Source organism: Pseudomonas sp. R2-37-08W, from assembly GCF_003851705.1.
In the GTDB taxonomy this organism is placed as follows: domain Bacteria; phylum Pseudomonadota; class Gammaproteobacteria; order Pseudomonadales; family Pseudomonadaceae; genus Aquipseudomonas.
On sequence record NZ_CP027728.1, the window covers coordinates 5,053,536 to 5,514,908 of the forward strand.

At 60.0% G+C, this 461,373-nt stretch carries 421 protein-coding genes, 7 tRNA genes, 3 rRNA genes, 10 pseudogenes and 1 riboswitch (2 of these 442 running past the window's edge); of the genes and pseudogenes, 195 read left to right on the plus strand and 246 right to left on the minus strand.

Annotation, left to right across the window (positions count from 1 at the left end; genetic code table 11):
* On the plus strand, positions 1–551 hold the 3' portion of the coding sequence (gene lnt / locus C4J93_RS23305; RefSeq protein ID WP_124371964.1) for an apolipoprotein N-acyltransferase. Its footprint begins 973 nt before the window's first position; 551 of the gene's 1,524 nt are visible here — the last part of the coding sequence; its start codon lies beyond the left edge, outside the window; it ends in the stop codon at positions 549–551.
* Between the two features lie 123 nt (positions 552–674).
* Here lnt and C4J93_RS23310 read toward each other — a convergent pair whose 3' ends face one another.
* Together C4J93_RS23310 and C4J93_RS23315 are read right to left on the minus strand one after the other, a co-directional pair.
* On the minus strand, positions 675–1,436 hold the full coding sequence (locus C4J93_RS23310; protein ID WP_124371965.1) for a YdcF family protein: 762 nt from the start codon (positions 1,434–1,436) through the stop codon (positions 675–677).
* Positions 1,437–1,528: 92 nt separating this feature from the next.
* Entirely contained in the window at positions 1,529–1,846 is a 318-nt protein-coding gene (locus C4J93_RS23315) for a hypothetical protein (RefSeq protein ID WP_124371966.1), read from the minus strand.
* A gap of 261 nt (positions 1,847–2,107) precedes the next feature.
* Here C4J93_RS23315 and leuS point away from each other — a divergent pair, with 261 nt between their 5' ends.
* The 5 genes from leuS to C4J93_RS23340 all read left to right on the plus strand — a co-directional run bounded on the left by leuS (position 2,108) and on the right by C4J93_RS23340 (position 8,248).
* Entirely contained in the window at positions 2,108–4,714 is a 2,607-nt protein-coding gene (gene leuS / locus C4J93_RS23320) for a leucine--tRNA ligase (RefSeq protein ID WP_124371967.1), read from the plus strand.
* 90 nt (positions 4,715–4,804) lie between these two features.
* Entirely contained in the window at positions 4,805–5,410 is a 606-nt protein-coding gene (gene lptE / locus C4J93_RS23325; protein ID WP_124371968.1) for an LPS assembly lipoprotein LptE, read from the plus strand.
* 39 nt (positions 5,411–5,449) lie between these two features.
* Positions 5,450–6,487, plus strand: coding sequence for a DNA polymerase III subunit delta (holA, locus tag C4J93_RS23330; protein WP_124371969.1), 1,038 nt, complete (start codon positions 5,450–5,452; stop codon positions 6,485–6,487).
* 208 nt (positions 6,488–6,695) lie between these two features.
* Positions 6,696–6,860: an alternative ribosome rescue factor ArfA gene (arfA, locus tag C4J93_RS23335; protein WP_003176285.1), complete on the plus strand. Its 165-nt coding sequence runs from the start codon at positions 6,696–6,698 to the stop codon at positions 6,858–6,860.
* A 62-nt stretch (positions 6,861–6,922) separates the two neighbouring features.
* On the plus strand, positions 6,923–8,248 hold the full coding sequence (locus tag C4J93_RS23340; protein ID WP_124371970.1) for a lytic murein transglycosylase: 1,326 nt from the start codon (positions 6,923–6,925) through the stop codon (positions 8,246–8,248).
* Positions 8,249–8,358: 110 nt separating this feature from the next.
* On the opposite strand, the gene C4J93_RS23345 is transcribed toward C4J93_RS23340, so the two are convergent.
* The 13 genes from C4J93_RS23345 to C4J93_RS23405 all read right to left on the minus strand — a co-directional run bounded on the left by C4J93_RS23345 (position 8,359) and on the right by C4J93_RS23405 (position 20,844).
* Positions 8,359–9,276, minus strand: coding sequence for an LD-carboxypeptidase (locus C4J93_RS23345; protein ID WP_124371971.1), 918 nt, complete (start codon positions 9,274–9,276; stop codon positions 8,359–8,361).
* Positions 9,277–9,442: 166 nt separating this feature from the next.
* Positions 9,443–10,444, minus strand: coding sequence for a lipoyl synthase (gene lipA / locus C4J93_RS23350; protein ID WP_164485302.1), 1,002 nt, complete (start codon positions 10,442–10,444; stop codon positions 9,443–9,445).
* A 25-nt stretch (positions 10,445–10,469) separates the two neighbouring features.
* Entirely contained in the window at positions 10,470–11,117 is a 648-nt protein-coding gene (gene lipB / locus C4J93_RS23355) for a lipoyl(octanoyl) transferase LipB (RefSeq protein WP_124368475.1), read from the minus strand.
* On the minus strand, positions 11,117–11,392 hold the full coding sequence (locus tag C4J93_RS23360) for a DUF493 domain-containing protein (protein ID WP_048724650.1): 276 nt from the start codon (positions 11,390–11,392) through the stop codon (positions 11,117–11,119). Before C4J93_RS23360 ends, lipB begins: the two co-directional genes overlap by 1 nt.
* Before the next feature lie 84 nt (positions 11,393–11,476).
* Positions 11,477–12,634, minus strand: a complete 1,158-nt coding sequence (locus tag C4J93_RS23365; RefSeq protein ID WP_124371973.1) for a D-alanyl-D-alanine carboxypeptidase family protein — start codon at positions 12,632–12,634, stop codon at positions 11,477–11,479.
* A 178-nt stretch (positions 12,635–12,812) separates the two neighbouring features.
* Positions 12,813–13,817, minus strand: coding sequence for a septal ring lytic transglycosylase RlpA family protein (locus C4J93_RS23370; protein ID WP_124371974.1), 1,005 nt, complete (start codon positions 13,815–13,817; stop codon positions 12,813–12,815).
* The gene (mltB, locus tag C4J93_RS23375) at positions 13,817–14,827 is read right to left on the minus strand and encodes a lytic murein transglycosylase B (RefSeq protein WP_124371975.1); all 1,011 of its coding nucleotides are present in this window, start codon (positions 14,825–14,827) and stop codon (positions 13,817–13,819) included. Before mltB ends, C4J93_RS23370 begins: the two co-directional genes overlap by 1 nt.
* A 17-nt stretch (positions 14,828–14,844) precedes the next feature.
* Complete coding sequence (rodA, locus tag C4J93_RS23380; protein ID WP_065952056.1) at positions 14,845–15,948, minus strand: rod shape-determining protein RodA; 1,104 nt, start codon at positions 15,946–15,948, stop codon at positions 14,845–14,847.
* Positions 15,949–15,979: 31 nt separating this feature from the next.
* Positions 15,980–17,878, minus strand: coding sequence for a penicillin-binding protein 2 (gene mrdA / locus C4J93_RS23385; RefSeq protein ID WP_124371976.1), 1,899 nt, complete (start codon positions 17,876–17,878; stop codon positions 15,980–15,982).
* Positions 17,879–17,893: 15 nt separating this feature from the next.
* Positions 17,894–18,361 (minus strand): 23S rRNA (pseudouridine(1915)-N(3))-methyltransferase RlmH, encoded by a 468-nt coding sequence (gene rlmH / locus C4J93_RS23390; protein WP_003176297.1) that lies wholly within the window; start codon positions 18,359–18,361, stop codon positions 17,894–17,896.
* Between the two features lie 9 nt (positions 18,362–18,370).
* Entirely contained in the window at positions 18,371–18,865 is a 495-nt protein-coding gene (gene rsfS, locus C4J93_RS23395) for a ribosome silencing factor (RefSeq protein ID WP_003176298.1), read from the minus strand.
* Between the two features lie 69 nt (positions 18,866–18,934).
* Entirely contained in the window at positions 18,935–19,579 is a 645-nt protein-coding gene (gene nadD, locus C4J93_RS23400; protein WP_124368480.1) for a nicotinate-nucleotide adenylyltransferase, read from the minus strand.
* Complete coding sequence (locus C4J93_RS23405) at positions 19,579–20,844, minus strand: glutamate-5-semialdehyde dehydrogenase (RefSeq protein ID WP_124371977.1); 1,266 nt, start codon at positions 20,842–20,844, stop codon at positions 19,579–19,581. Before C4J93_RS23405 ends, nadD begins: the two co-directional genes overlap by 1 nt.
* Positions 20,845–21,019: 175 nt before the next feature.
* On the opposite strand from C4J93_RS23405, the gene C4J93_RS23410 reads away from it, so the two are divergent.
* Together C4J93_RS23410 and C4J93_RS23415 are read left to right on the plus strand one after the other, a co-directional pair.
* A complete protein-coding gene (locus tag C4J93_RS23410) occupies positions 21,020–21,703 on the plus strand; it encodes a DNA-3-methyladenine glycosylase (protein WP_124371978.1) in 684 nt (227 codons plus the stop codon).
* Between the two features lie 137 nt (positions 21,704–21,840).
* Positions 21,841–23,157 (plus strand): bifunctional DedA family/phosphatase PAP2 family protein, encoded by a 1,317-nt coding sequence (locus C4J93_RS23415; protein WP_124371979.1) that lies wholly within the window; start codon positions 21,841–21,843, stop codon positions 23,155–23,157.
* Here the strand turns inward: C4J93_RS23415 and C4J93_RS23420 are convergent.
* The 4 genes from C4J93_RS23420 to C4J93_RS23435 form a co-directional block, all read right to left on the minus strand.
* Complete coding sequence (locus tag C4J93_RS23420) at positions 23,151–23,366, minus strand: hypothetical protein (protein WP_124371980.1); 216 nt, start codon at positions 23,364–23,366, stop codon at positions 23,151–23,153. The two genes, C4J93_RS23415 and C4J93_RS23420, sit on opposite strands and share 7 nt — an antisense overlap.
* Positions 23,367–23,467: 101 nt before the next feature.
* On the minus strand, positions 23,468–24,058 hold the full coding sequence (locus tag C4J93_RS23425) for an LON peptidase substrate-binding domain-containing protein (RefSeq protein WP_124371981.1): 591 nt from the start codon (positions 24,056–24,058) through the stop codon (positions 23,468–23,470).
* Positions 24,059–24,079: 21 nt separating this feature from the next.
* Complete coding sequence (locus C4J93_RS23430; RefSeq protein ID WP_124368486.1) at positions 24,080–24,796, minus strand: LrgB family protein; 717 nt, start codon at positions 24,794–24,796, stop codon at positions 24,080–24,082.
* The gene (locus C4J93_RS23435) at positions 24,793–25,146 is read right to left on the minus strand and encodes a CidA/LrgA family protein (protein WP_124368487.1); all 354 of its coding nucleotides are present in this window, start codon (positions 25,144–25,146) and stop codon (positions 24,793–24,795) included. Before C4J93_RS23435 ends, C4J93_RS23430 begins: the two co-directional genes overlap by 4 nt.
* A gap of 181 nt (positions 25,147–25,327) precedes the next feature.
* Between C4J93_RS23435 and C4J93_RS23440 the strand changes: the two genes are divergently transcribed.
* The 3 genes from C4J93_RS23440 (at position 25,328) to C4J93_RS23450 (ending at position 28,278) form a co-directional block, all read left to right on the plus strand.
* On the plus strand, positions 25,328–25,783 hold the full coding sequence (locus C4J93_RS23440) for a MaoC family dehydratase (protein ID WP_124371982.1): 456 nt from the start codon (positions 25,328–25,330) through the stop codon (positions 25,781–25,783).
* Between the two features lie 105 nt (positions 25,784–25,888).
* Positions 25,889–27,607: a C13 family peptidase gene (locus C4J93_RS23445; protein WP_124410867.1), complete on the plus strand. Its 1,719-nt coding sequence runs from the start codon at positions 25,889–25,891 to the stop codon at positions 27,605–27,607.
* Positions 27,608–27,636: 29 nt separating this feature from the next.
* Positions 27,637–28,278 carry an oxidoreductase gene (locus tag C4J93_RS23450; protein WP_124371984.1) on the plus strand — a complete coding sequence of 214 codons (642 nt, stop codon included), beginning with the start codon at positions 27,637–27,639 and terminating at the stop codon, positions 28,276–28,278.
* A gap of 649 nt (positions 28,279–28,927) precedes the next feature.
* On the opposite strand, the gene C4J93_RS23460 is transcribed toward C4J93_RS23450, so the two are convergent.
* The 4 genes from C4J93_RS23460 to C4J93_RS23475 form a co-directional block, all read right to left on the minus strand.
* A complete protein-coding gene (locus C4J93_RS23460; protein WP_124368490.1) occupies positions 28,928–29,212 on the minus strand; it encodes a YceK/YidQ family lipoprotein in 285 nt (94 codons plus the stop codon).
* Positions 29,205–29,834 (minus strand): flavin prenyltransferase UbiX, encoded by a 630-nt coding sequence (gene ubiX / locus C4J93_RS23465; RefSeq protein ID WP_124368491.1) that lies wholly within the window; start codon positions 29,832–29,834, stop codon positions 29,205–29,207. Before ubiX ends, C4J93_RS23460 begins: the two co-directional genes overlap by 8 nt.
* A complete protein-coding gene (gene mpl / locus C4J93_RS23470; RefSeq protein WP_124371986.1) occupies positions 29,831–31,180 on the minus strand; it encodes a UDP-N-acetylmuramate:L-alanyl-gamma-D-glutamyl-meso-diaminopimelate ligase in 1,350 nt (449 codons plus the stop codon). The genes ubiX and mpl overlap by 4 nt, the downstream gene beginning before the upstream one ends.
* A 139-nt stretch (positions 31,181–31,319) precedes the next feature.
* Positions 31,320–33,227, minus strand: coding sequence for a sigma-54-dependent Fis family transcriptional regulator (locus C4J93_RS23475; RefSeq protein WP_124371987.1), 1,908 nt, complete (start codon positions 33,225–33,227; stop codon positions 31,320–31,322).
* A 271-nt stretch (positions 33,228–33,498) separates the two neighbouring features.
* On the opposite strand from C4J93_RS23475, the gene C4J93_RS23480 reads away from it, so the two are divergent.
* The 9 genes and pseudogenes from C4J93_RS23480 (at position 33,499) to C4J93_RS23520 (ending at position 42,882) form a co-directional block, all read left to right on the plus strand.
* A complete protein-coding gene (locus C4J93_RS23480; protein WP_124371988.1) occupies positions 33,499–35,019 on the plus strand; it encodes an aldehyde dehydrogenase family protein in 1,521 nt (506 codons plus the stop codon).
* A 206-nt stretch (positions 35,020–35,225) separates the two neighbouring features.
* Positions 35,226–36,658, plus strand: a pseudogene (gene eat / locus C4J93_RS23485) (ethanolamine permease).
* A gap of 53 nt (positions 36,659–36,711) precedes the next feature.
* Entirely contained in the window at positions 36,712–38,106 is a 1,395-nt protein-coding gene (locus C4J93_RS23490; protein ID WP_124405392.1) for an ethanolamine ammonia-lyase subunit EutB, read from the plus strand.
* The gene (eutC, locus tag C4J93_RS23495) at positions 38,103–38,936 is read left to right on the plus strand and encodes an ethanolamine ammonia-lyase subunit EutC (RefSeq protein ID WP_124430575.1); all 834 of its coding nucleotides are present in this window, start codon (positions 38,103–38,105) and stop codon (positions 38,934–38,936) included. The genes C4J93_RS23490 and eutC overlap by 4 nt, the downstream gene beginning before the upstream one ends.
* Before the next feature lie 91 nt (positions 38,937–39,027).
* Positions 39,028–39,486 carry an N-acetyltransferase gene (locus C4J93_RS23500; protein ID WP_124430576.1) on the plus strand — a complete coding sequence of 153 codons (459 nt, stop codon included), beginning with the start codon at positions 39,028–39,030 and terminating at the stop codon, positions 39,484–39,486.
* A gap of 301 nt (positions 39,487–39,787) precedes the next feature.
* Positions 39,788–40,444 (plus strand): DedA family protein, encoded by a 657-nt coding sequence (locus C4J93_RS23505; protein WP_046069710.1) that lies wholly within the window; start codon positions 39,788–39,790, stop codon positions 40,442–40,444.
* 6 nt (positions 40,445–40,450) lie between these two features.
* Entirely contained in the window at positions 40,451–41,266 is an 816-nt protein-coding gene (locus C4J93_RS23510) for a zinc-dependent peptidase (RefSeq protein WP_124371992.1), read from the plus strand.
* Between the two features lie 108 nt (positions 41,267–41,374).
* A complete protein-coding gene (gene ppa / locus C4J93_RS23515) occupies positions 41,375–41,902 on the plus strand; it encodes an inorganic diphosphatase (protein ID WP_003176323.1) in 528 nt (175 codons plus the stop codon).
* 209 nt (positions 41,903–42,111) lie between these two features.
* Positions 42,112–42,882, plus strand: a complete 771-nt coding sequence (locus C4J93_RS23520; protein WP_124430577.1) for a S24 family peptidase — start codon at positions 42,112–42,114, stop codon at positions 42,880–42,882.
* A 293-nt stretch (positions 42,883–43,175) separates the two neighbouring features.
* On the opposite strand, the gene C4J93_RS23530 is transcribed toward C4J93_RS23520, so the two are convergent.
* Complete coding sequence (locus C4J93_RS23530; protein WP_124430578.1) at positions 43,176–43,412, minus strand: hypothetical protein; 237 nt, start codon at positions 43,410–43,412, stop codon at positions 43,176–43,178.
* 513 nt (positions 43,413–43,925) lie between these two features.
* On the opposite strand from C4J93_RS23530, the gene ycaC reads away from it, so the two are divergent.
* Positions 43,926–44,558 (plus strand): isochorismate family cysteine hydrolase YcaC, encoded by a 633-nt coding sequence (ycaC, locus tag C4J93_RS23535; RefSeq protein ID WP_003239464.1) that lies wholly within the window; start codon positions 43,926–43,928, stop codon positions 44,556–44,558.
* Between the two features lie 61 nt (positions 44,559–44,619).
* Here ycaC and C4J93_RS23540 read toward each other — a convergent pair.
* Positions 44,620–45,650 (minus strand): annotated as a pseudogene (locus C4J93_RS23540) (YhcG family protein).
* Between the two features lie 193 nt (positions 45,651–45,843).
* On the opposite strand from C4J93_RS23540, the pseudogene C4J93_RS23550 reads away from it, so the two are divergent.
* The 9 genes and pseudogenes from C4J93_RS23550 to C4J93_RS23590 form a co-directional block, all read left to right on the plus strand.
* Positions 45,844–45,975, plus strand: a pseudogene (locus C4J93_RS23550) (MerR family DNA-binding transcriptional regulator); the annotation flags it as partial.
* Between the two features lie 228 nt (positions 45,976–46,203).
* On the plus strand, positions 46,204–50,799 hold the full coding sequence (locus tag C4J93_RS23555; protein ID WP_124430579.1) for an RHS repeat-associated core domain-containing protein: 4,596 nt from the start codon (positions 46,204–46,206) through the stop codon (positions 50,797–50,799).
* 2 nt (positions 50,800–50,801) lie between these two features.
* Positions 50,802–51,458, plus strand: a complete 657-nt coding sequence (locus C4J93_RS23560) for a hypothetical protein (RefSeq protein ID WP_124430580.1) — start codon at positions 50,802–50,804, stop codon at positions 51,456–51,458.
* Between the two features lie 86 nt (positions 51,459–51,544).
* A complete protein-coding gene (locus C4J93_RS23565; RefSeq protein WP_124430581.1) occupies positions 51,545–51,883 on the plus strand; it encodes a hypothetical protein in 339 nt (112 codons plus the stop codon).
* Positions 51,884–52,399: 516 nt separating this feature from the next.
* The gene (locus C4J93_RS23570) at positions 52,400–53,539 is read left to right on the plus strand and encodes a Fic family protein (RefSeq protein ID WP_124430582.1); all 1,140 of its coding nucleotides are present in this window, start codon (positions 52,400–52,402) and stop codon (positions 53,537–53,539) included.
* 76 nt (positions 53,540–53,615) lie between these two features.
* Positions 53,616–53,858 carry an exodeoxyribonuclease VII small subunit gene (locus C4J93_RS23575; protein ID WP_003176346.1) on the plus strand — a complete coding sequence of 81 codons (243 nt, stop codon included), beginning with the start codon at positions 53,616–53,618 and terminating at the stop codon, positions 53,856–53,858.
* Positions 53,855–54,742: a polyprenyl synthetase family protein gene (locus tag C4J93_RS23580; protein ID WP_124420925.1), complete on the plus strand. Its 888-nt coding sequence runs from the start codon at positions 53,855–53,857 to the stop codon at positions 54,740–54,742. The genes C4J93_RS23575 and C4J93_RS23580 overlap by 4 nt, the downstream gene beginning before the upstream one ends.
* 110 nt (positions 54,743–54,852) lie before the next feature.
* The gene (gene dxs, locus C4J93_RS23585; protein ID WP_124364581.1) at positions 54,853–56,751 is read left to right on the plus strand and encodes a 1-deoxy-D-xylulose-5-phosphate synthase; all 1,899 of its coding nucleotides are present in this window, start codon (positions 54,853–54,855) and stop codon (positions 56,749–56,751) included.
* 140 nt (positions 56,752–56,891) lie between these two features.
* Positions 56,892–58,778 carry a TonB-dependent receptor domain-containing protein gene (locus tag C4J93_RS23590; RefSeq protein ID WP_124430583.1) on the plus strand — a complete coding sequence of 629 codons (1,887 nt, stop codon included), beginning with the start codon at positions 56,892–56,894 and terminating at the stop codon, positions 58,776–58,778.
* Between the two features lie 73 nt (positions 58,779–58,851).
* On the opposite strand, the gene C4J93_RS23595 is transcribed toward C4J93_RS23590, so the two are convergent.
* From C4J93_RS23595 to nrdR, 11 genes are all read right to left on the minus strand, one after another.
* A complete protein-coding gene (locus C4J93_RS23595) occupies positions 58,852–59,637 on the minus strand; it encodes a cobalamin-binding protein (protein WP_124430584.1) in 786 nt (261 codons plus the stop codon).
* Positions 59,634–60,053, minus strand: a complete 420-nt coding sequence (locus C4J93_RS23600) for a nuclear FMR1 interacting 1 family protein (protein WP_124364584.1) — start codon at positions 60,051–60,053, stop codon at positions 59,634–59,636. The genes C4J93_RS23595 and C4J93_RS23600 overlap by 4 nt, the downstream gene beginning before the upstream one ends.
* The gene (ribA, locus tag C4J93_RS23605; RefSeq protein ID WP_057724861.1) at positions 60,050–60,667 is read right to left on the minus strand and encodes a GTP cyclohydrolase II; all 618 of its coding nucleotides are present in this window, start codon (positions 60,665–60,667) and stop codon (positions 60,050–60,052) included. Before ribA ends, C4J93_RS23600 begins: the two co-directional genes overlap by 4 nt.
* 129 nt (positions 60,668–60,796) lie before the next feature.
* On the minus strand, positions 60,797–61,522 hold the full coding sequence (locus C4J93_RS23610) for an ABC transporter substrate-binding protein (protein WP_124430585.1): 726 nt from the start codon (positions 61,520–61,522) through the stop codon (positions 60,797–60,799).
* Between the two features lie 54 nt (positions 61,523–61,576).
* Positions 61,577–62,542 carry a thiamine-phosphate kinase gene (thiL, locus tag C4J93_RS23615; RefSeq protein ID WP_124405851.1) on the minus strand — a complete coding sequence of 322 codons (966 nt, stop codon included), beginning with the start codon at positions 62,540–62,542 and terminating at the stop codon, positions 61,577–61,579.
* A gap of 16 nt (positions 62,543–62,558) precedes the next feature.
* Positions 62,559–63,059, minus strand: coding sequence for a transcription antitermination factor NusB (gene nusB, locus C4J93_RS23620; protein WP_101273191.1), 501 nt, complete (start codon positions 63,057–63,059; stop codon positions 62,559–62,561).
* On the minus strand, positions 63,056–63,532 hold the full coding sequence (gene ribE / locus C4J93_RS23625) for a 6,7-dimethyl-8-ribityllumazine synthase (protein WP_122539990.1): 477 nt from the start codon (positions 63,530–63,532) through the stop codon (positions 63,056–63,058). The genes nusB and ribE overlap by 4 nt, the downstream gene beginning before the upstream one ends.
* An 89-nt stretch (positions 63,533–63,621) precedes the next feature.
* Entirely contained in the window at positions 63,622–64,713 is a 1,092-nt protein-coding gene (gene ribBA, locus C4J93_RS23630; RefSeq protein ID WP_124430586.1) for a bifunctional 3,4-dihydroxy-2-butanone-4-phosphate synthase/GTP cyclohydrolase II, read from the minus strand.
* A 15-nt stretch (positions 64,714–64,728) separates the two neighbouring features.
* On the minus strand, positions 64,729–65,391 hold the full coding sequence (locus C4J93_RS23635) for a riboflavin synthase (protein WP_124364588.1): 663 nt from the start codon (positions 65,389–65,391) through the stop codon (positions 64,729–64,731).
* 48 nt (positions 65,392–65,439) lie between these two features.
* Positions 65,440–66,567 carry a bifunctional diaminohydroxyphosphoribosylaminopyrimidine deaminase/5-amino-6-(5-phosphoribosylamino)uracil reductase RibD gene (ribD, locus tag C4J93_RS23640; RefSeq protein ID WP_124405409.1) on the minus strand — a complete coding sequence of 376 codons (1,128 nt, stop codon included), beginning with the start codon at positions 66,565–66,567 and terminating at the stop codon, positions 65,440–65,442.
* Entirely contained in the window at positions 66,564–67,028 is a 465-nt protein-coding gene (nrdR, locus tag C4J93_RS23645; RefSeq protein WP_124364590.1) for a transcriptional regulator NrdR, read from the minus strand. The genes ribD and nrdR overlap by 4 nt, the downstream gene beginning before the upstream one ends.
* Before the next feature lie 139 nt (positions 67,029–67,167).
* Between nrdR and C4J93_RS23650 the strand changes: the two genes are divergently transcribed.
* From C4J93_RS23650 to trxA, 3 genes are all read left to right on the plus strand, one after another.
* Positions 67,168–67,623: a YbaY family lipoprotein gene (locus C4J93_RS23650; RefSeq protein ID WP_124430587.1), complete on the plus strand. Its 456-nt coding sequence runs from the start codon at positions 67,168–67,170 to the stop codon at positions 67,621–67,623.
* Positions 67,620–68,273, plus strand: coding sequence for a methyltransferase (locus C4J93_RS23655; RefSeq protein ID WP_124430588.1), 654 nt, complete (start codon positions 67,620–67,622; stop codon positions 68,271–68,273). Before C4J93_RS23650 ends, C4J93_RS23655 begins: the two co-directional genes overlap by 4 nt.
* Positions 68,274–69,355: 1,082 nt before the next feature.
* On the plus strand, positions 69,356–70,228 hold the full coding sequence (trxA, locus tag C4J93_RS23665) for a thioredoxin (RefSeq protein ID WP_124364593.1): 873 nt from the start codon (positions 69,356–69,358) through the stop codon (positions 70,226–70,228).
* Here the strand turns inward: trxA and C4J93_RS23670 are convergent.
* Complete coding sequence (locus C4J93_RS23670) at positions 70,225–70,566, minus strand: hypothetical protein (RefSeq protein ID WP_124372012.1); 342 nt, start codon at positions 70,564–70,566, stop codon at positions 70,225–70,227. The two genes, trxA and C4J93_RS23670, sit on opposite strands and share 4 nt — an antisense overlap.
* A gap of 131 nt (positions 70,567–70,697) precedes the next feature.
* Between C4J93_RS23670 and C4J93_RS23675 the strand changes: the two genes are divergently transcribed.
* From C4J93_RS23675 to C4J93_RS23695, 5 genes are all read left to right on the plus strand, one after another.
* On the plus strand, positions 70,698–71,312 hold the full coding sequence (locus C4J93_RS23675; protein WP_124372013.1) for a DUF2796 domain-containing protein: 615 nt from the start codon (positions 70,698–70,700) through the stop codon (positions 71,310–71,312).
* Positions 71,313–71,318: 6 nt separating this feature from the next.
* Complete coding sequence (locus tag C4J93_RS23680) at positions 71,319–72,029, plus strand: ABC transporter ATP-binding protein (RefSeq protein WP_124364596.1); 711 nt, start codon at positions 71,319–71,321, stop codon at positions 72,027–72,029.
* A gap of 1 nt (position 72,030) precedes the next feature.
* On the plus strand, positions 72,031–73,296 hold the full coding sequence (locus C4J93_RS23685; protein WP_124372014.1) for an ABC transporter permease: 1,266 nt from the start codon (positions 72,031–72,033) through the stop codon (positions 73,294–73,296).
* An 11-nt stretch (positions 73,297–73,307) separates the two neighbouring features.
* Positions 73,308–73,829, plus strand: a complete 522-nt coding sequence (locus tag C4J93_RS23690; RefSeq protein ID WP_124364598.1) for a DUF3299 domain-containing protein — start codon at positions 73,308–73,310, stop codon at positions 73,827–73,829.
* A 223-nt stretch (positions 73,830–74,052) separates the two neighbouring features.
* Positions 74,053–74,751 (plus strand): OmpW family protein, encoded by a 699-nt coding sequence (locus tag C4J93_RS23695; RefSeq protein ID WP_124368519.1) that lies wholly within the window; start codon positions 74,053–74,055, stop codon positions 74,749–74,751.
* Positions 74,752–74,875: 124 nt separating this feature from the next.
* On the opposite strand, the gene C4J93_RS23700 is transcribed toward C4J93_RS23695, so the two are convergent.
* Entirely contained in the window at positions 74,876–75,760 is an 885-nt protein-coding gene (locus C4J93_RS23700) for a sugar nucleotide-binding protein (RefSeq protein WP_124364600.1), read from the minus strand.
* A 166-nt stretch (positions 75,761–75,926) separates the two neighbouring features.
* On the opposite strand from C4J93_RS23700, the gene C4J93_RS23705 reads away from it, so the two are divergent.
* Positions 75,927–80,174, plus strand: coding sequence for a DEAD/DEAH box helicase (locus C4J93_RS23705; protein ID WP_124372015.1), 4,248 nt, complete (start codon positions 75,927–75,929; stop codon positions 80,172–80,174).
* A 64-nt stretch (positions 80,175–80,238) separates the two neighbouring features.
* On the opposite strand, the gene C4J93_RS23710 is transcribed toward C4J93_RS23705, so the two are convergent.
* The 3 genes from C4J93_RS23710 to C4J93_RS23715 all read right to left on the minus strand — a co-directional run bounded on the left by C4J93_RS23710 (position 80,239) and on the right by C4J93_RS23715 (position 83,626).
* The gene (locus C4J93_RS23710; RefSeq protein ID WP_305955628.1) at positions 80,239–81,081 is read right to left on the minus strand and encodes an IS3 family transposase; all 843 of its coding nucleotides are present in this window, start codon (positions 81,079–81,081) and stop codon (positions 80,239–80,241) included.
* On the minus strand, positions 81,078–81,386 hold the full coding sequence (locus C4J93_RS27525) for a transposase (RefSeq protein ID WP_256660109.1): 309 nt from the start codon (positions 81,384–81,386) through the stop codon (positions 81,078–81,080). The genes C4J93_RS23710 and C4J93_RS27525 overlap by 4 nt, the downstream gene beginning before the upstream one ends.
* 149 nt (positions 81,387–81,535) lie before the next feature.
* A complete protein-coding gene (locus C4J93_RS23715; protein ID WP_124372016.1) occupies positions 81,536–83,626 on the minus strand; it encodes a mechanosensitive ion channel family protein in 2,091 nt (696 codons plus the stop codon).
* A gap of 187 nt (positions 83,627–83,813) precedes the next feature.
* Here C4J93_RS23715 and C4J93_RS23720 point away from each other — a divergent pair, with 187 nt between their 5' ends.
* From C4J93_RS23720 to C4J93_RS23735, 4 genes are read left to right on the plus strand one after another with little or no spacing between them, the layout of a single operon-like run.
* Entirely contained in the window at positions 83,814–84,740 is a 927-nt protein-coding gene (locus tag C4J93_RS23720; RefSeq protein WP_124372017.1) for a DUF72 domain-containing protein, read from the plus strand.
* A complete protein-coding gene (locus C4J93_RS23725; protein ID WP_124372018.1) occupies positions 84,737–85,513 on the plus strand; it encodes an endonuclease/exonuclease/phosphatase family protein in 777 nt (258 codons plus the stop codon). The genes C4J93_RS23720 and C4J93_RS23725 overlap by 4 nt, the downstream gene beginning before the upstream one ends.
* Positions 85,510–86,772, plus strand: coding sequence for a cardiolipin synthase ClsB (gene clsB / locus C4J93_RS23730; RefSeq protein ID WP_124430589.1), 1,263 nt, complete (start codon positions 85,510–85,512; stop codon positions 86,770–86,772). The genes C4J93_RS23725 and clsB overlap by 4 nt, the downstream gene beginning before the upstream one ends.
* On the plus strand, positions 86,762–87,715 hold the full coding sequence (locus tag C4J93_RS23735; protein ID WP_124372020.1) for a lysylphosphatidylglycerol synthase domain-containing protein: 954 nt from the start codon (positions 86,762–86,764) through the stop codon (positions 87,713–87,715). The genes clsB and C4J93_RS23735 overlap by 11 nt, the downstream gene beginning before the upstream one ends.
* 127 nt (positions 87,716–87,842) lie before the next feature.
* Here the strand turns inward: C4J93_RS23735 and C4J93_RS23740 are convergent, their stop codons facing one another.
* Both C4J93_RS23740 and C4J93_RS23745 read right to left on the minus strand, forming a co-directional pair.
* The gene (locus C4J93_RS23740) at positions 87,843–88,598 is read right to left on the minus strand and encodes a S9 family peptidase (protein ID WP_124364607.1); all 756 of its coding nucleotides are present in this window, start codon (positions 88,596–88,598) and stop codon (positions 87,843–87,845) included.
* Complete coding sequence (locus tag C4J93_RS23745) at positions 88,588–89,697, minus strand: DUF3182 family protein (protein WP_124430590.1); 1,110 nt, start codon at positions 89,695–89,697, stop codon at positions 88,588–88,590. Before C4J93_RS23745 ends, C4J93_RS23740 begins: the two co-directional genes overlap by 11 nt.
* A gap of 249 nt (positions 89,698–89,946) precedes the next feature.
* Between C4J93_RS23745 and C4J93_RS23750 the strand changes: the two genes are divergently transcribed.
* Positions 89,947–90,510, plus strand: a complete 564-nt coding sequence (locus C4J93_RS23750) for a cysteine hydrolase family protein (protein WP_124430591.1) — start codon at positions 89,947–89,949, stop codon at positions 90,508–90,510.
* A gap of 16 nt (positions 90,511–90,526) precedes the next feature.
* On the opposite strand, the gene tam is transcribed toward C4J93_RS23750, so the two are convergent.
* Positions 90,527–91,288, minus strand: coding sequence for a trans-aconitate 2-methyltransferase (gene tam / locus C4J93_RS23755; RefSeq protein ID WP_124430592.1), 762 nt, complete (start codon positions 91,286–91,288; stop codon positions 90,527–90,529).
* A gap of 641 nt (positions 91,289–91,929) precedes the next feature.
* On the opposite strand from tam, the gene C4J93_RS23760 reads away from it, so the two are divergent.
* The 10 genes from C4J93_RS23760 to C4J93_RS23810 all read left to right on the plus strand — a co-directional run bounded on the left by C4J93_RS23760 (position 91,930) and on the right by C4J93_RS23810 (position 106,927).
* Entirely contained in the window at positions 91,930–92,730 is an 801-nt protein-coding gene (locus tag C4J93_RS23760; RefSeq protein WP_124420942.1) for a hypothetical protein, read from the plus strand.
* A 408-nt stretch (positions 92,731–93,138) separates the two neighbouring features.
* The gene (locus tag C4J93_RS23765; protein WP_124420943.1) at positions 93,139–94,236 is read left to right on the plus strand and encodes an ABC-three component system protein; all 1,098 of its coding nucleotides are present in this window, start codon (positions 93,139–93,141) and stop codon (positions 94,234–94,236) included.
* Positions 94,229–94,714 (plus strand): ABC-three component system middle component 2, encoded by a 486-nt coding sequence (locus C4J93_RS27830; protein WP_124420944.1) that lies wholly within the window; start codon positions 94,229–94,231, stop codon positions 94,712–94,714. Before C4J93_RS23765 ends, C4J93_RS27830 begins: the two co-directional genes overlap by 8 nt.
* Positions 94,714–96,528, plus strand: a complete 1,815-nt coding sequence (locus tag C4J93_RS23775; RefSeq protein ID WP_124430593.1) for a hypothetical protein — start codon at positions 94,714–94,716, stop codon at positions 96,526–96,528. Before C4J93_RS27830 ends, C4J93_RS23775 begins: the two co-directional genes overlap by 1 nt.
* Before the next feature lie 138 nt (positions 96,529–96,666).
* The gene (locus tag C4J93_RS23780) at positions 96,667–97,503 is read left to right on the plus strand and encodes a hypothetical protein (protein ID WP_124420946.1); all 837 of its coding nucleotides are present in this window, start codon (positions 96,667–96,669) and stop codon (positions 97,501–97,503) included.
* Between the two features lie 426 nt (positions 97,504–97,929).
* Positions 97,930–99,597: a hypothetical protein gene (locus C4J93_RS23785; RefSeq protein ID WP_124420947.1), complete on the plus strand. Its 1,668-nt coding sequence runs from the start codon at positions 97,930–97,932 to the stop codon at positions 99,595–99,597.
* Between the two features lie 187 nt (positions 99,598–99,784).
* Complete coding sequence (locus C4J93_RS23795; RefSeq protein WP_256660110.1) at positions 99,785–101,842, plus strand: CHAT domain-containing protein; 2,058 nt, start codon at positions 99,785–99,787, stop codon at positions 101,840–101,842.
* A 630-nt stretch (positions 101,843–102,472) separates the two neighbouring features.
* Positions 102,473–104,176 carry an ATP-dependent endonuclease gene (locus C4J93_RS23800; protein WP_124420948.1) on the plus strand — a complete coding sequence of 568 codons (1,704 nt, stop codon included), beginning with the start codon at positions 102,473–102,475 and terminating at the stop codon, positions 104,174–104,176.
* Positions 104,169–105,599: a UvrD-helicase domain-containing protein gene (locus C4J93_RS23805; RefSeq protein ID WP_124430594.1), complete on the plus strand. Its 1,431-nt coding sequence runs from the start codon at positions 104,169–104,171 to the stop codon at positions 105,597–105,599. Before C4J93_RS23800 ends, C4J93_RS23805 begins: the two co-directional genes overlap by 8 nt.
* Positions 105,600–106,123: 524 nt before the next feature.
* The gene (locus tag C4J93_RS23810) at positions 106,124–106,927 is read left to right on the plus strand and encodes a hypothetical protein (RefSeq protein WP_124420950.1); all 804 of its coding nucleotides are present in this window, start codon (positions 106,124–106,126) and stop codon (positions 106,925–106,927) included.
* Positions 106,928–107,216: 289 nt separating this feature from the next.
* On the opposite strand, the gene C4J93_RS23815 is transcribed toward C4J93_RS23810, so the two are convergent.
* Positions 107,217–107,522 (minus strand): PadR family transcriptional regulator, encoded by a 306-nt coding sequence (locus C4J93_RS23815; RefSeq protein WP_124430595.1) that lies wholly within the window; start codon positions 107,520–107,522, stop codon positions 107,217–107,219.
* Between the two features lie 10 nt (positions 107,523–107,532).
* Complete coding sequence (gene chrA, locus C4J93_RS23820; RefSeq protein ID WP_177413541.1) at positions 107,533–108,738, minus strand: chromate efflux transporter; 1,206 nt, start codon at positions 108,736–108,738, stop codon at positions 107,533–107,535.
* Between the two features lie 80 nt (positions 108,739–108,818).
* Between chrA and C4J93_RS23825 the strand changes: the two genes are divergently transcribed.
* The 3 genes from C4J93_RS23825 to C4J93_RS23835 all read left to right on the plus strand — a co-directional run bounded on the left by C4J93_RS23825 (position 108,819) and on the right by C4J93_RS23835 (position 110,521).
* Complete coding sequence (locus C4J93_RS23825) at positions 108,819–109,601, plus strand: TSUP family transporter (protein WP_124430597.1); 783 nt, start codon at positions 108,819–108,821, stop codon at positions 109,599–109,601.
* Positions 109,602–109,691: 90 nt separating this feature from the next.
* Positions 109,692–110,048 carry a rhodanese-like domain-containing protein gene (locus tag C4J93_RS23830; RefSeq protein WP_124430598.1) on the plus strand — a complete coding sequence of 119 codons (357 nt, stop codon included), beginning with the start codon at positions 109,692–109,694 and terminating at the stop codon, positions 110,046–110,048.
* Positions 110,048–110,521, plus strand: coding sequence for a phosphatidylglycerophosphatase A (locus tag C4J93_RS23835; RefSeq protein WP_124430599.1), 474 nt, complete (start codon positions 110,048–110,050; stop codon positions 110,519–110,521). The genes C4J93_RS23830 and C4J93_RS23835 overlap by 1 nt, the downstream gene beginning before the upstream one ends.
* A 682-nt stretch (positions 110,522–111,203) precedes the next feature.
* Here C4J93_RS23835 and C4J93_RS23845 read toward each other — a convergent pair.
* A complete protein-coding gene (locus tag C4J93_RS23845) occupies positions 111,204–111,491 on the minus strand; it encodes a helix-turn-helix domain-containing protein (protein ID WP_124420951.1) in 288 nt (95 codons plus the stop codon).
* A gap of 86 nt (positions 111,492–111,577) precedes the next feature.
* Here C4J93_RS23845 and C4J93_RS23850 point away from each other — a divergent pair, with 86 nt between their 5' ends.
* Positions 111,578–112,021 (plus strand): hypothetical protein, encoded by a 444-nt coding sequence (locus C4J93_RS23850; RefSeq protein WP_124430600.1) that lies wholly within the window; start codon positions 111,578–111,580, stop codon positions 112,019–112,021.
* Between the two features lie 475 nt (positions 112,022–112,496).
* Here the strand turns inward: C4J93_RS23850 and C4J93_RS23855 are convergent, their stop codons facing one another.
* From C4J93_RS23855 to C4J93_RS23880, 6 genes are all read right to left on the minus strand, one after another.
* On the minus strand, positions 112,497–112,991 hold the full coding sequence (locus C4J93_RS23855; RefSeq protein ID WP_124430601.1) for a protein kinase: 495 nt from the start codon (positions 112,989–112,991) through the stop codon (positions 112,497–112,499).
* The gene (locus C4J93_RS23860) at positions 112,988–114,976 is read right to left on the minus strand and encodes an integrase (protein WP_124420953.1); all 1,989 of its coding nucleotides are present in this window, start codon (positions 114,974–114,976) and stop codon (positions 112,988–112,990) included. The genes C4J93_RS23855 and C4J93_RS23860 overlap by 4 nt, the downstream gene beginning before the upstream one ends.
* On the minus strand, positions 114,976–116,376 hold the full coding sequence (locus tag C4J93_RS23865) for a tyrosine-type recombinase/integrase (protein ID WP_164485274.1): 1,401 nt from the start codon (positions 116,374–116,376) through the stop codon (positions 114,976–114,978). The genes C4J93_RS23860 and C4J93_RS23865 overlap by 1 nt, the downstream gene beginning before the upstream one ends.
* 172 nt (positions 116,377–116,548) lie before the next feature.
* Positions 116,549–117,787, minus strand: a complete 1,239-nt coding sequence (locus C4J93_RS23870; protein ID WP_124420955.1) for a site-specific integrase — start codon at positions 117,785–117,787, stop codon at positions 116,549–116,551.
* Between the two features lie 212 nt (positions 117,788–117,999).
* Positions 118,000–118,515: a single-stranded DNA-binding protein gene (locus C4J93_RS23875; protein WP_003232445.1), complete on the minus strand. Its 516-nt coding sequence runs from the start codon at positions 118,513–118,515 to the stop codon at positions 118,000–118,002.
* A gap of 9 nt (positions 118,516–118,524) precedes the next feature.
* Positions 118,525–119,919, minus strand: coding sequence for an MFS transporter (locus C4J93_RS23880; protein ID WP_124364611.1), 1,395 nt, complete (start codon positions 119,917–119,919; stop codon positions 118,525–118,527).
* A gap of 178 nt (positions 119,920–120,097) precedes the next feature.
* Between C4J93_RS23880 and uvrA the strand changes: the two genes are divergently transcribed.
* Entirely contained in the window at positions 120,098–122,932 is a 2,835-nt protein-coding gene (uvrA, locus tag C4J93_RS23885; protein ID WP_124430602.1) for an excinuclease ABC subunit UvrA, read from the plus strand.
* A gap of 65 nt (positions 122,933–122,997) precedes the next feature.
* On the opposite strand, the gene bfr is transcribed toward uvrA, so the two are convergent.
* The 55 genes from bfr to tyrS form a co-directional block, all read right to left on the minus strand.
* Positions 122,998–123,462: a bacterioferritin gene (bfr, locus tag C4J93_RS23890; RefSeq protein WP_003176400.1), complete on the minus strand. Its 465-nt coding sequence runs from the start codon at positions 123,460–123,462 to the stop codon at positions 122,998–123,000.
* A 155-nt stretch (positions 123,463–123,617) separates the two neighbouring features.
* The gene (locus tag C4J93_RS23895) at positions 123,618–125,066 is read right to left on the minus strand and encodes a catalase (protein ID WP_124372025.1); all 1,449 of its coding nucleotides are present in this window, start codon (positions 125,064–125,066) and stop codon (positions 123,618–123,620) included.
* Between the two features lie 237 nt (positions 125,067–125,303).
* The gene (rplQ, locus tag C4J93_RS23900) at positions 125,304–125,690 is read right to left on the minus strand and encodes a 50S ribosomal protein L17 (RefSeq protein ID WP_007918448.1); all 387 of its coding nucleotides are present in this window, start codon (positions 125,688–125,690) and stop codon (positions 125,304–125,306) included.
* A 41-nt stretch (positions 125,691–125,731) separates the two neighbouring features.
* Positions 125,732–126,733, minus strand: coding sequence for a DNA-directed RNA polymerase subunit alpha (rpoA, locus tag C4J93_RS23905; RefSeq protein ID WP_003176403.1), 1,002 nt, complete (start codon positions 126,731–126,733; stop codon positions 125,732–125,734).
* Positions 126,734–126,755: 22 nt separating this feature from the next.
* Entirely contained in the window at positions 126,756–127,376 is a 621-nt protein-coding gene (rpsD, locus tag C4J93_RS23910) for a 30S ribosomal protein S4 (protein WP_003176404.1), read from the minus strand.
* Between the two features lie 18 nt (positions 127,377–127,394).
* Positions 127,395–127,784 (minus strand): 30S ribosomal protein S11, encoded by a 390-nt coding sequence (rpsK, locus tag C4J93_RS23915; protein ID WP_002555466.1) that lies wholly within the window; start codon positions 127,782–127,784, stop codon positions 127,395–127,397.
* A 30-nt stretch (positions 127,785–127,814) separates the two neighbouring features.
* Positions 127,815–128,171, minus strand: coding sequence for a 30S ribosomal protein S13 (gene rpsM / locus C4J93_RS23920; protein ID WP_003210063.1), 357 nt, complete (start codon positions 128,169–128,171; stop codon positions 127,815–127,817).
* 129 nt (positions 128,172–128,300) lie between these two features.
* The gene (rpmJ, locus tag C4J93_RS23925) at positions 128,301–128,417 is read right to left on the minus strand and encodes a 50S ribosomal protein L36 (protein WP_002555468.1); all 117 of its coding nucleotides are present in this window, start codon (positions 128,415–128,417) and stop codon (positions 128,301–128,303) included.
* Between the two features lie 28 nt (positions 128,418–128,445).
* Entirely contained in the window at positions 128,446–129,774 is a 1,329-nt protein-coding gene (secY, locus tag C4J93_RS23930) for a preprotein translocase subunit SecY (RefSeq protein ID WP_003194637.1), read from the minus strand.
* Positions 129,775–130,212, minus strand: a complete 438-nt coding sequence (gene rplO / locus C4J93_RS23935) for a 50S ribosomal protein L15 (protein WP_003176407.1) — start codon at positions 130,210–130,212, stop codon at positions 129,775–129,777. It abuts the gene before it with no gap.
* Positions 130,213–130,215: 3 nt separating this feature from the next.
* A complete protein-coding gene (gene rpmD, locus C4J93_RS23940) occupies positions 130,216–130,392 on the minus strand; it encodes a 50S ribosomal protein L30 (protein WP_003176408.1) in 177 nt (58 codons plus the stop codon).
* Positions 130,393–130,394: 2 nt separating this feature from the next.
* On the minus strand, positions 130,395–130,895 hold the full coding sequence (gene rpsE / locus C4J93_RS23945; protein WP_003176409.1) for a 30S ribosomal protein S5: 501 nt from the start codon (positions 130,893–130,895) through the stop codon (positions 130,395–130,397).
* 3 nt (positions 130,896–130,898) lie between these two features.
* Complete coding sequence (gene rplR / locus C4J93_RS23950) at positions 130,899–131,249, minus strand: 50S ribosomal protein L18 (RefSeq protein ID WP_017135964.1); 351 nt, start codon at positions 131,247–131,249, stop codon at positions 130,899–130,901.
* Between the two features lie 10 nt (positions 131,250–131,259).
* Positions 131,260–131,793 carry a 50S ribosomal protein L6 gene (gene rplF, locus C4J93_RS23955; RefSeq protein WP_003176412.1) on the minus strand — a complete coding sequence of 178 codons (534 nt, stop codon included), beginning with the start codon at positions 131,791–131,793 and terminating at the stop codon, positions 131,260–131,262.
* An 11-nt stretch (positions 131,794–131,804) separates the two neighbouring features.
* Entirely contained in the window at positions 131,805–132,197 is a 393-nt protein-coding gene (rpsH, locus tag C4J93_RS23960; RefSeq protein WP_003176413.1) for a 30S ribosomal protein S8, read from the minus strand.
* Between the two features lie 209 nt (positions 132,198–132,406).
* Positions 132,407–132,712 (minus strand): 30S ribosomal protein S14, encoded by a 306-nt coding sequence (gene rpsN / locus C4J93_RS23965; RefSeq protein ID WP_003176414.1) that lies wholly within the window; start codon positions 132,710–132,712, stop codon positions 132,407–132,409.
* Positions 132,713–132,725: 13 nt separating this feature from the next.
* Complete coding sequence (rplE, locus tag C4J93_RS23970) at positions 132,726–133,265, minus strand: 50S ribosomal protein L5 (protein ID WP_003176415.1); 540 nt, start codon at positions 133,263–133,265, stop codon at positions 132,726–132,728.
* 20 nt (positions 133,266–133,285) lie between these two features.
* Positions 133,286–133,600 carry a 50S ribosomal protein L24 gene (gene rplX / locus C4J93_RS23975; protein ID WP_003176416.1) on the minus strand — a complete coding sequence of 105 codons (315 nt, stop codon included), beginning with the start codon at positions 133,598–133,600 and terminating at the stop codon, positions 133,286–133,288.
* A gap of 11 nt (positions 133,601–133,611) precedes the next feature.
* Positions 133,612–133,980, minus strand: a complete 369-nt coding sequence (rplN, locus tag C4J93_RS23980; protein WP_002555479.1) for a 50S ribosomal protein L14 — start codon at positions 133,978–133,980, stop codon at positions 133,612–133,614.
* A gap of 23 nt (positions 133,981–134,003) precedes the next feature.
* Positions 134,004–134,270 carry a 30S ribosomal protein S17 gene (rpsQ, locus tag C4J93_RS23985; RefSeq protein ID WP_003176419.1) on the minus strand — a complete coding sequence of 89 codons (267 nt, stop codon included), beginning with the start codon at positions 134,268–134,270 and terminating at the stop codon, positions 134,004–134,006.
* 2 nt (positions 134,271–134,272) lie between these two features.
* Positions 134,273–134,464 carry a 50S ribosomal protein L29 gene (gene rpmC / locus C4J93_RS23990; protein ID WP_002555481.1) on the minus strand — a complete coding sequence of 64 codons (192 nt, stop codon included), beginning with the start codon at positions 134,462–134,464 and terminating at the stop codon, positions 134,273–134,275.
* Positions 134,464–134,877 carry a 50S ribosomal protein L16 gene (gene rplP / locus C4J93_RS23995; RefSeq protein WP_003232424.1) on the minus strand — a complete coding sequence of 138 codons (414 nt, stop codon included), beginning with the start codon at positions 134,875–134,877 and terminating at the stop codon, positions 134,464–134,466. The genes rpmC and rplP overlap by 1 nt, the downstream gene beginning before the upstream one ends.
* 12 nt (positions 134,878–134,889) lie before the next feature.
* Entirely contained in the window at positions 134,890–135,576 is a 687-nt protein-coding gene (gene rpsC, locus C4J93_RS24000) for a 30S ribosomal protein S3 (protein ID WP_003176422.1), read from the minus strand.
* A gap of 13 nt (positions 135,577–135,589) precedes the next feature.
* Positions 135,590–135,922 carry a 50S ribosomal protein L22 gene (gene rplV / locus C4J93_RS24005; protein WP_003103908.1) on the minus strand — a complete coding sequence of 111 codons (333 nt, stop codon included), beginning with the start codon at positions 135,920–135,922 and terminating at the stop codon, positions 135,590–135,592.
* An 11-nt stretch (positions 135,923–135,933) separates the two neighbouring features.
* Entirely contained in the window at positions 135,934–136,209 is a 276-nt protein-coding gene (gene rpsS / locus C4J93_RS24010; RefSeq protein WP_002555486.1) for a 30S ribosomal protein S19, read from the minus strand.
* A 16-nt stretch (positions 136,210–136,225) separates the two neighbouring features.
* Positions 136,226–137,050: a 50S ribosomal protein L2 gene (gene rplB, locus C4J93_RS24015; RefSeq protein WP_124430603.1), complete on the minus strand. Its 825-nt coding sequence runs from the start codon at positions 137,048–137,050 to the stop codon at positions 136,226–136,228.
* Positions 137,051–137,064: 14 nt separating this feature from the next.
* The gene (gene rplW, locus C4J93_RS24020) at positions 137,065–137,364 is read right to left on the minus strand and encodes a 50S ribosomal protein L23 (protein WP_002555488.1); all 300 of its coding nucleotides are present in this window, start codon (positions 137,362–137,364) and stop codon (positions 137,065–137,067) included.
* Positions 137,361–137,963, minus strand: coding sequence for a 50S ribosomal protein L4 (gene rplD / locus C4J93_RS24025; RefSeq protein WP_057014518.1), 603 nt, complete (start codon positions 137,961–137,963; stop codon positions 137,361–137,363). The genes rplW and rplD overlap by 4 nt, the downstream gene beginning before the upstream one ends.
* A 12-nt stretch (positions 137,964–137,975) precedes the next feature.
* Positions 137,976–138,611, minus strand: a complete 636-nt coding sequence (rplC, locus tag C4J93_RS24030; RefSeq protein WP_003176425.1) for a 50S ribosomal protein L3 — start codon at positions 138,609–138,611, stop codon at positions 137,976–137,978.
* A gap of 81 nt (positions 138,612–138,692) precedes the next feature.
* Complete coding sequence (rpsJ, locus tag C4J93_RS24035) at positions 138,693–139,004, minus strand: 30S ribosomal protein S10 (RefSeq protein WP_003186070.1); 312 nt, start codon at positions 139,002–139,004, stop codon at positions 138,693–138,695.
* Positions 139,005–139,163: 159 nt separating this feature from the next.
* Positions 139,164–140,357 carry an elongation factor Tu gene (gene tuf / locus C4J93_RS24040; protein WP_003176426.1) on the minus strand — a complete coding sequence of 398 codons (1,194 nt, stop codon included), beginning with the start codon at positions 140,355–140,357 and terminating at the stop codon, positions 139,164–139,166.
* Positions 140,358–140,387: 30 nt separating this feature from the next.
* Positions 140,388–142,493, minus strand: coding sequence for an elongation factor G (gene fusA / locus C4J93_RS24045; RefSeq protein WP_124364614.1), 2,106 nt, complete (start codon positions 142,491–142,493; stop codon positions 140,388–140,390).
* A gap of 30 nt (positions 142,494–142,523) precedes the next feature.
* Positions 142,524–142,994, minus strand: coding sequence for a 30S ribosomal protein S7 (rpsG, locus tag C4J93_RS24050; RefSeq protein WP_002555493.1), 471 nt, complete (start codon positions 142,992–142,994; stop codon positions 142,524–142,526).
* A 118-nt stretch (positions 142,995–143,112) separates the two neighbouring features.
* Complete coding sequence (gene rpsL / locus C4J93_RS24055; RefSeq protein ID WP_002555494.1) at positions 143,113–143,484, minus strand: 30S ribosomal protein S12; 372 nt, start codon at positions 143,482–143,484, stop codon at positions 143,113–143,115.
* A 216-nt stretch (positions 143,485–143,700) separates the two neighbouring features.
* Complete coding sequence (gene rpoC, locus C4J93_RS24060) at positions 143,701–147,900, minus strand: DNA-directed RNA polymerase subunit beta' (protein ID WP_124364615.1); 4,200 nt, start codon at positions 147,898–147,900, stop codon at positions 143,701–143,703.
* Between the two features lie 64 nt (positions 147,901–147,964).
* The gene (gene rpoB, locus C4J93_RS24065) at positions 147,965–152,038 is read right to left on the minus strand and encodes a DNA-directed RNA polymerase subunit beta (RefSeq protein WP_057724824.1); all 4,074 of its coding nucleotides are present in this window, start codon (positions 152,036–152,038) and stop codon (positions 147,965–147,967) included.
* Between the two features lie 219 nt (positions 152,039–152,257).
* The gene (gene rplL, locus C4J93_RS24070; protein WP_003176432.1) at positions 152,258–152,623 is read right to left on the minus strand and encodes a 50S ribosomal protein L7/L12; all 366 of its coding nucleotides are present in this window, start codon (positions 152,621–152,623) and stop codon (positions 152,258–152,260) included.
* Between the two features lie 78 nt (positions 152,624–152,701).
* Positions 152,702–153,202: a 50S ribosomal protein L10 gene (rplJ, locus tag C4J93_RS24075; RefSeq protein ID WP_003232405.1), complete on the minus strand. Its 501-nt coding sequence runs from the start codon at positions 153,200–153,202 to the stop codon at positions 152,702–152,704.
* Between the two features lie 199 nt (positions 153,203–153,401).
* The gene (gene rplA, locus C4J93_RS24080) at positions 153,402–154,097 is read right to left on the minus strand and encodes a 50S ribosomal protein L1 (protein WP_003232403.1); all 696 of its coding nucleotides are present in this window, start codon (positions 154,095–154,097) and stop codon (positions 153,402–153,404) included.
* Positions 154,097–154,528, minus strand: coding sequence for a 50S ribosomal protein L11 (rplK, locus tag C4J93_RS24085; protein WP_003176435.1), 432 nt, complete (start codon positions 154,526–154,528; stop codon positions 154,097–154,099). The genes rplA and rplK overlap by 1 nt, the downstream gene beginning before the upstream one ends.
* Positions 154,529–154,644: 116 nt before the next feature.
* Complete coding sequence (nusG, locus tag C4J93_RS24090) at positions 154,645–155,178, minus strand: transcription termination/antitermination protein NusG (RefSeq protein ID WP_003176436.1); 534 nt, start codon at positions 155,176–155,178, stop codon at positions 154,645–154,647.
* A 9-nt stretch (positions 155,179–155,187) separates the two neighbouring features.
* The gene (gene secE, locus C4J93_RS24095; protein ID WP_124430604.1) at positions 155,188–155,556 is read right to left on the minus strand and encodes a preprotein translocase subunit SecE; all 369 of its coding nucleotides are present in this window, start codon (positions 155,554–155,556) and stop codon (positions 155,188–155,190) included.
* Between the two features lie 45 nt (positions 155,557–155,601).
* Positions 155,602–155,677 (minus strand) — tRNA-Trp (locus C4J93_RS24100).
* 163 nt (positions 155,678–155,840) lie between these two features.
* Positions 155,841–155,916, minus strand: a tRNA-Thr gene (locus tag C4J93_RS24105).
* Positions 155,917–155,942: 26 nt separating this feature from the next.
* Positions 155,943–156,016: transfer RNA gene (locus tag C4J93_RS24110), tRNA-Gly, on the minus strand.
* A gap of 23 nt (positions 156,017–156,039) precedes the next feature.
* Positions 156,040–156,124 (minus strand) — tRNA-Tyr (locus tag C4J93_RS24115).
* A gap of 141 nt (positions 156,125–156,265) precedes the next feature.
* Positions 156,266–156,712 (minus strand): hypothetical protein, encoded by a 447-nt coding sequence (locus C4J93_RS24120; RefSeq protein WP_124430605.1) that lies wholly within the window; start codon positions 156,710–156,712, stop codon positions 156,266–156,268.
* A gap of 7 nt (positions 156,713–156,719) precedes the next feature.
* On the minus strand, positions 156,720–157,469 hold the full coding sequence (locus C4J93_RS24125) for a pantothenate kinase (RefSeq protein ID WP_124430606.1): 750 nt from the start codon (positions 157,467–157,469) through the stop codon (positions 156,720–156,722).
* Positions 157,459–158,415, minus strand: a complete 957-nt coding sequence (gene birA, locus C4J93_RS24130; protein ID WP_124430607.1) for a bifunctional biotin--[acetyl-CoA-carboxylase] ligase/biotin operon repressor BirA — start codon at positions 158,413–158,415, stop codon at positions 157,459–157,461. Before birA ends, C4J93_RS24125 begins: the two co-directional genes overlap by 11 nt.
* 159 nt (positions 158,416–158,574) lie before the next feature.
* Positions 158,575–158,690 (minus strand): 5S ribosomal RNA (rrf, locus tag C4J93_RS24135).
* Positions 158,691–158,855: 165 nt separating this feature from the next.
* Positions 158,856–161,747 (minus strand): 23S ribosomal RNA (locus tag C4J93_RS24140).
* A 249-nt stretch (positions 161,748–161,996) separates the two neighbouring features.
* Positions 161,997–162,072, minus strand: a tRNA-Ala gene (locus C4J93_RS24145).
* 30 nt (positions 162,073–162,102) lie between these two features.
* Positions 162,103–162,179: transfer RNA gene (locus C4J93_RS24150), tRNA-Ile, on the minus strand.
* A gap of 82 nt (positions 162,180–162,261) precedes the next feature.
* Positions 162,262–163,798 (minus strand): 16S ribosomal RNA (locus C4J93_RS24155).
* The 16S, 23S and 5S rRNA genes sit together here with 2 tRNA genes alongside, the layout of an rRNA operon.
* 497 nt (positions 163,799–164,295) lie before the next feature.
* Positions 164,296–165,495 carry a tyrosine--tRNA ligase gene (gene tyrS / locus C4J93_RS24165; RefSeq protein ID WP_124430608.1) on the minus strand — a complete coding sequence of 400 codons (1,200 nt, stop codon included), beginning with the start codon at positions 165,493–165,495 and terminating at the stop codon, positions 164,296–164,298.
* Between the two features lie 208 nt (positions 165,496–165,703).
* Here tyrS and C4J93_RS24175 point away from each other — a divergent pair, with 208 nt between their 5' ends.
* Together C4J93_RS24175 and C4J93_RS24180 are read left to right on the plus strand one after the other, a co-directional pair.
* Complete coding sequence (locus C4J93_RS24175) at positions 165,704–167,116, plus strand: peptidoglycan DD-metalloendopeptidase family protein (protein ID WP_124365211.1); 1,413 nt, start codon at positions 165,704–165,706, stop codon at positions 167,114–167,116.
* Positions 167,117–167,119: 3 nt separating this feature from the next.
* Entirely contained in the window at positions 167,120–168,211 is a 1,092-nt protein-coding gene (locus C4J93_RS24180; protein WP_124372028.1) for an anhydro-N-acetylmuramic acid kinase, read from the plus strand.
* A 75-nt stretch (positions 168,212–168,286) separates the two neighbouring features.
* Here the strand turns inward: C4J93_RS24180 and erpA are convergent, their stop codons facing one another.
* Together erpA and argC are read right to left on the minus strand one after the other, a co-directional pair.
* Positions 168,287–168,637: an iron-sulfur cluster insertion protein ErpA gene (erpA, locus tag C4J93_RS24185; protein WP_003176443.1), complete on the minus strand. Its 351-nt coding sequence runs from the start codon at positions 168,635–168,637 to the stop codon at positions 168,287–168,289.
* Between the two features lie 164 nt (positions 168,638–168,801).
* Positions 168,802–169,836, minus strand: a complete 1,035-nt coding sequence (gene argC / locus C4J93_RS24190) for an N-acetyl-gamma-glutamyl-phosphate reductase (RefSeq protein ID WP_010206935.1) — start codon at positions 169,834–169,836, stop codon at positions 168,802–168,804.
* Positions 169,837–169,971: 135 nt separating this feature from the next.
* Between argC and hemJ the strand changes: the two genes are divergently transcribed.
* The 6 genes from hemJ (at position 169,972) to coq7 (ending at position 174,387) form a co-directional block, all read left to right on the plus strand.
* Positions 169,972–170,400, plus strand: a complete 429-nt coding sequence (hemJ, locus tag C4J93_RS24195; protein WP_124430609.1) for a protoporphyrinogen oxidase HemJ — start codon at positions 169,972–169,974, stop codon at positions 170,398–170,400.
* Between the two features lie 23 nt (positions 170,401–170,423).
* A complete protein-coding gene (locus C4J93_RS24200; RefSeq protein WP_124430610.1) occupies positions 170,424–171,386 on the plus strand; it encodes a nitronate monooxygenase family protein in 963 nt (320 codons plus the stop codon).
* Positions 171,387–171,456: 70 nt separating this feature from the next.
* On the plus strand, positions 171,457–172,419 hold the full coding sequence (locus C4J93_RS24205) for a DUF805 domain-containing protein (protein WP_124430611.1): 963 nt from the start codon (positions 171,457–171,459) through the stop codon (positions 172,417–172,419).
* 62 nt (positions 172,420–172,481) lie between these two features.
* Positions 172,482–173,270, plus strand: a complete 789-nt coding sequence (locus C4J93_RS24210) for an SDR family oxidoreductase (RefSeq protein ID WP_124430612.1) — start codon at positions 172,482–172,484, stop codon at positions 173,268–173,270.
* Between the two features lie 45 nt (positions 173,271–173,315).
* Positions 173,316–173,654: a histidine triad nucleotide-binding protein gene (locus C4J93_RS24215; RefSeq protein ID WP_124364626.1), complete on the plus strand. Its 339-nt coding sequence runs from the start codon at positions 173,316–173,318 to the stop codon at positions 173,652–173,654.
* 85 nt (positions 173,655–173,739) lie between these two features.
* Positions 173,740–174,387 (plus strand): 2-polyprenyl-3-methyl-6-methoxy-1,4-benzoquinone monooxygenase, encoded by a 648-nt coding sequence (gene coq7, locus C4J93_RS24220; RefSeq protein ID WP_124430613.1) that lies wholly within the window; start codon positions 173,740–173,742, stop codon positions 174,385–174,387.
* A gap of 140 nt (positions 174,388–174,527) precedes the next feature.
* On the opposite strand, the gene C4J93_RS24225 is transcribed toward coq7, so the two are convergent.
* Positions 174,528–174,950, minus strand: coding sequence for an OsmC family protein (locus tag C4J93_RS24225; protein ID WP_124364628.1), 423 nt, complete (start codon positions 174,948–174,950; stop codon positions 174,528–174,530).
* Between the two features lie 245 nt (positions 174,951–175,195).
* Here C4J93_RS24225 and crp point away from each other — a divergent pair, with 245 nt between their 5' ends.
* Positions 175,196–175,840 carry a cAMP-activated global transcriptional regulator CRP gene (gene crp, locus C4J93_RS24230; protein ID WP_124364629.1) on the plus strand — a complete coding sequence of 215 codons (645 nt, stop codon included), beginning with the start codon at positions 175,196–175,198 and terminating at the stop codon, positions 175,838–175,840.
* Here the strand turns inward: crp and C4J93_RS24235 are convergent.
* The 4 genes from C4J93_RS24235 to C4J93_RS24250 form a co-directional block, all read right to left on the minus strand.
* A complete protein-coding gene (locus C4J93_RS24235) occupies positions 175,837–176,532 on the minus strand; it encodes a lipoate--protein ligase family protein (RefSeq protein ID WP_124430614.1) in 696 nt (231 codons plus the stop codon). The two genes, crp and C4J93_RS24235, sit on opposite strands and share 4 nt — an antisense overlap.
* A gap of 146 nt (positions 176,533–176,678) precedes the next feature.
* On the minus strand, positions 176,679–177,515 hold the full coding sequence (trpC, locus tag C4J93_RS24240; RefSeq protein ID WP_124430615.1) for an indole-3-glycerol phosphate synthase TrpC: 837 nt from the start codon (positions 177,513–177,515) through the stop codon (positions 176,679–176,681).
* Complete coding sequence (gene trpD, locus C4J93_RS24245) at positions 177,512–178,561, minus strand: anthranilate phosphoribosyltransferase (protein ID WP_057723690.1); 1,050 nt, start codon at positions 178,559–178,561, stop codon at positions 177,512–177,514. The genes trpC and trpD overlap by 4 nt, the downstream gene beginning before the upstream one ends.
* Before the next feature lie 9 nt (positions 178,562–178,570).
* Positions 178,571–179,164 (minus strand): aminodeoxychorismate/anthranilate synthase component II, encoded by a 594-nt coding sequence (locus C4J93_RS24250; protein ID WP_124364632.1) that lies wholly within the window; start codon positions 179,162–179,164, stop codon positions 178,571–178,573.
* 425 nt (positions 179,165–179,589) lie between these two features.
* Here C4J93_RS24250 and estP point away from each other — a divergent pair, with 425 nt between their 5' ends.
* Complete coding sequence (estP, locus tag C4J93_RS24255) at positions 179,590–181,512, plus strand: esterase EstP (RefSeq protein ID WP_124430616.1); 1,923 nt, start codon at positions 179,590–179,592, stop codon at positions 181,510–181,512.
* Between the two features lie 130 nt (positions 181,513–181,642).
* On the opposite strand, the gene trpE is transcribed toward estP, so the two are convergent.
* From trpE to C4J93_RS24305, 10 genes are all read right to left on the minus strand, one after another.
* Positions 181,643–183,124, minus strand: a complete 1,482-nt coding sequence (gene trpE, locus C4J93_RS24260; RefSeq protein ID WP_124430617.1) for an anthranilate synthase component I — start codon at positions 183,122–183,124, stop codon at positions 181,643–181,645.
* Between the two features lie 68 nt (positions 183,125–183,192).
* Positions 183,193–184,011, minus strand: coding sequence for a phosphoglycolate phosphatase (locus C4J93_RS24265; RefSeq protein ID WP_124430618.1), 819 nt, complete (start codon positions 184,009–184,011; stop codon positions 183,193–183,195).
* Positions 184,008–184,682, minus strand: coding sequence for a ribulose-phosphate 3-epimerase (gene rpe / locus C4J93_RS24270; RefSeq protein ID WP_124430619.1), 675 nt, complete (start codon positions 184,680–184,682; stop codon positions 184,008–184,010). Before rpe ends, C4J93_RS24265 begins: the two co-directional genes overlap by 4 nt.
* Before the next feature lie 83 nt (positions 184,683–184,765).
* Positions 184,766–185,914 (minus strand): iron-containing alcohol dehydrogenase, encoded by a 1,149-nt coding sequence (locus C4J93_RS24275; RefSeq protein ID WP_124368546.1) that lies wholly within the window; start codon positions 185,912–185,914, stop codon positions 184,766–184,768.
* Between the two features lie 215 nt (positions 185,915–186,129).
* Entirely contained in the window at positions 186,130–186,954 is an 825-nt protein-coding gene (locus C4J93_RS24280) for an ABC transporter permease (RefSeq protein ID WP_124430620.1), read from the minus strand.
* Positions 186,955–186,966: 12 nt separating this feature from the next.
* Positions 186,967–188,193 (minus strand): ABC transporter permease, encoded by a 1,227-nt coding sequence (locus C4J93_RS24285; protein WP_124368547.1) that lies wholly within the window; start codon positions 188,191–188,193, stop codon positions 186,967–186,969.
* Positions 188,194–188,334: 141 nt separating this feature from the next.
* Positions 188,335–189,375, minus strand: a complete 1,041-nt coding sequence (locus C4J93_RS24290) for an ABC transporter substrate-binding protein (RefSeq protein ID WP_124368548.1) — start codon at positions 189,373–189,375, stop codon at positions 188,335–188,337.
* Between the two features lie 43 nt (positions 189,376–189,418).
* Positions 189,419–190,531: an ABC transporter ATP-binding protein gene (locus C4J93_RS24295; protein ID WP_124408326.1), complete on the minus strand. Its 1,113-nt coding sequence runs from the start codon at positions 190,529–190,531 to the stop codon at positions 189,419–189,421.
* Between the two features lie 204 nt (positions 190,532–190,735).
* Positions 190,736–191,365, minus strand: a complete 630-nt coding sequence (locus C4J93_RS24300; RefSeq protein WP_124430621.1) for a response regulator transcription factor — start codon at positions 191,363–191,365, stop codon at positions 190,736–190,738.
* A gap of 18 nt (positions 191,366–191,383) precedes the next feature.
* A complete protein-coding gene (locus C4J93_RS24305; RefSeq protein ID WP_124430622.1) occupies positions 191,384–193,378 on the minus strand; it encodes a histidine kinase in 1,995 nt (664 codons plus the stop codon).
* A gap of 77 nt (positions 193,379–193,455) precedes the next feature.
* Between C4J93_RS24305 and C4J93_RS24310 the strand changes: the two genes are divergently transcribed.
* Positions 193,456–194,430, plus strand: coding sequence for an alpha/beta hydrolase family protein (locus tag C4J93_RS24310; RefSeq protein ID WP_124430623.1), 975 nt, complete (start codon positions 193,456–193,458; stop codon positions 194,428–194,430).
* Positions 194,431–194,574: 144 nt separating this feature from the next.
* Here C4J93_RS24310 and C4J93_RS24315 read toward each other — a convergent pair whose 3' ends face one another.
* Genes C4J93_RS24315 through C4J93_RS24325 form a run of 3 tightly spaced genes read right to left on the minus strand, consistent with a single transcriptional unit; the run spans position 194,575 to position 197,040 of the window.
* Entirely contained in the window at positions 194,575–195,342 is a 768-nt protein-coding gene (locus C4J93_RS24315; protein ID WP_124430624.1) for a TerB family tellurite resistance protein, read from the minus strand.
* A 1-nt stretch (position 195,343) separates the two neighbouring features.
* Entirely contained in the window at positions 195,344–196,018 is a 675-nt protein-coding gene (gene murU, locus C4J93_RS24320) for an N-acetylmuramate alpha-1-phosphate uridylyltransferase MurU (RefSeq protein ID WP_124364645.1), read from the minus strand.
* Positions 196,015–197,040 carry an aminoglycoside phosphotransferase family protein gene (locus C4J93_RS24325; RefSeq protein ID WP_124430625.1) on the minus strand — a complete coding sequence of 342 codons (1,026 nt, stop codon included), beginning with the start codon at positions 197,038–197,040 and terminating at the stop codon, positions 196,015–196,017. The genes murU and C4J93_RS24325 overlap by 4 nt, the downstream gene beginning before the upstream one ends.
* 130 nt (positions 197,041–197,170) lie before the next feature.
* Between C4J93_RS24325 and C4J93_RS24330 the strand changes: the two genes are divergently transcribed.
* The 11 genes from C4J93_RS24330 to C4J93_RS24380 all read left to right on the plus strand — a co-directional run bounded on the left by C4J93_RS24330 (position 197,171) and on the right by C4J93_RS24380 (position 211,300).
* Positions 197,171–199,972 (plus strand): LPS-assembly protein LptD, encoded by a 2,802-nt coding sequence (locus C4J93_RS24330; protein WP_124430626.1) that lies wholly within the window; start codon positions 197,171–197,173, stop codon positions 199,970–199,972.
* Complete coding sequence (locus tag C4J93_RS24335) at positions 199,953–201,287, plus strand: peptidylprolyl isomerase (protein ID WP_124430925.1); 1,335 nt, start codon at positions 199,953–199,955, stop codon at positions 201,285–201,287. Before C4J93_RS24330 ends, C4J93_RS24335 begins: the two co-directional genes overlap by 20 nt.
* Complete coding sequence (gene pdxA, locus C4J93_RS24340; protein WP_124430627.1) at positions 201,284–202,273, plus strand: 4-hydroxythreonine-4-phosphate dehydrogenase PdxA; 990 nt, start codon at positions 201,284–201,286, stop codon at positions 202,271–202,273. Before C4J93_RS24335 ends, pdxA begins: the two co-directional genes overlap by 4 nt.
* Positions 202,270–203,082 carry a 16S rRNA (adenine(1518)-N(6)/adenine(1519)-N(6))-dimethyltransferase RsmA gene (rsmA, locus tag C4J93_RS24345; RefSeq protein WP_124430628.1) on the plus strand — a complete coding sequence of 271 codons (813 nt, stop codon included), beginning with the start codon at positions 202,270–202,272 and terminating at the stop codon, positions 203,080–203,082. Before pdxA ends, rsmA begins: the two co-directional genes overlap by 4 nt.
* Positions 203,083–203,278: 196 nt before the next feature.
* A complete protein-coding gene (apaG, locus tag C4J93_RS24350) occupies positions 203,279–203,659 on the plus strand; it encodes a Co2+/Mg2+ efflux protein ApaG (RefSeq protein ID WP_124430629.1) in 381 nt (126 codons plus the stop codon).
* Positions 203,659–204,510, plus strand: a complete 852-nt coding sequence (locus C4J93_RS24355; protein ID WP_124405441.1) for a symmetrical bis(5'-nucleosyl)-tetraphosphatase — start codon at positions 203,659–203,661, stop codon at positions 204,508–204,510. The genes apaG and C4J93_RS24355 overlap by 1 nt, the downstream gene beginning before the upstream one ends.
* Positions 204,511–204,519: 9 nt before the next feature.
* Positions 204,520–204,849 (plus strand): thiosulfate sulfurtransferase GlpE, encoded by a 330-nt coding sequence (gene glpE / locus C4J93_RS24360; protein WP_124372048.1) that lies wholly within the window; start codon positions 204,520–204,522, stop codon positions 204,847–204,849.
* A gap of 285 nt (positions 204,850–205,134) precedes the next feature.
* Positions 205,135–207,057, plus strand: a complete 1,923-nt coding sequence (locus C4J93_RS24365; protein WP_124368560.1) for a PrkA family serine protein kinase — start codon at positions 205,135–205,137, stop codon at positions 207,055–207,057.
* 113 nt (positions 207,058–207,170) lie between these two features.
* Entirely contained in the window at positions 207,171–208,442 is a 1,272-nt protein-coding gene (locus tag C4J93_RS24370; protein WP_124405442.1) for a YeaH/YhbH family protein, read from the plus strand.
* Positions 208,439–210,004, plus strand: a complete 1,566-nt coding sequence (locus tag C4J93_RS24375) for a SpoVR family protein (RefSeq protein WP_124364655.1) — start codon at positions 208,439–208,441, stop codon at positions 210,002–210,004. Before C4J93_RS24370 ends, C4J93_RS24375 begins: the two co-directional genes overlap by 4 nt.
* A 63-nt stretch (positions 210,005–210,067) precedes the next feature.
* A complete protein-coding gene (locus C4J93_RS24380; RefSeq protein WP_124430630.1) occupies positions 210,068–211,300 on the plus strand; it encodes a multifunctional CCA addition/repair protein in 1,233 nt (410 codons plus the stop codon).
* 72 nt (positions 211,301–211,372) lie between these two features.
* On the opposite strand, the gene folK is transcribed toward C4J93_RS24380, so the two are convergent.
* Positions 211,373–211,891, minus strand: coding sequence for a 2-amino-4-hydroxy-6-hydroxymethyldihydropteridine diphosphokinase (folK, locus tag C4J93_RS24385; protein WP_124364657.1), 519 nt, complete (start codon positions 211,889–211,891; stop codon positions 211,373–211,375).
* Positions 211,882–212,235, minus strand: coding sequence for a dihydroneopterin aldolase (gene folB, locus C4J93_RS24390; protein ID WP_015886183.1), 354 nt, complete (start codon positions 212,233–212,235; stop codon positions 211,882–211,884). Before folB ends, folK begins: the two co-directional genes overlap by 10 nt.
* A 74-nt stretch (positions 212,236–212,309) precedes the next feature.
* On the opposite strand from folB, the gene plsY reads away from it, so the two are divergent.
* Entirely contained in the window at positions 212,310–212,879 is a 570-nt protein-coding gene (plsY, locus tag C4J93_RS24395) for a glycerol-3-phosphate 1-O-acyltransferase PlsY (protein ID WP_124372051.1), read from the plus strand.
* Between the two features lie 19 nt (positions 212,880–212,898).
* Here the strand turns inward: plsY and tsaD are convergent, their stop codons facing one another.
* Positions 212,899–213,924, minus strand: coding sequence for a tRNA (adenosine(37)-N6)-threonylcarbamoyltransferase complex transferase subunit TsaD (gene tsaD, locus C4J93_RS24400; protein ID WP_124364659.1), 1,026 nt, complete (start codon positions 213,922–213,924; stop codon positions 212,899–212,901).
* Positions 213,925–214,126: 202 nt separating this feature from the next.
* Here tsaD and rpsU point away from each other — a divergent pair, with 202 nt between their 5' ends.
* The 5 genes and pseudogenes from rpsU to C4J93_RS24425 all read left to right on the plus strand — a co-directional run bounded on the left by rpsU (position 214,127) and on the right by C4J93_RS24425 (position 222,639).
* Positions 214,127–214,342 (plus strand): 30S ribosomal protein S21, encoded by a 216-nt coding sequence (rpsU, locus tag C4J93_RS24405; RefSeq protein ID WP_002551877.1) that lies wholly within the window; start codon positions 214,127–214,129, stop codon positions 214,340–214,342.
* 440 nt (positions 214,343–214,782) lie between these two features.
* A pseudogene (gene dnaG, locus C4J93_RS24410) lies at positions 214,783–216,752 on the plus strand (DNA primase).
* A gap of 67 nt (positions 216,753–216,819) precedes the next feature.
* Positions 216,820–218,670: an RNA polymerase sigma factor RpoD gene (rpoD, locus tag C4J93_RS24415; RefSeq protein WP_124364661.1), complete on the plus strand. Its 1,851-nt coding sequence runs from the start codon at positions 216,820–216,822 to the stop codon at positions 218,668–218,670.
* A 133-nt stretch (positions 218,671–218,803) separates the two neighbouring features.
* Positions 218,804–222,547, plus strand: coding sequence for a bifunctional diguanylate cyclase/phosphodiesterase (locus C4J93_RS24420; protein WP_124430631.1), 3,744 nt, complete (start codon positions 218,804–218,806; stop codon positions 222,545–222,547).
* Positions 222,548–222,562: 15 nt separating this feature from the next.
* A tRNA-Ile gene (locus C4J93_RS24425) sits at positions 222,563–222,639 on the plus strand.
* Positions 222,640–223,050: 411 nt separating this feature from the next.
* Here the strand turns inward: C4J93_RS24425 and C4J93_RS24430 are convergent.
* A complete protein-coding gene (locus C4J93_RS24430) occupies positions 223,051–223,815 on the minus strand; it encodes a helix-turn-helix domain-containing protein (RefSeq protein WP_124430632.1) in 765 nt (254 codons plus the stop codon).
* A gap of 307 nt (positions 223,816–224,122) precedes the next feature.
* Between C4J93_RS24430 and C4J93_RS24435 the strand changes: the two genes are divergently transcribed.
* From C4J93_RS24435 to pqqE, 9 genes are all read left to right on the plus strand, one after another.
* Complete coding sequence (locus C4J93_RS24435; protein ID WP_124364663.1) at positions 224,123–224,569, plus strand: Lrp/AsnC family transcriptional regulator; 447 nt, start codon at positions 224,123–224,125, stop codon at positions 224,567–224,569.
* 167 nt (positions 224,570–224,736) lie between these two features.
* Positions 224,737–226,419, plus strand: a complete 1,683-nt coding sequence (locus C4J93_RS24440) for an NAD(P)/FAD-dependent oxidoreductase (protein WP_124372479.1) — start codon at positions 224,737–224,739, stop codon at positions 226,417–226,419.
* 10 nt (positions 226,420–226,429) lie between these two features.
* Positions 226,430–227,224: a carbon-nitrogen hydrolase family protein gene (locus C4J93_RS24445; protein WP_124372055.1), complete on the plus strand. Its 795-nt coding sequence runs from the start codon at positions 226,430–226,432 to the stop codon at positions 227,222–227,224.
* 48 nt (positions 227,225–227,272) lie between these two features.
* Positions 227,273–229,636 (plus strand): pyrroloquinoline quinone biosynthesis protein PqqF, encoded by a 2,364-nt coding sequence (gene pqqF / locus C4J93_RS24450; RefSeq protein ID WP_124372056.1) that lies wholly within the window; start codon positions 227,273–227,275, stop codon positions 229,634–229,636.
* Positions 229,637–229,794: 158 nt separating this feature from the next.
* A complete protein-coding gene (pqqA, locus tag C4J93_RS24455; RefSeq protein ID WP_003194766.1) occupies positions 229,795–229,869 on the plus strand; it encodes a pyrroloquinoline quinone precursor peptide PqqA in 75 nt (24 codons plus the stop codon).
* A 71-nt stretch (positions 229,870–229,940) separates the two neighbouring features.
* Positions 229,941–230,852 carry a pyrroloquinoline quinone biosynthesis protein PqqB gene (gene pqqB / locus C4J93_RS24460; protein ID WP_124372057.1) on the plus strand — a complete coding sequence of 304 codons (912 nt, stop codon included), beginning with the start codon at positions 229,941–229,943 and terminating at the stop codon, positions 230,850–230,852.
* 9 nt (positions 230,853–230,861) lie between these two features.
* Positions 230,862–231,614 (plus strand): pyrroloquinoline-quinone synthase PqqC, encoded by a 753-nt coding sequence (gene pqqC, locus C4J93_RS24465; RefSeq protein WP_124372058.1) that lies wholly within the window; start codon positions 230,862–230,864, stop codon positions 231,612–231,614.
* The gene (gene pqqD, locus C4J93_RS24470; RefSeq protein ID WP_124372059.1) at positions 231,611–231,886 is read left to right on the plus strand and encodes a pyrroloquinoline quinone biosynthesis peptide chaperone PqqD; all 276 of its coding nucleotides are present in this window, start codon (positions 231,611–231,613) and stop codon (positions 231,884–231,886) included. Before pqqC ends, pqqD begins: the two co-directional genes overlap by 4 nt.
* On the plus strand, positions 231,828–233,009 hold the full coding sequence (gene pqqE, locus C4J93_RS24475; RefSeq protein ID WP_124364668.1) for a pyrroloquinoline quinone biosynthesis protein PqqE: 1,182 nt from the start codon (positions 231,828–231,830) through the stop codon (positions 233,007–233,009). The genes pqqD and pqqE overlap by 59 nt, the downstream gene beginning before the upstream one ends.
* A 5-nt stretch (positions 233,010–233,014) precedes the next feature.
* On the opposite strand, the gene C4J93_RS24480 is transcribed toward pqqE, so the two are convergent.
* Positions 233,015–233,173 (minus strand): YqaE/Pmp3 family membrane protein, encoded by a 159-nt coding sequence (locus tag C4J93_RS24480; protein ID WP_003194776.1) that lies wholly within the window; start codon positions 233,171–233,173, stop codon positions 233,015–233,017.
* 182 nt (positions 233,174–233,355) lie between these two features.
* The gene (locus C4J93_RS24485) at positions 233,356–234,618 is read right to left on the minus strand and encodes an aspartate aminotransferase family protein (RefSeq protein WP_124430633.1); all 1,263 of its coding nucleotides are present in this window, start codon (positions 234,616–234,618) and stop codon (positions 233,356–233,358) included.
* Positions 234,619–234,827: 209 nt separating this feature from the next.
* On the opposite strand from C4J93_RS24485, the gene C4J93_RS24490 reads away from it, so the two are divergent.
* Positions 234,828–235,727, plus strand: a complete 900-nt coding sequence (locus tag C4J93_RS24490) for a LysR family transcriptional regulator (protein ID WP_124372062.1) — start codon at positions 234,828–234,830, stop codon at positions 235,725–235,727.
* A gap of 227 nt (positions 235,728–235,954) precedes the next feature.
* Here the strand turns inward: C4J93_RS24490 and C4J93_RS24495 are convergent, their stop codons facing one another.
* The 10 genes from C4J93_RS24495 to bioB form a co-directional block, all read right to left on the minus strand.
* Positions 235,955–237,733 carry an acyl-CoA dehydrogenase C-terminal domain-containing protein gene (locus C4J93_RS24495; protein ID WP_124430634.1) on the minus strand — a complete coding sequence of 593 codons (1,779 nt, stop codon included), beginning with the start codon at positions 237,731–237,733 and terminating at the stop codon, positions 235,955–235,957.
* Between the two features lie 139 nt (positions 237,734–237,872).
* A complete protein-coding gene (locus C4J93_RS24500) occupies positions 237,873–239,642 on the minus strand; it encodes an acyl-CoA dehydrogenase C-terminal domain-containing protein (protein WP_124430635.1) in 1,770 nt (589 codons plus the stop codon).
* An 89-nt stretch (positions 239,643–239,731) separates the two neighbouring features.
* The gene (locus C4J93_RS24505) at positions 239,732–241,021 is read right to left on the minus strand and encodes a diguanylate cyclase (RefSeq protein WP_124430636.1); all 1,290 of its coding nucleotides are present in this window, start codon (positions 241,019–241,021) and stop codon (positions 239,732–239,734) included.
* Positions 241,022–241,324: 303 nt separating this feature from the next.
* The gene (locus C4J93_RS24510; RefSeq protein ID WP_124430637.1) at positions 241,325–243,130 is read right to left on the minus strand and encodes a phenylacyl-CoA dehydrogenase; all 1,806 of its coding nucleotides are present in this window, start codon (positions 243,128–243,130) and stop codon (positions 241,325–241,327) included.
* 330 nt (positions 243,131–243,460) lie between these two features.
* Entirely contained in the window at positions 243,461–243,742 is a 282-nt protein-coding gene (locus C4J93_RS24515; protein ID WP_124364675.1) for a pyrroloquinoline quinone biosynthesis protein PqqE, read from the minus strand.
* Between the two features lie 106 nt (positions 243,743–243,848).
* Positions 243,849–244,529, minus strand: coding sequence for a dethiobiotin synthase (gene bioD, locus C4J93_RS24520; protein WP_124368583.1), 681 nt, complete (start codon positions 244,527–244,529; stop codon positions 243,849–243,851).
* Positions 244,526–245,338 (minus strand): malonyl-ACP O-methyltransferase BioC, encoded by an 813-nt coding sequence (gene bioC / locus C4J93_RS24525; protein WP_124430638.1) that lies wholly within the window; start codon positions 245,336–245,338, stop codon positions 244,526–244,528. The genes bioD and bioC overlap by 4 nt, the downstream gene beginning before the upstream one ends.
* Positions 245,331–246,062: an alpha/beta fold hydrolase gene (locus tag C4J93_RS24530; protein WP_124372069.1), complete on the minus strand. Its 732-nt coding sequence runs from the start codon at positions 246,060–246,062 to the stop codon at positions 245,331–245,333. Before C4J93_RS24530 ends, bioC begins: the two co-directional genes overlap by 8 nt.
* Entirely contained in the window at positions 246,055–247,236 is a 1,182-nt protein-coding gene (gene bioF / locus C4J93_RS24535) for an 8-amino-7-oxononanoate synthase (protein WP_124430639.1), read from the minus strand. The genes C4J93_RS24530 and bioF overlap by 8 nt, the downstream gene beginning before the upstream one ends.
* Before the next feature lie 129 nt (positions 247,237–247,365).
* Positions 247,366–248,421 (minus strand): biotin synthase BioB, encoded by a 1,056-nt coding sequence (bioB, locus tag C4J93_RS24540; protein ID WP_124364680.1) that lies wholly within the window; start codon positions 248,419–248,421, stop codon positions 247,366–247,368.
* 92 nt (positions 248,422–248,513) lie between these two features.
* Here bioB and C4J93_RS24545 point away from each other — a divergent pair, with 92 nt between their 5' ends.
* The 5 genes from C4J93_RS24545 (at position 248,514) to rarD (ending at position 254,324) form a co-directional block, all read left to right on the plus strand.
* Complete coding sequence (locus C4J93_RS24545; RefSeq protein WP_124430640.1) at positions 248,514–249,251, plus strand: ComF family protein; 738 nt, start codon at positions 248,514–248,516, stop codon at positions 249,249–249,251.
* 57 nt (positions 249,252–249,308) lie between these two features.
* Positions 249,309–250,073: a TOBE domain-containing protein gene (locus C4J93_RS24550; RefSeq protein ID WP_124430641.1), complete on the plus strand. Its 765-nt coding sequence runs from the start codon at positions 249,309–249,311 to the stop codon at positions 250,071–250,073.
* Positions 250,074–250,152: 79 nt separating this feature from the next.
* Positions 250,153–252,051: a PhoX family phosphatase gene (locus C4J93_RS24555; RefSeq protein WP_124430642.1), complete on the plus strand. Its 1,899-nt coding sequence runs from the start codon at positions 250,153–250,155 to the stop codon at positions 252,049–252,051.
* Positions 252,052–252,296: 245 nt separating this feature from the next.
* Complete coding sequence (locus C4J93_RS24560) at positions 252,297–253,271, plus strand: serine/threonine protein kinase (RefSeq protein ID WP_124405471.1); 975 nt, start codon at positions 252,297–252,299, stop codon at positions 253,269–253,271.
* 168 nt (positions 253,272–253,439) lie between these two features.
* The gene (gene rarD, locus C4J93_RS24565) at positions 253,440–254,324 is read left to right on the plus strand and encodes an EamA family transporter RarD (protein WP_124430643.1); all 885 of its coding nucleotides are present in this window, start codon (positions 253,440–253,442) and stop codon (positions 254,322–254,324) included.
* 222 nt (positions 254,325–254,546) lie between these two features.
* On the opposite strand, the gene C4J93_RS24570 is transcribed toward rarD, so the two are convergent.
* Positions 254,547–255,059 (minus strand): glycine cleavage system protein R, encoded by a 513-nt coding sequence (locus C4J93_RS24570; protein WP_124430644.1) that lies wholly within the window; start codon positions 255,057–255,059, stop codon positions 254,547–254,549.
* Between the two features lie 267 nt (positions 255,060–255,326).
* Between C4J93_RS24570 and C4J93_RS24575 the strand changes: the two genes are divergently transcribed.
* Positions 255,327–257,504 carry a malate synthase G gene (locus C4J93_RS24575; protein ID WP_124430645.1) on the plus strand — a complete coding sequence of 726 codons (2,178 nt, stop codon included), beginning with the start codon at positions 255,327–255,329 and terminating at the stop codon, positions 257,502–257,504.
* Between the two features lie 71 nt (positions 257,505–257,575).
* On the opposite strand, the gene C4J93_RS24580 is transcribed toward C4J93_RS24575, so the two are convergent.
* Both C4J93_RS24580 and C4J93_RS24585 read right to left on the minus strand, forming a co-directional pair.
* Positions 257,576–257,962, minus strand: coding sequence for a hypothetical protein (locus tag C4J93_RS24580; protein ID WP_124430646.1), 387 nt, complete (start codon positions 257,960–257,962; stop codon positions 257,576–257,578).
* Between the two features lie 129 nt (positions 257,963–258,091).
* Positions 258,092–258,538 (minus strand): response regulator, encoded by a 447-nt coding sequence (locus C4J93_RS24585; protein WP_124430647.1) that lies wholly within the window; start codon positions 258,536–258,538, stop codon positions 258,092–258,094.
* A gap of 246 nt (positions 258,539–258,784) precedes the next feature.
* Between C4J93_RS24585 and C4J93_RS24590 the strand changes: the two genes are divergently transcribed.
* From C4J93_RS24590 to C4J93_RS24635, 8 genes and pseudogenes are all read left to right on the plus strand, one after another.
* On the plus strand, positions 258,785–260,707 hold the full coding sequence (locus C4J93_RS24590; protein WP_124368596.1) for a putative nucleotidyltransferase substrate binding domain-containing protein: 1,923 nt from the start codon (positions 258,785–258,787) through the stop codon (positions 260,705–260,707).
* Complete coding sequence (locus C4J93_RS24595) at positions 260,704–261,411, plus strand: PolC-type DNA polymerase III (RefSeq protein WP_124430648.1); 708 nt, start codon at positions 260,704–260,706, stop codon at positions 261,409–261,411. Before C4J93_RS24590 ends, C4J93_RS24595 begins: the two co-directional genes overlap by 4 nt.
* A gap of 138 nt (positions 261,412–261,549) precedes the next feature.
* Positions 261,550–262,068, plus strand: a complete 519-nt coding sequence (locus tag C4J93_RS24605; protein WP_124364692.1) for an RNA polymerase sigma factor — start codon at positions 261,550–261,552, stop codon at positions 262,066–262,068.
* On the plus strand, positions 262,065–263,033 hold the full coding sequence (locus C4J93_RS24610; protein ID WP_124430650.1) for a FecR domain-containing protein: 969 nt from the start codon (positions 262,065–262,067) through the stop codon (positions 263,031–263,033). The genes C4J93_RS24605 and C4J93_RS24610 overlap by 4 nt, the downstream gene beginning before the upstream one ends.
* Positions 263,034–263,240: 207 nt before the next feature.
* Positions 263,241–265,670 carry a TonB-dependent siderophore receptor gene (locus C4J93_RS24615; protein WP_124430651.1) on the plus strand — a complete coding sequence of 810 codons (2,430 nt, stop codon included), beginning with the start codon at positions 263,241–263,243 and terminating at the stop codon, positions 265,668–265,670.
* A gap of 63 nt (positions 265,671–265,733) precedes the next feature.
* A complete protein-coding gene (locus C4J93_RS24620; protein ID WP_124430652.1) occupies positions 265,734–266,837 on the plus strand; it encodes a PepSY domain-containing protein in 1,104 nt (367 codons plus the stop codon).
* Positions 266,834–267,015 (plus strand): annotated as a pseudogene (locus tag C4J93_RS24625) (hypothetical protein). The gene C4J93_RS24620 and the pseudogene C4J93_RS24625 overlap by 4 nt, the downstream one beginning before the upstream one ends.
* Positions 267,016–267,716: 701 nt before the next feature.
* Positions 267,717–268,346: a glutathione S-transferase N-terminal domain-containing protein gene (locus tag C4J93_RS24635; RefSeq protein ID WP_124430654.1), complete on the plus strand. Its 630-nt coding sequence runs from the start codon at positions 267,717–267,719 to the stop codon at positions 268,344–268,346.
* A gap of 174 nt (positions 268,347–268,520) precedes the next feature.
* On the opposite strand, the gene creD is transcribed toward C4J93_RS24635, so the two are convergent.
* The 4 genes from creD to C4J93_RS24655 are packed head-to-tail and all read right to left on the minus strand — an operon-like array spanning position 268,521 to position 272,578.
* Complete coding sequence (gene creD / locus C4J93_RS24640) at positions 268,521–269,894, minus strand: cell envelope integrity protein CreD (protein WP_124430655.1); 1,374 nt, start codon at positions 269,892–269,894, stop codon at positions 268,521–268,523.
* A 51-nt stretch (positions 269,895–269,945) separates the two neighbouring features.
* Positions 269,946–271,385 (minus strand): two-component system sensor histidine kinase CreC, encoded by a 1,440-nt coding sequence (gene creC, locus C4J93_RS24645; RefSeq protein WP_124430656.1) that lies wholly within the window; start codon positions 271,383–271,385, stop codon positions 269,946–269,948.
* Complete coding sequence (gene creB, locus C4J93_RS24650) at positions 271,385–272,053, minus strand: two-component system response regulator CreB (protein ID WP_124430657.1); 669 nt, start codon at positions 272,051–272,053, stop codon at positions 271,385–271,387. Before creB ends, creC begins: the two co-directional genes overlap by 1 nt.
* A 9-nt stretch (positions 272,054–272,062) precedes the next feature.
* Positions 272,063–272,578, minus strand: a complete 516-nt coding sequence (locus tag C4J93_RS24655; RefSeq protein ID WP_372238155.1) for an ATP-dependent zinc protease — start codon at positions 272,576–272,578, stop codon at positions 272,063–272,065.
* Positions 272,579–272,749: 171 nt separating this feature from the next.
* Here C4J93_RS24655 and C4J93_RS24660 point away from each other — a divergent pair, with 171 nt between their 5' ends.
* Positions 272,750–273,637 carry an acyltransferase gene (locus C4J93_RS24660; RefSeq protein WP_124430658.1) on the plus strand — a complete coding sequence of 296 codons (888 nt, stop codon included), beginning with the start codon at positions 272,750–272,752 and terminating at the stop codon, positions 273,635–273,637.
* On the opposite strand, the gene C4J93_RS24665 is transcribed toward C4J93_RS24660, so the two are convergent.
* The gene (locus C4J93_RS24665; RefSeq protein WP_124364702.1) at positions 273,634–274,206 is read right to left on the minus strand and encodes a DUF2780 domain-containing protein; all 573 of its coding nucleotides are present in this window, start codon (positions 274,204–274,206) and stop codon (positions 273,634–273,636) included. The two genes, C4J93_RS24660 and C4J93_RS24665, sit on opposite strands and share 4 nt — an antisense overlap.
* A gap of 125 nt (positions 274,207–274,331) precedes the next feature.
* On the opposite strand from C4J93_RS24665, the gene C4J93_RS24670 reads away from it, so the two are divergent.
* Positions 274,332–274,790 carry an anti-sigma factor domain-containing protein gene (locus C4J93_RS24670; protein WP_124368607.1) on the plus strand — a complete coding sequence of 153 codons (459 nt, stop codon included), beginning with the start codon at positions 274,332–274,334 and terminating at the stop codon, positions 274,788–274,790.
* Positions 274,791–274,929: 139 nt separating this feature from the next.
* Here the strand turns inward: C4J93_RS24670 and fdhA are convergent, their stop codons facing one another.
* From fdhA to C4J93_RS24710, 8 genes are all read right to left on the minus strand, one after another.
* On the minus strand, positions 274,930–276,129 hold the full coding sequence (gene fdhA, locus C4J93_RS24675) for a formaldehyde dehydrogenase, glutathione-independent (RefSeq protein WP_057723611.1): 1,200 nt from the start codon (positions 276,127–276,129) through the stop codon (positions 274,930–274,932).
* Positions 276,130–276,319: 190 nt separating this feature from the next.
* The gene (gene purU / locus C4J93_RS24680) at positions 276,320–277,177 is read right to left on the minus strand and encodes a formyltetrahydrofolate deformylase (protein ID WP_124430659.1); all 858 of its coding nucleotides are present in this window, start codon (positions 277,175–277,177) and stop codon (positions 276,320–276,322) included.
* Between the two features lie 10 nt (positions 277,178–277,187).
* A complete protein-coding gene (locus tag C4J93_RS24685) occupies positions 277,188–277,820 on the minus strand; it encodes a sarcosine oxidase subunit gamma (RefSeq protein ID WP_124364705.1) in 633 nt (210 codons plus the stop codon).
* A 123-nt stretch (positions 277,821–277,943) separates the two neighbouring features.
* Entirely contained in the window at positions 277,944–280,961 is a 3,018-nt protein-coding gene (locus tag C4J93_RS24690; protein WP_124368609.1) for a sarcosine oxidase subunit alpha, read from the minus strand.
* On the minus strand, positions 280,958–281,260 hold the full coding sequence (locus tag C4J93_RS24695) for a sarcosine oxidase subunit delta (protein WP_124372093.1): 303 nt from the start codon (positions 281,258–281,260) through the stop codon (positions 280,958–280,960). Before C4J93_RS24695 ends, C4J93_RS24690 begins: the two co-directional genes overlap by 4 nt.
* 15 nt (positions 281,261–281,275) lie before the next feature.
* Positions 281,276–282,526 (minus strand): sarcosine oxidase subunit beta, encoded by a 1,251-nt coding sequence (locus C4J93_RS24700; RefSeq protein WP_124430660.1) that lies wholly within the window; start codon positions 282,524–282,526, stop codon positions 281,276–281,278.
* Between the two features lie 22 nt (positions 282,527–282,548).
* The gene (gene glyA / locus C4J93_RS24705; RefSeq protein ID WP_124372094.1) at positions 282,549–283,802 is read right to left on the minus strand and encodes a serine hydroxymethyltransferase; all 1,254 of its coding nucleotides are present in this window, start codon (positions 283,800–283,802) and stop codon (positions 282,549–282,551) included.
* 236 nt (positions 283,803–284,038) lie between these two features.
* Positions 284,039–284,767 carry a TraX family protein gene (locus tag C4J93_RS24710; RefSeq protein WP_124430661.1) on the minus strand — a complete coding sequence of 243 codons (729 nt, stop codon included), beginning with the start codon at positions 284,765–284,767 and terminating at the stop codon, positions 284,039–284,041.
* Positions 284,768–284,857: 90 nt separating this feature from the next.
* Here C4J93_RS24710 and C4J93_RS24715 point away from each other — a divergent pair, with 90 nt between their 5' ends.
* Positions 284,858–285,898: a low specificity L-threonine aldolase gene (locus C4J93_RS24715; RefSeq protein WP_057723604.1), complete on the plus strand. Its 1,041-nt coding sequence runs from the start codon at positions 284,858–284,860 to the stop codon at positions 285,896–285,898.
* Between the two features lie 192 nt (positions 285,899–286,090).
* Positions 286,091–286,291, plus strand: a complete 201-nt coding sequence (locus tag C4J93_RS24720; protein WP_124368612.1) for a hypothetical protein — start codon at positions 286,091–286,093, stop codon at positions 286,289–286,291.
* A gap of 69 nt (positions 286,292–286,360) precedes the next feature.
* Here the strand turns inward: C4J93_RS24720 and gbcB are convergent, their stop codons facing one another.
* Positions 286,361–287,461: a glycine-betaine demethylase subunit GbcB gene (gbcB, locus tag C4J93_RS24725; RefSeq protein WP_124364713.1), complete on the minus strand. Its 1,101-nt coding sequence runs from the start codon at positions 287,459–287,461 to the stop codon at positions 286,361–286,363.
* A 284-nt stretch (positions 287,462–287,745) separates the two neighbouring features.
* On the opposite strand from gbcB, the gene gbcA reads away from it, so the two are divergent.
* Positions 287,746–289,041 carry a glycine-betaine demethylase subunit GbcA gene (gene gbcA / locus C4J93_RS24730; protein ID WP_124368614.1) on the plus strand — a complete coding sequence of 432 codons (1,296 nt, stop codon included), beginning with the start codon at positions 287,746–287,748 and terminating at the stop codon, positions 289,039–289,041.
* 687 nt (positions 289,042–289,728) lie between these two features.
* Here the strand turns inward: gbcA and C4J93_RS24735 are convergent.
* The 6 genes from C4J93_RS24735 to C4J93_RS24760 all read right to left on the minus strand — a co-directional run bounded on the left by C4J93_RS24735 (position 289,729) and on the right by C4J93_RS24760 (position 297,482).
* The gene (locus C4J93_RS24735) at positions 289,729–290,499 is read right to left on the minus strand and encodes an electron transfer flavoprotein subunit beta (RefSeq protein ID WP_124430662.1); all 771 of its coding nucleotides are present in this window, start codon (positions 290,497–290,499) and stop codon (positions 289,729–289,731) included.
* Between the two features lie 10 nt (positions 290,500–290,509).
* The gene (locus C4J93_RS24740; protein ID WP_124430663.1) at positions 290,510–291,730 is read right to left on the minus strand and encodes an electron transfer flavoprotein subunit alpha/FixB family protein; all 1,221 of its coding nucleotides are present in this window, start codon (positions 291,728–291,730) and stop codon (positions 290,510–290,512) included.
* The gene (dgcB, locus tag C4J93_RS24745) at positions 291,730–293,673 is read right to left on the minus strand and encodes a dimethylglycine demethylation protein DgcB (protein WP_124430664.1); all 1,944 of its coding nucleotides are present in this window, start codon (positions 293,671–293,673) and stop codon (positions 291,730–291,732) included. The genes C4J93_RS24740 and dgcB overlap by 1 nt, the downstream gene beginning before the upstream one ends.
* A 172-nt stretch (positions 293,674–293,845) precedes the next feature.
* Positions 293,846–295,906, minus strand: a complete 2,061-nt coding sequence (gene dgcA, locus C4J93_RS24750) for a dimethylglycine demethylation protein DgcA (protein ID WP_124364718.1) — start codon at positions 295,904–295,906, stop codon at positions 293,846–293,848.
* 15 nt (positions 295,907–295,921) lie between these two features.
* Positions 295,922–296,452, minus strand: coding sequence for a DUF5943 domain-containing protein (locus tag C4J93_RS24755; RefSeq protein WP_005792152.1), 531 nt, complete (start codon positions 296,450–296,452; stop codon positions 295,922–295,924).
* A 52-nt stretch (positions 296,453–296,504) separates the two neighbouring features.
* Positions 296,505–297,482, minus strand: coding sequence for a dipeptidase (locus C4J93_RS24760; RefSeq protein WP_017531059.1), 978 nt, complete (start codon positions 297,480–297,482; stop codon positions 296,505–296,507).
* Positions 297,483–297,700: 218 nt separating this feature from the next.
* Here C4J93_RS24760 and C4J93_RS24765 point away from each other — a divergent pair, with 218 nt between their 5' ends.
* A complete protein-coding gene (locus C4J93_RS24765; RefSeq protein WP_124364720.1) occupies positions 297,701–298,102 on the plus strand; it encodes a lysozyme inhibitor LprI family protein in 402 nt (133 codons plus the stop codon).
* A 40-nt stretch (positions 298,103–298,142) separates the two neighbouring features.
* Positions 298,143–298,559 (plus strand): DUF3010 family protein, encoded by a 417-nt coding sequence (locus C4J93_RS24770; RefSeq protein ID WP_124430665.1) that lies wholly within the window; start codon positions 298,143–298,145, stop codon positions 298,557–298,559.
* A gap of 119 nt (positions 298,560–298,678) precedes the next feature.
* Here C4J93_RS24770 and C4J93_RS24775 read toward each other — a convergent pair whose 3' ends face one another.
* Complete coding sequence (locus C4J93_RS24775; RefSeq protein WP_164485303.1) at positions 298,679–299,623, minus strand: GlxA family transcriptional regulator; 945 nt, start codon at positions 299,621–299,623, stop codon at positions 298,679–298,681.
* A 193-nt stretch (positions 299,624–299,816) separates the two neighbouring features.
* On the opposite strand from C4J93_RS24775, the gene C4J93_RS24780 reads away from it, so the two are divergent.
* The 5 genes from C4J93_RS24780 to C4J93_RS24800 all read left to right on the plus strand — a co-directional run bounded on the left by C4J93_RS24780 (position 299,817) and on the right by C4J93_RS24800 (position 303,837).
* A complete protein-coding gene (locus tag C4J93_RS24780) occupies positions 299,817–300,761 on the plus strand; it encodes a choline ABC transporter substrate-binding protein (RefSeq protein WP_124405496.1) in 945 nt (314 codons plus the stop codon).
* Between the two features lie 72 nt (positions 300,762–300,833).
* Positions 300,834–301,721: a 3-keto-5-aminohexanoate cleavage protein gene (locus C4J93_RS24785; RefSeq protein ID WP_124430667.1), complete on the plus strand. Its 888-nt coding sequence runs from the start codon at positions 300,834–300,836 to the stop codon at positions 301,719–301,721.
* Between the two features lie 143 nt (positions 301,722–301,864).
* Positions 301,865–302,830: an L-carnitine dehydrogenase gene (locus tag C4J93_RS24790; protein ID WP_124430668.1), complete on the plus strand. Its 966-nt coding sequence runs from the start codon at positions 301,865–301,867 to the stop codon at positions 302,828–302,830.
* Between the two features lie 27 nt (positions 302,831–302,857).
* Entirely contained in the window at positions 302,858–303,349 is a 492-nt protein-coding gene (locus tag C4J93_RS24795; protein WP_124430669.1) for a thioesterase family protein, read from the plus strand.
* 224 nt (positions 303,350–303,573) lie between these two features.
* Positions 303,574–303,837 carry a hypothetical protein gene (locus C4J93_RS24800; protein ID WP_124430670.1) on the plus strand — a complete coding sequence of 88 codons (264 nt, stop codon included), beginning with the start codon at positions 303,574–303,576 and terminating at the stop codon, positions 303,835–303,837.
* 88 nt (positions 303,838–303,925) lie between these two features.
* On the opposite strand, the gene C4J93_RS24805 is transcribed toward C4J93_RS24800, so the two are convergent.
* The 11 genes and pseudogenes from C4J93_RS24805 to pilM all read right to left on the minus strand — a co-directional run bounded on the left by C4J93_RS24805 (position 303,926) and on the right by pilM (position 319,984).
* Positions 303,926–305,029, minus strand: coding sequence for a GlxA family transcriptional regulator (locus tag C4J93_RS24805; protein ID WP_124364728.1), 1,104 nt, complete (start codon positions 305,027–305,029; stop codon positions 303,926–303,928).
* 500 nt (positions 305,030–305,529) lie between these two features.
* Positions 305,530–306,597: a uroporphyrinogen decarboxylase gene (hemE, locus tag C4J93_RS24810; RefSeq protein ID WP_124368627.1), complete on the minus strand. Its 1,068-nt coding sequence runs from the start codon at positions 306,595–306,597 to the stop codon at positions 305,530–305,532.
* 242 nt (positions 306,598–306,839) lie between these two features.
* The gene (locus C4J93_RS24815) at positions 306,840–308,258 is read right to left on the minus strand and encodes an FAD-dependent oxidoreductase (RefSeq protein WP_003171228.1); all 1,419 of its coding nucleotides are present in this window, start codon (positions 308,256–308,258) and stop codon (positions 306,840–306,842) included.
* A gap of 32 nt (positions 308,259–308,290) precedes the next feature.
* Entirely contained in the window at positions 308,291–312,736 is a 4,446-nt protein-coding gene (gene gltB / locus C4J93_RS24820; RefSeq protein ID WP_124405500.1) for a glutamate synthase large subunit, read from the minus strand.
* 349 nt (positions 312,737–313,085) lie between these two features.
* Complete coding sequence (locus C4J93_RS24830) at positions 313,086–314,657, minus strand: SPOR domain-containing protein (protein ID WP_124364733.1); 1,572 nt, start codon at positions 314,655–314,657, stop codon at positions 313,086–313,088.
* Between the two features lie 10 nt (positions 314,658–314,667).
* Positions 314,668–315,768, minus strand: a complete 1,101-nt coding sequence (gene aroB / locus C4J93_RS24835) for a 3-dehydroquinate synthase (RefSeq protein WP_124368632.1) — start codon at positions 315,766–315,768, stop codon at positions 314,668–314,670.
* A 125-nt stretch (positions 315,769–315,893) separates the two neighbouring features.
* Entirely contained in the window at positions 315,894–316,412 is a 519-nt protein-coding gene (gene aroK, locus C4J93_RS24840; protein WP_124372112.1) for a shikimate kinase AroK, read from the minus strand.
* A gap of 4 nt (positions 316,413–316,416) precedes the next feature.
* A pseudogene (locus tag C4J93_RS24845) lies at positions 316,417–317,670 on the minus strand (type IV pilus secretin PilQ); the annotation flags it as partial.
* A gap of 141 nt (positions 317,671–317,811) precedes the next feature.
* Positions 317,812–318,783, minus strand: coding sequence for a pilus assembly protein PilP (locus C4J93_RS24850; protein ID WP_124430671.1), 972 nt, complete (start codon positions 318,781–318,783; stop codon positions 317,812–317,814).
* Entirely contained in the window at positions 318,780–319,331 is a 552-nt protein-coding gene (locus tag C4J93_RS24855) for a PilN domain-containing protein (protein WP_124364737.1), read from the minus strand. Before C4J93_RS24855 ends, C4J93_RS24850 begins: the two co-directional genes overlap by 4 nt.
* Positions 319,328–319,984, minus strand: coding sequence for a type IV pilus assembly protein PilM (gene pilM / locus C4J93_RS24860; RefSeq protein WP_256660112.1), 657 nt, complete (start codon positions 319,982–319,984; stop codon positions 319,328–319,330). The genes C4J93_RS24855 and pilM overlap by 4 nt, the downstream gene beginning before the upstream one ends.
* A gap of 220 nt (positions 319,985–320,204) precedes the next feature.
* Between pilM and C4J93_RS24865 the strand changes: the two genes are divergently transcribed.
* On the plus strand, positions 320,205–322,667 hold the full coding sequence (locus tag C4J93_RS24865; protein WP_372237511.1) for a penicillin-binding protein 1A: 2,463 nt from the start codon (positions 320,205–320,207) through the stop codon (positions 322,665–322,667).
* 201 nt (positions 322,668–322,868) lie between these two features.
* Here the strand turns inward: C4J93_RS24865 and C4J93_RS24870 are convergent, their stop codons facing one another.
* The 3 genes from C4J93_RS24870 to rpmE form a co-directional block, all read right to left on the minus strand.
* Positions 322,869–324,137, minus strand: a complete 1,269-nt coding sequence (locus C4J93_RS24870; RefSeq protein ID WP_124364741.1) for a malic enzyme-like NAD(P)-binding protein — start codon at positions 324,135–324,137, stop codon at positions 322,869–322,871.
* Between the two features lie 181 nt (positions 324,138–324,318).
* Positions 324,319–325,125: a thermonuclease family protein gene (locus tag C4J93_RS24875; RefSeq protein ID WP_124430673.1), complete on the minus strand. Its 807-nt coding sequence runs from the start codon at positions 325,123–325,125 to the stop codon at positions 324,319–324,321.
* 14 nt (positions 325,126–325,139) lie between these two features.
* A complete protein-coding gene (gene rpmE / locus C4J93_RS24880) occupies positions 325,140–325,376 on the minus strand; it encodes a 50S ribosomal protein L31 (protein ID WP_003237330.1) in 237 nt (78 codons plus the stop codon).
* 251 nt (positions 325,377–325,627) lie between these two features.
* On the opposite strand from rpmE, the gene C4J93_RS24885 reads away from it, so the two are divergent.
* The 10 genes and pseudogenes from C4J93_RS24885 to C4J93_RS24930 all read left to right on the plus strand — a co-directional run bounded on the left by C4J93_RS24885 (position 325,628) and on the right by C4J93_RS24930 (position 338,553).
* On the plus strand, positions 325,628–327,847 hold the full coding sequence (locus C4J93_RS24885; protein WP_124430674.1) for a primosomal protein N': 2,220 nt from the start codon (positions 325,628–325,630) through the stop codon (positions 327,845–327,847).
* A 235-nt stretch (positions 327,848–328,082) separates the two neighbouring features.
* A complete protein-coding gene (gene argS, locus C4J93_RS24890; RefSeq protein ID WP_124430675.1) occupies positions 328,083–329,819 on the plus strand; it encodes an arginine--tRNA ligase in 1,737 nt (578 codons plus the stop codon).
* A gap of 1 nt (position 329,820) precedes the next feature.
* Positions 329,821–330,522 (plus strand): SPOR domain-containing protein, encoded by a 702-nt coding sequence (locus C4J93_RS24895; RefSeq protein ID WP_124368642.1) that lies wholly within the window; start codon positions 329,821–329,823, stop codon positions 330,520–330,522.
* 255 nt (positions 330,523–330,777) lie between these two features.
* Entirely contained in the window at positions 330,778–331,308 is a 531-nt protein-coding gene (gene hslV, locus C4J93_RS24900; RefSeq protein WP_003171209.1) for an ATP-dependent protease subunit HslV, read from the plus strand.
* Positions 331,309–331,345: 37 nt separating this feature from the next.
* Positions 331,346–332,683 (plus strand): ATP-dependent protease ATPase subunit HslU, encoded by a 1,338-nt coding sequence (hslU, locus tag C4J93_RS24905; protein WP_124364746.1) that lies wholly within the window; start codon positions 331,346–331,348, stop codon positions 332,681–332,683.
* Positions 332,684–332,832: 149 nt separating this feature from the next.
* Entirely contained in the window at positions 332,833–333,210 is a 378-nt protein-coding gene (locus C4J93_RS24910; RefSeq protein ID WP_124364747.1) for a gamma-butyrobetaine hydroxylase-like domain-containing protein, read from the plus strand.
* A 248-nt stretch (positions 333,211–333,458) separates the two neighbouring features.
* On the plus strand, positions 333,459–335,138 hold the full coding sequence (phaC, locus tag C4J93_RS24915; protein ID WP_124430676.1) for a class II poly(R)-hydroxyalkanoic acid synthase: 1,680 nt from the start codon (positions 333,459–333,461) through the stop codon (positions 335,136–335,138).
* A 149-nt stretch (positions 335,139–335,287) separates the two neighbouring features.
* Positions 335,288–336,133, plus strand: a complete 846-nt coding sequence (phaZ, locus tag C4J93_RS24920) for a poly(3-hydroxyalkanoate) depolymerase (RefSeq protein ID WP_124368646.1) — start codon at positions 335,288–335,290, stop codon at positions 336,131–336,133.
* An 89-nt stretch (positions 336,134–336,222) separates the two neighbouring features.
* Positions 336,223–337,904, plus strand: a pseudogene (gene phaC, locus C4J93_RS24925) (class II poly(R)-hydroxyalkanoic acid synthase).
* A 28-nt stretch (positions 337,905–337,932) separates the two neighbouring features.
* Complete coding sequence (locus C4J93_RS24930; protein ID WP_124430677.1) at positions 337,933–338,553, plus strand: TetR/AcrR family transcriptional regulator; 621 nt, start codon at positions 337,933–337,935, stop codon at positions 338,551–338,553.
* Between the two features lie 65 nt (positions 338,554–338,618).
* Here C4J93_RS24930 and C4J93_RS24935 read toward each other — a convergent pair whose 3' ends face one another.
* The 3 genes from C4J93_RS24935 to C4J93_RS24945 all read right to left on the minus strand — a co-directional run bounded on the left by C4J93_RS24935 (position 338,619) and on the right by C4J93_RS24945 (position 340,313).
* Positions 338,619–339,497, minus strand: coding sequence for a phasin family protein (locus tag C4J93_RS24935; RefSeq protein WP_124430678.1), 879 nt, complete (start codon positions 339,495–339,497; stop codon positions 338,619–338,621).
* A gap of 12 nt (positions 339,498–339,509) precedes the next feature.
* The gene (locus C4J93_RS24940) at positions 339,510–339,932 is read right to left on the minus strand and encodes a phasin family protein (RefSeq protein ID WP_124430679.1); all 423 of its coding nucleotides are present in this window, start codon (positions 339,930–339,932) and stop codon (positions 339,510–339,512) included.
* Positions 339,933–340,037: 105 nt separating this feature from the next.
* Positions 340,038–340,313, minus strand: coding sequence for a polyhydroxyalkanoic acid system family protein (locus tag C4J93_RS24945; protein WP_124372127.1), 276 nt, complete (start codon positions 340,311–340,313; stop codon positions 340,038–340,040).
* A gap of 144 nt (positions 340,314–340,457) precedes the next feature.
* Here C4J93_RS24945 and ubiE point away from each other — a divergent pair, with 144 nt between their 5' ends.
* The 9 genes and pseudogenes from ubiE (at position 340,458) to C4J93_RS24990 (ending at position 346,413) form a co-directional block, all read left to right on the plus strand.
* Complete coding sequence (gene ubiE, locus C4J93_RS24950) at positions 340,458–341,228, plus strand: bifunctional demethylmenaquinone methyltransferase/2-methoxy-6-polyprenyl-1,4-benzoquinol methylase UbiE (RefSeq protein WP_003171186.1); 771 nt, start codon at positions 340,458–340,460, stop codon at positions 341,226–341,228.
* Positions 341,228–341,851, plus strand: coding sequence for an SCP2 domain-containing protein (locus tag C4J93_RS24955; RefSeq protein WP_124430680.1), 624 nt, complete (start codon positions 341,228–341,230; stop codon positions 341,849–341,851). Before ubiE ends, C4J93_RS24955 begins: the two co-directional genes overlap by 1 nt.
* Positions 341,848–343,452 carry a ubiquinone biosynthesis regulatory protein kinase UbiB gene (gene ubiB / locus C4J93_RS24960; RefSeq protein WP_124430681.1) on the plus strand — a complete coding sequence of 535 codons (1,605 nt, stop codon included), beginning with the start codon at positions 341,848–341,850 and terminating at the stop codon, positions 343,450–343,452. Before C4J93_RS24955 ends, ubiB begins: the two co-directional genes overlap by 4 nt.
* Before the next feature lie 41 nt (positions 343,453–343,493).
* Entirely contained in the window at positions 343,494–343,886 is a 393-nt protein-coding gene (gene hisI / locus C4J93_RS24965) for a phosphoribosyl-AMP cyclohydrolase (protein ID WP_065893709.1), read from the plus strand.
* Positions 343,887–343,888: 2 nt separating this feature from the next.
* Positions 343,889–344,221, plus strand: a complete 333-nt coding sequence (locus tag C4J93_RS24970; protein WP_124364757.1) for a phosphoribosyl-ATP diphosphatase — start codon at positions 343,889–343,891, stop codon at positions 344,219–344,221.
* A 25-nt stretch (positions 344,222–344,246) separates the two neighbouring features.
* On the plus strand, positions 344,247–344,525 hold the full coding sequence (locus C4J93_RS24975; RefSeq protein ID WP_124430682.1) for a twin-arginine translocase TatA/TatE family subunit: 279 nt from the start codon (positions 344,247–344,249) through the stop codon (positions 344,523–344,525).
* Positions 344,526–344,535: 10 nt separating this feature from the next.
* Entirely contained in the window at positions 344,536–344,922 is a 387-nt protein-coding gene (tatB, locus tag C4J93_RS24980; protein ID WP_124408390.1) for a Sec-independent protein translocase protein TatB, read from the plus strand.
* Entirely contained in the window at positions 344,919–345,710 is a 792-nt protein-coding gene (gene tatC, locus C4J93_RS24985; protein ID WP_124364760.1) for a twin-arginine translocase subunit TatC, read from the plus strand. The genes tatB and tatC overlap by 4 nt, the downstream gene beginning before the upstream one ends.
* A pseudogene (locus C4J93_RS24990) lies at positions 345,707–346,413 on the plus strand (16S rRNA (uracil(1498)-N(3))-methyltransferase). The gene tatC and the pseudogene C4J93_RS24990 overlap by 4 nt, the downstream one beginning before the upstream one ends.
* A 59-nt stretch (positions 346,414–346,472) precedes the next feature.
* Here the strand turns inward: C4J93_RS24990 and C4J93_RS24995 are convergent.
* Positions 346,473–346,859 carry an MAPEG family protein gene (locus tag C4J93_RS24995; RefSeq protein WP_124364762.1) on the minus strand — a complete coding sequence of 129 codons (387 nt, stop codon included), beginning with the start codon at positions 346,857–346,859 and terminating at the stop codon, positions 346,473–346,475.
* A gap of 187 nt (positions 346,860–347,046) precedes the next feature.
* On the opposite strand from C4J93_RS24995, the gene C4J93_RS25000 reads away from it, so the two are divergent.
* Positions 347,047–348,282 carry a sodium:proton antiporter gene (locus C4J93_RS25000; protein ID WP_124430683.1) on the plus strand — a complete coding sequence of 412 codons (1,236 nt, stop codon included), beginning with the start codon at positions 347,047–347,049 and terminating at the stop codon, positions 348,280–348,282.
* A gap of 20 nt (positions 348,283–348,302) precedes the next feature.
* Here C4J93_RS25000 and C4J93_RS25005 read toward each other — a convergent pair whose 3' ends face one another.
* On the minus strand, positions 348,303–349,184 hold the full coding sequence (locus C4J93_RS25005; protein WP_124430684.1) for a LysR family transcriptional regulator: 882 nt from the start codon (positions 349,182–349,184) through the stop codon (positions 348,303–348,305).
* Positions 349,185–349,275: 91 nt separating this feature from the next.
* Between C4J93_RS25005 and C4J93_RS25010 the strand changes: the two genes are divergently transcribed.
* Positions 349,276–349,689, plus strand: a complete 414-nt coding sequence (locus tag C4J93_RS25010; protein ID WP_124408392.1) for a VOC family protein — start codon at positions 349,276–349,278, stop codon at positions 349,687–349,689.
* Between the two features lie 34 nt (positions 349,690–349,723).
* Positions 349,724–351,049 (plus strand): cation:dicarboxylate symporter family transporter, encoded by a 1,326-nt coding sequence (locus tag C4J93_RS25015; protein WP_256660113.1) that lies wholly within the window; start codon positions 349,724–349,726, stop codon positions 351,047–351,049.
* 18 nt (positions 351,050–351,067) lie between these two features.
* On the opposite strand, the gene C4J93_RS25020 is transcribed toward C4J93_RS25015, so the two are convergent.
* Together C4J93_RS25020 and C4J93_RS25025 are read right to left on the minus strand one after the other, a co-directional pair.
* Complete coding sequence (locus C4J93_RS25020; RefSeq protein WP_124430685.1) at positions 351,068–351,958, minus strand: formate/nitrite transporter family protein; 891 nt, start codon at positions 351,956–351,958, stop codon at positions 351,068–351,070.
* Positions 351,959–352,102: 144 nt separating this feature from the next.
* A complete protein-coding gene (locus tag C4J93_RS25025) occupies positions 352,103–352,507 on the minus strand; it encodes an acyl-CoA thioesterase (RefSeq protein ID WP_124364767.1) in 405 nt (134 codons plus the stop codon).
* A 198-nt stretch (positions 352,508–352,705) separates the two neighbouring features.
* Positions 352,706–352,812, plus strand: a riboswitch (S-adenosyl-L-homocysteine riboswitch).
* A 21-nt stretch (positions 352,813–352,833) separates the two neighbouring features.
* Between C4J93_RS25025 and ahcY the strand changes: the two genes are divergently transcribed.
* From ahcY to C4J93_RS25050, 5 genes are all read left to right on the plus strand, one after another.
* The gene (gene ahcY, locus C4J93_RS25030) at positions 352,834–354,243 is read left to right on the plus strand and encodes an adenosylhomocysteinase (RefSeq protein WP_124430686.1); all 1,410 of its coding nucleotides are present in this window, start codon (positions 352,834–352,836) and stop codon (positions 354,241–354,243) included.
* A gap of 283 nt (positions 354,244–354,526) precedes the next feature.
* Positions 354,527–355,372, plus strand: coding sequence for a methylenetetrahydrofolate reductase [NAD(P)H] (gene metF / locus C4J93_RS25035; protein WP_124368658.1), 846 nt, complete (start codon positions 354,527–354,529; stop codon positions 355,370–355,372).
* Positions 355,373–355,461: 89 nt separating this feature from the next.
* Complete coding sequence (locus tag C4J93_RS25040) at positions 355,462–356,544, plus strand: hypothetical protein (RefSeq protein ID WP_124430687.1); 1,083 nt, start codon at positions 355,462–355,464, stop codon at positions 356,542–356,544.
* 63 nt (positions 356,545–356,607) lie between these two features.
* Complete coding sequence (locus tag C4J93_RS25045) at positions 356,608–357,411, plus strand: ABC transporter substrate-binding protein (protein WP_124430688.1); 804 nt, start codon at positions 356,608–356,610, stop codon at positions 357,409–357,411.
* Positions 357,412–357,633: 222 nt separating this feature from the next.
* The gene (locus C4J93_RS25050; RefSeq protein ID WP_124372137.1) at positions 357,634–359,514 is read left to right on the plus strand and encodes a DEAD/DEAH box helicase; all 1,881 of its coding nucleotides are present in this window, start codon (positions 357,634–357,636) and stop codon (positions 359,512–359,514) included.
* Positions 359,515–359,812: 298 nt separating this feature from the next.
* Here C4J93_RS25050 and C4J93_RS25055 read toward each other — a convergent pair whose 3' ends face one another.
* Both C4J93_RS25055 and C4J93_RS25060 read right to left on the minus strand, forming a co-directional pair.
* Complete coding sequence (locus C4J93_RS25055) at positions 359,813–360,391, minus strand: YceI family protein (RefSeq protein WP_124405521.1); 579 nt, start codon at positions 360,389–360,391, stop codon at positions 359,813–359,815.
* Positions 360,392–360,423: 32 nt separating this feature from the next.
* Entirely contained in the window at positions 360,424–360,975 is a 552-nt protein-coding gene (locus tag C4J93_RS25060) for a cytochrome b (RefSeq protein WP_124368663.1), read from the minus strand.
* A 272-nt stretch (positions 360,976–361,247) separates the two neighbouring features.
* Between C4J93_RS25060 and C4J93_RS25065 the strand changes: the two genes are divergently transcribed.
* On the plus strand, positions 361,248–362,654 hold the full coding sequence (locus C4J93_RS25065; protein WP_124364775.1) for an adenosylmethionine--8-amino-7-oxononanoate transaminase: 1,407 nt from the start codon (positions 361,248–361,250) through the stop codon (positions 362,652–362,654).
* 84 nt (positions 362,655–362,738) lie between these two features.
* A complete protein-coding gene (locus tag C4J93_RS25070; RefSeq protein WP_124430689.1) occupies positions 362,739–363,458 on the plus strand; it encodes a 16S rRNA (uracil(1498)-N(3))-methyltransferase in 720 nt (239 codons plus the stop codon).
* A 74-nt stretch (positions 363,459–363,532) separates the two neighbouring features.
* Here C4J93_RS25070 and C4J93_RS25075 read toward each other — a convergent pair whose 3' ends face one another.
* Genes C4J93_RS25075 through C4J93_RS25085 form a run of 3 tightly spaced genes read right to left on the minus strand, consistent with a single transcriptional unit; the run spans position 363,533 to position 366,061 of the window.
* Positions 363,533–364,435: a transporter substrate-binding domain-containing protein gene (locus C4J93_RS25075; protein WP_124372141.1), complete on the minus strand. Its 903-nt coding sequence runs from the start codon at positions 364,433–364,435 to the stop codon at positions 363,533–363,535.
* A gap of 24 nt (positions 364,436–364,459) precedes the next feature.
* Positions 364,460–364,810 (minus strand): RidA family protein, encoded by a 351-nt coding sequence (locus C4J93_RS25080; protein WP_124430690.1) that lies wholly within the window; start codon positions 364,808–364,810, stop codon positions 364,460–364,462.
* 9 nt (positions 364,811–364,819) lie between these two features.
* Entirely contained in the window at positions 364,820–366,061 is a 1,242-nt protein-coding gene (locus C4J93_RS25085) for a D-amino acid dehydrogenase (RefSeq protein ID WP_124408399.1), read from the minus strand.
* A gap of 107 nt (positions 366,062–366,168) precedes the next feature.
* Here C4J93_RS25085 and C4J93_RS25090 point away from each other — a divergent pair, with 107 nt between their 5' ends.
* Positions 366,169–367,071: a LysR family transcriptional regulator gene (locus C4J93_RS25090; RefSeq protein WP_124368667.1), complete on the plus strand. Its 903-nt coding sequence runs from the start codon at positions 366,169–366,171 to the stop codon at positions 367,069–367,071.
* A 108-nt stretch (positions 367,072–367,179) separates the two neighbouring features.
* On the opposite strand, the gene C4J93_RS25095 is transcribed toward C4J93_RS25090, so the two are convergent.
* Positions 367,180–367,797 carry a hemolysin III family protein gene (locus C4J93_RS25095; RefSeq protein WP_124430691.1) on the minus strand — a complete coding sequence of 206 codons (618 nt, stop codon included), beginning with the start codon at positions 367,795–367,797 and terminating at the stop codon, positions 367,180–367,182.
* A gap of 143 nt (positions 367,798–367,940) precedes the next feature.
* Here C4J93_RS25095 and C4J93_RS25100 point away from each other — a divergent pair, with 143 nt between their 5' ends.
* On the plus strand, positions 367,941–368,861 hold the full coding sequence (locus tag C4J93_RS25100) for a LysR substrate-binding domain-containing protein (RefSeq protein ID WP_124372146.1): 921 nt from the start codon (positions 367,941–367,943) through the stop codon (positions 368,859–368,861).
* A 130-nt stretch (positions 368,862–368,991) separates the two neighbouring features.
* Here C4J93_RS25100 and madM read toward each other — a convergent pair whose 3' ends face one another.
* From madM to C4J93_RS25160, 12 genes and pseudogenes are all read right to left on the minus strand, one after another.
* A complete protein-coding gene (gene madM, locus C4J93_RS25105; RefSeq protein WP_124430692.1) occupies positions 368,992–369,756 on the minus strand; it encodes a malonate transporter subunit MadM in 765 nt (254 codons plus the stop codon).
* Positions 369,757–369,761: 5 nt separating this feature from the next.
* Positions 369,762–370,154, minus strand: a complete 393-nt coding sequence (gene madL / locus C4J93_RS25110) for a malonate transporter subunit MadL (RefSeq protein WP_124430693.1) — start codon at positions 370,152–370,154, stop codon at positions 369,762–369,764.
* A gap of 67 nt (positions 370,155–370,221) precedes the next feature.
* Positions 370,222–371,121 (minus strand): malonate decarboxylase subunit epsilon, encoded by a 900-nt coding sequence (gene mdcH, locus C4J93_RS25115; protein WP_124430694.1) that lies wholly within the window; start codon positions 371,119–371,121, stop codon positions 370,222–370,224.
* Entirely contained in the window at positions 371,118–371,714 is a 597-nt protein-coding gene (locus C4J93_RS25120; protein WP_124430695.1) for a malonate decarboxylase holo-ACP synthase, read from the minus strand. The genes mdcH and C4J93_RS25120 overlap by 4 nt, the downstream gene beginning before the upstream one ends.
* The gene (gene mdcE / locus C4J93_RS25125; protein ID WP_124430696.1) at positions 371,708–372,478 is read right to left on the minus strand and encodes a biotin-independent malonate decarboxylase subunit gamma; all 771 of its coding nucleotides are present in this window, start codon (positions 372,476–372,478) and stop codon (positions 371,708–371,710) included. The genes C4J93_RS25120 and mdcE overlap by 7 nt, the downstream gene beginning before the upstream one ends.
* Positions 372,475–373,317, minus strand: coding sequence for a biotin-independent malonate decarboxylase subunit beta (locus C4J93_RS25130; protein ID WP_124430697.1), 843 nt, complete (start codon positions 373,315–373,317; stop codon positions 372,475–372,477). The genes mdcE and C4J93_RS25130 overlap by 4 nt, the downstream gene beginning before the upstream one ends.
* On the minus strand, positions 373,310–373,609 hold the full coding sequence (locus C4J93_RS25135) for a malonate decarboxylase subunit delta (RefSeq protein ID WP_034116218.1): 300 nt from the start codon (positions 373,607–373,609) through the stop codon (positions 373,310–373,312). Before C4J93_RS25135 ends, C4J93_RS25130 begins: the two co-directional genes overlap by 8 nt.
* Positions 373,609–374,442: a triphosphoribosyl-dephospho-CoA synthase gene (locus C4J93_RS25140; RefSeq protein ID WP_124430698.1), complete on the minus strand. Its 834-nt coding sequence runs from the start codon at positions 374,440–374,442 to the stop codon at positions 373,609–373,611. The genes C4J93_RS25135 and C4J93_RS25140 overlap by 1 nt, the downstream gene beginning before the upstream one ends.
* On the minus strand, positions 374,443–376,113 hold the full coding sequence (gene mdcA, locus C4J93_RS25145; protein WP_124430699.1) for a malonate decarboxylase subunit alpha: 1,671 nt from the start codon (positions 376,111–376,113) through the stop codon (positions 374,443–374,445).
* Between the two features lie 166 nt (positions 376,114–376,279).
* Complete coding sequence (locus C4J93_RS25150) at positions 376,280–376,714, minus strand: hypothetical protein (RefSeq protein ID WP_124430700.1); 435 nt, start codon at positions 376,712–376,714, stop codon at positions 376,280–376,282.
* A complete protein-coding gene (locus C4J93_RS25155) occupies positions 376,677–377,306 on the minus strand; it encodes a nucleotidyltransferase domain-containing protein (protein WP_124430701.1) in 630 nt (209 codons plus the stop codon). Before C4J93_RS25155 ends, C4J93_RS25150 begins: the two co-directional genes overlap by 38 nt.
* A gap of 61 nt (positions 377,307–377,367) precedes the next feature.
* Positions 377,368–377,603: pseudogene (locus C4J93_RS25160) on the minus strand (DUF6124 family protein).
* A 735-nt stretch (positions 377,604–378,338) separates the two neighbouring features.
* Here C4J93_RS25160 and C4J93_RS25170 point away from each other — a divergent pair.
* Positions 378,339–378,626 carry a HigA family addiction module antitoxin gene (locus C4J93_RS25170; protein ID WP_124368680.1) on the plus strand — a complete coding sequence of 96 codons (288 nt, stop codon included), beginning with the start codon at positions 378,339–378,341 and terminating at the stop codon, positions 378,624–378,626.
* Between the two features lie 129 nt (positions 378,627–378,755).
* Here C4J93_RS25170 and C4J93_RS25175 read toward each other — a convergent pair whose 3' ends face one another.
* The 6 genes from C4J93_RS25175 to pilG form a co-directional block, all read right to left on the minus strand.
* The gene (locus tag C4J93_RS25175) at positions 378,756–379,211 is read right to left on the minus strand and encodes a chemotaxis protein CheW (RefSeq protein ID WP_124364792.1); all 456 of its coding nucleotides are present in this window, start codon (positions 379,209–379,211) and stop codon (positions 378,756–378,758) included.
* Complete coding sequence (locus tag C4J93_RS25180) at positions 379,204–385,017, minus strand: Hpt domain-containing protein (RefSeq protein WP_124430702.1); 5,814 nt, start codon at positions 385,015–385,017, stop codon at positions 379,204–379,206. Before C4J93_RS25180 ends, C4J93_RS25175 begins: the two co-directional genes overlap by 8 nt.
* A gap of 161 nt (positions 385,018–385,178) precedes the next feature.
* A complete protein-coding gene (locus tag C4J93_RS25185; RefSeq protein WP_124372160.1) occupies positions 385,179–387,230 on the minus strand; it encodes a methyl-accepting chemotaxis protein in 2,052 nt (683 codons plus the stop codon).
* Positions 387,227–387,751: a chemotaxis protein CheW gene (locus C4J93_RS25190; protein WP_124364795.1), complete on the minus strand. Its 525-nt coding sequence runs from the start codon at positions 387,749–387,751 to the stop codon at positions 387,227–387,229. Before C4J93_RS25190 ends, C4J93_RS25185 begins: the two co-directional genes overlap by 4 nt.
* Positions 387,752–387,763: 12 nt before the next feature.
* Entirely contained in the window at positions 387,764–388,129 is a 366-nt protein-coding gene (gene pilH / locus C4J93_RS25195) for a twitching motility response regulator PilH (RefSeq protein ID WP_034116227.1), read from the minus strand.
* 45 nt (positions 388,130–388,174) lie between these two features.
* Positions 388,175–388,582 carry a twitching motility response regulator PilG gene (gene pilG, locus C4J93_RS25200; protein WP_124364796.1) on the minus strand — a complete coding sequence of 136 codons (408 nt, stop codon included), beginning with the start codon at positions 388,580–388,582 and terminating at the stop codon, positions 388,175–388,177.
* 239 nt (positions 388,583–388,821) lie between these two features.
* Between pilG and gshB the strand changes: the two genes are divergently transcribed.
* From gshB to C4J93_RS25235, 7 genes are all read left to right on the plus strand, one after another.
* A complete protein-coding gene (gene gshB / locus C4J93_RS25205) occupies positions 388,822–389,775 on the plus strand; it encodes a glutathione synthase (protein ID WP_124368684.1) in 954 nt (317 codons plus the stop codon).
* A gap of 77 nt (positions 389,776–389,852) precedes the next feature.
* Positions 389,853–390,758: an energy transducer TonB gene (locus C4J93_RS25210; protein WP_124368685.1), complete on the plus strand. Its 906-nt coding sequence runs from the start codon at positions 389,853–389,855 to the stop codon at positions 390,756–390,758.
* Between the two features lie 61 nt (positions 390,759–390,819).
* Positions 390,820–391,389 carry a YqgE/AlgH family protein gene (locus C4J93_RS25215; protein ID WP_124430703.1) on the plus strand — a complete coding sequence of 190 codons (570 nt, stop codon included), beginning with the start codon at positions 390,820–390,822 and terminating at the stop codon, positions 391,387–391,389.
* A complete protein-coding gene (ruvX, locus tag C4J93_RS25220; protein ID WP_003213744.1) occupies positions 391,389–391,826 on the plus strand; it encodes a Holliday junction resolvase RuvX in 438 nt (145 codons plus the stop codon). Before C4J93_RS25215 ends, ruvX begins: the two co-directional genes overlap by 1 nt.
* 161 nt (positions 391,827–391,987) lie before the next feature.
* Positions 391,988–392,494 (plus strand): bifunctional pyr operon transcriptional regulator/uracil phosphoribosyltransferase PyrR, encoded by a 507-nt coding sequence (pyrR, locus tag C4J93_RS25225; protein WP_124405545.1) that lies wholly within the window; start codon positions 391,988–391,990, stop codon positions 392,492–392,494.
* A 25-nt stretch (positions 392,495–392,519) separates the two neighbouring features.
* Positions 392,520–393,524: an aspartate carbamoyltransferase catalytic subunit gene (locus tag C4J93_RS25230; RefSeq protein WP_124364800.1), complete on the plus strand. Its 1,005-nt coding sequence runs from the start codon at positions 392,520–392,522 to the stop codon at positions 393,522–393,524.
* Entirely contained in the window at positions 393,521–394,792 is a 1,272-nt protein-coding gene (locus C4J93_RS25235; RefSeq protein WP_124430704.1) for a dihydroorotase, read from the plus strand. The genes C4J93_RS25230 and C4J93_RS25235 overlap by 4 nt, the downstream gene beginning before the upstream one ends.
* 132 nt (positions 394,793–394,924) lie before the next feature.
* Here the strand turns inward: C4J93_RS25235 and C4J93_RS25240 are convergent, their stop codons facing one another.
* A complete protein-coding gene (locus tag C4J93_RS25240) occupies positions 394,925–395,353 on the minus strand; it encodes an NINE protein (protein WP_124368690.1) in 429 nt (142 codons plus the stop codon).
* Positions 395,354–395,602: 249 nt separating this feature from the next.
* Here C4J93_RS25240 and C4J93_RS25245 point away from each other — a divergent pair, with 249 nt between their 5' ends.
* Positions 395,603–396,241, plus strand: a complete 639-nt coding sequence (locus C4J93_RS25245) for a C40 family peptidase (RefSeq protein WP_124368691.1) — start codon at positions 395,603–395,605, stop codon at positions 396,239–396,241.
* A 139-nt stretch (positions 396,242–396,380) separates the two neighbouring features.
* Here C4J93_RS25245 and C4J93_RS25250 read toward each other — a convergent pair whose 3' ends face one another.
* Positions 396,381–397,415, minus strand: coding sequence for a type IV pilus twitching motility protein PilT (locus tag C4J93_RS25250; protein ID WP_124430705.1), 1,035 nt, complete (start codon positions 397,413–397,415; stop codon positions 396,381–396,383).
* Positions 397,416–397,472: 57 nt separating this feature from the next.
* On the opposite strand from C4J93_RS25250, the gene C4J93_RS25255 reads away from it, so the two are divergent.
* The 9 genes from C4J93_RS25255 to C4J93_RS25295 all read left to right on the plus strand — a co-directional run bounded on the left by C4J93_RS25255 (position 397,473) and on the right by C4J93_RS25295 (position 404,137).
* Positions 397,473–398,159 (plus strand): YggS family pyridoxal phosphate-dependent enzyme, encoded by a 687-nt coding sequence (locus C4J93_RS25255; protein WP_124410994.1) that lies wholly within the window; start codon positions 397,473–397,475, stop codon positions 398,157–398,159.
* A 33-nt stretch (positions 398,160–398,192) separates the two neighbouring features.
* Positions 398,193–399,011: a pyrroline-5-carboxylate reductase gene (proC, locus tag C4J93_RS25260; protein WP_124372168.1), complete on the plus strand. Its 819-nt coding sequence runs from the start codon at positions 398,193–398,195 to the stop codon at positions 399,009–399,011.
* A 25-nt stretch (positions 399,012–399,036) separates the two neighbouring features.
* On the plus strand, positions 399,037–399,624 hold the full coding sequence (locus C4J93_RS25265) for a YggT family protein (RefSeq protein ID WP_124364807.1): 588 nt from the start codon (positions 399,037–399,039) through the stop codon (positions 399,622–399,624).
* A 133-nt stretch (positions 399,625–399,757) separates the two neighbouring features.
* Positions 399,758–400,900, plus strand: coding sequence for a homoserine O-acetyltransferase (locus tag C4J93_RS25270; RefSeq protein WP_124430706.1), 1,143 nt, complete (start codon positions 399,758–399,760; stop codon positions 400,898–400,900).
* Between the two features lie 25 nt (positions 400,901–400,925).
* Complete coding sequence (gene metW / locus C4J93_RS25275) at positions 400,926–401,546, plus strand: methionine biosynthesis protein MetW (RefSeq protein WP_124364809.1); 621 nt, start codon at positions 400,926–400,928, stop codon at positions 401,544–401,546.
* 21 nt (positions 401,547–401,567) lie between these two features.
* Positions 401,568–402,002, plus strand: a complete 435-nt coding sequence (locus tag C4J93_RS25280; RefSeq protein ID WP_124372171.1) for a DUF4426 domain-containing protein — start codon at positions 401,568–401,570, stop codon at positions 402,000–402,002.
* Positions 401,999–402,595 (plus strand): RdgB/HAM1 family non-canonical purine NTP pyrophosphatase, encoded by a 597-nt coding sequence (gene rdgB, locus C4J93_RS25285; RefSeq protein WP_164485304.1) that lies wholly within the window; start codon positions 401,999–402,001, stop codon positions 402,593–402,595. The genes C4J93_RS25280 and rdgB overlap by 4 nt, the downstream gene beginning before the upstream one ends.
* On the plus strand, positions 402,592–403,794 hold the full coding sequence (hemW, locus tag C4J93_RS25290) for a radical SAM family heme chaperone HemW (RefSeq protein ID WP_124430708.1): 1,203 nt from the start codon (positions 402,592–402,594) through the stop codon (positions 403,792–403,794). Before rdgB ends, hemW begins: the two co-directional genes overlap by 4 nt.
* A gap of 19 nt (positions 403,795–403,813) precedes the next feature.
* Entirely contained in the window at positions 403,814–404,137 is a 324-nt protein-coding gene (locus tag C4J93_RS25295; RefSeq protein ID WP_016972961.1) for a DUF3392 domain-containing protein, read from the plus strand.
* A gap of 143 nt (positions 404,138–404,280) precedes the next feature.
* Here C4J93_RS25295 and trmB read toward each other — a convergent pair whose 3' ends face one another.
* The 4 genes from trmB to C4J93_RS25315 form a co-directional block, all read right to left on the minus strand.
* A complete protein-coding gene (gene trmB / locus C4J93_RS25300) occupies positions 404,281–405,006 on the minus strand; it encodes a tRNA (guanosine(46)-N7)-methyltransferase TrmB (protein WP_124430709.1) in 726 nt (241 codons plus the stop codon).
* A 9-nt stretch (positions 405,007–405,015) separates the two neighbouring features.
* Entirely contained in the window at positions 405,016–405,810 is a 795-nt protein-coding gene (locus tag C4J93_RS25305; protein ID WP_124364814.1) for a thiazole synthase, read from the minus strand.
* A gap of 54 nt (positions 405,811–405,864) precedes the next feature.
* Positions 405,865–406,065 carry a sulfur carrier protein ThiS gene (thiS, locus tag C4J93_RS25310; protein ID WP_124430710.1) on the minus strand — a complete coding sequence of 67 codons (201 nt, stop codon included), beginning with the start codon at positions 406,063–406,065 and terminating at the stop codon, positions 405,865–405,867.
* A gap of 71 nt (positions 406,066–406,136) precedes the next feature.
* Positions 406,137–406,517: a DUF423 domain-containing protein gene (locus C4J93_RS25315; RefSeq protein WP_124372177.1), complete on the minus strand. Its 381-nt coding sequence runs from the start codon at positions 406,515–406,517 to the stop codon at positions 406,137–406,139.
* Between the two features lie 74 nt (positions 406,518–406,591).
* Here C4J93_RS25315 and mtgA point away from each other — a divergent pair, with 74 nt between their 5' ends.
* Entirely contained in the window at positions 406,592–407,314 is a 723-nt protein-coding gene (gene mtgA / locus C4J93_RS25320) for a monofunctional biosynthetic peptidoglycan transglycosylase (RefSeq protein ID WP_124430711.1), read from the plus strand.
* Positions 407,315–407,443: 129 nt separating this feature from the next.
* Here mtgA and rpoH read toward each other — a convergent pair whose 3' ends face one another.
* The 4 genes from rpoH to ftsY all read right to left on the minus strand — a co-directional run bounded on the left by rpoH (position 407,444) and on the right by ftsY (position 411,489).
* Positions 407,444–408,298 (minus strand): RNA polymerase sigma factor RpoH, encoded by an 855-nt coding sequence (rpoH, locus tag C4J93_RS25325; RefSeq protein ID WP_003176698.1) that lies wholly within the window; start codon positions 408,296–408,298, stop codon positions 407,444–407,446.
* 130 nt (positions 408,299–408,428) lie between these two features.
* Positions 408,429–409,451: a permease-like cell division protein FtsX gene (ftsX, locus tag C4J93_RS25330; RefSeq protein WP_124430712.1), complete on the minus strand. Its 1,023-nt coding sequence runs from the start codon at positions 409,449–409,451 to the stop codon at positions 408,429–408,431.
* On the minus strand, positions 409,448–410,119 hold the full coding sequence (gene ftsE / locus C4J93_RS25335) for a cell division ATP-binding protein FtsE (RefSeq protein WP_003213784.1): 672 nt from the start codon (positions 410,117–410,119) through the stop codon (positions 409,448–409,450). The genes ftsX and ftsE overlap by 4 nt, the downstream gene beginning before the upstream one ends.
* On the minus strand, positions 410,116–411,489 hold the full coding sequence (gene ftsY, locus C4J93_RS25340; RefSeq protein ID WP_124430713.1) for a signal recognition particle-docking protein FtsY: 1,374 nt from the start codon (positions 411,487–411,489) through the stop codon (positions 410,116–410,118). The genes ftsE and ftsY overlap by 4 nt, the downstream gene beginning before the upstream one ends.
* 231 nt (positions 411,490–411,720) lie before the next feature.
* Here ftsY and C4J93_RS25345 point away from each other — a divergent pair, with 231 nt between their 5' ends.
* The 5 genes from C4J93_RS25345 (at position 411,721) to C4J93_RS25365 (ending at position 417,777) form a co-directional block, all read left to right on the plus strand.
* Entirely contained in the window at positions 411,721–413,076 is a 1,356-nt protein-coding gene (locus C4J93_RS25345) for a pitrilysin family protein (RefSeq protein WP_124430714.1), read from the plus strand.
* A complete protein-coding gene (locus tag C4J93_RS25350) occupies positions 413,069–414,559 on the plus strand; it encodes a pitrilysin family protein (protein ID WP_124430715.1) in 1,491 nt (496 codons plus the stop codon). Before C4J93_RS25345 ends, C4J93_RS25350 begins: the two co-directional genes overlap by 8 nt.
* Complete coding sequence (gene rsmD / locus C4J93_RS25355) at positions 414,559–415,164, plus strand: 16S rRNA (guanine(966)-N(2))-methyltransferase RsmD (protein ID WP_124364821.1); 606 nt, start codon at positions 414,559–414,561, stop codon at positions 415,162–415,164. The genes C4J93_RS25350 and rsmD overlap by 1 nt, the downstream gene beginning before the upstream one ends.
* 29 nt (positions 415,165–415,193) lie before the next feature.
* Positions 415,194–416,189 (plus strand): hydrolase, encoded by a 996-nt coding sequence (locus tag C4J93_RS25360; RefSeq protein ID WP_124430716.1) that lies wholly within the window; start codon positions 415,194–415,196, stop codon positions 416,187–416,189.
* A 256-nt stretch (positions 416,190–416,445) separates the two neighbouring features.
* Positions 416,446–417,777 carry an IS110 family transposase gene (locus tag C4J93_RS25365; RefSeq protein ID WP_124430251.1) on the plus strand — a complete coding sequence of 444 codons (1,332 nt, stop codon included), beginning with the start codon at positions 416,446–416,448 and terminating at the stop codon, positions 417,775–417,777.
* A gap of 329 nt (positions 417,778–418,106) precedes the next feature.
* On the opposite strand, the gene C4J93_RS25375 is transcribed toward C4J93_RS25365, so the two are convergent.
* Both C4J93_RS25375 and C4J93_RS25380 read right to left on the minus strand, forming a co-directional pair.
* On the minus strand, positions 418,107–418,961 hold the full coding sequence (locus C4J93_RS25375; protein WP_124430718.1) for a sulfurtransferase: 855 nt from the start codon (positions 418,959–418,961) through the stop codon (positions 418,107–418,109).
* A gap of 33 nt (positions 418,962–418,994) precedes the next feature.
* Positions 418,995–419,666, minus strand: coding sequence for a TetR/AcrR family transcriptional regulator (locus C4J93_RS25380; protein WP_124368709.1), 672 nt, complete (start codon positions 419,664–419,666; stop codon positions 418,995–418,997).
* Positions 419,667–419,810: 144 nt separating this feature from the next.
* On the opposite strand from C4J93_RS25380, the gene C4J93_RS25385 reads away from it, so the two are divergent.
* The 5 genes from C4J93_RS25385 to C4J93_RS25405 all read left to right on the plus strand — a co-directional run bounded on the left by C4J93_RS25385 (position 419,811) and on the right by C4J93_RS25405 (position 424,381).
* Positions 419,811–421,238: a coniferyl aldehyde dehydrogenase gene (locus C4J93_RS25385; RefSeq protein WP_124430719.1), complete on the plus strand. Its 1,428-nt coding sequence runs from the start codon at positions 419,811–419,813 to the stop codon at positions 421,236–421,238.
* 27 nt (positions 421,239–421,265) lie between these two features.
* Positions 421,266–421,811, plus strand: a complete 546-nt coding sequence (locus C4J93_RS25390; RefSeq protein ID WP_124430720.1) for a twin-arginine translocation pathway signal protein — start codon at positions 421,266–421,268, stop codon at positions 421,809–421,811.
* Between the two features lie 37 nt (positions 421,812–421,848).
* Positions 421,849–423,444 (plus strand): GMC family oxidoreductase, encoded by a 1,596-nt coding sequence (locus tag C4J93_RS25395; RefSeq protein WP_124430721.1) that lies wholly within the window; start codon positions 421,849–421,851, stop codon positions 423,442–423,444.
* 103 nt (positions 423,445–423,547) lie between these two features.
* A complete protein-coding gene (gene coaD / locus C4J93_RS25400) occupies positions 423,548–424,027 on the plus strand; it encodes a pantetheine-phosphate adenylyltransferase (RefSeq protein WP_049711086.1) in 480 nt (159 codons plus the stop codon).
* 102 nt (positions 424,028–424,129) lie between these two features.
* Complete coding sequence (locus C4J93_RS25405) at positions 424,130–424,381, plus strand: YfhL family 4Fe-4S dicluster ferredoxin (RefSeq protein ID WP_003195146.1); 252 nt, start codon at positions 424,130–424,132, stop codon at positions 424,379–424,381.
* Between the two features lie 130 nt (positions 424,382–424,511).
* Here C4J93_RS25405 and mutM read toward each other — a convergent pair whose 3' ends face one another.
* Positions 424,512–425,324 (minus strand): bifunctional DNA-formamidopyrimidine glycosylase/DNA-(apurinic or apyrimidinic site) lyase, encoded by an 813-nt coding sequence (mutM, locus tag C4J93_RS25410; protein WP_124430722.1) that lies wholly within the window; start codon positions 425,322–425,324, stop codon positions 424,512–424,514.
* A gap of 21 nt (positions 425,325–425,345) precedes the next feature.
* The gene (locus C4J93_RS25415; RefSeq protein WP_177413555.1) at positions 425,346–426,158 is read right to left on the minus strand and encodes an HDOD domain-containing protein; all 813 of its coding nucleotides are present in this window, start codon (positions 426,156–426,158) and stop codon (positions 425,346–425,348) included.
* A gap of 295 nt (positions 426,159–426,453) precedes the next feature.
* Here C4J93_RS25415 and C4J93_RS25420 point away from each other — a divergent pair, with 295 nt between their 5' ends.
* Positions 426,454–427,650, plus strand: a complete 1,197-nt coding sequence (locus tag C4J93_RS25420) for a class I SAM-dependent rRNA methyltransferase (protein WP_053127951.1) — start codon at positions 426,454–426,456, stop codon at positions 427,648–427,650.
* A gap of 309 nt (positions 427,651–427,959) precedes the next feature.
* A complete protein-coding gene (gene ilvD / locus C4J93_RS25425; RefSeq protein WP_057723488.1) occupies positions 427,960–429,801 on the plus strand; it encodes a dihydroxy-acid dehydratase in 1,842 nt (613 codons plus the stop codon).
* A gap of 190 nt (positions 429,802–429,991) precedes the next feature.
* On the opposite strand, the gene C4J93_RS25430 is transcribed toward ilvD, so the two are convergent.
* Positions 429,992–431,050, minus strand: coding sequence for a haloacid dehalogenase-like hydrolase (locus C4J93_RS25430; protein WP_124430724.1), 1,059 nt, complete (start codon positions 431,048–431,050; stop codon positions 429,992–429,994).
* A gap of 241 nt (positions 431,051–431,291) precedes the next feature.
* Between C4J93_RS25430 and C4J93_RS25435 the strand changes: the two genes are divergently transcribed.
* Positions 431,292–432,683: an L-cystine transporter gene (locus tag C4J93_RS25435; protein ID WP_124408440.1), complete on the plus strand. Its 1,392-nt coding sequence runs from the start codon at positions 431,292–431,294 to the stop codon at positions 432,681–432,683.
* Between the two features lie 85 nt (positions 432,684–432,768).
* Here the strand turns inward: C4J93_RS25435 and C4J93_RS25440 are convergent, their stop codons facing one another.
* Positions 432,769–433,281: a dihydrofolate reductase gene (locus C4J93_RS25440; protein ID WP_124430725.1), complete on the minus strand. Its 513-nt coding sequence runs from the start codon at positions 433,279–433,281 to the stop codon at positions 432,769–432,771.
* 69 nt (positions 433,282–433,350) lie between these two features.
* Between C4J93_RS25440 and C4J93_RS25445 the strand changes: the two genes are divergently transcribed.
* A complete protein-coding gene (locus C4J93_RS25445) occupies positions 433,351–434,730 on the plus strand; it encodes a DUF2868 domain-containing protein (RefSeq protein ID WP_124430726.1) in 1,380 nt (459 codons plus the stop codon).
* Positions 434,723–436,090, plus strand: a complete 1,368-nt coding sequence (locus C4J93_RS25450; RefSeq protein ID WP_124430727.1) for a DUF3482 domain-containing protein — start codon at positions 434,723–434,725, stop codon at positions 436,088–436,090. The genes C4J93_RS25445 and C4J93_RS25450 overlap by 8 nt, the downstream gene beginning before the upstream one ends.
* Before the next feature lie 7 nt (positions 436,091–436,097).
* On the opposite strand, the gene C4J93_RS25455 is transcribed toward C4J93_RS25450, so the two are convergent.
* The 6 genes from C4J93_RS25455 to C4J93_RS25480 form a co-directional block, all read right to left on the minus strand.
* Complete coding sequence (locus C4J93_RS25455) at positions 436,098–437,234, minus strand: TIGR03364 family FAD-dependent oxidoreductase (protein ID WP_124430728.1); 1,137 nt, start codon at positions 437,232–437,234, stop codon at positions 436,098–436,100.
* Between the two features lie 125 nt (positions 437,235–437,359).
* Positions 437,360–438,382: a putative 2-aminoethylphosphonate ABC transporter substrate-binding protein gene (locus tag C4J93_RS25460; protein ID WP_124364839.1), complete on the minus strand. Its 1,023-nt coding sequence runs from the start codon at positions 438,380–438,382 to the stop codon at positions 437,360–437,362.
* Between the two features lie 20 nt (positions 438,383–438,402).
* The gene (locus C4J93_RS25465; RefSeq protein WP_177413557.1) at positions 438,403–440,109 is read right to left on the minus strand and encodes a putative 2-aminoethylphosphonate ABC transporter permease subunit; all 1,707 of its coding nucleotides are present in this window, start codon (positions 440,107–440,109) and stop codon (positions 438,403–438,405) included.
* A 7-nt stretch (positions 440,110–440,116) separates the two neighbouring features.
* On the minus strand, positions 440,117–441,181 hold the full coding sequence (locus C4J93_RS25470) for a putative 2-aminoethylphosphonate ABC transporter ATP-binding protein (RefSeq protein WP_124364841.1): 1,065 nt from the start codon (positions 441,179–441,181) through the stop codon (positions 440,117–440,119).
* Between the two features lie 236 nt (positions 441,182–441,417).
* Positions 441,418–442,281, minus strand: a complete 864-nt coding sequence (locus C4J93_RS25475) for a LysR family transcriptional regulator (protein ID WP_124430730.1) — start codon at positions 442,279–442,281, stop codon at positions 441,418–441,420.
* Between the two features lie 16 nt (positions 442,282–442,297).
* On the minus strand, positions 442,298–444,556 hold the full coding sequence (locus C4J93_RS25480; RefSeq protein WP_124430731.1) for a heavy metal translocating P-type ATPase: 2,259 nt from the start codon (positions 444,554–444,556) through the stop codon (positions 442,298–442,300).
* A gap of 85 nt (positions 444,557–444,641) precedes the next feature.
* Here C4J93_RS25480 and cadR point away from each other — a divergent pair, with 85 nt between their 5' ends.
* Positions 444,642–445,082, plus strand: coding sequence for a Cd(II)/Pb(II)-responsive transcriptional regulator (gene cadR, locus C4J93_RS25485; RefSeq protein WP_124430732.1), 441 nt, complete (start codon positions 444,642–444,644; stop codon positions 445,080–445,082).
* A 129-nt stretch (positions 445,083–445,211) separates the two neighbouring features.
* Here the strand turns inward: cadR and C4J93_RS25490 are convergent, their stop codons facing one another.
* Together C4J93_RS25490 and lgt are read right to left on the minus strand one after the other, a co-directional pair.
* Entirely contained in the window at positions 445,212–446,045 is an 834-nt protein-coding gene (locus C4J93_RS25490) for a thymidylate synthase (protein ID WP_124364845.1), read from the minus strand.
* A 51-nt stretch (positions 446,046–446,096) separates the two neighbouring features.
* Entirely contained in the window at positions 446,097–446,909 is an 813-nt protein-coding gene (gene lgt, locus C4J93_RS25495; RefSeq protein ID WP_122542012.1) for a prolipoprotein diacylglyceryl transferase, read from the minus strand.
* A gap of 218 nt (positions 446,910–447,127) precedes the next feature.
* Between lgt and C4J93_RS25500 the strand changes: the two genes are divergently transcribed.
* Positions 447,128–447,874, plus strand: coding sequence for an NRDE family protein (locus C4J93_RS25500; protein ID WP_124430733.1), 747 nt, complete (start codon positions 447,128–447,130; stop codon positions 447,872–447,874).
* 126 nt (positions 447,875–448,000) lie between these two features.
* Here the strand turns inward: C4J93_RS25500 and ptsP are convergent, their stop codons facing one another.
* Together ptsP and C4J93_RS25510 are read right to left on the minus strand one after the other, a co-directional pair.
* Positions 448,001–450,280, minus strand: coding sequence for a phosphoenolpyruvate--protein phosphotransferase (gene ptsP / locus C4J93_RS25505; protein ID WP_124364847.1), 2,280 nt, complete (start codon positions 450,278–450,280; stop codon positions 448,001–448,003).
* 22 nt (positions 450,281–450,302) lie between these two features.
* Positions 450,303–450,782, minus strand: coding sequence for an RNA pyrophosphohydrolase (locus C4J93_RS25510; protein WP_003176750.1), 480 nt, complete (start codon positions 450,780–450,782; stop codon positions 450,303–450,305).
* A 143-nt stretch (positions 450,783–450,925) separates the two neighbouring features.
* On the opposite strand from C4J93_RS25510, the gene C4J93_RS25515 reads away from it, so the two are divergent.
* Positions 450,926–451,582 (plus strand): HAD family phosphatase, encoded by a 657-nt coding sequence (locus tag C4J93_RS25515; protein ID WP_124430734.1) that lies wholly within the window; start codon positions 450,926–450,928, stop codon positions 451,580–451,582.
* Between the two features lie 11 nt (positions 451,583–451,593).
* Here C4J93_RS25515 and C4J93_RS27530 read toward each other — a convergent pair.
* From C4J93_RS27530 to ilvA, 3 genes and pseudogenes are all read right to left on the minus strand, one after another.
* A pseudogene (locus tag C4J93_RS27530) lies at positions 451,594–451,680 on the minus strand (outer membrane lipoprotein carrier protein LolA); the annotation flags it as partial.
* Between the two features lie 8 nt (positions 451,681–451,688).
* Positions 451,689–452,102, minus strand: a complete 414-nt coding sequence (locus tag C4J93_RS25525; protein WP_124368732.1) for a DUF2269 family protein — start codon at positions 452,100–452,102, stop codon at positions 451,689–451,691.
* Between the two features lie 40 nt (positions 452,103–452,142).
* Entirely contained in the window at positions 452,143–453,657 is a 1,515-nt protein-coding gene (gene ilvA / locus C4J93_RS25530) for a threonine ammonia-lyase, biosynthetic (protein WP_124364852.1), read from the minus strand.
* 138 nt (positions 453,658–453,795) lie between these two features.
* Here ilvA and rpiA point away from each other — a divergent pair, with 138 nt between their 5' ends.
* Together rpiA and C4J93_RS25540 are read left to right on the plus strand one after the other, a co-directional pair.
* Positions 453,796–454,470: a ribose-5-phosphate isomerase RpiA gene (rpiA, locus tag C4J93_RS25535; RefSeq protein ID WP_124430735.1), complete on the plus strand. Its 675-nt coding sequence runs from the start codon at positions 453,796–453,798 to the stop codon at positions 454,468–454,470.
* A gap of 333 nt (positions 454,471–454,803) precedes the next feature.
* A complete protein-coding gene (locus C4J93_RS25540) occupies positions 454,804–456,750 on the plus strand; it encodes an autotransporter domain-containing protein (RefSeq protein WP_124430736.1) in 1,947 nt (648 codons plus the stop codon).
* Here C4J93_RS25540 and C4J93_RS25545 read toward each other — a convergent pair whose 3' ends face one another.
* The 4 genes from C4J93_RS25545 to C4J93_RS25560 all read right to left on the minus strand — a co-directional run bounded on the left by C4J93_RS25545 (position 456,751) and on the right by C4J93_RS25560 (position 460,911).
* A complete protein-coding gene (locus C4J93_RS25545) occupies positions 456,751–457,659 on the minus strand; it encodes an SdiA-regulated domain-containing protein (RefSeq protein ID WP_124364855.1) in 909 nt (302 codons plus the stop codon).
* Between the two features lie 120 nt (positions 457,660–457,779).
* Positions 457,780–458,706 carry an SdiA-regulated domain-containing protein gene (locus C4J93_RS25550; protein WP_124430737.1) on the minus strand — a complete coding sequence of 309 codons (927 nt, stop codon included), beginning with the start codon at positions 458,704–458,706 and terminating at the stop codon, positions 457,780–457,782.
* A gap of 120 nt (positions 458,707–458,826) precedes the next feature.
* Complete coding sequence (locus tag C4J93_RS25555) at positions 458,827–459,492, minus strand: fumarylacetoacetate hydrolase family protein (RefSeq protein WP_124368736.1); 666 nt, start codon at positions 459,490–459,492, stop codon at positions 458,827–458,829.
* A gap of 24 nt (positions 459,493–459,516) precedes the next feature.
* The gene (locus C4J93_RS25560) at positions 459,517–460,911 is read right to left on the minus strand and encodes an FAD-binding oxidoreductase (RefSeq protein WP_124430738.1); all 1,395 of its coding nucleotides are present in this window, start codon (positions 460,909–460,911) and stop codon (positions 459,517–459,519) included.
* A 205-nt stretch (positions 460,912–461,116) separates the two neighbouring features.
* On the opposite strand from C4J93_RS25560, the gene serA reads away from it, so the two are divergent.
* On the plus strand, positions 461,117–461,373 hold the beginning of the coding sequence (gene serA / locus C4J93_RS25570) for a phosphoglycerate dehydrogenase (protein WP_034116292.1). It continues 973 nt past the right edge of the window; the window shows 257 of its 1,230 coding nt (coding positions 1–257); it begins with the start codon at positions 461,117–461,119; its stop codon lies beyond the right edge, outside the window.

Here is a 461,373-nt window from a genome sequence, read left to right on the forward strand (position 1 = left end):
GTGATGGCACCTACCTCAAGCAAAAGCTGGTGCCCTTTGGTGAGTACGTGCCGTTGCAGGATATGTTGCGCGGGTTGATCGCCTTCTTCGACCTGCCCATGTCGGACTTCGCCCGCGGCCCCGCCGACCAGGCGATGCTCCAGGCCAAGGGTTATCAGATCGCACCGTTCATTTGCTATGAAGTGGTGTACCCGGAGTTCGCCGCTGGCCTGTCGGCCCAGAGCGACCTGCTGCTGACCATCAGCAATGACACCTGGTTCGGCCGCTCCATCGGCCCGCTGCAGCACCTGCAGATGGCGCAGATGCGCGCGCTGGAAGCCGGCCGCTGGATGATCCGCGCCACCAACAACGGCGTGACCGGCCTGATCAACCCGTTTGGGCAGATCACCGCACAGATCCCGCAATTCGAGCGCGGCATTCTCTATGGCGACGTGGTGCCGATGCACAACCTCACGCCTTACCTGCAATGGCGGTCGTGGCCGCTGATCATTGTGTGCGTGCTGTTGTTCGGTTGGGCGCTGCTGGCGGGTCGAATGGCCAAGACGGTCTAACAGATCAAACACAAAACCAATGTGGGAGGGGGCTTGCCCCCGATGGCGGTGTATCAGTGCCAGATGTACTGACTGACACACCGCAATCGGGAGCAAGCCCCCTCCCACACTTGGCCTGCGGTGCTACTTGTAGAACAACCGGTACCCCACCTGCCCCACCGCCTCATTGATCAACTGCCCGCTCTGCCATACCGCCTTGACCTCCGGCATCCAGCCGCCCAGTGGACGCGCGTTATCCACGCCCAGGAACCCCACCGGCGCCGGCACCACGGTAAAGCCGGCCTTTTCAAAACTCCACACCGAACGCGGCATGTGCCAGGCTTGAGTCACCACCACCACGCGCTTGATGCCTTGAGGCAAGAGAATCTCGGCGCTCATCAGGGCGTTTTCCCAGGTGGTGCGGCTACGCTCTTCTTTCCAACGCACCGTCACGCCGAAGTCATCCTCCATCGACACCGCCATCAACTGCGCCTCGCTGGGCGGCGTGCCGTAATGCAGGCCACCGGTGGTCAGCACCGGCAACCCGGACGCCTTGGCCAGCCGCGCCGCATAACGCTCACGCTCCAGGCCGATGCCGGTGGGTTGGTCGGTGCCCCAGGCAATGTCGCCGCGCTCGCGCCCGGAACCCAGCACCACAATCGCATCGGCGCGCTGGGCCAGGCTTGCCCAGTCTTCGCGGGCCAAAGGCGGCGCTGTCTCCAAGGCGTGCGCGCCCCACTGCACCATTACCGGCAGGCTGATCAGCCACATCCCGCCCAATCCCAAGGCAAAGCAACACCCCGCCAGGCGCGGTCGACTGCGGCGAAACCACCAGGCAAGCGCCAGCAACAGCAAGAAAATACCGGGCGGCAGTAACAATTGTTTGATGAAATAACGAAAAGGCATCGGGCATCTCCAAAGATGCCCGAAGCCTAGATGCAACGGGGTTCGGCAACAATCCTTACCAGCACATTTTGCAAAGTGGCGGATAACGCGGGTTACTTACACCGTACGGATCGGAAACGTTCCGGGCCGCGGCCGGCCGGCAGGTCCTTCAGCCAAATCACCTTGGCCGAACGGGAAGGCGCCTGGACTGGCGGGGAGGCCTGCCCATCAGAGGCGCGTTGGTGGTGCAACGCCAGATAGTTCTTGATCAAGTCAAGCTCTGCCTGGCTCAAGCCTTGCAACTCCAGCTCCAGAGGCCGTTCACCACGCAATCGGCCTGCGGTTCTTGCGGCATCCAATGCCCGACCCAAACGGTCGATCAATCCTTCATATAATTGCGGTTTCGTTAAAGTTCGCTGCGATTCAGCCATCCCCTCACCTCATTGAAGAAATACATGCTCCCCAATAAACAGCGTAGCCCCCGTGGCTGCGCCTGCCCGATGCCGCGACAGACGGCCCTGCCTGCGCAATCAGGGTTTCCCTCGATAGAGTGGGGTCATGTATGCTACGGCGCTTCCTGTAACTCCACTTCCCGCAGGGTTTGGGCACGGACGCGCCGCTTTCTGGTGTCGAACAACCCGGACACTGCACCGAAGAGGAATAGGCCACCCTTATTCAGTTCAAAAGTAGCCATGCACGAACAATATCAGCCCCGTGAAATAGAAAATGCCGCACAAACCTTCTGGGACGAGCAAAAGTCCTTTGAAGTCAGCGAACAGCCAGGCAAGGAGACTTTCTATTGCCTATCGATGTTCCCTTACCCCAGCGGCAAGCTACACATGGGGCACGTGCGTAACTACACCATCGGCGACGTGATTTCGCGCTACCAGCGCATGCTCGGCAAGAACGTCCTGCAACCCATGGGTTGGGATGCTTTCGGCATGCCGGCGGAAAACGCCGCGATGAAAAACAACGTAGCCCCCGCCAAGTGGACCTACGAAAACATCGCCTACATGAAGACCCAGCTGCGCAGCCTGGGCCTGGCGGTGGACTGGTCCCGCGAAGTGACCACCTGCAAGCCGGATTACTATCGCTGGGAACAATGGCTGTTCACGCGCCTGTTCGAAAAAGGCGTGATCTACAAAAAGAGCGGCACCGTGAACTGGGACCCGGTCGACCAGACCGTGCTGGCTAACGAACAGGTGATCGACGGCCGCGGCTGGCGTTCCGGCGCGCTGATCGAAAAGCGCGAAATCCCGATGTACTACTTCAAGATCACCGCCTACGCGGATGAACTCCTGTCGAGCCTCGACGACTTGCCGGGCTGGCCCGAACAGGTCAAGACCATGCAGCGCAACTGGATCGGCAAATCCAAGGGCATGGAAGTGCAGTTCCCGTACAACGTCGACTCGATCGGCGAAGCCGGCGCACTCAAGGTATTCACCACCCGCCCCGACACCCTGATGGGCGCAACTTACGTCGCCGTGGCCGCTGAACACCCGCTGGCCACCCAGGCCGCACAGAACAACCCTGAGCTGCAGGCGTTCATCGCCGAATGCAAAGGTGGCAGCGTGGCTGAAGCCGATGTCGCGACCCAGGAGAAAAAAGGCCTGCCGACCGGGCTGTTCGTCGAGCACCCGCTGACTGGCGAGAAGCTGCCGGTCTGGGTAGCCAACTATGTGCTGATGCACTACGGCGACGGCGCGGTCATGGCGGTGCCGGCTCACGACGAGCGCGATTTCGAATTCGCCACCAAATACAACCTGCCGATCAAGTCCGTGGTGCGCACCAGCGCGGGCGAGACCAACCCGGCCCCGTGGCAAGACGCCTACGGCGAGCACGGTACCCTGATCAATTCCGGCGAATTTGACGGCCTGGACTTCCAGGGCGCATTCGACGCGATCGAAGTCGCGCTGATCAAGAAAAACCTCGGCGCCTCGCGCACCCAGTTCCGCCTGCGCGACTGGGGCATCAGCCGCCAGCGCTACTGGGGCTGCCCGATCCCGATCATCCACTGCGAAAGCTGCGGTGACGTGCCGGTCCCGGAAGACCAGTTGCCGGTGGTCCTGCCCGAAGACGTGGTGCCGGACGGCGCCGGCTCGCCTCTGGCGCGCATGCCCGAGTTCTACGAATGCAGCTGCCCTAAATGCGGCGCGCCGGCCAAGCGTGAAACCGACACTATGGACACCTTCGTCGAGTCCTCGTGGTATTACGCCCGGTACGCCTCGCCGCACTATGAAGGTGGCCTGGTCGAGAAATCCGCAGCCGATCATTGGCTGCCGGTGGACCAGTACATCGGTGGCATCGAACACGCCATCCTGCACCTGCTGTACGCGCGCTTCTTCCACAAGCTGATGCGTGACGAAGGCCTGGTCAGCTCCGACGAGCCGTTCAAGAACCTGCTGACCCAGGGCATGGTAATCGCCGAGACCTACTATCGCCGCGAAGCCAATGGCGCCTACACCTGGTTCAACCCGGCGGACGTCGAACTCGAGCGTGACAGCAAAGCCAAGGTCATCAGCGCCAAGCTCAAATCCGACGGCCTGCCGGTGGAAATCGGCGGCACCGAGAAGATGGCCAAGTCGAAGAACAACGGCGTCGACCCACAATCGATGATCGATCAGTTCGGCGCCGACACCTGCCGCCTGTTCATGATGTTCGCCTCGCCGCCCGACATGAGCGCCGAATGGTCCGACTCCGGCGTAGAAGGCTCGCACCGCTTCCTCAAGCGCGTCTGGCGCCTGGCCCATGCCCACGTCAGCCAGGGCTTGCCGGGCAAGCTGGACGTCGCCGCCCTGAACGATGAGCAGAAGGCCATTCGCCGCAGCACCCACCTGGCTATCCGCCAGGCCAGCCAGGACGTAGGGCAGAACCACAAGTTCAACACCGCCATCGCCCAGGTGATGACGCTGATGAACGTGCTGGAAAAAGCCCCGCAGGCCACGGAACAGGATCGCGCATTGATCCACGAGGGCCTGGAAACGGTTACCCTGCTGCTCGCGCCGATCACGCCGCACATCAGCCACGAATTGTGGAACCGCCTGGGCCACAGCGGTGCCGTCATCGACGCCCGCTGGCCGGTGCAGGATGACAGCGCGCTGGTACAGGACACGCTGCAACTGGTGATTCAGGTCAACGGCAAACTGCGCGGCCAGATCGACATGCCGGCCAGCGCCAGTCGTGAAGAAGTCGAAGCGGCTGCACGCTGCAACGAGAACGTGCTGCGCTTTACCGAAGGCCTGACGATCCGCAAAGTGATCGTAGTGCCCGGAAAACTGGTCAATATCGTCGCCAGCTAAATCGGATCGGGCGCAGGGCTTGAGCCCTGCGCCGAACTAAACCTTCAGGGCCTCGATACGGCCCGCCTGGTTTCAAGGGGAGCAACAAACATGATCAAACGCAATCTGCTGGTAATGGGCCTGGCCGTTCTGTTGAGCGCGTGCGGCTTCCAGCTGCGCGGCACCGGCACCAACGAATTGTCGCTCAAGGAACTCGACGTCAGCGCACGCAATGCCTACGGCGAGACCGTGATTCAGCTGCGCCAGGCCCTGGAAAACAGCGGTGTGCGCGTCTATACCGGGGCCACCTACAAACTGGACCTGGTTGATGAGCGCGAAACCCAGCGCAACATCAGCTACGCCAGTGCGGGCCGCGCGTCGGATGTCGAGTTGACCACCACCGTCAACTTCGAAGTACAAGGCCGCGATCACTTGCCACTGATGGGTGACAAGATCCAGGTGCAGAAAGTCGTGAGCCACGACGGCAACAACCTGGTGGGTTCGGACTCCGAGACCCTTCAGGTGCGCAAGGAAATGCGTCGTGAGCTGGTCCAGCGCATGATGACTCGCCTGCAACTGCTGACCCCGGAAAAACTCGCGGAGCTGCAGCAAATCGCCGACAACAAGGCCAAGGCTGACGCCGATGCGCTGAAAGCCGCGCAAGAGTATGAAGACAACACGCCGAAACAGTCGCCTGTTGAAGTCCCTGTCGAGTAAGCCAAACGGGGCGCTCCTGGCGCCCCGTTCGCCCTGCCTATGAAACTCGCCCCCGCCCAACTCGCCAAACACCTGCAAGGTGGCCTCGCGCCTGTCTATATTGTCAGCGGCGATGACCCGTTGCTGTGCCAGGAAGCGGCCGACGCCATTCGCACGGCGGCGCGCCAGCAAGGTTTCGATGAACGCCAGGTGTTCAGTGCCGATGCCAGTTTCGACTGGGGCACGCTGCTGCAGGCAGGCGCGAGCATGTCGCTGTTTGCTGAAAAACGCCTGCTTGAGCTGCGCCTGCCCTCGGGCAAGCCGGGCGATAAGGGCGCGGCGGCGTTGATGGAATATTGCGCGCGCCCTGCTGAAGACACGGTGCTGCTGGTCAGCCTGCCCAAGCTCGACGGCAGTGCGCAGAAAACCAAATGGGGCAAGGCGCTGGTGGAAGGCCCACAGACCCAGTTCATCCAGATCTGGCCGGTGGACAGCAGCCAGCTGCCGCAATGGATTCGCCAGCGCCTGTCACAGTCCGGGCTGTCGGCCACGCAAGACGCCGTCGAGCTGATCGCCGCCAGGGTCGAGGGCAACCTGCTGGCCGCCGCCCAAGAGATCGAAAAGCTCAAGCTGATGGCGGAAGATGGGCAGATTACCGTCGAAACCGTGCAGGGCGCGGTGGCTGACAGTGCGCGGTTCGATGTCTTCGGGCTGGTGGACGCGATCCTCAACGGTGAACCGGCCCACGCCCTGCGCATGCTAGAAGGGCTGCGCGGCGAAGGTGTGGAACCGCCGGTGATTCTCTGGGCCCTGGCCCGGGAACTGCGGGTGCTGGCTAACATCGCTTTGCAATACAGCCAGGGCACCCCCCTGGACAAATGCTTCAGCCAAGCCCGACCGTCGGTGTGGGACAAGCGCAAACCCCTGATGAGCAAGGCCCTGCAACGGCACTCGGCGCAACGCTGGGCGCAACTGTTGCTGGAAGCGCAGCGCATTGATGCACAGATCAAAGGCCAGGCGGCCGGTTCGCCGTGGATGAGCCTGAGCCGTTTGTCACTGCTGATGGCCGGCCAGCGCCTGGCATTGCCTGCCGAATAACCCCCGCAAGAACACCAAAAACCCAATGTGGGAGGGGGCTTGCTCCCGATAGCGGTGTAACAGTCAAAAAATCCAGTGACTGACACTCCGTCATCGGGAGCAAGCCCCCTCCCACATTTTGTTTGTGTTTACAATTTTCAGGCTTTACAGCGCCGCAATATAGGCAGATTATTTTCGCCGCTCCACCCACCCGAACGAGAGAAAGATCATGAGCAAAAAGCCATCCAAGCATGGCCCGAACAAGGCCAAATCCATCATCGCCCAGCCCCTGTTCCGCAGCCGTCAAGAACGCGCCGGCAAGGGCAAAGGCAGCTACCGCCGCGAAGCCTTCCAGTCTAATAGCTGGGAGGCTTCTTACTTTCTGGCTGCCTGAAGGCAAGCGCCCCTCTGGCATGATAAGGTCTGCACTGGATTTGTAACCCCCTGGACCTGTGCATGCCCTCTAGTCTTTCCCGTCGTTGGCACCTTCGCCAATTGATCGCTGCCTCCAGCCTCATTCTGCTTGTCGCCTGCGCGGAAAAACCCACCGCCGCGGACGCTCAACCCCTGCCCACGCTCAAGACCGTACCGGCCGTGGCGCCTGCCGTCGTTGCGCCGCTGGCGGTAGACAACCTGAACATCCAACCGACCCAGACCTTCGCCGAATGGCAGGCCGGTTTCCGTGCGCAGGCCCTGCAAGCCGGAATCACCGCCGACGTCTTCGATAATGCCTTCGCCGGCGTCAGCCCGGACATGGCGGTGATTCGCGCCGACCGCAGCCAGCCGGAGTTTTCCCGGCCGGTGTGGGAATACCTCGACGGCGCGCTGTCGCCGCTGCGCGTGCGTAATGGCCAGGCGTTACTGGTCAAGTACGCCGATATCCTACAGCGCATCGAAGAGCGGTATGGCGTCGATCGCCAGGCACTGGTCTCGGTGTGGGGCATGGAAAGCAACTTCGGCCAGTTCCAGGGCAATAACTCGGTGATTCGCTCCCTCGCGACCCTGGCTTATGAGGGCCGTCGCCCGGCGTTCGCACAGGCGCAACTGCTGGCGGCGCTGCAGATCATCCAGCACGGCGATATTGCGGCCGACCAGATGAAAGGTTCCTGGGCCGGCGCAATGGGCCAGACCCAATTCATCCCCACCACCTACAACACCCATGCCGTGGATTTCGACGGCGACGGCCGCCGCGATATCTGGAACAGCCCCGGTGACGCCCTCGCGTCCACTGCCCATTACCTGCAAAGCTCCGGCTGGCAGAAAGGCCAGCCGTGGGGCGTTGAGGTGCAGCCACTGCCAACGGGCTTCGACTACTCCCTGGCCGATGGTGGCATCCGCAAGACCGTCGCCGAATGGCTGCAACTGGGCATCCAGCTGCCGCTTGGCGCAAGCCTGCCAGCCAATGTCGACCAACTGTCCGCCGCCCTGCTGTTGCCGGCCGGCTACCGTGGCCCGGCGTTTCTGGTTCTGGATAACTTCCGTGCGATCCTGAAGTACAACAACTCGTCGTCCTATGCACTGGCCGTTGGCCTGCTGTCGGAGCGATTTGGTGGCGGTGGTGTGATTCGCGGGAGCTGGCCGAAGGATGAGCTACCGCTGAGCCGCTCGCAACGCATCGACCTGCAGACGGCGCTCAGCGCCAAGGGCTACGACGCAGGCAATGCCGACGGGATCATCGGCGCCAACACACGCAAGGCGATTCGAACGGCGCAGCAAGCGCTGGGCTGGCCGGCGGATGGGTATCCGACGGTGAAGCTGCTGGAGTCACTGCAGGGCCGATAGATGTGCTCAAGGCAACTACCGCCATCGGGGGCAAGCCCCCTCCCACACTTGGAATGCATTTCAAAATGTGGGAGGGGGCTTGCCCCCGATTGCGGTTTAGGAACCGACGATCATTTACAGACTACATCCTGCTCCAACACCACCCGCTGCTCCCCCGCATCCAAACGCACCAAAGCCCCCATCGGTAACGTCAGATTCGGATCACAATGCCCGCTGCGCCAGCCGGACAGCACCGGAATGCACAGCGGTTCGAAGGTCTGTTTCAACAGTCTTTCCAGCCCCACCTGATCCACACCGGCCACATCCCCCACCAATACCCCCGCCACCTGGTCGAGTTTGCCCGCCAGGCGCAGGTGCGTCAGCAGACGGTCGATGCGATAGAGCGGCTCGTTGATGTCCTCGATAAACAGAATGATGCCTTCAGCGTCAATGTCGTAGGCGGTACCCATCACCGCCGCGATCATCGAGAGGTTGCCGCCCAACAAACGCCCGCAGGCGATGCCAGGCTCAATGGTGGTCAAGGGGTAGGCCACCGGGTGCGTCAGCAGGCTGCCGGCGCCAAGCTGGCCACGCAGCAGGCTGAACAGCGATGACTCGGTGGGGGGTTGCTTGCCACCGAGCAAGTCGGCATTGAGCATTGGCCCGTGGAAGGTGACGAAGCCCGCGTAGCGGTTGATCGCCAGGTGCAAGGCGGTGATGTCGCTGTAGCCGACGAAAGGCTTCGGGTGCGCGCGCAACAGGTCGAAGTCCAGCGCATCGAGCAAGCGTGGCGTGCCGTAGCCGCCGCGTAGGCAGAAAATGGCGTCGATTTCGGGGTCGGCGAAGGCAGCATGCAGGTCGTTGAGACGCACTTGATCACTGCCGGCCAGGTAGCCGTCGCGCTCATACACACCCGGGAAAATGCGCAGTTCGTAGCCACGGGCGCGCATCCATTGCCCAGCTTTTTCAACGTCCAGCGCGGCAGGGCCGGCGGGAGCGATCAGGCCGATGGTGCCTTCGAGGCGCAATGCAGGTACGGCGCTAGTCATGCACAATTCTCCTTAATATGACGCATAACGAAATGTGGGAGGGGGCTTGCTCCCGATGGCGATGTATCAGTCACTCGTGTATTGACTGTCACACCGCAATCGGGGGCAAGCCCCCTCCCACATTGGATCTGCGGTGGCGGGCAGATCTCCATTACCAAACTCTTTGTTAGGAAACCAGGCTCGCCTTGACCAGCTTGGCCTGCTCGTCAGCATGGTACGAAGAGCGCACCAACGGGCCGGAGGCTACGTTCTTGAAGCCCATCTTGTACCCTTCCTCGGCGAACCAGGCGAAGGTATCCGGGTGCACGAAACGCTGCACCGGCAGGTGGCTACGGGACGGTTGCAGGTACTGGCCCAGGGTCAGCATATCGATGTCGTGCTCGCGCATGCGCTTCATGACTTCGATGACTTCTTCGTCGGTTTCGCCCAGGCCCAGCATCAAGCCGGATTTGGTCGGAATGTGCGGCATCATCTGCTTGAACTTCTGCAGCAGGGTGAGCGACCACTGGTAATCCGAACCCGGACGCGCGGCCTTGTACAGGCGCGGAACGGTTTCCAGGTTGTGGTTGAACACATCCGGTGGCTCAGCGGCGGTGATCTGCAGCGCTACATCCATGCGGCCACGGTAGTCGGGCACCAGGGTTTCAAGCATGACGTTCGGCGACAGTTTGCGGATTTCGCGGATGCAATCGGCAAAGTGCTGAGCACCGCCGTCTCGCAAGTCGTCACGGTCGACCGAGGTGATCACCACATATTTGAGTTTCAGGTCGGCGATGGCGATAGCCAGGCTTTCCGGCTCGTTGACGTCCAGGGGCTTCGGACGGCCGTGGCCCACGTCGCAGAACGGGCAACGACGGGTGCAGATGTCACCCATGATCATGAAGGTGGCGGTGCCGCCGGAGAAGCATTCGCCCAGGTTTGGGCAAGAGGCCTCTTCGCACACGCTGTGCAACTTGTGTTTGCGCAGCAGGGCCTTGATACGGTCGACTTCCGGCGAGACCGGGATGCGCACGCGAATCCAGTCAGGCTTTTTCGGCAGTTCGGTGGTCGGGATGATCTTGACCGGGATGCGTGCAACCTTCTCGGCGCCGCGCAGCTTGACGCCGGCTTCCACCTTGGCACGCGGGGCCGGGACTGGACGCTCGGTAACGTCCAGCGTCGGGATCATGGTTTGCACAACATCAGTAGTCATATCAATCGATTCCGCCCGTCAGGGTCGTCTGCTCAGCATAGTCGAGGTGTTTGACGAGCTGCGCGCGCAGCCGGGCACTTACCTCGGCAAATTCTATGGGTGTTGCATGGTCGCTCAACTGGGTCATCGCAAGCCCAGCGTAGCCGCACGGGTTGATGCGCCGGAACGGGGCCAGGTCCATGTCCACATTCAGGGCCAGGCCATGAAAGGAACACCCGTGACGAATGCGCAAACCCAGGGAAGCGATTTTCGCGCCATCCACATACACACCCGGTGCATCAGGCTTGGCCGCAGCGGTCACGCCGTAACTGGCCAACAGCTCGATCAGGCAAGCTTCCATGCGGCTTACCAGGTCACGCACGCCAAACCCCAGCTTGCGCACATCCAGCAACAGATAAGCGACCAGTTGGCCAGGCCCATGGTAAGTCACTTGACCCCCTCGGTCGACCTGCACCACCGGAATATCCCCCGGAAGCAGCAGGTGCTCAGCCTTGCCGGCCTGGCCCTGGGTGAACACCGGTGGGTGTTCGACCAGCCAGATTTCATCCGCTGCCGAGCTGCCGCGCTCATTGGTGAAGCGTTGCATGGCGTGCCAGACCGGCTCGTAGGCCATCCGGCCGAGCTCGCGAAAGCCCAGGACCTGTGGCATCACAACACCATGTGCACGAAGCCGGTGGCCCGCAGTTCGCTGTTGATGTCGTAGAGCTGGTCTTGACCGATTGCAACGATGTGCAATTGGATCGTGGTGTATTTGCCTGTGGAGCTGGATCGCTCGTCCACACGCTGATCATTGATCGTCGCGTGCTTGCGCACAATCTCGAGGATCAAGTCTTTGCGGCCTACGCCGGTATCGCTGATTATCTTGATGGGGTAGTCCACCACCGGAAATTCGATCTTTGGCGCCTTTACTTCGGTATCGGTCATGGCGTAACGGCCTCGTAAGCGGTAAGCCGTGGCGACGGCAAAGCCCCGCGTCGGATCAACGCGGGGCTTTGCAGGTGCACACAATCAGTTGAACAAGCCGTAGAAGAATAGACGGATGCTATCCCACACGCGGCGGAAGATACCACCTTCGTCGACGGCATCCAGTGCGATCAGGTCGGCGCTGTGCACCACCTTGTCGTCCAGTTTGACTTCGACTTTACCGATCACGTCGCCCTTGGCGATTGGGGCAACCAATTGCGGGTTCATGGTCATGCTGGCAGCGAGCTTTTTCAGCTGGCCTTTAGGCATGGTCAGGGTCAGGTCATCAGCCAGGCCGGCCTTGACCTGGGAGGTTGCGCCCTTCCATACCGGCGCGGTCGCCAGCTCCGTACCCTTCTGGTAGAAGGTCTGGGTTTCGAAGAAGCGGAAGCCGTAAGTCAGCAGCTTTTGCGTCTCGGCCGCACGGGCCTGCTCGCTGTTGGTGCCGAATACCACGGCGATCAGGCGCTGGCCATCACGTACGGCGGACGACACCATGCAGTAGCCGGCTTCGTCGGTGTGGCCGGTTTTCAGGCCATCGACGGTCTTGTCGCGCCACAGCAACAGGTTGCGGTTAGGCTGCTTGATGTTGTTCCAGAAGAACTCTTTCTGGGAGTAGATGGCGTAGTGCACCGGGTCAACACGGATGATCGCACGGGCCAGGATCGCCATGTCGTGAGCCGACGAATAATGCTCTGGATTCGGCAGGCCGGTCGGGTTCATGAAGTGGCTGTTGGTCATGCCCAGGTCGCCGGCCGTCTTGTTCATCATATCGGCGAACGCGTCTTCGCTGCCGGCGATGTGCTCGGCCAAGGCGACGCTGGCGTCGTTACCGGACTGGATGATGATGCCGTGCAGCAGGTCGCTGACGGTGACTTGCGAGCCGACCTTGATGAACATCCGCGAACCACCGGTACGCCAGGCGTTTTCGCTGACGGTCACCGGGTCGTTTTCGCCGATCTGGCCGCGACGGATTTCCAGGGTCGCGATGTAGGCGGTCATCAGCTTGGTCAGGCTGGCTGGAGGCAGGCGCACGTCACCGCCGTTTTCGACCAGCACGTTGCCACTGGCGGCATCCATGAGGACCCAGGACTTTGCGGCCAGTTGCGGGGAAGCCGGCACCATCTCAACCGCCCAGGCGGCCGGGGTAATGATCAGCGAGATAAGCAGGCACGTACGTTTGGCTAAGGTGGTGATGTTCATCCGTCTCTCGAAATTGCTTATGGAAACTTGCCCTCGCGGGCAAAACTATTCAGACAGCCCGCTTCCAGACTGTCACGTGTTCGGTTGCCCGCTCACCCCTTGCCCCTGGGTTTTTATTGTTCAACGAGCCAACAACCAGGGCCCAGGCACCCGCCTGAACCTGCAGTCCTTTATTGCCTTATTCTGCGGTCACTACGCTGGGTTGCCCCAGGTTCGCCAGGCGTACGCTGTTCTGCACTTGCGCCACCTCGCTCGGCGAGCCGATCGGCCCCATGCGCACACGGTGCAGGGTTTGCTGGTTACGCACGATGGAGCTGATGAACACTGGCGCGCTGACCATGCCGCTGAGCTTGGACCTTAACAGTTCTGCCGCATCCGGGTTGGCGAAAGCGCCCACTTGCAGGTACTGCCCACCCACGGTGGAGGCACCGGGCGCGGCACGGGGTACGACGACCGTATCCGGAGCATGCTGCGCGGGCGGCGGCGTCCATTGTTCGATCTTGCCGGTCGACGCCGTTACTTGCGGTTGTGGGGTTTGCGGTTCGTTGAGCATCAACGGCGCCGGCTTGCCACGCTGGGCCCAGTACTGCGCCGGGTCGATGCCTTCGACCTTGACCCGTGCGGTACCGATTTCGGCGTAACCGAGTTTCTTTGCGGCGGCGTAGGACAAGTCGATGATCCGGTCCGAATAGAACGGCCCACGGTCATTGACCCGCAGGATCACCGTGCGGTTGTTGTCCAGGTTGGTCACGCGCACGTAGCTGGGCAGCGGCAGGGTCTTGTGGGCCGCGCTCATGCCGTACAGGTCATACACTTCGCCGTTGGCGGTGTTCTGGCCATGGAACTTGGTGCCGTACCAGGACGCCGTGCCGGACTGCACGTAGGTCTTGGAGTCCTGCAGCGGGAAGTAATTCTTGCCCAGCACGGTATAGGGGTTGGCCTTGTAAGGGCCGGAGTGCAAGGTGGGCGTGGCATCGGGGATCTTCGACACATCCACATCCCACCACGGCGCGCCATCTTTGTGCGCACGGTTGATATCCAGGCCCGGCTGGGCGCGAACCACCGCGCCGCCGGCCTTCTTGGCCGGCGCTCGGCTCGGCGTCGTGGAGCAACTGGCGATCAGCAGGGACAACGCGGCGAACGCCACCAGCTTGAGCGGTTTTTTGAACGGCGATACCCGCATTACTTGTTGCCCCGTGCTTGAACCAGCTCGTCTGACAGCTGATGCACGGCCATGGCGTACATCACACTGCGGTTATAACGCGTGATTGCGTAGAAATTCTTCAGGCCCATCCAGTATTCCGGGCCATTTTCACCTTCAAGGCGGAACGCCGTCACCGGCATGTCATCGCGTGGCGCATTCTGACTCGACCAGCCCAGCGCTCGCAACTCCCCGACGGTCTTCACCGGGTCGATACCCTGGGTCAGGCCTTCGTCGGCGCGTTCACCCGTCACATCGGCGCGGACGACCACCGGTTCACCGCCGACCCAGCCGTGACGCTTGAAATAGCTGGCCACGCTACCGATGGCATCGTCGGGGTTGCTCCAGATATTGATATGCCCGTCGCCGTCAAAGTCCACCGCGTAGGCGCGAAAGCTGCTCGGCATGAACTGCGGCAAGCCCATCGCCCCGGCGTACGAGCCCTTGAGAGTCATTGGGTCGACCTGTTCTTCGCGGGCCAGCAGCAGGAATTCGCGCAGCTCCTTGCGGAAGAACTCGGCGCGGGGCGGGTAATCGAAGCCCAGGGTCGACAACGCGTCGATCACCCGGTAACTGCCGGTATTGCGCCCGTAGAAGGTTTCAATGCCGATGATCGCGACGATGACCTGGGCCGGCACACCGTATTCCTGCTCGGCGCGGGCCAATATCGCCTCATGCTGGCGCCAGAAGTCCACGCCCCGCGCCACACGGGCGTCGGTGAGGAACATCGGGCGATATTCCTTCCACTGCTTCACGCGTTCGGCGGGGCGCGAGATGGCGTCGAGGATCGCCTGCTTTTTCTGGGCCTCGCGAAACACGCCCATCAGTTGTTCACCGGCGAAACCGTAGTCGCGGGTCATCTCACCGACAAATTCGGCGACCTGAGGTGAGCCATCGTAGTCACCGGCCTGCACCTCTTGCGTTGCGCCCAGCAGCCCAATCAGGCCCATCCAGGACGCATGCCGAGTTGCCCAGCCGCGCATTACTTGCATTGACATCTTCACCTTATTCAAACCTGTGCGATCCATTTGCGATGCGTATGAATCGACATCAAAACCCCAAACGCTGACAGCAATGTCACCAGCGAAGTTCCGCCGTAGCTAATGAATGGCAACGGCACACCTACCACCGGCAGCAGGCCACTGACCATACCGATGTTGACGAAAACATAAACAAAAAAAGTCATGGTCAGGCTGCCGGCCAGCAACTTGCCGAACAGCGTCTGCGCCTGCGCGGTAATCACCAGCCCGCGACCGATCAACAGCAAATAGATCAGCAGCAGCGCGCAAATGCCGACCAGGCCGAACTCTTCGCCCATCACCGCAATAATGAAGTCGGTGTGGCTTTCAGGCAAAAAGTCCAGGTGCGACTGGGTACCCAGCAACCAACCCTTGCCGAACACGCCGCCGGAACCGATCGCTGCCTTGGACTGGATGATGTTCCAGCCGGTACCCAGCGGGTCGCTCTCCGGGTCGAGGAACGTCAGGATCCGTTGCTTCTGGTAGTCGTGCATAAAGAAGAACCACATGGCCACGGCCACGGGCACGGCGGCGGCCAGCACGCTGAGAATCCAGCGCCAGCGCAAGCCACCCATGAACAGCACGAACGCGCCGCCCGCCAGGATCAGCAACGAGGTGCCGAGGTCCGGCTGGCGCACGATAAGAATGAACGGCACGCCGATCAGCACCAGGCTGATCCCCACATGTTTGAGCTGTGGCGGCAACGTGCGCTTGGACAGGTACCAGGCAATGGTGGCCGGCATGAGGATCTTCATGAATTCCGACGGCTGGAAGCGAATCACCCCTGGGATGTTGATCCAGCGGGTCGCACCCATGGCGTTGTGGCCCATCACGTCCACCACCACCAGCAGCAAAACCCCGGCGACATAACCGAGCGGCACCCAGCGCGCCATGAAGCGCGGCTCGAGCTGGGCGATCACCACCATCGACAACAGGCCCAGGCCGAACGAAGACGCTTGCTTGATCAGCAGGTCCCAGTTCTTGCCGCTGGCCGAATACAGCACGAACAGGCTGCCCGCCGCCAAGATCAGCAGCAGCACCAGCAGCGGGCCATCGATGTGCATGCGTTGCAGCAACGTCGCACGGCGACGCATCACATCCTCACTGGAGAGGATGCGGTCAAAATTACTCTTCACGGGCCGTAACCTCGGGGCTTGAAGGGGGGCCGCCATATTCGGGCTTGAGCTTGCCGTCGGCGGTCAGCAGCCAGGCGTCCATCACTTGACGCACCACCGGGGCCGCGACGCCGGAGCCGGACTCGCCATTCTCCACCATCACCGCCACCACGATTTTCGGGTCATCTGCCGGGGCGAAACCGACAAACAAGGCGTGGTCGCGGTGGCGTTCCTGAACCTTGGAGCGGTCGTACTTTTCACCCTGCTTGATCGCGACCACCTGGGCGGTACCACTCTTGCCGGCGATGCGGTACTGCGCACCGATCGCCGCCTTGCGTGCGGTGCCACGGGCGCCGTGCATGACCTGCTGCATACCGTGATTGACCTTGTTCCAGTCGGAAGGGTCGCGCAGCACGATGTCGGGGATCGGATTCTCATCCAGCGGTTTCTCGCCCTCAATGGTCCTAGCCAGGTGCGGACGATTCCAGATGCCCTTGTTCGCCACCAGCGCCGTCGCCTGGGCCAGTTGCAGCGGGGTGGCCTGCATATAACCCTGGCCAATGCCGAGGATCAGGGTTTCGCCGGGGAACCACGCCTGGCGGCGCGTCGCCCGCTTCCACTCCCGCGACGGCATCAGGCCTGGCGACTCTTCGAACATGTCCAGGGAGACTTTCTGACCGAGGCCGAACTTGCCCATGTAGGCCGACAGGCGATCAATACCCAGCTTGTGGGCCAGGTCATAAAAATAGGTGTCGTTGGAGCGCATGATCGCGGTATCCAGGTCGACATAACCGTCACCGGTGCGGTTCCAGTTACGGTATTTGTGATCGTAGTTGGGCAGCATGTAGTAGCCGGGGTCATAGACCCGACTCGACGCCGTGACCACACCCGAATCCAGGCCGGCAATCGCCACCGCCGGCTTGATGGTCGAACCCGGCGGGTACAGGCCGCGCAACACGCGGTTGAACAGCGGCCGGTCGATGGAATCGCGCAGCTCGGCATAGGCCCTGAAGCTGATGCCGGTCACGAACAGGTTGGGGTCGAAACTCGGCTGGCTGACCATGGCCAGCACTTCGCCGGTCTTCGGGTCCAGCGCCACCACCGCACCGCGACGGCCACCCAGCGCCATTTCGGCGGCTTCCTGCAACTTGATGTCCAGGCTCAGCACGATGTCTTTGCCCGGCAACGGATCAGTGCGCTTGAGCACGCGCAACACGCGGCCGCGGGCGTTGGTCTCGACCTCTTCGTAACCCACCTGGCCGTGCAGTTCGGGCTCGTAGAAACGCTCGATGCCGGTTTTGCCAATGTGATGGGTGCCGCTGTAATTGACCGGGTCGAGGGTTTTCAGCTCTTTCTCGTTGATGCGCCCCATATAACCGACCGAGTGCGCAAAGTGCGGCCCCTGAGGGTAATGCCGCACCAACTGCGCCACCACCTCCACGCCCGGCAAGCGGAACTGGTTCACCGCGATCCGTGCGATCTGCTCTTCGTTCAGCTCGAACAGAATCGGCACCGGCTCGAAAGGCCGGCGCCCCTGCTTCATGCGCTTCTCGAAGATGACTCGGTCTTCCGGCGTCAGCTGCAGCACCTCGACGATCACATCGAGCACCTGTTGCCAGTCGCCGGAACGCTCGCGGGTCATGCTCAGGCTGAAGCTGGGCCGGTTATCCGCGACCACCACGCCATTGCGGTCGAAAATCAGCCCACGGGTCGGCGGGATCGGCTGCACATGCACCCGATTGTTTTCCGACAAGGTGGAGTGATATTCGTACTGGATGACCTGCAGGTAATACAGGCGCGCGATCAGCACCCCGATCAGCGCCACCACCATGATCGCGCCAAATACCACGCGCGCACGTACCAGACGTGCGTCTTTCTCGTGGTCCTTGATGCGGATCGGCTGGGTCATCGGGAATGGCGCAGATTATTTGTGATAAGGATGCCCGGACAGAACTGTCCAGGCGCGATACAGCTGTTCACCGATCAGAATCCTTACCAACGGGTGCGGCAGCGTGAGCGCCGACAGCGACCAGCGCTGATCGGCCCGCGCACAGACTTCCGGCGCCAGCCCTTCGGGGCCGCCGACCATGAAGTTGACGGTACGCGAATCCAGGCGCCAGCGATCCAGCTCCACCGCCAACTGCTCGGTGCTCCAGGGCTTGCCGTGCACTTCGAGCGTAACGATGCGCTCGTTGGGCCCGACCTTGGCCAACATGGCTTCGCCTTCCTGACGGATAAAGCGCGCCACGTCGGCATTCTTGCCCCGGGTATTGAGCGGTATTTCCACCAGCTCCAGCGACAGCTCGGCAGGCAGACGCTTGGCGTACTCGTGCCAGCCCTCTTCCACCCACTTGGGCATGCGTGAACCGACAGCGATCAGACGCAGGCGCACAGCCGTTCCTTATTCCTGGTCTTTGTTGAGCTTGTCGAAGTGCGCGTGGCCCACTTCCGGGCTGTGGTGCTTGCCATCGGCGGCACGGCTCTGCTCGGCGCCTTTCCACAGACGCTCCAGATCATAGAACTGGCGGGCGTTGGAGGTCATCATGTGAACGATCACGTCGTCCATGTCCAGCAGCACCCAGTCGCTGTCGCCCTTGCCTTCTTCACCCAGCGGCTTCACGCCCTGGGCTTTGACCGCTTCGCGAACCTTGTCCAGCATCGCGCCGATCTGGCGGTTGGAGGTACCGGTGGCGATGATCATGAAGTCGGTGATGCTCTGCTTGTCGCGCACGTCGAGCACCTGGATGTCCTGGGCTTTCACGTCTTCCAGGGCAGCCACGGCAACTTTTACCAGCTCTTCGCCAGCCAGTTCCGGGCCAACGTGGGCTTCTACCGGCAGCGGCGCGCTCTTGAAGGTGCCTTTGCGCTTAACTTTGCTTACGTCTTTGTTCGTCATATAAAACTCGTTTTGCTCGTATGTTCGGGCGCTCGCTGCACGACGGTGCGTAGCGACAAGCGCGCCTTTTCAGTTCGACGCACGGTAAAGTCCGTGCGCATCGATGTAGGCCAGGACCGCGTCAGGCACCAGGAAACGTACCGACTTACCGCTGGCCAGCAGTTGACGGATCTGGGTGGCGGACACCGCAAGCGGGGTCTGCCAGACGAATGCAATATTCCCGTTCGGCCCGGTCAGGGCCAAGGGGTCACTTACCGACCGCGCAGCCAGCAGGTTGCGCAAGGCATCCGGCGGTTCGCTGTCGGCATCCGGGCGTTGCAGAACCAGGATGTGGCAATGCTGGAGGAGTTCCTCCCAGCGGTGCCAAGAGGGCAGGCCGCAAAATGCGTCCCAGCCCAAAAGCAGAAACAACTGGTCATCGGCGGCCAACTCGGCGCGCATCAGTTCCAGGGTGTCGACAGTGTAGGACGGTTTATCGCGCTTGAGCTCGCGATCGTCCACCACCAGCGGCGATATACCCTCCACGGCAACGCGCACCATTTCCAGGCGCTGCTGCGCTGACACCTGCGGCGTATCGCGATGGGGCGGCCGGAAATTAGGCATCAGGCGCAATTCATCCAGGGCCAGGGCATCCGCGACTTCCAGGGCACTGCGTAAATGGCCGATGTGCACGGGGTCGAAAGTACCGCCGAGCAGCCCGATGCGTTTAGCCATCAAGTGCGCACGTGACCGTCGCCGAATACCACGTACTTCTCGCTGGTCAGGCCTTCCAGGCCAACCGGGCCACGGGCATGGAGCTTATCGGTGGAGATGCCGATTTCCGCCCCCAGACCGTACTCGAAGCCATCGGCAAAGCGCGTCGAGGCGTTGACCATCACCGAAGCGGAGTCCACTTCATTGAGGAAACGCCGGGCATCGCTGAAATGCTCGGAGACAATGGCGTCGGTGTGCTTGGAACCGTATTTATTGATGTGCTCGATGGCCTGGTCCAGGTCGTCGACAATGCGGATCGACAGGATCGGCGCCGTGTACTCGGTGTACCAGTCCTGCTCGGTCGCCTCGATCACGTCCGCGCCCAGCAACGCACGGGTACGCTCGCAACCACGCAGCTCCACGCCCTTGTCGCGATAAATGGCAGCCAGCGGCGGCAGCACGCGCTCGGCGATGCCGGCGTGCACCAACAGGGTTTCCATGGTATTGCACGGCGCGTAGCGGTGGGTCTTGGCGTTGTCGGCGATGCGGATGGCCTTGTCGAGGTCGGCGGCGATGTCGATGTAGACGTGGCACACGCCGTCCAGGTGCTTGATTACCGGCACCTTGGCGTCGCGGCTGACGCGCTCGATCAGGCTCTTGCCACCGCGCGGCACGATCACGTCGACGAATTCCGGCATGGTGATCAATGCGCCAACCGCCGCGCGGTCGGTGGTTTCCACCACTTGCACCACCTCGGCGGGCAACTCGGCCACGGTCAGGCCCTGCTGAATGCAGGCAGCGATGGCACGGTTGGAGTTGATGGCCTCGGAACCGCCGCGCAGGATGGTGGCATTGCCCGACTTGAGGCACAGGCTCGCGGCGTCGATGGTCACGTTCGGGCGCGACTCATAGATGATGCCGATCACGCCCAGGGGCACGCGCATCTTGCCGACCTGGATGCCGGACGGCAGGTAACGCATATCGCGGATCTCACCGATGGGGTCAGGCAGCTTGGCTACCTGACGCAGACCTTCGATCATGTCGTCGATACGCGCCGGGGTCAGCGCCAGGCGATCCAGCAGGGCCGGTTCCAGGCCATTGGCGCGGCCGTTGGCCAGGTCCTGTTCGTTGGCGGCGGTAAGCGCTGGGCGCGAAGCATCCAGAGCGTCGGCGGCGGCCAACAACGCGCGATTCTTCTGCGCAGTGCTCGCACGGGCGATCAACCGCGAGGCCTGACGGGCAGCGCGACCCAGGCGGGTCATGTAGTCAAGAACGGACTCAGTCATGGGTCAGGTAGTCTTGGCAAAGAGGAAAGCGGCAGATTATAGCTGTGACGCCGCCCGACTGACAGCGGTGAGGGGCGGATGGTCGAAATGAACTGTAAAAACCTGGGGTTCAGCGGTAATTAAGGTGGGAGTTGTTATGATTCCGTCACATTTAGCCGTAATCACCTTGAACGTTATGTCCAGAATGACGCCCGAACTCCCTGCCAGCGCCCTCCCCGACAGCTTCTTCGACCGCGATGCACAGTTGCTCGCGCAAGAACTGCTCGGAAAAGTCATCCGTCATCGTGTCGGCGGAATTTGGCTTTCAGCCCGAATTATTGAAACCGAAGCCTATTACGTGGCCGAAAAAGGCAGCCACTCCTCACTCGGCTACACAGAAAAGCGTAAGGCTTTGTTTCTGGATGGCGGGCATATCTACATGTATTACGCCCGTGGCGGTGATTCGCTGAATTTCAGCGCCCATGGCCCGGGCAATGCCGTGCTGATCAAATCGGCGTATCCCTGGGTCGATGAAATTTCCGGCCCGGCGAGCCTGGCGCAAATGCTGTTGAACAACCCGAACCCCGATGGCAGCCCGCGCGCCGCGCAGAAACTCTGTGCGGGCCAGACGCTGCTGTGCAAGGCGCTGGGCCTGAAGGTGCCGATGTGGGATGCCAAGCGCTTCGATCAGGAACTGTTGTATGTGGAAGACGTAGGCCAGGTGCCCACGCAGATCATCCAGACCACACGACTGGGCATCCCCAGTGGGCGCGATGAGCATTTGATGTACCGTTTCGTCGATGCTGGCTATGCGCCTTATTGCACACGGAACCCGCTGCGGCGGGGACAGGTCGAAGGCCGCGATTATTTTTTGATTTGATGCTCCATGTGGGAGGGGGCTTGCTCCCGATAACGGTGTGTCAGTCAGACCATCTGACACTGACCCACCGCCATCGGGAGCAAGCCCCTCCCACAGTTTGATCATCAGCGTTTCAGATTACGTATGGAGTGGAGTGTATGGGCCATTGGCTCGATAGCATTACCGGCTGGCTGACCCTGAACCCACAATGGCTGGCGGCGGCGGTGTTTATCGTTGCGTGCGTGGAATGCCTGGCCATCGCCGGACTGATCGTGCCAGGTACGGTGCTGCTGTTCGCGATTGCCGCACTGGCCGGCAGCGGCGCGCTGTCGTTGAGCGAAACCCTGCTGCTGGGATTCCTCGGCGGCTTATTGGGCGATGGGGTTTCCTACTACCTGGGCCGGCATTTCCACCAGAACATCCGACGCCTGCCCGGCCTTCGTCAGCACCCCGAATGGATGAATGGCGCTGAAACCTACTTCCATAAGTACGGCATCGCCAGCCTGTTGGTCGGGCGCTTCATCGGCCCGCTGCGCCCCATGCTGCCGATGGTGGCCGGCATGTGCGACATGCCGTTTCCGCGCTTCGCGGCCGTGAGCGTTATCGCGGCAGCGGGGTGGTCGGTGGCTTATCTGCTGCCGGGATGGGCCGCCGGCGCTGCGTTCCGCCTGCCATTGCCCGAAGGTTTCTGGCCGGAAGCGGCCATTGTCGCGGCCTGCCTGGCGGTGCTGCTGGGGCTGAGCTTGAACAGCAGCCTGCGCGGTCATCGCCGCGCTACCCTGTGGATTGGTTGTGCCAGCCTGATCTTGCTGGTCGCGCTGTTCATCGGCTACCCGCACCTCAACCATTTCGACCAGGGCCTGAGCGCCCTTGTGCAGGAACATCGCAGCCCGTGGCTTGACGAAGTGATGGTGCGCATTACCCAGTTGGGCGAATTCAAGAAAATGTTCGTGGCCAGCGCGGTCTTCACCGGCCTGCTGCTACTGGCGCGACAGTGGCGTCATGCCCTATTCGTTGGCGTCACACTGGCGGGAGCCGCCGTGATCAACACCGGCACCAAGCTCTTCTTCGCCCGTGGCCGCCCGGAAATCCTTACCGACCCGCTCACCAGCTTCAGCATGCCCAGCGGCCATGCCTCCGGCGCGTTTGCGTTCTTCCTGGCCCTGGCGGTACTGGCAGGCCGGGGCCAACCCACGCGGTTACGCCTGACCTGGCTGCTACTGGGCTGCATACCCGCCGCGTTCATTGCATTGTCGCGGGTGTACCTGGGTGCTCACTGGCCCACGGACATCCTGGCCGGCACGCTGCTGGCGATGACCGTCTGCGCGTTCAGCCTCAGCTTCAGTCAGTACCGCAGCCCCTTGCCCGCGATGACGCAAAAAGCCTGGTGGCTGGTGTTGCCCGCCGTGGTGGCCGTGCTCGGGTTTATTGCTTTTACCGGCACGTCCCATGCTTTGCTCAGGTACGCTTACTGATCCTTGGCCGGGCCGATCCACTCTACCGATGCCGAGCGGCGCTCAACGTAACGCTCGCGTCGTTCCAGCAGCATTTCATCAGCGATTTCAGCGGCGCGTTCGGCGATGTATTCCGGGCCCCGCGTGGCATCCTGCTGGAGTAATTGCGTGGTCACGCTGACAAGGTACGCGTCCCAGGCTTCTTGTTCCGAGGGTGTCAGCCGAATCATGGTCATCTCCGATCATTAGGGTGTGATCGGAAAATAGTGCAAGCCGCGCTGCTGGAAGCAACCAAACAAAGTCTGAAAACCACGTCAGGGAAATCCGAATCTTAGGTGAATAATTCACCTTGCAACTCATCCAGCAGCATCTGGATCGCATCCAGCCGCTGCTGCGGATCGTCGAGTTGCAGCAGGTCGAGCTTGTCGGCCTCGGTGAACGGCAGCAGATACGCCAGCTGATTAGCCAGGGCCTGCTGGCCCTCGGCACGGGCGTCCATATCCAGCGAAGCGACCATCGGGTGCTCCGCCAATGCCTGCAGCAGCGCCAGCAGGTCGGCATCCTCGTCTTCCAGCGGCTGCTCCGGCAGCTCTTCGAGCCACTGCACCTCGGCCACCAGCAACTGGTCCTTGTGCACATGGGCGTCACGTACGCGGAAACGCCGCCCGCCTTCGACACGAATGCCCAGCAGGCCGTTGTCCTGTTGCTTGAAGTCGCGAATCAGCGCCTCACAGCCAATCAGCGCATAGCCGTCCGGGGCCAGGCCGACTTCCTTGCCGTCAAGGATGCACACCACGCCGAAGCTTTCGCCCTTTTTCATGCAGCGGCTGATCATGTCCAGGTAGCGCGCCTCGAACAGTTGCAAATCGAGGGTGCAGCCAGGGAACAGCACAGTGTTGAGCGGAAACAGCGCCAGACTCATAAAGGTTTCCTTAAACCCGGTTCAAACGATCACCGACACGGCCAGCGGCAGGAACACCGCCGTGGCCACGCCCATCAGACTCATCGCCAGCGCCGCGAAGGCGCCGCATTCTTCACTTTCCTGCAGGGCCACCGAGGTGCCGACGGCATGGGCCGTCATACCCAGGGCCATGCCGCGTGCTTCGGGGCTGTGTACGCCCAGGCGCGACAGGAGCGCCGGGCCGATCATCGCGCCGACCACTCCGGTGATCAACACGAACACAGCAGCCAATGCCGCCACGCCACCGATCTGCTCGGCCACCAGCATGGCAATCGGCGACGTCACCGACTTGGGCGCCATGGTCATCAGCACCCTGTGTTCAGCGCCGAACCACCAGCCCAACACCACGCACAGGCCGGTGGCCAACACCCCACCTATCACCAGCGTAGTAAAAATCGGCCAGAACAATTGGCGAATCCGGCGCAGGTTCAGATACAGCGGCACCGCCAGGGCTACCGTCGCCGGCCCCAGCAGAATGCCCATGATCTCGGTGCTTTCGCGGTATTCGACGTAGCTCAGGCCGCAAGTGAGCAACACACCAATCACCAGCAACATGGAGACCAGCACCGGCTGCAGGAAGATCCAGCGGGTTTTCTCGAAAGCCGCCAGTACCAGTTGATAAGCGCCCAGGGTGATGCCGATCCCGAACAGCGGGTGATGAATGACGGCCGTCCAGGCGCCCTGCCAATCGAACATCATTGGCCCTTCTCCTTGCGCTTGACCATCTGTTGCATCAGCACGCCGACGACGCCCATGGCGATGACCAGCGACAGCACCAGCGCGCCGACAATGGCCCAGAAGTCTGCAACGATGTCCTTGGCATACACCATCACGCCCACGGCCGGCGGCACCAGCAGCAACGGCAGATACCGCAGCAGGCTGCCGGCCGCCAGGCTCAGCGGCTCGCTGACTTCGCCGCGCCAGATCAGAAAGCCAAGCATCAGCAGCAGGCCGATGATCGGTCCCGGCAATACCGGCAACAGCAGATGATTGATCGCTGTGCCGATCAGTTGAAACAACACCAGCCAGGTCAGGCCACGTAACAGCATCCGCTTTCTCCCCCTTAAAGCCCGCGCGCATTATAAGCACGCCCGCCCTATGCTCCGGCATTCGCCAAAAGCATGTCGTTGACCGGGCCGATTGCCCATGATGATCTACATTGGTTCTCTGTATCCCATAAAAAAACCCTCATCAGCGGGGGATAAAAACGATGAAACCAGGAGAGATGCAATGCCCCAGGTACCCGTAGCGCAGCTCAAAGAGTATGTCGGCAAGGAACTCGGACGTTCCGAGTGGCTCACCATCGACCAGGCGCGCATCAACCTGTTCGCGGAGGCCACCGGCGATCATCAATTCATCCACGTCGACCCGGTCAAGGCGGCGCACACCCCGTTCGGCAGCACCATCGCCCATGGGTTCCTGTCGCTGTCGCTGATGCCCAAGCTGATGGAAGACATCCTGATCATGCCCGAAGGCCTGAAGATGGCGGTCAATTACGGCCTCGACAGCGTGCGCTTTATCCAGCCGGTAAAGGTCGACTCCAAGGTGCGCCTGAACGTCACGCTCACCGATGTCCACGAGAAAAAACCCGGCCAATGGCTGTTCAAGGCCACCGCCACCCTGGAAATCGAAGGCCAGGAGAAACCTGCCTACATCGCCGAGTCGCTGTCACTCTGCTTCGTGTAGGACGCTGCCTGTGGTGAGGCAACAAACCTTGCCACAGTGTATGTAAATTTATGTATGAACCTCTCGGCTGCGGCATACTCGGCGCTCAATTATCCGGATCCCGCTATGCGCCCACTCGCTCCCCTTGCCCTTGCCCTGTTGCTCACCGCGTGCGGAGACGGCGAATCGCTGTTGCCGCCCGACGCGCGCCTGCCCGATGGCGGCCGCTACCGTGGTGATGTGGTCAACGGCTTGCTGCAAGGCCAGGGCCGTGTCGACTACCCCAACGGCAGTTGGTACGCCGGCGAGTTCGATAAGGGCCAGTGGCATGGCCAGGGCGAATGGCATGGCAGTAACGGCGAAGTCTATCAGGGCCAATTCAAGCAGGGCCTGTTTGACGGCCAGGGCCGCCTGACCACGGCGGGCAGCAGCTACGTCGGTGGCTTCAAGAACGGTCGACGCAACGGCGAAGGCACCCTCAAAGAGGGGCAGATGACCTATCGCGGCGAATTCAAGGACGACCAGTACTCCGGCCTCGGACGCCTGGAGCTGGCCGACGGCAGCCAATACCAGGGCCAATTCGCTCACGGCAAGCCCAATGGCGAAGGCCAGCGCAACGACGACAGCGGCAATCAGTTCAGCGGCCACTTCGTCGATGGTCAGCTGGAAGGCAACGGCACGTTCAACAGCGCGGATGGCGATATCTACGTCGGCCAGTTCAAACAGAACCAGCTCAACGGCAAGGGTCGCTATGAAAATGCCGACGGCGACGTGTGGATCGGCCAGTTCAAGGAAGGCGCGCTCAGCGGCAAGGGCGAACTGATCGGCGTCGATGGCAGCCACTACGTCGGCCAGTTCATCGATTGGCGCTTCAGCGGCGAAGGTCGCCTGAACCTTACCGATGGCAGCTTCTATATCGGCGGCTTCGACAGCGACAGCTACCAGGGCCGCGGCACGCTGGTGCTCACCGATGGCACGGTTCAGGCCGGCACCTGGGTCAACGGCATGCGCGTGCGCGATGCCGAGGGCAAGCTGCTGCCCGACCCACTGGAAATCGGCGTACTGGCCCAGGGCCGCTTACTGGCTGACGCCCTCGCCGCCGTGCCTGCGTCTACGCCTGCCATCGAGCTGTATACCCTGGCACTGGCCGGTGACGGCAAGCAAAGCGTATTCCTGCGCGAAGCCGATTACGTCAGCAATATGCTCGCCACCCGCTTCGGTGCACATGGGCAGATTCGCCTGGTCAACCACCGCGACCATATCGCCGACCGCCCCATGGCCACCCGCGAAAATCTGCGCCGTGCCGTGCAAACCCTGGCCGAACGCAGCGGGCCGGAAGACCTGGTGTTCATCTATATGACCAGCCACGGCACTCATGAACACGAACTGGTGCTGGACCAGCCGCGCATGGAGCTGGCCGACCTGCCGGCCGACGAGCTGGCCGCCGTGCTCGCGCCGCTGAAAAACCGTGACAAGATCATCGTGATTTCCGCCTGTTACTCCGGCGGATTCATCCCGGCATTGAAGGATGAACGCACGCTGATCATGACCGCCTCGCGCGCGGATCGCGTGTCGTTCGGTTGTTCAGAAGAAGCAGACTTCACCTACTTTGGTGATGCCCTTTTCGCACAAGCTTTCAGCCAAACGGACGATTTGCAACAGGCGTTCAAACTGGCACAACTGCACGTGGCCGAACGCGAACAGGCGGACAATTTCGAAGCCTCCGAACCGCAGATCTGGGCCCCCAAGGGCGTGATCGCCCATTGGCAATTATTACGCAAACAGCAGGCACGAAAGGCGCTCGAAAGCGTCTCAATGAATAGCAAGGAAGCCAAAGGCAACTAAGCTGTAACGTGTAACAAGGGGGAAACACCATGTACCTGACACCGCAGCATATCCTGCTGGCCGGCGCCTCTGGCCTTACCGGCGAACACTTGCTGGACCGCCTGCTCAACGAACCCACCGTGACCCGCGTACTGGCACCCAGCCGCAAACCATTGGCTGAACACCCGCGCCTGGAAAACCCGGTGGGCGACCCGGCAGTGGTCCTGCCACACCTGAGCGGCCAAGTGGATATCGCTTTCTGCTGCCTGGGCACTACGATCAAGAAAGCAGGTTCGGAAGCGGCGTTCCGTGCGGTCGACCTGGATCTGGTGGTGACCTTCGCCAAGCGCGCACGGGAAATGGGCGCGCGGCACCTGATCGTGATCAGTGCGATTGGCGCCGACCCGAAATCCTCGGTGTTCTACAACCGGGTCAAAGGGGACATGGAGCAGGCGTTGAGAGCACAGGATTGGCCGCAACTAACGATCGTGCGGCCATCGTTGCTGTTGGGCGAAAGACTCGAGCCGCGTCTGGCCGAACAACTGGCCGGGCCGCTGTCACGCCTGATTCCGGGCAAGTACCACGGCATTGAAGTCTGCGAACTGGCCCGCGCCATGTGGCGCCTGGCGCTGGAAGAACAGGACGGGGTGCGTGTGGTGGAGTCGGATGAGCTGCGCAAGCTCGGTAAATAACTAAAGGCAAACACTGAACCCAATGTGGGAGGGGGCTTGCCCCCGATTACGGTATATCAGTCACTGATGAGTTGACTGGGCTACCGCAATCGGGGCATAGGTATCTACACAACTTTGGCACGGCCCTGAACCTGTGACGGCTCAGCAGCCGAAGCCTCTCTAACTGATACCCCGCGACCTAAATGTGGGAGGGGGCTTGCTCCCGATGGCGGCCTGACAGCCGACCAGGATGTTGGATCAGAGCGAGTACATATCCGTTGCTGCGGTAACGGCGGCTTAGGGTTCCGCCCTGACGGCGGCTCACTTTTGAAAAGCGCAAAAGTAAGCAAAACGCTCTTGCCCCACCACTCGGCACCTCGCCTAGGCTCGGTGTGCCCGTAATCCGACAGTAATTTGGGGGGCCGCCGCCACGCGCCATCCATGGCGCGGGGCGGCTAAACCGGCATCCCTGCCGGTTTACCCCCCAAATCACTATCGAATTCCGGCCAGCGTGGTTTAACGGGGCGCTTAAGATCAAAAGCAAGATCAAGAGCGGCTCGCTTCGCATCGTGGTTAGGGTAGGCTGCTGCTACACAGTTGTGTAGATACCTATGGCAATCGGGGGCAAGCCCCCTCCCACATGGGTTTTTTGGTGTTGTTGAGGTTTGCGTTATAGGCCGCCCGTGGCGTTGAAGCCCACACCCAGCACCGTCAACGCCGACAGTGGCAACAGCAGGGTGTCGAGCAGCGCACTGGCCGGCAGGTCGATATGCGGATAACTCGGCGCCTCAGCGCCGAATCTGTCCTTGGCACAACAGCCTCCATTGATCGCATACAGGTCCAACCGCGTGCCGGCATACACCACCGGCGCGCCAGGTTGGGCGGCATCCAGCGTGCGAGCGGTGGCGCAGCCCGCCAATAGCAGCGCCAGCACGACCAGCAGCGCCTTATTCATCGCCGCTCAAGTGATGCTCGCCCCAGCGTGGCAGCATGTCCTGGGGAATATTCAGCAGGTTGAGAATGCGCGCCACCACAAAATCCACCAGGTCGTCGATGGTCTGCGGCTGGTGATAGAAGCCGGGCGATGCGGGCAATATGGTCACGCCCATGTTCGACAACTTGAGCATGTGCTCCAGATGGATGCTCGAATAGGGCGCTTCACGCGGCACCAGGATCAACTGACGACGTTCCTTCAAGGTCACGTCCGCCGCGCGCTCGATCAAATTATTACAGGCGCCCGTGGCAATCGCCGACAGCGTGCCGGTGGAACAGGGCACCACCACCATCGCCGCCGGCGCCCCGGAGCCGGAAGCGACCGGCGACATCCAGTCCTCTTTGCCATAGACCTTGATCTGCCCCGCCGCCGCGCCGGTGTATTCGGTGAGGAACGCCTGCATCATCTGCACCTTGGCCGGTAATGCGACATCGGTTTCAGTCGCCATCACCAACTGCGCCGCCTTGGAGACCAGAAAATGCACCTCACGGTCTTCACGCACCAGGCAATCAAGCAAACGCAGGCCATAAGGCGCACCGGAGGCGCCGGTCATCGCCAGGGTGACGCGTTCCGGGCCGCTCACTTGAGCGCCTCGGCCAGCTTGCCGTGCAACCCGCCGAAGCCGCCGTTGCTCATGATCACCACATGGGTGCCTGGCTTGGCCAGGTGCTTGACGTGCTCGATGATACCCTCCAACGAATCACAGACGGTCGAAGGCACACTGCACCGCGCGGCGATCGCCGGCAGGTCCCAGCCCAGGTTGGCCGGTGCATACCAGACCGCCTGGTCGGCGTCATTGACGCTTTCCGGCAGGCCATCACGGTGCGCCCCCAGCTTCATGGAGTTGGAGCGCGGCTCGACGACAGCAATGATCTGCGCATCACAGACGCGTTTGCGCAGGCCGTCCAACGTCGTAGCAATCGCCGTGGGGTGGTGGGCAAAGTCATCGTAGATGGTAATCCCATTCACATCGGCGACCTTTTCCATGCGCCGCTTCACGCTCTTGAATGCGCTCAATGCCGCGATACCCATGGAAGGCACCACCCCCACATGCCGCGCAGCCGCCAGGGTGACCAAGGCGTTGGCGACGTTATGCTGGCCGGTCATGTCCCACTCGACCGTGCCTTGGGGTTGGCCTTCGAACAGCACTTCAAACCTGGAACCGTCGTCACTGAGCAATTTGACCTGCCACTGCCCGCCCGCGCCGGTGGTTTGCACCGGAGTCCAGCAGCCCATCTCGATCACGCGCTGCAACGCCGGTTCGGTGGTCGGGTGAATCACCAGCCCTTCACTTGGAATGGTACGCACCAGGTGGTGGAACTGCCGCTCGATGGCCGGCAGATCCGGGAAGATGTCGGCATGATCGAATTCAAGGTTGTTCAGGATCGCCGTGCGCGGACGGTAGTGGACGAACTTGGAGCGCTTGTCGAAGAACGCACTGTCGTACTCGTCGGCCTCGATCACGAAGAACGGCGTCTCCCCCAGGCGCGCCGACACCGAGAAGTTCTGTGGCACACCGCCGATCAGAAAACCCGGGCTCATGCCCGCATGCTCCAGCACCCAGGCCAACATACTGCTGGTGGTGGTTTTGCCGTGGGTACCGGCAACCGCGAGCACCCAGCGCCCTTGCAGCACATGGTCGGCCAGCCACTGGGGGCCGGAGACATACGGCAAGCCTTTATTAAGGACATACTCGACCGCAGGGTTACCCCGGGACATGGCGTTGCCGATCACCACCAGATCGGGGACCGGGTCGAACTGCGCCGGGTCGTAGCCTTGAGTCAGCTCAATGCCCTGAGCTTGTAGCTGAGTGCTCATGGGCGGATAAACATTGGCATCGGAGCCGGTAACGTGATGGCCCAGCTCTTTGGCAAGTACCGCCATCGAGCCCATGAACGTGCCGCAGATACCCAGAATATGAATGTGCATAGTTGACCTCGTAAATCATCGAGGCAGGTTAGCGCAGGGAGTAGGAAATGGCACTCTTTAGGTCACTCTGCCAAGTGCGCCGGCAGTAGGCAGGCCAGTGGAGCCACCCATGGCTTGAGGTGAACTGCATTTTTCACGACTAAACGACCAAACTGCGTGAAATTTCATACTTTCGCAACTTTCGGTAAAGCGTATTACGGCTCACCCCTAACTGCTGCGCCGTATGGCTCATGTGCCAGCGTTGCTGCTCCAGCGTTGCCAGCAAAGCCGACCGCTCGGCATCGTCCAGGGGCGAACGTGCAGGGCTCTGTTCACTCGATTGCGCGCGAGCCTGACGGATGTTTGCAGGTAAATCCTCAAGCCCGATCAGGCTTGTGTCGCACAGCGCGACCAGCGTGCGCAACACCGTACGCAGCTGTCGGATATTGCCCGGCCACGCGTACGCCAACAGAGCTTCACGCGCTGCAGGCGCCAGGCCAACAGCCTGCTTACCCGCCTCCTGCGCCAGCAGGAAGTCCAGCAGTTGCGACTTGTCACTGCGCTCACGCAACGCCGGAAGGGCGACTTCCAGGCCGTTCAAGCGGTAATACAAATCTTCGCGAAAGCTGCCGTCCTGCACACGTTCAAGCAGATTTCGGTGGGTGGCGCTGATAATTCGCACGTTCACCGCCTGGGGCTCACCGCCGATAGGTACCACCAGGCGGTCCTCCAGCACTCTTAACAAACGGGTTTGCAGCGCCACAGGCATATCGCCGATTTCATCCAGAAACAGCGTACCGCCATCGGCTTGTTGCAGCTTGCCGCGCATGCCTTCCTTCAGCGCTCCGGTGAAACTGCCACCGCGATAGCCAAACAGCTCGCTTTCGATCAGGTTTTCCGGGATGGCCGCACAGTTGAGCGCGACGAAGGCCTTATCGGAACGCTGGCTGGCCTGGTGCACGGCCTTGGCGAACGCTTCTTTCCCGCACCCGGTTTCACCGTTGATCAGCAGTGGCACATCGCGCTCGAACACCCGCAGCGCCTTGCGCATTTCGTCTTGCAGCGCCGGGTCGCCCAGGCAAATTCCTGATAGCCGTGGCGATGCTGGTCGGGTAACCGGCGTGGGCACACGGCGCGGCTGGCCTCTCAATGCCGCAAACAGGCTGCGCCCCTCACGGGTACGCAATGGCCAACTGGCGGTCGCACTGGCGCTGGCGCGGCTCAGCAGTTGATCCAGCGAACAATCGAAAAATGCCTCCACCGGCTGCCCCAGCAAACCGCTACGCGTGCATGCGAGCAGGTTCAGCGCGCTCTGGTTGGCCGCGCAAATGCGCCCCTCCCCGTCGAACGCCAGCAGGCCCTCGCTGAACAGGCCCACCGACTCGGCCTGCAGGTGAAAGCGCAGCAGCCAGTGGTGTTCAAAGTGGCGCAGGAAATAGCAGCTTTCAATCATCTTGGCCGACAAATTGACCAGCGCCATGGTGTGGAATTGGCTCTGGCGCGACACCGCTTCCCGAGCCGACGACACGTCCAGCACCGCCAGCAGTTCGCCATGAGGATCGAACACCGGGCTCGCCGAACAGGTCAACCCCGTGTGCCGGCCGCGAAAGTGTTCGTCGCGATGAATCGTTACGGACTGGCGCTCAACCAGGCACGTCCCGATGCCATTGGTGCCCTCGCGGGCCTCACTCCAATCGGCGCCCAGCCATAACCCGGCGCGCTCGAAAATCTTGCGCTCGGACGGCGCGGTGACGCAGTTGAGGATCACGCCGCGCGCGTCAGTGAGCAGCACCGCGTGGCCAACGCCGGAGAGCTGTTGATGCAGGCTGTTCATCTCGTTGCCGGCGATGTGCAGCACCTGCTGCAGGCGTTCGCGACTTTCCAGCAGGCGCCCCTGTTCGAGCACGGTAGGGGCGATAGTTTGCGCGGGATCGAGGTGGTAGTCCTCCAGGCAGCGCAGCCAGGAGCGGGCAATCGATGGATCGCTGCCGGGGCCTTGGGAGCATTCATGCCCGCGTGTGACGGTCAAGACTTGCCGGGCGTGGCGACTGAACTGATCGTTGTGCATGTTCTTATTATTCTCCCTGCGTGAGAACGCCCAGCATCCTCCAGGCACCCAGCCATTGCAATCCCGACCCGACCCGCCGGTCACGGGCTGTATCGTTTATGGCACACACTGTCACCGCGCCTGTATCGAATGGGTGACAGCAACGCCCGGTAAAATTATTAACCCCTTGATTTACCTGGCCTGCAACGCAGTGGCCCAACCTTTGCTCTACGCTTTATCACGCGCTTGCCGCGCTGTACTCCAATAAACATAAAAGCAGGAGATGCCCACCATGCGTTATGCACACCCCGGTACTGAAGGCGCTATCGTTTCGTTCAAGGCCAAGTACGGCAACTACATCGGTGGAGAATTCGTTGCTCCGGTCGATGGCAATTACTTCACCAATACCTCGCCGGTCAACGGCAAGCCCATCGCCGAATTCCCCCGCTCTACTGCCAAAGACATCGACAAAGCCCTGGACGCCGCCCACGCCGCCGCTGACGCCTGGGGCAAGACTTCGGCCCAGGACCGCTCGCTGGTCTTGCTGAAAATCGCCGACCGTATCGAACAGAACCTCGAACTGCTGGCCGTCACCGAAACCTGGGACAACGGCAAGGCCGTGCGCGAAACCCTCAACGCCGACATCCCGCTGGCCGCCGACCACTTCCGCTACTTCGCCGGCTGCATCCGCGCTCAGGAAGGCAGCAGCGCCGAAATCAACGAACTCACCGCCGCCTATCATTTCCATGAGCCGCTGGGCGTGGTCGGCCAGATCATCCCGTGGAACTTCCCCCTGCTGATGGCCGCCTGGAAGCTCGCCCCGGCCCTGGCCGCCGGTAACTGCGTGGTACTCAAGCCCGCCGAGCAAACGCCGCTGGGCATCAACGTGCTGATGGAGCTGATCGGCGACCTGCTGCCGCCCGGCGTACTCAACGTGGTGCACGGTTTCGGTAAAGAAGCCGGCGAAGCCCTGGCCACCAGCAAGCGCATCGCCAAGATCGCCTTCACCGGCTCCACTCCGGTGGGCTCGCACATCATGCATGCGGCGGCCGAGAACATCATTCCGTCCACCGTCGAACTGGGTGGCAAGTCGCCGAACATCTTCTTCGCCGACATCATGAAAGCCGAACCGCAATTCATCGAAAAGGCCGCCGAAGGCCTGGTGCTGGCGTTCTTCAACCAGGGCGAAGTGTGCACCTGCCCATCGCGCGCGCTGGTGGAAGAGTCGATCTATGAAGACTTCATGAAAGTGGTGATGAAAAAGGTCGAGTCGATCAAGCGCGGCGATCCGCTGGACACCGACACTATGGTCGGCGCCCAAGCGTCGGAGCAGCAGTTCGACAAGATCCTGTCCTACCTGGAAATCGCCAAGGGCGAAGGGGCGCAGCTGCTCATCGGCGGCAAGGTCGAGAAGCTCAGCGGCGACCTGGCCACCGGCTATTACATCCAGCCGACCCTGCTCAAGGGCACCAACGAAATGCGCGTGTTCCAGGAAGAAATCTTCGGCCCAGTGGTAAGCATCACCACCTTCAAGGACGAAGCCGAAGCCCTGGCCATTGCCAACGACACCGAGTTCGGCCTGGGCGCCGGCCTGTGGACCCGCGACATCAACCGCGCCTACCGCATGGGCCGGGCGATCAAGGCCGGCCGCGTGTGGACCAACTGCTACCACCTGTACCCGGCACATGCCGCGTTCGGCGGTTACAAGAAGTCCGGTGTGGGCCGCGAGACGCACAAGATGATGCTGGACCATTACCAGCAGACCAAGAACTTGCTGGTGAGCTACGACATTAATCCATTGGGCTTCTTCTAACCCACAACACCCTCCCACCCTTGCAATGCAATCAAAGGTGGGAGGGGGCTTGCTCCCGATAGCGGTGGATCAGCCAACAACTCAGTAGCTGACACACCGCCATCGGGGGCAAGCCCCTTCCCACACTTAAAACTTCACAAGTACTTGCGAACTGCATTCGGCACACAGAGGCCGAGTTAAAACAATAAGAATGGAAGGTACTTCCCATGCCCAGCGAACCCACAAGTTCTTCCGTCGACTTCGAAAAAGTCGGCACCGATTACTTCCAACAACGCGAACTCAAAAAAGGCGCCGCCGGCTGGGTGTTATTAGTTGGCCTCGGTGTCGCCTACGTCATCTCCGGCGATTACGCCGGCTGGAACTTCGGCCTGGCCCAAGGCGGTTGGGGCGGCATGTTTCTCGCCACACTGCTGATGGCCACCATGTACCTGTGCATGTGTTTTCACTGGCCGAACTGTCTTCCATGATTCCCACCGCAGGCGGCGGCTACGGCTTTGCCCGCAGCGCGTTTGGCCCTTGGGGCGGGTTTCTCACGGGCACGGCGATCCTGATCGAATACGCCATCGCGCCCGCCGCCATCGCGGTGTTTATCGGCGCATATTGCGAGTCGCTGTTCGGCATTGGCGGCTGGATGATCTATTTAGCGTTCTACATCATCTTTATCGGCATCCACATTTTTGGGGTGGGTGAAGCGCTGAAGTTGATGTTCGTGATTACCGCCATCGCAGCCATCGCCCTGGGCGTGTTTCTGGTAGCGATGGTGCCGCACTTCAATGTCGCCAACCTGCTGGATATCCCGGTGACCGAAGCCAAGGGTGCCAGCCCTTTCCTGCCGTTCGGCTACGTCGGCGTGTGGGCGGCGATCCCCTATGCGATCTGGTTTTTCCTCGCGGTAGAAGGCGTGCCCCTGGCCGCTGAAGAAACCAAGAACCCCAAACGCGACCTGCCACGCGGGCTGATCGGCGCGATTGTGGTGCTGACCAGCTTTGCCCTGTTGATCCTGGTGATCGCACCGGGCGGCGCGGGCACTTACGCCTTGATCAAATCCGGCAACCCACTGGTGGAAGCGTTGGCATTGTCCTACGGCGGCTCGACCTGGATGGGCAGCTTCGTCAACCTGGTGGGCCTGGCCGGCTTGATCGCCAGTTTTTTCTCGATCATCTACGCCTATTCGCGACAGATCTTTGCCTTGTCCCGCGCCGGCTACCTGCCGCGCAAACTGTCCGAGACTAACAAGAGCAAGGCACCGGTATTGGCGCTGGTGATCCCCGGCATTATCGGTTTCGGCCTGTCGTTGACCGGCCAGGGTGATTTGCTGATTCTGGTGGCCGTGTTCGGCGCCACCATCTCCTATGTGCTGATGATGGCCGCCCACATCACCCTGCGCATCCGTCGCCCCAAAATGGAGCGCCCCTACCGCACGCCGGGCGGCATCTTCACCTCGGGCGTGGCGCTGGTACTGGCCTGCGTGGCCGTGGTGGCGGGCTTTCTGGTGGATCCGCGCGTGGTCATTGGCGCCGCGATCATCTATGGAGTATTAATTGCTTACTTTGCTTTCTACAGCCGGCATCACTTGGTAGCGGGCACGCCGGAAGAAGAATTCGCGGCGATCCAGGCCGCAGAGGCCGCCTTGCACTAACTGCCGTAAACCTCGACGCGGGCGCCTTGCCCGCGTCGTCAAGGAGACACTGTATGGCAAGCTTTTCCCACGCGGTAGGTGCACAGACCTACCGCTTCGACAGCCTCAAGGACCTGATGGCCAAGGCCAGCCCGGCGCGTTCCGGCGACTTCCTGGCGGGCGTGGCGGCGCACAATGATGGCGAACGGGTCGCGGCCCAAATGGCGCTGGCGAACACCCCGCTCAAGCACTTCCTGGAAGAAGTGTTGATTCCCTATGAAACCGACGAAGTCACCCGGCTGATCGTCGACACCCACGACAAACTGGCCTTCGCCACGGTCAGCCACCTGACCGTCGGCGGCCTGCGCGACTGGCTGCTCAGCGACGCCGCCGATGAACAATCCCTACGCGCACTGGCGCCGGGGCTGACACCGGAAATGGCTGCCGCCGTGTCCAAGATCATGCGCGTGCAGGACCTGGTACTGGTGGCACAGAAGATCCGCGTGGTCACCCAATTTCGCGGCACCATGGGCCTGCGCGGGCGCCTGTCCACACGCCTGCAACCCAACCATCCCACCGACGAACCGGCCGGCATCGCCGCCAGCATTCTCGACGGCCTGCTCTACGGCAACGGCGACGCGATGATCGGCATCAACCCGGCCACCGACAGCATCGCCTCGATCTGCGCCATGCTGGAGATGCTCGACGCAATCATCCAGCGCTACGACATCCCCACCCAGGCATGCGTGCTGACCCACGTCACCACCTCCATCGAAGCGATCAACCGTGGCGTGCCCCTGGACCTGGTGTTCCAGTCGATCGCCGGCACCGAAGCAGCCAACGCCAGCTTCGGCATCAGCCTGAGCCTGCTGCAGGAAGGCTATGACGCGGGCTTGAGCCTCAACCGCGGCACCCTGGGGCAGAACCTGATGTATTTCGAAACCGGCCAGGGCAGCGCCTTGTCGGCCAACGCGCACTTCGGCGTCGACCAGCAAACCTGTGAAACCCGCGCCTATGCGGTGGCTCGGCACTTCAAACCGTTTCTGGTGAACACCGTGGTCGGCTTTATCGGCCCCGAATACCTGTACAACGGCAAGCAGATCATCCGCGCCGGGCTCGAAGACCACTTCTGCGGCAAGCTGCTCGGCGTGCCGATGGGTTGCGACATCTGCTACACCAACCACGCCGAAGCCGACCAGGACGACATGGACACCCTGCTGACCCTGCTTGGCGTGGCCGGGATCAATTTCATCATGGGCATCCCCGGCTCCGACGACATCATGCTCAATTACCAGACCACCTCGTTCCACGACGCGCTGTACGCGCGCCAGACACTGGGGTTGAAACCGGCGCCGGAGTTCGAGCAATGGCTGGCGAAAATGGGCATCTTTACGCAAGCCGACGGCAAGGTACGCTTCGGCAACAGCCTGCCACCGGCGTTCCGCCACGCGTTGGCGCAACTGGGATGAAGGAGCCGCCTGTGCAACTCGACCTGCCTGACAACCCATGGCTGCAACTGCGCCGCCTGACCCCGGCGCGCATTGCCCTGGGCCGCACGGGCACCAGCATTCCCACCAATGCGCAGCTGGATTTCCAGTTGGCCCACGCCCAGGCGCGGGATGCGGTGCACCTGCCCTTCGACCATCAAGCGCTGAGCCGCCAATTCGCCGAACGCGGCCGCGACAGCCTGTTGCTGCACAGCGCCGCCACCGACCGGCATATGTACCTGCAAAGACCGGATCTGGGACGCCGCCTCAGCGATGAATCGGCACAGACCTTGCGCGATTACGCGTCGGCGCATCCCGATGGCGTGGACCTGGCGATCGTGGTCGCCGACGGCCTGTCGGCGCTGGCCGTGCATAAACACACCGCGCCTTTTCTTACACGCCTGGAAGAACAGACCCACGCCGAAGGTTGGTCTCTGTCACCGGTGATCCTGGTGGAACAGGGCCGCGTCGCCGTGGCCGATGAGATCGGGCAGCTACTCGGCGCCAAAATGGCGGTGATCCTGATCGGCGAACGGCCGGGGCTGAGTTCGCCGGACAGCCTGGGCCTGTATTTCACCTACAACCCCAAGGTTGGCCTCACCGACGCCTATCGCAACTGCATCTCCAATGTGCGCCTGGAAGGCCTGAGCTACGGCATGGCGGCCCATCGCCTGCTGTACCTGATGCGCGAGGCCTGTCGCCGGCAACTGTCCGGGGTCCATCTCAAGGATGAGGCGCAACTGCAGACGATCGAATCAGATGACCCGGACCTGATGAAAGGCAACTTCCTGCTTAGCCCACCTGCGGATTGATCGCGGCACGATTGCGCTTTTTCGCGGCATTAGGCAGCATCGAGCCACCACCGCGCGCGTGGTCATACCCATTTGGATGTTGAGGCCTGGCATGCGGATTACTCAAGCGACCCTGGAACACCTGGACCTGCTGACCCCGTTGTTCGTCAAATACCGCGAGTTCTATGGTGCCCTGCCGTTCCCGGACTCGTCGCGGGCCTTTCTGGAAAAGCGCCTGCGGCGCAAGGAATCGGTGATCTACCTGGCGCTGGCCGATGATGATGACAAGCGACTGCTGGGGTTCTGCCAGCTGTATCCGAGCTTTTCCTCGCTGTCGCTCAAACGCGTGTGGATCCTCAATGACATCTACGTGGCCGAGGACGCACGTCGACAATTGGTCGCCGACAATCTGATGCGCACGGCGAAGAAGATGGCCAAGGAAACCCACGCGGTGCGGTTGCGGGTGTCTACCAGCAGCGACAATGACGTGGCGCAGAAGACTTATGAGTCGATAGGGTTTCGCGAAGACACCGAATTCAAAAACTACGTGCTGTCGATCAACGAAGACTGACCCTCAAACACCGCCGATCCCCTGTGGGAGGGGGCTTGCTCCCGATAGCGGTATGTCAGCCAATACTCATGTCCCTGACCCACCGCAATCGGGAGCAAGCCCCCTCCCACATTAAACCGGCACCCAACCGCTTCACACTTTCACGACACTCCCCGCTACAAAAGCCACACGCTTTTCACCATTCAATCCGTATAATGCCGACCTTTCAGGGTTGTAAGAATCTCGACATACACGTGTAGCCTTATTCCCCGTCGTCCCCGCACTGGCCTGCTGAGCCGGGCCATTCACACAGGTGCCATCCATGGATTTCAACCCGCTTGACCTTATCCTGCATCTCGACGTTTACCTCGACATGCTGGTAACCAACTATGGTCCGTGGATCTACGCCATTCTGTTCCTGGTGATTTTTTGCGAGACCGGCCTGGTGGTCATGCCGTTCCTGCCGGGTGATTCGTTGCTGTTCATCGCCGGCGCTGTCGCCGCAGGTGGCGGCATGGACCCGGTGTTGCTGGCCGGCCTGCTGATGCTGGCAGCCATCCTCGGCGACAGCACCAACTATGTAATAGGACGAACCGTGGGCGAGCGCTTGTTCAGCAACCCGAACTCGAAAATTTTCCGCCGCGACTACCTGCAAAAAACCCACGACTTCTACGACAAGCACGGCGGCAAGACTGTAACCCTGGCGCGCTTCCTGCCGATCCTGCGCACCTTCGCGCCGTTCGTCGCCGGCATTGCCAAGATGCCCTACCCGCGTTTCTTCGGTTTCAGCGTGCTGGGCACCATCCTTTGGGTCGGCGGCCTGGTGACGTTGGGTTACTTCTTCGGCAATGTGCCATTTATCAAGAAGAACCTGTCGTTGCTGGTGGTGTTCATCATCTTGCTATCCCTTGTACCGATGATCATCGGCGTGGTGCGCAGCCGCTTTGGCCGCACCTCCTCCGAAGCCAATCCGCACTAATCGCCCATGTGGTCCCTCAGCGCCTGGCGTCGCCGGCGCCTGCTGGCCAAGCACCCGATTGCCGATGACACCTGGCAACGGGTGCGTCACCACCTGACCTTCCTCGACGGCATCACCGCCGAGCAAGACCAGTGGCTGCGCGAAGCCTGTGTGCTGTTCCTCGCCGAAAAACACCTCACCGCCCTGCCCGGCGTCGAACTGCATCAGGAACAACGCCTGCTGCTCGCCGCCCAGGCGCAACTGCCGCTGATGAACCTGGGTGACCTCGACTGGTATCAGGGCTTCCATGAAATCGTGCTGTACCCTGACGACTTTCTCAGCCCGCAACGTCATCGCGATGCCAGCGGCGTGGAACATGAGTGGGACGGCGAGCACAGCGGCGAAGCCTGGCAACAAGGCCCGGTGATCCTCGCCTGGCCCGGCGTACTGGCCAGCGGCCAATGGGAAGGCTACAACCTGGTCATCCATGAGCTGGCGCACAAACTGGACATGCTCAACGGCGACGCCAACGGCCTGCCCCCGCTGCATAACGACATGCGCGTGCAGGAATGGGCCAGCGTGATGCAAAGCGCCTTCGACGACCTCAATCGCCAACTCGATGCCAACCCGGACGCCGACACCGAGATCGATCCGTACGCGGCGGAAAACCCGGCGGAATTCTTTGCCGTCACCAGCGAGTATTTTTTCAGCGCCCCGGATTTACTGGTCAGCCATTACCCACAGGTGTACGCCCAACTCAGCCGCTTTTACCGCCAGGACCCACTGGCCCGCCTGACCCAACTGCAAGCCCACGACCCGCGCTACCAGCCGCAGGTCGAATGACCGTACGACGCTTGGCGCATGGCATCGGCGTCAGAATATGCCTATAATCGCCGCCACTTTTAGGCCAATCCGGCCATGTCATATGGCCAACTACGGGGGCAACGCCCAATGAGCTACAGCAAGATTCCGGCTGGCAAAGACCTGCCGAACGACATCTACGTCGCCATCGAAATTCCGGCCAACCACGCGCCGATCAAATACGAAATCGACAAAGACAGCGACTGCCTGTTCGTTGACCGTTTCATGGCCACCCCGATGTTCTACCCGGCCAACTACGGTTTCATTCCCAACACCCTGGCTGACGACGGTGACCCCCTTGACGTGCTGGTCGTGACCCCTTACCCGGTCACCCCAGGCTCGGTCATCCGCGCACGCCCGGTCGGCATCCTGAACATGACCGACGACGGCGGCGGCGATGCCAAAGTTATCGCCGTGCCACACGACAAGCTGTCCCAGCTGTACGTCGACGTGAAGGAATACACCGACCTGCCGCCACTGCTGCTGGAACAGATCAAGCACTTCTTCGAGAACTACAAAGACCTCGAAAAAGGCAAATGGGTGAAGATCGACGGTTGGGGCAACGCAGACGCTGCCCGCGCCGAGATCATGAAGTCGGTAGCCGCCTACAAAGGCTGATACTTGCGCCTCATTGCCACGGCAATTAAAAAGCCCCGATTATTCGGGGCTTTTTTATGAACATTAAACGCCGAGTTCAACTCTTAACTTTCGGTGTTTAACTAACACTAATAAATGAAGAATCAAGCTACAACTAAGGAAAAACCTACACACGCAACTCAACGCATAGTTTATTTGAATAGTTTTCCTGGCCGGTAAACTCTGCGTTTATGAATACATCAGGTGATCGTTTAAAAGCGCTATTACGGGAAGTTCATCTTTCCGCCTCCGACTTCGCCAAGAATCGCGGCGTCACGCCTCAGCACGTGAACAACTGGTTCAAACGCGGCGTCCCCATGGGCCGACTCAACGAGTTCGCAGAACTGCTGTGCGTCTCCAGTCGCTGGTTAAGCGACGGTCGCGGCCCCAAACACCCACCGGTCAACTACCTGTTGGACGGCCCCACCGCAAGGATTGCACCGACCCGCGAAGACATCGGCAAATACCTCACAGGCCCTGCCTGCCGCCCGGATAATACCGACGTGGAGATCCCCCTCCACCCCACATTCACTTCAACCGAACGCATCCGCGTCACCCAGCACACCCTCGAAACCCTCAACGTAAACCCCGACCGCGCCGTCGGCGCCTACATGGTCGACAACAGCATGATCGACATCATCCAACAAGGCGCCACCCTCGCCATCGATAAAGGCCGCACCCAAATCATCGACGGCGAAATCTACGCCGTCGAACACGACGGCATGCTGCGCATCAAATACCTCTACAACCGACCTGGCGGTGGCCTGCGCATGCGCAGCCACAACGCCAGCGAACACCCGGACGAATACCTCACCTACGACGAACGCTTTGAGCAGAACTTCCAGATAGTCGGCTGGGTATTCTGGTGGTCCACCCTCAACAACCGCCGCCCACCGGTACCGCTGGACGAACACCTGCTGGGCTGGGAAAGCTCTGAATCGGAACCGGAGGTGGGCAACTGAGGTGAATGTGGGTATCATGCGCCGCACATTTGGCAGGGGGTGGTTTCAGGCTGTTGCCCTGCCAGGCGATGCGGAGGAGTTCCCGCGGATGCCCCTACTATTCAGCCCGACGCAATGTGGGCTGAGCGATTTGAAGGCTGATGAGGTTTGTCAAAAACAAGCTGAGACAGTCCCCGAGAAGCCGGCCACAAGCCGGCTTTTTAATGCCCGTCTATCTCAGATCAATTGTCCAACAGCTGCTGGACAATTGAATGGTCAAAAGAGGCCGCTTAGCGACTTGCCGGCCTTGCACGTCATGAGGCCTGCAAACATTCCACAGCCCGATCGGCCACCATATTGGCCATCTCCACCAAATGCATCACCGCCCTCTGCGGCGCAGCCACTGGTTCGCCGAGCACATGCGACGTAGCCACCGCACAATGCAACAGCTCAGCCACCTGAACCCAGGCGTCCTCGAAACTCAGTTCTTCGCTGACCGTAAACGGATTGGTCACAGCTGATGACGGCGAATCCGAACAAACATTATCCATAGCAAAACTCCAATCGATAATTTGGAGCTGCCACTTCCTGCGACTAAACAAAAGGCGGCAGCTGTACGCAGGTTAGTCGACCGGTCGATTGGGAACCCGGCGCACCCGAAGGTGCCCTGCGCACAGCTACCATAAGATGCAGGCGGAGAAATGCCTGACTCATGAATTACTTATGCGCCAATCGATTCCGGGCGACTAAACCCGATCACTGAATGTGCAGTGACAATCCGCAGCCTAGTCACCCATTTCCGCTGGCGCAATGCGGTTGGGATTCTCTCGGAAACGTCCTGCGAATGAAAGGGATAGGACCTGCTGGCCCTTCAAAGTCAAATCCCCCATCGCTCTTCGCATTGATTTATGCAACAGGTGCTGCACAAGCCAGAAAAAACCATCGTCCTTTTTAAGTTGACAGTAAGACTCCTCCCACCCGATTTATCCGGCACGAGCCACCCATTAATCTGTGCCCATGTTGAACACAACACCCAACCAACCTAAACAAAAAAGGATTCAACCATGAGCACTCCAACCTACAGCCGCTTGAACAAAGACGACGCCATTGTCCTGCTGGTCGACCACCAGACCGGCCTGATCTCCCTGGTGCAGGACTTCTCCCCCAACGAGTTCAAGAACAACGTGCTGGCCCTGGCCGACCTGGCCAAGTTCTTCAACCTGCCGACCATTCTCACCACCAGTTTCGAGCAAGGCCCCAACGGCCCGCTGGTGCCGGAGTTGAAGGAAATGTTCCCGGACGCGCCGTATATCGCTCGCCCTGGTCAGATCAATGCGTGGGACAACGAAGACTTCGTCAAGGCGATCAAGGCCACCGGGCGTAAGCAGATCATCATCGCCGGTGTCGTGACGGATGTGTGCGTGGCGTTCCCGACCTTGTCGGCGCTGGCGGAAGGGTTTGAGGTGTTCGTGGTAACGGATGCGTCGGGCACGTTCAATACCACGGTGCAGCAGGCGGCATGGAGCCGGATGACCCAGGCGGGTGCGCAATTGATGAACTGGTTTTCGGTGGCGTGTGAGTTGCACCGTGACTGGCGCAACGATATCGAAGGGCTGGGGAATCTGTTGTCCCAGCGGATTCCCAACTATCGCAATTTGATGAATGGGTATGCGGCGCTGACAGCTCAGCAGAAATAAGTCAGCCCAGTGTGACGATAAGCCTGCCCTGAAAAGGCAGGCTTTCGGTGTTTGAACCGGCTTACCCCGCCAGCTCTCTCTCTATCTGCTCAATGCTGGGCAAACTGGTCTGCAGTTCTGCCGACAAAGACTCTACCCACTGATATTCCGCCACACCGATAGGCCGGTTGTTATCGCGCAGAGCATATTCAGCCACCACCTCATTTTTACCCTTGCACAGCAACAGGCCAATGGTCGGGCCATCCTGTGGGCGCTTCAGTTCGGCATCTACAGTCGCGAGATAGAAGCTCAACTTGCCCAGATGCTCGGGCTTGAATTTACCCGCCTTGAGTTCGATCACTACGTAGCAGCGCAGTTTCAAGTGGTAAAACAACAGGTCAACGAAGAACTCATCACCGCCAACATTCAGCAGTACTTGCCGGCCAACGTAGGCAAAGCCCGCGCCCAACTCTAATAAGAACTCAGTGACATGTTTGATCAAGGCATTTTCGATATCACGCTCTTTCGCATCCAGGCCCAGGCTTAGGAAGTCAAAGCGATAAGGGTCCTTGAGAGATTCTCGTGCCAGATCGGATTGTGCCTTGGGCAAATGGCTTTCGAAGTTGCTGACTGCCTTGCCACTGCGCTCCAGCAAGCAATTTCGATGTGCAGTAACAGCGTGTTCCGCGACCAGCTGTGTTTAACTGCCTGGGTGATGTACCAGCGACGTGTTTCCGGGCCGGGAAGCTTTTCGAGCAACACCACGTTGTGACCCCAGGGCAATTGTGCAGCAGCCTGTTGCACAAATTCCGAATCCGGCCACGCCTCGGCAAAAGCACGCATGTACTTGAGGTTGCGCGGCGAAAAACCCTTAATGTCGGGAAACGCTGCACGCAGATCCTGCGCAAGGCGGTCGATCACTTTGCTCCCCCAGCCTTGATCGCTCTGACGGGCCAAAATTTCGCGTCCAATCTGCCAGTAGAGCATCACCAATTCACGATTGACCGCGATTGACGCGCGCTGCTGTGCGTTATGGATACGGCTCTTGAGGCCTGTCAGCCAATCGGTGTAGCCATCAGGCGGCGCGTTTAAACCGATAGAGGCCTCGTTCATACTTTTTCACTCTTGTGTTTTCGGCAGGCTAGTCAAGCCGCCGGACCGTCACAAGAGCTCTTAAATAGTCTAGGAAGGGTCCTGCTTACCTTACGGAACGGTCCTGCTGTTCGGGCCCGCGCGGGGCTCTTCGCTGACGCAGAGGGCCAACCGGCTGAAATAGGCCGGCGCACTATCTGAAAAAGAACTTTTCATGCATATCGGCAAAGCCGCGCAGGTGTCCGGCACGACCATCAAGGCGTTTCGTCATTATGAGGTCATCAGGTTGATGCCCGAGCCCCAGCGCCAGGGCGGTCATCGCGTCTATACGGCGCAAAGTTTCGAATCGCAACGGATGGGGGTCTGGTTGAATGCATTTGAGTCCTGCTGAAAGGCGCTCATTGGGCACTATTCGTCAATCAGCAGCATCGCAATCTGAAGTGCTCCGTGGGCATCAGTCGCCATCGACTATTGCCCGCCCTTTGTAAGCGCAATCTGATTTTTCAAACCACTCATCCAGCTGCCTTTCGCTGGGGCAGACTCCGACGCCTTGCCTTCTGCCGAGACGTCATGGATGACCCACGCTGCCCACATCACCTCGATCGAATATGAGCTGGATACTTTCCATCAGAGCCTGATGATTTATCGCCAGCAAATGGGTGCCTGGTATTCCCGGGCACTGGATTCGGTGAGCCATGCCACGGATATGCCGTCGTTGCTGGGAATGGATCGGGTGTTACGGGTTGGGGATTCGCAGCAGTCGGTGAGCCTTACCGACGCGGATTTCTCTACCGTGGCTTTTTGCCCTGCGGGTGGCGTGCTTAAGATCCAGAGCAGGTTCGAGTCGCTGTATGACGTGCCGATTGGCGACATCCCCGTTGAGGTGACCCGCCTGGATGACGGTAGCTCAGCAGTGATCATGCTTGATGAACACGGCGAGGGTTCGCACTACTGCGCCGCTGGCGGGCGCTATCAAGTTCGGGTTCAAGGCGATGTTTCAGCGCAGCAAGTGGATGCCTTGTTTGACTCTTATGCCGGGCTGACAGCAGACCTGGAGCAATGGCTGCGCGATCAGTGGAAGGACTTCAAGCCGCATTGGCAGCAATCCACGGCCAGTGCAATTGGCAGCGGCGTACTGGCGGGCAGTTGGGCGGCGATCCGTGATGTGTGGGACAGCATAAAGCTGGTGCAGTCGATCCTTGAAGATCCGTTGCAATATGTAGAACAACTGGGAGCCCAGGCAGCCAAGTTGGCGCAAATCGCCACCGATGCCCCCAAGATCATGGAACAGGCGATGTTGCTCGCCAGCGATGAGGCTGCACTGTACCTGCTGATACGTACGGCGATGATATGGCTGGACGCATTGCCGCCGAGCCAGGTCGCGGAAGTGGTTGCAGGGTTAATAGTATCGCTGCTGATTGATCTGGTGATTGGCGCGGTGCTGACCATCGCCTTACCGGCGGCGGGTGTGGCGTATTTAAGCTTGCGGCTGGTCAAGTATGGCGCTCGGATTGTTGAGGCCGCGGTTGGCTTCGTACAGAGTATGTTGGCGATTCTGACCAAGTTTATGCAGGCGGTGGATCGCTATAAAGCGGTGGCGGTTCGAGGGGTGGTCGGTGGGCTGAAGCAGGGCACCCTGCAGATGCGCTGGAAGGCTCGGCAGAACGCGGTGCTGCTGCACAAAGAGCATGTGGATGATGTGCCTGCCCCGTCTAAAAATCCGGCTGGGGAGGCTGCTGACTCTGCGGATAACACCGTCACCCACGGCTGCCCGGTGTCGATGGTCACTGGCGAGGAACTGCTGACCCTTACCGATGGCGCGCTGGATGGGGTCTTGCCATTCGAGTGGACGCGCTTGTATCGCAGCAGTGCGGTGGAAGTGGATTGTGGCTTGGGGTTTGGCTGGAGCCATGTGCTGGCGCAGCGGCTTGTGGTGTCAGGCGATTCGGTAGTGTGGACCGACCATGAGAATCGCTCGACCACCCTGCCCTTGCCGACGGTGGCTCGACCGGCGATTACCAACAGCTTGGCGGAAGCGGCGATTTATTTAGGCTCGGTTCCAGACGAGCTGGTGCTGGCCCAGTCCTCTCGGTTTTATCACTTTCGCGACGGTGTGCTGACGGCGATCAGCGATGCGTATGACAACCGGTTGTTGGTTGTCCGGGATCGATTGGGGCGGATTGAGCGGCTGGATAACGGCGTGGGCCGCTCTTTGCTCTTGCGCTATGAGCTGGGTCGCATTGTCGCGGTGGACTACCAGGTTCATCGCGCCACGGGGAATGAACCCTTCGTCTGGGTGACCGAGCAGAACGTCGTTGCCTACGCTTATGACGGCGCTGGACGACTGGTTTCAGCGACCAATGCTGTCGGTGAGTGTGAGCGTTATCGGTACGACGAGCAGCACGTCATTCTTGAGCGCCAGCTGGCCGGTGGGGCGAGTTTCTTTTGGGAATGGGAACGCGCTGGCAAGGCAGCGCGCTGTGTCCGGCATTGGGCCAGTTTTTCGCAGATGGACACGCGCTATGCCTGGGGCGATGACGGTCGCGTCACCGTGCACAACGCCGACGGCAGCCAGGAAGTTTACGTACATGACCAGCGGGCGCTGCTGATACAGCGCATCGATCCCGACGGCGCCCAGCACTTCAAATCCTACGATGACAAGGGCCGTCTGACCGTCGAGCAGGACCCGCTGGGCGCGGTGACGGCCTACCAATACGACGACGCCGGACGCTTGGTGGCGCTGTTTCCGGGGGATGATGAGCCGACATCCTACGAGCATGACAACGGTTTCGTACGGGTTATGCGCCGTGGTGAGGCGGCCTGGAAATACGAGCGTAATGACCAAGGCGATGTCATTCGCCAGATCGATCCGGATGGCAATGCGACCGACTACAGCTACGACCAGCAGGGACAACTGACCGGGGTTTGGTATCCGGATCACAGTTGTCATCGGTTGGTGTGGAACGAACGCGGACAGCTTGTTGAAGAACAGCTACCGAATGGTGGGATCAAGCGCTACCGCTATGACGACCTGGGCCGGCAGGTTGCGCGTGAGGATGAACAGGGCGCGCTGACCCAGTATCAATGGGACGCCGTAGGCCGCCTGCTGAAACTGACCCAACCCGACGGTACTTACCGGGAATTCAGCTACAACCCCTACGGAAAAATCATCGCCGAGCGCGATGAATTGGGCCACGTCACCCACTACGAATACGCCGATGGCCTGCACCTGATCAGCCGCCGCATCAATGCCGACGGCACCCAGGTCAACTACCGCTACGACAACGCCCGCTTACTGCTCACCGCCATCGAAAACGAAGTCGGCGAAACCTACCAGCTCGACTACCACCCCAACGGCCTGATCCAACAGGAAACCGGCTTCGACGGCCAACGCACCGCCTACGCCTACGACCTCAACGGCAACCTGCTGGAAAAAACCGAATACGGCGACGATGGCAGTCAGCTCGTCACTCAATACCATCGCGACCATGCCGGTCGCCTCGTAAGAAAAACCCTGCCCGACGGCAGCGCTGTCGATTATGCCTACGACCGCCAAGGCAACCTCCTCAGCGTCGACGACGGCCACTGGTTCCTTGCCTACGAGTACGACCGCCAAAACCGCCTCACCGCCGAACACCAGGGCTGGGGCACCCTGCGCTACGGCTACGACGCCTGCGGCCAACTTCAGCATTTACGACTACCGGACAACAACCGCCTCACCTTCAACCACGACAAAGGCGGTCATCTCGCCACCGTCGAACTGAACGGTGCGTTGCTGACTTCCCACCTGTTCAAAGCCGGCCGCGAACACCAACGCCAACAAGGCCAACTCCTCAGCCACTACCACTACGACGACCAAAACCGCCTGCACGCCCACGCCGTCACCCAGCAGGAAAACCACCTTTACCAACGCCACTACGACTACGACAAAACCGGCAACCTCACCCGCCTGCACGACACCCGCAAAGGCGAACACCTTTACCGCTACGACCCGCTCCACCGCCTGACCCGCGCCGATCATTCGCAAGACATACAAGAACGTTTCGGCCACAACCCTGCCGGCAACCTGCTCATGCAAGACAGGCCGGGCCCGGACATCGTTGCGGGTAATCGGCTGGTGATCCAAGGCGATCACCATTACGACTATGACGCCTTCGGCAACCTGATCCGCGAACGACGCGGCAAGGGTCATTCACTCGTTGCCGAATACCGCTACGACTGTCAGCACCGGCTGATCGGCATCACAAAGCCCAATGGCCAAACCGCCAGTTATCGCTACGATCCGTTTGGGCGGCGCATCAGCAAAACCGTGGATGGCATCACCAAAGAATTTTTCTGGCAAGGCGACAAAGTAGTCGCTGAGCATCACGCGGATCGTCATCGCAGCTACCTCTACGAACCCGACAGCTTCCGCCCATTGGCATTGCTGGAAGGCTTCGGCCCACAAGAAACCAAGCCCTATCACTACCAACTCGACCACCTCGGCACGCCGCAAGAACTCACCACGCCCGACGGCGAAATCGTCTGGTCCGCCCACTACCGCGCCTACGGCGAAATCAGCCGCCTCGACGTAGGCAAAGTCGACAACCCGCTACGTTTCCAAGGCCAATACTTCGACCAGGAAAGCGGCCTGCACTACAACCGCCATCGCTACTACAATCCGGATATTGGTCGTTACTTGACGCCCGACCCGGTGAAGCTGGCGGGTGGGATCAATGCATACCGATATGCGCCCAACCCAACGGGGTGGGTGGATCCGCTGGGGCTGAGTAGATGTCCAGGCATTGATGGATATAAGCCGGCACATCGCTCTGAAGATCCTGCGGAAAACGTCAAGGCCAATGAAGGGGATGTAGAGCTTCCGAAAGGTTTCGATAGCAAACTGTCAAGAAACGGCGCATTTAGAAGAGCCAAAGAGATTGGAGGCATACCAAGAAATACTCAACCGATAGGCATCTACCGAGAAACCATTCGCGATCAGGATTGCCATACTGTAGGACGAGTGTACGTTTTCAGCTTAGCAAAGAACCATCTAACTAAAATATATGAGCATTCGCTAGGTCACAAAAAAGGCAATCATGGACCTCACTTCAACACCAAAACTACGGTAAATGAAATCAAAGCCCCATTAAAAACCGGTGACAATTCACACACCTACTTCAAGAGATAAAAATGAAAACCGCATACATAAGCGAATTCGGCATAAGACCATGGGAAAGCGCACGCCCTACAAATGATGTGAAATTCTTTACTACGACATTAATAAACCACAGCTTTAGCAACCTATGGCGATCATGGTGCGAGATTATGGAGCCATTAGTAGAGTGGCGTATAAAAAGAGAATGGCGCGCCGCCACTGGCGCCACATTCAACTCACGAACTGAAGAATATTTATACAAAAAAAACAAAATCAGCACATTGAACTCTGGCGACCTGTTCAAAAAAAATGAAATAAGTAATATTTATAGCACCATTAGAAACCTTCCGAGCAGCCCAAAAAATATAGACAATCTAGCTCTGGAGGGCTCTCACGGCACACTAATTATTATGGAAAAAAACGGAACTGATATAGAACAACTCTGGGACAAAATGAAAATTTTTGAAGATCGCATCACGCCAGAGAAAATAAGTATTTTTTTGGAATCACAACTTGACACCATGCTATGCAGATTTTATGACTCAGAAACCCATGCAGCAGCTCAATTTTTTTACGCAACTAACGGCGAAAGCCGCACACTCTTAAATCTTATTGAGCACAATTTCAACCAATTACGAGAAAGCGAAATTTGCAACTATATAAACAACACCCATACAAATCGCTCAGACTAATCAGAAACCTTGTCGAAAATAATACCCAACCAACAAGACTCAGATTAATAAGAGCGGGGCAAAAAAGTAGCACATAGGGATAAGCAATGAAAATAATGTGCACGCCGCTGACTGACAAGGCCATGTCTTTGCTAGATATCAATGCTTGCCCAGACGACCAAATGGCAAGACTCATCCTCACAAACGCAGAACACCTACAGCTTCAAAACTCAGGAATATTCGAAGAAATCAACAATTCCTTGAGAAAACTTATCGATGACTACGAGGATGAACATATTAAAAATCACGAAGATCTTTCCGAAATGCTGAGAATACTGGAAAAAAAATCATTACCTGAAAACCCCGAATTACTAAAAAAATTAATCCATCTAAATAAATTAGCTATCGATAAAAAACTGGCATCTTTTTCTATTTTTAAACAATGAATATAAATTTAAAAAAAGCAGAAGTTATAGCGTTCAACAAACATGTTGAAGAAGACGTTACACTGCTCATTGAGGGTACGTTCATAAACTGCTTTATCAGCTACTGCCCCTACGAGCTAGAAGTAGGAAAAACGTATGCCGTGGAGCTGACATTAAACCTTTCCGACGATTACGAAATTGAGCGCACAGTGGTCAGCCGACCTTTGGTAAAACGGATAGATCGAGGTTACGCCTATGTTCTCTACGGATATTTGAGTAATAACATGTTCGTCACTTTCACATCACTTCATGATGAGGACATACATTACGTTCATCCCGAATGCAATGAGCACTTTATCAAACTAAAGATTGAAAGAATCGACGCCAGTTTCCACTGAGGTGTTAATAACCGTCCCTCATCACCATCACGACGCCACTCACAGATCAAGTCTAGACGATGAGCCGAATAACCAGCACAATCGGCTCACAATATGAGCCGAATAACCTCTCCATTCGACTCACTCCCAGGCCCCGCCCATGGATTATTCACACTGGATCTGGCAACACATCGACTGGCCCCATTTCCACTGGCAGCCCGGACGCTTGGCTGCTTTGCTGCGCGACTGCGGTCACTCCCAAGGCAAACTCCTAGGCATGCTCGGCTCCGCTGGTCAGGCAGCCAGCGCGCAGAACGAACTGGACGCGCTGCTGCAAAACATCCTGACCTCCTCCGCTATTGAAGGTGAGCAACTGAATGTCGGCTCGGTGCGGTCCTCCCTGGCGCGACGGTTAGGCTTGGAAACGACGAAAGACGGTCAGGTCAGCCGCCGTAGCGAAGGCCTCGCTGACCTGATGATAGATGCCACTGAGCAATTTGCCGAGCCGTTCACGTACTCGCGTCTCATGCACTGGCATCATCTGCTGTTTCCGATTCCAGAAGCGGGCCTTGCCGCGCGAAGCATGAAGGTCGGGGGGTTGCGAGGGGATGAGCCTATGCAGGTGGTATCGGGGCGTCTTGACCGGCCGACCGTGCACTTTGAGGCGCCGCCACGCCAGGGGCTGGAGCAGGCGCTGGATGACTTCCTTGAATGGTTCGAACTGAGCCGCCATCAACCAGAACTGGACCCGTTCATACGCGCTGGCATTGCGCATTTCTGGTTTGTCACACTTCACCCGTTCGATGACGGTAATGGTCGCCTGACACGCGCCATCACTGACTTGGCCTTGGCCCAGGGCGACCATCACGCGATACGCTTTTATGCGATGTCAGCCAGTATCCTTGACGACCGCTCGGGTTACTACAAAGCGCTGGAGTCCAGCCAAAAGGCCACACTTGATATTACAGATTGGCTGGAGTGGTTCCTGAGAACATTGTTACGCAGCCTGCAGCAGGCGATGGCGCGGATAGACCGTGTGTTGAGCAAGACCCGGTTCTGGGACCAACACCGCGGCGCTGCGTTATCTGCCGAGCAGGTCAAAGTACTCAATCGTCTGCTCGACGGTGGTGATAAAGGCTTTGAGCATGGGATCAGCGCCGCGCAGTACCAGGCAGTCGCCAAAGTGTCCAAGGCGACAGCCACCCGCCATCTGTCTGATTTGCTGGAAAAAAAGTGCCTGATCCGTCTCCCCGGAAGCGGTCGCAGCACGCGTTACCAGGTCAATACCCAAGGCGAATGACACCCCCCACTCATTTGCCCCAATCCCCCATGTCTGCTAGTGTCGCGCCGGTTTACCGTCTACCGGAATTGCCGCCATGGCCCGCAAAAAAGTTGCACTCGATTTCGAACAATCCCTCGCCGACCTGCAAACCCTGGTCGAGCGTCTGGAGAACGGCGAGTTGTCGCTGGAAGACTCGCTGACGGCGTTTGAGCAAGGCATCGGCCTGACCCGTGACTGCCAGAGCGCGCTGGCGCAGGCTGAGCAGAAAGTGCAGGTATTGCTTGAGCGTGATGGGGAGTTGGCCGAAGAACCTTTCGATGCGGAACAACCCGAATGATCGATGCGTATCAGGCCAGTAGCCAAGCCCGGGTGAATGCGGCGCTGGAGCCCTTGTTTGTTGCGCCAAGCCCGGAAATGAAGCGTCTTTACGACGCCATGCGCTATAGCGTGATGAATGGCGGCAAGCGCGTGCGCCCGTTGCTGGCGTATGCGGCGTGTGAAGCGCTGGGTGCGCCAGCCGAGGACGCGAATGGCGCGGCCTGTGCGGTAGAACTGATTCACGCCTATTCCCTGGTACACGACGATCTGCCGGCGATGGACGACGACGATCTGCGTCGCGGCCAGCCGACCACCCATAAAGCCTTCGATGAAGCCTATGCGATCCTGGCCGGTGATGGCCTGCAGAGCCTGGCGTTCAGCGCGTTGCTCGACCCGCGTTTGAGCCGCGTGAATGCCGAGATCCGCCTGCGCATGGTCACCGCCCTGGCCCTGGCGGCGGGCCCGGCCGGTATGGTCGGCGGGCAAGCGATCGACATGGGTTCGGTCAGCCTCAAGCTGGATCAAACAGCCCTGGAACACATGCATCGCCACAAGACTGGCGCGTTGATCGAGGCTGCGGTGCAGCTCGGTGCCCTGGCCAGTGGCCGGGCCGAAGCCGCGCAATTAGCGGCGCTGCACACCTATTCACGGGCTGTTGGCCTGGCGTTCCAGGTGCAGGACGACATTCTCGACGTGGAAAGTGACACCGCGACCCTCGGCAAACGCCAGGGCGCCGATATCGCTCGGGACAAACCGACCTATCCTGCGCTACTCGGGCTTGCGGCCGCCAAGGCGTATGCCCTGGAACTGCGCGACCAGGCCCTGGACGCCCTGCGACCTTTCGACGCGGCGGCTGAGCCGTTGCGTGACCTGGCGCGGTATATCGTCGAACGTCGCCACTGATAACCGTGGCGATCAGCGCCGCATATCGGCCAAGTTGGCGCCCCTGCGTGGGCAGTTTGCAACGCTTGAGGTAAACTGCCGCCTCTTCTATACCTATAACGATTCGCCTGATGCCCACGACGTTCCAAGAGATTCCCCGCAAGCGCCCGTCCACGCCCCTGCTCGACCGCGCTGCCACGCCGGACGGCCTGCGTCGACTGGGTGAAGCCGAGCTGGAAACCCTGGCCGATGAACTGCGCCTGGAATTGCTCTACACGGTCGGCCAGACCGGTGGGCATTTCGGTGCCGGGCTGGGCGTGATCGAGCTGACCATCGCCTTGCACTACGTATTCGACACCCCGGACGACCGGCTGGTGTGGGACGTGGGCCATCAGGCGTATCCGCATAAAATCCTCACCGGCCGGCGCGAGCGTATGGCCAGCCTGCGCCAGAAGGACGGTATCGCCGCCTTCCCGCGTCGCTCCGAGAGCGAGTACGACACCTTTGGCGTCGGCCACTCCAGCACCTCGATCAGCGCAGCGCTGGGCATGGCGATTGCCGCTCGCCTGCAAAACAGCGATCGCAAGGCGATTGCGGTGATCGGTGATGGCGCGCTGACTGCGGGCATGGCCTTCGAAGCGCTGAACCATGCGCCGGAAGTGGACGCCAACATGCTGGTGATCCTCAACGACAACGACATGTCGATTTCGCGAAACGTCGGCGGCCTGTCCAATTACCTGGCTAAAATCCTCTCCAGCCGCACTTACGCCAGCATGCGTGAAGGCAGCAAGAAAGTGCTGTCGCGTCTGCCCGGCGCGTGGGAAATTGCCCGTCGTACTGAAGAATATGCCAAGGGCATGCTGGTGCCCGGCACGCTGTTCGAAGAATTGGGCTGGAACTACATCGGCCCTATCGACGGCCATGACCTGCCGACCCTGATCGCCACGCTGCGCAATATGCGTGACCTCAAGGGCCCGCAGTTCCTGCATATCGTCACCAAAAAAGGCAAAGGCTTCGCGCCGGCGGAAGTCGACCCGATCGGTTACCACGCGATTACCAAGCTGGAACCGCTGGACGCTCCCGCCGCTGCGCCGAAAAAGGCCAGCGGGCCGAAGTATTCCGGTGTGTTTGGCGAATGGCTGTGCGACATGGCCGCCGCAGACCCGCGCCTGGTGGGGATTACCCCGGCGATGAAGGAAGGCTCCGACCTGGTGGCCTTCAGCGAGCGTTTCCCGTTGCGTTACTTCGATGTGGCGATTGCCGAGCAGCACGCAGTGACTTTCGCCGCCGGCATGGCCTGCGAAGGCGCCAAGCCGGTGGTAGCGATTTACTCCACCTTTCTGCAACGCGGTTATGACCAGCTGGTGCATGACGTGGCGGTGCAGAACCTCGACGTCTTGTTCGCCATCGACCGCGCCGGCCTGGTGGGCGAAGACGGACCGACCCACGCCGGCAGTTTCGACCTGTCCTACCTGCGCTGCATCCCCGGCATGCTGGTGATGACGCCGAGCGACGAGAACGAACTGCGCAAGATGCTCAGCACCGGCCACCTGTACAACGGCCCGGCGGCCGTGCGCTATCCGCGCGGGAATGGCCCGAATGCACTCATCGAGAAAGACCTGGAACCTATCGAGATCGGCAAGGGCATCGTGCGCCGCCAGGGCAGCAAGACGGCCTTCCTGGTGTTCGGTGTGCAACTGGCCGAAGCCTTGAAAGTCGCCGAGAAGATCGACGCCACCGTGGTCGACATGCGGTTCGTCAAACCGCTGGATGAAGCGTTGGTGCGCGAGATTGCCGGTAGCCATGAGTTGCTGGTGACGGTCGAAGAAAACGCCATCATGGGCGGTGCCGGCGCGGCGGTCAGCGAGTTCCTGGCGCGGGCGAATATCCTCAAATCAGTGCTGCACCTGGGCCTGCCGGATATGTACGTCGAACACGCCAAACCGGCGCAGATGCTGGCTGAATGCGGGTTGGATGAAGCCGGTATCGAAGCCTCGGTGCGCGAGCGCTTGGCGCTCCTGAATCCGTAACCGGATCCAAATGTGGGAGGGGGCTTGCTCCCGATAGCGGTGTATCAGTTGTAGCTATTTTGACTGAAGCACTGCAATCGGGGGCAGGCCTCCTCCCACATTTTTTGATGTGTGCAACCTTCAAACGCTATGGACGGCCCATGAAACGCCTGTACCTCGCATTGCTGCTTCTGCCAGCCTCGCACCTGCTCGCCGACACCCGCGACCAGGCCCTGAAGCTCTCCGACGTGGTCATCAGCGCCAACCGCCAGGTGCAGGCGCGCAATGACAGCAGCGCCGCCAACACCGTGTTCACTCGCGCCGATATCGACCGCCTGCAACCTTCCAGCCTGACCGATCTGCTCAGCCGTGTGCCCGGCGTGCAAGTCGCGCCCACCGGCGGCCGTGGCAGCTTGCCGGGCATTTACATTCGCGGCACCAAGTCTGCGCAAAGCCTGGTGCTGGTGGATGGCCAGCGCATTGCCAACACCACGTCCGGTGACAGCGGCCTGCAATACCTGAACGTCGACCAGATCGAGCGCGTGGAAGTGCTGCGCGGTTCACGTTCGGTGATCTACGGCAGCGATGCGATTGGCGGGGTGATCCAGGTGTTTACCCGGCGCAACGCCGCGCAAGGCCTGCAACCGCGCCTGAAGCTGGGCGTTGGCAGCAACCAGACGTGGCAGCGCAGCCTTGGCCTGTCGGGTGGCGATGAGCAGACGCGCTTCAACCTGGGCGCAAGCCTGGATGAAACCGCCGGCATCAATTCAACCCATCAGTCGTTTCCCAGCGATGGCGACCATGATGCCTACCGCAACCAGTCCCTGAGCCTGAACCTCAGCCATTCGTTCAGCGACGAGCTGGAGGTGGGTTTCAACCTATTGGATAACCGCGGCAAGTCGGAGTACGACAACAGCTTCGGGCGCTATGACTTCGCCACCGGGCAAAGCCTCGGTCAGAAACCCTACACCGACTACACCGTCAGCAGTGCCAGCGGCTATGTCGACGCCACCCTCAGCGAAGGCTGGCAGTCGCGCCTGGAACTGGGCCACAGCGAAAACCGCGACACCAAGCGCGATACCCTCAGCGACGATTTCAGCGTGTTCAATACCTACCGCGACTCGGTCAACTGGCAGAACGACCTGACGCTGAACGACCGCAACAGCTTGATCGTCGGTGGCGACTGGTACGAAGACCGCTTCCACGGCTCCACCACCTTTACCGAAGACAGCCGCTGGAACCGCGCCGCCTTTGTGCAGCACCGTTTCCAGGGTGAGTGGTTTTCCACCGAACTGGGCCTGCGCCGCGACCAGAACCAGCAGTTCGGCGGCCAGAACAGCTGGAGTGGCACGCTGACGGTGCCGATCAACCCGGACAACGATGTGTTGCTCAGCTACAGCGAAGGCTTCCGTGCGCCCACCTTCAACGACCTGTATTACCCCGACACCCAATACAGCAACCCCAACCTGCAACCTGAGCGCTCAAAGAGTTACGAGCTGCAATGGCGCAGTCAGTTAACCGACAGCACCCGCCTCGAGGCCTCGCTGTACCGCACCGACCTGAGCGATGCGATCATCCTCGACGGTAGCAAGCCGCAAAACGTGGCGTCGGCGCGAATCAATGGTTTTGAAGCGGCGCTCAAACAGGACCTGTTTGGCTGGCAGGGCAACCTGGGCGTGTCGCTGATCGACCCGCGCGACCGCGACAGCGGCCACACCTTGGCGCGCCGTGCACGGCGCACGGTGAACCTGGACCTGGACCGGCAGTTCGATCAGTTCGGTGTAGGCGCAAGCTGGCAGGCGATCGGCAGCAGCTACGATGACGAAGCCAACCGTAATCGCCTGGGCGGTTACGCCTTGCTGGGCCTGCGCAGCAGTTGGGCACTGAGCCACGCGGTGTCGCTGTCGTTGAAGGTCGATAACCTGTTGGACAAGGCCTATTCCCGCGCGCGCTACAGCTATAACGATCCGGCGTTCCTGAACAATCAGGACTACCGGGAAGAAGGCCGGGTCTGGATGTTCGGCGTAACGTGGACGCCGCAGATGTGAGGCGGCACTACCCTCATCTATTGATATGTGAATACATTCAAATGTGGGAGGGGGCTTGCCCCCGATAGCGGCCTCACACGTTCGGCGCAATCACCTGACACAACCGCGCCAGCGCTTCCAGCATCTGCGCGCTGGGCCGTTCCAGGCCCTTGTCCGGCACCAAGCGCACGCGCGCCATCATCGTTGGCCACACCTTCCAAGCCTCCAGTTGCGCCTGATCACCCACCAGAATCAGCTCGGGATCACGCTGCAACACTGATTCGACACTGACCTGCGGCGCCGGCAGCGTGAGATCGTCGAATACATTACGCGCCCCGCACACCGTCAACGCATCACTGATGATCTGCCCACCGCCCACGGTGTACAGCGGTTGGTTCCATACCTGGTAAAACACCCGCACCGGCTCGGCGCGCTGATAGCGCTGGCGCAGGTCGGCGAGGCGTTGGCGCAGTTCGGTGGCCAGCGCTCGGCCGGCCTCCCCGCGCCCCAATTGCTCGGCAATGGCTTGGACCTGAGCGGTCAGTTGTTCAAGGCTAAGGGGTTCGGCGATGTACACCGGCAGGTTCAAGCGCTGCAACTGCTCGCGCTGGGCCGCGCCGATGCTGCCGGGCCAGAGCAGGATCAGATCGGGCTTGAGGCTGAGCAGGCGTTCCATGTCCAACTGGCCGTAGCGGCCGACCGATGGCACGTTTGCCAATTCCGTCGGACGATCGCCGCCATCGAGCACGCCGACCAATAAATCAGCGGCACCCAACTCGACCACGATTTCGGAAAGCGACGGCGCCAGGCTCACCACCCGCTCGACCGCCACCACCTGGGCGCTGAATACCAGCAGCAACGCCAGCCCGTAGCGCTTCATCCCAACTGACGCGGTATGCGATAGAGGTAAAACAGCACCATCGTCGATAGCGCCAGCAAGAACAGCGGCACCGCTTCCAGGCCGACGAACACCGCCAGCGCACCGATCCAGGCTGGCAATGCCGCCACCAGCAAGGCCGTGCGTCGACGCGCCGCGAGGGCGATCCAGGCGGCGGGCTCTTCAGGGGTATCGAGGGCTTTGGAGGTGGCGATCAGCGCGTGTTTATAGGCGTGAAAATAACGCAGGCTGAGAAACATCGAGGCCACGCCGGCGATAAACAACGGCATGGCCAGTACGGGAAGCAGGGACTCGGCACGGCCGAACACCAGGTTGATCACAAACAATGGCAGCAATGCCAGGGCCAGGTACTGCCACCAGTTGAAGGACAGTCGCCGTTTTACCTGGCCGCGGGTCACGCGCGGTCGACCTCGCCTTGATGCTCATTGCCCATCATGTGGTCGAGCTTGCTGGCTTTGGTGGCCAAGTAGAGTTTGTTGTGCGGGTTGTGCCCGGTGTGCAGCGGGACGCGCTCGGCCACGGTGATGCCCATTTCGGTCAAGGCTTTGACCTTGCGCGGGTTGTTGGTCATCAGGCGCAGGGATTTCACGCCCAGGTGCTCAAGCATTGGCAGGCAGATGGCGTAGTCACGCTGGTCGGCAGCAAAGCCCAGGCGCTCGTTGGCTTCCACGGTGTCGGCGCCGCCATCTTGCAATTCATAGGCTCGGATCTTGTTCAGCAGGCCGATGCCACGGCCCTCCTGTCGCAAGTACAGCAGAACGCCACGGCCTTCACGGGCGATGGCCTGCAACGCGGCTTCCAATTGCGAACCGCAGTCACAGCGCTGGCTGAACAGCGCGTCGCCGGTCAGGCATTCGGAATGCACGCGGCCCAGCACCGGCGCACCATCAGCGATATCGCCCAGGCTGAGCACAACGTGCTCGCGCCCGGTGGCTTCTTCGAGAAAGCCATGCATGGTGAACGTGGCAAAGGGGGTAGGCAGCTTGGAAGCGGCGACGAAAACGACGGGCACCGTGTGCTCCTGATTTCAGATTTCACAGAGGCGGGCATTGTAACAGCCTGTTCCTACAGACGCTTAAGCTGAATGATCGCTGATAAAGATCAATAGGTTCGATTGGCCTTCGGCTTGGTTCTATGCAGGTCAGAACGGATACGGCTGTTTCCAGCGTTCGAAAACCGGCTTCAACTCGCCGTTTTTCACCAGGGCGGTCATGCGCCGGTCGTAGACTTTCATCAATGCCCGCCCGCGTTCGTTATCGGCAAAGGCTATATAGAGCGGCAGTTCCATGATGTGGGTGAGGGTGAACCGGGACGGGTCGTCGGCCTGACTGAGCACGTACTTGGCTTCGGTGAGGGCCTCAATGTAGAAGTCTGCATGGCCGTATTGCAGCATCGCTAAAATGCCGCTGCGGCGCTGGACCTGGTTGAAGCGGCGCACATTCGGCAAATATTTCTCGTATTTATAGCCACGCACCCAGGCCAGGCGGTAATCACCGAGCGTCGCCAGGTTGGGCGTGGGCAACGTGGCCAGCCCGAGGGCATAGATAGGGTCGGAGTCAAAAGGCCAGTGCGGGTACAGCACCTGGTCAGCTTCGTCGCGATAGACACCGACGCAGCCATCCACCTCGCCACGCTGGGCCAGGCCAATCGAGCGGGTATAGGGCGCGCTGTGGATTTGCAGGGTGACGCCTGCCGGTTCAAACACCCGGCGCAACACGTCCCAGGCCAGGCCGCTGCCATCTTTGCCGGTATAGTCGTTCCACTCCTCGCTGGCCAGCATGATCTTGCCAGGCACCGGGGCTTCATCCGCCTGGAGCACAGCGGTAAAGGCGCACAGCATGATCAGCAACCAGCGGCGCACACTCATAGTGACGGCTTCCTACGTGGAGATATTCATATGAAGGGTAGCCCAGGGCGCCGGCTACGGCAGCTCGCGGAAATGCTGATAGCCGTGCACTGCCGGGGTAATGTCCTGGCCGTGGCTGTCGAGCAGCGTCACGCCCTGCCCCGCTTCGGCCCGTCCGATCACATGGATCGGCCAGCCATTGGCCCGTAACGGTGCCAGTTCGGCCTGGGGTAGCGTGAACACCAGCACATAGTCGTCGCCCCCACTCAACGCGGCCACACGGGCCTCGTCGTTGCCGACAAACGCCAGCAATGCCGCCGACAACGGCACCGCATCGCGCTCGATCAACAGGCCGACAGCCGATGCCCTGGCGATATGCCCGCAATCGGCCAATAACCCGTCGGAGATATCCATGGCCGAGGTTGCTTTACCGCGCAGGGCCAGGCCCAACGCCAGTTGCGGTTGCGGCGACCAATAGTGGGCGAGCAGCGGTTCGGCGATGGCGGCTGCCGCACTGCGCTGACCCAATACAAGCGGCAAGGCCCCGGCCGCATTGCCCAACTCCCCACCGACGCACAGCAGGTCCCCCGGCCGCGCACCGCTGCGCGTCAAGGCAAGCCCGGCCGGCACGCGGCCAAACACGGTCAAGGTCAGGCTCAGCGGCCCCCGCGTGGTATCGCCGCCCACCAGGCCCACGTCGCAGCGTTGCGCCATGGCGTTCAAACCTTGGGCATAGCGTTGCAACCAGTCGGCATCGACGGTCGGCGTGGTCAGGGCAAGGGTAAACGCGAGGGGGTGGGCGCCCATGGCGGCCAAATCGCTCACCGCCACGGCCAGCGAGCGCTGGCCGAGCAGGAACGGGTCACACGGGTCGGCAAAGTGCACGCCGGCCACTAAGGTGTCTGTGGAAACTGCCAGCTGCTCCCCGGCAGGGAGCGCGAGCAAGGCGCAGTCGTCGCCGATCCCCAGGGCAATACCTTCGCCGCCTTGCGCACAGGGCGCGGCGGCGAAGTAGTTGCGGATCAGCTCGAACTCGCCCACGGGACTCAAGCGCAAATCAGCGCTTGTGTTCCTTCACTTCGGCTTCACGCAGGCGCGGAGCCAGCTTGTCGAGCACGCCGTTGACGAACTTGTGGCCGTCGGTCGAACCGTAGACTTTCGCCAGTTCGATGCCTTCGTTGATCACCACGCGGTACGGTACGTCGACGCGCTTGAGCAGTTCCCAGGTGGACAGGCGCAATACGGCCAGTTCAACCGGGTCCAACTCTTCGAGGGTCAGGTCCAGGCATGGCGACAGCGCGGCGTCGATCTCGGTCAGGTTGGCCGGAACACCGTGCAGGATGTCGTGGAAGTAGCTCTGGTCGGCGAAGGTGAAATCGTTGTCGACGCGAAATTGCGCTTCGATTTCGTTCAGCGAGGTACCGGCCATGTGGCGCTGGTACAGGGCCTGGGTCGCGAGCTGACGGGCCGCGCGACGCTTTTCGCTTTTCGACGGTTTGCCGGCGTCGGCTGGACGCTCGTCGCGAGGGTTGAAACGATCGCTCTCGTCGGAAATCACTTGGCCTCCAACTGCGACAGCAGGCTGACCATTTCCAGGGCGGACAGGGCAGCTTCAGCGCCTTTGTTACCGGCCTTGGTGCCGGAACGCTCGATGGCTTGCTCGATGGAATCCACGGTCAGCACGCCGAATGCGACCGGCACGCCGAACTCCATGGACACCTGGGCCAGGCCCTTGGTGCATTCGCCCGCCACGTATTCGAAGTGCGGGGTACCGCCACGAATGACCGCGCCCAGGGCGATGATCGCCGCGTATTCACCCTGCTGGGCAACCTTTTGCGCAACCAGTGGAATTTCGAAGGCGCCAGGGGCACGGATAATGGTGATGTCGCTCTCGCTCACACCGTGGCGAACCAGGGCGTCAACGGCACCGCTTACCAGGCTTTCAACCACGAAGCTGTTGAAGCGGCCAACCACCAGGGCATAGCGGCCTTGGGGGGCGATGAAGGTACCTTCGATGGTCTTCAGGGTCATTCGACAAATCTCTTAAAGAGCCGGGACGCGAAAAGTGCGTCCCTCAGTGATGATTTAACCGCGAACAAGGGGCAAAAAATCGCCAGCCTTTATTCGGAGGGCACGTATTCTACAACTTCCAGATCGAAACCGGATATCGCATTAAATTTCATCGGTGCGCTCATCAGGCGCATTTTGCGCACACCGAGGTCGCGCAGGATCTGCGAACCGGCACCGACGATGCTGTAGGTGGTCGGTTTTTTCACCGGCGCGTGCTCCGCCGTTTCGCGGATATGTGCCAGCAACACGTCGCCATCCAGCGGGTGACCAAGCAACAGCACCACGCCACTGCCCGCCTGGGAAACCGCGGCCATGGCGGCGCGCAGGCTCCAGCGGCCAGGCTGCTTGACCATCAGCAAGTCGCGCAGCGGGTCCATGTTGTGCACGCGCACCAGGGTTGGCTCGTCGGCGCAGATACTGCCCAGGGTCAGGGCCATGTGCACGTCGCCTTCCACTGAATCACGGTAGGTCACCAAATTGAATTGGCCCAGTTCGCTGTCCAGCGGCTGCTCGGCAATCCGCTGAACGGTACGTTCGTGGATCATGCGGTAGTGGATCAGGTCGGCAATGGTGCCGATCTTGAGGTTGTGTTCGGCGGCAAACGCTTCGAGTTCGCTGCGACGGGCCATGGTGCCGTCGTCGTTCATCACTTCACAGATGACCCCGCTCGGCTCGAACCCGGCCATGCGCGCCAGGTCGCAGGCCGCTTCGGTATGGCCGGCGCGGGCCAGGGTACCGCCGGGTTGGGCCATCAGCGGGAAGATGTGGCCCGGGCTGACGATGTCTTCGGCCTTGGCATCCTTGGCGGCGGCAGCCTGCACGGTGCGGGCGCGGTCGGCGGCGGAGATGCCGGTGGTGACGCCGGTCGTGGCTTCAATCGATACGGTGAACTTGGTGCCGAAACCCGAGCCATTGCGCGGCGCCATCAATGGCAGCTTGAGCAATTCACAGCGTTCGCGGCTCATGGGCATGCAGATCAACCCACGGGCGTGCTTGGCCATGAAGTTGATGTGCTCAGGCAGGCAGGCCTCGGCGGCCATGATGATGTCGCCTTCATTCTCGCGATCTTCGTCATCCATCAGGATGACCATCTTGCCTTGGCGGATGTCTTCAACCAGTTCTTCGATGCTATTGAGCGCCACGCGGCACCCCCTTGGTCAGGATTTCAGGTAGCCGTTAGCGGCCAGAAAACTTTCGGTGATGTTACCCGATGCAGGCTCTGCGGCCTTTTCGCCGAGCAACAGGCGCTCCAGGTAACGGGCAAGCAAGTCCACTTCCAAATTCACCCGGCGACCTGGCTGGTAGGCCGCCATGATGGTTTCACTGAGGGTGTGGGGAATGATGGTCAGTTCGAATTCGGCGCCATTGACAGCGTTCACGGTCAGGCTGGTGCCGTCGACGGTGATCGAGCCTTTGTGGGCGATGTACTTGGCCAGCTCTTTCGGCGCGCGGATACGAAATTCCACGGCGCGCGCGTTTTCGCTGCGCGCCACGACTTCGCCGACGCCATCGACATGGCCGCTGACCAGGTGGCCGCCCAGGCGTGTGGTCGGCGTCAGGGCTTTTTCCAGGTTGACCGGGCTGCCGGCCGCAAGATCGCTCATCGCGGTGCAGTCCAGGGTCTCGCGGCTGACATCGGCGGCAAAGCCATTGCCCGGCAGATCGACGACGGTCAGGCACACACCGCTGACGGCGATGCTGTCGCCCAGCTTGACGTCGCCCAGATCGAGCTTGCCGGTTTCAACCAGCAGGCGGATGTCGCCGCCCTTGGGGGTCATGGCGCGGATGCTGCCGATGGCTTCGATAATGCCGGTGAACATGTCGTGCTCCTGAAAACGGGGGGCTGACGCTTGCGCGCAGGCCGGGAATTATACGCTCGCGGCCGGCAGCGGGACGGCGGTGATTCGCCAGTCGTCGCCAACCGCGCGCATGTCAGTGATCTTGAGGTGGGGGGCGTCGACGAGTTTCTCAAGCGGCCAGTCCAGCAAGGGCCGGGCTGCGGAGCCAAGGAACTTGCCGGCGACGAAAATCACGTATTCGTCGACCAGGCCCTGCTGGGCAAACGCGCCCGCCAGGCTTGGGCCCGCTTCCACCAGCACGTCGTTGACGCCACGGGCGGCCAGTGCCACCAACGCTGAACGCAAGTCGACCTGGCCCTCGACACCCGGCACCACCAAGCACTCGGGGCCACGGGGGAACTGGTTTTCCGCGGTCACGCACGTGATCACCAACGCCGGGCCCGCCTTGAAGAAAGGTGCATTGAGCGGCACGCGCAGGCGACCGTCGATCAATACGCGCAGCGGCGGGCGCGACATGGCCAGGGCGGTGGTGTGTGCATCCAGGCCCAGCTCGGCGGCGCGCACGGTCAGGCGCGCGCCATCGGCCAGCACCGTATCGGCGCCGGTCAGCACCACACTCGCTTCGGCGCGCAGGCGCTGGACGGCGGCGCGGGCGGCAGGGCCGGTGATCCATTGGCTTTCGCCGCTGGCCATCGCGGTGCGCCCGTCCAGGCTCATCGCCAGTTTGACCCGCACAAACGGCAGGCCCTGTTCCATGCGCTTGAGAAAGCCAGGGTTCAGCGCGCGCGCTTCAGATTCCAGCACGCCGCTACGAATCTCGATCCCGGCCTGGGCCAAGCGCTGCATGCCGCGCCCCGCCACTTCCGGGTTGGGGTCCTGCATGCCGGCCACTACCCGTGCCACACCGGCGCTCACCAGCGCATCGGCGCAAGGCGGCGTGCGGCCGTGGTGGCTGCACGGCTCGAGGGTCACGTACACCGTAGCGCCACGCGCCTTGTCACCGGCGGCGCGCAAGGCATTAGGTTCGGCGTGGGGCTCGCCGGTGCGCTCATGCCAGCCTTCGCCGACAATCTGCCCATCGCGCACGATCACGCAGCCCACCCGTGGGTTGGGATGGGTGGTGTACAGGCCCTTGCGCGCCAATTCGAGGGCGCGGGCCATGTAATGGGCGTCGAGCACAGCCTGTTCAGCGGTCATTGTTTGGAAGGCTCACGGGCCAGGCGGTCGATTTCTTCGCGGAACTCATTGAGGTCCTGGAAGCGTCGGTACACCGAGGCGAAACGGATATAGGCGACTTCATCGAGCTTTTGCAGCTCGCCCATCACCAGCTCGCCCACCACCAGGCTCTTGACCTCGCGCTCGCCGGTCGCGCGCAACTTGTGCTTGATATGCGCCAGCGCCGCTTCCAGCCGCTCGACACTCACCGGGCGTTTTTCCAGGGCGCGCTGCATACCGGCGCGCAGTTTTTCTTCGTCGAAAGGCTGGCGGCTGCCGTCGGACTTGATCAGACGTGGCAATACCAGTTCGGCGGTTTCGAAGGTGGTGAAACGCTCACCGCAGGCCAGGCATTCGCGCCGGCGACGCACTTGGTCGCCCTCGGCGACCAGACGCGAGTCGATGACCTTGGTGTCGTTGGCACCGCAGAAGGGACAGTGCATGGTTGGCAGGCAACAAAAAATGGGAGGGCCATGGTAGCGCATCCCCGTAGCAAGACAAGCCATAGCCTTTACGGTATATAGGCAGGCTTATATGTTTCATATTTTTAAGCCACGGATTTTGTCCTTTCTGGAGCCGTACATGCAGTTACGACCACTTGTTTTAGTCACCCTGTTCAGTTTTCTGGTCGCCTGCAGCAGCGAAGCCCCCAAGCCTGCCGCGCCGCAGCCAACCCCTGCACAAGAGAAAAAAGTCCCCGGCATTGAAGACCTCGGTCCCCTGCCCGCCTACCAGCGTGAAATCAGCGGCAACCTGACCAACGTGCCGGCCGGCGCCGAAGTCGAAATGGCGCTGCTGGTGATCGACGACCGCTCGCGTCCGCAACAACTGCTTGCCAGCAGCGTGTTGACCGGCAACGGCAAGCCCCTGGCCTTTCGCCTGCGCTTCAACCCCGAAGCGTTCCCGGCCGGTGCGCGGGTGGAATTGCGCGCTCGCGCCAGCCAGTCCGGCCAGTTAATCCTGCACCTGCCCGCCGTGCGCATCACCCAGGCGATTACCCAGACCACCGGCCCCCTGCAGCTCGTCAAGGCACCATGACGCCACCGCTGCGCCTGCAACGCGCCCTGAGCGAGTTGATCGGCGACGCACAGCTGGTGCCCTGCACGCTGCCGGGCACCGAACTGTCGTTGTGGCTGCTCGACGCCGGCAACATGGACCGCGCCTTCAGCCAGGAAGAAACCCGGCGCATCCTGCATGAGCCGCCCTACTGGAGCTTCTGCTGGGCCAGCGGGCTGGCGCTGGCGCGCTATCTGGCGGCGCATCCCGAGTGGGTAGCGGACAAGCGCGTGCTGGATTTCGGCGCCGGTTCCGGCGTGGCCGCGATTGCAGCGGTCAAAGCCGGGGCACTGGAAGTGGTGGCCTGTGACCTGGACCCGCTGGCGCTGGCCGCTTGCCGGGCGAATGCCGAACTCAACGGGGTGAAACTGAGTTATTCGGCGGACTTCTTCACCGAAGCCGATCGCTTCGACCTGATCCTGGTGGCCGACGTGCTTTACGACCGCGCCAACCTGCCGCTGCTGGACCAGTTCCTGACCCGTGGCCGCGAAGCCTTGGTGGCCGATTCGCGGGTGCGCGACTTCCAGCATGCGGGCTATCAGCGCCTGGAAGTGCTGGACGCATTGACCTTGCCCGACCTGGCCGAGCCTTGGGAGTTTCGCAAGGTGAGCTTGTACCATTCGCGGCGATGATCGCCAGCGTTACAAATTTCCAGCAATAAATTGGTTGAGACAAGAAAAAGCACGGCGTGGAAAATGCCATTCCTCGCTCGCAGCTCTGACAGTCGACTGCAATGTCTTCGCACACAAATTCTCTGATAACCAAAGAAGCAAAGGACTTGTCAAATGCAGGGCATCTGCCTAACCTTTGCGCTAATACACCCGCCATGCCTCTGGTTGCTTCGGTAACCAAGCACAAATTGTGCGGGTTTTTTATGCCCGGTATTTTCGGAGCATGAGGTCATTCAGCAAACCTGCCATCGATGTTCCAGCTCAACTGGAACTGCTCAAGCTGCGCGGACTGATAATTTGCGCCAAGTTAGTCCACGCATTCGCTGGCGCCGCAGCCTGCATTTGCTTATCAGCGAGTTTGCCGAGGTCAGTATCAAAACAATGGGTTTCCCTCATAGGTATCTACACAACTTTGGCGTAGCCCTGAACCTGTGGCGAGGGAGCTTGCGCCCGTGGCGACCTGGCGGCCTATAGCTATCTGACTGATGCCGCGCGATCCAAATGTGGGAGGGGCGGTGCGACGATTCGACTTGCCCCCGATGGCGGCCTGACAGCCGACCAGGATGTTGGATCAAGGCGAGTACATATCCGTTGCTGCGGTAACGACGGCTTAGGGTTCCGCCCTTACGGCGTCTCACTTTTGAAAAGCGCAAAAGTAAGCAAAACGCTCATGCCCCACCACTCGGCACCTCGCTTAGGCTCGGTGTGCCCGTAATCCGACAGTGATTTGGGGGGCCGCCGCCACGCGCCATCCATGGCGCGGGGCGGCTAAACCGGCATCCCTGCCGGTTTACCCCCCAAATCAATATCGAATTCCGGCCAGCGTGGTTTAACGGGGCGCCTAGATCAAGAGCAAGATCAAGAGCGGCTCGCTTCGCATCGTGGTTAGCGTAGGCTGCTACAAAGTTGTGTAGATACCTATGCTCAAGACTGGTACCTCGACCCGTTTTGGCACGCGTCCGAGCGCTGACTCCCATACGACTTCCGATAGCCCACGCCAGCCCTTATAGTTGCCCCCATTCCCGCTTTATTCGAGACGCCTCATGAGTGAGCCCACGCCGTACATCTTCGACGTCACCACCGCCAACTTCGACCAGGCGGTGATTCAGAACTCTTTTGAAAAACCTGTGTTGGTGGATTTCTGGGCCGAGTGGTGCGCGCCGTGCAAGGCGCTGATGCCGATGCTGGCGCAGATTGCCGAGAGTTATCGCGGCGAATTGCTGTTGGCCAAGGTCGATTGCGAGGCCGAGCAGGACATCGTTGCGCGTTTCGGTATTCAGAGCCTGCCGACCGTGGTGCTGTTCAAGGACGGTCAACCGGTGGATGGGTTTGCCGGGGCGCAGCCGGAGTCGGCGGTGCGGGCGATGCTCGAGCCCCATGTGCAGATGCCACCACCGGCTGCGGCCGATCCGTTGGAGCAGGCACAAGCGTTGTTCGCCGAAGGCCGCATCAGCGATGCCGAAGCCGTGCTGGTGGCGCTGCTGGGCGAAGACAATACCAACGCCGCCGCGCTGATCCTGTACGCGCGTTGCCTGGCCGAGCGCGGCGAACTGGATGAAGCACAAACCGTGCTGGACGCCGTAAAAGGCGATGACCACAAAGCTGCCCTCGCCGGGGCCAAGGCGCAAATCACCTTCCTGCGCCAGGCGGCCGACCTGCCGGACGCCGCCGACCTGAAAAGCCGCCTGGCGCAGAACCCGCAGGATGACGAAGCGGCCTATCAGTTGAGCATTCACCAACTGGCGCGCCAGCAATACGACGCCGCGCTGGAAGGCCTGCTCAAACTGTTTATCCGCAATCGCAGCTACAGCGAAGGCCTGCCGCACAAGACCTTGCTGCAGGTGTTCGAGCTGCTGGGCAACGATCACCCGCTGGTCACGGCGTACCGCCGCAAATTGTTTGCCGCGTTGTATTAATCGCCCATCCAGCTGTACAGCGGCGTATCCCCGCCGCTGGTCACCTTCACCTTGGCGCTGTGGCGCAGGCGCACCAACAGGCGCTTGCCTGCCGCCGCATCGCCGGCCAGGCCTTCCAGTTGATCCAGTAACTCCAAGCCGCTGAGCTGCCCGGCGTTGCGCAACAGATCCTGGGCGTTCTGCCATAGATCCTCACTTTGCCTGAGCGGTACCGCAGTCGACTCGGTAGGCACCGGGGCGGCCTGCAGTTGTGCGCCCAACCGCGCCCAATCGCCGTCGTCCAACTCCAGGGTCAAGTCCACCGGCAGGTCGCCGACGGTTCCACGAATTCGCAACATCGTCCTTACTCCTGCATTTTTTCTGACGGGCATGCTCCCATGCAGCTTGCGCAACGCCAAGCGGCCGGTCAAACTCTCGGCACCAGTGTTATAAGATCACATAACAAAACCTTCATCTTTGGAGTCCTGTCATGCGCCGTCTGCTGCTCGCTTTGCCGTTTGCCCTGCTGCCACTGGCGGTCGCTCATGCTCATGAAGATCACGACCATGAGCACGCCAGCCTCGGTGCCCATGAACATGGCGTGGGCCGTCTCAATGCGGTGCTCGACGGCCAGTCCCTGGAGCTTGAACTGGACAGCCCGGCCATGAACCTGGTGGGTTTCGAACACGTCGCGACCAGTGCCGCCGACAAGGCCAAAGTCGCCGCTGCGCGCAAACAGCTGGAAAGCCCGCTGGTGTTGTTCAACCTGCCCAAGGCCGCCGGTTGCGTCGTCAGCTCCCAGGAACTCAACAGCCCGCTGTTCGGCGATAAACCGGAAGCCGATCACGATGACGACGATGGCGATGACAATGACCACGCCACCGACGGCAAAGGCGTCGCCGCCCACGAACACCATCACGACCACAGCGAAATCCACGCCCATTACCAGTTCACCTGCGCCACGCCGACGGCGCTGAGCAACCTGGACCTGAGCCAAGTGTTCAAGACCTTTCCCGCCACCCAGAAGATTCAGGTACAACTGATCGGCCCGAGCGGCCAGCAAGGCGTTGACGCGACAGCCACTGCAGCCACCCTGAAGTTCTGAGTTCACATGACCCATGCATTGATCCAACTGTCCGACCTGGGCTTCAACTGGCCCGGCCACCCGCAGTTGCTGGACATCCCCGCGTTCCGCCTGGAGCCGGGGGAAACCCTGTTCCTCAAGGGCCCCAGCGGCAGTGGCAAAACCACCTTGCTCGGACTGCTCGGCGGTGTGCAGACGCCCAGCCGGGGCAGTATCCGCCTGCTTGGCCAGGAGCTGACCGAACTCTCGGCCGGCGCCCGTGACCGGTTCCGGGTGGACCACACCGGCTACATCTTCCAGCAGTTCAACCTGCTGCCGTTTTTGTCGGTGCGCGAAAATGTCGAGTTGCCGTGCCACTTCTCCAAACTGCGTGCGCAGCGAGCGATCCAGCGCCACGGCAGTGTCGACCAGGCCGCGGCGACCTTGCTGGCACACCTGGGCTTGAAGGACCCGGACCTGCTCGAGCGCCGCGCCGACTCGCTGTCCATCGGCCAGCAACAACGGGTGGCCGCCGCCCGTGCGCTGATCGGCCAACCGGAACTGGTGATCGCCGACGAACCCACCTCGGCCCTTGACTACGACGCGCGCGAGGCATTCATTCAGTTGCTGTTCGCCGAATGCCGCGACGCCGGGGCCAGCCTGTTGTTTGTCAGCCACGACCAAAGCCTGGCGCCGCTGTTCGACCGCAACCTGTCGCTGGCCGAACTCAATCGCGCCGCCGCGCCCGCAGAGGTTTGAGATGTATCTGTTTCGTCTAGCCATGGCCAGCCTGGCTAACCGCCGCTTTACCGCGATCCTCACCGCCTTCGCCATCGCGCTTTCCGTTTGCTTGTTGCTCGCGGTGGAACGCGTGCGCGTGGAAGCGCGCAACAGCTTCGCCAGCACCATCAGCGGCACCGACCTGATCGTCGGTGCCCGCTCGGGCTCGGTGAACCTGCTGCTGTACTCGGTGTTCCGCATCGGCAACGCCACCAATAACATCCGCTGGGACAGCTATGAGCACTTCGCCGCCAACCCTCAGGTGAAATGGGCGATCCCGATTTCCCTCGGCGACTCTCATCGCGGTTACCGGGTGATGGGCACCAACGAATCGTACTTTGAGCATTACCAGTACGGGCGCAAACAAAACCTTGAGCTGGCCAGCGGCCGCGCCTTTGCCACCGACCCGTTCGAGGTGGTGCTCGGTGCCGAAGTGGCCGATGCACTGCACTACAAACTTGGCGACAAGCTGGTGCTGGCCCATGGCGTGGCGGTGGTCAGCCTGGTCAAGCACGATGACAAGCCGTTCACCGTGGTCGGCATCCTCAAGCGCACCGGCACGCCGGTGGACCGCACGCTGCATATCAGCCTCGGCGGCATGGAGGCGATCCACATCGACTGGCACAACGGCGTGCCGGCCCAGGGCAAAGGCCGTATCAGCGCCGATCAGGCGCGCAATATGGACCTCACGCCGCAAGCCATCACCGCCTTCATGCTCGGCTTGAACAACAAGATTTCCACCTTCGCTCTGCAACGGGAAATCAATGAATTCCGTGGCGAGCCGATGCTGGCGATTCTGCCGGGCGTGGCGCTGCAAGAGCTGTGGAGCATGATGGGCACGGCCGAAAAAGCCTTGTTCGTGATTTCGCTGTTCGTGGTGCTGACCGGCTTGATCGGCATGCTCACGGCGATCCTCACCAGCCTCAACGAACGCCGCCGCGAAATGGCGATCCTGCGCTCGGTGGGCGCACGGCCGTGGCATATCGCAACGCTGCTGATCTTCGAGGCCTTCGCCCTGGCCCTGGCCGGCGTGGTGGCAGGTCTGGGTTTGTTGTACCTGTGCATTGCCGCATCGCGCGGTTATTTGCAGGCCAATTACGGCCTGGACCTGCCGATGGCGTGGCCGAGCGAATATGAATGGACGTTGCTCGCCGGTATCCTGGCGGCGGCGTTATTGATGGGCAGCGTGCCCGCATGGCGTGCCTATCGCCAGTCGTTGGCCGATGGCCTGTCCATCCGTTTATGAGGAAGCTGTCGATGCGTCGTGCCCTGTTTGCCCTGCTATTGCTGGTGGCCGTGCCTGCCTGGGCCGAGGAGCAGCCCAGGGATCTGTCGTGGCAGGAAATGATCCCGCCGGATGCGCCACCGGAAGTGCCCAATATGAAACCGCTGCATGACCTCTCGAACATGGCCGATGCCTTGTCCGTCGAAGCCGCGCCGGCTGCGAGGCAGGACCTGCCCAACGCGCCGGTGGTACAGAGCCTGGACGGCCAGCACATTCGCCTGCCGGGGTACATCGTGCCGCTCGAGGTGAGCGAAGAAGGCCGCACCACCGAGTTCCTGCTGGTGCCGTATTTCGGCGCGTGCATCCACGTTCCGCCGCCGCCGTCGAACCAGATCGTGCATGTGAAAAGCGAAGTCGGCGTGAAACTCGATGAGCTGTACCAGCCGTACTGGATCGAAGGTGCGATGCAGGTCAAGCCGTCGTCCAGTGAGTTGGCTGACGCCGGTTACCAGATGGATGCCGAGAAGATTTATATGTACGAGCTGGAGGAATAACCCTTAACTGCAAACACACCGCAGATCAAAATGTGGGAGGGGGCTTGCTCCCGATAGCAGAGTGCCAGTCAACAGAGTTATTGGCTGACCCACCGCATCGGGAGCAAGCCCCCTCCCACAGTTTTTACCGCGTGGTTGCCCTTTCATTGAGCTGAGTCAACAGATCGAGCGGAACGATCTTTACCATTGGACGTACAACTTTTAACGTCCTTTTGGAGCTCCCATGAACAAGTCCCTGCTCGGCGCGTCCCTGTTCGCGCTCGCCCTCGTCGCCCCTGTCGCTCACGCTCACCAGGCGGGCGACATCCTGATTCGCGCCGGTGCAATCACGGTGAATCCGAAGGCCGACAGCAGCAGCGTCAAGGTTGACCAGGGCCCATTGGCGGGCACCAACCTGGGCGGCAAGGCGACCATGAGCAGCGACACCCAACTGGGCTTGAACTTCGCCTACATGCTCACCGATCACGTCGGTATCGAACTGCTGGCCGCCACGCCATTCGAGCATGACGTAAAAATCAAGAACACCGCCCTCGGCGCCGCCAACGGCAAGCTCGGCACGCTGAAACATCTGCCGCCGACCTTGAGCGTTGTGTACTATCCGCTGGATCACCAGTCGGCGTTTCAACCGTATGTGGGCGCCGGTATCAATTACACCTGGATCTACGACGAGCACGTCGGCAGCCGTGCCGAGCAGGCCGGCTTCAGCAACTTCAAGGCCGAGAATTCCTGGGGCTGGGCCGCGCAGATCGGCGCCGATTACATGATCAACGACAAATGGATGATCAACGCCCAGGCGCGCTATATCGATATCAGCACCAAGGCGACGGTGGATAACAATGCGTTGGGCCAGGGCACTCGGGCCAAGGTCAACGTGGATGTCGACCCGATGGTTTACATGGTGGGTATCGGCTACAAATTCTAAACAACACTGCATAACAATGTGGGAGGGGGCTTGCTCCCGATAGCGGTGGACCAGTCAATAAATCTTTGACTGACACTCTGCTATCGGGGGCAAGCCCCCTCCCACATTGGGTTCTGTGTTGTTTTCAGGTGTGGCGGTAGAAGCGGTCGAGCAGCGCCGGCAAGCCCGCTCGCCACGCCCGGGGCTTGATGCCAAAGGTGTGCAGGATTTTCTTGCAGGCCAGCACCGCGTGTTGCGGTTCTTCTGCCGCATCCGGCCGCGCCGCGTGGGCCTGGGCGGTCGGTGACTCGATGGCCAGCGGGTGGAAGTTGCGCGCTTCGGTGAGGATCGCCTGGCCCAGCGCCAGCGGTGTGGTCGCCTCGTGGCCGGCATAATGGTAGGTGCCCCATAGCGGCGCCGCGCAATCGAGTTGCTTGAGCACGGAAATGATCACCCGCGCCGCATCGTCAACCGGCGTCGGGTTGCCGCGACGGTCGTCCGCCATCAGCAATTCATCCGGCTGTTCGGCCCGGGCAAGGAAGCGTCCGAGGGTGCCGTCGACGCTGTCATCGAGCAGCCAGCCAAAGCGCAACAGCACATGTTGCGGGCAGGTGGCGCGTACGCTCTGCTCGATACGCCACAACGCCTGGCCACGCAGGCCCAGGGGCACCGGCTCGTCTTTTTCGCTGTAAGCGGTGGCGCGGGAACCGTCGAACACGCGGTAGCTGGACGGTTGCAGCAGGGTAATGCTGTGGTGCTGGCACAACTCGGCGAGGCGTTCGATGGCGAATTCCTGGGACGCCAGGCGGGTTTCGCTGACCGCTTCGGCCTGGAACCAGTCGAAATAGTAGGCGAGGTTGATCAACGCATCGGGACGGGTGTCGTCGAGCAACTGGGTGAGGCTTGCGGCATCCCAGCCGTCTTGGGGCGGTTTGGGGGCGAGGAAACCGATGTCTTCCTCTGCACCGAGGCGAATCAGCGCCTGCCCGAGGGCATTCCCGCCGCCCAGTAACATAAGGCGCATTCGCATAGATTGAGCAGGCCCGGTCTGTTTGGAACGATGGTTGTGTCGGCAGGCGCGTGAGCCTTGCCGTAGGTTTATTCCAGAATCGTTGCATTTTGCGGGTTTGTAGCGCAACCGTCACGGACAAAGTAGGTGTTTGCAACTTGTTGGAGCAGGTGGCATCAATCACTACATGAACTTTCCCGAATCAACGGACAGTGCTTTGGACGGCTTCCACCCCGCCGTCAGTACCTGGTTCCGCAGTACCTTCCCCTCGGTGACCGGCGCGCAGGCCCAGGCGTGGCCGCTGATCCGGCAGCGCCGCTCGACGCTGATCGCCGCGCCGACCGGTTCGGGCAAGACCCTGACCGCCTTTCTCGCGGTGCTGGACGACCTGGTCCACCAGGGTCTGGCCAACGGCGGCCAATTGCCCGATGAAACCCTGGTGGTCTACGTTTCGCCGCTCAAGGCACTCTCCAACGATATTCAGATCAATCTGCAAAACCCACTGGCAGGCATCACCGAGCACCTCGAGAAACAAGGCCTGCCGCCGTTGGTGATCCGCACCGCAGTGCGCACCGGCGACACCCCGCAAAAAGATCGCGCCCAGATGCGCAAGCGCGCGCCGCATATCCTGGTCACCACCCCGGAATCGCTGTATGTGCTGCTCGGTTCGGACTCGGGCAGGCAGATGCTCGCCAGCACGCGCACGGTGATCGTCGATGAAATCCATGCGATTGCCGCCGGCAAGCGTGGCAGTCACCTGGCGCTGAGCCTGGAGCGCCTGCAAGCGCTGTGCGCCGAGCCGCTGACGCGCATCGGCCTGTCGGCCACGCAAAAGCCCATCGAAGCGGTCTCGCGGTTTCTGGTCGGCACCGGGCGCGAATGCACCATCGTCGACATCGGCCACGCCCGCCCGCGCGACCTGGATATAGAAGTGCCACCGGTGCCGCTCTCGGCAGTGATGGCCAATGATGTGTGGGAACTGGTCTATAACCGCCTCGCCGAACTGGCCCGTGAACACCGCACCACCCTGATATTCGTCAACACGCGACGCCTGGCCGAACGCCTGGCGCGGCACCTGAGCGAGCGCCTGGGCAAAACGGCGGTGGCCGCCCACCATGGCAGCCTGGCCAAGGAAATGCGCCTGGACGCCGAGCAACGCCTCAAGGCCGGTGAGCTGCAAGTGCTGATCGCTACCGCGTCCCTGGAGCTGGGGATTGATATCGGCGATGTGGACCTGGTCTGCCAGATCGGCTCGCCCGGCTCGATCAACGGCTTTCTGCAACGGGTCGGCCGCTCCGGGCATCAGGTCGGCGGCACGCCCAAGGGCCGCCTGTTTGCCACTACCCGCGACGACCTGATCGAATGCGCCGCCCTCCTCGATTGCGTACGCCGTGGCGAACTCGACACCTTGCACATCCCCGTGGCGCCGCTGGACGTGCTGGCCCAGCAGATCATCGCCGAGGTCAGCGCCCGCGAATGGTCGGAAGCGCTCCTGCTGACGCTGATCCGCCGCGCCGCGCCGTATGCCGAGCTGGATCAGCGCCACTACCAGGCGCTGCTGCACATGCTTGCCGAGGGCTACAACGGGCGCCAGGGTATCCGCAGCGCTTATCTGCACCGTGACGCCGTGACCCATACCCTGCGCGGCCGCCGTGGCGCCCGGCTCACGGCGGTGACCAGCGGCGGCACCATCCCCGACAACGCCGACTACAGCGTGCTGCTGGAGCCCCAGAGCCTGAACATCGGCAGCGTCAACGAAGACTTCGCGGTGGAAAGCATCGCGGGCGATATTTTCCAGTTGGGCAATACGTCGTACCGCATCCTGCGGGTAGAAGCCGGCAAGGTGCGGGTCGAGGACGCCCACGGCCAGCCGCCGACCATTCCGTTCTGGCTGGGTGAAGCGCCGGGGCGCAGCAATGAGTTGTCGGCGGCGGTGGCCCGTTTGCAGGGGCAGCTGGATCAGCTGCTCAGCGCCAGCCCCGGCGACCTGCTCCCGGCGCAGGGCTGGCTCACTGATACGCTGGGTTTGAACCGCGCCAGCGCCGAACAAATACTGGATTACCTGGCCCGCGCACGCCTGGCCCTCAGCGCGTTGCCGTCCCAGGACACGTTGATCATGGAGCGGTTTTTCGACGAGTCCGGCGGCACCCAGTTGATCATCCACACGCCCTTTGGCAGCCGCATCAACCGCGCCTGGGGCCTGGCCCTGCGCAAGCGATTTTGCCGCACTTTCAACTTCGAGCTGCAAGCGGCGGCCAGCGAAAATGCGATCGTGCTGTCGCTGTCCACCAGTCACAGCTTCGCCCTCGATAAAGTGTGGCGTTACCTCAACAGCAATAGCGCTGAGCACCTGCTGATCCAGGCGGTGCTGGATGCACCGCTGTTCGGTGTGCGCTGGCGCTGGAACGCCGGCGTGGCGCTGGCGTTGCCGCGCTATACCGGCGGGCGCAAGGTGGCGCCGCAGATCCAGCGCATGAAAAGCGAAGACCTGATCGCCAGTGTGTTTCCCGACCAGATTGCCTGCCTGGAAAACCTCGCCGGCGAACGCGAAGTGCCCGACCATCCGCTGGTGGAACAAACCCTCGACGACTGCCTGCACGAAGCCATGGACAGCGATGGCTGGCTGGCCCTGCTGCGGCGCATGGAAGCGGGCGACATTCGCATGGTCAGCCGCGACCTGCCCGCGCCTTCGCCGATGGCCGCCGAGATTCTCAGCGCGCGCCCCTACACCTTCCTCGATGACGCGCCGCTGGAAGAACGCCGCACCCAGGCCGTGCTCAACCGCCGCTGGAGCGACCCGCAAAGTACCGACGACCTCGGCGCACTGGATGCCGAGGCCATCGCCGGCGTACGCGAAGAGGCCTGGCCGGCGCCCCAGGGGCCGGATGAAATGCACGAAGCGCTGATGAGCCTTGCCTGCATTGCAGGCCAGGAAGTCACGCCGCAATGGGCCGAGTGGCTGCAAGCATTGACCGAGGCCGGACGCGCTTACCCGCTGCCCAACGGCCTATGGGTGGCCGTGGAACGCTTGAGCTGTTTGCAGGCGATTTACCCGCACACTCTGCCGCTGCTGCCCGGTTTCGATGAGCCGTGGACATTCGATGAGGCGTTGGTAGAAGTGCTGCGCGCACGCCTGGGCGGTTTCGGCCCGTTGACGCTGCCCGAGATTGCCGCGCCGCTGGCGTTGCCCGCCGCCACCGTGGCCCAGGCTCTGGCGCGGCTGGAGCAGGAAGGCTATGTGCTGCGCGGGCACTTCAGCCCCGGCGCCGTTGAGGAGCAATGGTGCGAACGGCACCTGCTGGCGCGTATTCATCGCTACACGGTCAAGCGCCTGCGCCGGGAAATCGAACCGGTGGCGCTGCAGGACTTCATGCGTTTTCTGTTCGACTGGCAGCACCTGTCCGACCACACGCGCGGCCAAGGCAGCGCGGTGTTGCCGCAAATCGTCGGTCAGTTCGAAGGCTATGCCGCTGCTACTTCGGCCTGGGACAGTGACCTGCTCAGCGCGCGGATCAAGGACTACTCGTCGACCTGGCTCGACGACTTGTGCCGCAGCGGCAAGCTGGTGTGGACACGCCTGAGCCACAAGGCCAGCGCCATGGCCTTGCGCAGCACGCCGATCGTACTGTTGCCGCGCAGCCAGGTGCCGCTGTGGAGCGGGCTGACCGAACAGACGGACAGCACAACGCTGTCGCCCAAGGCGCAAAAGGTCCATTTAGCCCTGCGCGAACAGGGCGCGTTGTTTTTCGATGAGCTGGTGCATGAAGCCCATCTGCTGCGCAGCGAGCTGGAAACCGCGTTGCAGGAGTTGGTCGGCGCGGGCTTGGTCAATGCCGACAGCTTCGCCGGGCTGCGCGCCCTGACCACACCCGCCAGCAAACGCCAGGCGCGCAGCAGCCGGCGTGGGCGCGGCGCGTTTATCGGCGGCATGGACGACGCCGGGCGCTGGGCCTTGATCCGCCGCGCGCCGAGCGACGCCGGTGCGCATTCGGCCGAGACGCTGGAACATGTGGCGATGACCCTGCTGCGCCGCTATGGCGTGGTGTTCTGGCGCTTGCTGGAGCGCGAGGCGGACTGGCTGCCGAGCTGGCGCGAATTGCTGCGCACTTTCCATCGGCTGGAGGCCCGGGGCGAAATTCGCGGCGGACGGTTTGTCAGCGGGTTGGCGGGTGAGCAGTTTGCATTGCCGGAGGCTATCCCGTTGCTGCGCGAAGTAAGGCGGCGCCCTCACGACGGCAGCTTGATTGCCGTGTGCGGGGCGGATCCGTTGAATCTGGTAGGTACGCTGTTACCAGGCAACAAGGTGCCGGCGGTGAGTGGCAATCGGATTGTGTATCGGGATGGGGTGCCGGCGGCGGTGATGGTGGGCGGTAAGCAGCAGATTTTGTCGGAGGTGGATCGGCAGGCGGTGCAGGAGAAGTTGATCCGGCATTGAGTTTGAGGGCCTCATCGGGAGCAAGCTGTTCTGGTCAAGTTTTTCCGGACACCGATTACGGTGATCAAGCCGCCTCCTGCTCCATGGCTATTGGCGACAGGTAGTTGTTGTAGCTGTGGAGCCTGATTCGGTTGTATCGCATGAAGAAGCTGGTCATATCCTGCTTGGCTTCTTCAACTGTCATATAGCCCTTGGTGGGCACCCACTCTGATTTGAGCGTCCCAAAGAAACGCTCTGTTGGTGCATTGTCCCAGCACTGCCCTCTGCGGCTCATGCTTTGGGTTATCCCATACTCCAGCAACGCGGACTGAAAGAGCTGGCTGGTGTATTGGCAGCCTTGATCCGAATGAAACATCAAGCCTGCATGTTTGCCTCGAACCTCCACCGCCATTCTCAGCGCCTTGCTAACCAGGTTGGCGTCATTGATCAGAGAAAACGCCCAGCCAACGATTCGGCGGGCGAACAGATCAATGACCACTGCCAAGTGATACCAGCGTTTCCCAACCATTAGGCTGGTAACGTCGCCGCACCAGACTTGATTAATTGCGGTTGGCTCGAAGTTACGCTCAAGCAGGTTCTTGGCCACAAATGCTTCAACGCCTCTAGAGCGATATTGATGGCGGCGGCGCTGTCTGCTGGCCAGATTTGCCTCCGCCATAAGTTTTCCGGCCAGATGCCGACCTACCTTGATCTGCTGGGCCTTCAAGTGCTGAGAGATCATCCGTGCACCTGCACTTCCCCGGCTTTCGTCATGCAGTTGCACGACTTTTGCTCTAAGCGCGTCACGCTTGGTATTCGGCTCTGAGCGACGCTTAAGCCAGTCATAAAACGCGCTGCGGGAAACGTTCAGCGCACTACAAAGAAGGCGGGTCGGATATGAGCTCGACTCTCTCAGCTCCTCGATCAGGAAAAACGATCGGGATCCGACATCAAGAGAGCCGTAGCTTTTTTTAAGATTTCAGCCTCGGTCTCCAGGCGCTTGACCTTGGCTCGCAGCTGTTGAAGCTCTCGCTGTTCGTCGCTGATTGCCTTGGTACCTGCCACTGGCTGCCCTTTCTGACGCTCTTTGCGAACCTGATCAATCCAGCGGCGCAGAGCCGTAGGCCCAACGCTCATCGACGCGCAGACGTCAGGAACTGAGCAGTTATCATCAAGAACCATACTTGCAGCACGTTGCTTGAACTCGCGGGTGTAGGTCTTTCGTTCTTGCATGGAACCTCCTGATTGGGCGAATCATATCGCCCTTAAGAGGTGTCCGGGATCATTAGGCCAGTTCAAGCCCCCTCCCACAGTTGATTGCGTTCACAGATCAAAATGTGGGAGGGGGCTTGCCCCCGATGGCTTCAGCTAAAGCAACACAATTATTGCGAGCGAGGCTGCTCGGTCAGCATCACCGCCTCCGGCTCATCCACTTGGGCAGTGCGCTTGGGCAACAACACCTGCTGTGGATAAGTCTGCGCGAAATGCACCTCATCGCAGTTATCCACAAGCTTTTTCAGACGCTGGTTAAACGCACGGCTCACCGCATATTGCCCACCCGACACGGTACGGAACTGCGCCGTCAGCACCACGCCGTTGAGGTCCATCTTGTCGACCCCAAACACCTCCAGCGGCCCTTGCAGGTTGTACTTGAGGAACACATCGTCGCGGATCGACTGCCCGGCCTCGCGGATCAGCTCCACGGCTTTGTCCACATCGGTGTCGTAGGTGAACTGCACCGAGAAGAACGCATAAGCGAACTGCCGCGACTGGTTGGTGACGGCTTTGATCTGCCCGAACGGCACCGAATGCACGAAGCCCTTGCCGTCGCGCAGGCGCAGGGTGCGGATGGTCAGGCCCTCGACGGTGCCGGCATGGCCGGAGTCGAGCACCACCCAGTCGCCGATCGACAAGGTGTCTTCGATGATGATGAACAGGCCGGTGATCACGTCCTGCACCAACTGCTGCGAACCGAAACCGATGGCCAGGCCGACCACACCGGCACCCGCCAGCAGCGGCGCGACGTTGATGCCCAGGTTGGCCATGGTGGTGATCGCACAAATCACCACGAGGATAATCTTCACCGCGTTACGCAGCAGCGGCAGGATGGTTTTCACGCGGGTGCTGGGCTGGCGGCTGGAGCGCTTGTTCACCGGGGGTTTGAGCGCTTCCTGAATCGCCGTATCAAGCACCACCCAGAACAGCCAGGTCATCAGCAGGATCAGGCCGATGCTGCTGAGGGAATCGCTGATCGCCCGGCCCACCGAGTTGCGCTGGGCAAACTCGAACAACGACACGCCCCAGATCCGCCCGAGGATTTCAATAAAGGCGATGGCCATGACGATGCGCAATATCGCGTGCAACAGGCTGAGGAAGCGCTCCTTGTACGCGCTGCTGCGCTGGATCGCCACTTGGCTGCGCGACTTGAACAGGTGTTGCAGCACGGTACTGAGGAACACGGTGCCGATCAGCAGGATCGTGGTGAACAAGGCACAGCGTAGGGCCTTTTGGTTGTCGTCGCCGGCACCGATCAGGTTGATCGCCGAGACCAGCACCATCAGCAGAATCGGCCAATACCAGAGCCCGGAAAATACTCGCAATGACTGTTGCAACGCCGGGTGTTTGAGGCGCTGGGCCAGCGGCCGATTACGAATCAAATGTGCCACCGGACGCCGCAGGCGCACCACCAGCACGCCGAAGATCAGCGTGGCGAACAGGCCGGTAAACACGGCGATGCTGCTGGTGATATTGCCGCCGAACTGGCGGGCGATCTGCGGGCTGGTCAGTGCATCGCTGAGGGCCGCGAGGAAGCCGATCAGAAACAGCGGTTTGGGGCAGTAGTCGCGAATGATCTGCACCGCCGGGCGCTTGTGGCCGAGGTTGAACATGACAATGACGCACAGCAGCATTGAGGTGGAAAAGATGCCGCTACTGGTGGCGTAGGCAAAACACAGCGCCAGCGCCCGGCCCACGGAGTTGACTAGAAAGTGGCTGACAGACAGCGTCAACGGCAGGCAGATAACCGCCGGGATGGTGTAAGGCACCACGTACCCCAGCACCGCCAGCAGGCGCGCCCGGCGCTGGAAAAACACCCGCTGGCTCAAGCGCCGGACGATCAGGCGCCCTAGCAGGGTCAACAGCGCAAAGGCGCCGATCCACACCGCCGAGAGCAACAGAAAATCCCCGACCACGCTCCACGGCGAGCGCGCGGCCGTCTGGTTGACCAGCCGCCCTACTTCGTTGGCGGCGCGGTCGGCGCGCAGGCGCCATTCGTCGATGAAATTCTGGTTGAGGTCCAGCTTCTGCTGCACATCGTCGATGCTGGAGCTGATGGCCCCCAGCAGGCCGCCCTCCACCAGCAATTCCGGCTTGGCCGGGGCTTCGGGCTCAGGCGCGGTGGCTGCGGCATACAGTGCGCCATTGCCGCAGAACAGCAGCGCGCCGAGCAGTAATGCAGTCTTGAAATTCAGCAAAACACCGGGCTCCTTCAGAGGGTCTGTTAGGAACTGACGGGTTTGAGCCGTGATCGTTCCCCTGATTCAACCACCTGCTTCCTACCTTCGGACGCTCGACCGTTTGTAGGAATGTGGAAACTTTCGGTCAAAATTCACAGTCATCCCAAAACGCAGGGCAATCGACCCTACATCAATGGGAGTAAGCATGGCGGCGATTCATATCGGCATTTCCGGCTGGCGCTACACGCCCTGGCGGGGCGATTTCTACCCCGAAGGCTTGACCCAGAAACGCGAGTTGCAGTTTGCGTCACGCGCCGTCAACGGCATTGAAATCAACGGTTCGTTCTATGCGCTGCAAACGCCCAAGCGCTACGCCGAGTGGTATGCCGACACGCCTGAAGGCTTCCTGTTCAGCGTCAAGGCCCCACGCTATATCACGCACATCCTGCGCCTGCGGGAGGTGCACAAGCCCATGGCGAATTTCTTCGCCTCCGGGGTACTGGAGTTGAAAGAAAAGCTTGGGCCGATCCTTTGGCAGTTCCCGCCCAGCTTCAAGTTCGACCCGCCCCTGTTCGAAGCCTTCCTCGCCGAACTGCCCACCGACACCCAGCAGGCGGCCGCCCTCGCCCATCAGCATGAGCCGCGCCTGAATGGCAAGGCGAGCATGAAGGCCTACGGCAAGCGACCCATGCGCCATGCCGTGGAAATTCGTCACGCAAGTTTTGCGGTGCCTGAGTTCGTGCAGCTGTTGGATAAGTACGGCGTGGCCCTGGTGGTGGCGGACACCGCTGGCAAGTGGCCGTATGCCGAAGACGTTACCGCCAACTTCATGTACCTGCGTTTGCATGGCGACAAACAGTTGTACGCCAGCGGCTATACCGACGAAGCCCTCAAGCGCTGGGGCGACCGCATCGAGCGTTGGCGTCACGGCAAACAGCCCACGGATGCGCACCTGATTGATCCGAAACACAAGCCACGCGCCCGCAAACAGCGCGACGTATTCTGCTTTTTCGACAACGACATCAAGGTGCGCGCACCTTACGATGCCCGCCAATTGCTGCAGCGCTTCGGGCTGGATACCAACCTGCTGACGGAGCCCGGACGACTGCCCGAGCCGGGGGTGCTGGCATGACCCAGCCGGAGTTGATCCCGCCCACGCCCACCACCGCCATCACGCGCTTTACCGTGCTGACGGTCAATATCCACAAGGGCTTCACCGCCTTGAATCGACGCTTCATCCTGCCCGAACTGCGCGAAGCGGTGCGCAGCGTCGGCGCCGACATGGTGTTCCTCCAGGAAATCCACGGCACCCACGAGCGCCATCCCCAGCGCTACAGCGACTGGCCGAAGATGCCGCAGTACGAGTTCCTCGCCGACAGCATCTGGCCGCAGTTCGCCTACGGGCGCAACGCGGTCTACCCCCACGGCGACCACGGCAACGCGTTGCTGTCGAAATTCCAGATCATCCGTCACGACAACCTCGACATCTCCCAAAGCGGCCATGAAAACCGTGGCCTGCTGCATTGCGTCCTGCGCCTGCCGGGCAGCGGGCAGCAGGTGCATGCGATCTGCATCCACCTGGGCTTGCGTGAGGTGCATCGCCAGCAGCAATTGCGCTTGCTGGAGCAGCGCATCAGCGAGATTCCGGCTGACGCGCCGCTGGTGGTCGCCGGCGATTTCAACGACTGGCGCCAGCGCGCCGACCTCAGCCAAAGCGGCCTCAAGGAGGTCTTCGCCGACACCCTGGGCAAACCTGCGCGCACGTTTCCGGCGCGCCTGCCGCTGTTGCCGCTGGACCGCATTTACGTGCGCAATTTGAAGGTGCATAACCCCCGCGTGCTGACCACGCGGCCCTGGTCGCACCTCTCGGACCATGTGCCGCTGTCGGTGGAGATTGAGCTATGAACGTTGCTGTAGAACATATCGCCACCGATCAACCGCCGGATGACGCCAAGGCGCGTGACCTCGATTACGGCTGGCAGAGTGGCAATCAAATCGAACTGCTGGAGAATGGCGAGGCCTACTTCCCCAAGGTGTTCGAGGCCATGCGCGCGGCACAGCGTGAGATTCTGCTGGAGACGTTTATCCTCTTCGAAGACAAGGTCGGCTTTGAGCTCAAAGACATCTTGATCGAGGCGGCGCAGCGCGGGGTAAAGGTGGTTGCCAGCCTTGATGGCTTTGGTTGCGGCGAATTGAGTGTTTCGTTTTTGCGCGAGCTGGCCGAGGCCGGGGTGGCGGTGCAGATGTTCGATCCGGCCTCGAAAACGCTGGGCATTCGCACCAACTGGTTTCGTCGCCTGCACCGCAAAATAGTGGTGGTGGATGCCGCTGTCGCCTTCATCGGCGGCATCAACTTTTCCGCCGACCACCTGGGCGACTTCGGCCCTGAAGCCAAGCAGGATTATGCGGTGCAAATCGTCGGCCCGGCGGTAGCCGACCTGCACCACTTCGCCCTGGCGCAAAGTGGTCGTCAGGTGCGCACCCGGCGTGGCTGGCGGCGGCGCCAGCAACGTCCTGCGCCGTGGGCAACGTCTGAGGAAGACGGCCTGGTGCGCCTGATTTATCGCGACAACGTGCAGCATCGCGATGACATCGAAGAAGCCTATATCCATGCCCTGAGCAAAGCCCGTACACGCGCCGTGATCGCCAACGCGTATTTCTTCCCCGGCTACCGCCTGCTGCGCGAAATCCGCAACGCCGCGCGCCGTGGCGTACACGTCCAACTGATCATGCAGGGCCAGCCGGATGTGCTGCTCGCCAAGCTGGCGGCGCGCATGCTCTATGACTATCTGCTCAAGGATGGCGTGGTGATTCATGAATACTGCCAGCGCCCGCTGCACGGCAAGGTCGCCTTGGTGGACGATGACTGGAGCACCGTGGGCTCAAGCAACCTGGACCCGTTGAGCCTGGCACTGAACCTGGAAGCCAATGTGCTGATTCGGGATCGGGCGTTCAATCAGCAGTTGTACGAGAGCCTGGAAGCACTCGCCAGAAACCACTGCCAGACCATGCCGGAGAAGCGCAAACCTCGCCTGTGGTTGTGGCGCCTGACTGTGGGTTTCCTGGTGTTTCATGTAATGCGCCACTTCCCGGTCCTGACCGGCTGGCTGCCGGCGCACAAGCCGCGTTTAAAACCCATCGAGAGTCCGGCCCATGACGTCTGAAAAACACGGCTCACGGTTCCAGCGCTGGAAGAAACCCCTGACCATTGCATTCTTCCTGCTGCTGATCGTGCTGTTCACCCTGCTTGCCCGGCGTATCGACTGGAGCGAAGTGCTGCAGACCCTGAGCGAATTCAAAGTGCGCACCTTGCTGATCGCCAGCGCGCTGACAGTGTGCAGCTTTATCGTCTACGCCTGCTTCGACCTGATCGGCCGCACCTACATTCGCCAGCCGTTGCGCTGGAAGCAGATCCTGCCGGTGGGGATCATCAGCTACGCGTTCAACCTCAACCTGAGTGCATGGGTGGGCGGCATCGCGATGCGTTATCGCCTGTACTCGCGGCTGGGGGTGAGCACCAGCAATATCGCCAAGATCCTGGGGCTGAGCCTGGCGACCAACTGGTTCGGCTATATGGCGATCTCGGGGGTGATTTTCAGCAGCGGCCTGGTCACCATGCCGCCGGGCTGGAAGGTCAGCACCACGGCACTGCAAGGCATCGGCGCACTGCTGGTACTGGCCAGCCTGGGCTACCTGGCCGCCTGCCGGTTTTCGAAAAAACGCGCGTGGACGATTCGCGGCATGGAAATCAACCTGCCGTCGCTGCGCATGGCGTGTTTGCAATTGATGCTGGGCGCGTTGAACTGGGCGCTGATGGCGGCGGTGATTTTCACACTGTTGCCGTCGAAACTGGATTATCCGCTGGTGCTGGGGGTGCTGCTGATCAGTGCGATTGCCGGGGTGCTCACGCATATTCCGGCGGGGCTTGGCGTGCTCGAAGCGGTATTCATTGGGCTGTTGCAGCATGAAGCGTCACGCGGGAGTTTGCTGGCCGGGTTGATTGCTTATCGGGCGATCTATTTTATCTGCCCGCTGCTGATCGCATTGGTGATGTATTTGGGTGTGGAAGCGAAGGCCAAGGCGTTGCGGGTCAAGAAGACAGCTTGATACCTGTGATGATCGTCCCCACGCTCCGCGTGGGCACGCAGCCCGTGACGCTCTGCGTCATCTGCGGGACGCGGAGCGTCCCAGGAGGCATTCCCACGCGGAGCGTGGGAGCGATCATCGAGCATCGCTATTGCGACTGAATGATGCTCAACCGTTCACCCACTACCATCTCGGTGATCCAGTCCACCAGGATCGAGGTATAGGCCTGTTGTGACACTGGATCGCTCAATGAATGGTCGGCGCCGTCGATGATGCGGTGGGTCAGGGAATGGGTTTGCTGGCACGCCGCGCGGTAACTCATGATGGTGGCGTGGGGCACGTGGTCGTCGGTTTCCGATTCGACGATCAGCACATCGCCGGTAAATTGTGCGCAGGCGTGCAAGGCGCGGTTGGTTTCGGCACGCACCAGGGTGCTGCGGTAGTCCATCAGGTCAGCTTTATCCAGGTCACGCTTGGGCTTGAGCCATTCCTGGTCGCGGTACAGCGCTGGCACACGCAACGCCAGCCAGCGCACCGGGCGCAATGAGGTGAGGATGGCGGCCAGGTAGCCACCGTAGCTGGTGCCCACCACCGCCACCGCCGAAGTGTCGATCGCCGGGTGGGACAGCAGGCGGTCATAGGCGGCCAGCAGGTCGCGCAGGTTATCTTCACGGGTCACGCGGGACAGCGGGATCCCGGTGCCGGCGTGGCCGCGCAGGTCGAAGGTCAGACACACGCAACCAAGCCCCGCGATGCCTTTGGCCCGTTCCAGGTCGCGTTCCTGGCTCCCGCCCCAGCCATGCACGAACAGCACGCCCGGCACTTTGGATTTGGGGCTCAGGAAGGTCCCGCTCATCTGTTCGTCGTCTATATCGATCGCAATGCTCTCGCTTCTAGCCGTCATAAGCCTCAACCGTTACGTATTTGAGTAGAAAGTCGCTGTTTTCAGCCGGGCCCCGGTACACCTCGATGGCATCCGCCGGCAGCGCCTGGTCCACGTAGGTTTCCACCGAGGCCACACGGATGGCCGTAAGGCTCGGGTTGTTGATAAAGCTCTGCAGCGCCGCGACTTCCGCGCTGCTGGCCCCGCCCATGCGCCAGGATTGCTCGAGCACGCCACTGCGGCGCTGGCCGTCGCTGTCCAGGCCCTGGGCGATGTCGTAGTTGCGCCGCGAGGCGTAGAAGCCCGGGTAGGCTTCGTCGGCAGCTCTGTCGAAGACCTGCGCTTGCCTCACAGCTTCACGTACATCGTCGGGCAGGTCCAGCGTGAGCAAAACGTCATAGCCACCGGGCACCACCAGCAGTTGGGAGCCGCCGTAGACGTCTTCCCCCTGCCCGTCCCGGGTCAGGTATTGCTCGCCGCAGTAGCTCAGCACCTGATCGCCAATAAAGCTCTGGCCTACACTGTGAGTGACCACGTCGTGCAGGTCTTGTTCCAGCACCACGCCATCGTCGAACATCCACTCCGCTTCGGGACGCGCTAATAGGGCGTCGAATTCGTCGAGGCTGCGAATGACTTGCTGGCCGCGCCCAGCGCAGGCGTTCACGGGTTTCAAGCGAATCGGCCCGCTGTAGAGCAAGCGCGTGGCGGCCGGCCGTGCATCCTCCACAGCGAAGACACTCAAGCCATCGAGTACCACATCGCGCACCCGCTCACTGAACAACGGCGACCAGCCTTCCGGCGCCTTGGCTTCAGGGCCCAGCAGGCCATGACTGATGGCTTTGGTGCAGATGAACCCGTGATCGACATAACCGCCCCACAGGTCTTGCGGGCCTTGGATATTGAGCGCGCGGGCTTGGGCCGCCCCCACCAGAGTTTGTGTGGGAAGCAGATACAGGTCGCGGCCAGCGTGTTGCTGTGGATCGTAGCTGCCGCCGAACTTGAGCCCCAGTATCTGCGCCAGCCAGCGCGCCAGGGCGCGATTGGTATCGACTTCATGCTGGGGTGCGCCAGCGCGTGTCGAGTGAGCGACTACCCATTTTTTCGGTGAAATTGGGGTCATGCGTCCCCCTTGGCATTCGGCCATGTGTGTAGGGGAAGCGTAGCAGGGATCAGGCCAAGATCTGGCTGAGGAGGATCGTTTGAAAATCAATCAGTTGGGGCAAACGCAATAGCAGTTAGCCTGCGCCATTCTGCACGACGCGGCTGCGGGTACGCGGCGTTCTGCACGATTCACATAAATCGCACCCGATATCCGGCGACGGCGCCAGCTAACATACTGGGCCTATCAACCCATCACGAGGCAATCCACATGGCCAAGCAAGCACTCATCCTGATCGATATCCAGAACGACTACTTCCCACAGGGCAAGTGGCCGCTTGATGGTGTGGAGGCCGCCGCGGACAACGCTGCGCGAGTGCTGCAGGCCTTTCGTCAGGCCGGGGATGCCGTGATTCACGTTCGTCACGAGTTCGAAGGCGATGACGCGCCGTTCTTCACGCCGGGCTCAGAAGGTGCTCATCTGCATGCCAAAGTGCTGAACCAGGGCAATGAGCCGGTGGTGCTCAAGCATTTTGTGAATGCTTTTCGCCAGACCAACCTGCGTGAGTTGCTGGAACAGCGCAGCATCACCGACGTGGTTGTGGTCGGCAGCATGAGCCATATGTGCATCGATGCGGTGGTGCGGGCAGCAGCGGACTTGGGCTACAAGGTCACGGTGATCCACGATGCGTGCGCGACCCGCGATCAGGAATTCAATGGGCAGGTGATTCCCGCCGCGCAGGTGCATGGCGCATACATGGCGTCGCTGGCCTTCGGGTATGCGGGCGTGGTGTCGACAAATGACTATCTGAAGGCACAAGCGGCGGTGGCTTGACCGCCGCTGAGTAACCTCAGCGCGTGGCGATGATGAACAGGCGCGGGAATGGCAGCAACACGGTGCCGTCGCTCAGGGCTGAGTAAGCCTGGCTAATCCGCGCCTGGTACTCCTGCAGGAACGCAGCTTGTTCGCCATCGTTCAGGGGGGCCAGGAAAGGTCGCAGCGCTGAAGCCTTGAACCACTCCACCACGGCCGCGTGGTCTGCCAGCGGGTGTTGGTAGGTGGTGCGCCATACATCGACGGTAGTGCAGTACCGACTCAGCAGCTCGTAGTAATAGCTCGCCGAATGCCGCTCGTTATGCTTGACCGCGCCGATCTTTGCAGCCCATGGTCCCTGCGCCGCGACTTCGCGGGCGAGCCGGTGGGCAGGCTCGTCGAGGTTGTCCGGCGTCTGTATCGCCAGCGTGCCGCCGGGGGTCAGTTGGTGGACCAGATGCGGATAGAGCGTGGCGTGGTCAGGCAGCCACTGCAGGGAAGCATTGGCGAGAATCACGTCGAACTGCTGCGCCGGGGTCCAGGCGCCGATATCGGCCAATTCGAAGCTGAGTGCCGGCAAGCGTTTGCGCGCGTCGATCAACATGTCGTCGGAGCTGTCCATGCCGGTGATGTGCGCATGGGGAAAGCGCTCGGCCAGCACCTGGGTGGAATTGCCGGGGCCACAGCCCAAATCGACGGCTGTGCCCACGTCGGTATTGGGAATCGCCGCCACCAGGTCGCGGACGGGGCGCGTGCGTTGCTGCTCGAACATCGTGTACTGCTTGGCGGACCAGGTCATCACAGTTCTCCTTCGTTGGCGGTTAAGCATGCCCCATAAAAAACCCCCGAAGCCAGGGGCTATCGGGGGTTTTGGGGGTTCTGGGTCTCAGACCTCAAAAGGGTAGTTCACATAAGAACCGCTTAACAAAAATAAGATTTCTCTATAGCCCTTACACCACGAGGGGCACAGCGAAATTGGTAAGCGCAGAATTCTGCAAAACGTAAAGAACGACACGACATCCTCGGTCGAACGGTGCCACTTACGCTTATCTGACAAATCGCTGTAAAGATCACGCTTTACGTTTTTTCCCGCAGATGGCTGGTCAATTCAGAAATCAACCATGATTTCGACTTTGTGTAATGGTGAGTTTTCGCGTAACGGACGGTACGTCACGCAAAAAAATCAGTGTTATCTCAGCAGTGTTCATCACCCTTTCCGCCGCTACCAAAGTCGACCTAACATAACTGTCCGCTAGGAGTCAGAAACGGCCCCGCTCGCAAATTAGCCAGCTTCCTGATCCTTTTCGATAGGCAAATCTCTCCGTCCTACTGCGGTAGATCGGGTATTGCACATCTATGCCATGGTGACTTTTAATTGGGACTCAGAGGCGTAATGCCTGATAAGAGCTAGCCTGTGTATCACGATCTCGGAGTTAGTATATGTCTAGCACGCAGGAAGACCTGGAATATAACGAGCAAACACGCCCAATCACCTTTTTTGAAATCTGGGGCCCCTGGCGAGAGTCAGTTATCGAACAACATCGTTTTTATGTCGACCAAGGCAAAAATAAGTTGCTTGCTCAATTCAATAACATGGAGCAGGAGGCGGAAGAGGCAGCAGAGCACTGGATGGAGAAACAATCTCAGCATTTTGATCCCGACCGAGACGATCCCGGAAGCGTCGCAGAAGATGCATACCATGAAGGGGTCGAGTATTACCGGTTGCTGAGTGAACTGAGAGACCAAACCAGACTAAGCATTGTCGCTGGAATGTATCACGCCTGGGATAAAGAATTGCGTCGGTGGCTTTTGAAGGAAATTGAGCACTGGCATAGAGGTCCTAACGTCACAGATATGTTGTGGAAGGCTACATTCGAGGAAATTGTCGAGCTATTAGACATCTCGAAACTTGCCAAGCGTAGCGCAGGCTACCTTCAAAAGCTAAGCGCGTGTCGATACGTAGTGAATGTGTATAAACATGGTGAAGGCCTTTCATTGAAAAAACTAAAAGCCAGCCACCCAGAATATTTGCGAATACAGTCTACATTTGGAAACACTCCCGATATGAGGTGGATAGACCACACCCACCTATTGGTTACTGATAAGCAGCTTGAAGAATTCTCCTGCGCTATTGTGGAGTTTTGGCGAATGATCCCAGCGAGGGTTCGCAGCGAAACTCTTAACGTGCCAGCATGGTTTGAAAAAGCTATGGAAAAAGACCGAAAAATGAGTTCGCCCTAAATTCGTGGGTAGATTCAAGCCGCAGCGTCTGACTGAAAGTGCCGGTCGTGGATAGCGACAATCAGCAAAACACGGCCCTCCGACAGTCGTCATATCAATCCGACAACAATCAAAGGAAGACTCTGATAATGGGAGCCTGGCTTAGGGTTTAGATTGGGTCCCACGTGAACGATCATGGCTTGCTGTGAATCCCTAAACACTCAGTGAAATTCGTCGTAAATATGGCATATCGAGTTCTCGGGCTTGCTCTACTAGGGTGCCTAAGCTGCGTGTAGTCGTGGACGGAACAGTGGCATTCTGCTAGCGTCGGACAACCCCGCACGGACGATTGTTAAACCGGGGGAGTAAAAAGACAATCGGCACCTTGGATACCTAGGTGCCACTGCTCCAACATGGCAGGCGAGCATAGTGATCTCTGACATCGATCTACAAGAAATTGCCCCGAGGGGACGCACGTCGTCTGCATCCGCGACGCATGTTGTAAGTGGTATCCCACTACCTAAGCCCCTTCGAGTTAGAAGCTTCAGCCCAGATGAATGGGAGGAGTTCGTAGAGGAGTGGGCGAGTAGCCTGGAAAGTGAATACGCGAAAGTCCGCCGTTTTGGTGGCTCGGGAGACTTGGGCGTGGACATCGCAGGGATCTGCTCTCAGGATGGGTTCAAAGGGCCTTGGGATAACTACCAATGCAAACGCTACGATCACCCACTTCGGCCTAGCGATATCTGGGTAGAGATTGGCAAAATCATCTATTACTCGTTTAAAGGGAAATATATCCCGCCTCGCAAACACTATTTTGTGGGATCTCAAGATATTGGCACTACCCTTGAGCAACTCTTGAACGACCCTGCTGAACTGCAATTCAAGACGGAAGACAACTGGGAAAAATATTGTAAGACAGGGATAACATCCACGATGGAAACTCGTCTATCGGGAGAACTGTTTGATTACTTCCATAAATTCGATTTCACCATATTTTCGTCAAAATCCATTGTAGAGCTTATCAACGATCATAGTTATACCCATTACCATGCCGTAAGATTTGGCGGAGGGCTACCTTTTAGGCCCGACTCGCTGAAACCACCAGCAATACCCTCTGGCACTGAGAGCCGTTACATCAGGCAAATACTAGACGCATATGCACATCATCTAAGCACCAAAATATGTAACGAGGCCGACCTTGAGCCCTTTAGTGCGTTGAAAAGAGATTATCTTCGGCAAAGAGAACGATTTTATCACGCGGAGTCTCTGAGAAATTTCTCAAGAGACACAGTTCCCGAAGGTACATTTTCGGCATTGCAAGATGAGATATTCTATGGGGTTGTTGATGTCTGTGAGGATAATCATGCGGATGGCTTTGCACGAATGAAGGCAACTATCACTCACTCATCAAGTATTGCTGCTTCAGCAAATCCCTTAGCATCAGCATTCAAAACCCAAGATCGTCAGGGGATTTGTCACCAACTGGCAAATGATGATCGACTTACGTGGGTGCCCGAAAATGAGTGAAGTAAAGGTGAGAAGCCCCTTCAATGGTCCTCTGGAGACCGGCGTAAGATCTCTTGCGATTTTAACCACAGCCTTTCCAATGGCGATGGACTTACAGCGCCTAGTAGAAATGGACTACTTAGTAGTGCATTCCGAAGATGCTAGCGGCCCCAGTAGCCTTCATACACCGCTGCCTTTAAGAGGGGGGGAACTCCTCGTCCGGAGAGGTTTGATAGAGTCAGGGCTGAAGCTTATGGTCAGGCGTGGTTTATTAAGCCGGATAGCGTCATATGACGGCTTTAGTTACATAGCAACGGACGCCGCAGGACCATTCATATCGTCTCTGATAACAAGCTACTCAATTAAGCTAATTGATAGAGCTAAATGGGCATATGAGGTATATGGAAATACTCCTACAGATGAAGTCCGATTGGTAACTCACCGTATCTTTAAATGGACCAGTGAGTTCCAGACTTTTGATCAGAGGGGCTCTGAGTGATGAGTGAGTTCACCTTTCAATTAAGATGTGTCCAGTTTTCCGGACCTAATGCCCAAAGCCAAGTGGATTTTTTCGAAGGCGTTAACGTCGTCTGCGGCTCGTCAGATACTGGAAAATCCTATTTGGCCGAAGCGATTGATTACATGCTGGGAGGGGCCGAACTTAGAACCTTTGATGAGGTGAAAGAATATGATCGGATCAGCCTATCTATAGAATCGGGGTCTGGCGACCGATGGAGTCTGCAACGGGCGCTAAGTGGAGGAGGTTTCAAACTTGTCGAGAATGATCAAGACCAATCGATTGTATTAAAATCTAATCATTCTCATGGAACCACAGACAACCTCTCTGGATTTCTGCTAGAAAAGCTTGGGCTACTCAATAAAAAAATCTTGAAAAGTGGTGCAAAATCGACACTGCAAAGTTTGAGCTTTCGAAACATTGCTCGACTAGTAATAGTTCAGGAAGAGGAAATTGTCTCCAAGGGCTCCCCATTCTGGGGCGGCCAATTCACCACGAAAACATCAGAATTAGCGACGGTCAAACTACTTTTAACTGGAGTAGATGACTCAGCTATCAATACTCCAACAGTAAAATCAATCGACAACTCAGGTAAAATCGCCTTACTAAATGATTTGATAGTCGAAATTACTGCGGATCTCGGCACTGTTGACCGTTTAGACCTTGTGAGTCAAATGGAGAAAATAGGTGCCTCCATAGAAGTGCAGAGGCAATCCATTGTTCTTAATGAAAAGCTTCTCGCTGAGCTTCTGAAAAACCGCCAACACAACATACTCCAGCGACGGGAAAGATCTGAGCGAACAGACGAAATTGTTGATCTTCTTACAAGATTTGACCTTCTACGCGACCATTACGATGTGGACCTTGAACGACTGGAAGCTATAGTAGAAAGCGGATCACTGCTGGTTTACGTAGATAAGATTGATTGCCCCATGTGCGGTGCCGCACCATGTAATCAACACTTCGAGGATGAAGAAGACTCTGACGTAGCTTCGGTTGTACAAGCAGCCTCCGCCGAAATGATTAAAATTGGAAAGCTAAAATCAGATCTCGTTCGAACTATTGAAGAACTTCAGTTAGAGCATGAGAAACTTATAAGAAATCAACTGAATAGCCAGAAAGAATATGAAGAGATTGAAAGATCATTGAGGGATGCGCTTTCGCCAGCAACAGGCGAAACAAAGGCTAGCTTTGAAAGCTTGGTCGAACTTCGTCAAGATGTATCAAAAAAAATTAGCAGCTTTGAGCGGATCGATCAGCTTAGCCAGCGAAAATCATTACTTGAAAAAGAAGGAACCTCAACTAGTGGCAACACAGCTTCAATAGTCCGTATTCCAGAGATCATCGGTAACTCTTTATCGATGAAAATCTCATCAATTCTCACTGAGTGGAATTTCCCAGGAGAATGTATAGTCAGCTTTGATAAAGGCTCAAGCGACTTCATCATCGACGGGAAACCTCGGGGTAGCCGCGGTAAGGGCTTACGGTCCATTACCCATGCCGCGGTCAGTCTTGGGCTACTGGAATATGCGCAGGAAAACTCTTTGCCCCACCCTGGTTTTCTAGTGCTTGACTCTCCACTTTTAGCATACTTCAAGCCAGAAGGTGATGATGACTTGCTTCTAAAGGGAAGTGATCTTAAAGAAAAATTCTACGAATATCTGATTACACACCATAGCCGCGACAGCCAAATCATAATTATTGAGAACCAGCACCCCCCTATGGATGCTCTCCAAGGAGTGCACCTAACTGTGTTTACTAATAATCCAAGCGAGGGACGAGCGGGATTGCTTTGATATTTTTACGAATTACGCGAGAATCATTCAAGGCATGTTAGTTACTACGATTTTGCGATATTAGGATCACTAGCAAAATTAATCGTATCGCTCTGAAATGTGATAAACATGATAAATAATATTAGAAGGGCTTAAACCATGCCATGGAAGCTATCCAACAATACTCTTGAGCAGCAGCTAGAGAAGCTTTTTCATAAAGATGAAATAGATTTCGGGAAGCCTGGATTTTACGACGAGCCCAACTTTTTAAAAAATGAGGAACAAGATCCAAGATACTTGGAAAACTATGCACGTTATGTCGAAGCTCGCGCCTACGATACAAATTATTTGGCAGAAGCGAAGCGAAAAATTGAAATTGCCGTCCAAGTACTATTTGCAGCGGTAAAAAAAGATGGGCGTCTAGGCGCATGTGTTGATGTTTCTGGAATGCTCGGACGGATGCTTGATCGCCTCGGTATCTGGAACTATGTTGCGACGACAACGTTGACCATTGACTTCCCGGCCAGCGCTGAACGCTCCACTCAACATTTCTGGACCTTTGATGTAGGTTCTTTCACTGCGGCTCATGCGATCGTTGTGGCTCCACCGTTCTACGTGGTAGATGTTACCGCTGCGCTCCAGGCGTATGAGCGACCAGTCCTCAATTTTCTTCCGAATTTCATTGTTTCCGAAACTTTCACTTCGACTAGTTGGAAACCTGAAGACCTTATGAATCATCAAATGTTGCGTTCTATACCAACACAGTTTGGGAACTTTAATAACTTTCTCAAACGGACCAACCCTCAGATGTTGTCGGTAATGAATGCACTACCGGCTAGGCAGGTTTCACACGGCGAGACAACCCTCAGGTACGTCATTGTCGCCGTAGGCGGAACCATCGAACCTCTAGAAGGAGTCGTGGGCTACAAACCCTGCGGACGTACAGCCCTCACTATTTTCGACCACGATATATTGCCGCTGGTTGAATGCTCCTAATTTAACAAATAGTGATTTCTCGACAATTAACCAGAGAGCCCATAACTCTGCTTGAAGCAAAAGCCGTCACTGCTTTTGTGAGCATGAATTTATACCTATTCCACGCGTTCCTGGCCGCCTTCATCCTCCAATATCGGGCCTTCATCAAGGTCTGTTTCGGCTGGATAGCGGTCTGCGGCTCACTTCAGCTTAGGCCCTTTTCCTGAAATGCAAAGGTGAGCACCTGATGAGCCAGCCTGCGAGAAGCAAATATTCAGCTACTGAAACCTCACGGTAAACGCCTATTGTGACATTTTGACGGAAAATTCATTATGGCCGCCCTGGGCGCCTTATTTTACGGGGCCTGCGTACGGAATCGGGAAAACTCGACCTACACTTGTTTACAAGTAGTATAAATAGCGCTGTGTGACATTTAAGGTGCCCATCATGACCGACAGCCATATCGCGGATCTCCTCAAACACGAAGGACCGATGCTGAGCAGTGACCTATCGAAACTGCTAGAGCAGCGGTATGGCTTGAATCCGACGGCAGCCAGAAAACGCGTTGAACGCGGCGGTGATGGGATTAACAAACTGAGTCAAATCGTTTTTCCTCACCGGGCTCGCTTTGTGTATCTAGAACAAAGTTATGGCTCCCCGTACTTTTTCCACAACCTGATGGAAGCTCTGAAGAAAACGCGGAGCGCGTATTACTTGGCTTTGAGGGCGCTAGAACTGCGCGACAACGTGATGCCTCGGGCGCATTTCCTCATTGCGTGCGGCGCTCCCATCGCGCAGAAAAGACACATCTCTGCCGAAAGCCTGCTGGAACGATTGATTAAAGCTGGGCTGGTGAAGGAAGTTGATCTTCCAGTTGGACAGATTTCCATTATGCGATGCGATAGGGAGCAGCTGTCGGACATTCCATCCATGTGGGGGAAAATGAAAGGCCGCCTAATCGCAGAGAAGGTCACGCTCCTGGCTGTCAAGGACTGGGCGAGAAACCTTGGGATGGTGAGCTATGATTCTGTCGAGACTAGGGAGGATGAGGATCGCGAATCGTTACCTAAGGTCGGCACTTTCAATTGGGACCTGGCAGGTCCCTCCTACCTACATCCAATGCGGACTTACACCAGCACAGCCTTGAAACCTGGCTTTTTCGTTTGCGATATAGCGCTAAACGGATGGATCTCACCTGACGATATCGGCGCGTTCCTGCACAAATGCGTCACCCTCCGCAGCTTACCGAAAGTCGGCAGATGCCTTCAGGTGTTCGTGGCTGAGGCCTATCAAACCGAGGCATTTGCGCAGCTAAAAAGTGAAGGCGTAATCCCGGCGACCACTGAAAGCCTATTTGGCCACGACGTAGCTCTTGCGTTGAAAAACTTATGCAATGTGCTGAACGACACAGCCAAGCTCATAGAAAGCCCAGCTGCACTAGATAAAGTCTTCAACGACCTATCCCGCATAGAGGGGGCGTCCTACTCCTTACGTGGGAGCCTTTTCGAATTTGCAGTGGCACAGATCGCTAGGTCTACGTTCGCCGGCTACGATCAAGAGATGAATCGCATCGTGAAGGACGTTATGGGGAAACAGGCCGAAATCGACGTTCTTGCGGTACGCAAAAATCATGAGGTCATCTTCATTGAGTGCAAGGGTATCCATCCGGCGAGCACCCTTGACGACAGAGAGGTGATCAAATGGCTGGATAAGCGAATCCCTGTCCTAAGGGGAGCTGCGAAAATTCATTCGGACTGGGCAACTCTGACCCAGCGCTATGAGCTGTGGACTAGTGGCAGGTTTTCAGAGGAAGCAGTAGCCCTCGTGAGCGCTAGACAGGAAGAGAGCAGCAAGCTGGTGATTCAGATCCGCGACGCTGAATACGTTCTCGCCGAAGCAAAGGCTAGTAAGGAGGCCGGTCTGCTGAAGACATATGAACAACATTTCGTTAGACATCCTATGCAGGAATTCGAGGCCGAGAAGAGACGACAACAGCGCAGGGAGGATCGAGCAGCTAAGCACCGCTTGGCAACCCCTGCCACTCCGCCGCCACTTCCTGCATTGCCTACATCGGCCGAGGCCGCAATGTGCGTTTCTGTGAATCCCGAACGCTAAGGAAGACTCAGCACTTTGCCGTCCGACTTCCGGCCGATATGAAATAGCAAATGTTAGCTTCCGAAGGAGGCTTGGCACCAAATGGCCTTTCAGTAACACGGGTACTCATGGGGTATGCGCTCTAAAAGCAGGTGTTCATAACCGCAGGCCCAGATCTTTATTACCAGTTTTAAAGGAAGGTGACATTATGGAAGTTGAACAAGCCTTAAAAAACTCGCATCAGTTTCTGGACAGCGCTTTTCGTGATGCGCGTCTGGCCGTGTCGATCTCCCATAACGAGGCCCAGCGAATTATTTTTCTTTTGATAGAACGTCAACAGAACATGCCAGCTGATCTCCGCTTAATGCCATGCTTTGCCCAATTCATTTTCGCAACCGAGGCGCTTTACAACGCTTACGAAAGTTATGAATTGACTGAAATGGGAGACTGGATTGGTTGGGCATTTTCTGAAGACTTGGTGGAAAGTCATACCAAGGAACTACACATTGGCAGAATAGTCGATTTTTATTCATCCCCAACACTCATAAGCTGGCCTGGATTCATGCCCACAATGGTAAAATTTTTTGGGGCATTTTACTTTTACGCCCGAGAGCGGACAGCGATGAATGATATTGCGCGAGATCTTTGGATCAGCGCAACTTTAAGCTTTAAGAAAACAATGAATACGCCCGCTCAGCATATTCATCTTTCTGAGGTTTTTCTTGGATTAAATCTAGCGTGTTGGGCCGCAAAAGAGGCCCCCGAATTGGCTAAGGTATTCGTACCTCAACTTGAGTCTATCTCTGAAAATGAATCACTTCCTAACCAATTTCGCGCTCTGCTTTACTCTGGTTTGTCTACATCAGCTGGCTTTTATTCAAGCAAAGCTTCATCTGAATGGGCGCAAAAAGCGCTTGCTGAATGTGCCGACTCCCTAGCTGACGCACATAAGGTACAACTGCTATCGACAGTCTACGCAGGCACTGAAGATGGAGATCCTACCACGCTGCTCAGTCAGATAGACTTGGTACAACGGCACTTGAAATCGCAGCTGGAAGAGATCGCATTTTTCCGAGATGCTGCCATACGAAGCGGTGCAATACAGCCTTTTATCGTCAAAACTATTGACGCCCCCGATACTGAACTAACACTTCAGGGCCTACGGCTCTGGTATCAATTACCGTCAGATGAATTCAGTCTCAATGCAAAACACCTGTATATTTCCATACCATTTGGAGAGCACGGCTACTCGTCAGTGGTGGGTTCTGAAAAAACATTCATATATCGGGATTCTCAGGCGCTTCTCGAAGGTCTAGTACATGCGAGCAACAAATTTCTTGGTGTGGCAAAGTCAATCGCTTACGCTGATAATTCAGGATTAAGAATTCCGGAGCGTATTGGGATACCCATGTATGGCGACTCCACAGATTACGAATCCGCAATGAAAAAAGGTTATTGCCCAAGTCGTTACTTGTTCAATTCGGAGCCGTTGTATCAGTTAATTTTAGACAATGAGTGCAATCCGGTGCAGGCGATCCAGCTTAAAGAATGGGGGAAAACATGGCCGATTGCCTCATCCTTTTCTATCCCAAAACCCGATAGAAAACCGAAGAACGTATTGATATGGTGCGGTGGCGGAAGCCTTACAGAAGAACTTGAAGCTGAGGCGATCAAAAAAATCTTTGAAAGAGCTGAAGCCATAGTTGAAGTAGTTTGCTTTGAAGAGTCAGCGCAACGAGATTTTACCACTGTCTATGGAGACGATCTTTATGACGTGATATGGGTCGCATCCCACGGTACCTACGATCACTGGTCTCCTAAAAAGGTAACTATGCACGTTGCAGAAGGCAGGTCCGTTTCTTTGGCGGATCTTTGGAATAAGGCACCCATTGGGGAAGAGCGCCGCCTGCTGTTTTTAAACATTTGCGACGGAGCGCGTTTTGAAGAAAGAGGATACCTCCCTAAAATCGGACTGGCACCAGGTTTAGCCTGCGCCGATCAAGCGACAATCTCTCATCTATGGCCTGTACAAGGTTACCCAGCTGCCGCATTCGGAGCATACCTCGCATACCACATAGCAGAGGGCACGTCATTTTTTGAGGCGTATAAGCTTGCAGTGCTCTCAGTCCGAAAAACAACATGCGCGATAGCTGAGGACTTAACATCCAAGATAGGTGACGGATTCGAACTCATCCAACAGCTTAGTCGTAAAGAGGACGATTACTCATCGATTGAGTTCTACGGATCGGCGGCCTTTTATCAATAAGTTCCAGAGGCTCATCTCTGGCATCTGCTAACAAACTGGGTGAGTAAAAGAATGTCATCAACTCCTTGTCTCAGGATGGCTTTCTCGAAACATTAGAATTTCATCGATGACAGACACAAACTGTACGTTAGTGCATGACGGTCCTGAGGTTCAGGGTAATTGCGCTCGCTTAAAATACGCGGACACAATCGTCCTTATGGGCCGGCTCGAAAAGAGTGTTCACCGGCCCTTACCCTCCTCATGGCCTAGAGGCCGCTTATTTAGCTTCATAGCCATCCAGGCAGCCTCCGCATCTGTCTTAACGTAATGCCCTTCGACGTCACTCCCCGTAACGGAACATCGTATGGATACGTTGTTCGCGGTGCCCAAGAGGGATCGCTTCGTCGCGAACCTTTGCTACGGTGACCATATCTGCTCTTAGGAAGGCTCCAGGCAACCGCCATCCAGCTTGGATCTCACTCTCACGCTGCATGACTCGATATCACAAGTCACGACGCGCAGTGTGAACGCAGGGGCCAGTGACCACGTCACCGTACAGCCGTTAGGGGCACCCGGCATCACTTTGATATTACGACGGCTCGTACCTCAGCTAAGCTGCTTTAAACAGAAATTAAAGCTAGCGGAGGCGAAGTGAAGATTAGGAAAATTGTCATTCGAAATTTTCGAGGCATCAAGCTCCTCGATTGGAATGTACCTGATGAACGAATAGTTTGTTTGATCGGGAAAGGAGACTCTGCAAAGACAACAATACTTGAAGGCATACGTTGCATTTTTCATCCTCAATGGAACCTATCCTTTAACGACTCAGACTTTCACCTGTGCAACGTTAACGATCCAATAGACATCACCGTGGTTTTCGGAGAGATACCGAATGAGTTTTTGTCCATACAAAAATATGGAGGACTTTTGCAAGGCTGGGACGCAGCGAAATCCAAGCTGAATGATGAGCCTGAAGACAACGACGAGATTGTACTGAGCGCTAATCTAACCGTAGGGCGGGATTTGGAGCCAAAGTGGAAAATAAAAGCTGACCGTAACATTGACGGAGTCGATTTCCGGGCGACAGACCGGGCGAAGCTCAACGTAGGGATCATAGGCTCATATAGCGAGAAACACCTCACCTGGGGGGCAGGTAGCGCTCTGGCCAGAATTACTGAGTCAGACAACCTTGCGGAATCCCTAGTCGACGCCAGCCGTGCTGCACGCGGATCATTAGATGGTGAACGAGCAAACGCCTTGGTCAAGTTTGACGCCGCCGCCACCAAATCTGAAGCCGTGGCTAGAGGGCTGGGCGTACCTATCCATCAAAACTATCAAGCGCATCTGGATACGGCTTCTATCAACATCCGAGTAGGTGGCCTAAGCCTACATGACGGTGAGATGCCATTGAGGCAACTAGGGTTAGGCTCTAGACGAATGCTAATGTGCGGCATTCAGAAAGAAAACCTTCAGAAGAATCACGTTACCCTTTTTGACGAGCTTGAAATAGGTCTTGAGCCACACCGGATCGCTCGGTTAGTTAAATACATCAAAGATGACAAGACCGGACAGTACTTTATAACCACGCACTCACCATCAGTATTAAGAGAACTTAGCACTTCAGATCTCCACATCGTTCATCGTCTGGTAGATATGGTGACAGTCGTGAACACAAACTCCCTAGAACTATCCGAGCTAAATGTCCAGGGACATATCAGATCGAGTGCTGAAGCATTTCTGTCTAAGAAGATTGTAGTTTGCGAGGGGGCCACTGAGGTCGGGTTCCTACGAGGGCTGGACGACTATTGGCTCGGCCAAGACTTGGACGCTTTCTCATACTTGGGCACGGCGGTTCTTGACGCCAAGGGAGCTAGCAAGGTCAAAGGCCTAGCAATGGCGTTTAAAAAATTGGGATATCAGGTCTGCGTTATCGCTGATGGAGATGCGCCAAAGGACTTTTCGGACAAAGACAGCCATGACTTAGAAGTAAATGGCGTATCAGTAATGGTGTGGTCAGAGCAGCTAGCCTTGGAGCAAAGAGCAATGTTCGACTTGCCATGGAAATACGTTAAGGCAAGCTTAAAACTTGCCGAAGAATCAGGCAATCCTGTTCGTGATAACGTGCGATCTAAACTTGCTATTGCCCAGCCCCAGGATCTGATGGAATGGCAAGACTCACCGGAGTTGCGTCAAGCTATAGGTGACGCGGCCAAAAGCTCCGCATGGTTCAAGTCCATCACTGGTGGCGAGGCCTGGGTAGAAGTGATTGCTGACGCTTTTTCCGATGCTAAATTCGTGCTAAGCGATCTTGGCAAAAAACTGTTACAGGTTCGCGCGTGGGCTGATCATGACTGAAAATCTGCACACGATACTGGCCGAGACTCAAAAGAAAGGGTATGTCATAGCACCTGCGGGTTATGGTAAGACCCACCTAATAGCCATGGCAGTGGGTGCCGCTACCCATCGGCAGTTGGTCCTAACACATACCTATGCTGGAGTAAGCTCCCTCAAAAAGAAGATGCAGCAGTTGGCGGTTCCGTCATCGCTCTACCAAGTAGATACCATCGCAAGCTGGGCTCTGCGCATGTGCCTTAGTTTCCCCGCTACGTCCAAGTGGTCCGTTGAGTACCCCGACGACGAAGATTGGGACAAACTTTACTTAGCATGTGCATCTTTATTGGACAGGCCGTTCATTAAAAAATTATTGGGAAGCTCTTACTCAGGCTTATATGTCGATGAGTACCAAGACTGTTCGGTACAGCAGCATATGCTCGTCGAAGGGATCGCTAGAGTTTTACCTTGCAGGATATTGGGCGACCCACTACAAGCGATTTTTGATTTTGCCAATCAGCCTGTTGAATGGGAAAAACATATATATCCCCAATATCAAAAGCTGGGGGAGCTGAGTATACCTTGGCGCTGGCAACTGGCGAAAGCACCGGAACTAGGTCAATGGCTAGACAACATCGGGACTAGGCTTCGCACGAACGAACAGTTTTCAATTCAGGCGCCGTTACCAAGGGGTATCACCCGCATTTCAGTGGACCTAAATGACTTCGCAGATCGTAAGAGGCTTAATTTCCTGTATAAGTTTTTGAACGATGAAGACTCTGTGATTGCAATATACTCCGGAGATCAAAAGTCCAAGAATAAAGCACACAAGCTTGCGCAGGCTTTAGCCGGAAAATTCTCTAGCATCGAGGAGGTGGAAGGAAAAGACTTATTTAGATTCATCAAAAAGATCGAAGCGGCAAAAACACTAAGCAAAAAAATGATCCTGGCAATTGAATTCACTAAAAAGTGTATGACAGGGGTAGAAGGAGTATTGACTACTGGGACTAAACGAGGTGAAGTTGCAAAGGCTACTCAAGCCACCAAGCACCCCCAAATTCTCAGAGTTGCGAATAAATTTCTCTCCTCAGCGACAAGTGCTCATCTTCTAGCCTTCCTGCAAGCTATCCAAAAAGTAAAAGAAACGTCGACGTACCGCCGAGACCTTCTTAACAGATTGATTAAAGTCCTACAGAGCAACGTCGACAATCCAGAAAAAACACTTATGGAAAGTGCCAATAATTTCCAGCGTGATTTTCGCCATACTGGCAGACCTGTCCGATATAAGAAGCTCATAGGCACAACTCTACTTGTGAAAGGCTTGGAGTACCAACATGCAATCATTTTAGAGGCGGACACCATGACCCCAAAAGATCTTTATGTTGCACTCACACGCGGGGCAAAGACGCTCACAATCGTCAGTTTGAGAACAGTGCTCCCGAGCTGAATTTGCTCAGGCTAAATGGCGAACGCCTTAAGACTTGTTTGATACCGTCCAGATAGAGTGAATCGCCCCGAATCCCGGTATCACCTGGCCAGATCACTCCGTTGTTAAAGATGGTCGTGTTTTCCGCAAACACGAGTCCTATGCTACGCAGTGCGCGAACCCGTAGTACACGCTATGGGAATCAGTGACGCAGCTCGCTAACACACCATTCGCGTCGATGGTCGACGGAGTCCAAGGAAACTATGATAACGGCTTCGCCGAAACTATCCACGAGGAGCGGTCCTAGCGCTTTGTCGGATGGAGGCTCGGGCGCGTCTGGAGGCAGACTTCGCCAGTGCGGGAATTCGACGACTATGGATCTATACGCCTCGAAGCGCTCCACGCTCGCACCTGCAACACGCCCCCCTCTCGTTGAACGGCCACTGCCCTTCACTGTATATTAATACAGCTAATTATCCTCACCCTGCCCTGAAGCGACGATGAGCAAGCCAGCAAGCTGAATCTGCCTTTCAAAATGGAAAATCATGTCGATTTATTTGCCTTTCACAGAAAATAATTTCTTGGAACACGTCGATAACGTGATCAAAAAGTGGGGACGGTGCACGGCGCCGCTGTTCATCGAACAGGTCAGCAAAAGCGGCAAAATCACTGGAGCTGCTGATCTGATCGGATCCAGTTTTTTCGCAGTCCGAAGAGGCCATTATTTTCTAGTGTCCGCAGCCCATGTCTTCGAGGGGCAAGATCCTAAACGTCAGTTTGGCCTTAATATTAATGGCCAGGGAGCATTGCTAAACGGCATGCCAATCGTCAGGTGCATTGTAGATGACATCGCTGTAGCCCTTCTGCCTGAGACTTGGTTTATGAAGGCCAAGATCGAACGAATGAAATTCGTACCTCTTGACGATCTTGTAACCCACTACGTTCCAATCGGGCTTTGGGTTGCCGTAGGGTATCCAGCCTCAAAAAATGGGCTTAACCCGCGTCTTAACCAGACCCAAATCGTTACCCATGGAACGAGCTTCACTGAACGAATTGAGTCTCCTGCTGCAAAGTCGCACATCTCCAATGCTGTTGGCTTCCGCTTCGATAAGAAGCGCGCAATTGATACCAATAAGAAGCGCGCGAACCCTCCATGCTTCAGTGGGACAAGCGGAGGACCAATATTTGAAGTGCTAGCGGACGTGGAGTCTGACGGGGCATTCAGGTGGAAATGCCGCCTGGAAGGTATTTTTCTAGGCTGGCATAACCGAGAGAAAGAAGCACACGCGGCTCGTGTGCAGCCGGTAAAGGATCTGATGGACGCTATTATTGACCACATGAGTACGTAGGAGCAGTTCGATGCATAGTCTGCCAACGAACAGTTCAATACTCATGCCCAAAATGGAAAAGCATAAATGACTGGTTCAGATGGGAAATTGCACATCACTTGACCACCTGTTTGCATTCGACTTGACCAGCCGTTTGCACCGGAGTTGACCAGGCATTTGCATTCGACTTGACCACTCGCCTATCCGATCATGTGAGGGCGACAGCAGCGCTACGGGTGGCAACATGTGGCGTGCCATCAATGATGCACATCCATCCCCAAGCTGGCCCAAGGCACTCAGGATCAGACCATCAGCGTCCTTCGATTAACTCCCCGAACAACTCCCTGACCTTGACCTTGGCATCTGCCAGCGCGGCTCGGCCTTCATTGGTAATCTCGTACATGCGTCGCTCGCGGCGCCCGGTGCGCTCATGGTGCGAGCGCAGGTAACCCTTCTTTTCCAAGCCGTGCAGCATCGGATACAGCGTGCCCGCGCTAAGCTCGTAGCCGTGGTGTCGCAACTCCTCAATGATGGCCAGCCCGAAGATGGGGGCCTCAGCGGCGTGGTGCAGGATATGCAGGCGGATCAGCCCGCCGTAGAGGTCTTTGTCGGTCATTCGCAGCCTCTCACAGGGCAATGCTCAACAGCCCGCCCAGGACACCGCTGCCCAGCACGACCAGCCACGGCGGCAGCTTCCAGAACATCAACGCCACCAGTGCCACGAGGGCTAGGCCAAAGTCTTGCGGGCCATGAATCGCACTCGTCCACACCGGCTGGTAGAGAGCAGCCAGCAGCAGGCCGACCACGGCCGCATTGATGCCCAGCAGTGCTGCCTGCGTGCGCAGGTTACGGCGCAGGTGCTCCCAGAACGGCAAGGCCCCCACCACCAGCAGGAAAGACGGCGCAAAGATTGCCAGCAGGCAGATCAGGCCGCCAAGCCAGCCAGTCGGTGCTTGGTTCATCGAGGCGCCGAGAAAGGCTGCGAAGGTGAACAGCGGCCCCGGCACCGCCTGCGCCGCGCCATAGCCCGCGAGGAATGCGTCGTTGTCGACCCAGCCTGATGGTACGACCTCAGCCTGCAACAGCGGCAGCACCACATGCCCGCCACCGAAGACCAGCGAGCCGGCGCGGTAGAAGGCATCCACCATCGCCAATGTCTGGTTCGGGAACGCAGCTGTGAGCAACGGCTGCCCAAGCAGCAGGGCAAAGAACAGGGCCAGCCAGAACAAGCCAACGCGACGCCGCACTCTGATCGGTAGTGGATCATGGGCCTCGCCCTGCTGTGGTTTGAACAGCAGTAGGCCGACGATGGCTGCAAGGATGATGACACTCACTTGCCCCCAGGCAGAGGGTACGAGCAGCACGAAGCAGGTCGCCGCTGCCATGATGGAAATACGCGGCGCATCGGGACACAGATTGCGCGCCATGCCCCAGACAGCCTGGGCGACCACCGCCACGGCCACCACCTTCAAACCGTGCAGCACGCCAGCAGGGATGGCATCACCATAACTGGCGATGCCGAGTGCGAAGAGGATCAGGGCAATTGCGGAGGGCAAGGTGAAGCCCATCCACGCGGCTAGTGCCCCGGCGTAGCCGGATCGAGACAACCCGAGCGCAATCCCGACCTGGCTACTGGCTGGCCCCGGTAAGAACTGGCAAAGGGCGACAAGATCCGCATAGCTGCGCTCGCTCAACCATTGTCGACGCACCACGAACTCATCGCGGAAATAGCCCAGGTGTGCGATTGGACCGCCGAAGGAGGTGAGCCCCAAGCGGAGGAAGATCAAAAAAACAGCCCAAGGGCTACGGTCAATCTTGGTGGTTTCAGTCATGGTAATTACTTGATCTGTGACAGGGCTGGATGGAATCCTCGATCTACGATAGCGTAAATCGATAATTGAGATCGATCCTCATGGAACTCGTTCTGATCGGCGTTGCGGCACTGCTGGCTTCCGGACTGACGTTGCTCTCTGGCTTCGGCCTAGGGACGGCACTGATGCCAGTGTTTGCCCTTTTCTTCCCCTTGCCGCTCGCTATTGCGGCCACCGCCGTGGTGCACTTCGCCAACAATCTTTTTAAGCTCGGGTTGATGGCCCAGCAGGCTGCTTGGTCGGTTGTGGTGAAGTTCAGCGTGCCGGCTGCCTTCACGGCAATCCTGGGTGCAGGCTCCCTGACGTTCTTCGACCAACTGCCGCCCCTCTGGCACTACAGCATCGCAGGCTCAAGTTTCGAAATAACTACAGTGAAAGCTGTCATCGGCAGCCTAATCATGCTGTTCGCATTGCTTGAAATGTCCACGCGGTTTCAAACGCTGGCCTTTCCTACGCGCTGGCTTCCTATAGGTGGGGCGCTTTCGGGTTTCTTTGGCGGCCTATCGGGAAACCAAGGGGCATTGCGTTCGGCGTTTCTGCTAAAAGCGGACCTGTCTAAAGAATCGTTCGTGGCAACAGGAGTGGTTTCGGCAGTAATCGTTGATGCCGTGCGTCTCGCGGTATATGGCAGCGTCATCTTTGTGGGGCAACTCTCGCAAGCTCAGACTCTTGCACTTCCCGTTGCAGTTGGGACGATCTGTGCATTCATTGGTGCTTTCTTGGGCAAGCGTATGTTGCAAAAAGTCACGTTTCGCACGGTGCAGCTTATCGTCGCCGGAGCTATGTTGGGCATCGGTGCCGGGTTGACTATAGGTCTGCTATAGGCAATTGAACGCTCAAAGGGATGCCTGTTCATCTGCCGATACCCTGTTGAAAAAATAGCCTTCTTCCACCACTCGTAAGGAGTATTCGCAATGACTAAGCATTCTGACGACTTTATAAAACTGGCCAACGAGGCCAGACAGCGCATCACTGAAGTGCCCCCTGTAGAAGCCCGAAAGAAAGTCGCCGAAGGGGCTTTGTTGCTAGATGTCCGTGACAAGGAAGAGTTCGAAAAGAGCCACATTGAGGGCGCCGTCAACATCAGTCGCGGTACCCTTGAGATGCTAATTGGCGAAATAGCGCCTGATAAACGGGCACCCATTGTCTGCCACTGCGGGGGCGGTAACCGGGGTGCGCTGGCAGCCGATACCTTACAGAAGATGGGTTATACCCAAGTGGTCAGTATTGAGGGTGGCCTCAATGCATACAAGGCTACGTACGAAGACTGATGCTTGAAAATTCGATTTTGATGGTTGCAACCGGCTTCGGTCTGGGTTGGTTGCCATGGGCACCCGGAACCTTCGGCTCGATACTCGGCTTGCCACTGGCCTGGTGGTTGATGCGTTTTTCGCCAGGCCGGCAGATTGCTGCGATTGCCATCCTTTTGTTGGTGGCAATGCCAATCTGTCACTTTGCCTCATTGTGGCTGGGTGGTGGGGATATCCCCGGCATCGTTGCAGATGAGTACTTAGCGTTTCCTATCACAGTGATCGGGCTCGCAGTGAAACCGCGTCTATGGATGTTAGGAGCTGCCTTCTTATTATTCCGGCTATTCGATGCGACGAAGCTACCCCCCATCACTTACATCGAGGATATCGGCGGAGGGTTAGGCATTGTGTTAGACGATGTTATGGCAGCCATCTATGCCTGGATTGTGCTTGCCGTGGGTATCGCCTGGGGTCGGCGCTACCATCGCCGATGATGAACAAAGAAAGCCGTCCGAAGGCGGCTTTTCCTGGCGCGATTTCTTCTCTCTCGATTACTTCTTAACCGCCTGCAAGTAATCCTTGTCCGCCTTGCCAATGGCTGCTACTGGCCGACTCTTTTGAAAAAGTCGGCTCTTCCAGACCGCCTGCATACTGACCGTTGAAAATGCCTTTTTTGCGCGCTGCTACGCGAAATCTGAGCCTGGAATCCTCTGCTCAAATACAAAGATTTTAATCTCAAGCGCGTACTTTCTACCGTGGAATGAATGGCCGACTGTTTTCAACAGAGTCGGCCGATTTTTGCCTGTCGCCACCGTTTGCTTTGGGTCGAGCTCAGCCAGTCATGGAGATCATGTGCACTGGTCAAGTCGGATGTAAACGGTTGGTCAAGTCGAACGAAAACAGGTGGTCAAGTCCACGCAATTACTCATCAGACACCGAATTGGGGTGGGGTAAAGCTTACACGGAAGAAATCACTCGAATTTGAGTCAGGGGTAGCTCACGGGTGAACGCTATCGCTCAAATTTGAGCTAGGGATGGCTCAACCGTGAACGTTATTGCTCAAATGTGAGCTATGGGTGGCTCACCCTCCCAAATTTGAGCAAGGAGGGCTCAATTTCAGTCATCATCGTTTATGAAGCTTGCGCAGGCTCAACAAAGCGTGGACTCGCCCAAATTTTAGCCAGTTTCCGAAAGAATCCATTCACACTCACCTTTCACCTGATCCATAAGGGTTTCCAAAGCTGCAGAGTCTTTGATTGTGTATGCAATCGCCAAAACGGTCAGAGGGTGAACATTCAAAAATGCAGCAAGATCTTCGACTTTCTCAATGGTCGGACACTTCAGCCCCCTTTCGAGGGAGCTGAGATAGGTCCTGCTGCTGATTACACTAAAGTCTTCCTGGCTCATCCCCCTTCTATTGCGTATGAGTTTGAGAGCCGTTCCGAACGCAGGCTTCAGTTCCATGATCCATCCTAAAATGAAACATGAAGCCTCCGAGAACCCTATAGGGCTACAATCTATAGGACTCATTTTGCCAAGGAGCGTTTCTCATGTTCATCACCCCACGGTGGGCGCTTCTTAGCGAGCACGGTTCAGAAAGCGACGCGCTCCATTGGACTGCAGTCGAGCACACTCTCAATCTCCCATGGTTTTACCTAAGCCTGCTACGCGTCATACCGACCGGTACTAGAAAATCGATGATCCAGATAATGGATCCGACCCTCCTATGCAGACTAATACAGACAAGACCACCACACACAGTGATTGAAACAATAAAACTTGTTAGCCCAGATTATTTAAATGGGTCAGGAGACTGGAAGATGGAAACATTAGTAGAGCTAACTATTTATCACAGCAGCGCCTACGGCACCATTGAGGCATACTCAGTTGAAGGTGATAAAACTTACTATCTACCAGACAACCATATATCGGCTACAGACTTAATATCCAAGGCGACAGAAAAGCAGATCATATACAAAAAAAACACTATTTGAATCACATTTAGATGCGCAATGGTGCCATATCTATTATTTATATTTGGACCGACTTCCAAGTCTCAATACTGACTGCATCCAGGCGCCTGCCAACCGCATTTCCTTACGCAATGATTCCAACTCAACGGGGGTGAGTGTCTGTGATTGCTGTGAAATACAAATAGCTTCAACCTTTTCACTAGAAGAGCATAGACGTCTAACTGTTTCCGTTGTGCAAAAAACGTTTCCTTCGCGCCAACTGGAAATATATTTAAAAAACATCATATTTCATCCCTACCCAATGCATGCTTGCCAAGCTTACACCCTCCGTCTACCACTGCAAATTCAACCGAGAGATTTCAGCCTCGTAGAATCCCCATTGAAATCTGATCTTGATCAATCCATGGCAGCGCAAATAGACCTTAATTGGACTACCCATCCACACTAAGTCGCTCCATATAATTTAGAGAAAAGTCATTTTCACGCGGCTAAAACACTAATCGGTATTAGCATCCGAGCTCCCCACTGGAGGAATGGGGCTATCAAGGTGCTTAAGGATGCTCTCCGTGGTACGCAGGTTTGGAAGCCCCTCTCGCGAACCGCCAGACATATCAATGCCGCTCATCTGAGCGCCAAACCTTACCCTGATGTTGTAGGCTATTTGCTGCCATCTCAGCAGCCATTTGGCTTCACGATCCTTGTAGGTCTGTAGCTCCCTCTCAAGCTGCGCAACCCGAAGCACCAGCTCGTCAGCGCTCCGCGCCGCATTTTTCTGTTTAGCAGCCAGGCCACCTGCAAGAGACGCCTTGGCAGCGTCGAACGCAACCTTGATTTCAAGACGAGCATTCAAAGCCTGGCGCGTGAACCCAAACTGGTCTTCAAGCGTCTTCCACCGCAGGCCCGAACCCAGCTCACCTAAACCCCAGCGATCCAATTCCCTTACGATAGCTTTGACATCCCCCGAGTCCATCCTCTTACCAAATTTGCTCATGGCTGTGCTCCAAGTGCTTTCGCTTTGATGGCTTCAGCGTCCATCTGCAAATCAACCAGCATGGCGGTGAGGGTTTCGATTTTCTTCTGTGAATGGGCCATCCATTGGTGGCTCTCGCCCTGCCTATTCGATTGAGACTTGGTTATCGCATTCTCGTATTGAACGACCTCGATCTCGAAAGCGCGCACTACGCCTGCTTTCTTACCGTCGTTATCCTTCTCCCAGGAAAAATCCGAACATTTGGCATGGCATTCGAGATGATTCGGGCAAGGCGATTGCGACAGGTTACGCGTACACATACCGGTCCCAAGCTCATGGACTCCGGTAATCTTAGCCTTGAGATAAGCATCTTTGTACTCAACAGGAAGTTGGATGTAGTTGTCGGCCACCACTCCGCCAATCTTGCCTTCTCGAATTTTTTCTTGATAAATTAATGCTCTCTTTTCACGGGATGTGTGCTGATAAGCCTTTGTGTCATTTGCATACTTCCGCCCAAACCACTTAGTTTGTACGTAATCGCTCATTCCACCGTCATTCAAGAGAGTATTAATGGTGTGTCTAAAATCGTGGCTTGAGAAGTCGGGTTTGACGTTGCTTCCACCGTACTCGGACGCAAGCGGCTCAAGATGATCTCGTATAAATGTCGTGAACATTGAGTGGGTGACTGGTGCGACCACACACACAGAGACGCCCCCGGAAGACATACCCGCGTATCGCACGAAGAAAAGATCTTCTTGGTAATACACCTTACCGCTGGTAGCGATCCGGACAGGATCATTCAATCGTGGGTCAAACATGCTCTTGCAATAGGAAACTAAGGCCTGCTTCGTGGTGAAGCGAGATGGCTTAGCTGGACGAATGCCCTGAACTGTCAGCTTATCCGGATCTGGAAACGTGAGGCCATTTTTCGTAAGCCAACCCGCTGGGCGCAAGACATTGAAGCTAAAACCCAAGGCTTCAAGGTCGGCAATGTAGAATCGATGATCTTCAGCAAAAGGTACGATCCAACGTAGATCAGGGCCACCAGTGATCCGCATCTCCTGCGCTGTCGACCTGGCAGCTCCGGTAATATCTGTTAGCTCAGCGATTACGTCCTCAACAATCGAAACGGCATCAGTAGGAAGCCATGTTCTGTCAATGGGATGAGAGTTATCTCCTTTGCTTGTTTTCATCAAAAAAAAGCGTAAGTATTTTCTTCCTTCCGAGTCAAAGCCGACCCCCTGCAACGGCAGTGTAGCGATTTCGCTAAAACGCCTTCCAATGCACGCCAACAAAACGAGCATCAGGATGTACATCCGGTACTTATGGTTGCTCGGTACATGTTGGTACAGCAAACCAATAAGCTCAAACACCTCCAGGTTGATGAGTCGGTCCCCGGAGGTCTGTTCCAGGTTTTCAGGTGCGTCCAATCGTTTTTGAGCTGCACTACCGGCGTTTGCAGGGCGCTTCAGCCCAGAGTACTTATATTCAAACCTAACATTACAAAGCTGATTAGCGTCGCAATGCGCTGCGAATTCGTTTATAGCCTTATGTAGGTTATAAGCGGTTGACTCTTGGTAATCACTCGAAATGATCCTACATGCAGAATCTAAGTCTTCGGGCATCAGCTTTGATAACGGACGACTCGCTCCGCCTACGCAGTGACTTATATAACTTATGGCAGTTACAAATGTTTGCTGGTTGCTAATTTTTTGATTTGACCGGTGCGCCCGCAAACAAAAAAGAGATTTCGCCACAGCAGCCCAATCGCCTTCCATGGGCTGTTCGCCGATGTTAGGCGCGTGCCGAAAGTAGATGCTAGGAGAGCCAGAACGTTTAGCCGACAGTATTGTCATGGGGCCGGCTGTAAACTTCCACTTCGGCTCATCCCAGACAATACTTTCAAAACCGAGCATGCCGAGCATCTTCGCCTTTTCCACCAAAAGCGATAAGTTAGCGACACGATCTAGCTCAAGCTTGCTTAAGAACGCTGCTACCTTTGCCATTATGTTGCTCCCGCTTTAACTTCTTTGCATTTCTCAACAACTTGAGCTACAGCGAAGATGATTTCGTCGAGCTGGCTGGCTATTCGCTTGTCAGCGGACTGAAATTTCTCTTCGCGCTCACTTATCAAATGTTCCAACACGGCTTGATGATCAGCTTCAAGGTAAGCCTGAAACTTTGGACATTTGTAACAGGAATACGGAGGGTGCAAGGAGCAAAGTGAGTGTTTCCCACACACGCCCAAATCGATGTTCGGAGCAGTCTCAATATAAACAAACGGAATATGCTTACCTATGTCTCCTTCATTTACGGCTTTCTGCCCGGGCGCGATGAAATCACCCTTGAAGAAACGGAGAATCTGCGCGTAAGGACCAATTAGCGCCTTGTCTAATAACTCTACGATATTGCCAGCCAGGTCAAAATAAACCTGTACGTGCTGAAGATCAGTATGGTCAAGAATCTGGGCCAGCTGCCGCTGCGTTGCCCCATCTTTAACTAAGTTTGTTGCCAACGTGTAACGAAGACGCCTAGGACTAAGATGTATCAACATCTTGGTCAAAGGCGATACTATACGATGCCTTAGTACGAAATTTTGAAGCAGCGTTGCAAAGTAACCAGACTCGTAATTGAAATATGCATCGCGCTGGCCTGACGCGGCAGCTGCCGTATTGATGTTGTGATTGAAAAATAACGGCCTGTCAAAACCTACAGGATCAACTCCCATCCAATCGAACGGTTCAATATCACGATTGACGGCGATTAGGTCTTGAATATAAGGCGCAAATTCCGTAGGGAGTTGCACCTCAACGAAGTCATCCCGAGGGCTCAACAGTCGTTTTTTGATTCTTGGGTATCTTATTACCCAGCACGGCTCATCTAGTCCTGGAGCTACGTTGATCAGATCGCTTTCTCGCAGCCACGACAGGTTCGCCGGGTTTCTACCGTGAGCAATGAACAATGCCAGTGCAGCTCGCTGCTCGCACTCTGCGACATCGGCACAAGTCGTAGTTTGAAGAGCGTTGTAGAGTGGCTGCAATTCATAGATACGATGAAGTGGACCGGCATCTACGTCTTCGTTTTTAACCGCCTCCCCCTTGGGACCTCCGGGTATTTTGAGAGCTTCCAACACGCTGCCATATTCGGCATTGAAGCCTATTTCACTTAGGTACTGGCATCCCCAGAGATACCACGACTTAGCACGCGAGACTTGATATAGCTTATGGTCTCGTCTCGTAGTTGCTATCATTCGCTCGTAATAACTAACCAGCTCAACCTCAAAATCGGCAATTTCTTCCCGATTAAACTCAGGATAAGGCAAAAGAAGAAACCTATGACAATCTACCCAAGTGGTGTAAGCATAGCCCGCCGACGAGGTTCTCATCACATACACACAGTAACGCATCAGTGCATACCGAAACCTCAAATTACGTATACGTTGAAACTTAAGTGTAGCGTATCTGCCACTGGTCGTTGGCATGTGCCATTGTAAACCACTCGTGTCAACTACATGTCCTTCTCTGCTTATAACAGATTTAGGAATGGACTCCCACAGCTCAGCTTCATCAGGCTGAGGTCTAAACGCTTGACTCATCACTGGAGTACTCCAAGAAAGTTTCCATTAATGTATCATGATATTTAGATTGAACAGCGGTGGCCTGGCGAATGATCTCACCAATGATATACACCTCTTGAGAACGCACGCTACTATCACCCCTTAAGTACGCCAAAACCTGTTTACGCTCATCTTCAGGAACGCCACGCTCAGCCATTTCACGTTCAGTTCTACTAGAGTATGTATGCCGTAGGGCCTTAGGAGTTAGATTTGGAGGTAACGCTTGCTTGAACTTCTCGCGGATAATCTGAAAATAATTAGACACGCTATTTCCATGCAACGGGTCACCCTCATCTGAAACAATCAAATAGTTGTGATCTTTTCCAAAGCGCTCCATAACGCTTTCGCGATGAACTTCAATGTACTCTTCAATCAGGCGTATGAGCGTAGGCGTTTGCATTATCATGTCTCGACCATTCCGCTTGACTCTAGGCCGGGGGCTCCTTACATCATTCGGATCCGAGACACGCCTTAAGACACGCAGAGCAGTGACGCCACCAAACTCGACATCTCCTACTCTAAGAGTCAAAAGCTCTGCTGGTCTTAAACCAAAGGTCAGCATAATCATCACAATGATGAAGTTCCTAAATCTTACATGTTCGTTTAAGCCATACGCTTCTGGATTTCTAAAATCTACACACCAAATGAGAGCTGTTACTTGATGATCCCGCAGGCCTTTAGTAATAGATTTATTCTGAGGAGGATTATTGATTTCTTGATCGCTGAGAACTTTATCGACATGCTCTTTGTGTGCTTGAATTCTGAGAAGCGCGGGATCTCCAGACTCCATCGCCCCCATCTTGAATCGAAAACACCACCCCATGAATTGCCGCACAGTGATCAGGCGCAATTTATATGTCAGAGGTGACACGGCTACCTTCTTGCCCTGATTTATAGAAATCCCCCCCGCTTGCAAGGCGGGGACCTTCACCGCTATGCGTAGGTGCTCACAGAGACTTCCCGCTAACTCAGCCTCGGTAAACATGCGGTCACCAGCCATGCATGCACCAAGATCAATGCGAAGAGAATCAAGCCAAGCAAATAGAATCGCCAACTCCCTGAGGTTTCTCGTGAGAGTGTTAGGGCTTAGGCCTCGCCTTTGCAAGATCCACTCATTTGCAAGCGGAACCGGCAGGCCATCATCGTCAAGGAGGATTGGCAGGTTCAACCCAGAAGGATGTCGTACCATTTTCACATCCACAGCACACTCCTCCTTTACGTTTAGTAATGTAGACTTTTATCTCTACACTCCTCTCTTGTGTAGTTAAATTATTTGTAGCTTTACACCGGGCAAAAAAAAGCCCTCTTAGCTTTACAGCAAAGAAGGCTTTGGCTTACTCACGTAAGGTAATGATTTAGGTACTTAAACCCGCCGAGCCAATCAATCACCTTTACGCTTTGCTTTTATGTAGGTTAGAACGGGATATCGTCATCAAAGCTGTCGAAATCCGGAGCCGGCTGCGGCGCGGCCTGTTGTGGCGCTGGGCGCGACTCACGCTGAGGCTGCTGGCTTGGCTGCGGACGCGATTGCTGTGGACGCGGTGCCGAGTTGGACATGCCGCCCTGGCCCTGTTGGTCGCCCTGTGGACGGCCGCCCAGCAGTTGCATGGTGCCTTGCATATCGACCACGATTTCGGTGGTGTAACGCTTGATGCCGTCTTTTTCCCACTCGCGGGTCTGCAATTTGCCTTCGATGTACACCTGCGAACCTTTGCGCAGATACTCACCGGCGATCTCGGCAACCTTGCCGAACATCGACACACGGTGCCATTCGGTTTTCTCGACCTTCTGGCCAGTCTGCTTGTCGGTCCACTGTTCGCTGGTCGCCAGACTCAGGTTGGTCACGGCGTTACCGTTCGGCAGGTAGCGAACTTCGGGATCCTGGCCGCATGTACCGACCAATATGACTTTGTTAACCCCACGGGCCATAACGTTCTCCTAGGCTGGGCGCGCTGTCGGCACTGGGTTGACCAGTTGCTCGAGCGTCGCGCGATCCAATAATTCGGTGTCCAATTTGATGTAAATCGCAGCTTCTTCCGCGATCACTACTGCATCCGTTACTCCAACGACGGCCTTGAGGCGCTCGGCCAGGCCAGCTTCGCGCATCGCTTCAGGCGATAACGGCAGGCGCAGGCTCGTCACATACGGAGGTTCGCGCATGGTAACAGCAAAGGCCAGCCAAAGTGCAGCCAGCCCGGCGCATCCGAGGAACACAACCGACAAACCGCCATGCTGGAACATCCAGCCGCCCATGATCCCACCCAGCGCCGAACCGAGGAACTGGCTGGTGGAATACACGCCCATCGCCGTGCCCTTGCCACCGGCCGGTGAAACCTTGCTGATCAGCGAAGGCAATGACGCCTCCAGCAGGTTGAACGCGGTGAAGAACACCACCGTACCGATCACCAGCGCCCGCAGGCTGTCGCCGAACTGCCAGAAGAATAGTTCAGTGAGCATCAATGTCGCGACGGCGCCGAGTAAAACTCGTTTCATTTTGCGTTTCTTCTCGCCGTAGATGATGAACGGGATCATGGCGAAGAACGAAACCAACAGCGCGGTCAGGTAGACCCACCAGTGCTGCTCCTTGGGCAACCCGGCTTTTTGCACCAGGGCCAGGGGCAAGGCGACGAAGCTGCACATCAGCATTGCGTGCAACACGAAGATACCTAAATCCAGGCGCAACAGGTCCGGATGCTTGAGGGTCGGCAACAGCGCCTGGCGCGCGACGCCGGATTCACGGTGCTGCAGCGTGCCGGTAGAGCGCGGCACCATAAAGGCCACGATCACGATACCGAACAACGCCATGCCGCCGGTGGCAAGAAACAACCCATGCAGGCCGAACGCGCGCGTCAGCAGCGGGCCGACCACCATTGCCACGGCAAACGACAAACCGATGGTCATGCCGATCATGGCCATGGCCTTGGTGCGATGCTGTTCGCGGGTCAGGTCCGACAGCAGCGCCATTACCGCGGCCGAAATCGCCCCGGCGCCCTGCAGGATACGTCCGGCGATCACGCCCCAGATCGAATCAGACTGCGCCGCGAGCACACTGCCGAGGGCGAACACGATCAGCCCCAGGTAAATCACCGGGCGCCGGCCGATACGGTCGGAAATGATGCCGAACGGAATCTGGAAGATCGCCTGGGTCAGGCCATAGGCGCCAATCGCCAGGCCGATCAATGCGGGGGTCGCGCCGGCGAGATCCATCCCATAGGTCGCCAGCACCGGCAACACCATGAACATGCCCAGCATACGGAAGGCGAACACCAGGGCCAGACCGCTTGCCGCTCGGGTCTCGCCGCTACTCATGCGTTCGCTATGGGGATCGTGCATGGAAAAACCTCGTGTGAACCGGCGGCGATTCTACCAGTCCCATCGATTGAGGGGGTATATGCGGCGCTTTGCCGCGCAGCTTTCATGTAAGGCTGCAAGCGGCCTTTTGACAGTGTATATTCATCCAGTCTTTAGCCGTATACTCCGGCATTATTTACGCCCGCCGTGCGAGGCCATCTTGGACAAGATCCTGATTCGTGGGGCTAGAACCCACAACCTGAAGAACATCGACCTGACCCTGCCCCGGGACAAATTGATCGTTATCACCGGCCTGTCCGGCTCGGGCAAATCGTCCCTGGCGTTCGACACGCTGTACGCCGAAGGCCAGCGGCGCTATGTGGAATCGCTGTCGGCCTATGCCCGGCAGTTCCTGTCAATGATGGAAAAGCCCGACGTCGACACCATCGAAGGTTTGTCGCCGGCCATTTCCATAGAGCAGAAGTCGACGTCCCATAACCCGCGCTCCACCGTGGGCACCATTACCGAAATTTACGATTACCTGCGTCTGCTGTATGCACGGGTGGGTATTCCCCGCTGCCCGGACCACGATATTCCGCTGGAAGCCCAGACCGTCAGCCAGATGGTCGACCTGGTCCTGACCCAGCCGGAAGGTGCCAAGCTGATGCTGCTGGCGCCCGTCATCCGCGAGCGCAAGGGTGAGCACCTGTCGGTCTTTGAAGAGCTGCGGGCGCAAGGTTTCGTGCGCGCCCGCATCAACGGCAAGCTCTATGAGCTGGATGAAGCGCCGAAGCTCGACAAGCAGAAGAAGCACTCCATCGATGTAGTAGTCGACCGCTTCAAGGTGCGTGCCGATCTGCAGCAGCGCCTGGCGGAGTCGTTCGAGACCGCGCTGAAGCTGGCAGACGGTATTGCCCTGGTGGCGCCGATGGACGATGAGCCGGGCGAAGAGGTCATTTTCTCTGCGCGCTTTGCCTGCCCGATCTGCGGCCACGCTATCAGCGAACTGGAACCCAAGCTGTTTTCCTTCAACAACCCGGCCGGCGCCTGCCCGACCTGCGATGGTCTGGGCGTTAAGCAGTTCTTCGACATCAAGCGCCTGGTCAATGGCGAACTGACCTTGGCCGAGGGGGCGATACGCGGCTGGGACAGGCGCAACGTCTATTACTTCCAGATGCTGGGGTCGTTGGCGTCCCACTATAAGTTCAGCCTGGAGGTGCCGTTCAACCAATTGCCGGCTGACCAGCAGAAGGTCATCCTCAATGGCAGTGGTTCGCAGAATGTCGACTTCAAATACCTGAACGACCGGGGCGATATCGTCAAACGTTCGCACCCGTTCGAAGGCATCGTGCCAAACCTGGAACGTCGCTATCGCGAGACCGAGTCGGCGAGCGTACGTGAAGAACTGGCGAAATTCCTCAGCACCCAACCTTGCCCTGATTGTCGCGGCACTCGCCTGCGCCGTGAAGCGCGGCATGTGTGGGTTGGCGAGAAGACGTTGCCGGCGGTGACCAACCTGCCAATCGGCGATGCCTGTGAATACTTTGGCGTGCTCAAGCTGACCGGCCGCCGCGGGGAGATTGCCGACAAGATCCTCAAGGAAATTCGCGAACGTCTGCAGTTCCTGGTCAACGTCGGCCTGGACTATCTATCGCTGGATCGCAGTGCTGATACCTTGTCGGGTGGCGAGGCCCAGCGGATTCGCCTGGCCAGCCAGATCGGCGCAGGGCTGGTGGGCGTGTTGTACATCCTCGACGAGCCGTCGATTGGCCTGCACCAACGTGACAATGATCGCCTGCTGGGTACGCTGAAACACCTGCGGGATATCGGCAACACGGTAATTGTGGTCGAGCACGATGAAGACGCTATTCGCCTGGCGGATTACGTCGTTGATATCGGCCCGGGGGCTGGCATACATGGCGGGCATATTGTCGCCGAAGGCACACCTGCCGAAGTAATGGCTCATCCGGACTCCCTGACCGGTAAATACCTGTCTGGCCGGGTCAAAATTCAAGTGCCGGCCAAACGTACTCCGCGCAACAAGAAGATGGCCTTGCACCTCAAGGGTGCCCGTGGCAACAACTTGCGCAATGTGGACCTGGAAATTCCCCTGGGCCTGCTGACCTGTGTGACCGGTGTTTCCGGTTCGGGCAAGTCGACGCTGATCAACAACACGCTGTTCCCATTGAGTGCCACCGCCCTGAACGGTGCCACTACCCAGGAAGCGGCGGCCCACGACAGCATCAAGGGCCTGGAACACCTAGACAAGGTGGTCGATATCGACCAGAGCCCGATTGGCCGTACGCCGCGTTCCAACCCAGCGACGTATACCGGGCTGTTCACGCCGATTCGCGAGCTGTTTGCCGGCGTTCCGGAATCCCGCTCGCGGGGTTATGGGCCGGGCCGCTTCTCGTTCAACGTCAAGGGCGGTCGCTGTGAAGCCTGCCAAGGCGACGGCTTGATCAAGGTAGAGATGCACTTCCTGCCGGATATCTACGTGCCGTGCGACGTGTGCAAGAGCAAACGCTATAACCGCGAAACCCTGGAAATCAAATACAAGGGCAAGAACATCCACGAAACCCTGGAGATGACCATCGAGGAAGCCCGGGTGTTCTTCGATGCGGTTCCGGCGCTGGCGCGCAAGCTGCAGACGTTGATGGATGTTGGCCTGTCTTATATCAAGCTGGGGCAGTCGGCGACCACGCTATCGGGTGGTGAAGCGCAGCGGGTGAAGTTGTCCCGTGAGTTGTCCAAACGAGATACGGGCAAAACCCTGTACATCCTTGATGAACCCACCACGGGCCTGCACTTTGCCGATATCCAGCAACTGCTGGACGTGCTGCACCGCTTGCGAGATCACGGCAACACAGTGGTAGTTATCGAGCACAACCTGGACGTGATCAAGACGGCCGACTGGCTGGTAGACCTCGGACCGGAGGGCGGTTCCAAGGGCGGCCAGATCATTGCGGTCGGTACACCGGAGCAAGTCGCCGAAATGTCACAGTCCCATACTGGCTACTACCTGAAGCCGCTGCTGGAGCGTGACCGGGCCTGATTTATCGGGCCCAATAAAAAGCCCCTGTCACCTCATCGGTGGCAGGGGCTTTTTTGCAGCCGGAATCAGAACTGCGATTGCAGGTAATTTTCCAGGCCGATCAGCTTGATCAGACCCAACTGCTTTTCCAGCCAGTAGGTGTGATCTTCTTCGGTGTCATTCAACTGCACTCGCAGGATTTCACGAGTGACATAGTCGTTGTGCTGCTCGCACAGCTCAATGCCCTTGCAGAGCGCGGCCCTGACCTTGTATTCCAGGCGAAGGTCAGCAGCGAGCATATCCGGCACCGTGGTGCCCACATCCAAGTCGTCGGGGCGCATACGTGGCGTACCTTCGAGCATGAGGATACGGCGCATCAGTGCGTCAGCGTGCTGCGCCTCTTCTTCCATCTCATGATTGATACGTTCGTAGAGCTCGGTAAAGCCCCAGTCTTCGTACATGCGCGAATGGATGAAATATTGGTCACGAGCTGCCAGTTCGCCCGTCAGCAACGTGTTGAGGTAATCGATTACGTCGGGGTGACCTTGCATCGCCCTACATCTCCCTGCTTGAAAGTCTGTAGTTTGAACCATGATGACTTGAAGGTCACGGGATCAACGGCAGAAAAGCGAAGATTTCCGGAGAAAAGTAGCTGAAATAACGCAAAAACCGCCCAAATGAGGGCGGTTCTGCTTATCGTTTAGAGTCAGTTAAGCGATACACCCAGTGCCTTTGCGATTGCTTCTCCATAAGCGGGGTCCGCCTTATAGAAATGCTGCAGTTGGCGCTGGACCACATCATTGGAAACGCCGCTCATCGCACCGGCGATGTTGCTGGTAAGCAGCGCTTTCTGCTCGTCGCTCATCAAGCGGAACAGCGCGCCGGCGTGGCTGTAGTAATCGGTATCTTCGCGATGATCGTAACGATCTGCAGCGCCGCTCAAGGCCAATGCGGGCTCCGCGTAGTGTGGCGCCTGCTTAGGCGCATCGGCGTAGCTGTTTGGCTCGTAGTTGGGCGCTGCGCCACCGTTGCTGCCAAAGGCCATCGAACCGTCACGCTGATAGCTATTGACGGGGTTACGTGGGGCGTTCACCGGCAGCTGCTGGTGATTGGTGCCAACGCGGTACCGATGAGCATCTGCGTAGGCAAAGACGCGTCCTTGCAGCATACGGTCTGGCGACAGGCCAACGCCCGGAACCATATTGCTTGGGCCGAACGCGGCTTGTTCCACTTCAGCGAAATAGTTCTGCGGGTTGCGGTTGAGTTCCAGCTCACCCACCTCGATCAGGGGGAACTCCTTCTGCGACCAGGTCTTGGTTACATCGAAAGGGTTTTCGTAATGAGCATTGGCCTGGGCCTCGGTCATGACCTGGATGCAGACGCGCCATTTCGGGAAGTCACCGCGCTCGATTGCGCCGAACAGATCGCGCTGGGCGTAGTCTGGGTCGGTACCCGCCAGGCGCGCAGCTTCAGCCGGTGCCAGGTTCTTGATGCCTTGCTTGGTCTTGTAGTGCCATTTCACCCAGTGGCGCTCGCCCTTGGCGTTAATCAGGCTGTAGGTGTGACTGCCGAAGCCGTGCATGTGGCGGTAGCCGTCCGGGATGCCACGGTCCGAAAACAAGATGGTGACCTGGTGCAGCGCCTCTGGGGAGTGCGACCAGAAATCCCACATCATCTGCGCGCTTTTCAGGTTGCTTTGCGGCAAGCGCTTTTGGGTATGGATGAAATCGGGGAATTTCAGCGGGTCGCGGATGAAGAACACAGGCGTGTTGTTGCCAACAATGTCCCAGTTGCCTTCCTCGGTGTAAAACTTCAAGGCGAAACCGCGTGGGTCGCGTTCAGTGTCAGCCGAACCGCGCTCGCCACCCACAGTGGAGAACCGCAGGAAGGTCGGCGTTTGCTTACCTACTGACTCGAACAGCTTGGCGCTGGTGTATTGAGTGATGTCCTGAGTAACGGTGAACGTACCGTAGGCGCCCGAACCTTTGGCATGTACACGGCGCTCCGGAATATTTTCACGGTTGAAGTGAGCGAGCTTCTCGATCAGGTGAAAGTCGTCGAGCAGCAGTGGGCCACGGGGGCCGGCGGAACGGGAATTCTGATTATCCGCAACGGGAGCGCCGCTGGCGGTGGTAAGGATTTTATTCTGGCTCATGCGCAATCTTCCTCAGGTCGGAATTGAAACTGCCGGCTAATCGGCTTGGAGGGAGTATTGATCAACGGCATGACACCCACAAATTTATTAAATTGCGGACTTCAATAGAAAATTACTACCAACCAAGGCAGCACACATAGTGCCCGCTGCTCCACTGAGAAACTTGTACCTAGCGCGCTTTTTGTTACGCGCACAAAAAACCGGGCGCTAGGCCCGGTTCTTCGTTACAGACTCGTCTTACTCGGCGCTTACAGCTTCGCCGGCAGTAGCACGATCAACCAACTCGACGTACGCCATAGGCGCGTTGTCGCCAGTGCGGAAACCGCACTTGAGGATGCGCAGGTAGCCACCCTCACGGGTAGCGTAACGCTTGCCCAGGTCGTTGAAGAGCTTACCAACGATAGCTTTCGAACGAGTACGGTCGAAAGCCAGACGGCGGTTAGCCAGGCTGTCTGTCTTGGCCAAAGTGATCAGCGGCTCAGCAACGCGACGCAGTTCTTTAGCTTTCGGCAGTGTAGTTTTGATCAGCTCGTGCTCGAACAGCGACACCGCCATGTTTTGGAACATGGCCTTGCGGTGCGAGCTGGTACGGCTCAGGTGACGACCACTTTTACGATGACGCATGGTTCATTCCTTACCAAACTCACGTTCGGTGATTACGACGATCAGGCAGTCGCCTTGTCGTCCTTCTTAAGACTTGCAGGCGGCCAGTTGTCGAGGCGCATGCCGAGGGACAGACCGCGGGAGGCCAGAACGTCCTTGATTTCAGTCAAGGATTTCTTGCCCAGGTTCGGAGTCTTCAACAGTTCTACTTCGGTACGCTGAATCAGATCACCGATGTAGTAAATGTTTTCCGCCTTAAGGCAGTTAGCCGAACGTACAGTCAGTTCCAGATCGTCAACCGGGCGAAGCAGGATCGGATCGATCTCGTCTTCCTGCTCGATTACCACTGGTTCGCTGTCACCTTTGAGGTCGACGAACGCAGCCAACTGCTGTTGCAGAATGGTTGCAGCGCGGCGGATAGCCTCTTCAGGATCCAGGGTACCGTTGGTTTCCAGATCAATAACCAGCTTGTCCAGGTTAGTACGCTGCTCGACACGGGCGTTTTCCACCACGTATGCGATACGGCGAACCGGGCTGAACGAAGAGTCAAGCTGCAAGCGACCAATGCTGCGGCTTTCGTCTTCATCGCTCTGACGCGAGTCGGCCGGTTCATAACCACGACCACGAGCTACGGTGAGCTTCATGTTCAGGGCGCCGTTAGACGCCAGGTTAGCGATTACGTGATCGGGGTTAACGATCTCGACATCATGATCCAGCTGAATATCGGCAGCGGTAACCACCCCCGAACCCTTCTTCGACAAGGTCAGCGTAACTTCGTCACGGCCGTGCAGCTTGATAGCCAGACCTTTAAGGTTCAACAGGATTTCAATTACGTCTTCCTGTACACCTTCGATGGCGCTGTACTCGTGGAGCACACCGTCAATCTCGGCCTCGACTACTGCACAGCCGGGCATTGAGGACAACAGGATGCGGCGCAGCGCGTTGCCCAGGGTGTGGCCAAAACCACGCTCGAGAGGCTCGAGCGTAATTTTAGCGCGGGTTGGACTGACAACCTGCACATCAATGTGGCGGGGTGTCAGGAACTCATTTACCGAAATCTGCATGGATGCACCTATTTTCTAGCCCTTACTTGGAGTAGAGCTCGACAATCAGGCTTTCGTTGATGTCGGCGGACAGATCACTGCGAGCAGGAACGTTCTTGAAAACGCCCGACTTCTTCTCAGTGTCTACTTCTACCCATTCTACGCGGCCACGTTGGGCACACAGATCGAGAGCTTGGACAATGCGAAGTTGGTTTTTTGCTTTCTCGCGAACTGCGACCACGTCACCAGCACGAACCTGGTAGGACGGAACGTTTACGGTCTGACCGTTAACGCTGATCGACTTGTGCGATACCAGCTGACGGGATTCGGCACGAGTCGAACCAAAGCCCATACGGTATACAACGTTGTCCAGACGGCATTCGAGCAGTTGCAGCAGGTTTTCACCGGTTGCACCTTTTTTGCCAGCAGCTTCTTTGTAGTAGCCGCTGAACTGACGCTCGAGAACGCCGTAAATACGACGGACCTTCTGCTTTTCACGCAGTTGGGTGCCGTAATCGGACTGGCGACCGCGGCGTTGGCCGTGGATACCAGGTGCTGCTTCAATGTTGCACTTCGATTCGATCGCGCGCACGCCGCTCTTCAAGAAGAGATCGGTGCCTTCGCGACGAGCGAGTTTGCATTTTGGACCAATGTAACGAGCCATTCTTTACAATCTCCTGGATTACACGCGGCGCTTCTTCGGCGGACGGCACCCGTTGTGCGGGATTGGCGTCACGTCGGTGATGCTGGCGATCTTATAGCCACAGCCGTTCAAAGCACGGACAGCAGACTCACGACCTGGACCTGGACCTTTGACGTTAACGTCGAGGTTTTTCAGGCCGTATTCCAGCGCAGCTTGGCCAGCACGTTCAGCAGCTACTTGAGCAGCGAACGGGGTAGACTTGCGGGAACCGCGGAAACCCGAACCACCGGAGGTAGCCCAAGAAAGCGCGTTACCTTGACGGTCGGTGATGGTCACGATTGTGTTGTTAAAAGATGCATGGATGTGGGCGATGCCATCAACCACTGTCTTTTTAACTTTTTTACGAGGACGAGCAGCAGGTTTTGCCATGATAATTTTCCTGTCGATTCGCGTGGGCGATTACTTGCGGATCGGCTTACGCGGACCTTTACGGGTACGCGCGTTAGTCTTGGTACGCTGACCGCGCACTGGAAGACCACGACGATGACGCAGACCACGGTAGCAACCGAGGTCCATCAAACGCTTGATTTTCATGTTGATTTCGCGACGCAGGTCACCTTCAGTGGTGAACTTCGCCACTTCGCCACGCAACAGCTCAATCTGCTCGTCGCTCAGATCTTTGATCTTTGCGGCTGGGTTTACCCCAGTATCTGCGCAAATTTTCTGCGCAGTAGTGCGACCAACACCATAGATGTAGGTCAGCGAGATAACAGTGTGCTTGTTATCTGGAATGTTAACGCCTGCAATACGGGCCATTCAGTGGGACTCCAATTGACAGCTACCTACGCCCCGGAAGCCAAGAAATAGGGCGCGAGATAATATCGCTGTAATAACAAATAATCAACCCGGCAGCGCACTAGCTGCCGGGCTTCAAGCGGATCACACTCAGCCTTGGCGCTGTTTGTGACGCGGTTCCGCGCTGCAAATTACTCGAACAACACCTTCGCGGCGAATAATCTTGCAGTTACGGCACAGCTTTTTCACCGATGCACGAACTTTCATCACCAACTCCTCGAACCTTATGGGGTACTCAGCGCAACATGCCGCTGCCGTAGCCCTTCAGGTTGGCTTTCTTCATCAGGGATTCGTACTGGTGCGAAACGAGGTGCGATTGTACTTGGGACATGAAGTCCATCACAACCACGACCACGATCAGCAACGAGGTCCCGCCAAGGTAGAACGGAACGTTTGCTGCAACCACCAGGAACTGGGGAAGCAGACACACGGCCGTCATATATAGAGCACCGAACAGGGTCAAGCGAGTCAGAACGCCATCAATGTAGCGCGCAGACTGCTCACCTGGACGAATACCCGGAATAAAGGCACCGGACTTCTTCAGGTTTTCCGCTACGTCTTTCGGATTGAACATCAACGCCGTATAGAAGAAGCAGAAGAAAATAATCCCTGCACTAAACAGCAGAATATTCAACGGCTGACCAGGAGCGATCGACTGAGAGAGGTCCTGCAGCCAGCCCATATTTTCGGACTGACCAAACCAGGTACCCAACGAAGCCGGAAACAGCAAGATGCTGCTCGCGAAAATTGCCGGAATAACGCCGGCCATATTCACCTTCAGCGGCAAGTGGCTAGTCTGCGCAGCAAAGACCTTACGGCCCTGCTGACGCTTGGCGTAGTGAACAGCAATACGACGCTGGCCACGCTCAATGAACACCACAAAACCGATAATCGCTACTGCCAGCAAACCGATGGCAACCAAGGCGAAGATATTGATATCACCCTGACGCGCAGACTCGAAAGACTGCCCGATTGCTCTCGGAAGACCGGCGACGATACCTGCGAAAATCAACATCGAGATACCGTTGCCAACACCACGCTCAGTAATCTGCTCACCCAGCCACATCATGAACATCGCACCAGCCACAAAAGTGGATACCGCGACGAAATGGAAGCCAAAGTCACCAGTGAACGCAACGCCCTGCCCAGCCAGGCCAACGGACATGCCGATAGCTTGAACCAGGGCGAGGACGACAGTGCCGTAGCGGGTGTACTGGCTAATCTTGCGACGGCCAGCTTCACCTTCCTTCTTCAACTGCTCCAACTGCGGGCTGACGGCGGTCATCAGTTGCATGATGATCGATGCCGAAATGTACGGCATGATCCCCAGTGCAAAGATGCTCATCCGTTCCAGCGCGCCGCCGGAAAACATGTTGAACAAGCTAAGAATGGTCCCCTCATTCTGTCGAAACAGGTCTGCGAGTCGGTCCGGGTTGATACCTGGAACCGGGATGTGTGCGCCTATTCGGTAGACGATAATCGCCAGGAACAGAAAACGCAGACGAGCCCAAAGTTCAGACATACCGCCTTTGCCGAGCGCTGAGAGAGCACCTTGCTTAGCCATTTATTCCTCGAACTTGCCGCCAGCTGCTTCGATAGCCGAACGCGCACCTTTGGTGGCGCCGATTCCCTTGCCGATAGTGACAGCGCGAGTCACTTCACCGGACAGCATGATTTTCACACGCTGTACGTTGACGTTGATCACGTTGGCATCTTTCAGGGTCTGCACAGTAACGATGTCGCCTTCCACTTTAGCCAGCTCGGACAGACGCACTTCTGCGCGGTCCATGGCTTTCAGGGATACGAAACCGAACTTAGGCAGGCGACGATGCAGCGGCTGTTGACCGCCTTCAAAGCCTGGAGCAATGGTGCCACCGGAGCGGGAGGTTTGACCTTTGTGGCCACGGCCACCAGTCTTACCCAAACCGCTACCGATACCACGGCCCGGACGATGCTTTTCGCGACGGGAACCCGGCGCTGGACTCAGATCATTGAGTTTCATCGATTAACCCTCTACACGCAGCATGTAGTAAGCCTTGTTGATCATCCCGCGATTCTCGGGAGTATCCTGGACTTCTACAGTGTGACCGATGCGACGCAGACCCAGACCTTTAACGCACAATTTGTGGTTAGGGATGCGGCCGGTCATGCTTTTGATCAGCGTTACTTTAACGGTAGCCATGATCAGAAGATCTCCTTGACAGTCAAGCCGCGCTTGGCAGCAATGGACTCAGGAGATTGCATAGCTTTCAAACCTTTGAAAGTGGCGTGAACCACGTTTACCGGGTTAGTCGAGCCGTAGCACTTGGCCAGAACGTTCTGAACGCCAGCAACTTCGAGGACAGCACGCATAGCGCCGCCAGCGATGATACCGGTACCTTCAGAAGCAGGCTGCATGTACACCTTCGAAGCGCCATGGGCGGACTTCATTGCGTACTGCAGAGTGGTGCCGTTCAGATCAACTTGGATCATGTTGCGACGAGCAGCTTCCATTGCCTTCTGGATCGCGGCAGGCACTTCACGTGACTTGCCACGGCCGAAGCCAACACGCCCTTTACCATCACCAACCACGGTCAACGCGGTGAAAGTGAAGATACGGCCGCCTTTAACGGTTTTGGCTACGCGGTTAACTTGAACCAGCTTCTCAATGTAGCCTTCGTCGCGCTTTTGGTCGTTATTTGACATAACTTAGAACTCCAGCCCAGCTTCACGAGCAGCATCAGCCAGCGCTTTAACGCGGCCGTGGTACTTGAAGCCAGAGCGGTCGAAAGCCACTTGCGAGACGCCCACGGCCTTAGCACGTGTAGCGACCAGCTGGCCAACCTTTGTGGCCGCGTCGATGTTGCCGGTGGCACCATCACGCAGTTCTTTATCCAAAGTCGAGGCGCTTGCCAGGACTTTGTTGCCGTCGGCCGAGATGACCTGGGCGTAGATATGCTGCGACGAGCGGTACACGCAGAGACGCACGACTTCGAGTTCGTGCATTTTCAGGCGTGCTTTGCGAGCGCGACGCAGTCGAGTAACTTTTTTGTCGGTCATTTGCTATGCCCTACTTCTTCTTGGCTTCTTTACGACGGACGACTTCGTCCGCGTAGCGCACACCTTTGCCTTTGTACGGCTCTGGTGGACGGAAGTCGCGGATCTCAGCGGCCACCTGACCTACCAGCTGCTTATCGATGCCCTTGATCAGGATATCGGTTTGGCTAGGGGTCTCAGCGGTGATGCCTTCCGGCAGTTCGTAATCCACTGGGTGCGAGAAGCCAAGGGCAAGGTTCAGAACCGTGCCTTTTGCTTGCGCTTTGTAACCAACACCGACCAGCTGGAGCTTACGCTCGAAGCCTTGGCTTACGCCTTGGACCATATTGTTTACCAACGCACGCGTGGTACCGGCCATTGCGCGAGTTTGTTGATCGCCATTGCGAGCAGCGAAACGCAGCTCACCAGCTTCTTCAACGATCTCAACGGACGAATGGATGTTCAGTTCAAGAGTGCCCTTGGCACCCTTCACCGAAAGCTGTTGGCCTGCGAATTTGACTTCGACACCGGCTGGCAGCTTAACGGGGTTCTTAGCGACGCGAGACATGCTTATCCCCCTTAGAACACAGTGCAAAGAACTTCGCCGCCGACACCGGCAGCGCGCGCAGCACGATCCGTCATCACACCTTTGTTGGTGGAGACGATAGACACGCCCAGACCGCCACGAACTTTCGGCAGATCTTCAGCGGACTTGTACTGACGCAGGCCTGGACGGCTAACGCGCTTCACTTCCTCGATGACCGAACGGCCTTCGAAGTACTTCAGCTCGATGGACAGCAACGGCTTGATTTCGCTGCTGATCTGATAACCCGCAATGTAACCTTCGTCTTTCAGGACTTTGGCAACAGCTACCTTCAACTTGGAAGATGGCATGCTTACGACGGACTTTTCAGCCATCTGGGCATTACGGATACGAGTTAGCATGTCCGCTAACGGGTCCTGCATACTCATGGGCTAGACGCTCCTAATACACAAAAAATTAGCCTTGCGGCTACATATGTCGCCGAGAATCTCCGAGCGTAAAAAACACGGGCTCAGGCGAGCCGCGTATTTTAGACACAGTCCGGAAATGAAACAAGCCCCAAAAGGGGCTTGTTCCAGATTCAAGGTCACCGGCGGTCAGTATCTTGCGATACCAACCACCTTGACGCTGAAAGTACTTACCAGCTGGCTTTAACCAGACCTGGTACGTCACCACGCATTGCCGCTTCACGCAGTTTGTTACGGCCGAGGCCGAACTTGCGGTAAACGCCGTGTGGACGACCGGTCAGGCGGCAGCGGTTACGCATGCGCGAGGCGCTTGCGTCACGTGGCTGCTTCTGCAGAGCAACTGTAGCTTCCCAACGCGCTTCTGGACTTGCGTTCAGATCAACGATGATTGCTTTCAGTGCTGCACGCTTCTTGGCGTACTTGGCAACCGTGAGCTGACGTTTCAGCTCGCGGTTTTTCATGCTCATCTTGGCCATGGTCCTACTCCAATCAGTTGCGGAACGGGAATTTGAAAGCACGCAACAGGGCGCGACCTTCATCATCGTTCTTGGCAGTGGTGGTCAGGGTGATGTCCAGACCGCGGAGAGCATCGATCTTGTCGTAGTCGATTTCCGGGAAGATGATCTGCTCTTTCACGCCCATGCTGTAGTTACCACGACCATCGAAGGACTTGGCATTCAGGCCGCGGAAGTCGCGAACCCGAGGCAGGGAGATCGACAGCAGACGATCCAGGAATTCGTACATACGCTCACGGCGCAGAGTCACTTTGACGCCGATCGGCCAGCCTTCGCGGACTTTAAAGCCAGCGATGGATTTCCGAGCGTAAGTCACAACGACTTTTTGACCGGTGATCTTTTCCAGGTCAGCAACAGCGTGCTCGATGACTTTTTTGTCACCGACCGCTTCGCCCAAACCCATGTTCAGGGTGATTTTGGTAACGCGTGGAACTTCCATCACGTTCGAAAGCTTAAGTTCTTCCTTAAGTTTCGGTGCGATTTCTTTCCAGTAAATCTCTTTTAGTCGTGCCATGGTCTTCTACCTAGCAGTGTTCAAGCATCAACCGCTTTTTGGGTCGACTTGAAGACACGAATTTTCTTGCCATCTTCTACTTTGAAACCAACGCGGTCAGCCTTGTTGGTTTCGCCGTTGAAAATGGCGACGTTAGAAGCGTCCAGCGGAGCTTCTTTTTCGACGATACCGCCCTGCACGCCCGACATCGGGTTAGGCTTGGTATGACGCTTGACCAGGTTCAGACCGCCGATAACCAGACGGTTATTAGCGAGAACCTTAAGCACCTTACCGCGCTTACCTTTGTCTTTGCCGGCGATCACGATGATCTCGTCGTCACGACGAATCTTTTGCATGTCGGATCTCCTTACAGCACTTCTGGGGCGAGCGAGACGATCTTCATGAACTTCTCAGTACGAAGTTCACGGGTCACTGGCCCAAAGATACGGGTGCCGATAGGCTCTTGCTTGTTGTTCAGAAGAACAGCAGCGTTGCCATCAAAGCGGATAATGGAGCCATCAGCACGACGTACGCCGTGACGAGTGCGGACTACAACAGCAGTCATCACTTGGCCTTTTTTCACTTTACCGCGAGGAATTGCTTCCTTGACGGTAACCTTGATGATGTCACCGATACCAGCGTAACGACGATGGGAGCCACCCAGCACCTTGATGCACATAACGCGGCGAGCGCCGCTGTTATCGGCCACATCGAGCATGGATTGAGTCTGAATCATATAATTTCTCCGACCCCTAGTCCTTAGACTTCCACAGCGCGTTCGAGAACATCAACCAATGCCCAAGACTTGGTCTTGGCCAGCGGACGAGTTTCACGAATAGTGACTTTGTCGCCGATGTGGCACTGATTGGTTTCGTCGTGCGCGTGCAGCTTAGTCGAACGCTTAACATATTTACCGTAGATCGGGTGCTTAACGCGACGCTCGATCAAAACGGTGATGGTTTTGTCCATCTTGTCGCTGACAACACGGCCAGTCAGCGTACGGACAGTCTTTTCGGCTTCAGCCATGATCACTTACCTGCCTGCTGGTTGAGCACAGTCTTCACGCGAGCGATATCGCGCTTAACTTGCGAGAGCAGATGAGACTGCCCCAACTGGCCAGTTGCTTTCTGCATACGCAGATTGAACTGGTCGCGCAGCAGGCCGAGCAGTTGCTCGTTCAGCTGCTGTGCGGATTTTTCACGAAGTTCATTCGCTTTCATCACATCACCGTCCGTTTAACAAAGGCGGTGGCGAGCGGCAGCTTTGCAGCAGCCAGGGCAAAAGCCTCACGCGCCAGCTCTTCAGTTACACCCTCGATTTCATACAGGACTTTGCCTGGCTGAATCTGGGCTACCCAGTATTCCACGTTACCCTTACCTTTACCCATCCGAACCTCGAGAGGTTTTTTGGAGATCGGCTTGTCCGGGAATACACGGATCCAGATCTTGCCGCCACGTTTTACGTGACGGGTCAGAGCACGACGCGCTGACTCGATCTGACGAGCGGTGAGACGACCACGAGCTACAGACTTCAGCGCGAACTCGCCGAAGCTGACTTTGCTACCGCGCTGAGCCAGACCACGGTTGTGGCCTGTCATCTGCTTGCGGAACTTCGTACGCTTTGGTTGCAACATTTGGCGTACCCCTTACTTAGCAGCTTTTTTACGAGGCGCTGGTGCTTGTGGTTTCAGTTCTTCTTGGCGACCACCAATTACTTCGCCTTTGAAGATCCAAACCTTTACACCGATCACACCGTAAGTGGTGTGAGCTTCGTAGTTGGCATAGTCGATGTCGGCACGCAGGGTGTGCAATGGCACACGACCTTCGCGATACCATTCAGTACGTGCGATTTCAGCACCGCCGAGACGACCGCTCACTTGGATTTTGATGCCTTTGGCACCAATGCGCATGGCGTTCTGTACAGCGCGCTTCATAGCGCGACGGAACATGACACGACGCTCCAGCTGCTGAGCTACGCTCTGCGCAACCAGCATACCGTCGAGCTCCGGCTTGCGGATCTCTTCGATATTGATGTGCACAGGCACACCCATTTGCTTGGTCAGGTCCTGACGCAGTTTCTCAACATCTTCACCTTTCTTCCCGATAACGATACCTGGACGAGCGGTATGGATGGTGATACGTGCGGTTTGCGCCGGGCGATGGATATCGATACGGCTTACGGACGCGCTTTTTAGTTTGTCTTGGAGATACTCACGCACCTTCAGATCAGCGAACAAATAGTCCGCATAAGTCCGGCCGTCTGCATACCAGACGGAGGTGTGTTCCTTGACGATTCCCAGGCGAATGCCAATGGGATGTACTTTCTGACCCATCTCTTCGACTCCGTTACTTGTCAGCAACCTTGACAGTGATATGGCAAGACCGCTTGACGATGCGATCAGCACGGCCTTTGGCACGTGGCATGATGCGCTTCAGCGAACGCCCTTCGTTGACGAAAACGGTGCTGACCTTCAGGTCATCAACGTCTGCGCCTTCGTTATGCTCGGCGTTGGCTACGGCCGACTCCAGCACTTTTTTCATGATCTCGGCGGCTTTCTTACTGCTGAAAGCCAACAGGTTGAGCGCTTCGCCCACCTTCTTCCCGCGGATCTGGTCGGCGACCAAGCGGGCTTTCTGGGCGGAGATTCGAGCGCCCGACAACTTAGCGGCTACTTCCATTTCCTAACCCCTTAACGCTTGGCTTTCTTGTCTGCCACGTGCCCACGATAAGTGCGGGTACCGGCAAACTCGCCCAGTTTGTGGCCGACCATGTCTTCGTTAACGAGAACTGGGACGTGTTGACGACCGTTGTGTACTGCGATGGTCAAACCGACCATTTGTGGCAGGATCATCGAACGACGCGACCAGGTTTTAACTGGTTTGCGATCGTTCTTTTCCGCCGCCACTTCGATCTTCTTCAGTAGGTGAAGATCAATAAAAGGACCTTTTTTCAGAGAACGTGGCACTGTCGTATCCCTCTATTTACTTGCGACGACGGACGATCATTTTGTCGGTACGCTTATTACCACGAGTCTTCGCGCCCTTAGTCGGGAAGCCCCATGGCGATACCGGATGACGACCACCAGAGGTACGACCTTCACCACCACCGTGTGGGTGGTCAACCGGGTTCATGGCAACACCACGAACGGTTGGGCGAACGCCACGCCAGCGTTTGGCACCAGCTTTACCCAGCGAACGCAGGCTGTGCTCGGAGTTCGAGACTTCGCCCAGGGTCGCACGGCACTCAGCCAGTACTTTACGCATCTCACCAGAACGCAGACGCAGGGTCACGTAGACACCTTCACGAGCGATCAGCTGAGCCGAAGCACCAGCGGAACGAGCGATTTGCGCGCCTTTACCTGGCTTCAATTCGACGCCGTGTACGGTGCTACCAACTGGAATGTTGCGCAGTTGCAGAGCGTTGCCCGGCTTGATCGGTGCCAAGGCACCTGCGATCAGCTGGTCACCAGCACTCACGCCTTTAGGGGCGATGATGTAGCGACGCTCGCCATCTGCGTACAGCAGCAGAGCGATGTGAGCAGTACGGTTTGGATCGTATTCAATACGCTCGACAGTGGCGGAGATGCCATCTTTGTCGTTGCGACGGAAATCGACCAGACGATAATGCTGCTTATGGCCACCACCGATGTGACGAGTGGTAATACGACCATTGTTGTTACGACCACCAGTCTTCGATTTCTTCTCGAGCAGCGGTGCGTGAGGAGCGCCTTTATGCAGCTCCTGGTTGACCACCTTGACCACAAAACGGCGGCCAGGGGAAGTCGGTTTGCATTTAACGATTGCCATGATGCACCCCTTCCTTACTCAGCACTGCTGCTGAAATCGAGATCTTGGCCTGGTTGAAGGGAGATAACCGCCTTCTTCCAGTCATTACGCTTGCCCAGACCGCGAGCAGTGCGCTTGCTCTTACCCAGAACATTCAGGGTAGTAACACGCTCTACTTTCACGCTGAACAGGCTTTCGACGGCCTTCTTGATTTCCAGCTTGGTTGCGTCAGTTGCAACCTTGAAAACGAACTGGCCTTTCTTGTCAGCCAGAACCGTAGCCTTTTCGGAAACGTGCGGGCCAAGCAGAACTTTAAATACGCGTTCCTGGTTCATCCCAGCAGCTCCTCGAATTTCTTCACGGCCGACACGGTGATCAACACCTTGTCGTATGCGATCAGACTAACTGGATCGGAACCTTGCACGTCACGTACATCAACGTGTGGCAGGTTGCGAGCAGCCAGGTACAGGTTCTGATCAACAGCTTCAGACACGATCAAAACGTCGGTCAGGCTCATGTTGGTCAGTTTGCCCAGCAGTTCTTTGGTTTTTGGACTTTCAACAGCGAAGTCCTGAACCACGACCAGACGATCAGTACGCACGAGTTCAGCAAGGATGGAGCGCAGTGCTGCGCGGTACATCTTCTTGTTGAGCTTCTGAGAGTGATCCTGTGGACGAGCTGCGAAAGTGGTACCACCGCCACGCCAGATTGGGCTACGGATAGTACCGGCACGAGCACGGCCAGTGCCTTTCTGACGCCAAGGGCGCTTACCGCCACCACGTACGTCGGAACGGGTCTTTTGCTGCTTGCTACCTTGACGGCCGCCGGCCATGTAGGCCACGACTGCTTGGTGAACCAGCGTCTCGTTGAATTCGCCGCCAAATGTCAGTTCGGAAACTTCGATCGCTTGAGCGTCATTTACATTTAATTGCATGTCAGCTTCCCCTTAACCGCGAGCCTTGGCCGCTGGACGTACAACCAGGTTGCCGCCAGTAGCGCCAGGAACAGCACCCTTGACCAACAACAGATTGCGTTCAGCGTCGACGCGCACTACTTCGAGGGACTGCACGGTCACGCGCTCAGCGCCCATATGACCGGACATTTTTTTGCCCTTGAATACACGACCAGGAGTCTGGCACTGGCCAATAGAGCCCGGGACGCGGTGGGAAACGGAGTTACCGTGAGTGTTGTCTTGACCACGGAAATTCCAACGCTTGATCGTACCCTGGAAGCCTTTACCCTTGGACTGACCGGTTACATCAACCAGTTGACCAGCGGCGAAGATTTCAGCGTTGATCAGATCGCCAGCCTTGTAGTCGCCGTCTTCAAGACGGAACTCCATGACGGTGCGACCAGCTGCAACGTTTGCTTTAGCGAAGTGACCTGCTTGAGCAGCAGTCACGCGCGAAGCACGACGCTCGCCGACAGTGACTTGCACTGCACGATAGCCATCGGTTTCTTCAGTTTTGAACTGGGTGACGCGATTCGGCTCGATCTCAATGACCGTGACCGGAATGGAGACACCTTCTTCGGTGAAAATACGGGTCATACCGCATTTACGACCGACTACACCAATAGTCATGTTGTAAACCTCATGAGTGTACGGGGCTTTCACCCGCTATGGCCGCCCATTTCAGAGCGTTACACGACTAAGACCCAAGTCTTAGCCGAGGCTGATCTGTACTTCCACACCGGCCGCCAGATCAAGCTTCATAAGTGCGTCAACGGTTTTATCCGTTGGCTGGACGATGTCCAGTACGCGCTTATGAGTGCGGATCTCGTACTGGTCACGCGCGTCTTTGTTGACGTGCGGGGAGACCAGAACGGTGAACCGCTCTTTACGGGTAGGCAGTGGAATTGGACCACGCACTTGAGCACCAGTACGTTTCGCGGTTTCCACGATTTCCTGGGTGGATTGGTCGATCAGGCGATGGTCAAAAGCCTTCAACCTGATACGGATTTGCTGATTTTGCATTGGATTTCAGACTCCGGCTGCTATTCCCAGCGAGCGCAATACGCCCGTTAAAAGGAGGCGCAATTCTATAGACGGCCCTGATAGGTGTCAACCCAATAAAAAAGGCCCCCGCTGAGCGGGGGCCTTTTCAAAACATCAGAACTATCTCAGAAGAGATAATTACTCGATGATTTTAGCTACAACGCCAGCACCAACGGTACGGCCGCCTTCACGGATTGCGAAACGCAGACCGTCTTCCATAGCGATGGTTTTGATCAGGGTGACAACCATTTTGATGTTGTCGCCTGGCATTACCATTTCTACGCCTTCCGGCAGTTCGCAGTTACCAGTCACGTCAGTAGTACGGAAGTAGAACTGTGGACGGTAGCCTTTGAAGAACGGAGTGTGACGGCCGCCTTCTTCTTTGCTCAGCACGTACACTTCAGCTTCGAACTTGGTGTGCGGCTTAACCGAACCTGGCTTGACCAGAACCTGGCCACGCTCAACGTCGTCACGCTTGGTACCACGCAGCAGAACGCCGCAGTTCTCGCCAGCACGACCTTCGTCGAGCAGTTTACGGAACATTTCAACACCGGTGCAGGTGGTGACGGTAGTGTCACGCAGACCAACGATTTCCAGTGGATCTTGAACCTTGACGATACCGCGTTCGATACGACCAGTTACAACAGTACCGCGACCGGAGATCGAGAATACGTCTTCGATTGGCATCAGGAACGGCTTGTCGATAACACGGACTGGATCTGGGATGTAGCTGTCCAGAGTCTCAACCAGTTTACGAACGGACGTGGTGCCCATTTCGTTGTCGTCTTTGCCTTCCAGAGCCATACGAGCAGAACCGATGATGATCGGAGTGTCGTCACCAGGGAAGTCGTAAGTGCTCAGCAGGTCGCGCACTTCCATCTCAACCAGTTCCAGCAGCTCAGCGTCGTCTACCAGGTCAGCCTTGTTCAGGTAAACCACGATGTACGGAACGCCAACCTGACGGGACAGCAGGATGTGCTCACGGGTTTGTGGCATCGGACCATCAGCGGCCGAGCAAACCAGGATCGCGCCGTCCATCTGGGCAGCACCGGTGATCATGTTCTTCACATAGTCAGCGTGACCTGGGCAGTCAACGTGAGCGTAGTGACGGATCAGCGAGTTGTATTCAACGTGCGCGGTGTTGATGGTGATACCACGAGCTTTTTCTTCTGGTGCGCTGTCGATTTTATCGAAATCAACGATTGCGGAACCGAATACTTCGGAGCAAACGCGAGTCAGAGCAGCAGTCAGAGTGGTTTTACCGTGGTCAACGTGACCGATAGTGCCAACGTTGACGTGCGGTAGGGAACGATCAAATTTTTCTTTAGCCACGACAATTAACTCCTTGCCTAAAGGACTGAATCAGCCTTGTTTTTTGGATACAGTTTCAGCGATGTGCGCCGGAGCTGTGTTGTATTTTTTGAATTCCATAGAGTAGCTTGCGCGACCCTGAGACATGGAGCGAACGTCGGTCGCATAACCGAACATCTCACCCAACGGAACCTCGGCGCGAATCACTTTGCCGGAAACCGTGTCTTCCATACCCAAGATCATGCCGCGACGACGGTTAAGGTCGCCCATGACATCACCCATATAGTCTTCAGGTGTAACAACTTCTACCGCCATGATTGGCTCAAGCAACTCACCACCGCCCTTCTGGGCCAGCTGCTTGGTTGCCATGGAGGCAGCCACCTTAAACGCCATCTCGTTGGAGTCGACGTCGTGGTAAGAACCGTCAAAAACGGTTGCTTTCAGGCCGATCAGCGGATAGCCGGCAACAACACCGTTCTTCATCTGCTCTTCGATACCCTTCTGGATAGCAGGGATGTATTCCTTAGGAACAACACCACCTACTACTTCGTTCACGAATTGCAGACCTTCCTGACCTTCGTCAGCAGGAGCAAAACGGATCCAGCAGTGACCGAACTGACCACGACCGCCGGACTGACGAACGAACTTGCCTTCGATTTCACAGCTCTTCGTGATGCGCTCACGATAGGAAACCTGAGGCTTACCGATGTTGGCTTCGACGTTGAACTCACGGCGCATCCGGTCAACCAGGATGTCCAGGTGAAGCTCGCCCATGCCCGAGATGATCGTTTGACCAGTCTCTTCATCAGTCTTGACGCGGAAAGATGGATCTTCCTGAGCAAGCTTGCCCAGAGCGATACCCATTTTTTCCTGGTCATCCTTGGTCTTAGGCTCAACAGCAACCGAAATAACCGGCTCCGGGAAGTCCATGCGAACCAGGATGATTGGCTTGTCAGCGTTGCACAAGGTTTCACCAGTGGTGACATCCTTCATGCCGATCAAGGCCGCGATGTCACCAGCGCGTACTTCCTTGATCTCTTCGCGGGCGTTTGCGTGCATTTGCACCATACGACCCACGCGCTCTTTCTTGCCTTTAACCGAGTTGATTACGCCGTCGCCGGAGTTCAACACGCCCGAGTAAACGCGGACGAAGGTCAAGGTACCCACGAATGGGTCAGTGGCAATTTTAAATGCCAGAGCGGAAAACGGTTCTGCGTCGTCTGCATGACGCTCCAGCTCGATAGTCTCGTCATCCGGGTCGGTACCCTTGATGGCAGGAATATCAACCGGTGCCGGCAGGTAGTCGATCACAGCATCGAGAACCAGGGGAACGCCCTTGTTCTTGAACGAGGAGCCACAAACAGCCAAGACGATCTCACCAGCGATAGTACGCTGACGCAGAGCAGCCTTGATTTCCACGTTGGTGAGTTCTTCACCTTCGAGGTACTTGTTCATCAGCTCTTCGTTGGCTTCGGCCGCAGCTTCAACCATGTTGTTGCGCCATTCGTCAGCCAGTTCCTGCAGTTCAGCAGGGATAGGCTTGCGAACAGGAACCATACCTTTGTCGGCATCGTTCCAGTAGACAGCTTCCATGGTCAGCAGATCGATCTGGCCTTGGAAATTATCTTCGGAACCGATAGCCAACTGGATCGGCACCGGAGTGTGACCCAGACGCTGCTTGATCTGACCGATCACGCGCAGGAAGTTGGCACCAGCACGGTCCATCTTGTTTACGTAAACAAGACGTGGAACGCCGTATTTGTTGGCTTGACGCCATACGGTTTCCGACTGTGGCTCAACACCCGAGGTACCACAGAACACAACGACAGCGCCGTCGAGTACGCGCAGGGAACGTTCAACTTCAATGGTGAAGTCTACGTGGCCTGGGGTATCGATTACGTTGAAGCGGTGCTCGTCTTTGTACTGCTTCTCGGAACCTTTCCAGAAGGCGGTAATAGCAGCAGAAGTAATGGTAATACCACGCTCCTGCTCCTGAACCATCCAGTCTGTGGTCGCGGCGCCGTCATGCACCTCGCCCATCTTGTGACTTTTGCCGGTGTAAAACAGTACGCGCTCGGTGGTGGTGGTTTTACCAGCATCCACGTGAGCGACGATACCGATATTACGGTAGCGGCTAATCGGAGTAGTACGAGCCATAAAGCCCTCGCAAAATTAGTGAAGCTAAAATTAGAAGCGGTAGTGCGAGAAAGCTTTGTTAGCTTCAGCCATACGGTGCACGTCTTCACGCTTCTTAACAGCAGCACCTTTACCTTCAGCAGCGTCCAACAGTTCGCCGGCCAAACGCAGGGCCATAGACTTCTCGCCGCGCTTACGGGCGAAGTCTACCAACCAGCGCATTGCCAGAGCGTTACGACGGGACGGACGAACTTCAACCGGAACCTGGTAAGTAGCACCGCCTACACGGCGCGACTTCACTTCGACCAGCGGAGCGATGGCGTCGAGAGCTTTCTCGAAGATTTCCAGGGGGTCGCTGTTCTTGCGTTCTTTAACCTTTTCCAGCGCGCCATAAACGATACGCTCGGCAACGGCTTTCTTGCCGCTTTCCATTACGTGGTTCATGAACTTGGCCAGAATTTGGCTTCCGTATTTTGGATCGTCAAGCACTTCGCGCTTGGCTGCTACGCGTCTTCTTGGCATGGATAAGCCCTCAAACGGTCTTCAGGTTCGCTCGGAATCGGTGCCCTTTCGGGACGCCTCCGACCTTACTCTTATCGACTCAGAAAATAAGATGATTCAGGTTTACAAAAAGCCGTTACTACTTAGGCTTCTTGGTACCGTACTTCGAACGACCCTGGTTACGACCTTTAACGCCGGAAGTATCCAAGGAGCCGCGTACGGTGTGATAACGAACACCTGGCAAGTCTTTTACACGACCGCCGCGGATCAGTACCACGCTGTGCTCTTGCAGGTTGTGGCCTTCACCGCCGATGTACGAGGAAACCTCGAAACCGTTGGTCAGGCGCACACGGCATACTTTACGCAGTGCCGAGTTAGGTTTTTTCGGCGTGGTGGTATACACACGGGTGCATACGCCACGACGTTGCGGGCAGTTCTGCAGCGCAGGCACGTCGGATTTCTCGACGATACGCTTACGCGGCTGACGTACCAGCTGGTTGATAGTTGCCATCTACTAGCTCCACTGTTGTCTTGCGACGCTATTGTCTTGCAAGAAAAGCAAAATGGCAGGAACGAATTCCCGCCAAATTTAGGGGTACAAGAGTCTAAAGAGGATCTTGCCCCCAGTCAAGGCAAGGCCCCGACCTCCCCGCCCGTCGAACCGGGGCAAAAATGCCTCGATCCGACGAATGGGGCGGCCAGGGCCCGGACTTATTTATCGCAGAACTCAGTTACCGCTTGAGTTCAGCGCTTCGGTCAGTGCAGCTTCCACTTCACTGGCGCTTACGCGCAACGGCTTGTCAGCGTCACGGCGGCGCTTGCGCTCGCTGTGGTAAGCCAAACCGGTACCAGCCGGGATCAGACGACCCACGACCACGTTTTCTTTCAGGCCGCGCAGGTAATCGCGCTTGCCGGTTACCGCTGCTTCGGTCAGTACGCGAGTGGTCTCCTGGAAGGAGGCCGCTGAGATGAACGACTCAGTGGACAACGACGCCTTGGTGATACCCAGCAGCACGCGAGTGAACTTGGAAACGAATTTCTCGTCGCCAGCCAGACGCTCGTTCTCTACGAGTACGTGAGTCAATTCCATCTGGTCGCCCTTGATGAAACTGGAATCGCCGGATTCAGCGATTTCAACTTTACGCAACATCTGACGCAGGATGGTCTCGATGTGCTTATCGTTGATCTTCACGCCTTGCAGACGATAAACGTCCTGGATCTCGTTAACGATGTACTTGGCCAGCGCACTCACACCCAGCAGACGCAGGATATCGTGTGGGTCGCTCGGGCCGTCGGAGATAACTTCGCCGCGGTTTACCTGTTCGCCTTCGAAGACGTTCAGGTGACGCCACTTCGGAATCAGCTCTTCGTACGGATCGCTACCGTCGTTCGGGGTAATGACCAGACGACGCTTGCCCTTGGTCTCTTTACCGAACGCGATGGTGCCGCTGACTTCAGCCAGAATCGACGCTTCTTTCGGACGACGAGCTTCGAACAAGTCGGCAACACGCGGCAGACCACCGGTGATGTCTCGAGTCTTCGAAGTTTCTTGCGGGATACGCGCGATAACATCACCGATCGCGATCTTCGCACCATCCGCTACACCGACCAGGGCGTTGGCTGGCAGGAAGTACTGAGCGATTACGTCAGTGCCTGGCAGCAACAAGTCCTTGCCGTTGTCATCGACCATCTTCACGGCAGGACGGATGTCTTTACCGGCAGCTGGACGATCTTTCGCGTCGAGTACTTCAATGTTGGTCATACCGGTCAATTCGTCAGTCTGACGCTTGATCGTGATGCCTTCTTCCATGCCCACGTAGGTCACGGTACCTTTCATTTCGGTAACGATTGGGTGAGTGTGCGGATCCCACTTGGCCACGATTGCGCCAGCGTCGACCTTGTCACCTTCTTTAACCGAAATCACAGCACCGTACGGCAGCTTGTAACGCTCACGCTCACGACCGTAGTCATCAGCGATCGCCAGCTCACCGGAACGGGACACAGCAACCAGGTGGCCATCCACTCGCTCAACGTGTTTCAGGTTGTGCAGACGGACAGTACCGCCATTCTTCACCTGAACGCTGTCGGCTGCGGAGGTCCGGCTTGCCGCACCACCGATGTGGAACGTACGCATGGTCAGCTGGGTACCCGGCTCACCGATGGACTGGGCAGCGATAACGCCGACCGCTTCACCGATGTTCACCTGGTGACCACGAGCCAGGTCACGGCCGTAGCACTTGGCGCAGATGCCATAGCGGGTTTCACAGCTGATCGGCGAACGAACGATCACTTCGTCGATGCTGTTGAGTTCGATGAACTCGACCCACTTCTCGTCTACCAGAGTGCCGGCAGGAACGATAACTTCCTCGGTACCCGGCTTGAAGACGTCACGGGCAATAACACGACCCAATACGCGCTCACCCAGCGGCTCTACAACGTCACCGCCTTCAATGTGCGGAGTCATCACCAGGCCATGCTCGGTGCCGCAATCGATCTCGGTTACAACCAGATCCTGGGCAACGTCTACCAGACGACGTGTCAGGTAACCGGAGTTAGCGGTTTTCAACGCGGTATCCGCCAGACCTTTACGAGCACCGTGAGTGGAGATGAAGTACTGGAGTACGCTCAACCCTTCACGGAAGTTCGCTGTAATCGGCGTTTCGATGATGGAACCGTCCGGCTTGGCCATCAGGCCACGCATACCGGCGAGCTGACGGATCTGCGCAGCAGAACCCCGTGCGCCCGAGTCGGCCATCATGTACATCGAGTTGAAGGATTCCTGGTCAACTTCGTCGCCGTGACGGTCGATGACTTTCTCTTTCGAGAGGTTGGCCATCATCGCCTTGGAAACTTCGTCGTTGGCCTTGGACCAAAGGTCGATCACCTTGTTGTACTTCTCGCCCTGGGTTACCAGGCCGGAGGCGTACTGGCTCTCGATCTCTTTCACTTCATCGGTTGCAGCCGCGATGATGCGAGCTTTTTCATCAGGGATAACAAAGTCGTTAACACCGATGGAAACGCCGGAAATGGTCGAATAAGCAAAACCGGTGTACATCAACTGGTCAGCGAAGATCACGGTCTCTTTCAAACCAACCACGCGGTAGCACTGGTTGATCAGCCTGGAGATCGCCTTTTTCTTCATTGGCAGGTTGACGACGTCGTACGACAAACCTTTCGGTACAACCTGATACAACAGCGCACGGCCGACAGTCGTGTCGACGATACGAACATTGCTCACGCTGCCGCCGTCACGGTCGTTGACGGTTTCGTGAATCCGCACTTTGACCTTGGCGTGCAGTGCGGCTTCGCCGGCACGGAACACACGGTCAACTTCCTGCAGGTCAGCGAACACACGACCTTCACCCTTGGCGTTGATCGCTTCACGGGTCATGTAGTACAGACCCAATACAACGTCCTGCGACGGAACGATGATTGGCTCACCGTTGGCTGGCGACAGGATGTTGTTGGTCGACATCATCAACGCACGCGCTTCCAACTGGGCTTCCAGTGTCAGCGGAACGTGCACGGCCATTTGGTCGCCGTCGAAGTCGGCGTTGTACGCAGCACAGACCAGAGGGTGCAGCTGGATAGCCTTGCCTTCGATCAGTACCGGTTCAAACGCCTGGATACCCAGACGGTGAAGGGTCGGTGCACGGTTGAGGAGAACCGGGTGTTCGCGAATCACTTCAGCGAGAACGTCCCAAACCTCTGGCAGCTCGCGCTCGACCATTTTCTTGGCCGCTTTGATGGTGGTCGCAAGACCGCGCATTTCCAGCTTGCCGAAGATGAACGGTTTGAACAGCTCGAGCGCCATCTTCTTAGGCAGACCGCACTGGTGCAGACGCAGGGTCGGGCCTACGGTAATTACCGAACGACCGGAGTAGTCAACACGCTTACCGAGCAAGTTCTGACGGAAACGACCTTGCTTACCCTTGATCATGTCAGCCAGGGATTTCAGAGGACGCTTGTTGGAACCCGTGATAGCGCGGCCACGACGACCGTTGTCGAGCAAGGCGTCGACCGCTTCTTGCAACATACGCTTTTCGTTGCGCACGATGATGTCCGGAGCGGACAGATCGAGCAGGCGCTTCAAGCGGTTGTTACGGTTGATCACGCGGCGGTACAGGTCGTTGAGGTCGGACGTCGCGAAACGACCACCGTCCAACGGTACCAGCGGACGCAGATCTGGCGGCAGTACCGGCAGAACGGTCAGCACCATCCACTCTGGCAAGTTGCCGGAACCCTGGAAGGCTTCCATCAACTTCAGACGCTTGGACAGTTTCTTGATCTTGGTTTCGGAGTTGGTTTGCGGAATTTCTTCGCGCAGACGGCCAATCTCGTGTTCCAGGTCGATAGCGTGCAGCAGTTCGCGGACAGCTTCGGCACCCATGCGGGCATCGAAATCATCACCGAACTCTTCCAGCGCTTCGAAGTACTGCTCGTCGTTCAGCAGCTGACCTTTTTCAAGGGTGGTCATGCCTGGGTCGATAACGACATAGCTCTCGAAGTAGAGAACGCGTTCGATATCACGCAGGGTCATGTCCATCAGCAAGCCGATACGGGACGGCAGCGATTTCAGGAACCAGATGTGGGCAACCGGCGAAGCCAGTTCGATGTGCGCCATGCGCTCACGACGAACCTTGGCCAGCGCAACTTCAACGCCGCACTTCTCGCAGATCACACCACGGTGCTTCAAGCGCTTGTACTTACCGCACAGGCACTCGTAATCCTTTACCGGGCCAAAGATCTTGGCGCAGAACAGGCCGTCACGCTCAGGTTTGAACGTACGGTAGTTGATGGTTTCCGGCTTTTTAACTTCACCGAACGACCACGAACGGATCATCTCAGGCGATGCCAGTCCAATACGGATGGCGTCGAACTCTTCGACTTGACCCTGGTTTTTCAGCAAATTCAGTAGGTCTTTCAAGGCCTTTCCTCCTGGCGGAGCAGAGAGCGGGCATCACTGCCCCGCTCTCGATTCGCGTCACGTGTTATTCGGTTTCCAGATCGATATCGATGCCGAGGGAACGAATTTCTTTGATCAACACGTTGAAAGACTCGGGCATGCCCGGCTCCATACGGTGATCGCCGTCCACGATGTTTTTGTACATCTTGGTACGACCGTTCACATCGTCCGACTTCACTGTGAGCATTTCTTGCAGAGTGTATGCAGCACCGTATGCTTCCAGTGCCCAGACCTCCATCTCCCCGAAACGCTGACCACCGAACTGAGCCTTACCACCCAGCGGCTGCTGGGTAACCAGACTGTACGAACCGGTAGAACGAGCGTGCATCTTGTCGTCTACCAAGTGGTTCAGCTTCAGCATGTACATGTAGCCAACAGTAACCGGGCGCTCGAACTTGTTGCCGGTACGGCCGTCGAACAGCTGCATCTGGCCGCTTTCCGGCAGGTCTGCCAGTTTCAGCATGGCCTTGATTTCGCTTTCCTTGGCACCGTCGAACACCGGGGTAGCCATTGGAACGCCGCCGCGCAGGTTCTTCGCCAGATCCAGGATTTCCTGGTCGGTGAAGGTGTCCAGTTCTTCGTTGCGACCGCCGATCTCGTTGTAGATCTCGTGCAGGAACTTGCGCAGGTCTGCGACCTTGCGCTGCTCTTCGATCATACGGTTGATCTTCTCGCCCAGACCTTTGGCCGCAAGGCCCAGGTGGGTTTCGAGGATCTGACCAACGTTCATACGCGAAGGTACGCCCAATGGGTTGAGGACGACGTCGACCGGGGTGCCATTGGCATCGTGCGGCATGTCTTCAACCGGCATGATCACGGAGACCACACCCTTGTTACCGTGACGACCGGCCATCTTGTCGCCCGGCTGGATGCGACGACGGATTGCCAGGTAAACCTTGACGATTTTCAGCACGCCTGGAGCCAGGTCGTCGCCCTGCTGCAGTTTGCGCTTCTTGTCTTCGAACTTGTCGTCCAGCAGACGGCGGCGATCAACGATGTAGGCCTGAGCCTTCTCGAGCTGCTCGTTCAGAGCATCTTCAGCCATGCGCAGTTTGAACCACTGGCCGTGCTCAAGACCGTCGAGGATTTCGTCGGTGATGTCCTGACCTTTCTTCAGACCTGCGCCGCCTTCAGCCTTGTGGCCTACCAGAGCGGAGCGCAGACGTTCGAAGGTCGCGCCTTCAACGATACGGAACTCTTCGTTGAGGTCCTTGCGGATCTCGTCGAGTTGAGTCTTCTCGATGGACAGTGCACGAGCATCACGCTCAACACCGTCACGGGTGAAGACCTGTACGTCGATGACAGTACCCTTGGTACCGGTAGGTACACGCAGGGAAGTGTCTTTAACGTCGCTGGCTTTTTCACCGAAGATGGCACGCAGCAGCTTCTCTTCCGGAGTCAGCTGGGTCTCGCCTTTCGGGGTGACCTTACCGACCAGGATGTCGCCAGCGCCAACTTCAGCACCTACATAAACGATACCGGCTTCGTCCAGCTTGTTCAGTGCAGCTTCACCCACGTTCGGGATGTCTGCAGTGATTTCCTCTGGCCCAAGCTTGGTGTCACGCGCCACACAGGTCAGTTCCTGGATGTGGATCGTGGTAAAGCGATCTTCTTGAACAACTCGTTCCGACAGGCAGATGGAGTCTTCGAAGTTGTAACCGTTCCAGGCCATGAACGCGATGCGCATGTTCTGACCCAGTGCCAGCTCACCCATGTCGGTGGACGGGCCGTCGGCCATGATGTCGCTACGCTGAACGCGATCACCCTTACGCACCAGCGGACGCTGGTTGATGCAGGTGTTCTGGTTCGAACGGGTGTATTTGGTCAGGTTGTAGATGTCGACACCGGCTTCACCGGTTTCAACTTCGTCATCTGCAACACGAACCACGATACGGCTGGCATCAACGGAGTCGATCACGCCGCCACGACGAGCCACGACGCAAACGCCGGAGTCACGGGCTACGTTACGCTCCATGCCGGTACCTACCAGCGGCTTGTCGGCGCGCAGGGTCGGTACAGCTTGACGCTGCATGTTGGAACCCATCAACGCACGGTTGGCGTCATCGTGCTCCAGGAACGGGATCAGCGACGCTGCAACCGAAACTACCTGCTTGGGCGATACGTCCATCAAGGTGACGTCTTCCGGCGCCTTGACGGTGAACTCGTTCAAGTGACGAACGGCTACCAGCTCGTCGATCAGGACTTTCTTGTCGTTCATCGTGGCCGAAGCCTGAGCGATCACGTGATCAGCTTCTTCGATGGCGGACAGGAACACGATCTCGTCAGTGACCAGACCCTCTTTCACCACACGGTACGGGCTCTCAAGGAAGCCGTACTGGTTGGTGCGCGCATAAGCGGCCAGGGAGTTGATCAGACCGATGTTCGGACCTTCCGGCGTTTCGATCGGGCATACACGACCGTAATGCGTCGGGTGTACGTCACGGACTTCAAAGCCAGCGCGCTCACGGGTCAGACCGCCCGGGCCCAGTGCGGAGACACGGCGCTTGTGGGTGATCTCGGAGAGCGGGTTGTTCTGGTCCATGAACTGCGAGAGCTGGCTGGAGCCGAAGAACTCTTTCACCGCTGCAGCCACTGGCTTGGCGTTGATCAGGTCTTGCGGCATCAGGCCTTCGCTTTCAGCCATCGACAGGCGCTCTTTGACCGCACGCTCAACACGTACCAGGCCAACGCGGAACTGGTTCTCGGCCATTTCGCCTACGCAGCGAACACGACGGTTACCCAGGTGGTCGATGTCATCGACAATGCCTTTGCCGTTACGGATGTCGACCAGCGTCTTCAGTACCGCGACGATGTCTTCCTTGCACAGCACGCCCGAACCTTCGATTTCGGTACGACCGATACGACGGTTGAACTTCATCCGGCCGACCGCAGACAGGTCATAGCGCTCAGGGCTGAAGAACAGGTTGTTGAACAGGGTCTCGGCAGCGTCTTTGGTTGGCGGCTCACCAGGACGCATCATGCGATAGATCTCGACCAGCGCTTCCAATTGGTTGCTGGTGGAGTCGATCTTAAGCGTGTCGGAGATGAACGGACCGCAGTCGATGTCGTTGGTGTACAGGGTCTCGATGCGAACGACTTGGGCCTTGGCAATTTTGGCCAGGATCTCGGTGTTCAGCTCGGTGTTGCACTCAGCCAGGATTTCGCCTGTAGCCGGGTGAACGATGACCTTGGCGGTAGTGCGGCCCAGGACGTAGTCCAGCGGCACTTCCAACTCTTTGAGGCCGGCTTTTTCGATCTGGTTGATGTGGCGCGCGGTAATACGACGGCCAGCTTCAACAATGACCTTGCCTTTTTCATCCTGGATGTCCAGAACGGCAATTTCACCACGCAGACGCGAAGCGATCAGCTCCAGCTTGAGGGTTTCATCCTTCAGGCTGAATACGTTGGTGGTGTAGAAGGCGTCCAGCACTTGCTCAGTGGTATAACCGAGCGCGCGCAGCAGTACCGAGGCCGGCAGCTTGCGACGACGGTCGATACGCACGAACACGCAGTCTTTCGGGTCGAACTCGAAGTCCAACCACGAACCGCGGTACGGAATGATCCGCGCGGAGTACAGGAGCTTACCGGAGCTGTGCGTCTTGCCGCGGTCGTGGTCGAAGAACACGCCCGGGGAACGGTGCAGCTGGGAAACGATTACGCGCTCGGTACCGTTGATAACGAAGGTACCGTTTTCAGTCATCAGTGGGATTTCGCCCATGTAGACTTCTTGCTCTTTGATGTCCTTGATCGCTTTGTTCGACGATTCTTTGTCGAAAATGATCAGACGGACTTTTACCCGCAAAGGTACGGCGTACGTAACACCGCGCAACACGCATTCTTTGACATCAAATGCCGGTTCGCCCAGGCGATAACCGACGTACTCCAGCGCAGCATTGCCGGAGTAGCTGATGATCGGGAAAACGGATTTGAAGGCCGCATGCAGGCCCACGTCGCGGAACTGATCTTTGGTCGCTCCCGCCTGCAAGAATTCACGATACGAATCCAGCTGGATAGCCAGAAGGTACGGGACATCCATGACGTCCGGCAACTTGCTAAAGTCCTTGCGGATACGTTTTTTCTCAGTATATGAGTAAGCCATCAGCGTTCCCCAGCTTGGTCACCTGCTTGTTTGGCCCTCCCGACGGGAGCAGCCAGAAAATCTTGCAAACCCCATGGTTTGCACCACCGCATCGGGTGGCTACAGCGCGTTAATGGCGGCGACCGAGTCGTCAGCCAAGAACGGAAAAAGGCCGGTGGCAAGAGCCACCAGCCATCAGCCTTCAGCTTAAAGCGTGGGCTGGAGACGCAAGGTCGATGCTTACTTCAGCTCGACTTTAGCGCCTGCTTCTTCCAGAGTAGCTTTGGCTTTGTCAGCAGCGTCTTTCGACACAGCTTCCAGAACCTGGGCAGGAGCGCCGTCAACTACAGCCTTGGCTTCTTTCAGGCCCAGACCGGTCAGTTCACGTACTGCCTTGATCACGTTTACTTTCTTCTCGCCAGCTTCCAGCAGCATGACGTTGAATTCGGTTTGCTCTTCAGCAGCGACAGCAGCAACAGCTGGACCAGCGGAAGCAGCGGCAGCAGAAACGCCGAATTTTTCTTCGAAAGCTTTGATCAGCTCAACAACCTGCAGAACCGACATTTCAGCTACGGCGTTGAGGATATCGTCTTGGGAGATAGACATTGCTGTATTTCCTGAATTGGGGGACGGCCTACGCGGCCATCGAAATAAACAAAAATACGCGAGAGAAGTTGCTCAGCCTTAGGCTGCGGCAGCTTCTTTTTGCTCGCGAACTGCAGCCAGAGTACGAGCCAGCTTGCTGGTAGCGCCTTGAATCACGCTCATCAGCTGCGAAATGGCTTCGTCGCGGGTCGGCAGTGTTGCCAGTACGTCGATTTGGTTAGCTGCGAGGAACTTGCCCTCGAACGCAGCTGCCTTGATCTCGAACTTGTCCTGACTCTTGGCGAATTCCTTGAACAAACGGGCAGCAGCGCCTGGATGATCTTTGGAGAACGCGATCAGAGTCGGGCCGGTGAACACGTCGTTGAGCACACTGTATTCAGTGTCAGCAACGGCGCGCTTGAGCAAGGTGTTACGTACAACACGTACGTACACGCCAGCTTCACGAGCCTCTTTACGGAGTCCGGTCATAGCGCCTACTGTCACACCACGGGCATCAGCCACGACAGCGGACAGAGCAGCTTTGGCAGCCTCGTTGACTTCAGCGACGATGGCCTTCTTGTCTTCGAGATTAATTGCCACGGGTTTAACTCCTGCTTGTTACCGTTTCATCCGGCCTAGGCCTGATGTCGTTTTGGTGTCTGATTCGGTAAGGAACCGGGAGCACCATCTGCGTAGGCTTGTTGGTTTAAGACTTGCGTCGCCTACGGTCTTGGATAGCCCCCGCCAGGCAGGGACCCCAATCTTTCAATTGGCGCAATCACTTGCGCCAACCTGTGTCTTATACGTCCAGCGAGCCTTGGTCGATGACCAGACCTGGGCCCATAGTGGTGCTCAGGGTAACGCGCTTGACGTAGATACCTTTCGAGGAAGCAGGCTTGATACGCTTCAGATCAGCGATCAGGGCTTCAACGTTTTCCTTCAGCTTGACGGCATCGAAGCCGACTTTGCCAACGGAGGTGTGAATGATGCCGTTTTTGTCGGTGCGATAACGAACCTGACCAGCCTTGGCGTTTTTAACCGCGGTAGCTACGTCTGGCGTTACGGTGCCGACTTTAGGGTTAGGCATCAGGCCGCGTGGACCCAGGATCTGACCCAACTGACCTACAACGCGCATTGCATCCGGGGAGGCAATAACGACGTCATAGTTCAGGTCGCCGCCTTTCATTTCGGCAGCCAGGTCGTCCATGCCAACGCGATCGGCGCCGGCGGCCAGAGCAGCTTCAGCGGCCGGGCCTTGGGTGAAGACAGCAACACGTACGGTCTTGCCAGTACCGTGTGGCAGCACAGTAGCGCTACGAACGACCTGGTCGGATTTACGTGGGTCAACACCCAGGTTCACAGCAACGTCAACGGACTCGCTGAACTTGACAGTCGACAGCTCGGTCAGCAGAGCAGCAGCGTCTACAAAATTGTAGGCCTTGCCCGCTTCGATTTTGCCAGCGATAGCCTTTTGGCGCTTGGTCAGCTTAGCCATTACACACCCTCCACGTTAAGGCCCATGCTACGAGCAGAACCGGCGATGGTACGCACGGCTGCATCCATATCAGCTGCAGTCAGATCCGCGTTTTTGGTTTTCGCGATTTCTTCCAGCTGAGCACGAGTTACGGTGCCAACCTTAACGGTGTTCGGACGAGCGGAACCGCTAGTCAGACCGGCAGCTTTCTTCAGAAGAACCGAAGCCGGAGTCGACTTGGTTTCGAAAGTGAAGCTACGGTCGCTGTATACAGTGATGATCACTGGAGTCGGCAGACCTGGCTCAAGACCCTGAGTACGGGCGTTGAAAGCCTTGCAGAATTCCATGATGTTCACGCCGTGCTGACCCAGAGCTGGACCGACGGGTGGGCTAGGGTTGGCCTGAGCGGCCTTCACTTGCAGCTTGATGTAAGCGGTAATCTTCTTGGCCATGAGGCACTCCAATTACGGGTTCGAACGCCTCGAAAGGCTCCCCGGTTACTTGCGCGTTTATCCCAGTGACGACAAAACCCCACAGCCTAGGCTGCGGGGTTGGGATGCTTGCTCAGCTAGACCTTCTCGACCTGACTGAACTCCAACTCTACCGGAGTAGAGCGACCGAAAATGAGCACTGCCACTTGGATCCGGCTCTTTTCGTAGTTAACTTCTTCGACAGTGCCGTTGAAATCAGCGAACGGACCGTCTGTAACACGAACAACCTCACCTGGCTCGAACAACGTCTTCGGCTTAGGCTTGTCGCTACCGTCAGCAACGCGACGCAGAATTGCTTCCGCCTCTTTGTCAGTGATCGGCGCAGGCTTATCAGCGGTACCGCCAATGAAACCCATGACACGAGGAGTGTCCTTGACCAAGTGCCAAGTACCTTCGTTCATGTCCATCTGTACCAGCACGTAGCCAGGGAAGAACTTGCGCTCACTCTTGCGCTTCTGACCATTCCGCATTTCAACCACTTCTTCAGTGGGAACCAGAATTTCGCCGAAGCCATCTTCCATGCCTGCCAGCTTTACGCGCTCCAGCAAAGAGCGCATAACATGCTTCTCGTAACCCGAGTAAGCATGCACAACGTACCAACGCTTAGCCACGGGACACCCTTAGCCAACAATCAAGGAAACAAGCCAGCCGAGCAGGGAATCAAGCCCCCACAACAGCAACGCCATAACCAGAACGACAGCCACGACAATCAATGTGGTCTGTGTGGTTTCTTGGCGAGTCGGCCAAACGACTTTACGAATTTCGGTGCGAGCTTCCTTTACCAGGACCGCGAAAGACTTGCCTTTAGCGGTCTGCAGACCTACAAAGGCAGCTACAGCAGCAAGGGCAAGCAAAGCGAGAACGCGGTACAGGATCGGCAAAGCAGAATAGTACTGATTGCCAACAACGCCTACGACCACCAAGGCGACTACGGCGAGCCACTTGAACAGATCGAAACGAGAGCTTTGAGCTTCAGCCTTAGGAGTCATCTATGAAGATCCTGTGAAAAGAAAGCCAGACACACCACGTGAATCTGGCAGGTCAGGAGGGAATCGAACCCCCAACCTACGGTTTTGGAGACCGTCGCTCTGCCAATTGAGCTACTGACCTAAAACAAAATCAGGCCGACCATTATGCAGGCCCGAAAAAGACTTTACAACAACCAACCCCAACAGACTTGAAATCAACTGACAACCAACGCCAGAAACAACATGATACAAGCCGAGGCAGCCGTTAAAACAAAGGCAGATATTTTCATATCTGCCTTGTTATATGGAGCTCTTGAGCGGATTTGAACCGCTGACCTCACCCTTACCAAGGGTGTGCTCTACCAACTGAGCTACAAGAGCAAAACACCGTGCACAACCTGCAAACTTGGAGCGGGTAGCGGGAATCGAACCCGCATCATCAGCTTGGAAGGCTGAGGTTCTACCACTAAACTATACCCGCGGAGCTTGCAGCTCACGCTAAAATGGTGGAGGGGGAAGGATTCGAACCTTCGAAGTCGTAGACGTCAGATTTACAGTCTGATCCCTTTGGCCGCTCGGGAACCCCTCCTAAGCGAGCCGGCATTTTACATCACGCCGACCTTCTGTCAAGCATTTTCTCATTTAAATTATGAGGTTAGCTGCATTGACGTCGCTTCCCACCAAAGCCTCTGAAGGTCTTCACTGCGAAGCGGGCGCCATTCTATGCAAACTATTCGAGAGTTGCAATGCCTTCGCACAGCATTATTTTGTGTTTTAACTCATTGAATTCCTTAGTAAGGTTTTCAAAGGGCAGATCATCCGCCAAGCGCCTGCTTTCAGGGGCCACTCGAAGCCAGTAACCGCTGGCCTCAGGCATGTTCAGCAATTGCACCTTGACCTTTATATCCAGGCTGGTGAGGCGCTGCTCGACAGCTTGCGCCTGACGCTGATCGGTAAATCCTCCGATGTACAGACAGGAATTTTGCGTGTCGGGCGTTTTTGCACGGTCTCTTCGAGCCATCGTTTCGGAAGACTCGCTCAGCAATCGTATGTCCTGCTGGGAGCCACGATAAAGGCTCAGAGGGGTGACGTCCTTGGCGCGCAATGGCGCCTCTTGCTGATGCCATATGTAATAAAAGACGTTGAGGATCAGTAGAAGCAGGAACAGCCAACGCATAAACACCTCATAACAACGGACATGCCATCGCCAGACCAATAAATACCAGATCAGGAACAAGCCGCGCCTGCGGCACAGCGTCGAACACCAGGTCAGCATCTCCACCGGTCAGGAACACCGTGAAGTCATCTCCCCAATAACTTCTGGCAAGCTCGACCTGTGTCAACACAAACCCCCTTAGCATCAGTGTACAGCCACGCTCGACCGCCTCGGCGGTTGTACGTCCAGGCGTTAGACGTTCCAGAGCACGCTCAGCAGCAGCATCGTCGTAGCGTATCTTGCGGGTATGCGTGCGCAGCTGGTTGCGCATAAGAGGCAGACCTGGGCAAATGAAACCTCCCAAGTGTTCGCCATCGGCATCGATAAAATCGGCAGTCGCCGCAGTGCCAAAATCCAGCACCAGGCAAGCGCCTGACGCCAACTTGTACCCACCAAGGATCGCCAGCCAACGATCAAGGCCAAGCCGTTCGAAATCGTCATAGCCATTGCGAACGCCCGCCATCTGCGCAGCCGATGTCGCGCACGAAACAGTGATGCCAAAAGCCTGGACCAATGTCTCGACCAGCTTGTTTGTTTCCTCCAGCGCACGAACGCTCACCAGCCGGCAACGGGTGAGCGACATATCTGGCACCGCATTCAGGCTTTCAATCAATGCGAGATTCGAACCGACAACGCCCTCCGCCACGGCGGCCACCCTGTCGGCACCCAGCACTCGCCATTTGATAAAGCTATTCCCACAGTCGAGTTCAAGAATCATCACGCAACCTCAGGCTTAGCTCACCGCCGCTGTAAGTTTTCTCAACACCGTCAACGCTCAAGCGCAACGCACCTTGACGGTCAACACCGAGTACCACCCCATCAATACGACTCACACCGGCGATAAGCGATACCGCTCGCCCTTGCCATGCATGATTGCTCTCCCACTCCTCCTGGAGAGCTGAAAAGCCAGACTCCCTGTGCCGATCCAGGTAGCGCTGGAGCTGCAAGCTGACTCGGGCCACCAAGGCATTACGATCAGCAGCAGAACCCGTCTCAAGCTGTACCGACGTCCATTGCTGGTCAACCTCGGCCTTCTGCATATTCACGTTGATGCCGATGCCGACAACCACGTGACAGATGTCTGCCGGATCCCCCACCAACTCCAGCAATATTCCAGCAATCTTCTTCTGCCCGACCAGTACGTCGTTTGGCCATTTCAAGACTGCGCCCTGCACACCCGACTCTCGCAAAGCCTGGATGACCGCCAAACCCACCACAAGACTCAAGCCCTCCAATTGCCCGAGGCCATCCTCAATACGCAGCACGAGACTGTAATAGATGTTTTGGGCGAATGGACTGACCCACTTTCGGCCACGCCTGCCCCGGCCGGCTGTTTGCTGCTCAGCCAATACCAGAACCGGCGCGGCTTGCGCGGCACCCACCAAGCGCAACGCCTCAGCGTTGGTGGAATCAATCGAGTCATGAATGTGGATAGGCCACGGCAACGAAGGCACACTTCGCGTAATTTCTTCTGCATTCAAAAATACCAGCGGCGCTGCTAGCTGGTATCCCTTACCACGCACCTTATGAATAGGTAGATTCAATTCAGCCTCGAGAAGCTGGAGCTGCTTCCACACGGCACTGCGGCTAACGCCCAGGGCGGCACCCAACGCCTCCCCGGAATGGAATCGGCCATCTTTCAGAAGTTCTAACAGCGTAAGCATGCAAGTATCGCCTCACAATGAGGCACGCATAATAGCCATGCGAAGAGGCATTGCATAGAAAGGCCGCACATCCCCAGCCGGAGATATATACCCCTGGCACTTTTCGACCGCCCAAAACAAAACCCCATCTGCTTTCGCAAATGGGGTTTCGGAATTTAATCTTGACGATGACCTACTCTCACATGGGGAAACCCCACACTACCATCGGCGATGCATCGTTTCACTACTGAGTTCGGGATGGGATCAGGTGGTTCCAATGCTCTATGGTCGTCAAGAAATTCGGGTACTGAGTCGTGGCCATGTGGCCTCGCTTCAGCAAATTGGGTATGCGATAGGTTTCGGTGTTTTGCGAGCCTCGAACTTTCGGTTCATTGCGTCTTCACACACCGCAATCTGGTTGCTCTGGATTAAAGAGCCGACGCAAATTGCTTGGGTGTTATATGGTCAAGCCTCACGGGCAATTAGTATTGGTTAGCTCAACGCCTCACAGCGCTTACACACCCAACCTATCAACGTCGTAGTCTTCGACGGCCCTTCAGGGGACTCAAGGTCCCAGTGAGATCTCATCTTGAGGCTAGTTTCCCGCTTAGATGCTTTCAGCGGTTATCTATTCCGAACATAGCTACCCGGCAATGCCACTGGCGTGACAACCGGAACACCAGAGGTTCGTCCACTCCGGTCCTCTCGTACTAGGAGCAGCCCCTCTCAAATCTCAAACGTCCACGGCAGATAGGGACCGAACTGTCTCACGACGTTCTAAACCCAGCTCGCGTACCACTTTAAATGGCGAACAGCCATACCCTTGGGACCGGCTTCAGCCCCAGGATGTGATGAGCCGACATCGAGGTGCCAAACACCGCCGTCGATATGAACTCTTGGGCGGTATCAGCCTGTTATCCCCGGAGTACCTTTTATCCGTTGAGCGATGGCCCTTCCATACAGAACCACCGGATCACTAAGACCTACTTTCGTACCTGCTCGACGTGTCTGTCTCGCAGTCAAGCGCGCTTTTGCCTTTATACTCTACGACCGATTTCCGACCGGTCTGAGCGCACCTTCGTACTCCTCCGTTACTCTTTAGGAGGAGACCGCCCCAGTCAAACTACCCACCATACACTGTCCTCGATCCGGATAACGGACCTGAGTTAGAACCTCAAAGTTGCCAGGGTGGTATTTCAAGGTTGGCTCCACGCGAACTGGCGTCCACGCTTCAAAGCCTCCCACCTATCCTACACAAGCAAATTCAAAGTCCAGTGCAAAGCTATAGTAAAGGTTCACGGGGTCTTTCCGTCTAGCCGCGGATACACTGCATCTTCACAGCGATTTCAATTTCACTGAGTCTCGGGTGGAGACAGCGCCGCCATCGTTACGCCATTCGTGCAGGTCGGAACTTACCCGACAAGGAATTTCGCTACCTTAGGACCGTTATAGTTACGGCCGCCGTTTACCGGGGCTTCGATCAAGAGCTTCGCGTTAGCTAACCCCATCAATTAACCTTCCGGCACCGGGCAGGCGTCACACCCTATACGTCCACTTTCGTGTTTGCAGAGTGCTGTGTTTTTAATAAACAGTCGCAGCGGCCTGGTATCTTCGACCGGCATGAGCTTACGGAGCAAGTCCTTCACCCTCACCGGCGCACCTTCTCCCGAAGTTACGGTGCCATTTTGCCTAGTTCCTTCACCCGAGTTCTCTCAAGCGCCTTGGTATTCTCTACCCAACCACCTGTGTCGGTTTGGGGTACGGTTCCTGGTTACCTGAAGCTTAGAAGCTTTTCTTGGAAGCATGGCATCAACCACTTCGTCGTCTAAAAGACAACTCGTCATCAGCTCTCGGCCTTAAGATCCCGGATTTACCTAAGATCTCAGCCTACCACCTTAAACTTGGACAACCAACGCCAAGCTGGCCTAGCCTTCTCCGTCCCTCCATCGCAATAACCAGAAGTACAGGAATATTAACCTGTTTTCCATCGACTACGCTTTTCAGCCTCGCCTTAGGGACCGACTAACCCTGCGTCGATTAACGTTGCGCAGGAAACCTTGGTCTTTCGGCGTGGGTGTTTTTCACACCCATTGTCGTTACTCATGTCAGCATTCGCACTTCTGATACCTCCAGCAAGCTTCTCAACTCACCTTCACAGGCTTACAGAACGCTCCTCTACCGCATCACTTACGTGATACCCGTAGCTTCGGTGTATGGTTTGAGCCCCGTTACATCTTCCGCGCAGGCCGACTCGACTAGTGAGCTATTACGCTTTCTTTAAAGGGTGGCTGCTTCTAAGCCAACCTCCTAGCTGTCTAAGCCTTCCCACATCGTTTCCCACTTAACCATAACTTTGGGACCTTAGCTGACGGTCTGGGTTGTTTCCCTTTTCACGACGGACGTTAGCACCCGCCGTGTGTCTCCCATGCTCGGCACTTGTAGGTATTCGGAGTTTGCATCGGTTTGGTAAGTCGGGATGACCCCCTAGCCGAAACAGTGCTCTACCCCCTACAGTGATACATGAGGCGCTACCTAAATAGCTTTCGAGGAGAACCAGCTATCTCCGAGCTTGATTAGCCTTTCACTCCGATCCACAGGTCATCCGCTAACTTTTCAACGGTAGTCGGTTCGGTCCTCCAGTTAGTGTTACCCAACCTTCAACCTGCCCATGGATAGATCGCCCGGTTTCGGGTCTATTCCCAGCGACTAGACGCCCTATTAAGACTCGCTTTCGCTACGCCTCCCCTATTCGGTTAAGCTCGCCACTGAAAATAAGTCGCTGACCCATTATACAAAAGGTACGCAGTCACCTAACAAAGTAGGCTCCCACTGCTTGTACGCATACGGTTTCAGGATCTATTTCACTCCCCTCTCCGGGGTTCTTTTCGCCTTTCCCTCACGGTACTAGTTCACTATCGGTCAGTCAGTAGTATTTAGCCTTGGAGGATGGTCCCCCCATATTCAGACAAAGTTTCTCGTGCTCCGTCCTACTCGATTTCATGACTAAGAGATTTTCGCGTACAGGGCTATCACCCACTATGGCCGCACTTTCCAGAGCGTTCCGCTAATCTCAAAGCCACTTAAGGGCTAGTCCCCGTTCGCTCGCCACTACTAAGGGAATCTCGGTTGATTTCTTTTCCTCAGGGTACTTAGATGTTTCAGTTCCCCTGGTTCGCTCCATACACCTATGTATTCAGTGTAAGGTAACCATCTTATGATGGCTGGGTTCCCCCATTCAGACATCTCCGGATCAAAGTCTGTTTGCCGACTCCCCGAAGCTTTTCGCAGGCTACCACGTCTTTCATCGCCTCTGACTGCCAAGGCATCCACCGTATGCGCTTCTTCACTTGACCATATAACCCCAAGCAATCTGGTTATACTGTGAAGACAACATTCGCCGAAAATTCGATCATACTCAATTAAGAGCGACTCACAAATTTTACCTTAGCCTGAGCCGTTACCAGTGAAAGTAACGTTCAGTCTATCTTTCTATCACATACCCAAATTTTTAAAGAACGAACTAGTCAAAGACTAGAAATCAACATTCACCATCACAACAATGGAATGCTCATTTCTAAGCTTTCTACAAACAGAAGCAGTAGTGGTGGAGCCAAACGGGATCGAACCGTTGACCTCCTGCGTGCAAGGCAGGCGCTCTCCCAGCTGAGCTATGGCCCCGTATTTCTACAGGCGTTTCCCACACAAAATTGGTGGGTCTGGGCAGATTCGAACTGCCGACCTCACCCTTATCAGGGGTGCGCTCTAACCAACTGAGCTACAGACCCAATTTCGGGCTGCTTCTTTTCGTCTTCTTCAATGAATCAAGCAATTCGTGTGGGAACTTATGGAGCAGCTGATGTCGTCGATTAAGGAGGTGATCCAGCCGCAGGTTCCCCTACGGCTACCTTGTTACGACTTCACCCCAGTCATGAATCACACCGTGGTAACCGTCCTCCCGAAGGTTAGACTAGCTACTTCTGGTGCAACCCACTCCCATGGTGTGACGGGCGGTGTGTACAAGGCCCGGGAACGTATTCACCGCGACATTCTGATTCGCGATTACTAGCGATTCCGACTTCACGCAGTCGAGTTGCAGACTGCGATCCGGACTACGATCGGTTTTCTGGGATTAGCTCCACCTCGCGGCTTGGCAACCCTCTGTACCGACCATTGTAGCACGTGTGTAGCCCAGGCCGTAAGGGCCATGATGACTTGACGTCATCCCCACCTTCCTCCGGTTTGTCACCGGCAGTCTCCTTAGAGTGCCCACCATAACGTGCTGGTAACTAAGGACAAGGGTTGCGCTCGTTACGGGACTTAACCCAACATCTCACGACACGAGCTGACGACAGCCATGCAGCACCTGTCTCAATGTTCCCGAAGGCACCAATCCATCTCTGGAAAGTTCATTGGATGTCAAGGCCTGGTAAGGTTCTTCGCGTTGCTTCGAATTAAACCACATGCTCCACCGCTTGTGCGGGCCCCCGTCAATTCATTTGAGTTTTAACCTTGCGGCCGTACTCCCCAGGCGGTCAACTTAATGCGTTAGCTGCGCCACTAAGAGCTCAAGGCTCCCAACGGCTAGTTGACATCGTTTACGGCGTGGACTACCAGGGTATCTAATCCTGTTTGCTCCCCACGCTTTCGCACCTCAGTGTCAGTGTTGGTCCAGGTGGTCGCCTTCGCCACTGGTGTTCCTTCCTATATCTACGCATTTCACCGCTACACAGGAAATTCCACCACCCTCTACCACACTCTAGTCAGTCAGTTTTGAATGCAGTTCCCAGGTTGAGCCCGGGGATTTCACATCCAACTTAACAAACCACCTACGCGCGCTTTACGCCCAGTAATTCCGATTAACGCTTGCACCCTCTGTATTACCGCGGCTGCTGGCACAGAGTTAGCCGGTGCTTATTCTGTCGGTAACGTCAAAACAATCACGTATTAGGTAACTGCCCTTCCTCCCAACTTAAAGTGCTTTACAATCCGAAGACCTTCTTCACACACGCGGCATGGCTGGATCAGGCTTTCGCCCATTGTCCAATATTCCCCACTGCTGCCTCCCGTAGGAGTCTGGACCGTGTCTCAGTTCCAGTGTGACTGATCATCCTCTCAGACCAGTTACGGATCGTCGCCTTGGTGAGCCATTACCTCACCAACTAGCTAATCCGACCTAGGCTCATCTGATAGCGCAAGGCCCGAAGGTCCCCTGCTTTCTCCCGTAGGACGTATGCGGTATTAGCGTCCGTTTCCGAACGTTATCCCCCACTACCAGGCAGATTCCTAGGCATTACTCACCCGTCCGCCGCTCTCAAGAGAAGCAAGCTTCTCTCTACCGCTCGACTTGCATGTGTTAGGCCTGCCGCCAGCGTTCAATCTGAGCCATGATCAAACTCTTCAGTTCAAACATCTTTGGGTTTTTAAGAAACCCTAAACTTGGCTCAGCAATCGTTGGTTACATCTTTGATTTCTCGCGGAGTAACTTGTGATGCTGATAATCTTGTTGACTATCAGTCTGACTCCACAAGCACCCACACGAATTGCTTGATTCAGTTGTTAAAGAGCGGTTGGTTAAGAGCTATTCGTCTCAACCGAGGCGCGCATTCTACAGCAGCCTCATTTGCTGTCAAGCGGTTATTTTCAGAAGTTTTCGAAGATTTCTTCAACAACTTCAACCACTTGCGCTTGCGATCTCTCGTAAGCGGGAGGCGAATTCTACAGCGTTACACGCTGCTGTCAACACCTCTTTTTCAACTTCCTTTTGGCTTCGATGAACTGAAGCAACCTGCTGCCGAAAACTACTTAACTCATTGTTTACCAAGGAGTTTTCCGTTTCGACTGCGCCGGAAGTGGGGCGAATTATAGAGCGATATAATTCGCCGTCAAGCTCTAATTAACGACTTATTCGGATTTGAGCGTGATACGCGCAAATGCCTTCTTTCCCGCCTGGCAAACGTGAGTCGCACCCAGCTCGTATATAAAGGTGCGATCAACCACCTCGCCATCTATACGCACGCCACCCGAGCCGAGAAGGTCACGGGCAACCGCCGAGTTCTTCACCAGTCCCGCCTTATTAAGGACACCCGCGATCGGCATTGCCTCTGCCGCCGTCAACTCGATCTCCGGCAGATCGTCCGGCAACTCGCCATCCTTCATACGATTACCGGCCGCACGGTGAGCGTTGGCCGCAGCCTCTTCACCATGAAAGCGCGCCACGATCTCTTCGGCCAGCTTGATCTTCACATCACGCGGGTTGGCACCTGCCTCCACATCAGCACGCAACGCATTGATCTCATCCATCGAGCGGAAGCTCAGCAACTCGAAGTAACGCCACATCAACGAGTCCGGAATGGAAACCAGTTTGCCGTACATCACGCCCGGCGCTTCCTGGATGCCGACATAGTTGCCCAGCGACTTGGACATCTTCTTGACGCCGTCCAACCCCTCCAGCAACGGCATGGTCAAAATGCACTGAGCTTCCTGCCCATAGGCACGCTGCAGCTCACGCCCCATCAACAGGTTGAACTTCTGATCCGTCCCGCCCAGCTCGACGTCTGCGCGCAAAGCCACCGAGTCGTACCCCTGAACCAACGGGTAAAGAAACTCGTGGATCGCGATCGGCTGGTTGGTGGAGTAGCGCTTGTCGAAGTCGTCACGCTCGAGCATGCGCGCGACGGTATATTGCGACGTCAGGCGAATGAAGTCCGCCGGCCCCATCTGGTCCATCCAAGTGGAGTTGAATGCCACCTCGGTTTTGGCCGGATCAAGGATTTTGAATACCTGGGTCTTGTAGGTCTCGGCATTGTCGAGCACTTGCTCGCGAGTCAGCGGCGGACGCGTTGCGCTCTTGCCGCTCGGGTCGCCGATCATCCCGGTGAAGTCACCTATAAGGAAGATGACTTGATGACCCAGTTCCTGGAACTGACGCAGCTTATTAATAAGCACGGTATGGCCAAGGTGCAGATCCGGCGCGGTTGGGTCAAAGCCGGCCTTAATACGCAGGGGCTGGCCACGCTTGAGCTTTTCGACCAGCTCAGCTTCGACCAACAGTTCTTCCGCACCACGTTTTATCAGCGCTAGCTGCTCTTCAACCGACTTCATAACAGACCCGCAAGGCTCAGATTCAAAAGGGAACCAACCATACAAGATCAGGGACTAATTACAAGTTTTGCCCTGCGCACGGACACCATTGCGCAAGCCCAGCGTTCGCGAGCTTGCGCCACAGATGATTTGGTTATATTTTATACAGTTATTTCATCTTCATCATGTCATTCATCTTTTCCATTTCATCTTCAAAGTCAAAATACCTATGACCACTGAACCGTCTAAAGCGCCGCCGCTTTACCCGAAGACCCACCTGCTCGCCGCAAGTGGTATCGCCGCCCTTCTCAGCCTGGCACTCCTGGTATTCCCTTCCAGTGACGTAGAAGCCAAACGAACATCCCTAAGCCTCGACCTGGAAAGCCCTGTTGAGCAACTGACACAAGATCAAGACGCTTCCGACGCGCAACAAGCCACAAATACCCCTGCTGAGTCTCCGTTCGCACAGATTGAAAACACGCCTGAAGAGACTCAGGAAGCCGCCCAGGAAAAGCCCGCAGCAGTTGCAGCCAAGAGTCCTCAGCACCGCGAAGTGATCGTGAGTAAAGGCGACACGCTGTCAACGCTATTCGAAAAGGTCGGATTGCCTGCCGCTACCGTCAATGACGTCCTGGCCACCGATAAGCAAGCCAAGCAATTCACCCAGCTCAAACATGGGCAGAAGCTTGAGTTCGAACTGACGCCCGATGGCCAGTTGAACAACCTGCACACCAATATCAATGACCTGGAAAGCATCAGCCTGAGCAAAGGCGCAAAGGGTTTTGCCTTCAATCGCATCACCACCAAACCGGTCATGCGCTCAGCCTACGTACACGGCGTGATCAATAGCTCGCTGTCGCAATCCGCCGCCCGCGCGGGCCTGTCCCACAGCATGACCATGGACATGGCCAGCGTATTTGGCTACGACATCGACTTCGCCCAGGACATTCGCCAGGGTGACGAATTCGATGTGATCTACGAACAGAAAGTTGCCAACGGCAAAGTGGTCGGCACTGGCAACATCCTTTCTGCGCGCTTCACCAACCGCGGCAAAACCTACACCGCAGTGCGCTACACCAACAAACAGGGCAACAGCAGTTACTACACCGCTGATGGCAACAGCATGCGCAAGGCGTTCATCCGCACACCGGTGGACTTCGCTCGTATTAGCTCGCGCTTCTCCATGGGTCGCAAGCATCCAATTCTGAACAAAATCCGCGCTCACAAAGGTGTCGACTATGCCGCTCCCCGTGGCACGCCAATCAAGGCAGCTGGCGACGGTAAGGTTCTGTTGGCCGGGCGTCGCGGTGGTTACGGCAACACAGTGATCATTCAGCACGGCAACACCTACCGTACGCTGTATGGCCACATGCAAGGGTTTGCCAAGGGCGTCAAAACCGGTGGCAACGTGAAGCAGGGGCAAGTGATCGGTTACATCGGCACGACCGGCCTGTCCACCGGGCCGCACTTGCATTATGAATTCCAGGTCAACGGAGTACACGTTGATCCATTGGGCCAGAAACTCCCGATGGCCGACCCGATCGCCAAAGCAGAACGCGCGCGCTTCATGCAACAAAGCCAGCCACTGATGGCCCGTATGGATCAGGAGCGCTCCACCCTGCTGGCTTCGGCGAAGCGTTAAGGCATGCCGCGTTATATCGGTGTGATGTCCGGGACCAGTCTCGATGGCCTGGATATCGCCCTTATCGAACAAGATTCGGCGATCAGTCTGATCGCCACCCATTACATCCCCATGCCTGCCCCTCTGCGCGCCGAGCTGCTAAGCCTGTGCGCCAGCGGCCCGGATGAGATCGCCCGTTCGGCAATCGCCCAGCAATCCTGGGTGACACTCGCCGCTCAAGGCATCCGCGCTTTGCTGGACCAGCAAAACCTCACACCCCAGGACATCCGCGCGATTGGCAGCCATGGGCAGACCATCCGCCATGAACCTGCCCGAGGTTTTACGGTACAGATCGGCAATCCTGCGTTGCTCACCGAGCTGACTGGCATCACGGTGGTCAGTGACTTCCGCAGCCGCGACGTAGCCGCAGGCGGTCAGGGCGCACCCTTGGTACCTGCCTTCCACGAGGCGCTGTTCGGTGAAAGTACCGGCAAGCGTGCGGTGTTGAATGTCGGCGGTTTCAGCAACCTGAGCCTGATAGAAACCGGCAGGCCGGTATCGGGCTTCGACTGCGGCCCGGGTAATGTCTTGCTGGACGCGTGGATTCATCATCAACGCGGCGAACACTTTGATCGTGACGGGCAATGGGCAGCAAGCGGCAAGGTTCAGCCGCAGCTACTCAACACGCTGCTCAGCGACCCTTTTTTCGCGACCAAAGGCCCGAAAAGTACCGGCCGGGAAGTTTTCAATCTGCGTTGGCTGCAGCAACATCTCGACGGGTTGCCAGCGTTTCTTCCCGAGGACGTGCAAGCCACATTGCTGGAGCTGACCAGCCTGACCATCGTCGAATCCCTGCAAAGCGCCCAACCTCAGACAGAAACCCTGTTGATATGCGGCGGCGGCGCCCACAACGGGACGCTGATGAATCGATTGGCCGCGCTGCTACCGTCCACACAGGTCAGTAGCACCGCGCTCTATGGCGTAGACCCGGACTGGGTGGAAGCCATGGCCTTCGCCTGGCTGGCCCACTGCTGCCTGGAAGGCATCGCCGCGAACCGCCCTAGCGTCACGGGTGCTCGCGGGCTGCGCGTGCTGGGCGCGATCTACCCGGCCTGATCTCCAGGCAGCAAAACGCCGCTTGGCCGATAAAAGCCAAGCGGCGTTTTTTTATGCGTGCAAATCAGGCTTCGATCAGATCGAGAACGACGACCCGCAACCACAGGTCGTCGTAGCGTTAGGGTTCTTGATCACGAAACGCGACCCCTCGAGCCCTTCCTGGTAATCCACTTCAGCACCCGCCAGGTATTGGAAGCTCATCGGATCAACGACCAGGCTCACGCCCTCGCGCTCAACGATGGTGTCATCATCGGCCACATCTTCATCGAAGGTAAAACCGTACTGAAACCCTGAACAACCGCCGCCCGTAACGAATACGCGCAGCTTCAAGCGATCATTACCCTCTTCATCGACCAGGCTCTTCACCTTGTGCGCAGCACCGTGGGTGAATTGCAAAGCCGTGGGGGTGAAGGATTCAACGCTCATGCTGATAATCTCCCGGCGTAGCGCCGCCATATGCGTAATGGCCGGTATTATCCGCTTCTCCTAGAAAAGCGGTCAACTATTGTTACGGTATATCAATCTGCGTTGCACCCCGTAAAAATACAAAAGGCCCGACTTACGGGCCTTTTGCGCATCAGGGCGACGCCTTACGGCAACATGCCCGCATGGGACAAGCCCAGCTTCTCATCCAGACCAAACAGGATGTTCATGTTCTGCACCGCCTGGCCCGATGCGCCCTTGACCAGGTTATCGATCACCGACAGCACCACCACCAGGTCGCCATCCTGCGGACGATGCACCGCAATCCGGCACACGTTGGCGCCCCGCACGCTACGAGTTTCCGGATGGCTGCCCGCCGGCATCACATCGACGAACGGTTCGTTGGCATAACGCTTTTCGAACAATGCCTGCAGGTCTACCGAGCGATCGACAACGGTCGCGTACAACGTGGAGTGGATCCCACGGATCATCGGCGTCAGGTGCGGTACGAAGGTCAGGCCCACGTCCTTACCCGCAGCACGGCGCAGCCCCTGGCGGATTTCAGGCAGGTGACGATGCCCTTTGACTGCATAGGCTTTCATGCTTTCCGAGGTTTCGGAGTACAGCGAGCCCACTGCGGCTCCACGACCAGCACCGCTGACGCCCGACTTGCAGTCCGCGATCAGACGCGAAGCATCCGCCAAGCCGGCTTCCAGCAGCGGCAGGAAACCCAGCTGGGTCGCAGTCGGATAGCAACCCGGCACCGCGATCAGGCGGGCTTGCTTGATCTGCTCACGATTGACTTCCGGCAAGCCGTACACCGCCTCCTCCAGTAACTCTGGCGCGCCGTGGGGCTGGCCGTACCACTTGGCCCACTCATCGGCATCTTGCAGGCGGAAGTCCGCCGACAGATCGATAACCTTGGTGCCCGCCGCCAACAGCTCGCCGGCCAACGCGTGCGCAACCCCGTGAGGCGTGGCGAAGAACACCACATCGCAGGCGCCCAACGTCTTGATGTCCGGCACGCTGAAGGCCAGGCCGTCGTAGTGGCCTCGCAGGTTCGGGTACATATCGGCCACGGCCAGGCCAGCCTCGGAGCGTGAAGTGATGACCACCACCTCAGCCTGCGGATGCTGAGCCAACAGACGCAGCAATTCGACACCGGTGTAACCCGTGCCGCCGACGATACCGACCTTGACCATAAACCTGCCCTCAACGAACCCACTGGAAAGCCGTCGATAATAGGGGCCGTATCGCCCTGCGACAACCGCCAACGTGACGTACGGGCGCATGAGCTACTACTATCTTCGCTACCGTGAACCTGGGAATTACTAAAAATGCTCTATCTATGGGTCAAAGCCTTCCATATCGTCAGCGTCGTCTGCTGGTTTGCCGGGTTGTTCTACCTGCCACGCCTGTTTGTCTACCACGCCCAAAGTGAAGACACCGTCAGCAAGGAGCGCTTCAGCGTCATGGAGCGCAAGCTGTACCGGGGCATCATGGGCCCGGCGATGGTTGCCACGCTGGTCTTCGGCATCTGGTTGCTGGTGCTCAACCCCGGTATCTTCCAATCGGGCGCGTGGATCCACGCCAAACTCACCCTGGTCGTCCTGCTGATCGGCTACCACCACATGTGTGGCGCGCAGGTAAAACGCTTCGCCCGTGGCGAAAACACCCGCAGCCATGTCTTTTATCGGTGGTTCAATGAAGTGCCCGTTCTGATATTGCTGGCGGTCGTAATTCTGGTCGTGGTCAAACCGTTTTAACGTCATTACCCGGGGAACCTCCAATGTCGCTGCCCGCCCTGCTTGAACAACGTCTGCGCCTGCCTGTGGTGGCTGCGCCGATGTTCCTGATTTCCAACCCGCAACTGGTGCTGGCCTGCTGCCGCAACGGGGTCGTCGGCAGTTTCCCGGCACTCAATCAACGCGAAAGCAGCGGCTTCAGGGCCTGGCTGGAGGAAATCGAAGCCGGCCTGGCGCTGTTGGATAACCCAGCGCCCTATGCCGTCAACCTGATCGTGCACAACAGTAACCCACGACTGGCGGCCGACCTGGCGATCTGCGTCGAGCACAAAGTGCCCATCGTTATCACCAGCCTCGGTGCGGTGAAGGAACTGGTCGATGCCGTGCACAGCTACGGCGGCCTGGTGTTTCATGACGTAACTACTCGTCGCCATGCCGAAAAAGCCGCTGAAGCAGGCGTAGACGGCCTGATCGCGGTCGCTGCCGGCGCGGGCGGTCACGCCGGCACCTGGAGCCCGTTCGCGCTGATTGCCGAGATACGCCAGTTCTTCGACAAAACCCTGTTGCTGGCCGGCTGTCTCAACCACGGTCGGGAGATTCTCGCCGCCCAAGTGCTTGGCGCGGACCTGGCGTATTTCGGCACGCGCTTTATCGGCACCACCGAAAGCCATGCCCCGGATGCGTATAAAGAGATGCTGCTCACAGCGCGCGCCGCCGACATAGTGCACACTCCGGCTGTTTCCGGCGTACCTGCAAGCTTTATGCGCCAGAGCCTGGAAAACGCCGGTTTTGATCTCGCAGCCCTTCAAGGCAAAGGTGAGGTCAACCTCGGCTCCAAGCTCAAACCGTTGAGTGATGAGGCCAAAGCATGGAAGACTGTATGGTCTGCCGGCCAAGGCGTCGGTGAGATCACTGATTTGCCGAGCGTGGATGAACTCGTCGCGCGACTGGATGCGCAATACCGCCAGGCACGCGAAAGCGCGGCACAATTGCGCTGGCCACGTTGAACCAAATACCAGGCCTGCCAATTGGGCAGCCTGCATACCCCTCCCCTGATCAAGTGACAAGGATGCCCGCATGAGCGACAGCCGTTTCAAGATTGTGTTCGACGGAGCCTTGCGCCCGGGTGTCGAAAGCACCACCGCCAAACTGAACCTCGCCGAGCTGTTCAAGAGCGATGTCGAAGCGATCGAAAAGCTTTTCACCGGCCGCCCGGTCGCGCTCAAGCGCGATCTGTCCCGCGCCGATGCCGACACCTACCTCACCGCCTTGCAAAACGCCGGCGTCGAGGCACGTATCGAAGCCGAACAACCCGTAGCTTTCAGCCTTGCCGAAACCCACGAAACAGGCGCATCGGCCTCGGACTTCTCGCACACCGCCGCATCGCCTTACGCACCGCCACGCGCTGCGGTCGGTGATAACTTGCCCGAGTACGCCACGCTCAAGGTCTTCACTATCCACGGGCGTATCGGTCGCCTGCGCTATCTCGCCTGGACGCTGGCACTGACCGTCGCGATGCTTGTGGCTGCAGGCATCATCAGCACCGTGGGTTTCGCGGTGGCCACTGCCTCGCCAACGATCGCGATCATTCTCGGTTCGCTGCTGGGCTTTGCACTGTTCGTTGCGCTCGTCGTGGTAAGCGTGCAAATCGGCGTGCAGCGCCTGCACGACCTGGGCTGGTCTGGCTGGCTGTACTTGCTGAACCTGGTTCCGCTGGTGAACAGCGTGTTCCCTCTGTTGCTGCTGGTACTGCCGGGTAACACTGGCGCCAACCAGTACGGTGCGCCCCCACCGCGCAACTCCACAGCGGTTAAAATCCTGGCTTCGTTGTGGCTGGCGTTTATCCCGTTGATGCTCATCGTCGTGGTCACCCTGGGCATGAACGGCTACCTGGATCAACTCGAAGCCAACATGGGCAGCAGCTATGAAAGCAGCTCCCTGAGCACCGATGAAGATGCCGACCAGAGCGGCATCGTTGATGAAGACGCCGCGCAAAGTGCTGACGACGCGGCCGAACCTGTAGACTCTCCAGAACAGTGAAGAAACGCCCGCCGCCTGTGATGCCTCTGTCACAGGCCGGCGGCGTTGCGATGGAGAAAGGCATGACCCGTTACGCTCTGATCACCGGTGCCTCCAGCGGTATCGGCCTGGCTTTGGCCGAAGCCCTGGCCCGACGTGGCCGCAGCTTGATTCTGGTGGCCCGCCAGCGTGATCAGTTGGAAAGCATTGCGATCGAATTGACTCAGCGTTTCGGCGTCGAGGTGCTGTTTCGCGCCTGTGACCTTGGCGAGCCGCTGCGGTTGTCGGGTTTTTTGCTGGAACTCGAAGAAGGTGAACGGCAGATCGACCTGCTGGTCAACTGCGCCGGTATCGGCACCAGCGGGCCGTTCCTGGCCCAGGACTGGATGACCGAGCAGGACCTGATCGAAGTCAACGTCCTCGCCCTGACCCGCATGTGCCATGCGTTGGGCAATGCCATGGCGCTGCACGGCGGCGGGCAGATTCTCAACGTGGCCTCGGTCGCCGCCTTCCAGCCAGGCCCGTGGATGAGCAGCTACTACGCAAGCAAAGCCTATGTGCTGCATTTTTCCGAAGGCTTGCGCGAGGAACTGAAGACCTGTGGCATCAAGGTCTCGGTGCTGTGCCCAGGCCCTACGCGCACCGCCTTCTTCGGTACCGCGCAAATGGACACCGCAAAGCTCGACCGCAGCCAACAGTTGATGAGTCCCGAAGAAGTCGCGCTCTATACCGTGCGTGCGCTGGAAAAGAACAAGGCCATTATCATCCCCGGACGGCGCAACCGCTGGCTGGCATTCAGCCCACGTCTGAGCCCGCGCTGGCTGAGCCGCAAAATTGCCGGCGCCATCAACAAGGCCTATTGCCCGCGTTGACCGCTTGAGTACACTCACCTTCACTTTCACCCTGGAGAAACAGCTGTGGATACTCTGTTCACCAAGATCATCAACCGGGAAATACCCGCGAACATCATCTATGAAGATGACCAGGTCCTGGCTTTCCACGACATCGCCCCACAGGCGCCGGTCCATTTTCTGGTCATCCCGAAAAAGCCCATTCGCACCCTCAATGACCTGACCGAAGACGACAAAGCCCTGGCCGGCCATATCCTGTTCACCGCCCAGCGCCTGGCGGTGGAACTAGGCTGCGAAAAAGGCTTCCGCGTGGTGATGAACTGCAACGAAGACGGCGGGCAGACCGTTTACCACATTCATATGCATGTGCTGGGTCAGCGCCAGATGAACTGGCCACCGGGCTGAGTGCGCAGGGGCAAATTGACTCAGCGCAAACGCGCCGTCCTCTCTTGCGGTAAACTGGCCGCCGAGATTCTTCCCGGAGGTCAGCATGACTACCCAACGTCACTACTCGCCGATTGACCGTCTGTTGCTGCAAGCCGACACGGCCATGCGTACGCTGCTGCCGTTCAGCGGCCAACCGTACCGCCCGTCACCCGCCATCGTGCAGCCGGACGCACAGATGAGCGAGACCGAGACCCGCCATGTAGCTGGCCTGATGCGCATCAACCACACCGGTGAAGTCTGTGCCCAGGCGTTGTACCAGGGCCAGGCCCTGACCGCCAAGTTACCGCAGGTACGTGCAGCGATGGAGCACGCGGCCGAGGAAGAGATCGACCACCTGGCGTGGTGCGAACAACGCATTCGCCAGCTGGGCAGTCATCCCAGCGTGCTGAACCCGCTGTTCTACGGTTTGTCGTTCGGTATCGGTGCCGCTGCCGGCCTGATCAGTGACAAGGTCAGCCTCGGTTTTGTCGCAGCCACCGAACGCCAGGTCTGCAAGCACCTGGACGAACACCTCGAACAACTGCCGACCGAGGACGGAAAGTCCCGGGCCATTCTTGAGCAGATGCGCATCGATGAAGAACATCACGCTGAAAGCGCACTGGATGCCGGCGGCTTCCGCTTTCCTGCGCCGGTGAGATTCGGCATGAGCATGCTGGCCAAAGTCATGACCAAGAGCACCTACAGAATCTGAAGCATGAAGATCATTCCCACGCTCCGCGTGGGAATGCCACCCAGGACCCCCGCGTCCCGCTTTCAGCGCAAAATCCGGCACCTGCGCAAGGGTGACGCGGAGCGTCACGAGATGCATTCCCACGCAGAGCGCGGGAACGATCAACCCAACTCGACTATTTCGTAATCATGGGTAATGGCCACACCGGCCGCGCCCAGCATGATCGACGCCGAGCAGTACTTCTCCGCCGACAGCTCGATGGCACGCTTGACCTGCGCTTCCTTCAGCGCGCGCCCCTTGACCACAAAATGCATATGGATCTTGGTAAACACCTTGGGATCTTCGGTTGCGCGTTCGGCTTCCAGGAAGGCTTCGCAGCTTTCCACGGCCTGACGGGATTTTTTCAGGATACTGACCACGTCGAAATTGCTGCAACCACCGACACCCAGCAGCAACATTTCCATCGGGCGTACGCCCAGGTTGCGGCCACCGGCTTCCGGCGGGCCGTCCATCACCACCACATGGCCACTGCCCGATTCACCGAGGAACATGGCTTCGCCCGCCCATTGGATGCGTGCCTTCATCGCCCAGACTCCACTGCTAAAAAAGGGTCGCCAGCTTAGCACAGGGCCTCGCAGCGGCAGCGCCCTGCAGGAAAACGATCAATAACAGCGTTTGCCGGTGAAATACGCTAATCGAGTCAGAATGTGTCTGGTAAGCTGGCGCCAAATCAATGGCGCATTGCCATCGTTTGTACAGCGCATATCAATGCCGGTCGCGCTGATAAAAACAAATCCAACCACATCGTGCAGTTTTTCGGGATACAACCATGGTTGCTCTTACTCCCACACCCAAGATCAAGAACCTCGACAAGCTGCTGATGCACTGCCAGCGCCGGCGTCATCCGGCCAAGCACAACATCATCTGCGCGGGCGAGCGCTCCGAAACGCTGTTCTTCATCATCAAGGGCTCGGTCACCATCCTGATCGAGGACGAAGACGGTCGCGAAATGATCATCGCCTACCTCAACACCGGGGATTTCTTCGGCGAGCTGGGGCTGTTCGAGCAGGCCGGCAAGGAGCAACAGCGCAGCGCTTGGGTGCGCACCAAGGTGGAGTGCGAAGTGGCCGAGATCAGCTATACGAAATTTCGCGAACTGGCCCAACATGATCCCGACATTCTGTATGCCCTGAGTGGGCAGATCGCCCAACGTCTGCGCGATACCACGCGCAAGGTCGGCGACCTGGCGTTCTTCGACGTGACTGGGCGTGTCGCTCGCTGCCTGCTGGAGCTGTGCAAGCAGCCAGACGCCATGACCCACCCCGACGGGATGCAGATCAAGGTCACGCGCCAGGAAATCGGGCGCATCGTGGGCTGTTCGCGGGAAATGGTGGGGCGCGTGCTCAAGGACCTGGAAGAGCGCAACTTGGTGCACGTCAAAGGCAAGACGATGGTGGTGTTCGGAACCCGTTAACCTGGCAGCAAGCCTGCCAACATCTGACGGTACAAGGTGTCGAGCCGGCTGAGCACGTCCGGCACCGGAAACACTTCGTGCAGCGCGATATGGCTCTCGGCACGCACCCGCTGTTCCAGGCCACAGGCTTGATTGAAACGATTGACCGCCGCAGCCAACTCATCGCGATCGTTATCCAGCAATAAAGCACCGTGTACCAAACCCACTGGGCGACCAGCGCTCTGCCGCCAGCGTTGGGCCGTGCCGACCATTTTCCGGCCGTTGAGATTGACGTTGTAACGACCGTCGCAGAACGCGCCGTCAATTTCGCCAATAGACGCCTCGCCGCCCAATTCAAGCAGCACGTCGCAGATTGGCTGGCACAGACGCTGGTAGCCGGTTTCGATGCGCCCTTGATCCCCCTCACTGCGCGGCGGCGCATAGACCAAGGCGATATTGGCCGTGGCGGCCGACTGCGGCACCGGCTCACCGCCGGTTTCGCGCAACAGCACCGGCCAACCGGCCTCTGCCGAGACTCGGCTGGCCGCTTCAAAAGCCGGCAATCGACTCAAACGGCGCGGCATGACCAAGGCTTGATCGTTGGGTTGCCAGAACAACAGCCCGTATTCCCGCTCACCTGCGCAGACGGCGGCCAGCAAGTCCTGCTCGGCGGCAAGGCCTGCTTGTACAGTCATCGAAACCAGCTTAGTCATCTACATTGACCTACCTGAATAAGCACAAGACCAATGTGGGAGGAGGCTTGCTCCCGATGGCGGGGTATCAGTTGTGAATCAGTCAACTGAACCACCGCTATCGGGAGCAAGCCCCCTCCCACATTTTGATCGCGTTTCAAATCGATTCAATCGAGCGTGGAACCGCTGACCACCACACCCCGCTCCGGGAAGAACAGACGCTGCAGTTCCGCCCCTGGGTTCTCGGCGCGCATGAACGTCTCGCCGACCAGGAACGAATACACCTCGCTGATCTCCATCAGCTCCACATCGGCACGGTTGACGATGCCGCTCTCGGTGATCACCAAGCGGTCACGCGGAATACGCGGCAGCAGGTCGAGGGTGGTTTCCAGGCTGACGTCGAAGGTGTGCAGGTTACGGTTGTTGACCCCCACCAGCGGTGTGTCGAGGGTCTTCAGTGCACGCTCCAACTCGTCGCCGTCGTGCACTTCGACCAATACATCCAGGCCCACACTCTTGGCTACCGCTGCCAGCTCGGCCATCTTCACGTCATCCAGGGCGGAAACGATCAGCAGCACACAATCGGCGCCCAGGGCGCGCGCTTCGACGATCTGGTAGGGATCAACCATGAAATCCTTGCGGATCACCGGCAATGTGCACGCGGCGCGCGCCTGCTGCAGGAACAGATCAGAACCCTGGAAGAAATCAACATCGGTCAGTACGGACAGGCACGTCGCCCCACCCTTTTCATAGCTGACGGCGATTTCCTGTGGCACGAAGTGCTCGCGGATCACACCTTTGCTCGGTGAGGCCTTCTTGATCTCGGCGATCACCGCCGGCTGCTTCTTCTTGGCCTGTTCGAGCAAGGCCTTGGCAAACCCTCGTGGTGCATCAGCAGCTTTTGCCAGGGCTTCCAGCTCGGCCAGGCTCACACGGGCACGGCGCTCGGCGACTTCTTCAGCCTTGCGCGCCAGGATTTTTTCCAGAACGGTCGGAACACTCATGCTTCATTCTCCATCTTGAATACGGCGGTGAATGCTCCGAGTTCTTCAAGTTTCTCGCGAGCCAGACCGGTGTGCAGCGCATCGTGGGCCAAGGCGACACCTTCCTTAAGACTATAGGCATGGTCGGCTGCGTAAAGTGCCGCGCCAGCATTGAGCACAATCATTTCCGCGGCTTTTTGACCGTTTTCGGTCTTGCGTCGCCCCAAGGCATCACGAATCAATTCAAGCGACGCCGCCGGACTTTCCACCGCCAGGCCATGCAGGCTCTGGCTCTTCATGCCCAGGTCCTCAGGCTCGACCCAATATTCTGTGACCTGGTCGTTCTTCAACTCCGCCACGAAGGTTGGCGCCGCCAGGCTGAATTCGTCCAGGCCATCTTTGGAATGCACCACCAGCACATGCTTGCTGCCCAGGCGCTGCAGCACTTCGGCCAATGGCCGGCACAACGCCTGGCTGAATACACCGACGACTTGATGCTTCACACCGGCCGGATTCGTAAGCGGGCCGAGCATATTGAACAGGGTACGCAGGCCGAGGTCCTTGCGCGGGCCGGCCGCGTGTTTCATCGCGCCGTGGTGGGATTGGGCGAACATGAAGCCAATGCCGACGCTGTCGATGCAGCGTGCCACCTGTACCGGCGTCAGGTTCAGGTAGATGCCGGCCGCTTCCAGCAGGTCCGCGCTGCCACTTTTGCCGGACACCGCGCGGTTGCCGTGCTTGGCCACGGTGCAACCCGCTGCCGCGACCACGAACGAGGACGCCGTCGATACGTTGAAGATGTTCGCACCGTCGCCGCCGGTGCCGACCACATCGACCACGCCGTCGAGGGTCTTGAGTTCGACCTTGTCCGCCAGTTCACGCATCACCGATACGGCGCCGACGATTTCGTCGATGCTTTCGCTCTTCATGCGCATGGCCATCATAAAGGCGCCGATTTGTGCGTCGGAGCACTGGCCGGTCATGATCTCGCGCATCACATCGCTCATTTCAGCGGTGCTCAGGTCCAGGTGGCCGACGATACGACCCAGGGCAGTCTTGATATCCATGGAAAGTCCTTAGCGCGTGCCGCCGCTCTGCTTGAGAAAATTGGCGAACAGCTCGTAGCCCTGCTCGGTCAGGATCGATTCAGGGTGAAACTGCACCCCTTCGATATTCAGTGTCTTGTGGCGCAGGCCCATGATCTCGTCGACCGAGCCGTCCTCCAGCTGGGTCCAGGCCGTCAGCTCCAGGCACTCGGGCAGGGTGTCGCGCTTGACAACCAACGAGTGATAACGGGTCACGGTCACGGGCAGGTTCAAGCCGTGGAACACGCCCAGATCCTTGTGGAATACCGGGCTGGTCTTGCCGTGCATCACCTGGCGCGCGCGCACCACGTCGCCGCCAAACGCCTGGCCAATGGACTGATGGCCCAGGCACACGCCAAGAATTGGCAGCTTGCCGGCAAAATACTGAATGGCTTCCAGGGAGATGCCCGCTTCGTTCGGTGTGCACGGGCCGGGCGAAACCACGATGCGTTCCGGATTCAGTGCGGCGATCTCGGCGACGGTCAGTTCGTCGTTGCGCACGACCTTGACCTCGGCACCAAGCTCGCCCAGGTACTGCACAACGTTGTAGGTAAAGGAATCGTAGTTATCAATCATCAGCAACATGTGGGTTCAAACCTCTTGAATTCACTGATTTCAAATGACCGCCTTCCAAGCGTGTGGCCCGCTGCCAGACGCACGTTCCGGTTGCCGGGGTGAACGGCAAGGGGCGTCAGACAAAAGGTAAAAGAAGGCAAATCGGTGCAGATCCGGCCAGGCCGGCAGGGAAAAATGTCAGGCGCGCCAACGCCAACGGGCGTGTGCCTTGACTACTCGCATCAAGAGTTTGCTGATGATCAACACGGGGAGGGTCTCATTCATACGTTCAGGCACAGTAACGTAGCCTCGCCAGCGGTGCAATATGGAGCAGCAAATACGGGCTTATGCTCGTTGGGATGCGCGTAGGAAAATTCGGTTTTGCGCTATAGAAAACGCTCAATACTTTGCTAGTGTTTCGATTCCGACATAAAAACAACTCAATGGAATTTTCCATGCCCAGAGCTCCGTTCTTCGCGCCCCTGGCTGCCGGCCTGCTTTCCCTGGCTTGCGCGCAGGCCTATGCGGCACCGTCACCCTACTCAACCATGGTGGTGTTCGGCGACAGCCTGGCTGATGCCGGTCAGTTCCCCGACGGCAGCGCCGGATCGACGTTGCGCTTTACCAACCGCACCGGGCCGACGTTCCAAGGGGATTACGGCCTCGTTTCTTCGACCTTGCTCGGCGCAAAACTGGGTGTGGCACCAAACGACCTGAACGCCTCCACCTCACCGGTGCGCGCGGCCCAGGGCTTGCCGGACGGCAACAACTGGGCGGTCGGCGGCTACCGTACCGACAATATCCTCGACTCCATTACCTCGGTCTCCAACGCTGCGATCCCACCCGGCAATGCCGGGGGCGGCACGGTGCTGCGCAGTCGACAGGGTTACCTGCCGGCCAACGGCGGGCTGGCCGATCCAAATGCGCTGTACTTTCTGTCCGGTGGCGGCAATGACTTTCTCCAAGGTCGCGTACTCAGCCCCGCCCAGGCGGTCGCCGCTGGCGGGCGCCTGGCGGATAGCGCCCAGGCCCTGCAACAAGCCGGCGCGCGTTACATCATGGTATGGATGCTGCCCGACCTCGGACTGACGCCGGCCATCAACGGCACCCCGCAGCAGGCAGCGACGTCGGCCCTGAGCACTATTTTCAACCAGTCCCTGGTACAGCGCCTGTCGCAGATCGATGCACAGGTCATCCCGCTGAACATTCCGTTGTTGTTGAACGAAGCCTTCGCCGATCCGGCCCGCTTCGGCCTCGCCACCGGGCAAAACTTGACCGGTACCTGTTTCAGTGGAAACAGCTGCACCGCCAACCCGGTCTACGGCATCGGCGGCACCAATCCGGACCCGACCAAGCTGATCTACAACGACTCGGTCCATCCTACCGTCGCCGGGCAACAGCTGATCGCCGACTACGCCTATTCCCTGCTCGCGGCGCCCTGGGAGCTGACCTTGCTGCCGGAAATGGCCCAAGGCACATTGCGCGCCCATCAAGATGAGTTGCGCAATCAATGGCAGGCAGACACCGGCCAATGGCAAGCCGTGGGCCAATGGCGCGCGATCGTGGCGGGCGGTGGCCAGCGTCTGGATTTCGATGACCAGAGCAGCTCGGCCAGCGGCGATGGCAGTGGCTATAACCTCAACATCGGTGGCAGCTACCGACTCAACGAGGCCTGGCGCGTGGGCGTAGCCGCAGGCCTGTACCGCCAGACACTGGAAGCTGGCGCCAGCGATTCGGACTACAAGCTCAACAGCTACATGGGCACGGCGTTCGCCCAGTATCAGCAGAATCACTGGTGGGCCGACGCCGCCTTGACCGGCGGCAAGCTGGACTTCGACAGCCTCAAGCGCAAGTTCGCCCTGGGCGTCAGCGAGGGGTCGGAAAAGGGTGACACCGATGGCTGGCTGTGGGCCCTGAGCGGTCGCGTGGGGTATGACATCGCCGCGCCGGGCAGTGACTGGCACCTGTCGCCCTTTATCAGCGCCGATTACGCGCGGGTCGAAGTGAATGGCTACTCGGAAAAAGACAGTCGCTCCACCGCCCTGACCTTCGATGACCAGCAGCGCGACTCCAAGCGCCTGGGTGTCGGGCTGCAGGGCAGCTACCGCATTACCCCGCACACCCAGGTGTTTGGCGAAGTGGCCCACGAGCATGAGTTCGAAAATGACACCCAGAAGGTGAATATTTCGCTCAACAGCGTGCAGGGGATCGACTTCAAGCTGGACGGGTATACACCACGCAGCAATTCGGATCGCTTGAGCCTGGGGGTCAGCCACAAGCTGACGCAGGACCTGGCGTTACGGGCGGCGTATAACGTGAGGAAGGATGACAGTTTGACTCAGCAAGGGGTCAGTGTCGGGGTGAGTCTGGATTTCTAACAGCAGGACAATGAAGGCTTAATGTGGGAGGGGGCTTGCCCCCGATAGCGGCCTGTCAGTCCATGATGTGCTGGCTGACACACTGCTATCGGGGGCAAGCCCCCTCCCACATTTTGATCTACATCTGACTTCAGCTTTGCGGCGTTTGCTCAGCCAACGCCACCGCACGGAACATCGCCCGGCGCTTGTTCAGGGTTTCTTCCCATTCAAGGGCCGGCACCGAGTCAGCCACGATGCCGCCACCGGCCTGCACATGCAGTTCGCCGTCCTTGATCACCGCCGTACGGATCGCAATCGCCGTGTCCATGTTGCCGTTCCAGGCGAAATACCCCACGGCGCCGCCGTAGACGCCACGCTTGACCGGCTCCAGTTCGTCGATGATTTCCATGGCGCGAATCTTTGGCGCGCCCGACAAGGTACCGGCCGGCAGAATCGCGCGCAGTGCGTCCATCGCGGTCAGGCCGGCCTTCAGCTCACCGGTGACGTTGGACACGATATGCATCACATTGGAATACCGCTCGATGACCATCTTCTCGGTCAACTTCACCGAGCCGATTTCCGAGACACGCCCGGTGTCATTACGCCCCAGATCGATCAGCATCAGGTGCTCGGCGATTTCCTTGTCGTCGCTCAACAGATCTTCTTCCAGCGCCAGATCCGCTTCTTCGGTGGCGCCACGCGGGCGCGTACCGGCGATCGGGCGCACGGTGATCAGGTTGTCTTCGACGCGCACCAGCACTTCCGGCGAGCTGCCCACCACGTGGAAGTCACCGAAATTGAAGAAATACATATACGGCGTCGGGTTGAAGCAACGCAGCGCTCGATACAGGTCGATCGGCGCGGCCTTGAAGTCGATGGACATCCGTTGCGAGGGCACCACCTGCATGCAGTCACCGGCGAGGATGTATTCCTTGATGGTATCGACTGCCCGCTCGTAGTCCGCCTGGGTAAAGCTGGAGCGAAATACCGGGTCGGCGGCGGGTGGACGACTGAGGTCCAGGCCACGGCGCGGGGTGATCGGCTGGCGCAGTTTTTCCAGCAGCGCTTCGAGGCTGGCCTGGCCTTGCTCGAAGGCATCCGCTTGAGCAGGGTCGGCCAGCACAATCGCGTGCATCTTGCCGGCGAGGTTGTCGAACACCACCACCGCGTCGGAGACCATCAGCAAGATGTCCGGCACGCCCAGCGGGTCCGGGTTCGGGCATTTACCCAAACGCTGCTCCACATAGCGCACGCAGTCATAACCGAAATACCCCACCAGACCGCCGTTGAAACGCGGCAGGCCAGGAATGGTCGGCACGTTGTAGCGCGCCTTGAAGGCTTCGACGAAGGCCAGCGGGTCTTCTACGTCATGGCTTTCGATCTCGAGGCCATCATGGGTGATGCTCACATGATGGTCATGCACCCGCAGTACCGTGCGGCACGGCAGGCCGATGATCGAATAACGGCCCCATTTCTCACCGCCCTGTACCGATTCCAGCAGATAAGAGTTCGGCTCGTCGGCCAGTTTCAGGTAGATCGACAGCGGCGTGTCGAAGTCGGCCAGGGTTTCACAGGCCATGGGGATACGGTTATAGCCGGCAGCGGCCAAACGCAGGAATTCTTCGCGGATCATCAGGTGCCTCGTGGTGTGAGGGTCAATCGGTCAGGTAGGCAAACGGGCCGCAGCGCGGCGGGGATCAGTCAGGCGCGCCAACGCCAGCGGGCCAGGGCCTTGATGACTTTCATCCAGAGTTTGCGAGTGACCACCACGATGGCATTTCCAGTAGGGGACGGGTCGATGTCGGGCAACGTTATCTCAGCGCCCGCGCCCAAGCAACCGGGGATTAACAGGCGCAGGTCATCGATGACCAGCGCTGGCGATTCTTCCGCAATCGGCCGGCCATGGTTGTAGCCGTAACTCAGGGCCACGCACTGCACCCCCGCCGCTTTTGCCGCCAAGACATCACTGCGCGAGTCGCCGACGAACAACGATTGGGACGCCGGAATATTCGCCATTTTCATCACGAAAAACAGTGCCGCCGGGTCAGGCTTTTTCTGCGGCAGGGTATCGCCGCCGATGATCCAGCGAAAATATCGGCCGATCTTCATCTGGTCCAACAGCGGTGCGACGAAGCGCTCCGGCTTGTTGGTGATCAGGGCCATTTCCACGCCCTGCTTGCTCAACCACTTGAGGGTGTCACGCACGCCGGGATACACCACCGTCCGCTCGTGGCTGCTTTCATAGGCGGCGTTGAACAATTGCAGGGCCTGTTCGGCTTCCATCTCGTCCACACCGGTGGCGTCGATATGGCCTGCCAGCGCCCGTCGCACCAGCATCGGCGCGCCGTTGCCGACCCATTCACGCACCGCCTCGATCCCCACAGGCTTGCGCCCCAGCTTGAGCAGCATCTGGTCCACCGCCGCCGCAAGGTCAGGCACCGAGTCGATCAAGGTACCGTCCAGATCGAACATCACCAGCCGTGGCAATTTGCCGGGGAACAGCTGCTCAAAGCCGCTCATGGGCGCGCCAGCGCCAGTTCGGCATGCATCTGGGCGATCACTTCCTGGTAATCCGGCGCATTGAAGATCGCCGAGCCGGCCACAAAGGTGTCGGCGCCCGCCGCCGCGATTTCACGGATATTGTTCACATTGACCCCGCCGTCGATCTCCAGGCGGATGTCCCGGCCCGACGCATCGATCAGCGCCCGCGCCTCGCGCAGCTTGTTCAGGGTGCCGGGGATGAACTTCTGCCCGCCAAAGCCTGGGTTGACGCTCATCAGCAGGACCATGTCGACCTTGTCCATCACGTACTCCAGCACACTCAGCGGCGTGGCCGGGTTGAACACCAGGCCCGCCTTGCAGCCGCCTTCGCGGATCAACTGCAGGGTGCGGTCGACGTGCAGCGTGGCTTCCGGGTGGAAGGTGATGTAGGTCGCGCCGGCGTCGATGAAGTCGCCGACGATGCGGTCCACCGGGCTGACCATCAGGTGCGCGTCGATCGGCGCGGTAATCCCGTATTTGCGCAGCGCAGCGCACACCATCGGGCCGATGGTCAGGTTGGGCACGTAGTGGTTGTCCATGACGTCGAAGTGCACGAAGTCGGCACCCGCGGCCAGTACCTTGTCCACTTCTTCGCCCAGGCGGGCGAAGTCGGCGGAGAGAATCGATGGAGCAATGACGAAGGGCTGCATGACGCACCTTTTTGAGCTAAATCACGATGGCGCGCATTGTATACCTCATGCTTTGCCGTGCGCACCGTGACCTAACTCAACGGCTAGTACGCAGCCCGGTAGATTTTCTCGATATCGGCGGCACTGAGCTGGCGCGGATTGTTGCGCATCAGGCGTTCAATACCCGCCGCTTCAGTGGCCATCGCCGGGATCGCCTCCTCCGGCACGCCGAAACTGCGCAGGCCCGACGGGATCTCGACGGCGGCGCACAGTCGCGTCATCGCCTCGACGGCCTGGTCGGCGGCATCATTCACGCTCAACCCGCTGACATTTACCCCCATGGCCTGGGCGATGTCGCGCATCCGCTCGACACAGGCCAGCTTGTTCCAGTGCATCACATAGGGCAGCAACAGCGCGTTGCTCACGCCGTGGGCGATGTTGAACCGGCCGCCCAACGGATACGCCAGCGCATGCACCGCGCCCACGCCCGCGTTGCCAAAGGCCATGCCGGCCATCAGGCTGGCGGTGGCCATATCGTCACGGGCCTGCAGGTTGGCCGGGTTGGCATAAACCTTGGGCAAGGCGCCAGCAATCAGCTTGATCGCGCCGATCGCCAGGGCATCGGTGATCGGCGAGGCGTTCAGCGACAGGTAGGATTCAATGGCATGCACCAGCGCGTCGACGCCACTGGCGGCAGTGACGCTGCGTGGGCAGGTCAGGGTCATTTGCGGGCTGATCAGCGCGACATCCGGCAGCAGGTAGTCGCTGACGATGCCTTTTTTCAGCTGGGCGACCTTGTCGGAAAGAATCGCCACATTGGTCACCTCGGAGCCGGTGCCGGCGGTAGTGGGAATCGCGATCAGCGGCGGGCCCTTGCGCGGCACCTGGTCGACGCCGAACAAATCCGCCAGGGCGCCGTGGTAACCGGCGTATGCGGCCACGCTCTTGGCGATGTCGATGGCACTGCCGCCGCCGACGCCGATCAACCCGTCGTGCCCGCCGTCGCGGTAGGCCTGCATGCAATCTTCGACAATGGCGATTTCCGGGTCGGGCAGCACGCGGTCGAAAATTTCATAAGTCCGCCCGCCCAGATGTTCGAGTGCCAGCGCGACGGTGCCGGACTTGACCAGCGCGGCATCGGTGACGATCAGCGGGTTATCCACATCCAGGCGCGTCAACTCGGCGCCGAGTTGCTCAATGGCGCCAGCGCCGGTCAGCAGTTTGTGGGCGATCTTGAATGAGGAAGTACTCATGTGCGCGGCCTCTTGTCGGTGATGGGCTGGCACAAGAATAGCTGGGGATTTTGGGTTGCCTAGCATTCACCGACTGAATGGTAATTTCCTGAATGAACGCAAACTAATGTGGGAGGGGGCTTGCCCCCGATAGCGGTGTATCAGTATCAGAGTTGCTGACTGTCACACTGCCATCGGGGGCAAGCCCCCTCCCACATTTTAATCTGTACCGGGCTTTAGACCTGGGCGGTGCGCAGCTTCTCGCTACGGCCGCGCAGCCATTCCAGGGTCAGCAACAGCACCACCGAGAACCCGATCAGCAGGGCCGCCGCTGCGGCAATGGTGGGGCTGAGGTTTTCACGGATGCCGCTGAACATCTGCCTGGGCAATGTGGCTTGCTCCGGCCCGGCGAGGAACAGCGTCACCACCACCTCATCGAACGACGTGGCGAAGGCGAACAACGCCCCGGAAATCACCCCCGGCGCGATCAGCGGCAAGGTCACCCGGCGAAACGCAGTCAACGGTGACGCGCCCAGGCTGGCCGCCGCCCGCACCAGATTGTGGTTGAACCCCTGCAAGGTCGCCGACACGGTGATGATGACAAACGGCACGCCCAGTACCGCATGCACCACGATCAGCGAGAAAAAGCTGTTGCCCAGGCCCAGCGGGGCGAAGAACAGGTAACTGGCCACGCCAATGATCACCACCGGCACCACCATCGGCGAAATCACCAGGGCCATCACCAAGGCTTTGCCAGGGAAATTGCCACGGGTCAGACCAATCGCCGCCAGCGTGCCGAACACCATCGCCAGCACCGTGGCTGCCGGGGCGACGATGATGCTGTTTTTCAGGGCACGCATCCATTCGGCCGACGCGAAGAAGTCCTGATACCACTGCAGCGAAAAGCCCTGCAACGGGTACACCAGGAAACTGCCGCTGTTGAACGACAGCGGGATGATCACCAGCACCGGCAGGATCAGGAACAGCAGGATCAGGCCACACAGAATCCGCAGGCTGTAGAACCACAGCCGCTCCACCGGTGACATATAAGGGCTCAGCATCGCAAGGTCTCCTCAGCTCAGGCGCAGGCGACTGGCGCCCACCAGCCGGTTGTAGATCAGGTACAGCAACACCGTCGCCAGCAGCAGCAAGCCGCCCAACGCGGTGGCCATGCCCCAGTTGATGCTGGTGTTGGTGTAGAAGGCCACGAAGTAGCTGACCATCTGGTCGTTCGGGCTGCCCAGCAAGGCCGGGGTGATGTAGTAACCAATCGCCAGGATGAACACCAACAGGCAACCGGCGCCGACGCCGGCGTAGGTTTGCGGGAAGTACACGCGCCAGAAGCTGGCGAACGGGTGGCAGCCCAGGGAAATCGCCGCACGCATGTACGTCGGCGAGATACCTTTCATCACGCTGTAGATCGGCAGAATCATGAACGGCAGCAGGATATGCACCATGGAGATGTACACGCCGGTACGGTTGAACACCAATTCCAGGGGCGCATCAATCAGGCCCAGGCCCATCAGGGCGCTGTTGATCAGGCCGCCGGATTGCAGCAACACGATCCACGCCGCCACCCGCACCAGGATCGAGGTCCAGAATGGCAGCAGTACCAGGATCATCAGCAGGTTGCTTTTGCGCGCCGGCAGGTTGGCCAACAGGTAAGCCAGGGGATAGGCCAGCAGCAGGCAGATGACCGTGATCACCAGGCCCATCCAGAACGTTCGGGCGAAGATATCCAGGTAGATGGCCTGGTCGGGGGTGGCCGGAGCGATTTCGCCCAAGTCGTCAATACGGTGATCGACGGCCGCCAGCAGGTAGTAAGGCGTCAGGCTGCTGGTATTGCGCCGGATCGCCTGCCAGTACGCCGGGTCGCCCCAACGTTCGTCGAGGGTTTCCAGCGCGGCTTTATAAGAGGCCGGCGCGTCGGTAAACGGCAGCGCCCGCGCGGTTTTGGTCAGCAGGCTGCGATAGCCGGCCAGTTCCATGTTCAAGCGTTTGGACAGATCGCCAAGGGTCTGGTTTTTGCGCGCTTGAGCCAGGTCTTCACTGAGCGCCTGGTACACCGGCTCGCCGGGCAAGCCACGGCCATCCCAAGCCGTCACCGCCACCACCGTACGCGGCAAGCCGCCCACCACTTCCGGGTTGCCGACGCTCTTGTAGAGCAGCGCAACAATGGGCACCAGGAACACCAGCAGCAAAAACAGCACCAATGGCGCAATCAAGGCCTGGGCTTTCCAGCGATTGAGCCGCTCGGCACGGGCCAGGCGCTGCTTGAGGGTGGGAATGGCGAGGGCCATGGCTGAACTCCGGATCTTGAAGATAAATGCAGATCCCTTGTGGGAGGGGGCTTGCTCCCGATGGCGGCAGATCAGCTATAGATTGGCTGACTGACACTCCGCTATCGGGAGCAAGCCCCCTCCCACAAGAGTTAGGCGGTGTTATTTAGCTGCCCAGGAATTGAAGCGCTGCTCGAGCTGCTCGCCGTTATCGGCCCAGAAACTCACGTCGATCTGCACCTGGTTGGCGATGTTTTCCGGGGTGGTCGGCATGTCCTTCAGCACGTCCTTGGCCAGCAACGGGACGGCCTGGGTGTTGGCCGGGCCGTAGGCGATATTTTCGGAGTAGGTCTTCTGCTGCTGCGGCTGCACCGAGAAGGCGATGAATTTCTTCGCCGCTTCGGCGCGGTCCTTGGCCAGACCCTTTGGAATGGCCCAGGCATCGAAGTCATAGATGCCGCCGTTCCACACCACTTTCAGGTTGCTTTCTTTCTGCACGGCGGCGATGCGGCCGTTATAGGCCGAGCTCATCACCACGTCGCCCGAAGCGAGGTACTGCGGCGGTTGCGCACCGGCCTCCCACCATTGGATCGAGGCTTTGAGTTCGTCGAGTTTCTTGAACGCACGGTCCTGGCCGTCTTTGCCGGCCAGCACTTTGTAGACGTCCTTAGGCGCGACGCCGTCGGCCATCAAGGCGAATTCCAGGGTGTACTTGGCGCCTTTGCGCAGGCCACGCTTGCCCGGGAATTTCTTGGTGTCCCAGAAATCCGCCCAGCCGGCGGGTGCGGACGCCAGTTTGTCGGCGTTATAGGCCAGCACCGTCGACCATACGAAGAAGCCTACGCCGCAGGGCTGGATCGCGCCTTTGACGTAGTCTGCCGTGTTGCCGAACAGTTTCGGGTCCAGGGGCTCGAACATGTCTTCGTCGCACCCACGGGAAAGCTCAGGCGACTCCACTTCCACCAGGTCCCAGGACACGCTCTTGGTGTCGACCATGGCTTTGACCTTGGCCATCTCACCGTTGTATTCACCGGCGATGATCTTGCCGTTGCCCGCGCTTTCCCACGGTGCATAGAAGGCCTTGACCTGGGCCGCCTTGTTGGCGCCGCCAAACGATACGACGGTCAGGTCCGGGCCTGCCATGGCCTGTGTCGCGCCCATCAGGCCGATAGCCAGGACGGAAAACTTAAGGGATCTCAACATTGTTGTGCTCTCCACGTGCAGGGTTGGTGAAGCCAGGGGGCGATCAGTTCGCCTCTAGAAGTGGGTCGAGTGCGCGAACGTGCTCGACTTGCCAGCCAATCGGTACTACGTCGCCGACCGCCAGGGCCGGGTCCAGCTCGGCGATCGGTTGTTTCACGAAAAAATCGGTCTTGCCGCAGACTTCCAGGCGCAAACGCACGTGGTCGCCCAGGTAGATGAACTCCGCCACCCGCCCGGAAAAACGGTTGATGCAATTGTCACTCGCCCCATTGAGGCTGACGCGCTCCGGGCGCACCGACAGGGTCACCGGGCCGCCGATCTGGCCGACGTTCACCGCCAGCGCCTCCACCTTCTCGCCGCGCGCCAGTTCCACCACGCAGCGCTCGCCGGTGTGGCTGTACAGACGGCCATTGAGGCGGTTGTTTTCGCCGATGAAGTTGGCCACAAAGGTGTTTTTCGGTTCTTCGTAGAGGGTGCGCGGCGCGGCGATCTGCTGGATTTCGCCCTGGTGGAACACCGCCACGCGGTCGGACATGGTCAAGGCTTCGCCCTGGTCGTGGGTCACATACACCACGGTGACGCCGAGGCGCTGGTGCAGGTGCTTGATTTCCATCTGCATGTGTTCGCGCAGTTGCTTGTCGAGGGCGCCGAGGGGTTCGTCCATCAGCACCAGTTGCGGCTCGAACACCAATGCGCGGGCCAGAGCCACCCGCTGTTGCTGGCCCCCGGACAGTTGCGCCGGGTAGCGCTGGGCAAAGGCGTCGAGCTGCACCATGCTCAGCACGCGCTTGACCCGCTCGCTGATGTCGGTCTTGCTCAAGCCACGTACGGACAGGGGAAATGCCAGGTTCTCGGCCACGGTCATGTGCGGGAACAAGGCGTAGTTCTGGAACACCATGCCGATATCGCGCTTGTGCGGCGGCACGTTATTGATCGAGCGGCCAGCCAGCTGGATTTCGCCAGCGGTGGGCGTTTCAAAACCGGCCAGCATCATCAGGCTGGTGGTCTTGCCCGAACCGGACGGCCCGAGCAAGGTGAGGAACTCGCCCTTGCGAATCTCCAGGTTGAGGTCTTTGACGATCAGGTTTTCGCCATCGTAGCTTTTCTGCACGCCACGAAAGCTGACCAGCACATCATTTGAATCCACCTCGCTCATACCCGCACCTTTGTGTTTTGGACTGCTTTGACACAAGCGTAGTCGAGGCGCGAGGCCCCGGAAATCGGGGGCCAGGAGAGAATCGCATCAGCCGGATGGAAGGTTCGGGGTAGGGATCGCCCTACACACATGGCGGGCATGGGACAGTGCAGCGACAAGCCTTCGCTGGGCGGCGCTTGCGCGGTGTCGTTAATGGATACGCCGCTACAGCAGCTTGTGTTCCATGGCGTATTTCACCAGCTCGGCCAGGGAGGTGATATGGAGCTTTTGCATCAAGCGCGCCTTGTGGGTGCTGATGGTTTTGCTGCTCAGGGCCAGTTGCACGGCGATGTCGTTCACGTTGGCGCCCTGGGCCAGGCGTTCGAACACCGAGAACTCGCGCTCCGACAGCAACGAGTGCAAGGGGCGTGAGTCCGTCAGGCCGACTTCGAAAACCATGCGGTCGGCCAGGTCCGGGTCGATATAACGCCCGCCCGCCGCGACCTTGCGAATCGCCATCAGCAACAGCGCCGGGTCGCTGTCCTTGGTGGCATAACCGGCCGCGCCAACCTTGAGAGCACGGGCGGCCATTTGCGCTTCATCGTGCATGGACAGCACCAGGATGGCCGGCGGGTTATTCAGCGCACGAATGCGCGCGATGGCTTCCAGGCCATTCATGCCGGGCATGGAGATATCCAGCAACACCACTTCGCAGGGCACATGTCGCAAAGTCTCCAGCAACTGCTCGCCATTGCTCGCTTCACCCACAACCAGCAGGTCTTTGGCCAGGCCGATCAATTGCTTGATGCCTTCACGAACAATGGTGTGGTCTTCGGCTACCAGTACGCGGATCACGGGAATTTCCTTTTAGTGTCATGCATTCAACGGCACCGTGACGCTCAGGGTGGTGCCCTCCCCCAGCTCACTGACCAGGGACAACTGCCCGCCCATGATCAGCACCCGCTCACGCATGCCGACCAGGCCGAACGATACCGGCCGCCCTTGGGCCTGCACGAAGCCGATACCGTCATCGCTGATGGTCAGCCGCAGGTCCGGGCCGTCCACCTCCAGCGTGAGTTCTACAGTATGCGCCTGGGCATGGCGCATCACATTGGTCAGGGCCTCCTGCAGAATGCGAAACAGGCCGATGGCCTTGGCATCGCTCAGCACCGGCACGTTTTCCGGGACTTTGACCAGGCAGGGAATCTGCGTGCGCGCTTCGAAACGTCGCGCCTGCCATTCGATGGCCGAAGCAATGCCGGCGTCGAGAATCGGCGGGCGCAGCGCGGTTGCCACATCCCGCACCAGTTGAAAGAGCTGGGCGATTAGGCGCTTCATACTGTTCAAGCGCTCGTTGAGGCCCGGATCGAGCTGTGCATAGGCCAATTCGCACATCGAAGTTTCCAGCTTGAGCACGGTGAGCATTTGCCCGAGTTCGTCGTGAACCTCGCGGGCGATACGCGCCTTTTCTTCTTCGCGCACCGTTTCCAGGTGGGCTGACAATTCGCGCAACTGCGCCTCGCTTTGCAGCAAGGCGGCCACGTAACGGCGGCGCTCGGTGACGTCCGTCAGGTACACCACCAGGTACTCGCCATCGGCAAAGCGCAGAAAGCTCAGGGACACATCGGCGGGCAGGATGCTGCCGTCGGCACGCAGGCAATCGGTGGCGAAGGTCTGGGCGCCGTCCTCGCTGGCACGCGCGCGCTTCCACAGGTTGAGCCAGCGGTCCATGCTCAAGGCCGGGTCAAGATCGATCAGCGGCCGTTCGATCAACGCGCCAGGGCCATAGCCGAGCATGCTTTCGGCGGCGCGGTTGGCATACCGCACATGGCTGTCCCAATTGACCCACAGGATGCCGACCGTACTTTGATCGATGGAAAACTGCGTCAGCCGCAAGGCTTCGGCACCGGCGGCACGTGCTGCGCTTTCGTCCCGCGCCGCCAGCAGCGCGTGCTCCAGGCTGCGCTGCTGGCGGCGCTGCCAGAGCACTGCCGCGAGGCTGGCGAGCAGCAACAGGCCCAGCAATACGCTGAGGTTTTTCCACAAGCCCATTGATTCGGAAAAACGCGGGTACTGGGGTTGCAGCCAGCGGTTGTGCAACTGGTCGAGGTCGCGGGCGGGTATCGCCCGCAAGGCACTTTGCATGATGCCCGCCAGTTCCGGCCATTCATGCCGCGTGGCCACCCGCAGCAACTGCGGCAGGCCGATATCGCCGACCACCGCCAGCCCGGCAAACTCCGCCTCGCCGGCCAACCGGCTCAGTTGCGCCTCATCCACCACCGCATAGCGCGCCTGCTGGCTCACCAGTAACTGCAGGGCCTGGCGTTCCATGGGCACGCCTTGCAGGTTGAGGTTGGGATACGTACTGCGCAGGTAGTCGGCCACCGCGCTGGGCATGCGCACGGCGATGCGCGTGTGTGCGTCGAGTTTTTCCAACTCCACCGCGCCGCCGCCGTCGCGAATGCCGACGATATGCTGAGGCACACGCATATAAGGGTCGCTGAACAACCACAGGCGCAGGCCGGCCGGGGTTTGCTGCAGGCCGGGAGCGATATCCACCTCGCCGTCACGCACGGCAGCTTCCAACTGCTCCAGATCAGGAAAGTTACGCCAGGTCAGCTCGATGCCCAGCGCCTTGGCCAGCCACTGCATCAACTCGACATTGGCCCCAGACAAGCGCTGCAAGCGTCGGTCGTATTGTGCGTAAGGCGCCTGCAGTACCAAGCCCACGCGCAATTGCGGGTGCAGCGCCAGCCATTCGCGCTGCTGCGCATTCAGTTGCGCCTGGGGTGTAGCGGGTGCCGGCGCGGCGTTCGCCATCAAGGCAACCCACAGACAGCCGATAACCAGCAGGAAGCGAAAACCCATGATCCACGTCTCACATCACTGACAAATACTGATCAACCCATTAGGCTGCTGGAATCATTTCTGGCCGGGATTTAACGATGCCACCTCGAAACCGTTCGGCACTGCCAGCATTGTGCCTGTCGCTGCTATTTACCAGCGCCTTTTCTGTCCAGGCCGCCGACGCGCCAGCGCCCGCCGCCGAAACACCCATCGAGCGCCAGCCCTTGGCCGAGCGCAGCCAGGCAGAAGCCAGCGCGCTCGAACGCCAGGTCGCGCAACAGGAACAACAACAATTGCAGGCCGGCAGCGATACGTTCCTGGCCTTGTGGAAGCCTGCCAACAGCGCCGACCCCCAAGGCGTGGTGATTATCGTGCCAGGCGCCGGCGAAAATGCGGATTGGCCGCAAGCAATCGGCCCGCTGCGCAGTAAATTGCCGAACGCTGCCTGGGGCACCCTCAGCCTGTCATTGCCGGACGTCAATCTGGACACCCTGCCGCCACGCGTCATCGAACCGCCCAAAGCGGCGGTCGACACCAGCAGCAAAGACGGCAGCACGGTCGCCAAGCCCGTCGAACAGGCCGCCAGCGCGGAAGCCGAAGGCACTGATCCGGCGGTGGTACCGGGCGCGGATGAACAGGACAAGACCGATGCCAAACGCATCTTCGACCGGATCGACGCCGCCGTCGCGTTCGCCCAGACCCAGGGCGCCCGCAGTGTGGTATTGCTCGGTCATGGCACCGGCGCATGGTGGGCTGCGCGTTATCTGAGCGAGAAACAACCTGCCCAGGTGCAGAAGCTGGTGATGGTGGCCGGAAAGACACCCGCCGCGCGTCAACCGGACCTGCAGCAATTGGCGCCAGCGTTGAAACTGCCTACGGCGGATGTGTTCTATCAAGACGGCGCCCAGGACGGCAAAAACGCATTGGCACGAATCCAGGCGGCCAAACGCGGCAAAAATGACGGCTACAAGCAGGTGCAACTCAAGGCCTTGCCCGGCAACGACGCCGCCGAGCAAGAACAGTTGTACCGGCGCGTTCGCGGCTGGTTGAGCCCGCAGGCCGACAAAGGCTGAACACAGATTTAGCGAATGTCACCAAACCAATGTGGGAGGGGGCTTGCCCCCGATGGCGGCGTGCCAGTTAGCACATTTTTAACTGACAGACCGCTATCGGGGGCAAGCCCCCTCCCACATTTGACCGCAGTCAGGGCAATCGCCTCAGCGAAAGTCCCGCCGCTCGCGAATCAACGCATAGGCGTTATGCAGCTCACGGGTTCGCTCGGTCGCCTCGCGCACCTGCGCGGGGCTGGCGCCACTGCCGGCGATCTTGTCCGGGTGGTGGCGGCTGAGCAGGCGGCGATAGGCCCGCTTGATCACCGAAGGCTCGGCGGTGGCCGTCACCCCCAGAAGCCGCAACGCGTCCTGATAAGCCCCGCTACGATTGACCAATGGCTTGCGCGCCGGCGTGTAATCGGACGCCAAGGCCCGGACCTGTTGCGGCGTCCAGCCCAGCCATTTGCCCCACAGCTCGATCAGGTCGCGCTCGGCATCATCCGCCCGGCCGTCCGCCCAGGCCATGCGCCAGCAGGCACGTAAAACGCCCTCGGCGGCATGGGGTTGTGCCTTGAGCACGCGCAGATAGCTGCGTACTCGATCGCTGCCGGATTTGCCACGATTAAACGCCAGGATGGCTCGGCGCTGGGCCGACTCGGTCATCTCCAGTGCGCGCATTTCCTGGCGCGCCTGCTGGATATGCCCGTCCACGATCCGGCCGTTACTTTTGGCCAGGCGCCCCAGCAGCACGAACAACAACTCGTCGTTGCGCAACGCGGGGCGCCCGCCAAGACGTTCGCGCAACTGCGCCCAGCTGTGCAACTGCAGGCGCCGGTCCAGCGCCTGTCCCAGCAATGCACCCAACAAAGCCCCCGGAATACTGGCAATCGCAAAGCCAGCCCCGGCGCCGATCAGCGTCCCTGGCCACAACATCCTACGGCCTCGCTGTCAGCAAGGTTTCGACCTGCGCCAGACGCTCAAGCGTTCCGACATCAACCCAGCGTCCCTTCATGTGTTCACCCGTTACCAGACCTTTGTCCATCGCCGCCCGCAACAGCGGCGCCAGCTTGAAGGCACCCGCACTGCAGCCCGCGAACAACTGGGGGTCGAGCACGGAAATGCCACTGAAGGTCAGGTTATCGGCACCGGGCGCCGCATCATGAAGCAACCCGTCGTTCAAGTAGAAGTCGCCACCGGAGGGGTGATGCGCCGGGTTGTCGACCATCACCAGGTGAGCCAGGCCCTGGAGCGGTCGCTTCAACTGGCTGAAGTCGTAGTCGGTCCAGATATCACCGTTGACCACCAGAAACGGCGCATCCCCCAGCAACGGCAACGCCTTGAAAATCCCGCCGCCGGTTTCCAGCGGCTCGCCTTCGGCTGAATAGCGGATGCGCACGCCGAACTGGGCACCGTCGCCCAGGTAGCTTTCGATCTGTTCGCCGAGCCAGGCATGGTTGATCACGATCTCGGTGAAGCCGGCCTTGGCCAGCGCTTCAAGGTGATACTCGATCAGCCGCTTGCCGCCCGCCTGCACCAGCGGCTTGGGCGTATGCAGCGTCAGCGGGCGCATGCGCTCACCCTTGCCGGCCGCCAGGATCATCGCTTTCATACGCAGGCCTCGGCCGGTTGGCGCAGGCTGGCGAGCAGCTCGCCCAGGTCACTCAACTCCGGTCGGTCGGCGAGCACCGCTTCTATATAAGCAAAGAAGCGCGGCACATCCGCCAGGTAGCGTGGCTTGCCATCACGGTGGCAAATCCGCGAGAAGATACCGATGACCTTGAGGTGACGCTGCACGCCCATCAGGTCACTGGCGCGCAGGAATTCTTCAAACTCGGCCTGCACGGGGATCCCCAACTGCCCGGCGCGCTCCCAATAGCCACGCTGCCACTCCCGCACGCGAGCCTGGGGCCAACTGAGGAAGGCGTCCTTGAACAGGCAGGTAATGTCGTAGGTCACCGGGCCGTAGACCGCGTCCTGGAAATCCAGCACGCCGGGGCTGGGCTCGCTGATCATCAGGTTGCGCGGCATATAGTCGCGGTGCACCAGCACTTTGGGCTGCGCCAGGGCGCTGTCGATCAGCCGTTCGCTGGCGCGCTGCCAGAGGGATTGCTGCTGGGTATCCAGCTCGATACCCAAGTGCCGGCGTATGTACCATTCAGGAAACAATTCGAGCTCGCGGCGCAGCAACGCCACGTCATAGCTGGGCAACGGCGCGTCCATGGGCAACTGCTGGAACGCCAGCAACGCGTCGATGGCGTCGGCAAACAATTGATCGGCGTTTTGTTCGTCAATCACATCCAGGTAGGTGTTTCGGCCCAGGTCATTGAGCAAAAGAAAGCCACGCGGCAAATCTTCCGCATAAATTTTTGGCACATTAATCCCCGATTTCGCGAGCAAATGCGCGATATCGACGAAAGGTTTGCAGTTTTCCTGGGGCGGTGGCGCATCCATCACGACGAATGTATGCGCCCCACCCTCCCAGCGGAAGTAACGCCTGAAACTCGCGTCGCTGCTGGCCGCAGTCAATGTGGCCGGGGGTACGGCGCCCCAGTCCTGGGCGTTGAAGAGGATCGGCAACTGCTCATCCAGCCAGACTTCCAGCTGTTGTAAACGTAGATCGTGCTCGGGCATTACAAGGGTCTCCGACGGCGCTAGCCGTCAAGCGGGGCATGCTTTATTATCACGCATCTTTTTCAGACCATCGAGAGGCGTGCGGCCCAAACCGCGGGCAGATGGCACGCAGGAAGCCCGGACTAATAAGATGGCATTGAAATCCCCCGCGTTTCGTAGAAAATTTCCGTTGCTGGTAACCGGCAGTCTGCTGGCCTTGCAACCCTTCGCCACCTCATTCGTGGTCGCCGCGGAACAGTATGACTGCTCAGTCTCTGCTTCGGGTGCCTGGGATTGCGCGCCGAAAACCGCCGCCGCCCCATTGCCACCGCGCCCGGTGCATGACGGCTCTGCCGTCAGCTCGGCCAACAGCACGCCGCAAGGCGAGGCTGGCGGCAGCGTCGACGCCGAGCCCAAGACCATGCTGGTCACCGAAGCCAAGGGCCGTGGGCTGCGTTCGCGCAGCAAAGACTACAGCCACCTGGACTGGGTACCTCGCGAGAAGCTGACCGCAGCGCAGCTGGCCGAAACCGGCCCTTACTGCGGCGGTGCCTACATCGAGCCGACTCGTCCTGGCATGAACGACAAGACGGACAAGAGCGATGCGCCGACCTTCATCGGTGCCAAAGCCTCTCGTTACGAGCAGGAACAGCAGGTCGCGACACTGGCCGGTGACGTCGTCATGCGCCAGGGCAGCATGCAGCTGGAATCCGAGGAAGCCAGCCTGTATCAGGCCGAGAACCGTGGCGAGCTGAACGGCAACGTGCGCCTGCGCGACAACGGCGCGCTGATCGTGGGCGACCATGCCCAGGTCCAGCTCGATACCGGCGCCGCCCAGATCGACAACGCCGAATATGTGATGCACAAGTCGCGTATCCGCGGTAACGCGCTCTACGCCAAGCGTGCCGAGAACGCGATCATCCGTCTCAAGGACGGTACGTACACCACCTGCGAGCCAGACAGCAACGCCTGGCAGCTCAAGGGCAACAACATCACGTTGAACCCGGCCACCGGTTTCGGTACGGCCACCAACGCGACGTTGCGGGTCAAGAACATCCCGATCCTGTACACCCCTTACATCTATTTCCCGATTGACGACCGTCGTCAGTCCGGCTTCCTGCCGCCGAGCTTCAGCACCGGCAGTGAAACTGGCTTTACGCTGGTGACGCCGTACTACTTCAACCTGGCACCGAACTACGACGCCACGTTGTACCCGCAATACATGACCAAGCGCGGCATGTTGATGGAAGGCGAATTCCGCTACCTCACCAAGTCCAGCGAAGGGCAGTTTGGTGGGGCGTATCTGAATGATGATAGTGATGAGCGGAAGAAACAGACCGATTACGAAAAAACTCGCTACATGCTCAATTGGCAGCATAAGGGTGGGTTGGATTCGCGTCTGACGACCCAGGTTGATTACACCAAGATCAGTGATCCGTTCTACTTCCAGGATTTGAAGTCATATCAGGAAGGCGTTGAGAGTCAGGACTTCCTGAACCAGCAAGGCTCCGTGACCTATCGTGGTGATAGCTACCAAGCTCGCGTGAACCTGCAGTCGTATCAATTGGCGACGATTTCCCAGATCACTCCGTATGACCGATTGCCGCAGATCACCTTCAATGGGCAGTTGCCGTACCATCCGGGTGGACTCGACTTCTCCTATGAGACTGAAGCTGTAAGATTTGATCGGGACCTCAGAAACGGAAACGTAGTCAATGAAGATGGGGGGCCGTTCAACGCCGATGGCACTATAGGTGAGCGGCGCCTGGATAATTACGTGAGCGGCCTGACCCGTGCAAACGGTACCCGCCTCAACGTCGCGCCAGCTGTCTCTTATCCGATGAACTGGTCTTACGGCTTTGTGACGCCGAAGTTGAAGTACGTCTATACCAAATACGATCTTGATCTTGATGGTACCGGCAAGAGCCAAATGGCAGCTGCGGGTCAAACCTTCAAGAGTTCGCAGGACCGTGCGATACCTATCGCCAGTGTAGACAGCGGCCTGTACTTTGATCGCAAAACCAATTTGTTCGGTAAAGACTTTAACCAGACCCTTGAACCGCGTGCGTACTATCTCTACGTACCGAACAAGGACCAGAGCGATATTCCGGTCTTCGACACAGGTGAGTACTCGTTCAGCTACTCCTCGCTGTTCCGCGACAACCGCTTCAGCGGCTCCGACCGGATCGGCGACGAGAACAAACTGTCCCTGGGCGTAACCAGCCGCTGGATCGAAGATAACGGCTTCGAACGTCAGCGTGTTGCCGTCGGCCAGGCGCTGTATTTCAAAGACCGTGAAGTCCAATTGCCTGGCGTACTGGCCTCAGATCGCGACGACGCTCAGACCGATGTCTCGCCTATCGCTCTGGAATATGAGTTCCGCTTCAACCGCGACTGGCGCGCCACGGCCGACTACAACTGGGACACTGAAAGCCATGCCCCACGTTCCGGCAGTGCGATGTTCCACTACCAGCCTGAAGACAATCCGAACAAAGTTGTCAACCTCGGGTATCGCTATCGCAACGACCAGATCGTCTACAACCAACTGACCGGTAAATGGCAGTTCGGTGGCGATTACGGCCAACCGGGCGATGAGAACTACGTGAAGGATTATTACAAAATCCAACAACACGACTTCTCGATGATGTGGCCGATCATTCCGCAGTGGAACCTGATCACCCGCTGGCAGTATGACTACGCCCGCAACCGTACCCTGGAAGCCTTTGGTGGTTTCGAGTACGACAACTGCTGCTGGAAACTGCGCGTCATCAATCGCTACTGGGTTTCCAACGACGAATACAGCCAGATCGCCCCTCTCAACGAAAAGGGTGACCACGGGCTCTTCTTCCAGATTGTCCTCAAAGGACTCGGCGGCCTGACGGGCGCCAAGGTAGAGAGCTTCCTCGACAAAGGCATTGAAGGTTATCGTGAACGTGAAGACAAAGCTTTCTGAGTGCTTGCGCCCGCTCGTGCTGGGCGCGCTGTTCCTGGGTGCCGCCTCGGCGCATGCCGCGGTGCAACAGCTGGATAAAGTCGCAGCCATCGTCGATAACGACGTGATCATGCAGAGCCAACTCGATCAACGGGTCAAGGAAGTTCAGCAAACCATCGCCAAGCGTGGCGGTGGTGTGCCGCCGACCAGCGTCCTGGAACCCCAGGTGCTGGAACGCCTGATCGTGGAAAACCTGCAACTGCAGATCGGCGAACGCTCCGGCATCCGTATTTCTGACGAAGAGCTGAACCAGGCCGTCGGCACCATCGCTCAGCGCAACAACATGAGCATCGATCAGTTCCGCGCGGCCCTGGCCCACGACGGCCTGTCCTATGAGGACGCGCGTGACCAGATCAAGCGTGAAATGATCATCAGCCGTGTACGTCAGCGTCGCGTCGCGGAGCGGGTTCAGGTGTCGGAGCAGGAAGTGAAAAACTTCCTGGCCTCGGACCTGGGCAAGATGCAGCTTTCCGAAGAGCTGCACCTGGCCAATATCCTCATCCCAACGCCAGACAGCGCCAACGCCGAGCAGCTCAACGCCGCTGCTGCCAAAACCCAGGCTATCTATGATCGCCTCAAGGCCGGCGCTGATTTCGCCCAGATGGCGATTGCCCAGTCCGGCAGCGACAACGCGCTCGACGGTGGTGACATGGGCTGGCGTAAAGCCGCTCAACTACCACCGCCGTTCGACCGCGAGCTGAGTGCGATGAACGTGGGTGACATCACCCAACCGACACGTACTCCGGGCGGTTTCATCATCCTCAAGCTGCTGGCCAAGCGCGGCGGCGAGACCTCGCTGAAAGACGAAGTACACGTTCGTCACATTCTGGTCAAACCAAGCGAAATCCGTACCGAGGCACAAACCAAGGAACTGGCCCAGAAGATCTATGACCGCATCGAAAGCGGTGAAGACTTCGCCACCCTGGCCAAGAGCTTTTCGGAAGACCCGGGTTCTGCCCTCAACGGCGGCGACCTGAACTGGATCGACCCGAAAGCCCTGGTGCCCGAGTTCCAGCAGGTGATGGCCGATACTCCGCAAGGCGTACTGTCCAAGCCGTTCAAGACCCAATACGGCTGGCACGTGCTGGAAGTCCTTGGCCGTCGCGCCACCGACAACACCAACCAGGCCCGCGAACAGCAAGCCCTGACCGTACTGCGTAACCGCAAGTACGACGAAGAGCTGCAAACCTGGTTGCGTCAGATCCGTGACGAAGCCTACGTAGAAAACAAGCTGCCAGGCGCCGGGCAAACAGGCACCGACCAGGCAACCCAGTGAAACCCCAGCGTTTCGCGGTAACACCCGGCGAGCCGGCCGGCATTGGTCCAGACCTGTGCCTGCTGCTCGCCTCGCAACCCCAGCCATACCCCCTGATTGCCATTACCAGCCGCGACCTGCTCCTCGATCGGGCCGCGCAACTGGGTGTGGCTGTCAACCTGCTGAGCGTCGCACCGGGCAACTGGCCCGACCTGCCGGCGCCGGCGGGCAGCCTGTATGTGTGGGACACGCCCCTGCAAGCCAAGGTCATCGCCGGGCAACTGGACAAGGCCAATGCGGCCTTCGTGCTGGAAACCCTGACCCGCGCCGGCCAAGGCTGCATCGACGGCGACTTCGCCGGCATGATCACCGCGCCCGTCCATAAAGGCGTGATCAACGAATCCGGTATCGCCTTTTCCGGCCATACCGAATTCCTGGCCGAACTCACACACACCGAACAAGTCGTGATGATGCTGGCCACCCGCGGCCTTCGCGTCGCGCTGGTCACCACGCACCTGCCGCTGCGCGACATTGCCGACGCCATCACCGCCGAGCGCGTAGAACGCGTCACACGCATCCTGCACGCCGACCTGCAACACAAATTCGGCATTGCCCAACCGCGTATCCTGGTCTGTGGGCTCAACCCCCACGCCGGTGAAGGCGGGCATTTGGGCCGTGAAGAAATCGACATCATTGAACCGACATTAGAGCGTCTGCGACAAGAAGGCATGGACCTGCGTGGCCCATTGCCTGCCGACACTCTGTTTACCCCCAAATATCTGGAGCACTGCGACGCAGTGCTGGCGATGTACCATGACCAGGGGCTGCCCGTGCTGAAATACAAAGGCTTCGGCGCCGCAGTCAACGTGACACTGGGCCTGCCGATCATCCGCACCTCCGTCGACCATGGCACTGCCCTGGACCTGGCAGGCAGCGGCAAGATCGATACCGGCAGCCTGCATGTGGCCCTGGAAACCGCCTATCAGATGGCCGAGACCCGTATATGACTGAGCATTACCAACACCGGGCGCGCAAGCGCTTCGGGCAAAACTTCCTGCACGACGCTGGCGTAATTGACCGCATCCTGCGCTCCATCCACGCCAAGCCTGAAGACCGCCTGCTGGAAATCGGCCCAGGCCAGGGCGCACTGACCCAGGGCCTGCTGGCCAGTGGCGGTCAACTGGACGTGGTTGAGCTGGACAAGGACCTGATCCCGATTCTCAACCAGCAGTTTGCCGACAAGCCCAACTTCAATCTGCATCAGGGCGATGCGCTGAAGTTCGACTTCAATACGCTCAACGCTGCGCCCGGCAGCCTGCGTGTGGTCGGTAACCTGCCGTACAACATCTCCACTCCGCTGATTTTCCACCTGCTGAACAACGCCGGGATCATCCGCGACATGCACTTCATGCTGCAAAAAGAAGTGGTGGAGCGCCTGGCCGCCGGGCCGGGTGGTGGTGATTGGGGCCGGCTGTCGATCATGGTCCAGTACCATTGCCGCGTCGAACATCTGTTCAACGTTGGCCCGGGCGCATTCAACCCGCCGCCGAAGGTCGACTCGGCCATCGTGCGCCTGGTGCCGCATGCCGTGCTGCCGCATCCGGCCAAGGACCACAAATTGCTTGAGCGCGTCGTGCGTGAAGCGTTCAACCAACGCCGCAAGACCCTGCGCAACACGCTCAAGGCGCTGTTGAGCAACGCCGAAATCGAAGCGGCCGGCGTCGACGGCAGCCTGCGCCCCGAGCAACTGGACCTGGCCGCGTTCGTGCGCCTGGCCGACCAGCTCGCGATTCAGCCTGCGCCGACAGAAGAATAAGGTTCAACGCGATCCAATGCGGGAGGGGGCTTGCTCCCGATAGGGGAGTATCAGTGGATAAATTTTCAACTGACACACCGCTATCGGGAGCAAGCCCCCTCCCACATTTGGATCACGTGTCTGGCCTAGTGCCCACCTCTTGGCCTAGACTGGCCCGCATCAGCTGTCCTGCGCATTTGCTTTTAAGGCCTCTTGCATGTCCGATCCTCGCTACCAGATCGACGTCAGCGTCGTCACCCGCTTCCTGGCGGACCAATCCCAACCCGAACACAACCGCTTCGCCTTTGCCTACACCATCACGGTGAAAAACAACGGGCTGGTGCCGGCCAAGCTGCTGTCACGCCACTGGGTGATCACCGACGGTGATGGTCAGGTCGAAGAAGTACGCGGCGCGGGTGTTGTCGGCCAGCAACCGTTGATCGACATCGGCGCCAGCCATACCTACAGCAGCGGCACGGTGATGACCTCCAAAGTCGGCACCATGCAAGGCACCTATCAAATGAAAGCGACCGACGGCACACTGTTCGACGCGATCATCAAGCCGTTCCGCCTCGCCGTACCCGGAGCCCTGCACTGATGGCAACCTATGCAGTCGGCGACCTGCAAGGCTGCCTGGAGCCCCTCAAGTGCCTGCTCGAACGCGTCACGTTCGACCCGGCAACCGATCGCCTGTGGCTGGTTGGCGATCTGGTCAACCGTGGCCCGCAGTCCCTCGAAACCTTGCGCTACCTCTATAACCTGCGTGATTCGCTGGTCTGCGTGCTGGGCAACCATGACCTGCACCTGCTCGCGGCTGGCCACAACATCGAGCGCCTCAAAAAAGGCGACACCCTGCGGGAAATCCTCGAAGCGCCGGACCGGGCCGAGTTGCTGGAGTGGGTGCGCCGACAAAAGCTCATGCATTACGACGAGGCCCGCAACATCGCCATGGTCCATGCTGGCATCCCACCGCAATGGACGTTGAAAAAAGCCCTCAAGTGCGCAGCCGAAGTCGAAAGCGCCCTGGGCGATGACAACCTCTACACCGCCTACCTCGACGGCATGTATGGCAACGAGCCGATGAAGTGGGACAGCGACCTCAGCGGCGTTGCCCGCCTGAGGGTGATCACCAACTACTTCACGCGCATGCGCTTCTGCACGGCCGAGGGCCGACTGGACCTCAAGAGCAAGGAAGGCGCCGATACCGCGCTGCCTGGCTATAAACCCTGGTTTGCGCACAAGGAACGCAAGACCCGCGACACGAAAATCATCTTCGGTCACTGGGCCGCCCTAGAAGGCAAATGCGAAGAACCCGGCGTGTTCGCCCTCGACACCGGCTGCGTGTGGGGTGGTGCCATGACCCTGATGAACATCGACACCGGCGAGCGCATCAGTTGCCAGTGTGAATCTCCCGTATCCAACACACAGACGGCCGCCGCCAAGCCCTAGGAGCCCGCCATGACAGAATTCAAACGTATTCCCCCCGAACAAGCCCAAGCCCTGCGCGAACAAGGCGCTGTGGTCGTCGATATCCGTGACCAGCCTACGTATGCCGCTGCGCACATTGCCGGCGCCCGGCATCTGGACAACGTCAACATCGCCGACTTCATCCGCGCCGCCGACCTCGACGCGCCGCTGATCGTTGCGTGCTACCACGGCAACTCCAGCCAGAGCGCAGCGGCTTATCTTGTCAGCCAGGGTTTCTCCGACGTCTACAGCCTGGACGGCGGCTTTGAGCTGTGGCGTGCGACCTATCCTGCGGAAATATCTTCAGGCGATTCGCAATAATTTTTTTCACACCCCGCTACCCCGCGTGACGCTTGGGCTTGCGCCGTTTCTGACGAACGGCGCGGCCAAACTAATTACGCATCGCGCCTTGACCTCCCCGATTCCGAACTATCCTTAAGCGCAGGCCATCCGAATCAGGGGAGAGCCGGTACACCGGCGTGCGGGTCATCGGTAGCGTTTCAGGGTGTTCTGGGGGGAAAACAGCTATTGGCGAACGTCAATGACTGCCAGCATCGACTGATTGATCCGGCGTCGGCTCCACGTATCGAGCGAGGTGACGACGTCATGAGTATCTTTAGCCACTTCCAACAACGTTTCGCGTCCACACAGGAGGAGGAACTCACGCTTCAAGAGTACCTCGAACTGTGCAAACAGGATCGCAGTACCTATGCGTCTGCCGCCGAACGCCTGCTGCTGGCAATCGGCGAGCCGCAGCTGGTGGAAACCGCCAACAACTCGCGGCTGTCGCGAATATTCTCCAACAAGGTGATCCGCCGCTATCCGGCCTTTGAAGACTTCCACGGCATGGAAGAATGCATCGACCAGATCGTCTCCTACTTCCGCCATGCTGCCCAAGGCCTGGAGGAGAAGAAACAGATCCTCTATCTGCTCGGCCCCGTCGGCGGCGGCAAGTCGTCCCTGGCCGAAAAACTCAAGCAACTGATCGAAAAGGTGCCCTTCTACGCGATCAAGGGCTCGCCGGTGTTCGAGTCGCCCCTGGGCCTGTTCAACGCCACCGAAGATGGCGCGATCCTCGAAGAAGACTTCGGCATCCCTCGGCGCTACCTCAATACCATCATGTCGCCCTGGGCCACCAAGCGCCTGTCCGAGTTCGGCGGTGATATCAGCCAGTTCCGCGTGGTCAAGCTCTACCCGTCGATCCTCAACCAGATCGGCGTCGCCAAGACTGAACCGGGCGACGAGAACAACCAGGACATCTCCGCACTGGTGGGTAAGGTCGATATCCGCAAACTGGAAGAATTCCCACAGAACGACGCCGACGCCTACAGCTACTCGGGCGCGCTGTGCCGGGCCAACCAGGGCCTGATGGAATTCGTGGAGATGTTCAAGGCGCCGATCAAGGTGCTGCACCCACTGCTCACGGCCACCCAGGAAGGTAACTACAACAGTACCGAAGGCCTGGGCGCGATTCCGTTCACCGGGATCCTGCTGGCTCACTCTAACGAATCGGAGTGGCACACCTTCCGCAACAACAAGAACAACGAAGCCTTCATCGACCGTATCTACATCGTCAAGGTGCCTTACTGCCTGCGGGTCAGCGATGAAATCAAGATCTACGACAAACTGCTGTTCAACAGCTCCCTGGCCAAGGCGCATTGCGCACCCGACACCCTGAAGATGCTCGCCCAGTTCACCGTGCTGTCGCGCCTCAAGGAGCCGGAGAACTCGAATATCTACTCGAAAATGCGCGTGTACGATGGGGAAAACCTCAAGGACACCGATCCCAAGGCCAAATCGATCCAGGAATACCGCGACACGGCGGGCGTCGATGAAGGCATGAACGGCCTGTCGACGCGCTTCGCGTTCAAGATCCTCTCCAAGGTCTTCAACTTCGACCCTCACGAGATCGCCGCCAACCCGGTGCATTTGCTGTACGTGCTGGAGCAGCAGATCGAACAGGAACAATTCCAGGCGGAAACCCGCGAGCGCTATCTGCGCTTCCTCAAGGAATACCTGGCGCCGCGCTACATCGAATTCATCGGCAAGGAAATCCAGACCGCCTACCTGGAGTCCTACAGCGAGTACGGCCAGAACATCTTCGACCGCTACGTGCTGTACGCCGACTTCTGGATTCAGGACCAGGAATACCGCGACCCGGAAACCGGCGAAATCCTCAACCGCGTGGCCCTCAACGAGGAACTGGAGAAAATCGAGAAACCTGCCGGCATCAGCAATCCGAAGGATTTCCGCAACGAAATCGTCAACTTCGTGCTGCGCGCCCGCGCCAACAACAACGGCAAGAACCCAACCTGGCTCAGCTACGAGAAGCTGCGGGTGGTGATCGAGAAGAAAATGTTCTCCAACACCGAGGATCTGCTGCCGGTTATCAGCTTCAACGCCAAGGCGAGCAAGGAGGACCAGCAGAAACACAACGACTTCGTCACACGAATGGTCGAGCGCGGCTACACCGACAAACAGGTACGACTGCTCTCCGAGTGGTACCTGCGGGTGCGCAAATCGCAGTAAGGCAGCGACAGGCGGCCACTGCCAGGCATCCGGCCTGGCAGTCGACCGCTTGTCCCTAAGCTTCCAGCTCGCGGCTTGAAGCTTGTAACGTGAAGCTGCCCGGAGGGCTCCCCATGAGCTATGTGATCGACCGACGCCTCAATGGCAAGAACAAGAGCACGGTAAACCGCCAGCGTTTCCTGCGGCGTTACCGTGACCATATCAAAAAGGCCGTTGAAGAGGCCGTCAGCCGCCGCTCCATCACCGACATGGAACATGGCGAACAAATCAGCATTCCCGGACGGGACATCGACGAACCCGTGCTGCACCACGGCCGGGGCGGTAAGCAAACCGTGGTGCATCCGGGCAACAAGGAGTTCACCACGGGTGACCACATCCAGCGCCCGCAGGGTGGCGGTGGGGGCAAGGGCGCGGGCAAGGCCGGTAACTCCGGCGAGGGCATGGACGAGTTCGTGTTCCAGATCACCCAGGAAGAATTTCTCGAATTCATGTTCGAGGACTTGGAACTGCCCAACCTGGTCAAACGAAACCTGACCGGCACCGACACGTACAAAACCGTGCGTGCGGGTATCAGCAACGAGGGCAACCCGTCCCGTATCAACATCATCCGCACCCTGCGCTCAGCCCACGCCCGGCGTATCGCCCTGTCGGGGAGCAGCCGTGCAAAACTGAAGCAGGCCAAGGAAGAGTTGGAGCGCCTGAGGCGCGAAGAACCGGACAACTTCGGCGATATCCAGGAAATAGAGGCAGAAATCGAGAAGCTCAGCGCGCGCATTCATCGTGTGCCGTTCCTCGATACCTTTGACTTGAAATACAACCTGCTGGTCAAGCAGCCCAACCCGAGTTCCAAGGCCGTGATGTTCTGCCTGATGGACGTGTCCGGCTCCATGACCCAGGCCACCAAGGACATTGCCAAGCGCTTCTTTATCTTGCTGTACCTGTTCCTGAAGCGGAACTACGACAAGATCGAGGTGGTGTTCATTCGCCATCACACCAGCGCCCGGGAAGTGGACGAAGAAGAATTCTTCTATTCCCGCGAAACCGGCGGCACCATCGTCTCCAGCGCGCTGAAGCTGATGCAGGAAATCATGGCCGAGCGCTACCCGGTCAATGAGTGGAATATCTACGCGGCCCAGGCATCCGACGGGGACAACTGGAACGATGACTCGCCGATCTGCCGCGACATCCTGATCAACCAGATCATGCCTTTCGTGCAGTACTACACCTACGTCGAAATTACCCCCCGTGAGCACCAGGCGCTATGGTTCGAATACGAGCGCATCGGCGAAGCCTTTGCCGATACGTTCGCCCAACAGCAACTGGTCTCGGCCGGCGATATCTATCCGGTCTTCCGTGAACTCTTCCAGCGCAGGTTAGTGTCATGACCGCCAAAAAAGAGCATAAGCGCCAACCTATTTCCACCGGGTCCGAGTGGACCTTTGAACTGATCCAGGCCTATGACCGGGAAATCAGCCGCATCGCGGCGGGTTATGCCCTGGACACTTACCCCAATCAGATCGAAGTGATCACCGCCGAACAGATGATGGACGCCTACGCCTCCGTCGGTATGCCGCTGGGTTATCACCATTGGTCCTACGGCAAACACTTTCTCAGCACCGAAAAGTCCTACACCCGCGGCCAGATGGGCCTGGCCTACGAGATCGTGATCAACTCCGACCCGTGCATCGCTTACCTGATGGAAGAAAACACCATCTGCATGCAGGCGTTGGTGGTGGCCCACGCATGCTACGGGCATAACAGCTTTTTCAAGGGCAACTACCTGTTCCGCACCTGGACCGATGCCAGTTCGATCATCGATTACCTGGTGTTCGCCAAGCAGTACATCATGCAATGCGAGGAGCGCCACGGCATCGACGCGGTGGAAGACCTGCTCGACTCCTGCCACGCGTTGATGAACTACGGCGTTGACCGTTACAAACGCCCCTATCCGATTTCGGCCGAAGAAGAACGTCTGCGTCAGAAGGAACGTGAGGAGCACTTGCAGAAACAGATCAACGATCTGTGGCGCACCATTCCAAAGCGCGCCGGCAAGAACAGCGACAAGGACAATGCACGCTTCCCCGCCGAACCTCAGGAAAACATCCTGTATTTTCTGGAAAAACATGCGCCACTGCTGGAGCCATGGCAACGCGAAATTGTGCGCATCGTGCGCAAGATCGCCCAGTACTTTTATCCACAGCGCCAGACCCAGGTGATGAATGAGGGCTGGGCGACGTTCTGGCACTACACGCTGATGAACGACCTGTACGACGAAGGCCTGGTCACCGACGGGTTCATGATGGAATTCCTCACCTCCCACACCAGTGTGGTGTTCCAGCCCGGTTTCGATAGCCCGTACTACAACGGCATCAATCCCTATGCGCTGGGCTTTGCGATGTATCGGGACATCCGGCGCATGTGCGAACACCCCACCGAGGAGGACCGTCGCTGGTTCCCGGAAATCGCTGGCAGCGACTGGCTCTCTACCATCAAGTTCGCAATGAGCAGTTTCAAGGACGAGAGCTTCATCCTGCAGTACCTGTCTCCCCAGGTGATTCGCGACCTCAAGCTGTTCAGCATCATGGATGACGACCTCAAGGACGACCTGGTAGTGCCCGCTATTCATGACGAACCCGGCTACCGGACTATCCGCGAGACCTTGGCGGCGCAATACAACTTGGGCAACCGCGAGCCCAACGTACAGATCTACAGCATCGACGTGCGGGGTGACCGCTCGCTGACCTTGCGTCACCAGCAGCACGACCGCAAACCCTTGGGCGAATCCACCGAGGAGGTGCTCAAGCACCTGCACCGGCTGTGGGGCTTCGATATCCACCTGGAAACCCTGCAAGGCGACCAGGTGGTGAAAACCCACCATGTTCCCCCGCGCAGCGATCATAACGACACCGACTACGGCCGTCTGGACCTGGCCGTCGTGCATCTCTGAAACGACAAAGCCTCCATTGGCCCGGCACAGACGGTATCCTGTGCCGCTAATGGAGGCTTTTTCATGAAAATCTACAAAGTCGGCGGTGCCGTGCGTGATCGCCTGCTGGGCATCGAGGTCACCGATATCGACCGCGTCGTCGTTGGCGCCACCATCGAAGAGATGCAGGCCAAAGGCTTCAAGCCGGTCGGCGCTGACTTCCCCGTGTTCCTGGACCCGAAAAACGGCGATGAATACGCCCTCGCCCGCACCGAGCGCAAAAATGGCAGGGGCTACGGCGGCTTCGTGTTTCACGCCAGCCCCGACGTCACGCTGGAAGAAGACCTGGTTCGTCGCGACCTGACCATCAATGCCATGGCCGAAGATGATGAGGGCAATCTGACCGACCCCTACCACGGCCAACGCGACCTGGACGCACGTGTTTTACGTCACGTTTCGCCCGCGTTCGCCGAAGATCCCCTGCGAGTGCTGCGGGTTGCGCGGTTTGCCGCTCGCTATGCGCACCTCGGATTCACCGTGGCTCCCGAAACCCTGGCACTGATGCGTCAGCTCAGCGAATCCGGCGAACTGGAGGCGCTGACGCCAGAGCGCAGCTGGAAGGAAATTTCCCGGGCATTGATGGAAGACCAGCCCCAGGTGTTTATTCAGGTGCTGCGCGACTGCCATGCGCTGAAAACCCTGATGCCGGAAGTGGATGCGCTGTTCGGCGTACCGCAGCCCGAAGCTCATCATCCCGAGATCGACACCGGCGTGCACACCCTGAGCGTGCTGGAACAGGCTGCAGTGCACAAACAACCGCTGACCGTGCGTTGGGCCTGCCTGCTGCACGACCTGGGCAAAGGGCTGACACCTGTGGATAAGTTGCCGCAGCACATTGCCCACGAACACCGGGGCTTGAAGCTGATCAAGGTAGTTAATGAACGTTTCAAAGTGCCAAAGGATTGCCAGGAACTGGCGCTGCTGGTGGGCCAATATCACACCCATGGGCATCGCGCCATGGAGCTGAAGGCGTCGACGCTATTGGAGTTGCTGCAAAGTTTTGACGTCTACCGTCGACCGCAACGCTTCGAGGAATTCGTGGTCGCCTGCGAGATGGATGCGCGGGGCCGCAAGGGTCTTGAGCAGCGCAGTTATCCACAGGCGGATTATTTGCGGAGTGCGGCAAAGGCTGCGCGCGAGGTGGCGGTGGCGCCCTTGCTGGAGAAAGGCTTCAAAGGCCCGGAGCTGGGCGAGGCGCTCAAGCGTGAACGGCTTAACGCCCTAAAAGCCTACAAAGAACAACACAAGCCTCTGTAGGAGCGAGCTTGCTCGCGAAGGACATCAACGATAACGCAGCGCCCTCTGGTTTTTCGCGAGCAAGCTCGGCTCCTACAGAAGCACATCTGCCGTGAGTGGCCGGCCCTGCCACTCAAACGCCACAGGCGCGAGCACCTGATCGATCTGCGCATCACGCCACAGCGCCGCCATGGTCTTGCCCGCTTCAGGATGCACACGATCCGGCGCCATCATCGACAGCGGCCAGAGCACAAAAGCGTTTTTCAGGATCTCTGCCCGTGGCAGGATCAAACCGTCGAAATTACCCACCAGATCGCCATACAGCAGCACGTCGATGTCCAGGGGCAACCCTTTACGATCTGGCGCATAGCGGCCGTTGTCGGCCTCGATGGATTTCAACCGACGGTCCAGCTCCATCAACGACAGGTCGGTCCAGGCCGACACCACCAGATTGAAGAACGGCCCGCTTTTGATACCCACCGGCTGGCTTTCGAACACCGCCGAACAGCGCATGTCCGTCAAAAAGCTCGCCAGCGCATCGAGTCCCGCACGTAAATTGAGCTCGCGCTCGATATTACTGCCCAGGCCAAGGTAAACCTGAGTCAGCGACATCCGCGCTCGATCTCCACGCCCACGCCTTTGGCCGCTGGGACGGCACCTGGCTTGGTCAATTTGAGGTGCAGCCAGGGAATCTGGAATTCACTCATCAACACTTCGGCCAGGCGTTCGGCGAAGGTTTCCACCAGCTGGTACTGGGACTGCTCGGCAAAGGCCTGGATACGCGCGGACACGCTGGCATAGTCCAGTGCCAGGGTCAGGTCGTCGCCAGCGGCGGCCGGACGGTTATCCCAGGCAAAGCTCAGGTCCAGGCGCAGGCATTGACGGATTCCGCGCTCCCAGTCGTAGGCTCCGATCACGGTGTCGACTTCCAGGCCTTCGATAAACACTCTGTCCAAGCACTCTTCTCCGCAGCACGACAAGGGCGCGATGCCCCGTTAGAATCAGGGCGTCCTCGCCCGGAATAGTTAGCATGTTTTGGTCACTGGCGATTCTCGCCTACCTGCTCGGCTCGCTGTCCTTTGCCATTTTGCTCAGCCGCCTGACGGGAAATCCCGATCCGCGAATGAGTGGCTCAGGCAATGCCGGCGCCACCAATATGTTGCGCCTGGCCGGCAAGAAACTCGCCGTGCTGACGCTGCTGGGCGACATCTGCAAGGGCCTGCTGCCCGTACTGCTCGCCAGCCTCGTCGGCCTTACCCTGCAACAGCAGGCCTGGGTGGGCGTATGCGCCGTCCTGGGCCATCTGTTCCCCCTGTACTTCCGCTTTCGCGGCGGCAAAGGCGTCGCCACGGCGGCCGGCATGCTGCTGGGGATCTACCCACCGGCAGCCTTGCTGGCGGTGCTCGCCTGGCTGCTGACGTTCTACCTGACCCGCACCAGCTCGTTGGCTGCGCTGATCGCCACACCGCTCACCCTGCCGTTACTGGCCTGGCAAGCACCGGCGGCGCTGCTGCCGATGAGCGTGCTGACACTGCTGATCGTCTGGCGCCACCGCGGCAATCTACGCGACCTGTTTGCCGGGCGCGAACGGCATTTCTAACGGCCGTCCAGGCAAGCCCTTACAACGGCGACAACTGCTCCATCGGCCAACGTGCCTGCACGCTGATCGCCAGGCTCTCATGCTGCCCGGCCTGCAGGCGTTGACAGCCGGCGTAGGCGATCATCGCGCCATTGTCGGTGCAGAACTCAGGGCGCGCATAGAACACGTCGCCGTTCATCTCACCGAGCATTTTCTCCAACGCGCTGCGCAAAGCCTTGTTGGCACTGACGCCGCCAGCAATCACCAGGCGCTTCATGCCTGCCTGCTTCAGGGCACGCTTGCACTTGATGGTCAAAGTCTCCACCACGGCCTGCTGGAACGCCAGCGCGATGTCGCAACGGGCTTGCTCGCCGTCGTCTCCGGCGCTGACGCTCTGCTGCCAGGTATTCAACGCCGAGGTTTTCAAGCCGCTGAAGCTGAACATCAGCCCCGGGCGATCGCACATCGGTCGCGGGAACGTGTAACGACCGGCCACGCCTTTTTCGGCAAGACGGGCAATTTCCGGACCGCCGGGGTAATTGAGCCCCATCATCTTCGCGGTCTTGTCGAATGCTTCGCCTGCGGCATCGTCCAGCGACTCGCCCAACAACGTGTATTGGCCGATGCCGTCGACCTGAACCAGCTGCGTATGCCCCCCCGAAACCAACAAAGCGACGAACGGGAACGCTGGCGGTGTTTTTTCCAGCATCGGTGCCAGCAAATGCCCTTCCATGTGGTGCACACCGAGGGCCGGAATCCCCCAGGCAAACGCCAGCGCCTGGGCACAGGAAGCCCCAACCAGCAGGGCCCCGACCAATCCCGGGCCTGCGGTATAGGCAATCGCGTCGATCTCGGTCGGCACGCAGCCGGCCTCATCCAACACCTGGCGAATCAACGGCAGCATGCGTTTGACGTGATCACGGCTGGCAAGCTCCGGCACCACGCCGCCATAGGCGCGGTGCAGGTCGATCTGACTGAACAGCGCATCGGCCAAAAGCCCGCGTTCACTGTCGTAAAGTGCGACACCGGTTTCGTCGCAGGAGGTTTCAAGTCCCAGTACTAGCATGGGTTTGCGCCTTGTAGAGGCTGAATTCGAAGGCGCGCATAATAGTCGCCACTCCCCCTCCCGACTAGCGGTTTTCGATCAGAGGCTTTGCATTCCTGCCAATGAGGGGTTAACATCCGCAACCCTTAAAAACCGACGACCTCAGCCGCGAATTGTTTGCGACGAGAACGTTGATCCCGGTAATGAAAGAAGGTAGCTCTGGATGCCAGCCGTCAAAGTAAAAGAGAACGAACCCTTCGACGTAGCTCTGCGTCGTTTCAAGCGCTCCTGCGAAAAAGCCGGTGTTCTGGCTGAAGTTCGTAGCCGCGAATTTTATGAGAAGCCAACTTCTGAGCGTAAGCGTAAAGCAGCAGCCGCTGTTAAGCGTCACGCCAAGAAAGTTCAGCGCGAACAGCGCCGCGCCGTTCGTCTGTACTAATACACAGACGTTCGTAGCAAGCTTCTGCCAAGCCCGGCCCTCAGCCGGGCTGTTGGCATTTGCGGATATCGCTTGATGCTTCATCGTCGACGCCGCACACGCGACCGAGACACTGCTTCACACGTCAGGACTGGCTCTTTTGCCAGCGGTGCACGTCTCTTCTGACGAGCCTAACAAGGCTACTGACGAGCACACCTATTCTTCAAGCAGGCGATCAACTGTGTCGACTGTGCCCATCGATGAGCTTCCGAGACCGCTCACAGGTCAAGACCGGACTCACGGGCAACTTTTATTCGTCGGACACTGATAGAGACTAACGTCAGCGAATGTTCGGCAGATACACTCTCTGACACCCCATGCAGACGATAATGCTCGAGCGCCCAACGCGCGCTTGAACATTTCACGGGCCCTCATTTACACGCAGTGATGACGAGAACGCCATGGCCGGGCTGATTCCCCAGAGCTTTATTGACGACCTTCTGAACCGCACCGACATCGTCGATGTTGTCAGCTCACGCGTGCAACTGAAAAAAGCCGGCAAGAACTACACCGCCTGCTGCCCGTTCCATAAAGAAAAAACCCCGTCGTTCAGTGTCAGCCCGGACAAGCAGTTCTATTACTGCTTCGGTTGCGGCGCCGGCGGCAACGCCCTCGGCTTCCTGATGGACCACGACAACCTGGATTTCCCCCAGGCCGTCGAGGACCTGGCGAAAGCCGCCGGCATGGAAATCCCCCGCGAAGAAAGTGGCCGTACGCACAAACCGCGACAACCCACCGACTCGCCGCTGTATCCGCTGCTGACCGCCGCTGCCGATTTCTACCGGCAGGCGCTTAAAAGCCATCCGCAGCGCAAAGCCGCTGTCGACTATCTCAAGGGCCGGGGCCTCACCGGTGAAATCGCCCGGGACTTCGGCCTCGGTTTTGCCCCGCCCGGCTGGGACAACCTGTACAAGCACCTGAGCAGCGATACGCTCCAGCAAAAAGCCATGATTGACGCCGGCCTGCTGATTGAAAACGCCGAGACCGGCAAACGCTATGACCGCTTCCGTGACCGCGTGATGTTTCCGATCCGCGACAGCCGCGGCCGCATCATCGCGTTCGGTGGCCGAGTGCTGGGGACGACAAGCCCAAGTACCTGAACTCCCCGGAAACCCCGGTGTTCCATAAAGGCCAGGAACTCTACGGCCTGTTCGAAGCGCGCAAGAACAACCGCAACCTCGACGAGATCATCGTGGTTGAAGGCTATATGGACGTCATCGCCCTGGCCCAGCAGGGCCTGCGCAACGCGGTGGCGACCCTCGGCACCGCCACCAGCGAAGAACACATGAAGCGCCTGTTCCGCGTGGTGCCCAGCGTGCTGTTCTGTTTCGACGGCGACCAGGCCGGCCGCAATGCCGCCTGGCGCGCGCTTGAGGCCACGCTGTCGAGCCTGCAGGACGGGCGCCGTGCACGCTTTTTGTTCCTGCCCGAAGGCGAAGACCCGGACACCCTGGTGCGCTCCGAAGGCACCGACGCGTTCCGGGCGCGTATCAATCAACATGCACAACCGCTGGCGGACTATTTTTTCCAGCAGTTGACCGAAGAGGCCGACCCGCGCTCGCTTGAAGGCAAGGCCCATATGGCCACCCTCGCAGCGCCGTTGATCGACAAGGTCCCAGGCGCCAACTTGCGCACCCTGATGCGCCAGCGCCTGCTGGAAATCACCGGATTAAGCGGCGAAGCCGTGAGCCAACTGGTGCACAGCGCTCCTCAGCATGCGCCGCCCGCCTACGACCCAGGCATGGATTACGATGCCATGCCGGACTATGCCGACTTCCACCAACCGCAGGAGGCGTTTACGCCCCAGCAGGAGTGGACGCCGAAGAAGCCCGGGGCCGGCGGCAAGAAGTGGGACAAGAAGCCCTGGAGCAAGAATGGCAAGCGCGGCGATCGCGATGAGGCCTATGCCCCGCGCACGCCGGTTGCCGTAGAAGCGCCGACGCTGATTGCGTTGCGCACGCTTATCCACCACCCGCAATTGGCGGGCAAGGTTGAAAGCGCCGATCATTTCGCCAACGAAAGCAACACCTACGCTCAGGTGCTTATCGCCCTGATCGAGGCCGTGCAGAAAAATCCTAAGCTAAACTCAATTCAGCTAATGGCTCGCTGGCATGGCACGGAACAGGGCCGCCTATTGAAGGCACTCGCGGAAAAGGAGTGGCTAATTGACGGCGATAACCTTGAACAACAGTTTTTAGACACCATTAACAGGTTATCCGCGGGTCAACATACACAGACCCTCGATGAGCTCATCAAGAGAGCAAGACAGCCGGGATTGTCGGCTGAAGAGCAGATTCAGATAGCAAAACAGATGCGCGACCTCTTAAAACAGAACGTTTGCACATCAAACCCGACCTCAGCTGGCGTGTGAGGTCATAGCTCGGGTATAATCCTCGGCTTGTTTTTTGCCCGCCAAGACCTTCAGTGGATAGGGTGTTATGTCCGGAAAAGCGCAACAGCAGTCTCGTATCAAAGAGTTGATCACCCTTGGTCGTGAGCAGAAGTATCTGACTTACGCAGAGGTCAACGACCACCTGCCTGAGGATATTTCAGATCCAGAGCAGGTGGAAGACATCATCCGCATGATTAATGACATGGGGATCCCCGTACACGAGAGTGCTCCGGATGCGGACGCCCTTATGTTGGCCGACGCCGATACCGACGAGGCAGCCGCTGAAGAAGCCGCTGCCGCGTTGGCCGCGGTGGAGACCGACATCGGTCGCACGACTGACCCTGTGCGCATGTATATGCGTGAAATGGGTACCGTCGAGTTGCTGACACGCGAAGGCGAAATCGAAATCGCCAAGCGTATCGAAGAGGGCATCCGTGAAGTGATGGGCGCAATCGCGCACTTCCCTGGCACGGTTGACCACATTCTCTCCGAGTACACTCGCGTCACCACCGAAGGCGGCCGCCTGTCTGACGTCCTCAGCGGATATATCGACCCGGACGACGGCATTGCGCCGCCTGCCGCCGAAATACCGCCGCCTGTCGATCCGAAGGCGCCGAAAGCGGACGACGACGCCGACGAAGACGAGGCTGAAGCCAGCACCGACGACGAAGAAGAAGTCGAAAGCGGTCCAGACCCAGTCATCGCTGCCCAGCGTTTCGGTGCGGTTTCCGATCAAATGGAAATCACCCGCAAGGCCCTGAAGAAGCATGGTCGTGCCAACAAGCAGGCAATTGCCGAGCTGCTGGCCCTGGCTGAGCTGTTCATGCCGATCAAGCTTGTACCGAAGCAATTCGAAGGCCTGGTTGAACGCGTTCGTAGCGCCCTTGAGCGTCTGCGTGCACAAGAGCGTGCGATCATGCAGCTCTGTGTCCGTGATGCGCGCATGCCGCGTACCGATTTCCTGCGCCAGTTCCCGGGCCACGAAGTTGACGAAAGCTGGAGCGACGCCCTGGCCAAAGGCAAGGCGAAATACGCCGAAGCCATTGGTCGCCTGCAGCCGGACATCCTCCGTTGCCAACAGAAACTGAGCGCACTGGAGGCTGAAACCGGCCTGACGATTGCCGAGATCAAGGACATCAACCGTCGCATGTCGATCGGTGAGGCCAAGGCCCGCCGCGCGAAGAAAGAGATGGTTGAAGCCAACTTGCGTCTGGTGATCTCCATCGCCAAGAAGTACACCAACCGTGGCCTGCAATTCCTCGACCTGATCCAGGAAGGCAACATCGGCTTGATGAAAGCGGTGGACAAGTTCGAATACCGTCGCGGCTACAAGTTCTCGACTTATGCCACCTGGTGGATCCGTCAGGCGATCACTCGCTCGATCGCCGACCAGGCCCGCACCATCCGTATCCCGGTGCACATGATCGAGACCATCAACAAGCTCAACCGTATTTCCCGGCAGATGTTGCAGGAAATGGGTCGCGAACCGACCCCGGAAGAGCTGGGCGAACGCATGGAAATGCCTGAGGATAAAATCCGTAAGGTATTGAAGATCGCTAAAGAGCCGATCTCCATGGAAACTCCGATCGGTGATGACGAAGACTCCCATCTGGGTGACTTCATCGAAGACTCGACCATGCAGTCGCCAATCGATGTCGCCACCGTTGAGAGCCTTAAAGAAGCGACTCGCGACGTACTCTCCGGCCTCACTGCCCGTGAAGCCAAGGTACTGCGCATGCGTTTCGGCATCGACATGAATACCGACCACACCCTTGAGGAAGTCGGTAAGCAGTTTGACGTGACCCGCGAGCGGATCCGTCAGATCGAAGCCAAGGCGCTGCGCAAGTTGCGCCACCCGACGCGAAGCGAGCATCTGCGCTCCTTCCTCGACGAGTGATACCAGAACCCCCGGCCCAGGCCGGGGGTTTTGCTTTCTAACAATTACTTCCACAGATAACTGCCCCGTAACCCCCCTCCCCCGCAATGCCCGTCTACACTCGAGAAATTCCCCGTGCCATAACGAGACCGTTATGCCCAGATTGCCGACCGTGATACTGCTGTCGCTGCTGACCTGGACCGCAACGGCTGGCGCGTTGACTCTCACGGATGATGAGCGTAGCTGGCTGACGGACCATCAGGAGCTGCGCCTTGGGGTGGATGCGTCCTGGCCGCCCTTTGAATACCGCGATGAAGAGAGCCGCTACCAGGGCCTGTCCGCCGATTATGTGCGCCTGATCCAGGATCGCCTGGGCATCCGGGTCAAGCTGATCGAGCCGGCAAACTGGACCGCTGTGCTTGAGCAAGCACGCAACAGTCAGCTCGACCTGCTACCTGGCGTCATGTCTACCCCGGAACGCCAGAGCTTCCTGGCTTTCACGCGCCCCTATCTCGACTTTCCCATCGTGATACTGGCCCATGAAGGCGGCGCCAAGCCGCGCAATCTCAACGACTTGTACGGACTGAAAATCGCAGTGGTGGAAAACTATGCGCCGCATGAATTACTGCGCACCCACCACCCGGACCTCAATCTCGTCGCGATGCCGAACGTCAGCTCTATGCTCCAGGCCCTGGCCACCGATGAAGTCGATGCGGTCGTCAGCGACCTGGCTTCCAGCGTGTGGAGCCTGCGCCAACTGAAACTCGATGGCTTGTACGTGAGCGGCGAAACACCCTACCGCTATCAGTTGGCAATGGGCGTCCCGCAGGATGAGAAAATACTGGTGGGCATTCTGGACAAGGTCCTCGCCGATCTCAGCCCAGCTGAAACCGATGCGATCCAGCAGCGTTGGGTCGGCAGCTTCAGCGATCACCGCACGCTCTGGGCGGATTTGCTGACGTACGGTCTGCCTGCGGTATTGCTGCTGAGCACCGTGCTGGCCGTTGTGATTCGAATCAATCGTCGGCTCAGCTCGGAAATTTCCCGCCGGGTCGCCCTTGAGCAAGAACTACGCAGCAGCGAGTACCACTATCGCGGCCTGGTGGAGAGCCTGTCCGCTATCGCCTGGGAAGCCAACATCAGCGATTTCACCTACAGCTACGTGTCGCCCCATGCTGAAGAATTGCTCGGCTACCCCCGCGCACATTGGCTGATCCCCGGTTTCTGGCGCAACATCATTCACCCCGCCGACCTGACCCGCGCCGAAACGTATTGCTACCGTGAAACCCGCGCCAACCGTGATCACAGCATCGACTATCGCGTTATCACCGCCGATGGCCGCTGCCTGTGGGTACGCGACATTGTCAGCCTGATCGAATACGGCCATGAACCGGTGCTGCGCGGCTTGATGATCGACATCAGCGAAGCCAAGCGTACGGAAGAGGCACTGCAGCTGTCCGAGCAGAAGTTTGCCTCAGTGTTCCAGCAATGCCCGGACATCCTGGTGATCGCCCGCCTGTCCGACGGATGCCTGCTTGAAGTCAACAAGGCCTTTGAAGACCAGATTGGCCTGAGCGCCCAGGAGGTGGTGGGCAAAACCGCCACCGAGCTGAATATCTGGGGTGTTGAAGGCGTCGGCCCGGATTTGCTGCAACGCGTGCAGACCACCAGCATCCGCAACCTGGAGATGATTTTCTGGCGCAGCAATGGTCAGGCGTTTACCGGGCTTATTTCGACCGAGCCGTTCCAACTCGATACCACCGAGGCGCTGGTGGTCGTGGTGCGAGATATCACCCAGCTCAAGGAAACCCAACAGCAGCTGCAAACTTCCGAGGAGAAGTTTGCCAAGGCGTTTCATGCCTCCCCCGATGGCTTGTTGCTGAGCCGGCAAAGCGATGGGCTGCTGATCGAAGTGAACGAAGGCTTCAGCCACCTGACCGGCTACACCAGCGCCACGTCGCTCGACCAGTCGGCTTTGGACCTTGGCATATGGGTCGACCTTAATGAGCGCAAGCACATGCTGGAGTTGATGCAGCGCGACGGCTTTGTCCGCGACTTCATCTGCCATATCCGCCGCGTTGACGGCCAGATTCGCCTCTGCGAACTGTCCAGCCGCCCGCTGCCCATCGGTGACGAAGACTGCATGCTGACCATCGCCCGCGACATCACCGAACGCCAGCTGATGCAGGAAAAACTGCAACAAGCCGCCACGGTGTTCGAAAGCACCGCCGAAGGCGTGTTGATCACCGACACGCGGCAGAACATCAGTGCGGTAAACCGCGCCTTCAGCGAAATCACCGGCTACAGCGAGGCCGAAGCGCTGGGCCATACCCCGCGCCTGCTCGCCTCTGGCATGCACGACAGCGCTTTCTATGCCGCAATGTGGTACCAACTGTCGACCCAGGGTCATTGGCAGGGCGAAATTTCCAACCGGCGCAAGAACGGTGAGCTGTACCCGAGCTGGCTGACCATCAGCGCCGTGCGCAATCGCGAGCAGGTGGTCACGCATTTTGTCGCCGTATTTGCCGACATCTCCAGTCTCAAGCTCGCCCAGGCGCGCCTCGACTATCAGGCCCATCACGACCCATTGACCGGCCTGCCCAACCGCACGCTGTTTGAAAGCCGACTGCAGGCGGCACTCAACGGCCAGCAGGAAAGCGGCAGTCAAGGCGCGGTGTTGTTTCTTGACCTGGACCGCTTCAAACACATCAACGACAGCCTGGGCCACCCGGTCGGCGACCTGCTGCTCAAAGACATCGCCGTACGCCTCAAGGACCAGCTGCGCGATATCGACACCGTCGCCCGCCTGGGCGGCGATGAATTCATCATCCTGCTGCCCGGCCTGCACCAGGCCAGCGATGCGCAATACCTGGCGAACAAACTGCTCGATTGCTTCACACCGCCCTTCCAGGCCGGCGAGCACGAGTTCTTTATCAGCGCGAGTATCGGCACAAGTTTGTACCCGCAGGACGGCACCGATGTCGCCACCCTGGTCAAAAATGCCGACGCCGCGATGTACCGCTCCAAAGCCAAGGGCCGCAACCGCGTTGAAAGCTACACCCGCGACCTGACGGCTCAGGCCAATGAACGCGTGGCACTGGAGCATGAACTGCGCCGCGCCATCGAGCGTGAAGAGATGAGCCTGTATTACCAACCCAAACGCAGCCTGCTCACCCAGCAACTGATCGGCGCCGAAGCCTTGATACGCTGGCACCACCCGACCTTCGGCGACGTACCGCCCGAACACTTCATCGCCCTGGCCGAAGAGAACGGCACGATTCTGCAAATTGGCGACTGGGTACTGGAACAGGCCTGCCGACAGATGCACGCCTGGCAAGGCGCTTTCGATGATTTCGGGCCACTGTCCGTCAACCTCGCCGGCGCGCAACTGCGTCACCCCAACCTGCTGTCACGCATCGAACAACTGCTGCGCGACTACCGCCTGGAGCCCGGCTGCCTGCAACTGGAGATCACCGAAAACTTCATCATGAGCCAGGCCGAAGAAGCGCTGGAAGTGCTGCACCAACTCAAAGGCCTGGGCGTGCAACTGGCAATCGATGATTTCGGTACCGGCTATTCTTCCCTCAGCTACCTCAAACGCCTGCCGCTGGACTTCCTCAAGATTGACCAATCCTTCGTCCGCGGCCTGCCCGACGACCCTCACGACGCCGCCATCGTCCGCGCCATCATCGCCCTCGGCCACAGCATGCAATTCACCATCATCGCCGAAGGCGTGGAGAACCCCGCCCAGCAAGCCTTCCTCGCCGCAGAAGGCTGTGAACAGATGCAAGGCTACATCGTCAGCCTGCCCCTGCCACCGGAGCAATTTGCCGCAACCTTCCTTCGTACGAGGCAGGAGGATTTTTCGGATGGCACAGTGAACAAACCATCGTTATAATCCGCGACCTACTGAGGGCCTATAGCTCAGTTGGTTAGAGCAGGGGACTCATAATCCCTTGGTCGTAGGTTCGAGTCCTACTGGGCCCACCATATTCAAAGCCGCGCACTGCGCGGCTTTTGCCGTTTCTACACTCCGAAATGCTGGGCAAAAAATGCTCATGAAAAGCAAAAGTGTCCAAAAAATGTCCACATTCAAGCATCATAGGTTCAACGGCACGTGCATTACGGAATATCCACGCCGCCACTCCCGGTTCGTTTTTGACGGTAACCTACAGCCGGTCCCGATCGATCTCATCCGCGATCTCAAGCAACTCCAAACCTGAAAACGAATACATTACGAAGCTCGACTTCATCCTAACGCCAGCGCGCAGGTAAGCCCTTATAGGCTTTTATCGGCGCATCCTGCTTAAGGCATGCCCATAGGTAAGCTGACACGAGCACGTAAGCACACGTCCAGCTCACCCGGCATCTGTAGGCAAGACCTACCGCACCTCATTGCTCCTAACAAACTCTATTCCAACGCTTATTAGACTCTTCGCAGTCCTTAAACCACTTAACGAAGACATCCTGGCAATCCCAATCCGCCGAACGATGGAATTCATCCTGATTGTAATAACTTCCCTGCCTCATTAATTCCCACGCACGGTTCGTAACCTTTAAAACTCTTACATCGGTATAAGAAGCGTTTCGCTGCAATAAAGCTTGAATCAGTATCTGAATATTGAGTTGCCCTCCTCCACTCGACGCGAACGAGCACAACAAATTACCCACTACAACCTTTAAAAATGCGCCATCATGCTTCTTAAAAACAACTCTACAAAACAGCTCACTCCTCTCGCTAGGACAGCATAGTATAAGCGGTGTGTAACCCTGCGAAAGGTAACGCTCGACCTCAGACGAACACAAATGAAAATTCAAAAAAATCCCTTTACTGATCCCGTCCAGATACTCTGGCCTTATAGAAAAATACGCTTCGAATTTTTTCAATACTTGAAGGGGAAATTCTTCAACACCTAACTCAAAGCGTTCGAGACTGGAAACTTTTTCGATCTCTAATATTTCACTTAACTGTCTCAAGCTCAGGTTTAAAATTTCTGTGCGGATGAACCTTACTCTTGCTCCAAGCGACAGTGCATACGATGAGTCCGTCAATACAAGCGGCTGGATGCTTTGCGGGCAAAATAGGTTTTGCTTTCGACTTTCACGCTTTTTCAACCAATCGGATACAAGAGTCGCCCCGATACCAGAAAATAGCCATTCAACCATAACAATCTCCATCAGAATTTGTTCTTTTCAGAATTTTGACCGTATCACAACCCGCAAGAGAACATTCGCAACGATGCATCCTATACCCCCCTTTGGCAGGCACACTGACAATACACAAACTTGATTTGAGTATTACTGGCAATTCACTGGTCCACTGATAGCATTAAACTTAACTACTCATACCTTATGGTTAAGTTCGAATGCTGCCGCTGAGCTTACCGCTTTGCCTGTCTGGCGCCGCAGTTCTGTAAGCCCGACCAAGCCTGTAACATGCACACCCACTGCCCCCCGCACTGGAGCTCCACCCTTGCCCGCCCTAGACGAAATCGACCGTCAACTGATCGCCGCCTTGCAGCTCAACGCCCGCGAAAGCGTGGCCATGCTTGCCCGGCAGTTGGGGATTGCGCGTACCACGGTGACTTCGCGCCTGGCGCGCCTTGAGAAGACTCAGGTGATTACCGGTTATGGCGTGCGCCTGGGCCAGCGCGTGGCGGATGGCGGGCTGCAGGCGTATGTGGGCATTACCGTGCAACCGCGTTCGGGCAAGGAAGTGCTGCGCCGGCTGAGCGCGATGGCTCAGGTGCAGCAGTTGTGCGCTGTGAGCGGTGAATTTGATTACGTGGCGTGGCTGCGGACCGAGTCGCCGGAGCAGCTTGATCAATTGCTGGATCAGATCGGCAGTGTCGAGGGTGTGGAAAAAACCACTACTTCAATCATTCTCAGTAACAAATTAGACCGTGGACAACCTATCTGACCAGTAACTTCGTCAGATTGACTAAAACCAGTACAATCCGACGACACATTGCGTCTTATTAACGAGCGCAACGCTCCCTAAACTGGCTGCCATCTTTTCCTATACTCAACGGGCCCTGTCCCGCCGAGTCGTCAGTAAGGTCAGCCATGAGCATTCCGTCCAGCACCATCAGCAAGACCAACCGACACCCCGCCAATGGTAAAAAGCCCATCACCATCTTCGGCCCGGATTTTCCGTTTGCCTTTGATGACTGGATCGAGCACCCGGCCGGCCTGGGCAGTATTCCCGCCGCCAACCATGGTGCTGAAGTGGCGATTGTCGGCGCGGGAATCGCGGGCCTGGTGGCGGCCTACGAACTGATGAAGCTGGGCTTGAAGCCGGTGGTATACGAAGCTTCGAAGATGGGCGGTCGCCTGCGCTCCCAGGCGTTTGAAGGCGCCGAAGGCATTATCGCCGAGCTGGGTGGGATGCGCTTTCCGGTGTCGTCCACGGCCTTCTATCACTATGTGGACAAGCTGGGCCTGGAAACCAAACCCTTTCCCAACCCGCTGACGCCAGCGTCTGGCAGTACCGTTATCGATCTGGAAGGCCAGACGCACTACGCGCAAAAACTCTCCGACCTGCCGGTGCTGTTCCAGGAGGTCGCCGACGCTTGGGCCGACGCGCTGGAAGCCGGTTCGCAGTTCGGCGATATTCAACAGGCGATCCGTGACCGCGACGTGCCGCGCCTCAAAGCGCTGTGGAATAAACTGGTGCCGCTGTGGGACGACCGCACTTTCTACGATTTCGTCGCCACCTCAAAAGCCTTTGCCAAGCTATCGTTTCATCATCGCGAAGTATTTGGCCAGGTCGGTTTCGGCACCGGCGGCTGGGACTCGGATTTCCCCAACTCGATGCTGGAAATCTTCCGCGTGGTGATGACCAACTGCGACGACCATCAGCACCTGGTCGTTGGCGGCGTGGCACAAGTGCCCATGGGCATTTGGCGTCACGTACCGGAGCAATGCGCCCACTGGCCTGCCGGCACCAGCCTCAGCTCATTGCATCGAGGCGCGCCACGGGCCGGCGTGAAGCGCATTGCTCACGCCGCCGACGGCCGTTTCGCCGTTACCGACATCTACGGTGACACCCGCGAATACGCCGCCGTATTGACCACCTGCCAAAGCTGGCTGCTGACCACCCAGATCGAATGCGACGAAACCCTGTTCTCGCAAAAGATGTGGATGGCCCTGGACCGCACGCGCTACATGCAGTCATCGAAAACCTTTGTCATGGTTGACCGCCCGTTCTGGAAAGACAAAGACCCGGAAACCGGCCGCGACCTGATGAGCATGACCCTCACCGACCGCCTGACGCGCGGCACTTATCTTTTCGACAACGGCGACGACAAGCCTGGGGTGATTTGCCTGTCCTACTCGTGGATGAGCGACGCGCTGAAAATGCTGCCCCAGCCCATCGATAAGCGGGTCAAACTGGCACTCGACGCGCTGACGAAGATCTACCCGAAAGTCGACATCAAGGCGCGCATCATCGGCGACCCGATCACCGTGTCCTGGGAAGCCGACCCGCATTTCCTTGGGGCTTTCAAAGGTGCATTGCCCGGCCACTATCGGTATAACCAGCGCATGTATGCGCACTTCATGCAGAAAGACATGCCCGCCGAACAACGTGGGATTTTTATCGCCGGCGACGACGTTTCCTGGACCCCAGCCTGGGTGGAGGGCGCGGTACAAACCTCGCTGAACGCGGTGTGGGGCATCATGACTCACTTCGGCGGCAGCACCCACCCGGAAAACCCAGGGCCCGGCGATGTGTTTGACGAGATAGGGCCAATCGCCCTGCCCGAATAAGGAGCCTGACATGCGTGTCGCCCTGTACCAATGCCCGCCACTGCCGCTGGACGTGGCCGGTAATCTCAAGCGCCTGCAGCAACTGGCGCATGAAGCGTCGGGTGCCGATGTGCTGGTGCTGCCGGAAATGTTCCTGACGGGCTACAACATTGGCGCCGAAGCCACAGGCGCCTTGGCCGAGGCCCGGGATGGCGAGTCGGCACACACCATTGCTGAAATCGCGCAAAGTGCCGGGCTGGCGATTCTGTATGGTTACCCGGAGCGGGCCGAAGACGGCCAGATCTACAACGCCGTGCAGTTGATCGACGCCCACGGCAAACGCCTGTGCAACTACCGCAAGACTCACCTGTTTGGCGACCTCGACCACGCGATGTTCAGTGCTGGTGAGGATGACTTCCCGCTGGTGGAAGTGAACGGCTGGAAGCTGGGTTTCCTGATTTGCTACGACCTGGAGTTTCCGGAAAACACGCGGCGCCTGGCCCTGGCCGGTGCCGAACTGATTCTGGTACCCACTGCCAATATGGTGCCGTTCGACTTTGTCGCCGACGTCACCGTGCGGGCCCGAGCGTTCGAGAACCAATGTTTCGTGGCCTATGCCAATTACTGCGGGCACGAAGGCGATATTCACTATTGCGGCCAAAGCAGCATTGCCGGGCCCGATGGCCACCGCATCGCCCAGGCGGGCCTGGATGAAGCGTTGATCGTCGGCACGCTGGACCGGCAATCGATCCTCAACGCCCGCGCCGCCAATCATTACTTGCACGACCGTCGCCCCGAGCTTTACGGCGCGCTGCACAAGCCCTGATCCACCGGGTTTGCTAGCATAGGCGCTTCCCCCGCTTCGGAAGTGCCCATGCCTGCGTCGGTTCACGCTCAACCCCTGCACCTCACTCTGGCTAATGGCCTGCGCATTTGCCTGCGCCATGCACCGCGTTTGAAGCGCTGCGCGGCCGTTTTGCGCGTGGCTGCCGGCAGCCATGACGCGCCATTGGCATGGCCGGGGCTGGCGCATTTCCTTGAGCATTTGTTGTTTTTGGCAACCGAGCGTTTTCCGGCAGACGAAGGGTTGATGGCCTACGTGCAGCGTCATGGCGGGCAAGTGAATGCCAGCACCCGCGAGCGCACTACCGAATTCTTTTTTGAGCTGCCGGTTCCGACCTTCGACGATGGGCTCGTGCGGTTAGCCGACATGCTGACGCACCCTCGCCTGGCCCTCGATGACCAACTGCGCGAGCGCGAAGTGCTGCACGCCGAGTTCGTTGCCTGGTCGCAAGATGCCAAGGCGCAGCAACAGGTAGCCTTGCTGGAGGGCTTGGCCGCTGATCACCCGTTGCGCGGCTTCCATGCGGGCAATCGCGACAGCCTGCCAGTGGAATGTGAGGCTTTTCAGCAGGCGTTGCGCGAATTTCATCAGCGCTTCTATCAAAGCGGGCAGATGACGTTGAGCCTTGCCGGCCCACAATCGCAGCAAGACCTGGAAGCGCTGGCGCAGCAATTCAGTGCGCAGTTGAACGGCGGCCCGTTACATCCCCAGGCCGCGCCGCCAGCGTTGATGGCCGGGCAAGCCAGGGGCTATCAACATGTTGCCGATCATCATCTGCATCAGGTCATCACCTGTGACGCACCGCGCGAAGCGCTGGCGTTTCTCTGTACCTGGCTCAACAGCCCGGCGCCGGGTGGCTTGCTCGCTGAACTCAAAGCGCGACGCCTGGCGACTGCCTTGCACGCCTCGGTGCTGTACCACTTTGCCGGACATGCTGTGCTGGATATCGACATCCAAGGCGATGCGACTACACAGATCGAGGCGCTGCTGCACGACTGGCTGAGTTTTTTCGCACACAGCGACTGGACGCCCCTACGCGAAGAGTTCGTCTTGCTGACTGCTCGCCAACAACAAGTCCAAAGCGCCCTGGGGCTGGCACGCAACGACCTTGAAGACGTATCGGACCAAAGTCTCGCAGCGCTCAAGGCCATGCTCGACGCACTGCATCTGCCGCCCGCCAGGCATGAATGGCAGCTTGCGCCGGCTAACCCGTTTCTTCGTCCCGCTGCTCAAGAAGAACGTGCCGGCTTGATTCGCGGCCAGACCAGCGCCCACCGGGGCTTGCGCACATTCGCCCAGGACCGCTCGCGGGGCCGACGGGAAACATCGGCGCTGACATTCAGCCAGGCATTGGCCAATGACACCGGTGAAGGCGCCCTGTACCTGCGCTGGCGATTTGAGGGCGCCGTGCCTGCTGGCCTGGACAGTCTTTTACAACCGCTGCGCGACAGTGCCGGTCAAGCGGGCGTCGAGTTGGCTTTCGAAACCATCGCCAATGACTGGCAGGTAAAAATGCTCGGTTTCCACGAGCCCATGCCAGCCGTGCTTGAAGCAATGACGCGCTGCTTGAGCACTGGCGCTGAACACTTGGCGCCTCCACCTCCGGCACCGATGATTGCCATCCGCGAATTGCTCAAGGCATTGCCCGCCTGCTGTGTCGGCGTTCAACCGACGCCCCAAGCGACGCCAGCCTCGTGGGCCACCGCCCACTGGCAAGGGCTGGGCTCAGGGTTGCCGGCAGCCTGTGAAGCGGCGATCAAGACCGCAGCGGCCCGCTTGCCTGGGCAGCCTGCGCCTTTGCAATACGAACCTCAATCGCTCAAAGGTCAGCGCCGCTGGCACGAGATCAACACCGCGTCCAGCGAAGCGGCGATGCTGTTGTTTTACCCGACACCCACTCAAGCCCTGTCCGATGAAGCCGCCTGGCGCTTGCTCGGTCATCTGCTTCAGGGGCCGTTCTACCAGCGCCTGCGGGTCGAACTACAAATCGGCTACGCCGTTTTCAGTGGCATCCGACAGGTCAATGGGCAGACCGGCTTGCTGTTCGGCGTGCAGTCTCCCAGCGCATCCCTCGGTGAGATCGTCGAACAGGTGCAGACGTTCCTGGCACAACTGCCGTCGTTGATCGAGCGCAGCACAGACATGGGCAACGAAGCCTTGGCGCAGCAATTCACTGCCCAATCCCTGCCGATGGCCCAAGCCGCCGACTTGCTGTGGCATGCGCAGTTGGCGGGCCACTCATCGGGTTATCTGGAACAATTACAAGAATTGATACAAAGCTGCTCGCGGGACGATATGCGGCGCGCCGCGCAACAACTGAACGACGCCACAGGCGGCTGGCGCTGCATCGCCAACGGCCCGTGCATCGGGGGGCGCTGGCAGCCAGCGGCGTGATCATTGCCAACCGTGCAACAGGCTTTTTCTTTCGGGACAGCGCTAACTTGAAAAGAATTGCGTAATATTCCCACGCAATATCTGAACATCTCCCATGGGAGGTGGACTATATGTACTACTTGGTAGTGAACATCCCGTCCCTTGATAGGAGTATGAATATGACCTGGTCCAAACCTGCTTACACTGATTTGCGCATCGGTTTCGAAGTCACCATGTACTTCGCCAGCCGTTAATCCGCTGGGTAATACAACGCCTCGGTTCGCCCGGGGCGTTTTTGTTTTGAGCTGTGCTTGATGGAGCGATCATGTTTGTCCAGATTCTAGGTTCCGCCGCCGGCGGCGGCTTCCCGCAGTGGAACTGCAACTGCGTGAATTGCGCAGGTTTTCGTGATGGTAGCCTGCGGGCCCAGGCGCGGACCCAGTCGTCCATCGCGATTTCCGATGATGGTGTGAATTGGGTACTGTGCAACGCATCACCGGATATCCGCGCACAACTGCAAGGGTTTGCGCCGATGCAACCGGGCCGCGCCCTGCGTGACACCGGCATCAGCGCGATCATCCTGATGGACAGTCAGATCGACCACACCACCGGCCTGCTGAGCCTGCGCGAGGGTTGCCCGCACCAGGTGTGGTGCACCGACATGGTCCATGAAGACCTGAGCACCGGTTTCCCGCTGTTCACCATGCTTACTCACTGGAACGGCGGCCTGGCCTGGAACCGTATTGAGCTGGACGCCAATTTCACCATCCCGGCCTGCCCCAACCTGCGCTTCACGCCACTGCCGCTGCGCAGCGCCGCCCCGCCGTATTCTCCGCACCGCTTCGACCCGCACCCAGGCGACAACATCGGCCTGATCGTCGAAGACCTGCGCACCGGTGGCAAACTGTTCTACGCCCCAGGCCTGGGCAAGGTCGACGCGCCGCTGCTGGACATCATGGCCGGCAGCGACTGCCTGCTGGTGGACGGCACGATGTGGGACGACGACGAAATGCAGCGCCGTGGCGTCGGTACCCGCACCGGCCGCGAAATGGGCCACCTGGCGCAAAATGGCCCTGGCGGCATGCTCGAAGTGCTGGAACAGTTGCCCGAGCAGCGCAAAGTGCTTATCCACATCAACAACACCAACCCGATCCTCGATGAAGATTCCCCCGAGCGAGCCGAGCTGGTGCGGCGTAATGTCGAAGTAGCCTACGACGGCATGAGCATCGAGTTGTAGGAGACTCATATGACTGATACACCGATGACCCCCGAAGCATTCGAACACGCCTTGCGCGCCAAAGGCGCCCTCTACCACATTCATCACCCGTATCACGTGGCGATGTACGAAGGCCGCGCCACCCGCGAGCAGATCCAGGGCTGGGTCGCCAACCGTTTCTATTATCAGGTGAACATTCCCCTCAAGGACGCAGCGATCCTGGCCAACTGCCCGGACCGTGAAATCCGTCGCGAATGGATCCAGCGCCTGCTCGACCACGATGGCGCGCCCGGAGAAGACGGCGGCATCGAAGCCTGGCTGCGCCTGGGCCAAGCCGTCGGTCTCGACCCGGACCAACTGCGCTCCCAGGAACTGGTGCTGCCCGGAGTACGCTTTGCGGTAGACGCCTACGTCAACTTCGCCCGCCGCGCCAGTTGGCAAGAAGCCGCCAGCAGCTCCTTGACCGAACTGTTCGCGCCGCAGATCCACCAGTCGCGCCTCGACAGTTGGCCGCAGCATTACCCGTGGATCGACCCGGCCGGCTACGAATACTTCCGCACCCGCCTGGGCCAGGCCCGTCGCGACGTGGAACACGGGTTAGCGATCACCCTGCAGCACTACACCACCCGTGAAGGCCAGGAGCGCATGCTGGAAATTCTCCAGTTCAAACTGGACATCCTGTGGAGCATGCTTGACGCCATGAGCATGGCCTACGAACTGAACCGCCCGCCGTATCACAGCGTGACCGCGCAGCGGGTCTGGCATAAAGGGATCACCCTATGAGCTTTGATCGCAGCAGAAAACCGGCCTGGCGCCAAGGCTATCGCTACCAGTACGAACCCGCGCAAAAAGGCCATGTGTTGCTCTACCCCGAAGGCATGATCAAGCTCAACGACAGCGCCGCGCTGATTGGTGGCTTGATCGACGGTGAGCGCGACGTGGCCGCCATCATCGCCGAGCTGGACCAGCAATTTCCCGGCGTGCCGGAACTCGGTGATGACATCGAGCAATTCATGGAGGTCGCCCGTGCCGAGCACTGGATCACCCTTGCCTGAAAAACCCGCCATCGGCCTGCCGCTGTGGCTGCTCGCCGAGCTGACTTACCGCTGCCCGCTGCAGTGCCCGTACTGCTCCAACCCGCTGGACTTTGCCGAGCAGGGCAAGGAGCTGAGCACCGAGCAATGGATCAAGGTCTTTCGCGAGGCCCGGGAGATGGGCGCCGCTCAGCTCGGGTTCTCCGGCGGCGAACCGCTGGTGCGCCAGGATCTGGCCGAACTGATCTTCGAAGCGCGCAAGCTGGGGTTCTACACCAACCTGATCACCTCAGGCATTGGCCTGACCGAACAGAAGATCAGCGATTTCAAAAAGGCCGGCCTGGACCATATCCAGATCAGCTTCCAGGCCAGCGACGAACAGGTCAACAACCTGCTGGCCGGCTCGAAAAAAGCCTTCGCGCAAAAGCTCGAAATGGCCCGAGCGGTGAAAGCCCACGGTTACCCGATGGTGCTGAACTTCGTCACCCATCGGCATAACATCGACAAGATCGACCGCATTATCGAGCTGTGCATTGCCCTTGAGGCAGATTTTGTCGAGCTTGCCACCTGCCAGTTCTACGGCTGGGCGCAGCTCAATCGTGTGGGGTTATTGCCGACCAGGGAACAACTGGTACGCGCCGAACGCATCACCAACGAATACCGCGCCAAGCTCGAAGCCGAAGGCCACCCGTGCAAGCTGATTTTCGTCACGCCGGATTACTACGAAGAACGCCCGAAAGCCTGCATGAATGGCTGGGGCAGTATTTTCCTGACAGTGACACCGGACGGTACTGCGCTGCCCTGTCATGGCGCCCGACAGATGCCGGTACAGTTTCCCAATGTGCGCGACCACAGCATGCAACACATCTGGTACGACTCGTTCGGCTTCAACCGTTTTCGCGGTTACGACTGGATGCCCGAGCCGTGCCGTTCATGCGATGAGAAGGAAAAGGACTTCGGCGGCTGCCGCTGCCAGGCCTTCATGCTCACGGGGGATGCAAGCAACGCCGACCCGGTGTGCAGCAAGTCCGAGCAGCACGGCATCATCCTTCAAGCGCGGGAAGAAGCCGAACATGCCACCCAGACCATCGAGCAACTGGCGTTTCGCAATGAGCGCAATTCGCGCCTCATCGCCAAAGGCTGAGGGCCTCAGCGCTTGGCGATGATGTACACCGCGTGAATGATGCCGGGGAAGTAACCGCACAGGGTCAGCAGGATATTCAGCCAGAACGCTCCGCCGAAGCCTACTTGCAGGAACACACCCAGTGGCGGCAGCAGAATGGCGATGATGATACGAATGATGTCCATGGGTCAGCTCCAGAAAATCGGCTCGTGTGAGCCGTGTAGCTAATCGACCTTGGCGCTTCGTGAGGGTTCAGTGGGTTCTGGCGTTGGGCCATCCTTTAATCAACAGACAAAAAAACGCCCCCAGCCAAAAGAATCAGGCTGGAGGCGCCGCGTATCCCGCGAGACGGTTCAGGAAATCGAGGTCAGACAGCGATGCCCTTGCGGCATTGCAGTTGGGCGGTACGTACCCGAGAGAAAGCGCGGGCAAGGCGCAGAAGCATTTCGTCGATGTGGTTTCTGCTGACATTCAGGGCGGGGGTAAAGCGCAGACAATCAGGCTGCGTAGCGGTGAGGATCAGGCCTTCGTGCAGCGCGGCCTTTACCACCGCAGCCGCAGAATCGTCCGACAGCGTGAGGCCCCATAGCAGACCGTTGCCGCGCAATTGTCCATGCTCATAACGGTGGGCCAGGCGCGCGAGGCCTTCTGCCAGGTACTGACCGGATTCGCGTACATGTTCGAGAAAGCCGCTGGCCAACACGGCATCGAGTACCGCACTACCCGCTGACGCCATCAGCGCATTGCCGTGATGCGTACCATCCAGCTCGCCCACTTCGAAACAACAGGCTGTGCCGCGCGCCAGCAATGCCGCGAGGGGCACGCCACCGCCCAGGCCTTTGCCGAGGGTAATGATGTCGGCGCGCACGCCGTATTGCTGTTCGGCGAGCAAGCTGGCGCAGCGGCCGATGCCGGTTTGCACTTCGTCAAGAATCAGCAGGATCCCCAGCTCGCGGCACAGGCGTTCGACGCCTTTGAGGTAGTGTTCGGTCGCGGGAATGACACCCGCGGCGCTCTGGATTGGCTCCAGCATGATGGCGACGGTGTGCGCATCGACGGCGGCATGCAGCGCCGGCAGATCGTTGAACGGCACATGACTGAAGCCCGGCAATGACGGTTCGAAACGGTTTTCGCAGGCAACTGCCGAAGCCGATAATGTTGCCAGGCTACGACCATGGCAGCCGTTGCTCGCCGTGATGATGTGGTAAGCGCCGCCGCGATGCAGTTGGCCCCATTTGCGCGCCAGCCTGATGGCGGCTTCACAGGCCTCCGCGCCGCTGTTGAGCAGGTACGCTTGATCGCTGCCGGTGTGATGGCACAGCCGGTCCACCAGGTCGAGCTGAGCCCGGTTGTGCAAGCCGAGGCCAGGGTTGATCACGCTCTGCATTTGTTCGGCAATCGCGTCGCGCACGGCTTGTGGGCTGTGACCGAGGCTATTGGCGCCGCTGCCTTGGCTGAAATCCAAGTAGGCACGGCCGTCGCTGTCCGACAGCCAGACGCCTTGACCCTGGACGAATACCTCAGCGGGGCGCGCAGCAGTGGGCATCAGGCATTGGTTGGAAAAATCACGACGCGCAGCAGCAAGCACCAGGTCGTCAAGGCTTGGCACTGGGCGCCGAAACAGGTTCACAGTTCACCCCCGTTAGCAACTGGGCCTTGGTAGACACCGGCTACCATCAGTGTGTTGAGGTGTTTTGCCTTGCCTATGTAAACGTCATTACCAAAAACGTTATTCATTGCCCGATCCGGCCCTGTAAGCCCTGCGAATAGGCGCTAGACTAGGCGTCTCAAGGGCCCACGGCCATTTCGATTTTCCAGCTTTTTCGATAAGCAAATCTTATGGATTTCAAGCAACTGCGTTATTTCGTCGCGGTGTATGAAGAAGGCCATGTAGGCCGTGCCGCCGAGCGTCTGTCGATTTCCCAACCGGCCTTGTCGCAGCAGGTTCGCCAACTGGAACAGAACCTGGACGTGAGCCTGTTCGAGCGCAGCAGCAAACGCCTGCTCCCTACGCTGGCGGCACACACGTTGTACAACCATGCCTTGCCCCTGATCGACGGCATGCAACAAGCCGTGGAGGCGTTGCGCAACTTCAAAGGCCAGGCGATGCGCACCTTGGCCATCGGCGTGCTGCAAACCGTGCACACCAGCCTGGTGCCGCAGATGCTCGAGCGGGTGCGCAAGGCCCAACCCCACCTGGTGGTGCAGATCTACGAATTGACCGGGCTGGAAATCGAGCGGCGGCTGCTCAACGGCTCGCTGGACATCGGTATCAGCTACCTGCCACCGCGCCAGCCCGGCCTGCATGGCGTGTTGTTGTATGAAGATGAGTTGAAGGTAGTCATCCCTGAGCAACATCCCTTGCGGGAATTCAAGAAGGTCTCGCTGAAACAGGCAGCCGAGTTGCCGATGTTGCTATTGGGCGAGGAATTTCAGGTGCGCCAGATCTGGCAGGCCCAGTTGGCCAACCTGGGTCGGCGCCCGCAGGTGCAGGCGGAGCTCAATACCATGGTGGGGATTCTCGACAGCCTGCCCCACACCCAGTTGGCCACTGTGCTACCGGGGCGTTCGCAGGACGAACACAACAGCCAGTCGCTGCTGTGGAAACCCTTGAGCGAACCCAGGGTGCCGTTGAAAGTCGGATTGGTGTGCCGTGACGTGCAGCGCCAGCAAGCGACGGTGGCATTGCTGCGCACGTTGCTGGAGGACGTGATGAATGCCCCGCAGGCAGGCGCCTGACTTTTTCGCGGGCAAAAGAAAACCCCGCCGAAGCGGGGCTTTGCAGACTGTTTCCCTGACATCCATTTCACTCCGCCATCCTGGCAGAATCCTACGTGTCCGTGTTGTTGCTTTGCGCTTCCTGCGCGACGTCCATGTGAAGTAGATTATCCGTGGATCCAATATGGCGATAGAGGACGATTAGCAGCACGTCATGTAAGAGAATGCTTACATGCGCGCTTCGCCCCCTAGAACAGTGCTTCATCCATCAGGAACAGTGATTCGCTACCGGCTTTTACCGACGCACTCAACGAGTGAATGCGTGGCAACAGGCGCGCAAAGTAGAAGCGCGCAGTGCCCAGCTTGCTGGCATAGAAATCCTCTTCGGCCTCTTTGCCCAACGCAGCCTTGGCCATGCGCGCCCACATATAGGCATACGCCATGTAACCGAACGCATGCAGGTATTCCACCGAGGCTGCGCCGATTTCATTCGGGTTGGTCTTGGCACGGTCCAGCACCCAGGCGGTCAGTTCATCGAGGTTATCCACTGCCGCGCCGAGCGGACGGGTGAACTCGCCCAATGCCTCGCCCGCAGTGGCGATGAACTGGCGGATCTCATCGGCGAACAAGGTGTAGAACGCGCCGCCGTTGCCGACGATCTTGCGCCCCATCAGATCCAGCGCCTGGATACCATTGGTGCCTTCGTAGATCTGGGTGATGCGCACATCACGCACCAACTGCTCCTGGCCCCACTCGCGAATGTAGCCGTGGCCACCAAATACTTGCTGGCCGAGCACGGTGGTTTCCAGGCCCAGGTCCGTGAGGAATGCCTTGGCGACCGGCGTCAACAGCGCCACCAGGTTGTCGGCACGCTCGCGGGCGGCGGCGTCTTCGCTGAACTTGGCGATGTCCAGTTGCGTCGCGACGTAGGTGGAGAACGCACGGCCGCCTTCGTTCGCCGCCTTCATGGTCAGCAGCATGCGGCGCACGTCCGGGTGCACGATGATCGGGTCGGCGGGTTTTTCCTTGGCTTGTGCGCCCAATGGAGAGCGGCTCTGCAGCCGGTCGCGGGCATATTCAATCGCGTTCTGGTAGGAGCGCTCGCCGGATGCCAGGCCCTGGATGCCCACCCCCAGACGCTCGTAGTTCATCATGGTGAACATCGCCGCCAAGCCACGGTTAGGCTCACCGACCAGGTAACCCACCGCTTCGTCGAAGTTCATCACGCACGTCGCGGAGGCCTGGATGCCCATCTTGTGTTCGATCGAACCGCAGTTCACCGGGTTGCGTGCGCCGAGGCTGCCGTCGGCGTTCACCATGAACTTCGGCACCAGGAACAGCGAGATGCCTTTGGGGCCCGCCGGTGCATCCGGCAGTTTGGCCAGCACCAGGTGGATGATGTTTTCGGTCAGGTCGTGTTCGCCGCCGGTAATGAAAATCTTGGTGCCGCTGACTTTGTAGGAACCGTCCGCTTGGGGCTCGGCCTTGGTGCGAATCATGCCCAGGTCAGTGCCGGCATGGGCTTCGGTCAGACACATGGAACCGGCCCACTCGCCGGAATACATCTTCGGCAGATAGATGGCCTTGAGTTCCTCGCTGGCGTGGGTATTGATCGACACGCAAGCGCCCGAGGTCAACATCGGGTACAGGCCGAAAGCCAGGCTGGACGAGTTGATCATCTCTTCGACCTGCGCCGACACCGCCTTGGGCATGCCCATGCCGCCGTACACCGGGTCGCCACCCACACCAACCCAGCCGCCTTCGGCGTAAGTCGCGTAGGCCTGGGGGAAACCGTCCGGTGTAGTGACCGCACCGTCCGTCCAGTGGCAGCCTTGCTCATCGCCGCCACGGCTTAACGGCGCGATGGATTTGGCAGTTACCTTGCCGGCTTCTTCGAGGATCGCTTCAACGGTTTCGGCGTCAACCGTGTCTGCCAGTGCAGGCAATTGGGCCCACGTCGTGGCGACTTCAAAAACTTCGTTGAGAACGAAGCGCATATCACGCAACGGCGCTTTGTAATCAGCCATGGCAAACCTCGTGAGAAGGTGAAAAGTGATTCGATAGGATCGGTTTTACAGACTCCGAGTGTACCCGAACAACTTTTCAGACACATAGGGTCCGTTCGTGACTATTAAGTATTTATAAGTCACGACGGACCTGTTCCGCCTATAGGGCAAACGCCTGCGCCGGTAAGCTCATCAGGCATTCGCTGCCCGCCTCCACGGCGGCCCGGTGCATGGCTGTGCGCGGCAACAGGCGCTTGAAATAAAAGTCGCAGGTCGCAGTTTTGCCCTGGGCAAACCCGGGGTCGTCATGCGCCTGCGCCGCGATCGCCATGCGCAACCACAGGTAGGCGAGGATGATGTAACCGCTGTACATCAGGTAATCCATGGCCGCCGCGCCTACTTCGTCAGGATTTTTCAGCGCTGCCGTGCCGACCTTCAGGGTCAGCTCACCCCATTGCTGGTTCAACTGGTTGAGCTGTTCTACAGCGGCCTTGAATTGCGCATGCTCGGCATTGGCGACGCAGAACTTATGCACAATTCTGGTAAAGCCGCGCAGCAACTTACCCTGGCTGCCCAGCACCTTGCGCCCCAGCAGGTCGAGGGCCTGGATACCATTGGTGCCTTCATAGATCGGCGCAATCCGGGCATCCCGGGCCAATTGCTCCATGCCCCACTCGCGTATGTAGCCATGGCCGCCGAATACCTGCATACCGTGGTTGGTCACCTCCAGCCCGGTTTCGGTCATGAAGGCTTTGCAGATCGGCGTGAGGAAGGCCAACAGGTCCTCGGCCTCCTGGCGCTGGCCGGCGTCGTCGCTCAGGTGCGCCGTGTCGAGCAACTGGGCGGTGAAGTAGGTCAGCGCGCGATTGCCTTCGTTGAAGGCTTTCATGGTCAGCAGCATGCGGCGGACGTCGGCATGCACAATGATCGGGTCGGCGGCTTTCTCCGGGGCCTTGGCGCCGGTCAACGAGCGCATTTGCAGGCGGTCGTTGGCGTATTTGATCGCGCCCTGGAAACTCGCCTCGCCATTGCACAAACCCTGCATGCCGGTGCCCAGGCGCGCGTGGTTCATCATGGTGAACATGCAGTTGAGGCCTTTGTTCGCCTCACCAATCAGGAAGCCCTTGGCGCCGTCGAAGTTCAGCACGCAGGTGGCCGAGGCCTTGATGCCCATCTTGTGCTCGATGGAGCCGCAGTGCACCGCGTTGCGTTCACCGGAATCGGCATGGAACTTGGGCACGATAAACAACGAGATGCCTTTGGTGCCCGCCGGTGCATCCGGCAGCTTGGCCAGCACCAGATGGATGATGTTGGTACTCATGTCGTGCTCGCCGGCCGAGATGAAGATCTTGCTGCCGGTGACCGCGTAACTGCCGTCGGCCTGAGGTACGGCGCGGGTCTTGATCAAGCCCAGGTCGGTGCCGCAGTGGGCTTCGGTCAGGCACATGGTGCCGGTCCATTCGCCAGCGGTGAGCTTGTGCAGGTAAGTGGCTTTCTGTTCCTCGGTGCCGTGGGCGTGGATTGCTGACATTGCACCGTGGGTCAGGCCTGGGTACATGCCCCAGGACGTGTTGCTGGAGCCGATCATCTCGCTCAGCACCAGCCCCAGTGACTGCGGCAAGCCTTGGCCGCCGTAGGCCGGGTCGGCCGCCAGGCCGTGCCAGCCGCCTTCCGCGTACTGGGCGAAGGCTTCCTTGAAGCCCTTGGGCGTGGTCACCACACCCTGATCGAAATGGCAGCCTTCTTCATCGCCGCTGCGATTGAGCGGCGCGAGTACGTTCTCGCAGAACTTCGCGCCCTCTTCGAGAATTGCATTGACCATGTCGGGGCTGGCGTCCGTCGCGCCCAGGGCCGCGTAATGGCCGTGGAAGTCGAACACGTTGTCGATCAGAAAGCGCATGTCGCGCAGGGGAGCTTTGTATTCAGGCATGGCAATGTCTCCGGCGGCAGATAGCTCAACCTACTGCCGGCCAACGCCTCGGACAATCACTGTAGCGCTGCTGAATACAGCACCATTACTCAACCGGCAGCACGCTCCATACGCACCGCACCGCGACGGTTCTGCCCGGCCGCAATCACGCAGTTGCGCCCGGCGCCCTTGGCGGCATACAGCGCCTGGTCGGCGGATTTGAGCACTTCTTCAGCGCTGCGCTGCTCGGCCTGGCGCTCGGCCACGCCGATGCTGACGGTCACCGACACACTCGAGGCGCCGCTGCCGGCTCGACGCTGGCGGCCTTGATGGTCGTCAGGGGGGCGGTCCGGGTTGCGCAATTTGATCGCATAGTTGGCGATGATCTCGCGGATTTCCTCCAGGTGCGGCAGGCATTCATCCAGGCTCTTGCCGGCGAACACCACGGCAAACTCTTCCCCGCCGTAACGATAGGCGCGCCCGCCGCCGTTGACCTTGGACAGCTTGCTGGCCACCAGGCGCAACACCTGGTCACCCACGTCATGGCCATGGGTGTCGTTGAAACGCTTGAAGTGGTCGACGTCGCCCATCGCCAGCACGTAGTTGCGCCCCAGCCGCTGCATGCGCTCGTTAAGGGCGCGGCGCCCCGGCAAGCCGGTCAGCTCATCGCGAAACGCCATTTGATACGCCTCGTGCGCCACACCGGCAGCGATCATCAGCATGACCTGGCTGCACATGATGTTGAGGGTAAACGGCAGGATGAAGGTTTGCGGCAGCATCCAGAACATCCCCAGCAACCCCACCAACTGCGCAGCATGCAGCGGGCGCGGCTGATACCAGTACTGGGCGGCCAGGGTGAGAAAGCCGATCAGAAACATCGGGTATGACAGCTGGATCAGGCTCATCCAGGCGCCATGCAGCGCCGGCCAGCGAATCTCAGCCAACCAGTCCAGCACGCCCTGGGGATAACTTTGCTCCAGCGCCAGCGCCACGCTGCCGACGGCCAGCAACACCGCGCAGCGTGCGACGAAGTCGCGGAACAGGTGGGTCCTTTCCTGCCACAGCGCATACACGCTGAACAGTACAGGCAACAGCAGGCAGCACAGGTGAAACACCACGGCGGCGTCTTCGCGCACGCGGCCATTGTCGCGGTAGAAGTCGGTTTGAGTGTCGAGCAGGAAATACGCGACGTACACCGTGATCATCAGGAACAGCTCACGCTGGCGCCGATACACCGCGCAGTACGCACCGCCGAGCAACAGCACCAAGGTTGGCAGCACGTTGAACAGCGAGGTGAAGAAGACGTTGAGGTCTTTGAGATACGCAGCCGAGAGCCCGGCCAGCAACAGCAGCAACGAGGGCAGGAAATGGCTGAACCGTAGGGCAGACACGCGTGACAAGGGTAAAACTCCGACCCGCAAAAAGTGATGGCATAGTGCCTCTGCGGGGCCAGTTAAACACAACTCGTCCGGCATGTATCACATTGCCATCACTGTAACGGCACGGTCCGGTAATCCCTTAATGCCAGGGTGCAATTTTTATAGTCGACAGTGACCGAATGTGGGAGGGGGCTTGCTCCCGATAGCGGTGGGTCAGCTACAGAGAGGCTGACTGATACACCGCTATCGGGAGCAAGCCCCCTCCCACATTTAGAAAAAAACCGCCACCCCTAAGGGCGGCGGTTTCGGAAGATCCGGTACAGCTTAGTAAGCCAGGCCGAAGTCTTCTTCTTTCATGTCCATCAGGTTGCTCGCGCCCGACAGCATGGTTGCCACGTGGGTGCGGGTACGCGGCAGGATGCGCTGGAAGTAGAAGCGCGCGGTCTGCAGCTTGGCGGTGTAGAACGCCTCTTCGGTGGTGCCGGCAGCCAGTTTTTCAGCTGCCAGGCGGGCCATGTCGGCCCAGAAGTAAGCCAGGCATGCGTAACCGGAGTACATCAGGTAATCCACCGAAGCGGCACCGACTTCTTCACGGTCTTTCATCGCGGCCATGCCGACCTTCATGGTCAACTCGCCCCACTCTTTGTTCAGCGCCGCCAGCGGTGTAACGAACTCTTTGACCGCGTCATTGCCTTCGTTGGCCTGGCAGAACTTGTGGACGATCTTGGTGAAGCCCTTCAGCGCTTCGCCTTGGGTCATCAGCACTTTACGACCGAGCAGGTCCAGCGCCTGAATGCCGGTGGTGCCTTCGTACAGCATCGAAATACGGCTGTCGCGAACGTTCTGCTCCATGCCCCACTCAGCGATGAACCCGTGGCCGCCGTAGATCTGTACGCCGTGGTTGGCGGACTCGAAACCGACTTCGGTCATGAACGCCTTGGCGATCGGGGTCATGAAAGCCAGCAGGCCATCAGCCTGTTTCTTGGCGTCTTCATCGGTGCCGTACTTGACGATATCCACTTGCTTGGCGGTGAAGTACACCATCGCACGGTTGCCTTCGGCGAAGGCTTTCATGGTCAGCAGCATGCGGCGCACGTCAGGGTGCACGATGATCGGGTCGGCGGCTTTGTCCGGCGCTTTCGGGCCGGTCAGGGAGCGCATCTGCAAGCGATCACGCGCATATTTGAGGCCGCCCTGAAAGCCGATTTCGGCGTGGGCCAGGCCTTGCAGCGCAGTCCCCAGACGCGCGGTGTTCATAAAGGTGAACATGCAGTTCAGGCCTTTGTTCGCCGGGCCGATCAGGTAACCGGTGGCCGCGTCGAAGTTCATCACGCAGGTGGCGTTGCCGTGGATACCCATCTTGTGCTCCAGGGAGCCACAGGTCACCGCGTTGCGCTCGCCCACCGAACCATCGGCGTTGGGCAGGAACTTGGGCACGATGAACAACGAGATACCTTTGGTGCCAGCCGGTGCATCCGGCAGGCGCGCCAGGACGATGTGGACGATGTTGTCGGCCATGTCGTGTTCACCGGCCGAGATGAAGATCTTGGTGCCGGAGACTTTGTACGAACCGTCAGCCTGGGGTTCGGCCTTGGTGCGCAGCATGCCCAGGTCGGTGCCGCAGTGCGGTTCGGTCAGGCACATGGTGCCGGTCCACTCGCCCGAGACCAGTTTGGTCAGGTAGGCGTCTTGCTGCTCGGGCGTGCCATGCTCGGAAATGGTGTTCATCGCGCCATGGGACAGGCCTGGGTACATGCCCCACGACCAGTTGGCTTCGCCGACCATTTCACTCACTGCAAGGCCCAGGGACTCCGGCAGGCCTTGACCGCCGTGCGCCACGTCGTGAGCCAGGCTTGGCCAGCCGCCTTCGACGAACTGTTTGTAGGCTTCTTTGAAACCTGCTGGGGTTTTAACGCCTGACTCGCTCCAGGTACACCCTTCGATGTCACCCACGCGGTTCAACGGTGCCAGCACTTGCTCACAGAACTTGGCGCCTTCTTCCAGAATGGCGTCGACCATGTCCGGCGTAGCGTCCTGGCAAGCTGGCAGGCTCTGATAGTGCGCTTCATAGCCGAGCAGTTCGTCACGCACGAAGCGAATATCACGCAAGGGGGCCTTGTAGTCAGGCATAGCGATAAACCTCTGCTGATGTATCTGGGATGAACAACCGCGTGGATGTGTGATGGCGGTCAAACAGGTGTTTGAAACATACGTTTACGACCTGGGGTTGTCAAGCGTCGGCCCGATGCCGTTTGTCTTGATGCGGGTCAATGGCAGGCACGGCGAAGCCTGCGGCGTGATGCCACAGATCAAGAAGTGTAGGAGTTCGGTGAGGGCACGGAACAAATGTGGGAGGGGGCTTGCTCCCGATGGCGATGCATCAGTCAAATAGCTATCGACTGATAGACCGCTATCGGGAGCAAGCCCCCTCCCACATTGTAAAGTGCGTTCAGGGTGAAATCAGGCGTAGGTATCGATCAACGTACCGAGCATTTCGTCCGAAGCCTTGGCGACTTTCGCCCCCAGCTCCACTTGAAACTTGCCTTGGGCCATTTCGACCATATTGCTCGCCGAATTGGATGCCTGGGCACGATCATTGGCCTGCAGACGGTCGCTTTGCGCGGCCGATGGCTGGGTGGTCGCGGCGCTGGCAATGTTGCCGGCAGCCTGGTCGACACGGCTCTGCCCGGCCTGAATGGTGCTCAGGCCCGAATAAAACGCGCTGCTTCCAGAGATTTCCATGGCGCAAGCCTGCCTTTAGAGAATCGTGATAGCCAATTGAACCAGACATCCTGGCAAAAGGCCCGCTAAAAACACTAATGGCATATTGCCTTAGCGATAGCCAAAATCAGTCAAGCAGGTCCATTTCCAGGTAGGCGGCCACCGCGGCTGCCCCGGCATGCTTGAGTTTGGGCACTCGCCCCAGGCAAGGCGCCGGCAAACGCTCGGCCAAGGTGGCGAGGTTCTCTTCCAGACGAGAGGTCTTCGGATCGATGATATTGGCCACCCAACCGGCCAGCGGCAGACCATCTCGTGCGATCGCTTCGGCCGTGAGCAACGCGTGGCTGATACACCCCAGCCGCACCCCCACCACCAGAATCACCGGCAGCTTGAGCGCAATGGCCAGATCCGACAGATTGGCCTGGTCGGCCAGGGGCACACGCCAACCGCCCGCGCCTTCGATCAACGTGAAGTCCGCTTGGTGCGCCAGGATCCGTTGCATCGGCTTGAGCAGCGATTGCACCGTGAGCGCGACACCTGCCTCACGGGCGGCCAGATGCGGTGCAATCGCCGGTTCGAACGCCACCGGGTTGACCTCGGCATACGTCAAGGGCAACGAACATTCGGCGAGCAGCGCCAGGGCATCGGCATTGCGCAACCCCTTGGGCGTTACCTGGCAGCCCGAGGCCACAGGCTTTCCCGCTGCCGTGCTGTTGCCGGCTTGACGCGCAGCATGCAGCAGGCCGGCAGCGATGGTGGTCTTGCCCACATCGGTGTCGGTACCGGTGATGAAATAAGCGGCGCTCATAGCGGTTTCTCCAGTACGGCGTACACCACCTGATAGGTGGCGGGCAGGCCCTGGGCCTGACGGAACTGCTCGTAAGCCTGGATCAATGCCGCGATCCGCGCACGGCCGGTCAACCCTCCCGGGCGCCCTGGGTTGAGGTTATGCGCGCCCAAGGCTTTCAATTCGTGGGTCAGGCTGCGCACGTCCGGGTAATGCAGTACGTGGGCCCGTCGCTCCAGGCTCGCCACCCGAAAACCACTGGCGGCGCACAGCTGTTGATACGCCTCGAAGGTGCGGAAGCGGTTGACGTGAACCAGACCGTCCGCCGCGCGCCAGCTTTCGCGCAGTTCATCCAGCGTGCCTACGCACAGGCTGGCGAAGGCCAGCCCGCCGCCCGGTTGCAGCACGCGAAACGCTTCACTGAGGACCGCATCAAAGCTCGCACACCACTGCACCGCCAGGCTGGAGAAGATCAGCTCGAAGCTGTCGGCCTTCAGCGGCAGGCGTTCCGCATCCCCCGCGACGAAGTGCTGCGCGCCGCCCAAAGGCCGCGCATGGTTGAGCATGCCCTCGGCAATATCCAGCGCCGTGCCTTGGCTGGCCGGCAGGCGCTCAGCCAGTGCACGGCTGAAATAGCCCGTGCCGCAGCCCAGATCGAGCCAGCACTGGGGCGCAAGGCTCATCGGCAGCCGAGCGAGCAGTGCGTGCCCGACCGCCCGCTGTAACTCGGCCACGCTGTCGTAACTGGCGGCGGCCCGAGAGAACGAAGCGGCCACCTGGCGCTTGTCCGGCAAGGCGCCCGGCAGAGGAGGATGGGATAGATCAGTCATCAGCATACTCATGCAAAAAAGCCTGGATGGCCCCCGCCACACCGTTGGGGTCTTCCAGAAGAAAAGCGTGACCGGCCTGTTCAATCAGGCCGATTTCCACGTCGGGCAGCAGCGCCAGCAGGTCACTGGCGGCTTCAGCCGGCACCAGCCCGTCCTGGCCGGCAAACAAATGCAGCTGTGGCCCGCGAAAGGCCTGCAAAGCGGCGCGGGTGTCCAACTGGGCGAGCAACTCCAGGCCGGGCATCAACACGCTGGGCGCCGTGTTCGGTGCTCCACTGACCAGCAGCCGCGACAGCCCGCGTGGGTCGGCGGCGCCTTTGGCGCACAACAGGCCAAAGCGCTTGAGGGTGACCTGGGAATCCGCGTGGCAGCCGGCGAGGAACGCGTCGAATGTTTCAGCGGGCATGGCATGGGGCCAATCAGCGTGGGCGACAAAACACGGATTGCTCGCCAGTGTGAGCAAACCGCAGCAACGCTCGCCGCGTCGCGCCGCCAGCTCTGAGGCGAGCATGCCGCCGAGGGACCAGCCGCCGAGCCAGACATTGTCCGGCAGCGTGGCATCCAGTTCGTCGAGCCATTCGGCCAGTTCGCTGCCGTCCAGTGCCGGCAAGGGCTCGACCTGCACCTGCAGGTGTTCATTCAAGCCCTGCAACGCCGCAGCCAGCGGCTCCAGCGGCGACACCCCCAGGCCCCAGCCGGGCAGCAGTACCAGTCGGTCACGCATGTTCGGGCTCTGTGGCGTTCAACAATCGGAAACACGCCTCCAACGCGTTTAACAATAGCTGCACCTGCGCCGCGCTGTGGGCCGCCGTCAATGTCACGCGCAAACGAGCGCTGCCGGCGGGCACCGTGGGCGGGCGGATCGCGGTCACCATCAGCCCACGCTCGCGTAGCATCTGCGACAGGCGCAAGGCGCGCGCGCTGTCGCCAATCAGGATCGGTTGGATCGGGGTAAAACTGTCCATCAGCGCCAGGCCGATCTGTTCGGCGCCCTGGCGGAACTGGCGGATCAACGCGTTGAGATGCTCGCGTCGCCAGTGTTCGCTGCGCAGCAGCTCAAGGCTTTTCAGGGTGGCGCAGGCCAATGCCGGTGGCTGGCTGGTGGTGTAGATGTAGGGGCGGGCGAATTGGATCAGGCTTTCGATCAGTTCTTCACTGCCCGCCACAAAGGCCCCGGCGGTGCCGAATGCTTTGCCCAGGGTACCGACCAGTACCGGCACGTCGTCCTGGCTCAAGCCGAAATGCTCGACGATCCCCCCGCCGTTGGCCCCCAGCGGGCCGAAGCCATGGGCGTCATCCACCATCAACCAGGCACCTTTGGCCTTGGCTTCACGGGCCAGCGCCGGCAGATCGGCCAGGTCGCCATCCATGCTGAATACGCCATCGGTCACTACCAGCGTGTTACCGCAGGCTTTCTCCAGGCGCTTGGCCAGGCTGGCGGCGTCGTTATGCAGGTAGCGGTTGAAACGGGCCCCGGACAACAAGCCGGCATCCAGCAACGACGCATGGTTGAGACGGTCTTCCAGCACCGTATCGCCCTGCCCCACCAACGCCGTGACCGCGCCGAGGTTGGCCATGTAGCCGGTGGTAAACAGCAGCGCACGCGGGCGCCCGGTCAGGTCGGCCAGTGCTTCTTCCAGCGCATGGTGCGGCGTGGCGTGGCCCACCACCAAGTGCGACGCGCCGCCGCCCACGCCCCAGCGGGACGCACCGGCGCGCCAGGCCTCGATCACCTGCGGATGGTTGGCCAGGCCCAGGTAGTCGTTATTGCAGAAGGCGAGCAGCGGCTGGCCGTCCACCACCACTTCCGGGCCCTGAGGGCTCTGCAGCAAGGGGCGTTGACGGTAAAGGTGTTCGGCACGGCGGGCAGCGAGGCGCGCGGCGAGATCGAAAGACATGCAGGGTCAACTCGGTCAAAACTGTGGGAGGGGGCTTGCTCCCGATGGCGGTATCTCAGTCAACATAAGTGCTGACTGACACAGCGCCATCGGGGGCAAGCCCCCTCCCACATTGGGATTTGGTTTCAGTCAAACAGCGGCGTTGTAGAACTGTTCGCTGCTTTTCTGCTCCACCAAGGCCTGTTCGATCGCCGCCTGGTGCACTTCATCGGCGTGCTCCTCGCGGGCTTCCGGCAAGATGCCCAGGCGCGAGAACAGTTGCATGTCCTTGTCCGCCTGCGGGTTGGCGGTGGTCAGCAGCTTGTCGCCGTAGAAAATCGAGTTGGCGCCGGCAAAGAACGCCAGCGCCTGCATCTGCTCGTTCATCGCCTCACGCCCAGCAGACAGGCGCACATGGGATTGCGGCATCAGGATGCGCGCCACCGCCAGCATGCGGATGAAGTCGAACGGGTCGATGTCGTCGGCGTTTTCCAGCGGCGTACCGGCCACCTTGACCAGCATGTTGATCGGCACCGATTCCGGATGCTCCGGCAGGTTGGCCAGTTGGATCAGCAGGTTGGCACGGTCATCCAGGGACTCGCCCATGCCGAGGATGCCGCCCGAGCAGATCTTCATCCCCGACTCACGCACGTAGGCCAGGGTTTGCAGGCGTTCGCCGTAGGTGCGCGTGGTGATGATCGACCCGTAGAATTCCGGCGAGGTATCCAGGTTGTGGTTGTAGTAATCAAGGCCAGCCTGAGCCAGCGCGGCGGTCTGGTCCTGGTCGAGACGGCCGAGGGTCATGCAGGTTTCCAGGCCCATGGCCTTCACGCCTTTGACCATCTCCAGCACGTAGGGCATGTCTTTGGCCGATGGATGTTTCCATGCGGCGCCCATGCAGAAACGCGTCGAGCCGATAGCCTTGGCGCGCGCGGCCTCTTCGAGGACCTTCTGCACTTCCATCAGTTTTTCTTTTTCCAGGCCGGTGTTGTAGTGACCCGACTGTGGACAATATTTGCAATCTTCCGGGCACGCGCCAGTTTTGATCGACAGTAGGGTGGATACCTGCACGCGGTTGGCGTCGAAATGCGCGCGGTGCACGGTCTGCGCCTGGAACAGCAGGTCATTGAACGGCTGCACGAACAGTGCTTTGACTTCGGCCAAAGACCAATCGTGACGCAGGGTGGCAGAGGTGCTGGCGCTCATGGGTGATTCCTTGATTATGCTTAGGCTAACGCTGCGGGAAGGGCAATACCCACAGGTACGACACGGATGCTCGGCATATTTAAGGAAGATTCATGCACTGTCAACCAAGCCACAAACACCAAGTTTACATCTGGTTAAAAAGCGTACAAATCTGTTTGATCTGCGATGAGCGCGCTGAAAGCACCGAGTGTGTGTGCAATGCCTGCGAAACCGAGCTGCCATGGCTGATGGAGCAGTGCGAGGTGTGCGCCCTGCCCTTGCCGATGGACGGGTTAATCTGCGGCCAATGCCAGAAACACCCACCCGCGTATAAACAGGTGATCGCGCCCTGGACCTACAGTTTCCCGGTGGACAGCCTGATCAGCCGGTTCAAGCATCAGGCACGCTGGCCCTTGGGGCACTTGCTGGGGCGCCTGTTCGGGCGATTCCTGCACCACCGGTTCGAGAATGCTGAACTTACCCGCCCCGATTGCCTGCTGCCGGTGCCGATGCCACCCAAACGTCTGCGCCAGCGCGGTTATAACCAGGCCGCGATGCTGGCGCGCTGGCTCAGCAGCGACCTGGACATCCCCTACGATGAACACCTGCTGTTACGTCCCCATGAAACCGTTGCGCAACAAGACCTCGACGCCAAGACGCGCAAGCGCAACCTGCGCGATGCCTTCGCCCTCGCACCCGGCGCCTGGGTGCAGGGTCGTCACCTGGCGCTGGTCGACGATGTACTGACCACCGGCGCCACCGCCCATAGCCTGGCGCGGTTATTGATGCAGGCCGGTGCGCGCCAGGTCGATGTGTATTGCCTGGCCCGCACGCCAAAACCCGGCGCGTGACTTGACTCCCGTGCCGCTGGGCGGCAACGTCCGCTCATTCCAGCCAAGCGTGTCCACATGCCTCTGACCTCCCCGCTCAGCCAGCACATCATCCGCCGCCCCCAGCGCATTGCCCTGCTGGGGCATATCGCCGAGCAGGGCTCCATCACCCGCGCCGCCAAAAGTGCCGGGTTGAGCTACAAAGCCGCCTGGGACGCCATCGATGAGCTGAACAACCTGGCGCAAAAGCCCCTGGTGGAGCGCAGCGTCGGCGGCAAAGGCGGTGGCGGCGCCAGGCTGACCGCCGAAGGTGAGCGCGTGCTGCGCCTCTATCAGCGCCTGCAGGTGTTGCAAGCCGAAGTGCTCGCCACGGACGAAGCGGCCCGCGACTTCAACCTGCTGGGCCGCCTGATGCTGCGCACCAGTGCGCGCAATCAACTGCACGGCCAGGTCAGCGCCATTGAGCGCCATGGGCGTAATGACTGGGTCCGCCTGCAATTGGCTGGCGGCCTGCAGCTGGACGCACAGATCACCCATGACAGCACGCAACGGCTGGAGCTTGAGGCCGGCGTGGAAGTGGTTGCCCTGATCAAGGCCGGATGGTTGGAATTGTTGGCCATCGGGCAAGCCGCAACACCTGGACACAATTGCCTGAGCGGTATGATCGAGACGATTCTCGACGCCGAAGACGGCCCCAGCGAAGTGCGCATCGGCCTGCCCAACGGTCAGGTGCTGTGTGCCCTGGCGCAGCCCGCCGCACTTACCGCGCTCAATGCCGCGCAAGGCCAGCCGATCAAAGTGCAGTTCGCCCCCGGCAATGTATTGCTCGGCACCCCGGTGTAGCTGGCACGCGCCATCAAACTGCAACAATTTCGTCACGCGCGCTCCTTAAGGTGTCTGCAAAAACCGTAGGGAGCCTGACATGAACTTATTAGAAGAAAACCAAGCCACCGACCTCGAACAGATGGTCGGCCTCACCCGTCGCCGCTTCATCGGCGCCGGCGCCCTGTGCGGCGCTGCGATGTTCCTGGGCGGCAACCTGCTCAGCCGCAGCGCACTGGCCGTGAACGCCGCTTCTGCCAGCCCGTTGCTGGGGTTTGCCAGCATCGGTGCGGCTACCAGCGACGCCATCACCCTGCCGCCCGGCTACAGCGCCTCGGTGCTGATCAGTTGGGGCCAGCCCTTGAGCAAGCGCGCCCCAGCCTTCGACCCCAGCGGCAACGGCACCGCCGAGGCCCAGGAACAGCAGTTCGGCGACAACAACGACGGCATGAGCCTGTTTCCTTTCCCCGGTGACGACCGCCGCGCACTGATGGCGATCAACAACGAATACACCAACTACCGCTACCTCTACGCCCACGGCGGCGCGCCGCAATCGGCCGAAGACGTGCGCAAGGCGTTGGCCAGCGAAGGCGTTTCGGTGATCGAAATACAGCGCAAGGGCGATACCTGGCAGTTCGTCCAGGACTCACGCTACAACCGACGCATCCACGGCAACACGCCGATCTGCCTGAGCGGGCCTGCCGCCGGCCACGACTGGTTGAAAACCCGCGCCGACAAGACCGGCAAGAAAGCCCTCGGCACCTTCCAGAACTGCGCCAACGGCAAGACGCCGTGGGGCACTTACCTGACCTGCGAAGAGAACTTCACCGACTGCTTCGGCAGCAGCGACCCACAGCAAACCTTCGACGCCGGGCAAAAACGCTATGGCGTGGTCGCCGCCAGCAAAGACATCCACTGGCACACCCACGACCCGCGCTTCGACATGGCCAAGAACCCCAACGAACTCAACCGCCATGGCTGGGTAGTGGAAATCGACCCGTTCGACCCGCAATCCACACCGGTCAAGCGCACTGCCCTGGGCCGCTTCAAGCATGAAAATGCCGCGCTGGCAGAAACCCGCGATGGCCGCGCCGTGGTGTACATGGGCGATGACGAGCGCGGCGAGTTCATCTACAAGTTTGTCAGCCGCGATCGGATCGACCACAACAACCCGAAAACCAACAAGGATCTGCTTGATCACGGCACCTTGTACGTGGCGATCTTCGACGCGGGCGATGGCGACGCCGATCATCCCAAGGGCAAAGGCCAGTGGGTCGAACTCACCCATGGCAAAAACGGCATCGATGCCAGCAGCGGCTTTGCCAACCAGGCCGAAGTGCTGATTCATGCCCGCCTGGCTGCCAGCGTGGTGAAAGCCACGCGCATGGACCGCCCGGAATGGATCGTGGTCAGCCCCACCGACGGCCAGGTCTATTGCACACTCACCAACAACGCCAAGCGCGGCGAAGACGGCCAGCCGGTGGGCGGGCCCAACCCGCGAGAAAAGAACGTGTATGGCCAGATCCTGCGCTGGAAAGCCGACGCCGATAACCACGGTGCCACGCACTTCACCTGGGACCTGTTTGTGGTCGCCGGCAACCCCGGCGTGCACGCGGGCTCGCCGAAGGGCGGCTCGTCCAACATCAATCCGCAAAATATGTTCAACAGCCCGGACGGCCTGGGTTTCGACAAGACCGGCCGCCTGTGGATCCTCACCGACGGCGACTACAGCAACGCAGGCGACTTCGCCGGCATGGGCAATAACCAGATGCTCTGCGCAGACCCTGCTACTGGAGAAATCCGCCGGTTCATGGTCGGGCCGGTGGCGTGTGAAGTGACCGGGATCAGCTTTTCGCCGGATCAGAAAACCCTGTTCGTGGGCATTCAGCATCCGGGTGAAACCGGGGGGTCGACCTGGCCGGAGCACCTGCCGAATGGCAAGCCGCGTTCGTCGGTGGTGGCGATTCGGCGTGATGATGGTGGGGTTGTCGGCGCCTGACAAACCGCTATCGGGGGCAAGCCCCCTCCCACATTTTGACCTGCTGATACATTCAAGTGTGTGGAGGGCATGCCCCCAATTGCAATGGCACAGATTCCCCTGTTTCCCACAGTTGAGTTGCGAATACATTCCAGTGTGGGAGGGCGCTTGCCCCCGATGGCGATAGCACAGCCCCCACCTATCTCAAGCCCGGTGCGTTACCATACCCGGCCGGACGCGGCGCCCTGCTGCGCGCAGGAGTTCGCATGGCCCACCCGTTTGAAACACTCACTCCCGACCTGGTGCTCGACGCCGTCGAAAGCATCGGCTTTCTCAGCGACGCCCGCGTATTGGCGCTCAACAGCTACGAAAACCGCGTGTATCAGGTGGGCATCGAAGACTCCGAACCCCTGATCGCCAAGTTCTACCGGCCCCAGCGCTGGACCAACGAAGCGATCCTGGAAGAGCACCGTTTCACCTTCGAACTGGCCGACTGCGAAGTACCGGTGGTCGCCCCGCTGATCCACAACGGCGAAAGCCTGTTCGAACACGCAGGTTTCCGCTTCACTCTGTTTCCACGCCGTGGCGGCCGGGCGCCGGAGCCGGGTAACCTCGACCAGCTCTATCGCCTCGGGCAATTGCTCGGGCGTTTGCATGCCGTGGGTTCCACCCGCCCGTTCGAACACCGCGAAGCGCTCGGCGTGAAGAACTTCGGTCATGATTCCCTGACCACGTTGCTCGAAGGCAACTTCATTCCCAAGAGCCTGTTGCCGGCCTACGAGTCCGTGGCCCGCGACCTGCTCAAGCGTGTGGAAGAGGTGTACAAGGCCACCCCGCACAAGAACATCCGCATGCACGGCGACTGCCACCCCGGCAACATGATGTGCCGCGACGAGATGTTCCACATCGTCGACCTGGATGACTGCCGCATGGGCCCGGCGGTGCAGGACTTGTGGATGATGCTCGCCGGGGATCGCCAGGAATGCCTGGGCCAACTGTCGGAATTGATGGACGGTTACCAGGAGTTCCACGACTTCGACCCACGGGAACTGGCCCTGATCGAACCCTTGCGCGCCCTGCGCCTGATGCACTACAGCGCCTGGCTGGCGCGACGTTGGGAAGACCCGGCATTTCCCCACAGCTTCCCGTGGTTTGGCAGCGAGCGCTATTGGGGCGATCAGGTGCTGGCGTTGCGTGAGCAGTTGTCGGCGCTCAATGAAGAACCCCTCAAACTCTTCTGACCGCTGATCGTTCCCACGCTCCGCGTGGGAATGCATCGGGTGACGCTCTGCGTCACACAAAGAGCGGACGCAGAGCGTCCAAATCGGCATTCCCACGCAGAGCGTGGGAAGGATCGGAAAACCCAATTACAATCGCGCTTTGTTAGCTGCCTAAGCAAGGATTCTGCAATGCACGCCGCCAACCCTCGCAAGGGGTACATCCTGGGCCTGAGTGCCTATGTCATCTGGGGTCTGTTCCCGCTCTATTTCAAAGCCATTGCCAGTGTGCCCGCCGCCGAGATCATCGTGCATCGCGTGCTGTGGTCGGCGCTGTTCGGCGGTTTGCTGTTGATGGTGTGGAAACACCCAGGCTGGTTTCGCGAGCTGTGCGACAACCCCAGGCGCCTGGCGATCCTCGCCCTCAGTGGCTCGCTGATCGCCGCCAACTGGCTGACCTACGTGTGGTCGGTGAACACGGGGCGCATGCTTGAAGCGAGCCTGGGTTACTACATCAACCCGCTGGTGAATGTGCTGCTCGGCATGCTCCTGCTCGGCGAGCGCCTGCGTCGTCTGCAATGGGTGGCGGTGGGTTTGGCGGCGGTCGGTGTGGCGCAACAGGTGTGGCAGGTCGGCAGCTTGCCGTGGGTGTCATTGGTGTTGGCGCTGACGTTTGGCTTCTATGGCCTGATTCGCAAGCAGGCGCCGGTCAAAGCGCTGCCGGGGCTGGTGGTGGAAACCTGGATGCTGGTACCGATTGCCATCGCGTGGTTGCTGTTCAACCCGACGGCGCACAGTGCACAACTGCCGTTCTGGAGCACCTCCGAGGCCTGGTGGCTGGTGGCGGCCGGGCCCGTCACGCTGGTCCCGCTGGTGTGCTTCAACGCCGCTGCGCGACACTTGCCCTACACCGCACTGGGTTTTCTGCAGTACGTCGCGCCAACGCTGGTGCTGCTGGAAGCCGTGCTGCTGTTCGGCGAACATCTGGCGCCCAGTACGTTGATCGCCTTCGCCTTTATCTGGGCCGGCCTGGTTATCTACAGCCTGGACGCCTGGCTGACCATGCGCAAACGCTGATCAAATAACGTACAAACCCTTGCAAGCCACGGACTTCGTGGCTTGCAGCGATTCACCCCAAGGTTATCCACAACCTGATCCCCGCCATTTGTGCACAAGCCCTTGAAACTGCTCGTTTTTTGCTCAGTTAGCGAGAAGCCCCGTTTGACGTGGCCTGGCGACGGGTCTCTACAGGTTATCCACAGGCCCATGCAAGATTTCCATGCATAACCTTGTGCGTGGTTATTCGTCGGCGCGCAGTTCCACCATTAAATCATCCGCCAGGGTTTCCAGGGAGGCCTGCAACGTCTCCAGGGATAACGTCGAGGGCACCTGCAGCAAGGCCTCGGCGTTAAACAGCGGATCGCCACTCATCGGCGCCGGGCGCACATCGGTGCTCAAGCGTTCCAGGTTAACGCCCTGCTGGCTCAACAGCGCAGTGATCTCACGCACGATGCCCGAGCGGTCATTGCCCACCAGGGTCATCACAATCGGTTTTGAAGCCGACGCCTGCCCGGAACTGCCCTCACCCACCAGCACGCGAATGCCGTGTTTGGATAAATCCTCCAGCGCCCCCACCAATGCCTGACGACTCTCTGCGGGAACGCTGACACGCAGAATCCCGGCAAACTGCCCGGCCATATGGGCCATGCGGCTTTCCAGCCAGTTGCCACCGTGGGCGGCAATGTTTTGCGCGATGCGCTCAACCAGGCCGGGTTTGTCGGCGGCGATAATTGTGAGTACAAGATGGTCCATGGCGAAGCCCTCTGGAATTCAATCTACAAGGTGGACCCGGGAGCCCTCGAAAACAAATCGTGTACCATTTTTATATTTATCTGGAACAATCCGATAGTTTTTTGAGAACATCTGGTTCTCCGCTGTGACCGTACGACCAAAGTGAGTCGCTAAACGACGTATTTAGTCTAATTTTCACAACCGCAAGTCATCATGTAGTATGCCCAACCGTGCACTACATAATGAAAATCTGAAAAAGCGCATAAGCTCCGCAGAGTGAGGCAAGCAATGACTGAACACGTTCAAGTCGGTGGCCTGCAGGTCGCCAAAGTCCTGTTCGACTTCGTGAACAACGAAGCCATTCCCGGTACCGGCATCACTGCCGACCAGTTCTGGGCCGGCGCCGACAAGGTCATCCACGACCTGGCCCCGAAGAACAAAGCCCTACTCGCCAAACGCGACGATTTCCAGGCGCAGATCGATACCTGGCACCAGACCCATGCTGGCCAGGCCCACGATCCGGTGGCCTACAAAGCCTTCCTGCAAGACATCGGATACCTGCTGCCAGAAGCCGCAGACTTCCAGGCCTCGACCCAAAACGTCGACGATGAAATCGCGCGCATGGCCGGCCCTCAGCTGGTGGTGCCGGTGATGAACGCCCGCTTCGCCCTCAACGCCTCGAATGCGCGCTGGGGTTCGCTGTATGACGCGCTGTATGGCACCGACGCCATCAGCGAAGCCAACGGCGCGGAAAAGGGCAAGGGCTATAACAAAGTGCGCGGCGACAAGGTCATTGCCTTCGCCCGTGCGTTCCTCGACGAAGCCGCGCCGCTCAGTGCGGGCAGCCACTTTGATTCCACCGGCTACAAAATCGTCGACGGCAAGCTGATCGTCAGCCTCAAGGGCGGCAGCAACAGCGGCCTGCGTGACGACGCGCAGTTGATCGGTTTCCAGGGCCCTGCGGCCGAGCCGATTGCGCTTCTGCTCAAGCACAACGGCCTGCACTTCGAGATCCAGATCGACGCCAGCACCCCGGTCGGCCAGACCGACGCGGCCGGCGTCAAAGACGTGCTGATGGAAGCCGCGCTGACCACCATCATGGACTGCGAAGATTCCGTCGCCGCCGTGGATGCCGACGACAAAGTGGTGATCTACCGCAACTGGCTCGGCCTGATGAAGGGCGACCTGGCCGAAGAAGTGGCCAAGGGCGGCAAGACCTTCACCCGCACCATGAACCCTGACCGCGTCTACACCGGCGTGGATGGCAGCGACGTGACCCTGCATGGCCGTTCGCTGCTGTTCGTGCGCAACGTTGGCCACTTGATGACCATCGACGCGATCCTCGATAAAGACGGCAACGAAGTGCCGGAAGGCATCCTCGACGGCCTGCTCACCAGCCTGGCGGCGATCCACAGCCTCAACGGCAACAGTACGCGCAAGAACAGCCGCACCGGTTCGGTGTACATCGTCAAACCGAAGATGCACGGCCCGGAGGAAGCGGCGTTCACCAACGAGCTGTTCGGCCGTATCGAAGACGTGCTGAACCTGCCGCGCAATACGCTCAAAGTCGGGATCATGGACGAGGAGCGGCGTACCACCGTCAACCTCAAGGCCTGCATCAAGGCGGCCAGCGAGCGCGTGGTGTTTATCAACACCGGCTTCCTCGACCGCACCGGCGACGAAATCCACACCTCCATGGAAGCCGGCGCGATGGTGCGCAAGGCCGCCATGAAAGCGGAAAAATGGATTGGCGCCTACGAGAACTGGAACGTCGATATCGGTTTGAGCACGGGCCTGCAAGGGCGTGCGCAAATCGGCAAAGGCATGTGGGCGATGCCCGACCTGATGGCCGCGATGCTCGAACAGAAAATCGCGCACCCACTGGCCGGCGCCAACACCGCGTGGGTGCCATCGCCCACTGCGGCTGCGCTGCATGCGCTGCACTATCACAAGGTTGACGTGTTCGCGCGCCAGGCCGAACTGGCCAAGCGCGAGCGCGCATCCGTGGACGATATCCTGACCATTCCCCTGGCCAGCAACACCGATTGGTCTGACGAAGAAATCCGCAACGAACTGGACAACAATGCCCAGGGCATCCTCGGCTACGTGGTGCGCTGGATCGACCAGGGCGTGGGTTGCTCGAAAGTGCCGGACATCAACGATGTCGGCCTGATGGAAGACCGCGCCACCCTGCGTATCTCCAGCCAGCACATCGCCAACTGGTTGCGCCACGGCATCGTCAACGAAGCCCAAGTGATGGAAAGCCTCAAGCGCATGGCGCCGGTGGTGGACCGTCAGAATGCCGGGGATGCGTTGTACCGCCCGCTGGCGCCGGATTTCGACAGCAACATCGCGTTCCAGGCAGCGGTTGAGCTGGTGATTGAAGGGACCAAGCAGCCCAATGGTTATACCGAACCGGTGTTGCATCGTCGGCGTCGGGAGTTCAAGGCCAGGAATGGTTTGTAACTGACTACTGAAATAAAAAAGCCCCGGTCATATGGCCGGGGGCTTTTTTATTACATCGCGAGTATCAAGGTTTAACTAACCACAATGAGGTAGTCACCCGAAAGTTGGAGCGTAGATCCAGCCCCACTCCCCGTTCCATCAACTTTTATGTCGGTCAACTCACCGTTATGCGTATTCCCAATAACTTCCACAACGAGGGTGCCTGCTGCTACATGAGTAAAATCTTGTCCAGCAGGGTCTCTATATTTCACCTTGAATTGCGTATGCGGTAACGTGTGGGTACCCGATGTCAGGCCAGCACCATAGTCAATTTCCAGGTACGTGGAGTCAAAGCTCGCCTCCATCCTGACCCTGGAACTACTACCATCAAACTGATCCGGACTAAAATTAACATCTTTTTTATTAACAACGGCGCGAATATTGGCCCTGTGCAATGGGCTGTTTTTTTCAGTACTCATGATGAACTCCTGTTCGTCGCTTGATTAGGTACCGATGCCGAACCAGCACCCTCCAAACGATTAAACAACCCCCCTCAAAACGCCGATACTGTGAAATCTGACAGTCCCGACCGACGGTAAATACCACTCCTACTGCGCCATCCCCAACTCGCGTTTGACCAACTTCGCCAACTTCACGCTATCAATCGGCTTGAGCAAAAAATCCACCACGCTCAAGTGCATGGCATCGATTACATCCGGCGCTTCGGCGTCCCCCGACATGATGATGATCGGCAACGCCGCACGGGTCGACTCGCGCACTTTTCGGATCAATTCCAAACCGTTGCTTGGTGCCATGCGCAGGTCGGTGATCAGCAAACCGATGGAGCTGGTGGACTTCAACAAATCCCACGCTGCCTCGCCACTGTCAGCCGTCATGCAGCGAATGCCGTTCAGCCCGAGGATTTCCGCAAGCAATTCACGCGCATCCTTGTCGTCGTCCACGATCAATACACGTTGGGGCGGTAAATCGGGCTCCAGCATCACGGCGCTCAGCGCCTCGCGCTCGGCATCACTCAAAATATCGTGGTCGGACATACAGTTCTCAGCAATTCTCATCAATCTCGCAGCACACTCGTCAGACATCTGCGGGAGGGCGAACAATGTGCACTTCGTCGGAAAGTTTGCCTAGTGGGTGTTCTACGGGTTTTGGACGATAGTCGTGTAAGGTTTTTCCTTAGTTTTGCGTGGGTTTCACCAACCTAGACTTACGTCCAATGGGCACCCGCCGTGCGGCAGTCGACCATGCAGCACGATAACGACAAAAAAACTGCGGTCACTGTTATGAGTAAAGCTGATGCTTTCACGCAGGCGGGTAAAACCGCCGTGTTGCAGAACATCCATGGCACTTTGCAATTCCTGCAACGCTTCCCTCCATTCAATCAGATGGAGCAGGCGCACCTGGCGTTTCTGGTGGAACAGTGCCAACTGCGCTTCTATGGCCCCGGCGACAGCATCCTCAAACCGTCGGGCGGGCCGGTCGAGCATTTTTATATCGTCAAGCAGGGCCGCGTGGTCGGCGAGCGCCCGGACTCGGCGGATACCACGTTCGAAATCACCACCGGCGAGTGCTTCCCCCTCGCCGCTTTGCTCGGCGAACGCGCCACCCGCACCGAGCACAAAGCCGCCGAGGACACCTTCTGCCTGCAACTGAACAAGATGGCGTTCATCAAGCTGTTCGCCCTGTCCAGCCCGTTTCGGGATTTCGCCTTGCGCGGTGTCAGCAGCCTGCTTGACCAGGTCAACCAGCAGGTGCAGCAAAAAGCCGTGGAAACCCTTGGCACCCAATATTCCCTGAACACGCGCCTGGGTGAACTGGCCATGCGCCATCCCGTCACCTGCAGCCCGGACACCGCGCTGCGCGAAGCGGTGAGGCTGATGCACGAGCAGCAGGTCGGCAGCATTGTGATTGTCGATGAGCACAAGGCGCCGCTGGGCATCTTCACCTTGCGTGACCTGCGTCAGGTGGTGGCCGACGGTACCGGTGATTTCAGTCAAGGCATCGCCGGCCATATGACCCAGGCGCCGTTTTTCTTGTCCCCGGACCACAGCGCGTTCGACGCGGCGATCGCCATGACCGAGCGGCATATCGCCCATGTATGCCTGGTGCAGGACCGGCGCCTGTGTGGCGTGGTATCGGAGCGCGATCTGTTTTCCCTGCAGCGCGTCGACCTGGTGCACCTGGCGCGGACCATCCGCAACGCGTCCCGGGTGGAACAGCTGGTGGCGATCCGCGGCGAAATCGGCCAACTGGTCGAACGCATGCTGGCCCACGGCGCTTCGTCGACCCAGATCACCCACATCATTACCTTGCTCAACGATCACACCGTGTGCCGGGTCATCGAGCTGACCCTGGCGGAAAGAGGCGACCCCGGCGTGCCCTTCAGTTGGTTGTGCTTTGGCAGCGAAGGCCGCCGCGAACAGACGCTGTACACCGACCAGGACAACGGCATCTTGTTCGAGGCCAAAGACGCCGTGGAGGCCGCCGACATTCGCGAGCGCCTGCTGCCCCTGGCGCAACAGATCAACCAGAGCCTGGCGCTGTGCGGCTTCAGCCTGTGCAAGGGCAATATCATGGCCGGCAACCCGGAGCTGTGCCTGTCGCGGGCCGAGTGGGCGCGGCGGTTTGGCGCCTTCATCCGCGAAGCGACGCCGGAGAATCTGCTGGGGTCGAGCATCTATTTCGACTTGCGGGTGGTGTGGGGCGACGAGCAGGGCTGCGAGCAACTGCGCCAGGGCATTCTGGATCAGGTGGCGGACAACCGACTGTTCCAGCGCATGCTGGCCGAGAATGCCTTGCGCCAACGCCCACCCGTGGGGCGCTTTCGCGAGTTCGTGCTGACGCGCAAAAGCGGTGAAAAGGCCACCCTTGATCTCAAGGTGCAGGGCCTCACACCGTTTGTGGACGGCGCGCGCCTGCTGGCCCTGGCCCACGGCGTGCACGCCAACAACACCCTGGAGCGGCTGCGCCAATTGGTCGCCAAGGGCGTGATCGAGCCGCTGGACGGCGCCGCGTATGAAGAGGCCTATCACTTCATCCAACAAACCCGCATGCAGCAGCACCAGGTGCAGACGCGGGAAAACCAGCCGTATTCCAACCGCGTCGATCCGGACAGCCTCAACCATCTGGACCGGCGCATCCTGCGCGAATCCCTGCGTCAGGCCCAGCGCCTGCAAAGCAGCCTGACCTTGCGCTATCAACTGTGAGCCTGTTCAGTTGGCTGCGCGCGAAAAAACCCAGGCTCGACGCGGCGCAGCAGCAGCGCCTGGCCGAGTTGCGCGGGCCCTCGGCGCTGGGCCATGGCACATTGCGCAGCCAGCGCTGGGTGGTGGTCGACCTGGAAACCAGCGGCCTGAACCTCAACCGTGACCAGGTGCTGTCCATCGGCGCCGTGGTGATCGAGGACGGGGCGGTGGACTTCTCGCAGATGTTCGAACGCACCCTGCAACGCACCGCCACCAAACTCAGCCCCAGCGTGTTGATCCACGGCCTCGGCCCCAGCGCCATCGCGGCCGGCAGCGACCCGGTGGACGCGCTGCTGGACTTCATGGCGTTCGTTGGCGACAGCCCGCTGCTGGCCTTCCATGCGCCGTTCGATCAACACATGCTGTGCCGGGCGCTGATGGACAGCCTGGGTTATCGCCTGACCCACCCGTTTCTCGATGTGGCCGAGATCGCCCCGCTGTTATGCCCTGAAGCGAACATCCGCGAGGCGGGGCTGGATGACTGGATCGGCCATTTCAAATTGCAGGTGGGCGAGCGCCATCACGCCAGCGCCGACGCATTGGCGACGGCGGAGCTGATGCTGATTCTGTTCAGCCGTGCGCGCCAGCAACACATCGACACGCCCCAGACGCTGCAAGAGCGTTTATCCCAGTGGAAGCGGCGTAAACAAGCTCCGTCTTTCTAGGGGACGCGGAGCGTCCAGGGCGGCATTCCCACGCAGAGCGTGGGAACGATCTCCCGACAGACGCCAATTGCGCCCATCCCACGCCTCTGACACAATCGCGAATAATTCTCGTTAGTTTAAACTTTATTCGGTGATGCCTTGTCGTCGGTCCAGCCCCCACACAGTGAGCTTGTTGGCGCGTTGTATCGCGACCATCGTGGCTGGCTGCTGGCCTGGCTGCGGCGCAACGTAGCCTGCCCGAGCCGCGCCGAAGACCTCAGCCAGGACACCTTCATGCGCCTGCTGGGCCGAGACGGGCTGCGCGCACCCCGCGAGCCACGCGCCTTTCTGGTAGCTATTGCCAAGGGCTTGCTGTTCGATTATTTCCGCCGCGCCGCCCTGGAACAGGCCTACCTCACTGAATTGATGCTGATTCCGGAAAGCGAACACCCTTCGCCCGAAGAACAGCACCTGATCCTTGAGGACCTCAAAGCCATCGACCGCCTGCTCGGCACACTGTCGAGCAAAGCCCGCGCCGCGTTCCTCTATAACCGCCTCGACGGCATGGCCCATGCAGAAATCGCCCAGCGCCTGGGTGTGTCGGTGCCGCGTGTGCGCCAGTACCTGGCCCAGGGCATTCGCCAGTGCTACATCGCGCTGTATGGCGAGCCGACGTGACGCTGATCAGCTCCAAGCCGGTGTCGGCCCGCGTGCTGGACGCCGCGATTGCCTGGCAACTGTCCCTCGGCGCAGGCGATGGCAGCGAGGTGGAACAGCAAGAATTCGCCAAATGGCTGGCCAGCGATGAAGAACACGCCCGCGCCTGGCGCCAGCTGGGCATGCTCGACCAGCGTTTCAGCGTAGCCTGCGGCCCTGCGCGGGCCGCGTTGTTGCAGTCGCGCGAAAGCGTTCGCCAGCGTATGCGCAAGCTGGGCCGTGGCCTGGCGAGCATTGCGCTGGTAGTTGGGCTGGCGTTGTTTGCCGGTGAGCGGTACGTGCCGATCCACTATTGGCTGGCCGATCAACGCACCGCCACCGGCGAGCAGCGCACACTCACACTGGCTGACGGCACCCGGATCACGCTCAATACCCACAGCGCAATTGACGTGCGTTTCGACGATAAGCACCGTTTGATCGTGTTGCAGGAAGGCGAAATTTTCGTCGAGACCGGCCACAACGATGCGCGTCCGTTCTCTGTCCAGACCCGCGACGGCAACCTGCGGGCGTTGGGGACGCGGTTTATCGTCAGGCGCGAAGACCACGCCACACGCCTGAGCGTGCTGCAATCGGCCGTGGCCGCCCAGCCACAGGCACTGCATCAGGAGCAGGTGTTCAAGCAAGGCCAGCAAGTGCTGATGCGCAGCGATGGCCTGGGCCCTTTGCTTGCCGTCCCCCCGGCCACCGACGCCTGGACCCGCGGCATGCTCGTCGTCGACAACGCCCGCCTGGTCGATGTGGTGGCGGAACTCGGCCGGTATCGCACCGGCCATCTGGGCGTGGATGACAACGTGGCCGACCTGCGCATCACCGGCAGCTTCCCACTGCACGACACTACCCTGGCGCTCAATGCGCTGTTGCCCACACTGCCGGTGCAGATCGAGCAGCACACGCCGTGGTGGGTGACCGTCAAGGGTAAGCCTTAGGGTTTGCAGTGCCTGGGCAATCGCTATCGGGGGCAAGCCCCCTCCCACACTTTGATTTGTGAATACATTCAAAATGTGGGAGGGGGCTTGCCCCCGATGAGGCTCTCAAGAACACCACCAAAAAAATATTTTCACCCCGCCCTATCACTTTCCGATTCTCGTCCGGCACCTAGGCAATTGAGAAATATTTTCATTCAGGAGCCGCCCATGTCCCGCACGCTAGACACTTTGTTGCGCCCCAGCCTGTTAGCCGTGGCGATTGCCCTCGGCGTCCCGCTGGTCAGCGCCCCGCTGATCGCCGCCGAACAGGCCACCAGCGTGCGCGCCTACAATCTGGCGCCCGCCCCACTGGCCTCCACCCTGAACCAGATCGCCAGCCAGGCCGGCCTCGCCCTCACCCTCAACCCGGCGCTCGCCGCCGGCAAGACCTCGGCCCCGGTCAAGGGCCAGTTCGACGCGCAGGGTGCGTTGCGTGAAGCGTTGCGGGGCACGGGGTTGCAGTTGGAGCAGAGCAGCGCCGGGACGTTTACGTTGGTGGCGATTGCGGACGGTGTCGTGGCGTTGCCGGAGACGAGCATTATTGGTCAGGGCAGTTATGAGAGCGCGTGGGGGCCGGTCGACGGTTACCTGGCGAAACGCACCGCCGCCGGCAGCAAGACAGACACGGCCCTGGTCGAGGCGCCGCGTTCCATCTCCGTGGCGACCCGCGAGCAAATGCAGGATCGCAACGTGCAGAACCTCGACGACGCCGTCAAATACATGCCCGGCATCGTCTCCGCCAGCTACGGCAGCGACACCCGTTATGACTGGATGCGCGTACGCGGTTTCGAGCCCACCCAGTTCCTTGACGGCCTGCCGCTGCCCCGTGGCGTGTACGCCAACCCGAAAGCCGAAACCTGGAACCTGGATCGCCTCGCTTTGCTGCGCGGCCCGGCTTCGTCGGTCTATGGTCAGACCCCGCCGGGCGGCCTGTTGGACATGGTCAGCCGCCGCCCCAGCGCAGAATCGAGCCACGCTGTCCAGGTGCAGTACGGCAGTGACAACTACCGCCAGATCAATTTCGAAAGCACTGGCAAGATAGATGATGAAGGCCAGTTTCTCTACAGCCTTAGCGGCGTGGTGCGCGATGCCGGCACCCAGGTCGATCACATCGACAACAAGCGCTACAACATCGCGCCAAGCCTGACCTGGAATATCGACACCGATACCAAGCTGACTTTCCTGTCGCAGTTCACCCGTGACGATACGGGCACCACCAGCCAGTTCCTGCCGATCCAAGGCACCAAGATCAAATCGCCGCTGGGCGACGTTTCCCACCACAAGAACCTCGGTGACCCCGATTACGAGTTCTACGACCGAACCTACTACGCGCTGGGCTATGCCTTCGAACACCGTTTCAACGACACCTGGCAGTTCAAACAGAACCTGTGCTACACCAAGTCGGAACTGGCTTTCCAACAATTGACCGTGGGCTCGTTCGCCTACTCGCCAGCGGACGCGGCCGGCAATATCAGCCGCTCGTCGACCAACGTGAACGAGGACATCAGCCAGTTCGCGGTGGATAACAATTTCCAGGCGGACTTCGCCACCGGCGATATCACCCACACGTTACTGCTGGGCCTGGATCACCAGCGCACCGATACCTCATACCTGTCGATCTTTGGCCCCGCCGGAACAGTCAATATCTTCAACCCGATCAATACCCAGCCGGTCGTGCGGCCAGCGCGCTCCACGGCGTTCTATGACTACAACCAGAAAACCGTGCAGACAGGGCTGTACGTCCAGGACCAGATGGCACTCGACAACTGGCGCCTGACCCTGGGCGGTCGTGAAGACTGGGTGCACCAAGGCACCACGTACTTCAACAAGAACGATGCGACCAACACCGACCGCAGCAAGAACTTTAGTGGCAACGCGGCGCTGAGCTATGTGTTCGACTCGGGCTTCGTACCGTATATCTCCTACGCCGAATCGTTCCAACCGGCGAGCAACGCCAGCGTCTCCCCTACAGAATCGTATAAGCCCACCGAGGGCAAGCAGTGGGAACTGGGGGTCAAGTATCAGCCGCCGGGCTCGAACACGCTGCTGAGTGCGGCGGTGTATGACCTCACTCAGAAAAACGTGCTGGTCACCAGCTTCCAGTCCGGTGGCGTGTCACTCACCGACCAGACCGGCGAAGTGAAGGTCAAGGGCCTGGAGCTGGAGGCTATCTCTGACGTAACCGAAAACCTCAAGGTAATCGCGGCGTATACCCTGGCCAAATCCGAAGTGCAAAAAGGTGACTTCAAAGGCAACCGCCTGCAACTGATGCCAAACCAGCAAGCCTCCCTGTGGACCGACTACACCTGGCACACCGGCGCACTGGATGGGTTCGGCATTGGTTTTGGCGCCCGCTACACCGGCAATACCTATGGCGACCAGGCCAATACCTGGTCCGGCAAAGCCAACGCCTACACCGTATTCGACGGCGCCGTGCACTACGACCTCGGCCGCCTGGACAACAGCCTCAAGGGCGCGTCGGTGAAAGTGAACGCGACCAACCTGTTCAACAAGGATTACATTTCCACCTGTGACGGTTCCTACTGCTACTTCGGCGACCAACGCAGCGTCGTCGCCAGTGCCACCTACCAGTGGTAATCGGCTGAGTTAACAACCGGGCCGCCCCACAGGGGCGGCTTTGGTGTGTCTGAAGGCTAGAACATGAAAAGCAAAACCATCCGCCGCTGGTCCTTCATCCACACCTGGACCAGCCTGATCTGCACCGTATTCCTGCTGCTGCTCGCCCTAACCGGCTTGCCGCTGGTGTTTCACCACGAGATCGACCATCTGCTGGGCAACGAGCCGCAGCTCAAGCAGATGCCCGCCGGGACGCCGCAACTCAACCTGGAGCAACTGGTGGCCAAGGCCCAGGCCCATCGACCCGGCGAGGCCATGCAGTACCTGGCGTGGGACGAGGACGACCAGAACGGTGTGATCGCGATCATGGCCGCCACGGCCGGCACCGAGCCGAATTCGTCCCACACCTTCATGCTGGATGCGCGTACCGGCGAAGCGGTGGAAATGCCCTCCGCCAATGGCGGGCTCACCCTGTTCCTGCTGCGCCTGCATGTGGACATGTTCGCCGGGCTGCCAGGCAAGCTGTTGCTGGCGTTCATGGGGGTTCTGTTCGTGCTGGCGATCGTCTCGGGCACGGTGCTGTACCTGCCGTTCATGCGCCGCTTGAAGTTCGCTACCGTGCGCCAAAACAAGTCCACTCGCCTGCGCTGGCTCGACCTGCACAACCTAATCGGCGTGGTCACCCTGACCTGGGCACTGGTGGTGGGCGTGACCGGTGTGATCAGCGCCAGCGCCGACCTGATCATCGCCGCCTGGCGCGAGGACGCCCTCAGCGCCATGATCGAACCCTATAAAAACGCCCCGCCGCTGACCCAGCGCGCCCCGGCCAGCGAATTGCTGAGCATCGCCGCCAATGCCGCCCCCGGCATGCAAGCGGACTTCATCGCCTTCCCCGGCACGCGCTTTTCCAGCGAACATCACTACGCCGTGTTCATGAAGGGCAGCACGCACCTCACCTCCCATCTGCTCACCCCGGTATTGATCGACGCCAGCACCCTGGCCGTGACCGCCATCGCCGCACGGCCCTGGTACATGGACGCCATGGGCATGTCCCAGCCGTTGCACTTCGGTGACTACGGCGGCATGCCGATGAAGATCCTCTGGGCGGCGCTGGATGTGCTGACCATCATCGTGCTGGTTAGCGGCATTTACCTGTGGATCGTACGGCGCAAGGCGGGCAAGGCATGAAGCCCCGGCAGTCGAGTTTCTGGAAAGTGTTTGGCATTCCGCTGGGGATTGGCCTGCTCAGCGCCGCCGGGTTGTTTGCGGCGTTGCTGGGGGACGGGGGTGGGATGCGTTGAGTTGGGTCGGGTTGGGCGTTCCTGCTGGCATTGGTGCATGGGCGTTGTTCAAGCGGCGCGGCTGAGGGTGCTATCGGGGCATAGGTATCTACACAATTTTGTAGCAGCCAACAGTAACCACGATGCGAAGCGAGCCGCTCTTGATCTTGCTTTTGATCTAGGCGCCCCGTTAAACCACGCTGGCCGGAATCCGACAGTGATTTGGGGGGTAAACCGGCAGGGATGCCGGTTTAGCCGCCCCGCGCCATGGATGGCGCGTGGCGGCGGCCCCCAAATCACTGTCGGATTACGGGCACACCGAGCCTAGGCGAGGTGCCGAGTGGTGGGGCAAGAGCGTTTTGCTTACTTTTGCGCTTTTCAAAAGTGAGACGCCGTAAGGGCGGAACCCTAAGCCGCCGTTACCGCAGCAACGGATATGTACTCGCCTTGATCCAACATCCTGGTCGGCTGTCAGACCGCCATCGGAGGCAAGGCGAATCGTCGCACCGCCCCTCCCACATTTGGATCGCGCGGCATCAGTCAGATAGCTATAGGCCACCAGGTCGCCACGGGAGCAAGCTCCCTCGCCACAGGTTCAGGGCTACACCAAGTTGTGTAGATACCTATGGCTATCGGGGGCAAGCCCCCTCCCACACTTGAATTGTGAACACTGTTAAATGTGGGAGGGGGCTTGCCCCCGATGAGGCCTGCAAAACCACCAAAAATCCCCCTCGCCAGCCACGGCGCAAGCCTCTAGGCTAGCCACATCCCATTTCGAGGAATGCCCATGTCCGTCCCCAGCATGACCTTGTTCCACAACCCCGCGTCGCCGTTCGTGCGCAAAGTCCGCGTGCTGCTGATCGAGACCGGCCAGCAGGACCGTGTGGCCCTGCATGCCTGTATGCCCACCCCCGTCAACCCGGACGCGCATGTGGTGCAAGGCAACCCGGTCGGCAAGATCCCGGCCCTGCGCCTGGCCGACGGTTCGGTACTGCATGACAGCCGGGTGATCCTCGATTACTTCGACCACCAGCACGTCGGCAACCCGCTGATCCCCCGCGACGGCTCGGCCCGCTGGCGCCGCCTGACTCTGGCCTCGATGGCCGACGGGATCATGGATGCCGCCGTGCTGGTGCGCTACGAGACTGCGATGCGCCCGGTGGAGAAACATTGGGATCAATGGCTGGACGAGCAGCGCAACAAAATGCGGCGCGCACTGGCCGAGCTGGAAGCCGAGGCGATTGCCGAACTGGCCAGCCACTTCGACATCGCCGCGATCAGCGTGGCCTGTGCCTTGGGCTACCTCGACTTTCGCCATCCCGACCTGCAATGGCGCATGGATAACCCAAGGCTTGCCGCCTGGTACGCCGAGGTCAGCCAGCGGCCTTCGATGCAGCAGACCCAACCGCCCGCGTGATGTTCACACGGACCCAATGTGGGAGGGGGCTTGCCCCCGATTGCGGTGTGTCATTGCGCTCATTTTTCTCTGAACCACCGCTATCGGGGGCAAGCCCCCTCCCACATTGAGCGGCGGTGTGATTGAGGAAGTCGATCATCCTGGCCTTCATTTGCTGGTCCTCGCGCAACCCGATCATTGCACCGCCTCCAGATCGAACTGCAACGGCTCTGCCGTCTTGCGCTTGCCCACGCCATACCAATCCAGCCTGCGCGTCAGCACCATCACCGTGCCCAGCAGGCCGAACAGCAACAACGAGCCCATCAGCAACGCGTAATCCTCGGCACTCAGCAGCCCGTACAACAACCCATACAACGCCGCCAAGCCCACCGAAAAGCCCAGGCCGTGGATCACGCTGCGCAGCACATGGCACACGTAGAAGCCGATCAACAATACACAGGCGCTGGCCGATATCAGGTACGCCAGGGCAAACCCCAGATGCTCGGACAGCGACAACAGCAGCAGGTAGAAGAACGCCAATGCAAAGCCCACCAAGGCGTACTGGATGGGGTGCACCGCCAGGTTCTTGAGCACTTCGAACAGGAAGAAGCCGGCAAAGGTCAGGGCGATGAACAGCAGCGCGTATTTGATCGCGCGTTCGCTCTTGAGGTACTGGTCCACCGGGTCGATGAAGTTCACACCGAAGCTGCGGTTATTGAAGTCATCACAGCCCTGGCGGTCCAGGCAGGTTTGCAGGGCCTGCTCGAGGTTGGTTGCGAAGAACGAGGTTTGCCAGTGGGCGGTAAAGCCCTTGTCGGTGACTTCCCGCTGCGCCGGCAGGAAGTTGCCGATAAAGCTTGGGTGCGGCCAGTTGGAAGCAAGTGATACCTGACTGGTCTTGCCCACGGGCACCACCTGCAGTTGTTCGGTGCCCTGCAGGCGCAGGTCAAAGGCGAAGTCCACGGCGGCGGGTTTCCTGCTGTCCTGGTCGGGCAGCAGCACATGCACGCCCTCCCCCAGCCAGTCCACCAGGGAGCCCGGCGCAAATTCCAGGCGCTGATCGCCCAGCTCCAGCGTCAGCGCATTTTCGATGCCGCGAATATCGCTGATGCCCATCGCCAGAAACGCCGGTTCAAAACGGTAGTCGGCGAAGTTTTCCGTGATGCCCAGTTGGGCAGGCAGTTGGAAACGCCCCCTGATGCGGTTGTCGGCATGAAACAACCGCGCCTGGTAGATGCCCCGTGCGCGCAGCTCGGTCTGCACCTGGCCGTCGAGTTCAAAGCGCTCCGGCAGGAAATACAGACGGCCGCGCTCCTCACGAGTTTCTTCGTAGCGTTTGTTGAGTTTTTCATTGAGTTTCCATTCGCGCACCGTCTTGCGATAAGGCACCACCATCACCGGGCCGGTGAGGCGCTGCGCGAAGCTGGAACTGCGGGCGATGTCCATCAATACGCCGTCGCGCAGTTGCTGGCGGTCGCTGATGATGCCGTTGATCATCAGCAACGGAATCAGCAACAGCAGGATCAGCAGCGCAATCGCGCCAAGTTTGAAAAGCAGGCTGCGGTTCATGGGACTCTCCCTGTTTTGATGAGGAGAGTCTGGGCAGCCTGTGTGGGGGATTTATGTGGGCAGTGTGGAGATTGTGTGGAGATGCAGCACCACCTCCACGCCACCCGGTACGTTGCCGATCTGCAGCGCGCCGCCGTGCAGCTTCATCACTTCTTCGACAAAGTTAAGGCCCAGGCCGGTGCTTTTGCGCCCGCTGGCCGGACGCGGCAGGGAATAGAAACGCTCGCTCAGGCGCGGCAAGGCGTAATCCGGAATCGGCGCGGCCTGGTTGAACAGGCTCACCCGAACGTCGTTGTGCCGCACCTGCGCACTGAACCGCAGCTCGCCGCCGGGCGGGGTGAAGTCCAGGGCGTTGTCCAGCAGGTTGCCCAAGGCCTGGCGCAGCAGGAAGGGTTCGCCAAACACCCTCACATCGGCGCCAATACTTTGCTCGACCTGCAGGCCGGCGCTTTCGATCCGCGCACATTGCGCCTTGAGTACGTCATCGACCAGGTCGGCCAGCGGGATACTCGATTGTTCTTCCAACCCCTGGCGTTGCTCCACCTGCGCCAGGTTCAACAACCGCTCGATCAGCTGCTGCAGGCGCGCGCTTTCGCTGTCGATATTGCCGACAAAACGCTGCTGCTGTTCGCGGGTCATGTCGCCCTGCAGCAACTCCGCCGCGCCACGAATGGCCGCCAGCGGGCTTTTCAGTTCATGGGTCAGGGTGTGCACGTAATGTTCGACATAGGCTTTGCCCTCCAGCTGCGTGCGCATGTGTTCGACAGCGGTGGACAGCTGCTTGAGCTCGCCGCCACGGTAATGGGGCAACTCGGCCCGACGCCCTTCGCTGACGGCCTCGGCATAGGCGGTCAAGCGTTTCAGGGCGACGCTCAGCCACCAAGACAACAGTGCGCCCAGCAGCAGGCCCAGAGTCACCAGCCCGGCGCCATACCACAGCAGGCGCCGCTCGGTGCGGTCGACGTAGGGCTGTAACGAGCTATTGGGCTTGGCCACGGTCACCACGCCGATAATCCGGCCGTCGTCACGAATCGGCGCGCCCACGTGCATCACCGACGAGGTTGGGTCATCCGCTTCGCTGCGGGTTGAGCGCGCGCCGTACTCACCGCGCAGGGTCAGGTACACGTCGTTCCACCTGGAATAGTCCTGGCCCACCGCCTCGCCCGTGGAGTCGAGCAATACCGTGCCCTTGGCGTCGGTGACATAGATGCGGTGGTTGACCTGGTTCTTCGGCAGGCCCCAGATGACCGCACCCGGCTGACGATTGCCGTAAGCCTTGAGCACCTGCGGCCAGTGGCTCTGGCCGAGGGTGCCGTTCTTCACATCGGTGCGCAGGATTTCGGCGAGCAGGTTGGCGGTGTCCACCAGGGTTTCTTCGGTGGACTGGCGTACGCCGGGGCGGATTTCCTTCATCACCGTGTTGAGCACAAAGTAACCGGTCAGGCCGATAAACAGCGCGTACACCAGGAAAATCCGCAGCCCCAGGCGCATCAGCTATGGCTCGGGCTGTAGCTGTAACCCAGGCCGCGATGCGTCTGGATCGGTTCGGCATCGGCGGCCACGCTGCGCAACTTGCTGCGCAGGCTTTTGATATGGCTGTCGATGTTGCGCTCGTAGCCAGCGTCGGCGGGTACGCCTACCGCGTCCATCAGTTGCTCGCGGCTGAACACACGCTCGGGTTGCTCCAGCAGGCTTTGCAGCAGGCGGAATTCGTGACGCGTCAGGCTCAGCGCCTGGCTGCGATAGTGGATCTGCATGCGTTCCAGGTCGACCTGGAACACCGCAGGCGCCGCATTCGGGCCGACTCGCTTGAGAATCGCCCGCACCCTGGCCGCTACTTCACGCGGGCTGAAGGGTTTGACCACGTAATCGTCGGCGCCGATTTCCAGCCCCACCACCCGGTCGATCTCGCCATCGCGCGCGCTGAGGAACATCACCGGCACTTCGCTGAACCGGCGCAGTCGCTTGCAGGTTTCAAAACCGCTGATGTCGGGCAGGCCGATGTCGAGGATGATCAGGTCGGCCGGGGTTTGGCGCTGATGCTCCAGCGCCGCCTGGCCCAGGCTCAGCCAGGTGGTGCTAAAGCCCTCGCCTTGCAGGGCGAAAATCAGCGTGTCGGCAATCGCCGCTTCGTCTTCGACAATCAGGATATGCGGCATGTGGGTCCGTCAGCAGTCCGGTTTGTCGGCAGTGTAACGACGGGCCGGGTTTACTGCTGCACCGAATTCACGCAAGGCCTTGGCGCCGATCAGCAGCGGGTAATTGAAGCTGCTGCGGTCGGTAAGGTTGACCTCGACGGTACGCTTGACGTCACCCAGGCACATCTCCAGGTCGATCACCGGGCGCTTGGCCACACTGGCTTCGTCCTTGTCGTCATCTTCGTCGGCGCGGCTCTTGATCTTGCTGATGCGCGAGACCTTGTGCTCGTAGACTTTGTTGTCGGCGTCCTTGCCGCCGAGGCGGAAGCGCACCCAGTCGTCGCCATCACGGGTGAAGGTTTCGATATCGCGGGCCGACAGCGAGGCGGTCAACGCGCCGGTGTCCATCTTGGCCTTGAAGGTCTGGCCGATTTCCGGCAGTTGAATGTATTCGTAGCGACCGTAGAGGGTCGGTTCGGCGGCCATCACGGGCAAGGCGGTGATAACGGGAAAAACTAGGGCGAACGCGCCAAGGAGCAATTTCACGGCATGATTTCCTCGAAAGAAGTGGACGGATTCTAGACCGCACGCACGGCACTTAGTTGGATCACCGAGCATAACCGGCACGTTGTGAAACATTCGTACAGCCATTTGCGATTTGGCCTCTAGACTCACCTTGCTTATCATTGCCCGCCCACAGAATTTCAAGAGTTGCTTATGCGCCGCCTGCTCACCGGCTGTTTGGTCACACTGCTGCTGTTACTCAACACGCTGATTTTGATCGGCCCCTTGCTGGTGTTTGCCCTGCTCAAGCTGGTGGCACCGGGCCGCTCGCGTGACTATGCGTCATGGGCGGTGATGTGGATCGCCGAGACCTGGGCCGAGATCGACAAGCTGATTTTCGCGGTGTGCATTCCCACCCAGTGGGATATTCGCGGCGGTGAGGACCTGCGGGGCGACACCTCTTACCTGGTCATCAGCAACCACCAGTCCTGGGTGGATATTCCAGCGCTGATCCAGGCGTTGAACCGACGCACACCGTTCTTCAAATTCTTCCTGAAAAAAGAGCTGATCTGGGTGCCCTTCCTTGGCCTGGCCTGGTGGGCGCTGGATTATCCGTTCATGAAGCGCTACACCAAAGCGTACCTGGCCAAGCACCCGGAGCTGGCCGGACAGGACCTGAAGATCACCAAAGAGGCCTGCGAGCTGTTCAAGCGCCAGCCGGTGACGGTGGTCAACTACCTGGAAGGCACGCGGTTCAGCGAGGCTAAACGCAAGCAGCAGGACTCGCCGTTTAACCGACTGCTCAAACCGAAGGCCGGCGGCGTGGCCTTCGTGTTGGCGGCGCTGGGCGAGCAGTTGGATGCCGTCCTCGACGTGACCGTGGTGTACCCACAGCCAAAGATTCCAGGGTTCTGGGATTTGATCAGCGGCGCGGTGCCGAAGGTGATCGTGGATATCCGCACCCGTGAATTGGACGCGGCGTTGTGGCAGGGGGACTACGAGAACGATCCGGCGTTTCGCCTGACCGTCCAGAACTGGGTCAACCAGCTCTGGCGGGAGAAAGACGCGCGCATCGAGCAGCTGCGCGCGCAGCAGTCTTAGCTGCCGGTGCCCCAAGCCTGGGCCAGCTTGCCCAGCACCGAGCTATCGGCGCCCTGCCCGCCCAGGTATTGCAGGATCACCGGGGCAAACTGACCGATCATGCCGCTGTCCATGCCCAGGGCGCTGAACGCGGTGTTCAAATCATTAGTGTTTTTCACGTTGCCCAGCAGGCCGTCCAGGCCGCTGGTCTTGCTGCCGCCGGCCTGGCCGAGCATCCCGCTCAAGGCACCCAGGCTGCCCAGGGCGTTGTTACCCGACAGTTTATCGAGGCCCGGCACGCTATCGCCCAGCTGCGAAAAGTCATTGCTGCTCAGCTTGTTCTTCGCCAGGCCCAGCATCGCGCCCGTGCCGCCGACGGCTTGCTCCGGGGTGATATTGAGTTGAGAGGTCAGGGCTGTCAGCAGGTCGGCCGTCTCTGAAGTTGGAGCAGCGGCAGCGGCTTTGTTGTTGCCACCTTGCATCCCGGAGATGGCGTTGGCCGCATCGCCAAGGCTGAAGCCTGCGGCAAACACCGGGCTGGCGGCCACGGTCAACAGGCAGGAAAGGGCAAAACCGCGTGAAATCTTCATCAAGACAACCTCAGGAAATAGGTGCAAAAGCAGGCGTTGGACTGGGTATCCCGTCGGTTGTTCCGGAACCCATCGGGGATAAGCGGGTCTAGGAACTGACTACAAAATTTGTCAGGAAGAGACTTATGACTGCGATCCAACCCCAAGTGATTGAGCACAAGCCTGCCTTCTGGAGCCGCCCGCGTCTGTTCATCGGCGCCTGCGCCGTAGTGGCTGCCGGCATCGGCGGCGCGCTCTACACCCAGGACAGCATCAAATCCGCGGCGACGTTGGTGACGACGACCCAGCAGCCGGCCGCGCAAATCATGGCGCACAAGGATTATCTGGAAGTACAGCCGATTGCCGCCACGGCGCCTGCGCCCGACCAGAGCCTGGAGCTGTGGGCCATCCCCAAAGACGGCACGCCTGTGTCTCTGGGACTTTTGCCGGAAGATGGCAAAGGCATCATCGGCCTGAACCCGCGTCAGCAGGAAAGCATCAGCAAACCGGTGGAGTTGATGGTGAGTTCGGAGACCAAGGGTGGCTCGCTGAGCAAGCAGCCAACCGGCCCGACCGTCTACCAGGGTGCGCTGGCCGCACGCTAAACACCCTGAATCCCTTGTGGGAGGGGGCATGCCCCGATAGCGGCAGGTCAGTCACAGAGGCACTGACTGAACCACCGCCATCGGGAGCAAGCCCCCTCCCACATTTGATTTTCAGTGGCTGGGACATTTGCCCAAGGCTTTACGCCGCGCTGAACATTTTATGCGGATCAATCACAAACTTCTTCGGCACACCCGCATCGAACTCGCCATAGCCACGTGGCGCGTCATCCAGGCTGATCACCTGCACGCCGACGATTTCAGCGATGTTGATACGGTCCCACATGATCGCCTGCATCAGCTGGCGGTTGTACTTCATCACCGGCGTTTGCCCGGTGTGGAAGCTGTGGGATTTGGCCCAACCCAGACCAAAACGAATGCTCAGGCTGCCCATTTTTGCGGCGGCATCGACAGCGCCTGGGTCTTCGGTGACGTACAGGCCAGGGATGCCGATCTTGCCCGCCACGCGCACTACGCCCATCAGTGAGTTGAGTACGGTGGCCGGGGCTTCGGCCTTGACGCCGTCGTGGCCGTGGCCGCGTGCTTCAAAGCCTACGGCATCGACGGCGCAGTCCACTTCCGGCTCGCCGAGCAGCGCGGCAATCTGTTCGTGCAACGGCGTGTCAGTGGACAGGTCGGCGATTTCAAAGCCCTGGGCCTTGGCGTGGGCCAGGCGGATCGGGTTGACGTCGCCGATGATCACGACCGCAGCGCCCAATAGGCGTGCTGATGCGGCAGCGGCGAGGCCGACCGGGCCGGCACCGGCGATGTAGACCGTGCTGCCTGGGCCAACGCCTGCCGTGACCGCGCCGTGATAGCCAGTCGGCAGGATGTCGGAGAGGCACGTCAGGTCGCGGATTTTCTCCATCGCCTTGTCGCGGTCCGGCAGTTTCAACAGGTTGAAGTCGGCGTAAGGCACCAGCGCGTATTCAGCCTGGCCACCGGTCCAGTCGCCCATGTCGACATAGCCGTAAGCACCGCCCGGGCGCGCCGGGTTGACACTCAAGCACACGCCGGTGTGCATTTCCTTGCAGGAGCGGCAACGACCGCACGCTACGTTGAAGGGCACCGACACCAGGTCGCCGATCTTCAGGTTCTCGACGTCGCTGCCCTTCTCGATCACTTCGCCGGTGATTTCATGCCCCAGCACCAGGCCGGTCTGGGCGGTGGTGCGGCCGCGCACCATGTGTTGGTCGGAGCCGCAGATGTTGGTAGAGACCACGCGCAGGATGACGCCGTGCTCGATCTTCCTGCCACGGGGGTCCTGCATTTTGGGATAGTCGATTTTCTGTACTTCGACCTTGCCGTTGCCGAGATACACGACACCACGATTGCCAGACATGCTTTCACCTCGCTGTTGTTTTTATGGAACTGCGTTGCCCTGTTAGGTGGGCAGCGCGTTTAAGTGCTCGGGTTACAGATGCTGTTTTTGCGTTGTTTTTGAGGGCCTCATCGGGGGCAAGCCCCCTCCCACATTTGCTGGTATTCACAATTTAAAAATGTGGGAGGGGGCTTGCTCCCGATGGCGTCAGTCAAAGCACCACAGTTCTATTGGCGTTCAAAAACACCCGCCGCTCGATGTGATACCCCACCGCCCGCGCCAACGTGAGCCCTTCGATATCGCGCCCCTTGGCAATCAAATCCTCGGGATAGTGGCTGTGATCCACCACCTCCACACCCTGGGCGATGATCGGGCCTTCATCCAGATCGTTGTTGATGTAATGCGCCGTGGCGCCGACCAGTTTCACGCCCTTGTTGTACGCCTGGTGATAGGGCTTGGCGCCTTTGAAGCCCGGCAGCAACGAGTGGTGGATGTTGATCGCCTTGCCGTCCAGCTTGCGGCACAGTTCCGGCGACAGCACCTGCATGTAGCGCGCAAGAATCACCAACTCGGCGCCGGTGTCTTCCACCACTTGCCACACCTGGCGCTCCTGGGACGGCTTGTCGTTGGGGTCCAGCGGGAAATGGAAGTAGGGAATCTGGTGCCAGTCGGCCAAGGGTTTCAGATCGGGGTGGTTGGACACCACCGCGACCACGTCCATCGACAACTGGCCGATGCGCTGGCGGTACAGCAGGTCATTGAGGCAGTGATCGGCCTTGGAGACCATGATCACCACTTTAGGCCGGTAGTTGGGCGCCGTCAGCTCGAAGATCATGCCAAAGGCTTGGCCGCGCGTGGCCAGGCCGTCGCGAAAGGCTTGCTCGTCAAAACCGTCCGGCTGGCGGAATTCCACACGGATGAAAAACCGGCCCGAGAGGCGGTCATCGAACGAGTGGTGCTCGGTGACGTAGCAGCCCTGCTCGAACAGGTAGCGGGTGACCGCGTCCACCGTGCCGAGCACGCTGGGGCAGTCGGCGGTTAAAATCCATGTATCGGGTGCGCGGCTCATGGGCTATTCCTCAGGCTTGAACGCTCAGGCCAAACTCGGCGCAGGCGTCCTGCAACCACAACCACCAGTAGTCCGAGAAGCTGCGACGGATCAGCAGTTCCCAGGTGTCTTCTGCGGTATGACGGATCACCAGTTGCGACTTGGCGAACACCGTGCCCACCGCCTTGCCCACCGGGAAGTTGTTGGGGTGCACGTCGTAGCTGGTGGACTTCATCAGCACATCGCGCACGTTCGGACCGCTGAGTTCAAGAATTTGCTGGCCGCCGCTGACGTTGACGATCTGGATATGCAGGTCGCCCAACGCCGCGCGCAGGTTTTGTTCGGCAGCGAACTCTTCGCCGCCTGGCACGATCAGCAGCCACTCGTCCGGGCCGAGCCATTGCAGGCTGGTTTCACCGTTGACGATGACCTGCAGAGCGCCAGGCAGTTCGATGCCCAGGGCCTTGTGCACGCCGCTGGCGAATGCGGCATCGTGGCCGTCGCCGCGGAGGGTCAGGTGGCCCAGAAGTTTCTTTTCACGCACGGTCACGCCGGCATTCTTGCGGCCCTTGCCGACCAGGCTGGCGAGGTCGGCATGATGCAGCGACGACTCGGCCTTGGCACCGGTGGTGGGGCGTTGTTGGTATACGTTGGCTGCTGTCATAAAGCACCTGTTCTGAATTCTGTGGTGACTGTTCTGGCCTCATCGGGGGCAAGCCCCCTCCCACATTTGGAATGCATTCCCCTGTGGGAGGGGGCTTGCCCCCGATGCAGGCGACGCGGTCTATCAGATGTTCTGCCGCTCACCTTTCGGATCAAAGAACACCGAAGACACAATCTCCGCCTCGATCACGCTGCCATCGGCCTGGGGCGAAAACACCCGTTCGCCGATGCGCTTCAAGCCGCCCTTCACCACGCCCATGGCAAACGAATAACCCAGAGAGTTGTGCGCATAGCTCGAGGTCACGTGGCCGACCATCTTCATCGGGATCGTCTGCTTCGGATCGAACACCAACTGTGCGCCTTCCGGCAGCCACACGTTCGGATCAATCGGCTTGAGCCCGACCAGTTGCTTGCGCTCTTCACGCACGCAGTCTTCACGGTTCATCCCGCGCCAGCCGATCCACGAAAACGGTTTGGTACGGCCTACGCACCAGCCCATGTTCAGGTCGTCCGGGGTCATCGAGCCGTCGGTGTCCTGGCCGACGATGATGAAGCCCTTCTCGGCGCGCAGTACGTGCATGGTTTCGGTGCCGTACGGCGTCAGGTTGTACTTTTTGCCGGCCTCGACGATCTGTTCCAGCACGCCCATGGCGTAGTCGGCCTGCACGTTGACTTCATACGACAGCTCGCCGGTAAACGAGATACGGAACACCCGCGCCGGTACGCCGCCCACCAGGCCTTCTTTCCAGGTCATGAACGGGAAGCCGTCCTTGTCCAGGTCGATGTCGGTGACTTCGCTCAGCAGTTTGCGGCTGTTGGGGCCAGACAGGGTCATGGTCGCCCAATGGTCAGTGACCGAGGTGAAGTACACCTTGAGGTCCGGCCATTCGGTCTGTTGGTAGATTTCCAGCCACTGCAGAACACGCGCGGCACCGCCGGTGGTAGTGGTCATCAGGAAGTGGTTGTCGGCCAGACAGGCGGTGACGCCGTCGTCGAAGACCATGCCATCTTCCTTGCACATCAGGCCGTAGCGCGCCTTGCCCACGTCGAGCTTGGTCCAGGCGTTGCTGTAGATACGGTTGAGGAACTCACGGGCATCCGGGCCCTGGATATCGATCTTGCCGAGGGTGGACGCATCCAGCAGGCCGACGCTGTCGCGCACGGCCAGGCATTCGCGTTTGACCGCAGCGTGCAGGTCTTCGCCGTTGCGCGGGAAATACCACGGGCGTTTCCACTGGCCGACGTCTTCAAATTCGGCGCCGTTCTTCACGTGCCAGGCTTGCAGCGCGGTGTAGCGCACCGGTTCGAAGATGTGCCCACAGTGACGACCCGCTATCGCACCGAATGTCACGGGTGTGTAGTTGGGACGGAACATGGTGGTGCCCATCTGCGGGATGGTCACGTTCAGCGAGCGCGCGGCAATGGCCAGACCGTTGACGTTACCCAGCTTGCCCTGGTCGGTACCGAAGCCCAGCGCGGTGTAGCGCTTGACGTGCTCGACCGATTCGAAACCTTCGCGGGTAGCCAGTTCGATGGCGGCGGCGGTCACGTCGTTCTGCAGGTCGACGAATTGCTTCGGTGCCCGTGCGGTAACTTTTTCGTGAGGCACCTGGAACAGCGCCAGGGTCGGCTCTTCCAGACGGCTCAGGGCTTTCGGCAACACGCCTTCAACCGGGGCGAACCCGGCTTCGCTGGCCGCACGCACGCCGCCCTCGAACCCATCAGCGAGGGAATCGCCCAGACCGTAGACGCCGTTGATACCGCCGACGCACACGCGTTTCTGCGGCGCTTCGCCCGGCACGAAACCGAGGATGTCTTCACGCCAGGTCGGCTTGCCGCCCAGGTGCGAGGCCAAGTGGACCACCGGGCTGTAGCCGCCGGAGCTGGCCACCAGGTCGCAGTCCAGCCACTCGCCAGGGCTGGTGACTTTGTGTGCTTTCACATCGATCGCAGCCACTCGGGCAGCGCTCACGCGCTTGGTGCCACGCGCTTCGACTACAGCGCTGCCGGTGAGGATACGAATGCCCTTGGCGCGGGCTTCTTCAACCAGCGCGCCGCGTGGGTTGTGGCGTACATCGGCCACCGCGACCACTTGCAGGCCCGCATCGAGCCAGTCCAGTGCAACGCGGTAGGCGTGGTCGTTGTTGGTCGACAGCACCAGCTTTTTGCCCGGTGCCACGCCGTAGCGGCGCACGTAAGTCGAGACTGCACCCGCCAACATGTTGCCCGGCACGTCGTTGTTGCCGTACACCAGGGGGCGCTCGCACGCACCCGTGGCCAGCACCACGCGCTTGGCGCGCACGCGGTGGATACGCTGGCGCACCACGCCGATCGGCGCGCGGTCGCCAAGGTGGTCGGTGAGGCGCTCGTGAATGGTCAGGAAGTTATGGTCATGGTAGCCGTTGACGGTGGCGCGGGGCAGCAGCACCACGTCCGGCAGGGCTTTCAACTCGGCAATCACGCTGGCAACCCATTCGGTCGCCGGCTTGCCGTCGAGGCTTTCGCGCGAATCCAGCAGCGAACCACCGAACTCTTCCTGTTCATCGGCAAGGATCACCCGCGCGCCGCTGCGCGCAGCCGCCAGTGCAGCGGCGAGGCCGGCCGGGCCGGCACCGACCACCAGCACATCGCAGTGACGGTTGAAGTTGTCGTAGGTGTCCGGATCGTTCTCGGTCGGCGAACGGCCTAGGCCAGCCGCCTTGCGGATGTACTTCTCGTAGGTCATCCAGAACGACTGCGGGTACATAAAGGTTTTGTAGTAGAAACCCGGCGGCATCAGCTTGCCGCCGACCTTGCCGAGGATGCCCATCATGTCGTTGTTAACGCTCGGCCAGCCGTTGGTGCTGGTGGCAACCAAGCCTTGGTACAGCGCTTGTTGCGTGGCGCGCACGTTGGGAATCTGGGTGGCTTCGGTGGCGCCGATCTGCAGCACCGCGTTCGGCTCTTCGGCGCCGGCGGCGAAGATGCCGCGAGGGCGCGAGTACTTGAAGCTGCGGCCGATGATGTCGACGCCGTTGGCCAGCAGTGCAGCGGCCAGGGTGTCGCCTTCAAAGCCCTTGTAGCTCTGCCCGTTGAAGGTAAAGGTCAGGACTTTGTTACGGTCGATGCGGCCACCGTTGGACAGGCGATTGATCTGGCTCATACCTTCTCTCCAGCGGCCTTGGCGGTGAATTGCGGCTTCTCGCCGATCTTGTAGGTTTCAAGAATTTCGTAAGTCAGGGTGTCGCGCGTTGCGTTGAAGTACTGGCGGCAACCGGCGGCGTGAATCCACAGTTCGTGGTGCAGGCCACGGGGGTTGTCGCGAAAGAACATGTAGTCGCCCCACTGCGCATCGGTGCAGGCATTCGGGTCCAGCGGGCGCGGGATGTGCGCTTGGCCGGACGCGTGGAATTCCTCTTCGGAGCGCAGTTCGCCACAGTGAGGACAGAAGATATGCAACATAGGAAATTTCTCCTGTTAGTGGGCGACGGCCGCAGCGCCGTGTTCGTCGATCAGCGCACCGTTGTGGAAACGGTCGATGGAGAATGGCGCGGCCAACGGGTGCATTTCACCCTTGGCCAGGCTCGCGGCAAACACGTTGCCTGAGCCCGGCGTAGCCTTGAAGCCACCGGTACCCCACCCGCAGTTGAAGAACATGTTCGGCACCGGGGTCTTGGAGATGATCGGGCAGGCGTCCGGCGTGGTGTCGACGATGCCGCCCCACTGGCGGTTCATGCGCACCCGGGACAATACCGGGAACATCTCGACGATGGCCTGGATGGTGTGTTCGATCACCGGGTACGAGCCACGCTGGCCGTAGCCGTTGTAGCCGTCGATGCCGGCGCCGATCACCAGGTCGCCCTTGTCGGACTGGCTGATGTAGCCGTGCACGGCGTTGGACATGATCACGCTGTCGATAATCGGCTTGATCGGCTCCGACACCAACGCTTGCAGCGGGTGGGATTCGATCGGCAAACGGAACCCGGCGAGTGACGCCATGTGCCCGGAGTTACCCGCCGTGACCACACCGACGCGCTTGGCGCCGATAAAGCCCTTGTTGGTTTCCACGCCGATGCACACGCCGTTTTCCTTGCGAAAGCCGATCACCTCGGTCTGCTGGATCAAGTCCACACCGAGAGCGTCAGCGGCGCGGGCAAAACCCCAGGCCACGGCATCGTGGCGGGCCACGCCGCCGCGACGTTGCACGGTGGCGCCGAGGACCGGGTAACGGGGGTTCTTGGAGCAGTCGAGGTAAGGAATCTCGTCGGCAACCTGCTTGGCGTTGAGCAGTTCGCCATCCACGCCGTTGAGGCGGTTGGCGCTGACGCGACGCTCGGAATCGCGGATGTCCTGCAGGGTGTGGCACAGGTTGTAGACACCACGCTGGGAGAACATCACGTTGTAGTTCAGGTCCTGGGACAAACCTTCCCAGAGTTTCATCGCATGTTCATACAGGTGCGCCGACTCATCCCACAGGTAGTTGGAACGCACGATGGTGGTGTTGCGCGCCGTGTTGCCACCGCCCAGCCAGCCTTTCTCGACCACGGCCACGTTGGTGATGCCGTGCTCTTTGGCCAGGTAGTAAGCGGTCGCCAGACCATGCCCGCCGCCGCCGACGATCACCACGTCGTAGACCTTTTTCGGGGTCGGCGTGCGCCACATCTTCTGCCAGTTTTCGTGATGGCTGAGGGAGTGCTTGAAGAGGCCGAAGCCTGAGTAGCGTTGCATAGTCATTACTCCAAAACCGCGCTCAGCGATAAACCGGGAAATCAGCGCACAGGGCAGACACGTGCTTGGCCACGTTGGCCTCGACGTCGGCGTCGCCGAGGTTGTCGAGGATGTCGCAGATCCAGCCGGCCAGTTCGATGCACTGCGGCACTTTGAAGCCACGGGTGGTCACCGCCGGGGTGCCGATGCGCAGGCCCGAGGTCACGAACGGCGACTGCGGGTCATTCGGCACGGCGTTCTTGTTGACGGTGATGTGGGCGCGGCCGAGGGCCGCGTCCGCGTCTTTGCCGGTGAGGCCCTGACGGATCAGGCTGACCAGGAACAAGTGGTTGTCGGTACCACCGGAGACCACATCGTAGCCGCGCTTGATGAACACTTCGGCCATGGCCTGGGCGTTGTCGATCACTTGTTGCTGATACGCCTTGAAGCCTGGCTCTGCTGCTTCCTTGAAGCACACCGCCTTGCCGGCGATCACATGCATCAGCGGGCCGCCCTGGGCGCCGGGGAAGACAGCCGCGTTGAGTTTCTTTTCGATGGCTTCGTTGGCCTTGGCCAGGATCAGGCCACCGCGTGGACCGCGCAGGGTCTTGTGGGTGGTGGTGGTGACCACGTCCGCGTAGGGCAGCGGGTTCGGGTACAGACCGGCGGCCACCAGGCCGGCGACGTGGGCCATGTCGACGAACAGCAGTGCGCCCACCTTGTCGGCGATCGCACGGAAGCGTGGGAAATCCAGGGTCTTGGAGTAGGCAGAGAAACCGGCCACGAGCATTTTCGGCTGATGCTCCACGGCCAGGCGCTCGACTTCGTCGTAGTCGATCAGGCCGGTGTCGGTGTTGATGCCGTACTGAACCGCGTTGTACAGCTTGCCCGAGGACGACACTTTGGCGCCGTGGGTCAGGTGACCGCCGTGGGCCAGGCTCATGCCGAGAATGGTGTCGCCGGCATTGATCAGCGCCAGGTACACCGCACTGTTGGCGGACGAGCCGGAGTGCGGCTGCACGTTGGCGTAATCGGCGCCGAACAGCTGCTTGGCGCGCTCGATGGCCAGGGCCTCGACCTTGTCCACATGCTCGCAGCCACCGTAGTAGCGCTTGCCCGGGTAGCCTTCGGCGTATTTGTTGGTGAGGCCGCTGCCTTGAGCTTCCATCACGCGCTTGCTGGTGTAGTTCTCCGACGCGATCAGCTCGATATGATCTTCCTGACGCTGCTCCTCGGCATTCATCGCCGCCAGCAGTGCGTCGTCATATCCCTGGATCTGGTCTTGTTTGCTGAACATCGCGTCTCTCCCAGCCTTTCGTATTGTTGAGGCCCGTGCAGGGCCCTTTGATGCGATGGTAGGGCTGGCGCGTGCAGGTCAAATGCCTGCGCACGCCACGCAAAGGTGCGTTTACGACATTAGATGAGCGACACGAAACAAATGTGGGAGGGGGCTTGCCCCCGATAGCGGTAGATCAGCTTGCAGATGCAGTGCTGACCTACCGCCATCGGGGGCAAGCCCCCTCCCACATGGGGTCAGGCGATGATCTTGCGAAGGAGTAGCAGCAGTAGGAAATGCAGGGGATAAAGCGCATATGCCCAACGGCGCATGGCCGGTGGCGCAGCGCTTTTGGCGTGTCGCAACAGCACCAGGCCGAGCCATGGCGCGATCAGACACGCGGTCAACCCCATGAGCGCCACTGGCGTACCGCTGTTGAGCAAAATCTGCCATTGATTGGCAGCCACACAGACCAAACCCGGTAACACGCTGAAATACCATGGCCGACTGAATACCAGCAGCATCGCCAGTGGCAGCAATACACCAAAAAAACCGAACATCAGTTGTGTGGAAAAGACAGCGCCTATTGCGAGCGCCAGCAGCGCCAATCCTCGATCAACAAGGGCTTTGTGCTGCCATCCCCTGGCAACCAGCACGCCCAGTGCCAGGGTCGGCAGCACATTCAATGTATCGGCATCCTCGATGAACAGCCGATAGGGGACTTCGCTGATCACACTGAACAACAGCAGCCAGCCAAGGTAGCGCCACTGGCCGCTCATCGGCGCATTGCGCGCGCGATGCAGGTTCGCCGCGATCGCCAGGCAAAACCACGGGAACGCCAGGCGCCCCGGCACGTACAGCCCATCCAGGCTCAACCCCACATAGCGCAGGTGGTCCAGCACCATGCTCAGCAGCGCCAGCCACTTGAGCAGATCCAAAGCGCCATCGCGGATACGTCCGACAGGAACCGTTTCAGTACCGTGCATAATTCCCCAACGACTTTGCATTTACAGTGCGTGCGCCCCCCTCCCAATCTTGGTTAAAGTGCGCACCAACATCGACCACAGGAATGGGCCATGACCGACAAGAGCCAACAATTCGCCAGCGACAACTATTCCGGCATCTGCCCGGAAGCCTGGGCCGCCATGGAACAAGCCAACCAGGGCCATCAACGCGCTTACGGTGATGATGAGTGGACCCACCGCGCCGCCGACGGTTTCCGCAATCTGTTCGAAACCGACTGCGAAGTGTTCTTCGCCTTCAACGGTACCGCCGCCAACTCCCTGGCGCTGTCTTCGCTGTGCCAGAGCTACCATAGCGTGATTTGCTCGGAAACCGCTCACGTCGAGACCGACGAATGCGGCGCGCCGGAGTTTTTCTCCAACGGCTCCAAGTTGCTCACCGCGCGTACCGAAAACGGCAAGCTGACCCCGGAATCGATCCGCGAAATCGCCCTCAAGCGCCAGGACATCCACTACCCGAAACCGCGCGTCGTCACGCTGACCCAGGCCACCGAGGTCGGCAGCGTCTACACCCCGGAGGAAATCCGCGCCATCAGCGCTACCTGCAAGGAACTGGGCCTGAACCTGCACATGGACGGCGCACGCTTCTCCAACGCCTGCGCCTTCCTCGGCTGCTCGCCGGCCGACCTGACCTGGAAGGCCGGTGTAGACGTGCTGTGCTTTGGCGGCACCAAGAACGGCATGGCGGTGGGTGAAGCCATCCTGTTCTTCAACCACAAGCTGGCCGAAGACTTCGACTACCGCTGCAAACAGGCCGGCCAACTGGCGTCGAAGATGCGCTTTTTGTCGGCACCGTGGGTGGGCCTGCTGGAAAACGACGCCTGGCTCAAGCATGCGCGCCACGCCAACCACTGCGCGCAACTGCTCAGCAGCCTGGTGGCGGATATTCCCGGCGTTGAGCTGATGTTCCCGGTGCAAGCCAACGGCGTGTTCCTGCAACTCTCGGAACCGGCCATCGCCGCGCTGACCGCCAAGGGCTGGCGTTTCTACACCTTTATCGGCAAAGGCGGCGCACGCTTCATGTGTGCGTGGGATACCGAGGAAGAGCGTGTAAGAGAATTGGCGGCCGATATCAGGGAAGTGATGAACGCTTGAAGTAGAAATCAGCCCAGCCCGTACTGGCCGATTGCCGAGTCTGTTTTTTGATATTTCTGACAGCAGCGCACTATGATTTCGTTGTCTAGCCTCTTGGAACCCGGAAGGAAACGCAGCGCTACCTGCCACCTTCCGGGCCTATTGCCTGCCGAATGATCGGCCGGAAATACCTATCCAATGGAGAGCTTAATCATGGAATATCAAAACAACATCAATACCCTGCAAAGCAACGGCACCGACAGCACCACCGTCATCGACTGGGACGAGTTCAGGAAGCACGCAAAAGTCGGCGATACCATCCGCGAGCCATCCAGAACGCTCAGGATCTATGACAAAGTCTATGAAATGACAGCCTCAGGCCAACACTTCGTCATCCACATCTACGCCCAGTAACCCCCAGATCGTTCCCACGCTCTGCGTGGGAACGCCTCCCCTGGACGCTCCGCGTCACCAGCGCTCGGGTCAGAACTCGATGCGCACATCGCCCTTCGGCACACTGCAGCATGACAGGATGTAACCCTCGGCTTCGTCCTCTTCGGTAATCCCGCCGTTGTGCTCCATCTCCACCTCGCCGCCCAGCTTCATCACCTTGCATGTGCCGCAGATACCCATGCCGCACGCTTTCGGGATCAACAGGCCAAGCTTGGCCGCCGCCGCATGCACGGTTTCGCCCGGCGCCACGCGGATGCTCTTGCCGGACGCAATGAATTCCACCTGATGCAGGTCCGCCAGGTCGACTTCAGGGGCATCAGCGGCTTGTTCGGCCTGCTCCACCGCGTCGGCCCGCGCTTCCGGCGGCGTCGCGCCGAAGGATTCTTCGTGATAGCGCGTCATGTCGAAACCGGCGGCTTCCAGCAGGCGTTTTACCGCGCTCATATACGGCGTAGGGCCGCAACAGAACACTTCGCGCTCGAGGAAGTCCGGCACCATCAGTTCGAGCATCTTGTGGTTCAGATAGCCGCGGTACCCGGCCCAGGGTTCTCCAAGCCCGTGCTTCTCACAGATCAGGTGCAGGCTGAAGTTATCGATCCGCGACGCCATGTGTTCCAGTTCGCGGTGGTAGATGATGTCTTTCGGCGAGCGGGCGCTGTGCACGAAGACCATGTCGACATTGGCGTTGGTGTCGTAAAACCAGCGCGCCATGGACATCACCGGGGTGATACCGACGCCGCCGCTCAGGTACAACACTTTCGGATTGGTGTAGTCGATCGCGTTGAACAGCCCCACCGGCCCGTGCACCGCCAGCTCCTGGCCTTCATGCAGCGTGTCGTGCAGCCAGTTGGAAACCTTGCCGCCCGGTACGCGCTTGATGGTCACCGAAAAGCTGTAGGGCACCGAGGGCGAACTGGAAATGGTGTAGGAGCGCATGATCGGCTGGCCTTCGATTTCCAGCTCCAGGGTGACGAACTGCCCGGGCTTGAAAAAGAACAGGATCGGTTGATCGGCCATAAAGCAGAAGGTGCGCACGTCCCAGGTTTCCTGGATGACTTTAACGCAACGGACGATGTGCCGACCATTGGCCCAGGTCTGGGTGGTTACCGGATTCAGGAAGCTGTTGGACATACTGTTCTCCACCGCCGAGGCTCGGCCTTATGGTGGCGATTCTGCGTAACGCGAGAATCCGCCATTTACCTATCTGCGACATTCACATACTTACCGCGACCAGCCCCCAACGACAGGGGGTTGCGCGTCGGGATCAGATTGGGCCATGTCGCCCATGGATAAGGTTCGACGCAACGCCGGGCCCACACTCGCTCCCAACGAAAGACACTTTCTTTACGCCTTGCACAGCACCAACCGTAGCCACTATTCGCCGGCCACACAGAATGGCCATGAGGACATACACGATGGACGTCACCGCAACCTTAAGCTTGGGCGATCCGCTGGAACCCGCACGCAAGGCCACCGCGCAGATGCTGCAAGAGCGCGAGCGCACCTTTTCGCTGCCACAGCCGTTTTACTCTGATGAGCGGCTGTTCGATATCGACATGCAGGAGATCTTCCAGAAAGAGTGGTTGATCGCCGGCATGACCTGCGAAATCCCCACCAAGGGCAACTACCTGACCCTGCAAGTGGGCAAGAACCCGATCATCGTGATCCGTGGCGCCGACGGTGTGGTGCACGCCTTCCACAACGTGTGCCGCCACCGTGGCTCGCGCTTGTGCACCAGCGAAAAGGGCAAGGTCGCCAAGCTCGTTTGCCACTACCACCAGTGGACCTACGAGCTGGACGGTCGCTTGTTATTCGCCGGCACCGAGATGGGCGCTGACTTCGACATGAAGCAGTACGGCCTCAAACCGGTGAACGTGAAGACCGCCGGCGGCTACATTTTCATCAGCCTGGCCGAAAACCCACCGGCCATCGATGACTTCCTGTCGACCCTGAACCATTACATGGAACCGTACGACATGGAGAACACCAAGGTGGCGATCCAGACCACCTTGTTTGAAAAAGCCAACTGGAAGCTGGTGCTGGAAAACAACCGCGAGTGCTACCACTGCAACGCGTCGCACCCGGAACTGCTGAAAACCTTGCTGGAATGGGACGACGTCACCGACCCGCGCGCCGACCAGGCGTTCAAGGACCACGTGGCTGCTTCCGCCGCCGCCTGGGATGCCGAGAAGATTCCTTATGCCCACGCCAGTTTTGGCCTGCGCAACCGTATCGTGCGCATGCCACTGCTCAAGGGCACCGTGTCGATGACCCTGGACGGCAAGCAGGGCTGCGCAAAACTGATGGGCCGGATCAAGAACCCCGACCTGGGCTCGATGCGCATCCTGCACCTGCCCCACTCGTGGAACCACTGCATGGGCGATCACATCATCGTGTTCACCGTGTGGCCGATCAGTGCCCAGGAAACCATGGTCACCACCAAGTGGATCGTGCACAAGGACGCGGTGGAAGGCGTGGACTACGACGTGGAGCGCATGCGCCAAGTGTGGGACGCCACCAACGACCAGGACCGTCGCCTGGCCGAAGAGAACCAGCGCGGGATCAACTCCACCGCGTACCAGCCAGGCCCGTACTCCAAGACCTATGAGTTCGGCGTGGTGAACTTTGTCGATTGGTACAGCGAACGCATGCTGAATAACCTCGGTGCCGCGCCCGCGCCCTACCTCAAAGGCGTTGCCGCCCACGAATAACCGACACGCCGTGGATCAAAATGTGGGAGGGGGCTTGCTCCCGATAGCGGAGTATCAGCCAATGCATGTGCAAGCTGATCCATCCCTATCGGGAGCAAGCCCCCTCCCACACTTGTACCAGGTGCTGAACAATATTTGATCAACTCTCGCGCGGACCGCTAAAAGCCTGCCCTCCAGCCTTCGCCCAACAACTTATCCACAAAGACACCCACAGCAATTGTGGGCAACTGTCTTTTTCTCTGGAAATAAATCAAGAAAATCCGTGACTTATTCAAAGCACGGAATTTTATCCTGTATCGATCATTTTTTGATCTAAAGTCTGTAAGCCACGGTACTCAAGGGCTACAGAGGAACGCGAACACCTTATCCACAGAAGCACCAACAGACTTTGGGGGCAACTTTGCTCACGCTGTGGAAAACCGCGTCAAACCTGCATATATCGGGGGGTTCAGCACTTTCAGGACTGTAAAAACAACCTTTGATCAGATTTTGAGCAGATTGAGGATAGCCTTTGTTTATAAGGCCTGTAACCGACAGCGAACATCTTATCCACAGGCGGATCAACAGCGATTGTGGGTAAACCGCAGGTCCAATGTGGGAGGGGGCTTGCCCCCGATAGCGGTGGGTCAGTTACAGCTATATCAACTGACACTCCGCCATCGGGAGCAAGCCCCCTCCCACAGGGGTTCAGCGTACGACACCTTCTTCTATCAACAGCTTGAGGATCGCTTCAGCGCCCGCCTCCGGGCTGAGGCCCTTGAGCACCTGCCCACCGCCCCCGCTGGCCTTGGCCGTCGCTGCCTTCATCCGGTCGGCGCCACTCTTGGCCTTGATCACCTTGAGGCGCTTGGGTCGCGGCTTGGCCGGCTGCAGCAGCGCGTCTGTGAATAACTCGTCCTGTTCGATCTCGACTTCGTGGGCGGCAAGCTCGCCACGTTGCGCCGGGCCGTACGCACTCTGCCGAGGCTTGGGCGCGGCGTTATCCACAGTGGCGAGAAAAGGCAGGCGTACCTTCAAGCGCCGCCGCTGGCCACGGGGCAAGGCTTGCAGCACGTGGGCCACGCCGCTTTCGATGGACTCCACCTGGGCCAGGCCGACAATCAGCGGCCAACCCAGTTGTTCGGCCAGCAGAAACGGCAGCATGCCCGACCCCTCGCCGGTTTCCGCCTGGCTGCCGGTGAGCACCACCTGGGCACCGGCGTCGCGTAGATAGTCACTCAGCACCGGCAACGCATCGGCGCCCGCCGGCTGTTCCAGTACATGCAGTTGCGGCAGGCCCATGCCCAGGTAGCTGCGCAAGGTCGGCTCGCTGATGTCGCCGGCGTGCAGCACCTGCAACTTATCCCCAGCCATCTGCAAACCTAGCTCGACGGCACGCGCATCTTGTTCGGCACGGCGCGGGCGCCCGGAAGTGGGGTGGGCGCCGACGGATACCAGGCTGATTACATTGGTTGTCATGGTCATATCCCTAGGCTGCATCGCGCTTGGCGCCGTTGCGGTGGGCCTCGACCGCAGCGATCAAGGCTTGCAGGATCGCGGCGCTTTCGCCGATCACCGACAGGTCGGCACGCTTGATCATGTCGCAACCCGGGTCGAGGTTGATCGCCACAACCTTGTCGCAGGCACCGATGCCTTGCAGGTGCTGGATCGCCCCGGAAATGCCCACGGCCACGTACACCCGTGCCGTGACCCAGGTGCCGCTGGCGCCCACCTGGCGATCACGCGCCATATAGCCATCGTCCACCGCCACCCGCGACGCGCCCTCGGTGGCGCCCAGGGCTGCGGCGGTCTGGTGGAACAGCGCCCAGTCCTTCACGCCGTTGCCGCCAGAAAAAATGAATTCCGCTTCGGCCATGGGAATCGCCGCCGGGTCCACCGCCACTGCGCCGAAGTCTTCGATACGTGGCAGGCTGCGCGCCAGGGTTGTGGATAACTCCACGGGCAAGACTTCATGGCGCGTCTCGCTGATCGGATCGGCACATTCGGCGGCCGCAAGGATCAGGCGAGGCAACGGCCGGGCCAGATCTTCCTGGCCCGCACCGGCGCGGCCGATGCACGCCTGGCCTTTGATCTGCCACACCCGCGTGGCCGGGCGCTCCTTGAGGCTGGCAGCGAAGCGTCGGCCCAATTCACCGCCACCGCTGCGGCTGTCCGGCAGCAACCAATGGCGTGGGTTGAACTGGTTATCCACAGCCCGCAGGCCCTGGACGCGCTGCTCCGGTGAATAACCGTCGAACTCGTGACCGTCCAGCACCAGCAGGCGGTCTACACCCGCTGTAGCAAACGCGCTCTCCTTGTGTTCACCAAACACCACCGCCAGTACCGCGCCGTCACTGCCGGCCAGTTGCCGGGCCAGGCCGAGCAAATCACGGTCGTGACTGCTCAAGCGGCCACCGACCATATCCGGCACCACGTTGATGTAGAACGCCGGCATCGGCACCTGGTGCAGCGGCAACAGCACCTCGACCGCCGCCGTACGCTTGGCTGCACCGCCCTGCTGGGCGCCACTGCGGTCGATACGCTTGATCCCGTTGGGACCGATAAAACCAACACCATGCACGTTCTTGCGGATCACACCGTTGGGCCCCATCCAGCTCTGTTGCACGGGCTGCATCGCCGCGTGCAAAGGATGAAGACGGTTACGGGCGATCCATTCGGCACGGGGATCGCGGCGGATAATGTCGCTCATCAATGCACCTCCGCAGGTTCACGCTTGTTGGGCGCCTTGGCCGGTGCCGCATCTTCAAGCAAGGCGTCGGCCACCAATTCGGCAATGTCTTTGATCAACGGGCGCGGCTCGACCACACCTTCAAGCATCGCCGTGCACTGCGGGCAACCCACAGCTACCAGTTCGGCGCCGGTCTCGCGGATGTCGTCCATGCGCATGTCGGGGATGCGTTGCTTGCCGGGGATGTCGGTGATCGGCGCGCCGCCACCGCCGCCGCAGCAGCGTGAACGAAAGCCCGAGCGCTGCATCTCCTTGACCTCGATGCCCAGGGCCCGCAGCACCTGGCGCGGCGCTTCGTACTCGCCGTTGTAGCGGCCCAGATAGCAAGGGTCGTGATAGGTCACGCTGGTGCCTTTGTGCTGGCCCAGGTTCAGCGCGCCCTCGCCGATCAGCTCGGCCATGAAGGTGCTGTGGTGCTGCACCAGATAGTTGCCGTTGAAGGCGCCGTACTCGTTTTTCAGCACATGAAAACTGTGCGGATCGCAGGTGACGATGCGTTTAAAGCTGTACTTGGCCAGGGTCTGGATATTGCGCGAAGCCAGCAACTGAAAGGTCGCTTCATCGCCCAGGCGCCGCGCCACGTCGCCGCTGTCGCGTTCTTCCAGGCCAAGCACAGCGAAGTCGACCCTGGCTGCCTTGAGCACTTTGACGAACGCGCGCAGGGTGCGTTGGTTGCGCATGTCGAAGGCACCGTCGCCGACCCAGAACAGCACCTCGCAGCTGCCTTTCTCGCTGAGCAGCGGCAGGTTCAAATCCGCCGCCCAGTTCAGCCGGCCGCCGGGTGCGAAGCCGCCGGGGTTGTCGGTGGCGATCAGGTTTTCCAGGACTTCGGCGCCTTTGTTCGGCGTAGCGCCCTTTTCCAGGGTGAGGTAGCGGCGCATGTCGACGATGGCGTCCACGTGCTCGATCATCATCGGGCACTCTTCCACACAGGCGCGGCAGGTGGTGCATGACCACAGGGTTTCGGCGTCCACCAGGCCGTTGACGATCGGCTGGTGCGGGTTACCGCCGTGCTCGCCGATGGGTTTGCCTGGATACGGACTGCCGGCGAACTTGGCATCGGTGCCGCCAGCCAGGCCGACCACCATGTCCTGGATGAGTTTTTTCGGGTTCAGCGGCTGGCCGGCGGCAAACGCTGGGCAGGCGGCTTCGCACTTGCCGCACTGCACGCAGGCGTCGAAACCGAGCAGTTGGTTCCAGGTGAAGTCCTTGGGTTTTTCCACGCCCAACGGCGCGGTCTTGTCACTGAGGTCCAGCGGTTTCAAACCGGTGGAACGGCCACCGCCGAAGCGCTCGGCGCGGCGGTGCCAGGCCAGGTGCAAGGCACCGGCGAAGGCGTGCTTCATCGGGCCGCCCCAGGTCATGCCGAAGAACATTTCAGACACGCCCCACAACACGCCCACGCTCAACAACGCAGCCAGCAGCCAGCCGCCGAAGTCGGCGGGCAAGATGCCGGCCACCGGCAGGGTCACCAGGAAAAAGCTGACCGAGAACGCCATCAGGCTTTTCGGCAAGCGCATCCACGGGCCCTTCGACAGGCGCGCGGGCGGGTTGCGCCGACGCAGGTACATGAAGATGGCGCCGACAAACATCAAGGTCGAGGCCAAAAGCAGCGCGTAGCCGAGGATGCGGTTGTGCAGGCCGAAACCGTGCACAAGGATCGCCAGCAGCGCCGACAGCACAAAGCCCAGCGCGGTGGCGACGTGGGTGTTGGCAATGTATTTGTCGCGGGCGACCACGTGGTGCAGGTCGACCATGTAGCGCTTGGGCATGGCCAACAGGCCACCGAGCAGGTCAACCTTGGAGGCGCGGCCACGGCGCCACATGTTCACACGGCGCAGAGCGCCGAGGACGGCAAGGCCCAGGGCGGCAAACAAAAGAATAGGCAGCAAGGTGTTCAACATGGTGAAGCTCCCACAGACCACACAGGTCTACTGTGAAACTGGCCTTGAAATGTGGGAGGGGGCTTGCTCCCGATGGCGGAGTGTCAGTCGATATAGCTGTAGCTGACCCACCGCTATCGGGAGCAAGCCCCCTCCCACATTTGGACCGAGTCCACTTTGGTTCGGTGTCGGCTTAGAAATCCTTGCACAAGCGCAGGGCGTCATAGATCGCGGCATGGGTATTGCGCTGGGCCACACAGTCACCGATGCGGAACAACAAGTACCCTTCACCCGGTTCGCTCAGGCACGGCTGCGGCTTGATCGCGAACAGGGCTTCGACGTCTATCTGGCCCTTGTTGCGCGAACCTTCCTTGAGCCCGTAATAAATCGCCTCGTCCGGGCGCACGCCGTTCTCCACCACCACCTGGTCGACCACCCGCTCTTCCTTGGCCCCGGTGTATTCGTTCTCCAGCACCGCCACCAGCTTGTCGCCTTCGCGGTAGACCTTTTCCAGCATCATGTCGCCGGTCATGATCACTTCCTTGGGGTACATGCTGCGGTAGTAGGTCGGGAACGACGTACCGCCGATGGCCACGCCCGGCTTGATATCGTCAGTGACGATCTCGACCTGGCAGCCTTTGTCCGCAAGGAAATCCGCCACCGACATGCCGGTGAATTCGCAGATGGTGTCGTACACCAGCACGTTCTTGCCCGGTGCGACTTTGCCGTCGAGCACGTCCCAACTGCTCACCACCAGGCCTTCGGCAGCGCCCCAGTGTTCGTTCTGTTCAATGAACGGATGCCCACCGACGGCCAGCACCACCACGTCCGGGCGCAGGTCGAGGATAGTTTCGGCATCAGCCGCCACACCCAGGCGCAGATCGACTTTCAAGCGTGCCAGCTCCAACTGGAACCAGCGGGTGATACCGGCAATCTGGTCGCGTTGCGGGGCTTTCGATGCGGTGGTGATCTGCCCGCCGATAAATTCTTTCTTTTCGAACAGGGTCACCTCGTGGCCGCGTTCGGCGGCGACGCGTGCAGCCTCCATACCGGCCGGCCCCGCACCCACCACGACCACTTTGCGTTTGGGCCCGGTGGACTTCTCGATAATGTGCGGCACGCCCATGTATTCACGGGAGGTCGCGGCGTTCTGGATGCACAGCACATCCAGGCCCTGGTACTGGCGATCGATGCAATAGTTGGCGCCGACGCACTGTTTGATCTGGTCGATCTGGCCCATCTTGATCTTGGCGATCAGGTGCGGGTCGGCAATATGGGCGCGGGTCATGCCGACCATGTCCACGTAGCCGCCTTCCAGAATGCGCGTGGCCTGGTTCGGGTCCTTGATGTTCTGCGCGTGCAGCACCGGGACTTTCACCACTTCCTTGATACCGGCCGCCAGGTGCAGGAACGGCTCCGGCGGGTAACTCATGTTCGGGATCACGTTGGCCAGGGTGTTGTGCGTATCGCACCCCGAGCCCACCACGCCGATGAAGTCGAGCATGCCGGTGTCGTCGTAATACTTGGCGATCTGCTTCATGTCCTCGTGGGACAGGCCGTCCGGGTGAAACTCGTCGCCGCACAGGCGCATGCCCACACAGAAATCGTCACCGACTTCGGCACGCACGGCCTTCAACACTTCCAGGCCGAACTTCATGCGCCCTTCGAAGGTACCGCCCCATTCGTCGGTGCGCTTGTTGACCCGCGGGCTCCAGAACTGGTCGATCATGTGCTGGTGCACGGCGGACAGTTCCACCCCGTCCAGGCCACCGGCCTTGGCGCGCTTGGCGGCGCTGGCATAGTTGCCGATCACGCGCCAGATTTCTTCCGGCTCGATGGTCTTGCAGGTGGCACGGTGCACCGGCTCACGCACGCCGGACGGCGACATCAGGGTCGGCCAGTTGAAGCCGTCCCAACGCGAGCGACGGCCCATGTGGGTAATCTGGATCATGATCTTGGCGCCATGCTTGTGCATGGCGTCGGCCAGGTTCTGGAAGTGCGGGATGATGCGGTCGGTGGACAGGTTCACCGAACTCCACCATTCCTGGGGGCTGTCGATGGCCACCACCGAGGAGCCGCCGCAGATCGCCAGGCCGATACCGCCCTTGGCCTTCTCTTCGTAGTACTTCACATAGCGATCGGTGGTCATGCCGCCGTCGGTGGCATACACCTCGGCGTGGGCGGTACTGAGCACGCGATTGCGGATGGTCAGTTTGCCGATCTGGATCGGTTGGAACATTGCTTCGAAAGCCATGGCACGGTCCTCGGCTTACAACGGCTTGACGGTGAACAGGCCGTCATCGTGGCCCTCTTCGGAGCCTCCGTAGACTTGTTCAGCCACAGTGCGGATCTTGCTGCCACGCGCTTCAAGGATCTGGTCCATCGCGCCGGCAAACCAGCCGGTGAACATGTAGTCCACTTTGCGCCCGACCTTGCCGTACACGTAGACGAAGGCCGAATGTTCCAACTTGACGCTGGCGGTGCCTTTATCCAGGTCGATGTCCTGGATCTTGAACAGGCCCCAGCCGCGTTGCGACAGGCGCTTCATGTAGTGCTCGAACACCGCGACGCCTTCCAGGCCGTGGCACTCGGCTTCTTTTTCACACCAGTGCCAGGCGGACTTGTAGCCGGCCTTGTAGAGGATCTCGGCGTAGGCGTCGGCACCCAGCACTTCTTCGATGCCCATGTGGTTGTTGACGAAGAAATGGCGCGGCACGTACAGCATCGGCAGGGCGTCGGAGGTCCAGACACCGGTTTCGCTGTCGACTTCGATTGGCAATTGCGGGGCGATCTTGGCCATGGAAACTTAACTCCAGAAAAATTCGTAGTGGTGTTGCCGGTGGGTGTCTGGCTTATTCGCCCCAGACGTCTTTCAAGACATTGACCCAGTTCTCGCCCATGATCTTGCGCACCACGCGTTCAGGATGGCCGCGCTTGAGCAGGGTCTCGGTGAGGTTGGGAAACTCGCCCACGGTGCGGATGCCCAGCGGGTTGATGATCTTGCCGAAGCTGGTCAGGCGGCGGGCGTAGCCTTTGTCATGGGTCAGCATTTCAAAGAAATCCTGGCCATGGCCCTGGGTGAAGTCGGTGCCGATGCCGATGGCGTCTTCACCGACGATGTTCATGGTGTATTCGATGGCTTCGGCGTAATCGTCGATGGTCGAATCGATGCCCTTGGCCAGGAACGGCGCGAACATGGTCACGCCGACAAACCCGCCGTGGTCGGCGATGAACTTGAGTTCTTCATCGGATTTGTTGCGCGGGTGCTCCTTGAGGCCCGAGGGCAGGCAGTGGGAATAGCACACCGGCTTTTTCGATTCGAGGATGACTTCTTCGCTGGTCTTGGAACCGACGTGGGACAGGTCGCACATGATGCCGACACGGTTCATCTCGCCGACGATCTCACGCCCGAAACCCGACAGGCCGCCGTCGCGCTCGTAGCAGCCGGTGCCCACCAGGTTCTGGGTGTTGTAGCACATCTGCACAACACCGACGCCGAGCTGTTTGAAGATCTCGACATAGCCGAGTTGGTCTTCAAACGCGTGGGCATTCTGGAAGCCGAAGATGATGCCGGTCTTGCCCTGCTCCTTGGCGCGACGGATATCGGCGGTGGTTTTCACCGGGATCACCAGGTCGCTGTTTTCACGGATCAGGGTCTGGCTGGCGACGATGTTATTGATCGTGGCCTGGAAGCCTTCCCACACCGACACCGTGCAGTTGGCAGCCGTCAGGCCACCTTTGCGCATGTCTTCGAACAGGTCGCGGTTCCACTTGGCAATAATCAGACCGTCGATAACGATGCTGTCGGCGTGCAACTCGGCTGGGCTCATCAGGCGTCCCCTTATTGGCGATTCATGCGCCGAATCGTCTGCCGGCGCTTTGGGGCCAGCATATGCCCAGGGGCCGACGGAGCCGGGTGCAAAAACGACAGGGGAATTGCCGAAAGCGTCAATCCGCGACAAAGCCTGTGTAGACATGCCTGACTGGCGGCTGTTCTTTGTCTTACGCTTGAGCCAGAATTCCGCATCACCTGATATGAGACGGCGCAATGAAATCGATTTTCCTGGCTTTGGCACTCATCGCAACCGGCGTCCACGCCGCCGAAGACACCGACAGCACGCCGTGCGACGGCATCGAGAACGACCAGCAAACCCTGGAATGCGCCACCTACAACAAAACCACCGCCGAGCAATTGTTGAAAGACAACTATCAGGGCCTGCTGGAGCGCATGGGTTCCACCTACGGCAGCGACAAGACCAAGCTCGCCGACATTACCGCTCGTCTGAAGGATGCCCAGCAGAAGTGGGAAAAACTACGCGATGCCGATTGCGCGGTGGACACCTTCCCGGCGGCGACCGGGACCAAGGCGTATGCGATTGCGCTGAATGATTGCCTGGCGCGGATGAGTGACGAGCGGTCGGAGTTTTTGGAGTCGATTGGGCAGGAATAAGCGACAATCCTGCGACTTTCCTTCTGAACCAGGGCTTTTCATGACTCTCTGCGGTATCGAAATCAAAGGCAGCGAAGCCATCATCGCCGTCGCTTCCCTGGACAACCAGGCGCTGACCCACGTCGCCCTGGCCACCAAGAAAATCGCCCTTGAAGACGACGACGAAGCCGCCAACGTCAAAGCCTTCGCCGCCCAGGTGAAAGCGTTCGTGCAGGCAAATGCCATCACCCGTATCGCGATCAAGAAGCGCAGCAAGAAAGGCGAATTCGCCGGTGGCCCGACCACGTTCAAGATTGAAGGGGTGTTTCAGTTGCTGGAGGGGGTTGAAGTGACGCTGTTGTCGCCGCAGACCATCAATGCGCAGAACAAGAAGCACACCTTTGAACTGCCGGCGACGCTGAACAAGTATCAGCACGAGGCCTACAAAACAGCGTGTTCGGCCCTGCTGAAAAAATAAGCCACACCAAAAATCTACTGTGGGAGGGGGCAAGCCCCCTCCCACATTTGGCCGCTTTTATACCTAATTATGGAAACGACTATAAATTATAGCCGCCACTATAATTGACTAAAAAACGATCAAACCACCTCCCGTCGCCGATCCTCCCTCGGACATTTCGCAAACCTCGCCCGATAACTGCGAGTGAAATAAGACGGCGACTCAAACCCGCACGCAATACTCACTTCCAGGACGCTCATATCGCTCTGGCGCAGCAGTTGCCGGGCTTTTTCCAGGCGCAGGCCAAGGTAGAAGTTGCTTGGCGTGTCATTCAGGTGCAGGCGAAACAGCCGTTCCAGTTGGCGCCGGGTGACCTTGATCGCGTCGGCCAGGGCCAGGGTGCTCAGGGGCGGCTCGGTGTGTTGCTCCATCTCGCCGATCACCTGCACCAGTTTTTTGTTGTTGATGCCGTAGCGCGTGGCGATCTGCATGCGCTGGTGGTCTTTGCGCGGGCGGATGCGGCCCAGCACGAACTGTTCGGACACCTGAATCGCCAGGTCCGGGCCGTGGGCCTGGGCGATCAGGTCGAGCATCAGGTCGATGGACGCGGTGCCGCCGGCACAGGTGATGCGGCGGCGGTCGATCTCGAACAGTTCCTGGGTCACGCTCAGGTGCGGATACGATTCCTTGAACGCATCGATGGCTTCCCAGTGCAGGGTCAGCCGGTGGCCGTCGAGCAGGCCGGCTTCGGCCAGCACGCAGGCGCCGGTGTCGATGGCGCCGAGGGTCACGCCGTCGTGGTCGAGGCGGCGCAGCCAGTGATCCAGCGTCGGCGTGGCAAACTGCAGCGGTTCGAAGCCGGCCACCACCAACAGCGTCGCACCCTTTTTCAGCGGTTCCAACGCGGCGTCGGCATTGACCGACATGCCATTGCTCGCCAGTACCGCACCGCCATCGGCGCTCAAGACATGCCAGCGGTACAGCTCGCCACGGAAGCGATTCGCCACCCGCAACGGTTCCAGCGCGGAAATAAACCCAATCGCCGAGAACCCCGGCATCAGCAAAAAATAAAAATCCTGGGACATGATGGCGCTCTCGTAGGACGACCAGCGTGGCACTGTGATACTCCCGTTCAGGGGCGGATTCAAGCGCGCAGGTCGCTGCAGTGCAAGAGCCGGTCGCCGCTGTGCGTTTCGGCGCTGCTCAAGGTACGTAACTTGGCTGCACGGCGCGCAAAGACGCCGGACCCCACAATAACGACCTGCCGAGGGATTCACCATGAACCGACTGATCAGCCGCAGCGTGCTTGCACTCAGCGTCAGCGCTATTTTGAGCACCCCCGTCATGGCAGCGGATGCCGCTTCCTGCCAGAACGTGCGCCTGGGCGTGGTGAACTGGACCGACGTGATCGCCACCAGCGCCATGACCCAAGTGCTGCTCGACGGTCTCGGCTACAAGACCAAACAAACCAGCGCGTCCCAGCAGATCATCTTTGCCGGCATTCGCGACCAGCGCCTGGATCTGTTCCTGGGCTACTGGAACCCGTTGATGACCCAGACCATCACGCCGTTCGTCGACGCCAAGCAAGTCAAAGTGCTCGACAAACCGAGCCTGGAAGACGCCCGCGCCACCCTCGCCGTGCCGACTTACCTGGCGGACAAGGGCCTGAAAACCTTTGCCGACATCGCCCGCTTCGAAAAAGAGTTGGGCGGCAAGATCTACGGCATCGAGCCGGGTTCGGGCGCCAATACCCAGATCAAGGCCATGATCGCCAAGAACCAGTTCGGCCTGGGCAAGTTCCAACTGGTCGAATCCAGCGAAGCCGCGATGCTCTCTGCGGTCGACCGCGCGGTACGACGCAAGGAGCCCGTGGTGTTCTTCGGCTGGGCGCCGCACCCGATGAACGTCAACGTGGCGATGACTTACCTCACCGGCAGCGACGACGCCCTGGGCCCGAATGAAGGCAGGGCAACCGTGTGGACCGTCACCTCGCCAACCTATGCCGAGCAGTGCCCCAACGTACACAAGCTGTTGACCAACCTGACCTTCACCGCCGCCGATGAGAGCCGGATGATGCAGCCCTTGCTGGATCACAAGGACCCCATCGAGTCGGCCAAGCAGTGGCTCAAGGATCACCCGCAAGACCAGGCGCGCTGGCTGGAAGGTGTGACTACCTTCGATGGCAAGCCGGCGGCGGCCAACCTCCAACTGACCGTCAAATAACCTTTTCCAGACACCGCTTCGCAGCCCCGACCGGCTGCGAACGGCACCCCCACGCCTGTAAGGAACCGCCTCATGAACCACGACGTCATCATCACCTGCGCACTCACCGGTGCTGGCGACACGACCGCCAGAAGCCCGCACGTGCCGGTCACCCCCAAACAGATCGCGGCCGCCGCCGTGGAAGCCGCCAAGGCCGGCGCGACCGTGGTGCACTGCCATGTGCGTGACCCGCACACCGGCAAGTTCAGCCGCGACGTGGCGCTGTACCGCGAAGTGATGGAGCGTATCCGCGAGGCCGACATCGACATCATCGTCAATCTCACTGCCGGCATGGGCGGCGACCTGGAGATCGGCAGTGGCGAGCACCCCATGGAGTTCGGTCCCAACACCGACCTGGTCGGCCCACTGACACGCCTGGCCCATGTCGAAGAATTGCTGCCGGAAATCTGCACCCTCGATTGCGGCACCCTGAACTTCGGCGATGGCGACACCATTTACGTGTCCACTCCGGCGCAATTGCGCGCCGGCGCCAAGCGTATCCAGGCGTTGGGGGTTAAAGCCGAGCTGGAGATTTTCGACACCGGCCACCTGTGGTTCGCCAAGCAGATGATCAAGGAAGGCCTGCTCGACAACCCGCTGTTTCAACTGTGCCTGGGCATCCCGTGGGGCGCGCCGGCCGACACCACCACGATGAAAGCCATGGTCGACAACTTGCCTGCCGACGCTGTGTGGGCCGGCTTCGGGATTGGCCGCATGCAGATGCCGATGGCGGCGCAGGCGGTGCTGCTGGGCGGCAACGTGCGGGTCGGCCTGGAAGACAACCTGTGGCTGGACAAAGGCGTGCTTGCCACCAATGGGCAGTTGGTGGAGCGCGCCAGTGAAATCCTCAGCCGCCTGGGGGCGCGGGTCATGACCCCGGCGGAGGGCCGCATCAAGATGGGCCTGACCAAACGCGGCTAGCCCTGCCAAAACCGAATCAAAAATGTGGGAGGGGGCTTGCTCCCGATAGCGGTGGATCAGCCTAAAGATGCATGACTGAAACACCGTCATCGGGAGCAAGCCCCCTCCCACAAGGGATCACCGAACGCTTTAGGAATGTGCCAATGAGCTTTATCACCGAAATCAAAACCTTCGCCGCCCTCGGCAGCGGTGTTATCGGCAGCGGCTGGGTGTCCCGCGCCCTCGCCCACGGCCTGGACGTCGTGGCCTGGGACCCGGCACCCGGCGCCGAAGCGGCCCTGCGCAAACGTGTCGCCAACGCCTGGGGCGCCCTGGAGCAACAGGGCTTGGCGCCTGGTGCATCCCAGGCGCGCCTGCGCTTTGTCGCAACCATTGAGGAATGCGTAAGGGACGCCGACTTCATCCAGGAAAGCGCCCCGGAACGCCTGGAGCTGAAACTGGAGTTGCACAGCAAGATCAGCGCCGCAGCCAAGCCGAATGCATTGATCGGCTCGAGCACGTCCGGGCTATTGCCAAGTGAATTTTATGAGGGTTCGACCCACCCGGAGCGTTGCGTGGTTGGCCACCCGTTCAACCCGGTTTACCTGCTGCCGTTGGTGGAAGTGGTCGGCGGCAAGCACACCGCGCCGGAGGCGATCCAGGCCGCGATCAAGGTCTATGAAGCCCTCGGCATGCGCCCACTGCACGTGCGCAAGGAAGTGCCGGGGTTTATTGCTGATCGCCTGCTGGAAGCGCTGTGGCGCGAGGCGCTGCACTTGGTCAACGATGGCGTGGCGACCACCGGCGAAATCGACGACGCGATTCGCTTTGGCGCCGGGCTGCGCTGGTCGTTCATGGGCACCTTCCTCACCTACACCCTGGCCGGTGGCGATGCGGGCATGCGCCACTTCATGGCGCAGTTCGGCCCGGCGTTGCAGTTGCCGTGGACCTATTTGCCGGCGCCGGAACTCACCGACAAGTTGATCGACGATGTGGTCGATGGCACCCGCGACCAATTAGGCAAACACAGCATTGCGGCGCTGGAGCGCTATCGTGATGATTGCCTGCTGGCGGTATTGGAGGCAGTCAAAGTGACTAAAGCCAAACACGGCATGAGCTTCGCCGAATAACCCACATTCTTGACCGAGTCTGGATCCATGCCCGCATTGAAAACCTACACCACTCAAATCCTGCCTGAATGGGTCGACTACAACGGCCACCTGCGCGATGCGTTCTACCTGCTGATCTTCAGCTACGCCACCGACGCACTGATGGACATGCTGGGCCTGGACAGTGACAACCGCGAAGCCAGCGGCCACTCGCTGTTCACCCTCGAGTTGCATCTGAACTACCTGCACGAAGTGAAGCTGGGTGCCAAGGTGGAGGTGCGCACCCAACTGATCGCCCACGACGCCAAGCGTCTGCATCTCTATCACAGTCTGCACCCGGTGGACGATGACAAGGAACTGGCCGGCAACGAACAGATGCTGCTGCATGTCGACCTGGCAGGGCCGCATGCCACGCCGTTCACCGAGGCCGCGCTGGAAAGGCTGACGGCTATCAGCGCCGCACAGGCCGAGCTACCAATGCCCGCCCTGCTTGGCCGTGTCATTGGCTTGCCGGCAAAAAAAGCCCCGAGCCAGCCGTGACTGGATCGGGGCAGAGTGCCTTGTGTGAGCCGTGCATCCAGAGGGTGACCAAACCATCAAGCTGCGTGCCTGGGACCAGTGTGCCGGTAAGTGCACCTGGCGCATGGCCCGAAAACGACACCCTCATAGCCATCTGAGGCATTCACGCATTCTGCCCTTGCCGACCGCCTGGGCGGCTACCAGAATCGAAGTCGAACCCCGCTCCCCTCACCAGGATAAACGTCATGATGCATGCGGATTTGATTGACCAGGATGACCTGCTGGGCCAACTGCGCTCGTTGGGTTTCGAAGTGTCCAGCGGTGCCACTGCCGAGCAGGCTTGCGAGTGCGCGGTACGCGGTTTGAGCGAGGCACGGGCCAAGGCGCTCAAGGGCATGGTTGAGCAGATGTACGGCGGCAGCGCGACGATTCTGCCGGCGGTGCGTCAGGCGATCGATAAGCAGTTGTTGCCGGCCTTGGTGCAGTTCAGGCAAAGCTCTGGCGCCTGACAGAGTGCTATCGGGGGCAAGCCCCCTCCCACAGGGGAATGCATTCCAAATGTGGGAGGGGGCTTGCCCTCGATGCAGTCAACCCGGTCTAGAGCCTTACACTGGCGAAAGTTGACTCATTCCTGGCCTGGCTCAACGCCGACATCGGCCCCGACAACGGTGACAACACCAGCGCCTGCGGAATCGGCAGCATCGCCACCTGCTGGGTGGTGTTGGAGCCTACACGCTCATCGCGCGGCGGAATGCCGAAGTATTCGCGGTAGCACTTGGAGAAGTGCGGGGTGGACACAAACCCGCACACCGACGCCACTTCGATGATCGACATCGGCGTTTGCTTGAGCAACTGCCGCGCACGGATCAGGCGCAACTTGAGGTAGTAGCGCGACGGCGAACAGTGCAGGTATTTCTGGAACAACCGCTCCAGCTGGCGACGCGACACGGCGACATAGACCGCCAGCTCGTCCAGGTCGATGGGCTCTTCCAGGTTGGCTTCCATCAGCGCCACGATTTCCTGCAGCTTCGGCTGGTTGGTGCCGAGCATGTGCTTGAGCGGCACACGCTGGTGATCCTGTTCGTTGCGGATGCGTTCGTACACGAACATCTCGGAGATGGCGGCCGACAGCTCACGGCCGTGGTCGCGGCTGATCAGGTGCAGCATCATGTCCAACGGCGCGGTGCCGCCGGAGCTGGTGAAACGGTTGCGATCGAGGGTGAACAGGCGTGTGCTCATGGCCACGCGGGGAAACGCTTCCTGCATCGACGCCAGGCATTCCCAATGCACGCTGCAATCAAAACCGTCGAGCAGGCCCGCGCAGGCCAGGGCCCAACTGCCGGTGCAGACCGCACCGAGACGACGGGATTGACGCGCCTGGCTTTGCAGCCACGACACGTGTTCGCGGGTGACGGTGCGCTGGATGCCCACGCCACCGCACACGATCACCGTGTCCAGGGCCGGGGCCTTGTGCATGGCGGCATCGGGGGTGATCTGCAGGCCGTCGCTGGCCCATACTTGGTTGCCGTCGACACTCAGGGTGGTCCAGCGATACAACTCGCGGCCGGACAGCTGGTTGGCCATGCGCAGCGGTTCCACGGCCGACGCCAGGGAAATCAGCGTGAAATTGTCCAGCAGCAAAAAGCCGATGGATTGAGGCGCACGGTTCTGGGGTTGGGCCCCTGAGTTGAACGACGTCATCGCAGTATCTCCTCACACAAAGCGGGTGATGGCCTCAGGCGAGGCTCTTGTTATTGCGCTCATCTCCTGAGAGGGAGAGAGGCTTTGAATTGATAGAGCAAATGCCATGCCTGAAATTGAATGGCCATTCAACAAATCCTGAAAACGACCTGTTGATGCGTCTATATAAGCCCGCCGATTAAACGCGGGATATGACGCACGAGGCCGGGGCCCAGAGGGCCGTGAGCAGATCGGTAGCACTTGTGGGAAGGCGCTTTGCGGGCGTAGGAGAAGTCTGTCACCCAACGCACGGGGGACGGGTGGTCGAGGGAGAAATCGTTCGCGAGCTACTTATCTATTTGCGACGCGCTAAAAGGTGGCGCTTTGGGCTCGGGTGTTCACTTTATGAGCAGTACTGGTTGCACTGGCGCTATCGGGGGCAAGCCCCCTCTCACCGTTGAAATGTATTCACAAGTCAAAATGTGGGAGGGGGCAACCCCTTCCCACATTGGTCTTGCGTGTTACTCGTGATATTGCGCCGACAGCTCGTGCACCGCGCGCAGGAACGCACCGGCATGCTCCGGGTTCACTTCCGGGGTGATGCCATGACCCAGGTTGAACACGTGCCCGGTGCCTTTGCCGTAGCTGGCGAGGATGCGCCCGACTTCGGTGCGGATCGCTTCCGGCTTGGCGTACAGCACGGTCGGGTCCATGTTGCCTTGCAGCGCAACCTGGTTGCCGACGCGACGGCGGGCTTCGCCAATGTCGCAGGTCCAGTCCAGGCCCAGGGCATCGGCACCGGCGTCGGCGATGCTTTCCAGCCACAGGCCACCACCCTTGGTGAACAGGATCACCGGCACCTTGCGGCCTTCGTGTTCGCGGATCAGGCCGCTGACGATTTTGCGCATGTAAGCCAGGGAGAATTCCTGGTACGCCGCCGCCGACAGGTTGCCGCCCCAGGTATCGAAAATCTGCACCGCTTGCGCGCCGGCCATGATCTGGCCATTGAGGTAGGACGTGACCGACTGCGCCAGCTTGTCCAGCAGCAGGTGCATGGCGTGCGGGTTGTCGTAGAGCATGGCCTTGGTCTTGCGAAAGTCTTTCGACGAGCCGCCTTCGACCATATAAGTGGCCAGGGTCCATGGGCTGCCGGAGAAACCAATCAGCGGCACGCGGCCGTTGAGTTCGCGGCGGATGGTGCTGACGGCATCCATCACGTAGCCGAGGTCTTTGTGCGGATCAGGGATCGGCAAGGCTTCGATATCAGCCAGGGTACTGACGACTTTCCTGAAACGCGGGCCTTCGCCGGTCTCGAAGTACAGGCCTTGGCCCATGGCGTCCGGGATAGTGAGGATATCGGAGAAGAGGATGGCCGCATCCAGCTGCGGGTAGCGGTCCAGCGGCTGCATCGTGACTTCGCAGGCGAACGTAGGGTTCATGCACAGGCTCATGAAGTCGCCGGCATTGGCGCGACTGGCGCGGTATTCCGGCAGGTAGCGACCGGCTTGACGCATCATCCACACGGGCGTGACGTCTACGGGCTGCTTGAGCAGGGCACGAAGGAAACGGTCGTTCTTGAGGGCAGTCATGTCGGCATCCGCAAAAAAAGTGCGGGCATTTTCTCAGAGCGCGACGCAAAAGGCACGGAATGCGCCGTGCCTTTTGTCTATCGGGTTGATTTGCAGCAATATCTTGAACCTACGCAAATCAAATGTGGGAGGGGGCTTGCCCCCGATAGCGGTGGTTCAGTGGCAGATACTGAGACTGACACACCGCTATCGGGAGCAAGCCCCCTCCCACATTTTGATCCCATTTCAAGCGGGGATCGGGGTCAGACTTGCAGATAGTCCAGGATGCCTTCGGCGGCGTTACGGCCTTCGAAGATCGCGGTTACCACCAGGTCAGAGCCGCGCACCATATCGCCACCGGCGAAAATTTTCGGGTTGCTGGTCTGGTGCTTGTACTGGCCTTGCTCCGGGGCCACAACACGGCCCTGGCTGTCGGTCTGGATCTCGAACTGCTCAAACCACGGCGCCGGGCTTGGGCGGAAACCGAAGGCAATGACCACGGCGTCGGCCGGGATGATTTCTTCGGAACCCGGGATGGGCTCGGGGCTGCGACGGCCACGGGCGTCCGGCTCGCCGAGACGGGTCTCGACCACCTTCACGCCTTCGACGCGGTCTTCACCGACAATCGCGATCGGCTGGCGGTTGTAGAGGAATTTCACGCCTTCTTCCTTGGCGTTCTTCACCTCTTTGCGCGAACCGGGCATGTTGGCTTCGTCACGACGATACGCACAGGTCACCGACTTGGCGCCCTGGCGGATCGAGGTGCGGTTGCAGTCCATCGCGGTGTCGCCACCGCCGAGCACCACGACCTTCTTGCCTTTCATGTCGACGAAATCTTCCGGCGACTTTTCAAAGCCCAGGTTGCGGTTGACGTTGGCGATCAGGAAGTCGAGCGCGTCATACACGCCAGGCAAGTCTTCACCGGCAAAGCCGCCCTTCATGTAGGTGTAGGTGCCCATGCCCATGAATACCGCATCGTATTCGGCGAGCAGTTGCTCCATGGTGATGTCTTTGCCGATCTCGGTGTTCAGGCGGAACTCGATGCCCATGCCGGTGAACACTTCGCGACGGTTGCTCAGTACGGTCTTTTCCAGCTTGAACTCGGGGATGCCGAAGGTCAGCAAGCCGCCGATTTCCGGGTTCTTGTCGAACACCACCGGAGTCACGCCACCACGCACCAGCACGTCGGCACAGCCCAGGCCCGCCGGGCCCGCACCGATGATCGCCACGCGCTTGCCGGTCGGCTTGACCTTGGACATGTCCGGGCGCCAGCCCATGGCGAACGCGGTGTCGGTGATGTACTTCTCCACCGAACCGATGGTCACCGCGCCGAAGCCGTCGTTGAGGGTGCAGGCACCCTCGCACAGACGGTCCTGCGGGCACACCCGGCCGCAGACTTCCGGCAGGGTGTTGGTCTGGTGCGACAGCTCGGCGGCGGCGAGGATGTTGCCCTCGGCCACCAGCTTGAGCCAGTTGGGAATGAAGTTGTGCACCGGGCACTTCCATTCGCAATACGGGTTACCGCACCCCAGACAGCGGTGGGCCTGGTCGGCCGAGTGCTGGGGTTTGAAGGGTTCGTAGATTTCCACGAACTCTTTCTTGCGTTGACGCAACAGTTTCTTCTTCGGATCTTTGCGCCCGACATCGATGAACTGGAAGTCGTTATTCAGACGTTCAGCCATGTTAAAACCTCATCAAACTGTTCAGGCGCATATCACTGCGGGTTGGCACGGATGCTGGAAAGCAACGATTTCAGGTTGGCAGCCTTGGGCTTGACCAGCCAGAAACGACGCAGGTAATCATCGAGGTTTTCGGCGAGGTTACGCCCCCATTCGCTGCCGGTTTCCTCGACGTACTCGTCCAGCACGTGCTGCAAGTGGTTGCGGTAGGACTCCATGGCTTCGCCGCTGATCCGCTGGATCTCGACCAACTCGTGGTTGACCTTGTCGACGAAGGTGTTGTCCTGGTCGAGCACGTAGGCAAAACCGCCGGTCATGCCCGAACCGAAGTTGTAACCGGTCTTGCCCAGTACCGCGACAAAGCCCCCGGTCATGTACTCGCAGCAGTGATCGCCGGTGCCTTCCACCACGGTGTGGGCACCGGAGTTACGCACGGCGAAACGCTCACCGGCGGTACCGGCGGCAAACAGCTTGCCACCGGTGGCGCCGTACAAGCAGGTGTTGCCGATGATGGCGCTGTCCTGCGACTTGTAGACGCTGCCGAGTGGCGGAACGATCACCAGCTTGCCGCCGGTCATGCCCTTGCCCACGTAGTCGTTGGCGTCGCCTTCCAGGTACATGTGCAGGCCACCGGCGTTCCACACGCCGAAGCTCTGGCCCGCAGTGCCCTTGAAGCGGAAGGTGATCGGCGCTTTCGCCATGCCCTGGTTGCCGTGCTTGCGCGCGATTTCGCCGGAGACGCGCGCGCCGATGGAACGGTCGCAGTTGCAGATATCCAGGGCAAATTCGCCACCGCTGGCATCGTTGATCGAGGAACCGGCCAAGTCGACCATCTTCTCGGCCAGCAGGCCCTTGTCGAACGGTGGGTTGCGGTCTACCTGGCAGAATTGTGGCTTGTCTGCCGGGATGTGATCGCTGCCCAACAGCGGCGTCAGGTCCAGGTGCTGTTGCTTGGCGGTCTGGCCTTCGAGGATATCCAGCAGATCGGTACGACCGATCAGCTCTTCCAGCGAGCGCACGCCCAGCTTGGCCAGCCACTCACGGGTCTCTTCGGCGACGTAGGTGAAGAAATTCACCACCATGTCGACGGTGCCGATGTAGTGATCCTTGCGCAGCTTCTCGTTCTGCGTCGCAACGCCGGTAGCGCAGTTGTTCAGGTGGCAGATGCGCAGGTATTTGCAGCCCAGGGCGATCATTGGCGCGGTGCCGAAGCCGAAGCTCTCGGCGCCGAGGATCGCGGCCTTGATCACGTCGAGGCCGGTTTTCAGGCCACCATCTGTCTGTACCCGGACTTTGCCGCGCAGGTCGTTGCCGCGCAGGGTCTGGTGGGTTTCGGCCAGGCCGAGTTCCCACGGTGCACCGGCGTATTTGATCGAGGTCAGCGGCGATGCGCCGGTGCCGCCGTCGTAGCCGGAGATGGTGATCAGGTCGGCATAAGCCTTGGCCACGCCGGCGGCGATGGTGCCCACGCCAGCTTCTGCTACCAGCTTCACCGAGACCAGCGCCTGCGGATTGACTTGTTTGAGGTCGAAAATCAGCTGCGACAAATCTTCAATCGAATAGATGTCGTGGTGCGGCGGCGGTGAAATCAGGGTCACGCCGGGTACCGCATAGCGCAACTTGGCGATCAGGCCGTTGACCTTGCCGCCGGGCAGTTGGCCGCCTTCACCGGGCTTGGCGCCCTGGGCCACCTTGATCTGCAGCACTTCGGCGTTGACCAGGTATTCCGGGGTCACCCCGAAACGGCCAGTAGCGACTTGCTTGATCTTCGAACTCTTGATGGTGCCGTAACGCGCCGGGTCTTCACCGCCTTCGCCGGAGTTGGAACGCGCACCCAGGCGGTTCATGGCTTCGGCAAGGGCTTCGTGAGCCTCGGGCGACAAGGCGCCCAGGGAAATACCGGCGGAGTCGAAGCGCTTGAGGATCGATTCCAGCGGTTCGATTTCGCTGATGGCCAGCGGCGTGTCCAGGGTCTTGACCTTGAACAGGTCGCGGATCATCGACACCGGGCGGTTATCCACCAGGCTCGTGTACAGCTTGAACTTGGCGTAGTCGCCCTGCTGCACCGCGGCTTGCAGGGTGCTGACCACGTCCGGGTTGTAGGCGTGGTATTCACCACCGTGCACAAACTTGAGCAGGCCGCCTTGCTGGATTGGCTTGCGCGCGCTCCAGGCTTCGGCCGCCAGGGCTTTCTGCTCGGCTTCGATGTCGACGAAACGCGCACCCTTGATGCGGCTCGGCACGCCACGGAAGCTCAGCTCGCAGACTTCTTCGGACAAGCCGATGGCTTCGAACAGTTGCGCGCCACGGTAGGAGGTGACGGTGGAGATGCCCATCTTCGACAGGATCTTCAGCAGGCCTTTGGTGATGCCCTTACGGTAGTTCTTGAACACTTCGTAGAGGTCGCCCAGCACCTCACCGGTACGAATCAGATCGCCGAGCACTTCGTACGCAAGGAACGGATACACAGCCGAGGCACCGAAACCGATCAACACGGCGAAGTGATGCGGGTCACGGGCAGTGGCGGTTTCCACGAGGATGTTGGAGTCGCAACGCAGGCCTTTTTCAGTCAGGCGGTGATGCACCGCGCCCGTCGCCAGGGCGGCATGGATCGGCAGCTTGCCTGGGGCGATATGACGGTCGGTCAGCACGATCTGGGTACGACCGGCGCGCACGGCTTCTTCGGCCTGGTCGGCGACATTGCGCACAGCGGCTTCAAGGCCGAGGCTCTCGTCGTAGTTCAGGTCAATGATCTGGCGGTCGAAGCCCGGGCGCTCCAGGGTCATCAAGGAGCGCCACTTGGCCGGGGAAACGACCGGCGAGCTGAGGATCACACGGGAAGCGTGCTCCGGCGATTCCTGGAAAATGTTGCGCTCGGCACCCAGACACACTTCCAGGGACATCACGATCGCTTCGCGCAGCGGATCGATCGGTGGGTTGGTCACCTGGGCGAATTGCTGGCGGAAGTAGTCGTACGGCGTGCGCACACGCTGGGACAGCACGGCCATCGGCGTGTCGTCGCCCATGGAGCCGACCGCCTCGTAGCCTTGCTCGCCGAGCGGACGCAGCACCTGGTCGCGCTCTTCGAACGTGACCTGGTACATCTTCATGTATTGCTTGAGCTGGTCGACGTCGTAGAAAGCCGAACCGTGGTCGTTGTCTTCCATGGTCGCCTGGATGCGCAGGGCGTTCTTGCGCAGCCATTGCTTGTACGGGTGACGGGACTTCAAACGGTTGTCGATGGCGTCGGTATCGAGGATCTGCCCGGTTTCGGTGTCCACGGCGAGGATCTGGCCAGGGCCTACGCGGCCTTTGGCGATCACATCTTCAGGCTTGTAGTCCCAAACGCCGATTTCCGACGCCAGGGTGATAAAGCCGTTGGTGGTAGTGACCCAACGCGCCGGACGCAGGCCGTTGCGGTCGAGCAGGCACACCGCGTAGCGACCATCGGTCATGACCACGCCGGCCGGGCCGTCCCACGGTTCCATGTGCATCGAGTTGTACTCATAGAACGCCCGCAGGTCGGGGTCCATGGTCTCGACGTTCTGCCACGCTGGCGGAATGATCATGCGCACGCCACGGAACAGGTCGATGCCGCCGGTGACCATCAGCTCGAGCATGTTGTCCATGCTGGAGGAGTCCGAGCCTACGCGGTTGACCAGCGGGCCGAGCTCTTCCAGGTCCATCAAATCGTTGGCGAACTTGGTGCGACGGGCCACGGCCCAGTTGCGGTTGCCGGTGATGGTGTTGATCTCGCCGTTGTGGGCGAGGAAGCGGAATGGCTGGGCCAGCGGCCATTTCGGCAGGGTGTTGGTGGAGAAGCGCTGGTGAAACACGCAGATTGCGGTTTGCAGGCGCTCATCGCTCAGGTCCGGATAGAAGGCGGTGAGGTCCGCCGGCATCATCAGGCCTTTATAAATGATGGTCTTGTGGGAAAAGCTGCAGATGTAGTGGTCGGTATCGGCGGCGTTGGCCACCGACGAACGACGACGGGACGTGAACAGTTTGATCGCCATGTCCTGGTCGCTCAGGCCGTCGCCTGCGATGAACACTTGTTCGATCTGCGGCAGGCGCTCCAGGGCCAGGCGGCCGAGTACGCTGGTGTCGATCGGCACTTTGCGCCAGCCGACGAGTTGCAGGCCGGCAGCAACGATCTCGCGGTTCATGTTCTCGCGAGCGGCTTCGGCTTTAACCGGGTCCTGGTTGAAGAACACCATGCCCACGGCGTACTGCTTGGGCAGTTCGACGGCGAAGTGCTCTTTGGCGACCGCGCGCAGGAACTGGTCGGGCTTTTGAATCAGCAAGCCGCAACCGTCACCGGTCTTGCCGTCGGCGTTGATCCCACCGCGGTGGGTCATGCAGGTCAGGGCCTCGATGGCCGTTTGCAAAAGGGTATGACTGGGCTCGCCCTGCATGTGGGCTATCAGGCCGAAACCGCAGTTATCCTTGAATTCATCGGGTTGGTACAGACCTGCTTTCATAGACACTTTCTCACCAGGCTGCCTCTTATATCGAGGCAAATTTCTTTTCAATTCAACCGGTTACCTTCCACGCCGAACGTACGCCGGCTTAGCGGGGGCAAAAGGGAGGTCATTGTACACACCGTCACAGACGCTCACAAATTTAGCGACGAAATGTCGCAAATCTATGTCGCATTTATGAAAGGTTTAAAGCGATATGCTGTGCTAGTCAAAACTTTTTTAATTCTGACCGCTACGACTCAAAAGCTACCGTGACGCAGACACCACAAAGCGCGCGGCCTTCAGGGCTGCACGCTGTTGTAGTTTTTTGAGGTGCCGGGAGGGCGGCCTTGGTAAGGCCGCCGGATCTTCAGCGAGTTGTTGCCAGTTCTTGTTGAACGCTGGCAACAGTGCGAGGCCAAGGTTTACCAGCCTGAACCTTCGCTGGCAAGGCCTTGATGGCGGAATCGGCTGCGGCGCGGCTTGGGAAGCTGCCGTAGGTGATCACATACAGCGGCTTGCCGTTGAGCACTTTCTTGAAATAACGGTACTGGCCGCCCTGCTCTTTGACGAACGCCTGCGCGTTGGCCTCGGAGCTGGTGCCGAGTATCTGCACCACGAAGTTGCCGGTGGGCTGGCTGCTGTACCAGCTGCTGCCGGCAGCGCCGGCCTTGGCAACGGTGGCCGCCGGTTTTTCCGCAGGCTTGGCCGCTGGAGCAGGCGTTGGCGCGGGCTTGGTCACCGGCGCAGGCGCAGGCTTGGCTGTGGCAACCGTCGGTGCCGGAGTCGGCTTGGCAGCTGGTGCAACGGGTGCAACCGGCGTCGCTGGCGTACCGGCAGGCACGCCCGCAGGTGGCGCGGTGGTGGTCACGGTTGGCGGTGTCGCGCTGGAGCCTTCCACCGGCACGCCGTCGTCGCCTTCGGAGATACCACCGGCTTCTTCGGCCAACGGGCCGCGCATCACAGGTTGGCCGACCATCGGCAGGTTGGTCGGTTGGCCGGAATTGGCGAATTCGACGTTCGGCGTGGGCTTGCCCAGTGGCAACTGCGCCTGTTCGGTTGGCGCGCCAGCGGTTGCCGGTGCCTTGCTGCGGCCTGGAATCAACCAGGCGGCGGCAACAGCGACCACGACAACGGCAGAAATAGCCAATACGTGCTTCTTAGGCATAGTGAACCCCATCTTTGGACGCTTGACCGCAGAGCGGCTGGCAATCATGGCTTCGATCATTGCATCGCGGGCAACCTGATTGATGTTGCCAGGCCAGCCATCGGAGCTTTCGTGAATATCAGAGATCTGCGCAGCGGAGAAAAGTTCGATACCCGCCCCCGCGCCCTCGAGGCGCTGAGCCAGGTATTCGCGGGTCTCTTCTTCTTCGTACGGCTGCAATTCGATGACGTGGAACAGCTCTTGTTCACCGCTGATCTGCTCCAGATCGGCGATCAGCGACGACTCGCCAAACAGAAACACATGGGGACGCCCTTCCGGGGTACCCGCCGCCAGCGCCAACAAGGCTTCCAGGGCAGATTCGTCGAGCTGCTCGGCGTCATCCACCAGCAGGTAGACTTCCTGGCCGGTCAGGCCCAGTTGCACCACCTGTTTGAGAATCGCGTTCGGCTCAGGGTTGGCCACGTCCAACGCCTGCGCCACCTGGCGCAACACGCCGGCCGCATCACCGGCACCACGGGCCGAGACGACGACGCTCTGCACCGATTGCTTGTTGGTACTGGCAACCAGCGCCTGGCGCAGCAACGTCTTGCCGCTGCCCAACGGCCCCGTCACCACCAGCAGCAACTGGCTGTAGCGCGCGAGATGGTGCAATTGCCCCAGTACCGGCTTGCGCTGGGCAGGGAAGAATTTGAAACCAGGCACCCGAGGCGCGAAAGGGTCGTGGCTCAGGTGGTAGTGGCCGAGGAACGCCTCGTCGGCATGCAAACTAGTCATCGGGATCTTATTAACCTTTAAGCTGGGCCAGGGCGCGGTAATCCGCTCCCAGCGTGGCCTGTAAAATCTCTTTCGGATAATCGTCGGTCACCACCGCTTCGCCCATGTGGCGCAACAGCACCAGTCGCAGTCGACCGTCGATCACTTTCTTGTCTATCGCCATGTGTTCCAGGAAATCCGCCTCGGTCATTTCAGACGGCGGAATCACCGGCAAACCGGCGCGCTGGAACAGACGGATACCGCGATCACGCTCCTGGACGCTGATCCAGCCCAGGCGCTGCGACATCTCCAATGCCATCACGGTGCCAGCCGCTACGGCTTCCCCATGCAGCCACACACCATAGCCCATGTGCGTTTCGATCGCATGGCCGAAGGTGTGGCCCAGGTTCAGGGTAGCCCGTACACCGGACTCCCGTTCGTCGGCATTCACCACCAACGCCTTGGCCGCACAGGAGCGGGAAATCGCTTCGGTGAGTGCCACCTGGTCGAGGGCGCGCAAGGCGTCCATGTGTTCTTCCAGCCAGGTCAGGAAGGGCTCGTCGCAGATCAGCCCGTACTTGATGACTTCCGCCAGGCCCGCCGACAGCTCGCGGGGTGGCAGGGTGTTGAGGGTTGCGGTGTCAATCAGCACGGCCTGCGGCTGATAGAACGCGCCGACCATGTTCTTGCCCAGCGGGTGGTTGATACCGGTCTTGCCGCCCACTGACGAATCGACCTGGGACAGCAGCGTGGTCGGCACCTGGATAAAGTCTACGCCACGCTGGTAGCAGGCGGCCGCGAAGCCGGCCATGTCACCGATCACACCGCCGCCCAGGGCGACCACGGTGGTACGGCGGTCATGCCGTGCGCTCAGCAGGCCATCGAAAATCAGTTGCAGGGTTTCCCAGTTCTTGTGGGCTTCGCCGTCGGGCAGGATCACCGAGATCACCGAGTACGCCGCCAGGCTGCGGCTCAGACGCTCAAGATACAGCGGCGCCACCGTTTCGTTGGAGATGATCGCCACTTGCCGACCGGCAATATGCGGTGCGAGCAGCTCGGGCTGGTCCAGCAGGCCTTCGCCAATATGGATCGGGTAGCTGCGCTCGCCTAGATCGACCTTAAGTGTCTGCATGTGTCCCCGCGTTGAAGATATTTTGACAACCGGTAACGCCTGGATCAGACGCTGCCTGATGGCTCTACGCCACACCCCGCGAGGTCATGGCGCGCCGCCGAGAATAGCGCATTTGCGGCCAGGCTTTAACGGGGTGGTAGCCGTTGCAGGCGCTCAAGAATGTCGACCACCACCATTCGCGGCGGCCGTTCATCGGTTTCCACCACCAGATCGGCGATTTCCCGATACAGCGGATCGCGCAGCGCCAGCAGGTCTCGCAAGGTTTTTTCCGGGTTGGCCGTGCGCAGCAACGGGCGATTGCGATCACGGGCGGTGCGGCCCACCTGCTGCTCCACCGAGGCATGCAGGTACACCACGCGACCACCGGCGTGCAGGGCGCGGCGATTTTCATCGCGCATCACCGCGCCACCGCCGGTGGCCAATACCACGCCATCGCAGCCGCACAGTTCGGCAATCATTGCCTGCTCGCGGTCGCGAAAGCCCAGCTCGCCTTCCTTATCGAAGATCCATGGGATATTGGCACCCGTGCGCAATTCAATTTCCTTATCGGAATCTTTGAATGGCAGGCGCAGCTCTTTGGCCAGCAAACGGCCGATGGTGCTTTTTCCAGCGCCCATCGGCCCTACAAGAATCAAATTTCGCACAGAATCAACGACTCACAGCAATCGCCTGGTTATTCATGATACGCGGAGTCAGGAATACCAGCAGCTCGGATTTTTTCTCCGCCCGCACATCGCGCCGGAAAAGGCGGCCAAGATACGGCACATCGCCTAAAAATGGCACTTTATCTACCACTTTGCTTTGGGTATTGGAGAAAACCCCGCCGATGACAATGGTCTCGCCATCCTTGACCAGGACCTTGGCATTGACCTCGTTTTTCTTGATCGGCGGAACATCGTTGAGTTTGTTCAGATAGTCGGGCTCGTCCTTGGTGACCTTGACCACCATGATCACATGATCGTCGGGAGTGATTTGCGGCGTGACCTCCAATGACAGCGAGGCTTCCTTGAACGATACCGAGGTTGCGCCCTGGGACGTGGATTCCTGGTAGGGGATCTCGGTGCCCTTGAGGATGCGCGCGGTTTCCTTGTCCGAGGTGACCACCTTGGGCTGTGAGACGATTTCGCCGTTGCCGGACTTTTCCATGGCGGTCAGCTCAAGGTCCAGCAGCAGGTTGTCGGTGATAAAGGCCAGTCCCAGGCCCGAGGTGCCGGTCAGCGAACCCAGGTCGACGAAGGGTGAGCTGGGCGGGTTCTCTGGTGGCTGCGCGCCGTCCGCCTGGGGCTTGGGAATACCGCCGGCGCTCCAATTGCCGCGATTGAGCCGCCCACCCCAGCGTGCGCCCAGGCCTTTGTCGTAATCGACATTGGCCTCGACGATGCGCGCCTCGATCATCACCTGGCGCACCGGCACATCCAACTGCGCCACGATCCGCCGCAGTTCTTCCAGCCGCTCTCCAGTCTGGTAGGCGATGATATTGTTGGTGCGGTCGTCGACCGCCACCGAGCCGCGCTCGTCGGTGGCGCCTTCAAAGCCGGTCACTGACTGGAACAGCTTGGCCAGGTCCGCTGCCTTGGCATAATTGACCTGCAGCAACTCCCGGCGTAACGGTGCCAGCTCAGCCATCTGCTTGCGCGCCTCCAGCGTCAGCAGTTCGCGAGCGGCCAATTCGTCGGCAGGCGCCACCAGCAATACGCCGGCCTTCACCCGTTTGTCCAACCCCTTGGCTTGCAGCACCAGGTCCAGCGCCTGGTCCCAGGGCACCTCCTTGAGCCGCAGGGTGATCGAACCTTGCACCTCGTCACCGGCCACCAGGTTAAGGCCTGCGACATCGGCGATTTGCTGCAGCGCTGCGCGCAAATCGATGTTCTGGAAATTGAGATTCAGCTTGTCGCCCGTGTAGCCGACCGAAGATGCGCTTTCGGGCGGCGGCAATTGGATCAGGTCGAGGCGATTGGGTACAGCAGCAGCCTTCGGCGCCGTGAACGCTATCCATAGCGCCACACCGAAGCACGAGAAAATCCTTTTCATGGTTTGATTCCGTTATGAGTTGATGTTCAGTACCAGGGTTCGCGGGCGCTCCAGCCAGAGGCCCTGTTCATCGGGAAAGCGCTCGATCAGCTCGACATGACTGTCCTGGATGGACATGACCTGGCCATGATCGGGCCCGAGGTAGTCACCGACCGCCAGCCGATGCACTGTCGGTCCGGCACGCAATAGCGCGTAGGTCCGTCCACCGCCCGACAGCGTACCGACCATGGCGAACTGCTCGATTGCGATGCCCTCCAGCGGTCCGCGAGGCCGAGTGAGGTCTGGAGCAAGGGCCGCTCGCCCAGGCGTGTGCTCCGCCTGCAAGGCGGTGCGTTGAAACGGGTCGCGCAGGGATGATGAGTCATAAACAAAGCGCGGAGCCGGGACGACCGCCCGGGACGCGCTGCCGCCTGGGGACGCACTTCGATAGGCCTTGGCCAGCAGGTCAAGACGTAACAATGCCCCTTCAGGCCGCACCGCCACGTCATGCACCGTGACGATACGCTGCAACCCGCCCAGGGTGCTGACGAACGCCGCCAAGTCGTGATAGGCCCCCGTAGCGGCAATCTTCAAGGGCTGCTCGACATGGAACGGCAGCGACGCCTCATCCAGCACCGCGACGCCCTCGATCCAGACGCCTTTGGCAACCGCCAGCCGGGCGATGTCTTCCAGCAAGCCCGGCACTGTGGACTCACCGGACAACTGCCCCTGAAGGCCAGCGACAGTCTCTTCCATCGCCCTGACTTGCTCGGTGTACGCCTCAAGCTCGGCGGCCAAGCCGGTTTTTTCTTCAAGCTGCGCTTGCAGCGCCTGTTCCCGCGCCTCGAGGCCGTGCAGTCGCTCCCGCGAAGCCCCCAGGTAAACCCCCTCTCCAAGCAACAGCACCAGGCCGGCCAGCGCACAGCCAAGCAGGGCCTTTCCAGGCCAGGGCCATTTTGCAGCGTTGTAGGAGAGTGCGGAAAAGTCGAGCCTGGGCAGGCTCATGGTTGCGCCTCGATGGTTTCCCCCTGACGCACCATCAACTGAAACTCGTGGTCGCCGCGCTCGCCCTCTGCGCGCACCCGCTCGAGCCGCGCGGAGTGGCCACCCTGTGACGCCTCCAATCGACGCATCAACTGGGCGATATCCTGATTGCTGTCGGCACTGCCGCGGATGCTGATCGTATCGCCACTCGCGACCACTTCATGCAGATGAACGCCATCGGGCATTGCACGAGCCAACTGATCGAACAGCCGAGCACCGGAAGAGCGCGCATCGTGCAGGTCCTGCACGACCTTCATGCGCTGTGCCAATTGCTGGCTTCGCTCCTGCAGGTCGTCGATGGTCTTGATGCGTGAGTCCTGCACGGCGACATCCCCGTTCAGGCGCACATTGCGGGTAACCTGCCGGTCGATCGCCTGGTCGATCACCTGGTCAGCCAGCCACACCGCCGCGAGCGCCAGGCAGGCAAATACCAGCAACAGTGCCAGGAAATATTTGCGGCGCCGCTCCGCCAGCACTCGGCGCCAGGGCAAAAGATTGATTCGTGTCATCCAGCGAAACTCCTCAGGGCTAACCCGCAAGCCACTCCCATCCCCTGGGCATCGACGGCCCATTGTGCGCCATCGACTCGATGACCCGGCGTGAAGCTGGCAAAATCCTGACGGCAAGCGCGCTCCAATGCAAACGCTTCGACATCCACTACCTGTGTCACCAGCCCGGCCAGGGCCAGCGCCGCCTCGCGGGCCTCGACCTGCTCACGCAGGCACGCCACCAGCAACACCTCGACCCGCCCCGCTTCCTGGGGCGACGGCCCGCGTACCTGGAAATCGATGGCTACCTCGTCCAGAGGATAAGGAATGTACTGGTCGGCCTCCATCTGTATCTGCCAGGCCATCTCTTCGTCGCCCAGGCCCGTATCCATTTCGATCACCCGCGTAATGACCGAAGGGCCCGCCACCGCGACGGCCGCGTGCCTGGTGCCACTGTGCAAGCGAGGTAATGCCTGGTGCAGCGCCCGCCCTACGCCGTCGAGGTCAAGCAATGTGCCATCGACCACCGCATGTGCCGGCAATACCTGCGTGACATATCCCTGAATGCTGAAACCCTGAGCCGAACGGCCCAGCTCGACCAGCTTGATACCCTGGTCATTGATGTCAACGCCGAGGACGACGTCGAGTTTTCGCCTGAAAAATCCCTTTCCCATAAAACTCCCTAAAGCTTTGCCTGTCTTACCGCCTGATTGCCGCCGGGCAGCGTGCATTCGGTCGACTTGTTTGAGCCGCGCGAATGACGCCCGAAGGCGAAAATGCTTTAATGCCCAGCGTTTTTTCCCGCTTTTTATCTGCTGCCCGGGTCGATCCATCGTTTGCCATGCATGCCCCGACGCATAACTCTTTCATTTCTCTGGAAATCCAAAAGCCTTGATTCGTCTGCTGAAGTTTTTCGGGTACTCCATTGTCGCGATCGTCTGCGGGCTGCTGCTCGTACTCAGCGGGGCCTACCTCTACCTTAGTCCGGGTTTGCCGTCCGTAGAGGCTCTCAGAAGTATCCAGTTGCAGATTCCTTTGCGGGTCTACAGCAGCGATGAAAAACTGATCGCGGAGTTCGGCGAAATGCGCCGCACCCCGATCCGTTTCGCCGACATTCCACCCAATTTCATCAGCGCGTTGCTGTCGGCTGAAGACGATAATTTCGCCAACCACTACGGCGTCGATCCCAGCAGCCTGGTACGCGCAGCCACGCAGTTGGTAAAAAGCGGACACATTCAATCCGGCGGCAGCACCATCACCATGCAGGTGGCGAAGAACTTCTTCCTCACCAGCGAGCGCAGTTTTTCGCGCAAGGCCACCGAGATCCTGCTGGCGCTGCAGATTGAACGTCAGCTGACCAAGGATGAAATTCTCGAGCTGTACGTCAACAAGATTTACCTGGGCAACCGCGCCTACGGCATCGAGGCGGCTTCCCAGGTGTACTACGGCAAGTCGATTCGTGATGCCAGCCTGGCGCAGATGGCGATGATTGCCGGCCTGCCCAAGGCGCCGTCGCGCTTCAACCCCTTGGCCAACCCGGCGCGCAGCAAGGAGCGGCGCGATTGGATCCTGGGGCGCATGTACAAGCTGGGCAAGATCGACCAGGCGGCTTACGAAAGTGCCGTGGCCGAACCGTTGAACGCCAGTTATCACGTGCCGACGCCGGAAGTGAATGCGCCGTATATCGCCGAAATGGCGCGTGCCGAGATGGTCGGCCGGTATGGCAGCGAGGCCTACACCGAAGGTTTCCGTGTCACTACCACCGTTCCAAGCAACTTGCAGGAAATTGCCAACCATTCGCTGCACGAAGGCCTGATCACCTATGACCAGCGCCACGGCTATCGCGGCCCTGAATCGCGCCTGCCGGGCAAGACCCTGAGCGCCTGGACCACCGAGCTGGGCAAACAGCGCTCCATCAGTGGCCTGGAGCCGGCCATCGTCACCCAGGTGAAGAAAGACGGCGTGCAAGTGCTGACCCGCACCGGCGAAGCGCATGTAGCGTGGGACAGCATGAAATGGGCGCGCCCGTTCCTGAATACCAACAGCATGGGCCCGATGCCCAAGCAGCCGTCCGATGTGGCGCAGGTGGGCGATTTGATCCGCGTGCAGCGCCAGGCGGATGACAGCCTGAAATTCAGCCAGGTCCCGGTCGCCCAGGGCGCCCTGGTGTCCCTCGACCCGCAAAACGGTGCGATCCGCTCCCTGGTCGGCGGCTTCGCCTTCGAGCAGAGCAACTACAACCGCGCCACCCAGGCCAAGCGCCAGCCGGGCTCGAGCTTCAAGCCATTCGTCTACAGTGCCGCGCTGGATAACGGCTACACCGCCGCCAGCCTGGTCAACGACGCACCGATCGTGTTTGTCGATGAGTACCTGGACAAAGTCTGGCGCCCGAAGAACGACACCAACACCTTCCTCGGCCCGATCCGCATTCGCGAGGCGTTGTACAAGTCGCGCAACCTGGTGTCGATCCGCCTGCTGCAGGCAATGGGCGTGGGCAAGACCATCGACTACATGACCCGATTTGGCTTCGCCAAGTCTGACCTGCCGCCGAACCTGTCCCTGGCCCTGGGTACCGCCACCCTCACGCCGATGGAAATCGCCACTGGCTGGAGCACCTTTGCCAACGGCGGTTACAAAATCTCGCCGTACCTGATCGACAAGATCGAAAGCCGCAATGGCGACACCCTGTTCACTGCCAACCCGCCACGGGTGCCCGGCGATGTGGTCAATGGCGTGGCGGCGACCGATGGTCTTGCCGCACCTAGTAACGGCGGCATCACCATCGAGCCGACCCCAGGCACGACGCCTGCCGCAAACACCCCCGCGCCGGCCGAGCCGCAAGCACCGGCAGTGGCTGAGCGCATCGTGGACGGCCGCACCACCTATATCCTCAACAGCATCCTGCAAGACGTGATCAAGAAGGGTACCGGCCGGCGCGCATTGGCCCTCGGCCGCGCGGACATCGCCGGCAAGACCGGTACCACCAACGAATCCAAGGATGCCTGGTTCTCCGGCTACAACGGCGACTATGTGACCACCGTGTGGACCGGTTACGACCAGCCGGAAAGCCTGGGCCGTCGCGAATTCGGCGGTACCGTCGCGCTGCCGATCTGGATGAGTTACATGGGCGCGGCACTGAAGGACAAGCCACTGCACACCCAGCCGGAACCGGAAGGCATCCTCAGCCTGCGCATCGACCCGGTAAGCGGCCGCGCAGCCTCGCCGAGCACGCCGAACGCCTACTTCGAACTGTTCAAGAGCGAAGACACGCCACCGTCGGTCAACGAACTGGGCAACGGGGTTGCACCGGGCAGCCCGCTGCCGGCAGATGAAGGTGCGCCGATCGATCTGTTCTGAGGCACAACACAGTTCCAATGTGGGAGGGGGCTTGCCCCCGATAGCGGTATATCAGTCACCAGATTCATTGGCTGACAGTCCGCAATCGGGGGCAAGCCCCCTCCCACATATGGATCTTCATGGACTGCAAGTAAATCGCCAGCCACAAAAAAGCCCCGACTCGCGAGAGCCGGGGCTTTTTTGTTGGTGCGCTACAACGGCTTAGCCGTTGAACACATCATCCACGCTTTTGAGCGGGTAGTTCTTCGGATACGGCAGGGTTGCCACACCGGTCTCGATTGCAGCCTTGGCCACGGCATCGGAGATCAGGGTGATCAGGCGCTTGTCCATTGGTTTGGGAATGATGTACTCACGCCCGAATTCCAGCTTGGCGCCACCGTAAGCGTCGCATACATCCTGCGGCACCGGCAGCTTGGCCAGTTCACGCAGGGCGTTGGCGGCCGCTACTTTCATCTCTTCGTTGATGCGCTTGGCGCGAACGTCCAGGGCACCACGGAAGATGAACGGGAAGCCCAACACGTTGTTGACCTGGTTCGGGTAGTCCGAACGGCCGGTGGCCATGATCACGTCGCTGCGGGTGGCGTGCGCCAGTTCCGGGGAGATTTCCGGGTCCGGGTTGGAGCAGGCGAACACGATCGGGTTCGGCGCCATCGACTTCAGGCCTTCGGCGCTCAGCAGGTTCGGGCCGGACAGGCCGACGAACACGTCGGCACCGTCGAGGGCATCCGCCAGGGTGCGCTTGGAGGACGGGTGGGCGAACATTGCCTTGTACTGGTTCAGGTCGGTACGCTCGGACTGGATCACGCCCTTGCTGTCGACCATGTAGATGTTTTCCAGCTTGGCGCCCATGCTGATGATCAGCTTCATGCAGGAAATGGCCGCAGCACCGGCGCCCAGGCAGACGATTTTCGCCTCGCTCAGGGTTTTGCCGGCGATTTCCAGGGCATTGATCATGCCGGCCGCAGTAACGATCGCGGTGCCGTGCTGGTCATCGTGGAATACCGGGATGTCGCACTGTTCGATCAGGGCCTTTTCGATCTCGAAGCACTCGGGTGCCTTGATGTCTTCCAGGTTGATGCCACCGAAGGTGATGGAAATGCGCTTGACGGTGTCGATGAAGGCCTGCGGGCTTTCGGAGTCGACTTCGATGTCGAAAACGTCGATGCCGGCAAAGCGCTTGAACAGCACGCCCTTACCTTCCATGACCGGCTTGGAAGCCAGTGGGCCGAGGTTACCCAGACCCAGGATCGCGGTGCCATCAGAAATCACTGCAACCAGGTTGCCCTTGCCGGTGTACTTGTACGCCAGCTCGGGGTCGCGGGCGATTTCACGTACGGGCTCGGCAACGCCAGGGCTGTAGGCCAGCGACAGGTCGCGGGCGGTGGCAGTGGCTTTGGTGAGCTCTACACTCAGCTTTCCTGGACGAGGATTGGCATGATATTCGAGAGCGGCAGTTTTCAAATCAGACATATCGGCATTCCGCTTTTACTGTTGGTCGACGGACCGCCGAGGATACGCGTGTCGTAAAGCCCCTACAAGACTGGTCGGTCACAGGTGTCAAGGCCCCGCGATGGCGTACTTTAGTCTAAAGCCACGGGATACAAGGGCTTGACTGTTCACAATCGACTGAAAAAATGTCTACAATTTTTTATCATTGCGCCAATTTGAACATGCCGGGATCGGTGATCGGCAGCAGCCACCGCGCCTGGCCGTTTTTGCGCCCACCCCGCCGGGAGCGATCCTGCACCCAGCCACGCGCCTCGATTGTCTTGCCTGGCAGACCATCGAGCATGGCAGTGTCGAATTGATGGGCCAGATCGGACGCAACGCGTAATACCAGTGAACCCTGCAATTCGATCCAAATTCCGCCGCGATTGCGTTCGATTTTGCTGACACGGCCGCTGACTAGGGCGAAGCCGGACTGCTTGAGCCGGGCCACCCCTTGCACCGGCGATTGCCGCCACAGGCCCAGCCCTGCCTGGCGCGCCGTGTGCTCAGCGGCCTGCTGACAGGCAACGAGGTCGACGTTGGGCGCGACACCCACCTGAAAACCCAGGCCCTCGGCCAGTAATTGGGCTTCCAGGTTCTTGCCGTCGGCGCCGTAAAGGTGCGCCAGGGTTCGCCCATAGCGATCCTTGGCCTCGCGACCCAGCACCAGCCCGACGCGTCCTCCACTGGCGCTCACCAAGGCTTGCAAGCGCTGGCGAGCGGCGATGGCAAAGGGCTCGTCAGCGCGGCCCTTCTTGCCGGTTTCCGGGGCGTTGAGGCCGATCAGCCGCACGCTGCGGCCATCCTTGAGGCGCACGGTGTCGCCATCCACCACGCGCTGTACTTCTACACGCGCCACGGAGGCTGGCGCCGGGCAAAACACTTGGGCCTGGGCTGCGCCGAACCAAATCCCAGGCACAAAAAAGGCGCCCACAAGGGACGCCTTTTTCAACAGCTGGCAAAAGCCCATAAGGCTTTTGAGCCTTACTCTGCTGGAGTAGCAGCAGCAGGCTTCTTGCCGAAAGCACCAAAGCGATCTGCGAAGCGCTGTACACGGCCGCCGGTGTCCAGAGTTTTCTGCTTACCGGTGTAGAACGGGTGGCACTCGTTGCATACGTCAGTACCCAGTGGCTTGCACAGGTTCGAACGAGTCTCGAACTTGTTGCCGCAGCTGCAGGTGACTTCGATGGTTTCGTACGCTGGATGGATATCGGCTTTCATGGCACTTCCTCGGGCTAGCGTGCCGCCACTCGACACTATTGTCGAATACCGCACGTAATTAGGCCGCGAATTCTAACAGACCTTTTCAATCGCGCAAGCGGCGGTGACGGCCGAGCACGCCCTTTCATCAGAAAATCCCGGCGCCTGCGCAAGTCTCTCCTTCCTGCAGCAGAGACGGGACACCTCCACCGTCGGTCTGCTAGGCTCCCGCCCCTGCGCCACCGCCTGCCTTTATAGATGAGACTTCTCGCGTGCCCGACGCCATTTTGCGCCTAGCCCTGCCCTCGCCCCTGCGCCGCCTGTTCGATTATCGGGCCCCGGCCGGCGTGCCGCGTGCGCAGCTGGAGCCAGGCATGCGCGTGCGCGTGCCGTTCGGGCGCAGGGAGATGATCGGCATCCTGGTGGAAGTCGCCGACCACAGCGAAGTGCCCGCCGAAAAACTCAAGCCGGCCATCGCCATCCTCGACGCCACACCGCCGCTGCCGCCCGCGCTGTTCAAGTTGTGCCTGTGGACCGCGCAGTATTACCAGCACAGCCTGGGCGACACCTTGAGCTGGGCGCTGCCGGTGCTGCTGCGCCAGGGCGAACTGGCCGAAGCGCGCCAGGAGCGATTCTGGTCGATGACGCCCGGCGCCCGCCTGGATGACCCGCGCATCGCCCGCGCCCCGCGCCAGCGTGAAGCCCTGGCCACCCTGGCCCAGCACCCGCATGGCGTCGCCCATCAGCTGTTGAGCAAGCTGATGCTGAGCAAAGACAGCCTCGACCTGTTGCTCGCCAAGGGCCTGGTGCAGGTGGAAATCCGCAAGCATGCCCCCGACCCGCGCCACGAACACTGGCTGGCGCAACCGGAGCTGCCGTTGAACCCCGAACAACGCGCCGCCTATGAAGCGATCCGCGCCGGGTTCGACAGCTTCCACGCGTTCCTGCTGGCCGGCGTTACCGGCAGCGGCAAGACCGAAGTCTATTTGCAGTTGATCCGCGAAACCCTGCAAGCCGGTAAACAGGCGCTGGTGCTGATCCCCGAGATCAACCTCGGCCCGCAGACCCTGGCGCGTTTCGAACAGCGTTTCAACGCCCGCATCGCCCTGGTGCACTCGGCGGTCAACGACCGTGAGCGCCTGGAGTCGTGGCTGGCGGCCCGGGACGGCGAAGCCGACATCATCATCGGCACCCGCTCGGCGCTGTTTACCCCGATGAAAAATCCGGGGCTGATCATCATCGATGAAGAACACGACGGCTCCTATAAACAGCAGGAAGGCCTGCGTTACCACGCCCGCGACCTGGCGCTGGTACGCGCACGCCAGGAAGACATCCCGATTGTGCTCGGCTCGGCCACGCCTTCCCTGGAAAGCCTGCATAACGCCTACACCGGCCGGTATGGCCTGCTACGCCTGAATGAGCGCGCAGGTGGCGCCAAACAGCCGCGTTTCCTGCGCCTGGATGTAAAAAGCCGTCCGCTGGACAGCGGTATTTCCGGCCCGATGCAGCAAGCCATCGGCCAGACCCTCGCCGCCGGCCAGCAAGTATTGGTATTCCTCAATCGCCGTGGCTTTGCGCCGACGCTGTTGTGCCATGACTGTGGCTGGATGTCCGAATGCGAACGCTGCGATGCACGCATGACCGTGCACCAGCGCTACGGTGAACTGCGCTGCCATCACTGCGGCCATGTCGAGCCGGTGCCGCGCCACTGCCCGCAATGCGGCAAGGTCGACCTGCGCCCGGTCGGCGCGGGCACCGAGCGCGCCGAAGAGCGCCTGGGCATTCTGTTCCCGGATTACCCGGTGCTGCGGGTGGACCGCGACAGCACCTCGCGCAAAGACGCGATGAACCAATTGTTCGCCACCATCCAGAAAGGCCAGCCGTGCATTCTGGTTGGCACGCAAATGCTCGCCAAAGGGCATCACTTCCCACGGGTGACCCTGGTGTCAATCCTGGATGCCGACGGTGGTTTATTCTCCGGCGACTTCCGCGCCAGCGAGCGCATGGCGCAGTTGATCGTGCAGGTCGCCGGCCGCGCCGGGCGCGCCGAAGAGCCGGGCCGGGTGATTATCCAGACACACCTGGCCGACCACCCGCTGCTGATTCAACTGACCGAGCAAGGTTACTTTGCCTTCGCCGAGCAGGCATTGAGCGAACGCCGCGCCGCCGGGCTGCCGCCGTTCTCGCACCTGGCACTACTGCGCGCCGAGGCGCATAAACCGGGCCAGGCCGAAGCCTTTCTTGACGAAGCCTGCAGCGCCGCCGAACGTTTGCTCGCCGAACTGGGTCTGAGCGGCATCGAACTGCTCGGCCCGGTGCCGGCGCCGATGGAGCGCCGCGCCGGGCGCTATCGCGCGCAGCTGCTCTTGCAGGCAACGTCCCGCGCACCGCTGCATCGGCTATTAAGTAGCTGGTTGCTTGCCCTGGAGCAAATGCCCAGCGGCCGGCAAGTGCGATGGTCGCTGGATGTAGACCCGGTCGATCTGTACTGACCGGCCCCCGTAGGAGCGAGCTTGCTCGCGAAAAACGTTAACGATAACGCGGTATCCTGATTTCACGCGGCGCCCTCGGGTTTTTCGCGAGCAAGCTCGCCCCTACAGGGGGCACAACGCCCTTAAACAGCTCCACAGGTCTGGAACGGTTGGCAAGCCCGCCCTCGCCACGGATAATGCCCAGTTTTTCCACCTGCGCATCGCGCGCCGCCGCTTGCGGTCGAAAGAGAACACCATGAAAGACACCATTCGCCAGCTGATCCAGCAAGCCCTCACCCAACTCGTCAACGAAGGTGTGTTGCCTGAAGGCCTGTCGCCGGCGATCCAAGTGGAGAACACTCGCGACAAGACCCACGGCGACTTCGCCAGCAACATCGCGATGATGCTGTCCAAGCCCGCGGGCATGAAACCCCGCGACCTGGCGGAGAAAATCATCGCGGCGCTGCCGGCCGACGCCAGTGTCACCAAGGCCGAAATCGCCGGCCCAGGCTTTATCAACTTCTTCCAGAACACCCAGTCCCTGGCGTCGCGCCTGGATGCGGCCCTGGCCGATGCCAGCATCGGCGCACGCAAAGCCGGCGACAGCCAGCGCGTGGTCATCGACCTGTCGGCACCGAACCTGGCCAAGGAAATGCACGTTGGCCACCTGCGCTCGACCATCATTGGCGACGGCGTGGCGCGGGTACTGGAATTTCTCGGCGACACTGTGATCCGCCAGAACCACGTAGGCGACTGGGGCACCCAGTTCGGCATGCTGATGGCGTACCTGCAGGAAAACCCGATCACCAGCAACGAACTGGCCGACCTGGAAAACTTCTACCGCGCCGCCAAGAAGCGCTTCGACGAATCCGCCGAGTTCGCCGACCGCGCGCGCAGCCTGGTGGTCAAACTGCAAGCGGGCGACAAGGAATGCCTGGAACTGTGGGGTCGCTTCCGCGATATCTCGCTGTCCCACTGCCAGGAAATCTACGAATTGCTCAACGTCAAGCTGACCATGGCCGACGTGATGGGCGAAAGCGCCTACAACGATGACCTGATCAACGTGGTCAACGACCTCAAGGCCGCAGGCCTGCTGGTCGAGAGCAACGGCGCGCAGTGCGTGTTCCTTGAAGAATTCAAGACCGCCGACGGCGAACCGCTGCCGGTGATCATCGTCAAGGCCGATGGCGGCTATCTCTATGCCACCACCGACCTGGCGGCCGTGCGCTACCGCAGCGGCGTGCTCAAGGCCGACCGCGCGCTGTATTTCGTCGATCAGCGCCAGGCCCTGCATTTCCAGCAGGTGTTCGAAGTGGCGCGCCGCGCCGGCTTCGTCACTCACCCGATGCACATGGAACACATGGGCTTCGGCACTATGAACGGCGCCGATGGCCGCCCGTTCAAGACCCGTGACGGCGGCACCGTGAAGCTGATCGACCTGCTGACCGAAGCCCAGGAACGCGCCTACAGCCTGGTGAAGGAAAAGAACCCTGAGCTGGCCGAGGCCGACCTGCGCAACATCGCCCGCGTGGTAGGCATTGGCGCGGTGAAATACGCCGACCTGTCCAAGCATCGCACCAGCGACTACAGCTTCAACTTCGACCTGATGCTCAACTTCGAAGGCAATACCGCCCCGTACCTGCTGTACGCCTACACCCGCGTGGCCGGTGTGTTCCGCAAACTGGGCAAGGACTTCAGCGAAGTCCAAGGCCAGATCGTGCTGGACGCGTCCCAGGAGCAGGAACTGGCCGCCAAGCTCGCGCAGTTCGGCGAAGTGCTCAACAGCGTCGGCGAGAAAGGCACGCCGCATATCCTCTGCACCTACCTGTACGAAGTGGCCGGCCTGTTCTCCAGCTTCTACGAGAACTGCCCGATCCTCAGCGCCGACGATGAAGCCCAGAAGCACAGTCGCCTGCGCCTCGCCGCACTGGCTGGACGGACCCTCAAGCAAGGCCTGGAGCTGTTGGGCCTGGAAACTCTGGAGCGCATGTAAGTTGGCCGCCAAGAAAAAACCTGCACCCAAGCGCGGCGCCAGCCGCTACCAGGCCCCGGCCAAGCAGCCGATTCCGGGCTGGCTGTGGATGGCCATCGGCCTCACGGTCGGCGCATTCGTGGTATTTCTGATGAAGCTGGAGCCCGGCCAGGGTGATGACGTCAAGCGCGTCAAACAGGAGCAGCAGAAAGCCACGAAGATCGCCGAGGCCAACAAGACCGCACCGAGCCCGACGGCACCGGTGAAGCCCAAGTACGACTTCTACACACTGCTGCCGGAATCGGAAGTGATCGTGCCGCCCGACGCCGTGCCGGAGAAGACCCTGCCGACGCCGCAAGTGCCGACCACGCCGGTGACGCCTGCGGAAGCGGCGAAAATCGACACGGCGCGCGCGCAGGCCGCGCTGGCCGGGATCACCCCGCCGCCAGCGCCACCGGTGGCCGAGACCAAGGCCGCACCGGTGACCAAGTTCTTCCTGCAAGCGGGCTCGTTCCCGAAACAGGCGGATGCCGATCGTGTGCGGGCGCAGATCATTCTGTTGGGTCAAGCGGTGACGGTGGAATCCGGCACGGTGAAGGACGCGACCTGGTATCGCGTGCTGGTAGGCCCGTTCAGCAACCGCGAGCAGTTGACCGTGGCGCAGAAGCAATTGGCCGGAGCAGGGTTTAGCAACCTGCTGTTACAACAGCGCCAGAGCCGCTGATTCCAGCTCAACAACAATCAAAATGTGGGAGGGGGCTTGCTCCCGATGGCGGTATCAGTCACCAGATTCATTGGCTGACACACCGCTATCGGGAGCAAGCCCCCTCCCACATTGGTTTTGGGGTGTTCTGGAACCTATGTCAGACACATAGACACCATTCGTCCGTCCCGACCTCCCAAGGTTGAAATCATCCCGACCACCCCCATATCAGTTTCCATCAGGGCATTTTCGCCCCGCTGCGTGGAGACTCTCCCCTTGACCACCATCGTTTCAGTACGTCGCCACGGCAAAGTCGTCATGGGCGGCGACGGCCAGGTTTCCCTGGGTAATACCGTGATGAAAGGCAACGCCAAGAAAGTGCGTCGCCTGTACCACGGCCAGGTGCTCGCCGGGTTCGCAGGCGCGACCGCCGACGCCTTCACCCTGTTCGAGCGTTTCGAAGGCCAGCTTGAAAAGCACCAGGGCCACCTGGTGCGTGCCGCCGTCGAACTCGCCAAGGAATGGCGCACCGACCGCTCCCTCAGCCGTCTTGAAGCCATGCTGGCGGTCGCCAACAAAGACGCGTCCTTGATCATCACCGGCAACGGCGATGTGGTTGAACCTGAACACGGCCTGATCGCCATGGGTTCGGGCGGCGGCTATGCACAAGCCGCGGCCAGCGCGCTGTTGAAGAAAACCGATCTGTCGGCGCGTGAAATCGTCGAGACCGCGCTGGGTATCGCCGGCGATATTTGCGTGTTCACCAACCACAATCAGACCATTGAGGAGCAGGACCTCGCCGAGTAAGCCGTAGGCTTATTCCCGCTTGAGGCCGCCAAACACTATGTCCATGACTCCCCGCGAAATCGTCCATGAACTCAATCGCCATATCATCGGCCAGGACGATGCCAAGCGCGCCGTTGCCATTGCGCTGCGTAACCGCTGGCGCCGGATGCAACTGCCCGAAGAGTTGCGCGTTGAAGTAACGCCAAAGAATATCCTGATGATCGGCCCGACCGGTGTTGGTAAAACCGAGATCGCCCGGCGTCTGGCCAAGTTGGCCAATGCGCCGTTCATCAAGGTAGAAGCCACCAAGTTCACCGAGGTGGGCTACGTGGGCCGCGACGTCGAATCGATCATTCGCGACCTCGCCGACGCCGCCTTGAAAATGCTGCGCGAGCAGGAAGTGACCAAGGTCAGCCACCGCGCCGAAGATGCCGCCGAAGAACGCATCCTCGATGCCTTGCTGCCACCGGCACGCATGGGCTTCAACGAAGACGCCGCGCCGTCGTCGGACTCCAACACCCGTCAGCTGTTTCGCAAGCGCCTGCGTGAAGGCCAGCTGGACGACAAGGAAATCGAGATTGAAGTGGCCGAGGTGTCCGGCGTCGATATTTCCGCGCCACCTGGCATGGAAGAAATGACCAGCCAGTTGCAGAACCTGTTCGCCAACATGGGCAAGGGCAAGAAGAAAAGCCGCAAGCTCAAGGTGAAGGAAGCGCTGAAACTGGTGCGCGACGAAGAAGCCGGGCGCCTGGTGAATGAGGAAGAACTCAAGGCCAAGGCCCTGGAAGCGGTCGAGCAACACGGCATTGTGTTTATCGATGAGATCGACAAAGTCGCCAAGCGCGGCAACTCCGGTGGTGTCGATGTATCTCGCGAAGGCGTACAACGCGACCTGCTGCCGCTGATCGAGGGCTGCACGGTGAACACCAAGCTGGGCATGGTCAAGACCGACCACATCCTGTTTATCGCCTCCGGTGCTTTCCACCTGAGCAAGCCAAGCGACCTGGTGCCGGAGCTGCAAGGTCGCCTGCCGATCCGCGTAGAACTCAAGGCGCTCACTCCGGGCGACTTCGAGCGCATCCTCAGCGAGCCGCATGCGTCGTTGACCGAGCAGTATCGTGAGCTGCTGAAAACCGAGGGCCTGGGGATCGAATTCCAGGCAGACGGAATCAAGCGCCTGGCGGAGATTGCCTGGCAGGTCAACGAGAAGACCGAGAATATCGGTGCGCGGCGTCTGCACACGCTGCTTGAGCGCCTGCTTGAAGAAGTGTCGTTCAGCGCCGGGGACATGGCAGGTTTGCAGAATGGCGTGGCGATCAAGATCGATGCGGATTACGTCAACAGCCACCTGGGTGAATTGGCGCAGAACGAAGACTTGTCGCGGTATATCCTGTAAGCCTCACACAGAACTGCTTTGCTTCAAATGTGGGAGGGGGCTTGCCCCCGATTGCAGTGGGTCAGCTACAGATAAGCTGACTGATCCACCGCTATCGGGAGCAAGCCCCCTCCCACATTGTTAAGCCGGTTTATTCAGGATTATCTCCAATGTCGAAATTTCCTACTGCTGTAAACCTGCACAAAACCTCCAACACCCTCGGCCTCACCTACGGCCCCGACGAGGTTTACCAGTTGCCCGCCGAATTCCTGCGCGTGCACTCACCCTCCGCCGAGGTCCAGGGCCACGGCAAACCCATCCTGCAATTCGGCAAGCTCAACGTTAAGTTGATCAAGCTGGAACCGGCCGGCCAGTACGCACTGAAATTGACCTTCGACGACGGCCATGACAGCGGGCTGTTCACCTGGGACTACCTGTATCAACTGGCCGTGCGTCAGGACGCGCTATGGGCGGATTACCTGGCCGAACTGAAAGCTGCCGGAAAAACCCGCGACCCGAGTCAGTCGGTCGTGCGCCTGATGCTCTAGCCCAGGCTTCTTGCTCTTTAGAGGGCATTTTCTAATTTCATCTGCTTGAATGCCCTGTCTGGTGGCCAACGATTGGCCCGCTTGCGAAAAAAATTAAACTCGGGTAACCAATGGAACTGGCAAGTTCCCTGCATTTGACGATGCGGTATCAACGGTCACCCGAGTCGCAGTACCAGGCTGGTGTCGTGTATCGAAATGGGTGCGCAGCAATCGCCGGTACTCGTCTTTCGGACAATGGAGCGTCGTAGATGAGTAACAAGAATAACGATGACTTGAAACGCCAGGCCTCGGAAAACACCCTGGGGTTGAACCCGATCATCGCGTTACGCAAAAAGGATCTATTGGCCTCGGCGAAGATGGTGCTGACCCAAGCCATCAAGCAACCGTTACACAGCGTCAAACACGTCGCCCATTTTGGGGTGGAGCTCAAGAACGTGATGTTCGGCAAATCGGCGCTGGTGCCGGAAAGCGACGACCGCCGCTTCCACGACCCGGCCTGGAGCCAGAACCCGCTCTACAAGCGCTACCTGCAAACCTACCTGGCGTGGCGCAAGGAACTGCACGACTGGATCGGCGACAGCAATCTGTCGGAACAGGACATCAGCCGTGGCCACTTCGTGATCAACCTGATGACCGAAGCCATGGCCCCCACCAACAGCGCAGCCAACCCGGCGGCGGTCAAACGCTTCTTTGAAACCGGTGGCAAAAGCCTGCTCGACGGCCTGTCCCACCTGGCAAAAGACATGGTGCACAACGGCGGCATGCCGAGCCAGGTCAACATGGGCGCCTTCGAAGTGGGCAAGACCCTCGGCATCACCGACGGCGCCGTGGTATTTCGCAATGATGTGCTGGAACTGATCCAGTACAAGCCGATCACCGAGCAGGTGCACGAGCGCCCGCTGCTGGTGGTGCCGCCGCAGATCAACAAATTCTATGTATTCGACCTGAGCCCGGAGAAGAGCCTGGCGCGTTTCTGCCTGCGCAATGGGCAGCAGACCTTTATCGTCAGTTGGCGCAACCCGACCAAGGCGCAGCGCGAGTGGGGCCTGTCGACCTATATCGAGGCGCTCAAGGAAGCGGTGGATGTGATCAGGGCGATTACCGGCAGCAAGGACGTGAACATGCTGGGCGCCTGCTCCGGCGGTATCACCTGCACCGCACTGCTGGGCCACTACGCGGCGCTGGGCGAGAAGAAGGTCAACGCCCTGACCCTGCTGGTGAGTGTGCTGGACACCACGCTGGACACCCAGGTGGCGCTGTTCGTCGATGAACAGACGCTGGAAGCGGCGAAGCGCCATTCCTATCAGGCCGGCGTGCTCGAAGGCCGCGACATGGCCAAGGTATTCGCGTGGATGCGGCCCAACGACTTGATCTGGAACTACTGGGTCAACAATTACCTGCTCGGCAACGAGCCGCCGGTGTTCGACATTCTGTTCTGGAACAATGACACCACGCGCCTGCCGGCCGCCTTCCATGGCGACCTGATCGAGCTGTTCAAGAACAACCCGCTGGTGCGCGCCAACGCGCTGGAAGTGTGCGGTACGCCCATCGACCTCAAGCAAGTCACGGCCGATATCTATTCACTGGCCGGCACCAATGACCACATCACGCCCTGGCAATCCTGCTACAAGTCGGCGCAATTGTTTGGCGGCAAGGTGGAGTTCGTACTGTCCAGCAGCGGGCATATCCAGAGCATCCTCAACCCGCCGGGCAATCCCAAGTCGCGCTACCAGACCAGCGAGGGGTTGGGGGGCACTGCGCTGGAGTGGCAGGAAAACGCGACCAAGCATACGGATTCGTGGTGGCTGCACTGGCAGGTGTGGCAGGCGGAGCGGGCGGGTAAGTTGAAAAAAGCGCCTACGACATTAGGCAGTAAGACCTATGCTGCCGCCGAAGCGGCGCCAGGCACCTATGTACATGAGCGGTAGATTGGAATGAGATCCAAATGTGGGAGGGGGCTTGCTCCCGATAGAGATGGATCAGTGTCAGGTGTGCTGACTGACACACCGCCATCGGGAGCAAGCCCCCTCCCACATTTTGACCCCATTTCTCCTGTAATACTTCACAGGGCTTGAGCATGCCGCAACCGTTCATCTTCCGCACTATCGACCTGGATGGCCAAGCCATCCGCACGGCGGTACGACCGGGCAAGCCGCACTTGACGCCGCTGCTGATCTTCAACGGCATCGGCGCCAACCTGGAGTTGGTGTTTCCGTTCGTGCAGGCCCTGGACCCGGACCTGGAGGTGATCGCCTTCGACGTGCCGGGCGTGGGCGGTTCCTCCACGCCCAACCGGCCCTATCGCTTCCCCGGCTTGGCCAAGCTGACGGCGCGCATGCTCGATTACCTGGACTATGGCCAGGTGAACGCAGTGGGCGTGTCGTGGGGCGGAGCACTGGCGCAGCAGTTTGCCTATGACTACCCGGAACGGTGCAAAAAACTGATCCTGGCGGCCACGGCGGCGGGCGCGGTGATGGTGCCGGGCAAGCCGAAAGTGTTGTGGCTGATGGCGAGCCCCAGGCGTTATATTCAACCGTCCCATGTGGTGCGTATTGCGCCGATGATTTATGGCGGCTCGTTTCGCCGCGACGCCAAGCTGGCCGCCGAACATGCCAGCAAAGTGCGCTCGGCCGGCAAGCTGGGCTACTACTGGCAACTGTTCGCGGGGCTGGGCTGGACCAGCATTCACTGGTTGCACAAGATCCGTCAGCCCACCCTGGTATTGGCCGGGGACGACGACCCGCTGATCCCGCTGATCAACATGCGCCTGCTCGCCTGGCGCATCCCCAATGCGCAGTTGCACATCATCGATGACGGCCATTTATTCCTGATCACCCGGGCGGAAGCCGTGGCGCCGATCATCATGAAGTTTCTCGAGGAGGAGCGCCTGCGCGCCGTGATACATCCGCGCCCGGCGGTGTGAAGGATCGCACCACCGCGCAACTTGCCAGGAACCGACTATGGTTCTGAATTGGCGTGCCTCTTGATGGCTTGACGAAGGAGTGTTGGCTCATGCGAGAAAGACCCGTGACGAACCCGGCGCCCACCCCTGCTGCGTTCATCAACGCGCAAAATGCGATCACCGGTTTGCGCGGCCAGGATCTGCTGTCGACCCTGCGCACCGTCGCGGCACATGGCATGCGCAACCCGATGCACACCGCACGCCACGCCCTGGCCCTGGGCGGCCAACTGGGCCGGGTGTTGCTGGGTGAAACCGTGCATGAACCCAACCCCAACGACAACCGCTTCAGCGACCCCACCTGGAAGCTCAACCCCCTGTACCGGCGCAGCCTGCAGGCCTACTTGAGCTGGCAAAAGCAGACGCGCAACTGGATCGATGACAGTGCCCTCAGCGCGGATGACCGCATCCGCGCACAGTTCGCCTTCACTCTGCTCAACGATGCTGTCTCCCCGTCCAACACCCTGCTCAACCCGCTGGCGATCAAGGAGCTGCTCAATTCCGGCGGCAACAGTGTGGTGCGCGGCGTGAGCCACTTGTTCGAAGACCTGCTGCACAACAACGGCCTGCCGCGCCAGGTCAGCAAGCATGCCTTCGAAGTGGGCAAGACCGTTGCCACCACCCCGGGTTCAGTGGTGTTTCGCAACGAACTGCTGGAGCTGATCCAGTACAAGCCCATGAGCGAAAAACAATATGCCAAGCCCTTGCTGGTGGTGCCGCCGCAAATCAACAAGTACTACATCTTCGACCTCAGCCCGGCCAACAGCTTCGTGCAATACGCCCTGAAAAACGGCCTGCAGACCTTCATGGTCAGTTGGCGAAACCCGGATGTGCGCCATCGCGAGTGGGGCCTGTCCACCTACGTTGCTGCGCTGGAGGAAGCGCTCAACGTCTGCCGCGCGATCACCGGCGCGCGCGAGGTCAACCTGATGGGCGCCTGCGCGGGTGGCCTGACCATTGCGGCGCTGCAAGGCCACCTGCAAGCCAAGCGCCAGCTGCGGCGCGTCGCCAGCGCCAGTTACCTGGTGAGCTTGCTGGACAGCCAGATCGACAGCCCGGCGGTGTTGTTCGCCGATGAGCAAACCCTTGAAGCCGCCAAGCGTCGCTCCTACCAGAAAGGCGTGCTGGACGGCCGCGACATGGCCAAGGTGTTCGCCTGGATGCGCCCCAATGACCTGATCTGGAACTATTGGGTCAACAACTACTTGCTGGGCAAAGAACCGCCGGCCTTCGACATCCTGTACTGGAACAACGACAACACGCGCCTGCCCGCTGCGTTGCATGGCGACCTGCTGGACTTCTTCAAGCACAACCCGCTGAGCCATCCAGGGGCCTGGAGGTGTGCGGTACCCCCGTCGACCTGCGCAAGGTCACGGTAGACAGCTTCAGCGTGGCCGGCATCAACGATCACATCACGCCATGGGACGCCGTGTATCGCTCCACCCAACTGCTGGGCGGTGAGCGGCGTTTCGTGCTGTCCAACAGCGGGCATATCCAGAGCATCCTCAACCCACCCGGCAACCCCAAGGCCAATTACGTCGAGAACCCCAAGCTGAGCAGCGATCCGCGCGCCTGGTACTACGACGCCCATCACGTCGAAGGCAGTTGGTGGCCGCAGTGGCTGGCGTGGGTCCAGCAACGTTCGGGCGTGCAACGCGAAACCCTCACTGCCCTGGGCAACCAGAATTACCCACCGATGGAAGCGGCGCCAGGCACCTACGTGCGCGTGCGCTGAGCTCAACGATCCCACTTAAGAAGGCTGGATGAAGACCCGCGACCGTATCCTTGAATGTGCCCTGCTGCTGTTCAATCGCAAGGGCGAGCCGAACGTGTCGACCATGGAAGTGGCCAATGAAATGGGGATCAGCCCCGGCAACCTCTATTACCACTTCCACGGCAAGGAGCCTTTGGTGCTTGGGTTGTTCGAGCGCTTTCAGGCTGAGCTGGCGCCCTTGCTCGATCCGCCCGCCGACGCGCAACTGGAGCCCGAGGATTACTGGCTGTTCCTGCACCTGATCGTGGAGCGCATGGCCCACTACCGGTTCCTGTTCCAGGACCTGTCGAACCTGGCCGGGCGTTTGCCGAAGCTGGCGAAAGGCATTCGTAGCCTGCTCACGGCGCTCAAGCGCACCCTGGCCTCTTTGCTGGCACGGTTGAAGGCGGCGGGGCAACTGGTCAGCGATACACAGGCGCTCGGCCAATTGGTGGAACAGATCACCATGACGCTGCTGTTTTCCCTGGACTACCAACGGATTCTCGACCGCAAGGGTGAAGTGCAGGTGGTGATTTACCAGGTGATGATGCTGGTAGCGCCGCACTTGCTCGCGCCGGCACGGCAGGCGGCCGAGAGATTTGCGCTGAAATACCTGGATGATCCTGATTGAAAATACGCTGCCATAAAAAATGCCCGACCTCTGCAGGCCGGGCATTTTTTGTGTCCTGGGAAAACTCAGGACTGACTGGATGGCGTCGGCGTCGACGTAGCAGTCGGGGCCACAGCAGCAGGGGTCGGTGCGGACACTGAGTTGGCTGTGGAAGCGGTTGCCGCAGCAGGCTTGGCTGCCGCTGGTTTTTTCGCTACCGCTGGCTTCTTAGCAGCGGGTTTTGCCGCAGGCTTGGCGGCGGCAGGTTTGGCTGCGGCTTTTGCAGCTGCAGGCTTAGCGGCGGGTTTCGCGACGGCCTTGGCTGCGGGTTTGGCGGCAGCTTTGGCGGCTACGGGTTTTGCGGCTGGCTTGGCGACCGGCTTGGCAGCGGCAGTTTTCGCCGCAGGCTTGGCGGCCGATTTTGCAGCCGCTTTGGCTGGAGCCTTCACCGCAGGTTTGGCGGCAGCTTTAACCAAGGGCTTGGCCGCGGCTTTCGCAGCGGGTTTGGCCGCAGCGGTTTTAGCCGCAGGCTTGGCCACAGGGTTTGCAGCAGCCGCCTTCACGGGAGTCGCTTTCGCGCCGGTGAGTTTTTCGATTTGCTTGGTCAGGGTGTCGACCTTGCTGTGCAGCGTTTTCAGTTCAGCTTTGCTCGGCACGCCCAGTCGCGAAATAGCACTGTTGAGACGCTTGTCGAAGGTTTCTTCCAACTTGCTCCAAGTGTCGGAAATGCTCGACTTGGCAGAACCTGCGCTGGCCTTGGCCGCATCAACTTTTTTGCCAACGGTGCTCTTGGTCAACTTCTCGGCTTTTTCACCGTCCTTGACCAGCGTCTCGAAGTATTTGCCACCGTCACTGCTAACCTTCGAGTACACGCCTAAACCAGCAAGCCAGATCTTTCGGGAATATTTTTCAACTTCCCCGACCCACGAGCTGCTTTCTTTCTGAGTAGTTTTTTTAACAGCCATCCCGATGTCTCCTTAGTGTTTACGCGCGACACGTTCGAGCAATGCCGTCAGCTCTTCGAGCTTAGCAGAGAGTGTCTCCACGTCATGTTTAGACGCAATGCCGATTCGATTCAAGGCACTTGCAACACGTGTGTCAAAAGCTTTTTCAACTTTATCCAGTTGAACTTCAACCCGGCGGCTGATGCTGGAGACGTTACTCGTTACTTGGTCAATCTGACTGTTGGCGGCATCAAGTTGTTCAACCACAACTTTTTTGCTTTTACTTTCAACATGTTGACCGCTCTTAACGAGCTCTTTGAAATATTCGCCACCCTCGCTGCCGACCTTGGCGTAGGCACCAAGACCCGCCAGCCAGGTCTTGCGGGCATAGCCTTTGACCTCACTCAGGACAGTGGTCTGACTGTCGATTTTTTTCTTCAAAATAACTTTGGCCATGGTGCACCTCACGCAAAATTGGGTGGAGGAACCGCCCGCAGGAGTTGAGGGCTTGGGCACAAAGTAAGGTGAAAAATTAGAATCGGCACCCTAAGCGTCATCACATCAGGCCAATGCCTTATCCACGGCTTTTTCGATTTCGGATTTGAGGGTACCGCTCATGGCCGACATCAACAGGCCCAGTTCCACCTCGATACGCAATGAATCATCGGCGACCAGAACGGTGCCTTTAACGCCTGACCGCTTGAGGTTCAAGGTATCGCCAGACCATGACGACTCCAGGCCATATTTATCCTTGAGTTTCTGCGCCAGCAGGTCGGCCTTCGCCCGGGCGCCTTCTTTACCCAGGGAATGCTCACGCTCAACGGTTATACGGGCCATTGCAATGACTCCTCTCTATAAGTGCCTGGAAACCTTCGATGCGGCAAAAGGTCTCGATAAGCACCTATCTTACCTTCAGCCTTGCCAAGACAAAGCAGGCCCTGGGGATTATCATGTCCCGCATTCTCTTTTGGTGACAGCGATATGACTGATCAGCGCAAAGGCAGCGATGCCGAACCCACCACTCACTTCGGCTTCAAGAACGTTCCGGAAAGCCAGAAAGCGGAAAAAGTCGCTGAGGTGTTCCACTCCGTAGCCGCCAAGTACGACTTGATGAACGACGTGCTCTCCGGCGGCATGCACCGCCTATGGAAGCGTTTCACCATCGAACTGTCGGGCGTACGCACCGGCAATCGCGTGCTGGACATCGCCGGCGGTACGGGTGACCTGGCGGCCAAGTTTTCCAAGCTCGTGGGGCCGACCGGCCAGGTGGTATTGGCCGATATCAACGGTTCGATGCTCAAGGTTGGGCGTGACCGCCTGCTCGACAAGGGCGTGGCCGGCAATATCGAATTCGTCCAGGCCGACGCCGAAAAGCTGCCGTTTCCCGACAACCACTTCGATTGCGTGACCATCGCCTTCGGCCTGCGCAACGTCACTCACAAGGAAGACGCGATCCGCTCGATGCTGCGCGTGCTCAAGCCGGGTGGCCGCCTGTTGGTACTGGAGTTCTCCAAGCCGACCAACGCGCTGATGTCCAAGGTCTACGACACCTACTCCTTCGCCTTCATGCCGTTGATGGGCAAGCTGATCACCAATGACGCCGAAAGCTACCGCTACCTGGCCGAATCGATCCGCATGCACCCCGACCAGGAAACCCTGAAGTCGATGATGGTGGAGGCCGGTTTCGACCGCGTGACCTACCACAACATGACCTCGGGCATCGTTGCCCTGCACCGTGGTATCAAGCCCTGATGTTGCTCGCAGGCCTTCTCGCCAGCGTCGAACACGGCCTCAACCGTGTCTTGCGCCTGGACAGCACCGCACTGGCGCGGCTTGCGCACCTGACCGGCAAAGTCATCGCCGTCGATTGCCGCAGCCCCGCCTTGCAGCTGTTTATCCTGCCCAGCGATGAAGGCCTGCTGCTCGCAACGCAATGGGCCGCCGAGGCCGACTGCACCCTGCGTGCGCCAGCCTCCAGCCTGTTGCACCTGGCGCTGAGCCGCAACAAGACCGCTATCCTGCACAGCCCCGAAGTGGCGCTGGAAGGCGACAGCGCGGTGCTGATGGACCTGGCCGCCGTGCTGCAAGACCTGGAGCTGGACTGGGAATACGAACTGTCACGCTGGATCGGCCCCGTCGCCACCCAGTTGATCAGCGGTCACCTGCGCAGCCGTTCGCGCTGGTACCAGCAAGGGTTCGCCAGCCTCAACCAGAACCTCGCCGAATACCTGAGCGAAGAATCGCGCACCCTGGTCGGGCAACGGGAAGCGCAAGCGCGCTTTCGTGAGCTCGACAAGGCCAAAATCGACCTGGAACGCCTCGAGGCCCGCTTCGAGCGCCTGAGCCGTTCCCTTGAGCCAAGCGATAACGCATGAAGCTGCTCGCCGTCCGCCGTTTGTTTCGTATCCAGCGCGTCGTAATTCGCTACCGCCTCGATGACCTGCTGTTTGCCCTGCCCATGCCATGGTTCCTGCTGGCGGTGCGCTATGTGCTCCCGTGGCGCTGGTTGCCGCGTAAAAAGCTGGAGCTGAGCCGAGGGGCCTGCCTGCGCCTGGCATTGCAGGACCTGGGGCCGATCTTCATCAAGTTCGGGCAGATCCTATCGACGCGCCGCGACCTGTTGCCCGAAGACATCGCCGATGAACTGATGCTGCTGCAAGACCGTGTGCCGCCGTTCGATTCGCAGGTGTCGATGAAGCTGATCGAAGAGCAGCTGGGCAAGAAGATCACCGAGGTGTTCAGCCGCTTCGATGTCGAGCCGTTGGCATCAGCCTCGGTCGCGCAGGTGCATGCAGCGCAGCTCAAGAGCGGCGAAGAAGTGGTGGTGAAGGTGATCCGCCCGGGCCTCAAGCCGATCATCGGCCAGGACCTGGCGTGGCTGTTCATTCTCGCCCGCGCCGCCGAGCGTTTTTCTGCCGATGCGCGCCTGCTGCATCCGGTGGATGTAGTAGCCGATTACGAAAAAACCATCTACGACGAACTTGACCTGCTGCGCGAGGCCGCCAACGCCAGCCAGCTGCGCCGCAATTTCGAAGGTTCGCAACTGCTGTACGTGCCGCAAGTGTATTGGGACTGGTGCCGTCCCAAAGTACTGGTGATGGAGCGCATCTACGGTGTGCAGGTCACCGACCTCGCCACCCTGGCCGACCAGCGTACCGACATGAAGATGCTGGCCGAACGCGGCGTGGAGATTTTCTTCACCCAGGTGTTCCGCGACAGTTTCTTCCACGCCGACATGCACCCCGGCAATATCTTCGTCAGCACCGTCAACCCGTGGAGCCCGCAATACATAGCGATCGACTGCGGCATCGTCGGCAGTCTCACGCCGGAAGACCAGGACTACCTGGCGCGCAACCTGTTCGCGTTTTTCAAGCGTGACTACCGCCGCGTGGCGCAGTTGCACATCGACTCGGGCTGGGTGCCGGCGGAAACCAAGCTCAATGAATTCGAAGCGGCGATCCGCACCGTGTGCGAGCCAATCTTTGAAAAACCGTTAAAAGATATTTCCTTCGGTCAGGTGCTGATGCGTCTGTTCCAGACCGCGCGGCGCTTCAATATGGAAGTGCAGCCGCAGTTGGTGCTGCTGCAGAAAACCTTGCTCAACATCGAAGGGCTGGGCCGCCAGCTGTACCCGGACCTCGACCTGTGGAACACCGCGCAGCCGTTCCTGGAACGCTGGATGCGTGAGCGGATGAGCCCGAAAACCATGCTGGGCAACCTGCACAGCCAGATGGAACAGCTGCCGCACCTGGCCAACATGACCCGCGATTTGCTGGAGCGCATGTCCCAGCCGCACGCCAAGGATCCCGAGCCGCCGTGGCGCAAGCGCAAGGACGACTGGTTCCTGCGCCTGCTCGGTGCCGCGCATCTGGTGGGCGGGGTCATGCTGGCGATTGGCGGGCCGTTGAATCAACTGGGCCAGTGGCCGGCCGGTATCATGGTGGCCGTGGGCGTTTATCTGATCGTGCGTCGATAACCCATCCGGTTATACACTGTCGCAAATTGCCGGAGCCGAACATGAAAGACTGGCTGGACGAGATCAAGTGGGACAGTGACGGCCTGGTGCCGGCCATTGCCCAGGACTACAAGACCGGGCGCGTGCTGATGATGGCCTGGATGAACCGCGAGGCCCTGAGCCTCACCGCCGCTGAGCAGCGCGCCATCTACTGGTCACGTTCGCGTGGCAAACTGTGGCGCAAGGGCGAAGAGTCCGGGCATGTGCAAACACTGCATGAGTTGCGCCTGGACTGCGATGCCGACGTGGTGATCCTCAAGGTCGAACAGATCGGCGGCATCGCCTGCCATACCGGCCGTCACAGTTGCTTCTATCGCGTGTTCGAGAACGGCGAATGGAAGGTGGTGGAACCGGTACTCAAAGACCCGCACGCCATCTATTCGGCAGGACATTGAACATGAGCGATACCCTGAACCGTGTGGCCCAGGTGCTGGAAGAGCGCAAAGGCGCGGATGCCGACAGCTCCTACGTCGCCAGCCTGTATCACAAGGGTCTGAACAAGATCCTGGAAAAGCTCGGCGAAGAATCCGTCGAGACGATTATTGCCGCCAAGGATGCGCAGATCAGCGGCGATTGCAGCGATGTCATCTATGAGACCGCCGACTTGTGGTTCCATAGCCTGGTCATGCTCGCCCAGCTGGGGCAGCATCCACAGGCCGTGCTGGATGAACTGGACCGTCGCTTCGGCCTGTCCGGGCACGCCGAGAAGGCCTCGCGCCCGTCCGCCTGAATAACTTTTATCGAGGATTTGCAGCATGGGTATTTTCGACTGGAAACACTGGATCGTCATTCTGGTGGTAGTGGTCTTGGTGTTCGGCACCAAGAAACTGAAAAACCTCGGCACCGATGTCGGTGAGTCGATCAAGGGCTTTCGCAAGGCCATGAACGATGACGAAAAACCTGCCGACCCGGCGGTGAATCCGGTTCCGCCGGCCCAACCGGTGCACCCTCAGGCCGCCCAGCCGATCACCGAGCGTCGTACCTTCGACGTGCAGGCTGAAAAAGTCGAAGAGCCGACCCGCAAAGACTCGTGAGCACTGACTAATGTTTGGTATCAGCTTCTCTGAACTGCTGCTCGTCGGCCTCGTGGCCCTGCTGGTACTGGGGCCGGAGCGCCTGCCCGGTGCAGCACGCACGGCCGGCCTGTGGATCGGGCGCCTGAAACGCAGTTTCAACGCGATCAAACAGGAAGTTGAACGGGAAATCGGTGCCGACGAGATCCGTCGACAGTTGCACAACGAACATATCCTGTCGTTGGAGCAGGAAACGCGCAAGATTCTGTCGCCGGTGCAGGAACCCGCCAAACCTGCGGAACCTGTGGTTGAAAACAGCATCGCGCCAGCAGCCGCAACCGCCCCGACAGAGCCTGCGCCGACGCCCGTTGCGTCGCCCGCGCCCCATGACCCTACATTGCCGCCGCGAGCCCCATGAGCGCTGATAAACCGGAAAACGACCAGCACATGCCGCTGGTCTCGCACCTCACCGAGCTGCGTACCCGCCTGCTGCGTTGCGTAGCGGCCATCTTCATCATTTTTGCAGGGCTGTTTGCCTTTACCCAGCAGATCTATACCTTCGTCTCCACGCCACTGCGCCAGTATTTGCCGGCGGGCGCGACGATGATCGCCACCGACGTGTCGTCGCCGTTCCTGACGCCGTTGAAGCTGACCATGATGGTCTCGCTGTTCCTGGCGATCCCGGTGATCCTGCATCAGATCTGGGGCTTCATCGCGCCGGGGCTGTACAAGCATGAGAAGCGCATCGCCGTGCCGTTGCTGGTGTCGAGCATCCTGCTGTTCTACACCGGCATGGCGTTCGCCTACTTCCTGGTGTTTCCGCTGATCTTCAAATTCTTCGCCGCCGCCACCCCGGCCGGCGTGGAGATGATGACCGACATCACCAGCTACCTCGACTTCGTGATGACGCTGTTCTTCGCCTTTGGCGTGGCCTTCGAAATCCCGGTGGCGGTGGTGTTGCTGGTGTGGATCGGCGTGGTCAATGTGAAGTACCTGAAGAAGATCCGCCCGTACGTGATCATCGGCTGCTTCGTGGTCGGCATGATCCTCACCCCGCCGGACATCTTCTCCCAGACCCTGCTGGCCGTGCCGATGTGGATGCTGTTCGAGATCGGCATCCTGTTCAGCGGCTTGATCAGCAAGCGTGGCGAACACCCGGATGATCAGGCTGCCGACGACGACCAGCCGCCAGCGACCCAGCCGTGAACCTGCTGCTGCTTGAAGACGCCGATTTTATTGCGGCTGACCGGGTGATCCTGCGTGATCGGCGCCTGGTGCATATGCAGCAAGTGCATCGCGCCGAGGTAGGTGACAACCTGCGCGTGGGCCGTATTGGCGGGGCGATGGGCAATGCGCAGTTGCTGCGCCTGCAAGACAGCGAGGCCGAGCTGCAGGTCAGCTTCGACCAACCGCCGCCGAGCAAACTGCCGCTGACCCTGCTGCTGGCGCTGCCACGCCCGAAGATGCTGCGCCGGGTGCTGCAAACCGTTGCGGCCATGGGCGTGCCCAAGGTGGTGCTGGTCAACAGTTACCGGGTGGAAAAAAGCTTTTGGCAAACGCCGTTCCTTGAGCCGCAGGCGGTCCGCGAGCAACTGATCCTGGGCCTGGAACAGGCGCGGGACACGGTACTGCCCGAGATCATTATCGAGAAACGCTTCAAGCCGTTCGTTGAAGATCGCCTGCCGGCCATGGCCGAGGGCACGTTTGGCCTGATCGGCCACCCCGGCGACTACCCACCCTGCCCCGAGGCCTGGAAGAACCGGTGACCCTGGCGATTGGGCCGGAAGGCGGCTGGATTCCCTATGAAGTCGAGCTGCTGACCAAGGCCGGCCTGCAACCGGTGCAGCTTGGCGCACGTATCCTGCGGGTGGAAACCGCCGTGACTGCCCTGCTTGCCCGGTTGTTCTAACCCAATAACCTATGCACAGCGCAGTCAAGCCAGCGCCCACAAGGTATGTGCGTTAACCGTCAGATCGAGACAAAGAAGAAACTCGCGATCAACGCCATCCCCACGGCCCACACCAGCGAACGCAACAGCGCCCAGTCCGCCAGGTAGCAAATGATGTACAGCAGGCGGCTGGTGATGAACAGCACCGCCAGCACATTGATGGTCACCAGCTCGGCGGTGCCGGCCAGGTGCGCGATGATCACCGCCGCCGCAAAGGCCGGGGTGACTTCAAAGCTGTTGAGTTGCGCATTGTGGGCACGCTTGGCAACGCCTTCGACCGTGTCCAGGAACGCACGCGGGTCGTGGTTATGCCGCGGCCCGAACTTGCCGCCGCTGAACTTGGCCACACCGGTACACAGGTACGGCAGAAAGATTGCGATCAACACACACCAGAAAGCCACTGTCATCAGTCATTCCCTTTTTTGGTTTTATCAAGGCAGTCAGAGCGTCATCACTCACAGGCCGATCGGCGCCGACGTTCAAGCTATGAGCCATGATCGGCCGAAAGGTTCTTTCCTGTAAGGGCACCTGTTTATACTAAACAACGTCCCGACGCACGCTGTGCACCTACATTCCCCGTCCCAAGGACCCCGGATGCTTGAACTTGTCGCCGCCTTCATTTGCCTCACCACCCTGCTCACCTATGTGAACTTTCGTTTTATCGGCCTGCCGCCGACCATCGGCGTAATGGTCACTGCGCTGCTGTTTTCGCTGATCCTGCAAGGCCTCAGTTTCATCGGCTACCCCGGCCTGGAAGAGCGCATCCAGCAATTGATCGGCCAGATCGACTTCGGCGATTTGCTGATGAACTGGATGCTCTCGTTCCTGCTGTTCGCCGGCGCGTTGCACGTCAACTTGAGCGACCTGCGCAGCTACCGCTGGCCCATCGGCCTGTTGGCGACCTTTGGCGTATTGATCGCTACCCTGGTGATCGGCAGCCTGGCGTACTACATCTTCGCCCTGTTCGGCTGGCACGTGAGTTTCCTGTATTGCCTGCTGTTCGGCGCGCTGATCTCGCCGACCGACCCGATTGCCGTACTGGGCGTGCTGCGTACCGCCAACGCCTCGAAACCGCTGAAAACCACGATCGTCGGCGAATCGCTGTTCAACGACGGCACCGCAGTGGTGGTGTTCACCGTCCTGCTGGGCATCGCGCAGCTCGGTGAAACACCGACCGTAGGCGCCACGGCCATGCTGTTCGCCCATGAGGCGATTGGCGGTGTGATGTTCGGTGGGCTGATCGGTTACCTCGTGTACCTGATGATCAAGAGCATCGAGCAGCACCAGATTGAAGTCATGCTGACCCTGGCGCTGGTGATCGGCGGCTCGGCGCTGGCCACTGAACTGCACGTCTCGGCACCGATTGCGATGGTGGTGGCCGGGTTGATCATCGGCAACCTGGGCCGCAAGCTGGCGATGAACGACATGACTCGGCGCTATCTGGATGGTTTCTGGGAGTTGCTCGACGACATGCTCAACGCCCTGCTGTTTGCACTGATCGGCATGGAACTGCTGCTGTTGCCGTTCAACTGGCTGCACGTATTGGCGGCCAGTTTGCTCGCTGTGGCGATCCTGCTGTCACGCCTGCTGACCGTGGCCCCGGCGATCCTGCTGCTGCGCCGCTGGCGTACGGTACCGCGCGGCACCATCCGCATCCTGACCTGGGGCGGTTTGCGCGGTGGCGTCTCGGTAGCACTGGCCCTGGCATTGCCGCTGGGCCCGGAACGCGACTTGTTGCTGAGCATCACCTATATCGTGGTGCTGTCGTCGATCTTGTTGCAAGGCTTGACCATTGGCCGGGTCGTAAAGCGCGTAGCCGAGTCGCAGTGAGCCCCTGAGCGTTTACATTTCTACACCACAAGTTTGCCTACGGGCGCTCTGCACAGATGTTCAAGCAGGTGCCGCATCGCCAGTGGGCGGCGCGGCATCGAGCCGTGCATGACAACCAGATCCCGCGAATAGCGCGACGCGTCGTCGACCGGCAAGACACATAGGCCACGGCTCGACATCCCCGACCACTGCGGTACCAGTGACACACCCATACCTTGGGCGACCAGCATGACGATGGTTTCCAAGGCATCCAGCTCACACAATACCTGCGGAGCAAAGGACTGTTCATCCAGAAAACGCTGGGCAATCTGCCCACCCCACGAACGGGCGTCATAGCGAATGAATGGCCGCTCGCGCAGCAATGCTTCGAAGGTCTGCGCGTCACACTCAGCGGGAGCAATCAGAATCAGGGGTTCGGCCCGCAGCAAGGTGGTCGCTAACGCCTTGGGCGGCTCAAACGGCGGTCTGACAAGAATCGCCGCGTCCAACTCGCGGGCAAGCAATCTCTCATAGAGGCTTCTGGAGTCACCCGGTGTGATCTTCAGCTTCAGCTCCGGTGCTGAAAGTGCCAGTCGCTCGATCGTTCTTGGCAAGACGCCGGTCAATGCCGTTGAAATAGCGCCGATCTTGATCTCTCCCGATAAGCCATCCTGACTCAGGTCCTCCTGCAACTCGCGCGCCTGCTCGATGACTGCCTGAATTTTTGGTAACAACAGCAGGCACTGGTCCGACGGCCACGCGGCATGCGCCGTGCGCATAAGCAGCGTGCACCCCAGCGTCCGCTCAAGCGCCTTGACCCGTTGGCTGATCGCCGCTGCGGTACGGTTTTCGCGTCGCGCCGCCGCAGCAATGGAGCCGGTTTCAATGACTGCGACCAGGCTTCTCAGGAATCGAATATCCATAAATTTTCCTTTCGCTCAGACCAACGCGAACCCGTTTTACGCGGATGCGCAGCCTGTTTAATTTGAGGATCCCCCTACAGAGATTCCGCTCATGAACAGACCCTTCCACGCTGCATACCATGTTTATGACTTAAACAAGGCGCGCATTTTTTATCGAGATGTTTTGGGCTGCGCAGAAGGCCGCAGCAGCGAGACCTGGATCGACTTCGATTTTTTCGGCAACCAGCTTTCACTGCACCTGGGCACGCCCTTCCCCACGACGCGTACCGGCCTGGTGGGGGAGCATCATGTGCTGATGCCGCACCTCGGTGTGGTGTTACCGCTGGAGGAGTGGCTGGTGTTGGCCGAGCGTCTCACTCAAATGAGCATGCCCTTCGAGATCCCGCCGGTGGTTCGTTTCGCCGGCGAACCGGGCGAACAGCGCACGATGTTTTTTCTCGACCCCAGCGGCAATCCCATCGAAGTGAAAGGCTTCAAGGACTTCGCTGGACTGTTCGCTCAATAAACCCCTGACAACTACAACAATAAGGGTCACCTGCATGAACACCAAAAAACCAACCAGCCTCGTCACCCGGATTATGATCGGCCTGGCAGCCGGAATAATCATCGGTATCCTTCTTAACCAGTTTCCCGAACATAAGTCCTGGTTCATTGACAACCTGCTGCAACCGGCAGGCGACCTGTTTATCAAGCTGATGAAGATGATCGTCGTGCCGCTGGTCTTCGCCTGCATGACGGTCGGCATTGCCGGCATGGGAAATCCCGCCGCCTTGGGACGTGTCGGCGTGAAGACCCTCGTTTATTTCTTCACGATCACCAGTATTGCAATTGTCTTCGGCCTGATTGTGGGTAATGTCGTCGCGCCCGGCTCGGGCGCGGAATTCGGCAGCACTTTGCCAACACCCGTAACAGGGCTGGCTGCCAACAGTACAACGCAGAATCTGGGCCAGACGCTATTGGCGATCGTGCCGGATAACATCGTGTTGGCCATGTCCCAGGGCAAGCTGCTGTCGGTGCTGTTTTTCGCCATCCTGTTCGGCTGCGCCTTGTCTATGTTGCCTGAGCAGCGCAAGGCTCCTCTGATCAGTGTGATGCAGGGCGTCTCAGACACCATGTTCAAAGTCACCCATCTGGTAATGCACTACTCGCCGATAGGCATTTTCGGGCTGATAGCGGTCACCGTCGCCAGCTTTGGCCTCAGTGCCCTGCTGCCGTTGGCCAAGCTGATCGGCACGACTTATGTCGCAGTGCTGTTATTTGCCCTGTGCATATTGGGTGCCGTCGCTCGATTGGTGGGTGTCGGTTTTTTCCATTTGGTGCGAGAAATACGCAGTGAATTGCTGCTGGCCTATAGCAGTGCCGCCTCAGCGACGGTGATGCCTCAATTGATCGAGAAGATGGAGCGCTACGGCGCGCCACGCCCTATTACCAGCATGGTGATCCCGTTGGGCTACTCGTTCAACCTGGATGGCGCATCGCTGTTCGCTGCACTGGGCACGTTGTTCATCGCCCAAGCGTATGGCATCGACTTGAGCCTGGCCGATCAGGGGATGCTGATATTGATCATGGTGTTGACGTCGAAGGGCGCAGCGGGCGTGCCAGGCTTCATGTTTATCATCCTTACCGCGACGTTGACTGCAGCGGGACTTCCCGTAGAGGGCGTGGCGATCATTGCCGGCGTTTATCGCCTGATGGATATGCCAGTCACGGCATTGAATGTGCTGGGCAACGCGTTGGCGCCGCTGGTAATTGCTCGGTGGGAAGACCAATTGAAGGCACCTGACAGCACGCCTGCGGCCAATCTCGCCGACGTACCGGACCAAGGCCTGAAGGTTCCCGGAACGCCCCGCAAAGCTCGCATTTGAGCCTTGTGCGGGGCTGCATCATTGCTTTTCCTTGCTTTGAGGACGCTGCTGCGCTGCGCCGACGTGAGTCCCGGAAAGCACCTTGCCTTCGCTACGAATCTGCGCATGGCTGATCAGCGCAAAGATGAAGCTGCCACCGATGATATTGCCGGCCAGGGTCGGGCCGGCAAATATCAGCCAGAAGTCATGCCAGGACAGTTCGCCGGCAAACACCAGGTAGGACACTTCCGCCGAACCCACTACGATGTGGGTAAAGTCCCCCAGCGCCATGAGGTAGGTGATCACAATAATGATGAACATCTTGGCGCTTTCCATCGACGGGATCATCCACACCATGGTGGCGATCATCCAGCCGGAGACGATGCCCTTGGCGAACATCTGGCCGCTGTCATTCTCCATGACCTTGCGCCCGATTTCGAGGAAGGCCAGGTCGGTCTTTGCATCGAAGATCGGCAGGTGCAACATCACATAAGCCACCAGCAAGGTCCCGCACAGGTTGCCCACCAGCACCACCGTCCAGAGCCGCAACAGGCGCCCGGCATTGGCAAGGGTCGGTTTGCTCATCACCGGCAACACGGCCGTGAGGGTGTTTTCGGTAAACAGTTGCTGGCGTGCGAGGATCACCGCCAGGAACCCCGCGCAATAACCAAAGCTGGCGATGACCTTGAACGCTTCGCCGTCCGGCAAGCGCGAGTTGAGCAAGCCCATGGCCATCAGCGACAGCCCCATGGTCAACCCGGCAGCCAAGGCAGACCACCACAACGCAGCGACGTTGCGTTCCAGCTCCTGGTCGCCCTGGGTACGGATGATTTCATGCAGCACCGCGGCGCGGGGCGGCTGGTTCTTGTCTACGTCCTGCTGCTCTTCGTGGGACAGGTTGGGGGTTTTGCCTGCTTCGTCGGTGGCCATGATGATCCGGAGTCCAAGGGGGGCGTGTAGCTACGACACGCCGCCACGGTGGCTGTTCAGTGGCCAGGCAACTAAAGCGCAATCCTCCGGGCCTTGACCCAACTCCATCGGATTCTTGAAGACAGTATTTACACCGCCACGCTGTTACTCGGAAAGACCGTCGCCCTCGAACTGATCCTTCACGTATTTGATTTCGGTGCGGCCGTGAGGCGCTGGCAGCCCGTCTTCACCGAGGTTGACGAAGACCATTTTCTCGACGGTCAGGATGCTCTTGCGCGTGATTTTGTTACGCACTTCACAGGTCAGGGTGATGGAGGTGCGGCCGAACTCGGTTGCGGTGATGCCCAGCTCGATGATGTCACCCTGGCGTGAGGCGCTGACGAAGTTGATTTCGGAGATGTACTTGGTCACCACGCGCTGGTTACCCAATTGCACGATCGCATAGATCGCCGCTTCTTCGTCGATCCAGCGCAGCAGGCTGCCGCCGAACAGGGTGCCGTTGGGGTTGAGGTCTTCGGGTTTTACCCATTTGCGGGTGTGGAAGTTCATGGTCACTCCAAAGCGTGTTGCCCAATGATGGCCAATATCATGGCAGAGCCCGGGCCCAAGCTCTATGAGCCATTGCCTATCACCCCCATGAGCGATCTTCATGTAGCCGACAGAAAGGCTTGGGAAGTGCCGCATACACAGCTATAATCGCCCCCGTTTCAAAACGGTCATCTTCCGTAGGTACCGTTCTCCCGCCACCTGTCCGAGGGGCGCTGCAGCAGGCTTGGCCTGTCAGGCTCGGATGGGGCGTTGTCTGGCCTGGCTCACCTGGCTTGATACTAAACGCACAACGGCGCCCATTCGCACACTACGAATGGAGGCTCTTCATGAGCGCTGTAATTACGCCTGCAGAATTCAACGACTACAAAGTCGCCGACATGTCTCTCGCCGCCTGGGGCCGTCGCGAAACCTTTATCGCCGAATCCGAAATGCCAGCCCTGATGGGCCTGCGTCGCAAGTACGCCGCTGAGCAGCCGCTCAAGGGTGCGAAGATTCTCGGCTGCATCCACATGACCATCCAGACTGCCGTGCTGATCGAAACCCTGGTTGCCCTGGGTGCCGAAGTGCGTTGGTCGTCCTGCAATATTTTCTCGACCCAAGACCAGGCCGCTGCCGCTATCGCCGCCGCCGGTATTCCGGTGTTCGCCTGGAAAGGCGAAACCGAGGCCGAGTACGAGTGGTGCCTGGAGCAAACCATCCTCAAGGATGGCGCGCCTTGGGATGCCAACATGATCCTCGACGACGGCGGCGACCTGACCGAGCTGCTGCACAAGAAATACCCGCAGATCCTCGACCGCGTCCACGGCGTGACCGAAGAAACCACCACCGGCGTACACCGCCTGCTGGACATGCTGGCCAAGGGCGAGCTGAAAATCCCGGCCATCAACGTCAACGACTCGGTGACCAAGAGCAAGAACGACAACAAATACGGTTGCCGTCACAGCCTCAACGACGCCATCAAGCGCGGCACCGACCACCTGCTGTCGGGCAAGCAAGCCCTGGTGATCGGCTACGGCGACGTGGGCAAGGGTTCGTCCCAGTCCCTGCGCCAGGAAGGCATGATCGTCAAGGTTTCCGAAGTTGACCCGATCTGCGCCATGCAAGCCTGCATGGACGGTTTCGAAGTGGTTTCGCCGTTCATCGACGGCATCAACGACGGCACCGAAGCGAGCATCGACAAGGCGCTGCTGGGCAAGATCGACCTGATCGTGACCACCACCGGTAACGTGAATGTCTGCGACGCGAACATGCTCAAGGCGCTGAAGAAACGCGCAGTGGTCTGCAACATCGGCCACTTCGATAACGAGATCGACACCGCTTTCATGCGCAAGAACTGGGCATGGGAAGAAGTGAAGCCACAGGTGCACAAGGTTCACCGTACCGGCTCGGGCGATTTCGACCCGCAGAACGACGACTACCTGATCCTGCTGGCCGAAGGCCGTCTGGTGAACCTGGGTAACGCGACCGGCCACCCAAGCCGCATCATGGACGGCTCGTTCGCCAACCAGGTACTGGCGCAGATCTTCCTGTTCCAACAGAAGTACGCCGACCTGCCGCCTGCCCAGAAAGCCGAGCGCCTGACCGTGGAAGTACTGCCGAAGAAACTCGACGAAGAAGTGGCCCTGGAAATGGTCCGCGGCTTCGGCGGCGTGGTGACCCAACTGACCAAGACCCAGGCCGACTACATCGGCGTGACCGTTGAAGGTCCGTTCAAGCCGCACGCTTACCGCTACTGATATGCCTGCTGCCCACTCTCCCTGTGGGGGAGCGGGCTTTAATGTGGGAGGGGGCAAGCCCTAATGCCAGTCAGTTAAGGCTTTTTGTAGGAGCGAGCTTGCTCGCGAAAAACTCACAGGCACCGCGTTCATTCAGAAAGCACGCGTTATCGTTGACGTTTTTCGCGAGCAAGCTCGCTCCTACAGACGGCGGTGTACGCTTAACTGACTGGCATTGGGGCAAGCCTCCTCCCACATTGACGGTGTACATCTCCCGGCTTTATGAGTTTCCAAGGGTATGACCATGTCCCAAGACCGTCGCTACAGCTTCGAGTTCTTCCCGACCAAGACCGATGCTGGGCATGAAAAACTGATGGCCACTGCCAAGCAGTTGGCCAGCTACCAGCCCGACTTCTTTTCCTGCACCTACGGCGCCGGCGGTTCGACCCGTGATCGCACGATCAACACCGTGCTGCAGCTCGAAAGTGAAGTCAAAGTTCCCGCCGCTCCGCACTTATCGTGCGTGGGCGATAGCAAAGCCGACCTGCGCGGCCTGCTGACCCAATACAAAGCCGCCGGCATCAAGCGCATCGTCGCCCTGCGTGGCGACCTGCCCTCCGGCATGGGCATGGCCAGCGGTGAGCTGCGCTACGCCAATGACCTGGTGAGCTTCATCCGCGAAGAAAGCGGCGATCACTTTCACATCGAAGTGGCCGCCTATCCGGAGATGCATCCCCAGGCGCGCAATTTCGAAGACGATCTCAAGAACTTCGTACGCAAGGCCAACGCCGGCGCCAATAGCGCGATCACCCAGTACTTCTTCAACGCCGACAGCTACTTCTACTTCGTCGAGCGTGTACGCGCCATGGGTGTGAACATTCCGATCGTGCCGGGCATCATGCCGATCACCAACTACAGCAAGCTGGCGCGCTTCTCCGACGCCTGCGGTGCCGAGATCCCACGCTGGGTGCGCAAGCAACTGGAAGCCTATGGCGACGACGTCAAAAGCATCCAGGCGTTCGGCGAGCAGGTCATCACCGAGATGTGTGAGCAATTGTTGCAAGGTGGTGCGCCAGGGTTGCACTTCTATACCCTGAACCAGGCTGAACCCAGCCTTGCCATCTGGAACAACCTCAAGCTGCCACGCTAAGGCTTGCCCGGTTGTGCCAAGGCCCTCGTTCACGAGGGCCTTTGTCGCTTCACATTTGTCGTTTTAAGTGCTCAGGAACCCCGCAGTCCATGAATACAGTGTCTTCCTCTTCCCGTCCGCAGCTGGTCTACCTCGTCTTCGGCGCCGAGACCTACCACCAGGAAGCGGTATTCAGCATCGCCAGCGCATTGGCTTTCCTGCAGGACACCCCTGATGCGGCCGTGGACATCCAGGTCTTCAGCGACAACCCCGAACCCTATCGCCTGCTGCCGGTGCGTGTACGCCCGCTGGACGAGGCCACCCGCAAGCGTTGGAGTGAACCCCACGGTTATCACTTTCGCACCAAGCACGTTGTGCTGCGCCAGGTGTTGCAAGAGTCGCCGGTAGCGCTGCTGATCGACACCGACACGTTTTTCCACCACTCCCCCCTGACGCTGTTCGAGCGTGTGCAGCCGGGCACCTTGCTGTGCAACGCCTTCTACACCAAGTACGGCGACAACCACGAAAGCATCCTCTACACCGCCCTGCGCCAGCGCCTTTTGGAGATGGGCGTGGCCGACGATGACATGATGACCCTCAACTCCGGCGTGATGGGCCTGACCCAGCAGGACGCGCACATCCTCGACCGTTCGATCGAGTTGATGGACGAACTGTTTCCCCATGCCCAGGGTGCCTACACACTGGAAGAGTTCTGCCTGTCCATCGCCGCCTACCGCACCGTCAACGTGCGCGAGTGCCCGGACCTGATCCACCATTACTGGAGCCGCAAGCAGCTGTTCCGGGCCAAGGTCAAGGCCTGGATCGCCAAGCACGCCGCCGCGCCCACCAGTGCACTGGCCCTGGCCGACACGCGCCAGGTGTCCGCCCACTTGCCGCGCCCGCCGCGTTTGCAGCGCACGCTGTACAAATTGATTACCCTGTTGCTGCCCAAGCACCAGCAGCAGTTCATCCGTGAAATCCTCTACGGTTGCTATGAACACGAAAACGAGTTCGACCAGGCCTGCGGCCCCGTTTGGTGGGACAAGGCCCGACAGAACCAGGAAGAGCGCCAGCAACGCCCGATTGACGCGCACCAGCTCGAACGCTGGTTCGCCAACCCGGTGGTGCGCCTGATCCTCGGCGAGCGGCGTGCCGCGATCCACGCTCACCTGATGGACGCGCCAGTCAACTGAGACCCGGCGCCAACGCGCGTGCCAGAGCTTCTCTTTATCTCGGTAGCGTCGTAACCTCAGGGAATGCCCGTCCTTTTCAAGTTGTTGATCGCTACGCTTTTCACTTGCCTGAGTCTGGCCGCTTATGGCGAGAAACTGCGCATTGTCACCGAACCATGGGCGCCCTACGTCTACGACGACAACGGCAGCATGCGTGGCCTGGACTACGAAACCACGGTGATCGTGTTCCAGCGCCTCGGCGTGGATGTGCAATGGCAGTTCCTGCCCTGGAAACGTTGCCTGGCGATGCTTGACCAAGGCCACGCCGACGGCGCGCTGGATATTTTCCACAGCCACGAGCGCGACGCCTTGCTGCTCTACCCCAGCGAACCCTTGTCGACGGTCGAATTCGTGCTGTTCTACGCCAATGAGCGTCCGCACCCCGCCGAAACCCTCGACGATCTGCGCGGCCTGAGCGTGGGGATCTCTCCCGGTTACCTGTATGGCGACGCCTTCGGCGCGTCCGCCACCTTTGCCCGTGAACCCGCCCCCAGCCACGAGGCCAATTTCGGCAAGCTGATGCTGGGGCGCATCGATATGGTGGTCACTGACCGTCGCGTGGGGCAGCACGTGATCAAGCAATTGGGCCTGGAAGACAAGGTCAGCCAGGCGCCGCTGGTGGTCAGCCGCCAGCAGCAGTTTCTTGCCGTACGCCGTGGCGCGGGCATGGATTTGCTGGTCCAGCGCTTTGCCGCTGAGCTCAGGCGCTTCAAGCAAGAGCCGGCCTACGCCGCCTTGAGCGCCAAATATGGCGGTATCCAGGCGCAAACGGCGCCCATCAGCGCCTCCGAATACACCGTTGAGCAGCAGGAAAGCAGCGCGCAGTGATTGCTCTGTTATACTCCGGCCTTTCCGCCAGGCTTACGCCCGGCCGCTGAGGTCTTGAAAAAGGCACCCAACCCCGCTACAGCGCAGCTTTGCAGCCCGCGCGAGCCGGTGGAGTGCCCGCCAGACGCAGCAGGACCGGACGGGATTACGCTCCCCTAAGCGCCATTCACGCCCGGCAAGATTATCCCTCTGGGCCAAGCCCTAACTAAAACAGGATTACTCATGTCCTTTGCTTCCCTCGGTCTCTCCGAGGCTTTAGTCCGCGCCATCGAGGCAGCGGGCTATACCGAGCCTACTCCGGTGCAACAGCGGGCCATTCCCGCCGTGTTGCAAGGTCGCGACCTGATGGTTGCGGCGCAGACAGGTACCGGTAAAACCGGTGGTTTCGCCCTCCCGATTCTGGAGCGGTTGTTCCCCAACGGTCACCCGGACAAATCCCAGCGTCACGGCCCGCGCCAACCGCGCGTACTGGTCCTGACCCCTACCCGCGAACTGGCCGCCCAGGTGCACGACAGCTTCAAGCTGTATGCCCGCGACCTGAAGTTCGTCAGCGCCTGCATTTTCGGCGGCGTCGGCATGAACCCCCAGGTTCAGGCCATGTCCCGTGGTGTTGACGTGCTGGTGGCCTGCCCGGGTCGCTTGCTCGACCTGTGTGGCCAAGGCAGCGTCGACTTGTCCCACGTGGAAATCCTCGTGCTAGACGAAGCCGACCGCATGCTCGACATGGGCTTTGTCCATGACGTGAAGAAGGTCCTCGCCCGCCTGCCGGCCAAACGTCAGAACCTGCTGTTCTCGGCAACGTTCTCCCAGGACATCACCGCCCTGGCCGGCAAGTTGCTGCACAACCCGGAACGCATCGAAGTCACGCCGCCCAACACCACGGTCGAGCGTATCGAGCAACGCGTGTTCCGCCTGGCCGCCAGCCACAAGCGTTCGCTGCTCGCGCACCTGATTACCCACGGTGCCTGGGAACAGGTGCTGGTGTTCACCCGTACCAAGCATGGCGCCAACCGCCTGGCCGAGTACCTGGACAAACACGGCCTCACCGCCGTCGCCATCCACGGTAACAAGAGCCAGAACGCGCGCACCAAAGCCCTGGCCGACTTCAAGGCCGGCAGTGTGCGCATCCTGGTCGCCACCGATATCGCCGCGCGCGGCCTGGATATCGACCAGTTGCCACATGTGGTCAACTTCGAGCTGCCGAACGTCGACGAAGACTACGTGCACCGTATCGGCCGTACCGGCCGTGCCGGTCGTTCGGGCGAGGCCATTTCCCTGGTCGCACCGGACGAAGAGAAGCTGCTGAAAAGCATCGAGCGCATGACCAAGCAGAAAATCGCCGACGGCGACCTGATGGGCTTCGACTCCAGTGCCGTGGAGGCCGAAAAGCCTGAAGCGCGCGAGCGTCCTGACGTGCGCAACCCACGCAACCCACGCGGTCCGAAGGGCGATGGCCCGAACGGCGGCGGTGGCGGTGGTGGCCGTCGCGACAAGGGCAAGGACAAGGGCAAGGAAAAAACTGCGACCAGCAGCCGTGGCGAACGCCCGGCCCGCGAGCAGAAGCCCCGTGAAGGCACCCCGGCCCGCGAACAGCGCCAGCCGAGCCAGCCGCCACGCGCCGCATCCGACCGTGCCCCGGACGAATTCCTCGACGACGATGTGGATAACTTCGGTAACCGCGTTGACTACGTGCCACAAGCCAAGCCGGCGCAAGGTCGTGGCCGTCGCCCAGGTGCCCCGGCACAAGGCGCAGGCGCAGCCGCTCCACGTGGTGGCCAGCCACAGGGCGCGCGCCAGAACGGCCCGCGCAACAGCAGCGGCGGCACCACCGGCACCCCGCCGGCCAAACGCAGCGGCCCGCGCAACGGCGCACCGCGTGATGGCCAGGCCCGTCGCGAAGACTCGCGCAGCAACAATCGCCGCCCAGCCCGTGACGACCAGCCGCTGTCCGAGCCAGCCGTGCAAAACCCGCGCGGTGGCCCGGCGCCGAAGATTATCCACAAGGAGTCGAAAGCGGATCGCTTCCCGACACCCGAGCAGTTGGATCAGCTGCCTGGCCGTCCTCGTGGTGAAAAGCCAGCGCTGCTGACCCGCAACCGCTGAGTTCCAAGGCGCCATAAAAAATGCCCCGCATCTTGGATGCGGGGCATTTTTTTTGACTCGACCAGATCAAATGTGGGAGGGGGCAAGCCTAATGCCGGTCAGTTAAGAAGTAGCAGGAGCGAGAACTAACTTGTGGCGAGGGAGCTTGCTCCCGCTGGGGCGCGAAGCGGCCCCAAACAATGGGACTGCTGCGCAGTCCAGCGGGAGCAAGCTCCCTCGCCACAGGTTCGGTGTCGCCTTAACTGACTGGCATTAGGGTAAGCCCCCTCCCACAAAGGCCCGCATTGTCAGGCGGATATTACTTCTGCTTCACACCTTCCAGCGAAATATCCAGGTCGACGGTCTGCGAAGTCGGGCCAGGGCCTTTCACGCCGAAGTCGTTCAGGTCGATCGTGGTCTTGGCGTTGAAGCCAGCACGCTCGCCGCCCCATGGATCCTTGCCTTCACCGTTGAAGGTGGCCTTGAAGGTCACAGGCTTGGTCACACCGTGGAACGTCAGGTCGCCGGTCACGTCAGCGGTTTTGTCGCCGGTGGATTTAACCGCGGTGGACACGAACTTGGCGTCGGCAAACTTGGCTACGTCGAGGAAGTCTTTGCTGGCGATGTGCTTGTCACGTTCAGCGTGGTTGGACCACAGGCTGGCGGTTTTCACGTCGACTGCGATTTTGCTGGCTTCCGGCTTGGCGGCATCCCAGCTGAAAGTGCCATCCCAGTCCTTGAAGGTACCGTGGATGTAGCTGTAGCCCAGGTGGCTGATTTTCCAGTCGATGAAGGCGTGCTGGCCTTCCTTGTCGATCTTGTAGTCAGCAGCCATCACCTGACCTGCGGACAGCAGGGCGGTACCGATAGCCAGAGCGGCGAGAGTCTTTTTCAACATGTTTTCTATTCCTTGTGAGTCGAGGTTGAACATCAGGCTTTGCGCCCCAGCATTCGCTTAAGGGTCACATCACGATCGATAAAGTGGTGTTTCAGCGCAGCCACGCCATGCAAGCCGGCGAAGACCACCAACACCCAGGCGAGATACAGATGCACCACGCCAGCGGTGTCTGCCTGGTCCGGTAGCCCGGAAACCACGGCAGGAATCTCAAACAGGCCAAACACCGGGATACCGACACCGTCTGCGGTGGAAATCAGGTAACCGGCAATCATCACGGCAAACAGCCCCACATACAGGAACGCGTGACCAAACGCGGCGCCGAGGCGGGTCAGCCGGCTGTAGCTGGCCAGCGGTGCGGGCGGCGGGCTGACCAGGCGCCAGACGATACGTACCAGCATGATGGCGAAGAGCGTGATGCCAATGCTCTTGTGCAGGTCCGGCGCGTCTTTGCGCCAGGCACTGTAGTAATCGAGACCGACCATCCACAGGCCCAGGGCGAACAATCCAAATACCACCAAGGCCACGCCCCAGTGCAAAACCATGCTGACCCAGCCATAGCGGGCCGATGAATTGCGTAACTGCATGAACTTAATCCCGTAAGAACTGTGCCCAAGACTAGCGCTTTACCTATCGAATTAAAGCGAAAAATTTCGCTTTGAAATATCGAGAAATACGATCTGAAGGCTATGCATCATAAATTAACAAGGGATTAAGACTATTCCCAAGAAACGTGACAGACCGTCCTGCATTTACCGCGAATTTCCCCACAATGGCTTGTGACCCACGCCACCATTGCATAGGCTTGCGCGATTGTTTCGCCCGCGCAGGTTGCGGGACCGCTTCGAGGAGATCACCGATGGGCTTGAACAACCAGTGGATGCAACGCGACCTCGCGGTGCTGTGGCATCCCTGCACCCAGATGAAAGACCACCAGCAACTGCCACTGGTCCCGATCAAGCGCGGTGAAGGCGTATGGCTGGAAGACTTCGAAGGCAAGCGCTACCTCGATGCCGTCAGCTCTTGGTGGGTCAACGTGTTCGGCCACGCCAACCCGCGCATCAACCAGCGCATCAAGGATCAGGTCGACCAGTTGGAACACGTAATCCTCGCCGGCTTCAGCCATCAGCCGGTGATCGAGCTGTCCGAGCGCCTGGTGGCGATGACCCCCGAAGGCCTGACGCGCTGCTTCTACGCCGATAACGGCTCATCGTGTATCGAAGTCGCGTTGAAGATGAGCTTTCATTATTGGCTCAACCGTGGCCTGCCGAACAAAAAGCGCTTCGTCACCCTGACCAACAGCTACCACGGTGAAACCATCGCGGCGATGTCGGTGGGCGACGTGCCGCTGTTTACCGAAACCTACAAGGCATTGTTGCTCGACACCCTCAAAGTGCCGAGCCCTGACTGCTACCTGCGCCCCGAGGGCGTGAGCTGGGAAGAACATTCGCGCACGATGTTCCAGGCCATGGAACAGACCCTGGCCGAGCACCACGACAGCGTCGCCGCCGTGATCGTCGAACCGCTGATCCAGGGCGCCGGTGGCATGCGCATGTATCACCCGGTGTACCTCAAGCTGCTGCGCGAAGCCTGTGACCGTTATGGCGTGCACCTGATCCACGACGAAATCGCCGTGGGCTTTGGCCGCACCGGCAGCATGTTCGCCTGTGAACAGGCCGGCATCCGCCCGGACTTCCTGTGCCTGTCCAAGGCCCTGACCGGCGGCTACCTGCCGCTGGCCGCCGTGGTCACCACCGACGACGTGTACGACGCCTTCTACGACGACTACCCGACCCTGCGCGCCTTCCTGCACTCCCACAGCTACACCGGCAACCCGCTGGCCTGCGCGGCGGCCCTGGCCACCCTGGATATTTTCGAAGAAGACAACGTCATCGAAAACAACAAGGCCTTGGCCCAGCGCATGGCCACGGCCACGGCGCATCTGGTCGACCATCCGCATGTGTCTGAAGTGCGCCAGACCGGCATGGTCCTGGCCATCGAGATGGTGCAGGACAAAGCTACCAAGACCGCCTACCCCTGGCAGGAACGCCGTGGCCTGAAGGTGTTCGAGCACGCCTTGGAACGCGGCGCGTTGTTGCGACCGTTGGGCAGCGTGGTGTACTTCCTGCCGCCGTATGTGATTACCCCGGAGCAGATCGATTTCCTTGCCGAGGTTGCGAGTGAAGGCATCGATATCGCCACCAACAGCAAGGTCAGCGTTGCCGTGCCGAAGGATTTTCATCCAGGCTTTCGCGACCCAGGTTAACCATGATCGTTCCCACGCTCCGCGTGGGAATGCAGCCCTGGACGCTCCGCGTCCGCTCTGCACACCCTTTTCCAGAGAACACATATGAGACTGTCCCGCTTTTTCACCGACACCCCGCTGAGCCTCGGCGATCACGCGTTGCCCGAAGCCCAGGCGCATTACATCAGCCGCGTGCTGCGTATGAGCGAGGGCGACGCCGTGCAACTGTTCGACGGCTCCGGCCAGGAGTTTCTCGGCAGCTTGCTGGAAGTCGGTAAAAAACGCGTCAGCGTGCAGCTCACGGAAAGCTTCAAAGGCCAGGCCGAATCGCCGCTGCATATCCACCTCGGCCAAGGTCTGTCCAGGGGCGAGCGCATGGACTGGGCGATCCAGAAAGCCACCGAACTGGGCGTCAACGCCATCACCCCGATTTTCAGCGAGCGCTGCGAAGTGCGCCTCAAGGACGAACGCGCCGACAAGCGCCTGCTGCACTGGCGCCAGGTGGCGATCAGCGCGTGCGAGCAATGCGGGCGCTCGACGGTGCCAGTGATTCACCCGCCGCTGTTACTGGCGGACTGGCTCAAGCAAGCCGAGGCAGACCTGAAGCTGGTACTGCACCCGGTGGCCGAGCCGATGGTCAGCCACGCCAAGCCTGCGAGCCTGGCCTTCCTGATCGGGCCTGAAGGCGGACTGACCGACAACGAAGTCGACACCGCCCAAGCCGCCGGCTTCCACGCCGCCCGCCTCGGCCCTCGGGTGTTGCGCACCGAGACTGCACCGGTGGTCGCCTTGGCCGTCGCCCAACAACTCTGGGGCGACTTCTAACCCCCTTGGCAAACCCAATCAAAACTGTGGGAGGGGGCTTGCTCCCTCCCACATTTGGATTGGGTGACCACTGCTTACTCCACTGGGTCGCTGACTGGCTTGGCGATAATCTGCTTCAACTCCGTGGTCATCGGAAACTCCAGATTCAAACCCTTCGGCGGAATCGGCTGTTCGAACCAGCGCTGGTAAATCCCGTTGATCTCCCCTGAGCGGTACAGGTCACCGAGCGTCTCGTTGACCACCGCAAGAAACTGCGGATCATCCTTGCGCACCATGCAGCTGTAGATTTCCCGTGACTGCTCCTCGCCGACCACCACCCAGTTGTGCGGGTCCCGGGCCTTGGCGCGTTCGCCGTAGAGCAGCGCGTCATCCATGTAGAACGCTACCGCACGGCCGGTCTCGAGCATCTTGAACGCCTCACCATGGTCCTTGGCGCTGATGACAAACATATTGGCCTTGCGTTCGGCGTTGTAGCTTTTGAGGAATCGTTCGTTGGTGGTACCGGCGGTGGTGACCACGTTCTTGCCGTCAAGGTCGGCAAAGCCCTTGATGCCGCTGTCCTTCGCCGTCAGTAATTGCCCCTTCACGTAAATAAACCCGTAGGAAAATGCTACCTGCTTCTGCCGGTCAGCCGTCACCCCGGTAGAGCCGCATTCCAGGTCGACGGTGCCGTTCTGCACCAGCGGAATCCGGGTCTGTGAGGTCACCAGGGTGTACTTGACGTTGAGGTTGGCCACCCCGGTTTTCTGCTGGATACGCTCGACGATCTTGCTTGCCAGGTCCACTGAATAGCCCATGGGTTTGCCAGTGTTATCACCCACGTAGGAAAACGGCACCGACGCATCGCGGTATCCCAGGGTGATGGACTTGGTGTTGGCGATCTTGCCCAGGGTGCCCTCCAGCGGCGCTTGGGCCCCATGGGCCTGTGCGCCGAACAAAAGTCCCAGGGTGCAGCCGGTCAACAGGATTCTTTTCATTGTTATGCTCCGTTGGTCTTTGAATTATTTACGTACAGCAATCACGCTGATTTCCACCAGCACATTCGGCCGCGCCAGCTCCACTTGCAGGGTGGTGCGTGTAGGCGCCATCCCCGGCGACAGCCACGCGGACCACACCTCGTTCACCGGCGCAAAACCGCTGCCGATGTCCTTCAGGTAAATCGTCGCGTTCAGCAGGTGATCCTTGTCGCTGCCCGCCTCGGCCAACAGTGCATCGATTTTGGCCAGCACTTCGCGGGTTTGCGTCATCACGTCCTGCCCTTCGCCCGGCACCTGGCCCGAAAGGAACACCAAGTCCTTGAAAGTGACTGCGCCACTGAGACGCTCGTTGCTGCTGATTCGGTTGATGGTCATGGGGCATCCTCAAGCGGCGCGGGGCGTCAGGCCCTGCATGTCAATGGAAGGAACCTGTTGGTTGATCAGTTCAGCCAACAGTTGGGCGCTGCCGCTGGCCAAGGTAAAACCAAGGGCGCCGTGACCGAGGTTCAGCCACAGGTTGCGATAGACACTGGCACCAATCAGCGGTACCCCAGTCGGCGTGGCCGGGCGCATACCGGCCCATTCAACCGCGTGGGCGTAGTCGCCGGCATTGGGAAATGTCTCCAGGGCCTGGCGTTTCATCAAAGCCAGGCGCTTGGGCTCAAGACCCGCGTCGAAGCCGACAATGTCCACCATGGCCGCGACCCGCAGTTGCTCACCGATGCGCGCGTAGACGATCTTGCGATCGTAGTCCGTGATGCTCACATTCGGCGCCCGGTGCTGCGCGCCAATCGGCACGCTCAGGCTATAGCCCTTGAGCGGATACAGCGGCAGCGACAACCCCGGCAAGCCCAGTTCAGCGCTGCGATGCCCTGCCGCCAGCACCAGTTGCTCGACCGGCATCACCTCATCATCCAATTGGAGGGCGTGCACCACACCGTCGGTATGACGAATCCGGGTAACCTTGCGCCCCAACAAAAATGTGCAACGCCCCGATGCTTCCAGCCGCGCCGCCAATTGCTGGCAAAAGGCATGACAATCCGCTACTTCCTCGTTGGGCGTGTAGATCCCGCCGACAAAACCATCACCGGCCAGCGCCGGCTCCAGGTGCGCGCAATCGGTAGCGGACAACACCTGCTGTTGCAGGACATTGGTCACTTTACTGCGGGCATGTTCAAAGGTATTGGCGTTGCGAAACGTCACCAGCTTGCCATTGCGTCGCCAATCGAAGTCGTCCAGGCGGTCCTCCTCGCGCCATTGCTGCAAGGTGTCCTGGCTCAGGGATGCCAGGCGCAGCAAGTGAGCGGCATTGCGCTGGTTCACCGAACTACGACAGGCGCCGATAAAGGCGGCCATCCAGCGCCATTGCTGGGGATCGAGACGCGGGCGCAGCTTCAACGGCGAGTCACCGCGCAGTAACCAGCCAATCGCTTGCAGCGGCACCCCGGCGTCGGCCAGCGGCGCAACATAGCGGTAGGACAACTGCCCGCCATTGGCGTAACTGGTTTCACTGCCCAGGCTGTCGCGCGCCTCGATCAGCGTCACGCTATGGCCGGCACGCACCAACGCATAAGCGCTCGCCAGGCCGATAACCCCACCGCCAATAATGCAAACCTGCCTGGCCATCCCCGCCTCCCGCCGTTAATTGACAGCGCTCAGCGTAGAGCCAGGTGACAGGCCACCGACAATGAATAAAGATGGCTCACCTATAAACAAAGGTTATGGGACTCGCCATGCGCTTGCGTCATATCGAAATCTTCCAGGCCATCCGCCAGACCGGCTCTATCAGTGCCGCCGCGCAGTTGTTGCACGTCTCGCAACCGGCGGTGACCAAAGTGTTGCAGCACGCCGAACTGCAACTGGGCTTTGCGTTGTTCCTGCGGGTACGCGGCAAATTGCAGCCCACGCCGGAAGCCCTGGCGCTGGAAAGCGAAGTCGAAAAAGTCAGCGCAAGCCTGCAAGGTGTGCGGCGCCTAGCCAAGAGCTTGCGGCGCGAACCGGGGCAAAGCATCCGCATCGGTGCGATCCCGGCGTTGGCGCTGTCGCTGCTGCCGCCGTCGATCCTGGAATGGAAGCGTGATTACCCGGACATCGCCTGTGAGCTGTCCAGCGACCATAGCGGCGAGCTGGTGCAGAAGCTGTTGATGCGCGAGATCGACCTGGCGTTGACGCTCACGTTCTCCGGCCATCCGGGGCTCACCACCCAGGTGCTGGCCAACGGTGTACTGGTGGCGCTGGCGTCAAAAGGCTACTGGTCGGACGCTGAACGGCACAAGCCCTTGCCGCTGGCCGAACTGGCCGGCGCGCCTTTGATCGGCCTGTCCAGCGCCGACCCGCTGGCGGCGAAGTTGGGCAGCTATCTGGAAAATGTCGACCCGCCACCACGGGTGACGATCTCGGTGCAAACCTATTCCCTGGCCCGTGCGATGGTCGAATCCGGCGCCGGCCTCACCGTGATCGATCCGTTCACCGCGCTGGGTGCCTCAACGGCCACCACCCACATCCGCACGCTCACCCCACCGCTGCCGATCACCCTCTACGCGCTGACCCGCGCCAACGAGCCCCCGCCGCATATGCTGGCCAGGCTGCTGGAGATTTTTGGTAGTCGCGCCTGTGAGCTGCTGGAGCGTCTCTAGTAGCTCCGAAGCTCCAATGTGGGAGGGGGCTTGCTCCCGATAGCGGCGGGTCAGTCCATACAAGTGCTGACTGATCTACCGCTATCGGGAGCAAGCCCCCTCCCACATTCAGAGCACGTAATGCATGATCGCCACAAAATGCAGCAGGCTGCCGCCGATCACGAACAAATGCCAGATGCCATGGGAATGGCGCAGGCGATCCTCCAAAGCAAAAAAGATAATGCCAACGGTGTACAACACCCCGCCCGACGCCAGCCAGATAAACCCTGCCGTGCCCAACGCCGCCAGCAGCGGCTTGACCGCCACCAGCACGATCCAGCCCATCACCGCATAGATCACGATCGACAGGATGCGCTTCTCCGAGCGTGGCTTGATCTCCTGCAAGATGCCGATCACCGCCAGCCCCCACACAATCCCGAACAGCGTCCAGCCCCACGGCCCGCGCAGCGTCACCAGGCAAAACGGGGTGTAGCTGCCGGCGATCAGCAGGTAGATCGAAAAGTGATCGACCTTCTGCATGATCTCTTTTCGCCGCCCGCGCACGCTGTGATACACCGTCGAGGCGCTGTACAGCACCATCAGCGTAAAGCCATAAATCGCCACGCTGACGATTTTCCAGGGGCTGCCGTCCAGGCTCGCCACCACCAACATCCACACAACGCCAATACACGCCGCGACCGCACCGAGCAAATGGCTCCAGGCGTTGAATCGTTCCCCGTGGTACATCTGTCGTTGACCTCCCATTACCCTTGTCGACTGGCGGCAAGCGTCCAGCCTTGGGCATCAGAGTGCAAGCGCCGTGTGACGTTCCGGCGACGCCGCGCGGTTTTGCGGGCACAATCGAGGGCATTCGAACAAGAGCCACGGCCATGTTGATCGACGAAGAATTCACCCTCAAAAAGCTGGAAATCTTCCTGGCATTCATGCGCACCGGCAACCTGGCCCGCGCCGCCGCCGAGCTGCAAACCAGCAACGTCAGCGTGCACCGCGCCATTCATTCGCTGGAAAACGCCCTGCGCTGCCCGTTGTTCAAGCACGAAGGGCGCAATCTCACGCCACTGGAAAGCGCCTATGTACTCGAAGAGCGCGCGCAGAAACTGGTGGCCGATGTGGTCGACAGCGTACGCCTGACCCGCGAAGCCGCCGGCTTTTCCGCCGAACGATTCAAGCTGGGTTCGCTGTATTCATTGACGGTCAAGACCGTGCCGCAACTGATCATGGGCCTGAAAATCAGGCGCAGCGAACTGAATATCGACCTGATCCTGGGCTCCAATTTCGACCTGCTCTACAAGCTCAAGAACATGGAAGTGGACGCGATACTCATCGCCCTCGACGACCATGCCAACGACCCGGACTGCGCGCAGATTGCGCTGTTCAGCGACGACATCTTCCTCGCCACCCCGGCCGACTCGCCCTTCGACCGTGAACAGCAGATCGACCTGGCCGACGTGCGCGACGCAACCTTCATCACCCTCACCCAAGGCTTTGCCACGCACCAGGACGGCAACCGCGTGTTCAAGCAGGCCGGGTTCGAGCCGAAAGTGGCGATGCAGGTCAACGACATCTTCACGCTGCTGAGCATGGTCAGCTCGGGCGTGGGTTATGCGCTGCTGCCGGGCAGGATTGCAGCGGTGTATGAGAACCGCGTGAAACTGATACCGCTGCAGCCCAGGTATCGGCTGCAGCAGCATATCGGCGTGGTGTTCTTGAAGGCCAAGGAGCGCGACCCGAACTTGCTGGCGCTGTTGGCGGAGTGTCGGATGTATGCCAATCGCCAGGGGTCAGCCTGAGCTGATCGTTCCCACGCTCCGCGTGGGACACGCCTCCTGGGACGCTCCGCGTCCCGACTTCAAGAGCGGACGCGGAGCGTCCAGGGCTGCATCCCACGCGGAGCGTGGGAACGATCACTCATCCCCTAGGTCAGCCCACCAACCCCCTCATCGCCAGAAACAACAACGACGGCCCCAGCAAACAGCCGAGCGCCGTATAGAACGCGGCCGTCAAACAACCATACGGCACCAGCTTCGGATCGGTCGCTGCCAAGCCACCTGCCACACCGCTGGACGTGCCCATCAAGCCCCCGAAGATCACCGCACTGCGCGGGTTGTTCAGCCCGATCAACGGCGCCACGAATGGCGTCATGACCATCACCAGAATGGCCTTGATCAACCCCGCGGCAATCGACAGCGCCATCACTTCGGAACTGGCACCAATCGCTGCACCGGTCACGGGGCCGACGATATAGGTCACGGCTCCCGCACCGATGGTGGTAAGGCTGACCGCATCGGTATACCCGAACGCCATAGCCACCCCGACGCCGGCAATGAACGACGAACCCACACCGACAAACAGCGCCAGCACGCCAACATAACCGGCGCGCTTGAGCTCATCGACACTCACCCCAAAGGCCGTGGCGACAATGGCGAAGTCGCGCAGCATGGCGCCGCCCAGCAGACCGATGCCTGACAACAGCGGAATATCCACCACCCCCTTGGAGCCACCGGTGAAGGCGCCCCCAACATACGACAGCAACAAGCCCAGCAGGATGGCGATGGCCGAGCCGTGCAGGCGGCCTTTTGTGAAGGTATTGGACATCCAATAGGACACCCACATGGTCAGGCCGATCAGCGCAAAACCGCTGATCAGGCCGTAGCCGGTGATCACTTTCATCAGGGATTCGTACATGGCGGTCACCCGGCTTCTTTGGTGGGAACAACCGCGCTCGACTCACGGTTGCCAATACGCGTGAGCACCGGCACCAGAGCAAATCCGAGCACCACGGCAACGGTCCCGGCCAATATCGCCATGGGCCCGCCACTGATAGCGCCATACACGTTCTGCTGGGCCGCCATCGCCACCACAATCGGGATATAGATCGCGGCCCAGAAGCTCACGCCCTGCTCCGACTTGCCGGTAAACAAACCGCGCTTGCCGAGGTAACTGCCCAGGCCGATCAGCAGCAACATGGCGATACCCACCCCGCCGACGTTGGCGGGAATACCCATCCATTTGCCCAGCAGTTCACCGACAAACAGGCCGGCCAACGTGCACAGCGCCAGAAACGCCACACCGTAGATAATCATCGTTGTTGTCCTCAAAGTGCTCGATCGAAATTGTTGTTGTTGTGCTTCGAAAGCCTTGGGTAGTGCTTTATCGGTGGCGGCGCTCCTCCTCTTCCAGCAAGGCCTGCAAGGTGTCCAGGCGTGCGCCTTCGCAGGCGATCACCGTGCCTTGTTCGAACACTCGGCGTGACAGGCCGGTGAGCACGGCGCCCGGTGGCAGTTCGATTTGCAGGCGCACACCGCGCTCATAGGCGCTTTGTACGGTGCCGCGCCAATCGACGACGCGGCACATGTTGAAGGCCAGGTCGTCGCAAAGCTGTTCGGGGTTGTGGATCGGCCGCGCGCGGGTGCTGCTCAGGTAGGTGATGCGCGGCGTCTTGAGCGGAACGAAAGCCTGGGCAAGGACCTTGGCGGGTGCATCCAGCAACGCGCAGTGGGACGGTACGCTGACGGCCAGGCGCCTGGCGGTGCCGTTGCCTTTGATGCGCGCCGCCACCTGTTTCATCGCCTCGTCGCTGCCGGCGATCACGGTCTGGTTATCGGCGTTGATATTGGCCAGGTACACCGGGGTTTCGGCGCGGTGGATCTCGGCAAGGATTTTTTCGACGGTGGATAACTCGGGGCCTATCAGCGCGGTCATGCCGTAGCCCTGTGGATAAGCCTGCTGCATCAACTCACCGCGCAGGCTGACCAGCCTGACGGCGTCGGCGAAATCCAGCGCGCCGGCGATGACAGCGGCGGGATAGGCGCCGATGGACAGGCCCGCGACGTAATCCGGGGTGCGCTCCAACAGACGGGCGTGGGCGGTGCCGGCGATCAACAGGCACAGTTGCACGGCGCGGGTACTGGCCAGGGCTTGCGCCGAATCGAGCAGGCGCACGTTTTCGCCCAGGGCATCGCTGGCTTCCTCCAGCACCGCTTCGGGCAGCGACTGGAGCATGCCCGGCCGTTGGGCACCCTGCCCCGGAAACACCAGCAGGCTGCTCATGCCACGGCCTGCCACGGGTCGAACACCAGGTGTGCACCGCTGGCGGTTTTCAGCAGCACGCGGGGTGAACCGCTGGCCCATTCGCGCAAGGCGACGGCGCCGAACGGGGTTTGCAGTTGCAGGTCGACGGCGCACTCTGCCCTGTCAAGCATCGCCAGGAGGCCCTCAGCATCATTACGGGCCAAAGGTTCGGGCGTGCGCAGAAGCAAATCCAGGTCACTCTGGGCATGCAGCGCTTCAATCCCGCTGGCCAACTCGAAACCCGCGCTGCCTGTGACGCCCCATGTCTCCTGGGCCAACGCCGGCCGCAGTTGGTCGAGCGCGCGCAACGCCGGTAAATCCCTCGGCGAAATCACCCCACGCAACGCTTCCGGGATCACCCGCCGCTGCACCGCCGCCAGCGGCATCCACCCGGCAAAACGTTGCTCACGCAAACGCCCGCGCACGCCGACCGCCACATAACCCGGTTCGGCAATGGCACGGCGCACCACCACCGGGTGGCCGGCACCGAGCGTCTCCCGCACCCAGGCCGGTGCGTCGGCGGGCACATGTGCCGGGGTCATGCCCCAGAGCAAGTCGTGGGCGTTCACCATTGTTCCCGCAGCAGTTGGCGAACGTGGCTGGAGGCTGCGCGATTAGTCGCGCCGAGGCGTCCGCTCAAATCGGTGCTGCCGACATCCTCGATCGCATTCATCAGGCAATCGCTGACTCGCGCCACATCGTCCGCCGTGGGCTGTTCAATCTGGCTGACCGACAAGGTTTCCCAGAGCAAGCCGAGGCTGGCATAGCTGTCGATGTCGTAGGCCATGGGCGGCACGCTGGCGGCCAGGGCTTCCAGCTCTTCGACGCTGCGCAGGGTCACCCGCGCCGCCGAAGCCTTGCCCATGGCGTGCACCATCACGCCGGGGTCACGCAGGGCGATCAGTCGGTTGGCCTGGTAACCGTGGGCCAGGAACGCACCGGACATGGCCTTGCCCACCAGCAGCGCAATCACCGGATGCCCGGCGAGACGGGCACGAGCGTAGCTGTCGGCAGCAGCGGCCAGGGCCTGATGGATGCCGAGCGCTTCTTCGCGACGGCCGTAGGCTTGGCTGGGCACATCGACGACGGCGATGATGGGACGCTTGTCGCCCCTCGCGACGGCCTCATCGACGGCCTTGGCCAGGCCCCAGCCTTCGAGCAGGCCGACTTCGCCATTACGCGCCCGGGGGAAGCGGTTTTGCGCGTCCGTGACCACGGCGACAAAGCGCACCTTTTGCTCACCCAAGACCGCGTCGGCCACCCGGAGCGACGCCGGCAAACCTGCTACAGGCGCAGCGCCGGCGCTCAATGCGTTGAACCACTGCAAGCCTCTCATGAGCGTTCTCCTCGATACAGCTCGCGCACCGTCGCCGGGTCGATTTGCGGTACGACGTCCAATTCGGCCAAGCGTGTGAGGTAATAATCAGCCTGGCGACTGCGTTGTAGCGCGGGCAAGCCTTGCTGCAACAACGCACTGACCGTCTGCTGGATCTGCGCCACATCGTCGGCCACGTAACGGTCGGCCAGGCCGCTGTTGAAACGCTGTTCGCCGCCGGTGAGGCTCCAGATAAAGGGCCTGTCGCGCGAGTCGTATTCTTCCAGCCCGGCTTCCTGTTCGATCACTTGCGGACCATTGAGGCCCAAGCGCGCTTCACGGGTGACGACGAGGTAGCTGCACAGCCCGGCCGCGATGGACATGCCACCGAAACACCCCACGCTGCCCGCCACCACGCCGATCACCGGCTGGTACTGGCGCAGGTCGACAATCGCCGCGTGTATGTCGGCAATCGCGGCCAGTCCCAGGTTCGCTTCCTGCAGCCGCACACCACCGGTTTCCAGCAGTAGCACGGCGCGGGTCGGGACGCCGGTGCGGTTATCTTCAGCCGCCAGTTCCAGGGCGCCGGCGATTTTCGCGCCGCCGACTTCACCGAGGCTGCCACCCTGGAAGTTGCCTTCAATCGCTGCAATCACCACACGCAAGCCGCCGATGCTGCCCTTGGCGATCACCACGCCGTCATCGGCCTGGGGCACCACACCTTGGCGGCTGAGCCAGGGCGACATGACGCGCTGGAAAGGGTCGATCAGTTCGCGAAAGGTGCCGGCATCCAACAAGGCCTTGGCCCGCTGCCGCGCACCCAGTTCGACAAAGCTGTGTTTGGCGAGCAAGTCAGTCATGGCCGATCTCCTCGAAGCCTTGCTCCAGGCGCAAGCGCACCACGCCGGGGGTGGCGCCGAAATCGTGGATATCAATCTTCAGGGCCGGTGGGGTCTGCTCCTGAAAGATGCGTTCGAACAGGTGCTGCCAGCGTTGTTCGGCGCCATTCACCGAGGTCTGTACCTGGATCGTCAGTGTGCCGGCGGTGCCCGGTTCCAGCAGCACTTCAAGGTCGCCGGAGCCGACGCACCCCACCAGCGCGCGGCCTTTTGCTGGCTGCCCGGCGGGGAATTCAAAGGATAAGGTTTCCATCACAACGCTCCGTCGAGGCGGTCGATAAACAGGCAGGCGGCCAACAAATCGGCGGCGCCGCCGGGAGAGGCATTCAGGGCCAGCAGTTGTTGGTCCAGCGCGTGCAGTTGGCGGCGACCGACGAGGCTGGCGCTGCCGCCGGCGTCGAGCACGGCCTGGGCGCCGCGCTGCATGGCCCGCAGGCCTTCCAGGCCAGCGCGGTAGAGCACGCAGGTGTCGGCCAGGTTGGTCATGATCGCGAGCAAGGCGTCGAGGCGCGCGTTCTGTTCGCCGGCGTTTTGCTGGCGGCTTTTGTGCAATTGCGGCAGGCCACGTTGCACCACTGACGGGAAGCCCAGTTGCGCTTCTTCACGGGCACCGCGCGCGCCGTAGCGCTGGGCGACCTGGGCGCCATGGCTCAAGGGTTGCGGGGCGTAGCGGTCGTTGAGCAAGGCCAGTCTGGCGGCGTTCAACGGTATGGCGCGGGGCTCCAGCGCTGCCGCTGCGGTCAGCAAACCGAGGGCCCAGATCGCGCCACGATGGGTATTCACGCCGCCCGTGGTAACGAGCATCGCCCGCTCACCGTCACGACCGATTCGCCCGAGGGCTTCACGCAGGGGCAAACCGATTTCACCGAACTCAAGCGCAGCCTCGGCCATTGCCTTGAACATCGGCCACAGCGACAGCGCCGACGCGTGCATCAGCCCCAGGTGCAAATCACTGTGGGCGCCGTTGCCACGACGGTCCACCAGGGCGGGCTTGGGCGACAGGTCGGCTTCATCGATCAGCGCATCGACGGCCATATCCGCCAGGCGATCGGCCAGGCTCACTTCATGCAGTTTAAGTGCGCGCATTTACCAGCTCCTGAATTTGGCGGGCGGGTTGTACAAGCCGCCGGACCACTCCACCAGGTCGGCCACGCTCTTGGCGGCCAGCAGTTCACGGGTGGCGTCGGTGCGGCGGATGCCCAAGTCTTCGGGCAAGGCAATCAAGCCTTCGCGGCGCATGCGCGCGGTGTCCTTGGGGTTATGGCGCAGGCCGATGGCGGTCACCCCGGCGACGGCGGCGATCATCGCCTGGCGTTCTTCCAGGGAGCGGGCCTTGTAGAGGTAGGCGATGCCTTCTTCGGTGAGCAGGTGGGTGACGTCGTCGCCGTAGATCATGATCGGCGCCAGCGGCATGCCGCTTTTGCGTGCCACTTCCACCGCATCGAGGGTCTCGACGAAGGTGGGCTTGCCGCCTTCTTGGAAGGTCTCGACCATCTGCACCACTAGCTTTTTGCCGCGCTCGAGCAGTGCGACCGGCGCATCGTCGTGGCGCATATCCAGCCAGGCCGGCGTGCCATGGCGGCGGCCGCGTGGGTCGTGGCCCATGTTCGGCGCGCCGCCAAAGCCAGCGAGGCGGCCACGGGTCACGGTGCTGGAATGTCCGTCGCCGTCCACTTGCAGGGTGGCGCCGATAAACAGATCCACCGCGTACTGGCCGGCCAATTGGCAGAACATGCGGTTGGAGCGCATCGAGCCGTCACGACCGGTGAAGAACACGTCCGGGCGAGCGGCGATGTAGTTTTCCATGCCCAGTTCGGTGCCGAAGCAATGCACGCTTTGCACCCAGCCGCTTTCAATCGCGGGGATCAGCGTGGGGTGCGGGTTGAGGGTCCAGTTGCGGCAGATCTTGCCTTTGAGGCCGAGGGATTCGCCGTAGGTGGGCAGAATCAATTCAATGGCGGCGGTGTTGAAACCGATGCCGTGGTTGAGTGACTGCACATTGTGTTTTTCGTAGATGCCGCGGATCGCCATCATCGCCATCAGCACATGCACCGGCTTGATGTGGCGCGGGTCGCGGGTGAACAGCGGCTCGATGTAGAACGGCTTGTCGGCCACCACCACAAAATCGACCCAACTGGCGGGGATGTCGACGCGGGGCAAGTCAGTGACGTCGTCCACCAACTGGTTGACCTGCACGATAACGATGCCGTCACTGAACGCAGCCGGCTCGATCAGCGCCGGCGTGTCTTCGGTGCTGGCGCCGGTGTAGATGTTACCGGCACGGTCGGCCATGAAACCGGCGGAGAGCACCACGTTGGGGATCAGGTCCACCACCAGCCGTGCGTAGAGTTCGATGTAGGTATGGATCGCGCCGATTTCCAGCAGGCCGTCTTCGAGCAACTGGCTGATGCGCAGGGATTGGGTGCCGGCGAAGGAAAAGTCCAGCTTGCGCGCGATGCCTTTTTCAAACAGGTCCAGGTGCTCGGAGCGCCCGACGCTGGGCATGATCATGTGCAAATCGTGGAGCTTGGCCGGGTCAGCCTTGGCCAGGGAGCGCGAGAGGAAATCGGCCTGTTTCTGGTTGTTGCCCTCCAGCACCACGCGGTCGCCGGGCAGGATCAACGCCTCAAGCGCCTCGACGATCCGGTCACTGGGCAACACTGCCCCGTCTGCGTAGTGCTTGACCCGCCCGAGCCGCCGCTGCTTCTCGTCGCGCCGCCGCGTCCAGCGCGAGTCGGGGGTAGTTATTGTTGTCATGGTCGCTCCACGGGGTTCGCTGTCGTGGGCTGTACCTTAGGAGTGATTCAGGGGGGCATCAATCAAGCTCAGCAGCAAACCGTTACGCCTGGAGTAACGAAGATCAAAATGTGGGAGGGGCAAGCCCCCTCCCACATTTTGTCCAGTGGTGCCTGAACGAACCCCGCTATATCCACTTATGACCAGCCAACAAACCTTCCACTTTATTCAGCAGTGACGTCGCGCTATCAATCAATTGGCCTAGCAGGGCCTCATCCTCATCCATATATCCTTCATATTCCGCCAGGTTTCGACGCTCATGACACAGGGCCATCAACCTTACCGCCACCTTGTTCACGTCAGTGGTGTGAACCAGACACTGAAAGACCAGATAGCGTTTGTCAGAGCGGTAGCCTTGCAGGCGCAAGGCCGTGAGTGCGAGAGCATGGGCGGCGTTATAAGCCAGGTCGAAACGACTGGCAAACGACAACTGGGCATTACCAGCGTCCTCTAGCCGATCCTTGGCCGAACGCATCAGCCCATCACACTCCTTGCGATCCGGTGGCTCAGCCTTCAAGCCACCGCTACGTTGCAGATTCTCCAGGTTTGCCTTGCTGTCCATCCGTGGATTCCAGGGGGTTGGCCCCAATCAGATTGATCTTGTCCTGCTGCACGACCCGCTGCACAAAACTGTTCCCGGCATTCCATTTGCCAATCCAGTCTTCAGGGGTGTAAAGCGTCGGGTTGATGGTGCGGCCCAGGTGCTCTTCCAGCGGTATGAGCTGTTCCATGACTTCACTGTAGTTGAGGCTTTCGCCAATCAGCATCAGATCTATGTCACTGGATGAGTGCGCCTCGCCCTTGGCGATGGAGCCGTAGATAAAGGCCCAGGTTATGTGCTCGGCGAACGGTGCCAGTGCATTGCGCAATGGCTCATCCAGGCTCAGCGTCTTGCGCACGATGGCAAGCAGCTCCGCGTAAATAGGGCATTGAGGGTTGGCTTGATAGTGGGTCTGATTGCCTTGGCGCGTCATGCTCAAGATGCCCGCCAGCTGCAAACGCTCCAGCTCGCGAGTAAGACTGCCTTTGCCCACTTGTGCCCAGCGCGCGATTTCATTAGTGAAGAAACTTTGGTCGGGCTTACCGAAAAGCAGGCCCAGCACTTTTTGCTGGGTGACAGTAAAGAGCGCGGTGCTGAGCGGTAAGGTGTGCATGGCGGCGACCAGTAAGTCCCAAAAAGGGAACGATAGGTCCCTTTTTGGGAACGATCAAGTTTTAAGCCGCCGGGGAAGGGGAAATCTGTTCCAGCGCCTGATCCACAACTGCCCCAGCTCGGCCATTTGCTGAATCCCGAGCATGATTGCGCGCTGGGAGGTGTCCAGGTCGAAGGCCAGGTTGCAGGTGAGTGCGTTGAGGGAGGACAGGGTTTCGCTGGCGTTGACCAGCAGGGTTTCGGTGTTTTGGTGGGGGTTTACGGTGAAGAGAGGCGGATTGGGGGTAGGTTTGACCATGATTTACAGCTCCGATATGTGATGGAGACTGCCCTCTTTCACTTGCACGCGAATAAGGTGGCAGCTGTACGCAGGTGTGCAAGACCGGGCATATCGGACCCCGGCAGACCCCGAAGGATCTCCCGCGCACAGCCGCCATAACAAGTACAGCAGGCATGAAAAACGCCCGCTGAATGGCTATGGGCGTTGGTGCGCCGACATGTAACCGGACTTGCACGTCCGTGTCACCGTTTTTTGCGATGACGGGACGAAGACTAGGCGCGCAGGCCGTTCACGACAAGTTCACGCACAGCCCAAAATCTTGCGGGAAAAATCCGAAGTCCCGCCTACCTGATCGTTCCCACGCTCCGCGTGGAAATGCCGCCGGGGACGCTCCGCGTCCCGCCAGCCCGCGCAACACTAAAGCCCCTTCGCAAGGGTGACGCGGAGCGTCACGGGATGCATTCCCACGCAGAGCGTGGGGACGATCATCGATTCAGGCGTTATATAAATCCCAACCCTACGTTGTAGCAAGCCGAGCATCGTACGCAGCCACTGATTGACCGAGCTGGCCGCTCCCGCTGATCTCCATTCCGATAGGCAGCAAAGAATGCTCCGACAGGCTTTTCAGGTTGTTGCTCGGAACTCACCTCCCTACCCTTTTCCATCCGATAGCGCCACGGGCAGGCATCATGAATCCGATCGTTAAACCCGATGCAAGGCCATTGCAGAGCGTCACTGAGTAGAGGTATCGATATGGGTATGCACAACCCACCTCACCCAGGTGAAATATTGCTTGAAGATGTGATCCCGGCCCTGGGCATTACCATCACCGAAATGGCACGGCGGCTTGGCTTCGCCCGCGAAACCTTTTCAAGGATTCTGCATGGTCATGCGCCTGTCAGCCCCGACCTTGCCGTGAGGTTGGAGCGCGCTGGCGTAAGCAGCGCTCGGCTATGGCTGTCGATGCAAAGCGCCTACGACTTGTGGCAGGCCGAGCATCGTGAGCAGCCAGTGATCGAGCGGTTTGCGCGGATTGATTGAAGTCTGGAGACGAGCACGATCAGTGTGGGAGGGGGCTTGCTCCCGATAGCGGTGGTTCAGTGACAGTTGCTGAGACTGGCACACCGCCATCGGGGGCAAGCCCCCTCCCACATTGGATCTGCGTAGGGCTCAGGCCAGTCCGGACTCCGCCAATAACGCTTCAAGCCCCATCAAGTCCGGCACCTTCGCCACATGCTCGCCCACCTGTACCGCCGCCAGCTCCAGCGGGCACAGCGGGACGTCCACGTAGCTCAGTTCGCTGTCAAGCTTGTAGGAGCGCGGGATTCCCTGGATCACCAGCGCAATGAACTTCAAGGTCGGCCGCCCACCCAGTGCATTCAACACGACGATGCGTGAACGCTCGCCGGTCATGCTGGCTTCGCCGCACACGGCTTCGAAGCTGATCAAGGGGATTTGCCGATCGCGCCAGGTCACCTGGCGCAGGTACCACGGCGGTGCATCGCTGGCCGGTTCGCCGCGCTGGAAGTCGATCAGTTCGGCTACCGCAACGTTGGGCACTATCAGGTGACGGTCAGCCAACGGCAGCAACAGCCCGGTGAGTTGGCTTGCGCGATGGTCAAGCATGGGACTTGCTCCAATACGCGATGCTTTCCAGCAGCACCGACTCCTGGTACGGCTTGCCGAGGTAGTCGTTGACGCCGATGGCCATGGCGCGATCGCGGTGTTTCTGGCCGGTGCGCGAGGTGATCATGATGATCGGCAGGCGCATCAGGCGTGGATCGTTGCGCACCTGGATCGCCACTTCAAAGCCGTCCATGCGCGGCATTTCGATGTCGAGCAGCATCAGGTCCGGGGTGTGTTCCTCAAGCACGGCGAGGGCGTCAATGCCGTCCTTGGCGGTCAGCACGTTCATGCCGTTGCGCTCCAGCAGGCGGCTGGTGACTTTGCGCACGGTGACCGAGTCGTCCACCACCAGCACCAACAGCGGGCGCTTTTTCAGCGGGTCGTTGAGGATCAGCGGCGCATCCACCGACTGCGCCGGCAACGCCGGTTGCCGCGCGCGGATATGCGCCAGCAGGTCGATGATCAACACCACGCGGCCATCGCCCAGGATCGTCGCTCCGGACAAGCCCTGAACGCCCGCAAACTGCGACCCCAGGCCCTTGACCACAATCTCGCGGGTCCCGGCCATGGCATCCACATGCACCGCCACGTGCCGCTCATTGCACTGCATCAGCAACACCGGCACCGGCTGGTACTGGCCGAGCAGTTTGGGGCGGCTGACGGTGTGCAGCAGGTCGCCAAGGTAAAACAGTTCGTAGACTTGGCCGGCATAGGCATAGCGCGGCGGATCTTGCTGGTAGTGCCCCGCCAGTTCATGGGGCGGCACGCGCACCAGGCCGTCGATGGTATTGAGCGGAATCGCATACTGATCGTCCGCGCACTGCACCATCAGCGCACGGTTGACCGACACGGTAAACGGCAGGCGAATCCTGAAGTGCACACCCACGCCCGGGATCGAGTCGATCACCATCGAACCGCCGAGCTGGCGCACTTCTTCGTGCACCACGTCCATGCCCACACCGCGTCCGGAAATCTGGGTGATCTTTTCGGCGGTGGAAAACCCCGGTTGCAGGATGAACTGCAGCACGTCGCGGTCGCTGATCTCTTGATTGGGGTCGAGCAGGCCGCGCTTGATCGCCTTGCGGCGCACGGCTTCGAGGGGCACACCGGCGCCGTCGTCGCGCATGTCGAAGACGATGTCGCCGCCTTCGTGGGTCAGGTCCAGGGTGATGCGCCCCTTCTCCGGCTTGCCCGCTTGCAGGCGCACCTCACGGGACTCCAGGCCATGGTCGACGGCGTTGCGCAGCATGTGTTCCAGCGGCGCCGCCATGCGTTCCAGGACGTTGCGGTCCATTTCGCCCTCGGCATTGCCGACCACGAACTCGACGTCCTTGCCCAGCTCGCCGGCGACCTGGCGCACGATGCGCTTGAGGCGCGGCAGCATGCGCTCGAACGGCACCATGCGCGTGCGCATCAGGCCTTCCTGCAACTGGGTGTTGATACGCGCCTGTTGCTGCAGCAGGTCATGGGCGTCTTGATTGCGGCGCTCGAGGGTTTCCTTGAGGTCGAGCAAATCGGAGGCCGATTCGGACAGCGCGCGGGACAACTGCTGCAATTGCGAATGGCGATCCATTTCCAGCGGGTCGAATTCTTCGTAGCCCAGGCGCTCGGCCTCGGCCTGCTGGCGGCTGAAAAGCCGGCTCTGGGTTTCGGTGTCGAGGCGGCGCAGTTGGTCGCGCATGCGCTCGATGGTGGTTTCCACTTCCGTGAGCGCAGTGCGCGCGTCGTTGACCTGCTGCTCGATACGGCCGCGGAAGATCGACGTTTCGCCGGCAAGGTTGACCAGGTCGTCGAGCAGTTCGGCGGAGATCTTCACCATGTCGGCGGCCGGATCCACCGCAGCTTCCGCCTTACCCACCGGCAATGCCACCGGCACTACCGGCTCATCGCTGGGGTGCACCAAACTTTTGATGCGCTCGATCAGCTTGTCCACCGAGCCCACCGGCAAGCCGTCCGCTACCGCATCGATCATCTGCGCCAGCCGGTCGTGGCAACCTTGCAACAGCGCGAACAGTTCGGGCGACGGCGCGAGCAGCCCTGCGGACAGCCCCTCGTAGAGAAACTCCAGCTCGTGGGCCAGGTCGCCAATCGGGCCGATCTCGACCATGCGCGCGCCGCCCTTGAGGGTGTGCAGGTCACGCAGCAGGGTTTCCACTTCCTGGCGGTTGCCGGGTTCGGCCTGCCAGCGCAGCAACGCGCTGCCGGAGCTGTCGAGAATATCGGCGGCTTCCTCGAGGAAAATATCCAGCAGTTCGGGGTCGGCACCCGGGGCTTCCGGTGATGCAACCGGGGCCGCCGAAAGGCTGCTGTGGCGCAGTTCGCGCAACCTCGCGACCAGCTCGGCGCTGTCGCTCAGGGGCTGGTGCTGATGCAATTCCTCCAACTGCAAGGCCAGGCGTTCGTGGCTAGCCATCAGCAGCTGGGACAGCTCGGTCGAGTAGCTGTAGCGGCGGTCTACCAGCCCCTCGTAGACACATTCCAGCTCCTGGGCCAGGTCGCCCACCGGGCCGATTTCGGCCATGCGCGCACCGCCCTTGAGGGTGTGCAGGTCTCGCTGTAACGAGGACAACGGCGCCAGGCCATCGGACTCCAGCAACCAGCGCTTGAGGGACTGCCCGGCGCTGTCGAGGATATCCACCGCCTCTTCAAGGAAAATGTCGACGATCTCATCGTCCATCGCCGTGTGCCGGCTCAGCTCCTCGGTCGCGGCACCCAGCTCGGCGACACTCAGGCCACGGCTGCCGTCACGTTTGATCAGGCCGGTGGCGGAGGGATCGAGGGCGTCATCCAGCAACGCGCGCAGGGCCTGTACCCGTGCCGGCGCCGGGCTGATTTCCTGCCCGGCCGCCAGTTGGTCGAGCATATTGATCAGCGCTTCATGGGCCTGCTCGGCCTCTTGGAAGAACCGCTCGCTGACCGCCAGGCTGCTTTCTTCCACCGCGCCATACAGGTCGAGCAAGGCTTCGCACAATTGATCGATAGGGTGCAGGTCGGCGATGTGCGCACCCTCGCCCAGGGTTGTCAGTTCGTCCAGCAGCGCGGTCAGTTCCTGGCGCTCGCCGGGGTGTTGCTGCCAGCGGCGCAGCAGGCTTTCGGCGTCGAGCAGGATGTCCATGCCCTGGGCCAGGAAGTTGCTGATCAGTTGCGGGTCGCACTTGACGCGCAGGCCGGTGCCGGGGGCGTTGAGCAGTGTTTCAAGCTGTTGGTCCAACAGGCTTTGGGTGCGCGTGATCAAGTCTGCGGCGCCCTTGATCGGCGCCAGGGGATCGCCGTCCAGGTCACGCAATCCCTTTTGCAACAGGCCCTCGGCTTCCAGCAACAACTCGATTTCGTCCAGGTCCAGCGGCACACGGTGCGCCTTGTATTCGCGGGTCAGGTGGTCGAGCGGACGTACCAGTTCGGCAATCGGCAACACGCCGGCCATGTAGGCGCTGCCCTTGAGGGTATGCAGGGCGCGTTGCAATTCATCACTGACCTGCAGCGGCAGGTGTTCGGCGGCCTGTTGCAGGAACTGGTCGAGGCTGTCCAGATGGCTCTGGGCTTCATTGCGGAAGATCTCCAGCAACATCGGATCGTGGGGCTCGGCAACCGGTACCTGGGCGCCGCTGGCCAACCCGTGGGCGCGGGCAGCGAGGGCGTCGACCTCATCGCGCTGGCGCTGGTCGTCGGTGGCGAAGTCGGCGATCAACTCCGGCAGCAGCGCCACCGCGTCATCCAGCACCTGCTGCACTTCAGGGCCCATGGCCACGTTGCGCTCAAGCACGCGGTTGAGCAGGTTTTCCACAGCCCAGGCCAGTTCCGCCATCACCAGGGCGCGGACCATACGGCCGCTGCCTTTCAGGGTGTGGAAGGCACGGCGCATTTCGCCCTGAGCGGTTTTTTCCGTGCTGTCGGGCAGGTAACGGTACAGCACGTCGAGGACTTCATCGGCTTCCTCGAGGAAGACTTCGCGCAACTCATCGTCAATCGGCGCTTCATCGGGTGGGGGCGGCTGCAAGCTTCCCGGGCGCTGCAGGGCCGGAGGGTTGAGGCGCGAGGTGGGACTGGCCAGCGCATCGAATTGGGACTGGCTTGGCGCGCTGTCGCCGGACAGGGCGCCGTCGGGCGCAGCCAGTGCCTGGCGCCAGGGTTTTTCCACCGGCAGGTAGCCCAGCGCGCTCAGGCCCTGGGTGGCCAGTTCCAGCACTTTTTCCCCAGCGGCGTCGGGGTCCTGGAGCATGCGTTCCAGGTAGTACTCCAGGCTGCTGATCACCTCGGCGAAATGCGCCAACGGCGCTTGGCCGGGCGCGGTATCGTTGACCATCAATTGCTCATCGACGTAATCGGTACAGCCGCGCATCAAGCTCGCCGCGCGAGGCAGTGGAATCATCGCCAGGGCGCCGCGCACCTGGCTCAGCAGCTCCGGCAGGGATTCCAGACGTTGGCGGTCCCAATCGGCCTCGATGCAATCGATCACCAACTCTTTGGCCTGGCGCAGGCATTGGCAGGACTCGCGGATCACCAATTGGTGGATCTGGGTCAGGTCGGTGGTCGGCAGACGGCTCTCTTCGCGGCTCTCCGGCTCCACCGTGCCGACCATCCCGGCCAACGTGGCTTCGACGTAGAGCAACGCTCCGGCAACGTCCATCAGTACGGCGTCACTGGGTTCGCGCTGGCCCTGCACCAGGCTCAAGACCACGGCGAGTTGGTCGATGATCACTTTGCGCGGCTGGCCGAAACCAAGGACCGCCAGGGTGTCGGCGATCTGGCGCAGCGGTGCCAGCAGCGGGTCAAGGTCCTGGGTGTGCTGGCGGTCGCTGCGCACGAACAGAGCGAGGCGTTCCTTGACCCGCACCAGCTCTTCGCACAATGCGCCGAGCACCGAGCCCATGGCGTTGCGGTCCGGCCCGGCCAGGCGCGCCCGCTCGGCATCCACCACGGCACTGTCGGGCAAGGCCTCGTCCAGGCCGTAGCGCTCCTTCAAACTTTGCATGCGCGGCGTCGGCCGGGTGACTTTGGCGACGTAGAACAGCAGGCTCTTGAGCAACTCATCCGGCGCCGGCTGGTTGATCCCGACAATGCCCTGGGCCAGCAGGCGCTTGAGTTGCTTGCCGCTGGCCTTGAGCAGGCTGCGCAGTGCCGGGCTATTGGCGATCACCCCGGTGAGCATGCCTTCGACCAGCGCCGAGGTGACCTGCCACAACGGCAACAGCGGCGCGCCCTGGCACAGCGCTTCCAGGCGCGCGAACACCCGCGCCATGTCTTCCAGGTTGCTCGGGCCGTGGTCCTCGCGCAGCAACCCGGCCAGGGCTTGCTGCAGCAGTGCGTGCCATTGGCGCAGTTGTTCGTGAATGTCCGGCGGTGTGCGTTGAGCCAGCACCTCGTCGGGCAGCGGCGCGATCGTCAGCAGCTGCGGGCTGAACAGGCTGGTCTCCGACAGCAGGCCTTCACCGCGGGCGCTGCGTAAATCGTTGAGCAGCGGCAACACCACCAGCGGCAGGTCGCGACGGGCGCTGTGCACGCGGTCCAGGTACAGCGGCAATTGGCCGAGGGCCTGTTGCAGCAGGCGGATGCTTTCGTCGCGCTGGCTGACCTGCCCGGCCTGCAGCGCGAGCGCCAGGGCTTCGATCTCTTCAGCCAGCAGGGCCGCGCCGTAGAACTCGACCATTTGCAGCGCGCCGTGCACCTGGTGGATACCGGCCAGGCACGCATCAATGCCGTCGCCGGTTTCAACATAAGCGTCCAGCGCCGAACGGGCCTGTTTCAGGGTTTCGGCAATGTCGCCCTTGACCCATTCGAGGGCCACGTAGTCGTGCCGATCAACCATAACTGCTCCGCTTAGAATTCATGAGTTGCTGGTGTTCTTGAAACCAATGGAGATCACCTGTGGGAGGGGGCTTGCTCCCGATAGCGGTGGTTCAGCTGATGGATCAAGTGACTGATGCACCGCCATCGGGAGCAAGCCCCCTCCCACATTTGGATCGCATTTCAGTCATCTGCCTGTTTGGCTGCCGGCAAGGTAAAACCTGACACCGACCTGCGCAACTGACTGGCCATCTTCGCCAGGTTACCAATACTTTCGGCGGTCGCCGTGGAACCGGACGACGTCTGCGTGGTGATCTGCTGGATCACATTCATGGTCAGGGAAATCTGCCCCGCCGACGAGGTCTGCTGCTGCGCCGCGTTCGAGATGCTCTGGATCAGCGCCGCCAGGGTTTTCGAGACGCCTTCGATCTCTTCCAGCGCCACCCCGGCGTCCTGGGCCAGGCGCGCGCCGCGCACCACTTCGGTGGTGGTCTGTTCCATGGAAATCACGGCTTCGTTGGTGTCGGCCTGGATCGCCCGCACCAGGGTTTCGATCTGCCGGGTGGCGGCCGATGAGCGCTCGGCCAGCCGTTGCACTTCATCGGCCACCACCGCAAAACCACGCCCGGCGTCCCCGGCCATGCTCGCCTGGATCGCAGCGTTCAGGGCGAGAATGTTGGTCTGGTCGGCGATGTCGTCGATCAGGCTGACGATGTCGCCGATCTCCTGGGACGATTCCCCCAGGCGCTTGATGCGCTTGGCGGTGTCCTGGATCTGTTCGCGGATGTTGTCCATGCCGTGGATGGTGTTGTGCACCACCTCGTTGCCCTTATTGGCGATCTCTACCGAACGCTCCGCCACCGCTGAGGACTCGGCGGCGTTGGCCGACACCTGGTCGATGGACTGGGCCATCTGGTTGATCGCGGTGGAGGCTTCGGCGATCTGCTGGGCCTGATGCTCCGAGGCCTGGGCCAGGTGCATGGCGGTGGCCTGGGTCTCCTGTACCGCGCCGGCGACTTGCCCGGCGGTGAGGTTGATGGTCGCCACCAGGTCGCGCAGCTGATCCACCGAATAGTTGATCGAATCGGCAATGGTGCCGGTGAAGTCTTCGGTGACCGAGGCCGTGACGGTCAGGTCGCCGTCAGCCAGGTCTTCGATTTCGTCCAGCAGACGCATGATCGCGTTCTGATTGCGCTCGTTTTTCTCGGCGGTTTCATGCAGTTGGCGGTTGGTCTCGCGCACCATCACCAGGCCGATCAGGATGATCGACGCCAGCGCCAGCAGCCCCAGCCCATAGCCACCCAGGGTATCCAGGCTGCGCCCGCCGGCCAGGTTCTCAAAACCGGTGGCCAGGTGCGAGGCCTCATCGAGCAGGGTTTGCGACAGGTTGAAAATATTGCCCGCCGAAGCGCGTACCTGAAACAGCTGCGGCGAGGTTTCGAGAATTTCATCGACGGAGCCCGAGACGAATTCGAACAGTTCGGCAATTTCCCCCAACCGGGCGCGGGCATCAGGGTCTTCGACCTGGGTGATGCGCAGGCCGGGGTTGCCGTTGAGCATGCCATTGAGCACCACGCCAAAACGGTTGGCGTCGCGACCGAAGGCATCGGCGGCCTGCACCGCGGTTTCGTCGCCGGCGAGCACGGTGTTGACCGCGCCCAGGATGCGCTCCGCCAGCAATGACTGGCGCTGAGCCAATGCCACCTGGCTCGCAGGGGCGCCGCGCTGGAGCAATATGTCGACGACTTTTTCCGACTCTATCTGCAACTGCGGCACGGTCTCGGCGAGGGTGGCGGCCACCTGGTGCAATGACAGCACGGTCTGTTCGCTGGCGAGAATGGCGTCGGTGTTTTTCAGCAGGGCTTCCCAGTCGGTCTGCACCGCACGCATTTCAGCGCGCACCGCGCTGGGTGCGGCCGGCAGGCCGGTCTGCGGGTCGCCTTTTTTCAGGTAGCCCCAGCGCTGGGCAAAGTCGTTGCGCGCCTCGCCCAGCAGTTTGAACGCGGCCGCCTTGCCGGCGGCGGCTTCGGTGGCGTTCTTGGCGATGCGCTGGGACAGCACCCGCAGTTCGCCCGCGTGGCCGATGTACTGTTTGTCGTAGGTGGACTGGGTGTTGAGGTACGCGAAGTTGGCGAACAACAGCATGATGAACACGATCAGGGCGATAAACAGCACGATGATCTGCGAACGGCTGCGCGAGGCGGCCTGGGGTTTGGGCGGGATGACGGTGCTCATGCGGCAACATCCATGAAACCTGGAGCCTGGGCCAGGGCGAAGGGGCTGAAGACCTGCCACTGCGGGTCGCCATCGAATTGGCCCTGGATAAACGGCGCGCCAGCGGCGGTACTCGCCTGCCAGGCGTCCAGTGCGAAATGCTGCATGCCCACCACCTCGTCCACCAGCAACCCGACAAACAGATCGTTGAATTCCACCACCAGCACCCGCCGTTGCTTGCGCGCCTTGGACAGTGCCTGGCCGAGGAACCCGCCCAGGTCCATCACCGGCAGCAAGCGCCCGCGCAGGTTGGCCACGCCCTTGACCCAGGGCTTGACGCCAGGCATCAGGGTACAGCGCGGCTCATGCAACACCTCGGCGACTTCGCCCATGGGCGCCACAAACCATTGCTGCCCCAGGCGAAAGCCAATCCCGCTCCAGCGTTGCAGGCGGGTTTCCTGGGACGGCAGGTCGGCGGCCAGCAGGCGGCAGCGGCGGTCGATGTCCAGCAGCAGCTCAAAGGCGGTTTGCGACTCGGTCATGATGGCGTGCCGTCAGCCGGCCAGCACCTTGTTCAGCGTGGCGATCAGGGTTTCTTCATCGACCGGCTTGGTCAGGTAGTCCTTTGCGCCCTGGCGAGTGCCCCACACCTTGTCGGTTTCCTGGTCTTTAGTGGTGATGATGATCACCGGGATGTGCTCGGTTTCTTTGTCTTTGGTCAGTTGGCGCGTGGCCTGGAACCCATTGAGGCCCGGCATCACGATGTCCATCAATACCGCGTCAGGTTTTTCCTGGCGGGCAAGCGCCACACCATCGCCGCCATTGGCGGCCTTGAGAACCTCGTGACCATGCTTTTCCAGCATGCCGGTCAGTTTGTACATTTCGGTCGGCGAATCGTCGACGATCAGAACACGTGCCATGGTTTTCCCCACTACATTGGTCGCGCCGGCCCCTTTGAGGCGGCGTCAGTGTGCTTGTTCTACTGCGGCGAAGGCAGGCACATAGGCCTTGATCGCACCCAGCAGTTCTTCCTTGCTGAAAGGCTTGGTCAAAAACTGATCGACACCCACGATACGCCCCTTGGCCTTGTCGAACAGGCCGTCCTTGGAGGACAGCATGATCACCGGGATCGACTTGAACGCCGGGTTGTTCTTCACCAGCGCGCAGGTCTGGTAGCCATCCAGGCGCGGCATCATGATGTCGACAAAGATAATGTGCGGGTGATGGTCCACGATTCGGGCCAGGGCATCGAAACCGTCGATGGCCGTGATGACCTCGCACCCCATGTTCTTCAACAGCGTCTCGGCGGTGCGGCGGATCGTTTTCGAATCGTCGATCACCATCACTCTCAAGGCGTTGGAATGCTGTTCCATAGTTGCTCTACCATCGCCACAGCGAATCGGTTTTCGGTGTGTACTGCCTGATCTCTCACAGAATGAGCGCCACAAGCCTTGGAATTCAAGGGCTGCTGCGCCGTGGCAGTCTTTTTAGCACAGTCTCCGGGCGCAATCTATCGAGGCGCCCGCCTGGTGGTTTTTCCTTGACCCACAACAGCCGCAGCGCCACTCTGACGCCACTTTTATGCGCCCTAATTTGCTAGAGGAAATCCCCCATGAGCGTTCGCGTCGGCATTGTCATGGACCCTATCGCCAGCATTTCCTATAAAAAGGACAGCTCGCTGGCCATGCTCCTGGCCGCCCAGGCCCGCGGCTGGAGCCTGTTCTATATGGAACAGCGCGACCTTTACCAGGGCGACGGCGAGGCCCGTGCGCGGATGCGCCCGTTGCAGGTATTCGCCAACCCCGAGAAGTGGTTCGAACTGCAGGATGAAGTCGACAGCCCCCTGAGCGACCTGGACGTGATCCTGATGCGCAAGGACCCGCCGTTCGACATGGAATTCGTTTATTCCACCTACCTGCTGGAGCAGGCCGAACGTGCCGGCGTGTTGATCGTCAACAAGCCGCAAAGCCTGCGCGACTGCAATGAAAAACTGTTCGCCACGCTGTTTCCGCAGTGCACGCCGCCTACCGTGGTCAGCCGCCGCGCCGACGTGCTGCGTGAATTTGCCGCCAAGCACGGTGATGTGATCCTCAAGCCGCTGGACGGCATGGGCGGCACATCGATCTTCCGTCACCGCGCGGGCGACCCGAACCTCTCGGTGATCCTGGAAACCCTGACGGCGCTGGGCACCCAGCAGATCATGGGCCAGGCCTACCTGCCAGCGATCAAGGACGGCGACAAACGCATCCTGATGATCGACGGCGAGCCGGTGGATTATTGCCTGGCGCGTATCCCTGCGGCCGGCGAGACCCGTGGCAACCTGGCGGCCGGTGGCCGAGGTGAAGCGCGGCCGCTGTCGGACAAGGATCGCTGGATCGCCGCTCAAGTTGGCCCGACCCTTCGCGAAAAAGGTCTGCTGTTCGTAGGACTTGACGTAATTGGCGAAAACCTCACCGAGATCAACGTCACCAGCCCGACCTGTATTCGCGAGATTGATAACGCATTTGGCACGAACATCGGCGAAATGCTGATGGCGGCCATTGAGCGCAAGCTACAAGCCAAGTGACATAGAACAGCCGGACATAAACCAACATTGCGTTATCATGCGCCACCTGTGAAACGCGCGATGTTGGTTTTCTTGTCATGACGCTCCCGTCCGAACTGCCCCCCGAACTCTCCCACAGCGGCGTGCGCCCGGCTGATCGGCTCGGATTTACCCTGTTCCTGGCAGCGCTGATCCACCTCGCACTGATCCTCGGCCTGGGCTTCACCATGGTCGAGCCCAAGCAGATCACCAAAACCCTGGAAATCACGCTGGCCACCTTCAAGAGCGATAAAAAGCCCGAGAAGGCCGATTTTCTCGCCCAGGAGAACCAGCAAGGCAGCGGCACGCTCGACAAGAAAGCCGTGCCCAAGACCACCGAAGTGGCGCCGTTCCAGGACAACAAGGTCAACAAAGTTACCCCACCGCCGGCTCCCAGGCCTGAAGTCAAACAGGCCACGCCCAAGGCTGCCGTGACCACAGTCGCGCCCAAACCGCAAAAAGCCCCGACCCAGCGCGAAAAGACCAAGACCGAGCCCAAACCCGAGCCCGTCAAGCCTGCGCCAACGTTCGACAGCTCGACGCTGTCCGACGAGATTTCCAGCCTGGAAGCCGAACTGGCCCACGAACAGCAGCTGTACGCCAAGCGCCCGCGCATCTACCGCCTGAACGCCGCCTCGACCATGCGCGACAAAGGCGCCTGGTATAAGGACGAATGGCGCAAGAAAGTCGAGCGCATCGGCAACCTCAACTATCCGGAGGAGGCGCGCCGCCAGCAGATCTACGGCAATTTGCGCTTGCTGGTGTCGATCAACCGCGATGGTTCGCTGTATGAAGTGCAGGTACTGGAGTCGTCCGGCCAGCCCTTGCTGGACCAGGCCGCCCAGCGCATCGTGCGCCTGGCCGCGCCCTTCGCGCCTTTTACGGGCGACTTGAACGATGTGGACCGCCTGGAAATCATCCGCACCTGGAAATTCGCCAAGGGTGACCGCCTTTCCAGCAACTGACCCTCGCCACCAGCAAACTCCCAGCTTGTCAGTTCGCCCCTCCAACGCCACACTAGTGGACATGAAAAATGTCAGCCCGACCTACCTCAAGCACCACTTTCTGATCGCCATGCCCCATATGGCCGACCCGAACTTTGCGCAGACCTTGACCTACATCGTCGAGCACACGGCCAATGGTGCCATGGGGTTGGTGGTGAACCGCCCGCAGGAGCTTAACCTGGCCGATATCCTCGAGCAGTTGCGGCCGGAAATCGATCCGCCAGCCAGCTGCCAGGACGTGCCGATCTACATCGGCGGGCCGGTGCAGACCGATCGCGGCTTCGTGTTGCACCCCAGCGGGCCGACGTTCCAGGCCACGGTAGACCTTGAGGGCGTCTCGCTGTCCACGTCCCAGGATGTGTTGTTCGCGATTGCCGACGGCGTCGGCCCCGAGCAAAGTGTGATCACCCTGGGATACGCCGGCTGGGAAGCCGGGCAATTGGAGGCCGAACTGGCCAGCAATGCCTGGCTGACTTGCCCGTTCGACGCCGACATCCTCTTCAACACCGCCAGCGAACTGCGCCTGGAAGCCGCCGCCGCCAAGCTGCGGGTCAACCTCAGCCTGTTGACCAGCCAGGCGGGGCACGCCTGATGGCTTTGCGTCTGATCCTGGGGTTCGACTACGGCACCAAACAGATCGGCGTAGCGGTGGGCCAGGTGATTACCGGCCAGGCCCGCGAGCTGTGCACATTGAAGGCCCAGAACGGCGTGCCGGACTGGAACCAGGTTGAAGCGCTGATCAAGGAATGGAAGCCCGATGCCGTCGTGGTCGGCCTGCCCCTGAACATGGACGGCACGCCCAGCGAGATGTGCCTGCGCGCCGAAAAGTTCGCGCGTCGCCTCAATGGCCGCTACAACCTGCCCTTCTATACCCACGACGAGCGCCTGACCACCTTTGAAGCCAAGGGCGAGCGCCGTGACCGTGGCGGGCAGAAGGGCAGTTACCGCGACAACCCCGTGGACGCTATCGCCGCCGCCCTGCTGCTGCAGGGCTGGCTGGATGAAAACACCGCTTTATTTGAATCCTGACTGACGCGGCTTGCTGCTTTGCCGCTTTTGTAGGAGCGAGGGGGACGCCTAGTCCTTGCTCGCGAAGAACTCACAGGCACCGCGTACATCCAGGCTTCACGCGTTATCGTTGACGTTTCTCGCGAGCAAGCTCGCTCCTACACACTTAATGAGGAGCCACCATGAGCCTGCCCAATCCCGCCGAACTGATCAGCCAGATGGCGATACGCCTCAAGGCGCACCTTGAGCACCGCGCCATCAGCGAACCGCGCTTTATCGGCATCCGCACCGGCGGTGTGTGGGTGGCCCAGGCATTGCTGGAAGAGTTGGGCAGCGATTCGCCCCTGGGCACCCTGGATGTGTCCTTCTACCGTGACGATTTCAGCCAGAACGGCCTGCATCCGCAAGTGCGCCCCTCGCAGCTGCCGTTCGAGATCGAAGGCCAGCACCTGGTGCTGATCGACGACGTATTGATGAGTGGCCGTACCATACGCGCGGCCATGAATGAGCTGTTCGACTACGGCCGCCCGGCCAGTATCACCCTGGTGTGCCTGCTGGACCTGGAGGCTGGGGAATTGCCGATCAGCCCGGATGTGGTGGGTGCGACGCTGTCTTTGCAAGCCCACCAGCGGGTAAAATTGTCCGGTCCAACGCCGCTCGAACTCGAACTGCAAGACCTTGCCCTTTAACCCGCCTTGTAAAAGAGTCCCCGCGATGACGCCTCTAGATGCCAAGCGCCCGCTGCAGCTCAATGCTCAGGGCCAGTTGCAACATTTCTTGTCCCTCGATGGTTTGCCCCGCGAACTGCTCACCGAAATCCTCGACACCGCTGACTCGTTCCTCGAAGTCGGTGGCCGGGCGGTGAAGAAAGTCCCGCTGCTGCGCGGCAAGACCATCTGCAACGTGTTCTTCGAGAACTCCACGCGCACCCGCACCACCTTTGAACTGGCCGCCCAACGGCTATCGGCCGACGTGATCACGCTGAACGTGTCCACCTCGTCGGCCAGCAAAGGCGAAACCCTGCTCGACACCTTGCGCAACCTGGAAGCCATGGCCGCCGACATGTTCGTGGTACGCCACGGCGACTCCGGCGCGGCGCATTTCATCGCTGAACATGTCTGCCCGAATGTGGCGATCATCAATGGCGGCGATGGCCGCCACGCCCACCCGACCCAGGGCATGCTCGACATGCTCACCATCCGTCGGCACAAAGGCAGCTTTGAAAACCTCTCGGTGGCCATCGTCGGCGACATCCTGCACTCGCGGGTCGCGCGCTCGAACATGCTGGCCCTGAAGACCCTGGGCTGCCCGGACATTCGCGTGATCGCCCCGAAAACCTTGCTGCCCGTTGGGGTCGAACAGTACGGCGTGAAGGTCTACACCGACATGGCCGAAGGGCTCAAGGATGTCGACGTGGTGATCATGTTGCGCCTGCAACGCGAACGCATGGCCGGTGGCCTGCTGCCGAGCGAGGGCGAGTTCTACCGCTTGTTCGGCCTGACCACCGCACGCCTGGCCGGTGCCAAGCCGGATGCCATCGTGATGCACCCCGGCCCGATCAACCGAGGGGTGGAAATCGAGTCGGCGGTGGCGGACGGCCCGCAGTCGGTGATTCTCAACCAGGTGACCTACGGCATCGCCATCCGCATGGCCGTGCTGTCCATGGCCATGAGCGGGCAAACCGCGCAACGTCAATTCGAGCAGGAGAACGCCCAGTGAAGCTCAGCATCCTCGGCGCCCGCGTCATCGATCCGGCCAGTGGCCTGGATCGCGTTACCGACCTTCATCTGGACGCCGGCAAGATCGTCGCCATTGGCGCAGCGCCGGCAGGCTTTCTTGCCGTCGAGAGCATCGACGCCAAAGGCTTGGTGGCCGCGCCAGGGCTGGTGGACCTTAACGTCGCCCTGCGCGAGCCGGGCTACAGCCGCAAAGGCAACATCACCAGCGAAACCCGCGCGGCCGCCGCCGGTGGCGTGACCAGCCTGTGCTGTCCGCCGAACACCAAGCCGATCCTGGACACCTCGGCGGTCACCGAGTTGATCCTCGACCGTGCTCGTGAAGCGGGTAATTGCAAAGTGTTCCCTGTCGGCGCCTTGAGCAAAGGCCTGGAAGGCGAACAACTGGCTGAGCTGATCGCCTTGCGCGACGCCGGTTGCGTGGCGTTCAGCAACGGCCTGGAAAGCTTTCGCAGCAGCCGTACCTTGTGCCGTGCCCTGGAATACGCGGCCACCTTCGACCTGACGGTGATCTTTCATTCCCAGGACCGCGACCTGGCCGAAGGCGGCCTGGCCCATGAAGGCGCGGTGGCCAGCTTCCTCGGCTTGCCGGGCATCCCGGAAACCGCAGAAACCGTGGCCCTGGCCCGTGATTTGTTGCTGGTGGAACAAAGCGGCGTACGCGCGCACTTCAGCCAACTGACCAGCGCCCGCGGCGTCGCCCTGATCGCCCAGGCCCAGGCGCGCGGCTTGCCGGTGACGGCAGACGTGGCGCTGTATCAGCTGATCCTGACCGACGAAGCGCTGATCGACTTCTCCAGCCTCTACCACGTACAGCCGCCGCTGCGCACCCTGGCCGATCGTGAAGGTTTGCGCGCGGCGGTGAAGTCGGGTGTGGTCTCGGCGATTTCCAGCCACCACCAGCCCCACGAGCGCGATGCCAAGCTGGCGCCGTTTGGCGCCACCGAGCCGGGTATCAGCAGCGTCGAGCTGTTGCTGCCGCTGGCGATGACCTTGGTGGAGGATGGCTTGCTGGACCTGCCTACGCTGCTGGCACGGCTGAGCACCGGCCCGGCCCAGGCCTTGCGCTTGCCGGCGGGCCAGCTGGCGGTGGGGTCGGCGGCGGACCTGGTGCTGTTTGACCCGGCCAGCTCCACGGTTGCCGGGGAGCACTGGCTGTCCAAGGGGGAAAATTGCCCGTTCATTGGTCACAGCCTGCCGGCAACGGTGCGGTACACATTGATGGATGGGCGGATCAGCTACCAGGCCTGAAGCGGGCACGGTAAAAAATGTGGGAGGGGGCTTGCTCCCGATCGCGGTGGATCAGCTACAGATAAGCTGACTGATCCACCGCTATCGGGAGCAAGCCCCCTCCCACATTGGTTCTCTATTAGGCTTAAGCAATCAGCGCCCGTTGTTGCGCTCGGCATTGCGGATCGAAATCTGGCTGTTCAACGTCCAGAAGTCATACAGCACCCCCACCAGGAACAAACCACCGGTCAGCAGGTAGATCAGGCCGGTGATCCATTTGCCCTGGTACATCCGGTGCACACCGAACACGCCCAGGAACGCCAACAGAATCCAGGCCACGTTGTACTCGATGGGCCCGGCGGTAAAACGCAGGTCGGCTTCACGGTCCATCGCCGGGATCAGGAACAGGTCGATCAGCCAGCCGATGCCCAGCAGGCCGAAGGTGAAAAACCAGATCGTGCCGGTGACCGGCTTGCCGTAATAGAAGCGATGCGCTCCGGTAAAACCGAAAATCCATAGCAGGTAACCGATCACCTTGCTGTGGGTGTCTTGCTGCGAAGTAACCTGTTGATAGGTGTTCATGAACTACCTCTTTTCACTCAATAGATAAATTTGTTCATTTTTTTTGTGACTTTTTTACGAGCGCCCGACGTACGGCAAATGGTATCTTCCTGCCCTCAAAGCCTTATACCGCCTGACTTGTGTCGGACAATTGCGACGAATCGTCGCGTTTTTGCTGAATTTGACCCCAAGGTCCAGTCGACAAACGGCCTGAGAACGACACCAAAACCTGTTATAAAGTTGCGCGCAAACCCATAAGAGCCACGCCTAATGCGACCATTTTTCAAGACATGGCTAACCATTTGCCTATTAATGCCACTGGCCGCCCACGCCACCAATCGTGAGCAACGTCTTCCAAACGTTAACGGTTTTACCCCTAAAGTTCATAGCACGCCCAGCACCGCCAAATCGGTAAAGCCGACTGTCAGCCGCCCGACTCAACTGAGCAAGGCCCACGGTAAAACGCTTTCCACCCAGCTGGCCGTGAATACCAAGCAAAGCAGCGATGTTCTCAGCCGTGCCGTCAACGTGCTCGGTACTCCTTATCGTTGGGGCGGCAGCAGCCCAAGTAAAGGGTTCGACTGCAGCGGCCTGGTGAAATATGCGTTCAACGATGTCAAAGCCGTGGATTTGCCGCGTACATCCAACGCCATGGCCGCCGGCCACGGGTTGAAAGTCGATCGCAAAGACCTGAAGCCGGGCGACTTGCTGTTCTTCAAGCTCAAGAGCCGCCAGGTTAACCACGTTGCTATCTATCTGGGCAACGACCGCTTCATCCACGCGCCGCGTCGTGGCAAGTCGGTGAGCATCGACACGCTGAAAAAGCCGTTCTGGGACAAGAACTATGTGATCGCCAAGCGGGTGCTGCCCAAAGAGCAGAACAGCAACCTGCGGATCGTGCAGCGCTGATTCCAGACTGAAATGCAGTTAAACAATGTGGGAGGGGGCTTGCCCCGATGGCTGAGTGTCAGTCGCCAGATTCATTGGCTGATCCACCGCTATCGGGGGCAAGCCCCCTCCCACATTTGTTCTATGCTGTTCTCCCGATCTAGATGTCTGCTGGCACCCTCGCCTTTTCCCGGGCATCCTCCCGACCGATTACGCCCTCCCCGACCAACGCCTTCAAACTCATATCCAGCGTCTTCATCCCCAACGCCCCACCGGTCTGAATCGCCGAGACCATCTGCGCCACCTTGTCTTCGCGGATCAGATTACGAATGGCCGGCGTGCCCAGCATGATCTCGTGAGCCGCTACCCGTCCGCCGCCGACCTTCTTCACCAGCACCTGGGACACCACCGCCTGCAGCGACTCCGACAGCATCGAGCGGACCATGGCCTTTTCCACGGCAGGGAACACGTCCACCAGCCGGTCTACCGTCTTTGCCGCCGAGGTGGTGTGCAAGGTGCCAAATACCAGATGGCCGGTCTCAGCGGCCGTCAGCGCCAGGCGGATGGTTTCCAGGTCACGTAGCTCGCCCACCAGGATCACATCCGGGTCTTCGCGTAGCGCCGAGCGCAGGGCCACCGAAAAGCTGTGGGTATCGCGATGCACCTGGCGTTGGTTGATCAACGCCATTTTCGGCCTGTGGATAAATTCAATGGGGTCTTCCAGCGTGAGGATGTGCTGGCGCCGATGCCGATTCAGGTAATCGATCATCGCCGCCAACGTGGTGGACTTGCCCGACCCGGTGGGCCCGGTCACCAGCACCAGGCCACGGGGTAACAGCGCGATACGCTGGAACACTTCGCCCAAGCCAAGGCTTTCCAGGCTCTGGATGTCGGTGGGGATCGTGCGAAACACTGCGCCAACGCCACGCGCCTGCTGGAACACATTCGCGCGAAAGCGCGCCACGCCGGGCAGCTCGAACGCAAAATCCGTTTCAAGAGATGTTTCGAAATCCTTTTGTTGGTATTGGTTGAGCAAAGGGCTCAGTAAATCCGCCACTTGCGTGCCGGCCAGTATCGGGCTGTCCAGCGGCCAGACCTCGCCATCGATGCGCAGCATTGGCGCCAGGCCAGCCGACAGATGCAGGTCGGAGGCGCCCCGGCGCACGCTGGCCGTCAGTAATTCAGTGATATCCATAGGGCTTTCCATTTCCAGTAGAATGCCGCGGACTCCATATCCACGGGCGCAACTTGAATGTCGACGATAGCAGACAACATCGGCCTGGTTAGCCAGCGCATCCGCGCCGCCGCCGACGCCGTGCAGCGTGACGCAAGCAGCATCCACCTGCTGGCCGTGAGCAAGACCAAACCGGCGCAAGCCGTGCGCGAAGCCTTTGCCGCCGGAATGCATGACTTTGGTGAAAACTATCTGCAGGAAGCCCTGGGCAAACAGGCCGAATTAACCGACTTGCCCTTGAGTTGGCACTTCATCGGCCCCATTCAATCGAACAAGACTCGCGCGATCGCCGAGAACTTCGCTTGGGTGCATTCCGTGGACCGCCTGAAAATCGCACAACGTCTGTCCGAACAACGCCCTGCCGACCTGCCGGCGCTGAATATCTGCATCCAGGTCAACGTCAGTGGCGAAGCCAGCAAGTCCGGCTGTACGCCCGCCGACCTGCCGGCCTTGGCCAACGCCATCAGCGCCCTGCCGCGCCTGAAGCTGCGGGGCCTGATGGCGATCCCCGAGCCGACTGACGATCGCGCGGCGCAGGATGCGGCGTTCGCCACGGTGCGCGAGCTGCAAGCCAGCCTGAACCTGCCACTCGACACACTTTCCATGGGCATGAGCCACGACCTCGAGTCGGCCATCGCTCAAGGCGCCACCTGGGTGCGGATCGGTACCGCGCTGTTTGGCGCCCGCGACTACGGCCAGCCGTGAAATGGCTGACGTTCATCTAGCTAAGGACCTGTCATGAAAGACATGCGTATTGCCTTTATCGGCGCCGGTAACATGGCAGCCAGCCTGATCGGCGGCCTGCGGGCCAAGGGTCTGGACGCTGCGCAGATTCGCGCCAGCGATCCCGGCGCCGAAACCCGCGCCCGCGTCAGCGCCGAACACGGCATTGAAACCTTTGCCGACAACGCCGAGGCCATTCAGGGCGTCGACGTCATTGTGCTGGCGGTCAAGCCCCAGGCCATGAAGGCCGTGTGCGAAAGCCTGCGCCCGAGCCTGCAGGCGCATCAGCTGGTGGTGTCCATCGCTGCCGGCATCACCTGCGCCAGCATGAACACCTGGCTCGGTGCCCAACCGATCGTACGTTGCATGCCGAATACGCCGTCCTTGTTGCGCCAGGGCGTGAGCGGTTTGTACGCCACTGCCGACGTCAGCGCCGCACAGCGTGACCAGGCCGAGCAACTGTTATCCGCCGTGGGCATCGCCCTGTGGCTGGAGCAGGAGCAGCAACTGGACGCGGTCACCGCCGTTTCCGGCAGCGGCCCGGCGTACTTCTTCCTGTTGATCGAAGCCATGACCGCCGCCGGCGTGAAACTGGGCCTGCCTGCCGACGTTGCCGAGCAACTGGCCGAGCAAACCGCCCTGGGCGCCGCGAAGATGGCGGTGACCAGCGATGTGGATGCGGCCGAGCTGCGCCGTCGCGTCACGTCCCCGGGCGGCACCACCCATGCCGCCATCGAATCATTCCAGGCCGGCGGCTTTGAAGCCCTGGTGGAAAAAGCACTGGGTGCTGCGGCACACCGTTCCGCCGAAATGGCTGAGCAACTGGGCAAATAGTCGTCACTTACCAAGGTAAACAAACATGCTCGGAATCAATGACGCTGCCATCTTCATCATCCAGACCCTGGGCAGCCTGTACCTGCTGATCGTGCTGATGCGCTTTATCCTGCAACTGGTGCGGGCGAACTTCTACAACCCGTTGTGCCAATTCGTGGTCAAGGCCACCCAGCCGCTGCTCAAGCCGCTGCGCCGGGTGATCCCGAGCCTGTTCGGGCTGGACATGTCGTCGCTGGTACTGGCACTGCTGCTGCAGATCCTGCTGTTCGTGGTGATCCTGATGCTCAATGGCTACCAGGCCTTCACCGTGCTGCTGTTGCCATGGGCGCTGATCGGTATTTTCTCGCTGTTTTTGAAGATCATCTTCTGGTCGATGATCATCAGCGTGATCCTCTCGTGGGTTGCCCCCGGCAGCCGCAGCCCCGGCGCCGAGCTGGTCTACCAGATCACCGAACCGGTGCTGGCGCCGTTCCGTCGCCTGATCCCCAACTTGGGCGGCCTGGATATTTCGCCGATCTTCGCGTTTATCGCGATCCAGCTGATTCAAAGCTGGGTGATTCCACGCCTGGCGTTCTATGCGTTCATGCCTAAAGAACTATTCGGCCTGATCTGACAATACGCTGGAAAGTGTGGGAGGGGGCTTGCTCCCTCCCACATTTTGTATCTGTGTACCGGCGCAGGCCTTTGCTTGCCGCTGGGTCCAGTGGTCTTTAGACTTACGCCTCATTTAAACGAGAGCAGGGTCGATGCCAACTGCCTTCCCCCCCGATTCCGTTGGACTGGTCGTGCCCCAAGTGGCGCACTTCAGCGAACCGCTGGCCCTGGCCTGCGGTCGTTCGCTGCCCGCCTACGACTTGATCTACGAAACCTACGGCCAACTCAACGCCACGGCGAGCAACGCCGTGCTGATCTGCCACGCCTTGTCCGGCCACCATCATGCTGCGGGCTTCCACAGCGTCGACGAGCGCAAGCCCGGCTGGTGGGACAGCTGCATCGGCCCCGGCAAGCCCATCGACACCAACAAGTTCTTCGTGGTCAGCCTGAACAACCTCGGCGGCTGCAACGGTTCCACCGGCCCCAGCAGCCTCAACCCGGAGACCGGCAAGCCCTTCGGCGCCGACTTCCCGGTACTCACCGTGGAAGACTGGGTGCACAGCCAGGCGCGCCTCGCCGACCGGCTGGGCATCAGCCAATGGGCGGCTGTGATCGGTGGCAGCCTGGGCGGCATGCAAGCCCTGCAATGGACCATCACCTACCCGGATCGCGTGCGCCACTGCCTCGCGATCGCCTCGGCGCCCAAGTTGTCGGCGCAGAACATTGCCTTCAACGAAGTGGCGCGCCAGGCCATCCTCACCGACCCGGAGTTCCACGGTGGTTCGTTCCAGGAAGCGGGGGTGATCCCCAAGCGTGGCCTGATGCTGGCGCGGATGGTCGGGCACATCACCTACCTGTCCGATGATTCCATGGGCGAGAAATTCGGCCGTGGCCTCAAAAGCGAGAAGCTCAACTACGACTTCCACAGCGTCGAGTTCCAGGTGGAAAGCTACCTGCGTTATCAGGGTGAGGAGTTCTCCGGGCGTTTCGACGCCAACACCTACCTGCTGATGACCAAGGCCCTGGACTACTTCGACCCGGCCGCGAACTTCAATGACGACCTGGCGAAGACCTTCGAGCAGGCCACGGCCAAGTTCTGCGTGATGTCGTTCACCACTGACTGGCGCTTCTCGCCGGCGCGCTCCCGCGAGCTGGTGGACGCCCTGATGGCTGCACGCAAAGACGTCTGCTACCTGGAGATCGATGCACCGCAAGGCCACGACGCCTTCCTGATTCCGATTCCCCGTTATCTGCAGGCGTTCAGTAACTACATGAACCGAATAGCGCTTATATGAATTGCTTACGCTTTGGGAAAACGCCATGAGAGCCGACCTGGAAATCATCCAAGACTGGATCCCCGCCGGCAGCCGCGTGCTCGACCTGGGCTGCGGTGATGGCGAGCTGCTGAGCTGGCTGCGCGACAACAAGCAAGTCACCGGCTACGGCCTGGAAAACGACCCGGACAACATCGCCCAGTGCGTGGCCAAGGGCATCAACGTGATCGAGCAGGACCTGGACAAGGGCCTGGGCAACTTTGCCAGCGACAGCTTCGACATCGTGGTGATGACCCAGGCCCTGCAAGCCGTGCACTACCCGGACCGTATCCTCGACGAAATGCTGCGCGTCGGCCGCCAGTGCATCATCACCTTCCCCAACTTCGGGCACTGGCGCTGCCGCTGGTACCTGGCCACCAAGGGCCGCATGCCGGTGTCGGACTTCCTGCCGTACACCTGGTACAACACGCCGAACATCCACTTCTGCACCTTCGAAGACTTCGAAGCCCTGTGTGGCGAGCGTGAGGCCAAGGTGATCAACCGCCTTGCCGTCGATCAACAACATCGCCACGGCTGGGCGAGTAAGCTATGGCCCAACCTGTTGGGCGAAATCGGTATCTACCGGGTCAGCAGCCCTGGCCTGACCGACCACAAGATTGCCGTCTAATCATTATCAAGAGGGACGCTCATGAGTCGTTTGGCTGTTTTTCTCCTGACCGCCTGCCTGGGCGCCAGCGCCATGGCTGCGGACGCTATCGACGCTAACCGCAAGAAAGACTTCGGCGATATCACCGTTCATTACAACACCTTCACTTCAAGCTTTCTGTCGCCGGAGACCGCCCAGAAGGTCGGCGTGGTGCGCAGCAAGGACAAGGGCTTGATCAATGTGACCGTGATCAAGGGCGTAACCCCCGTCGCGGCCCAAGTGACCGGCACCATCAAGGATTTGGGCGGCAAGAGCGAAATCCTGACGTTCAAGCAGATCGAAGAGAAAGGCGGTGTCAGCTACCTTGCGCCCTACTCCGTGACCCAGCGGGAATACAAGACGTTTACCATCAATGTTGAAACCGGCGGCAAAGCCCATGGTTTCCAATTCAACCAAGAACTGTTTCCGGCCGACTGATGAACCTCACTCAACTCGTACTCGCCAGCCATAACGCCGGCAAACTCAAAGAATTGCAGGCCATGCTCGGTGACGCGGTGAAGCTGCGCTCGATCGGTGAGTTCAGCCAAGTCGAGCCGGAAGAAACCGGGCTGTCATTTGTCGAGAACGCCATCCTCAAGGCGCGCAATGCCGCGCGCATCTCGGGCCTGCCGGCCTTGGCGGACGATTCGGGCCTGGCGGTGGACTACCTCGGTGGCGCACCGGGCATCTATTCGGCGCGTTATGCCGATGGCAAGGGCGATGCGGCCAACAACGCCAAGCTGCTGGAGGCGCTCAAGGATGTGCCGGACGCGATGCGCGGTGCGCAGTTCGTCTGCGTGCTGGCCTTGGTGCGCCACGCCGACGACCCCTTGCCGATCCTCTGCGAAGGCTTGTGGCACGGGCGCATCCTGCATGCAGCCAGCGGTGAGCATGGCTTTGGCTACGATCCGCTGTTCTGGGTGCCGGAGCGCAATGTCTCCAGCGCCGAACTGAGCCCGGCCGACAAGAACCAGATCAGCCACCGCGCCCGCGCAATGGATTTGCTGCGCCAACGCCTGAGCCTGAAATGACCCACCACACCCAGGCGCTGCCACTGATCCACGGCGGCGCGCAAACACCCCGGTCGGCGTTGCCAGTGCTGCCGCCCCTGGCGCTGTACATCCATATCCCGTGGTGCGTGCGCAAGTGCCCCTATTGCGACTTCAACTCCCATACCGCGAGCACCGTGCTGCCGGAAGAAGCGTATGTGGACGCCTTGCTGGCGGATCTGGACCAGGACCTGCACGCCGTTCATGGCCGCAAACTGAGCTCGATCTTCTTTGGCGGCGGCACCCCGAGCCTGTTCAGCGCTGCCGCGTTGGGGCGGCTGCTCGAAGGGGTGCAAGCGCGCATCGCGTTTGCCGACGACATCGAAATCACCCTGGAAGCCAATCCCGGCACCTTCGAACAAGAGAAGTTCGTGGCGTACCGCAAGCTGGGGATCAATCGCCTGTCCATCGGCATCCAGAGCTTCCAGCAGGCCAAGCTCGAAGCCCTGGGCCGCATCCACAACGGCGATGAAGCCGTTCGCGCTGCGGGTATGGCGCGCCAGGCCGGGTTCGATAACTTCAACCTGGACCTGATGCACGGTTTGCCCGATCAGTCCCTGGACGACGCCCTGGCCGATCTGCGCCAAGCCATCGCATTGAAGCCGACGCACTTGTCCTGGTACCAGTTGACCCTGGAACCCAACACGGTGTTCTGGAACCAGCCCCCCGCGCTGCCGGAAGACGACACCCTGTGGGACATCCAGGAAGCCGGCCAAGCGCTGCTCGCCGAGCACGGTTACACACAATATGAAGTCTCGGCCTATGCCCAACCCGGTCGACCGGCGCGGCATAACCTCAATTACTGGAGCTTTGGCGACTTCATCGGTATCGGCGCGGGCGCCCACGGCAAACTCAGCCATCCGGATGGGCGCATCGTGCGCACCTGGAAAACCCGCGCACCGAAGGACTACCTCAACCCGGCCAAAAGCTTCCAGGCGGGGGCCAAAGAACTGACCAATGAAGAGCTGCCGTTCGAGTTCCTGATGAACGCCCTGCGCCTCACCGAAGGCGTAGACGCCAGGCTTTACACCGAGCGCACCGGCCTTGACCTGGCGAGCCTCGCCGAAGGCCGCCGCGAGGCAGAACAAAGTGGCTTAATGCAGGTCGAACCGTCACGCCTGGCGGCGACCGACCGCGGGCAACTCTTTCTCAATGACCTGTTGCAGACGTTTTTGAGCTGATCGCTCTTAAGGAAATCGAATGGATTTGGTACTGGACCTGCTCGCCACCGTATCCCGCTGGAGCCGTAGCAACCTGTCGGAAATCTCCCTGGCGCTGGTCGGCTGTTTACTGGTGCTGTTCGGCGCAGACATCAAGGGCTGGGTCGAAGCCCGCCTGGGCAGCATCGCCGGCGCGTTGCGCGTCCCCTTGATGGCGTTGGTGTGCATGATCGGCAGCGGCGCGGCGCTGATCTACGCCACGCCGTGGATCGTGCGCGGGCTGAGCCAGTTCAATAACTACAGCCTCGCGCCGGTGCTGGTGGTGGTGCTGGTGTTGATTGGCGTCGTCGCCGACCGCCGCTGACCGCAAACCCAACACAGATCCAAATGTGGGAGGGGGCTTGCCCCCGATGGCAGGGGGTCAGACAACACATGTTTGGCTGACCCACCGCTATCGGGGGCAAGCCCCCTCCCACATTTTTACTGCATTTCAACGTTGCAGGCGGGTTACGCCAGCTTCTCGAACTTCAAATCCCACACCCCATGCCCCAACTTCTCGCCACGGCGTTCGAACTTGGTGACTGGGCGCTCTGCCGGGCGCGGTACGCATTTGTCGTCTTCGGCCAGGTTGCGGTAGCCAGGGGCGACGTTCATCACGTCCAGCATGTATTCGGCATAGGGCTCCCAGTCGGTGGCCATGTGCAGGATGCCCCCCACTTTCAGCTTGCTGCGCACCAGTTCCGCGAAGGAAGCCTGGACGATGCGACGCTTGTGGTGACGGGCCTTGTGCCATGGGTCGGGGAAGAACAGCATCAGCCGGTCGAGGCTGTTGTCGGCAATGCAGCGGTTGAGCACTTCAATCGCGTCGCAGTCGTAGACCCGCAGATTGGTCAGGCCCTGGGTCAGCACGCCGTTCAGCAGCGCGCCGACACCCGGGCGGTGCACTTCTACACCGATGAAATCCTGGTCCGGCGCGGCGGCCGCCATTTCCAGCAGGGAATGGCCCATGCCGAAGCCGATTTCCAGGGAACGCGGGGCCGAGCGACCGAACACCTGGTCGAAGTCCACCGGCGCATCGGCCAGGGGCAACACGAACAGCGACGTGCCTTGCTGCAGGCCTTTTTGCTGGCCTTCGGTCATGCGCCCGGCGCGCATCACGAAGCTCTTGATGCGGCGGTGCTTGGACTCGTCGCCTGCTTCCACGGGGTTCGGCGTTTCGTTTGATTCAGTCATCAATAGCTCTTACTTGATCAGGCCATCCAGCGGCGAAGAGGCGCTGGCATAGAGTTTTTTCGGCATGCGCCCGGCGAGGTAGGCCAGGCGGCCCGCGACGATTGCGTGTTGCATGGCTTCGGCCATCATGATCGGTTGCTGGGCATGGGCAATGGCCGAGTTCATCAGCACCGCGTCGCAGCCCAGCTCCATGGCGATGGTAGCGTCGGAGGCAGTGCCCACGCCCGCATCCACCAGCACCGGGATCCTGGCTTCTTCAAGGATGATCTGCAGGTTGTAAGGATTGCAGATCCCCAGGCCGGAGCCGATCAGGCCAGCCAGCGGCATCACCGCGATGCAGCCGATTTCCGCCAGCTGGCGGGCGATGATCGGGTCATCGCTGGTGTAGACCATCACGTCAAAGCCTTCCTTGACCAGAGTCTCGGCGGCCTTGAGGGTTTCGATCACGTTGGGGAACAGGGTTTTCTGGTCGGCCAGCACTTCCAGCTTCACCAGGTTGTGGCCGTCGAGCAGCTCACGGGCCAGGCGGCAGGTGCGCACGGCTTCGATGGCGTCAAAGCAGCCGGCGGTGTTCGGCAGGAAGGTGTAGCGGTCCGGCGACAGCACTTCGAGCAGGTTCGGCTCGCCCTCGATCTGGCCGAGGTTGGTGCGACGTACGGCGAAGGTAACGATTTCGGCGCCCGAGGCTTCGATGGCCAGACGGGTTTCTTCCATGTCGCGGTACTTGCCGGTGCCGACCAGCAGACGGGACTGGTAGGTACGACCGGCCAGGACGAAGGGCTTGTCGCTACGAACGATGCTCATGGGAAATCCTCGTAATGGGGTGAGGTTCTGCAGAATGCGTTACGGCCGGGGCGACTAACCGCCGCCGATGGCGTGCACCACTTCGACACGGTCACCATCGCTGAGCGTGGTGCCTTCGTGCTGGCTGCGCGGGACGATATCCAGGTTGAGTTCCACTGCGACACGGCGCCCGGTGAGGTCCAGGCGGGTCAGCAGGGCCGCGACGGTTTCACCGTCGGGCAGTTCAAGGGGTTCGCCGTTCAACTGAATGCGCATGCCACGGGCCGCTATCGTTTTTAGGGGCCGGCATTCTAACGCGATTGGGCGCTGAAGGTCAGCTTCAAGCGTCAAGCGGTCAGTTGCAGGCGCCAGGCGAGCAAGCCGAGGAAAAACCAGCCGAGCAGGAACGCCAGCCCGCCGAACGGCGTGATGATCCCGAGTTTGCTGATGCCGGTCAGGGTCAACAGATACAGGCTACCGGAAAACAGCAAGATGCCGACCACAAATGAAATGCCCGCCCAGGTGACCAGTCGGCCAGGAATATGCGCGGCCAGCAGCGCCACGCCAAACAACGCCAGGGTGTGCACCAGTTGATACGTCACGCCGGTGTGGAAGATCGCCAGGTAGTCGGCGCTCAGACGGTTTTTCAGGCCATGGGCGGCGAACGCGCCGAGGGCGACACCGGTAAAGCCAAAAAAGGCAGCCAGCATCAGAAAGCTACGCAGCATGAGGAACTCCAGTCAGACTCATCGGGCAGGGTCTGTATAATGGCCCGCTCAACGGGTTCGGCCAAGCCATCTCTATGCTGCGTGTCCTTTTCAATCGCTTTCTCAACGTCGTGAAATGGTTCGCCATCGCCAGTGTGCTGCTGGTGCTGCTGTTTCGCGTCGTACCGCCGCCGTTCACTGCGCTGATGGTGGAGCGCAAGGTCGAATCCTGGATCGACGGCGAACCTATCGACCTGCAGCGCAGCTGGGTGGCGTGGGACGAGATTTCCGACGACCTCAAAGTGGCGGTGATGGCCGGTGAAGACCAGCGTTTCCCGCAGCACTGGGGCTTCGACTTTGGCGCGATCCAGGCGGCAATCGTGCATAACGAGCGCGGCGGCACGATTCGCGGCGCCAGCACCTTGAGTCAGCAGGTGTCGAAGAACCTGTTCCTGTGGACCGGCCGCAGCTATCTGCGCAAGGGCCTGGAAGCCTGGTTTACCGGGTTGATCGAAGTGCTGTGGCCCAAGCAGCGCATCCTTGAGGTGTACCTCAACAGCGTGGAGTGGGACGAGGGTGTGTTCGGTGCGCAAGCAGCGGCGCGGCATCATTTCGGAGTGAGCGCCAAAGGGCTGTCGCGTCAGCAGGCCAGCTACCTGGCGGCGGTGTTGCCGAACCCACGGGTGTGGAGTGCCAGCCATCCGACCGCCTATGTGGCGCGGCGCGCGGCGTGGATTCGCCAGCAGATGAGTCAGTTGGGTGGCGAGGGTTACTTGGTCGAGCTCAATAACTCCCGAAAAGCCCCCTGGTCCGACTGATACACCCAAAACAACTGTGGGAGGGGGCTTGCTCCCGATAGCGGTGGATCAGTCACTCATATGTCGACTGACACTCTGCTATCGGGAGCAAGCCCCCTCCCACATTTTGACCCAGCATTGCCAGCTGGATCAGGCGGCGATCGACAGCTTCAGCTTGTTCATCGCGCTTTTCTCAAGCTGACGAATCCGCTCGGCCGACACGTTGTACTTCTGCGCCAGGTCGTGCAGCGTGGCTTTTTCTTCCGCCAGCCAGCGCTGGTAGAGAATGTCACGGCTGCGGTCGTCCAGCACTTCCAGCGCTTCGTGCAGGTTGTGATTGGAGTTGTCGCTCCAGTCGGCGTCTTCCAGTTGACGCGCCGGGTCGTACCGGTGGTCTTCCAGGTAGTTGGCCGGCGATTGGAAGGCGCTGTCGTCGTCTGCTTCGGCAGCCGGATCGAAGGCCATATCATGGCCGGTCAGGCGACTTTCCATCTCGCGCACTTCACGGGGCTCCACGCCGAGGCTTTCGGCCACGCGGTGGACTTCCTCGTTGTTCAGCCACGCCAGGCGTTTCTTCTGGCTGCGCAGGTTGAAGAACAGCTTGCGCTGGGCCTTGGTGGTCGCGACTTTCACGATGCGCCAGTTGCGCAGGATGAACTCGTGGATTTCCGCCTTGATCCAGTGCACGGCGAACGACACCAGGCGCACACCCATTTCCGGGTTGAAACGCTTCACCGCCTTCATCAGGCCGACGTTGCCTTCCTGAATCAGGTCAGCCTGGGCCAGGCCGTAGCCGCTATAGCTACGGGCGATATGTACGACAAAACGCAGGTGGGCGAGCACCATCTGCCGAGCCGCCCCCAAATCCTGCTCATAGTAGAGACTCTCGGCCAGTTCACGCTCCTGCTCGGGCGTCAGCAAGGGAATGCTGTTTACCGTGTGCACATAGGCTTCCAGGTTTGCACCCGGGACCAAGGCATAAGCAGGTTGCAAAGAAGTGGTCATACGAAAAAACCTCCGACTCACATAACTCGTGCAGTTCAGCACTGCGAAAATTGACCGGGGAACCGTAGGACAAGTTCCCTAAACTGCTGACAAGGTCAATACAAACGAAACTACATTACCCTGACATTAACTACTTCGGTGCCAGCTCACGTAAGTGCCGTGCCACCGCAATCCACGCACCGATATACCCCAACAATACCGCGCCAAGCAAGAGGCTCAGACCATCGGCTACCGGCACCCCTGCCAGGGCAAAATCGCTGCCGTACAAGCCGGCAAGCCCGATAACTGCATCGTTCAGCCAGTCCAGACCAAAAGCCAGCACGCCCCAGGACAAAATCCCGGCACCAAAGCCATAAAGCGCGCCCATGTACAGAAAAGGACGACGCACATAGCTGTCCGTGCCGCCGACCAGTTTAATCACTTCTATCTCGGTGCGGCGGTTTTCAATATGAAGACGAATGGTATTACCTATCACCAAAAGTAATGCAGACACCAACAGCACCGTCAAACCGAACACGAAGCGGTCGCCCAGCTTGAGGATCGCGGCCAGGCGCTCTACCCAGACTAGATCAAGTTGCGCCTGTTGCACCTTGGGCATCTCTGCGAGTTTTTGTCGCAGGGCTTCCAGGGCCGGCTTGTCCACTTCATTGGGCGTCACCAGCACCACGCCCGGGAGCGGGTTCTGCGGCAGCTCTTTAAGCGCCTCGCCCAGGCCGGATTGTTGCTGGAACTCTTCCAGCGCCTGATCGCGGCTGATGTATTCGGCATCCGCCACGCCTGGCAGGTTCTTGATCTCGTCGCGCAGGCCCTCGCCGTCCTTGGTGCTGGCGTCGAGGTTCAAGTACAGGGAAATCTGCGCCGCGCGCTGCCACGAACCGCCCAGGCGCTCCACATTATTGAGCAGCAACGACAAGCCCATCGGCAGGCTCAGGGCCACGGCCATCACCAGGCAGGTGAAAAAGCTGCCGATCGGCTGCTTGCCCAGGCGACGCAGGCTGTCGAGCAGGCTGGCACGGTGGCTTTCGATCCAGGCACGCAACAGGGTGCCAAAGTCCGGGCCGTCGTCATCGTCGTGTTTTTTCTTTTTCGGTTGCGGGTCGGCCGGTTTCGGCGCCACGCGTTCGGATACTTTAGGGCTGCGTGTTGCACTCATACGCCAGCCTCCCCGTCGCCGATCAGACGACCGCGTTGCAGGGTCAGCATGCGATGGCGCATGCGCGCAATCAGCGCCAGGTCGTGGCTGGCGATCAACACGCTGGTGCCCAGCCGGTTGATGTCTTCGAACACCCCCATGATCTCGGCCGCCAAACGCGGGTCGAGGTTACCGGTGGGTTCATCTGCCAGCAGCAAGGCCGGGCGGTGGACGATGGCGCGCGCGATACCGACGCGCTGTTGCTGGCCGGTGGACAGGTCGCCGGGGTAGAGGTCGGTCTTGTCCGACAAGGCCACGCGCTCCAGGGCTGAATCCACCCGCTTGACGATCTCGGCCTTGGACAGCCCGAGAATCTGCAGGGGCAAGGCAATGTTGTTGAACACCGTGCGGTCGAACAGCAACTGGTGGTTTTGAAACACCACGCCGATCTGACGGCGCAGGAACGGAATCTGCGCATTGCTGATGGTGGCCAGATCCTGTCCCGCCAGCAGCAGCTTACCGGTGGTCGGGCGCTCCATGGCCAGCAGCAGGCGCAACAAGGTGCTCTTACCGGCGCCGGAATGCCCGGTCACGAACAAAAACTCGCCCCGCCGTACTCGAAAGCTCAGCTCATGCAAGCCCACATGCCCGTTGGCGTAGCGTTTACCGACCTGTTCGAATCGAATCATGAACGCTCCCGCTCGGCAAACAGTGCCTGTACAAAGGGTTCGGCTTCAAAGGTGCGCAGGTCGTCGATGCCTTCACCGACGCCGATATAACGAATCGGCAACCCGAACTGCTTGGCCAGGGCGAAAATCACACCGCCCTTGGCCGTGCCGTCGAGCTTAGTCAATGCCAGGCCGGTCAGTTGCACCGTCTGGTTGAATTGTTTGGCCTGACTGATGGCGTTCTGCCCGGTACCGGCGTCCAGCACCAGCAGCACCTCATGCGGGGCGTCGGCGTCGAGCTTGCCGATCACGCGGCGGACTTTCTTCAGCTCTTCCATCAAATTGTCTTTGGTGTGCAGGCGGCCGGCGGTGTCGGCGATCAACACATCGATGTTCCGGGCCTTGGCGGCCTGCACGGCATCGAAAATCACCGACGCGGAGTCGGCACCGGTGTGCTGGGCGATCACCGGGATCTTGTTGCGCTCGCCCCACACCTGCAGTTGCTCAACGGCAGCGGCACGGAAGGTGTCGCCGGCGGCGAGCATGACTTTCTTGCCTTCGGACTGCAGTTTTTTCGCCAGCTTGCCGATGGTGGTGGTCTTGCCGGCGCCGTTGACGCCTACCACCAGGATCACGAACGGCTTCTTCGGGGTGATCACCAGCGGCGCTTCAACGGGTTTAAGCATGGCGGCCAGCTCGGCCTGCAAGGATTTGTACAACGCGTCGGCGTCGGTCAGCTGCTTGCGGGCGACTTTCTGGGTCAGGCTCTGGATGATCACGGCGGTTGCTTCGACGCCTACGTCTGCGGTGAGCAGGCGGGTTTCGATGTCTTCCAGCAGCTCGTCATCGATGGTCTTCTTGCCGAGGAACAGGCTGGCCATGCCCTCGCCGATACTGGCGCTGGTTTTGCTCAGACCTTGCTTGAGACGGGTGAAAAAGCCGGTTTTGCTGGTTTCAGCGGCCGGCTCTTCGATGACGGCAGGCGCGGGGGCCTCGACGGCGGGTGGCGTCTGCACGACTGTCGCTACGGGTTCAACCACCGTAGGAATAGGCGGCGCTACGTGCTCAACCTGCACATCTTCAACCAGCGCTACCGGCTCTTCAGCCATCGGCAGTGGCGGCCACGGCTTGTGCTCTGGCTCTGGCTCTGGCTCTGGCTCTGGCTCTGGCTCGACCGCAGGCTGCAGCACCGGCTCGGCCATCGGCAACACCGTCGGCGCCGGTGTTTCGGCTACCGGCTCGGCTTCTACTATAGGCTCAGGGATAGGTTCAGGTTGAACCTGTGGCTGTTCGACGACGGTTTCCTGCGGCTTTTTGCGCAGCCATCCGAACAGGCCTTTCTTCTCGCCAGCCGCAGCTGGGGTCTTCTTGTCGTCGTTGGAACCAAACATGGAGACGGCTATCTCAAGGTAGCGACGCGCCAGCAGGCGCTTCGGTAAATAAAATTCGATGCGTAACAGACTGTTTTTTAGCCAGCTCGTTCATGCGCAACATTTTGAAGGCCAAAATAGAGCCTCAACAAGACAGCCGCAGTGGCCGCCCCTAAGTCGGATCGGTATCCTAGCACCTCCTCGCCCGCCGACGCTAAGACCAAGCGGGCAGTCCAACAGGTTAAAAAACGAATGAATGCTCTAGCCCGCCGCGCCGCAGGCCTGCTGCTCAGCACAGTTTGTCTGCCCCTTTCAGCTTTGGCTGCCGACCCACAACCCACCCACGAATTCACCCTCGACAACGGCCTCAAGGTGGTCGTGCGCGAAGATCATCGCGCGCCGGTGGTGGTTTCCCAGGTCTGGTACAAGGTCGGCTCGAGCTACGAAACCCCGGGCCAGACCGGTTTGTCCCATGCCCTGGAACATATGATGTTCAAAGGCAGCGCCAAGGTCGGCCCCGGCGAAGCCTCGCTGATCCTGCGCGACCTGGGCGCTGAAGAAAACGCCTTCACCAGTGACGACTACACCGCTTATTACCAGGTGCTGGCCCGCGACCGCCTGGGCGTGGCCTTCGAGCTGGAAGCCGACCGCATGGCCAGCCTGCGCCTGCCGGCCGATGAGTTCAGCCGCGAAATCGAGGTAATCAAGGAAGAGCGCCGCCTGCGCACCGACGACAACCCGATGTCCAAGGCCTATGAACGCTTCAAGGCCATGGCCTTCCCGGCCAGCGGCTATCACACGCCCACCATCGGCTGGATGGCTGACCTTGAGCGCATGAAGGTCGAGGAACTGCGCCACTGGTACCAGGCCTGGTACGTGCCGAACAACGCGACCCTGGTGGTGGTCGGCGACGTCACGCCGGACGAGGTGAAAAACCTGGCCCAGCGCTACTTCGGCCCGATCCCCAAGCGTGACGTCCCGCCAGCCAAGGTCCCGAAGGAGCTGGCCGAGCCCGGCGAGCGCCTGCTGACCCTGCATGTTCAAACCCAGCTGCCCAGCGTATTCCTCGGTTTCAACGTGCCGAGCCTGGCCACTGCCGAGGACAAGCGCTCGGTACAAGCCCTGCGCCTGATCTCGGCCCTGCTCGACGGCGGTTACAGCGCGCGTATCTCCGAGCAGTTGGAGCGGGGTGAAGAACTCGTCTCCGCCGCGTCCACCGATTATGACGCCTTCACCCGCGGCGACACGCTGTTCATGCTGACCGCCACGCCCAACCAGCAAAAGAAAAAAACCGTCGCCCAAGCCGAAGCCGGCCTGTGGCGCCTGCTGGAAGAACTCAAGGCCAAGCCGCCAACCGTCGAAGAGCTGGAACGCATCCGCGCCCAGGTGATTGCGGGCGTGGTCTACCAGCGCGACTCCATCACCGCCCAGGCCACGGCAATCGGCTCGCTGGAGACCGTCGGCCTGTCCTGGAAGTTGATGGACACCGAGCTTGCCGACCTGCAAAGCGTGACCCCGGAAGATATCCAAAAAGCTGCACGCACCTATTTCACCCGCGAACGTCTGAGCGTCGCCCATGTTTTGCCTGAGGAGACCGCTCATGAGTGACCGCAAGAGCAACCGCCTGATTCTGCCCGGCCTGATCGCCGTCACCTTGATCGCGGCCGGTGCCGTGTACCTGTTGCGCCCGAGCGAGTCGGTCGCCAGCCAGGCGCTGGACAAGGCCCAAACGGCCAACACACTGCAATCGCTGGCTGAACTGGACGGCAAGGCGCCGACCAACCGCAAGCTCGACGTGCAAACCTGGAACACCGCCGAAGGCGCAAAGGTGCTGTTCGTCGAAGCCCATGAACTGCCGATGTTCGACGTGCGTATCCTGTTCGCCGCCGGCAGCAGCCAGGACGGCGATGTGCCGGGCCTGGCCGTGATGACCAACGCCATGCTCAACGAAGGCGTGCCGGGCAAGGACGTCAGCCAGATCGCCAGCGGCTTTGAAGGCCTGGGGGCCGACTTTGGCAATGGCGCCTATCGCGATATGGCCCTGGTGTCCCTGCGCAGCTTGAGCGACAGCGACAAACGCGATGCCGCACTCGCGCTGTTCGATGACGTGATCGGCAAGCCGACCTTCCCGGCCGACTCACTGGCACGCATCAAGAATCAGATCCTGGCCGGCTTCGAATACCAGAAACAGAATCCCGCCAAGCTGGCCAGCATCGAGCTGTTCAAGCGCCTGTACGGCGACCATCCGTATGCCCACCCAAGCGAAGGCACGCCTGAAAGCGTGCCGGCGATTACCGTGCAACAGTTGCAGGCATTCCACGCCAAGGCTTATGCGGCAGGCAATGCAGTGATCGCGGTGGTGGGCGACCTGACCCGCGCCGAAGCCGAAGCCATGACCGCCAAGGTCTCTACCGCGTTGCCCAAGGGCCCGGCCCTGGCGAAGATTGCCCAGCCAACCGAGCCAAAGGCCGGCCTGAGCCGCATCGAGTTTCCCTCCAAGCAGACCCACCTGCTGTTTGCCCAGTTGGGCATCGATCGCGCCGACCCGGACTACGCTGCACTGTCCCTGGGCAACCAGATTCTGGGCGGCGGCGGTTTCGGCACACGGTTGATGAGCGAAGTGCGTGAAAAACGCGGCCTCACCTACGGCGTGTACTCCGGCTTCTCGCCGATGCAGGTGCGCGGCCCGTTCATGATCAACCTGCAGACCCGCGCCGAAATGAGCGGCGGCACGTTGCGCCTGGTCGAAGACGTCGTGGCCGACTACCTCAAGACCGGCCCCACCCAGAAGGAGCTGGATGATGCCAAGCGCGAACTGGCCGGCAGCTTCCCGCTGTCCACCGCGAGCAACGCCGATATCGTCGGGCAGCTTGGCGCCATGGGTTTCTATAACCTGCCGCTGAGCTATCTGGAGGATTTCATGAAACAATCCCAGGCCCTGACCGTGGAGCAGGTCAAGGCTGCAATGAACAAACACTTGAGCGCCGACAAGATGGTCATCGTGACCGCCGGCCCGACGATTGCGCAAAAGCCACTACCGCCCCCCACTGATAAACCTGCCGAGCAGCCGCTCGGGGTTCCGGAGCATTAATGGCCAGTTCATCTCGCCCGAAAAAACCTGTCCACAACGTACATAACGGTGTGGGCCAACTGCGCATCATTGGCGGTGAATGGGGCAGCCGCAAGCTGAGCTTCCCCGATGTCGTGGGCCTGCGCCCGACGCCAGATCGCGTGCGCGAAACCTTGTTCAACTGGCTTGCGCCCTACATCGGCGGCGCCAAGGTGCTCGACCCGTTTGCGGGCAGTGGCGCGCTGTTCCTGGAGGCGCTGTCCCGTGGCGCCTCCCAGGCCCAGGCGCTGGATGCGAGCAATGTGGCGGTGTCCAGCCTCAAGGAACACCTGGGCACGTTGCGCTGCACCAACGGCCAGGTTCAGACCGCCGACGCCTTGCGCTACCTGGAAACCCAGGCGGCCAGCGAATACGACGTGGTGTTCCTCGACCCACCGTTCAACCAGAACCTGCTGCCGACCGTGTGTGCATTGCTGGAAGAACGCCAATGGTTGGCGCCGGATGCGTGGGTCTACACTGAAAGCGAGACGGCGCCGTCGACGCTCGGCCTGCCGGGGAGCTGGCGCTTGCACCGTGAGCAGAAGTCCGGGCGGGTTTATTACGCGTTGTGGCACCGCACCCTGTAGGAGCGAGCTTGTCAGGCAGCGAGTATTTCATGACGGCATCTGTGGACCGCTTCACCCCCGCCTTCGGCCTCGGCAACCCCCATCTGCAAACGCTGTGGGGGCCGCTATGGCGTCCCACCACGCATATCGAGCGTCAGCGCGAACGCCTGTGGCTGGAAGACGGCGACTTTCTGGACCTCGACTGGCACGGCCCACATGACGTGCACGCGCCTGTGGTGCTGGTGCTGCACGGGCTGACCGGCTCGTCCAACTCGCCCTACGTCGCCGGCCTGCAAAAGGCGCTCGCGGCCCAAGGCTGGGCCAGCGCAGCCTTGAACTGGCGCGGTTGCTCAGGCGAGCCGAATTTGTTGGCCCGCAGCTACCATTCCGGTGCCAGCGAAGATCTGGCGGCAGCGATTGCCCATCTGCGTGCCAAGCGGCCGTTGGCGCCTTTATATGCGGTGGGTTATTCCTTGGGCGGCAACGTATTGCTCAAGCACCTGGGGGAAACCGGCGACGCCTCCGGGCTGCAAGGCGCGGCGGCGGTATCGGTGCCGTTTCGCCTGGATCAATGCGCGGACCGTATCGGGATTGGCTTTTCGCGGGTGTATCAGAAGCACTTTATGCGCGAGATGCTGGCTTATATCCGCGTCAAGCAACGCCAGTTTTTGCAGGACGGCCGACAAGACGGGCTCAACACCCTGGAGGCGTTGGGTTCGCTTGAGAAAATGCGCACGTTCTGGGATTTCGATGGCCGGGTCACCGCGCCGCTGCACGGTTTCCTCAGCGCCGAGGATTACTACCGCCGCGCCTCGAGTCGCTATTACCTGGGCGCTATCCGCACGCCAACGTTGATTATCCAGGCGGCGGATGACCCGTTCGTGTTTGCCCACAGTTTGCCCGAAGCCAGTGAGCTATCAGACTGTACCGAGTTCGAGCTGACGGACAAGGGCGGGCATGTGGGGTTTGTAGAGGGTTCGCTGAAACGCCCCGGCTACTACCTGGAACGCCGCATCCCCCAATGGCTACTGGCACAACACGGATAAAAATGTGGGAGGTCCCACTAAGTCTTCGACGTAGCGCTGTCGCGCATCAAACTGGTTCATCGTAAGGTTGAAGAACGCGTGCGGGGCAAAGGCCGTAGCCAACACTGGTGTGACAGCACCCGAGTGGGAGAGTGGCCTGCACGGTATCGGCGTGGAGTCAATGTCGGCACAGCAAAGCTGTGACCACGTATAAGAGAGTGAATCCGCTCGCCACCGTGTACCCCGCCCGCGTCGTTCAATCCTGCGAGGAATTGTCATGACGCGCAAGAACCAAAAGCGTTTTGAGGTTATCCATCCGGACTGCGCTGCCGTTGATGTGGGCGGCAGTGAGCATTTGGCCGCTGTTGATCCGACCAAATGCGATGATCCGGTTAAGCGGTTTTCAACCTTCACCGATGATTTGCATGCCATGGCCGATTGGTTTGAATCCATGGGCGTCAAGGTGGTGGCGATGGAGGCGACTGGAGTTTATTGGATCCCGCTCTTTGAAATACTCGATAGACGAGGGTTTGAAGTCTATCTCGTGAATTCCCGTGCGACTCGGCAAATAACCGGTCGCAAGTCCGACGTACTGGATTGTCAGTGGATCCTTCAGCTCATGACGCACGGTCTGCTGCGAGGCGCTTTTCGACCCTCGGACGATGTGTGTTCATTGCGCTCATTGGTCCGTCAGCGTGGCAATAAGGTCCGTGACCAAGCCAAGGCCCTTAACCGGATGCAAAAGGCTTTGGTCCAGATGAACATCCAACTGGCTCAAGTCATCAGCAACATTGCCGGGGTGACAGGCATGAGTATTTTGCGGGCAATCGTTGATGGAGAACGTGACCCCGAAGTACTTGCCATGCTCAGAGACAAGCGCGTCAAAGCCGACCAGGCCACTGTCGCCCGAAGTTTGCGGGGTAACTGGCGAGCTGAGCATTTGCATGCACTGAGTCAGGAACTGGCGGCTTACGACTTCCTTGAAAAACAGATTGGTGAATGCGATCAAGCTATTGCTTTTGCGCTTGAGCGGTTGCCTGCTCTTCAAGACGATGTCGTGCTCCCAGCTAAAACGCTGCGCAACCCACACCGCTCCACTGAGCAGCAATTGACCCTGCACCGAGCGCTGAATAAGGTGATGGGGGTGGATTTAACCGCAATTCCTACCATCGGCATCGATACGGCTTTGGTTTTGGCCAGCGAATTGGGATCGGACTTGTCACGGTTTCCGACCTCACAGCACTTCTGTTCCTGGCTGGGCCTCGCGCCGCCAACGCGAATTTCGGGAGGAAAACCCTTGCCCGGGAAATCTCTAAAAGTGATTAACCGAGCTGCACAGGCTTTAAAGCAAGCCGCTTCTATCGCACGCAATGATAAAAGCTTTATCGGAGCAAGCCATCGGGCGCGCCTAACCCGAATGGATACCTGCTGCGCAATCAAGGCGACAGCGCATCAACTGGCCCGGCTGATTTACGCGATGCTGACTAAAGGTCAACCGTACGTTGAAAAAGGAATCGAGGAGTTTGAAGAAAAAAGCCGTGACCGGCAGATGCGCGCCTTGGAGCGCAAGGCGCGTAAGTTGGGAATGCAGCTGGTTAAAGCGGCTTGAAATTAAGAGCAAAAACAATGAGTTATTTTTTGTTTGATAAGAGGGGGGCTTGCCCTAATGCCAGTCAGTTAAGGACGAACACTGTACCTGTGGCGAGGGAGCTTGCTCCCGCTGGGCCGCGAAGCGGCCCCAAAAATGGGACTGCTGCGCAGTCCAGCGGGAGCAAGCTCCCTCGCCACAGGTTACTTTTTACCCTTTCTACTTCTTAACTGACTGGCATTAGGGCTTGCCCCCGATTGCAGTGGATCAGCTAAAGATAAGCTAGCTGATACTCCGCTATCGGGGGCAAGCCCCCTCCCACATTTTGATTGGGTTCGCAGGCCGATTGCTCAGTCGCCAGTGGCAATTTCCCGCGCTGGATCCGTAATCCACTCACTCCAAGATCCCGCATACAACTTGCCCAACGGGTACCCCGCCAAGCTCAACGCAAACAGGTTATGGCACGCCGTCACACCCGAACCGCAATACGCCACCAGCTCATCCGGCGACCGGCCCTGCAACTGCGCAGCAAAACGCTGTTTGAGCTGCTCAGCCGGCAAAAAGCGCCCATCACTGCCCAGGCTTTCATTGAAGGCCGCGCATTGAGCGCCTGGAATATGCCCGGCGATCGGGTCGATTGGCTCCACATCGCCACGAAAACGCGCCTGGGCGCGAGCATCGATCAACGTCATGCCCGGTTCGCCCAGGCGTTTCTGTAACTGCTCGGCATCGAGCACCAATCGATTATCCGGCGTACCGGCAAACGTGCCTGGTTCAATCACCGGCGCATCCAGGCTCAATGGGAAGCCCGCCGCGTGCCACGCCTTGAGGCCGCCATCCAGGATAAACACACCCTCGCGCTTGCCGAGCCAGGCCAGCAACCACCATGCCCGAGCCGCAAAGGCCCCTGGGCCGTCGTCATACAGCACCACGTCGGTATCAGCGCTGATGCCCCACGCCTGCAATTGCTGAATGAAGGCGTGCGCCGCGGGCAGCGGGTGACGGCCGGTCACGCCCTTGATCACCGGGCCGCTGAGATGGCGCTCCAGGTCGGCATATTGCGCCCCTTCGATATGCCCTTCGGCATAGCTGCACAGGCCGTAATCCGGGTCTTCCAGGGCGAAACGGCAATCGAGGATCACCAGCCCGGCCGACGTTTGGCGCTCGGCTAATGCCTGGGGGCTGATCAGTTGGGCAAGCGGCATGACTGACTCCTGTGCATACAAAGGGGAAAGGTCTTACTTCACTTCTTCCAATGCCTGGTTCAATGGCACGTAAAACTCTTTGAACAACCCATCCACCGCCGTTTTTGCCTGAGGCGTGACAAACCCCGCCTCCAGCACCAGCACCTGATAGACCCCACGTTTTATCGCTTCGGCGCTCAAATGAGTGGAATTTTCATTGGTGGTGCACAGGAAACGCACCCACGAGGTCAGGATGATCCAGGCATTGAGGGTCAGGGCCTCGGTTTGCACCGGGTCCATCGTGAGGATGCCGGCGTCGACAAAGCCCTGGTAGATTGCCCCGCCCTGGATCAGGCAGCGCTGGGAGAACCGCCGATAGCCCGTGGCCAGCTCGGGGTCGCTTTCCAATAAATGTTCGAGGTCGCGGTGCAGGAAGCGGTAGCGCCACATGCCGGCCAGTACCGCCTGCAGGTAAAAGCGCTTGTCTTCCACCACCATCGCCCGCCCCTGAGGCGGGCGTAGGAAACTGTCCACCAGCGCTTCGTATTCACGGAACAGCACGGCGATAATCGCCTGCTTATTGGGGAAGTGGTAGTACAGGTTGCCCGGGGAAATTTCCATATGGGCAGCGATATGGTTGGTGCTGACACTGCGCTCGCCCTGCTGGTTAAAAAGCTCCAGGCTGGTTTGCACAATTCGCTCGCTGGTCTTTACTCGTGGTGCCATAGGGCTCAGCTTCCAAACACATGATGAGGCATCTTACGGCCTATCCGGGTCAGGATAAATCTGGTTGTTACTGCAATGTTATTTGACAATTTAGAGTAATGACTCTAAAAATCCAGGCAGACCTATAACAACCGGGACCGCGCCATGTCTGCCAACGTTGCCTACCTGCAGCAATCCCAGGCGCTGGATCAACTCCAGATCCTGTTCGACGCCCAACGTCGCGCCTATGCCGCCAACCCGATGCCGCCGGCCGCGCAACGCCAGCAATGGCTCAAGGCCCTGCGCGATGTGCTCAGCGATGAACGCCAGGCGCTGATCAATGCGATCAGCCAGGACTTCAGCCATCGCAGCGCGGACGAAACCCTGTTCGCCGAACTGATGCCCAGCCTGCACGGCATTCACTACGCGAGTAAACACCTCAAAGGCTGGATGAAACCTTCTCGGCGTGCTGTAGGCATTGCCTTTCAGCCCGCGTCGGCCAAAGTCATTTACCAACCGCTGGGTGTGGTCGGCGTCATCGTGCCGTGGAACTACCCGCTGTACCTGGCTATCGGTCCGCTGGTCGGCGCCTTGGCCGCCGGCAACCGGGTAATGCTCAAGCTCAGCGAATCCACGCCGGCCACCGGCGAACTGCTCAAGGCATTGCTGGCAAAAATCTTCCCCGAGGACCTGGTGTGCGTGGTGCTCGGCGAAGCTGACGTCGGCGTGGCGTTTTCCAGGTTGCGTTTCGATCATCTGCTGTTCACCGGCGCCACCAGCATCGGCAGGCATGTGATGCGGGCCGCCGCCGAACACCTCACCCCGGTCACCCTGGAGTTGGGCGGCAAATCGCCGGCCATTGTTTCCGCCGATGTGCCGCTCAAGGACGCCGCCGAACGTATCGCCTTCGGCAAGGCCTTGAACGCCGGCCAAACCTGCGTGGCGCCCGACTATGTGCTGGTGCCGGAGGAACGTGTGGACGATTTTGTCGAGGCTTACGCCAACGCGATTCGCGGGTTTTATCCGACCCTGGCCGACAACCCGGACTACACCGCCATCATCAACGAGCGGCAACTGGCCAGGCTCAATGCCTACGCCAAGGATGCCACCGACAAGGGCGCCACCCTGATTCCGCTTTACGACCTGGGCCAGGCACGCCGTATGGCCCATAGCCTGTTGCTGAATGTGAGCGACGACATGACGGTCATGCAGGACGAGATCTTTGGTCCGCTATTACCGATCGTGCCCTATCGCGGCATCGACCAGGCCTTTGCCTACATCAACCAACGCCCTCGCCCGCTGGCCCTGTATTACTTCGGCTACAACAAACGCGAACAGGACCGTGTGCTCCACGAGACCCACTCCGGCGGCGTGTGCCTGAACGACACCCTGCTGCACGTGGCCCAGGACGACATGCCATTCGGCGGCATCGGCCCCTCTGGCATGGGCCACTACCACGGCCACGAAGGTTTCCTGACGTTCAGCAAGGCCAAGGGCGTGCTGGTCAAACAGCGTTTGAACGCGGCGAAGCTGATCTACCCGCCCTACGGGAAGACCATCCAGAAGTTGATCCAGAAGCTGTTTATCCGCTGATAACCTCACCTGCGGGACAAAAAAACAATGAACCCCAGCCTGACTGAAACACCTGCGCTGTCGCGGCGCAGCGTCTTGAAAATCGGCCTGTGCGCCAGCGCGTTCCTGGCCACCGCCGGGCTGGGGGCGAGCCTCAGCGGCTGCTCGAGCAGCACGCCGGCCAGCGGCTTTGCGCTGTTGCGGACCAGTGACCTGCCATTTTTGCGCGCGGTCATCCCGGTACTGCTGGAAGGCGCAGCCAGCGCCCAGGCCGTCAGCGCCGGGATTGAAGACACCCTGAAAAAGCTCGACTACAGCCTGCAGCACCTGTCACCCGAGATGTTCAAGCTCACCCAGCAGCTGTTCGATGTGCTCGGCATGGGCATTACCCGAGGCCCCCTGACGGGTATCTGGGGCAGCTGGGAAAACGCCAGCGCGGAGCATATCCGCAACTTCCTGCAGCGTTGGGAAAACAGCTACCTGAACCTGCTGCGCATGGGCCAGGGCTCGCTGCTCAAGCTGGTGACCATGGCCTGGTACTTCCGGCCCGAGTCATGGGCTCATTGCGGCTATCCCGGCCCGCCGAAAATCTGATTTGCATCCCCAACAATAAAAACCAGAGACGAACCTGATGCCCGTACCCGATCTATTCCGCGACGGCATGGCCCGCGGCTGGAAAACCCACAACGGCGCCGCCCTCGACAGCGACCTGACCCTGGAAGCCGACGTAGCCATCATCGGCAGCGGCGCCGGTGGCGGCACCACCGCCGAAATCCTCAGCGCCGCTGGCTACAAGGTGCTGTTGATCGAAGAAGGCCCACTCAAGACCAGCAGCGATTTCAAGCTGCTGGAAGACGAAGCCTATGCCAGCCTGTACCAGGAAGGAATCGGCCGCATGAGCAAGGACGGTGCGATTACCATCCTGCAGGGCCGGGCGGTGGGCGGCACGACGCTGATCAACTGGACCTCCAGCTTCCGCACACCGGATGCCACCCTCGCCCATTGGGCCAGCGACTACGCGGTGAAGGGCCATAGCAGCGCCGAGATGGCGCCGTGGTTCGAGACCATGGAGCAGCGCCTGGGCATCGCGCCATGGGCCTTGCCGCCCAATGCCAACAACGACGTGATCCGCAAAGGCTGCGAAAAGCTCGGCTACAGCTGGCACGTGATCCCGCGCAATGTGCGCGGTTGCTTCAACCTGGGTTATTGCGGCATGGGCTGCCCGGTCAATGCCAAGCAATCGATGCTGGTGACCACCATCCCCGCCACGCTGGAGAAAGGCGGCGAGCTGCTCTACCTGGTTCGCGCCGAGCGCCTCAAATACAGCGGCGACATGATCAGCAGCCTGGAATGCGTGGCCATGGATGAGCGCTGCGTGGCGCCTACCGGCCGCAAGATCACCGTGAAGGCCAAACACTACGTACTCGCGGGCGGCGGCATCAACAGCCCGGCATTGCTGATGCGCTCCGGCGCGCCCGACCCGCATTCGCGCCTGGGCAAACGCACCTTCCTGCACCTGGTGAATTTCTCCGCCGGGTTGTTCGACGAGGTGATCAACCCGTTCTACGGTGCGCCACAGTCGATCTATTCCGACCACTTCCAGTGGCAGGACGGCACCACCGGTAAAATGTCCTACAAACTAGAAGCTCCGCCCCTGCATCCAGGGCTGGCCACCACCCTGTTCGGCGGCTACGGCGCGCAGAACGCCTTGGACATGAGCCAATTGCCCCACACCCACGCCATGCTCGCACTACTGCGAGACGGCTTTCACCCCGACAGCCCTGGCGGCGCAGTGGAATTACGCGGTGACGGTACGCCGGTGCTCGACTATCAGGTCTCGCCCTATGCCTGGGACGGCCTGCGCCGGGCCTTCCACAGCATGGCCGAGATTCAGTTCGCGGCGGGCGCCAAATCGGTCAAGCCCCTGCATCACGACGCCCGGTACGTGAATAACCTGGCAGACGCACGTAGTTTGATCGACGGTTTGAGCCTCGAGCTGCATCGCACCACCCTGGGCAGCGCCCATGTGATGGGCGGTTGTGCCATGGGCGAAGACCCGAAAAACGCAGTGGCCGATAGCCTCGGGCGCCATCACCAACTGCGCAACCTGTCGATTCACGACGGCTCTCTGTTCCCCACCAGCATTGGGGCAAATCCCCAATTGTCGGTGTATGGATTGACTGCCCAACTGGCGTCGGCTTTGTCCGAACGTCTGAAAACAGCGTGAAAAATCGCAGGATCCACGGCATCTATCTACATAAGTCGACTTGGCCGACCGGGATGGCTGCGATACCATCCGGTTCCCCAACGGACTCCGCCAGGACGACGCGATGAACCGAGTGTTGTACCCAGGTACCTTCGACCCGATTACCAAAGGCCATGGCGATCTGGTCGAACGTGCCTCTCGCCTGTTCGACCATGTGATCATCGCGGTTGCCGCCAGCCCCAAGAAAAACCCGCTGTTCCCGCTGGAACAACGCGTGGAGCTGGCCCGTGAGGTCACCAAGCACCTGCCTAACGTAGAAGTGGTGGGCTTTGCGACGCTGCTGGCGCATTTTGCCAAGGAGCAGAACGCCAATGTGTTCCTGCGTGGCCTGCGCGCGGTGTCGGATTTCGAATATGAATTCCAGCTGGCCAACATGAACCGCCAACTGGCGCCGGACGTGGAAAGCCTGTTTCTGACGCCGTCGGAACGTTACTCGTTCATTTCCTCGACGTTGGTGCGCGAAATCGCTGCTTTGGGCGGAGATATCACCAAGTTCGTGCATCCGGCCGTTGCGGACGCGCTGACGCTGCGCTTCAAGAAGTAACACCGCTCAACCGGCGCCCGCTCGCGCTGCGGGCGCCAATGCGGCACAATTGCGCGCATTAGTTTTCAGATGCCTTGGCTGACGGCCCTGGCAGGAGTTTTCATGTCCCTGATCATCACCGACGATTGCATCAATTGCGACGTCTGCGAACCCGAGTGCCCGAACGCTGCGATTTCCCAGGGCGAAGAGATCTACGTGATCGACCCCAACCTGTGCACCCAGTGCGTCGGCCACTACGACGAGCCCCAATGCCAGCAGGTGTGCCCGGTGGATTGCATTCCATTGGATGAAGCCCATCCGGAAACGGAAGAGCAGTTGATGGAGAAGTACCGGAAGATTACCGGTAAGGCTTGAGGCTATTCAGCGCCTGTAAGGGCCTCATCGGGGGCAGTCGAATCGTCGCACCGCCCCTCCCACATTTGAAATGCGTTCACATGTGGGAGGGGGCTTGCCCCCGATGGCGATATCAGCCATCACACACCCATCAGCTCTGACACTTGGGACAAAACACACTCGCCCGCTGCCCCAGCACCACATTGCGCAACTCGGTCCCGCAGACCTTGCACGCCGCGCCGCCCCGGCCATAAACGAACAACTCCTGCTGGAAATACCCCGGCTGCCCATCGCCACCGATAAAGTCGCGCAACGTGGTACCGCCGCGCTCGATGGCTGCCGCCAGCACGCGCTTGATCTCGATCGCCAGCTTCAGATAACGCCCCCGCGATATACCGCCCGCCGCGCGACGCGGATCGATTCCCGCCGCAAACAGCGCTTCCGTCGCATAGATATTGCCCACGCCCACCACCACCGCGTTATCCATGATGAACGGCTTCACCGCCATCGACCGCCCACGGGACAGCTGGAACAAGCGCTCGCCATCAAACAGCGCGGTCAACGGCTCCGGCCCCAGGCGGATCAGCAGCGCGTGGTTGTGCGGGTCCTGGCTCCAGAGCATCGCGCCAAAGCGCCGGGGGTCGGTGTAGCGCAGGGCCAGGCCGGATTCCAGCTCGATATCCACATGTTCATGCTTGGCCGCAGGCATGCCGACTTCAACCAGGCGCAGGTTGCCCGACATGCCCAGGTGGCTGATCAAGGTGCCCACTTCGGCATTGATCAACAGGTACTTGGCGCGCCGCTCCACCAGCACGATGCGCTGCCCGGACAGGCGCACATCGAGGTCTTCCGGGACCGGCCAGCGCAGGCGGCGCTCACGCACCACCACCCGGCTGACGCGCTGGCCCTCCAGGTGAGGGGCAATCCCGCGCCGGGTGGTTTCGACTTCTGGTAACTCAGGCATGTGTACCTCGGGAAGAAAGGCTCAGTGCGCGCCCAGCTCGCGGATCGACAACTTCAGGCTTTCGAAGTCGTAGTCCGACAGGCCCACGTAATCCAGCACCAGGTGGCCGATCGCCTCCCATTCACGGTCGACGGTCTGGTTGCCCAGCACGCGATAGGACGAACAAATGTGCTCGGCCATTTTCAGAATCGCCAGCAGGTTTTTAAGCACCGGGTTACGCGACGACTCATCGCTGAAAATCGCCAGGGCGTTGTGGTGATTGGCGATGGCGTCGGTCACATGCTCCGGCAGGCGCCAGGATTTGGCGGTGTAATAGCCCACCACGGCATGGTTGGTGTTGAACGCGTTGTTCTCGGTGTCGACCACGCGGCAATCCGGGCCGGCATTGGCGTAGCCCTGCTCCAATACCGTCATGTAGTTGGGGAACCGCTTGAGCATCAGCGGTACGCCGCAATCGTGGAACAGGCCCAGGGCATAGGCTTCGTCGACCGCTTGAGCGCCGGTGCGCTTGGCCAGGGTCAGGCAGGTCATGGCCACGTCCTGGGCCGTGTCCCAGAAGCGGTTGAGCGTGACGATGGTGTCATCGCTCATCTCGCCTTTGATCGACAACGCATTGATCAGGTTGATCACCGAACGGCTGCCCAGCAGGTTCACCGCGCGCTGGATCGAGGCGATCTTGTTGCTCAGGCCGTAATACGGCGAGTTGACGATTTTCAGCAGCGCGCCGGACAGGCCCGGGTCCTGGGCGATCAAACGGGCGATCACTTCCAGGTCCGGGTCGGGCATGTACTGTTCCATCTGCAAATCCACCATGATTTGCGGCTGGGGCGGCACGCTGATGCCTTGCAGCACCTGCTGAATCTGTTCGGCGGAAAGCTCTTGGGACATAAGTACACACTCTGGGCTAGGCGGGGATTCTAACCCTTATGCAGACGTGGCCGACACCCACAAACCGAACTGAAACCGGATCAAATGTGGGAGGGGGCTTGCCCCCGATTGCGGTATATCAATGAAAGATGAGCTGACTGATCCATCGCTATCGGGAGCAAGCCCCCTCCCACATGTCCGGCGGCGCCGCCAAGTCATACACAACACGGTATACTCCCGCTCTTTTTTCCGGAGCGACGTCATGTCCCTGCCAAGCCTGCGTCTCAAAGCCAACGCCGATCGTCGTTTGCGCAACGGCCACCTGTGGGTCTACAGCAACGAAATCGACGTGGCCGCCACCCCACTCCACGGCTTCCAGGCAGGTGACCAGGCTATCCTGGAAGCGGCCGGCGGCAAGACCCTCGGCATCGTGGCCATGAGCCCGAACAACCTGATCTGCGCCCGCCTGCTGTCGCGCGACATCAAGTTGCCGCTGGACAAGTCGCTGCTGGTGCACCGCATCAACGTCGCGCTGTCGCTGCGTGATCGCCTGTTCGACAAGCCGTTCTATCGCCTGGTCTACGGTGATTCCGACCTGCTGCCGGGCCTGGTGGTCGACCGTTTCGGCGACATCCTCGTCGTGCAGATCGCCTCGGCGACCATGGAAGCCCATAAAGAAGACGTGATCGCCGCGCTGACCCAAGTGCTCAAGCCGAGCGGCATCCTGTTCAAGAACGACTCCGCCGCGCGCGACGCCGAAGGCCTCAACCGCTACGTCGAAACCGTGTTCGGCCTGGTGCCGGAGTGGGTAGCGCTGGAAGAAAACGGCGTGAAATTCGAAGCCCCGGTGATCCAGGGCCAGAAAACCGGCTGGTTCTACGACCACCGCATGAACCGCGCACGCCTGGCGCCGTATGCCAAGGGCAAGCGCGTACTCGACCTGTACAGCTACATCGGCGGTTGGGGCGTGCAAGCCGCGGCTTTCGGCGCCAGTGAAGTGTTCTGCGTCGACGCCTCCGCTTTCGCCCTCGATGGCGTCGAGCGCAATGCCGCGCTGAACGGCGTCGCCGAGAAAATGACCTGCATCGAAGGCGACGTGTTCGAAGCGCTCAAGGAACTCAAAGCCAGCGAAGAACGCTTCGACGTGATTGTCGCCGACCCACCCGCCTTCATCAAACGCAAGAAAGACATGAAAAACGGCGAAGGCGCCTACCGCCGTCTGAACGAGCAAGCCATGCGCCTGCTCAGCAAGGACGGCATCCTGGTCAGCGCCTCGTGCTCCATGCACCTACCCGAAGACGACCTGCAAAACATCCTGCTGACCAGCGCCCGCCACCTGGACCGCAATATCCAGATGCTCGAACGCGGCGGCCAGGGCCCGGACCATCCGGTGCACCCGGCGATCGTCGAGACGCGCTATATCAAGAGCATTACCTGCCGGTTGTTGCCGAACAGTTAACACCGGAACCTCCCTTGTAGGAGCGAGCTTGCTCGCGAAAAACCAACAGGCGACGCGCGCTGCCTGATAGCGCTGCGTTATCGTTTACGTTTTTCGCGAGCAAGCTCGCTCCTACAGGAAGACGGTGTAGAATCGGGCCTATTCATCGCCAGTCATCCCCCGGCGGGTTTATGAGCTCAAGGCCAATGCGCACGGCGATCCCGTCACGTTTGCGGCAACTTCCGGACACCAGTGCCATTTTTCGGGTGTTCCAGACGTCAATAGAAGCTCACTCCCCTTTGATACCTGATTAGCCGCCCGGAGTGCTCCATGCCAGATTACCGCTCGAAAACATCCACCCACGGCCGCAACATGGCCGGCGCGCGCGCACTGTGGCGTGCCACGGGGATGAAAGATGACGACTTCAAGAAGCCGATCATCGCGATTGCCAACTCGTTCACCCAGTTCGTCCCCGGCCACGTCCACCTCAAGGACCTGGGCCAATTGGTCGCCCGCGAGATCGAACGCGCCGGCGGCGTGGCAAAGGAATTCAACACCATCGCCGTGGACGACGGCATCGCCATGGGCCATGACGGCATGCTGTACTCGCTGCCGAGCCGCGAGATCATCGCCGACTCCGTGGAGTACATGGTCAACGCCCACTGCGCCGACGCCATCGTGTGCATTTCCAACTGCGACAAGATCACCCCCGGCATGCTGATGGCCGCCCTGCGCCTGAACATCCCGGTGATCTTCGTCTCCGGCGGCCCGATGGAAGCCGGCAAGACCAAGCTTGCCTCCCACGGCCTCGACCTGGTCGACGCCATGGTCATCGCCGCCGATTCCAGCGCTTCTGACGAGAAGGTCGCGGAATACGAGCGCAGCGCCTGCCCGACCTGCGGTTCATGCTCCGGCATGTTCACCGCCAACTCGATGAACTGCCTGGTGGAAGCCCTGGGTCTGGCCTTGCCGGGCAACGGTTCGACGCTGGCCACCCACAGCGACCGCGAGCAACTGTTCCTGCAGGCTGGCCGCACCATTGTCGAGCTGTGCAAGCGCTACTACACCGAGAACGATGAGTCGGTATTGCCGCGCAATATCGCCAACTTCAAGGCGTTCGAAAACGCCATGACCCTGGACATCGCCATGGGCGGTTCCACCAACACCATCCTGCACTTGCTGGCTGCCGCCCAGGAAGCCGAGATCGACTTCGACCTGCGCGACATCGACCGCCTGTCCCGTCACGTGCCGCAACTGTGCAAGGTCGCGCCGAACATCCAGAAATACCACATGGAAGACGTGCACCGCGCCGGCGGGATCTTCTCGATCCTGGGCTCCCTGGCCCGTGGCGGCCTGCTGCACACCGACCTGCCGACTGTGCACAGCACGTCCCTCGCCGAAGGCATCGCCAAGTGGGATATCACCCAGACTGACGACGAAGCCGTGCACACCTTCTTCAAGGCAGGCCCTGCAGGCATTCCGACCCAGACCGCGTTCAGCCAGTCGACCCGCTGGGACACCCTGGACGACGACCGTGAAAACGGCTGCATCCGCAGTGTCGAGCACGCCTATTCCCAAGAAGGCGGCCTGGCCGTGCTGTACGGCAACATCGCCCTCGACGGTTGCGTGGTGAAGACTGCCGGTGTGGACGAGTCCATCCATGTGTTCGAAGGCCGCGCCAAGATCTACGAAAGCCAGGACAGCTCGGTGCGCGGCATCCTGGCTGACGAGGTCAAAGAAGGCGACATCGTAATCATCCGCTACGAAGGCCCTAAAGGCGGCCCGGGCATGCAGGAAATGCTCTATCCAACCTCATACCTCAAATCCAAAGGCCTGGGCAAGGCCTGCGCCCTGCTCACCGACGGCCGCTTCTCCGGCGGCACCTCGGGCTTGTCTATCGGCCACGCTTCGCCGGAAGCCGCTGCCGGTGGCGCGATCGGCCTGGTGCAGGATGGTGACAAAGTGCTGATCGACATTCCGAACCGTTCGATCAACCTGTTGATCAGCGATGAAGAACTGGCCGCACGCCGGGTCGAGCAGGACAAGAAAGGCTGGAAGCCGGTGGAGAAGCGCCCGCGCAAAGTCACTACCGCGTTGAAGGCTTACGCCCTGTTGGCGACCAGTGCCGATAAAGGCGCTGTGCGTAACAAGGCGATGCTAGACGGACTGTAAGCCTCGCCCATGAAAATGCCCCGCACTTGGCGGGGCATTTTTTTGCCTGGACAAAACCTCCAGCACACAGAAAATCAAAATGTGGGAGGGGGCTTGCCCCCGATGGCGGCGAGTCAGTCAACACATCATTGACTGTTACACCGCTATCGGGGGCAAGCCCCCTCCCACATTTACCGATGTACACCCGTGATTACTGAATATCCTCCGGCTTGACGATCACCCAGTTCTTGTCCGCCGTCACCGGCAACCCTTCCTTGGCCTGCGCCGCCGCATGCTTGGCCATCATGCCGTTGAGCTGAGTCATGTATTTGTCCTTGCGGTTGATCCACAAATGAATGCCGCCCTTGGCCACGTCCACATCGTGGAACAGCATGTAACCGTCGCTGGTCGGGGTGTCGCCGCCGACGATCACCGGTTTTTTCCACTCGTCGATGTACGTGAGGATCGCCGCGTGTTTGCCGGCCATCCAGGTCGCCGGGGTCCACAGGTACGGCGTGAGTTCCAGGCCAAGGTTGGCCTTCTCGTCGTATTTGCCGGCGGCGATCTGTTTGCGCGCGGTGGTCAGTTCGCCCGTGCTGCGGTCTTTGAGCAGGGTGGTCACGCCGATGACGTTTTCGGGTTTGACGTTGTAGCCGTACTTCGGATCGGCGGCGACCATGCGCACCAGTTCCTCCGAGGCGGCAGTCATCACATACACGTCGATGCCGTTTTCCATCAGCTTGTTGTACAGCTCGGCCTGGCCGGTGAAGACTTTTGGTGGCTGCACTTCGGATTTCTTCACTGCGTCGCCTTCAAAATAGGTGACGGGCACAGGCTTGTCGGAGGCCATCAACTCGTCGACCTGGACCTTGAGTTCCTTGAGGGTGAAGCCGGAAAACACCTGGGCCACCCACGGGTAGCACACCATGTCGTCCACTTCGCAGAGGCGATAGTAGTAGCTGAACAGGCTTTCCTTGTGGTCGGCGGTGTCTTTGAACGGCATCAGCTTGAGCGAAGGGTCGAGGCTGTCGCGGGTGATCAGGCCCTTGTTCTCCATGTACGGCAGCAGGGATTCTTCAAGGTCGTAGCGGTAGCTGGTGTTGTCCATGTCGAACACTGCGAAATTGCCCTTGTTGGCATTGGCAGCGATCATCTCGTTCAATTGTTTGGCGGCAGGCGCCGGCCAGTGTTTCAACTCGGTGGCGGCCAGCGCCTGGCTGGCGAGCCCAAGGCAGAGAGCGGCGGCAAGCAATTTCGGCGCGAGCTTCATAAGCGTTCCTTCCTGAGTGAAAGACATCGACGCTAACAAATCTGTGTGACAGTCCTCGCGTCGAGCACGACGGCCTGCGTCCTGATTCCGCCAACGGCATACGCGGCAGCGTCAAACGCTTATTCCAAAAACGACAGTGACCATTCCATATCGGTATTAAATCAATATATTTCAAGCTGTTAGGCTCTCCGGTTCGCAATCGCAGGCTCACGCGATTGGCTGCCTTCTCAACGGAGCTTCAATGAATCTTCCCCTGATTCTCAACTTACTGGTGTTTGTGGCCCTGTTGCTGGGCCTGGCACAAACCGGCCGTACCCACTGGAGCCTTGCCAAGAAGGTGCTGTTCGCCCTGGTGCTTGGCGTGGTATTCGGTGTGGTGTTGCACGCCATCTATGGTGCCGGCCACCCGGTGCTCAAGGCTTCCATCGGCTGGTTCGACCTGGTCGGCAACGGCTATGTGCAACTGCTGCAAATGATCGTGATTCCGCTGGTGTTCGCCTCGATCCTCAGTGCCGTGGCGCGTCTGCACAACGCCTCGTCCCTGGGCAAGATCAGCTTCCTGACCATCGGCACCCTGCTGTTCACCACCGCGATTGCCGCGCTGATCGGTATCGGCCTGACCAACCTGTTCGGCCTGACCGCCGAAGGCCTGGTCGCCGGCACCCAGGAAATGGCGCGCCTGCAAGTGATCCAGAACGATTACGCGGGCAAGGTCGCCGACCTGAATATCCCGCAATTGCTGCTGTCGTTCGTGCCGGCCAACCCGTTCGCCGACCTGGCCCGGGCCAAACCGACGTCAATCATCAGCGTGGTGATTTTCGCCGCATTCCTGGGGGTTGCCGCGCTGCAACTGCTCAAGGATGACGTGGAAAAAGGCCAGAAAGTGCTCAACGCCATCGACACCCTGCAAGCCTGGGTGATGCGCCTGGTGCGCCTGGTCATGAAGCTGACTCCGTACGGCGTACTGGCGCTGATGACCAAGGTGGTCGCCAGCTCCAACCTGCAGGACATCATCAAGCTCGGCAGTTTCGTCGTGGTGTCGTACCTGGCCCTGGGCCTGATGTTCGTGGTGCACGGCCTGTTGCTGTCGCTGGCCGGCGTCAACCCGCTGCGCTTCTTCCGCAAGGTGTGGCCGGTGCTGACGTTTGCCTTCACCAGCCGCTCCAGCGCCGCCTCGATCCCCTTGAGCATCGAAGCGCAGACCCGTCGCCTGGGCATCCCGCAGTCAATCGCCGGTTTCGCCGCTTCGTTTGGCGCGACCATCGGCCAGAACGGCTGTGCCGGGCTCTATCCTGCGATGTTGGCGGTGATGGTGGCGCCGACTGTCGGCATCAACCCGCTGGATCCACTGTGGATCGCGACCTTGGTAGCCATCGTCACCCTGAGTTCGGCCGGTGTGGCGGGCGTGGGCGGCGGTGCGACCTTCGCGGCACTGATCGTGCTGCCGGCCATGGGCTTGCCGGTGTCACTGGTGGCGCTGCTGATTTCCGTGGAGCCGCTGATTGATATGGGCCGCACGGCGTTGAACGTGAATGGCTCGATGACGGCGGGGGCGATTACCAGCCAGCTCATGGGGCAGACGGATAAAGCGTTGCTCGATGCCGATGAGCATGCTGAGTTGGCGCAGGTCTGATTGGACGCTATCGGGGGCAAGCCCCCTCCCACACTTTGATTTGTGAATACATTCAAATGTGGGAGAGGGCTTGCCCCCGATGCTTTTAGGCTTTTTCCCAAACTTCGAAGTTGTAAGCCGGTTTATCACCTTCGGCTGGGTTCTCCAGATTCGACACCAACTTCCACTGGCGCTGATCAAACTCCGGAAACCACGCATCCCCTTCCGGGCTCAACGCCACCCGCGTCAAGTACAGGCGATCGGCGTGTTCCAGCCCCTGCGCATACAGCTGCGCACCGCCGATCAGCATCAGCTCATCCACGCCCTGCTCCAGTGCCCACGCCTCGGCGCGTTCAACCGCAGCTTCCAGTGACGCAAATACTTGCGCACCTTCAAGCATCAGATCGGTCTGACGGCTGACCACTATATTCAGGCGCCCCGGCAACGGTCGGCCCAGGGAATCCCAGGTCTTGCGCCCCATGATGATCGGCTTGCCCAGGGTGGTAGCCTTGAAATATTTGAAATCCCCCGGCAAATGCCAGGGCATGCTGTTGTCGACGCCGATCACACGGTTTTCACCGAGGGCTGCGATCAGGCTTAGAGGGAGAGTTTTTTTCATGGCGACGAGAATACCAGAGCTGCGAGTCAGCGGTTATGCTCCAACCTCACGAACACAACAGGATGGCGCGTGACTGCACTGAACCCGCTGCACACACTCTGGCTGACCGAAACCGTGCGCCTGCGCGAAGAACACGCCGGCCCCCTGGAAGACCTCGAAGCCAACCGCCTGGCCCGCTCGGCCGGTGGCGACCTGCCAACGCGTATCGCGCAGCGTGCGCTGCACCTGGCAGAACGCGACGGCCTGACCGGCGCGCTCAGTCGCTGGCTGCAAGGCGCGCGCCTGGCCGTGGTACTGCTGGCGATCGTCGCGGTTATCAGCGGCGCCGGCCTGGCGTTTGCCGCGCTGGGCAACGGCATGGCCCCTGTGAATGTGTTCTGGGCCCTGGGCAGCCTGCTCGGCCTGAACCTGATCCTGCTGCTCAGTTGGGCCCTGGGCCTGGTGTTTGCCGGCGAACACAGCGCCAGCCTCGGTCGCCTGTGGCTGTGGCTCAGCGAAAAACTTGCGCGCGACGCCAAGGCCGCGCAGCTGGCCCCGGCACTGCTGCTGTTGTTGCAGCGCCAGAAACTCAACCGCTGGGCGGTCGGTGTGCTGGTCAACAGCCTGTGGTTGCTGGCGTTGCTCAGCGCCCTGCTGGTTTTGCTGATGCTGCTCGCCACCCGGCGTTACGGCTTTGTGTGGGAAACCACCATCCTCGAGGCGGATACCTTCATTGCCGTCACCCAGGCCCTCGGCACCCTGCCCGCCCTGCTCGGCTTCAACGTACCGACGGTCGAGATGATCCGCGCCAGCGGCGACTCCGCACTGAATATCGAAAGCGCCCGCCAGGCCTGGGCCGCCTGGCTAGTGGGAGTGTTGCTGGTCTACGGGGTGCTGCCCCGGCTGGTCCTCGCACTGCTGTGCCTGTGGCGCTGGAAACGTGGGCGCGCGGCCTTGGGCCTGGACCTCACCCAGCCCGGCTACGCCCAACTGCGCGAGCGCCTGATGCCGAGCAGCGAGCGGCTGGGGGTCAACGATGCGGCGCCGGAACAACTGCACCAGGTGGCGGGCGGCGTCAGTGAGCTGCACAGCGACGGCGCGCTGCTGGTCGCCATTGAACTCGACGACCAGCGCCCTTGGCCGCCCAAACTGCCCGGCACGGTCAAGAACGCCGGCATTCTCGACAGCCGTGAATCGCGCAACACACTGCTGGAGCAGCTCACACGGTTCCCGCCCGCGCGCCTGGCCATCGCCTGCGATCCGCGTCGTTCGCCCGACCGTGGCAGCCTGGCGCTGATCGCCGAACTGGCGCGCAGTGCCGCGGCCACACGGGTGTGGCTGCTGCAAGCGCCGCCCGGCCAGGCGCTGGATGCCGAGCGCCTGGGCGACTGGCACAGCGCGCTGCAACAGCTTGAGCTGCCCTTCGCCGACTGCGCACCGTTGAACTGGCTGGAGAGCGGTCATGACTAAACCCCTGAAGCTCGCCGTAGTCGGCCATACCAACGTGGGCAAGACCTCACTGCTGCGCACCCTGACCCGCGATGTCGGCTTTGGCGAAGTCTCCCATCGCCCCAGCACCACGCGGCATGTCGAAGGTGCGCGCTTGTCGGTGGACGGCGAAGCCTTGCTGGAGCTGTACGACACACCCGGCCTGGAAGACGCCATCGCCCTGCTCGATTACCTGGAACGCCTCGACCGCCCCGGCGAACGCCTGGATGGCCCGGCCCGCCTGACGCGGTTTCTGGAAGGCAGCGAAGCGCGCCAACGCTTCGAACAGGAAGCCAAAGTGCTGCGCCAATTGCTGGCCTCGGATGGCGGCCTGTACGTGATCGACGCCCGCGAGCCGGTACTGGCCAAGTACCGCGACGAGCTGCAGGTGCTGGCCAGCTGCGGCAAGCCCTTGCTGCCGGTGCTCAATTTCGTCAGCAGCAGCGAGCACCGCGAACCGGAGTGGCGTGATGCCCTAGCTCGCCTTGGTCTGCACGCGCTGGTGCGCTTCGACAGCGTGGCGCCGCCGGAAGACGGCGAACGGCGATTGTATGAAAGCCTGGCCCTGCTGCTGGAAAACGCACGGCCGCAGTTGGAGCGGTTGATCCTCGATCAGCAAGCCCAACGCCAGGCCCGCCAGCAAAGCGCCGCACGCTTGATCGCCGAATTGTTGATCGACTGTGCAGCCTGCCGGCGCAGCGTAGTAACCGCAGACGAGTCACAGGCGATCAGCGAACTGCGCAAGGCCGTGCGCCAACGCGAACAAAAGTGCGTGGACGCCCTGCTCAAGCTGTTCGGCTTCCGCCCGCAGGACGCCGCCGCCAGCGACCTGCCGCTGCTGGACGGGCGCTGGGGCGACGACCTGTTCAACCCCGAAACCCTCAAGCAACTCGGCGTGCGCGTGGGCGGCGGGATCGCCGCAGGCGCGGCAGCGGGCGCGGGCGTGGATCTGTTGGTCGGCGGCTTGACCCTCGGCGCCGCCGCCATTGCCGGTGCGATTGCCGGTGGCGCGCTGCAGACCGCACGCAGTTATGGCGGCCGCCTGCTCGGCAAAATCAAAGGCCAGCGCGAGCTGACCGTCGACGACAGCGTGCTGCGCCTGCTCGCCCTGCGCCAACGCCAGTTGCTCAAGGCCTTGAACCTGCGCGGTCATGCGGCGATGCACGGCATCAAGGTCGATACGCCCCAGGATAAAACCTGGCGCGAAGGCAAGCTGCCGGACGCCTTGAACAAAGCGCGCGCCTATCCGCAATGGTCATCGCTCAACCCCCACTCCAGGTTGAGCCAGGCCGAGCGTCAGGAGCAAATCGAGGCGCTGGCTCAGCGGTTGGACGAAGCCTGATCCGCCGTTAGCAAGCCGGCCCCCACAGTGCCGTGATATTTCGCTCGGCCATGGCCGGCCCCACACTCATGCCCACACCGGTATGCATCAGCGCAATGCTGATGCCGGCAGCCGCCTGCACAAACGAAAACGGCGCGGGCCCACGCGAGCCATATACGCCCTGCCAACGCTCCAGCACCTGGATCGTGCAGCCCAGGGTCTGCTCGGCCAGTTCGATCAGCCAGTCATCGACCTGCTCGGCGTTGAACGGCGATGCATCGCTGCCGTAATCATGGGAATCGCCGATGATCAGGTCGCCATGGGGCGTAGGGCTGATCAGCAGGTGAATGCCGTGCTCGTGCAGGTGCGGTGCTTCGCGCAGGATCTGCGCCTGCACCCGCGCCGCTTGCGGCAAGTCGGCGAACGCGCCGTAATGCACGCAACTGAGGCCGGTCAACACGGCGTGCTGCAGGTTCAGCTCAAGCGCCGGCCGTGCACGTAGCATTTGCAAGCGGCACACCTGTGGATTGAGCGGGGCAATCGATTCGGCCAGCAGGGTCTGGTAGTCGTGCCCGGAACACACAATGATCTGCTCGCCGCGAAAACGCCCCGCCGTGCTGTGCAACTGGCCCGGCTCGACGTCGCGCACCAGGGTCGAAAAGTGAAATTCCACATTCAGTTCCTGGGCCAGGTAGTTGATCAGCGCCGGGATCGCTTCGCGCGAATACAGTTGCTGATCGTCCTTGCCATGCAGCGCGGCGCGGTGATGGCGGAACTGGCCACCGTACAGATCGTTCAACGCCGTGCCTTGCAGCAATGCCACGTTGTAGCCGTGCTCGCGGGCACGCCCGGCGCAGAAGGCGTCGAGCAGGTGCTCTTCGGCTTCGGTACGGGCGAACAGGTAGGAGCCATTGCGCTTGAGCTGAAAGCCGGCGACCTGCGCCCAGTGTGCCCAGATATCGCGGCTTTGCCGCGCCAGGTCGAGCATCGGCCCCGGCGGTTGGCCAGTGACCAGCGCCTGGCCGAAGTTGCGCACCGAGGCGCCCAGCGGGGTGGCGCTGCGTTCGAAAACCTTGACCTTGAGCCCACGCCTGGCAGCGGCGTAGGCATGGGAGAGGCCGAGGATGCCGGCGCCGACGATCAGCAGATCGCTGTGGTGTGTCATTTAAGTGATGTCCTGTTTGCAAGACCGCTATCGGGGGCAAGCCCCCTCCCACAATTGGATAGCGAACCCAGTCAAATGTGGGAGGGGGCTTGCCCCCGATGAGGCCATCAGCCCTAACGAAAAGCCTACTGCCCCGCCACCTTCTCCGACTTGCCGTCATAGCGCTTGCGCCATTGCGCCAGGATGCTGTCCCGGTTCTTCGAGGCCCAGGCAAAGTCGTTCTTGATCAACCGCTGCTCGTAATCGGCGGGCAATTCGGTCTGCGGCTTGGCAATCCCTGGCTGGGCCAGCACCGCGAAGTTGTCCTTGTACAGCTCCATCGCCGCCGGGCTGGCGGAGAAGTCCGCGAGTTTCCTGGCCGCATCGGCGTGGGCCGTGCCCTTGATCACCGCCGTCGCCTCGATTTCCCAGCCCAGGCCTTCCTTCGGCAGGATGATGTCCAGCGGCGCCCCCTGGCGCTTGAGCTGTACGGCCGGGTATTCAAACGAAATACCGATCGGAAACTCCCCGGACGCCGCCAGCTTGCACGGCTTGGAGCCGGAGTGAACGTACTGGCCGATGTTCTGGTGCAGCTCGTCCATGTACTGCCAGCCCTGCTGCTCACCAAAGGTTTGCAACCAGGCGCTCACGTCCAGAAAGCCGGTACCGGAGGACGCCGGGTTGGGCATCACGATCTTGCCCTTGTACTCAGGCTTGGTCAGGTCCTGCCAACTCACCGGTTTGCTCAGGCCCTGTTTCTCGGCTTCGACGGTATTGAAGCAAATGGTCGCCGCCCACACATCCATGCCGACCCAGGCCGGTGGGTTGGCGGCGTCGCGGTAGTTTTTGCCGATCTTGTCCAGGTCCTTCGGCGCGTAACGATCAAGCATGCCTTGTTGATCGAGGATCGCCAGGCTGGAGGCGGCCAGGCCCCACACCACGTCGGCCTGCGGGCGGTCCTTTTCAGCCAACAGCTTGGCGGTGATGATGCCGGTGGAGTCGCGCACCCACTTGATCTGGATATCCGGGTTGGCCTGCTCGAAGGCCTTTTTGTAGGTCTTCAACTGCTCGGCTTCAAGGGCCGTGTACACGGTCAACTCGGTGTTGGCGAAGGCATTCAGGCTGAATGCGGTGAGTACGGCAGCGACCAGCGCCAGTGGCTTGAACATCGAATACCTCCTTTGAAGGATCATTGCCCGGGCGCGGTCTGGCGCCAGGCTTGGGAGCGGCGCAAGGCACCGCGTGAGGCCCACGCCAGCAGCAGCGAGACGCTGCCTGAGGTGAACAGGATCAGGGTCGACATGGCCGCCGCGCCGCCCACATTGCCGGCATCGTCCATGTTCAATACGGCGACGGCGGCAAGGATGGTGTCGGGGCTGTAGAGAAAGATCGCAGCGGAGACGGTGGTCATCGCCGACACGAACAGGTAACGCAGAATATCCAGCAGCGCCGGCAGGCAGATCGGTACCGTCACTTTCAAGTAATGGCGGTAGAGCGGCGCCTTGAGGGACAACGCGGCGGCTTCGAATTCCGCGTCCAGTTGGCGCAGCGCAGTGGTGGCGGTCATTTGCGCAGTGGTCAGATAGTGAGCAATGGTGCACACCACCAGCAGTGCCATGCTGCCGTAGAACACATGCAGCGGGTTGCCGCCAAGGTTGAAAAAGAACACGTAGCCCAGGCCCAGCACCAGGCCCGGTACCGCCATCGGCACAAAGCTGAGCAGGCGCAGGGCAAGGTTCAGGCCTTGTTGGCCCTTGGTTTTTTCCATCAGGTAGGCGCCGGTGAAGATCAGCGCACTGCCGATCAACGCCGTGCACAGCGCCATGGTCAGGCTGTTGCGATAGGCCAGCCAGCCGCCGCCGGCAGTGTCTTCGAACTGGTAGTGGTTCAAGGACAGCGACAGGTTGTAGGGCCAGAACTTGACCAGCGAGGAATACACCGCCATGCCGAACACCAGCAGCAGCGCCGCGCAGATCAGCAGCACGATAGCCAGGTAGCAGCCGTCCCTGGAACGCGACGGCAGTGGTTGAAATACCTGGGCACGCCCGCTCATGGCGTCGCCGTGACGGCGCCGCAGCCACGCATCCACACCAAAGCTGAACAGCGCCGGCAACAGCAGCACCATGCCGATCAACGCACCGCGGCCGAACTGCTGCTGGCCGACCACCGCCTTGTAGGCTTCCAGCGCCAGCACCTGGTAGTCCCCGCCCACCACCACGGGCACGCCGAAGTCGGTGATGGTCAGGGTGAACACCAGGCAGAACGCCGCGAATACGGCTTGGCGCGTGGCCGGCCAGGTAATGCTGCGAAACGCTCGGGCCGGGCTGGCGCCCATGCTTGAGGCCGCGTCGAACAAGCGCGCATCCGCCAGCGACAAGGCCGACAGCAGAATCATCAGGGCGTGTGGGAAGGTGTAAATCACCTCACCCAGCACAATGCCCCAGAAGCCGTAGATGTTGTCCGAGAGCAACCCGCGCAACAGCCCCTGGTTGCCGAACAGATACACCAGTGCAATGCCCGGCAACATCGATGGCGCCATCAAGGGCAGCAGCGACACGCCGCGCCAGATCACCTTGCCGGGGATCAAGGTGCGCTGCAGCGCGTAGGCAAACAGATAGGCCAGCGGTACGACGATGGCCGCGACGCTCAGGGAAACTTTCAGGCTATTGCCGAGCAACCAGTGGAAGTTGACACTGGTCAGCAGCTCGCGTGCAGCGAGCAACCCGCCACCCTGCCCGGCTTCGCTGCTGAAGCCACGCCAGAAAATCGCCAGCAGCGGCAGCAACACCGCCACGACCAACAGGCCCAGCCACACTAATTTGCCGCCGACCACAAACAGGCGGTCGCCCGTTTCAGCCCGGGAAACAGTACGCGGCAGTGTCATCGCCGTCTCCATGGCCATCTCAGGCAAACACCTGCAAGCTGCGCGGCGGCAGGGCCACCAGAATGTCCTGGGCCCCCAGGCGCGGCATGGCTTCCGGTGCCAGCTCGGCCAGTAGCGGGTGGCCCGGCAACTGCTCTAGCTCAAAACTCATGCGGCAGCGATTGCCCAGGAACGTGATCTCGCGGACTTTGGCCGGGAACAGGTTTTCCTCATGCACCGGCGGGTTCACGCTGATCGCTTCCGGGCGGCAGAACAGCCGCCCGGACTTGGCGATGCCGGCGTCATCGGCCAGTCGCACATTCATCCCACCGACCTGGGCATGGCTGGCGCTGTTGCGGCTGAACGGCAGCCAGTTGCCCTGGCCGACGAACTCCGCCACGAACGGCGTGGCCGGGCGGTCATAGATTTCCTGCGGCGTGGCGTACTGCTCGACCTTGCCGTTGTGCATGACCGCGATGCGGTCGGCCATCAACATGGCCTCGTCCTGGTTGTGGGTGACCATCAGCGTGGTGATGCCCAGGCGGCGCTGGAGTTGGCGCAGCTCGGTACACAGATGCTCGCGCACCCGCGCGTCGAGGGCCGACATGGGTTCATCCAACAGCAATAACGACGGCGCCGGCGCCAGGGCCCGCGCCAGCGCGACACGTTGCTGCTGGCCCCCGGACAACTGGCCGGGAAATTTCTTTTCGCTGCCGAGCAGGCCGACCAATTCGAGCATTTGCCCGACACGCTTGCGCACCTCATCACGGCCGCAGCCGGCGAGGCCGTAGCCGATGTTCGCTTCAACGGTCAGGTTGGGAAACAGCGCGTAGGACTGGAACAAAATGCCGTAGTCCCGCGCCTGGGGCGGCAGCCGGGAAACATCGCGGTCACCCAGGTAAAGTTCGCCGCTGTCCTGGCGCTCAAGCCCGGCGATGCAGCGCAGCAACGTGGTTTTGCCGCAGCCGGACGGGCCCAGCAGGCACACCAGCTCGCCAGCGGCGACGTCCAGGGACACGTTGTCCAACGCGGTAAAGGCGCCGAAGCGTTTCTGGATACCGCGCACCTTCATCGGCGCGCCGGGTTGGGTCAGGGCTGTGTTCATGGTGGCACCTCATCGAACTGATGGGGGCCATGCTAGGGAGGGAATGCGTAGCTGGTGTGGCAGAAAGGCAAAAGGAGGTGATAGTGGTATTGGTGGATTTGTGTAGGATTCATAGGAGTGTGGTGCCTGGTCTACCGCTATCGGGGGCAAGCCCCCTCCCACAGGGGATTTGTGAATACAGGCAAAATGTGGGAGGGGGCTTGCCCCCGATTGGCCCCCAAGGCCGCCACTAACCTCTAGATTGGCGACATCTCCTGCGCCAACCCGAGAAACGCCGCCGGCAGGCGTGCGGCTTTTCTTTCCTTGAGGCAATACAAATACTCGGCAATCTGCGGCGCATTCTCAAGGGTCAGCACACGCAGTTGCGGATCATGGGGCACTTCGTGGCGTGCGATGATGCTGATGCCGATATTGCGCAGCACTGCCTCGCGAATCGACTCACGGCTGCCAATCTCCAGCAACGGCCCGTACCCCACGCCCGCGTTCTTCAGCATCTCTTCCGTCAGCCTGCGGGTGGTAGAACCCGCTTCACGCATCAGCAAGGTATGCCCGATGAGCGCGCTCAACGGTACGTGATCAAGCTTGGCCAACGGGTGATTGCGGTGTACCGCCAACACCAGCGGGTCCGTGCCCAGCACGCGGCGGATCAGACGGGCGTCTTCCACCAACTGCGACGAGGCGGCGACGTCGACGCGGTAGTCGTCCAGCGCTTCGAGCACCTGCTGGGAATTGCCGATTTCCACCGACACCTCCACCTGCGGCAGGCGTTCGCGGAAGGCTTTGACCAGATCCAGAATGTAGTACGGCGCGGTGGCGGCAATCCGTAAGGTGCCCTGGACCTGGCCATTATTGCGCAGGAAAAACTCGATGTCCGCTTCCTGCTGTAACAGCGCCTTGACCATCGGCAACAGCCGAGCGCCTTCATCGCTGACGGTCAGGCGGCGGCCGCCACGGTAGAACAGTTCAACGCCGTAGTGGCTTTCCAGGTTGCGGATCTGGGTAGTGACCGTAGGTTGGCTCAGGCCGAGCTTTTTCGCCGCCTGGGTAATGCTGCCCAGGCGGGCGACCATGAAAAACGCCTTCAGCTCAGCACTCAGCACACCACCCTCTCTTCGTCTATTTGCGCAATAGGCGCAGGCCGTTGAACACCACCAGCAGGCTGACGCCCATGTCGGCGAACACCGCCATCCACATCGTCGCCATGCCCAGGAAGGTGACCGCCAGGAAGATCGCCTTGATCACCAGCGCCAGGGCGATGTTCTGCTTGAGGATACTCGACGTTTGCCTGGAGAGCCGAATGAATGCCGGGATCTTGCGCAGATCATCGTCCATCAGCGCGACATCGGCGGTCTCGATGGCGGTGTCGGTGCCTGCGGCAGCCATGGCAAAGCCGATTTCGGCGCGTGCCAGGGCCGGCGCGTCGTTGATACCGTCGCCGACCATGCCGACGCGGTGGCCTTGGCCGTATAGCGCTTCAATGGCGTGCAGCTTATCGGTGGGCAGCAGGTCGCCCTGGGCCTGGTCGATACCGACCTGGGCGGCAATCGCCTGGGCGGTGTGGGTGTTATCGCCGGTGAGCATCAGGGTCTTGACGCCCAACTCGTGCAATTGCCGGATGGCTTCGCGGCTGCTGTCCTTGACCGTGTCGGCCACGGCGAACAGGGCCAGCGGGCCCGACTTGTCGAGCAGCAGCACCACGGACTTGCCTTGTTTTTCCAGGGCGAAGAGTTTCTCTTCCAGGGCCGGCGAGCACAGCCCGAGGTCTTCCACCAGACGGTGGTTGCCCAGGTGGTAGGTTTCGCCGTTTATGTCTCCGCGCACGCCACGACCGGGCAATGCCGCGAAGTTATCCACAACGTAAGACACCAGGTTTTTATCCAACGCCGCGTTGGCGATCGCCAGGGACACCGGGTGGTCGGAACGGCCGGCCAAACTCGCGGCCAGCGCCGGCGCGCTGTCCTGCACAGTGGCAAACAGCGGCAAGTAGTCGGTTTGCACCGGCTTGCCGTGGGTGATGGTGCCGGTCTTGTCCAGGGCGAGGTAGTTGAGCTTGTAACCGCCCTCCAGGTACACGCCGCCCTTGATCAGAATGCCTTTGCGCGCCGCCGCCGCGAGGCCGCTGACAATCGTCACAGGGGTGGAAATCACCAGGGCGCACGGGCACGCGACCACCAGCAACACCAGGGCGCGGTAGATCCAGTCGAACCAGACGCCGGCCATGAACAGCGGCGGTATGACCGCGACGCCCAAGGCAAACAGGAACACCGCGGGTGTATAGACCTTGGCGAAGCGGTCGACAAAACGCTGGGTCGGCGCCCGGGCGCCCTGGGCCTGCTCCACCGCGTGGATGATCCGCGCCAATGTGGAATTGTTGGCCGCTGCGGTCACCTTGTATTCCAGGGAACCGGCCTGGTTGATCGTACCGGCGAAGACTTTATCGCCCACGGTTTTTTCGATCGGCAGGCTTTCACCGGTGATCGGCGCCTGGTCGATAGTGGACTGACCGGCAGTCACCTCACCGTCCAGGCCAATGCGTTCGCCAGGCTTTACCCGCACGATGGCGCCAAGATCGATACTTTTGACCTCCTGTTCCAGCCATGAACCATCGGCCTGACGCACCGTGGCCTGCTCCGGGGTCATTTGCATCAGACCGCTGATGGCGTTGCGCGCACGGTCCAGGGACTTGGCCTCGATCAACTCGGCCACGGTAAACAGGAACATCACCATCGCCGCTTCCGGCCATTGGCCAATCAGCACGGCGCCGGTCACGGCGATACTCATCAGCGCGTTGATGTTCAGGTTCAGGTTTTTCAGGGCAATCCAGCCCTTTTTGTAGGTGGTGAGGCCACCGCTGAGGATCGAGACCAGCGCCACCAGGGCGATCACCCAGGTCGGCGCCACGCCCGTGAAATGCAGGACTTCCGCGCCCAATGCGCCCACGCCCGAGACTGCCAGCGGCCACCAGTGCTTCTTGGCGGGCGGCGCGGCGGCGGGAGCCCCTTCTTCAATCGGGTCGGCCTGCATGCCGATGGATTTGATGGCGTCGATGATCGGCGCAGTGCTCGGCAAGTCGTGGGTGACGCCGAGGATGCGGTTGATCAGGTTGAATTCCAGCTGCTGCACCCCGGCGAGCTTGCCCAGTTTGTTCTGGATCAGCGTTTGTTCGGTGGGGCAGTCCATCGCTTCGATGCGAAAGGTGCTCAGGCGCGAGCCGGCGGTGGGGGCGTCGCTCAGCTGTACTTTTGCAGGCGCCGGGGTGCCGGAACAGCACCCGCCGCCGTGGTCATGCACCGGCTTGAGCGTTTGCTCGCCGTGATCATGATCATGGTCGTGATCGTGATCGTGCTTATGCGGGGTGTGGAGGGAATCGCTCATGCTGTCGCGTCCGTAGATGTGCCTGTTGCCAAGTAAAGACCCTGTAGCCACTATAGGGTCAAGCACCCATTTGGAGATTGCTGCGATGAAGATCGGCGAACTGGCCAAACTGACCGACTGCCCGGTGGAAACCATCCGTTATTACGAGAAGGAAAGCCTGCTGCCACCCCCGGCGCGCACTGATGGCAACTACCGGGTGTACACCCAGGCGCACACCGAGCGGCTGATCTTTATCCGCAACTGCCGCAGCCTCGACATGACCCTGGAAGAAATCCGCAGCCTGCTCAGCCTGCGTGACAGCCCACAGGATCAATGCGAAAGCGTGAATGCGTTGATCGACGAACATATCCACCATGTGAAAGCGCGGATCGACGGGCTGCTGGCGTTGCAGGAGCAATTGCTGGACCTGCGCCAGCGCTGTGGCGGCGGGGAGCAGTGCGGGATTTTGCAGCGTTTGGAGGTCAGCGGGAGCGTGCAGGCCAGCGAGGCCGAGCCGTCGCATGTGGGCAGAAGCCACGGGCATTAGACTCAAGTGAACGCGGACCAAATGTGGGAGGGGGCTTGCCCCCGATTACGGTGTGTCAGTCATAGAAATGCTGGCTGATCCACCGCTATCGGGGGCAAGCCCCCTCCCACATTTAGATCAGGGCAGACTTTAGATCGCCACGTCAGCCTTGATGCTTGGATCGGCGTCGTAACCGACGATTTCAAAGTCTTCGAACTTGTAGTCGTAGATCGACGCCGGTTTACGCTTGATCACCAGTTCCGGCAGCTTTTTCGGCGTGCGCGCGAGCTGGGTCTGGATCTGCTCCATGTGGTTGCTGTAAGCATGGGTGTCGCCGGTGGTGACGATGATCTCGTGGGGGATCAGGTCGCACTGCTGGGCCAGCATGTGGGTCAACAACGCCAGGGCGGCCGTGTTATAGGGCAGGCCGAGGAATACATCGGAACTGCGGATGTATAACTGCATCGACAGATGGCCGTCATGCACAAAGGCCTGGTACAGCAGGTGGCACGGTGGCAAGGCCTGCTTGCCATTGCGCGCGTTTTCCTGAGGGCTCTTGGTTTCGTCCGGCAGGTATTCGACGTTCCAGCCGTGGAACAGGATGCGGCGGCTGTTGGGGTTGGTCTTCAACGTCTCGACCATGTAGTCGATCTGGTTGATCTTGCCGCCGTCCTTGGTGGGCCAGGCGGTCCACTGTTCGCCGTACACCGGGCCCAGGTCGCCGTCTTCGGTGGCCCATTCATCCCAGATGCGCACGCCGTTTTCGTTGAGCCACTTGATGTTGGTGTTGCCGCTCAACATCCAGATCAGTTCGTTGGCGATACTTTTGAAATGCAGCTTCTTGGTGGTCAGCAGCGGGAAGCCGTCGGCCAGGTTATGCCGATACTGACGGGCGAACACGGCCTTGGTGCCGGTGCCGGTACGATCGCCCTTGGTCAGGCCATTGGTCACGACGTCGTGCAGGAGTTCGAGGTATTGCTTCATGTGGGTACCCGTATCGTTGAAGCCGAGGCGCGCACGCCTCGGCGTTCGAATTTAAAGCGCGGTGCTCTTGATGCCTTGTGGGCGGTTGTAAGCCCACCACAGCAGGCCCAGGCCGACCAGGATCATCGGGATGCTGAGCACCTGCCCCATGGTCAACCAGCCCCACGCCAGGTAGCCCAACTGCGCATCCGGTACGCGCACGAACTCGACGATGAAGCGGAAGATCCCGTAGAACAGCGCGAACATCCCCGACACGGCCATGGTTGGGCGTGGCTTGCGCGAGAAGATGTACAGGATGAGGAACAATGCCACACCTTCCAGGGCGAACTGGTACAGCTGCGACGGATGGCGCGGCAGTTGCGCCGGGTCGCTGAACGGCGGGAACACCATGGCCCACGGCACATCGGTCGGCTTGCCCCACAACTCGGCGTTGATGAAGTTACCGATACGCCCAGCGCCCAGGCCAATCGGCACCAGCGGCGCGACGAAGTCCATCAACTGGAAAAACGACTTGCCGTTGCGCCGGCCAAACCACCAGGCGGCGATCATCACGCCGATAAACCCGCCGTGGAACGCCATGCCGCCCTTCCACACCTCAAAGATCAGCGTCGGGTTGGCGATGTAGGCCGACAGATCGTAGAACAGCACATACCCGAGTCGCCCACCGACAATGACCCCCATCGACAACCAGAACACCATGTCGGAGAGTTTCTCCTTGGTCCAGGTCGGGTCGAAACGGTTCAGGCGCCGGGACGCCAGCAGCCAGGCACCGCCGATGCCGATCAGGTACATCAACCCATACCAATGGATTTTCAGCGGACCGATGGCCAGGGCCACCGGGTCGATCTGCGGGTAAGGCAGCATTGCGACTCCTCGTTAAAACATTTAGTCATGACGCACCGGACCATGCCGATGCGCGATTAAGCCTGCGTTACAGCTGCGAGATCAAATTAAGAAGTTCACATACACACCAAACAGCCCGGCATGTTAACGGATGGAAGGTGCGCGGCCCAACTTCGTTACGATGGAACGCCTGCGGTTCTGTGGGTAGAGTGAGGAAAAAACACACAAGGGATCGCCCGATGTGCCTGATTGTTTTTGCCTGGCGGCCGGGCCATGCCCAACCGCTGATCGTCGCGGCCAACCGTGATGAATTCTACGCCCGGCCCAGCCTGCCGCTGGCTCAATGGCCGGATGCACCACAGGTCTACGCCGGCCGCGATCAGGAAGCGGGCGGCACTTGGCTGGGGGTGAACGCCGACGGGCGTTTTGCCGCGCTCACCAATATCCGCGACCCGCACCAGCCGCCGTCACGCAAGTCCCGGGGTGAGCTGGTGGCGCGCTTTCTCAGTGGTTCGCTGCCGATTGACGATTATTTGGCGGAAGTTAACGGACGTTCGATTGAATATGCCGGGTTTAATCTATTAGTGGGCACGCGGGACGAGCTTTGGCACTACAACGCCAGTGAGACCGAGCCGACGCGGTTGGAAGCCGGCGTGTACGGTTTATCCAATGCCGGCTTGGATACGCCCTGGCCGAAGCTGCTCAAGGCCAAGGCGGCACTCGTTGAAATCCTCGACGATCCACAGCCGGACGCGTTGCTGGGAATTTTGAGCGACCCGCAGACCGCACCGTTTGCTGAACTGCCGGATACCGGTGTGGGCTTGGCGACGGAGAGTTTGCTGTCGAGTGTGTTTATTGCCAGCCCGAGTTACGGGACGCGGGCAAGCACAGCGTTGATCGTGAATGCCGACGGGACGCGGCGGATGGTGGAGCGCAGTTTCGGGCCACAGGGTGGCCGCTTGGGCGAGGTTGAACTCAATCTCTAAACACAACGAAAATCAAATGTGGGAGGGGGCTTGCCCCCGATAGCAGTGTGTCAGTCAGAGTATCTGGTACTGATACACCGCAATCGGGGGCAAGCCCCCTCCCACATTTTTGATCAGCGCATGTCTCTAGAGGGTTTTTGCAGACGCCGGGTTGATCATCCGCGTCAGCCCCAAATTCTTCAGCGCCAATTGCAGCGAGCTGTGGATAACTTGCGGGTTGTCGATGGTCATCAGTTCGGCCAGCAAATCCTTGGCCATGCTCAATTCAACCTGGCGCAGCATCCATTTCACTTTGGGCAAGTTGGTGGCGTTCATCGACAGGCTGTCAAAGCCCATCGCCATCAACAGCACCGCCGCTGCCGGGTCGCCCGCCATTTCACCGCAGATACTCACCGGTTTGCCTTCGGCATGGGCGTCGCGCACCACATGCTGCAGCGCTTGCAGCACGGCCGGGTGCAGGTAGTCGTACAGGTCGGCTACCCGTGGATTGTTGCGGTCCACGGCGAGCAGGTATTGGGTCAGGTCGTTGGAGCCTACCGACAGGAAGTCCACCTGCCGCGCCAGCTCCTTGGCCTGGTACACCGCCGCCGGGATTTCGATCATCACGCCAATCGGCGGCATCGGCACGTCGGCGCCTTCGTCGCGCACTTCGCCCCAGGCACGGTGGATCAGGTGCAAGGCTTCTTCCAGCTCGTGGGTGCCGGAGATCATCGGCAGCAGGATGCGCAGGTTATTCAGGCCTTCGCTGGCCTTGAGCATGGCGCGGGTCTGCACCAGGAAAATTTCAGGGTGGTCGAGGGTGACGCGAATCCCGCGCCAGCCGAGGAAGGGGTTGTCTTCCTTGATCGGGAAATACGACAGTGACTTGTCGCCGCCGATATCCAGGCTGCGCATGGTCACCGGCAACGGGTGGAAGGCCTGCAGTTGCTCGCGATAAATCGCCAGCTGCTCCTTCTCACTCGGGAAACGCTGGTTGATCATGAACGGCACTTCGGTGCGGTACAGGCCCACCCCTTCAGCGCCGCGCTGTTGCGCCCGCGCCACATCGGCCAGCAGGCCGGTGTTTACCAGCAGCGGCACGCGGTGGCCGTCGAGGGTCACGCACGGCAATTCGCGCAACGAGTCGAGGCCCAGCGCCAGTTGTTTCTCTTCCTCGACCACTTCGGCGTATTGCTTGCGCAGCAATTCGCTGGGGTTGGTAAAGACTTCGCCGCGATGGCCATCGACGATCATGTCGATGCCATCCACCTTGGAATACGGCAGGTCCACCAGGCCCATCACCGTCGGAATGCCCATGGCGCGAGCCAGGATCGCAACGTGGGAGTTACCCGAGCCCAATACCGAGACCAGGCCGACCAATTTGCCCTCAGGCACTTCGCCGAGCATGGTGGCGGTCAGCTCTTCGCTGATCAGAATGGTGTTGTCGGGGTAGACCAGATTGGTGGTGCGGTCTTCCTGCAGGTAGGCCAGCAGACGGCGACCGAGGTCGCGCACATCCGAGGCACGCTCGCGCAGGTAGGCGTCGTCCATCAATTCGAAACGGTTGACGTGATCGGTGACCACCTGACGCAGCGCGCCCTGGGCCCACTGGCCGGTCTTGATCACGGTCTTGACTTCATTACCCAGGGACGCGTCGTCGAGCATCATCTGGTACACGTCGAACAGCGCACGCTCTTCCGGGCGCAACTGGGTGGCCAGCTTGGTCGACAGGTTGCGCATGTCGGCGCGCACGCCTTCCAGGGCGGTCTTGAACAGTTTGATTTCAGCGTCGATGTCGTGAACGGTCTTGTCCGGTACCACATCGAGGTCGGCCGGTGGCAGCATGACCACCGCCGTACCGACGGCGGCCCCCGGCGAACCCGGCACGCCGACGAACTTGGCCTCCTGGATGCCCTTGCCCTGGCGACCCAGGCCGCGAATCGAGCCCGTGGCTTCGGCGTGGGCGATAACCCCGGCCAGCTGCGCGCTCATGGTCACCAGGAAGGCTTCTTCACCTTCGTCGAACTGGCGACGCTCTTTCTGCTGGATGACCAGCACGCCGACGACGCGGCGGTGGTGAATGATCGGCGCGCCGAGGAATGAGGCGTAGCGCTCTTCGCCGGTTTCGGCAAAATAGCGATAACGCGGGTGATCGGCCGCGTTTTCAAGGTTCAGGGGTTCTTCACGCGTCCCCACCAGGCCCACCAGACCTTCATTGGGCGCCATGCTGACTTTGCCGATGGAGCGCTTGTTCAAGCCCTCGGTGGCCATCAGCACAAAACGGTTGGTCTCGGGGTCCAGCAGGTAAACCGAGCAGACCTGGCTGCCCATGGCTTCCTTGACGCGCAACACAATAATCCCCAACGCCGCCTTGAGATCCTTGGCGGAGTTAACTTCCTGGACGATCTTGCGCAGCGTATTGAGCATGGCTCGGGGTCGAACTCCGTCGTCAGTCGCGCGCTAAAAGGCGCGGGGCAAGCTCTTTGAGAGCGCGACGATAAACCTCGCGCTTGAATGTCACCACCTGGCCCAGCGGATACCAATAACTGACCCAGCGCCAGCCATCGAACTCCGGTTTACCGGTCAAATCCATCCGCACCCGCTGCTCATTGGAGATCAGGCGCAGGAGAAACCATTTCTGCTTCTGGCCGATACACAGCGGTTGGCTGTGGGTACGCACCAGGCGTTGCGGCAAACGATAGCGCAACCAGCCCCGGGTGCAGGCCAGAATCTGCACATCTTCGCGCTCAAGGCCGACTTCTTCGTTCAACTCACGGTACAAGGCGTCTTCAGGGGTTTCGTCGGGGTTGATCCCACCTTGAGGAAACTGCCAGGCATCTTGGTTGATTCGGCGAGCCCATAGCACCTGTCCGGCATCATTCGTAAGAATAATCCCGACATTAGGACGGAAACCATCGGGGTCGATCACGGCAACAACCTCGCAAACGCATGTCGCCGCATTGTTCCACAAAGGTTCATCCAGCGGCAACGAGGCTTCTTACCTTATGTGCACTCTTGTGAAAAGACCGTATTCTGGACGCCTTTTTACAGACTTTTCAGCGAGTAACCGCAATGCGCCTGGCTTTATTCGACTTGGACAACACGCTCCTGGGCGGTGACAGCGATCACGCCTGGGGTGATTACCTGTGTGAACGCAGGATTCTCGACCCGGTGGCTTACAAGGCGCGTAACGACGCGTTCTATCAGGACTACCTGGCCGGCAAGCTGGACAACGCCGCTTACCTGAACTTCTGCCTGGAAATCCTCGGCCGCACCGAGATGGCTCAGTTGGACGAATGGCACAACGACTACATGCGCGACTGCATCGAGCCGATCATGCTGCCCAAGGCCGTGGAACTGCTGGCCAAGCACCGCGCCGCCGGCGACATGCTGGTGATCATCACCGCCACCAACCGTTTCGTCACTGCGCCGATTGCCGCACGGCTGGGGGTTGAAACCCTGATCGCCACCGAGTGCGAGATGGAAAATGGCCGCTACACCGGGCGCAGCACCGATGTGCCGTGCTTTCGTGAAGGCAAGGTGACGCGCTTGAACCGTTGGCTGGAAGAGACCGGGTATAGCCTGGAAGACAGCTACTTCTATAGCGACTCGATGAATGACTTACCGTTGCTGGAGCAGGTGACTCATCCGGTGGCGGTGGATCCAGACCCCAATCTTCGTGCTGAGGCTGAACGGCGCGGCTGGCCGGTGATTACGCTGCGCAGCTGACCCCCCACCCCTGTAGGAGCGAGCTTGCTCGCGAAAAACCTGAGAGCGCCGCGTGCATCCAGGATACCCGCGTCATCGTTGACGTTCTTCGCGAGCAAGCTCGCTCCTACACGGGCTTGGCCCCCATCAGCCCGGCAATCGCCACAAACCCCACCAAACTGACCACCGCCAGCACCAAGGTGAAATTCAGGCTACCGCCCTCGCCTTTACGCAGCCGATTAAGCCGCGCCACCAGCCAGAACCAGGCCAGCGCCGCCACGGTATACAGAATGCTGGAACCCAGGATCCAGGTTTGCCCCAGCGGCCAGCCGACCAGGTGCACCATCCACCAGCCGGTGAACGGCATGCTCACCAAACAAATGCCCATCAGCAGCCAGACGAACGCCCACGGGCGTTGCACGATCATCGCCGGCCCGGCGCTGCGCTTGCGCCAGGCCAGTACTGCCAGGCCCAGGCCGCTGAGCAGCAGCAATACGGTGGCGGCGATGTGAATAACCTTGAGGGTGGTCAGCGTTTCCATAGTCTCGATTCCTTGAAGGCCGCTCAGTCAGCGTAGTCGCTCAACCGAGGAACAACTGGTAGGCCGGGTTTTCGCTTTCATCCCAATACGGGTAGCCGATCTCGGCGAGGGCGGCCGGGACCAGGTGGCGCTCGTCCGCCGGTACTTGCAGGCCGGCGACCACCCGGCCGTCAGCCGCACCGTGGTTGCGGTAGTGGAACATCGAGATATTCCAGCGCCCGCCCAGTTTGTTAAGAAAGTTGAACAACGCCCCCGGCCGTTCCGGAAATTCAAAACGAAACACCAGCTCGTCACTGACTTTGGCCGCATGCCCGCCGACCATATGGCGGATGTGCAATTTGGCCAATTCGTTTTCGGTCAGGTCCAGCACCGGGAAACCCTGGTCGGTGAGGCTGGCGATCAATGCGCTGCGCGGGTCGTTTTCCGGGTGGGTCTGCACGCCGACGAAGATGTGCGCCTCGCTGCCGGTGTGATAGCGGTAGTTGAATTCGGTGATCTGGCGCTTGCCCACTGCCTCGCAGAATGCCTTGAAACTGCCCGGTTTCTCGGGAATGGTCACGGCGATGATGGCTTCGCGGCCCTCACCCAGTTCGGCCCGTTCGGCCACATGGCGCAGGCGGTCGAAGTTGACGTTGGCGCCGGAATCGATGGCAACAAAGGTCTGGCCGCTGACGCCACGGGTCTCGACATACTTCTTGATCCCGGCCACGCCCAATGCGCCTGCCGGCTCGGTGATCGAGCGCGTGTCGTCGTAGATATCCTTGATTGCCGCACAGATTTCATCGGTGCTGACGGTGATCACTTCGTCCACATAGTCTTTGCAGATGTCGAAGGTGTGCTGGCCGATCTGCGCCACCGCCACGCCATCGGCGAAGAGGCCGACGGTCGGCAGCACCACGCGCTCACCCGCCGCCATCGCCGCTTGCAGGCAGTTGGAATCGTCCGGCTCGACGCCGATGATCTTGATGTCCGGGCGCAGGTATTTCACATACGCCGCAATCCCGGCGATCAGCCCGCCGCCACCCACCGGCACGAAGATCGCGTCCAACGGCCCTGGGTGCTGGCGCAGGATCTCCATCGCCACGGTGCCCTGCCCGGCAATGGTGTGCGGATCATCATAGGGGTGAATGTAGACGTAGCCTTTTTCATCAACCAGCTTCAGCGAATAGGCCAGGGCTTCCGGGAAAGAATCACCGTGCAGCACCACCTTGCCGCCACGCGAGCGCACGCCTTCGACCTTGATTTCCGGGGTGGTCTTGGGCATCACGATCGTTGCCTTGACCCCCAGCACCTTGGCCGCCAGGGCCAGGCCCTGGGCATGGTTGCCCGCCGAGGCGGTGACCACACCGCGTGCGCGCTCCTCTGCGCTGAGCTGGCACAGCTTGTTGTAGGCGCCGCGAATCTTGAACGAGAACACCGGCTGCAAGTCTTCGCGCTTGAGCCAAATCTGGTTGCCCAGCCGCTCGGAAAGCTGGCGGGCAGTCTGCAGGGGTGTTTCTACGGCAACGTCGTAAACGCGCGAGGTGAGGATCTTTTTGACGTAGTGTTCAAGCATCGGCAGGCATCTACTTCAGGGGTTGGGCAGGGCCAGGGAGTCTAACCCGGCTTTTGGCCGGGAGACCACACGAATCCCAAGGTTTGTTGGGGTATACTCGCCGCCCTCGATCACTCCCCCGCCCGTTCCGGAGCCCGCATGACCCAGGATCAACTCAAACAGGCAGTGGCCCAGGCCGCTGTCGATTTAATCCTTCCCAAACTCGACGACAAGAGCATCGTCGGTGTCGGCACCGGCTCCACTGCCAACTGCTTTATCGATGCGCTGGCCCAGCATAAAGGTGCGTTCGATGGCGCAGTGGCCAGCTCCGAAGCGACCGCCGCGCGCCTCAAAGGCCATGGCATTCCGGTGTACGAGCTCAACACCGTGAACGACCTGGAGTTCTACATCGACGGCGCGGACGAAAGCGATGCCCATCTGAACCTGATCAAAGGCGGCGGCGCAGCCCTGACCCGCGAGAAGATCGTCGCGGCCGTGGCCAAGACCTTCATCTGCATTGCCGACGCCAGCAAGCTGGTGCCGGTGCTCGGTGCATTCCCGCTGCCGGTGGAAGTCATCCCGATGGCCCGCAGCCACGTGGCCCGCGAGCTGGTGAAACTGGGTGGCGACCCGGTGTACCGTGAAGGCGTGTTGACTGATAACGGCAACATCATCCTCGATGTGTTCAACATGCAGATCACTAATCCGGTGGAGCTGGAGACGCAGATCAACGCTATCGTCGGCGTGGTCACCAATGGCCTGTTCGCCGCACGCCCGGCGGATGTGCTGCTATTGGGTACCCCGGAAGGCGTGAAGACCCTCAAAGCTAAATAACACCGCAGTTCAAATGTGGGAGGGGGCTTGCTCCCGATGGCAGTGTGTCAGTCAGAATATCTGGTACTGATACACCGCTATCGGGAGCAAGCCCCCTCCCACATTTGATAGCGATCCGGTCTGGATTTCTGTAACACAAACGCTACTTTTCGCAGCACTCCTCTCCAAAACCGTGCGCTCTGTCACGCCCCGTCTGGTATCCAATCCGTTACAAATTACAAACAAGCGACCCACGCGTTTAACAATGCGCCAATTCGCCGCCGCCCATGGAATGAGGCGCGCATTGTGCAAAGCGTCTGCGCTTGAACCTCTCATCACCTCAAGGAAGACCCTGTGATAAAGCCCCTAGCCCTCGCTCTCAGCGTCGCCGGCACCCTGCTATCGACGCACCTTCAGGCCTATGATTATGGCCAGCACGCCACCACCACCCTGGAAAAACTGATCAACGACTACCCCGGGCGTTATCGCGGCACGGCCAATTTCGCCGGGGCGGCCGATTGGATGCAGAGCCAGATGGGCACGGCCTACAGCATCAGTCGCCAGGACTTCACCTGGAACAACGGCAGTCGCGCCTCGCAAAACGTGGTGGCCTACGCCGCCGGCACTAAACCGCAGTACGTGGTGATCGGCGCGCACTTCGACACCTACTTCGGTCGCCCCACCCTGCAAGGCCTGGACGACAACGGCTCCGGCGCCAGCGTGCTCACCGAGGTGGCGAAGAACCTGGGCGGGCTGCAACTGGAAAATGGCTTGCAGATGGTGGGCTTCGGCGCGGAAGAAGAAGGCCTGCGAGGGTCCAAGGCCTTCGTTGAGTCCCTGAGCGCAAGCCAACGCGCCAACATGCTCGCGATGATCAACCTCGACAGCCTGATCACCGGCGACATGATGTATGCCCACGCCGGCCAGAACAGCGCGGCCAACCCCAGCCTGGCGGCGTTGCGCGAACACACCTTCCAGATCGCCAGGGAACTGAATATCCCCCTGTTCACCAACCCCGGCCTGGACCCGCAATACCCCAAGGGCACCGGCTGCTGCAGCGATGGCGAGCCGTTCGAACCGCTGAATATCCCGATCCTGTATATCGAGGCGACCAATTGGGAACTGGGCGACCTGGATGGCTACACCCAGACCGACAATCCGAAAATCCCCGGCGGCTCAACCTGGCACGACCCGAACGAAGACAATAAAGCCGTGCTCACCGATGCCTTCGGCCAGGCGCGCATCGATCAGCGCCTGCGCGATTATTCGCGCCTGCTCAGCCGCCTGGTGCTGGAACTGACAAATGCCGACTTGATGGCCTCGACCGCCTCGGGCGCCGCCGTCGCACGCAATATGCAGGACAACCTGCAGCGTCAACATCAGGCCGCCGTGCGCTTGCACGAGCGCCGCTGGCTGACCTTGCAGTCGGCCAGTCGTGAAGTGGGCAGCTTCGATGGCGAGATCGGCGTGGACGGCGAATACAACCCGGACAGCGGTTTCGACCGCGCACCCAACCCAGAGGCCCGGCAGTTGGGCGTGCATGCGCTGGGCGACTACCAACTGAGCTCAGCCCTGAACATCGGCGCCAGCCTGAGCTACCGCAACGGCCGCGACACGCTGGAGCACCGCGGCAAACTCGATAGCGACACTTGGCAGGCCGCCGTCTACGCCCTGCTCAACGACGGCGGGCCGAGCTGGCTGGCCGGTGACCTGAGCGCCGGCCATACGCGCTTCGATTCCAAACGCAACCTGCTGATCCAGGCCAGCGGCGGGCCGGTGCTGCTCAACCAGCACCTGACCGGCAAGACCGACGCGCTGTCCCTCGGCGCACGGGTGCTGGGCGGCTACGACTTCGATTTCGGCGCCCTCCAGAGCGGGCCCTTTGCCGGGCTCGATTACAGCCACTACCGCATCGATCAGTTCCACGAGAAGCAGGACCTGCGCACCGCGCTGGACTACGAAGAACAGTCGTTCGACTCCCTGGAAGCCAGCCTGGGCTGGCGCGTGCGCGGTGCTGTCGCTCTGCCTTACGGCTTGAGCCTGATGCCTTACGGCAACATCGCGTGGGTCAAGGAATTGGCCGATGGGCGTCTCGACGACCTACAACTGACCGCCCGCGCCGATGGCCAGGCCCGCACCGCCAAACTGGGGTCAGTCGATAAACGTTTTGGCCGTGCGCAGCTCGGCAGCCAATTGGCGATCACTCCGCAATTGGGGGTGTACGCCGAAGTGAACAGTCGACTCGGCCATGCCGAAGGCAGCCAGACCGGCTACTCGCTGGGTGTGCAGTGGATGTTCTGATCAGGGCTTCTTGAACACATAGAACAGGTTCGGCTCACTGACGAGGTACAGCGTGCCCTCGTCATCCATGGCGATCCCTTCGGCCTGCGGCACACGTTTTTTCAGGCCATGGCGCCCGTTGAGCAGTGACAGACTGCTTAACGGGCGACCATCGATATCCAGTTCCAGCACCAGGAACGACTCATCGGAAAGCGCCAGTAAATGGCCGCTGCGCTCGTCGTATTGCAGGCTCGACAGGTCGCGCACAAACAACCCGGCATCGCGCTTGGGGTTGTTGATCACATGCACCGAGTAGGTTTTTTCCGCTTTGAAATGGGGAAAGCCATGGACCTCATAAATCACCATCGGGTCGCGTTCCTTGGCGACAAACAGGCGCTTGCCCACCGAGTCATAGGCCAGGCCTTCGAAACCCTTGTTGCTGCCGATGTGCACGCCCAGGGTCATTTGCTCCGCATCGGCGGCATCGAGAAATTGCGTGTCATCGTCCACATGCACCTTGATCAGGCGCTGTTGGCGCTCGTCACTGATCACGTAAATATTGTCGCTGATGAACTCCACCGCCTCGGCATCGCCAAACCCCACCAGGGGAATACGCCGCAGGATCTTGCCTTGCAGGGACAGCTCGACCAACTCGGCGTTTTTATTGGTGACGGTAAACAGGCTTTTGCGCACCGGGTCGTAGGTGAGGGCCGACACATCGTCGTCGAGCCCTTCGATCACCTGGCCTTCCAGGGAGACGCGGTAATCGGCCAGGCCGATGCCGCGTTCATCCGCTGGCTGGTGCCACACCTGCCAGTTGAACCAGGCACGCTCGAACAGACGGAATTGCTGCGCAACGATCGCGGCAGCGACCAGCGCAATCAACAGCAGGATTAAAAGAGCAGGTTTGGGGCGGGCGAATCGACGCATCGTGGCGGGCTCAGAGAAAAACTGGCGAATAGATATCAAGATCGCCTGAATTTAAACTTAAACGCAACGGGCTGTCTGGTGAATGCCGCTTTTTAAGACGTGTCCGACGTAAGACGTAGGTTATTTCTGTTTTTCAAACCGATAGAACAGGTTTGGCTCGCTGACGATATACAGCGTACCGCTCTCGTCCATGGTTACGCCTTCGGCACGCGGGATGGTGTCCTTGAGGCCGTTGAAACCGCCCAGCAGGGTCATGAAGCTGACTTGCTCGCCGGTTTCATCCAGCTCCAGCAGCAGGTGGGAGTCGGCCGAAAGCACCAGCAAGTGCCCGGTACGCGGATCGACGGCCAGGGCGGACAGGTTGCGCACATCCAGCTCGGTACTCGCCCGTTTCTGCTTGTCGCCTGTCAGGGTCTGGCTACCGTCGCTCTTCCAGGTAAACAGTGCCGGCGGGCGCTCTTCGCCCAGCACCAGTTGCTGGTTGCGCGGGTCCCAGGTGATCGCTTCAAAGGCTTTGTTCTGGTCCTTGGACGGGCCCAGGTCATAACTGGGGAAATCGGCCTTGTTCAACGCCGTGGTGCCGGCGTCAACCTTGACGATGGTCAGGCTGTGCTCGCGCTCATCGACCACGGCCATCAAGCCATTCTCCATCACCGTCAGGCCTTCCGGATTGTTCCAGCCGTTGAGGGGCATCTTGCGCAGCACGTCGCCTTGCAGGCTCAGTTCCACCAGGAACGGGTTCTTCCCCATCACGGAGAACAAGGTTTTGGTGCTTGGGTTGTAGGACAGGTCCGAGGCCTCGTCCTTCTCCATGCCGGGCAGCAACTTGGCGTCGATGACCGCGTGATAGTCCGGCAGCCACACGCTTTCCCGGCGTTCGGCCGGGCTTTCAAAACCCTCCAGCACCCACAACACACCGCGATCATCCCAGTGCATGGCCCAGGCGATCCCATACAGGATCGCGCCAGCCAGAAACACCCAGGAATACCAGCGCATGGTCAAGCGAGAGCGAAGCGTAGGTTTGGAGGTGGGCAGAGGCACGGCCATTGAGGGCTTTTTCCGGAAGTCAGCTGTAGGGAATAGAGCAAGAAGCTGGAATTATGCGGATGGCGTGTGAAAAAAATGCAAAACCCATGTGGGAGGGGGCAAACCCCCTCCCACATTTTTTCAGCGAACGACGCTCTCGAAGCGGTTGACGCCCGACAGCTCCAGCACCAGCTTGTCACCCACATTCAGCGGCCCTACGCCAGCCGGGGTGCCGGTCAGGATTACATCACCCGCCTGCAGGGAGAAACAGCCGGCCATGTGCTGGATCATCGGCACGATCGGGTTGAGCATCTGCGCGCTGTTGCCGTTCTGGCGGACTTCGCCGTTGATGGTCAGGCGAATGCCGATATCGGTCACGTCCGCGAACGTGCTGCCGACCACAAAAGGCGCAATCACCGCCGCGCCGTCGAACGACTTGGCGATCTCCCACGGCAGGCCCTTGGCCTTCAGCTCGGCCTGTTTGTCGCGCAGGGTCAGGTCCAGGGCCGGGGCGAAGCCGGAGATGGCGTCCAGCACTTCTTCGCGGCTTGGGTTGTTCGACAACGGCTTGCCGATCAACACGGCGATTTCCGCTTCGTAATGCACCGAACCACGCTCGGTAGGAATAGTGAAACCGCCTTCCAGCGGCACCACGCAACTGCCCGGCTTGATGAACAGCAACGGCTCGGTCGGCACCGGGTTGTCCAGCTCCTTGGCGTGTTCGGCGTAGTTACGTCCGATACACACCACTTTGCCTACCGGAAAGTGGATGTTGGTGCCGTCGATATACTTGTGCTGGTAGCTCATGGAACGACTCCTTAAAAAGCGTCCTTAAACAACGAAGATCTTGCCTGGGTTCATGATCCCGTTCGGGTCGAACACCGCTTTCACGGCCTTCATGTATTCGATTTCAACCGGTGAGCGGCTGTAAGTCAGGTAATCGCGCTTGGTCATGCCCACGCCGTGTTCGGCGGAGATCGAGCCGTTGTATTTGGCGACGGTCTCGAACACCCATTTGTTCACGGTGGCGCACTTGGCGAAGAACTCGTCCTTGCTCAGGGTTTCCGGCTTGAGGATGTTCAGGTGCAGGTTACCGTCGCCAATGTGGCCGAACCAGACGATTTCGAAATCCGGGTAGTGCTCGCCGACGATAGCGTCAATTTCTTTCAGGAAAGCCGGCACTTTGGAAACGGTGACCGAAATATCGTTTTTGTACGGCGTCCAGTGGGAAATCGTCTCGGAGATATATTCGCGCAGCTTCCACAGATTATGCAGTTGGGTCTCGCTCTGGCTCATCACGCCATCCAGCACCCAGCCTTGCTCGACGCAATGTTCAAAGGTCTCGAGGGCGTGATTGGCGACTTCCTCGGTGGTGGCTTCGAATTCCAGCAGCGCGTAGAACGGGCAATCGGTTTCGAACGGCGCTGGCACGTCGCCACGCCCGAGGACTTTGGCCAGGGCCTTGTCGGAGAAAAATTCGAAAGCGGTCAGGTCCAGCTTGCTCTGGAAGGCGTGCAGCACCGGCATGATCGAGTCGAAGTCGGTGGTGCCGAGCACCATGGCGGTCAGGTTTTTCGGCGCACGGTCCAGGCGCATGGTGGCTTCCACCACGAAGCCCAGGGTCCCTTCGGCGCCGATGAACAGCTGGCGCATGTCGTAGCCGGTGGCGTTCTTGATCAAGTCACGGTTCAGTTCCAGCACATCGCCTTTGCCGGTGACGACTTTCATCCCGGCCACCCAGTTACGGGTCATGCCGTAGCGAATCACCTTGATCCCGCCGGCATTGGTGCCGATATTGCCGCCAATCTGGCTGGAACCGGACGATGCGAAATCCACCGGGTAGTACAACCCATGTTCTTCGGCAACGTTCTGCAATTGCTTGGTGACCACGCCCGGCTGGCACACCGCAGTGCGGTCGGTAAGGTTCACGTCGAGAATCTGGTTCATATAGTCGAATGACACCACCACTTCGCCATTGGCCGCCACCGCCGCCGCCGACAGGCCAGTGCGCCCACCGGATGGCACCAGCGCCACCTTGTGGGTATTGGCCCAACGGACGATGGCCTGCACCTGCTCGGTGGTCTTGGGAAAGACGATGGCGCACGGCGCTGGCGCGAAATGCTTGGTCCAATCCTTGCCGTAAGCCTCCAGGGAGTCGGCGTCGGTCAGCACTTTGCCGGGCTCAACCAGGGTCTTCAGCTCATCAATCAGGGCAGGATGGGTCATCGACAGAACTCTCGAACAATTCATGGTCATCCTGAGAACGCTTCACGTCGCAGGAATAGGTGTTTAGCGGGGCGCGTATGCTAGCATACCGCCCCCGCAGGACAGAGCCCAAGGGCGTTTCTGCGGTGACGGCTTTCCTGCCGTCCGGGTCAGCTTAAGCGATCCGATTCCCTGCCATTTTTCTCCGGGATACAGGTTTACGCAGATGAGCAAGACTTCTCTCGATAAGAGCAAGATCAAGTTCCTTCTTCTGGAAGGCGTCCACCCATCGGCTGTCGACGTTCTGAAAGCCGCCGGGTACACCAGCATTGAGTACATCACCAGTTCTCTGCCGGAAGCCCAGCTCAAGGAAAAGATCGCCGACGCGCACTTTATCGGCATTCGCTCCCGCACTCAGTTGACCGAAGAGATCTTCGACCACGCCAAGAAACTCGTGGCGGTCGGCTGCTTCTGCATCGGCAC

Bases quoted from the DNA above. Each gene is read 5' to 3' on its own strand.
- C4J93_RS24660 (WP_124430658.1), top strand. From the start codon at position 272,750: ATGCGCCGCCTGCTCACCGGCTGTTTGGTCACACTGCTGCTGTTACTC.
- pqqD (WP_124372059.1), top strand. From the start codon at position 231,611: ATGAGCTTTGATCGCAGCAGAAAACCGGCCTGGCGCCAAGGCTATCGC.
- C4J93_RS23835 (WP_124430599.1), top strand. From the start codon at position 110,048: ATGCTTGAAAATTCGATTTTGATGGTTGCAACCGGCTTCGGTCTGGGT.
- C4J93_RS25465 (WP_177413557.1), bottom strand. From the start codon at position 440,109: ATGGAGACGGCGATGACACTGCCGCGTACTGTTTCCCGGGCTGAAACG.
- C4J93_RS25015 (WP_256660113.1), top strand. From the start codon at position 349,724: ATGAACACCAAAAAACCAACCAGCCTCGTCACCCGGATTATGATCGGC.
- trpC (WP_124430615.1), bottom strand. From the start codon at position 177,515: ATGAGTGTTCCGACCGTTCTGGAAAAAATCCTGGCGCGCAAGGCTGAA.
- C4J93_RS23795 (WP_256660110.1), top strand. From the start codon at position 99,785: ATGGAAGTTGAACAAGCCTTAAAAAACTCGCATCAGTTTCTGGACAGC.
- C4J93_RS25190 (WP_124364795.1), bottom strand. From the start codon at position 387,751: ATGACCGAGTCGCAAACCGCCTTTGAGCTGCTGCTGGACATCGACCGC.
- C4J93_RS24175 (WP_124365211.1), top strand. From the start codon at position 165,704: ATGACCACTGAACCGTCTAAAGCGCCGCCGCTTTACCCGAAGACCCAC.
- mdcH (WP_124430694.1), bottom strand. From the start codon at position 371,121: ATGAGCAGCCTGCTGGTGTTTCCGGGGCAGGGTGCCCAACGGCCGGGC.
- C4J93_RS25230 (WP_124364800.1), top strand. From the start codon at position 392,520: ATGACGCCTCTAGATGCCAAGCGCCCGCTGCAGCTCAATGCTCAGGGC.
- rpoH (WP_003176698.1), bottom strand. From the start codon at position 408,298: ATGACCACTTCTTTGCAACCTGCTTATGCCTTGGTCCCGGGTGCAAAC.
- rsmD (WP_124364821.1), top strand. From the start codon at position 414,559: ATGGCCAGTTCATCTCGCCCGAAAAAACCTGTCCACAACGTACATAAC.
- rpsH (WP_003176413.1), bottom strand. From the start codon at position 132,197: ATGAGTATGCAGGACCCGTTAGCGGACATGCTAACTCGTATCCGTAAT.
- C4J93_RS25460 (WP_124364839.1), bottom strand. From the start codon at position 438,382: ATGTTCAAGCCACTGGCGCTGGTCGCTGCCGTACTCACCGCATTCAGC.
- C4J93_RS24995 (WP_124364762.1), bottom strand. From the start codon at position 346,859: ATGACAGTGGCTTTCTGGTGTGTGTTGATCGCAATCTTTCTGCCGTAC.
- creD (WP_124430655.1), bottom strand. From the start codon at position 269,894: ATGAACCGCAGCCTGCTTTTCAAACTTGGCGCGATTGCGCTGCTGATC.
- rplO (WP_003176407.1), bottom strand. From the start codon at position 130,212: ATGAAACTCAATGATCTGAGTCCAGCGCCGGGTTCCCGTCGCGAAAAG.
- tatC (WP_124364760.1), top strand. From the start codon at position 344,919: ATGAGCGCTGATAAACCGGAAAACGACCAGCACATGCCGCTGGTCTCG.
- C4J93_RS23780 (WP_124420946.1), top strand. From the start codon at position 96,667: ATGCCATGGAAGCTATCCAACAATACTCTTGAGCAGCAGCTAGAGAAG.
- C4J93_RS25040 (WP_124430687.1), top strand. From the start codon at position 355,462: ATGAATACAGTGTCTTCCTCTTCCCGTCCGCAGCTGGTCTACCTCGTC.
- secE (WP_124430604.1), bottom strand. From the start codon at position 155,556: ATGACTCCTAAGGCTGAAGCTCAAAGCTCTCGTTTCGATCTGTTCAAG.
- C4J93_RS24280 (WP_124430620.1), bottom strand. From the start codon at position 186,954: ATGCTGAGCCCTTATATGTCACCGGTGGAGCGGCTGTGGTTCTACAGC.
- C4J93_RS23825 (WP_124430597.1), top strand. From the start codon at position 108,819: ATGGAACTCGTTCTGATCGGCGTTGCGGCACTGCTGGCTTCCGGACTG.
- C4J93_RS23735 (WP_124372020.1), top strand. From the start codon at position 86,762: ATGACGTCTGAAAAACACGGCTCACGGTTCCAGCGCTGGAAGAAACCC.
- C4J93_RS24735 (WP_124430662.1), bottom strand. From the start codon at position 290,499: ATGACAACCAATGTAATCAGCCTGGTATCCGTCGGCGCCCACCCCACT.
- rplP (WP_003232424.1), bottom strand. From the start codon at position 134,877: ATGTTGCAACCAAAGCGTACGAAGTTCCGCAAGCAGATGACAGGCCAC.
- C4J93_RS23565 (WP_124430581.1), top strand. From the start codon at position 51,545: ATGAAAATAATGTGCACGCCGCTGACTGACAAGGCCATGTCTTTGCTA.
- C4J93_RS25095 (WP_124430691.1), bottom strand. From the start codon at position 367,797: ATGTACCACGGGGAACGATTCAACGCCTGGAGCCATTTGCTCGGTGCG.
- C4J93_RS23580 (WP_124420925.1), top strand. From the start codon at position 53,855: ATGATCGATGCGTATCAGGCCAGTAGCCAAGCCCGGGTGAATGCGGCG.
- C4J93_RS23860 (WP_124420953.1), bottom strand. From the start codon at position 114,976: ATGGCAAAGGTAGCAGCGTTCTTAAGCAAGCTTGAGCTAGATCGTGTC.
- C4J93_RS24290 (WP_124368548.1), bottom strand. From the start codon at position 189,375: ATGTTGAGATCCCTTAAGTTTTCCGTCCTGGCTATCGGCCTGATGGGC.
- ubiE (WP_003171186.1), top strand. From the start codon at position 340,458: ATGACTGATCAGCGCAAAGGCAGCGATGCCGAACCCACCACTCACTTC.
- rpsJ (WP_003186070.1), bottom strand. From the start codon at position 139,004: ATGCAAAATCAGCAAATCCGTATCAGGTTGAAGGCTTTTGACCATCGC.
- C4J93_RS23345 (WP_124371971.1), bottom strand. From the start codon at position 9,276: ATGACTAGCGCCGTACCTGCATTGCGCCTCGAAGGCACCATCGGCCTG.
- rplW (WP_002555488.1), bottom strand. From the start codon at position 137,364: ATGAACCAGGAACGCGTATTTAAAGTTCTGCTTGGCCCGCACGTTTCC.
- C4J93_RS23490 (WP_124405392.1), top strand. From the start codon at position 36,712: ATGGCAAGCTTTTCCCACGCGGTAGGTGCACAGACCTACCGCTTCGAC.
- C4J93_RS24775 (WP_164485303.1), bottom strand. From the start codon at position 299,623: ATGTCCCAGGATTTTTATTTTTTGCTGATGCCGGGGTTCTCGGCGATT.
- dgcA (WP_124364718.1), bottom strand. From the start codon at position 295,906: ATGGCTTTCGAAGCAATGTTCCAACCGATCCAGATCGGCAAACTGACC.
- C4J93_RS24975 (WP_124430682.1), top strand. From the start codon at position 344,247: ATGGGTATTTTCGACTGGAAACACTGGATCGTCATTCTGGTGGTAGTG.
- C4J93_RS25100 (WP_124372146.1), top strand. From the start codon at position 367,941: ATGTTGATCGACGAAGAATTCACCCTCAAAAAGCTGGAAATCTTCCTG.
- tam (WP_124430592.1), bottom strand. From the start codon at position 91,288: ATGACCTGGTCCGCCAAGCAGTACACGATGTTCGAGCAGCAACGCACG.
- coaD (WP_049711086.1), top strand. From the start codon at position 423,548: ATGAACCGAGTGTTGTACCCAGGTACCTTCGACCCGATTACCAAAGGC.
- C4J93_RS25090 (WP_124368667.1), top strand. From the start codon at position 366,169: ATGCGCTTGCGTCATATCGAAATCTTCCAGGCCATCCGCCAGACCGGC.
- mltB (WP_124371975.1), bottom strand. From the start codon at position 14,827: ATGCAAGTAATGCGCGGCTGGGCAACTCGGCATGCGTCCTGGATGGGC.
- rpmJ (WP_002555468.1), bottom strand. From the start codon at position 128,417: ATGAAAGTTCGTGCATCGGTGAAAAAGCTGTGCCGTAACTGCAAGATT.
- C4J93_RS25180 (WP_124430702.1), bottom strand. From the start codon at position 385,017: ATGGTTGATCGGCACGACTACGTGGCCCTCGAATGGGTCAAGGGCGAC.
- rpsK (WP_002555466.1), bottom strand. From the start codon at position 127,784: ATGGCAAAACCTGCTGCTCGTCCTCGTAAAAAAGTTAAAAAGACAGTG.
- C4J93_RS24930 (WP_124430677.1), top strand. From the start codon at position 337,933: ATGAAGACCCGCGACCGTATCCTTGAATGTGCCCTGCTGCTGTTCAAT.
- C4J93_RS25360 (WP_124430716.1), top strand. From the start codon at position 415,194: ATGACGGCATCTGTGGACCGCTTCACCCCCGCCTTCGGCCTCGGCAAC.
- madL (WP_124430693.1), bottom strand. From the start codon at position 370,154: ATGATTATCTACGGTGTGGCGTTTCTGGCGCTGTGCACGTTGGCCGGC.
- C4J93_RS24480 (WP_003194776.1), bottom strand. From the start codon at position 233,173: ATGGACATCATTCGTATCATCATCGCCATTCTGCTGCCGCCACTGGGT.
- C4J93_RS24295 (WP_124408326.1), bottom strand. From the start codon at position 190,531: ATGAGCGAGGTGGATTCAAATGATGTGCTGGTCAGCTTTCGTGGCGTG.
- C4J93_RS24755 (WP_005792152.1), bottom strand. From the start codon at position 296,452: ATGGCCAAGATCGCCCCGCAATTGCCAATCGAAGTCGACAGCGAAACC.
- rpsU (WP_002551877.1), top strand. From the start codon at position 214,127: ATGCCAGCCGTCAAAGTAAAAGAGAACGAACCCTTCGACGTAGCTCTG.
- C4J93_RS24570 (WP_124430644.1), bottom strand. From the start codon at position 255,059: ATGGACCATCTTGTACTCACAATTATCGCCGCCGACAAACCCGGCCTG.
- C4J93_RS24855 (WP_124364737.1), bottom strand. From the start codon at position 319,331: ATGACACGAATCAATCTTTTGCCCTGGCGCCGAGTGCTGGCGGAGCGG.
- C4J93_RS24515 (WP_124364675.1), bottom strand. From the start codon at position 243,742: ATGGAAATCTCTGGAAGCAGCGCGTTTTATTCGGGCCTGAGCACCATT.
- C4J93_RS24445 (WP_124372055.1), top strand. From the start codon at position 226,430: ATGCGTGTCGCCCTGTACCAATGCCCGCCACTGCCGCTGGACGTGGCC.
- C4J93_RS23685 (WP_124372014.1), top strand. From the start codon at position 72,031: ATGTATCTGTTTCGTCTAGCCATGGCCAGCCTGGCTAACCGCCGCTTT.
- C4J93_RS24490 (WP_124372062.1), top strand. From the start codon at position 234,828: ATGGATTTCAAGCAACTGCGTTATTTCGTCGCGGTGTATGAAGAAGGC.
- ilvA (WP_124364852.1), bottom strand. From the start codon at position 453,657: ATGCTTGAACACTACGTCAAAAAGATCCTCACCTCGCGCGTTTACGAC.
- C4J93_RS23695 (WP_124368519.1), top strand. From the start codon at position 74,053: ATGAACAAGTCCCTGCTCGGCGCGTCCCTGTTCGCGCTCGCCCTCGTC.
- C4J93_RS24355 (WP_124405441.1), top strand. From the start codon at position 203,659: ATGGCAACCTATGCAGTCGGCGACCTGCAAGGCTGCCTGGAGCCCCTC.
- C4J93_RS23880 (WP_124364611.1), bottom strand. From the start codon at position 119,919: ATGCACGATCCCCATAGCGAACGCATGAGTAGCGGCGAGACCCGAGCG.
- C4J93_RS24575 (WP_124430645.1), top strand. From the start codon at position 255,327: ATGACTGAACACGTTCAAGTCGGTGGCCTGCAGGTCGCCAAAGTCCTG.
- glpE (WP_124372048.1), top strand. From the start codon at position 204,520: ATGACAGAATTCAAACGTATTCCCCCCGAACAAGCCCAAGCCCTGCGC.
- C4J93_RS23315 (WP_124371966.1), bottom strand. From the start codon at position 1,846: ATGGCTGAATCGCAGCGAACTTTAACGAAACCGCAATTATATGAAGGA.
- mutM (WP_124430722.1), bottom strand. From the start codon at position 425,324: ATGCCTGAGTTACCAGAAGTCGAAACCACCCGGCGCGGGATTGCCCCT.
- C4J93_RS24770 (WP_124430665.1), top strand. From the start codon at position 298,143: ATGACTCTCTGCGGTATCGAAATCAAAGGCAGCGAAGCCATCATCGCC.
- pilH (WP_034116227.1), bottom strand. From the start codon at position 388,129: ATGGCACGTGTTCTGATCGTCGACGATTCGCCGACCGAAATGTACAAA.
- C4J93_RS24590 (WP_124368596.1), top strand. From the start codon at position 258,785: ATGAGTAAAGCTGATGCTTTCACGCAGGCGGGTAAAACCGCCGTGTTG.
- C4J93_RS23830 (WP_124430598.1), top strand. From the start codon at position 109,692: ATGACTAAGCATTCTGACGACTTTATAAAACTGGCCAACGAGGCCAGA.
- C4J93_RS24870 (WP_124364741.1), bottom strand. From the start codon at position 324,137: ATGTCTGATTTGAAAACTGCCGCTCTCGAATATCATGCCAATCCTCGT.
- erpA (WP_003176443.1), bottom strand. From the start codon at position 168,637: ATGAGCGTTGAATCCTTCACCCCCACGGCTTTGCAATTCACCCACGGT.
- C4J93_RS24665 (WP_124364702.1), bottom strand. From the start codon at position 274,206: ATGAAGATTTCACGCGGTTTTGCCCTTTCCTGCCTGTTGACCGTGGCC.
- C4J93_RS24180 (WP_124372028.1), top strand. From the start codon at position 167,120: ATGCCGCGTTATATCGGTGTGATGTCCGGGACCAGTCTCGATGGCCTG.
- rsmA (WP_124430628.1), top strand. From the start codon at position 202,270: ATGACTGAGCATTACCAACACCGGGCGCGCAAGCGCTTCGGGCAAAAC.
- rpsD (WP_003176404.1), bottom strand. From the start codon at position 127,376: ATGGCTCGTTACATTGGTCCAAAATGCAAACTCGCTCGTCGCGAAGGC.
- C4J93_RS25500 (WP_124430733.1), top strand. From the start codon at position 447,128: ATGTGCCTGATTGTTTTTGCCTGGCGGCCGGGCCATGCCCAACCGCTG.
- C4J93_RS23430 (WP_124368486.1), bottom strand. From the start codon at position 24,796: ATGATGTTCGATTGGCAGGGCGCCTGGACGGCCGTCATTCATCACCCG.
- C4J93_RS27525 (WP_256660109.1), bottom strand. From the start codon at position 81,386: ATGCAAGAACGAAAGACCTACACCCGCGAGTTCAAGCAACGTGCTGCA.
- C4J93_RS24700 (WP_124430660.1), bottom strand. From the start codon at position 282,526: ATGCAACGCTACTCAGGCTTCGGCCTCTTCAAGCACTCCCTCAGCCAT.
- mpl (WP_124371986.1), bottom strand. From the start codon at position 31,180: ATGCACATTCATATTCTGGGTATCTGCGGCACGTTCATGGGCTCGATG.
- C4J93_RS25315 (WP_124372177.1), bottom strand. From the start codon at position 406,517: ATGCTGCGTAGCTTTCTGATGCTGGCTGCCTTTTTTGGCTTTACCGGT.
- rplF (WP_003176412.1), bottom strand. From the start codon at position 131,793: ATGTCTCGCGTCGCTAAGAACCCCGTTAAGCTGCCAGCCGGTGTCGAA.
- C4J93_RS24795 (WP_124430669.1), top strand. From the start codon at position 302,858: ATGCCCGCATTGAAAACCTACACCACTCAAATCCTGCCTGAATGGGTC.
- pilM (WP_256660112.1), bottom strand. From the start codon at position 319,984: ATGGGAAAGGGATTTTTCAGGCGAAAACTCGACGTCGTCCTCGGCGTT.
- arfA (WP_003176285.1), top strand. From the start codon at position 6,696: ATGAGCAAAAAGCCATCCAAGCATGGCCCGAACAAGGCCAAATCCATC.
- C4J93_RS23815 (WP_124430595.1), bottom strand. From the start codon at position 107,522: ATGACCGACAAAGACCTCTACGGCGGGCTGATCCGCCTGCATATCCTG.
- C4J93_RS25080 (WP_124430690.1), bottom strand. From the start codon at position 364,810: ATGACCATCAACCGAATCAGCAGCAACGAGCGTCTCAGTGGCGCAGTC.
- C4J93_RS25430 (WP_124430724.1), bottom strand. From the start codon at position 431,050: ATGAAGCTCGCGCCGAAATTGCTTGCCGCCGCTCTCTGCCTTGGGCTC.
- C4J93_RS23360 (WP_048724650.1), bottom strand. From the start codon at position 11,392: ATGACCGATACCGAAGTAAAGGCGCCAAAGATCGAATTTCCGGTGGTG.
- pqqC (WP_124372058.1), top strand. From the start codon at position 230,862: ATGACTGATACACCGATGACCCCCGAAGCATTCGAACACGCCTTGCGC.
- ycaC (WP_003239464.1), top strand. From the start codon at position 43,926: ATGAGCACTCCAACCTACAGCCGCTTGAACAAAGACGACGCCATTGTC.
- hemJ (WP_124430609.1), top strand. From the start codon at position 169,972: ATGCTCTATCTATGGGTCAAAGCCTTCCATATCGTCAGCGTCGTCTGC.
- C4J93_RS23850 (WP_124430600.1), top strand. From the start codon at position 111,578: ATGTTCATCACCCCACGGTGGGCGCTTCTTAGCGAGCACGGTTCAGAA.
- C4J93_RS23655 (WP_124430588.1), top strand. From the start codon at position 67,620: ATGACGCCACCGCTGCGCCTGCAACGCGCCCTGAGCGAGTTGATCGGC.
- C4J93_RS24635 (WP_124430654.1), top strand. From the start codon at position 267,717: ATGTCCGTCCCCAGCATGACCTTGTTCCACAACCCCGCGTCGCCGTTC.
- C4J93_RS25025 (WP_124364767.1), bottom strand. From the start codon at position 352,507: ATGAACTTCCACACCCGCAAATGGGTAAAACCCGAAGACCTCAACCCC.
- rpsN (WP_003176414.1), bottom strand. From the start codon at position 132,712: ATGGCCAAGATGAGCATGAAAAACCGCGAGCTGAAACGTCAGCTCACG.
- C4J93_RS23420 (WP_124371980.1), bottom strand. From the start codon at position 23,366: ATGATTCGGCTGACACCCTCGGAACAAGAAGCCTGGGACGCGTACCTT.
- birA (WP_124430607.1), bottom strand. From the start codon at position 158,415: ATGCTTACGCTGTTAGAACTTCTGAAAGATGGCCGATTCCATTCCGGG.
- pqqF (WP_124372056.1), top strand. From the start codon at position 227,273: ATGCCTGCGTCGGTTCACGCTCAACCCCTGCACCTCACTCTGGCTAAT.
- rpoD (WP_124364661.1), top strand. From the start codon at position 216,820: ATGTCCGGAAAAGCGCAACAGCAGTCTCGTATCAAAGAGTTGATCACC.
- C4J93_RS25130 (WP_124430697.1), bottom strand. From the start codon at position 373,317: ATGACTGACTTGCTCGCCAAACACAGCTTTGTCGAACTGGGTGCGCGG.
- chrA (WP_177413541.1), bottom strand. From the start codon at position 108,738: ATGACTGAAACCACCAAGATTGACCGTAGCCCTTGGGCTGTTTTTTTG.
- C4J93_RS24420 (WP_124430631.1), top strand. From the start codon at position 218,804: ATGCCCAGATTGCCGACCGTGATACTGCTGTCGCTGCTGACCTGGACC.
- C4J93_RS23405 (WP_124371977.1), bottom strand. From the start codon at position 20,844: ATGACTGAGTCCGTTCTTGACTACATGACCCGCCTGGGTCGCGCTGCC.
- C4J93_RS24765 (WP_124364720.1), top strand. From the start codon at position 297,701: ATGAAATCGATTTTCCTGGCTTTGGCACTCATCGCAACCGGCGTCCAC.
- rplV (WP_003103908.1), bottom strand. From the start codon at position 135,922: ATGGAAGTAGCCGCTAAGTTGTCGGGCGCTCGAATCTCCGCCCAGAAA.
- rpe (WP_124430619.1), bottom strand. From the start codon at position 184,682: ATGCAGCCCTTCGTCATTGCTCCATCGATTCTCTCCGCCGACTTCGCC.
- C4J93_RS23720 (WP_124372017.1), top strand. From the start codon at position 83,814: ATGGCGGCGATTCATATCGGCATTTCCGGCTGGCGCTACACGCCCTGG.
- C4J93_RS25550 (WP_124430737.1), bottom strand. From the start codon at position 458,706: ATGGCCGTGCCTCTGCCCACCTCCAAACCTACGCTTCGCTCTCGCTTG.
- C4J93_RS23310 (WP_124371965.1), bottom strand. From the start codon at position 1,436: ATGCCTTTTCGTTATTTCATCAAACAATTGTTACTGCCGCCCGGTATT.
- C4J93_RS24970 (WP_124364757.1), top strand. From the start codon at position 343,889: ATGAGCGATACCCTGAACCGTGTGGCCCAGGTGCTGGAAGAGCGCAAA.
- ftsX (WP_124430712.1), bottom strand. From the start codon at position 409,451: ATGAGTGCAACACGCAGCCCTAAAGTATCCGAACGCGTGGCGCCGAAA.
- C4J93_RS23575 (WP_003176346.1), top strand. From the start codon at position 53,616: ATGGCCCGCAAAAAAGTTGCACTCGATTTCGAACAATCCCTCGCCGAC.
- C4J93_RS23705 (WP_124372015.1), top strand. From the start codon at position 75,927: ATGAACTTTCCCGAATCAACGGACAGTGCTTTGGACGGCTTCCACCCC.
- rarD (WP_124430643.1), top strand. From the start codon at position 253,440: ATGCACGCCGCCAACCCTCGCAAGGGGTACATCCTGGGCCTGAGTGCC.
- metF (WP_124368658.1), top strand. From the start codon at position 354,527: ATGTCCCAAGACCGTCGCTACAGCTTCGAGTTCTTCCCGACCAAGACC.
- C4J93_RS25170 (WP_124368680.1), top strand. From the start codon at position 378,339: ATGGGTATGCACAACCCACCTCACCCAGGTGAAATATTGCTTGAAGAT.
- C4J93_RS25050 (WP_124372137.1), top strand. From the start codon at position 357,634: ATGTCCTTTGCTTCCCTCGGTCTCTCCGAGGCTTTAGTCCGCGCCATC.
- C4J93_RS24375 (WP_124364655.1), top strand. From the start codon at position 208,439: ATGACCGCCAAAAAAGAGCATAAGCGCCAACCTATTTCCACCGGGTCC.
- C4J93_RS23445 (WP_124410867.1), top strand. From the start codon at position 25,889: ATGCGCCCACTCGCTCCCCTTGCCCTTGCCCTGTTGCTCACCGCGTGC.
- phaZ (WP_124368646.1), top strand. From the start codon at position 335,288: ATGCCGCAACCGTTCATCTTCCGCACTATCGACCTGGATGGCCAAGCC.
- C4J93_RS23560 (WP_124430580.1), top strand. From the start codon at position 50,802: ATGAAAACCGCATACATAAGCGAATTCGGCATAAGACCATGGGAAAGC.
- C4J93_RS24205 (WP_124430611.1), top strand. From the start codon at position 171,457: ATGAGCGACAGCCGTTTCAAGATTGTGTTCGACGGAGCCTTGCGCCCG.
- C4J93_RS25060 (WP_124368663.1), bottom strand. From the start codon at position 360,975: ATGCAGTTACGCAATTCATCGGCCCGCTATGGCTGGGTCAGCATGGTT.
- C4J93_RS25120 (WP_124430695.1), bottom strand. From the start codon at position 371,714: ATGGTGAACGCCCACGACTTGCTCTGGGGCATGACCCCGGCACATGTG.
- tyrS (WP_124430608.1), bottom strand. From the start codon at position 165,495: ATGAAGTCGGTTGAAGAGCAGCTAGCGCTGATAAAACGTGGTGCGGAA.
- mdcA (WP_124430699.1), bottom strand. From the start codon at position 376,113: ATGACAACAATAACTACCCCCGACTCGCGCTGGACGCGGCGGCGCGAC.
- C4J93_RS23340 (WP_124371970.1), top strand. From the start codon at position 6,923: ATGCCCTCTAGTCTTTCCCGTCGTTGGCACCTTCGCCAATTGATCGCT.
- C4J93_RS23865 (WP_164485274.1), bottom strand. From the start codon at position 116,376: ATGCGTTACTGTGTGTATGTGATGAGAACCTCGTCGGCGGGCTATGCT.
- C4J93_RS25135 (WP_034116218.1), bottom strand. From the start codon at position 373,609: ATGGAAACCTTATCCTTTGAATTCCCCGCCGGGCAGCCAGCAAAAGGC.
- C4J93_RS25350 (WP_124430715.1), top strand. From the start codon at position 413,069: ATGAGTGACCGCAAGAGCAACCGCCTGATTCTGCCCGGCCTGATCGCC.
- C4J93_RS23500 (WP_124430576.1), top strand. From the start codon at position 39,028: ATGCGGATTACTCAAGCGACCCTGGAACACCTGGACCTGCTGACCCCG.
- C4J93_RS23530 (WP_124430578.1), bottom strand. From the start codon at position 43,412: ATGGATAATGTTTGTTCGGATTCGCCGTCATCAGCTGTGACCAATCCG.
- C4J93_RS25395 (WP_124430721.1), top strand. From the start codon at position 421,849: ATGCCCGTACCCGATCTATTCCGCGACGGCATGGCCCGCGGCTGGAAA.
- C4J93_RS25525 (WP_124368732.1), bottom strand. From the start codon at position 452,102: ATGGAAACGCTGACCACCCTCAAGGTTATTCACATCGCCGCCACCGTA.
- C4J93_RS23690 (WP_124364598.1), top strand. From the start codon at position 73,308: ATGCGTCGTGCCCTGTTTGCCCTGCTATTGCTGGTGGCCGTGCCTGCC.
- C4J93_RS25070 (WP_124430689.1), top strand. From the start codon at position 362,739: ATGAGACTGTCCCGCTTTTTCACCGACACCCCGCTGAGCCTCGGCGAT.
- C4J93_RS24310 (WP_124430623.1), top strand. From the start codon at position 193,456: ATGCCACCTCGAAACCGTTCGGCACTGCCAGCATTGTGCCTGTCGCTG.
- C4J93_RS23775 (WP_124430593.1), top strand. From the start codon at position 94,714: ATGAGTGAGTTCACCTTTCAATTAAGATGTGTCCAGTTTTCCGGACCT.
- ftsE (WP_003213784.1), bottom strand. From the start codon at position 410,119: ATGATTCGATTCGAACAGGTCGGTAAACGCTACGCCAACGGGCATGTG.
- C4J93_RS24545 (WP_124430640.1), top strand. From the start codon at position 248,514: ATGCACTGTCAACCAAGCCACAAACACCAAGTTTACATCTGGTTAAAA.
- tatB (WP_124408390.1), top strand. From the start codon at position 344,536: ATGTTTGGTATCAGCTTCTCTGAACTGCTGCTCGTCGGCCTCGTGGCC.
- C4J93_RS24550 (WP_124430641.1), top strand. From the start codon at position 249,309: ATGCCTCTGACCTCCCCGCTCAGCCAGCACATCATCCGCCGCCCCCAG.
- C4J93_RS24910 (WP_124364747.1), top strand. From the start codon at position 332,833: ATGTCGAAATTTCCTACTGCTGTAAACCTGCACAAAACCTCCAACACC.
- C4J93_RS25365 (WP_124430251.1), top strand. From the start codon at position 416,446: ATGACGCGCAAGAACCAAAAGCGTTTTGAGGTTATCCATCCGGACTGC.
- argS (WP_124430675.1), top strand. From the start codon at position 328,083: ATGAAAGACACCATTCGCCAGCTGATCCAGCAAGCCCTCACCCAACTC.
- coq7 (WP_124430613.1), top strand. From the start codon at position 173,740: ATGACTACCCAACGTCACTACTCGCCGATTGACCGTCTGTTGCTGCAA.
- C4J93_RS24125 (WP_124430606.1), bottom strand. From the start codon at position 157,469: ATGATTCTTGAACTCGACTGTGGGAATAGCTTTATCAAATGGCGAGTG.
- C4J93_RS25250 (WP_124430705.1), bottom strand. From the start codon at position 397,415: ATGGATATCACTGAATTACTGACGGCCAGCGTGCGCCGGGGCGCCTCC.
- C4J93_RS23875 (WP_003232445.1), bottom strand. From the start codon at position 118,515: ATGGCCCGTGGGGTTAACAAAGTCATATTGGTCGGTACATGCGGCCAG.
- C4J93_RS24710 (WP_124430661.1), bottom strand. From the start codon at position 284,767: ATGCACGGTACTGAAACGGTTCCTGTCGGACGTATCCGCGATGGCGCT.
- C4J93_RS24285 (WP_124368547.1), bottom strand. From the start codon at position 188,193: ATGGCCCTCGCCATTCCCACCCTCAAGCAGCGCCTGGCCCGTGCCGAG.
- C4J93_RS23675 (WP_124372013.1), top strand. From the start codon at position 70,698: ATGCGCCGTCTGCTGCTCGCTTTGCCGTTTGCCCTGCTGCCACTGGCG.
- nadD (WP_124368480.1), bottom strand. From the start codon at position 19,579: ATGGCTAAACGCATCGGGCTGCTCGGCGGTACTTTCGACCCCGTGCAC.
- C4J93_RS24380 (WP_124430630.1), top strand. From the start codon at position 210,068: ATGAAAATCTACAAAGTCGGCGGTGCCGTGCGTGATCGCCTGCTGGGC.
- fusA (WP_124364614.1), bottom strand. From the start codon at position 142,493: ATGGCTCGTACTACTCCGATTAGCCGCTACCGTAATATCGGTATCGTC.
- C4J93_RS24530 (WP_124372069.1), bottom strand. From the start codon at position 246,062: ATGCGTGACCGACTGGTACTGCTGCCCGGCTGGGGCCTGGGGGTGTCG.
- C4J93_RS25215 (WP_124430703.1), top strand. From the start codon at position 390,820: ATGAAAAATGTCAGCCCGACCTACCTCAAGCACCACTTTCTGATCGCC.
- C4J93_RS25270 (WP_124430706.1), top strand. From the start codon at position 399,758: ATGCCAACTGCCTTCCCCCCCGATTCCGTTGGACTGGTCGTGCCCCAA.
- C4J93_RS23845 (WP_124420951.1), bottom strand. From the start codon at position 111,491: ATGGAACTGAAGCCTGCGTTCGGAACGGCTCTCAAACTCATACGCAAT.
- C4J93_RS25490 (WP_124364845.1), bottom strand. From the start codon at position 446,045: ATGAAGCAATACCTCGAACTCCTGCACGACGTCGTGACCAATGGCCTG.
- C4J93_RS24430 (WP_124430632.1), bottom strand. From the start codon at position 223,815: ATGGTTGAATGGCTATTTTCTGGTATCGGGGCGACTCTTGTATCCGAT.
- C4J93_RS23595 (WP_124430584.1), bottom strand. From the start codon at position 59,637: ATGAAGCGCTACGGGCTGGCGTTGCTGCTGGTATTCAGCGCCCAGGTG.
- C4J93_RS23650 (WP_124430587.1), top strand. From the start codon at position 67,168: ATGCAGTTACGACCACTTGTTTTAGTCACCCTGTTCAGTTTTCTGGTC.
- C4J93_RS25515 (WP_124430734.1), top strand. From the start codon at position 450,926: ATGCGCCTGGCTTTATTCGACTTGGACAACACGCTCCTGGGCGGTGAC.
- bioD (WP_124368583.1), bottom strand. From the start codon at position 244,529: ATGAGCGCCGCTTATTTCATCACCGGTACCGACACCGATGTGGGCAAG.
- C4J93_RS25065 (WP_124364775.1), top strand. From the start codon at position 361,248: ATGGGCTTGAACAACCAGTGGATGCAACGCGACCTCGCGGTGCTGTGG.
- dgcB (WP_124430664.1), bottom strand. From the start codon at position 293,673: ATGTTGAACACCTTGCTGCCTATTCTTTTGTTTGCCGCCCTGGGCCTT.
- C4J93_RS24685 (WP_124364705.1), bottom strand. From the start codon at position 277,820: ATGACAGCAGCCAACGTATACCAACAACGCCCCACCACCGGTGCCAAG.
- C4J93_RS24935 (WP_124430678.1), bottom strand. From the start codon at position 339,497: ATGGCTGTTAAAAAAACTACTCAGAAAGAAAGCAGCTCGTGGGTCGGG.
- C4J93_RS25455 (WP_124430728.1), bottom strand. From the start codon at position 437,234: ATGACACACCACAGCGATCTGCTGATCGTCGGCGCCGGCATCCTCGGC.
- C4J93_RS24225 (WP_124364628.1), bottom strand. From the start codon at position 174,950: ATGAAGGCACGCATCCAATGGGCGGGCGAAGCCATGTTCCTCGGTGAA.
- C4J93_RS23785 (WP_124420947.1), top strand. From the start codon at position 97,930: ATGACCGACAGCCATATCGCGGATCTCCTCAAACACGAAGGACCGATG.
- C4J93_RS25305 (WP_124364814.1), bottom strand. From the start codon at position 405,810: ATGAGCATCGTTCGTAGCGACAAGCCCTTCGTCCTGGCCGGTCGTACC.
- C4J93_RS23510 (WP_124371992.1), top strand. From the start codon at position 40,451: ATGTGGTCCCTCAGCGCCTGGCGTCGCCGGCGCCTGCTGGCCAAGCAC.
- C4J93_RS25480 (WP_124430731.1), bottom strand. From the start codon at position 444,556: ATGAGCGATTCCCTCCACACCCCGCATAAGCACGATCACGATCACGAC.
- C4J93_RS24875 (WP_124430673.1), bottom strand. From the start codon at position 325,125: ATGGGCTTTTGCCAGCTGTTGAAAAAGGCGTCCCTTGTGGGCGCCTTT.
- C4J93_RS25240 (WP_124368690.1), bottom strand. From the start codon at position 395,353: ATGAACACCTATCAACAGGTTACTTCGCAGCAAGACACCCACAGCAAG.
- ribE (WP_122539990.1), bottom strand. From the start codon at position 63,532: ATGACCCTGAAGACCATCGAAGGTACCTTCATCGCCCCCCAAGGCCGC.
- C4J93_RS24250 (WP_124364632.1), bottom strand. From the start codon at position 179,164: ATGTTGCTGATGATTGATAACTACGATTCCTTTACCTACAACGTTGTG.
- C4J93_RS25265 (WP_124364807.1), top strand. From the start codon at position 399,037: ATGCTCGGAATCAATGACGCTGCCATCTTCATCATCCAGACCCTGGGC.
- C4J93_RS23590 (WP_124430583.1), top strand. From the start codon at position 56,892: ATGAAACGCCTGTACCTCGCATTGCTGCTTCTGCCAGCCTCGCACCTG.
- rpmE (WP_003237330.1), bottom strand. From the start codon at position 325,376: ATGAAAGCCGATATCCATCCAGCGTACGAAACCATCGAAGTCACCTGC.
- C4J93_RS23805 (WP_124430594.1), top strand. From the start codon at position 104,169: ATGACTGAAAATCTGCACACGATACTGGCCGAGACTCAAAAGAAAGGG.
- C4J93_RS25185 (WP_124372160.1), bottom strand. From the start codon at position 387,230: ATGAGCACCGTCATCCCGCCCAAACCCCAGGCCGCCTCGCGCAGCCGT.
- C4J93_RS23475 (WP_124371987.1), bottom strand. From the start codon at position 33,227: ATGCACAACGATCAGTTCAGTCGCCACGCCCGGCAAGTCTTGACCGTC.
- C4J93_RS24780 (WP_124405496.1), top strand. From the start codon at position 299,817: ATGAACCGACTGATCAGCCGCAGCGTGCTTGCACTCAGCGTCAGCGCT.
- C4J93_RS24585 (WP_124430647.1), bottom strand. From the start codon at position 258,538: ATGTCCGACCACGATATTTTGAGTGATGCCGAGCGCGAGGCGCTGAGC.
- C4J93_RS24790 (WP_124430668.1), top strand. From the start codon at position 301,865: ATGAGCTTTATCACCGAAATCAAAACCTTCGCCGCCCTCGGCAGCGGT.
- rplQ (WP_007918448.1), bottom strand. From the start codon at position 125,690: ATGCGTCATCGTAAAAGTGGTCGTCACCTGAGCCGTACCAGCTCGCAC.
- ubiB (WP_124430681.1), top strand. From the start codon at position 341,848: ATGAAGCTGCTCGCCGTCCGCCGTTTGTTTCGTATCCAGCGCGTCGTA.
- C4J93_RS25280 (WP_124372171.1), top strand. From the start codon at position 401,568: ATGAGTCGTTTGGCTGTTTTTCTCCTGACCGCCTGCCTGGGCGCCAGC.
- C4J93_RS25470 (WP_124364841.1), bottom strand. From the start codon at position 441,181: ATGAACACAGCCCTGACCCAACCCGGCGCGCCGATGAAGGTGCGCGGT.
- clsB (WP_124430589.1), top strand. From the start codon at position 85,510: ATGAACGTTGCTGTAGAACATATCGCCACCGATCAACCGCCGGATGAC.
- C4J93_RS24200 (WP_124430610.1), top strand. From the start codon at position 170,424: ATGTCGCTGCCCGCCCTGCTTGAACAACGTCTGCGCCTGCCTGTGGTG.
- C4J93_RS25380 (WP_124368709.1), bottom strand. From the start codon at position 419,666: ATGGCACCACGAGTAAAGACCAGCGAGCGAATTGTGCAAACCAGCCTG.
- C4J93_RS24695 (WP_124372093.1), bottom strand. From the start codon at position 281,260: ATGTTGCATATCTTCTGTCCTCACTGTGGCGAACTGCGCTCCGAAGAG.
- fdhA (WP_057723611.1), bottom strand. From the start codon at position 276,129: ATGTCTGGCAATCGTGGTGTCGTGTATCTCGGCAACGGCAAGGTCGAA.
- C4J93_RS24510 (WP_124430637.1), bottom strand. From the start codon at position 243,130: ATGCCTGACTACAAGGCCCCCTTGCGTGATATTCGCTTCGTGCGTGAC.
- lgt (WP_122542012.1), bottom strand. From the start codon at position 446,909: ATGCTGCCTTACCCGCAGATCGACCCGGTGGCCCTGGCCATCGGTCCG.
- C4J93_RS24830 (WP_124364733.1), bottom strand. From the start codon at position 314,657: ATGACTAGTTTGCATGCCGACGAGGCGTTCCTCGGCCACTACCACCTG.
- cadR (WP_124430732.1), top strand. From the start codon at position 444,642: ATGAAGATCGGCGAACTGGCCAAACTGACCGACTGCCCGGTGGAAACC.
- C4J93_RS24275 (WP_124368546.1), bottom strand. From the start codon at position 185,914: ATGAGTACTTCCTCATTCAAGATCGCCCACAAACTGCTGACCGGCGCT.
- C4J93_RS23745 (WP_124430590.1), bottom strand. From the start codon at position 89,697: ATGACCCCAATTTCACCGAAAAAATGGGTAGTCGCTCACTCGACACGC.
- dxs (WP_124364581.1), top strand. From the start codon at position 54,853: ATGCCCACGACGTTCCAAGAGATTCCCCGCAAGCGCCCGTCCACGCCC.
- bioC (WP_124430638.1), bottom strand. From the start codon at position 245,338: ATGACTGATCTATCCCATCCTCCTCTGCCGGGCGCCTTGCCGGACAAG.
- rpiA (WP_124430735.1), top strand. From the start codon at position 453,796: ATGACCCAGGATCAACTCAAACAGGCAGTGGCCCAGGCCGCTGTCGAT.
- C4J93_RS24805 (WP_124364728.1), bottom strand. From the start codon at position 305,029: ATGACGTCGTTCAACTCAGGGGCCCAACCCCAGAACCGTGCGCCTCAA.
- C4J93_RS24850 (WP_124430671.1), bottom strand. From the start codon at position 318,783: ATGAGCCTGCCCAGGCTCGACTTTTCCGCACTCTCCTACAACGCTGCA.
- C4J93_RS24760 (WP_017531059.1), bottom strand. From the start codon at position 297,482: ATGAGCCCAGCCGAGTTGCACGCCGACAGCATCGTTATCGACGGTCTG.
- rplN (WP_002555479.1), bottom strand. From the start codon at position 133,980: ATGATTCAGACTCAATCCATGCTCGATGTGGCCGATAACAGCGGCGCT.
- C4J93_RS23410 (WP_124371978.1), top strand. From the start codon at position 21,020: ATGTCCAGAATGACGCCCGAACTCCCTGCCAGCGCCCTCCCCGACAGC.
- rpsQ (WP_003176419.1), bottom strand. From the start codon at position 134,270: ATGGCTGAAGCCGAAAAGACTGTCCGTACGCTGACTGGCCGTGTTGTC.
- leuS (WP_124371967.1), top strand. From the start codon at position 2,108: ATGCACGAACAATATCAGCCCCGTGAAATAGAAAATGCCGCACAAACC.
- C4J93_RS25175 (WP_124364792.1), bottom strand. From the start codon at position 379,211: ATGCTTGACCATCGCGCAAGCCAACTCACCGGGCTGTTGCTGCCGTTG.
- holA (WP_124371969.1), top strand. From the start codon at position 5,450: ATGAAACTCGCCCCCGCCCAACTCGCCAAACACCTGCAAGGTGGCCTC.
- C4J93_RS24330 (WP_124430626.1), top strand. From the start codon at position 197,171: ATGGCATTGAAATCCCCCGCGTTTCGTAGAAAATTTCCGTTGCTGGTA.
- C4J93_RS23610 (WP_124430585.1), bottom strand. From the start codon at position 61,522: ATGAGTGTGCGCCGCTGGTTGCTGATCATGCTGTGCGCCTTTACCGCT.
- lipA (WP_164485302.1), bottom strand. From the start codon at position 10,444: ATGATCCCGACGCTGGACGTTACCGAGCGTCCAGTCCCGGCCCCGCGT.
- rpsC (WP_003176422.1), bottom strand. From the start codon at position 135,576: ATGGGTCAGAAAGTACATCCCATTGGCATTCGCCTGGGAATCGTCAAG.
- C4J93_RS24945 (WP_124372127.1), bottom strand. From the start codon at position 340,313: ATGGCCCGTATAACCGTTGAGCGTGAGCATTCCCTGGGTAAAGAAGGC.
- C4J93_RS25155 (WP_124430701.1), bottom strand. From the start codon at position 377,306: ATGCACACCTTACCGCTCAGCACCGCGCTCTTTACTGTCACCCAGCAA.
- C4J93_RS24370 (WP_124405442.1), top strand. From the start codon at position 207,171: ATGAGCTATGTGATCGACCGACGCCTCAATGGCAAGAACAAGAGCACG.
- C4J93_RS25440 (WP_124430725.1), bottom strand. From the start codon at position 433,281: ATGAAAAAAACTCTCCCTCTAAGCCTGATCGCAGCCCTCGGTGAAAAC.
- C4J93_RS23460 (WP_124368490.1), bottom strand. From the start codon at position 29,212: ATGAATAAGGCGCTGCTGGTCGTGCTGGCGCTGCTATTGGCGGGCTGC.
- C4J93_RS24815 (WP_003171228.1), bottom strand. From the start codon at position 308,258: ATGGCTGAACGTCTGAATAACGACTTCCAGTTCATCGATGTCGGGCGC.
- C4J93_RS25345 (WP_124430714.1), top strand. From the start codon at position 411,721: ATGAATGCTCTAGCCCGCCGCGCCGCAGGCCTGCTGCTCAGCACAGTT.
- rplK (WP_003176435.1), bottom strand. From the start codon at position 154,528: ATGGCCAAGAAGATTACCGCTTACATCAAGCTGCAAGTGAAGGCCGCT.
- rpsL (WP_002555494.1), bottom strand. From the start codon at position 143,484: ATGGCAACTATCAACCAGCTGGTACGTCAGCCGCGTAAGCGTATCGTC.
- bioF (WP_124430639.1), bottom strand. From the start codon at position 247,236: ATGTCTTTCGATCTCGCCGCGCGCCTCGCTGCCCGCCGTGCCGAACAC.
- tsaD (WP_124364659.1), bottom strand. From the start codon at position 213,924: ATGCTAGTACTGGGACTTGAAACCTCCTGCGACGAAACCGGTGTCGCA.
- lipB (WP_124368475.1), bottom strand. From the start codon at position 11,117: ATGCCACAGGTCCTGGGCTTTCGCGAGCTCGGCCGGATGGCCTACGAG.
- C4J93_RS24235 (WP_124430614.1), bottom strand. From the start codon at position 176,532: ATGACTAAGCTGGTTTCGATGACTGTACAAGCAGGCCTTGCCGCCGAG.
- aroB (WP_124368632.1), bottom strand. From the start codon at position 315,768: ATGCAGACACTTAAGGTCGATCTAGGCGAGCGCAGCTACCCGATCCAT.
- thiS (WP_124430710.1), bottom strand. From the start codon at position 406,065: ATGCGCATTCAGTTGAACGGCGAACCCCTTGAACTGCCCGACGGTGAA.
- C4J93_RS23365 (WP_124371973.1), bottom strand. From the start codon at position 12,634: ATGAACATCACCACCTTAGCCAAACGTACGTGCCTGCTTATCTCGCTG.
- hslU (WP_124364746.1), top strand. From the start codon at position 331,346: ATGTCCATGACTCCCCGCGAAATCGTCCATGAACTCAATCGCCATATC.
- rpsE (WP_003176409.1), bottom strand. From the start codon at position 130,895: ATGTCAAATAACGACCAAAAGCGCGACGAAGGCTACATTGAGAAGCTG.
- C4J93_RS24715 (WP_057723604.1), top strand. From the start codon at position 284,858: ATGACCGACAAGAGCCAACAATTCGCCAGCGACAACTATTCCGGCATC.
- rpsG (WP_002555493.1), bottom strand. From the start codon at position 142,994: ATGCCAAGAAGACGCGTAGCAGCCAAGCGCGAAGTGCTTGACGATCCA.
- C4J93_RS25245 (WP_124368691.1), top strand. From the start codon at position 395,603: ATGCGACCATTTTTCAAGACATGGCTAACCATTTGCCTATTAATGCCA.
- ilvD (WP_057723488.1), top strand. From the start codon at position 427,960: ATGCCAGATTACCGCTCGAAAACATCCACCCACGGCCGCAACATGGCC.
- C4J93_RS24800 (WP_124430670.1), top strand. From the start codon at position 303,574: ATGATGCATGCGGATTTGATTGACCAGGATGACCTGCTGGGCCAACTG.
- nrdR (WP_124364590.1), bottom strand. From the start codon at position 67,028: ATGCACTGTCCCTTCTGCGGTGCCAACGACACCAAGGTCATCGACTCG.
- C4J93_RS25005 (WP_124430684.1), bottom strand. From the start codon at position 349,184: ATGGATATTCGATTCCTGAGAAGCCTGGTCGCAGTCATTGAAACCGGC.
- bfr (WP_003176400.1), bottom strand. From the start codon at position 123,462: ATGCAAGGTCACCCCGACGTAATCGATTACCTCAACACGTTGCTGACG.
- C4J93_RS23895 (WP_124372025.1), bottom strand. From the start codon at position 125,066: ATGAGCCAGAATAAAATCCTTACCACCGCCAGCGGCGCTCCCGTTGCG.
- pqqB (WP_124372057.1), top strand. From the start codon at position 229,941: ATGTTTGTCCAGATTCTAGGTTCCGCCGCCGGCGGCGGCTTCCCGCAG.
- C4J93_RS23370 (WP_124371974.1), bottom strand. From the start codon at position 13,817: ATGCGGGTATCGCCGTTCAAAAAACCGCTCAAGCTGGTGGCGTTCGCC.
- rpoA (WP_003176403.1), bottom strand. From the start codon at position 126,733: ATGCAGATTTCGGTAAATGAGTTCCTGACACCCCGCCACATTGATGTG.
- C4J93_RS24365 (WP_124368560.1), top strand. From the start codon at position 205,135: ATGAGTATCTTTAGCCACTTCCAACAACGTTTCGCGTCCACACAGGAG.
- ahcY (WP_124430686.1), top strand. From the start codon at position 352,834: ATGAGCGCTGTAATTACGCCTGCAGAATTCAACGACTACAAAGTCGCC.
- secY (WP_003194637.1), bottom strand. From the start codon at position 129,774: ATGGCTAAGCAAGGTGCTCTCTCAGCGCTCGGCAAAGGCGGTATGTCT.
- trxA (WP_124364593.1), top strand. From the start codon at position 69,356: ATGAGTGAGCCCACGCCGTACATCTTCGACGTCACCACCGCCAACTTC.
- purU (WP_124430659.1), bottom strand. From the start codon at position 277,177: ATGAGCCGCGCACCCGATACATGGATTTTAACCGCCGACTGCCCCAGC.
- C4J93_RS25075 (WP_124372141.1), bottom strand. From the start codon at position 364,435: ATGAAAAGAATCCTGTTGACCGGCTGCACCCTGGGACTTTTGTTCGGC.
- ppa (WP_003176323.1), top strand. From the start codon at position 41,375: ATGAGCTACAGCAAGATTCCGGCTGGCAAAGACCTGCCGAACGACATC.
- C4J93_RS25255 (WP_124410994.1), top strand. From the start codon at position 397,473: ATGTCGACGATAGCAGACAACATCGGCCTGGTTAGCCAGCGCATCCGC.
- mdcE (WP_124430696.1), bottom strand. From the start codon at position 372,478: ATGAGAGGCTTGCAGTGGTTCAACGCATTGAGCGCCGGCGCTGCGCCT.
- C4J93_RS24210 (WP_124430612.1), top strand. From the start codon at position 172,482: ATGACCCGTTACGCTCTGATCACCGGTGCCTCCAGCGGTATCGGCCTG.
- hemE (WP_124368627.1), bottom strand. From the start codon at position 306,597: ATGACTGCCCTCAAGAACGACCGTTTCCTTCGTGCCCTGCTCAAGCAG.
- rplX (WP_003176416.1), bottom strand. From the start codon at position 133,600: ATGCAAAAGATTCGTCGTGACGACGAGATCATCGTGATCGCCGGCAAA.
- C4J93_RS24615 (WP_124430651.1), top strand. From the start codon at position 263,241: ATGTCCCGCACGCTAGACACTTTGTTGCGCCCCAGCCTGTTAGCCGTG.
- C4J93_RS24740 (WP_124430663.1), bottom strand. From the start codon at position 291,730: ATGAGCGACATTATCCGCCGCGATCCCCGTGCCGAATGGATCGCCCGT.
- C4J93_RS24495 (WP_124430634.1), bottom strand. From the start codon at position 237,733: ATGGCTGATTACAAAGCGCCGTTGCGTGATATGCGCTTCGTTCTCAAC.
- C4J93_RS25435 (WP_124408440.1), top strand. From the start codon at position 431,292: ATGAATCTTCCCCTGATTCTCAACTTACTGGTGTTTGTGGCCCTGTTG.
- C4J93_RS24955 (WP_124430680.1), top strand. From the start codon at position 341,228: ATGTTGCTCGCAGGCCTTCTCGCCAGCGTCGAACACGGCCTCAACCGT.
- C4J93_RS24940 (WP_124430679.1), bottom strand. From the start codon at position 339,932: ATGGCCAAAGTTATTTTGAAGAAAAAAATCGACAGTCAGACCACTGTC.
- hisI (WP_065893709.1), top strand. From the start codon at position 343,494: ATGAAAGACTGGCTGGACGAGATCAAGTGGGACAGTGACGGCCTGGTG.
- rpoB (WP_057724824.1), bottom strand. From the start codon at position 152,038: ATGGCTTACTCATATACTGAGAAAAAACGTATCCGCAAGGACTTTAGC.
- C4J93_RS23555 (WP_124430579.1), top strand. From the start codon at position 46,204: ATGACCCACGCTGCCCACATCACCTCGATCGAATATGAGCTGGATACT.
- phaC (WP_124430676.1), top strand. From the start codon at position 333,459: ATGAGTAACAAGAATAACGATGACTTGAAACGCCAGGCCTCGGAAAAC.
- C4J93_RS23680 (WP_124364596.1), top strand. From the start codon at position 71,319: ATGACCCATGCATTGATCCAACTGTCCGACCTGGGCTTCAACTGGCCC.
- C4J93_RS23480 (WP_124371988.1), top strand. From the start codon at position 33,499: ATGCGTTATGCACACCCCGGTACTGAAGGCGCTATCGTTTCGTTCAAG.
- trpE (WP_124430617.1), bottom strand. From the start codon at position 183,124: ATGATCCGCGAAGAATTCCTGCGTTTGGCCGCTGCCGGCTATAACCGT.
- C4J93_RS24305 (WP_124430622.1), bottom strand. From the start codon at position 193,378: ATGGGTTTTCGCTTCCTGCTGGTTATCGGCTGTCTGTGGGTTGCCTTG.
- C4J93_RS23570 (WP_124430582.1), top strand. From the start codon at position 52,400: ATGGATTATTCACACTGGATCTGGCAACACATCGACTGGCCCCATTTC.
- C4J93_RS23440 (WP_124371982.1), top strand. From the start codon at position 25,328: ATGCCCCAGGTACCCGTAGCGCAGCTCAAAGAGTATGTCGGCAAGGAA.
- C4J93_RS25000 (WP_124430683.1), top strand. From the start codon at position 347,047: ATGCTTGAACTTGTCGCCGCCTTCATTTGCCTCACCACCCTGCTCACC.
- rplE (WP_003176415.1), bottom strand. From the start codon at position 133,265: ATGGCACGACTAAAAGAGATTTACTGGAAAGAAATCGCACCGAAACTT.
- C4J93_RS25295 (WP_016972961.1), top strand. From the start codon at position 403,814: ATGGATTTGGTACTGGACCTGCTCGCCACCGTATCCCGCTGGAGCCGT.
- C4J93_RS23750 (WP_124430591.1), top strand. From the start codon at position 89,947: ATGGCCAAGCAAGCACTCATCCTGATCGATATCCAGAACGACTACTTC.
- pqqE (WP_124364668.1), top strand. From the start codon at position 231,828: ATGACATCGAGCAATTCATGGAGGTCGCCCGTGCCGAGCACTGGATCA.
- gbcB (WP_124364713.1), bottom strand. From the start codon at position 287,461: ATGTCCAACAGCTTCCTGAATCCGGTAACCACCCAGACCTGGGCCAAT.
- C4J93_RS24785 (WP_124430667.1), top strand. From the start codon at position 300,834: ATGAACCACGACGTCATCATCACCTGCGCACTCACCGGTGCTGGCGAC.
- C4J93_RS27830 (WP_124420944.1), top strand. From the start codon at position 94,229: ATGAGTGAAGTAAAGGTGAGAAGCCCCTTCAATGGTCCTCTGGAGACC.
- C4J93_RS24120 (WP_124430605.1), bottom strand. From the start codon at position 156,712: ATGCGTTGGCTGTTCCTGCTTCTACTGATCCTCAACGTCTTTTATTAC.
- estP (WP_124430616.1), top strand. From the start codon at position 179,590: ATGCCCAGAGCTCCGTTCTTCGCGCCCCTGGCTGCCGGCCTGCTTTCC.
- C4J93_RS23670 (WP_124372012.1), bottom strand. From the start codon at position 70,566: ATGTTGCGAATTCGTGGAACCGTCGGCGACCTGCCGGTGGACTTGACC.
- C4J93_RS23855 (WP_124430601.1), bottom strand. From the start codon at position 112,991: ATGAGCAAATTTGGTAAGAGGATGGACTCGGGGGATGTCAAAGCTATC.
- C4J93_RS24325 (WP_124430625.1), bottom strand. From the start codon at position 197,040: ATGCCCGAGCACGATCTACGTTTACAACAGCTGGAAGTCTGGCTGGAT.
- C4J93_RS24620 (WP_124430652.1), top strand. From the start codon at position 265,734: ATGAAAAGCAAAACCATCCGCCGCTGGTCCTTCATCCACACCTGGACC.
- plsY (WP_124372051.1), top strand. From the start codon at position 212,310: ATGTTTTGGTCACTGGCGATTCTCGCCTACCTGCTCGGCTCGCTGTCC.
- madM (WP_124430692.1), bottom strand. From the start codon at position 369,756: ATGTACGAATCCCTGATGAAAGTGATCACCGGCTACGGCCTGATCAGC.
- C4J93_RS25420 (WP_053127951.1), top strand. From the start codon at position 426,454: ATGTCCCTGCCAAGCCTGCGTCTCAAAGCCAACGCCGATCGTCGTTTG.
- gshB (WP_124368684.1), top strand. From the start codon at position 388,822: ATGAGCGTTCGCGTCGGCATTGTCATGGACCCTATCGCCAGCATTTCC.
- C4J93_RS23450 (WP_124371984.1), top strand. From the start codon at position 27,637: ATGTACCTGACACCGCAGCATATCCTGCTGGCCGGCGCCTCTGGCCTT.
- C4J93_RS25150 (WP_124430700.1), bottom strand. From the start codon at position 376,714: ATGGACAGCAAGGCAAACCTGGAGAATCTGCAACGTAGCGGTGGCTTG.
- rplA (WP_003232403.1), bottom strand. From the start codon at position 154,097: ATGGCTAAGCTGACCAAGCGCCAAAAGGCTATCGCTGGCAAAATCGAA.
- murU (WP_124364645.1), bottom strand. From the start codon at position 196,018: ATGAAAGCGATGATCCTGGCGGCCGGCAAGGGTGAGCGCATGCGCCCG.
- C4J93_RS25545 (WP_124364855.1), bottom strand. From the start codon at position 457,659: ATGCGTCGATTCGCCCGCCCCAAACCTGCTCTTTTAATCCTGCTGTTG.
- rplL (WP_003176432.1), bottom strand. From the start codon at position 152,623: ATGTCTATCTCCCAAGACGATATCCTCAACGCCGTAGCTGAAATGTCG.
- C4J93_RS24690 (WP_124368609.1), bottom strand. From the start codon at position 280,961: ATGAGCCAGATCAATCGCCTGTCCAACGGTGGCCGCATCGACCGTAAC.
- C4J93_RS23740 (WP_124364607.1), bottom strand. From the start codon at position 88,598: ATGACGGCTAGAAGCGAGAGCATTGCGATCGATATAGACGACGAACAG.
- C4J93_RS24500 (WP_124430635.1), bottom strand. From the start codon at position 239,642: ATGCCTGAATACAAAGCTCCCCTGCGCGACATGCGCTTTCTGATCGAC.
- rpmD (WP_003176408.1), bottom strand. From the start codon at position 130,392: ATGGCTACCGTTAAAGTAACGCTGATCAAAAGCATGACCGGCCGCATC.
- C4J93_RS25085 (WP_124408399.1), bottom strand. From the start codon at position 366,061: ATGGCCAGGCAGGTTTGCATTATTGGCGGTGGGGTTATCGGCCTGGCG.
- ribD (WP_124405409.1), bottom strand. From the start codon at position 66,567: ATGACCGCTGAACAGGCTGTGCTCGACGCCCATTACATGGCCCGCGCC.
- C4J93_RS23635 (WP_124364588.1), bottom strand. From the start codon at position 65,391: ATGTTCACCGGCATTATCGAAGCCATCGGCAGCATCCGCGCCATGACC.
- bioB (WP_124364680.1), bottom strand. From the start codon at position 248,421: ATGAGCGCCAGCACCTCTGCCACCCTGCGTCACGATTGGTCTTTGGCC.
- proC (WP_124372168.1), top strand. From the start codon at position 398,193: ATGAAAGACATGCGTATTGCCTTTATCGGCGCCGGTAACATGGCAGCC.
- rodA (WP_065952056.1), bottom strand. From the start codon at position 15,948: ATGCGTCGCCGTGCGACGTTGCTGCAACGCATGCACATCGATGGCCCG.
- C4J93_RS24315 (WP_124430624.1), bottom strand. From the start codon at position 195,342: ATGTTGTGGCCAGGGACGCTGATCGGCGCCGGGGCTGGCTTTGCGATT.
- C4J93_RS25555 (WP_124368736.1), bottom strand. From the start codon at position 459,492: ATGAGCTACCAGCACAAGTATATCGACGGCACCAACATCCACTTTCCG.
- ptsP (WP_124364847.1), bottom strand. From the start codon at position 450,280: ATGCTCAATACGCTGCGCAAGATCGTCCAGGAAGTTAACTCCGCCAAG.
- C4J93_RS25560 (WP_124430738.1), bottom strand. From the start codon at position 460,911: ATGACCCATCCTGCCCTGATTGATGAGCTGAAGACCCTGGTTGAGCCC.
- creB (WP_124430657.1), bottom strand. From the start codon at position 272,053: ATGCCGCATATCCTGATTGTCGAAGACGAAGCGGCGATTGCCGACACG.
- gltB (WP_124405500.1), bottom strand. From the start codon at position 312,736: ATGAAAGCAGGTCTGTACCAACCCGATGAATTCAAGGATAACTGCGGT.
- C4J93_RS23425 (WP_124371981.1), bottom strand. From the start codon at position 24,058: ATGAGTCTGGCGCTGTTTCCGCTCAACACTGTGCTGTTCCCTGGCTGC.
- C4J93_RS25055 (WP_124405521.1), bottom strand. From the start codon at position 360,391: ATGTTGAAAAAGACTCTCGCCGCTCTGGCTATCGGTACCGCCCTGCTG.
- hemW (WP_124430708.1), top strand. From the start codon at position 402,592: ATGACCCACCACACCCAGGCGCTGCCACTGATCCACGGCGGCGCGCAA.
- folK (WP_124364657.1), bottom strand. From the start codon at position 211,891: ATGTCGCTGACTCAGGTTTACCTTGGCCTGGGCAGTAATATCGAGCGC.
- C4J93_RS23700 (WP_124364600.1), bottom strand. From the start codon at position 75,760: ATGCGAATGCGCCTTATGTTACTGGGCGGCGGGAATGCCCTCGGGCAG.
- pilG (WP_124364796.1), bottom strand. From the start codon at position 388,582: ATGGAACAGCATTCCAACGCCTTGAGAGTGATGGTGATCGACGATTCG.
- C4J93_RS24670 (WP_124368607.1), top strand. From the start codon at position 274,332: ATGACTGCGATCCAACCCCAAGTGATTGAGCACAAGCCTGCCTTCTGG.
- creC (WP_124430656.1), bottom strand. From the start codon at position 271,385: ATGCGCCTGGGGCTGCGGATTTTCCTGGTGTACGCGCTGTTTATCGGC.
- ftsY (WP_124430713.1), bottom strand. From the start codon at position 411,489: ATGTTTGGTTCCAACGACGACAAGAAGACCCCAGCTGCGGCTGGCGAG.
- eutC (WP_124430575.1), top strand. From the start codon at position 38,103: ATGAAGGAGCCGCCTGTGCAACTCGACCTGCCTGACAACCCATGGCTG.
- rpmC (WP_002555481.1), bottom strand. From the start codon at position 134,464: ATGAAAGCGAATGAACTTCGTGAAAAATCCGCACAGCAGCTGAACGAG.
- rplB (WP_124430603.1), bottom strand. From the start codon at position 137,050: ATGGCAATCGTTAAATGCAAACCGACTTCCCCTGGCCGCCGTTTTGTG.
- rpsM (WP_003210063.1), bottom strand. From the start codon at position 128,171: ATGGCCCGTATTGCAGGCGTTAACATTCCAGATAACAAGCACACTGTT.
- C4J93_RS25140 (WP_124430698.1), bottom strand. From the start codon at position 374,442: ATGCGCGCACTTAAACTGCATGAAGTGAGCCTGGCCGATCGCCTGGCG.
- rplR (WP_017135964.1), bottom strand. From the start codon at position 131,249: ATGACCGACAAAAAAGTTACTCGACTGCGTCGCGCTCGCAAAGCACGC.
- rplC (WP_003176425.1), bottom strand. From the start codon at position 138,611: ATGACTATTGGTGTAGTCGGTCGTAAATGCGGTATGACCCGTATTTTC.
- C4J93_RS25450 (WP_124430727.1), top strand. From the start codon at position 434,723: ATGACTAAACCCCTGAAGCTCGCCGTAGTCGGCCATACCAACGTGGGC.
- mtgA (WP_124430711.1), top strand. From the start codon at position 406,592: ATGCTGCGTGTCCTTTTCAATCGCTTTCTCAACGTCGTGAAATGGTTC.
- C4J93_RS24265 (WP_124430618.1), bottom strand. From the start codon at position 184,011: ATGAGCGGCTTTGAGCAGCTGTTCCCCGGCAAATTGCCACGGCTGGTG.
- glyA (WP_124372094.1), bottom strand. From the start codon at position 283,802: ATGTTCAGCAAACAAGACCAGATCCAGGGATATGACGACGCACTGCTG.
- C4J93_RS23415 (WP_124371979.1), top strand. From the start codon at position 21,841: ATGGGCCATTGGCTCGATAGCATTACCGGCTGGCTGACCCTGAACCCA.
- C4J93_RS25385 (WP_124430719.1), top strand. From the start codon at position 419,811: ATGTCTGCCAACGTTGCCTACCTGCAGCAATCCCAGGCGCTGGATCAA.
- C4J93_RS23760 (WP_124420942.1), top strand. From the start codon at position 91,930: ATGTCTAGCACGCAGGAAGACCTGGAATATAACGAGCAAACACGCCCA.
- C4J93_RS25210 (WP_124368685.1), top strand. From the start codon at position 389,853: ATGACGCTCCCGTCCGAACTGCCCCCCGAACTCTCCCACAGCGGCGTG.
- argC (WP_010206935.1), bottom strand. From the start codon at position 169,836: ATGGTCAAGGTCGGTATCGTCGGCGGCACGGGTTACACCGGTGTCGAA.
- C4J93_RS23505 (WP_046069710.1), top strand. From the start codon at position 39,788: ATGGATTTCAACCCGCTTGACCTTATCCTGCATCTCGACGTTTACCTC.
- C4J93_RS25375 (WP_124430718.1), bottom strand. From the start codon at position 418,961: ATGCCGCTTGCCCAACTGATCAGCCCCCAGGCATTAGCCGAGCGCCAA.
- C4J93_RS24720 (WP_124368612.1), top strand. From the start codon at position 286,091: ATGGAATATCAAAACAACATCAATACCCTGCAAAGCAACGGCACCGAC.
- crp (WP_124364629.1), top strand. From the start codon at position 175,196: ATGGTTGCTCTTACTCCCACACCCAAGATCAAGAACCTCGACAAGCTG.
- mrdA (WP_124371976.1), bottom strand. From the start codon at position 17,878: ATGACCCAGCCGATCCGCATCAAGGACCACGAGAAAGACGCACGTCTG.
- C4J93_RS25045 (WP_124430688.1), top strand. From the start codon at position 356,608: ATGCCCGTCCTTTTCAAGTTGTTGATCGCTACGCTTTTCACTTGCCTG.
- apaG (WP_124430629.1), top strand. From the start codon at position 203,279: ATGTCCGATCCTCGCTACCAGATCGACGTCAGCGTCGTCACCCGCTTC.
- trmB (WP_124430709.1), bottom strand. From the start codon at position 405,006: ATGACTGAATCAAACGAAACGCCGAACCCCGTGGAAGCAGGCGACGAG.
- rplD (WP_057014518.1), bottom strand. From the start codon at position 137,963: ATGCAATTAAATGTAAATGACGCTCAAGCGATCGAAGTTTCCGAACTG.
- C4J93_RS24560 (WP_124405471.1), top strand. From the start codon at position 252,297: ATGGCCCACCCGTTTGAAACACTCACTCCCGACCTGGTGCTCGACGCC.
- C4J93_RS24555 (WP_124430642.1), top strand. From the start codon at position 250,153: ATGAACTTATTAGAAGAAAACCAAGCCACCGACCTCGAACAGATGGTC.
- lptE (WP_124371968.1), top strand. From the start codon at position 4,805: ATGATCAAACGCAATCTGCTGGTAATGGGCCTGGCCGTTCTGTTGAGC.
- C4J93_RS23725 (WP_124372018.1), top strand. From the start codon at position 84,737: ATGACCCAGCCGGAGTTGATCCCGCCCACGCCCACCACCGCCATCACG.
- pyrR (WP_124405545.1), top strand. From the start codon at position 391,988: ATGAGCCTGCCCAATCCCGCCGAACTGATCAGCCAGATGGCGATACGC.
- C4J93_RS25390 (WP_124430720.1), top strand. From the start codon at position 421,266: ATGAACCCCAGCCTGACTGAAACACCTGCGCTGTCGCGGCGCAGCGTC.
- rsfS (WP_003176298.1), bottom strand. From the start codon at position 18,865: ATGACGAACAAAGACGTAAGCAAAGTTAAGCGCAAAGGCACCTTCAAG.
- C4J93_RS23810 (WP_124420950.1), top strand. From the start codon at position 106,124: ATGTCGATTTATTTGCCTTTCACAGAAAATAATTTCTTGGAACACGTC.
- C4J93_RS25020 (WP_124430685.1), bottom strand. From the start codon at position 351,958: ATGGCCACCGACGAAGCAGGCAAAACCCCCAACCTGTCCCACGAAGAG.
- C4J93_RS24580 (WP_124430646.1), bottom strand. From the start codon at position 257,962: ATGAGTACTGAAAAAAACAGCCCATTGCACAGGGCCAATATTCGCGCC.
- C4J93_RS25405 (WP_003195146.1), top strand. From the start codon at position 424,130: ATGTCCCTGATCATCACCGACGATTGCATCAATTGCGACGTCTGCGAA.
- ruvX (WP_003213744.1), top strand. From the start codon at position 391,389: ATGGCTTTGCGTCTGATCCTGGGGTTCGACTACGGCACCAAACAGATC.
- C4J93_RS25010 (WP_124408392.1), top strand. From the start codon at position 349,276: ATGAACAGACCCTTCCACGCTGCATACCATGTTTATGACTTAAACAAG.
- metW (WP_124364809.1), top strand. From the start codon at position 400,926: ATGAGAGCCGACCTGGAAATCATCCAAGACTGGATCCCCGCCGGCAGC.
- trpD (WP_057723690.1), bottom strand. From the start codon at position 178,561: ATGGATATCAAGACTGCCCTGGGTCGTATCGTCGGCCACCTGGACCTG.
- C4J93_RS23435 (WP_124368487.1), bottom strand. From the start codon at position 25,146: ATGCTGTTACGTGGCCTGACCTGGCTGGTGTTGTTTCAACTGATCGGC.
- C4J93_RS23520 (WP_124430577.1), top strand. From the start codon at position 42,112: ATGAATACATCAGGTGATCGTTTAAAAGCGCTATTACGGGAAGTTCAT.
- gbcA (WP_124368614.1), top strand. From the start codon at position 287,746: ATGGACGTCACCGCAACCTTAAGCTTGGGCGATCCGCTGGAACCCGCA.